Source organism: Kushneria pakistanensis (assembly GCF_014652795.1).
Classification (GTDB): domain Bacteria; phylum Pseudomonadota; class Gammaproteobacteria; order Pseudomonadales; family Halomonadaceae; genus Kushneria; species Kushneria pakistanensis.
Genome location: NZ_BMZM01000004.1, coordinates 57,672 through 388,401, shown reverse-complemented (window position 1 = coordinate 388,401; position 330,730 = coordinate 57,672). Strand labels below are relative to the sequence as shown.

The following is a 330,730-nucleotide window of genomic DNA, read 5'->3' as shown; positions in this document are numbered from 1 at the left end:
ACTACATCTACCAACCTGTCTGCCGCCATGTCACAGATCAAGGACGCCGACTACGCGACCGAAGTCTCCAACATGTCCAAGGCGCAGATCCTGCAGCAGGCCGGTACTTCTGTACTGGCGCAGGCCAACCAGACCACTCAGGGCGTCATGTCCCTGCTGCGTTAATCGCAGACTGGTTGAAAGCATCAGAGTTGAAAGTATCAGGGGCGCCTTCGGGCGCCCTTTTTTATGTTGCCACCATGACATATTTAACAAATAACTGTTGCGAGGCCACCATGAATTACTCTCCAGCACTGCGCCAACAGGGCAATGCACTCATTGGAGTTTTGGCTTTGATGGCTGCTTTCTGTTTCTTGTTGCTGGGGTTATTCACTATCGTGCTCATCAGCTTTACCTGGTCTTATCAAAACCTGACCGCTGAGGATTATGTGGCGGCACTCTGGTTTGAACCGGCAGCTGGACACAGCAACATGGATTATATGGCACACCTTTCTACTGATCAGGATCACTCGGACTATGGAAGTTATAAAATAATGGGTGATCAGTGGCGACTGGATGCTCGCTTTTTAAAGATGCGCTGGATGGCAACGGCGTTTGTAGGGAAAGAGTCAAGGTATGCCCTTTCTCGCCTGGAAGGTCGCTATTCCAATATTAATGATGCCAATCATCTGCCACATATGGCACACAATATCGACGACGGTGGTGTCCTGGAGAGCTTTTCAATCTTCGGTTTTAATATTTTTGCCGACATCAACTATGGCTCTTCGATTTATCAGGATATTCGTCCGAATACGCTTTACACCGTCTATAAGACTACTACCGGCCTACTGGTCAGACAGACCGTCATGCACGAAGAAAAAACACCAAAAAACTTCTGGCAAAGACTTATCGGTTTATAAAAATTAACGAAGACCTTGCAGCAGGCCGGTACGTCCGTACTGGCGCAGGCCAACCAGACCACTCAGGGTGTCATGTCCCTGCTGCGTTAATCGCAGACCGGTTGACAGCTTCAGAATTGAAAGTATCAGGGGGCGCCTTCGGGCGCCCTTCTTCGTTTTTATGCTCTGCTGTTGGCCCCTTCTACATCTCAGCCGCCGCACTATTGAAAATGGCACGTGCCTTTTTATTTTCTAAACCTCGGCAGGCTTTGGCCGTTAAAGCGACTATCCGGCTACCCCGCTCCTGAGGATCCGCATGATCTCGGTTTCTTCCGCCTCATCTCGCCTCGCCACTAATTCGCTCGACAAGACCCAGCGCTCGCTTAATCAGGCGATCGAGCGCTTATCCAGCGGGCTGCGTATCAATTCGGCGAAGGATGATGCCGCGGGGCTTTCGATCGGCAATCGGATGGAGGCGCAGGTACGCGGCACCGAACAGGCCCGGCGCAATACCAACGACGGTGCCTCCATGGCTCTGACCGCCGAAGGCGCCCTTTCCCAGGTTAATGACCGCCTGCAGCGCATTCGCGAACTTACCGTGCAGGGGCTTAATGGCACGCTCAAGCTGGTCGATCAGGATGCTATCCAGCAGGAGATCAATCTCAATCTAAAGGAGATCGATCGCCTCAATACCCAGGCGCAGTTCAACGGCATTAACCTGCTGGATGGCTCGGCAGGTACAGTCAACGTGCAGGTAGGTGCCAACGACGGGGAAACGCTGGGCGTGGATCTGACCCGCCCCGGTTTCAGCGTGGATGAACTCGGCCTGACCGATTTCACCATCGCCGGCATCAGCGGCGAGGTGACCGGTATCAATGTCGTCACGGGCCGCGCGCGAGACATCGCCGTCAGGACCAGCGACTTTGCCCTGCCCGCCGGCTACAGTAACCCGCAGCTAATGCAGGCCGGTACCAGCACGCCCGGCTATCCGGCGGGCTGGTACACCCGCGCGGACGACAGCGCGGGCAATACGGTCTTTTTTGCCTCAAGCGTGGATGCCTCTCATGATACTGCCACCGATACCAGCCGGGTTCGCATCGATATCGGCCAACAGCTCTATGCGCCGGTCACCAGTCATCAAGGGTATCAGCTCGCAGACGCGGACAGCGTCTTCCGCGACAGTCGTGGCAATATACTTGAAGGCGACAATCAGCTGGTCAAAACCGGGTCTCAGCACTTTATTAAAAGCGGCAGTGGTCCGGAGGCAGTCTATTACCGCGCCGGCGTGACCACGGCTCCGGCGGCCATTGATGCTCGGCTAACCAGCAATGAGGCGGTATGGCCGCCCTCGCCTGCCACCACGATTAATGGCGTTGCATTCAATAACGATGACGTCGACTACTTCGACAGCACAGGGCAAGTCGTGAATGGTGCGACATTGAGTCGGGCAGGAAATAACCATTATCTGACCACCCCGGAAGGTGCGTTCTATCCGGCTGCGGTCGAGAGCACCCTTGAGGGCTACGTTGTCAGGGCCAACACCATACAATCTGCTTCAGCGCCGGCCACCCAGCCGGTAACCGAAGTCGATGGCCAGTCACTCGATGAGGCGTCACATCGCTACCTGGATGCCGATGGCAACGCGGGTGCGTTTCAGAATGCGACGCTCACGCAGTCCGATGATGGCCAGTACTACCTTGAGCAGAATGGCCGCTATTACACCGTCGCAACGGAAAGCGTTACCGCCAGCCGGCCGCAGGTGATTGCTACTGCGACCACGGATACGCCGATCATTGCGCCTGAACGAGCCATTACAACCGAGCGCGTGACGGTTGATGGAACATCGACCGTCACGCTCGACCCGCGCAACGTCACCGCCAGCTACACCGATCGAGACGGGCGCCGCATTGAAGATGCCCTGCGCGTGGATGACAACGGACAATATTTTCTGCGCGCCGCCAGCGAAGATAATGGGACGACCGGCTATCGCTCCGCGACGCTGGTCAATACCCGAGACATGGGCACCCTGCTCAAGACACGTACCGGCAGCGGGGATCTAATCATCTATTACCGAATGAACGTGCGCGCCAATACGGATGTGCCCAACACGCACAGCACGGTCGAGCTGACTGAAGTCAATCCCGAAATCCGCCTTAAAACCCCGGATGACCCGCTGGCCGCGCTCGATCGCGCCATTGCCCGGGTCGATGACAAGCGCAGTGCACTGGGGGCCACTCAGAACCGCATGAGCGCGATCATCGATCAGCAGGGCCATACCATTGGCAGACTGAGTGAGGCGCGCTCACGCATCATGGATGCTGACTACGCACTGGAAGTCTCCAGCATGAGTCGCGCTCAAATCACCCAGCAGGCCGGTACGGCAGTACTGGCCCAGGCCAACCAGCGGCTGGACAGCGTACTTGCCCTGCTGCGTTAAATCTGACGACTCAAACCGTCTGATAGAACGCCTCCTGCGCCCCTTTATTGTTGTTTTTCATCGATGTTGCAGGGCTACTTTTCCCCATCAATGGAACAACTTCTAAACGATAATATTTTCATATACCGCTGATTGTTACATCGCGTTAAAGCCCACTTCATCATGCGCCGTTACTACCCTATCCCCTCAGGAAACTGAGGCATGACCTTATCTTCTCTTTCGCTGCGGGCCTGAACCGGCAGCCTCATGATTGTCATCTGGAATTTTCATCATGCATCCGGTCTCGGGGCACTTTAAAACGCTTTTTGCAGGCTGCTGTGTTATCGCATTTTATACGCTGCCTTTAACCGCACATGCAGACTCATCACAAGCCCTATCGCCAGCCGGTCTACAACAGGGTGATTGGCTGATTCGGCTGAAAGCTACCCACATCGTTTCGGTCAATGAAAGCAGTCAGACAAGCCCACTAGGGGGGCAGTTGGAAACGCCCTCTCAATGGCTGCCAACGCTGGATTTGAGTTATTTCCTGACCGATCACTGGTCCCTGGAAGCCATGGCGGGCGTCATCTCGACCGATTATCGGTTGAAAGACAGTGTGCTGGGCGATCTGGATATCGGTCGCGTTAAAAGCGCCAGCGTGTCACTGGCGGCGCAGTATCACTTTCGCCCTGATGGTGCCCTGAATCCGTATATGGGCGCCGGGATCAATCATACCCGGCCTCTGAGCATCAAGACCGTCTCGGGCATACCGGATATTGAAATGGAATCTCTTACCAGTCCTTTTCTGGATGCCGGTCTGGATTACCGCCTTTCCGGGGACTGGTTTGCAAACGCCAGCGTTCGCTATTTGATCACCCCTACCCAGCATTTCAGCGGTGATGGCTTTAGTGCCAAAAGTGACACCGATGTCATGACGCTTGGCGTAGGCATCGGCCTGCGCTTTTAAAGGGTTTTGACCACAGGGAAGGCATCGTAAAGACACCGTAGCGAATGTGACAGACGAGCAGAGACGCCAAAAGAAGGGTTAAAAATGCCTGGTACCAAAAGAATGCGCCAATTCCATGCTTGATCTTGCAACGCTGAGCTTTTCCAGTACGGTCAGCCGGGCTGCCTATTTTGCAGTGTTTCTGATACTGGCATTGCGTCAGCGGGAGAAATCCTATCTCTGGCACTGGCTGGGCGCCATTCTGGCATCCCTGCTGGGCGCCATCATGCTGGCAAAGGAGCCGACCAACCTGACGCTGCCGGTGCTGGAAAGCATGCAGATCTTTACCTTCTACATGGCCAGCCTCGTGTTGTCATGGAGTGGATTACGGCGCTTTTACGGCCTTGGTTTTCATGCATACGCCATCGTGTCGGTTGTGATACTGACCGTGACACCGGCACTGGCATGCCTGCTGGTACCCTGGCTGGGAGCCTCGAAAACAATCGTGGCCAGCGTTTACTTCCTCTGCGCTACTGCCGCTTCCGTCATGATCGTCGTTGAGATCATGGTGGCCAGACGCGAATATCTCTGGTCCCAGATCGTGGTGGCCATTGCCTTTGGCATTTATGCCATGGGCTTTGCGCTATCTGCCGCCATGTTGCTCTTTACAGACCTTCAGATATCGACAGAAACCGCTCGCGCCACGATTATTTTTGACCAGATCAACAGCGTTCTGGTGTATGTCGGGTATGTTGCGATGAGCGGTGAGCGCGCCAACCTGCAGCTCAGACATCAGGCCGAAACGGATGCATTGACCGGGCTTTTCAATCGGCGTGGTATTCAGCACGCGCTCCTTAAACTTGATTTCGAGCGTTCTGGCAGCACGACATGTGTCATTCTGGGCGACCTTGATCATTTCAAAAGGATCAACGACACGCTGGGACATGAAGGCGGAGACGATGTCTTGAAAACCTTTGCCAAACGCCTGAAAAACCTTATGCGCAGTGATGATATGGCTGTTCGCTGGGGGGGCGAAGAGTTTCTGGTCGTACTACCTCATACCAGCATCGATGAAGCGACCGCTTTTGCAGAGCGCCTGAGAACACGCATTGAAACCGAGCCTTTCATGATTTTCACGAAAGCCGTCAACGTCACTATCAGTATCGGTATTGCTGAAATTGCACAGCCCCGAGACACGTTCGAAAAGGCCGTTGAACGTGCTGACCGGGCCCTCTATAGTGCCAAACGCGAGGGACGTAACCGTATCTGCCGCTAACGGCACAAACCTGCAATACGCTGTCGGCATAGTGCAGGTTGATTTACCGCTACTTGTTCAGTAACGATTACCTTCTATATCTTCGTAACCAAAGTCCCTGGTCATTGGCTGATGATCGAACAGCTCACCCCAGGCACGGTCATGCGCCGCCGACCGAAAATTTTTCATGCCACCGGTGGGCGTAAAAGTGATTTCCCCGAAGTAGATCGCATCACGCATCAGGTAGAAGTCAACGCGTACAAATCCAAAGCCTTCGGAGAGCTTGAGCGCCAGCTTCATGGCTCGATCCAGCTGTGCCGGCTTCTCGATCGGATCGCCGGTATTGAAGCGTTCGTCGACGACGTCCACGAGGTTCCAGTCCTGATCGTAGTAATCGACGTGAAAATCGGTGAAGCGATCATGCGTGACTTCAATAAAGACCTTTGGTGCCTGCCCTTCTGCCCTAAAGCAGTAGAACTTGTAGTCCTTGGGGATCTTGCCATGCTCGTCAAGCAGCAGCTTTTCACACATCAGGCGGGGCGTAATGCTGCGATAGTGCAGCTCTCGGCTATCGCGATAAAAGTTGCTGGCCAGCCAATGATCGCTGAGACGACGCATCGTATCAAAGCTGTAATCAGCCTTGTTGCGCACAACCAGATTATAGCCGGAACCATGATTGGCCTTGAGCACGAAGCTGTTGGGCAGCCTGTCATAGTCATGCTGCGTGAACGGCTGAGACACTGGATACAGCGGCAAAAGGGTCTCATCACCGATTTTCTGGCGCACGTAATCACGCACCAGCAGCTTGTCACTTAGCGGCGAAAAGATGGGTTCGGGATGCAGGCGCCGGTAACATATTTTTTCATTGAAGGTCTCAGGGTTGACCAGATTGGGCCTGACACCAAAATGCTTCTGATAACGGTGCGCAATATACAGGCGGTCCGGTATCCAACGGGTAATACTTCTTCGCATCATGCGCAGCCATTGCTGGCGCTTTTGGGGAAGAAGCTGCTTGTCATCTGTTTCGTAACCCGGCATCTCTGCTTTGGCGTGCTGACTTGCGGTTGAAAACACGTGTAATTCCGCCATTGCCTTCCCCTGCGAGATCGTTGGATATTTCTTTAAGTAACTTTGACCACGCAAAAGGTAAAACGAGTAACTTAAAGAAAGTGTGCTGTTACGCTCATTACATCTGAAAGTACTGATTTCATTTAAGCTGGCGGAAGCTTTGAACCACAGGGTGTCATGAGTCACGATGGCCGCACGTACCATCTTCAGCCCGAGATCAACCAATCTTTTAATATGCTGTTTTTAAAGCATTTAATTCTAAAAAATTTTTGTAAAGGGCTCATGCTCGATCGCTGGTAGTGCGATTGCGCGTATCCTCATGGCGCAGAATCCGCTCCTTTCACCCATATTTCCCTGTGAAGTTTCATTCTTTTTCGCGATTCATTGTATCAGGATATTTTTATATAAAGTCATTTCAGCATAGTTTTGCCGCCCTGGCATCGCTTTCTCCTTATCTATTGTGACGTATTGGTGCTCCATACTTTCAACAGCAACCCCGGAAAGGGCTCAACCTCATGACCTTCGACTCAGTCACTCAAGGCATTTCGTATAACGCATCGTATAGAAAGGATTTTTTCCCGACACAGCTCACCGTGGCTTCTTCACTTGCTCATTCTGATCCGGTGGAAAAAATCGAAAACGCCCCCTTGCTGGAGGACGCCGTGGCGCAGCTGAATCAGGATTTTGTTCTTGTTGGCATTGAGTTTGATATCCATGACGACAGTGGCCGGATCGTGACACGCGTTATCGATCGCGAAAGCGGCGAAGTAATACGCCAGATTCCTACGGAAGAAGTGCTGGTGATTGCACGTCGGGCAGCTCACCAGCAGGGTCGGCTGCTCGAAACGGTCGCTTGAAGGGCAATTAATGGCGCTTGATGCAAAAACCATGGATACACAAAGGCGCCCACGCAGGCGCCTTTGTGCATTAACCAGCCCCTGAACGAACAGGGGCATTGAAAATCTTCAGGGCTTATACCTGCATGCTCATGATTTCGCGGTAGGCATTGAGAACACGGTTACGCACCTGTATGCCCATCTCCATGGCCACGCTGGATTTTTGCATGTCGACCATGACATCGTTGAGCGCCACATTGCTGTCGCCGCGTGAAAATGCCACGGCCTTGGCGTCGGCGGTCTGCTTCAGGCCATCGATGCGATCGATCGCTCCCTTGAGTTCTCCTGCAAAACTGATGCCTCCTACCTGCTGCGCAGCATTTTGATGACCGCCTGCCTGCTGCGCTACACCCTGCATTTGCTGAACCAGGGCCTGAAGGCCCGCTGCTGCCACTGACATCAGAGTAACTCCGAGAGAGTAAACGTAACTGAAAGTAAATTTTGTCAACGAATGTGGCGCAGCTTAAAGACAAAGTGCCTTCATCGATTGTTCTAAATAGTGAAAAAAACAACGGCTATTCGATCCTTCAATCTGGTTACTTACCGTAATAATGACGCCACTCCCGGTATAGGGCGCCACCGTTGCAGGCGCCCAGCGCATAAAGAGTCTGCCGATGCCCATCGAGCTGAACCCGCGTAACACCAATAACACTGAGGCGATGTGATGAGTGCTCAAGCAACACAAGGCACCGATCAGAAGCTGTCCGGACTGATGGATCGCCTCAAGGCCAATCCGCGTCTGCCCCTCATGGTGGCCGGCGCAGCTGCCATCGCGATTCTGGTCGTGCTCTTTTTATGGGCGCGCTCCCCTGACTATCGCGTGCTGTTTTCCAACCTCAGCGACAGCGATGGCGGCGTCATCATTGCCCGTCTGGATCAGATGCAGGTGCCCTATCGCTTCTCGGAAGGCGGTCAGGCCATTCTCATTCCTGCCGAGCGCGTTGAGCAGACCCGCATGGCGCTGGCCAGCGAAGGCCTGCCCAAGGGCGGCGGCGTCGGATTCGAGCTGATGGACGGACAGTCCTTCGGCATCAGTCAGTTTGCCGAACATGTGAACTATCAGCGTGCGCTGGAAGGCGAGCTGGCACGTTCCATTGAATCCATCGAAGCGGTCCAGACAGCGCGCGTACACCTTGCCATGCCGCAGGAGTCCGTTTTTGTCAGGGACCGTCGTCAGCCTTCGGCCTCGGTCATTTTGACGCTTTACCGTAACCGTGCCGTCAGTGAAGGCCAGGTCAGTGCGATTACGCATCTGGTGTCTGCCAGCGTTTCGAATCTGCCCGTCAATCAGGTCACCGTGGTGGATCAAAGCGGCAACCTGCTGTCTCAGCCAGGCAATGAAGGCAGCCGTAACCTCAATGACGCCCAGCTGAAATACACCGATCAGATCGAAGCGAGCTATCGCAAGCGTATTGAAACCCTGCTGTCGACCATCGTGGGCCACAACAATGTGCGCGCGCAGGTGACCGCCAGCATCGACTTCTCCGTGGGTGAACATACCCAGGAGACCTACGACCCCAACCAGGACCCCAACCAGGCCAGCGTTCGCAGCATTCAGTCCAGTGAAAGCGAACAAAGCGGTAGTGGTGGCATTGGCGGCGTTCCCGGTGCACTGAGCAATCAGCCGGCCCCTACCGTGCCCTCACCGGTCGAGAACGCCGCGGGCAATGGGCAGAACCAGAACAATGCACAGCAAAACAATGGTCAGGATGGTGATGCCGAGCAAACCACCACGACACAGACACCGGCCACGCCGCGCTCTTCCACGCGCAGCAGCACGACCAATTACGAGATCAACCGGGTCATTCGCCATGTGCAGGAAGATACCGGTCGGGTACAGCGTCTGTCGGTAGCAGTGGTCGTCAACTACCGTGAACAGGCCGGTGAGAATGGTCAGACTGAAATGGTCGCCCTCACCGATGAGGAGATGGATCGGATACAGCGCCTGGTACGTGAAGGCATGGGCTTTTCCGAGGCCCGCGGTGATTCACTGGAAGTCGTCAATGCAGCCTTTAGTCAGCAGGCGGTTGCCCAGGCGCCGGAACTGGCCTGGTACGAGAATCCCGAAATCATCTCGCTGGCCAAAACGCTGGGTCGCTATCTGCTGCTTGCCATTGTCGCCTTCATCCTCTGGCGCAAGCTGCTCAAGCCGCTGGTAGAGCGTCAGAAGGCAGTACTGGCACCGGCAGGCACCACCGCCGATGGCAACACGACAAGCGACGGCAGGCTACTGGCTACCGCCGGGGATGACGATGAAGAAACGGAAGAACTCGAATCCGATATCGCCGAACAGATTGCGAAGAAGCAGAAGCGTCGTGCCCGTATCGAACATGAAACCCTGTTGAGCACGGTCCGTGAACAGGCTCAAAAGGACCCCAGAATGGTCGCAGTAATTCTCAGAGGCTGGATCAATGGCAAGGACTGAAGGCAACGAAGAAGGCATCGAGCGCAGCGCCATTCTCATGATGGCACTGGATGACGACACGGCTGCCGAAGTCTTCAAGCACATGTCACAGCGGGAAGTGCAAAAGGTGGGTCTGGCCATGGCCAGCCTCACCCAGCTGACCAACGAGCGTCTGATGGAAGTGCTCAGGCAGTTCGATAGCGAAATCGAAGAACTTGGCGGCGTCAATCTTCAGTCCAGCGATCATATCCGCTCGGTACTGGTCAAGGCGCTGGGCGAGGAACGTGCCTCGAGCCTGCTGGAAGATATCTTTGAATCCGGCAACGACTCCGGTATCGATGCGCTGAACCTGATGGAGCCCAGCGTGGTGTCTGAAATGATCCGCGATGAGCATCCGCAGATCATTGCCACCATCATGGTACATCTGGAGCGCCACCAGGCCTCTGAGGTGCTGGCACGCTTTGATGAATCGCTGCGCAACGACGTGGTACTGCGTATTGCCACCTTCAGCGGTGTACAGCCGGCGGCCCTTCAGGAACTGACTGAAGTGCTCAGCGGCCTGCTGGATGGCCAGAACCTCAAGCGCAGCAAGATGGGCGGCGTGAGAACAGCGGCTGAAATTCTCAACCTGATGAACAGCACACAGGAAGAAAGCGTTATCGAAAGCGTGCGCCACCATGACGACACGCTGGCGCAGCAGATTCTTGATGAGATGTTCGTCTTCGACAACCTGGCCGATATGGACGATCGCAGCATCAAGCGCATCCTGCAGGACGTCGACAGCAACTCGCTGGTCATCGCACTCAAGGGTGCCCCGGAAGAGATTCGCGACCGCTTCCTGACCAACATGTCCTCGCGTGCGGCAGAACTGCTGCGCGAAGACATGCAGATGCGCGGACCGATTCGCCTGTCGCAGGTCGAAGCCGAGCAGAAAAACATTCTGCAGCTTGTACGCCGCCTGGCCGATGCCGGCGAAGTCACCATAGGAGGAGGCGACGACGCCTATGTCTAGGTCGAACGATCACACGTCCTGGCAGCCCTGGGAGATGGGTCGTCTGGAAAGGCGCGAGCCGCGACAGCCCTCTCCCGATGTGCTGGCGCAGCACAATATTCCTCAGCGCCGGGAAGATGACGATGTTCGGCGGGAAGCCTTCGAGAAGGCGCGTCAGAAAGGTTTTGAGCAGGGGCAGCGTGAAGGACAGGAGGCAGGCTATGCCGCAGGGCTTGAAGCCGGCCGGGAGCAGGCGCGCCAGGAGTATCAGCTCGAGCTTGAATCGCGTCTGCACGAAGCGCTCGCCCCCGTGGCAGACATGGTCAATGCCTTTGATACGGCCGCCGGCAGGCTCAAGGACGACATCGCCTACGCCCTGGTCGAACTGGCGCTGGAAACCGGTCGCCAGCTCGCCGGGCGCTCGCTGGAGCTGGCGCCTGAGCATATTCTCGATGATATCGAACGGCTGATGAGTGAACACCCCACCCTTGGTGGAACGCCACGCATCTGTGTTCATCCCGACGATCTGGCCATGGTCCAGAAGCAGTTAAGCACACTGCTTGGTGATGCCGGTTGGCAGCTCAAAAGCGATGCATCACTGTCACGTGGTGACTGCCGGCTGGAAACCGATCAAATCGAAATCGATGCCACCCGCGATGACCGATGGGAACGGCTGCGTCATGCCGTCGGTCATGGCAAGCACTGATGCCGTTAAGGACAGGAGTCAGCTCTCATGTCATTGAACAGTGATGCCATGTTAAGTCAGTGGAAGCGCACGCTGGAAACCGCTACCCGTCGCGTCCAGAAACTGCCGGCCAATCGCGAACGCGGCCGGCTGACCCGCGCCACGGGCCTGGTGCTGGAAGCGGTCGGTCTGCGTCTGCCGCTGGGCTGCAGCTGCATGGTTGAGCTGGCCGATGGCCAGGGAGAAGCAGAGGCTGAAGTTGTCGGTTTCAATGGCGACAAGCTTTTTTTGATGCCGCTGGTTGAAACCAGCGGGCTGGTGCCGGGCGCCCTTGTCTGGCCGGCCAATCCGCGCCCTGGTGCCAGCCAGTCCCAGAGCAAGCAGCTACCGGTAGGCGATGCCCTGCTCGGACGTGTGGTGGATGCCCGCGGCCGGGTACTGGACGGCCGTGGCCCGTTGGTGGAACCGGATAACGTCTCACTCAATGCACCCACGCTCAACCCGCTGCAGCGCGCGCCCATCGAAGAGGTACTTGATGTGGGTGTGCGTGCCATCAACGCCTTGCTGACGGTTGGTCGTGGCCAGCGTCTGGGACTGTTTGCCGGCTCCGGCGTAGGCAAGAGTGTGCTGCTGGGCATGATGGCCCGTTACACCCAAGCCGATGTCATCGTGGTGGGGTTGATTGGGGAGCGTGGCCGTGAGGTCAAGGACTTCATCGAGAACATACTGGGCGCCGAGGGGCAGCGTCGCGCGGTAGTGGTTGCCGCGCCGGCTGACATGTCGCCCCTGCTGCGCCTGCAGGGCGCAGCTTACGCCACACGCCTGGCCGAGGATTTTCGCGATCGTGGCAAGAACGTGCTGCTGATCATGGACTCCCTGACCCGCTACGCCATGGCCCAGCGTGAAATTGCACTGGCCATCGGCGAGCCACCGGCTACCAAGGGCTACCCGCCCTCGGTCTTTGCCAAGCTGCCGGCGCTCGTTGAGCGCGCCGGCAACGATGCTCCGGGCAAGGGCTCCATTACCGGCTTTTACACCGTACTGACCGAAGGTGATGACCAGCAGGACCCGATTGCCGATGCGGCGCGCGCCATCCTCGATGGCCATATCGTGCTATCACGAAAGCTGGCCGAAGCGGGCCATTATCCGGCCATTGATATCGAAGCATCGATAAGCCGTGCAATGACAGCGCTTATCGACGAACCACATTTCGAGTGCATCAAATACTTTAAGCAGATGTTGTCACGCTATCAGCGCAACCGCGATCTGATCAGCGTGGGTGCCTACGCCGCAGGCAGTGATCGACTGCTGGATGAAGCCATCAGGCTCTATCCGGCACTGGAAGCCTTCCTGCAGCAGCGCATGAGCGAGCGCGCCGATGTGGAACACTCGGTAGAAGGTCTCAAGTCGCTTTTGAGCTCATAGCACCTGACACTCTGTCCAAAAGGCGGCCATCCGGCTGAATGTCACTGATACTGAGGGGACCATGTCCAATCATTCATCACTTGAAATGTTGATCGAGCTTGCCGAAGGCGATCGCGATGCAGCGGCCAAACTGCTGGGCCAGCTGCGCTCGGCGCATCAGCAAAGCCATACACAGCTTGAGATGCTCAGTGATTATCGCAGCGACTATCTGCGTCGTTTCGAGCAGGCCATGCAGCGCGGCCTGACCATGGCCTCCATTCAGAACTATCAGCGGTTTTTGTCCTCACTCGACCGTGCCATTGAACATCAGCGCCAGCAGGTTGATCAGCATCAGGGGCGCATTACCCGCGGCATGACGAACTGGCAACAGCAGCAAAAGCGGGTGAATTCCTACGACGTCCTGATCAATCGGCGCCGTCAGGAAGCAGAGCACCGCACGAACAAGCTCGAACAGCGCCAGAGTGATGAATATGCCAGCCGGGCAGTTTCCGCGCTGGGTGGGTTCTAACCACGTTTTTTCTGTCAGGAAACATGACGCATGCTGACGCCAATCAATGCCCAGATCACTTCTCAGGGCTCTGCCAGCGCCAACACCAAAAGCAGTGACGGTGATAACGGCTTCGGTGCGCTTTTAAGCGACACCAGGGCGCGCCGCCAGAACGACACCGCCACGTCCACGGGCAGCACCGAGGCAGGCAAGCCTGCAACCTCACAGGCGCAGGCACGTGCCAGCGGCGCCCGTACTGACGAAGAGCGCCCCGCCTCGCAGGCAGATCGTGGTGCCAGCATCACCGATGGCCGCAAGCCAGTGCAGGCCGGCAGCGCCCGTCAAACGCTCTCCAATGCCCTTGAGCAGCTTCAGGGCAATCGGCTGGAAAGCCGTGAGCGGCGCGATGAGGTTACTCAGCAGCGGGGGAATGACCGTGCCCGTACACCGGGTGACAAAAAAGCAGCCGATGATACGCGTCAGCCCGGCCTCACAGCTCTGGCAGACGCGCGCCAGCCGGAGCTGCCCAGTGCCGATCGTGCCGGTAGCAGACTGTCAAGCATGGACAGGCTCTCTGCCATGGATAAACAGGCTGCCAGTGCCAGCACTGACAAACTCAATGAAAAGGGTAAACGCCTGACCGAGAGTGATCAGACCGATAACGCCACCTCGCTTTATGGACTGGTCGACACCGGCTTTTTGATGCAGGCGCCACTGGCAAAAAATGCATCTGCGGGAGGTGAAGGCGCCCTGCCCGCACGCCGTGTCATGCTCGAACAGGGACTGCGCGGCCGTGATGCCGCAGGCCTTGAGGGAACACAGGGCGCGTTGAAAGGGCGTGATCAGGAAAGCGCCAAAAGTGATCGTCTTTTCAGCGAGATGCTTCAGCCGCGGGAAGGCACCTTTGCCTCACTGAGAGGGGCAGGTGCTGACACAACGTTCAGCGCCCAGACAGCCGCCCCCGCGGTTAACGATAATCCGCTGAACACGCTGTCTGCCCTGACGGGTCAGACCGGCACCAATCCGATGGCGCCGGGAGCCGCCCAGGCGGTTGCCACCGCTACCCTGCCCGCCATGGATAGTGATCAGTGGAGTAACGCCCTCGAGCGCCAGGTCATCAGTCTGAGTCTGCGTGGTGGTGGTGAAGCGCGGTTGAACATGAACCCGCTGGAACTGGGCCCGCTGTCCATTTCGCTGAAGATGGGTGAACAGAGTGCGCAGCTGCATATCGCTTCGCACCATGCCCAGGTTCGCGCGGCCATTGAAGCGGCCCTGCCCCAGCTGCGCGAGGCGTTCAACGCCAGCGGTATCGAGCTGGGTCAGACATCGGTCAGTGACCAGGGCAACTTCCAGCAGGGTGGTTTTCAGCAGCAACAGGAACGTACTCCCGGCGCTCTCGCCGCACGTGACGGTTCAGGCACTGTTGCCGGCATCAATGCCGATGCCGACACTGATGTCATCTCGATCAGCCCGTTGAACGGCCGCTCACTCAACGGTGGTATTGACCTCTTCGCCTGATGATCGGCGTGGTATCGAAAACAATGTGCTCAAGGGTCGCGCTGGTATCTGCCAGCGCGGCCCTTTCGTTTCATTACATGTTTGCTGGCGTCAGAGGCTGTCCTGAATTTCAAAACGTCGAGATAACCGTATGAGACTGCGCTATTTGATCCATCGTTTAGCGCGGCAATCCGTACCATGGCATCAACCCGAACACGCCATGACACATGATGTTACGGATTAACGAACAAGTGTTCTCAACCCTGATGGATTGATCTGACGCCATGACGACATCTACCGCAACGCCTCCGGCCAAGGCCGGCAGTAAAAAACTCCTTTGGGTCATTGTCGCGCTGCTGGTCATTCTGGTGGGCATGGCGTGTGCCGCCGGTGCCTGGTACTTCCTCAAGGGAGATACAGCAGCCGAGGCACCACATGAGAGCGCGCAGGCAGCACCGGCGCCCGTCCCGGTGTTTGTCGAGCTCAAGCCCTTCACCGTCAATCTCAATGATGGCAGTGGCCGCATTCTTTATATCGGCATTACCCTCAAGGCAGAAGGCGAAGAAGCTGCTGCGACCCTGAAGTCGCAAATGCCCGAAGTGCGTAATCGCATTCTGATGGTATTGACCGGTCAGCAGGGCGATCAGCTGACCACACCGGCCGGCAAGCAGGCACTGGCCAGTGCGTTGATTGGCGCTTTCGAGCAGCCCTTCAATGGCGAGACAAGCAGCGTCGCGGTAAGCGATGCCCTGTTCACCGATTTCATCGTTCAGTAGGCCCCCATGGCAGATGACATGCTGTCCCAGGAAGAGATCGACGCGCTACTCAAAGGGGTGAGTGGCGAGGAAGAAGAGACGCGTTCCGGGGACATTGGCACCAAGCGTATTCGCCCTTTCGATCCAGCCAACCAGCAGCGTGTGGTACGCGGCCGACTGCAGTCGCTTGATATTATCCACGAGCGCTTTGGCCGTCGCTTTCGCATGGCGCTTTTCAACCTGATCAGACGTACAGCGGATATTACGGTAGGCCCGGTCAAGATTCAGAAATACAGCGACTTCACGCGCAATCTGCCCGTACCGGCCAACATCAACATGATTGCCATCAAGCCGCTCAAGGGCAATGCGCTGATCGTGTTTCCGCCCAACCTGGTCTTTCTGGTGGTGGACAGCCTCTTTGGCGGGGACGGGCGCTTTCTGACCAAGTCAGAGGGACGGGAATTTACCCATACCGAGCAGCGCATTATCCGGCGTCTTTTGAATCTGACGCTGGAGAGCTACGCCGAGGGCTGGCAGTCCATCTATCCGGTGGAGCTTGAGTACCAGCGCTCGGAAATGCAGGTGAAATTTACCAACATCACCAACAGCGCCAACGAACTGGTGGTCAATACCACGTTCCATGTCGAAGTCGGTGCCTTTGGCAGTGATTTTCACATCTGCATGCCCTACTCGATGATTGAACCCATTCGGGAGACCCTCTCCGGCCCGTTGCAGCGCAACGACCCGGAAGAGGATCGCGAAAGGATGCAGCGTCTTGCCGGTGAGGTGAAATCCTCAAGCGTGGATCTGGTCGCGGACTTTACAACGATCGAAACCACACTGAGCAGGATCTCAAAGCTGTCGGTGGGTGATGTCCTGCCCATTGATCTGCCTCAGGAAATCAACGTGCGCGTCGACGGTGTACCGGTCATGGCCTGCGATTATGGCAGCCTTAATGGCCAGAAGGGTCTACGCGTCAAAAGACTGATCGACCATCGTCCCATCGATGCCCACAGGAATACGCATCATGACTGATCCAAAAAATCCGGATTCACCCAACGAAAAGCACGATGAAATGCCCGACGACTGGGCCAGTGCAATGCAGGAACAGGGCGCCAGTACCGATGAGGATGATATCGACTGGGGAGCCGCCTTTGCAGAGACCGGCGAGACACCGGAGCATGCACTGGAAGAAGTCGTTCCGGTAGCAACCACGGCTGAATCTGCCAGTGACAGAATCTTCCAGCCCCTGTCGGGCACTGACGCTCACGGCCAGTCGCGCGATCTTGATGTCATCATGGAAATTCCGGTCACGCTGTCGGTCGAGCTTGGCCGCACCCGCATGACCATCCGTGAGCTGCTGGATCTGGCCAAGGGATCGGTCGTGGAGCTTGATGGTCTGGCCGGTGAGCCCATGAATATTCTGATCAATGGCTACCTGATTGCTCAGGGTGAGGTGGTAGTGGTAGAGGACAAGTACGGCATCCGTATTACTGATATCATTACACCCTCTGAGCGCATTCATAAGCTTAATCGTTGATTGCGTGCCTCGCTCGTGCTAAGTCGTGTCCCTTGAATGAAACGATGTGAGTCATCCCATGACCGACAGCCACACGCGCGAGGCCGCCGCCTCGCCTGCTTCAGAATTCGCCAGCCACTTCGAAGACGGCCCGTTTGAGGCCCGGGCGCTGGAAAGCGCTCACCATGTTGGCACCGCACATGTCGCGGTCATGCCTGCCACCCGGCCAACGCCCTCCGCTCAGGACAATGGCCTGGGCATGGCGGGACTGGGCAAGACGGCACTGGGTCTGGCGCTGGTACTTTTGCTGATCTGGGGACTTGGCGCACTCATCAAGCGCATGGGGCCGGGTCGGCGTCTTCAGGGACAATCACTTCGCATTGTGGCCAGCCAGACTGTCGGCGCTCGCGAGCGCGTTGTCGTCGTGGAAGTAGACAACACCTGGCTGGTACTGGGGGTGGCACCCGGCAGCATCAATCGACTTCACGAGATGCCTGCCAGATCGCCGGTATCACCTGGTGATGATACACCGGTCGAGCCGGGCACCTTTGATCGTCCGTCCTTTTCCGAAAGCTTCAAGCGTGCGCTCTCACAGCGCTTTGATAGGCGCCCATGACTCTCTCTGCCCTGCTCCGTCGTCTGCCTTACTGGACCCGATACAGCCTGCCGACACTGATGCTGTTGCTGGCCATGGTCATATCACTGCCAACATATGCCTCGGCCGAGTTTCCGGCCATGACCAGTCAGCCACTCGATGGTGGCGGCCAGTCCTGGAGTCTTTCCGTCGAGACATTGGTACTCTTGAGCTCGATGGCCTTTCTGCCGGCCGCGCTTTTGATGATGACCGGTTTTACTCGCATCATCATCGTGCTGGGGCTTTTACGCAGCGCGCTGGGCACGCAATCTTCACCGCCCAATCAGGTGCTGGTCGGCCTGGCCCTGTTTCTGACCTTTTTTGTCATGTCACCGGTCTTTGAGCAGATCTACGAAACCGCCTGGCAGCCGCTGTCGGAAGGCAATATCGGGATGCCGCAGGCGATTGAGACCGGTAGCCAGCCGCTGCGGGAGTTCATGCTGCATCAGACGCGCGAAAGTGATATCGCCATGTTTGCCGGCATCGCCAACATGCCGGCCATGGACGGCCCGGAGGATGTGCCCATGCGTCTGCTATTGCCTTCCTTTGTCACCAGTGAGCTGAAAACCGCCTTTCAGATCGGCTTTACGATCTTTATTCCCTTTCTGATTATCGATCTGGTCGTGGCCAGTGTGCTGATGGCACTGGGGATGATGATGGTGCCACCGGCTATCGTGTCGCTACCCTTCAAGCTGATGCTGTTTGTACTGGTGGATGGCTGGGGGCTTCTGATGGGGTCGCTGGCACAGAGTTTTTATATGTAGGCATGGCCATGGCGGCCGGGCGTTTTCGGGGCGAAGCCCCTTGGTATCTCGACTTCAAGGAGTGGTCTCATGACACCGGAAATGGTAATGAGCCTTGCCTATCGCGGCATGATGCTGACACTTTTGATTGCCGCCCCGCTGCTGCTGGTGGCGCTGACGGTGGGCTTGCTGGTGAGCCTTTTTCAGGCGGCCACCCAGATCAATGAAATGACCCTTTCCTTTATTCCCAAGATTCTGGCGGTCTTCACGACGTTGATCATTGGCGGGTCCTGGATGCTGGGAACGCTGTCCGACTTCACTCGGGAGCTTTTCAACAACATTCCCGGCATGATCGGCTAGAGGGCACTGCCTTGCTGGAGATTACTTCCGCCCAGCTTGACGCCTGGTTAACGGCCTTTCTCTGGCCCTTTGTCAGAATGCTGGCGTTTATCGGCACCTCCCCCATCTTTGGCGAAAACGCCATTCCCAACACTGCCAAGGTGGGTCTTGCCTTTGCCCTGACCATTATCGTGGCGCCCGTACTCCCGCCGATGCCGGACGTTCCCCCTGCCTCCTGGGCAGGCATCATGATCATCATCCAGCAGTTCATCATTGGTGCTGCGCTGGGTCTGGTCATGCGGCTGGTATTCGCTGCCGTTCAGGCCGCCGGTGACTATATTGCCCTGCAGATGGGCCTTTCCTTTGCCTCGTTCTACTCCCCGGAAGCCCAGGGAACGACCACGGTGCTGGCACGCTTTCTCAACATGATTGCGATACTCATGTTCATGGCCCTTAACGGCCATACCATCATGATCCGGATTCTGATCGAGACCTTCACGCGCCTGCCGATTGGCGCCGAAGGCCTTGAGCCCGCCGGCTTTGATGCGATCGCGCGCTGGGGAAGCTTCATCTTCTCGGCTGGCTTTCTCATGGCCATGCCGGTCCTGACAGCGCTCTTGATCATCAATATCTCGATGGGCATCCTCAATCGAGCCTCACCGCAGTTTTCGGTCTTCTCGGTGGGCTTTCCCATTACCCTGACGACCGGCGTCACCCTTCTGACCTTCATGACACCGGAACTGGGCATGGTCTTTCAGCGCATGTTTGAAAGCGCACTCAATCAGATGGTCAGCGTCACTGAATTGTTCTCCTGACATTGGCATCTACCCGGCCAGCGGTAGTTCTGACCCTACTCGTGCTTCTGTCGGATGAAAAAGCAGATAGTGTCAGACATCATGGTCGATAGATTTTTCGACGCCATACCTTGTGCAGATTGTGCAGTAGCCAGGCAATGAAAAACCCCCGTACTGAATATCAGCGCGGGGGTTTTGAGTATGTAGCGACCAGGTTCAGCCTTATCTGATCAGGCTGAACAGCGAGGTCTGTTGTGTCTGCATGAACATCTTCTGGGAGGCTTCAAGCCCGATCTGACCCAGCGTATAGCGGGAGATGGCTTCGGCATAATCCAGATCTTCCAGGTCAGAGAGCATGACCTTGTTGCTGATGGTGCGTGTATCGCCAATATCACCCAGCACTTCCAGTTCATTGAGCTTGCTGCCGATTGCCGAGCGTACGCTCAGGATGTTATCGCTGCCGCTGTCGATCTGGCGGTTGGCCTGGTCCAGGCTGGCACGCAGGGTATCCTGATTTTCCGCAGTCTGTGGCGTTCTCAGCGTCTCAATGGCTGTTTCAAATACCTTGAAAAGGTCACTCTGGGCATCGCCGCCCCTGGTGGCAGGTACCTTGAAGACTTCTGACCCGGCGGCGTTGACATTCATGCTGCGCGACGCATCAACCTGAACGTTCAGGGGTTGCGTATCGCCTGCATAGGTCACGACCTTGCCATCAGCGGCAGTTTCGAAAGGCTTCACATCGCCCTTTGAACCCGCGAACATGTAAAGCCCGCTGCTGTCTCTGGTATTGGCAAGGCCCAGCATCTGGTTGTAAAGCCCTTCAAGCTCGGTCGCCACCGAGGCACGATCACTATCGGTATAGGTGCCGTTACCGCCCTTGACGATCAGCCCCTTGGCGCTGACCAGCAGATCAGACATGCTGTTCAGGGTATTTTCCTGCAGGGACAGGGTGCTGTTGGCCGATGTCCGACCGCTCTTGTACTGCTCCTGCACGGCCTGGTCCTGCTTGACGATCAGGGCCTGTGACGCGGCGCGCGGATCATCGGACGGCGACACGATACGCTTGCCGTTGGCCACCTGCTCGCCCACTTTCGACAGATCGCTCTGGCGACCCTGCATCGCATTCTGGCTACGCTCGAACATCATTGAGGTACTGATACGCATTTAATTTATTCCCCTTAACGCATGATGCCGATCAGCGCGTTGAACATCTCCGAAGAGGCTCGGATCATCTGCGCGCTGGCACTGTAAAGCTGCTGATATTTGAGCATGTTGGCGGCCTCCTCATCGATATTGACCCCTGACACCGACTGCTGCGCGCTTTTAAGCTCTTGGGAAATCTGGGTCTGAGAGGCGTTGCTGCTCTTGAGCGTCGCCGTCTTGTTACCCACGTCACTGACCATCGAGGCATAAGCCGTATTCAGGCTGGTGCTGCCGTTGATCAGCTTTTCATTCTGGATATTGGCCATGGCCAGCGCATTGCTGTTGCCACGTACGCCCTCATTCAGGCTACCGCGGGCGGCAATCCCTTCTGGTGTCATCTCACTGCTGACACTCAGTTTGCCGGCCGCGTTGTCCAGTGGCTTGATGACGAAACTGTCGCCGTTGACAAGGCCTTCCGGAAGATTGATCTCAAGACCAACGTCTGCCGCGTTGACTGCCTGCCCGCTATCCAGACGCGTCAACGAATAACCATTGGCTGCGTTGCTGTTTGCCGTCAGCTTGTAGTTGCTGGCGGCCACCTTCGTGACATCGTCAGTGAACGTAACCGAAGGCACGCCATCGCTGCTGTTGGCCTTGCTGGCCACAACCGTCGGGGCGCTGGCGGTAAAGAGCGCCTTGCCGGCCTTGTCATCCAGGTCAAAACCACTGGTCTGTAGATCGTTGACACTGCTGGCCAGCGCATGGGCCATCTGATCCACACGCAGCTGCGTGGGCTCCAGCGACTGACTGCGAAACTGTACCAGCCCACCCAGTGTGCCGCCGCTCAGCCTGCTTTCATCAAGCTCAAACAGGTTGCCGTCGCTGGCCTTGAGTGCGACCACCTGACGGGTCGGATCATCTTCCGAGGCGACCATCTGCAGTGACTGTACCTGCTTGCCCGCTACCAGCGCCTGACCGGTGGAGAGCGACACCATGTACTGACCGTCCTGATCCACCACGGACACACCAACCAGTTCGCTCATTTTCGACACCAGCAAATCGCGCTGATCGAGCATGTCGTTGGGCGGTGTGCCGGTCTTGGCCTGGGTCTGGGTAATCTGAACGTTGAGTGTGGCAATCTGCCTTGAGTAGCTGTTGATCTCATCCACCGCACCGCCCATCTGCGCTACGGTGTTATCCGACATGTTCTTCAGGTAGCTGTCGGTGGCGCGAAACTGTGCCGTCATGCTTTCGGCGTTGCCCAGCATGGCCTGGCGTGCTGACGTATCAGCGGGGTTGTTGGCCATGGTCTGCACGCCCTTGAAAAAGGACTGCATCTGCTTGTTTAAACCGGCATCGCCATCGCCCAGCAGGTTATCAATCTGGGACATCTGGGCCAGATGCGACTTGCTGGCCCCCAGCTCACTGTTGGCTTCATTGAGCTGGGTGCTGAGATACTGCTGATACTGGCGCTGTACGCCGGTCACACTGACGCCACTGCCCGAAAAAAGGCCACCGGTATTGGTGCCCTTGGATTCGGTAAGTTCCGTAATCTGACGGTTGTAGCCCTGAGTATTAACGTTGGCAATGTTATTGCTTGTGGTATTCAGGCCAATCTGGGCTGCTCGCAACCCGCTCAGCGCTGTCCCCATCAATGAACCGGACATGGTGTTTCCTCGCACGCGCCCTTAAGGGTGTTATCTGTCATGTACTATCGGCCGATGGCCGGGAAATTTTAGAAAAACGTGTCCTGACCTACGGCTTCAATGTGTCAGAAAATCCGGCTGGCCTCGTTTTCAACGGCGTAGGCCATGGCGGCCCTTCGCTGTGTGGCTGCTGATATATCGCTTTCCTGACGGGGCGTCGTACGTGTGGCATACAGGGACTGAGGCCCTGTGCGCTCGTCACCCGGCATCTGAGCCATGATGGAGACCAGTTTTTCGCCATAGCGCGGGTCGGTCGCATAGCCACATTTTTGCAGGGCGTGGGCAGCGGCTTCAGGCGTACGCGCATCCAGCACCGGCTGATAACGCGGATTCTCGGTCAAAAGACGCGCATAGTCGGAAAACGCGGCTTCGTAGGAGTCATAAACACGGAAGGCGGCGCGCTCCTTGCGCGCCGTGCCCGCTTCAAACTCCGTAGTCATGACGCTGGCCCGGTCGCCCTGCCAGCTACCGGTGGCCTTGATATTGAAAAGGTTATGGCTGGCCTTGCCATCACTGGTGCGAATTTCTTTGGCACCCCAGCCGGTTTCAAGCGCGGCCTGCGCCAGAATCAGCTGGTGTGGAATGCCGGTACGCTCGCTGACCGCGCGCGCCGCGCTGCCCATTTTCGAGACAAACGAGGAGACGTGCGGTGCGACATCCGCCATCATCTTCTGATGCACCTCACGCCCCTGCAGGCCACCGCCCAGCGAGGCGTAGCCTTCAATCAGCGGCCCGCGTTTTTGCTCGGCAGGCTTGACCACATTGCTGGACGCTTCAAGACCCGCGTTGTACTTCAACTGCTCATCGCTCAACGGAATGGCAAACGCCGAGGGAATATTGCGTGACTGTGCCTTCAGCGTTTCCAGCGGATCATTGGGTGACGAACCGTCAGCCAAGGCACTGTCCTTCGACAACTGCTTGATCATCATGTCGGACAGTCCGATGCCCTGCTCGGAGAGATTCTGCGCCCACTGCTGATCCAGCATCTTGGTATAGGTATCCATGCTGTCGCTTTTGAGCAGATCGCTTTTGGGCATGGCATCACGCATGCTTTTCAGCATCTTTTGTAGAAACAGCGCCTCAAACTGCTGCGTGGTTTCCTTGAGGCTCTCCTGAGGGTTATCACGCGCGCTGTACTTGAGCTTCGAGAGCCCCTGCACGTCGAGCGCAAAACTTCCCCGACTATCCATCGCCATTAAATGATCTCCAGATCCGCGTTGAGCGCACCGGCCGATTTCAGCGCCTGAAGAATGGCCATCAGGTCATTGGGAGTAGCGCCCAGACGATTCAGGGCATCCACTACCTGACTCAGATCCGCTTCGCCACTAACAATGCTCAGCGCCCCGGACTCTTCCTGCACGTTGATGTCGGCATTGGGTACCACGGCAGTTTGCCCGCCTGACAAGGCATTCGGTTGGCTGATAATCGGGTTGGAATCGATCGTAATCGAGAGATTGCCATGGGCGATCGCCGCGCGATTAAGCGTCACCCGGGTATTCATCGCCACGGAACCTGTACGCGCGTTCATGATGACCTTCGGCGTGACCACACCCGGATCGACATCAATGTTTTGTACACGCGCCATGAAGGAGACCTGAGAGGCGCTATCCATGGGCGCGGCCAGCGAGATCACCCGCGAATTCTGAGCCACGGCAATGCCCTGACCCATGGCATTGTTGATGGCATTCATGGTGCGCAGGGCTGTATTGAAGTCGGCGTCCTTGAGCTCCAGGTTGATACGCCCCTGCTCGGCCATCTGCACCGGTACCGTACGCTCGATGGTGGCCCCTGCCGGGATACGACCGGACGAGGTCTGGTTGACCTGTACGCTGCTGCCGGCAGCCTGGGCACTGATGCCGGGAATGACCATGTTGCCCTGGGCCAGCGCATAGATCTGTCCGTCAGCGCCCTTGAGCGGGGTCATGAGCAGTGTGCCGCCTCGCAGGCTACGCGCATTACCGACCGAGGAAACGGTGATATCGAGACGCTGACCGGGGCTTGAAAACGGCGGCAGCTCGGCCGTGACCATGACGGCCGCGACGTTCTTGAGCTGCATGTTGGTGCCGGCCGGAATCGTGACACCCAGCTCGGAGAGCATGTTGGTCACCGACTGCCCGGTAAAGGGCGCCTGCATGGTCTGATCACCGGTGTTGTCCAGACCCACGACCAGGCCATAGCCGACCAGCGGGTTAGAGCGCACACCTTCAAAAGTGGCAATGTCACCCAGTCGGGCCGCCTGCGCCTGACAGGCCATTCCCATCAGGGCACAACCACTCAGAAGCAGCGCCGCACAACGCAGGGAGACGGATTTCAACATTGCCATCATTGTGAAGATCCTCGATCAGAACGGTGAAATATTGAGGAAGAAGCGCTGCAGCCAACCCATCGTCTGCGCCTCATTGATATAGCCATCGCCGTAGTACTCAAGTCGTGCATCTGCGACCTGAGTCGACGGCACGGTATTGAGCCCGGTAATCGTGCGCGGGTTGACGGTACCCGAAAAACGAATGTACTCGGTGCCCTGATTGATCCCGATACGCTTCTCACCGGCCACCTGGAAATTGCCGTTGGGCAACACATTCATGACCGTTGTGGTGATGGTGCCGGTAAAGGTATTGGACGCATTCGCACCGCCCTGCCCCTGGAAGGTATTGGTGCCGGAAAGGCTGGTCGTCTGACCATCCAGCAGCCCGCCGATGACGCGAGGCGTGGCCTCAAGGCCAAGCGCTGTCGAGCCGTTCCGACTGGCATTGGCAGCAGAGCTTTTGGTGGCGCTGACGTTTTCGTTGAGCACGATGGTCAGAATGTCGCCCACACCACGGGGGCGACGATCCTCAAACAGCGGCCGCGTGTAGTTGCTCTGATAGATCGAGCCGTTGGCCACCGGCATCGGTGGAAGCTGAGGCGGTGCCGTTGTCGGGCCTTCTACCACGTTTTGCCGCGGGATCTGGGCACAGGCCACCATGGTCATGGCCAGGCAGGCCACCAGAAGCAGCTTCCACAAACGCATGTATCGCATCATTGATCCCCGGTTACCCCTGCACGAATGCATCAACATCCCCTGTCAGAGCTGGGTCAGACGACCCAGCATCTGGTCGACGGTCGACACGGCCTTGGAGTTGATTTCGTAGGCCCGCTGCGTCTCGATCATGTTGACCATCTCCTCCACCACATTGACGTTGGAGGTTTCTACAAAGCCCTGATAAATCGTGCCGGCACCGTTGTTGCCGGGGATGCTGTCATTACGCGGGCCCGAGGCGTCGGTCTCGAGATAAAGGTTGTCACCGATGCTTTCCAGACCGGTCGGGTTGATAAAGGTGGTCAGCTGCAGCTGGCCGACCTGCTGACTGGCCGCATTGCCGGGCACCGTGACCGAGACCAGACCGTCATTGGCAATCGACACCGACAGTGCGTTGGCCGGAATCACGATACCCGGATCCACCGGAAAGCCGTTGGCCGTCACCAGCTGGCCATCCTGATTGACCTGGAAGGCGCCGTCACGGGTAAAGGCGTTGGTGCCGTCCGGCATCTGGATGGCAAAAAAGCCATCACCACGGATGGCGACATCCTTGGTATTGCCGGTCTGTTCCAGGTTGCCCTGGGTGTGCAGACGCTCGGTGGCCACGGCACGTACGCCGGTACCAATCTGAAGCCCGGAAGGCAGATTGGTCTGCACCGAAGACATCGAGCCCGGCTGGCGCAGGTTTTGATACAAAAGATCCTCGAACACGGCGCGCGAGCGCTTGAAGCCATTGGTCGAGACGTTGGCCAGGTTATTGGAAATGACGTCCATGTTGGTTTGCTGGGCATCAAGACCGGTTTTGGCAATCCAGAGGGCATTAATCATCTTTTTCTCCATTCACCGGACATGATCCAGTGACTTCATGTGCCTGGTCAGGACCGTCATGGCCCGGACGCATCAATTCATCGAAAGCAGTGAGTTGGCGCGCTGATCGTTCTCATCGGCAGTCGTCAGCACCTTCATGTTCATCTCAAAGCGCCGGGCCGTGTCGATCATGGCGACCATGGCTTCGGTCGGATTAACGTTGCTGCCCTCGAGCGTGCCGCTGATCACCTGAATGTCCTCATCACGTGGCAGGCCACCCATGGGGCCACCCTGCGCATTCCAGGCACCAAACAGGCCATCTTCACGTCGGGCCATGCGGCCATCCGGGTTACTGGCCAGCATCAGTCGACCGACTTCGGCCTGTACCTGAGTGCCGGCTTCCCGAGCGGAAATGGTGCCGTCACCGGCAATCGACACCTCGGCATTAAGTGGCAGGATGATGGGCCCGTCTTCTCCCATTACCGGACGCCCCTGAGACATCAGCATGCCGGTCGCATCGACCTGTAGCGCACCATTGCGGGTGTAGGCCGTTTCACCGTTATTGGCCTGCACCGCCAGCCAGCCGTCGCCATTGATGGCAACGTCAAGTGCACGCCCTGTAGTGGTGAAGGAGCCGGGCGTAAAGTCGGAGCCGGGGGTTGAATCAGACGTAATGGCACGCGTGGCGTAGCCTGCACCGTTGACCGGTACCGCACGAGCGGCACTGAGTTCGGCACGAAAGCCGCTGGTCGAGACATTGGCCATGTTGTTGGCAACGGCAGACTGCCGCTCCAGACTCTGTTTGGCGCCCGACATGGCGGTATAGATGATTCTGTCCATGACCCGCTCCGAAAAGCTTGAAGAAGTATCGTGGCCGGCGTTTGGAGGGTGTAACCAAATGCCCGCCCTTTGTGACGCCTAGTAAACACGCAAACGCGTCTTCTCAAAGGCACAAGAAAGGCACGAGAAAGGTCGTATTTCGTGAACTGTAAAAAGGGATCAAAAAAATGACCGGCCCTGAGGCCGGTCGTTTTACTGCATGGCAAGACTTAGCGCAGGCTGACCATGGTCTGCAGGATCTGGTCCTGCGTCTTGATGGTCTGCGCATTGGCCTGATAGTTGCGCTGCGCCACGATCATGGTGACCAGCTCGGACGCCAGATCGACGTTGGAGCTTTCAAGCGTTTGCGACAGCAGCGAGCCCAGCTGACCGGTACCGGCACTGCCCAGCAGCTCCTGACCGGAGTTGGTGGTCGCCACCCAGGCGTTGTTGCCATCGGGCTTGAGGCCCTGCTCGTTGGTAAAACTGGCCAGCGCGACACGACCCAGTGCACGACTCTGGTTGTTGGAGTACTTGCCCATCACATCGCCGTTATCGGCAATCGAGATACCTGTCAGGCTGCCTGCTGCGTAACCATTCTGACCGGCGGCCTTGACCACAAAACTGCCACTGTTTTGCGTCACATTGGCAAGGTCAATGTTGGCATTGATATTGGCAGCACCGTTATTCGGGTTAAATGACAGATTCAGCGTATCGCCACCGGTAATCTTGCCATTTTCGTTAAACGTCAGATTCGAGGTGCCTACCTCATTGCCCTTGTTCAGAGCATGTACTGTCCAGCTGTTATCAGCTGTTGCTGATTTTACGAAGTACATGTTGACCTGCTGGGCATTACCCTGCGAGTCATAGGTCGTCAGTGACGTCTGCCAGTTGTAGCTTTTGGGGTTGGTCGCATCGAAGGCGATCGCATTGCCGTTGGTATCCACCTTGGCCGTATCGGTCGAATTCAGGTTAAAGGTCATGCTGCCGCTGGTCGTCGCGCTGGCGTCCAGATCGCCCTGGGCGACCTGAATAGCTACTGGCTGGGCGCCGGCCAGTACCACCGGGTTGGCAGAGGTCGGATCATCAACCGGATAGCCTGTCAGCTTGCCACCAGTGTTGTTGACCAGAAAGCCATTGGAATCCATCTGGAACTGGCCATTGCGCGAATAGGTCACCTGCTGACCGTCGGTCAGGCGGAAGAAGCCGCCCCCCTGAATCGCCAGGTCAAGATCACGATCGGTCGTTTCAAGCGCACCCTGGGAAAAGCCCTGAGTGATGGCCGACACCTGCACACCAAGACCTGCCTTGGCGCCGGCATAAAGATCAGCAAACTCGGTACGGCTTTTCTTGAAGCCGACGGTCTGTGAGTTGGCAATGTTGTGGCCGATGGTATCCAGCTGACTGGAAGCTGCATTAAGACCACTAACGCCCTGTGTAAAAGCCATGATTCATCCTCTGATTAAAGTCGTCTCACCGGCAATGCCGTGTGGATCATCAGGACGCGCAACACCGCGCCCGGTGGTGCGTTAAAGAATCTGTTTGACGTCGTTGAAGGCGACGCTGCCCATGTTGGGCCCCAGGTCCAGCTTCGTAGCGTTATTGGCCGTCATTACGCCGCTGACGTACCCGTACTGAAGGGCACGTGAGGCCACGGCCCGCCCGCTGCCATCAGTAGCCGCGATAGTAACCTGATAGGTGCCATCCTCGACGCGGGCATTGGTGGTATCCGTGCCATCCCAGTTAAAGGACTGTACGCCGGCCTTGATTTCACCCAGATCGTACTGGTTGATGGTCCGACCAGAGCCATCCGTAATGGTCGCCGTTACCTTGGCGGCATCGCCGTCAAGCTCGATTCCGAACGGCAGTACGGTATTGTTGCCCACATGTATTTTGTTGCCTTCTACCAGCACGCCACGACCCACCATGGCGCCGGCCTGCAGTTTCTGCGAGGCATCAATCTGACCCGTGATACTGGCCAGCGTGTTGTTGAGCTTGTCGATACCACTGACCGTATTGATCTGCGCAATCTGCGAGGTGAACTCCGAGTTTTCCATCGGATTGAGCGGATCCTGATTCTTGAGCTGTGCCACCAGAAGGCTCATGAACTCCTCGCCCAGTTCACTGGCGCTGGTCGCGCCCATCCCCTTGCTGCCTACCGTGGAACTGGTGCCGTTGATCTGGCCCACCAGAGAGCTGTCAAATGCCATGTTTCACTCCTTGATGACCCGATTTACTGACCCAGCGTCAGCGTCTTGAGCATCAGTGTCTTGTTGGTGTTGAGCACTTCGACGTTGGCCTGATAAGAGCGCGCCGCCGAGATCATGTTGACCATTTCAGACGTGGTATCCACGTTGGGCATGCTGACGTAGCCCTGATCATCAGCCGCCGGATTTTTCGGGTCATAAAGGCGCCGAAACTCGCTTTGATCTTCACTGATACCCGCCACGCGCACGCCGCCGATCTGCTGGCCCGGCTCGCCGGCCATTTCAAAGGTCAGCTGCCTGGCACGGTACGGCTGTCCATCCGGACCCGCGACGCTATCAGCATTGGCAAGGTTGCTGGCCGTCACGTTCATACGCTGTGACTGCGCCGACAGCGCCGATCCTGATATGTTGAAAACGTTAAAAAGACTCATTGACTACTCTCCTGTCGGTTATCAGGACTCGCGCTGCATGGCGTTTTTGAGGCCCTGCAATCGACTGGTCAGAAACTGGACATCAGCCTGGTAATGCACCGCGTTGTCTGCGAAGTTGACGCGCTCCATGTCCATGTCGACCGTATTGCCATCAAGACTGGGCTGTGTCGGATTGCGATACAGCATGTCCATGACGCCTGCGCTGCCATTGGCCTGAGCCGGAATATGTCGGCTGGACGTCATGCGCAATGACAGCCCACTCTGCCCTTCTGCCCGCCCCTGATTGACGACGCGATCCAGTTCGCTTTTGAAGTCAAAATCGCGCGCCTTGTAACCGGGGGTATCGGCGTTGGCAATATTGGCTGACAGTACTTCCTGGCGCTCGGCACGCAGGTTAAGAGACTGCTGCAGGACGTTGAGTGAGGCATTGAGCCGGTCGATCATGGGAGTCGCTCCGTTGCGCCATGAATCATTAAGACAACAAAGGTTACTTTCACTTACCTTCTGGAATGAGCGCAGCATAGAGAGCAAGCAACCTTCACCATTGAATGAAAAGGCTGCTTTTTAGGGGTCATTTCGCGCACTGTTTTTTTTGGCACTTCTCTAGAATGCCCAGCATCCGGGTAACCGTTTGATGACAACAGGCCATTTCATGTCGCTGCCTTTCACCATGCGCTCGCATTACAGCCGCTACCGTCGCCTTGCTGGCCTTGTGCTGGTAGCAACAGGGTTTACCTGCGCATCGGTTCAGGCAGGTGAACAGGTCATTTACGATGTCATTGAAGGGTTTTTGCTGGAGCAGACAGCTAGTGAAAGCGGCGATATCACCATCGATATTACCCCTTCACCGGCGGCCGCCATGGCCTGTCGGGCACCTTCACCCTTTCTGCCGGGACGCGGAGGCAAGATCTCGGGGCGCACCTCGGTAGGGGTACGCTGCCCGGGCGATGCACCGGAAACGCGTTATTTTCAGGCCTATGTCCATATCAATGGGCCGTACCCGGTCGTCAATCGCGATATCGCCCCCGGTGATGTGATTGGAGAAAACGATCTTGACTGGCAGGAAGGCGACCTGACCCGGCTTTCCAGTCGATTGATTACCGATGCCTCCCAGCTGGTGGGACAGGTCGCGCAGCGGCGTATTGCGGCCGGCCAGCCATTTCAGGCAGGCATGGTCAAGGCCCCTGTAGTGATTCAGCGCGGCGCAAAGGTCGCTTTGCTGATAAAGGGCAATGGATTCATGATCAGCAGTAGCGGCCAAGCGTTGAATGACGCAGGCCTTGGTGAAAGTGTTCGGGTTAAAATGCCCTCTGGCAGCATTATCAATGGTGAGGCAAGTCGCGACGGGCTGGTGGAGGTTAACTAGTCCCGAAGGCAGCATCATTACGCAGCGGTATCCATTTGACACCTTTCGTTACGCAGACGGGTTAAAGAACGTGCCCGCGATGTCGATAATGGGTATAACAGCGCGTGCCTGCGCCCCTTATCAGCTCACCCGAGTGAGCGCTTCGGAGAGCATGAAGATGAAAATTGACAGCAATAACAGTTCGATCAACCGCATCGCCAGCCCGGTATCGGTATCGCGTGTGACTACACCTGAAGCCGGCAAGACCGAGCAGAGTGCCGCCACCCGCTGGGTACCTTCCAGTGCCCATGATGGCTCCAAAGACATTGATACAGTTCGCGTCAATGAACTGCGCCAGGCCATTCGGGACGGCAGCTTTGAGGTTGATACCGGAAAAATTGCCGATGGCCTGATCGCAAGCGCCCAGGAGCTGCTTTCGAACAAGGGCTAAGGCATTCCCTTTGCTTTAACGCCTTTGGAGAACACGTGGATGAACGATTACGCCAATATCCTTGATCAGATCGATGAAGCCCTCGGGCGCTTCGTCGATTTACTGGATCAGGAGGCCGAGCTGTTGGAAAGCCATCCGGTCGACATTGAAGCCCTGCTGCAGGTCTGTGAGCACAAGGGATCTGCAATGGTCAGACTGGATCAGCTTGAGCGCGCTCGAAGCACACTGCTCGAAAGCCGCGGCCTCAGCGCGGATCGCGCCACAAGTGATCGCGCTGCCATCAAACTCGAACTCAACGAGATCTGGCAGCGCATCATCGAGCGCACCGAAGCCGCCGCACAACGTAATCGTCTCAACGGGTTTGTTATCGGCCGGCGGCTGGATTTTCACAGTCGAGCTCTTAACTTTCTTCAGACCGCTGCCGGCATGACCATGTATGGCCCCAACGGCCGCCAGCACAATATCGGCCGCTCCAGCACCCATCTTGTCGGCTGACAAGCGTACACAAGTAGTGCATAACAAAAAGGCCGCGCCATCAACATGGCGCGGCCTTTTCACTTTTTGGCCTTTCCTTTTGTATTGTTGCCGGTTGCCATTGCGTATTCCGGTGTTCGCTTTTTTGAGCAGGACATCAATACCCTGCCCGATCAGTTACCGCTGTTGAGTTCTATTGTGCCTGCATGCGGTAATTGATAAATACCTGCGCCGCCCCACCCTGCACCGGCCGCTTGAGCATACCTTCACCCGGCAATACGAAATGTAGTGACAGCGGTGTATTCGCCGGCAGCCCCGCAAGCGCATCGGTACTACCACGGGCCATGGACAGCGACTCGCATACTGACGGCGTGCACAGCCACGCCGCGGGCATGACGGCGCCTGGTGTCAGCTCGTAGTGCCAGGAAAGCTCGGTTAACACGCCATCTGCCGGAGCAGTGTCGGCAGGTATCAACGCCACCCGATACTCGCGACCCTTCTGGGCCATGTCAGGGACACTGCCCTGAGCAGGAATGGCGCCACCAGCGCTGGCATCAGCCTGCGCCGGTGACAGTACCAGTACGATAGTGATCATGAGCCATCGGGGCAGCTGATGCCGGGTCATGCCTGCCCCCCGATAATGGCGGTCACGCGAATCTGGCGCTCTTCAGGAATTTCTGCCTGCGAGAGTACGACCAGACGTGGCAGACGTCGGCGCAAAAAGCGTGACAGAAGCGCGCGCACGCCATGCTGCACCACCAGAACTGCCGGCAGGCCCCGCTCTTCCTGGCGCTGGACAGCAGTTTCTGCCTGCTGAAGCAGGGTATCGGCAAGTCCGGGCTCCAGCGCCCCACCGTTGTTGAGCGCCTGCATCAGCATTTTTTCCAGGTCAACATCCAGACTGATGACTTCGGCAGCCTCCTGACCGGGGAAGTACTGCTGCGTGATAGCACGGCCCAACGCCAATCGTACGGCAGCCGTCAGTTCCATGGCATCCGTCGTATGGGCAGCGTGATCGGCCAGCGTATCAATAATGGTGCGCATATCACGGATCGAGACGTCTTCTGACAGCAGCTGCTGCAGGATGCGGGTCAGCGTGGTCAACGAAATCAGCTTGGGCACGACCTCCTCGACCAGATTCGGCGACTCTTTTGTCAGGCGATCCAGCAGCTTCTGGGTTTCACTGCGCCCCATCATTTCGCTGGCATGTTCACCCAGCAGATGATTCAGATGGGTCGCAACGACCGTGCTGGCATCCACCACGGTGAAGCCCTGCATCTGTGCCTGATCGCGCTGATTGGCATCAATCCATGTCGCAGGCAGACCAAACGCCGGATCCTTTGTCGTGCGCCCTTCAAGACTGCCCATCGCCTGACCGGGGTCAATGGCCAGATACTGCCCCGGCCATGCCTCACCCTCGCCGATCAGTACGCCATTGAGCGCGATGCGATACTGCTGCGGCTGCAATGACAGGTTATCGCGGATATGGACCACCGGCGGCAGGAAACCTACCTCCTGAGCAAACTTCTTGCGCAGGCTCTTGATGCGTTTCAGAAGTTCGCCATCCTGATTCTGATCCACCAGCGGGATCAGGCGATGACCGACCTCAAGCCCCAGCGGATCCACCAGCTGTACATCGTCCCAGCTGGCTTCGTGGCTGTCCGTTGCAGCGGCCGGCGCTGGCTTTGCGTCCTCTACGATGGCGGCTTCCTGCTTTTTCTTGTTCAGATACCAGCCCAGACCGCCCAGCATGGCGGTGAACGTCAAAAATACCAGGTTAGGCATACCGGGAATGATCCCCAGCAGACCGACAACGCCTGCCGTTAGATAGAGCACACGGGGGTTGGTAAAAAGCTGGCCCAGCAGCTGCTGGCCGACATCCTGTTCGGTATTGACGCGCGAGACGGTAACACCGGCTGCGGTAGAGATAATCAGGGCCGGGATCTGACCGACCAGACCATCCCCGATGGTCAACAGCGTATAGGTATGGGCAGCATCACCCACCGACATGCCATGCTGGGCCACGCCCACGACCAGTCCACCCACGATGTTGATAACCATGATCAGAATGCCGGCCACGGCATCACCACGCACGAACTTGCTGGCACCATCCATGGAGCCGAAGAACTCGGCTTCCTGGGCAATCTCGCTACGCCGCGCACGGGCATGCTTTTCATCGATCAGGCCGGCATTGAGGTCGGCATCGATGGCCATCTGTTTACCGGGCATGGCATCAAGCGTAAAGCGGGCGCCCACTTCGGCAATACGGCCGGCACCCTTGGTGATAACCATGAAGTTAATGACGACCAGAATCACGAACACCACCAGACCCACGGCAAAGTTGCCGCCCACCAGAAATTCGGCAAAGGCCTCGATGACCTTGCCGGCAGCGTCCCCGCCGTTGTGGCCTTCCAGCAGTACAACACGGGTGGATGCGACGTTCAGCGATAGCCGCAGCAGCGTTGAAAACAAGAGCACCGCCGGGAAGGCAGCAAACTCGAGCGGCTTGGTGGTGAACATGCTCACCAGCAGCACCATGATCGACAGCGCAATATTGAAGGTAAACAGCATGTCGAGAATAAATGGTGGCAGCGGCAGCACCATCATCGACAGGATCATGAGAATCAGGACAGGGCCGGCCAGAAACTTCAGCTGGCTGCTCTGGGTCAGGCCACCACGGGAAAACAGTGCACTCAATGCATTCATGTCAGCGATGACCTGTCAGGGTAGATAAAGAATTCAGGGCCTTTAATGGCACAATGCAGCGTCCAGGCATCAATGTTCATTGTTGTCATCATCGGAAGGTGAAGGGTTATAGGCCATGTCTTCAGGCACCTCGATATGACCCGGCCGCTGCGGTGACCGGCCGCCTTCACTGCGATAGCGCCTGATCTGATACACCCAGGCCAGCACTTCGGCCACGGCGGTATAAAGGGCTGCGGGGATCTCCCGGCCCAGCTCGCCATGACGATACAGCGAGCGTGCCAGCGCCGGGGCTTCCAGAAAGGGAATACGATTTTCATGGCCCAGCTCGCGGATCCTGGCCGCCACCGCATCGGCACCCTTGGCGACCACCCTAGGGGCGCCCATCTCATCATCCTTATAGGCCAGTGCTACGGCAAAGTGGGTCGGGTTGGTAATAATGACATCGGCCTTTGGCACCTCACTCATCATGCGTCGTCTTGCGATCGCCTGCTGCTGCTGACGGATACGGCCCTTGACGTGCGGGTCACCTTCGGACTCCTTGTGCTCCTGGCGAATGTCTTCCCGGCTCATGCGAAGCTTTTTGGTATGGCTCCACAGCTGATAGGGCACATCGATCATGATCACGACAATAAAGGCCAGCAGAATCAGGGCACAGCAGAAGACAGTCAGCAGCAGCATATGACGCATGGCGGACTGGATATTTTCTCCGGCAAGCCCGAGCAGCTGCCCCTGATGGTTATAGATAAAGCCACCGGCCACCAGGGCAATCAGCATGGATTTGGCAATGGTCTTGACCAGCTCCGCCAGCGCCTGACTCGAAAAGATGCGCTTGAGACCGGCGGCCGGGTTGAGTTTTTTGACATCGACCTTGATGGACTTGGTCGAAAAGAGCCAGCCTCCCAGTGCCATCGGTGCCATTAACGCCACTACGCCCATGATGCCCAGGATGGGGGCAATGGCCAGCAGGGCTCTGCCACCCAGCGCCGAGACATTGATCATCATTCGGGTAGGGTCCTGTGCCACACGCGCATCAAAGGACAGACCATCATTCATGATGTCTGACAGCACCTCTCCCATCCAGCTCATGCAAAGCCATAGGCCGGCAGCCCCGACGGCCAGCATCAGGAAGGTGGTCAATTCACGTGAACGTGCGATCTGCCCTTCTTCACGGGCCTTTTCAATGCGCCGTGCCGTGGGCTCTTCGGTTTTTTCTGCGTCGCTGTCGCCGGACATTTCGACCCCATGCCATCATGTGGAGCATCGTGTGCATGGGCGACATTGTGCGAGGGGGAAGGGAAAAACAATCGTCCGAATAGCCCTCCCGAGGGAGAGCTATTCGACACATAAGCAGGAAATACGGTCTAAAAACCCAGGCTGTCGAGCAGATCGTCAACCTGTGACTGGTCGGTCACGACATCCGTGCGCCCTTCCGGCTTGATCTGCGGTCCGTTGAGCAGCCCCTCTGGCGTCGTTGTCTTGTTGCTGCCTTCTCTAGCGCGCTCACGCATGGCTTCTGAGGGCATGTTGTCGATCAGCACCTGCAAAAGCTCGCGCTCGATCTCGCGGATGACTTCCATCATCTTCTTGATGACCTGACCGGTCAGATCCTGAAAGTCCTGAGCCATCATGACTTCCATCAGCTGGCTCTGGGTAGCGCGCGTCTGTGCCGGCACCCATTCCAGATAGGCGCGGGTGTCCCCCACCAGATCACGCGCTTCACCCTGCTCGAGTGGCTTGTCAAACCACTGATCCCAGCGGCCGGCGAGTTCAGCCGACTGTTTTTCGATATTGTCCTGAATGGGCTGGGCAATCTCGATGGCATTGAGCGAGCGCTCGGCGGCCTGTTCGGTCATGGTCGCGATATAGCTCAGGCGATCGCGGGAATCAGGAATGGCCTGGGCGGCCTTCTCGACTTCCTTGTCCAGACCGAGTTCTCTCATGTTGTCACGCAACGCACGCGTCAGATTGCCGATTCTCGCGATAAGATCCGGCGTGATCGCATCATCTGCGCTCTGCGGTTTGGCATTGGCTGTCATGCTTTTACTCCCGAAGGCTGTCCGCAGACCTATTTATCGAGCTTTTCGAAGATCTTGTTCAGCTTCTCTTCGAGCGTTGCGGCGGTAAAGGGTTTGACCACGTAGCCATTGGCGCCGGCCTGCGCCGCGGCAATGATGTTTTCCTTTTTGGCCTCTGCCGTCACCATCAGTACCGGAAGATGCTTGAGGGCATCATCGGCGCGAATCTGCTTGAGCATTTCCAGACCGTCCAGGTTGGGCATGTTCCAGTCAGAGACCACAAAACCGAAGCTGTCACTGCGAAGCTTTGCCAGACCATCAACACCATCCTCGGCTTCATCAACGTTATTAAAGCCAAGCTCCTTGAGAAGGTTGCGTACGATACGACGCATGGTGGGAAAGTCATCCACCACCAGGATGTGAATATTCTTGTCAGCCATGTCTGCTATTTCCTTTTCCAATAAGTGCGCTTGCGCGCGCGTCAACGATTCAATGGTGCTGCGCTACACGCGCAGCGCCTGACGATTGTTGCCACCCAGTTGTGCCAGCGCCCGCTCGCACATGCTGGTGATGGGGACGATCTCGCAGGCAGCGCCCAGCGCAATGGCTTCACGCGGCATGCCAAAGACCACACAACTGGCCTCATCCTGCGCCAGCGTCCAGGCACCGGCCTGACGCATCTTTAAAAGCCCCTGAGCACCATCCTTGCCCATACCGGTCAACAATACGCCAATGGCGTTCTTGCCCGCGTTGGTAGCGGCTGATTCAAACAGCGCATCAACAGAGGGTCTGTGACGATTGATCGGTGCTTCATGATCCAGTGAGATCACATAGTTGGCGCCGCTGCGCGCCAGGCGCAGATGTGCCTCACCGCCGGGGGCCAGATAGGCGTGTCCGGGCAATACGCGCTCACCATGCACGGCTTCGCGCACGCTGATGCGACAAAGGCTGTCCAGCCGGGCGGCAAAGGATTTGGTAAATCCGGCCGGCATGTGCTGCGTAATCAGTATGGCCGGACTGTCCGAGGGCAGCGGCATCAAAAATTCCCGGATCGCCTCGGTACCGCCCGTTGAGGCCCCCACGATCAAAAGCTTCTCACTGGAGTACAGCGGCGCACGCAGTGCCGCCGGTGCCGGAGCCGCCGAGGCGTGCGCCACCTTGAGCTTTGCTCTGGAAGCCGCCCGGATCTTGTCGGTAATGGCATGAGCGTATTCCGCCATGCCCTCACGAATGCCAAGCTGGGGCTTGGTCACAAAATCCACCGCGCCCAGCTCCAGCGCACGCATGGTGATTTCCGAACCGCGTTCTGTCAGGGAAGAGACCATCACGACCGGCATGGGGCGCAGGCGCATGAGCCTTTCCAGAAAGTCCAGACCATCCATGCGTGGCATTTCGACATCCAGTGTCAGCACATCGGGATTGGTCCGCTTGATCAGATCACGAGCCACCAGCGGATCAGGCGCGGTGGCCACCACCTCCATATCCGGCTCCTGATTGATGATTTCGCTGATCAGGCTGCGAATCAGTGCTGAGTCATCAACACACAATACCTTGATCTTGTTCACCGCCCTGCTCCTTTCATGCCTGCTGCTGCCGCGACCAGCGGATGGACAGCTTCTCCGACCAGCGTCTCGATCAGCGTCTTTTCACGACTGCAGACCGTGGCACTGCCGTTGAGACGCCTGACCCTGACCTGGCCGGTACCCGGCAGGTAGTGCACCCGCCGGGCATGGCTACCGTTAAGATCCTGCGCCAGGACGCGAATGTTTTCGCGGTCAAGCCACGCCATCACGAACTCGGCATTGGCAAACCCGATGCGAGATGCCATGCCGGCGATAACCATGCCGCCCCCGAACACCTTGGCCTCCAGACGATCCCGCCGTCCGCCAAGGCGACATATTTCTTCCACCAGCGTACTCATGGCGTGCTCGCCATAGCGAAGGCGTGGTCCGCTGGTATCGTGGCTGCCATCACCGGGCAGCATGTAATGGTTCATGCCACCCACACCTGCGGCACTGTCACGAATGCACGCTGACACACATGACCCCAGGACGGTCGACAGCACCATGGGAGACGAGGCCACGTAATACTCGCTTGGCAACAGCTTGACGGCGTCAAGACTGTCATCCCGATCGAAATAGAAATGGTTGGCCAGCCCCTCCTGCTCGCGCACCTTCATGACCGTGAACCCGGCCCCGAGGCCAGCCCGTAGACGGTGTGCCCTTGCAGCCGGAAGGCATCGGTCAGGTAGGTAAAGTTTTCGGAATGCCCGGCAAAGAGCAGCCCGTTGGGCTTGAGCAGCGGTGCAAACCTTTCCAGGATGCGCTTCTGGGTGGGCTTGTCGAAATAGATCATGATGTTGCGACAGAAGATGGCATCAAACGGTCCTTCCACTTCCCATCGCGCTGCCAGCAGATTCAGCTGCCGATATTCCACCAGCGCTGCCAGGGCCGGATTGACACGCGCCACGCCGGATTTCGCCCCGACACCCCGCATGAAAAACCGCTTGCGCTGCTCCATCGGCAGTTTCTCGATCTGGTTGATCGGATAAATACCGGCGGAGGCCGTGGCGAGCGCCTTGGTATCAATATCCGTCGCCACGATTTTGGCGTTTTGCACTCTTGAACCGAGTGCTTCCGTCAACGTCATGGCCAGTGACCAGGGTTCTTCGCCGGTGGACGCCGCGCAACACCATATCTTGACGCTGCCGCTCTGAGCGCGAACGTGATCGGCCAGGATCGGGAAGTGGTGCGCCTCGCGGAAAAACGACGTGAGGTTGGTCGTCAATGCATTAACGAAATGCTCCCACTCCGAAGAGTCGACATGCCCATCGAGCAGATCCAGATAAGCCTTGAACTGATTGAGCCCCAGTGTGCGCAGGCGACGTGCCAGACGGCTATACACCATCTCTTTTTTGTGTAGTGCCAGTGCGATACCGGCGCGCTCATGGATCAAGCGCCTTACACGCTCAAAATCCTCGTGCGTCAGTTTTAAATCGCGGCTTTCAGCGACTTCTGTCACGTCTTTTACTCCGCATCACCTGAAGGTGATTAAAAGGTTGTCCAGTCCCCGTCGACTGTTGCAGGCGTTTTTGCATCACGCTGGCGATTTACCGGCACTTCAACAGGAACTGTGCTGCCGGTATGGCCAGACGATGACACCGGTGTACGCTTGCTCGATACTTCGCGGCCGGCGCGTTCCCTGTGCCCTGTTGCAGGGACACTCCTGTCTGAACCTATTATCGGCGCGCGGGCGCTTTCCTTGATCCTGAAAAGACTGACAATTTCATTGAGATGATCGGCCTTTTGACGCATCGATTCAGACGCTGCCGAGGACTGCTCAACCATGGCGGCATTTTGCTGGGTCATTTCATCCATGCGATGAATGGCCTGACCGATCTGCTCGATGCCGTTTTTCTGTTCATCAGTAGCTGATGAGATTTCCTGCATAAGGCCACTGACCCGATGCACCCCACCGACGATATCGGTCATGGTGGCCTGGGCACGTGCGACCAGCTCACTGCCGACACTCACCTCAACCGAAGACTTGTCGATCAACTCGCGGATCTCGCGAGCAGCCTGCGCACTGCGACTGGCCAAAGAACGTACTTCGTTGGCGACCACGGCAAACCCCTTGCCCTGCTCCCCGGCACGGGCCGCCTCCACGGAGGCGTTGAGCGCCAGAATATTGGTCTGAAAGGCAATGCTGTCGATGACGCCCACGATATCGGAGATGCGTGCCGAGGCCTGCGTGATACCTTCCATTCGAGCAACGACGTCCCCCATTTCGGTGCGACCGCGCTCTGCCACGCTGGAGGCCTGATGCGCCAGCCGGGAGGCATCTCTGGCATGTCCGGCGTTGTGCCCGACCGTGGCAGTCAGTTCCTCCATGCTGCTGGCGGTTTCTTCAAGTGATGCCGCCTGCTCTTCAGTACGTCGGGAAAGGTTTTGATTACCGATGGCAAGCTCATTGCTGGCCGGGGCGATCACGCCGGCACTTCCCTTGACGTCACGCACGACGCACAGCACGCACTTGCGCATGGTATCCAGCGCAATCATCAGTTGGTCCCGACTATTACTGGTCGCTTCGAGATCGCCACCGGAAATCTGGCGGCAACACGTCAGCGCCTGCTCAAGAGAGTGCTGCACATGGCGCACCAGCCAGGCCCCTGCCACGGCTGAGCCTGTGGCAAGCAGGGCTGCTCCAACCGTGAGCACGCCCATAAGCGTTGGCAGCGCCTGCTGCGCCGAAAGAATCTGATAGTCCGCCACCAGAAGCCCCATCAGAGCGATCGATGATACAGCGCTGGTCATGCCGGCCCAGCCGGCCTTGCGCGCGGGCATCAAACGGCCGAGGCGATGTATCCAGCCCCGCGGACCGGTCGGTGTAATGACACCCTGCACCAGGGTCCAGCCCTTGCCCCGACCCTCATTGATTTGTCGATAAACACTTTCCGCGTGTGCTATGGCCGCGTCATCTGCCTTGACCCGCACCGAGGCATAACCCTTGAGCTGGCCCTGCTCGACCATGGGCATCACGGTTGCCCTGACCCAGTAATAGCCACCATCCTTGCGCCGGTTCTTGACCATGCCGATCCAGGTCCCGCCATCACGCAGGGTCTGCCACAGATTGGCAAAGGCGATCGGCGGCATATCGGGATGGCGCACCAGATTATGGGGGGCACCAATCAACTCATGGCGCTCAAAACCACTGACACAGATAAATGCCGGATTGGCATAGACAATGTTGCCGTCCAGATCGGTCTGTGAGATCAAAAACTGCTGCTCATCAAGAACATGATGTTTGTCATTGATCGGTTGGTTGTTGCGCACGGATTGATCTCCTGCAATAGCTTCTGTGACCGGCAGATGCCAGCATGTCTGTGCATATCAAACTATGTTTTGAATAAAACAAACCAAGGATTAGCGCGTCTTAAACTACGTTATTTGTGCAGGCATAAAAAAAGCGCCGGCAAATGCCGGCGCCTTTGAAGACAGGGGCTGTTGGATCAGGCGGCCTTGTCGATCAGGGCCATTTCTTCGCTGGTCATCAGCTTTTCAATATCAACCAGAATCAGCATGCGATCGTCCAGACTGCCCAGTCCCATCAGATAGTGCGTGGAAAGCGTGGAGCCAAATTCCGGCGCCGGCTTGATCTGTTCACCGGTCAACGCCAGAACGTCGGAGACGCCATCTACAACCACACCGACTACCCGGTGACCGATATTGAGTACGATCACGACGGTCTGGGCCGTATAGTCGGCATTACCCAGTGCAAACTTCAAACGCAGATCAACGATGGGGACAATCACGCCACGCAGGTTGGTCACGCCCTTGATAAAGGAAGGTGCGTTGGCAATGCGCGTGACGCCTTCATAGCCACGGATTTCCTGCACACTCAGGATATCGATGCCGTACTCTTCCGCGCCCAGTCGAAAGACCAGAAATTCATGGCCTTCACCTTCCAGCTGTCCCTTCTCGATAGCAGAAGCTTCCATTTTCTCAACTCCCAGATGCCCGGCCCGCCGGGCAGAATTAACAAGGTTGCGATTCACCGCACGCTCGCATCAATGCAGCGTGGCAGCACTACGATGATTGCCGGTGTGACTGCCTTCGCGATCCTGAGGAGCACGTGACAGCGCCGGAATGTCCAGGATCAGCGCCACACTGCCATCGCCCAGGATGGTGGCAGCAGAGATACCGGGGACACGTCGGTAATTGGTTTCCAGATTCTTGACCACCACCTGGTGCTGCCCGATCAGCTGATCGACCTGCAGTGCAAAGCTGCGGCCCTCGCTTTGCACGATCATGACAATCCCTTTGGTGACGTCCTGCTGCGCCTCGGGAATGTCGAATACGCGGTACAGCTCGACCAGCGGCAGATATTCCCCGCGTACATGCAGTACACGGTCGCTGCCGGTCACGGTGCTGATATCTTCCGGCTTGACCTGCATGGACTCCTTGATGGCGCCCAGCGGCAGGATATACACCTCTTCCCCCACACGTACCGACATGCCATCGAGGATGGCCAGTGTCAGGGGCAGCACGATACGCGTCGTGGTGCCCTGTCCCGGTCGGGAGAGAATGTCTACATGACCGCCCATCTGCGCGATATTACGCTTGACCACATCCATGCCGACCCCTCGGCCTGACAGGTCGGTGACCTGCTCGGCCGTCGAAAAGCCCGGTGCAAAGATCAGCTGCCAGACGTCGTCATCGCTCATGGCATCCGATACGGCCAGACCGTTTTCGCGGGCCTTGCCCAGGATACGGTCACGATTCAGGCCAGCGCCATCATCGCTGATCTCGATCAGGATATTGCCGCCCTGATGACTGGCAGACAGGGTCAGCCTGCCCGCAGCCGGCTTGCCGGCGGCCAGACGACGATCGGGCGTTTCAATCCCGTGATCCAGACTGTTGCGGACAAGGTGGGTCAGCGGATCAACGATGCGCTCGATCAATCCCTTGTCGAGCTCGGTGGACTTGCCCACCGTTTCAAGTTCGACCTGTTTGCCAAGCTTGCCGGCCAGATCGCGCACCAGCCGCGGGAAACGGTTGAAAACCACATCCATGGGCATCATGCGAATCGACATGACCGCTTCCTGCAGGTCACGGGCGTTGCGTTGCAGTTGATTCATGCCGCTGAGCAGGCTGCCATGGGTAACCGGATCGAAATCGGCAGTGCCCTGCTCCAGCATGGACTGGGTAATTACCAGCTCACCGACCAGGTTGATGATCTGATCGATCTTTTCAATCGATACACGCAGGGAAGCATTTTCACTGCTGGCGGCGCTTGCGGCCTTTTTGGCGGCAGGCGCAGCGGCTTTTGCAGGTTCTGCCGGCACAGCAGCGGCATCTACTGCTGGCGGCGGTGTAGCGTCATCCTTTTCAAGTGCTTTCTGCTCGGCCTCTTCAGCCGCCGGCGCTACTACAGCACTTTCAGATGGCGCTGCCGCGGCGCTTTCAAAGGTAATCTGATCGTCGTCGACCACAAAACAGAGTACCGCGCGGATATCATCTTCACCCGTGGCGGTTTCAAGCTGCACGGTCAGTACATCATTGGCATGCTGCTGCTCAAGCACCGTGCCGAAAAGCGCCAGCTCTTCTGCAAGGCTGGTAGCGTTGTCCGCGGCCACGCCAGCAATCCTGATGACCATGGCACCGCTGGCGGCGGGACCGGCAGCAGCGGTTTGCGCTGTGGTAGTGGCAGCGGCGCCCTCACCCTGACCCTTTTCTTCGGCCAGTGCTTTCAGTGTGTTGCAGATACGCTCGTAGGTGGCGCTGTCCGGCTCGGTCTGTTGACGATAGGCGTTGAGCTGATCGCTGAGCATATCCTTGGTTTCCAGAAATATGTCGATAATGGTCGGGTCAAGGGTCAGTTCATGGTGACGCGCCTTGTCGAGCAGGTTCTCGAACAGATGCGTGGTCTCCTGCAGTACGGTAAAGCCAAACGTACCCGCACCACCCTTGATGGAGTGTGCTGCTCGAAAAATGGCGTTGAGCTGTTCACTGTCAGGATCACTGGGATCAATCTGCAACAGCTGCTGCTCCATATCGCTGAGCAGTTCCTCGGCCTCTTCGAAAAATGTCTGGTAGAACTCGGTAATATCGATGCTCACGCCTGATGCCCTGCCCTGCTTCTGGATTCGGTCCAACGCTCGACTCGAGCGTGCGCGAAGGTACTTTCAAAACCTGTCGTCATGATGCTCATGACTGTGTTTTCTGCTCTGACACCGCCTGGCTTTCCAGGGCGTTTTCATTTCGGGTCAGGTCCTCGATGGAAAGCGGGCTTTTCTCGCCATCGATGACGGCTGGTGCCCCTGGTGCCATGTTTTCCTGTTCCATCATCTTCTGTGCGCGGCTGTTAAGCACCAGAATGCTGATCCGGCGGTTGAGCGCGCTGTCCTCCTCACCTGGCATGTTCATGGTGTCTGCCATGCCGATGACCCGCAAAAGCTTCTCGGGCTCAAGCCCCCCGGTCACCAGCTCACGCCGTGACGCATTGGCCCGATCCGTTGAGAGCTCCCAGTTGCTGTATCCCTTGAGACCCGCGGCAAACGGAAGATCATCCGTATGCCCCGACAGGGTCAGCTTGTTGGGCAGCTCATTAAGCAGCGGTGCGATGGCCGTCAATATGTTGTGCATATGAGGCGCCACGCGCGCGCTACCTATTTCAAACATTGGGCGGCGCTGACTGTCCACGATCTGGATCCGCAGCCCCTCGGGCGTGAGGTCAAGTCGCATCTGTGAGCGCAGGTCCCGTAACGCGGGATCTTCCTGCATCAGCGCTTCAAGGCGCGCCTTGAGCCTGCTGAGTGCCGACATGTCGGTGGCCATGCCACTGTTTTGCTCAATGGTGATGCGAGAGCGCTCACCATCACTGTGCATGACATCATCACCACCGCCGGGGATGGCACTGTTACTGGCCGAATTACGATCCCCGCCCGCCAGGGCCACCTTCAGCGGCGTACGAAAATATTCACTGATCTGTTCAAATTCGGCTTTCGATGTACCAGCCAGCAGCCACATCACCAGAAAGAAAGCCATCATGGCCGTCATGAAGTCGGCATAAGCAATCTTCCAGCTGCCATGAGAGCCATGATGCCCGGCAGCCTTTTTACGACGTACAACGATGGGACGGCGATGCTGGCTCATGACTTATCCCTGTCCATTGCCACTGGGCTGTGAACGAACGGCGCGTACATGCTCTTCCAGTTCACTGAAACTGGGACGTTCAGTTGAATAGAGCACCTTGCGGCCAAATTCGACGGCGATCGGCGGTGCATAGCCATTCAGGTTGGCCAGGAGCGTGACCTTGATGCACTGCAGCATCTTTTCTACTTCACCAATCTGATGCCTGACGTGCGTGGCAAGTGGTGTAACGAACCCATAGGCCAGCAATATGCCCAGAAAGGTTCCTACCAGGGCGGCAGCGATCAGAGGGCCCACTTCTTCCGGCGTCAGCCCTTCGGCACCCAGTGCGTGTACAACCCCCATGACCGCGGCCACGATACCGAAGGCCGGCAGACCATCCCCTACACCCGCAATGGCGTTGACGGGAATTTCGGCTTCATGCTGGAAAGTCTCGATTTCATGATCCATCAACGCCTCGATTTCAAAGGCATCCATGTTGCCGCTGATCATCAGACGCAGATAATCGGTCAGAAACTCCATCAGCAAGGGATCTGCCATCAACTTTGGATAGCGGGTAAACAGAGGGCTTTCTGCGGGACTTTCCACGTCACGCTCAAGCGCCATCATGCCTTCCTGACGCCCCTTGGCCAGCAGCAGGTACAAAAGCGCCATGAGCTCCATGAAAAGCTCCTTGTTGTACTTGACGCTTCCCTTGAGCTTGGGGACGACCCGTAATGTGGCCTTGATGGCCTTGCCATTGTTACTGGCGATGAACGCTCCCACGGCAGCACCGCAGATGATGACAACCTCGGCCGGTTGCAACAGCACGGCCAGGTGCCCGCCCACCATCATGTACCCCCCGATCACCGAGGCAATAACAGCAACATATCCAAATAATATAAGCACGGTAATTCCTCAGTATTCAGGATCTGGAGATAACATCGGCCAAAAGTGGCCTGGCTTGAGCGCCCATCTCATCAGATTCATCGGAGAAAAAGGGATACGGCCCCTGCCGCTCTGCCGGTACGTTCTGCAGGATAATGCTGGCAAGATTAAAGCCTTTTATTGTTCATCAAAGGCAGGACTAGCTTCCGAAAAAGGGGTCAATTTTCCTGTTTGAAGGCAGAGGGCTACATGGGGTACAGGCCATAAAAAACCCCGAAAGCGCAGGCTCTCGGGGTAAAGGGGAAATCGTGACAACAGGATGGGATCATTCAGGGGTGTCAATGACACAAGTCCATCATTACTCCGTACCGCTTTCCTTTCTGATGCGGTCTCGCTCAGCGGCGCGCCGGGTTTTGCCTGCACGCGAAGGCGGCTGGCAGATACCGCATACAAAATCCTGATCAAGACTATGGGCATGGTTGACGAACCGACCCTTGCACGAGGTGCACGAGGAAAGCTGCATCATGTCGCTTTCAAAAAAGCGTACCAGCGTCCATGCCCGCGTCAGACCCAGTACGGCTTCGCCATCTTCAAGCATGGAGATCTGCTCAAAGTAGAGCCGATAGGCCTTGATAATGGCCTCCATGCGGTCACAGTGGCTCTGCTCCCGCAAGGAAAGGTAAATATTATAAAAAAGTGATGAATGAATATTGGGAAGCCAGGTAATGAACCAGTCTGTCGAAAAGGGCAACATACCCTTCGGGGGCGAAACGCCACGCACTTCCTTGTAAAGGCGAATCAGCCGGCCACGAGACAGGTCCGTTTCGGTTTCAAGCACCTGAAGCCTGGCGCCCAGCTCGATCAGCTCGATCGCCAGCTGTATATCACGCACTTCATTGATGACGCTTTTATCGGCCATGGTGATGCCCCTTTTTCAGCACCACCTCCTCATCATCATGCATGCTGCCCGCCAGCAGAATAGCAGCGTGCGTACGCTTGAGATCATCTTCGCGCTGCTGGGTGGTCAGCGAAGACAGCTGGGAAGGATCCACCAGAGCAAAATGACACAGTAACTGGTTGGAATTGGCAAGTTTTGCAAGCTGGGAAATGGGTAGTGATGCCAGAGTATCAGCCATCTGCTCGTTCAACTTCAGCCTGAACATGGCAGAAGAACGATCTTCGTTCAAAAGACGCTGTACCAACAGCAGATACGAAAGATTGACGTTGCGAATATCGTCCAGCAAATGACTTGTGGTCATCATGTTCCCTTCCCCTCGTCTTGAAAATTTGTTCCATGTCGCGATAGGCGCAGTGGCGATTGTTCACGCTCTTGACCATCTTTCGCGGCAGGTTCATTGCCAGGTGAGGCGGCATTCACTCGATAAAATGTAACGCCTCGTTACTTTTTGCAATATTGACACATCATACTTTCCTATCACAACTATTTTTTTTATTAGTACGAAAACAATGTTTTCTCATCTATGGGATTAATACGATAGCAGAGAATTTAATCAATAAAATCAACATTAGACGAAAAGGGCCCTAAATGGGCCCTATTTCTTTAAATTAAGGTGGGTTAAATGTATCTAAAGGTTACGATGCCATTACAAGGCGGTATCAGCGAATGGAGGCGAGATCCTGCTCGAGTTCATGCACCCAGCAGAGGAGTTCTGCCAGCGCCAGATACAGCTCCTGAGGGATGCGATCATCAAGGTCAACATGCAATAGCAGATTGACCAGCTCAGCAGACTGATGCACATAAATACCGCTGGCCTGCGCCTTTTCTATGATGGCGTCAGCCGTCGTGCCATAGCCCCTGGCCACGACACGAGGTGTCTCGTTGACATCATGTGCTATGGCCACTGCCCGCTGGCGGTCTAGGGGCCGATCACTGGAAGATGTCATACTGACCCCTCATCATGATCACGCCTGTGTTGGGGGGAGAAATGCAGGGCGCTCAATTGAAGGCCTGCACCAGCCAGCCTTTCATCCAGATGTCGCCCCTGAACGGTCATCCAGGCAAGATATGTGTTTTCTACCCTGCCGCTGACATTGATGGTCTTGTCCTGCAGGCTGATGTCCAGATCAACGTGTCCCAGCGCAGGCAGCACCAGTTTCATCCTCGAACGCCAGACGCGCGGCGCTTCTTCCCTGCTATCGCCCGAGGCCTCCTCGGTGCCCTGCTCAATTTCCCACTGCACAGGTATCTGAGGCGTCAAGAAACCTTCCCAGCGAATAAGCGGTGACGTCATGAGCTCCAGCTGATGCCGCAGAATACCCTGCAAATCATCCTGGACGGATGACATGCCGGTAGCCCCACTTTCCTTGTCCGACAGGCTACTTGCCAGCTGTGAGGTGGCGCGCTCCTGCATGGTGGCGGTGAGTACACTGTGTGTCTTGCCCGCCTCGGCACCCGTCTGGTGAGTGACAGCCGGCAGCTGGGAGAGCCTGTTTTGCGGCTCCTTCAGAAGTTCCTGGAGGCCATGCTGGCCCACCAGCCACTGACGAAGATGCGACTCATAGAAAAGACCGCTGTGCCTGATTTGTCCGGCAAGTGTTGCCGCAAGAGCCGGTGCCTCGGGAGTATCCCCGGCTGACAGCATGACAGTACCGGAGCCGATCACTGGCGCGGTGGCCGGAAACTTTTCCAGTATGCGGGATATGGCTCTGGCTTCAGCACTGAAGTGGGTGGCGGAAGACCTTGGGACATTGCTCGGCGTATTGTCTTCAAAATGCACGCTGCTGCCCGATATTTTTACCCGGGCAGAGGTCTTGTCGGTCTTGTCGTTCGTGCTGGCTCTTGCAGCAGCATCTTCACTGTGACGTTCATGCGTTTCATCGGGTGTATCAGAAGTCGCATGGCGCACTGCTGGCGTATAGGTCACACCACCCAATGGTAAATCGGGTTGCCTTGAAGCAACCCGATCCAGATCCGCTCTACGCCCCAGCACGTTATGCAGCAGGGTATCCAGCAATGGCGTAATGGCACTCATGATCATTCCCCCATTGGGGTTGATGCCGCGCTATAGGCACGACTGACCTGCTGTTGCACCCGGCTCTGCCCTATCAGATGACTGAGTTCGGCAAGTTTTTGTTGCAAGAGCTCATGTAGCCGATGATCGTTTTCCAGCAGCTGAGACAGGATTTCCCTTTTATAAGCCTGGCGGTCGCTATCCAACGTTATCTGACCATCCCGTGCCCGTAAACGATCAATCTCACACAGGTAATCATGCTCAAGCGCGATCAGCTGCTGCCACTGACCTGCATCGGCATGGCCAAGCATTTTTTGGCTTAAACCAAGAGCTCGTTCATATCCATGAATGATCAGCGCACGTTTTTTTTCCATTTCAGACCTGAGCAGCAGCGGTAGATTGCTGAACGGACGGACCTATTTCCTTCCATGCGCCGGCAATATCACTTAAAAGGCTTTCAACATGCTCAAGCAGTGCCCTGTCGTTCGATACATTGGCCTTCAAAAGAGAGCGTGACATGTATTCATAAAGCGATGCCAGACGCTCTGCCAGAGCGCCACCACGCGTCATGTCCAGACTGGCGCGCAGACCGCCATCGATAATATCAATGGCCTTGGAGATAGCCATGCCCCTGCCGGCAATATCGTTATGCTCCATGGCCCATTTGGCCTTGAAAATGGCGGCCATGGCGCCATCGAACAGCATGACGATCAATTGATGAGGCGATGCGCTCATGACGCCCGTCTCCACACCTACTGATGCGTAGGTACTTGCCCCTTTTTGTGCATACATGGTTGGTATCCGCCACTATAAACCGGTTAATTTTTCGAAGAGCTGTTAAGGGCTTCAAACTGCTGGGTAAGGTATGACTGTGTATTGTTGAGCCTGGACATCATTGAATCGAGCTGCTGAAACTGCTTTTTATAGCGCTCTACCGTTGTATCAATGGTCTCTTTCATTCTCAGGCTACGGGCTTCAAGGCTTTTGACTGAGCTTTCAAGGCCTGCCTTGGCGCTGCCTATTGCGCCATTGGTCGTCAGCATCTGACTAATACTGGTATCAAGTCTGGCTGCAATACCTGTCTTGCCGTCTCCAGCGAACAGCCCTTTCATGCCATCAAGATTGTTGGCCAGGGCGTCATCGAGCTTTTTCTCATCACTGATTTCAAGCTTGCCGCTTTTGGCAAGATCCTTGCTGAAACTGATGCCGGCCTCAAAGAGGTAGTTCATGCCCTCGCCGTCTACGGCGCTGCTCATGACGTTGCGCAGTGTGCTCTGGACAGACCGCACGGTGCTGTTACCCGTCAGCGCGGCGCCCTTGACACTATCTCCCTCTCCACTGACCTTGGTCAGGGAGGTAATCTTGTCGGCCAGCGCATTGTAGGATTTCACAAAATCCTGCACTGCCGTTTTGACAGCCTCTGTATCCTGACTGACCGTCAGTTTTGTAGAGGCGCCTTCCGCGGTCGTTTCAACAAGGTTAAGGGTGACACCCTGAATGGCTTCTTCCACGGTGTTGGAAGCGCTCGTAATCGCCAGACCATTTACCGTCAGGGAAGCATCTGCTGCTTTTACCGTTTCGGTTGTGCCGGAAAACAGCGCATTGAGTTCGCTGTTGTCACTGGCAAAGGACATGGTTGATGCAGCGCCCGTGGTCTCGGAGTTCAAGACCAGCCGATAGGGTGTGCCACTGCCATCATTGACGATGGAGGCCTTCATACCGGCATCGGCCTTGTTAATGGCATCGCGGATGCCGGCCAATGACCCATCGGTGATCTCGATGTCGGTGGATTTATCACCCACCTTGACGCTCAGCGTTCCTGTTCCGATGGTACTTGTCGTATCAGCACGTCCGGCGGTGGCCAGGGACTGCGCCGTCGCCAGCGAATTGATCCTGATGTCATAGCTGCCTGCCGCTGCCGTACTTCCTGCAGTAGCTGTCAATGCCGAACCGCTGACCTTGGCAGCAAATCCTTCATAAAGCTTTGGGCTGTTCAGCTTCTGGGCCGCTGTCTGAAACTCCTCAAGTGAGCTTTTCAGCTGGCCAAAGCCCGACAGCTTGGCGTTGGTCGATGTAATCTTGGAGGTAATGGGCTCCAGCTTCGCCTGTTCCGACTTTTTAAGACTGGAAAGCAGTGATGTCAGATCAAGGTTGGAACCAACACCCAGTGATTCGATAGCCATTTATAACACTCCGGAATGGGAACCCTGGCAGGCAAAAGCGGATTCATTGTTCTCTCAGGGACACTATCGGCAGAGACCGTAAAATGTTTAAGGCAATCTCTCGGCAGAATCCTTCAAAAATCCGGAGTGGTTCCATTTCTCATCGAGTCCTCGCCCCAGGGCGATAAAGTCCGGATTGATCAGCGACTGACGCTGGTTGTATTGAAGTGCCTCTTCTATCTGAAGGGTACGGGTATCCAACTGAATGACGGTACCGCCGGCTTCTTCCAGGATGATCTGGGCTGCGCCGGTATCCCATTCACAGGTGGCGCCCGGCCTTGGGTAGCAATCGGCTGCGCCCTCTGCAATACGACAAAACTTGAGCGAGCTTCCTACGCCCTGCAAATCATGTGGCGGCAAGGCTTTCAATAAACGCTTGAGTTCCTCCCCCCCGTGAGAGCGACTGCCGACAACACGTAGTGTTTGATCGGGCTGCCATGTTGTGGTGGCAATGGGCTCGGCTGGCTCACCCCGATGTTGACGCCATGCGCCCTCATCTTTCATGGCATACCACATGATGTTCAAAACAGGCGCAGCGATAACGCCAAGCACTGGGCTGCCTTCATGTACCAGCGCGATATTGACCGTAAACTCACCACTGCGATTGATGAATTCCTTCGTGCCATCCAGGGGATCGATTAACCAATAGGTTGACCATGATCGGCGATCCTCTATTTCATCAGCACCTGATTCTTCAGAAAGCATTGGCCAGGAAGGCGTCAGACCGGACAGACGCTCTATTATCAATTGATGCGCTGCCAGATCAGCCTGGGTTAAAGGGCTACTGTCAGATTTGGCAGTAATCCCCACCGAGCCTTGATAGATATTCATGATGGCGTCGCAAGCATCCCATGCAATGCTTTTTACGGACTCGAGCAGTTCTGTCATTGGACTCATTTCCTGTATTTCATGGGATGAGTACTATACCGCGCTTACCGCTGACAACCGATCCTGCCAGACCACTTTGCATCAGCCGAGTAACGCAGGATTTGAACCGCTTATCGGGCAATCAGCCGCTGAAAACCAAAAGCCCCGGTACAGGCTTTTGGCCTGTACCGGGGCAAACTTTGGATTGCCGATTTTAAAGGGTCAGCAGCATCAGGCTGCTGGCTTCTTTCTCAGAACCCTCTGATATACCGCAGCAAGCAGTTTTTCGGGCATGAGGCGCAAAGGAGCTCTTTTAAGAATATTCATGCACATGGTACCAGCCCCGATAAAACCCATATCAAGGAACTTTTTCTGAAGCTTTACATCCTGCTTGAAATATCCCCAACCCCGGCGCCTTGCCAACATGCCGTTACCAACGCGTGCATTGACCAGAATATCGCTGACGTTATCGATGTGGCTGCCCTGACAAAGCAGGCGCGCCCATAGATAGTAGTCTTCGATCCCCAGAAAATGCTGATAACCGCCTGCTTTCAGAATGGCCGAGCGGCGAAACATGACCGTCATGTGATTAACAGGGCAGCGTGATCGTGCAAAACGTGCTACCTGTTCCTTGCCGGTGGGCAGCTCTCGAATGGCATGAGGTTGTTGAGGATCCTCATTGAACTCGGCAATGGCGCCCCCAAGCATATCCACCTCGGGGTGCGCTGCCATATAGTTAACCTGCAGTTCAAAGCGCCCCGGACAACAGTGATCGTCGGTATCCATCCTGGCAACAAGGTCATTACGGCAATGCTCGAGGCCGGTATTAAGCGCCTCACCCAGCCCCTTGTTCTGTGGAAGCCTTACGGAAACGATATTCAGTGCAGGACGGTATTCATCAAGGGCTTCATGCAATTGATCATTGATGGGCCCGTCCTCGACAATGACAACCTCATCAGGCTGCACACTCTGCATCCTGATGCTCTCAAGACACTCACGAAGAAAACGTGGTGACTCCTTGTCATAGACTGACATCAGCACCGAAAATTTCATTTTAATCTTTTCCTGCTCATTAAATTGGCTGTCGCATCATGTATCACACAAATGATATCCCCAGGAGGTATATCAGGGATCAATGTCAAAACAACCGGCATATGGACAAATGGAGACACCCGGCAACAGTCTACTGATGTCCGGAAAGTGCTTTTTCATAGAATTCGGCATACGCCCTGCCCATGGCTTCACCCGTAAACCTTTCCAGGTAACGCTGGTAGCCACCTTCAGCCAGCGCATCACGACGGTTCAGGGCAAAGCGAACGGCTTCACCGAGAGAAGCTGTATTTTCCAGCGTAAAGAAAGCCGCCTGCGAGCCCATGATTTCCCTGAAAACATTGATATCACTACAGATGCATGGCAGCCTGGCCTCCATTGCCTCCAATAAAGCAAGGCCAAAGCCTTCGCTTCGACTGGGCATGACGTAGGCATCATAATGAGGCAGGAATGCAGCGATGTTATTACGATAGCCGGTAAACCAGCAACGTTCTGCAACATTCATCTCTTCTGAAAGATCAATCAGCGCTTGCCGATAAGGGCCATCGCCGACAACAACCAGCGCACAATCGGGCATATCCACCAGAGCTCTGATGACCTGATCAATGCCCTTGCGCTTGATAAGATGCGCATTGGTTCCCAGTACATGATACTGCTGAGCCAGCCTTTCCAGTCTGGTACTGTCTTCATCGGTAAGTGCACTCACATGAGGCAGCTCACCAATACCATTATGGACAACGTGCAACTTTTCAGGCGAAAGCGATCTTGAATAAAAATTTTTGGCATCCTCTGTCAATACTGCCAAAGCGCTCATGCGTCGCCACGTCGCCATCCAGACAGGTGTTGCCAGCATGGCAACCTTAGGTCCATAAATATTGAGAAGCTCATCTTTTGCATAGTTATGCAATGTTGAAACACGAGTGGCTTTTATCCTGCGCAATCCTGTATAAGCAGATAACACATCAGGCCTGATACCGTGTGAATGAATAATATCGAATTCATTTAGCACACTGGTGTCCTTGAAGCTTATAGGTTGAATATCGCAACTTGCTTCAAGTGTTGATGGCCCACGCAGAAAAAAGACCGTCGATTCCATACCCGATGGCAGATTATCAACAATATTTTTTACCACATACCCGGGACCATTTGGCTTAAATTCTGTAATTATCTGGGCAATTTTCAATACCGTCTCCATGCTTTAACCGGTCTGGCGTGCGGCGGTAGTAAGAAAGTTGAAAGCCGAACTGAAAAGGAACGTGGGCGCGATACCTACCAAAACAAAAAGGATCCTCATCAGAAGCCTTTCGCTTTGTGTTTTCATGGCCCGATCCAGATTCATGGCAAAGATGGGAACGATCACTACCAAAAGCATCATACCAATTCGCTCTGCCTGAGCGCCGCCCAATGCAGGGATAAAAGCCATAAAGGTAAAAATGGCGTATGCCAGCGAAACATTGTTCTTCAAAAACCTTGCGAAATTGAAATTGGCAATCAGGAAGGCAATCAAGGACATCGCAATGAAAACCATCAGATAGGCATAAGTCAGCGGCAGCCCAGTTGTACTTGATGATTTGGCAAATTCACTATCCGCAAGCGATGAGTAATATACCCCTCCAAGCATCAATACATAGAGAAAGGAAAAGACGCTTTTATGGAAAAAGCCAAGTCTGGGTATTGTCATGCCTTTGGTCACTGCAAAAAGATAGAGCAGAGGCATATACACTATCGAGGCATTGTGAGTAAAAAGCGCCATTAAACCAAAAATACCGGCTATAAACAGGTTTCTAACGCCAAAGAATGCATACAGTATAAACATACAGGCAATAAGCTGCCGGTATACATTCTCATACCCCATCAATACCGGGAAAAATACCAGCATAAAAGGAGCAACATACAGAGGAATCCCATAGCTCTGCTTACGATTGCCTACTGCATAAAAAAGAAGAGACAACCAGATCAGGTCAATAACCCAGAGCGTCGTAATGTCGTCCTGGATCCATTCATAAAGGTATCCAGAGCCAAACCAATACACAAACTCGCGCGTGTAATAAGTCGATGCCGTTGCAAAATCCAGCGTACTGGAAAGATATTTGGCATAACCTGCCATGTCATAGTCAAAACCTGAGTTACGAACAACCCAGAGATAAAAAATGGCAACGCCATAAACGACCAATACGAATGGAGTTCTTTTATTGAGAAAGCAATAAAAGAACGAAAAACCACACAACACAAGGTACCATGCAAGCTCAGCAGTCATGTATTAACCCATCAGGATTTTTTTAATCTGGCAATGGCTTTATAAGTGCCAAGCAAATGAGGCAGAAGAAAGAATAGGCCAATCTTATCAAGCGTATCTCCTGCCAGCTTGATCGTTTTGAACTTCGGCTTCAAAAGTTCAGGCATGATGCGATCCGAGAAAAAGCGATAAGCGCCATGATCCTTCAGCAGTGCCGCAAGCACGAAGTGCCGCTTGGCAAAACCACTGACATGTTTGGGATCCACCAGATACTTGTTCATGAACACCTTGCTGGCCTCCATATTCATGGAGCCGCTCATACGCCCATCACGATCACAATTCAGGCGCACACCGGGAACAGGATCATACCCCCATGATCTACTATGCTCAGCAGTATCGATGAAAAACCCCCAGTCCTGATGCTTGTTCAGGCTTTCATTGAAGCGAAAGATTTGCTTGCGCTCGGCCAAAAAGCTGATGGTAGATGTTCTTATATCCTTGTCCTCCATAAAAAGGTAATGACGAGGATCCCGGACATCAGGTTTTTCAATAAAATCTCTTTCGCCATCAATAGAAACGTCTGTATAGGCACCAAAGCAAAAATCGTATTGTCCCTGACGCATAAACTCCAGGCGCTCACTAACGTAGCCCGACGTAAAATGATCATCAGAGTCGAGCAGGAAAATATGGCTGCCGGAGGCGCGGTCTATACCGATATTTCTTGATACTGCTGCGTTGGACTTGCTTTCCTTTCTTACAAGAATAGTGTTAGGCGAATCCGCTACAATCGATGCCAGTGTTTCAATGTCATCAGAACAATCATCTACCAGGATCACTTCATAGTCGTGATCACGTGCGGATTGATGGACACTCTCAAGTGTTTCCCTGATAAAACCACTGCTTCGATAAGTAGGAATGACTACTGAAATTTTCATTAGCTGTACCTTGTTACCCTGCAATCAACTTCATTTTTCTTAAGGGTTTTTGCAGTATTTTGATAAAGAAAAGCGCGGACTCATTTTTCAGCAAGCCACCTACTACCAATGCTACAAGCAATTGCATCATTCCAAAGACAACCAGATCAAAAAGGCTCGAAAGTGTTTTGCTTGTCATGAAGCCAAACGGTGAAGGAAACAAATACACTCCGAGGAACATAATTGCCAATACAACAAGAGAAAGCACAGTAGTGGCAGGAAGGCCTTTTAGAAGAATACCGACTCTGAAATTCTCATTTTTGACATGCAAAAGCCAAAAGCATTGCGCGAAGTTAAGGATGCTGGCCATGGAAAGCAGGAAAGCGACCAGATACAGATTAGTGAGATAAACACCTACGGCAATAGCTAATACACTTGTGATGGAAGAAAAGACACCACAATAAAACAGGGATTTCGTCTGCCCGAGGGTTTGCCAGATACCGCCGGTCGTGGCCAGCACAATCTGGAAGATCAGGAACGGCGTCAGGCACTGAAGGATGACTGCTGACTGCTCCCAGCCTGGACCATAAAGGACATATATAATCTTGTCTGCAAACAAAAATGTGTAAATACCGACAAAGAACCCAAGAAAAAATATCTTGTTGACCAGTCCATTATAACTTGCCGCAACTTCCTTTTGGCCAAAAGTGCTGTACACCGGTTGCAGCGCCGCTGTAGCAATACCTGCTATATTCTGTATCGGAAGCATCATCAGGCGATAAGCCATATCATAAAGGCCTACTGCCGCTTCACCGATAAATTTTGAAATAAGTATCTTGTCGGAATTTCTGGAAAAATAGTTCAAAAAATTGAACATGAACTGGTAGGAAGAAAACCCCAGAACCGTTTTGAATCCGGTAAAGGTCACTCTCCCCACCAGATTGCGCCACCCTGCATATATGCAAACCAGCACAAACCTCATACCGGTATGAATAATGGATTTCCATACCAGCGCATAAACACCATATTCCTGATAAGCCATCAAGCAGGCAATAGCACCCGACACGAGAGCGCTAATCAGTGTAATGATGGCGACTGCACTAAATCTTTTTTCTCGCCTCAGAAGGGTTTCAGGCACGATCGAAAGCACCGAAAATAAAATCATGGCGCCGATCAAAGGCATGACACCGTAATAGATGTCGTTGCCGAAAAAATCTACTGCGACAAACGATCCTGCCGAAAAGACAAAATAAAGTGCCATCCCCAACATGATACAAATCAGGAAAAGGCCGCGTATCTCCTCTTTTGTCAGTTCCTTGTGGTAAATAATGGCAGGCCCGAGACCCATTTCTCCTAACAGATTAAAAAAGAAAATAATCACCATAACTGTCGCTACAACGCCGAATTCGCTCGGCGTCAGGAACCTGGCAAGTACCATGGTTACTGCAAACTGCACGATCAGATTGGAATATTTTTCAATGAAGCCAAAAACGAAACCGGATTTTAGATCACGGTTCATTGCATCCGTATTACTCATTTGACTTCCTCATGCACCGCGATATAACTCAAGTATTTTTTTGCGGTTACTATCGGTGCTGAAATGCGACAAAAGACTGTCTACCTGTTCTTTTTGAAGAGGCGGGTGTTCGCTTTCGAGAATATCGACCACAGCCTGATAAATGGCCTGACTGCTTTTGGCAGCAATAATCTGTGTCATTGGCCAGTAAGGTGCAGCACAGATCGTATCAGGTAGGCCCCCGCTGTCTGTTACCACTACCGGCAGCCCTACTGATACTGCTTCAAGGACTGCAATACCAAAGCTCTCTTCCTGCCCTGTCTCTTCATCCTGAATGGAGGACTGGATATAAATATCGCTGGCAGAAAGTTCTTCAAATATTTTTTCTCGTGGCAAATCGATTTTAAAATCAACAGCGCTTTCCAAACCTAGACTAGACGCCTGCTGACGCAGTGTTTCTTCCAGCGCTCCAAACCCGATAAGCTTGAGCTTAATCTGACCGTATCCATTTTCATGAAGTTTCGCCAGAGCATCGATTAAATAAGCTTGTCCCTTAAACCCTACAAAGCGGCCGACGTTTGTAATTACAATGCCCTTGGCAGCATCAATTTTCTTTTCTTCAAAATCTGCCATTGAGATATTGACACAGTTGGGCAGCACAATAATCTTGCTGCCTGCAATACCAAATATTTCCTGCAGTTTTCTTTTCAGGTAGTGAGATGGCGCTGTAAAATATATATTACCATGCTGCTGGCATTTATGAACTTTTTGAACATATTGCGGCTGACCGTATAACTTGTTACTAACCACGTCGATGCCGTGTGTAGAGATAATGACCCGGCCCTGAAAACCACTATCAATCAAATCATCTATATTTTCGAAAAAATAATTAAAATGACTATGCAACACATCAGGCTGAATATCTTTAACAACCTGTTGCAGTTTTTTTTGCTCAAACACATGGTAATCGTTAAGAAGCTTGCGACGCCCGCGCTTCAATATTTTTTCAAATATATTTCTATTATCTATATCAAAACTGATCACCTTACCGAAGGGGCGTTCAGTTTTATTGATATGTCGATTGGTCACGACATAATTGTCGACCCCCATCTCTTCCATATCAATAATGAGATCATAAATAAAAGTTTCTGAAGAGTTTGAGAAATCAGAAACCAGATGAAGCACTTTCATCAGGAGACATCCTTGTTAACGGTTTCCCGATACTTCTGAAGTTCTTCTTCATCGCCATGCTGAAAATAGCCATATTTATCATTAAAATTGACTGGCTTGGCACGTCCAAATCCAAAGGGAAAGACATCGTACCCCTTGCCATACTTAAACAACCAGTATTGCAACTTGTTAATAAGCTTATTCTTGAACGTGCTGTAGTCACGTTGGTAAAACAGCCTTTCCGGCAGCCATTGGGCCACTTTCGTTGACGCTATAGCAAACTTCATTTCTGGTGTAATAACTTCATCCGTGGCTTTTATTCGAGCATAGGCATTGATAAAGCCCGGGATCGCAGCCTTGCGAATAATCATCATTGACTGCTGCAATGGCTGAGGCGTATTTCCTCTGTCGCCAAACATGAAGTCAGAAGTCATATTATCAATGGCATGTTCAACAATGCCTTTCCCGAAAAGCAGTGCATCCTGTTCAACATATACCCAGTAATCTGCTTCGCTGGCATAGGTATAGGCCAATCCAATAAAAAAGCATCTGGTACAACCTGCATACTTTCCTATATGGCTCGTGGAATGACCGCCATTAACATCCGTGCTCACGAATTCCATACGGTCATCGTCAGGCAACTCGGGAATAGTGGGTGAAGCTGAATCAACCACAATGATTTTTGCAGGCGAAGTATGTTTATTGACCGATTCATACCATTCGCGAAAAAAAGCGACGCCTCTTATTTCGCTTGAGCCATATTCAACTCTTTTCTCATTTTCAGGCGTTTTTTCACCACACCACCATCCAGAGTTGATTATATAACTATATTTAGACATGCTTATTCCACGCAGTACGAATCGTTTTGTTATACGACATCGCTCGTATCGTATAACACGTCATGAACTAGTATTCTAATCAGGCAACTACACTTGCCTTAAAATAAAATTCCGAGTGCTGGCATATAGTCAACACTCAGAATATTTATCATAAACAGATCTTATCTGGCACCAAAACCAGTTAGCATTGTCTTTATCGTACGAATCACGATAAGGACATCCAACCAGAATGAAAAATTCTTGATGTAGTAGAAATCATGTTCAAGCTTTTTGGTCATGCCTTCTACTTCAGCAGCATACCCAAGCTCAACTTGCGCCCAACCAGAAATTCCAGGGCGTACAACATGACGATAGTTGAAAAATGGCACATCTCGTTCATACCATTCAGCCAGGTTGCATGACTCGGGTCGTGGCCCGATCAGACTCATGTCTCCCTTGAGCACATTGAAAAGCTGAGGCAATTCATCGATACGATATTTTCTGATGACCTTCCCTACACGTGTAATGCGGGGATCCTCACCCTCTGATGTAAAGCCAAGCCCTTCGTGATTCATGTACATGCTGCGGAACTTGAACAGCTTGAAGGGACGGCAATGAAACCCCATGCGTTGCTGATTGAAAAAGGCCGGGCCTGGATCATCTCTTTTGATGATAATAATGGTCGCAAGCATGACAGGCAGAACCACCGGCAACACCAGCAACACGCCAAAAATATCAATGATACGCTTGGCAAATTCATAGTTTTCGCTGGGAGTCAGACTTCCATACTTGTTCTCGTACAAGTGATCAAGATGTACCCTGCCGGTAATGGATTCATGTATCTGCCTTGCATTAAACACGGGAATACGATGAATGGTGCAATCAGCAAGAAACTTTTGCCAGCTGTCATCCAGATCGGCACGCAGGTCGGCAACGACACCATCAACACGCATTGCTTCAAGATCAGGTTTTTCCAGCCAGCGCCAATCGATACTTTTATCGTGACAAAATTCGTGCACACGTCCAAAAGGCACAACTGCCAGTTTACGCGTTCTATAGCGAGTACTGAGCTGATAACCGACAGAGCAGTAAAGCACTGCAATCAAATAGGAAAGAACAATCTGAGTTGTGGCAATTTCAAGCTGCAAACTCAACAAAACTGCTACCATCACGATATAAGACACCGTGATGAAAGGAATAATATATAGAAACGCCTTGGTTCTGGGAAAATTGACCAGACTATGCACAGCAATAATCGCTACCAGATAGGCCAGAGCTGTGCCCAGCAATGTAATGCAACGTTCAGCCTGCCACTCCGCTACAAGACTCCAGTTCCACTGAAACATCGCCGGCAACAGTACAGCGATAATCAGTCCCAGTGCCTGATTAAAGCGATAGCTCAGCAGAAGTTTTTCATACCACCTTGAATGGCGACGATTTTGTTCCATGAAATTTGTGAACGTTTCCATGTTGCTTGTCTCATTTCCGATGTGGTCACTCCGCTAAAAGCGGAGTGACCACTAGGGCGTTCTCGTAATCTTTACGATTTTTTGCCATAGCTATAATGGTAGTTGCCGTAGTTACCACCATAACGATGTGCTGCTGTCTGCTCTATACCGTTGAGAACGGTTCCCTTGATTTCCACGCCACTGTGCTCAAAGCGACGACGTGCCTGCTCGATCTCAGCCGGAGGATTCACGCCATACCTTGCGAGCAGCATGTTGGTGCCTGCCTGCTTACCGATAATGGCGGCATCCGTGACAGCCAGAATGGGCGGTGTATCGATGATGATCAGGTCATAATGCTGATCTGCCCATGCCAGCAATTCACTAAACCCTGCACTCATCAGAAGTTCGGCAGGATTGGGCGGTGCAGAACCTCGGGAGATAAAGTCCAGTCCATCGACACCTCCGGAACGCACTACTGCCGAAGCTGTTGTCTTGCGTGCCAGAATATCGCTCAGACCATGCTCGGAGCGCCCCTTGAAGGCATGATGAAGATGACCCATACGCATATCAGCATCGATTACCAGCACTCGTTGACCTGCCTGAGCACAAACGATACCCAGATTGGAAACTACGAAGCTCTTGCCGGCACCCGGGCTGGCACTGCTGATCATGAGACGCGCATTAGGTGCTTCCATCATGGCGAAGTGCAGGCTCGTACGCAGGCTACGAATGGCTTCAACAGCCTGATCATCCGAGTTGCGTAGCGCCAGTACACCAGTATCCACCGTATTTTTGGCACCCTTGCCACCCCCAATACGAAGCCCCCGATTACCACGTACCCGTTTTACCAGACCGCTCTGGTTACTGCTCAACGGCACAGATGCGTATACGGGCATACCAATCTGCTCAAGCTGCTCGGGGCTTTCAATGCCACGATTCATGATACGACGAATCAGAACTACAATGATGGCAACAACCAGACCCAGCACAAAGGCAATGATAGTTACCAGAACCTTGCGAGGCGCTACCGGGCGATTTTGCAGCGTTGAATCATCAATGATCCGAACGTTGCCCACGGCACCTGCCTTGGCGATGTTCATCTCCTGCATGCGATTAAGCATTTGAACGTACATTTCCTGATTGACGTTCACATCGCGCTGTAGACGCAGGACTTCCTGCTGAGTCTCGGGCAAGCTGTCAACACGCTTTTGCAGTCTTTCCTTTTCTGCGTTGAGCTCTTCACGCTTTTCAAGAAGCGCCTGATATTGAGGATGGCTTCTATTGAAGCGACGAGAAAGATCAGCTTCATCAAATCTCAGCTGATTAAGCTGATTATCAAGATTCACGATCTGGTTTAGAACTGACGTTGTTTCCTGGTCCAGATCTACGGAATCCTGATTGACGCGATAGCTGTTAAGCTTGTTTTCGGCTTCTACAAGGCTGTCACGAACACGTGGCGCCTGCTGATTAAGAAAGTCGAGACTTTTTTGAGCTTCAGCAGACTGCCTTTCAATGTTCTGGGTAACATAGATATCCGTAATGGCCTTGAGACTGTCACGAATTTCGTCTCGATTCGTGCCTTGCAGCGTCAACCTCAGGATACCTGTACCGGAACGACCGATTTCTTCAACTTCGAAGTTACCGCGCAGGCCATTGATGGCGGAAAGCCGCGAACGCTTGACGACAGTAAACTCTGCGCCCTGCCCGGCCGTCATGTCCATGATGCGCATTTCAACGTTGCCATCACGTGACTGCGCCAGCTGACCTACCTGGCCTTCCAGAATCAGCTCGCCATCAGCACGCAACTCATAGCGATCGTTGCCCAGAGACTTGATGGTAAGCGGCCTGTTGATCCAGCTGTCCGGCACGATAAAGCGTGTGACGTTAATGCTTTCACCAGCCCATACCGATGCCCAGCCCTGTGCGAAAGAAGGACGCTCCATGCCGCGGCGTGCCATCGTATCCCCAAGAACAGGAAGGCCTTCAGGCGTAATACTCAATTGGAGATTGAGACGGTCAGCTGCCTGTCCCAGCACCATTCGCGACTTGAGGATTTCCATCTCGGCTGTTGAGCGAGGTGTATCCCCAAAAACGCCCAGGTTCTGGACCGGGTTGCTGGCCGGATTGGCACGACCCTCTATTTCAAGCAGTGCGTCGCTTTGATAAACAGGCGTTTTAAATGTGGCGTAGAGAATCCCAAGGAACGTAAATACACATACGATCAAAGCGATTAGCCATTTGTTGTCGATCATCAGACCGAAAAGGCGGCCCAGATCAAGCTCTTCGCCGGAATCGGTTGACTGATATTTTTCAGTATTCGAAGCCATATTGGTTTATCACTGATTCCATTTACGAAATGGTACATGAGCATGACTGTCAGTTTTATACAGCGCTCATTTCCGATACTGCCGCCTCAAGGAACGCGCTACCCGCTGCATGGGGTAGCGCAAGCTCATTAGAGGTTGTTGTAGTCTCTGACTGAACCAACTGATTGACGCGTAAGGTTGGTTGACGGCAGCAACTGACTGATAACGCGGTTCCAGCGGCTAATCGGTGCGGTCGTGACGTAGACGATGTCGCGAGGCTCGAGCTGAAACTCCGTGCCAATGACATAGGCTGCAGCGTTGCTGGCATCGAGCTGGTAAACAGTAGCCTGCTTGTCGCCCGGACCGCCCTGTCTAATAACGAAAATACCTGATGCGCGTGCCTGGACTTCATCTATTCCGCCTGACTGACTCAGTGCATCTACCAGATTGAAACGATGACCACCCATTGGCAGGTCTTGCGGCCTTTGAACCTCGCCAAGGATATACACCTTCTCACTACCAACATCGGGCACGTGTAGAACATCACCATCATGAAGCAGACGATTCTGGCTGATCTGGCCATTTTGCAACATGTCGTAAACATTGATGATCTCTTCTTCACCATTGTGCGTTAACACGACATGACGCCAGTCAGCGTTTTCGCCAAGACCGCCTGCGCTGCTAATGGCATCCAGCACTGTAAGCGGCGTATTGGTGATGGCCTGCTGCCCAGGGTTGGCCACCTGCCCGCTGACATAGGCTTTCTGCGACTGGAAGCTTGCAATATTGACTTCGACCTGAGGCTCGGCAATGTAATCGGCTAGCGCTGAAGCGATCTGACTGCGTACATCCGCCACATTCTTTCCGGCAACGTGCACACGACCGACATAGGGATAAAAGATGGTGCCATCGCTGTGCACCACGTTGCCGGTCTCAACCGAGCTACGCTCGCCGCCGGCGGGAATGGTCAGTTCAGGATGGTCATAAACGACAATATTGAGAATATCGCCCTTACCTATCCGATAATCGTAATCGCTGGCATCAAATTTCAGATCCTCGGTGGCCTCTTTCAGACTCTGCTGAGAGCTGGCCTCCTTGCGGGCAGCATTTTGTGCCTGCACAAGACCAAAGGTAATGGGCTGGACATCTACCAGATCATCAATGGGTGGCCCCGAATTTTCATAGGGCATATCACTGCCGGGAGAAAGGGCACAACCTCCCAGAAAAAGGGAACTCCCCACCAGGGCACAACTCAGCAGCCGCTTCATTAACCGCTTACTCCTGTCAAAATTATTCCGGCGTCTGGACACGCTACCGCCACGGAATGTCAATACTGGCGTGTTTCCGAGGCCATAAGATACCGCCGATGTCGATTTTTTTACCCGGCACCTGCCGAGCGGTATCGCATGATGCAGCAGTCCATGACTGCAAGTCGAATCGACGCCTCAATAACATGACCTACCCCAATTAAGGATATCGGCGAGAGATCCTTTAATTTAAGGGCAGATAAAATTATTCAGACTTCTGGATTGCTGCCGATGCTATCAGACCCCCTTGCTCAAGGGTATGCTGCTGTGCGCATCATTATTGAGGATTCTACAGCAGCAGCATCTGAGCCGCCATTAACGACACTTCGTATTATGAATATTCATGTCACGTCGTGTTACATGCCTTCGGTCAATAATTGCCAAACCGCAGTTTTAATGCTGCCAGCCATATTAAACCGATACTCCCCTGACTCTTGTGCAGAAAACATCATGTGATGGGGATCAATACGCAAAAGGCTATAATGACATGAAATGCGTTGCCAGAAGATGCCGCCCTGTGATTTCAGCGGATAAAGGCAGGAATGCAGATATAAAAAAGGGCCGTTAAAACGGCCCTCGGGAAAGAAAGAATTTATTCGGTACGCTCGAGCCACTGCTCAACCGTATCATTACCATATTCTTCCTTCCATGCCTTGAGCGTCTTCTGGTTACCACCTCGGGTTTCTACAACCTCTCCCGTATGTGGATTGCGGTACACTTTCAGCTTGCGCTTGCGCCGACCTGCGCTCTGGCTTTCAGAAGAAGATGCCTGCCTTGCAGCTGCCTGACCATTATCAGGACTGAGGATGTCAATGACATCAGCAACTGTCTTGTCATGGCTTTCCATGAGCTGTTCAAGCTTTTCCTTGAACTCAAGCTCACCCTTGAGCCTTTGATCCTGCTCAAGCTGTTGCAACTCATCACGCAGTTGTTTGAGCAGTTGTTCTTTTTTCATGTATTCATTTAACAACGACATTACTGACCTCTTCAGCTAAGCACATCTCTCATGGAGATGCTGACCCTACGGCCTATTAAAATAGTTTTAATATCTGGTATCCTGGATAATACGTCAAAAAAAGCACACTTTAAAGTAAAAACTGACCTTACTCACAAGGCAACATGGCCGATCATATATAAATGTGCCATACCTCCATCAATAATATTAGAAGTAACTGTCAGGACAAAGATGATAATAAGAAGATACGCTTAAACATCGAATCTTTTTTTGGCCAGCATGTGGCCCTCTTGCCTGCCTTCGGCATTGGTTTTATCAGTCCTCCATACCAGGGCGCTTTTACAAGAGGCATGACTACAAGTCGCCTGTAGCATGTCCATTTATAGAAAACCGGATGGCGTATTTACATGCTAACGGGCTTATAGTATGTATATCCATACAGCCACTTCCAAATACTGACGAGCGATGCGCAAGATTCTTCACGCTGATTGCGACTGTTTTTATGCAGCAGTTGAGATGCGCGACGATCCTTCACTGCAAGACGTTCCCCTGGTTATTGGCGGTCGGGCAGAACATAGGGGGGTTGTTGCAACATGCAATTACCCGGCGCGCGCATATGGCATACGCTCGGCCATGTCGATGGCACATGCCAAAAGACTTTGTCCTCACCTTCAGCGTTTAATCCCCGACTTTGACAAATACCGACAGGCCTCCCGTCAGGTACAGGATATATTTCGCGAGCTGACGCCTCTTATCGAACCGCTTTCGCTCGATGAAGCCTTCCTTGATGTCACGCACGTCGGGCGCATGCAAGGCAGTGCTACCTGGATGGCGCAATGGCTCAAACAGGAAGTGCAGAGCCGTGTGGGAATCACCATTTCCGTAGGTGTGGCGCCCAACAAGTTTCTTGCCAAGATTGCCAGCGACTGGGACAAGCCGGACGGTCTCTACATCATTACACCCGACAGGATCAGCGAATTTCTGGACCACCTGCCCATCACACGGCTTCATGGCGTCGGGCCTGCCACGGCAAAAAAGCTGGAAGGTCAGGGAATACATACCTGCAGCGATTTAAGAAATGTTGGCTTGCCAACGCTTCTGGAAGCGTTTGGCAAGTTCGGCGTCAGACTCCATGAATTGGCTCGCGGCATAGATGAGCGACCAGTCAAGGTGGAAAGGGAGCGAAAGTCCATCAGCGTGGAAACCACGTTTGACCGCGACCTGCCCAGCATGGCTGCGTGCCGGGAAAAAATAACCGAGCTGGTGACGCGACTGGAGGAGCGTATGGCGCGCTATCAGCACCCGGCCATCAATAAACTTTTTGTCAAGATACGCTTTGACGACTTTTCGATTACGACCATGGAAACTGCCGGCCAGATACCTGAACTGAAAAGTTTCCTGCCCCTTTTTGATACGGCATGGCAGCGGGCAGAGCGTCCGGTCAGACTTCTGGGCGTTGGCGTACGGCTGATCTCCGAAGATGCGCAAAGGCAGCTGGGCCTTTTTTAAATCAGGCACCAGCTGCCGACCAATTGACACTCAGGAAAAAACGACTGTCTTGTTGCCGTCGATCAGCACGCGATCCTGCAGATGCCAGCGTACACCTCGTGCCAGAACGGACTTTTCTATATCTCGGCCCAGCCGCACCAGATCACTGGCCGTATGGCAGTGGGTGACGCGCTGAATGTCCTGCTCGATGATCGGCCCGGCATCAAGTTCCTGAGTGACATAGTGACAGGTAGCACCGATCAGCTTGACGCCGCGAGTATGGGCCTGATGGTAGGGCCTCGCACCAGCGAAGGACGGCAGGAAACTATGGTGAATATTGATGATCTGGCCGCTGTAACGCTCACACAACGCAGGTGGGATGATCTGCATGTAACGCGCCAGCACAATGGTATCGGCCTGGCTGTTTTCAATAATTTTTTCAACACTTGAAAAGGCTGACGTCTTGTCATCGGCAGCTACCGGAACATGATGGTATTCAATGCCGTGCCATTCGACCACGCTGCGCATATCTTCATGGTTGGAGATGACGCCAGCGATATCACAGTCGAGCTCACCAGCTGTCCAGCGATACAACAGGTCCACCAGACAGTGAGACTCACGTGACACCATGATCATCAGGCGCCGCCGCCGCTGTTCGCCATCACGCCACTGCCATTGCATATCGAACTCTTTGGCAATGCACGCAAAGGCCTGGCGGAAGCTATCGCTATCGACGCTCATATTTCGGGTCTCAACTTCATAGCGCATGAAGAAGCGGCCGGTTTCCAGATCGGAATGCTGATTGGCTTCGGTAATAGAGCCACCCTTCTCGGCGATAAACGACGAAACACGCGCGACAATACCAACACGATCAGGACAGGTTACCACTAGACGACAAAGGGACATCAGGATCACGCTACTTGGTCAAAGACAGGAATTGTAGCGAATTCAGATGCTTTTGAGCAGTGTTCGTTGTGAGCACCTGATGCGTTGCGTATAGTTGACATCAAACTATCGCCGGACCCGCCATGGATCAGACACGCGTACAAGTTCGCCCCCGTCGCCGCTCTGAGATTGACATATTACCGCTTGGCGGCTGCGGTGAAATTGGCATGAACCTGATGCTTTACGGCTTTCAGTCCCGATGGCTGATTGTCGATTGCGGTATGGCCCTGCGTCAGGACCTGCCTGATACGCCCCTGCAGATTCCCGATATCTCTTCGCTGGCAACGCTTGGCATTCGACCTGAAGCCATTGTGATTACTCACGGGCACGAGGATCACCTCGGTGCTCTGGGCTGGTTATGGCCACGTTTTGGCTGCCCGATTCATGCCACGCCTCTGGCAGCCGGGATCGCGCGACAAAAGCTTGTTGAGCAGGGACTGGCAACCGATGCCATTCGCACCTTTACGCCCGGTACTCTTTTTGATGCCGGCCCTTTCTCTGTACAAAGTATCAACGTTGCACACTCCATACCGGAAAGCGTTTCACTACTTCTGGAAGTAGACCGACACCGCATTCTGCACACCGGGGACTGGAAAATTGACCCCCATCCTGTGCTGGGCTTTTGTACTCGTGAAGAGGACTTCACCCGTATAGCGCCTGTTGATCTGGTGGTGGGGGACTCTACCAACGCCATGGTAGAGCACCATTCGCGTAGCGAAAGTGAAGTGGCGGCCACACTTGAAGCGGTTATGGAGAGCTGCCAAGGCCGTGTCGTGGTCAGCTGTTTTGCCAGTAACCTGGCGCGCATTCTGGCCACGGGACGGGCAGCACGACGCCATCATCGACGTATTGCCCTGTTAGGCAGAGCGATGGAAAAAATGGTGCGCCTGGGACGAGAACTGGGCTATCTGGACGACTTCCCGGAGACTGTCCCCCTGTCTGATATCGGTTATCTACCGCCAGGCGAAATTTTGATTCTGGCAACCGGTAGCCAGGGAGAACCCCGCGCCGCCCTCTCCCGTCTGGCCGCCAACCAGCATTCTGCTCTTGAAATCGAGCCCGGGGATTGCATTATCTTCTCCTCACGAGCCATACCAGGCAATGAAAGGGCCGTGACGCGATTGCAACAGGCGTTCACGCAAAGAGGCGCGCGTGTATTCAGTGATGAAACACATCCGGGCCTTCATGCATCAGGCCACCCCGGTCGTGACGAGCTGCTCAGCCTGTATCGATGGGCAAGACCCTCTCATTTGCTGCCCGTGCATGGTGAAAGCGCTCACCAACAAGCGCATTGCGAGATTGCCGATACGCTGGGCATCAAAAGTTCTGTACTGCCCGTCAACGGACAATGGCTGCGCTGGAATGGCAAGCGCATGACAGTGGAAAACACGCTAACGCTTTCACCCGTCATCATTTCCCAGCGCAAGCGGACCCGGAAGCCCTCAAATCGTCAAAATGACACGATCATTGTACTGCCTGTCGTTTACCAGGCTGATACGGGGCAATGGTATCGGGTTGGCAGAATGCTGATCGACAGTCAGATCAACACCTTCGTGGACGAGGAAACTCTCGGAGACTGGGTCGATATCACGCTGGAAAACATGACGGCACATTCCTCCCGGGAATTGGCGCATCTGCTCGAGGATCTTGCCAGTCACTGGCTCAAAGCCCAGCTTCGGCAAGCTTCCAGAATCACGATCGATGTCGTTGATACAACACCGCAGCAATAATGACAGGTCTTTTATAAAAGCCGTGCAGCCATCACGGCTTTGAAGAAGATGACTCGTGAAGAAAGGACATTACTGAAAAGCAGAAAATACTCAGGCATTGGCCTCTTTGGGGGGCCGACCACGACGCTTTCGTGGCTGCTCGTTTCCGACAAGATCATTCACGGATAAACCGGCATCGGTCATGGCTGCGCGGATTTCCGCCAGCTTTTGCTCCTTGCTGGCCTCTTCCTGACGACGTTTTTGCTCTTCTTCCTGCTTCTGCGTCATCACCTCGTCGATGATTTCAGACAGCTTGGACAGCTGTTCCATGCTTAATTGGCGCGCCGCAGCTCTTGCCACATTCTTGTTGCGGGCAATCTTTTCCAGCGTTTCTGTCGACATATCCAGCACTCCAAATAAAAGACATATGCCTCGAATAGTATATACCCTGAAAAAGGGTTAGCAATTATCCATTCTCAAAGAAAAGGGCCAACATATGTTGGCCCTTTTTGCATGAAAATCAGAACACCCTACCCACCTGTCATGTTCATGAATCTTACAATCTGCACATCACCATCGGTTGTAAAATGATGCCGATGAGGCTTGAGTGACATTGACTCACGAATCCTTTGCTTCAAGGGTTCTATTTCACCCGGGAACCGGCGAATGACTTCGCGCAAATCTGTTGAATGTTCATTGCCAAGGCACAGCAGCAGCCTGCCTTCACAGGTCACACGCACTCTGTTGCAGGTATCACAGAAGTTGTGACTATGAGGAGAAATAAAGCCGATCCTTGAACTGCTGTCTGCCATGCGATAGTAGCGCGAAGGACCACCAGAATTTTCCGGAGAATGCAGCAGCGGGTAGCGGGTTTCGATCATTGCCCGCACATCGTCACTGGAACAAAAGGTTTCCTGACGCGAATGTTCCGATACGTTACCCAACGGCATTTCTTCAATAAAGCTGATATCAACGCCCTCATCGCGAGCGAAATCTACCAGATCCAGTATTTCATCATCATTTCGCCCTTTTAGAATGACAGCATTGAGCTTGATACGCTCAAAGCCTGCCTCCTTCGCAGCGCGAATGCCATCGATGACCTTTTCAAGATTACCGGTCCGGGTAAGTTCCCTGAAACGCTCCGGATTCAGGGAATCAAGACTGATATTAAGACGCTGCATACCTGACTGACGCAGTGATGATGCATAGCGCCTTAACTGGGCGCCATTGGTCGTCATGGTAAAATCACGCAAACCCTCCAGCGCACCAATATTTTTTACCAGCTCATCAATATTGCGACGCACCAGTGGCTCACCGCCGGTCAGGCGAATCTTCTCCACGCCCAGTTCGGTAAATGCCCTCGCCACCAGCGAAATTTCCTCGATGGAAAGCACCTGATCACGCGGCAGAAAGGTCATCTCTTCGCCCATGCAATAGACACAGCGAAAATCGCAGCGATCCGTTACCGAGATGCGGACATACTTGATACGACGATCAAAATCATCAATCAATTCACTCATTGCTGCTCCCAGCGCTTCAACGACGCCAGATCGCTTTCACGCTCCCTGACCCAGTAAGCGCCACCATGGGTATGTTCCTTTTTCCAGAAGGGCGCACTGGTTTTTAAAAAATCCATGATAAAGGCACAGGCTTCAAAAGCCGCGTGACGATGTGCCGTGCTGACAAGCACTGCCACGATATCGTCACCCGGGGTCATATAACCAATGCGGTGAACAATGATCGCATCATTGATCTGCCAACGATCCCGGGCCTGCTGCACGATGTCACCCAGTGCCCTTTCCGTCATGCCCGGGTAATGTTCAAGCGTCAGTGCCGTCACCTCGGGCGACTCATTGAAATCCCTGACCCGCCCTACAAAACTGACGACAGCCCCCGTTTCATGGCCCTCTCCGACCAGGCGCTGATAAAGCGCGCCAATATCAAAGGGCTCACGTTGTATCGCAATCACGTATATCTTCTGACGCCCATGATCAGCCTCCGGTAACAGGTGGGAAAAAGGCGACTTCATCACCAGCCCCAAGCGCAGCATCGCCCTGCACCATATCGTGATTGATGGCACACAGCAGGCGCGGCTGATCCATGGCTTCAGGTGTATCAACCTGGGACTTTATCCACTCCTTTAATGCCGACAGTGTAGGAGACGATAGATGCCCTGGTAAAACACTCAATTTTTCGATACCCAGGCGTTCTCTCAGCTCGGCAAAAAAACGTATCTGAATCGGGCTTTCGTTTAATTCATCCGAAGGCTCAGGTGTTTCAAGGCTCGTCTCTCGAGTATCGAGCGGCGACGATTCTACTGTGGTGTCTCTTTCCCATACACCCGATTGTCCGCCGCTTTTATGTTCAAGACGGACATCCATGATTTCCATCCCACGATCCACGGCCTTGCACATGTCATAAAGCGTCAGGCAGGCTACCGACACTGCCGTTAGCGCCTCCATCTCTACACCGGTGCGGCCCTCAAGACGGCAAAAGGCCTTGACCCGCACGCAATGACCGGCGATATCGAGCTCAAAATCCACTGCAACCTTTGAGAGCATCAGTGCGTGGCACAACGGAATCAGCTCATGCGTGCGCTTGGCGGCCTGAATGCCGGCAATACGCGCTGTCGCCAGCACATCTCCCTTGGGCATATCGCCGTCGGCAAGCAGTTTCAATGTGTCGGGCTGCATGACAATGCGACCGGTGGCAATGGCTTCACGATGGCTGCTCTGCTTGTCCGATACATCGACCATGCTGGCTTCACCCCGTTCATTAAGGTGGGTCAATGTCATATCAATTCTCCAAGCGGTTGTATGGTCACGGGTGCGCCAGCATCACAGGCTGCCATATCGGCAGGCAGCTCTATCAGACAGTTGGCGTCGTAAAGTGAACTCAGACGATGAGACCCCTGCTCTTTTAAAACGCTGACACTGATCACGCCCTGAGCATTGACATGATAGCGGCCTCGCAACAGATCCAGCCGGCCGTAACGCCCTTTCAGAGGCTGTTCATTAATCGCATGCCATCTGACAGGCTTCCAGTGAACCATCCCGCAAAGCTGGCGAAACAGAGGCTGCACAAACTGCATGAGCGTGACCAGCGCCGCCACGGGGTTGCCAGGCAGTCCAAAAAATGGCACCTGCCCAATGTGGCCAAATGCCATTGGCTTGCCCGGACGCATCGCAACACGCCAGGAGGTGACCTGTCCCAGCTGCTGTATGGCCGCACGCACCAGATCAGCCTGGCCCGCCGACACTCCACCGGAAGTAATCACAAGATCAGCCTGCTGACTGGCGCTTGAAAGCCCTGCCACACTGCCCTCAAGGCTATCAGGCAGTATATCGGTCATGACGATCTCGGCCCCCCAACGCTTCAGGCAGGCGGCAAGGCTAAAGGCATTGGCATCAAAAAGTGAGGGCGCCGTATCGTCATTGGCGCCGGCACGGCGAAGCTCATCACCACTGGAGAAAATGGCCACCCGGGGGCGGCGGTGCACATCGATGTATTCATGCCCCAGCGAGGCTGCCATACCGAGCTGGGCAGGCCCCAGAAGCGTGCCTGGCGCAAAAACATGATCACCGATGGCAATCTCTTCACCAGCGTGGCGAATGTTTTGCCCCCGCCTGACAGCTTCAGGGTGCGAAAGCTCGGCCCACGCGCCCCTGACAATGATATCTTCTGCCATGACAACCGTATCGCACCCGGCCGGCAACGGTGCGCCGGTCGTAATGGCAACCGCCTCACCCGGAGCTACCTCGGCATTGAAAGGATGCCCGGCCAAGGCTTCTCCTACCAATCCGAGGCGTGTTTGTCCCTGATGACAAAAGGCAATACCGTCCATGGCAGAGGCGGTATAGCGTGGCAACGACAGCGTTGCCACGAGCGGTTCGGCGAGTATCCGGTCCACGGCCTGCGACAGCGGCACGCGCTCACTGCCTACCGGCATGGGTGAGGCAGCCGTGATATGCGCCAGCATCTCGCTGACCGAAAGAAGCGCCCCGCTGCTGCCAAAGCAATCACTCATGACGCGGCCCCTGCGCCATGGCGTGCCACCGGGAAGGCCAGGCCACCAGCCAGTCAAGCAAAGCGGCGTGATCATCAAGATTCAGGCGCTCCACATCTGATGGCAGAGCGACCTCATCGGTAGTGGCCACCGCGCGCACCCAGGGGTCTTCAAAGGCGCGCAATGACTTGCCCACGGCTTCACGATAGAGCTCAAGCTTGGGCAGTGGCCATTGCTTGAACCCCTCGATCAATACGAGATCCGGTGAGAGTTTCAATACCTGATCCAGCAGTGTTGGCAGGCAGGGCTCTTCCTGTCCGGGGGTTTCCATCATCAGGGCAAACCGCTTTCCGGAGGCGACCAGCATCGGCGCAGCCCCCGCCTTTCGCAGACGGTGGCTGTCCTTGCCCGGGATATCGACATCAAAGTCATGATGGGCATGCTTGATTACGGCCACATTGAGACCGCGCATGCGCAAGGCGGGTAGAAGGGCTTCCAGCAGCGTCGTCTTGCCTGTACCACTCCAGGCGGCGATGCCCAGAAGCGGTGTATCAATATCGGAAAGGATCAGCTGCGTCATGGTACCTGCCAGAGAAAATCGACATGGTTACCCGCCTGATGTCAGGCCCGGCCCTGCATGACCCGTGACATGATCATTGGCCAAAGGCATCCCTGTCGTTGAGTGTATTGATATTGATAAAGGCCCGCGCATCATCAAAATGACAGGCCGCATGAGGATGGCGCGCATACCACTGATCGATCTTGCGACCACCACTGATCAACCACTGCTCAAGATCGTCCGCCAGCTCGCGCTTCATGAGCACAACCGCAGGATGGGCACGTTCATGATCACGGGCATAAACGATATCCACGTCACGGTCCGTGAGTGTAGCCCAGAGCACTTCGACCAGTGTGTCGGGAAGCGCTGGCGTATCGCAGGGTACCATCAATACCAGGGGCGTTGATGACGCCTTGAGCGCGGCGTGAAAGCCTGCCAGCGGCCCCGCGCTGCCCGACACTACATCTGGAACAACCGGATAGCCCAGCGATGCATAATCATCATGGCGGCGATTGGCATTGATCATGACCTGCCCCACCTGGGGCGCGATCGCTGCCAGTACATGGCTGACCATTGACTGGCCGCCCAGCTCGACCAGTCCCTTGTCCACGCCACCCATGCGCCGGCCCTGACCGCCGGCCAACACCACACCGGTAATGCACGCCCTGCTATCCATAAGCGGCTTCAGCGTGTCCCGAAGAGCTTGTCACCGGCATCACCAAGGCCGGGAACGATATAGCCATGACTGTCGAGACCTTCATCGACAGCCGCCGTATAGAGCTCGATTTCAGGATGAGAGCGGGAAACACGTGCAATGCCTTCAGGCGTGGCGACCAAAACGATCACCTTGATCTGTCGACAACCCTTGGCCTTGAGCATGTCAAGCGTGGCTGCCATGGAACCACCGGTGGCGAGCATCGGATCAATGACGATGGCCAGACGCTCGTCCAGATCCTGCACAAACTTTTCGAAATAGGGCACCGGCTCGAGGGTTTCTTCATTACGATAAAGCCCCACAACGCTGATGCGGGCACTGGGCAGCAGCGTTGTCACGCCATCAAGCATGCCAAGCCCTGCGCGCAGAATCGGTACGACCGTGACCTTCTTGCCCTTGATCTGCTGCACCTTCAGCGGTTTGCCACTCCAGCCTTCGATGGTTTCATCACCCAGCTCAAGCCCCTTGGTGGCCTCATAGGTCAAAAGGGTTGAAAGCTCATTGGCCAGTTCACGGAAGTGCTTGGTACTGATACCCGCCCCCCGCAACAGTCCAAGCTTGTGTTTGACGAGAGGGTGATCAATGGTATGAACATTCATGATGGATATACGGCCTGATAGAAAAATATCGCTATCCCTTTTGGACAGTGGACAGCGCAAGTGCCCTCTATTCTACTCCGGCGCACAGATGTGGTTAAGCATCCATCCACCGACAATAGAGGACATATTGACACATTGCAGTGACGCTGATTAAACGTCGGACAGTTGCTCAAGCGAAGGCAGACGCCAGTCGATGGGCTGCTCGCCCTTTTGGGTCAGAAAGGCATTGGCCTTTGAAAAGTGATGAGAGCCGAAAAAGCCACGGTGCGCTGCCAGCGGTGAAGGATGCGGCGCATGCAGCACCAGATGTTTCGTGCGGTCTACAAAAGCCGCCTTTTTCTGGGCATAACTGCCCCAGAGCAGAAACACGACGTGTGCACAGTGCTCATTGATGACTTCAATGGCGCGATCCGTAAAGGTCTCCCAGCCCTGCCCGCGATGTGAAGCAGCCTGAGCACGCTCGACGGTCAGTACACTATTGAGCAGCAAGACCCCCTGACGTGCCCAGCTCTCCAGAAACCCGTGATTGACCGGCTCAAAGGCCACATCATCGCTCTGCAGCTCCTTGTAGATATTCACAAGGGATGGCGGAACGGCGACGTCCGGACGTACCGAGAAACACAGACCATGCGCCTGACCCGGGCCGTGATAGGGGTCCTGCCCCAGAATGACCACCCTGACACTTTCCAGCGGCGTCAGCTCAAAGGCACGAAACCAGTTCTCGGAGGCCGGATAGATGACCTTGCGCTGATCCTTTTCATGGCGCAAAAAGGCTCTCAGGGCCTGCATATAGGGAGCGTTTACCTCGTCGCCAAGGTAGCGGCTCCAGCTCTCGGGCAGCGGCAGGGCCATGGTTACTCCTTGCGGGTACGAAGCTGGTCTACCAGCGGCTCGACAAAGGAGATTCCCATGTCCCACGGGAACTGAATCCAGGTATCCTGCGCTACTTCTGTCAGATACTGATCCACCATCGGGCGCCCTTCCGGCTTGGCGTAGATGGTCACGAAATGCGCGCGCGGCAACATTTCGCGTACTGCCCCGGCTGTCTTGCCGGTATCAACCAGATCATCCACCAAAAGCCAGCCATCGCCATCATGATCGATGCCCTTGAGCACATTGATGCTGCTTTGCTCCATGTGCTCATAGCTTTTGATGCAGACCGTATCGATCAGGCGGATATCGAGTTCACGCGCGATCAGGGCTGCCGGTATTAGACCACCACGGGTCACGGCCACGATGCCCTTGAAATCACGCCCGATGAGCTGATGACACAGCATGCGCACATCACGATGAAGCCGATCCCAGGAGATCGTGAACTGGTTATGGTAGCGCTCGGTACTCATTGAAATATCCTGTGCGTCGAGAAGGACACGTCTGCCCTGCTCATTCGTCTTCTGTAAAGGTACAGGCTGCGAAAACGCTGTAGCCTTCGGCACGAATCATGTCACCGCCGCCAAGCTCGGGCAGATCAATAATGGCGGCCGTTTCAACGATGATGCCTCCGCTGCGCTCGATCAGCCGGGCAGCCGCCAGCATGGTGCCGCCCGTGGCAATCAGATCATCCACCAGCAGGATTCTGTCGCCCGCCTGGAACGCATCCGAATGCAGCTCCACGGTGGACTCGCCGTACTCGAGGCTGTAGGTCTCGCTGATGGTCCGAAAGGGCAGCTTGCCCTTTTTTCGCACCGGCACAAAGCTGCACCCCAGCTCATAGGCCAGCGGCGCGCCAATGATAAAGCCGCGCGCATCGATAGCGGCGATCGCATCGATATCAAGTTCCTGATATCGATGGACGAAACTATCGATCAGTTTTCGGAAGGCAGCACTGTTTTGCAGCACTGGCGTGATGTCGCGAAAGTTGACCCCGGGTTCCGGCCAATCCTTCACGGTACGAATAACCGACTTGATATAGTCGCCGTAAATACTTGTCGCCACGTTCAATCTCTCGTCGACCCATATGCAAAACGACCGGTCAGTGCCGGTCGTTTTATATAAACGTTGATCATTTTACCCAATGGCGCCCGTGCAAGCGACCCACACAGGCCACATCAGCACGTGATTTCATGTTCTTGCGGCAAGAATACGCTCAACGGTCTCGACAATGGTCTGTGTCTGAGGATCAATTTCGATATTGACCTTATCGCCAACTTCTCGAGTGCCGATAGTGGTACGCGCCAGCGTATCGGGAATCAGATTGACACAAAACTGGTTGTTTCTGACCTCACCGATGGTCAGGCTGATGCCATCAATCCCGATATAGCCCTTGTCGAACAAAAACCTTGTCCACTGTTGCGGCAGTTCAAACCAGAGACGACAGTTGTTGGGCGCATCCTCGCGCGAGATCAGCGCTGCCATGCACATGACATGACCTGACATCGCATGCCCGCCGATTTCATCACCCAGACGCGCCGCGCGCTCCACGTTGACGTCATCTCCAACTTCAAGCGCACCCAGGTTGGTCAGGGCCAGCGTTTCGCGCATGAGGTCAAAGCCGATGTGCGTGCCATTGATGCTCGTAACGCTCAGACAGCAGCCGTTATGCGCGATTGATGCGCCATGGGCCAGCCCCTCCAGCAGATGGCCGGGCATGTCGATGACATGACGATTGAGCCCCTCCAAGCGCTCGATGGATACCACTCGGGCCATGCCCTGTACGATACCGGTAAACATGATGGCCTCACTGACAGATGAAACTGACCATACTCGCCTGATCGGTGCGCCCTGTCACTCGATACGTGTTCAGGGAGATATCATGCCGGGTGCAACCGAGGGCATTTTCATATAGCCGCCCTACCGGGTACTTATGACGCGCAAGCGCGATGGATCAAGTATACTGGCGCGCCTTGTGCCCAGCGCACTTTTCACGACGATCACATTCACCACGTCAGGTACGCAAGCGGTGGTGCACGACCCAACTGTATTTAAGACATTCCAATCCGATGATTCGACTTGAAAATGTGACCCGAGTGTATGGTCAGGGCGCCAAAGCCGTGACGGCGCTCAAGGACGTCAATCTGGAAGTGGCTGCCGGCAGCATCACTGGTGTCATCGGTGTTTCCGGTGCCGGCAAGAGCACCCTGATCCGATGCGTCAATCTGCTCGAGCGCCCGACCCGGGGCCGGGTATTCGTGGCCGGTCAGGAACTGACGACCATGAACAAGACCGAGCTTAGAAAGGCACGCCACGGCATCGGCATGATCTTTCAGCACTTCAATCTGCTTGAGTCCCGCACCGTGCGGGGCAATATTGGTCTGCCGCTCGAACTGATTGGCACCCCACGACGCGAGATCGATCAGCGTATCGATGAGCTGCTGGAACTGACCGGCCTCAATGAGCGTGCCAATGCTTACCCTGCTGCCCTCTCGGGCGGCCAGAAACAGCGCGTGGCCATTGCCCGGGCACTGGCAAGCAACCCGCAGGCCCTGCTGTGCGATGAGGCCACCTCAGCGCTGGACCCGCAGACCACCAGCGCCATCCTGTCGCTGTTAAGAGATATCAACCAGCGGCTGGGACTGACCATTTTGCTGATCACCCATGAAATGGAAGTGGTCAGGAGCATCTGCGATCAGGTGGCATTGATCAGCGGCGGAGCGCTGGTAGAAACCTCTCCGGTCGGCGATTTCTTTACCCGCCCCACCACCGAGGAAGGTCGACTCTTTCTCAACGACTTCCTGCAGCTGGCCCCCTCAAACACCCTCCTGCAGCGCATGACGGATCACGCCGGGGATAACAGCCTGGCTGTCGTGCGCCTGACCTTCCGCGGTCAGGCACTGTCCAGCGAGCTGATGACCCACCTTGAGCAGCAGTTCGGCATTCGACTGCGCATCCTGCAGGCGCGCGTTGAAAACATTCAGGGACGCACACTGGGCCTGATGATCGTGGAGCTTGACGGCGCCCGAAACACCCTGGGCGCCGCCATGGATCATCTACAAACGCTTGACGTTCAAACGGAGGTACTTGGCCATGTCCAGCGCCATGATTGATCGTATTCTCGACGCCGTTTTCGACACCTTTTATCTGGTCATCTGCAGCGGCCTTATTGGCATCGTGCTGGGGATCGTCATGGGCGTAGCGCTTTATGTCACTCGCGAAAACCGCATCATGGCCATGCCGGTGCTCAACCGGGCCATCAGCCTGATCGTCAACATCGGCCGCTCGGTGCCCTTTATCATTTTGATGCTGGCACTGGCACCCTTCACCCGCTGGCTGGTGGGCTCCTACATTGGCACCACCGCAGCACTGGTTCCGCTGAGCATTGCCGCCATACCCTTTGTCGCACGCCTGGTCGAAGGCGCACTCAACGAGGTGCCCCACGGCCTGATCGAGGCGGCCGAATCAATGGGCGCCACGCCGTGGCAGATCATTACCCGGGTCCTGCTGCCCGAGGCACGGGGCGGGCTGATCACGGCCGCCACCATCACCATTATCGCGCTGATTGGCTACAGCGCCATGGCCGGCGCCATCGGAGCCGGCGGCCTGGGCGCCGTGGCCTACAACTACGGCTACTCGCGTTACAATCCCATGGTCATGCTGGTCACGGTACTGATCATGGTGGTCATGGTGCAGGGCGTACAGATGCTGGGCGATTTCTTCGTGCACCGCAGCCGCCATCGCTAAACGCCGGCAACGGTCTTAAAAACAATAATGACGACATCCACGGGCAATGACCAACGGCCCGTTAAACCCTTTCGACAGCAACGCCTGTCGAACCCATTGGAAGGATAGGACTCATGAGAATTTCACCGAAGGGACTGGGCGCTGCCCTTGCATTAAGCGCCAGCGTCGTTATCGCCGGTTGCGGCAGCCAGAGCGACGATGAGAACACGGTTCGTGTTGGCACCATGGCAGGCCCTGAAACCGCCCTCATGGAAACCGCCGCGGAAGTCGCTAAAGAGCAGTACGGGCTGAACGTTAAAATCACCGAGTTCAACGATTACGTCTCTCCCAATGCCGCACTCGATGACGGCAGCATTGATGCCAACGCCTATCAGCACCAGCCCTATCTGGACAGCATGATGGAAGACCGCGGCTTTGACTTTGTCGCGGCCGGCAAGACATTCGTATATCCGATCGGCGCCTACTCCGACAAATATCAGAGCATTGATGAACTGCCGGATGGCGCGACCATTGCCGTGCCCAATGATCCTTCCAACGAAGCGCGCGCCCTGCTGCTGCTGGCACGCGAAAACCTGATCGAACTGCGCGATCCGCAGAGTCCCACTGCCACGCCGGACGACATCACCGACAACCCTCACAACTATCAGCTGCGCGAACTGGACGCTGCCCAGCTCACGCGCGCCCTGCCGGATGTCGATATGGCCTTCATCAACAGCACCTACTCGGTCGCCGCTGACATGACCGTCGATCAGGCGCTCATTGTCGAGGATGGCGACTCCCCCTATGTGAACCTTATTGTGGTGCGCCAGGGCGATCAAAACAGCGAGAAGATTCAGCACCTCGTGGACGCCTTCCAGAGCCAGCAGGTCATCGACAGGGCCAATGAGCTCTTCCAGGGTGGTGCCATCGCAGGCTGGGAAAACGAGCAGTAAGCAACCATATTGTTGACAGGGGCCGGCCCATGCCGGCCCTTTTTGTTATGCAGATTGTTATTCAGGCATCGAGATAATTCATGAACGACACACGACCCATCACCGATTACGGCATGCTCAAGCGTCAATTGACGGCACTGCTCGACACGCGGGACTGGGTGACCAACACCTCACAGATGGCTGCCTTTATCTTTCAGCAGATTCCCGAGCTTAACTGGGCAGGCTTTTATATCCAGCGCGAAGAACGCGTACTGCGCCTTGGTCCATTTCAGGGGCAGCCGGCGTGCAACCCCATCGCCTTTGAAGAAGGTGTCTGCGGTGCCGCGGCGCGCACGCGCCAGACCCAGCGTGTCGAGGATGTTCATGCCTTCCCGGGCCACATTGCCTGTGACGCAGCTTCACGCTCCGAACTTGTTGTGCCATTGATCGTTGACGATCGCCTCTGGGGCGTACTGGATCTGGACAGCCCTCTGCCCGGTCGTTTCAGCATTGAAGACCAGGCCGGTATTGAAGCAATGTGCCAGGTGCTGGTGGCGCAAAGTGACCTGCCGACGTCCATCTGACCAGGCGCCGTCTCGTGTCAGGCATTTGAACGACAAAAAGCCCGCCACGGAGACCGTGGCGGGCTTTTCAATATTCTGGTAGGACCGAGCGGATTTGAACCGCTGACCTCCACGATGTCAACGTGGCGCTCTAACCAACTGAGCTACGGTCCTGTAAATCAATGGCTGTAACAGCTTTCCATATCCTGCGCACTTAAAGCGATGGTAGGACCGAGCGGATTTGAACCGCTGACCTCCACGATGTCAACGTGGCGCTCTAACCAACTGAGCTACGGTCCTGCTTCAATGGCATGGAAGTGCCGTTTCAACGCTGCGCTATTGTACTTATTTTCTGATCAAGCGCAACCGTTCAGGCGATTTATTGTTATAAAACCATAACGTTGCAATGCCATGCGTCTGCCCAATACCGGCCAGGCAAAACACAAGCCGAGACTGGCAGCAGAATTGCCGACCCTGCCGAGATAGCCCAGCAGGGTCGGGGGGCATTCAAGAACCGAAAGCCCCGCGTTTTCCTTTATCGATAGCGATCAGGATTCCACCCGGAAACCCATGGTTGCCTCAACGGCCTGCTTCCAGCCGGTGTAGAGTTCATCACGCTGCCTGTCGGTCATCTTCGGTTCAAAACGACGCTCCAGTGCCCAGTACTCGGCAATCTGCTCACGCGACTCCCAGAACCCGACTGCAAGACCGGCGAGATAGGCCGCACCAAGTGCGGTCGTCTCGTTGACTTCACAGCGCAGCACATCAACGCCCAGAATATCTGCCTGGAACTGCGCGAGGAAGTTGTTGGAGATCGCTCCGCCGTCGGTGCGCAGTTCGGCCAGCGCGATATTGGCATCGCTTTGCATCGCATGCAGCACGTCGGCGCTCTGATAAGCCAGAGACTCTACCGCCGAGCGAATGAAGTGCTCCTTGGTCGTACCCCGCGTCAGACCGAACATCGCGCCGCGCACGTTGGAGTTCCAGTACGGCGCGCCCAGACCGGTGAACGCCGGTACCATATACACGCCATCATTACTGCCGGCGCGCTCGGCATAGGCTTCCGAGTCGGATGCCCTGCCCAGCATTCGCAGCCCGTCACGCAGCCACTGGATGACCGAGCCGGCCACAAACACGCTCCCTTCCAGCGCGTATTCCATCGTGCCCTCGACCTCCCAGGCCACGGTGGTGAGCAGCCCATTTTTGGAAGGTGTCGCCTCGGTACCGGTATTCATCAGGGTAAAGCAGCCGGTACCGTAAGTGTTCTTGGCCATGCCGGGCTTGAAGCAGGCCTGACCAAACAGCGCAGCGTTCTGATCACCCGCCATACCAGCAATCGGCACCTCATGGCCAAACAAATATTTCGGCAGCACATGGCCGTATACTTCACTGTTGGACTTCACCTCGGGCAGCATGCACTCGGGCACACCAAACAGCTCCAGCAGTTCGGGATCCCACTTGCGCTCGCGGATGTTGAACAGCATCGTGCGCGAAGCATTGCTCACATCGGTCACATGCACCTTGCCACCGGTGAGATTCCACACCAGCCAGCTATCGATGGTGCCAAACAGCAACTCGCCCTTCTCGGCCCTTTCGCGGACGCCATCGACATTGTCGAAGATCCATTTCAGCTTGGTCGCAGAGAAATAGGCATCGATGACCAGACCTGTTTTGTCACGGATCATGTCTTCGTGACCTGCTTCGCGCAGCTCATCGCAGATCTCGGCGGAGTGGCGTGACTGCCAGACAATGGCATTACAGACGGCGTGACCGTTGTTCTTGTCCCAGACCACCGTTGTTTCGCGCTGGTTGGTGATACCAATCGAGGCGATTTCGCAGACATCCACTTCCGAGTTATTGATCACCTCGGCCAGCGTCGTCAGTACGCTGGTCATGATTTCACGCGGATTGTGCTCGACCCAGCCCGGACGCGGAAATATCTGTTCGAACTCACGCTGAGCGATGCCTGCTACATGGCCTTCATGATCAAACAACATTGAGCGCGAACTGGTTGTCCCCTGATCGATCGCGAGAATGTACTTTTTCTGCTTCTGCTTGCTCATGAATATCGACTCCTCGATGTAGTGCGAGCGGAGATATGGATCTGATGACAATTCAATAGATATAGGCGGCCAGTGCTGCCAGAGCGCTGCCAATGAGTGGGCCAATCACCGGCACCAGGGCATAGCCCCAGTTGTTGCCACCCTTGTTCCTGATGGGCAGAAGGGCGTGGGCGATCCGCGGACCAAGATCGCGCGCCGGATTGATGGCGTAGCCGGTCGGGCCACCCAGCGATGCACCAATCGATACCACCAGTAGTGCCACCGCCAGCGGCCCGAGGCCACTGGGCGTGTTTCCGAACATGATAATCACAAAGATCAACACGAAGGTACCAATGATCTCGGTCACCATGTTCCATCCATGGGACTTGATGGTAGGCCCGGTAGAGAACGTGGCAAGAATCGCGCCCGGATCATCGGTTTCGTCATACTGTTTCTTGTAGGCGAGGTAGCACACCAGCGCACCCAGAAAGGCACCGATGAACTCGGCAATGAAATAGGTGATCGTGGTGGCAAAAGTAATCGGGATACCATCGGCATATTCCTTTGCCGGCCCAATGAGCAGTGCAAGGGTTACCGCCGGATTGATATGGGCACCGGTATCGTAGGCAACATACACGGCACAAAAGACCGCCAGCCCCCAGCCAAAGAAAATGACGATACCGTCACTGCCGTGGCCATTGGTCTTTTTCAAAAGCACATTGGCAACCACGCCGCAACCCAGCAATGTCAGGATGGCCGTGCCGGCAATTTCATGAACCAGAATGGTTTCGATGATACCCATTTTTTACCCCGGGATGACGTTGGTTTTAACACATTCAAGACGTGCTTGTGTTGTTTTCCGAGCATCCTATAGTAACCATTGAAAAAAACGATGTGCCGTTTCCGACTTTTTGAAAAAATCGTAATAAGCATCTGATTTTAATGATTTTAATGGCTTTTAAACCTTAGTATTACACACCATTTTCAGGGGTTTTTACCCCCTTGAACAGTGCAAAAAACAACGCCTGTTGTTGTCTGGCGAACATGATACTGATCAGGTCAAAATGATACGAAAAGGGCTATTGCCGGACGGGTAGCACAGGGATAACCTGGCCATCTCGATCAGCGCCAGGCAACACGCCGGACAGGACAGGACAGAACATGACCCAGCAGGAACGTCACAATACGATCGCTGACATGGTCAAGCGTCAGGGCTACGCGACCATTGAACAGCTGGCACATCACTTCGATGTCACACCGCAGACCATCCGACGCGATCTCAAGGTACTGGCCGATGAGCAGCTGATCCGGCGGGTGCATGGCGGCGCCGGTATGCTGGAATCCAGCACGGTCAATACGGCCTACAGTGCACGAAAGCTGATCAATCACGATGCCAAGGCCCGCATTGCCCGTGCACTGGCAGAGCAGATCCCGAATCAGAGCTCGCTTTTTATCAATATCGGGACCAGTACCGAACTGATCGCCGAAGCGCTGCTCCATCATCAGGGGCTGGAAATCATCACCAACAACCTTAATGTCGCCGCCACGCTCCAACACCGCGAGGACTTCAATGTCATCGTGGCCGGCGGCAGCGTACGCTCGCGCGATGGCGGCATCATCGGCGAGGCCACGGTGGATTTCATCAATCAGTTCAAGGTCGACTTTGGCATCATAGGCATCAGCAGCATTGATGAAGATGGCGCTCTGCTCGATTTTGACTATCAGGAAGTCAGGGTGGCGCAGGCGATCATCAGCAATTCACGCCAGGTCTATCTGGCCGCCGATCACTCCAAGTTTGCACGCAACGCCGTGGTAAGGCTGGGGCACCTCAATCAGATCCATGCCCTGTTTACCGATCAGGAGCCGCCCGCGGGAATATGTCGCCTGCTGAGCGAGCAGAATATCGCACTCAACATCTGCCCCTGAGCGAAGGGCCTGGAAGGAACAAAAAATCTGATCATGCTGATGGGATCAGACAATCACGGACCACTTGATGTTCTTTTGAACATGCCTTATGTTCACATTCGAACATCCGTGATGGTATCGTTACCGCGTTCCCCCACTTCTCACCCGGCGCAGACGCGCAAGGCAGGCGCATGACTTCCGACAAGACTTCCGCAATGGCAATGGACACCCCCGTTCTGGACCTTTTCATTATTGGTGGCGGCATCAATGGCACCGGTATCGCCAATGATGCAGCCGGCCGTGGTCTCAGCGTCGGGCTGTGTGAACAGGCCGACCTTGCCAGTGCCACCTCATCAGCGTCCAGCAAGCTGATTCACGGCGGGTTGCGCTATCTGGAGCACAAGGAATTTCGTCTGGTACGCGAGGCGCTTCACGAGCGGGAAATCCTGCTGGGCAAGGCACCGCATATCATCTGGCCACTGCGCTTTATCCTGCCGCACCGTCAGCATCTTCGCCCTGCCTGGATGCTGCGCGCCGGTCTTTTCCTGTATGACCACTTGAGCCCGCGCGACACGCTGCCCGGCTCGAAATCGCTGAAGTTTGACGGCACAAGTCCACTCAAGCCTGATATCACCAGGGGCTTTGAATACTCCGACTGCTGGGTCGACGATGCCCGTCTGGTCGTGCTCAATGCCCTGCAGGCGCAGGAACAGGGCGGCGAGATTCTGGTACGCACCCGCTGCACCAGTGCCGTTGAGAAAAACGGTATCTGGGAAATCACGCTGGAAAACACCCGCACCGGCAAACAGATGGTGCGCCGTGCCAAGGCGCTGATCAACGCCGCCGGCCCGTGGGTCGAGTCCTTTATCAAGGGCAGTACCGAGCGCCAGTCGCGCTACGGCATCCACATGATCAAGGGCAGCCATATCATCACCCGACGCATCAACGGTGATGATCGCGCCTTCATCCTGCAAAACGAGGACAAGCGCATCGTCTTTGTCCTGCCATGGCAAAACGATTACAGCCTGATCGGGACAACCGACCAGAACTATGAGGGTGATCCAACGCACATCACCATCAGCGATGAAGAGACCGACTACATCCTTAATGTCGTCAACGCCCACTTCAAGGAGCAGCTCACGCGTGATGACGTCGTGACCAGCTACTCCGGCGTGCGGCCGCTGTGTGATGATGAATCGGATGATCCTTCCGCCATGACACGTGATTACACGCTGTCGCTGGATGATTCCGGCGCACCGATGCTGTCGGTCTTTGGTGGCAAGATCACCACCTTCCGCCGGCTCTCGGAATCTGCCATGGAGAAGATCGAGCCGTGGTTTCCCAGCATGGGCAAGCCCTGGACCGACAAGCGCCCGCTGCCGGGTGGCAACATCGATTCCCGCGAGGCCTATACGCGCAAGCTGACCAGCCAGTATCCGTTTCTGGGTGAAGCACGTGCGCTCCGGTTTGCCTCAAGCTACGGCACGCTGTGCGAGAAGTTCCTCACCGGCGTGACCGACGAGGCCGGGCTGGGTGAAGACTTCGGCTCGGGCCTGACAAGGGCCGAAGTGGACTATCTGATCGATCACGAATGGGCCACTCAGGTGGACGATATCCTCTGGCGGCGTACCAAGATGGACATGCGTCTGAATGAAGCCCAGCGTACACGTCTGCAGGAATATGTGACCGGTCGCATGGGCACCGATCCGCATGACATGAACGAGCCGGTTGGCACCCCCTCACCGGATCACTCTCTGGTGCACTAAAGCGCTCACCGGCAGCACCTGCAGCCGATGTTTTCAGCGCAGGGACTGCCTACAAAAAGGGCCCCATCCGGGGCCCTTTTTTATAACGCGATATCGCACCTGGCGTGTCGGTGACTATTCCTGAATACCGCCACGTGTCAGCTGCGCCGGATCGAGATAGCGCTCAAGCTCCTCGCGGGAAAGCTCGGTCTCTTCCTCGGCCACGTCAATGATCGGCCGACCTTCCTGATACGCCTTCTTGGCCACGCGCGCCGCCTCGTTATAGCCGATCACCGGATTGAGTGCCGTCACCAGCACCGGATTGCGTGCCAACGGCGATTCAATGTTGTCGCGACGAACGTTGAAGCTCTTGATCGCCTTGTCTGCCATCAGCTGCGAGACATTGTTCAACAGTGATATCGAACTCAGCACGTTATGCGCCATCAGCGGCAGCATGACATTGAGCTGAAAGTTGCCCGATTGCCCACCAACGGTCACCGCCGCATCGTTACCGATCACCTGGGCCGCCACCTGCGCCGCTGCTTCGGGAATGACCGGATTGACCTTGCCCGGCATGATCGAGCTGCCCGGCTGCAGGGCCTCAAGCTCAATCTCACCCAGCCCGGCCAGCGGCCCCGAATTCATCCAGCGCAGGTCATTGCTGATCTTCATCAGCGCACAGGCGTAGGCCTTGAGATGGCCGGAAAGCTCCACGGTGGCATCCTGCGAGCCCAGCGCGGCAAACAGACTGTCGGCAGGCGTAAAGGCAAGCCCTGTCTGCTCGGAAAGGCGCTCGGCAAAGCGAGCGGCAAATTCCGGATGGGCGTTGATGCCACTCCCGACCGCGGTGCCGCCCTGGGCGATGCGCAGCATGCGGGTCAGCCCGCTTTCAAGACGTTCGATGGCCTGCGCGACCTGACTGGCCCAGGCGCCCAGTTCCTGACTCATGCGTACCGGCATGGCATCCATCAAATGGGTGCGACCGGTCTTGACCACGTCATCCAGCGACGCAGCCTTGTGCTCGATGGTCTTTTGCAGATAGCGCAGCGTCGGCAGCAGGCGCTCATTGAGCTCCATGGCAATCGAGACATGAAGCGCCGTGGGAATCGTGTCGTTGCTGCTCTGACCCATGTTGACGTGGTCGTTGGGACCGACCTCAAGATCCGTCCGTGAGGCCAGATGCGAGATCACCTCATTGACATTCATGTTGGTCGAGGTGCCCGAACCGGTCTGATAGATATCGATTGGGAACTGATCGGCGTGCTCACCGCGAATGATCGCATCGGCTGCCTTGACGATCGCCAGCGCCCGGCCTTCATCGAGTAGCCCAAGGTCCATGTTGACCTCGGCGGCGGCGCGCTTGACCCTTGCCACGGCTGCAATGAATGACGCCGGCATCGGGTGCCCACTGACCGGGAAGTTGTTGATGGCCCGCTGGGTCTGTGCACCATAAAGTGCCTCCATCGGCACTTCCAGCTCGCCCATGCTGTCCTTCTCGATACGGGACTGATCCATGATCCTCTCCTGATAATCAACGATGAAGCGCCCAAAGATGCTCTTCAGGTTAGCAGGCCCACCGGCATTGCACCCGGCGCGTGTCGCGCCCTGCCCTGAGCATCAAAGATCGATGACCTGACGAATGGCCTGCCCCTGCGCCAGACGCTCGAAGCCTTCATTGATCTCATCAAGGGTCAGCCGATGGGTCAACAGCCGGTCTACCGGCAGCCGCCCGGCCTGATAGAGCGCGATATATCCCGGCACATCCAGTGACGGTACATGCCCACCCAGATAGGAGCCCTTGAGCGTGCGCTGCTCGGCCACCATGCGCGTTGGGCTGATGGCCAGTCGCACATCAGGATGCGGCAGCCCGGAGGTCACCGTGGTGCCGCCGCGCCGGGTGCATTCAAAGGCAAATTCCAGTGCCGAGGCCACGCCGGCAAATTCGGTGGCCAGATCCACACCGCCGCCGCTGATGTCACGCACCTGCTCGATGGCATCGTCATCAGCGCTGTTGACCACATGGGTGGCGCCCATTGCTCTGGCGGTTTCCAGCTTGTCGGCATCGATATCGGCGGCAATCACCTGACGCGCGCCACCACCCAGCGCGCCCAGTACCGCCGCCAGCCCCACGCCGCCCAGTCCGACCACCAACACCGACTGCCCCAGCCTCAGCTTTCCGGTGTGTACCACGGCGCCGACACCGGTCAGCACCGCACAGCCAAACAGCGCCGCGACATGAAACGGCAGTTCCGGATCAATACGTGTCAGTGAGCGGCGCGAGGCCACGGCGTACTCGGCAAACCCGGACACGCCAATATGGTGATAGACCGTCTCATCACCTCGATGCAGCCGCATGCCACCGCCCAGCAGGTGCCCGGCGGTGTTGGCCGCAGCACCCGGCTGACACAGCGCCGCCTCACCGGAAAGACAAAACGCACAGGTGCCGCAGTTGGGCGCGAAGGAAAACACCACGTGATCACCGACCTTGAGGTCATCGACGCCCTCGCCGGTTTCGACCACCTCGCCGGCCGCTTCATGACCCAGCACCATCGGCAGCGGCCGTGGCCGGTTGCCGTTGATGGTCGAGAGATCCGAGTGGCAAAGTCCTGCGGCGCGAATACGCACCAGCACCTCGCCACGGCCGGGCGGATCGAGGGTTATCTCTTCGATCGACAGCGGTTGCGACTCCCCATAGGGACGCGGCTTTTGCATCTCTCGCAGCACGGCGGCACGGGTTTTCATGGCACTCTCCTTGTGACAGTCAATTGTATTTGCCGCGACGAAATCCTGGGTCGCAGGTTATCCATCCTTATTGAAGGTCTGGTCGTCCTCGCCGTGAAAAAAACGACGACCATAGATCAGCAGACACAGAACGACGCCGACAGCAAAAGCCCAGGCTGCTCCTCGCGTTGCCAATACCGCGGCTATGACGCCTGCGATCCCCAGATCGCGCTGACTGCGGGCCGCCATGATGCCGACGCGCACGCTGACATACCCCTGAATCAGTAGCGTCAGGGCCAGCGCCACGCCCAGAATCGGCTGCACCAGGCTCACGATCGGCATCAGCAGCAACCCTGTGTTGGTGCCCCATCGAAACGAGCCGGCGCCGCCAAAAATGGAGCCCATGGCCTTTCGCCCTTCCTTGAAGCGCTCCACGATTACCACATGCATGGCAGCCCAGAGCGGCCCGCACATGGCAATATCCGGTCCGATCACGCTCATGGCCGCGTTGCGTCCGCCAAAGATCATGTGCGCGCGATTCGGACCATACTCGACCTTCTCATCGGGGCGGGCGGCATCAGCCTCATCCAGCAGCGCCTTGCCCTGTAACACATCGCCGAACACCACAATGTAGGTGGCCAGCACTACCGGCAGTGATTGCACGAAGACCATCAGCGGCGGCCACCCCAGACCAAACAGGGTGTAGTCACGCCACAGGCCCACGAAATCCGGCGACGTAATGCCCCACTCGATCTCCGGCCACGGCGCTTCGCCAAACAGCGGCGCAATCACCACGGCCAGCGCGATAATCGGAAAGATCCCCAGCTTGCCAAAGGTGGCCCAGAAGGTATTGCTGGTTTTGAGGCGGGTAAAATGGCGTGAGAACAGCAGATAGAAGGCCGCACCGATCGCGATCGAAATGGTCCAGGGAAAACTGTCAAATCGCCCGCCGACCTGGAATACCGTCATGACGGCCGCAATGCCGGCCCCGATGATCACACCTGCCTTGAGCGCAGACGGCACCAGTTGCACCACGCGATGAGACAAGCCGGAAACGCCCAGCGCGATCGAGAAAAGCCCCAGTGTCATCTGAAAGGCGATCAGCGCGTGGATACGTTCGGTCCCCTCGGGGAAGGTCTGACACCAGGCCATCACCAGCGGGATAGCCGGAGTGATCCAGCCGGGCACCACCGGGTCTCCCAGCAGGTGATGGGTCAGGTAGAGAAAGCCGTTAAGCAGCACCACCGCCAGCGCCACCTCAAACGGCATGCCCAGAAGCTCGGTCATCAGGGGAATCGCCGCCAGGTCGACGGCACACATCAAAAGGCCCTGGCAGTAATCGGGCCACTCAAAGCGGTAGTGAATGAAAGGCAGGCGTACCTTGAAGGGCCCCACGGGCCAATAGACAGTCTCATTATCTGCTCGACGTTCATCAGCCATGGCGCGATCCCTCTGAAAGGTCAATCAAGACTAGGCCCAAAGTGCTGATGGCCATACGACACTTTGGTCTTCGTAGACCTTTTCCAGCCACCTGCCAACAGCGAGACGCCACCGCCGACCTCATCTACCCTGTATCACCAGATCCATCAGCCAGGGAGCAACCACTTATGTGGTACCGCCAGCAGATTACCCTCAAACCCTACAAGCGCGGCTTTCACCTGATTACCAACGACATCCTGGGCGAGCTGAGCCAGATGAAGGAGATCTCCACCGGGCTTTTACACCTGCAGATGCTGCATACCTCGGCATCATTAACGCTCAATGAAAACGCCGACCCGGATGTACGCCATGACATGGAAGCCTTCTTTCGTGACCGCGTGCCGGGCGATCTGCCCTACTTTCGCCATACCATGGAAGGCCCGGACGACATGCCCGCGCATATCAAGGCCAGCCTCATGGGCACGGAGCTGACACTGGCCGTCGACAACGGCCGGCTGGCCACGGGTACCTGGCAGGGCATCTGGCTGGGGGAGCATCGGGAAAACGGCGGTAGCCGCCGCATTCTGGCCACACTTTTCGGGGAATAATGATCCATCTGCCGGGGCCTCGCCCCGGCAGATGTTTGACTCAGAATCAGGACTGGCTCTCGCCCTCCGAGACAGCCTGAATGGCCTTGATCATCTCGTCACCGTTCTGATCGATAAAGGTCTTCCAGACCGGCTGAATGGCCTTTTGGAAGGCGGCGGTGTCGACATCGCGATTGACCTCCATACCCTCATCTTCAAGCGTTGTGATCATCGTCTCGGTCTGTTCGGTGTTCATTTTGCGCTGCATCGCGGTGGCATCCGCCGCCGCCTTTTCGACAATCTGCTGCTGCTCGGGCGTGAGGCTGTCAAAGCGCTTCTGGTTCATGACCATCAACAGTGCCGAATAGGCGTGATTGGTGATCGAAAGATACTTCTGCACCTCGTTGAAATTGAACGACACCACGATGCCCAGCGGATGTTCCTGAGCATCTACCACACCGGTCTCCAGCGCGGTATAGAGCTCGGCGACCGGTAGCTGCTGCGGGTTGGCGCCGAGGAGCTCGAACATGTTGTTGAGCGTGATCGAGTTGTTGACCCGCATGCGCAGGCCTTTCAGGTCCGCCGGTTCGCGAATCGGCCCGCGGTTGTTGGTAATTTCGCGAAAGCCGTTTTCCGGGAAGGCCAGTCCCTTGAGCCCCAGTGCCGGCAGTTTGCTCATCACCTCCTCGCCCGATGCACCATCCAGCGCCTTGTAGGCGGCACTACTGTCGGCAAACATGAACGGCAGCTCGAAGGCACCGGCTTCGGGCACCATGCCGGTAAAGTTGGTCAGTCCCGAGAGTGTGATATCGATGATCCCCGAGCGGGCGCCGTCAATCATCTGCGCGTCGTTGCCCAGCTGGCCGTTGGGAAATATCTGTACCTTGAGATCACCATTGCTGGCCTTTTCCACCTCTTCCTTGAACTTCTCGGCAAGCTTGTGCTGCAGATCGCTTTGCGGCGTGGGATGCGCAAAGCGCAGTGTGGTGGCCGCCCAGGCACCGCTGGAGACCGACATGGCGACAAGCACCGCCGCGGCTGTCGTCGCAAGCGCTTTAACCCCCAGCGTCGTACCGAACAGAACTTTTTTCATGTTATTGCTCCTTGCCTTCCAGGTCAGCCGATCAGCCAATGCATCGGCACGGTAATGATCTGGGGTATCAGCACAAACAGCGCCAGCAGCGCGATATACACCAGAACAAAGGGATAGACGCCGCGTACGGCCTCGCTCATCGTCGATTTACTGATGCCGCAGACCACGTTGAGCACAGTGCCCACCGGCGGCGTAATCAGACCGATGCAGCAGTTGATGACAAACATCAGCCCGAAATAGATCGGATCGATGCCCGCCTCGCGCACCAGCGGCATGAACAGCGGCACCAGAATCAGAATCGCCGGGGCCAGATCCATCACCATGCCCACCAGCAGCACCACCACCATGATGGCGGCCATCAAAAGCCTTGGGTTGTCGACCAGCGGGCCCAAAAGCTCGGCCAGCTGCTGTGGCAGCTGCGCGATGGTAATGACCCAGGAGGCCACCATCGCCGCGCCGACCAGAAACATCACCAGCGCCGTGGAGCGTCCGGCACTTTTGAGCACCTGGGCAAGTTTTGCCAGACTCATCTCGCGATAGATTACGGTCGACACAAAAATGGCATAAACCGCCGCCACCACGGCGGCCTCCGTCGGTGTAAAGACCCCGAAACGGATGCCGACGATGATGATGACCGGCAGCAGCAGTGCCCACACGCTTTCCCTGAGCGCCTTGAGTCGCTCGGCCCGGCTCGCCTTCGGCTGCCTTTCAATATCGGCGTTACGCATCATGAACCGCCAGGTGACCATCAGCGCCACGCCCATCAAAAGCCCGGGCACGATGCCGCCGATAAAGAGCTTGGCAATCGAGATATTGCCCGCCACACCGAGAATGATCAGCGGCAGTGACGGTGGGATGACCGGCGCGATAATGCCGCCGGCCGCCAAAAGCCCCACCGAGCGAAACGCCGGATAGCCGCTCTTGCGCATCATCGGGTAGAGAATGCTCACCAGTGCTGCGGCATCGGCTACCGCCGAGCCCGAAAGCCCCGCCAGCAACAGCGAGGTCAGAATCGCCACATAGCCCAGTCCACCACGCCAGTGACCCACCAGCGTCATCGCCAGCTTCACGATGCGATCGGAGAGTCCGCCGACCGCCATCACCTCGCCTGCGATCATGAAAAAGGGAATCGCCAGCAGCGCGAAGTTGTCCACGCCGTTGATCATCGACTGCGACAGGATGTCAGCGCTGAACATGCCCAGGTTGAGCATCAGCGCGCCTGCCGCCAGCAACAGCGCAAAGGCGACCGGCAGACGCAGCAGGATCGCCCCGATCAGTACCCCCAGAAACAGTGCCAGCGTCATGAGCGGTGCTCCCCTTTGGCAGAGGACGTCGCCTCGTCAACGGCCAGCGAATGGCCGTCTCCGCCCTGCTCTCCCGGTGCCCGACCGGGGCCGGGACGCAGCAGCCCGATCAGCGAGGTAACACTCATCAGGCTGCCTGCCACCACGCCAGCCAGATAGAACAGCCCGGTCGGCAGCCCGGTCAGCGGTGAAATGTTGTGCCAGTTGGCCTGTGTCTGCTTCCAGCAGCCCATCAGCAGCATGACCGAGGCGCCCAGAATCACGACCCACAAAAGGCGGGCGATGAGGGAGCGCGCCATGGCCGGCAGCCGGTCAAAAAACTCTGCTACCGCCAGATGCTCGCCATCCTTCAAACACAGCGAGGCGCCCAGCATCACGACCCAGACAAACCCGAGCCGGGAGAGCTCGATACCGGAGCGCAGCCCGGAGGAAAAGCCATAACGCAGTACCACGTTGAAAAACACCAGCACCATCATGGCGGTCATCAGGGCCACGATGAGCCACTCGATGCTGCGCCACACCCCGCGAAACATTGTCATTGTTGTGCTCCCCGGCCCATTCGGGCCGCCGCTTCGATGGTTCCCTGTATTGCCCCCTGTTCCCGCTTCTTTCCTGTCCTAGCCTGCCTGTGCCCGACAGGTCAGTCGTCATGATCGCCGGGCTTTTGATCCAGCTCGGCGATATAGCGCTGCGTTACGGTCAGGTCGAGCTCGCCCAGCCCGCGCTCACCGAGATCCTGATAAAGCGCCAGAAGGGTTGAGAGCTGCGGCGTGACCACCTGTTGCTGCGCGGCTTCATCCCGCGCAAACCCCAGATCCTTGATCATGTAGCGGGCGATGCCGGAGGGCGTGTAGTCCTTGTCGATCAGGCGTTTTTTGCGTGACTCCAGAAACCGCCCACCGGCATAGCCGCCGCCCAGACAGCCCAGCAGCTTCTCGACATCGAGCCCGGCGCGCTCGGCGATCACCGTGGCCTCGGACAGCGCCACCATGGTGGCGGCTACCACCATCTGATTACACGCCTTGGCGACCTCGCCTGCCCCCAGCGGCCCCAGCAGCACTGGCGTACCCATCGTTTCCAGTGCCGGACGCGCGCGGTCAAGGTCGGCCGCCTCGCCGCCCACCATGATTGAAAGCGTGCCCGCCTCGGCGCCGTCCGTACCGCCGGACAGCGGTGCGTCCAGCACGTGCATCTGCCCCTGGCTTTTTTCATTCAGCTGCCGGGCCAGCGCGCGTACCCCTTCAGGTGATGAGGTGGAGCAGATCACCAGCAGCAGCGGCCCCGACACGCCTGCCAGCAGGCCATCGTCGCCCTCGAGCAGTGCCTCGAGCTGAGGCAGGTCCGGCAGCACCGTGATCAACACATCGCTTTGGGCGGCCAGCGCCCTTGGGGTGTCGCAGCGCTCGGCGCCCGCCTCCAGCACCGGGGTGAGCTTCTCCGGCGAGCGCCCGAAAACGCTGACACGACCGGCCACGCCGGATGCCAGCAGATTGTGCGCCATCGGCATGCCCATGCTGCCCAGCCCGATCATGCCGACCCTGATGGCAGCCGCCTCATCGAAATCCTGCATCTGTCTTCTCCTTTCAACGTGACTGTAGCGCCAGAGAATACGGCTGATGTCAGGTACCGGCGCCGGCGGTACCTCTGCCCAGATTCATCGGGTTGGCAATGTGCGTTGCCATATCGGAGAGCGCCTCGATGGCCTGCTGCTCGATATGGGGCGTGCAGTACACTTCAAGCAGCGAGGTGCCCACGGCATAGGCCTGCTCGCCGCTGTACTGCGGCGCCACGGTAACCGCCAGGCCGCGGATGCCGGTAAACACTTCGCCCACATCGCGCGCGTGGCCACGCTTTCGCACATCACGAATCTTGTTGATCAGCGCTTCAAGGTCAGTGACCGAGTCCGCCGTCCAGGCCGGACGGGTGGCCGGGTTCTCGAAGCGCCGCTCGAGTTCCTCATCATCAAGACTGGCCAGCAGGGCATTGCCCACTGCGGTAATCGAGGCCGGAAAGCGACTGCCAATACTGGCCGTCATGCGCAGCGGTAGCCGCCCGGCATGGGCGGCAAGATAGAGCACGTCCGTGCCGTCGAGCACCGCCAGCTGACAGATTTCATCGTGCAGGAAGGGGGTATCACTGCAGGCCTGATAGAACGCCTGAACCGGATCCACCGTGCGCAGATAGGCACCCCCCAGCTCGACCAGCCGACGCCCCAGCCGATATCCGCCCTCCACACGCTGGATCACCCCCTCGGCCTCCAGCGCCAGGCAGACGTTGAACAGCGACGAGCGGGCCACCCCGAGCTGGCGCGCCATTTCGCTTACCCCCAGCGTCTCGCCGCCGGCCGCTTCCAGCAGCGACAGTACCCGCAGGGCGCGAGCAACCGCGGGGGCGCGATCGTCGCCCGAGGTCGTCATCAGTAGAACTCGACCGTATCGACACGGTTTCGAAGCGCCTCACCATTGAGATAGCGGCGAGCGTTATCGGCAAAAAACTCGGCAATCAGACGATCCTCGGACTCGCTGAGCGCGGCCGTGTGCGGTGTCAGCAGCACGTTGGGCATGTCCCACAGCGGCGAGGCTTTCTCCAGCGGCTCCGAGGCGGTGACATCCAGCACGGCCAGACCCACGTGCTGGCGCTGCAGGGCCTCGATCAGGGCGGGCTCGTCGATCACCGTGCCGCGGCCCACGTTGACGATGGTGACGCCGGGCTTCATCTCGGCCAGCAGCTCGGCATCGATCAGCCCTTCGGTGGCATCGGTGCCCGGCAGCGCAATCACGATGGCATCGGCGCGCCGCACGCCGTCGCGAAGCTGTGAGGGCGCAATGATTTCATCAACGTGAGGCACCATGCGCTGCTGGCGGGAGACGCCCAGCACGTGCATATCCAGAAGCGACAGCCGGCGCGCCACTTCACGCCCAATACCGCCCAGCCCCAGAATCAGCACCTGCTGCTCGCTGATCTGACCCATCATCCAGCGATCGCCCCAGTGGTGGTCACGCTGCTGGGCCAGAATTCGGGGCAGCTGCTTGGCGCCCGCCAGCACGCCGAACACGGCGTACTCCGCCAGCGGTCCACCGTGCACGCCGGCCGAGGTGGTAAACATCACCCGCGCCAGCGCCTCACTCGAGAGCCCCGCCGCCTTGACCTGCCCGCCGCCGCCGGCGGCCATTACATGCACCCAGCGCAATGTCGGGTTGGCCTCGACGATTTTTGCCAGCCGCTGCGGGTCCACATCCGGAATCCCGTAGAGCACGTCCGCCTCGCACAGCAGTGCGTCAAACTACGCTTCCTGCTCGGGCGTGCGCTTGAAGCTCGGGTCGCCGGCAAAGTCGGCCGGGTGACGCATGGGGGGCAGTAGGGACTGATCACGCAGCAGCTCGATCTCGGGGACCAGCGATTCAATCAGCGTACACAGCGCCTCGCTCAGCGGTGTGGCCACCGCCACCTTCAGCGTTTTCTGGGTCATGGCGCGCTCCGAAGACCAACGGTCGTACAGTGAGTTGAACATTGTTCAGTGGACTGTACAGCGCGACCTGCCGGCGCGAAGCGCGGCTTTGGTCGATATCGGGACCAAAGTGCAATACCGGAGCGCTTCAGCCCCGGCCGCTGATATCAAAAGCGTGTCATATCAGGCAGGAGAGATATCGGAAGATGGGTGCCCCTGCGTCAGCGCGCGTATCAGCACCAGCAGGGTGTGATTGATGGGCGTGGCCATACCGTGAGCCTGTGCCTGGCGTACGATAAAACCATTCAAATGCTCGATTTCACTGGGACGCGCGCGGGCGAGATCCTGCGCCGTCGAGGAGCGCTGCCCCGCCATGGTGTCAGCAATCATGAGCGTTGAGCGCTCGATGTCCTCGGGCAGGGTGACACCGCAGGCCTGCGCCACGCGCTGACACTCCCGGACAAGCGCGATCACCATGTCACGAACGCCCTCGACGGCCATCAACGCGCCGTAGGGCATCTGCGTCACGGCCGACACCGCATTCCAGGCACAGTTGATGACAAGCTTCGCCCACAGCATGCCGGTCACGTTGTCTGCCACCGCCGCCTGGACACCGGCCGCCTGAAACAGACGTGCCAATGGCTCGCTCCTCGTTGAGGCGCCGAGTGCCAGCTCACCGCGACCGTGATGACGCACGTGACCCGGCCCTGCCATCGCGACCGCGGCATATACCACCACCGGAATCACCTCGCGTCCTGCGATGGCCGCCAGCCGTTCGGCGTTATCCACCCCGTTTTGCAGGCTCAAGACGACGGCGCTGTCAGCCAGCTTCACAGCCATTGCCGCGCCGGCCGTTTCCGTGTCGTTGGATTTGACGCAAAAGAGCACCAGCTCGGCGCCCCTTAATGCTTCCACCTCTGTGCTGGCCGCAACACTGAACGTCTCGCGGCCTGATGCTGTCTCCAGAACCAGCCCATTTTGATGGATCGCCTCGACATGTGCGGCGCGACCGATCAGCGTCACCGCATGGCCGGCGCGTGCCAGCAGCGCCCCGTAGTAGCAGCCGACCGCACCGGCACCCATGATCGCAATCTGCATGATGTCTCCTGAATTCGCAGCGCCTGTGGGACATCCTGCCTCACGGCGACGCCCCGTCGCGAGCGCTATTGTGTAGGATATGAACCCTTCGGTCCGTCGCTGTCTCCGGCGCCGGTATCCATCGAAAGGCAGACTTTCCAAACAGGCTTTTACAAAAGAGGCATGGCATGAACACGCTTACCCGACGTCAACAGCTCTTTGGCCTGGCCGGCTGGCTGCTGCTGGCCTATCTCGCCGCGACCATCGGCGCTGTTGCCTCCGTCAATGCCGCCGAGTTCTATCAAACGCTCCAGCAGCCCTCCTGGGCGCCGCCGGCCGGCGCCTTCGGCCCGGTCTGGACCACGCTCTACGCCCTGATGGGCATTGCCGCCTGGCTGGTCTGGTGTGAAAAGCCCGTTCAGAACGTGCGCCCGGCGCTGACGCTTTTTGTCGTGCAGCTCGCCGTCAACGCACTGTGGAGCTGGCTCTACTTTGTCTGGAATCTTGGCGCGATCTCCTTTGCCGGCACGGTCATTCTGTGGTGTTTGATTCTCGCCACCCTGATCAACTTCTGGCGCATCAAGCCACTGGCCGGTGCCCTGCTGGTGCCCTATCTGGCCTGGGTAACGCTGGCCACTGCACTGACCTGGAGCACTTGGCATCTCAACCCGCAGATGCTGGGATAACCCGCCAGCACGGCAGGCCACAGGTCCGGCGGTCAGCGCCGGACCTCGTTTGCAGGAACTCATGTCACACGCACTTATGTAACAAGAATTCATGCAAGAGCACCCGATGTCAGAAACTCAAGCCCTGCCTCGTTTTTCAGCGCCCGCCGGTGAGATCATCGGCTGGCGCGACGGCGACGTGCTTCGTGCCACCAACATCCCCTATGCGCGCGCCCGACGCTTTCAACCACCCGAGCGGCTGACACGATGCGAGACGCCGATCGAGGCCACGCACTGGGCACCGGCCAGCCCGCAGCGCACCATGCAGGCCTTCACCCGCCTGCTGGGCGCCTCTCCCAACAACATGGCGCAGCAGGAAGACTGTACCCGGCTGTCCATCTGCCTGCCGGCCCGACCGGCCACAACGCCGCGCCCGGTCATGGTGTGGATCCATGGCGGCTCCTACGTTTTTGGCGCCGGCGATCTGCCCATTCATGACCCCAAACCACTGGTGTCAGAGCAGGACGTGGTCACCGTCAGCATCACCTATCGCCTGGGCATTTTCGGCTTCGTGGGCGGCACCTTTCAGGGAAAAACAAATCAGGAAGAGGCAAAGGCTCAGGGCGCGACAGGCGATCGGCCCGCCAACCTGGGCCTTCTGGACATGATCGCCGCGCTGCGCTGGATCAGCGACAACATCGCCACCTTCGGCGGTGACCCTGACAACGTCACCCTGTTCGGCGAGTCGGCCGGCGGTGACGCCATCGCGCATCTGATGACAGCCGATGAGACCAGGGGGCTCTTCCACCGTGCCATACTCCAGAGCGCACCGCTGGGCATTACCCCCGGACGCCACGGCATGCACACGGCCATGGCCAGGGCAGCCGAGAGCCTCAACGAGCGGAGTTCACTGAAGGCCTGTCTGGATGCCCAGCACCGGGTCGAAAAAATCGGCCAGCGCTATCTGCCCGGCGGCCTGATGCCTTTCGGCGTGCAGTTCGGCCAGCCGCCACTGCCGCCGCTGGATCAACGACATGCAGCGCTTGAAAAACGCGCCCCCCACTGCGATCTGCTGATCGGCCACAACGTGGACGAAGCCGAACTGTTCATGCCCGAGGTCGAGCCGCTGCAGGGGCTTTTTGGCCTACCGGTCATCGGCGCGCGACTTCGAAGCGGCTTGAGCCAACGCATCACCCGCCATCTCTATTCACGCCCCGCCGAGCGTTTTGCCCGGCGTCATGCCGAGGCTGGGGGGTGCGTCTGGCGATACCGACTGAACTGGGGCAGCGGCCGGGCCGCCCGCGGCGCCTGTCACAGCATCGATCTCGCCCTCTTGTTTGCCGGCTGGGCCGAGTGGCAACACGCCGGCATCGTGGAAGGCATGACCGAACAGGAGCTGGAGCGCAGCGGCTGCCAGCTGCGCGCACTGTGGGCACGCTTTGCCCGGGGAGGCACGCTGGAAGATGAGGGCGCCATCGAGGGCGTGGTGGAATGGGAAAGGGTCACGCCGTCATAGGCCGAACAAAAAGCCTCACTCCACTACCGATGCCGGCTCATCCAACGACGGCCGCCGCCAGCGTATCGGCGCCGTGAGACAGACCAGACAAGCGATCACCAACACGATACCGCCCCAGCCCAGCGGTGGCAGGCGCTCGCCGACGATCATCACTGCCAGCAGTGCAGCCACCACCGGCTCAAACAGCGTAATGGTGGTGGCGGTGCTGGCCGGCACTCTCGCCAGGCCGTAACCAAAGCCGAGATAGCCCACAAACATCGGCACCAGCGCCATGTAGAGCCCGACGGCGGCGTTGTTGACCGAGGCCAGAAGCGGTGCGCCGGTCAGCAGCAGCACCGGCATCAGCAAAAGCCCGCCAAGGCCAAAGGTCGCGCCCATGGCCGCACGGGTGGGGATGCCGCCCTGCATCAGGCGTCGCGCCAACCAGGAATAAAACGCATAGGTCAGCCCGGCCACCAGCCCCATCGCCACGCCCTGAAGCACCTGCGCCGTACTGCCCACGCCGGCATGAGGTCCGGTTTCGGCCAGACACAGCAGCGCCATGCCGATCAGCCCCAGCGCCGCGCCCACCTTCCAGCGCGTACCCAGCGTCAGGCCATCAAAGCGGGATTCGATCAGCGCCGAGAGCAGCGGTGCCGAACCGATCGACACCACCGTGCCGATGGTGACGCCGGCCAGACGCATCGAGCCATAAAACGCCAGCGGATAGATCGCCACCGCCACCGCCCCGGAGATCAGCCAGGGCCATCGGCGGCGCAGCTGTGGCCCGGCCTTTTGGATGCGGGGTGCGGCCACCAGCGCCTGCAATAGCCCGCCCAGCCCCATCGCCACGGCGCCAATTGCCACGGCACTGACCTCAGGGGCGAAGGTAGCGGCCGTGCCGGTGGTACCCCACAGCACAGCAGCAAGCAGTACGCCGGCCACTCCGAACAGATGTTCGCGTGCGCTCCCCTTCATATGGCCTCCAAAAGCGCAGCGGCCATGTCGTGGGCTTGCTGAACGCAGCGGCTGTCACCTTCCAGGCCTGCACGCACCATCGCGCCCTCCAGCAGGAAGGCAAGCTGGCGTGCCAGACATGACGCGGCGGCCTCATCACCGGTCATCTCCAGCAGCGGTGCGGCCAGCAATGCCTCTACCTGCTGCTTGTGGCGACGTACCGCCTCGCGCCCCTTGTGACCGGCCGGCAACTCGGCGGCGGCGTTCAATAATCCGCAGCCGCGAAAGCCGCGCTCATAGGCCCCTTCGGCATGATCCTGATAGGCCAGAAACACCGCCAGCACGCGCGCCGCAGGCGTGGCGGCCTGAGAAAGACGTACCTCAAAAAGCGTGAGCCACTCGGCGTGACGGGCTTCCAGATACGCCGCGACCAGCGCCGCCTTGGAATCGAAGTTGTTGTACAGACTCTTTTTCGCCACGCCTGCACGCTTGACGATGGCATCAATGCCGGTGGCGGCAATGCCGTCGCGGTAGAACAGCACGGCCGCTGCGCTTAACAGCCGTTCGCGGGCGCTGGTTGCCGACAGGGTCTCCAATGAGGTCATGAACATGATCCAGAATGCAGGGTAGGTAGACCAGTCTACCTACCTCACAGGCCGCGTCAAAAAATGCGTCGGCAAGGCACCGCCACCGCTGAAATTCCTGCATTAGTGTTTTTTTATAACCAGGGGCGCGGCATTATAGCCTCGGCCTTTTGGACGAAGGCCTTTCATCACCTGAAGGAAGGAACAACATGAGTCAACGGTTAATCTTTATTCTGCTGGCGTGTGTGGGTTTTATGATCTGGATGATGCTGGACCGGTAGCGTTGCGTATTGTGATACAGCGGCCCTTTAGGAATAACAGGACACAAAAAAGCCCCAACGCCGAAGCGTCGGGGCTTTTTTATGGGGTATCAAGCCTTTAGTGCTTGAGTGCCTCGAGCAGCTTCTCGGCTACGGCTTCCGAGCTTGCCGGGTTCTGGCCGGTAATCACCAGACCATCCACCAGCGCAAACGGAGCGAAGGCCTCAACCTTCTGATAGTCCGCGCCGCGGCGCTTGAGCTCGTCTTCCAAAAGATGCGGTACCACATCCGTCAGGCCAACAGCCGCCTCTTCCTCGTTGGTAAAACCGGCCACCTTTTTGCCCTTGATCACGAACTCACCCTGCTCGTCCCTGATATTCAAAAACGCCGTGGGCGCGTGACAAACAGAGGCAATCGGCTTTTGCTGGCGCAGGAAGTCTTCCAGCAGTGCAATGGAGTCCTGATTATCGGTCAGATCCCACAGCGGGCCGTGGCCACCGGGATAAAACACGGTGTCGAAATCCTCGGCGCGCATGTCAGCCAGACGCGCGGTATCGGCGATGCGTGCCCTTGCCTCGTCATCGGCGTAGAAGCGACGCGTGGCGTCGGTCTGGGCATCCTCGCCTTCGCTGTTGGGATCAATCGGTGCAGCACCGCCCTTTGGCGTGGCCAGCACGATCTCGCAGCCGGCATCGAGGAAGGTGTAATAAGGCGCGGCAAACTCTTCTGCCCAGAACCCGGTCTTGTGGCCGGTGTTACCCATCTCATCGTGAGAGGTCAGAACCATCAAAATACGCGCGGCGCTCATGGTGCACTCCTGAATGCGTGTGTTGCTTCATGAGATGGCTACGACCGAAGGGAATATCAAGGCTGACCCTGCCGGGCCATTTGTCGCACCGCACCAATGGACACGGGCACTGCGCTGCTGCGCCCAGGTGGCGCATCGGCAGCAGGGCCATTGGCCACAGGGACAAAAAAATGACCCGCCGGCGGATTACCAGGGGTCATGTCAGACAGTGATGACGGGCCGCTCGCAGGGGCCCGTCATGGGGCTGTCGTTACTTGCCGCAGCTGCAGTTATGGCCACAGCCTTCGGAGCCATCGGCATGGCCGGTGGCGCAGGCCTGGCTGCAATACAGCTCGCCGTCGCGCTCAATGGCATTGTCACTTACGGCGCAGGTGCATTTCGGGCAGGCACAGCTGGTCTGGTCAGACATGGTAGCGCTCCTTGATAAGGTGAACGCTACCCTTGTAAACCTTCTACCTTCTATAAGGTCAATGCCTTTTATTCACCCGGGTCATATTTTTTGATCAGGCAGGTGGCCCGTCAGGCACCAGCCATGAAAAAGCCCACCGGCAATCTAGCGATGGGCCCGATATTTCAGGCGATAAAGGGAAAGACGTTACCCCTCTTCGTTCATGCGCTGGCAGTCTTCTTCGGCATCTTCCCGCACTTCATATTCTTCACTGACGTAGCGCTGCTGCTGGCTGTCCCATATGCGAAAGCAGTCCAGCGGCATGTCGTCCATTTCCTTTTGCTGCTCACGGTTGGGGGTGCCCTTCACATGTGCAGTAGCATGTTCGTGTACTTCATAGCGCGTGGCCATGCCTTCCTCCCTGATGGATCAATGACAGTAAAAGTGTGGTCGCAAGCCGCGCGGAATGCCACATGCACTGGTTTGATACCTCTTGCACCACAAGGGCCAGGGTCACCCCTGCGCCGTGCTCCAGTCGATGACGCCGAAATACCATGTGGCGAGAATCAAAAGGCCAAAGGCGATCCGATACCAGGCGAATACCGCGTAGCTGTGGCTGGCGATGAACTTCAAAAGCGCCCGCACCGTCAGCATGGCGACAATAAATGTCGTCACAAAGCCGATGGCAAAGACAGGCAGATCCTCCATGCGCAGGATGTCGCGGTACTTCCACAGCGAATAGAGCGTGGCGGCCACCATGGTCGGCATGGCAAGGAAAAACGAGAAGTCGGTGGCAGCCTTGCGTGATAGCCCAAACAGCAGCCCGCCGATGATGGTCGAGCCCGAACGCGAGGTACCGGGAATCAGCGCCAGACACTGCGCCAGCCCGACCCTGAGCGCCAGCTGCCAGGTCATGTCATCAACGGTCTCGGCCCTGATGGTGTGCTCGCGCTTTTCCGCCCAGAGCATCACGAACCCGCCAATGATCAGCGCAGTGGCCACGGTAATGGGATTAAACAGCCAGTGCTCGATGGTATCCGCCATCAAGAGTCCCAGGATGACCGCAGGAATAAAGGCAATCAGCACGTTGAGGGCAAAACGCTGTGCCTGTGGCTCACGGGGCAGCCCTTTCACCACGCCGAGCACGCGCGAGCGAAATTCCCACATCACGGCCAGAATGGCGCCGAGCTGAATGACAATCTTGAAGGCGGTGGCGGTGTCGCCATTAAAGTTGAGCAGATCACCTGCGATGATCAGATGCCCGGTACTGGAGACGGGCAGAAATTCGGTCAATCCTTCCAGTACGCCCAGAACAAAGGCTTGAAGCGCGGCCAGAGTGAGCATGGTCATTCCATCAGTGGGGTCAGCAATACGCGGCGCTGTCGCATCCGCAGGGGTGGGCGCCAGAGGCGCCAGCTACATCGCCGGATACGACTGCGCCCCCGGGGGAAAATTCCCGCCCCGGAGGCTGTCCGCCTCTCCGAATGATCAATCGGCACAAATACCACAGCCGATGGCGCCCCCTGCTTTCAACAAGCTGCCCTTAGTAACCTGTTCCACCAGCCAGCCTGAAGCGCCCCACCGTGGCGACCAGTTCCTGCGCCTGGTGTTTCAGACTGACAGCGGCAGCGGCAGACTCCTCCACCAGCGCTGCATTTTCCTGCGTCGTCTGGTCAAGCTGGCTGACGGCCTGACTGACCTGACCGATCGACTGGTTCTGCTCGCTGCTGGCGCCGCTGATCTCCCCGACGATATCGCTGACATGCCTGATGGAGGAGACGATGTCCGCCATGGTGCGACCCGCCTGATCCACCAGCGTGGTGCCCTTCTCGACGCGCTGAACGCTTTCGTCGATCAGTGCGCGGATATCCTTGGCGGCTTCGGCGCTGCGCTGGGCCAGGGTGCGCACTTCGCTGGCCACCACGGCAAATCCGCGGCCCTGCTCGCCGGCACGGGCTGCCTCAACGGAGGCATTGAGCGCCAGCAGATTGGTCTGAAAGGCAATGCTGTCGATCACGCCGACGATGTTGTTGATTCGGCCGCTGCTGTCGTTGATATCGCGCATGGTCTGCACCACCTGACCGACCACCTCACCGCCCTGAGAGGCCACGGCGCTGGCGCTGGAAGTCAGCTCGCTGGCCCGGCGGGCGTGCTCGGCGTTCTGGGTTGCGCTCGAGCCCATCTCCTCCATGGAGGCGGAGGTCTGCTCAAGCGCAGAGGACTGCACCATGGTGCGCTGGCTCAGGTCATCGTTGCCCTGCGAAATCTGCGCACTCGCCGAGGCCACGCTTTCTGCGTTGCGGCGAACGGTAAACACGACTTCTGAAAGGCCCGCCACCATCTCCTTCTGGGCCATCAACAGCTGACCGATTTCATTGCGCGAGCGCGCCTCGACGCGGACCGACAGGTCGCCTGCGGCTACCGCCTTCGCCTGCTGAACCGCCTGACCCAGCGGGCGGGTGATGCCGCGGGTAATCACGATGGCCGCCACGACCGAGACCAGCACGGCGATCAATGCCAGCACCAGCGTGCTCAGCATGGCCTGATGATATTGCGATTCACCATGCGCCATCCCGACCTGCGCTTCCGCCAGCTGGATCTCGATCAGATCACTGATGTCATGGCTGATCGGGTCAATGGCGGCATACAGCGGCCCATCGATCATGTCCAGTTGCCCCCTGACCCGGCCCGTCATGCCCTGCAGTATCTCCTCGACTTCATCGAGCGCATTGTTGGCGGTCGTAAAGCTCGACTGCGCCCGCGCCGCCGCAGCGGCCTCCTCCGGCGTCAGCCTTGTCTGCATATAGGCCGACCAGTGGCTGGCGATGGTCTCATGAGCCCCGCGTACATCCTGCAGTGCCTCCTCGGCCGTGATCAGGCCGGCGTTGGCCTTGTTGACCGCATCGATAACGTCCACGGCGTAGGCATCCGAAATCACCTTGAGATCCTTCAGCGGGACCACCCGGTCGTGATACAGCGACAGCATCGTGTTGTTGATACTGCGAAGGCTCAGCGAATTCACCACGCCGCTAAGAATCAGAAACAACACGGCGACGAGAAAGCCCAGGCCGATCTGCTTGCTGATGGAAAGGTCTCTTAAGGTCATTACACCGATTTCCAGAGAAAGGTTTTGGATAGTCATGGACTATGGACAGGACCTATCCAATATCGGCGCAGGCGCAATAATACTTAAAGCCATGCTCACGCTTTAATCGTGTACTACGTAAATCTCATATAGGGTCTTCTTGAAAGAGAGGTCTCAGCCCGGAGCTGTGAGTCGAAATATCGAGACAGGAACTTCTGCTTTTTCGATCAGGCAGCGAATCTTACGCCTCACAGAACATCTATCGTGGCCTTGACGCGATCCAGCACCACCATGGTTCTGAACCATTTGACGTTTGGGTTGTGATGAAACAGCCGGTCACATATCGCCTCAAAGGCCTTCATGTCCGGGACCAGTAATATCAGCATGAAATCCGCTTCACCCGTCACGTAATAGCACTGCTGCACTTCAGGCCCCGAAAAGCTTTCCTTGAGGGCATCAAGATCGTCGCTATAGATCCTGTCCGCCTGAACCTCCACCAGCACCGTTATTCTCTTGTCCACCTTATCGGGATCAACGATGGCAACGTTGGCCAGAATATGCCCGCTTTCCTTCAGCTTTTGAATGCGCCGCTGGACCGTGGCAGGCGAGAGATTCACGGCTTCTGACAGCTCGCGCAAGGGCGTCAGGCAGTCCTTTTGCAAACGCTCAAGGAGGGCAACATCAAACTTGTCCAGTCCCGAAGGCAGACTCATACGGGAAAATCTCTCATCAACAGCGCGGATTTTGAGAACCTTTATCGGTGGGGATGCCATAACCTGAGACGCACCCTCCATCAGTATCGAACCACCATGCAGACCGATCAGAATATAACGCTTGGCGTCACACTTAATATCATTGCCTCCGTCTTTTTTGCCCTGATGTTTGCTCAAACATCGCAGCTGACGGCTCTGGATGGTGAAGAAATTTTTGGCTGGCGGATGTGTTTAACCTTTCCCTGCCTGACGGCCTTTATCGCCCTGAAAGGCTACTGGCCTCAGGTAATCAGCATTTATCAAAGGCTTTATCGTGAACGTCATTTCGCTCTCACCCGCCTGATATCGGCTCTGCTTTTGAGCGTTCAGCTCTGGCTGTTCGTCTGGGCGCCGGGTAACGGTCACGGCCTGGCCGTTTCGCTGGGTTATTTCATCCTGCCCATCACAATGGTAATCATCGGCCGCATGGCCTTCAGGGATCAAATGTCACGCTTTCAGAAGCTGGCATGCGCGTTCGCCGTCCTTGGCATTGCCAATCAAATGGTGCTGTCTCAAAGCATGGCGTGGCCTACCCTGGCCGTATGCCTGGGCTATCCCGGCTATTTCTGGCTGCGTCGCAGAACCGATACCAACAACATTGGCGGTCTCTGGTTTGATATGGCCCTTGCCCTGCCCTTTAGCCTCTTTTTCATCATTCAGGGCGGCGAGGTTGTCCCGGGGCTGTCCATCAACATGAACCTGTTGTGGCCCGTGCTCGGTCTGGGCCTGATCAGCGCGCTGGCCCTGACGTTTCAGGCGCTGTCGGCGCCTCACCTGAACCTCAGCCTGTTCGGCCTGCTGATTTATGTCGAACCGGTTCTTTTAATGCTGGTGGCGCTCGCGCTGGGAGAAACCATTCGTCCCGCTGAATGGCCGACCTATATCGCCATCTGGCTATCGGTCATCGTTCTGATGGCAGAGGGCATACGCGGTCTGAAAAAATGGAAGGCCGCTCGAGTCGTCATCGCCCCAAAACAAGGCGCAATGCAAACGCCAGCTTCACAAGATGAGCCAGCGGGTCGTGACTAGCTCACCCATCAGCTCATCGAAAGACCTGTCCACCGCAAGGCTTTTGCATACTGAAAGCCTGACTACACTGGGTTGCCAAAGCGCTTTTAAACGCCACTCAGCCCCTCGTTATCTCGACACCCCTGACACAGGATCACCATGGCCGTTTCCCTGCCTCCCCTTTTCGCCCGCCAGCGCCTGAGCGCGAGTGTTCTGCTGATTCTGCTACTGGGCATATTTATTGGTGCACCGGTTCAGGCCGCGGAGGAGCTTTCAGGTGTGGCCCAGGCGCTGACCGGCAGCAGTACTCAGGCAGAAAGCGTTGACGAGGCCCGGATAGAAACCACCCCAAGCCCGCGCAGGGACAGTGACATTCAAACGCGCATCGCCGGGATCTTTTCCGAGATCGACGGTCTTGATGCCGTCGAGATCAGCGTGACGCAGGGTGTGGTGACGCTCTCCGGGGAAACGGCCAACGAGAAAAAGGCCCAGCAGGCCCTGGGCCTTGCCGGCCGCCTGACCGACGTGGTCACCGTCAATGACGACATCAACCGCACGCTGGATGTGCAGGACAACGTCTCTACCGTCTTTCAGGAGCTGATGGCGCAGGCAAGAGGCCTGATCAAGGCTCTGCCGCTGCTGCTGGTCGGCATCGTGTTGTTCGCGCTTGTCGCCTGGTTCGGGGCGTGGCTTTCCAGACGCCAGCGCCTGTGGCAGCGCCTGACACCCAACCCTTTTGTCGCTGAGCTGCTGTCACAGACTGTCAGGGTCATTTTTATCGTCTTTGGGTTGATACTGGCGCTCAGTCTGATGGGCGCCGAAACGATTCTGGGCACGCTGCTGGGCGGCGCCGGGGTTATCGGCCTTGCTGTGGGCTTTGCGGTCAAGGACACCATCGAAAACTACATTGCCTCTTTGATGCTGAGCGTTCGTCAGCCCTTTCGCGCGCGCGATCAGGTGGTCATCAACGGGCAGGAAGGCATCGTCGTGCGGCTCACTTCCCGCGCCACGATCCTGATGACGCTGGATGGCAATCAGCTGCGCATCCCCAACGCCGACGTGTTCAAGGGCACCATCCTCAACTACACCAGCAACCCCGAGCGGCGCTTCACGTTTGAACTGGGCGTGGATGCCGATGACGACCCGCTCGCCGCCATCAAGGTCGGGCTGGATGCGCTGCATCAGCTGAAATTTGTCCTCGAAGAACCCAGGGCCGTGGGCCTTATCACGCAGGTGGGCGACTCCAACATCGTGCTCGAGTTTCAGGTGTGGGTGGATCAATCCGGCACCGACTTTGGCAAGGCCCGCAGCATCGCCATTCGCGAAACCAAACACGCGCTGGAGGAAGCCGGCTTCAGCCTGCCCGAACCCATCTATCGCCTGCGCTTCAATGCCTCCCTTGAACAGGCGCTGGAACGCTTTCAGGGCAGCAGTGCCGACCCTACTCGCGTTGACGCCACACCCGCCCCGGCCTCCTCCGCGACATCAACAATGCCCCCGCCCAGTGACGGCAGCGACAGGCACCCGGCCCGGTCGCGCGCGCAGCAGATACTGCGCGACCCGAGCGCCGAAGCCCTGTTCGATGCCCGCCCGGATGAAAAACTGATGAAAAAGGTCGAGCAGGAAATTGCCAGAACAACTGACAAGACCGATTTGCTGAATCAGCGGGCGCCGCAGGAGTAGCACCGCCGCTAGATCATCGCCTTATGAGTTGGTAAAGATCATAAAAAGCCCCGCATTTGGCGGGGCTTTTTGGGAGTGGGATGCGGTAACCGAGTGGCAAGGCAGGACTATAAAAACATCTCAGCCCATTGATATAAAAAATATCTGAGTATTTTGCACCGCTTCAGTATACCTATACGTATACCATGCATAGGCCATTGCCATGCTTGTACTGATTAATCAGGCGACGGGCCAAAAAAGATCGGGCGTTGATAGCAAGGTTTGGTAACAAACCAAACTCAGATCGGATTTGACTTATCATCTGCCATTTTTCGGCCATTCCTTGATCATTCATCTCTATATAGAAGGTGACTGCTCCAAGAGTGCTAAAGCTTACGTAGAGCTTGAACTCACCTTTAACAAAATCCCGGCGTTAGACTCCACCCCATGGCTTACTTTTTGTTGCTAACCATTTAAATAAGCTTATGCGTCTGTAAGTATAAAACTCGATTTGCGCTAACCAGCCAAAATAGCAGGTTAGCGTTAAAAATATTTTTGACACCGAGAAACAATAACTTTATTTCGCAAGCAAAAGTTACTCCAGCATTTTTCTAACCTCTAGAACCCAACTGGGAATAGCATGATCTTGTTTCATTGTATCTACATATTTTCGTGCAAAACGATATTTAACTCCTTCACAATCAAAAAACCTTTTTATTTTCTCCCATTCACTGCTTTTTATATCTAAAGCAAATTTGACATCAAGCTCATCAGAAACAAGATCAATATCATTCACAAATCCGACAAGTTCAGAATAATCCTCAGAAAATAACCTTAATGTTTCCAAGAAAAGCTTTCCATTAAGACAATCCTCTATTTCTGTTGCAGGAGACACTGGATTCGAATCAATATTGACAAGCCTTGTAATTTTATCTTCGGAGGAAAGTACCAGTCTTTTACATTTTAAATTTTCATATTCACTGACCTTATAATTAACAAGCTCTTCGTCTGTATCAGATATCAAAATCATTTTACCACTAACTTCTTTTTTGAAATCTTCATAAGAAGTTGAAAGATGGTTATAGACTCGCTTTATCTCTTTAGCACCTCCAACAGGTACAATTCGAATACGTTTATCTTGCAAAAGGTCTTTTAAATATGATGACAGATAAACCTTTTCAGAACTACCTTCACAAATAATCCAAGAGAAGGGATTATCACCTATAACACTTGTTATTATAGATTGAATAAAATCGTTCATGCTTTTTAATCTTATGTCATAAGGCAGTCGCCCTCTTGAAGATGTTGCAAGTCTTTTTACCTGCTCGCGATATTCTGACAAATTTATTTGATCAAAAAAATGATGATCTTCTTTTTTAGTTATAACTGTAGTACTTCCCTGCTCTACAGTTGGTAAAAAACCGTACCAGTGAGAAGCAAAAAAAATCTGCATACACTGCCGACTTATATCGTACAAAGCATCGAACTGATCAAAGCAAGCAGACATGTGAAGAGAAGTTTCAGGTTCATCAATACCAACAATTAAATTACTACCTTTTGATCTATGCTTATTCAGTAAGCTATGAGCAATATCGACAATAGCTTTCTGTTTTTCTCCAGAGCTTAAAGCACTAATTTCAAGCCAATTTGCCCCTTGTTTTTTATGCAACCTTCTTGTATTAAAAAATGCTTGTATAATTAGATTATATACATCATTCTTTTTCAAGCGTTGCTGCCGATCTGTCGGCGTCCGATAAGAATAGTCTTCCAGCTCATCTGACAAAGTATCGATGAACTCGATCAAACTACTATTTATTTCTTGAATTTGAGCCGCTGTAACTCTAGTGCTTAATATTTCAATCAAGGTCTCACCCATGAGAACCTGAATTTCTTTTGTTTCCAGCTTAGTAAAAGAGTTAGAATCGATTTCCTTGGGTATATAAATGTACTCAATTAAAGTTTTTAACTCTTGAAGCAAAGGCTGATACCTTTGCAGATCCACTTCATCCAAACTTGTTGTTTCAGAATTACTACTTTGGCCTAGAACAACCTCAACAAGTCTTCTATTATTAAAAATAGATGTAGCAATATCACCACAATGGTTAATACCAATTGGTATTAGATATTTTTCTTCTAAATTTACGCGCTCACTTAATCGATTTCTATGCTCCGCAAATATTTTATAATTAGCTTTATTTGCTGAATTGACATCGGTTTCGACACCTCCAATAGTGACCTCGTGCAATTCCCGGGCTAAATCTTGAACACTTGCGCTTAAGCTTTCTCTATCTATTAAAAACAAGGGTACAATTTGAGGCTCTGAATAATCGACTCCTCTTTTCTTTGTTGTAGTATTATAGTTCCAAGCCCGTCCATTAAAAAAAGTATCTAAAGCCTCTAAAACTGAGCTTTTGCCTATACCATTTTCACCAACCAAACCACAAAAATTATCCATGTCTGTAATAGGTATATAATTAATACCTTTGTAAGTTTTATAATACTTTAAAATTATACCAATAATAATATTAAAACCTTGAACCAAAAATGAGCCAATTTAAATTCAAGCCCTAGTTTATCGCCCGAACTGTTTGCTAAAAATTTAGCTTATAAAGCCTTGGTATTAGCTACTGTATCCCACTGCGCGCTGTCGACTCCCCGCCCCGCCTGCGCGCTAAATGGGTCGGTTTTATTGCACCCTTGCAAGCGGCGCCGATCCGCACCAGTACTGGGTCGCGCAGCGGTTTTATGGCCTCGAAAAACCTTGCGTTTCCTTAAATTTCGCACCCCCATATGGGCACACCAGGCCGGTAAAACCACTGTGGCAATACAGGTTCGAGCGACCGCCTGAAAACGGGTGTCCTGCCCGTTCTTCTTAAGGCGCTGCTAATCCTCAAGCGACGATATTGAATCGGGCTTCTTAAGTAAAGTTGTGTAACGTTATTAACCCTAAAGTAGCATACCCTATTGCTTATATTCACTCGCCCGAATGAGATGGCGACGTCCCTTTTATTTAACGCTTGCCAGCCCATGCGCTGACGCCTGATCGTCTTTTCAAAAAATACTTAACTTCATAGCAATGCACTATTTCAGTGCATCGTGCGCAAGTGTCACTATCTGCGATCTTTTTGAACGATTTCGGCAGGCATTCGTGAAAAATTATCTGGGCAAGATGAGAGGCACAGCGGTATCCCGCGCAGCGCCCTGCTGGCGTGACGCGCTCTGGTCGTGGGTCGGGGCATTTGTCGGGATGACCGGGGTCGGCTGGATCAGCGCGCAGTCCATGCAGGCGCATGCGCTGCTGATGATCGGCTCGTTTGGCGCCACTTCGGTACTGCTTTATGCCGCACCGGAAAGCCCCTTTGCCCAGCCACGAAATGTACTGGGCGGCAGCGTGCTTTCGGCGCTGTGTGGTGTTGTCACCTGGATGCTGCTGGGCGATAACTGGGTCGCGGCGGCCGTGGCGGTCTCCACCTCCATTCTGATCATGCAGCTGACCCATACCCTGCACCCGCCCGGCGGTGCCACGGCCCTGATCGCGGTAATCGGCTCCAATGAGCTGCACGATCTGGGCTGGGTCTATGCGTTCTTCCCCATAGGGCTCGGCTGCCTGCTGATGCTGACCGTGGCGGTGCTGATCAACAATCTGGCGCGGCATCGGCGCTACCCGCAGCACTGGCTGTAGCGCACGCACCTGATAGCGCTGCCGAAAGCGTGACACCGCAAAAAAGCCCCGCACCTGGCGGGGCTTTTTTGTGTCCGTGATCGTGAATGAACGCCTTTTGAAAACACGCCAGGGCATCAGGTAAGCGCTGGCTCAAACCTCCCCGCAAGGGCGCCCCGCACAGCGCGCTTCGTGATCGGTTCTATCAGAGCTAAAGGCGGCAACCCGCCATGCCGATATTGTTTTATCTCCAAATCGTTAGCCTCCTAAACAACGGCACGTACTCAGAACCCAACATGAAAATCAAAAAGGCAATTTCGGTAAAAGCGGTATTTGTCTCGCTTTTTGCAGTCGTCGCTGTGGTGTCGTTGCTGATACTGCTGGCGTCCTACATGACCAAAAAGCAGGGCCTGCAGGTGGATGCCGCCAATAGTGGCCGCTATGAATCGTATCTTCTGGCCAGCGAGCTGCGTCAGAACTCCCTGACGCTGACGAGGCTTGCCAGAAACTATGTGGTAACCGGCGAAGAAAAATGGGCGAAGCAGTATCAGGAAGTCATTGATATTGCCGGCGGTAACGCGCCACACCCCAAAAACTACAACAGGATTTATTGGGAGTTCCGTGCTGCCGACATCACGCCCCAGGGGGGCGTTGAAGAACCCAGAGCGCTGCTCGATCGCATGCGTGATGAAGGCTTTACTGACCAGGAGCTGTCGCTGCTCGCCGAATCCCAGAGGCGCTCTCAGGATCTGGTAGTCACGGAAACCCGTGCCATGGAGCTGACCGCTCGGGCCAATGCCCTGAGCGGAGATGAGCGTCAGGCAGCGCGTGAGCAGGCCATCAATCTGATGTTCAATGCGGAGTACAACCGTAACGCCGCTCATATCATGGAGCCCATCAATCAGTTCTACGCCATGCTCGATGCACGCACCAATGGCGCCGTCATGACGGCCGAAGCGTCGAGAAACTTCTGGTCAGGCGCGGTGCTTTTCCTGTCGGCGTTGCTCAGCATCACTGTGGCTCTACTGCTGTGGGGCGGGTACCGGATCATTATCGGGCAGCTCGGGGCTGAACCTGCCGTGGTGAGTTCGCTGGTAAATCAGGTCGCCAGAGGTGATCTGTCAGAAGACTTCAGCACACGAAACCTCCGGGCGAACAGCCTGATGGACTCGCTGGCGAAAATGCAGCGCTCGTTGAGCGATGTGGTCAGCACGGTGCGCAGCAGCAGTGAAAACGTGGCAACAGGCTCCAGCCAGATCGCTTCGGGCAATATGGATCTGTCCCAGCGTACCGAAGAGCAGGCCAGTAACCTGCAGCAGACCGCCGCCTCGATGGAGGAAATCTCCAGCGTCGTCAAAAACACTGAAGAAACGGCCAAACAAGCGGTAAAACTGGCGATCGGTGCCAGCAACGTCGCCACTCAGGGCGGCGAAGTGGTCGAGCGTGTCGAGTCCATGATGAGCGAAATACAGGCGTCGTCGCGCAAGATTTCCGACATTATCGGTGTCATCGATGAAATTGCCTTCCAGACCAATCTTCTGGCACTGAACGCCTCTGTTGAAGCCGCACGCGCCGGGGAACAGGGCCGTGGATTTGCGGTAGTGGCCAATGAGGTCAGGAATCTGGCCCAGCGCAGTGCTTCTTCCGCTCAGGAGATCAGAGCGCTGATTACTGACAGCGTAAGCAAGGTCGAAGCAGGCGGAAAGCTGGTCAACGAAGCCGGGGCAACCATGCAGGATCTTGTGTCACATGTTCAAAATGTGACCAGCATGATGAATGAAATCAGTGTGGCGACGACCGAGCAGACCACGGGTATTCGTCAGGTCAGTGATGCGCTGATGCAACTCGAGACAGTCACCCAGCAGAATGCGGCACTGGTAGAAGAAGCGGCCGCAGCGGCTGACAGCCTGGACAATCAGTCCAACAAGCTCGTCCAGGCGGTCAGTGTCTTTAAATTGAAGGAAGGCACCAGCAACACTGCGCGTTATTCAAGCCCGGCATAATGGTGAGCAGGCAGTCACAGAAAAGCACGCCGGTGCCCACTGTGGGCGAGTTTCGCGCTGACGACTCGTGCTCGATGTTTGCCGCGATGATTTGCCACGATGAACAAAAGCCCCGCACATGGCGGGGCTTTTTTGTCTCGATGATTTTTTGTCTCAATGGTCATGTTCAGACGGCGTTATCGTCGCTGTTTTCATCCTCACGACGGGTCAACTGCCCTTCCCGATGTCGAAGGTTCGCCTGCGGTGCATTGGTCTGCGTGTACTCGACCTGGCTGCGGCTGTTGGTCTGGCGATGATCCACATAGTGCAGCAGGGCAAGCTGTGCGATCAGGAAGCCACAGCAGATCAGAATGCCTTTCAACATGTTTTTATCCTGGTATCAAAAAGAAGCCGAGAAGGTTCGTGACGTTACCGCAATCGCCTTGATATTTGCCAGTAGGCTTCTACCCCATCCTGCCCATTAGCCGGGGCCATGTCTTGCCAGCAGCGCCCCGACCCCGATCATTAGTCCGCCGGTCACACGATCCCACCACTGGCGAATGGCAGGCCTTTTCAAAACGCCGGCGAGCTGTTGCATCACGGCTACCACGCTCTGCCCTGTACAAGCATCGGAAGTTCAGACGCAGAAATTATCAACGCAGGATTACCCTCTGAACGGGCAGCGATGGAGAGATGATAACAGGGAGGAAGATCAGAAGTGGCGCCCGAGGCAGGACTCGAACCTGCAACCCACGGCTTCGAAGGCCGTTGCTCTATCCAATTGAGCCACTCGGGCAGTGATGCGTTGCGCATCAACGGGCTCCATTCTAGCGGCCCGGAGCCTGCATGAACAGAGTGGATTTTATCGCTCTTTCAAGGCGCTAAGTCGTTTTCCATGATCAGGCAGCCGCCAATGCCGGCTTTAACCCCTCTCGGCAACGAGGTGCAGGGGTGGCCATGGCGTGCGGCGCGAGCAACGCTTCTCCTACATGCCGCTTTGTGCAATAAGGCGTCCACGGCAAGCCGGCGTTTTCCCTCCCCCCTGCCCGGCCAGGTTATCGAGCCGGGCAGGCAGGTGGAGGTGTAGCGTTACTGATCCTGAACGCTGTCCTGAACGTTATTGCCACGACGCTTGCGCCACCGCGCCAGCGTCCCCATGACCAGCATGAAAAACACCGGCACAAATACGATGGCAAGCGTGGCGCTGAGCATACCGCCGACCACACCCGTGCCGATGGCCTTCTGGCTGGCCGAGCTTACTCCGCTGGCAATCGCCAGTGGCACCACGCCCAGAATAAAGGCCATCGAGGTCATGATGATGGGGCGAAAACGTTGTCGAGCGGCCTGAATGCAGGCTTCCCTGAGCGGCATCCCCTGCTCGTGAAGCGATTTGGCGAACTCGATGATCAAAATGGCGTTCTTGGCCGAAAGCCCGATGATGGTCACAAGGCCCACCTTGAAAAAGACATCGTTGGGCATGCCGCGCAGGCTCACCATCACTACCGCGCCGATAATGCCCAGCGGCACAACCAGCATGACCGACAGCGGAATGGCCCAGCTTTCATACAGGGCCGCCAGGCACAAAAACACGACCAGCAGCGACAGCACCAGCAGCGCAGGCGCCTGATTGCCGGAGAGCCGCTCCTGCAGCGAGGTTCCGGTCCACTCGATGGCGTAGCCGTCAGGCAGCGTTGACACCATCGCCTCGATCGCCTTCATGGCCTCCCCGGAGCTTGTGCCCCGACCGGGCTCGCCGGAAATATTGACGGCGGAGTAGCCGTTGTAACGGCTCAGCTGGGCAGGGCCGCTCTCCCATTGGGCGGTGGCCATGGCCGACAGGGGCACCATCCTGCCTTCGCTGTTGCGCACCTCAAACGCCATGAGACTCTCGACCTGCTGACGCTGCGAGCCCTCTGCCTGCACGATCACCTGCTGCATACGGCCGTTGTTGGGGAAATCATTGACATAGGAGGAGCCCAGCGCGGTCGACAGGGTGCTGCCGATATCCTGATAGGCAACGCCCAGGGCGCTGGCCTTGCGCCGATCGATCTCGATGCGCACCTGCGGCGTCTGCGGCAGCGCCGCTTCCCGCACGTTGGCAACCTGTTTGCTCGACGCGGCCTTTTCAAGCAGTTGATCCCTTGCCGCTGTCAGAGCGGCCTGCCCGTGACCGCCGCGGTCCTGCAGCTGAAACTCGAAGCCGCTGGAGGTGCCCATGCCATCGATGGGCGGCGGCAGCAGGCTATAGACCACGGCTTCACTGATGCGACTGAAGGCGTCGTTGAGCCGCTGAGCCACGCTGTCGGCATCGCCCTTGTCACTGCGCGCCTGCCAGTCCTTCAGGGTGGTAAACCCAAGCGCGGCGTTCTGTCCCGACCCCGAAAAGCTGAAGCCGAGCAGGATCAGCGTACTGTCGATGTCATTGTCCTGGTCATCAAACGCCTCGATCTGACGGGCCACCTCAATGGTGCGATTCTCGGAGGCGCCGGCCGGCAGCTGAATATCGGTCATGACATAGCCCTGGTCCTCGACCGGCAAGAAGGAAGACGGCAGCCGCCAGAACAGAAACGCCATCACCAGCAGCAGCATGGCGTACACCACCAGATAGCGCCCGATGCGGCCGATGGCGTGCCCCACCCAGCGGGTATAGCCATTTGTAATGCGCTCAAAGCCCCGATTGAACCCGCCAAAAAAGCCCTTGTGGCGGTGCGCCTCGCCTTTTGTCATCGGCTTGAGCAGCGTGGCACACAGCGCCGGGGTCAGCGTCAGGGCCAGAAAGGCCGACAGCAGAATGGAGACCGCCATTGCCATCGAGAACTGACGATAGATCACTCCCACCGAGCCCGACATGAATGCCATGGGAATAAACACGGCGCACAGTACCAGCGTGATGCCGATAATCGCCCCGGAGATCTCCCCCATCGCCCGGCGGGTGGCCTCGCGCGGCGACAGCCGCTGCTCGACCATCAGTCGCTCGACGTTTTCCACCACCACGATGGCGTCATCCACCAGAATGCCGATTGCCAGCACCATGGCAAACATGGTCAGCACGTTGACGGAAAAGCCGAACAGGTACATGCACGCCAGGGTACCCAGCAGCGCCACCGGCACCACCAGCGCCGGAATCAGCGTGTAGCGGATGTTTTGCAGAAACAGGAACATGACCGCAAACACCAGGATCATCGCCTCGATCAGCGTATGGATGACCTGGGTGATGGAGGCCTTGACGAACGGTGAGGTGTCATAGGGAATCTGATAGGCCATTCCGGCGGGAAGCTGACCGGACAGCGCCGCCATGCGCTCGCGCACCTGGGTTGCCGTGCTCATGGCATTGGCGCCCGGCGCAAGCTGAATCCCCATCGCCACCGCGGGTTTGCCGTTAAGCCGTGTCCCGTAGCCATAGCTCTGGCTGCCGATCTCGACGCGGGCCACATCGCCTATCGTGACCCGGGCACCGCGGCCATTGTCCTTCAGGATGATCGCCTCGAACGCCTCCGGTGTGGAGAGCTGGCCATCCAGCACCACCGGCGCAGTAATCTCCTGCTCGCTGCTCGAGGGCAGATCCCCGATGCTGCCGGCCGGAATCTGAATGTTCTGATCGGCAATGGCCTGGTTCACGTCAGCAGGCGTCAGGTTGTAGGCCACCAGTCTGGCCGGATCAAGCCAGATGCGCATGGCCCGCTCGGCGCCGAACACCTGCGCCTTGCCCACGCCCTGAACACGCCGCAGCTCGTTGGCCACGTTACGTACCATGTAATCGCTGAGCGCGGTTTCATCCAGACTGTTGTCCGGGGAGCTCAGGGTCACCATCATCAAAAAGCCGGCCGAGACCTCATCGACCTGAATGCCCTGCTGACGCACGGCAGCCGGCAGACGCGATTCCACGCTCTTGATCCGGTTCTGGATGTCGACCCGCGCCAGCTCCGGGTTGGTACTGGGCTCGAAGGTGACCGTGATCGTGGCCATGCCCTGGCTGCTGTCGGAGGAGAAATACAGCAGATGGTTGACGCCGTTGAGCTCCTCCTCCACGAGGCTGACCACCCCGGCATCGATGGCCTCGGCAGACGCGCCGGGATAAGTCATGGCCAGCTCGATCTGGGGCGGTGCCACCGCCGGGTACTGCGCCACCGGCAGACGCGGCAGGGCCAGCAGCCCGGCAAGGATGATGAAAAGGGCTATGACCCAGGCAAAGACCGGGCGTTCAATGAAAAAGCGTGACATTCAGGGGGAGCTTCCTGCAGAGGGTTCAGACGCCGAGCCGGATTCAACATTGACGCTCATGCCGGGGCTGACCTGCTGAAGGCCCGAGGTCACTACACGATCCCCCTCCTTGAGCCCGTTCAGCACGATCCATCGCCCGTCATGGACGCCGCCCAGTGTCAGCGTGCGCTTTTCGATTCGGTCCTCGTCGTTGACGATCATGACCACCGGCTCACCGGCACCGTCGCGCTGAACGGCGCGCTGGGCCACCGTCAGACCCTTCTCTAGGCGTTTTACGGGCACGCGCACCTGAACAAAGGCGCCAGGCAACAGTGACTGGTCGGCATTGGCAAAGGCGCTGCGCAGTGTGACCTGCCCGGTGCCCTGATCGACAGAGGTATCCGAAAACAGCAGCTGCCCTGCCCGCGCCTCATCGCCCGGCTGAATCAGCATGACATCAGTGCCGTCGATCCGATCCCCCTCGCCCCCGGCCTGGCGAATCGCCGTGTACTGCTCCAGTGGCTGGGTGATATCGGCATAGATGGGGTCAAGCTGTTGAATGGTCGCCATCAGGGTGGCTTCGTTCTGACCGACCAGTGCACCTTCGGTCACCTGGGCCGGACCGATCCGGCCGCTGATGGGTGCGGTGACCGTGGCATATCCAAGCTTTAACCGCGCGCTGGCCAGCTCGGCCTTCGCCGAGGCCACCTCCGCATCGGCCTGCTGCGAAAGACCGCGAATGCTTTCATAGTCCTGCCGGCTGATGGCATTGGCATTGATCAACCTTTCATAGCGCTGCGCCTTTCTGCCGGCGTCCGACCGGTTGGCCTCGGCCTTGTCCAGCGCCGCCCTTGCCCGTGCGACTTCAACCTGCAGGGGCTCGGGGTCGATCTGAAAGAGCGTATCGCCGGCCGAGACCTGGTGGCCTTCCTGATAAAGGCGCTTGAGAACAATGCCGGAGACCCGGGCGCGCACCTCGGCAACCCTGGAGGCCTTCAGGCGACCGTTCAGATCGGTGGTCACCACCAGCGGTGCTGCCTGCGCCACCTCGACCGTGACGCCGGCCGAGGATGGCGCCTCCTCCTCGGACTCGCTGTGGTGACAGGCCGAAAGCAGCAGACAGAGTCCGCAGATCAATGACAGCAGCAGGACAGATACTCGACGGTGAGCGGCAAGCATGGGTTTTCCCGGTAAATTTTGAGGGGATACTAATGGCTTTTGTATCAGCGCATGTAAAAGATCTCGGCCGGAATGTTAAAAAGTATAATCAGTGGCCACCAAACCCATTCAGGGCGCGGCCGTCAGCCAGTAGACGGCATCGTTTTTCTTGTTGCTTCGCGGGTGTCCCACGGCCAGTACCCGATAGGGTGTATCCGCCGGCAGGTCGAGCCAGGTCAGCGGGTCCTTCGTCGAGTTGTAGCGATCCAGCAGCAGGTAGTCATACTCCTCGTCCTGCCCCAGCAGGATCCGACGTGCTCGCGCGCTATCGACCCCGGGCACAGTCCAGTCGCTGTAGAGGTAGAAGATGGAAGACATGGTTTCGGTAAATCCAACGCTGGCCGTTCTGGTGCGCTGCGCCTCGGGAATTTGTACCGCCAGCGCGTGAAGCTCGCGTCGCATGTCCTTGGCTACATCCACCGCCGGCATCAGATGATTCAATCCGCTGCAGAAAAAGAGCATCGTGATCAGGGCGAATTTGACCCAGCCGGGCCAGCGGGTTATTTCGACGCAGACCATCAGCGTCAGTGCCAGTCCAATCACCGGCGCCGTAATGTGCCAGCTGGTCAGCCACTGCATCAGCTCGCTGGAAGCTTCCTTCGGAAAGTACTGTGCCCACAGCGGCGTAACGGCAAAAACGGCCAGCGAGACCCCCATGGCCAGCGCCCAGCCGCGGCGATACCAGGTGGCGATTCGGCCCTGAAAGCGCAGTGCCGCATCGGCAATCATCAGGGCAAACATGGGCATCAGCGGCGCCATATACATGGTGCGCTTGGTGACCGAGATGCCCAGTACCAGCATGGTCAGAACCAGCCAGCCCAGCATCAGCGCCGTCTGCCAGCGAATCCGCCCGCGCAGCGTGACAAGTTCCCTGAACGTCACCGCCAGCCAGGCGATGAGAAAACCACTCCAGGGCAGCGTGTATTCGATAACACCGCTGGCGTAGTAAAAGGGTTCACCGTCGTGGTTATGGCCCAGCGTATCGGTCGAGGCTCCGGTCAGGCGCCCGACCTGATTGTCCCAGAACCAGGCATGCCAGAGCTCCGGGGAAGCCTTTAGATAAAAGGGATAGATCCAGGCGGCCATGACCAGCGCCATCAGCGCCATGCCGACAAGATGCCAGACCAGTATGCGACCCCATGCACTACGGCGCTCAAACGTCGTTTTCAGCAGATTCGCTTTCAGCAGATAAAGATGGCGCATGAACAGCAGCAGCCATATCGGGGCGATGCACAGCACAATGGCCACCGGGCCCTTGCTCAAAAAGGCCAGCCCGGTGAACACACCCGCCACCAGAAGCCAGCGGTAACGACCGCGCAGATACGCCTCGCCGAAGGCCCAGATGGCGCCCATGCTGGTCATCGCAAGCGCGGCATCCACCCGCAGCCAGTGAAAGTTGACGAGAAACCCTTCAAGTGTTGCCAGCACGGCAACGCTGGCCCAGCCAAAGCGCCTGCCCTGCAGCAGACAGGCAAACCGAAAGGTGGCCAGAAGCGTCAGCAGACACAGGATCGCAAGCCCCAGGCGCCCGGCCATCAAGGCATCCAGCCCGGTCAGGTGCATCAGCCCCACCGCGTAGGCAAAAAAGAGCGGCGGCTTTTCCACAAAGGGAATGCCGGCAAACTCCGGAATGACCAGATTGCCGGAAAGAAACATGCTCTTGATGACGGCCATGACCCGAGGCTCGTCCGGGGTCAGAACGTCATGATCAAAAAGCCCGCTGACAACGACCGCGACGATCCCCAGCACCAGATAACACTGCCACGATCGTAAAAATGCCATTTTATCGCTGTTCATCATGCCGCCCTGCCCGCTTGTTCATGCCTGTCATTGGGTATGTTCCTCAAGTGCCGGATGTCCGGTGAACCGTTTTCGAGCCGCCGTAAAAGGTGATGGCCACCCCTGTCATGATCAGTGCGATACCGGCCAGCTTCAGCCACGAGAAGGTGTCCGCAAGCCCCGGCAGACACAGCGAGCCGACATAGACCAGCACATAGCTCAGACTCAAAAAGGGATAGGCTACGCCCAGGGGCACGGCTCGAAGGGCCAGCACCCAGCAGAGCATCGACAGCGCGTAGCACCCAAGCCCGGCCCCCACGGCCAGAAGCGGCGGCCAGGCGCCCCCCGACAGCGCAATGCCGATCACGTCGGGATCAAGTCCCTCCACCGGCAAAAGGCTCATGCCCCACTTCATTGAAAGCTGCGCGGTGGACACCAGCACCACACTCAGCGCCACCAGCGCCATGTCCGTAAACCGTATCGATGGGCTCATCCTGTAGACGCCACGATGACCACCACGCCCAGCAGGATGACGCCACAGCCCACCCAGTGATGGACCGACAGCACTTCGCCAAAGCTGAATTTCGAGATCAGCATCACAAGCACCAGGTTGAGACTGAGCATCGGATAGGCCATCGAGACACTCCAGTCACGCAGCACGTAAAGCCAGGTGACCGCACCCAGCAGCAAAAAGAAGACCGACAGCATCAGCTGGTAGCAGAGCACTCGTTTCCACAGCGCCATCCCGGGATAGCACGCGAAATAGATCGCCGTTCGCTTTTGCCAGTAATGGCTGGCGACGCTTGAGAGCAGCGAAATGATAAAAAGAAGAGTCGTATTCAAGACTCGCTCCTTTTATAGAAAAGAACGCTGTAAGGCCCATGCCGGAGCAGTCGATCGGATGGCGGCAGATCGCTCTCATCAGACGAGCGCCTTCGAATTTCAACCACGACGTCGTGATGGCGACGCTGATCGGCAATGAAGTCTTCCATCCCGCGGGCATCAATGAACCGGTGGCGGGCATCGGCCTGGCTCAGGCCGTATTCCATCTCGCCCTGATGCTTGAAAAGAAAGACGTCATCGCGTTTCAGATACCAGTTGAACGCCGACATGATGGTGGGGTAATCCGCAACCAGAACGGTGTCTTCCTTCACCCAGGGGGCCACCCGATGAACGAGCCCTTCAGGCTGTTTGGCCTTGAGGGTGCGATCAGGCAGCGCAAACCCGAACAGCATGAAAAATGCGACGGGCGCCAGCATGTACAGCGCAAAAAAGCCTCTGATATTGCGGGTACGGGCCGCCCCTGCAAGACACGCACTCCAGACAAGAAAAGACAGTACCCAGAGTCCCGCCTTGTAGCCTTCGCCGTCGTCAAGCGGCAACAGTTCCAGCCAGAAGCCCAGCGCAACGCCCAGTGCCATGACCAGCATGGCCAGCGTCTGAATGCTGGAGAGACGTCGAAGGCACCGTCGCCCGCCCGGACTTTCAAACATCCGGCCCAGGGCGTGGGTGATCAAAATGGCCAGTGGCGCCATGCACGGCAGGATATAGGTGGCAAGCTTGCCCCTGGACAGGGAGAAAAAGATAAAGGGCAATACCGCCCACAGCAGCGCATAGCGCACCAGAGGCGATGCGAGCGAACCGCGCAGTCGGGCCAGGGCCGGCAGCGCCACGGGCGTCCAGGGCATCAGTCCCAGAAGCAGTACCGGCACGAAAAACCAGACCGGAGCGGCGTGCTGGGCATCCGCTGCAAGGAAGCGATGGATATGCTCGACCCAGAAGAAATAGTGCCAGAAATCCGGCGCCCTGAAGTGGATGGCCAGCGCCCAGGGCAGCGTCACGATCAGTGCGCTGGTCACGCTGATCCAGCCGTAAATCATCAGGGTTTTGACACGCCGCTGCACCAGGCTATAGGCCACCACCACCATCAACGGCAGCACCAGTGCCAGAAAGCCCTTGGTCAGAAAGGCGCCGCCGCAGCCCAGCCCCGCCAGCAGATAATAAAGACAGCGCTCACGATATGAGGAGGACTCCAGCGCCGCATAAAAGGCCACCATGGTCACGGTCAGCCAGAACGCCAGAAAGCTGTCGAACACGCTGTAGGTGCCCACCGCCATCACGATGAAAAGGCTCAGGTAAACGCCGCCCGACAGCCAGGCCCGGTCGGCGCCCCAGAGACGTCGCACCAGCCACACGATGCAAAACGCCCCGCCCAGGGCTGACAGGGCCGACATGAATCGGACCGCGAAGTTGGTCTCGCCAAACAGCATCTGGGCAAAGGCATTGAGCCAGTAGCCCATGATTGGTTTTTCGAAGTAGACCAGCCCGTTGAAATGCGGCACGGCCCAGTCCCTCCGGGCCAGAAGCTCTCGTGACATTTCGCCGTAGCGCAGCTCATCGGGTGACCAGAGCGCCGGGGCGTTCAGCGTCAGTAGATACGCCACCAGAAAATAGCCCGTGACCAGAAACCACCCGGCAGGCCTGAACGTTCTTTTCATGTTGATCATGCCTTGTCAGGAAAGAATGGCCTGTCGGGCGACCCACCCTTCCCGCCCTGATAACCCGGTTTTTTCCAGCCTGCCTACGGGCAGCGTGTTGAGATCCGCCGGCAACAGCGCGCCCAGAGGCACAAACCGAATGCCGCGTCCGGCGGCCGCGACCAGAAACTTCTCGAACATGCTCGCGCAGGCAATCCCCTCGGCTTCGGCATGAATCGTGTACACATTCAGCCGCCCGGGTTCGATGCGCTCGAGAATATGCTGGTTGTAGTTGTCATCGGTGACGCCGTGCTGACCGATCAGCTCGTCATAGGTCGGCAGCGTGACCGGGATCTGCGGCGTCCCCAAGCCCTCGGGCATAAAGATGCTCTCGCCACGACAGTCGCTGTTGTATCGAAAGGAGAACCGCTCCTTTTCGACAAGCGCTGTCTCGTTGCAGCGCCAGCCGGCCACGGCGCTACAGGTGACGGGCGCATCAAGCAGCATCTCGAGGCGGTGATGGCCCTGCTCGATCTCGCGATGGATCTCGGCCGGGTTCATCCGATCGATGCGGGTCTGCCAGCGGTGATGATCCCAGGCATGCAGGCCCGTTTCGTGCTGCATCTGGTGCGTCTGACGAATCAGGTGACCCAGCTTCCAGCCGATATCCGGCCCCGGCCACAGCGTCCCCTTGAGGAGAATGTCGTAGCCATAAAGGCTGCTGGCCCTGGAGCGCAGCATCTTTTTGACAAAGTCCGGTCGCAGCAGTCGCCAGAGATGACGCCCCATGTTGTCCGGGCCCACCGTAAAGAAAAAGGAGGCCCTGATCTCATGGCGGGCCAGGATGTCCAGCAATCGAGGCACCCCCTTCAGGGTGCCTCGGTAGGTGTCTACATCGATGCGCAGACCGACTTGTGTGACGGGCTCACGCATGGGCCTGCTCTTCCAGCGCTTCTTTCAGGAAGAAGTCCAGCGTCTGCTCGATGGTGCTTTCAAAATGCGTGGTCGGCGCCCAGTTCAGTATCCTTTTGGCATTACGAATGCAGGGCTGACGATGCTGGACATCCTGATAACCGTCACCATAAAAGGATGTGCTCTCCAGCAGGTTATAGCCGGCAAAGGGCGGGAACCGATCGCGCAGCGGATGCCGTTCAAACCGTACGACCAGGCTTTCGGCCAGCTCCTTGATGCTGGCTTCGTTCTCCGGTGCCCCGATATTGATGATCTGTCCATCACAGACGCCATCGGTGTTTTCCACGATGCGAAAGAGTGCCTCGATGGCATCGGATATATCGGTAAAGCAGCGCTTTTGCTCGCCACCATCGATAAGGTTGATGGGCGTTCCTTCCACCAGGTTGAGAATGAGCTGCGTGATGGCACGGCTTGAACCAATGCGTGCCGAGCCCAGGTTGTCCAGATGCGTGCCCATCCAGTTGAAGGGACGAAACAGGGTAAATTTCAGTCCTTCCTTGATGCCATAGGCCCAGATCACCCGATCCAGCAGCTGCTTGGAGACCGAGTAGATCCAGCGCTGGCGGTTAATGGGGCCCACAATCAAGGGAGAGGTCTCTTCGTCAAAGGCTTCATCGGTGCACATGCCGTACACCTCGGACGTCGACGGGAAGATGACGCGTTTTTTGTACTTGACGCAGCTGCGTATGATTTTGAGGTTTTCTTCAAAATCGAGCTCAAATACCCGTAGCGGATTGCGCGTGTATTCAATGGGTGTCGCGATCGCTACCAGCGGCAGCACCACATCGCATTTCTTGATCTGATACTCGATCCATTCGTTATGAATGGTGATATCACCTTCCACAAAGTGGAAATTGGGGTGTGGCAGAAACTCCGAGATCTGACTGGCGCTGACGTCCATGGCATACACGGAGTATTTTTCTTCCTGCAGCAGACGACGCGTCAGGTGAGTGCCGATGAAGCCATTGGCGCCCAGAATCAGCACTCGGGTACGCTTTCTTTTGGCCAGCAGACTGCTGGCGGACGGTCCGAACTGCATGCCGGGCGCCAGGTGCAGCTCGCTCACCAGCCGTTCACCGCTCAGATAAAGCCCCTGCTCGCTCTGCGCGGCATCCACGATCAGTGACCCCTGGCCGCAGGCAATCGTCAGGGGGGAAAGAGAGACGATGGTACCGGGCTTCACGTCATGCTGCTGCTGGTCTGCTCTTGCCTTCCAGATCGTGATCCTGCGCTCGCCCATGAAGGTAAACGCTCCTGGATAGGGTTCGGTCACCGCACGCACCAGGTTGAAAAGGCTGCGAGCATCACGTGACCAGTCAAGCTCGCCATCTTCGGGCGTGCGCCGCGGAAAGGTGCTGGCTTTTGTTTCATCCTGTGCCACCGGCACCAGCCGGTGATTGATCAGTTCCGGCAGCGCTTCATTGAGCATCTCCCGTGCCAGAACGACCATGCGCTGGTGCAGTGTGGCGGCGTCATCGGCGTCGCTGATGGCAAGGCGCTTCTGATAGAAAATGTCGCCGGCATCGGCCTGGCGGGTCATGCGATGCAGCGTCAGGCCGGTTTCCTTCTCGCCATTGACGAGCGCCCAGTTGATCGGCGCGCGCCCACGATAGGCCGGCAGCAGCGAGCCGTGCAGGTTGAAGCCGCCTTGCTCGGCAATATCGAGTATTTCCTGACAGATCAGATGGCGATAATAAAAGGAGAAGATGATGTCCGGCTGCATCATGCGGATCTTGTCGATCCAGATCGGATGATTGACGTTTTCCGGCGCATGCACGGGGATACCGTGCTGGGCGGCCAGCTTGGCGACCGAGCCAAAAAAGACGTTTTCGCTGGCATCGTCCACATGGGTAAAAATGGCGGCGATTTCGATACCGCTGTCCAGAACACTCTGGAGGCCCACGCAGCCGAAATTGTGATACGCAAAAATGATGGCTTTCATATCGTTGTCTTCTTCAATGCGCCGTCTGGCGGGTCGTTTCTTTCGAGATACCGGAAACTTCTTTTGAAATAGCGGGCGCTTCTTTTGAAATACCGGACGTTCTTCGCTCGGACACGCCCCTGCCAATCAGCAGGTCCTGAACGAAAAAGCGGGGTCTGGCGCGAACATCGCTGTAGATCCGGCCGATGTACTCGCCCAAAAGGCCCAGGCCGATAAACTGCGCGCCGATCAATACGAACAGGATGGCGAAAAGCGTAAAGAGGCCATCGCCGGCCCACGCAGCGCCCAGCGCCAGACGCAGCACCATCAAAAACAGGCCAAAGACCACGCCAAACAGCGCCATGGCGCCGCCCAGCAGGCTGAGCATGCGAAGCGGTGCGGTCGTCATGCTGGTCAGAAGATCAAACATCAAACTGATCAGCTTCATGGGGCTGTATTTCGAATGGCCGTCGGCGCGCTCGTCATGGTGAACGTCGATTTCGGTGGTACGACGCGAGAAGTTGTTGGCCAGAATGGGGATGAAGGTGCTTCTTTCATGGCAGCCGAGCATGGCGTCGACCACGTGACGCCGATACGCGCGCAGCATGCAGCCGTAGTCGGTCATCTCGACCCCGGTGGCCATCTTGACGGCCCGATTGACCAGCCTTGACGGCAGCCGACGCAGCAGTGTGTCGCGCCGCTTTTTGCGCACCGTGCCGACCGAGTCAAAGCCCTCCTCGATTTTGGCCACCAGCCGTGGGATTTCTTCCGGCGGGTTTTGCAGATCGGCGTCAAGGGTGATGACGACATCGCCGCGCGCCTGCTCAAAGCCCGCCATGATGGCGTTATGCTGACCGTAGTTCCGATTGAGGATCACCCCGACAATGCCACTGTCCGGACGTTTTGACATGGCTTCGATCAGGGCCGCGCTGCCGTCCTGACTGCCGTCATCGACCAGAATCAGTTCATGGGGCTGCCTGAGAGCCTGACAGGACTCTGTGGTGCGCCGGACCAGTTCGGGCAGGGTCACTTCCTCGTTGAACACAGGAATGACCACGGAGACCAGGGTGATGGGCTGATTATTTTTCATTTGGGGTCACTGTTTTCATTCGGGAGCACTATTGCTTTCAGCGCATTGATGACGCGCTCGACATCCTGTGGGGTCATGTCGGGGAACAGGGGCAATGAACAGATCCGCCCTCCGACCAGCGTCGTATTGGCAAGTGCGGGCATGGGCCGGTCATAAAGGTCGGCGTAGTGGTCGCGGTAATATTTTTGAACGTGCACCGGAAGGAAATGGATGCCGGCGCCGATATTTCGGGCCTTGAGTTCAGCGATGAGCTGATTGCGATCAACGCCTGCCACGTCAGGGTCCACCTGCACGATCATCAGGTGTCGGCAGTGAACATGCTCATGCGCGGGAGACTGAATCGGCGTGATACCGGGAATGTCCCTGAGCTTCTCGAAGTAGATCCCGGCCAGCGCCTGGCGTGCGCCAGTAATGTCTTCAAGTCTTTCAAGCTGGCCCAGCGCCAGAGCAGCGCTGATATCGGGCAGGTTGTATTTGAACCCCGGTTCGATGACCTCGGCCTGCGGGGCACGTCCATGGGTCTCCCGATCAAAGGCATCCACGGCAAGCCCGTGGAATTTCAGACGTCGGATTCTGTCGGCCAGCACCGGATCGAAGGTAGTGAACACGCCGCCTTCGGCCGAGGTCACATTCTTGATGGCGTGCAGGGAGAAAATGCAGTGGCCCCGGGCGCCCACCGGCCGCCCCTTGTAGCGTGCGCCCAGCGCGTGTGCGGCGTCCTCGATTACGGTAATGCCGTGGCGCTCGGCCAGGCCGTAAATGGGGTCCAGATCCAGTGAGGCGCCGGCAAAATGCACCGGGATGATCAGTCGGGTTCTGGGCGTGATCAGCGCCTCGATCTGCTCGGCGGTGGTCATCAGCGTGTCGGGCTCAATGTCCACGAACACCGGCGTGGCCCCGGTCAGAGCGATCATGTTGACAGTCGAGACCCAGGTCATGGAGGGGGTAATGACCTCATCACCGGGGCCAATACCCAGCGCCAGCAGCGCCAGATGCATACCGGCCGTGGCACTGCTGAGCGCAACGGCCTCGAAGGCGCCGGTCAGACGGCAGATATCCTGCTCAAGCTGCGCGCTTCGGGCGCCGGTCGTGATCCAGCCGGAACGAAGTACTGCCACCACGGCGTCGATATCGGCGTCATTCAGGGCGGGGCGGCACAGGGGCAAGGCATCGTCGTGCATGGCGGTCATGGCGTGCTCGGTGGTCAGGTAGTAGGAAAACCCGGCGCCGACAGTGCTGACAGCGCCGTCCCGATTTTGCCCGGTGTTTTTCTTGTCGCGCCGAGCGCTGTTGGCGCCGGCCGTGACGCCGTGACCTTCAACAGAAGAAGCGTCGTGACCGTCAGCATGAGAAGAAAACCCCGGCAAATGCGGGAGTGCTGATACTAACGATCGGCTTTTGAGCAGGTGTAAAAGAGTCGGTGGAAGTTGTGAAAAAGTATTAACCATCACCGGCATGTCCCCGGGTCCAGGGTATGCTGGCGCTTTCGTGGAGACGGAACCTTACCGATGGGCGATCTGCTGCTTGTTGAAGACGACACCCCGCTTGCCGAGCTGATAGCGGCCTATCTGGGCCAGCACGGCTACCGGGTGCATACCACCGCACGTGGGGATACGGCCTGCGAACATGTTCGCCGACTAAAGCCGGTGCTGGTCATCCTTGATGTGATGCTGCCGGGCATGGACGGGCTCAGGGTCTGTCAGCAGCTGCGCCGCGATTATCCGGGGCTGCCGATTCTGATGCTTACCGCCCGGGACGATACCCATGATCAGGTGCTGGGCCTTGAGATGGGCGCCGATGATTACATTCCAAAGCCGTGTGAACCGCGCCTTCTGCTGGCCCGCATTCGCACCCTGCTGCGTCGCAGCACCCCGCCCGAAACCGTACCGGACGATCGTATCGTGATCGGACAGCTGCACATCGATACCAGTGAGCGCCTGGTGCACTGGCAGGGTCGCGAGATCGACATGTCGAGTGCCGAGTTCAACGTGCTGGTGGCGCTGGCCCGACATGCCGGCGAGGTCCAGAGCCGTGATCAGCTGCTTCAGCAGGTGCGCGGCATCGAGTTCAACGGCGTTGATCGCACGGTCGATGTCGCCATTTCCAAGCTCCGGCGACGCTTTGAAGATGCCGGCAACGATCCGCGGCGCATCAAGACCGTCTGGGGGCGTGGCTATCTGATGAGCCGCACCGAATGGGAAGTCTGATGATACTGACAAACGCACATGTCAAAGAGCGCGCATGCCCAGAATATTGATTCGACTGTTTCTCATTTTGCTGATCAGCTACGGCGCGGCCTCCTATGCCGTGCCCTGGCTGGTCATCAATCTGTTCAAGCACCGCCTTGAAAGCTACGGCGTGGCGCAGTATCAGGGGATTCTCTATCTGCTTGAGGACCGTCTGGCCGATCTGACGCCCAAAGAGCGCAGCGAGCAGATGCCGGAGCTGGCGGCCAGGTTTCCGGCCGAGCGGCTCAGGATGCTGCCGATCGATACATCCGATATCGGTGCGCACGAACGCCACAAGCTCATGCGTGGCAAACCGCTTGTCACGCTGGATGCCGACGGACTGCCGGAAAAGGTACGCCTCTACATTGGTGATGGTCAGCTGCTCGAAATTTCGATGGACGCCCTGCCGCTGGATATCGATCTGATCTACTGGCTCACCAATTTGCTGATCGGCGCCATTTTAATGGGTGGCGTATTTCTCTGGTGGCGACCGCACTGGCAGGATCTCGAACGCCTGAAGGCCACGGCGCGGCGGCTGGGCCAGGGGCATCTCGATGCCCGTACCGAAATCCCCGCCCACTCGAACCTGGGCGAGCTGGCCGGCGTCTTTGATGGCATGGCCGACGAGCTTGAAGGGCTTTTGGCCCGCCAGCGCGATCTGATCAACGCCGTCTCCCACGAGCTTCGCACGCCGCTGTCCCGGCTCGATTTCGGTCTGGCACTGGTCGCCGACACCCCCATGACCCCCGAGGCCGCCAGACGTATTGATGAGATGAAGACCCACATCAACGAGCTCAACGCGCTGGTGCAGGAGCTTCTCTCCTATACGCGTCTGCAGTCCCCTCGACAGCATCTTGAAAAAACCACCCTCACCATCGAGGCGTATCTGGACAGCGTGCTCAGCGCCTTTGCCGAACCGCTCGAGGAGCGCCACATCAACCTTGAGGTGCATATCGAGGCCGGCACACCGGTCACCCTGGAGCCGCGTCTCACCGCCCGGGCCCTGCAGAATCTGATCAGCAACGCCATGCGCTATTGCCGACAGCACATTCGAATCACGGCCACTCACCGCGATGGCATGCTGTGCATTCAGGTAGAGGATGACGGTATCGGTATTCCTGACGACGAAAAGGCCAATATCTTTACGCCCTTCTACCGTCTGGACAGAAGCCGCGATCGTGCCACGGGTGGCTTCGGACTGGGACTTGCCATCAGTCGCGAGGCCATCACGGTGCAGGATGGCAGCCTGACCATTGAAGACGCGCCTCTGGGGGGCGCAGGCTTTCAAATTCGACTGCCTCAGCCACAATGAGCGCCCAATGTTTTATCCCGCCCCGCGATTGGGCGACAATGCACGTCAGGATGCGAGGCCCCGAGCGCATTGTCATGACGAGCCGATAACCGATGCCGATTCCCGATTTTCACGCCCTGATGTATCCCCTGCTGCAGCTGGCCGCCGGGGCCGGGACGCTGCGCCTGCGCGACAGCTACGCGCCGCTTGCCGATGCCTTTGAGCTGAGCCCGCAGGAGCGCCATCAGCTCAGCCCCAGCGGCCAGCAGTACCTGTTCAACAACCGCGTCACCTGGGCTGCCAGCTATCTGCGCAAGGCGGGGCTTCTGGAATCCCGCGGGCGCGGGCTGGTGGCGATCACGCCGCAGGGCTATATCACCCTGCGCGAAGTGCGCCACATCGACATGGCCTATCTGATGGGCTTTGAATCGTTTCGGGAGTTTCGCCGCCGCACCGGGAGCAGTGCGCCCCGCCCCCGCGGTCCGGAGGATAACGACACCATCGAGGATGTGCCGGACTGCCTGACGCCGTTGGAGAGCATGGAGGTGTCGTGGCGCGCCATTCGTGCCGATCTCGAGTTCGATCTGATCGAGCGCATGCAGCAGATCCACCCGGCGCGCTTTGAGCAGCTGGTCATCGATGTGCTGATGACCATGGGCTACGGCTGCGGCGAATCGGCCGGTCAGAACGTGGGGCAAAGCGGGGACGGCGGCATTGATGGCATCATCAACGAAGACCCGCTCGGCCTTGAGACGATCTATCTGCAGGCCAAGCGCTGGAGCAACCCGGTGGGCCGCCCCGATATCCAGAAGTTTTCCGGGGCGTTGGCTGGCAGGCGGGCGCGCAAGGGCGTATTTATCACCACCTCAAACTTCACCCGCGAGGCACAGGAGTACGTGACCGGGCTTGAAACCCGCATCATCCTGATCGATGGCCCGCAACTGGCGCGTCTGATGATCGATCACAACGTCGGCGTTTCGACCGTTGATCGCTTCGAGATCAAGCGGCTGGACAGCGACTACTTTCTGGAAGAGTAAACCGCTGGAAGCGTCACCTCTTTTGATGAGTCGCTGCCCTGTCCTTGCCCCCGGGGTTAGAAAAACAGCCGTACGGCCAGAAACAACAGCGTCGGGGCCAGCAGTATTCCCAGCCCGGTGTAGAAGGTCGCCGTCATAGCCCCATAGGGCACCAGCCGTGCATCGGTGGCCGCAAGGCCTGCTGCCACACCGCTGGTCGTGCCGATCAGCCCGCCAAAGATCATCGCCGAGCGCGGGTTATCCAGCCCGATCATGCGCGCCACCATGGGGGTCACGATCATGGTCAGAATTGACTTCACCAGCCCTGCCGCAATCGAGAGCGCCACGACCTCGGAGCTGGCCCCGAGCGTGGCGCCGGTGACCGGCCCGACGATGTAGGTGACGGCGCCGGCGGCAATGGTGGTGATATCCACCGCACTGGTGTAGCCAAAGCCCACGGCCACTACGGCGCCGGCGAAAAAGGACACCAGCACACCGGCAAAGAGCGCAATCAACCCGCGCATGCCGGCCTTTTTAATCTCGGAAAAGCGCACCCCATAGGCGGTGGCGATGATCGCCAGATCACGCAGCATCCCGCCGCCCATCAGGCCCAGTCCGGTAAACAGCGACACATCCGCCAGCCCGTGGCTGCCGCCGGTATAGATGCCGCCAAAGTAGGCCAGCGCCAGCCCGATCAAAATGGCGATCGCCGAGCCGTGCAGTCGATTGGCGGTCAGGTGTTTGCTCATCCAGTGCGAGACGAACATGGTCAGGCCGATCACGGCAAAGGCGGCAATCAGGTGATACTTGTCCAACAGCGTCATGATGGAATCGTTCATGGCACACTCCAGGGGCGTGATCGGTTAACGGCTTCTGCCATGAACCTGCATGGGCTGCGCATCCAGTGGCCGGGCTTCATCCACGCGCTTGCCGGTGAGTACCGGCACCAGCGCCAGACCCAGCACGAGCGCCAGGGCACCGGCCAGAATCGCCACCATGCCACCGCTGAAGGCGGCCGCCACGTTCTGACTGGCCGCCATCGCCACCACGATGGGGATATACATCGCATTCCAGAAGTTGATCCCGCTTTCGGTGCTCTCCGGCAGATGGTCATGCGTTTTCAGATAGCCGGTCACAAAAATCAGCAGCAGCATGGCGATCCCCACGCCGCCCAGATTGGCATTGATGCCCAACAGCTGCCCCAGCACATCGCCAATGATCAGACCGACCAGCATGCAGCCGGCCAGCAGTGCCACGCCATAAATCACCATGATGCATCTCCTTGTATTTGTTGGATCAGACCGTCCACCGCAGAAGCGCTGCGGGGGTCACGGTCGATAACGACGCCACGGTTACCCCTTGTTGTTGTAGATGGTGTTGCGCAGGTCTTAGGGGTGGGCAGCGGCCGCCTGCTGATAGGTATCCGCGTAGCGCTCGCGCAGCACATTCTTTTGCACCTTGCCCATCACGTTGCGCGGCAGCGCATCGATAAAGAATACGCGCCCGGGCTGCTTGTAGCGGGCCAGCTTGTCCTTCAGTGCCGCCAGCACCTGTGCCTCATCAAGACGCGCATTGTCCCGCAGCACGACTGCCGCCGTGACGCCCTCACCCAGATCCGGATGATGCACCCCGATGACGGCTGACTCCGCCACCTCCGGCAGCGCATCGATCCACTGCTCGATCTCCTTCGGGTAGACGTTGTAGCCCCCCGAGATCACCAGATCCTTGTCGCGCCCGACGATATTGAGATAGCCGTGCTCATCGATCAGCCCCAGATCACCGGTGATAAAAAAGCCGTCGTCACGAAACTCTTCGCGGGTCTTGTCCGGCATGCGCCAGTAGCCCTTGAACACGTTGGGCCCACGCACCTCGACCAGTCCCGTTTCACCATCGGGCAGAGGCTTGCCGCTGTCGCGGTCGGTAATGCGCACCTCGCTGCCGGGCAGCGCCATGCCGACCGTGCCGGGGCGGCGCTCTCCGTCGTAGGGGTTGGAGGTGTTCATGTTGGTCTCGGTCATGCCGTAGCGCTCTAAAATGGCATGACCGGTGCGCTCGAAGAACTCGCGGTGGGTCTCGGCCAGCAGCGGCGCCGAACCCGAGATGAAAAGGCGCATGCCGGCAGCACGTTCGCGATCCAGCCGCGGGCTTGTCAGCAGCCTTGTATAGAAGGTTGGCACGCCCATCAGCACCGTGGCGCGCGGCATCAGATCCAGCAGCTGCTCGATATCCAGTTTTGGCAGCAGCGTCATCGAGCCGCCCACCATGAGGGTGACGTTGCAGGCCACAAACAGGCCGTGGGTATGAAAGATCGGCAGCGCGTGCAGTAGGTGGTCGGCATCAGAGAACTGCCAGGTCTCGACCAGCGCCTGACTGTTGGCGGCCAGGTTGCCGTGGGTCAGCATCGCGCCCTTGGAACGTCCGGTAGTGCCGGAGGTATATAAAATCGAGGCCAGATCGTCGCGGTCCACCTCGGCGATCCGCGTCTCCTCGAAGGCCCCATCGGCCTTCTCCATCAGGGTGCCGTCACCTGCCACACCCAGACTCTCCACATGGGCTACACCGCAGCGGCTGGCAAGCGCCCGGGCCTGTTCGAGATCATCCGGACGGCAGATATATAGCCGCGGTTCGGCGTCACCCAAAAAGTATTCGATCTCCGACTCGGTATAGGCGGTATTGAGCGGCAGCCAGGCCGCCCCCACCTGCAGCGCGGCCAGATAGAGCATCAGTGCCTGCGCACTCTTGTCGACCTGCACCACCACGCGATCGCCCGGCGTCACGCCCAGCGTTTGCAGAACGCTGGCAAAGCGACGTGACTGGGCCAGTACGTCGGCGTAGCGGTATTGATGCCCTTCGGGAGTGTCGATCAGCACCTTGTCGGGGTGGCGCTCGAAATGGGGATAGAACTGCAGATAAAGGTTATGGTTCATGGAAACTCCTGCCGGTAGATCCTTTTACCCCTGCCGCCCCGAGAGGGGCCGGGTGCCGTGCTCGTCTCGTTGATCGCCCCAGGCCTCGATTCAGGCATTGTCCCGCGAGACAAGGCGCTTGCGCCCGGCTCTGGCCTGGCGACGAATATCGCTGGTACAGACCACGGTGCCCTCACGGCTGAAGGCCTCATGGTTCTGCTCGATGCGATCGATCTCGTAGAGGTAGTTGACCATCAGGCCGTGGGCCTGCTGACAGCCCTTCTCGGAGGTATCCCCCGGCCAGTTGATGCGATGCAGGCTGGCGCCATTGCCCAGATGAAAGCGCGCCACCGGGTCCAGCGGCTGACCCTTTGTGCTGCGCGCGTCCAGCAGATAGTGCGCGGCCAGTGCACGAAGCTCGGGGGCCAGGCGCTGGCGCTCCTTTTGATCGAGGGTCCAGCTGGCCCGATCAAGCGCGACGCAGACCTCATCGTCTTCCGGCAGTTCGCCCTCCTCACGCTGCGTGGACAGCCAGCGGGCAAAACCCGGGACCGGCGAGAGCGTGACGAAATTGACCAGTCCCGGCAGGTCCTTCTTGAGCTCCTGCACCACCTGCTTGATCAGGAAGTTGCCAAACGAGATGCCCTTGAGCCCGCTCTGACAGTTGCTGATGCTGTAAAACGCTGCCGTATCCGCCTCGCCCGGCGCAATCTCCTCACCGCCAGCCAGAATGGTCTGAATGTTGTCGGGAATGCCCTTGCACAGCGCCACTTCGACAAAGATCAGCGGTTCATCACCGGTCGCCGGGTGGAAGAAGGCGTAGCAGCGCCGATCACCGGGATCGAGCCGGCGGCGCAGGTCCGACCAGTCCTGAATGGCGTGGACCGCTTCATAGCGAATGATCTTTTCCAGCACCGCCGCCGGGGTATTCCAGCCGATGCTTTCCAGCATTAAAAAGCCGCGGTTGAACCAGGAAGCGAACAGGTGGGCAAAGTCATCATCCAGCGGGGCAAGTTCGGGATTCGTTTTCAAAAAGCGCAGCAGATCGGCGCGCATGGCCACCAGCTCATAGGTGCCGCCCGGGCACAGATTGAGTCGGCGCAAAAGGTGCTGGCGGCGCGGCTCGCAGGCGGCAAAAAGCTTTTGAAGCGTGGCGTTGTCTTCCTTCTCGCTCCAGTCACGGTAGGCCTTGTGGATATCGTCGGCGTCAGCGGCGTAGTGCTCGGCGAGCATTTCGAAAAAGGCCAGCCTGTCAGCGTCATCCAGGCTTCGATAGCGCATCAGGGCCTGCTGGGCGATCAGGATCTGGGAGGCTTCCCCACCGCGCTGCATGAGCGTTTCACAGCTTGAGGCCAGCTGCGCCAGACTTGCGGTCCTGTCGTTACTCTCACCACCGGTGCTGCGAAAACGCTCACGGGTGCGGCGTTCAAGCCCGGACAGCAGCTCCTGGAGAAAATTCATGTTGACGTTCATGGCAGCCCTCTTCGGTGGCGTGAACGGAGATCCCGACGCCCGGCGATGGCTATTGCTTGTCATCGAGGCGAAAGTTACTTTTCATATACATCTTTTCATATACATGTCACCGCACTGTTATATATAACAATCCGCGCGCTGCCCGAGGGTGTCAACATGGGAGAAAGTCTATTGAATGAAAGTCCAGGAAGGCGTATTCCCCAGGCGCAGCGGCTTCGTGATCTGCTGGAAGATGCCATTGTCGAAGGCCATTACGCCCCGGGCGACCGCCTCGACCCCGAAGCACTGGCCCGTCAGTATCAGTGTTCACGCACGCCCATCCGCGAGGCACTGACCCAGTTGGCCGCCTCCGGCATGGTGAAGGTGGCGCCCAAGCGCGGCACCTTTGTGGCACGTCTGAGCGTGACCGAACTGGTCGAGCGCTTTGAAGTCATGGCAGAGCTTGAGGGCATGTGCGGTCGGCTGGCCGCAAGACGCATGAACGACGACGCCCTGGCCACGCTGCAAAAGGCGCAGGCCGCCTGTCGCCAGTGCATGCTCGAAGGGGATATCAACGGGTATTACTATGAAAACGGCGAGTTTCATCGCCTGATCTATGAAGGCAGTCACAACGCTTTTCTGGCCCAGGAAGCCAGACGCCTGCACGCCATGCTAAAGCCCTATCGACGCCTGCAGCTACACGCAAGACACCGGCTGGAAAGTTCCTGGTGCGAGCATGAGCGCATCGTTGCGGCCCTGATGGCAGGTGATGCCGAGACGGCGCAGTGCGAACTAAGGGGACATGTCCTGCTTCAGGGGGAGCGCTTCAACGACCTGGTGGCCTCGATGCAGCGGCTGGGCCAGGCGCACGCCTGATAGCACCAATGCTGACGCCGACGATGTGTGGCATCAGCGTCAGTGATCCTCTCGATAGGCCGTATAGGTCTGTCGGGCGCGGGAAAAGTGCTGTCTGACCGCCTGTTCGGCGCGCTGCGGATCACGTGCAAGCACCGCATCCAGAATGGCCTGATGCTCTCCCGCCACCATCTCCAGATAGCGCCGCGCGACCCCGGTATCCAGCTCGTTGTCGACCAGCCGGGCACGCGGAATGGCTTCCTGGCTCAGCGGTTCGTAAAAGGACAAAAAGAAGGGATTGTGGGTCGCCTCGATAATGGCGTGATGGAACTGATAATCCTCGTGCCGCGCCTGGCGGTCATGTTTCATGGCCTCCAGGAAGGCGGCATGGGTAGTCTCAAGACGGCGCGCATCGTCATCATCATGGCGCTCGGCTGCAAGCGCCGCCGCACGCGGCTCCAGGGTCAGGCGAAGCTCCAGCACATGCAGGATATCTTCCACCGTATTGGCACTGATGCGCCGGGCTGGCGAAGGGGCCGACTGGCGCGTCTGGATGACGCGCGTGCCGATCCCCCGCCGGGTCTCGATCAGCCCTGACGAGCGCAGATGCGCAATCGCCTCGCGTACGGCAGTACGGCTGACGCCAAACATGTCACACAGCGCGCTTTCCGTGGGCAGCTTGTCACCCACGGCAATCTGCCCGTTGGCAATCGAGGTTTCCAGCTGACGGGCAATTTGTCCCGACAGGCTGCCCTGCTGGGTAATGCGTTCAAGCTTGAGCGTTTTCATATTGACCATCTGCTGTTGTGTCATGCCAGGTATCGATTACACGCGCCAATCATACCGTACAAGCCGTACTGCTGTTGCCGGACCACGGATGCGCTCGCCTCTGCGATAGCCTTGCCTGTATCAGGCGGGCGTCAACGCCGGTGAGCCTGCCAGCACCCGCTTCAGATTGTCGGCAGCCAGATCACACATGGCGCTGCGCGTTTCAAACGTTGACGAACCAATATGGGGCAGCAATACGGCATTATCGAGGGCCAGCAACGCGGAATCCTGCGCCAGCGGCTCGCGCTCATAGACATCAAGGCCTGCATAGTAGAGCGTGCCATCCTGCAGACAACTGATCAGGTCCTCTTCCCTGACCACCTGACCGCGGGAAATATTGATCAAAATAGCCTTTTCGCGCGTGGCGGCCAGCAGTTTTCGATCAATCAGCCCCTGCGTGCCTTCTGACAGCGCCACGGTCACCACAATGAAGTCGGATTCGCTGAACAGCGTTTCAAGCGATACCTGGCGCGCATCAAACGCCTTTTCAAACTCCGGCCTGTCGCTGCGGTTGTAGAAAACAACCGGCATGTTGAAGCCGTGATGGCCGCGCTGGGCCACTGCCTGTCCGATACGCCCCATGCCCACAACACCGAGCGTCTTGCCGGTGATGTCGATGCCAAAATCCGTGCGGCCCAGCGAGGCCTGCCACTGCCCGGAGCGCACCTTGCGCTCCATCTCGCCGGCGCGTCGGGCCGCCATCATCAACAGCAAGAACCCGGTATCCGCCGTGGCATCGGTGAGCACTTCAGGCGTATTGGTCAGCACGATACCGCGGGCCTCAATGGCCTCCTTCGGGTAGGCATCCACGCCCACCGATACGCTGGCGATCACCTTCAGGCGCGGCGCGCCATCGAGCAGGGCCTCATCGAATTTGACGTTGGAGCCGATAAAGGCATCGGCATCACGCATCGCCTCCCGAAAGGCCTGCCTGTCCTCGTCACTGGCCAGACGCTGAAAGTGCGTGACGTGATAATCGGCCTGCAGCTGCGCCAGCAGTTCGGGGTAAAGCTCATGTACCACTACAACATTATGTGTCATGTCATTGTCCTGTCAGTTTGAGACGGCATTTGCTTTTCTTTCCCGCCAGGAAGCACGCAGGGAGAAGACGACAAACACCAGCGCCAGTATCAGAAAGGTCACGCTGATGGGACGTGTGAAGAAAGGCTCCCAGCTACCATCGAAGGTCTGCAGCCCGCGGCGCAGATTGGTCTCGGCCACACCACCCAGGATCAGGCCGATCACGACGGGGGCCACGCCGAAACCAAAACGGGCGAGGAAGAAACCGAGCACCCCCAGGGCCATCATCAGATACACATCGAAGTAATCACTGTTGATACTGAAAACACCGATGGCGCAGAAGATGAAGATCAGGGGCAGCAGGAAATGCTGGGGAACGCGCAGGATGCGCACGAACAGGCGAATCCCCCACCACTGCACGAACAGCATCATGATATTGGCCAGCAAAAAGGCCACGAAAATGCCGTACACCAGAGTTGCCTGGGTATCAAAGAGCATGGGACCGGGCTGGATGCCCTGAATCATCAGACCGCCGATCAGCACGGCCGTGGCGCCTTCACCGGGGATACCCAGTGTCAGCATCGGGATCAGCGCCCCGCCGACCATGGCATTGTTGGACGACTCGGAGGCCACTACGCCCTCCGGCGCCCCCTTGCCGAACTCCTTCGAGTTTTTGGAAAACCGCTTGGCCTGATCGTAGGCCATGATCGAGGCGATGCTGCCACCGGCCCCCGGTACGGCGCCCACGCCGGCACCGATGAAAGAGCTCATCAACAGAAGCTTCCAGTTGCGCAGTACCTCCCGCATCCGCGGAAAGGCGCCCTCAAGCGCATTCTCGACCTTCATGGAAGGCCGCTTCTCGTGCATTTTTTCCATGTCCAGCAGCAACTGGGAGACTGCAAAGATACCCACGATCACGGCCAGCAGGCTGATACCGGTCAAAAGCGACATCTGGCCAAAGGTCAGACGCATGGCACCGGTGACCTGATCGGCACCGACCGTCGACATCAGCATGCCGATCAGGCCCACGATCAGCCCCTTGATGAGCGAGCCGCCGGAGATCGACACAATGATCATCAGGCCCAGAATACTCAGGGAGAAGTACTCGGCAGCGCCGAACTGCAGCGCCACGGAGGCGATCAGGGGAGACACCAGCATCAGGATCAGGGCGCTGATGGTGCCGCCCAGGAACGAAGCCGCCACCGACAGGCCCAGCGCCTTGCCCGCTCGACCGTTGGCCGCCATGGGGGCGGCGTCAAAGGTGGTCGCAATGGAGCCCGGCGTGCCCGGCATGTTCAGCAGTATGGCCGGTACCGAACCACCGGCAATGGCACCGCAAAAGGCGCCCAGCAAAAGCCCGATACCGGCGATGGTATCCAGCCCATAGGTCAGGGGTAGCAGCAGTGCCACGGCCATGGCGGCCGAAAGCCCGGGCAGCGCCCCCAGGATGATGCCCAGAAAGGTACCGGCCAATATGGCCAAAAGCGTCAGCGGACCAAAGAGCTGAATGGTATCTGTCAGCGTTTGCATAAAACCTCCCGATGTTCAGCTCAGAATCTGACCTTGAGCAACTCGACAAACACGCCATAAATAATGCCCGTGCCGAGCAGGGCAAAAACCGTTACCCGCGCCCAGAAGGCCGGTTTTGCCACATGCCCTTTCCTGTCGGTGGAAATAAGACATATGAAGGGAGGCATCAAAAGCAGGTACAAGAACGTGGATACCAGAAATCCCGCCATGCTGATGACCCAGACATAAGCGGTACTGAGCACGATAAAAAGCGCGAGATTCAAAAACCCCTGCCGCGATATGGCCGGCAGGTTATTGGCCTTTTTTCCTTTCAAAATGCAGGCAATGACATTCAATATTGCCAGCAGGGCGATAATGAAGGTAATGACACTGGGAAAGGTGGCCGGCGCAATGGAGCCATGCGCGCCGCCTGGAATATCCATGGCCGACACGCAGAGAAAGGCAGCTACCAGTGCCAGCAACAGACTGAAAACGGCTTCCTGAAGATGACCCTTCATGGCATTGCTCCTTAGCTGTTCTCGCTGGCAACCTCTTGTGCCACCGGAATCAGTTCCTGCGCCAGATCATCAACATACTGGTTGAATTCCTCGCCGGAGCGGAAGTCGACATGCAGACCCAACTGTTCGATACGCTTGACGAAGACCGGGTCTTTGGACGCTTTTTCAAGTGCACTCAGCCAGCGATCACGTGTCTGTTCGTCCATGCCCTTCGGTGCGGCAACACCGCGCCAGTTCGAGATATCAATATCGTGGCCCAGCTCTTTCATGGTGGGCACGTCCGGCAGGGAGTCACTGCGCTCACCGCTGGTCACCACAAGCGGTGTCATCTGACCGGATTCAAGCGCACCGCGAAGATCCATCGGATCCATGACGACACCATCGATGTGTCCGCCCATGACGGCCGCCGTGGCATCAGGTGCGCCCTGATAGGAGATGGTGTCAAAGTTGGCGCCAAGCTCCTTGCCGACCAGCACGCTCATGATGTGGGTCGAGGAGCCAATGCCGGCAAAGCCGATCTTCAGGCGGCGGTTATGCTCACCCCCCGGGAGGATATCCTCGACGCTGTCGATCCCCAGCTTGCTGTTGACCGCCAGTACATAGGGCACGGAATAGAAGCTGGCCAGATAGTCAAAGTCTTCATACTTGAAGTTGACATTGCCCATGCCCTGCTGGGTAAACACCTTGTTGTCGATGGCCACGATCGTATAGCCATCCGGGCGTGACTGGATGGTCTTCATGAACCCGATCGCACCGCCGCCACCGGTCAGATACTGGGGAATGATGTTGACGCCCAGATCCTTTTGAAGTCCTTCCTGCAGCGAGCGGATCAGATAATCGGAACCGCCGCCGGGAGAGGCAGGGGAAATAAAGGTAATGTCGTCATCGGGAAAATCGGCAGCCATGACCGTCGAAGACATTGTGGCCATGCTCATGGCCATGGCGATGGCAACATACCCTTTCTTCAAAGCAAACTTTTTCATGGCTGACCTCATCGATGTCTTTTTATTTCCAAAAGTCATACATCATACATAAGCGATAATACGCTTTTTTATGCGCTTGCCTGTGCTCCTTTAGTTCATGCATCGACCATCGTATAAACACAAAAAGGGCCTGCCCTGCGGCAGACCCTTTCGATTCAATCCAGATGGATTGTCAGGCCGGAAAATCAGCCTTCGCGCTTGCCATCGACCAGCCGATTGAGCTGATAGGGGTTGGCATCACGCAGGGCTTCGGGACGCAGCGCGTCCGGCAGGTTCTGATAGCAGACCGGGCGCAAAAAGCGCTTGATGGCTGCAGTACCGACCGAAGTGGCACGACCGTCGGACGTCGCCGGGAAGGGTCCGCCGTGTACCATGGCATCACTGACTTCAACACCGGTCGGCCAGCCGTTGACCAGAATACGGCCCGCCTTGCGCTCCAGAATCGGTACCAGCGCACGGGCGCTGTCCAGGTCGGCATCATCCATCTGCAGCGTGGCGGTCAGCTGGCCTTCCAGATGCTCGGTCACTGCCAGCAGCTCCTGCTGGTCAACACACTCGATGATCAGCGATGTGGCACCGAACACTTCATCCTGCAGCTCGGTATCGGCCAGGAAAGTCTGCGCCGAGGTCGTGTAGAGCCCCGCCTGACACATGTAGGCGCCCTCACCTGTCGGCCCGCGGCCCAGCTCGGTTACGCCGTTATGCTGCGAGAGCCGCTTGACACCTTCCTGATAGGCATCGCTGATCCCGGGCGTGAGCATGGTCTGGGCGTTGGCATCTGCCAGCGCTTCCGTGGCTGCCTGCTTGAAGGTCTCCAGCGTCTCGCCCTTGATGGCAATCACCAGCCCCGGATTGGTACAGAACTGGCCGGCACCCATGTTCAATGAGCCGACAAACGCCTTGCCCATATCGCGACCGCGCGCCTTGAGCGCTTCCGGCAGCGGGAAGACCGGGTTGATGCTGCTCATCTCGGCGTAGAAGGGAATCGGCTCGGAACGTGACTGTGCCACCTTCCAGAGCGCCATCCCACCGCTGCGTGAACCGGTAAAGCCGGCGGCCTTGATGCGCTTGTCGTTGACCAGTGCGGTACCCACGTCACGGCCCGAACCATACAGCAGGGAAAAGACCCCTTCGGGCAGGTTGCAGCGGGCAACGGCCTTCTGAATGGCACGGCCGACCAGCTCGGAAGTCCCCGGGTGTGCACCGTGGGCCTTGACGATGACCGGGCAACCAGCCGCGAATGCCGAGGCCGTATCACCACCGGCGACCGAGAAGGCCAGCGGGAAGTTGCTGGCGCCGAACACGACCACCGGGCCCAGGCCAATATGACGCTGGCGCAGGTCGGTACGCGGCATCGGCTGACGGTCCGGCATGGCAGGATCAACACGCACGTCAAGCCATTCGCCATCACGCACCACGCGTGCGAACAGCCTCAGCTGACCGCAGGTACGCGCGCGCTCGCCCTGAATACGTCCTTCAGGCAGGCCGGTTTCTGCAACCGCGCGCTCGACCAGCGCATCACCGATCGCCTCGATCTCTTCGGCAACGGTTTCCAGAAAGACCGCACGATCTTCAAGCGTTGTCTCCCGGTACTGGTCAAAGGCCTGCCAGGCCAGCGCACAGGCCTGTTCGACCTCATTGCTGCTGCCACCGTTATAGGCCGGCTCCAGTTTTTCGCCGGTCGCCGGGTTGATGGCCTGAATCGGGTCACGCGTGCCCTTGATGGCGTGCTGTCCAATAAGAAGTTCGCCTGTCAGTTGCATCTTTCTCTCCTGATGGTTGCGTTGCATCTTGCCGAGTTCAGCGCACCAGCGCGGGGCGCTTGGGGTCGAAAGCCCAGCCGTCGATCAGATACTGCATGGCCGTGGCATCGTTGCGGGCCCGAACATCCAGCGAGCGATAAAGCGCATGCGCCTCATCAAGCTTGTCCTGGTCCAGCGTGACACCCAGTCCGGGCGTTTTCGGCACGGTCAGCTTGCCGTCGCGAATTTCAAAGGGTGCCTCGGTCAGGCGCTGACCGTCCTGCCAGATCCAGTGGGTATCAATGGCGGTAATTTCACCCGGGCAGGCGGCTGCCACGTGCGTCATCATGGCCAGTGAAATATCAAAGTGGTTGTTTGAGTGCGAGCCCCATGTCATGCCCCACTCATGGCAGAGCTCACCGACCATGACCGCGCCCTGCATGGTCCAGAAGTGACAGTCCGCCAGCGGAATGTCGACTGCGTTCATTTGCGCGGCGTACTGCAGCTGCTTGAAGTCGGTGGCGATCATGTTGGTAGCCGTACGAAGGCCGGTGCGGCGCTTGAACTCGGCCATGGTTTCACGACCGGACCAGCTGCCCTCCTGACCACAGGGGTCTTCGGCATAGCTCAGGATGTCACGAATGGGTGACAGCACCCTTACAGCTTCCTCCAGTGACCAGGCCCCGTTGGGGTCGAGCGTCAGACGCGCCTCGGGGAAGATTTCGTGCATGGCACGAATGCAGTCGGCCTCCTGCTCACCGGGGAGTACCCCGCCCTTGAGCTTGAAGTCGCGAAAGCCATAACGCTCATGCGCGGCGCGAGCAAGCTCTGCCACGGCCTCGGGCGTCAGGGCTTCCTGACAGCGTAGCCGATCCCAGTCGTCCCGCGGGTTGTCGGCCTTCGGATAGGGCAGATTTGTCTTGTTCGGGTCTCCGAGCAGGAAGAGATAGCCCAGGGCTTCGACCTCGTCACGCTGGCGCCCCATGCGCCCCAGCAGATCAGCCACCGGCATGTCGACAGCCTGACCATAAAGATCCAGCAGCGCCGATTCGATCGCCGTCAATACATGCACCGCGACCCGCAGGTCAAAGGTCTGACGGCCGCGCTCTTCCGGCCCCGCCTGGGCCAGCAGGTTTCTGGCATTGTTGAGGGTGCCGCGCCAGGCGTTGAGATTGGTGCCTTCTACCAGCGAACGGCACTTCTCGAGCCCTTTCAAAATGCCCTCACTGGAGGGGATTTCGCCCACGCCGCGATTGCCGGCGTTGTCTTCAAGGATCAGGACACAGCGCACGAACCAGGGAGCATGACCACCGCTCAGATTGAGCAGAAAGCTGTCATGGCCTGCGACCGGCACAATCGTCATGCGTGTAATGGTAGGCAGTGACATACAGGTCTTCTCCTATGAATGGGGGGTCGTTTGGCGACGGTTCTGCCACAGGGTGAAAAAGAGAAAGGCCGCCGCGACCAGCAGAAACACCAGGCTGATCGGACGCGTGACCAGCACGCTCCAGTCACCGCCGGAGAGCATGAGGGCACGACGAATATTGGACTCGGCGATCGGCCCCAGAATCAGGCCCAGAATGACCGGCGCAGTCCCAAAGTCATAGCGGTTGAGGAAATAGCCCAGCCCCCCGAAGCCCAGCATCAGATAGACGTTGAAGATGTCGGCATCCACGGCATACACCCCGATCACGCAGAACATCAGAATCAGCGCCATCAGCAGCTTGCGCGGTACCTGCAGCACCTTGACGAACATCCGGATCCCGAACCACTGGATCAGCAGCATGAAGATGTTGGCAACAAAGAAGGCAATGAAGATGCCGTAGATGATCGAGCCATTATCGGTAAAAAGCGTCGGTCCGGGACTGATGCCCTGGATCATCAGACCGCCCATCAGTACCGCCGTGGCGGCCTCCCCCGGAATGCCCAGTGTCAGCATCGGAATCAGCGCCCCGCCCACCAGCGCATTGTTGGAAGACTCCGAGGCCACGATCCCTTCGGGATGTCCGGTGCCGAATTTCTCCGGCGTTTTCGACATCTTCTTGGCCTGATCGTAGGAGAGAAACGAGCCGATACTGCCGCCCGCGCCCGGGATGGCGCCCACGATCGTGCCGATCACCGAGCTCGACAGCAGCACCTTCCAGTAGCGCAGGGTTTCCAGCCAGCGCGGCCGGGCGTGGTCCATTTTGTTCTTGCTGTGCTCGACAGGCCCGCCACCGAAGTAGTCGACCACATCCTTGAGCACCTGGGAGACGGCAAACAGACCAATCAGCGCCGGCAGTAGATTGACGCCGGTCAGCAGTGACAGGTTATTGAATGTATAGCGCTGTACCCCGGCGACCGGATCGGTGCCAACCGTGGCGATCAGCAGGCCGATCAGACCCGCCACCAGCCCCTTGATCAGCGACTTGCTGGAGACAGACGCAATGATTACCAGCCCGAAGACGCTCAGGGCGAAATATTCGGCCGGGCCAAAGCGCAGCGCAAAATCGGCAATGGGCGGTGCCAGCAGACTCAGCACCACGGCACTGAAGACACCGCCGACGAACGAAGCCACGATACAGATACCCAGCGCCCGACCGGCCTCACCCCGACGCGCCATGGGGAAGGCATCAAGCGTGGTGGCCACCGATGACGGCGTACCGGGAATATTCAGAAGGGTGGCCGACACCGACCCGCCGGCAATGGCCCCGCACAGTGTGCCCAGCAGCATGCCCATGCCCATGACCGGCGGCATGCCAAACGTCAGCGGCAGCAGCAGCGCGATCGCCATCGCGGCCGTCAGCCCCGGCAGTGCGCCCATGATCAGACCCAGCAGCGTACCGCCGCCGATGACCAGCAGCACGTGCCATTGAAAGACCAGTCCGAGCGCTTCTACATAATCTCCCATGTCATACCCCCATCACGCCGATGGTGGGCAGCACGATTTCGAACCCCACCGAGAAGATCAAAAAGATGGCCACTGACACGACGGCAGAAAACAGCGCCAGCATGAGCACGCGCACCATCGGGATACCGTCGCCACGCTGTCGTGACAACACGCTGATGATGGCCACGCACAAAAAGAGAAACAGCGCCGTGGACACCACATAACCCAGTGGCTCCAGCAGTACGGCATACAGCACCAGCAAAAGCGCCACCGCACCCCAGGCCAGTACCGGCACCCAGGCTGGCGAAGTGGCCGCCTCGTCGGAGGTATCGCGCGCCAGCAACGTGCCTGCAACCAGGCCACGAACCATTGAGATCAACAGCAAAATAGCGATGGCTGAGGATATGGCGCGGGGGAAAAACGCGGGGGAAAGACTTCCCCCCGCGGCATTGGCCGGCAGGTTCCAGGCTTCCTGCAGAAACCACCCCGCCAGCGCCAGCAGTACCAGATGAAACAGTGCATCACTGCGTGTTCTGACCATGTTCAATACTCCCCGGCCGTTTTACTGGCGAATCGCGCCGGCTTCTTCGATCAACGGTTTGGAAGTTCTTTCGACAAACTGGTCCAGCTCTTCGCCATACAGAGGACTGACATCGGTGCCGATACTGCGGGCGGTTTTCTGGAACTGCGGATCCTCGACCATCTGCTTGACGGCTTCGACCCATTGCTCCTCGATGGCCGGATCAAGACCCTTGGGTGCTGCGATACCGCGCCACTGCGCCAGTTCGAAGTCGTAGCCGGCCTCATGCATGGTTGGCGCATCTGGCAGTACGCCACTGCGCTCTTCACCGGTGGTGACGATCGCCTTGAGGCGGTTGCCGTCAATGGCCGAAATCACTTCCGACGGGTTGAGTACCACACCATCGATATGACCACCCATGGCCGCGGATACTGCCGCCGAGCCGCTATCAAACGGGATGACTTCCATCTTGATGCCCAGCTCGCGGGCCAGCATCAGTGACACGATATGTGTGGAAGAGCCCACACCGGAGGCCCCCATGCGAAGCGGCTCGCCTGATGCCTTGCGCTCATTGACCAGGCTTTCCAGGTCCGACCAGTCGTCGTTGGGACGCACGGCCATGACGTAGGGCTCTACCAGTACGCGGGCGATAAACTCGAAGTCATCCCGTGTAAAGGCCACGTTGCCCAGCCCTTCCAGAGTAAAGGTGGCATTGGTCGGGATGGTAACGGTATAACCATCCGGCTTTGAGGCTACAGCACGTGAGAAACCGACTGCCCCACCGCCGCCGCCAATGTTGCGCACCACGATGGTCGTGCCCAGCGCCTTTTCAAGACCGGGCTGCATGGCGCGCACGGCCGTATCCGCGCCGCCACCGGCGGACCAGGGCACGATGAACTGAATATTCTTGGAAGGATAATCGGCGGCCATGGCCATGCTGCTGGCCAGCATGGTGGCAGCGCCCAGTACGCTCAGTATCTTTTTCATGCCATCGGCTCCTTGTCGCCTGCCCGCATGGGTCGTGGTCCATGCGGGCAAACCGTCGTGAATGATTAACGTACGCGCTCGATCAGTGTCTTGAGCTGCTCGACTTCTTCAGCATTGGGCATGGTCAACGGGGCACGAACGTTACCTGCCGGATATCCCACCTGGGCGGCACCGGCCTTCACCAGGCTGACGGCATAGCCACGGCACGTATCGCGCAGGGCAACGAAGGGAATGAAAAAGTCATTGGTCAGACGGGCCACGGTGTCGTGATCGCCGGCGCGCAGGGACTTGTAAAAGTGCACGGCCATCTCCGGCACGAAGTTGAACACTGCCGAGGAGTAGGTGTTCACGCCGATGGAGAGATAGGCTTCTGCAAAGATTTCGGCAGTGGGGACGCCACCGATGTAGATCAGGCGATCGCCCACGGTCTTGATAATGGTGTTGAGCGATTGAATGTCGCCGCGCCCATCCTTGAGACCGATCAGGTTGGGGCAACGCTCGGCCAGCGCCTTGACGGCCTGAGCTTCCAGCGCGCCGTTGGCACGGTTGTAGTAGATGACATTGAGCGAGGTGGACTCACAGATCTGGGCGGCGTATTCAACGATGCCTTCCTGCGAGCACTCGGTCAGGTAAGGCGGCATCAGCAGGATGCCGTCAGCACCGGCGGCTTCGGCGGCGGCTGCATGGGCCTTTGCCATGGTGATGCTCTGTCCGGCACTGGCGATGACGGGAACACGGCCCCTTGTCTCTTCTACGGCAATACGGACGATCTCACCGAACTCTTCAAGGCCCAGGTTGAAAAATTCCCCCGTACCGCCGGCCACAAACAGTGTGGAAATGTCGTACTCAAGCAGCCATGCAATACGCTTGCGGTAGCTTTCGCCATCAAATCGGCCGGCATCATCAAAGTCCGTAACCGGGAAGGAGAGCAGGCCATCGCCTGCGGCACGCGTAACGTCAGCTCGTGAAAACGTCATGTTGGGTCCTCTGGATTGGCCTGCCCCACCGCGTGGTGAAGCGATGTCAGCTACTTTGTCATACATCATACTTTTAAAGCCATTATACGAAGGGCCTGGTCCGCCCCTCGAATAACCTCTCAGGCGCTAAAGGTCTGATGGGCAATGGTCCACTGGCGCGCCTGCTCGGTCAGGGTAATCCCCAGGCCCGGGCGATCCGGCACAATCATGCGGCCATCGCGGGTTTCAAGAACTTCATTGAACAGCGGTGCCAACCAGTCGAAATGCTCGACCCATGGCTCGGTGGGATAGGCCGCTGCCAGGTGCAGGTGGATTTCCATGGCGAAATGGGGCGCCAGCTGAAGTCCGGCCTGGGAGGCGAGCGTGGCCAGCTTCAAAAACTGGGTGATACCGCCAATGCGCGGGGCATCGGGCTGAATGATGTCGGCGCTGCGATGCTCGATGAGCTTCATGTGCTCGGCAACGCTTGAGAGCATCTCGCCGGTGGCGATCGGCGTATCCAGCGCTGCCGCCAGCGCGGCATGGCCTTCGGCGTCGTGGGCATCCAGCGGCTCCTCGATCCAGACCAGCTCGTATTTTTCCATCGCACGACCAAAGCGCAGGGCGCTGGCACGGTCCCACTGCTGATTGGCATCCACCATCAATGGCACGTGGTCACCGATGTGGGCGCGCACGGCAGCTACACGCTCCAGGTCGATGCGCATGTCGGGCTGACCGACCTTGATCTTGATGCCCTTGATACCGCTTTCCAGCGAGTGCGTGGCGTTCTTGAGCACTTCCTCGATCGGCGTATGCAAAAAGCCGCCGGAGGTGTTGTAGCACTGTACCGAGTCGCGATGCGCACCGATGAGCTTGGCCAGTGGCAGGCCGGCACGTTTGGCCTTGAGATCCCACAGGCCGATATCCACGGCGGCAATTGCCTGGGTTGACACTCCGCCCCGCCCGACCGACGCCCCCGCCCACACCAGCTTCTGCCACAGCTTGTCGATATCGTTGGGGTCTTCACCGATGATGGCCGGTGCAATTTCACAGGCATGGGCGTACTGGGCGTAGCCACCGGCCCGTTTGGAATAGCTGAAGCCAATCCCGGTATGGCCGTCACGCGTAGTGATCTCGGCAAACAGGAAAGAGACTTCGGTCATCGGCTTCTGCCGCCCGGTCAGTACCTTGGCATCGCTGATCGGCGTGGCCAGCGGCAGCAGGACATGAGAGAAGGTAATCGAGGAAATGGCATCAAAGGACATGAGGACTCCGAAGGCGCATGGGCCAACCCGGGATAAGGTATCGGCCTGTTGATGTTAGCGCTATCATTGCGCTTCACACAGCCTTCGGTGTCAACCAAGACCAAAGCCTAATGCCATGGCGCTTCTGGCAGTCTCATGCTCACAGGTGGCGGCATGGTCCGAAGGAAGCTGTCAGTTTCCACTCACGACCGGTGCGCCCGGGTGGTCTGACGCGCCACGATCTCAAAACCGATATCAAGGACATCATGAAGGGGCTCGTGATGGCGCGTTTCAAAACGCTTTAACAGATGATCGGCCGTCAGCCGCCCGATCCCGGCGCCATCGATACGCACCGTACTCAGGGCAGGCCATGTCGCGGCGGCAAAGCCCATGTCACCAAAGCCCATCACCGCCAGAGCGTCCGGAATGGCCATGGCCCGACTTTGTGCTTCGGCAATCACCCCCATCGCCAGCGTGTCCGAGCCGCAGACAATCGCCTCGCAATCAGGCATGCGCGCCAGCAGTGCCGCTCCACCCGAGCGTCCGCCGGCAAGGCTGGCCGGGATATCCGCCCAGTGGGTGGTGACCTTGATACCCGCCTGCGGACGGGTCGCCTGCTCGGCCTTGATGCGGGCGTTGAAGCCTTCGGCGCGCTGATGAGAGCGCGGATCATCGGCCATGACCTGCCCAAAGCGCTGATAACCACATCCCAGCAGATGTTCGGCGACCGCTGCCCCCACCGCGTGATGGGAAAACCCGATCAGCATATCCAGCGGGTCATCACTCATGTCCCAGATCTCGACCACCGGAATACGCGCCGCCTCAAGACGCTGACGCGTGGCACTGGAGTGACGGGTACCGGCCACGACCAGCGCATCCGGGCGCCGACTCAGCACGGTCTCCACGACCGCCTCCTCCTGCTCACGCTGGTAACCGGTCAGCCCCAGCAGCACCTGATACCCCTCACAGGCCAGCGTGTCCGTCATCGACTGCACCACATCGGCAAAGAGCGAATGCGCCACGGTCGGCACCAGTACGGCCACCATCCGGCTGCGACTGGATGCCAGCGCGCCGGCCACACGATTGGGTACATAGCCGGTCTCGATCACGGCGCGCTGTACCCGTTCACGCGTACGCTCACTGACCAGCTCCGGCTGATTGAGCGCCCGTGATACGGTCATGGCCGCCACACCGGCGGCGGCGGCCACATCGCTCAGGCGCACGGCCCCGGTGGCACGCGGGTTGTCGCGGCTGCCACCAGCAGATTTTTCAGGGCGGGAATCGGATGAATCTCCCATGCATCTCTCCAGCAAAACATCGGGAATACAGCGAACATCATGTCACAGGCAAGGCATCAGCCCGGATAATACTGTCTTCTAAAAGCACCTGTCGGGCCCTGCCCCGCTTTTCCTGTGCTGAATATGTGCGTGCAACGATAGTCGAAATGATAGCGCTAACAAAACCTGCGTAAGATAACCCCTGTTGTCCGAAGACAACCGTGGGCGAGGATGACACTGCCTGGCGGTCGTCATGTCTTTACCCCGAGAGGGAATTGCCACGCATGAAAAAGACACTATCCGTACTGATCATGGCCACTGCCATGCCGGCAGCCGCCTGGGCGGCAGACTATCCGACCAAAAATATCGACATGATCATTCCGGCCTCACCGGGCGGCGCGGCCGATACGCTGATGCGCGCCCTCCAGCCGGGGCTTGAATCATCACTGGGGCGTACCATCGTGGTGCGCAACATGGGTGCCGGCGGCGGTGCGCTGGCGCTGACCCGTACCGTGACCGCCAAACCCGATGGCTATACCTTCACGCTGGCCAACAATCAGAACTTTACGCTGGAAGGTCTGGGCAACGTCGGCTTCAAGTATCAGGACTTCGATTATCTGGCGCGCATTACCGAGGAGCCCTATCTGCTGGTCAGCAACAACAATGACCAGTGGCAGGACGCCAGGGCGCTGGTGGCCGATCTGAAAAAAAGCGGCAAGCCGCTGCAGGTCGGCACCTCCGGCGTGGGCTCTTCCACCTATGTGGTAGCCTCCATGCTGGGCAGCCAGCTGGGCATTCCGGTTCAGGTTGTCCCCTTTGATGGAGGCTCACCGGCCATTTCGGCGCTGATGGGCCGTCATGTGGATGCCGTGGTGGTCAATCCTTCCGAGGTGCTTTCACAGATTCGTGGCAATCGCCTGCAGGCAGTGCTCTCCACCGGCGGTCAGCGCAGTGAACTGCTGCCGGATGTCATGACCATGAAGGAGCAGGGCTTTGATCTGGCCGTCAGCCAGTGGCGCGGCATTGCCGCCCCCACAGGCGTTGACGAGAACGTGGAAAAGGCTTGGGTCGAGGCCGTCAAAAAGGCGATCGAGGCACCCGAGTTCAAGCGCTTTGCCGAGAGCACCGGAGTGGAGGTCAGCCCGCTTTTTGGTGAAGAACTTGATACCTACGTGACCGACATGGCCGAGGTCATGATTCCGGCCTCACGCAAGGTTGCCGAAGACAGCAACCAATAACCCCGATCGGCGCGCTGCCTGACCGGGCGGCGCCCTTCTCTCCTCCCCTGACGCTCTTCTTTTCAAACGTCTCCCGGCCCCGCCAGCCGCTGCACCGCCTCCCAGATGTCGGGATTGACCTCGATATCGGCAGTGTCGTGGCGACGATGAAAGGTGGATGCGCCGGGCCATCGTACTGCGCGGCCAGACTCATCCGGTGTCGCCTGTGACAAATGCGCGGTCATGTCATCCACCATGGCGTGACAGGCATCAAGGCCGCCCAGCTGCTGCGGATCAAACACCAGAAATACCTGAGAGCTGCCGGTGCCACTGCCGCGCTCGACCCCGTCGATCTCATGCGTTGCCCGTCCCTGCGACAGGAGCGCCGCCATGGCATCGAGCAGAATGGCCAGCCCTGAGCCTTTCCAGTAGCCGGTGGGCAGAATGCGTCGCGTCGCCTGAATGACTCCGGGGTCACGGGTGAGCTGCCCATGCTCATCAAAACCGCCCGCTACCGGCAGCTGCTCGCCGCGTTCCTTCAACACGCCCAGCCGGCCGTAGGAGAACTGTGACATGGCCATATCCAGCACCAGCGGTGCCCGGCCGCCGGGTACGGCCATGACCAGCGGATTGTTGCCGATGCTCTCGCTGCTTGCGCCCCAGGCCGGCATGCAGGATTCCGTATTGGTCCACATGATGGCGGCCATGCCCTGTTCCACGGCATGCCAGCCATAGGTGCCACCACGCATCCAGTGGGTCGTATTGCGCACTGCCACCAGCCCCATGCCGTGCTCCCGGGCCAGGGCAATGGCCCGCTCGGTTGCCTGCAGGGCATGACGCACGCCCAGCCCCTGGTTCCCGTCGTAGACTTCCAGCGCTCCCAGCGCCTGAACCGGCTCGAGCAGCCCCTGAGGATCGACCCAGCCGCGTGCAAGGTAGTCCACCAGCCTGGGAATGCGATCAAGGCCGTGGGAATTCACCCCGTCGCGGGTACTCTCGGCATGGATGCGGGCGCATAACGCCGCGTCATCCGGCGTCAGCCCGGCGCACCGCAGGGCGCGCTCGATCACGCTAAACAACTGCTCGAAGGTAACGCGTGTCATGGTGGACTCCAGCGGTCAGGTAGCGCCCCCGGGCGGCGCAGAACGATTGGCGCGGTAGTTCTGCCAGAGCGTCAGCACCAGCAGGCCCAGCGCCACGACCAGAAAGGCCAGACTGATGGGCCGGGTAAAAAATGGCGTCCAGTCGCCTTCAAAGGTCTGAAGCCCGCGGCGTAGATTGGATTCGGCAATCGGGCCCAGTATCAATCCCAGAATGACCGGCGCCGTGCCAAAGTCGTAGCGATTGAGGAAGTAACCCAGAATGCCGAATCCCAGCATCAGATAGAGATTGAAGACATCGCCGTCAACGCCATACACCCCGATAAAGCAGAACACCAGGATGGCGGACAAAAGCTGCTTGCGCGGCACCATCAGGACGCGAATGAACAGCTTGATGCCCAGACACATGATCAACAGCATGAACACGTTGGCGACCAGATAGGCCAGGAAAATGCCGTAGATCGTGCCGCCTTGATCCGCGAACAGCATCGGCCCCGGCGTAATCCCCTGGATCAAAAGCCCGCCCAGCAGCACGGCCGTGGCCGCCTCGCCGGGGATCCCCAGTGCCAGGGTGGGGATCAATGCACCACCCAGCAGCGCGTTATTGGCGCTTTCCACCGAGACAATGCCGGCACCGTGTCCGGTACCGAATTTTTCAGGATGTTTTGAAAACCGCCGGGTCTGGTCATAGGCCACCAGCGAGGCGATGCTGCCGCCCGCCCCGGGTACCGGCCCGACCACGGACCCCGACAAAATGCCTGCCAGCAGTGCCCGCCAGTTCTGCAACGTTTCCACAAAGCGCGGACGTGCGCCTTCGATACGATGCGTGCTGGCCTGAAGGCGCTCATTCGGGTCATATTCAAAGGCATCCTTTAACACCTGAGAGACCGCAAAAAGACCGATCAGGGCCGGCAGCAGATTGATGCCGGTCAGCAGCGAGAGCTCATTGAAGGTAAATCGACCAACGCCTGTGATCGGGTCGGTACCGACCGTGGCGGCAAAAAAGCCCAGCAGCCCGGCGATCATGCCCTTGAGCAGTGACTTGCCGGCCACCGAGGCGATGATGACCAGGCCAAAGATGCTCAGCGAAAAGTACTCGGCAGCACCAAAGCGCAGGGCAAAATCGGCAATGGGCGGTGCCAGCAGGCTCAGAATGATCATGCTGGCCACCCCGCCGACAAACGAGGCAACAATGGCCAGCCCCAGCGCACGCCCGGCTTCACCCTTCTGCGCCATGGGATAGCCATCAAAGGTGGTCGCCACCGATGACGGCGTGCCCGGAATATTGAGCAAAATGGCCGGAATCGAGCCGCTGGCGCCGGCACCACACAGCGCGCCCAGCATCATGCCGATTCCCATGACGGGCGGCATGCCAAAGGTCACCGGCAGCAGCAGTGCCACGGCCATGGCCGATGTCAGCCCCGGCAGTGCTCCCATGAGAATGCCCAGAAATGTGCCGCCGGCAATGGCCAGCAGCGTACCAAGCTGCAGCACCATGCCCAGCCCTTCCAGATATCCGGAAATCATCCTGCACTCCTTGCCCTGTTATCAGGCATCCGGGCCTTGCGACTCCGGCTCAATTGGGTAGGGGAATCTGAAACACGCGGGTGAAAACGATGTAAATCGCCATGGCCAGCACCAGGGCATACACCGCATAACCGGCAATGTTTTTGAGCATTGCAGCACCCGTCATGCCCTTGTGACTGCCACCGATACACCACAGCCCGATCACGCAGGCAAGGCAGAAAAGCGTGGTGCTGATGACATAGCCCAGCGGTTCAAACATCACGATGTAGGCCAGTGATACCGCCACTACAAACAGCCACTGAAGAGTATTGCGACGCCCGCGTGATGGCGTGGCCGGGGCCTCTTGAGGTGCGGATGACGCCTTTTGAGGTGCGGATGGCGAGGCCGATGTATCCGTGGACAGTGGCGCGGTAGTTGATGCGCTGGTGTGACGCGCTGCCAGCCATTGGCGCGTATCACGGATGAGACAGGGCACGGCGCAGATAAAGACCAGTGCCGAAATCAGCTGGGGAAAAAAGGCCGGGGAAAGATCACCCAATACCACCACGTCGGGCAGCTGGGAGGCCATGACAAAGCCGGTGGCTGACGCCACCAGCAGTATCAGGTCAAAGACTGGCTTGCCAATATCCTGTGCCATTGTAATACCGTCTCCACAAGAACCGCCGACGCTGCTGGCAGCGCCGGCGTTGAGCGACAGGGATGTCGAACGTTATCGGGCCAGCTCGCCGGCCGCCTCGTTCATGGTGACGGCCGAGTTTTCGATAAACTCATCCAGCGCCTCGCCATACAGGGGCGCCACATCGGTCCCCAGATTGGCCGCGGTCTGGTCATATTCGCCGCTGTCGAGAATGTCCTTGATGGCAGCAACCCAGGTCTGCTTGACGTCTTCCGGCAGTCCTTTCGGCGCTGCAATGGCACGCCATACCGTCAGGGAGAGATCATGGCCCTCTTCCTTGAAGGTCGGTACGCCGGGCAAGGAATCACTGCGCTCGTCATAGGTCATGGCCAGCGCCTTCAAGCGCTCGGACTGCAGCACGGAACGCAGCTCCGAACCGCCCAGCACAACGGCGTCAATGTGACCGCCCATGGCGGCAGAGATGGTTTCTGCCCCGCCGGGGTAAGGAATGATGTTGAACTTGACCCCGGTGGTATTGGCCATCGCTACCGCCGCGATATGCGCCGATGATCCGACACCCGATACACCGACCTTGATGGCCTTGCCCGCGCGGGCAGCTTCCAGCAGGGCATCCAGATCCTGATAGGGGCCGTCGCCGCGTGCAGCAATGACATAGGGCTCTTCGACCACCTTGGCGATGAAGTCAAAATCGTTATGCGTAAAGGCGACGTTGCCCATGGCTTCAAGCGTCAGCATGGCGTTGCTGGCCGCCAGCAGGGTATAGCCATCGGGTCTTGATGCCACGGCACGCGACATGCCGACCGCCCCGCCACCACCGGCAATATTGCGAATCACCAGACTCTGCCCCAGCCGCTTTTCCAGCATGGGCTGCATGGCGCGCACGAAGGTGTCGTTACCGCCACCGGCGGAAAACGGCACGATCATGTCAACGCTTTTGGTGGGATACTCCGCCGCCAGTGCGGCCTGGCCGCCAAACATCAGCGTGGTCGCAAGACCCAGTGTGCCCAGTAGTTTTTTCATGTTGTTCTCCAGTCGTCATGTGGCCCTGCAGCCAGGATCAACGCACCAGCGCCGGGCGCTTGGGATCAAACGTCCAGCCATCAATCAGATACTGCATGGCAGTGGCATCGTTTCGCGCACCGGCCGGCAGGGTGCGATACAGCGCGTTCGCCTTCTCGATGGCCTCCATGTCGGGCTCGATGCCAAGGCCGGGCGCATCGGTGACCGCGACACGCCCATCAATGATTTCGGGAGACTCGCGGGTCAGACGCGCATCGCCCTCCTGCCAGATCCAGTGGGTATCCAGTGCGGTCATGTTCCCCACGGCGGCAGCGCCGACCTGGGCGAACATGGCCAGCGAAATATCGAAATGGTTGTTGGAGTGCGAGCCCCAGGTCATGCCATGGTCGGCACACAGCTGTGACACCCGCACGGCGCCGGAAAGCGTCCAGAAATGAGGATCGGCCAGCGGGATATCGACCGAGCGCAGCATCAGGGCGTGGGCCATTTCACGCCAGTTGGTGGCCACCATGTTGGTGGCCACCGGCAGACCGGTGGCATGACGAAACTCTGCGAGAATCTCGCGACCCGAGAAGCCCTCTTCCGCGCCGCAGGGGTCTTCGGCGTAGGCAAGCACGCCGTGAAGGTCCTTGCACAGGCTGATCGCCTCCGGCAGGGACCAGGCGCCGTTGGGGTCGATGGTGGTGCGCGCTTCGGGAAAGGCTTTTGACAGTGCCGTCACGGCCTCTATTTCGCGCTCGCCGGCCAGCACGCCGCCCTTGAGCTTGAAATCGCGAAAGCCGTAGCGATCCTGCGCCGCGCCGGCGAGTTCCACGATACGCTCGGGCGTCATGGCGGCCATGTCACGCTGGCGATACCAGTCGTGCGTCTGATGCGGCGTTGACTGACGATAGCCCAGCGGCGTTTTCTCACCGTCGCCGATGAAAAAGAGATACCCCAGCACCTCGACACTGTCGCGTCGCTTGCCCTCGCCCAGAAGCTCGGCCACCGGCACGCCCAGATGCTGGCCCATCAGATCCAGCAGCGCGGCCTCCAGCGCGGCCACGGCATTGACGCGCAGCTCAAAGGTCCAGGCACCCTTGCCGAAATCGTTGAAGTCCGCGCGCTGACCGCTGGCCGAAAGCCTTGACACCATCGAGCGCAATCTGCCCAGTGACTGGCCTTCCACGACCTGGCGGGCCTGTTCCAGCGAGCGCTGGATGGTCTCGCCGCCGGGGGCTTCCCCCACGCCCACTCGCCCGGCGCTGTCTTCCAGAATCAGAATGTTGCGCGTGAAGAAGGGGGAATGCGCGCCACCCACGTTGAGCAGCATGCTGTCGCGCCCGGCCACGGGGATGACCCGCATGGCCACAATGGTTGGTGTATCGGTATGTTGCGCCATGGCAGTCCCTTGATGAATGGAGGTCTCGCTGAATGTCAGCCCGTCACTGCATGCTGCGATTTACCCGGTGCTGCGTGTCTGGCAATACGTCGATGCAGTGTCGGTTTCAGGCGGCGTCAATCAACGGATGGAACTGCGAAGGTGTCATACATCATACATTTACGACTACGCGACCTTGGTACATTGAACTTTGGACACATGCCCCGTGAGAGGAAGTCTCTGGCGTCCTGTCGCCGCGCATCAGGCAGCAGGACAAAAGGCTGACGGGGAAAAGCCTGCCCAATGGCTCAGGCCAGACGCAAACCGCCGACGCCCTTTTGAGGCGCCGACGGTGTCAGATACTATTGGGTGGGCGTGCTTTCAATCGTCGGGATGGCCGGTACTGGCAAACTTGCCCCCCTGGTAGACGACGGCCGGATCATCCGGGTCAATCTCCCCTGCCGCGGCTTCGGTTTCGGCACGCCAGGGTTCGGAACTGTCCCTGGGCACCCAGCCCAGAAACGAGGACTTGCGGTTGTCCCACCAGCGTTCGCTGTTGTTCGAGACGCCGTAGATCACCGTACAGCCCAGCTTCGGTGCCACGAACGCCCGCTCCAGCAGTGCCACGAAATCTTCCACGCTCATCCAGGTGGCCATCATTCGGGTGTCGGCCGGTTTGGGGAAGCACGAGCCAATTCGCACGTTGAGGGTTTCGATATTGAACTTGTGGTAGTAGAGGCTGGCGAGATCCTCTCCAAAGCATTTGGAGACCCCGTAAAGGGAATCGGGCCGACGGGGTGAGTCAGTATCGATGTGCGTCGTACGCGGGTAATAACCGATGGTGTGGTTGGAGCTGGCAAAGACGACCCGCGGGCGACCATAGTGTCTGGCCGCTTCATACAGGTTATAGGTACCAATGATATTGGCCTGCAGGATGCTCTGCCAGGGGCTTTCTACCGAGATACCGCCCAGATGAACGATGCCGTCACAGTCGCGCACCAGCGCGCTGACACTGTCGGCATCGGCCAGATCACAGCGCACGATCTCCTCGTGATCCTGCGCTCCTTCCAGCGCCACGATATCGGACAGCCGCACATGGCGAGCCAGACGCGACAGATACGGGCGAAGGGCCTGACCCAGCCCACCGGCAGCGCCGGTCACCAACAGACGATTGAGCACGACATTCTCCTTTGAGATATCAACTTTTTGAGATATCAACCTTCGGGGCTGGACACCGCATGATTCATGCCGACAGACGCTCGATTTTTTGAATCATTTTTTTAGATTGCGCCGATTGTGCGGCAATGTCATTACGAAGCGGCCGGGTCCTGTCGGCAAACAAGGCCTGATCGACCTGAATGAATTCAACCCCCATGTCAGCCTTGGCCGTGGCGATTGCCTGCTCGCTGGCACTTTCCCAGGCATCCTTTTGAAACATCATTGATTCATGCGCCGCCTGATAGAGCGCCTCGCGCTGTGCACTCGACAATCGCTCCAGCGCTTTTGATGAAATGACAAGCATGTCGGGCACCCGCGTGTGCTCATCAAGGGTAAAGAATTTGGAAACTTCCCCATGATTGGCCGTTACCAGTGCCGTGGGATTGTTCTCGGCGCCATCCACGACGCCCTGCTGCAGTGCAGTATAAAGATCGCCGAAATCCAGCGGTGTCGGACTCGCGCCCAGCAATTGCGTCATGGCAATCGCGGTGGCACTGGGCTGGACCCGGATCTTCATGTTGTAAAGATCATCAGGGGTATGGATTGGACGCGTGGCGTAAAAACTGCGCGCCCCGGAATCATAAAAGGTTACTCCTTCAAAGCCCCGGTTACGCGAGGCCTGAAAGAGTTCGCGACCGATCTCGCCGGTCAGCGCCTGGTAGAAATGATCCCGGCTCGTGAACAGATAGGGAACATTTAATACCGAAAAGACCGGGTCAAAGGCTTCCAGCTCGCTGGCATTGGTCTTGGCCATGTCCAGAATGCCACGCTGTACCAGCTCGACGGATTCACGCTGTGTGCCCAGCTGCGCGCCGGGGTAAATACGCAGCGTCACCGCCCCGTTGGTCAGTTCAGAAAGGCGCTCCCCCATCATGGCCATGGCCTTGTGCACGGAATGATCGGTGGTCAGGTTATGACTCAACCGTAATTCATGCGAGTCGGATCGCGCTGCCCATGAAGATGTCATTGGCCCTAAAAGAAGGGTGCCGGCCGTCAGCGTGCAAAATTTACGACGATTAATCACGCGGCCGAACTCCTGAACATTGCCACCATTTTTCGAAAGCTAATCAGGCGCAACGACTGGCGTCAAAGCGACCAATGTCCAGGTTGCTGAAGGAATAAGATAGCGACATGCTGACTTTAACCGTCAAGGTCATACATCATACAAGGAGGAGATTTGATGCCCTCTTCTCAGGGATTTCTTCTCGCATTGAACAGGGTGTCATCCTTTCTTGACCGTCTTCTGGGCGCAATGCTGATCGTTCTTTTCTTCCTGCTGGTGGTAGTGGTGACCGTCCAAGTCGGTAGTCGCTATCTTACCGATACCCCGACCACTGCCACTGATGAAATGGCCCGCTTTGCCCTGATCTGGCTGGGGCTTTTGGGTGCGGCCTACGCCTCGGGCAGAATGCGCCACCTTTCCATTGACCTGCTTCCTGAAGCACTTGCCTGGCCCGCCAGGCGATGGCTTCTGTGCTTTCTTCAGCTGCTGGTGTTGTTTTTTGCCGGCTACATCATGGTCTATGGCGGTGGAAGCCTGGTCGTGACGACGCTTTCAACCGCGCAGACCACGCCCGTTCTGGGCTGGTACATGGGCTGGATTTATCTGGCACTGCCGTTATCCGGTACCTTTATCGCTTTTCATGCCTGTCTGCAGATGCTGCGGCTTGCCGGGTCAAGGGATATGCCAACCCCAAAGGAAGGTGACACATCATGGTGATCGAAGCCGCCCTCCTGTTCGGGACGTTTTTTCTTTTAATGATGCTGGGCCTGCCCATTATCTATGCCATTGGCCTGGCATCGCTTGCCACGCTGTGCACTGCCTTCTCGCTGGATACCAGTGCTTATGTCGTGGCTCAGCGCATGCTGGCAGGGCTGGACAGCTTTACGCTGCTGGCGATTCCCTTTTTCATTCTGGCCGGCAGTCTGATGAACCACGGCGGTATTGCCATCCGCCTGATCGACCTGGCCAGACTGATCGTGGGGCGCCTGCCGGGCGGCCTGGCGCATTGCAACGTGGTCGCCAACATGCTGTTTGGTTCCATCTCGGGCTCGGCCGTGGCTTCCTGCGCCGCTGTTGGCAGCGTCATGACCCCGCTGCAAAAGCGCGAGGGCTACGAGCCCGGCTACGCTGCAGCCGTCAATATTGCCTCCAGCCCGGCAGGGCTTCTCATTCCCCCAAGCTCTACCTTTATCGTCTACTCGCTGGTGTCCGGCGGCACCTCCATTGCGGCGCTGTTTGTGGCCGGCTATCTGCCTGGTCTTCTGATGGGTCTGGGGCTCATGGTGGTGGCCGGTGTGATTGCCAAACGCCGCGGCTATCCGACCTCTTCACGCCCTACCGGCAAGGACGTCGTGACCACACTGTTACACGCCATTCCCTCGGTGCTGCTGATGATCATCGTGATTGGCGGCATCATCACGGGCGTCTTTACCGCGACCGAGGCCTCGGCCATTGCGGTGGTGTATACGCTGGTGCTGACCATGGCCATCTATCGCACCGTCACCTTTCGCACCCTGCCGACCATTGTGCTGGATGCAGCCATGACCACGGCCATCGTGCTGCCGTTGATTGCGGTCTCCGGTGCCATGTCCTGGTCGATGTCGCTTGAAAGCATTCCCCAGCAACTTTCCGATTTGTTGCTGGGTCTTTCCGATAATCCACTGGTGATTCTGCTTTTGATCAACCTGGTGATTCTGTGTATCGGCATGTTCATGGACATCACCCCGGCGCTTTTGATTTTCACCCCGATCTTCTTGCCAATTGTTACCCAGTTCGGCATGGACCCCGTCCATTTCGGCGTGGTGCTGACGTTCAATCTGTGTATCGGTATCTGCACCCCGCCCGTAGGGAGTGCGCTTTTTGTGGGCAGCTCCATTGCCGGCGTGCCGATCAGCAGCGTCGTGCGACCGCTGATTCCGATGTTTTTTGTACTGTTGGCGATGCTGCTTCTGATTACCTATATCCCCCAGATCAGCCTTGCGCTGCCCAACCTGCTTTTGAATTAACGAGGTCAACATGCGCTTTCTATCCGACTGGTCACTTCACGACGTCATGGAAGATCGCCTCGTGCTCGAGACCGGCAAGCACCATATGGTGCTTTTCCCAATGGCCTCGAATATCGTCCGTGTCTTCCTTTATCGCCCTGAACATCCCAACCCCGCCAACACCTGGTCGATCGACCCGCACGGTGATCTCGCTCGCGAGGGGCGCAATCGTCTCTCCACTGAAGGATTCGATACGCCGCCGTGGCGCTGGGAAGAGACCGCCGATGGCCTCGTCGTTGAAATGGAGAACCTGCGCCTGACCGTCCGCCGCCCCCTGCGACTGGAGTGGGCGGTGCGCCATCAGGGCCAGTGGATCACCCTGGCCCGGGATCGATCCACCGGCGGCATTGCCGTAGCGCGTCATGGCTCAGGCGTCGAGCACTACATGGCCCGCAATAATGAGGAGCGCTACTACGGACTGGGCGAAAAAAGCGGCGATCTGGAGCGTTCCGGCCGACGTTTTGAAATGCGAACGCTCGATGCCATGGGCTATCGCGCCGACCGTACCGACCCACTGTACAAGCACATTCCCTTTACGATTACCCGCACAGCCGAGGGCCTTTCCTACGGCATTTTCTACGACAACCTCTCGACCTCGCGTTTTGATCTGGGCAACGAGCTCGACAACTATCACCCGCCCTATCGTGCGTTTCGCGCCGAGGACGGCGATCTCGACATGTGGTTTCTGCTCGGCCCGGCCATGCTGGATGTGGTCAAGGAGTTTACCCGACTCACCGGCGGGGTCGCCTTCGGCCCGAAATGGTCACTGGGCTATTCGGGTTCGACCATGCACTACACTGACGCCCCCAACGCCCAGGAGCGGCTCGGCGAATTCGTTGACCTGTGTCAGCAGCACGCCATCCCCTGCGACTCGTTCCAGCTCTCCTCGGGCTACTCGTCGATCGGTGCCAAGCGCTATGTCTTCACCTGGAACCGTGACAAGGTCCCCTCGCCCGAAGCCATGGTAAAGCGCTTTCATGATGCCGGCATGCGGGTGATCGCCAATATCAAGCCCTGTCTGCTGACGGATCATCCGGCCTATAACGAGGTTGCCGACAAGGGGCTGTTCGTTGCCGATTCCGACACCGGCACGCCGGAAATCTCGCCGTTCTGGGACGCTGATGGCTCGCATCTGGATTTCACCAATCCGGCGACCCAGCAGTGGTGGCAGGACAACCTGCAAAAGCAGCTGCTGGAGCTGGGCATCGACAGCAGCTGGAACGACAACAACGAGTTTCAGATCATCGACCAGCAGGCGCGACTGGCAGGGTTTGGCACCCCGCTGACCGCCTCGGTCGCCAAGCCGGTACTGTCGCTTTTGATGGTGCGTGCATCTCATGACGCCCAGGCCCGGCATGCGCCGGACAAGCGCCCTTTTCTGATCACGCGCTCGGGTGGGCCGGGACTTCAGCGCTATGCCCAGACATGGACGGGAGACAACCGCACCGAATGGCGCACGCTGCGCTACAACCAGCGCATGGGGCTGGGGCTTTCGCTGAGCGGCATCTCCAATATCGGTCACGATGTGGGCGGCTTTGCCGGCCCCCGCCCGGATGCCGAACTCTTCATTCGCTGGGTGCAAAATGGCGTCATGCATCCGCGCTTCACCATTCATTCATGGAACGATGACGGCACGGTCAACGAGCCCTGGATGTACCCGGAAGCCGTAGACGCCGTGCGCCAGGCCATCGAGCTGCGCTATCGCCTGCTGCCCTATCTCTACACCCTGCTATGGCAGGCTCATGAGGCGCATGAACCAATGATCCGCCCGACCCTGCTGGATCATGAACATGACGCGCAGACGTTTGAGGAAAACGATGAGTTTCTGCTCGGTCGTGATCTGCTGGTCGCCACGGTCATGGAACAGGACGCGCGCGAACGTACGCTCTATCTGCCGGACAATCATGATGGCTGGTACACCTTCGGGGGAGATCAGCACTTCGCCCCCGGCACGACCATTACGGTGGATGCCCCGCTTGAGCACCTGCCGCTTTTTGTCCGTGCCGGCACTGTCATTCCCACCTCCGAGCGTATCGCCCATGTCGATGCCGAGCGCGACGATGTTCGCGCCCTGCGCGTGTACCCCTTTGCCCAACAGGGCCAGCGCACTGTCACGGTTTTCGATGACGATGGCGAAAGTCATCTCGATCAGGGGCCGGGCGCACTGGTCATGACGCTGGAGCTGGTCTGCGACGATGACAGCATTCATCTCGACTGGCAGACCCGGGGCCACTATCGTCCGGCCTATCACGAGCTTCGCATCGAGGTGCCCACCGGTGACCGGCGTACGCTGATCGTCAATGGTCAGCAGATCGCTGCCGATGCGTCGGTGCCGCTTTTGCCCTGATAACGTTCGCTCACAGGGCAGGTTCTCGTCATAAATTCCCGCCATAAACCCGGCATAAAAAAAGAGGCTTTTGAAAAGCCTCTTTTTTGTCGTCGAAGTACTGTCATCAAGATGTCAGGGGGCTATTCGATCAGCCCGGGCAACCACATGGAGACCATGGGGACGTAGGTCACCAGCATCAGCACGGCAAAGAGCGCCAGATAGAACGGCCAGATGGTGCGCACGGCGTGCTCCATCTTGATCTTGCCGATGACGCTGCCCACGAACAGACAGGCCCCGACCGGTGGCGTGCAAAGTCCCATGCCCAGGTTGATCATCATGACGACGCCAAACTGGATGGGGTCCATGCCGAACTGCATCGCGATCGGCAGAAAGATCGGCGTGCAGATCAGGATCAGCGCCGCCATGTCCATGATCATGCCCAGCGCCAACAGGGTCACGTTGAGCAACAGGAGGATCACAAGCGGATTATCGGAGATCCCCATCAGCAGATCGGTCAAAAGCTCCGGCACACTGTAGAGCGCCAGCAGATAGGAGAACGCCGAGGCGCAGCCGACCAGAATCATGACCAGCGAGGTGGTGCGCACTGATTGATAGACCGCTTTCTTGAAGTTGTCCCAGCGCAGCTCGCGATACACCAGTGCCGTCACCACGATGGCGTAGATGGCACCAAAGGCGCCCGATTCAGTCACGGTCAGAATGCCCGAGAGTACCCCGCCGACAATGATGATCGCTGTCATCAGCCCTGGTAGCGCGGCCACCAGACTGATCAACAGGGCGCGCCAGCCCGGGAAGGTCTCGGCCGGATAGCCCCGCTTGACCGCCACCACGTAGGCGGCCACGGCCAGCGCCACGCACATCAGGATGCCCGGCACCACGCCGGCGATGAACAGCTGGGTCACCGAAATACCGCCGCCCGCCGCGACGGCGTAGAGAATCATGTTGTGGCTGGGAGGAATGACGACGCCAGCAATCGAGGACGTCACCGTCACGTTGACGGCGTAATCGGCGTCGTAGCCCTTCTCCTTCATGACCGGAATCAGAATCGAACCCAGTGCTGAAGTGTCGGCCACGGCCGAGCCGGAAATCCCGCCGAACAACATCGAGGAGCTGACGTTGACCAGCCCCAGGCCACCGCGGACGCGCCCGACGGCGGCCGAGGCCAGCCGCACCAGCCGGTCGGAGATACCGCCGTGGAGCATCAGCTCGCCGGCAAAGATGAAAAACGGGATCGCCAGCAGTGAAAACACCGAGATGCCGGAGAGAATGCGCTGAAAGCCGACAAAGAGTGGCAACCCCTCATACAGGAAGGTCACCACGGCGGCCAGCCCCACGGCAAAGGCTACCGGCGCGCCAACCACCAGACCGATAAAGAAAACACCAAACAGGATCATCAGGCCCATGCTGTTTACACCCTTGTGGTATGGGTAAGGCGCTCAACGATATTGGCGCCGGCGAACAGCACCATCAGCACCCCGCAGATGGCCAGCGGTGCGGCCCGCCAGCTTTCCGACAGCCCGATCATTGGAATCGCGCGGGTCATGTTATCCAGCACCAGATTGGTGCCCTGCCATGCCATGAAGACGCCAAAGACGAGTACGAAAAGATCGGCGACATGACACATGATGGCCCGCGGCACTGCCGGCAGCGCCTCACGCACCATGTCGATGCTCAGGTGCGTGTTGTGACGCACTCCCGCGGCAGCGCCCAGGCAGGTGATATACACCACGATGAGCAGCGCGGACTGCTCGACCCAGGTCGGCGTGTTGTTGAGTACATAGCGGCCGTAGACCAGCCAGCCAAACGAGACGATCAGAAACACCAGCAGCGCACCGGAGATCATGATGCACAGATGGGCCAGTCCATCGAGAATGCGTCCTGCAACGCCTGTGCTCGATCGCTTTTGGGGTATGTCTTCGATCTGGTCGGTAGAACGATTCATGGTGGGGAGACTCCCGGGCACGCATTACCCCTGTCATCTTCGGGAGTAACGCGCGCCCTTCGCTGTTGTTGTTTTACTGTGCGTTGCGAATATCGTTGAGCAGGGGCTCAAGATCGGGATGTTTTTTGACAAAGGCGGCGTAGATCGGCTCCATTTTTGCCTGGAAGGCCGGCTTGTCCACTTCATTGATTTCTACACCGGCGGCAATGACGTCCTCGCGACTCTGCTTCGAGCTTTCCTGCCAGAGCTGGCGCTGCAGGGTAGCGGCATCAAGTGCTGCCTGACGCACGATCCTTTGATCCTGATCGGACAGCTTGTCCCAGCTACGCTTGGCGATACACAGACACTCGGGCAGGATCAGGTGCTCGGTCTCGGAGAAATATTTGGCAATCTCGTCATGACCGCTGGACTCAAAGGAGGGAAAGTTGTTTTCAGCGCCATCGAGTACGCCGGTCTTGAGCGACTGATACACCTCACCATAGGCCATGGGCGTGGCATTGCCACCCAGCGCGTCGATCATCTCCACGTAGAGGTCATTGTTCATGACCCGAACCTTGAGCCCCTGCATGTCCTCGGGCTCATTGATGGCCCTTTTGGTGTTGTAGACGCTGCGTGCGCCCGAATCGAACCAGGACAGGGCGATCAGGTTTTTCCTTTCCAGCGCGTCAGCAAAACGCTGGCCGATCTCGCCATCCATGACCTTGTGCATGGCGTCAATGTCCTTGAACAGAAACGGCAGCGACAGCACGTTGGTTTCCGGCACGATCGGCCCCATCGGCCCCATGTTGAAGTTGGCGAAATTCAGGGCACCGCTACGGGTCTGTTCGATGGCATCGGGCTGATCTCCCAGTACACCGTTGTGAAAGATCTTCGCCTTGACGCGCCCGTCGGTCTTGTCGGTGACCTCCTTGACGAAGCTGTCAAGCGCCTCACTGTTGGGGTAACCCTGCGGATGCACGTTCCAGCCGCGCCAGTTATCAGCCTGTGCCGGCATCGTCATGGCAGCCAGCATGCCGACAACGGCAGCAGCCTGCAGACAATGAACAGGATTCAGGGAATATCCAATCGACATGACATGCTCTCCTAACGGTGAGTAATCAAGCATTTCGCCGGGCAGCGTTGTTCCCATCACGCTGGGCAGAAAGGTAGCCATGTCAGGGGGTTGCAGCGGGTTATCAGAGATTTGCCGCCTGCCGAATAGGAGAAGCCGCACGAACGGGAACGGCATGGCTGGGGTTAAATTTGTCATACATCATATCTGACCTACCACTATACAATGTGTCATTGAACTTTATATGTAGGACATACGATGCCGCCGGTTCCTGCCTGCTGCAGGCATTAACGTCTTTTGAGATTACGCACAAAAAAGGGAAGGCCCGGTGGGCCTTCCCTTTCAACAATCAGTATCTCACCCGGAGGTGAGCAGGCATTAACGACGCGCGATAATCCAGATGGCGTGGATAATCCCGGGAATATAGCCCAACAACGTCAGCAGGATATTGACCCAGAACTGCAGTCCCAGACCCACCTGCAGAAACACGCCTACCGGCGGCAGCAAAATGGCAAAAATAATTCTGACGATATCCATATCCCAACCTCACTTCATTTCCAGAAAGTGTTATTACGACGCCAGCCATGCTGGCGACCAAATGTTCCACCAGCGCTGCGTCCTGCTGCCGTGGCCAGTACGGATATGAGGGCCATCGGTCTCAAAACCAAGGCCGGCACCTGATCAAATTGACGTCACGTCCTCAGGATAGCCTGTCTTCATGGCCGTACCGGAAAAGCGACAGTGTAGACGCCACGAATCGATTGCGCGATCAGGCCTGGCGAGGCTTCCCACTGGCGCCCGCAAGCCGCGTTGCACAGACGCCCTAGCAGGGCGATTTCTGCAGGCTGGCCTGAGAGACATTGCTGTGCGGCTCAACGCTTCGGGTCAGCCAGACATTACCACCGATAATCGAGTCATGACCGATCGTCACGCGTCCCAGAATGGTCGCACCGGCATAGATGACCACATCGTTTTCCACGATCGGATGGCGGGCATGGCCCTTCTCCAGCTGGCCGGTCTCATCGGCCGGAAAGCGCTTGGCACCCAGGGTAACCGCCTGATAGATCCGCACCCGATCGCCGATAATGGCGGTTTCACCAATGACCACACCGGTACCGTGATCGATGAAAAAGCCCGAGCCGATGCTGGCGCCGGGATGGATGTCGATGCCCGTGGCCGAATGTGCCGCCTCCGACACCATGCGGGCCAGCAGCGGTGCCCCGGTCGAGTAGAGCTGGTGCGCCAGGCGGTGATAGATGATCGCGGTGATGCCCGGGTAGCATAAAAGCACTTCATCAACACTGCGCGCTGCCGGGTCGCCGCGATAGGCGGCCATGATGTCGATATCCAGCCAGTGGCGAATGGTCGGTAGCATGGCGCCGAAATCGCGCACGATGGCAATGGCCTGATCGGAGTGATCCTGCGGCGCCTCACCGCGACGCATGGCCGTGTGATCCAGTTCGAGCAGCACCTGATCGAGCAGCGCATTGAGCGCGGCGTCCAGCGTATAGCCAACGAAGTAGTCTTCACTGTGATGGCGCAGATTGGAGGGGCCCAGCCGCATGGGGAAGACGGCTCCGATCACGGCTTCGACCACCTCGTTGATGATTTCGCGTGACGGCAGGCTGCGCCCGCCCGACTCATTGGTGCGCCCGTGATCGGCGCGCCACTGCTCGCGGGCGCCCCTGAGTTCATTCACCACGCTATCGAGCTGCCAGTCGATGGCGTGATCCGCCTTGCTGTAATGATTTAACCGTGCCATGTGAGTATCCCGGAGTGCCGGACGACACCGCAGACCGACCTGCGATGTGTCATGAATAAATATGCTGTTGAGCGTAGCGCAGTCGACCCGGCACGACCCGTGAGTTGGCCCCGAAGACCTTACAGGGACAGGCGCGTGGCGAATCAGGAAAAGCCAGAATGCTCTTAAGTGGGCCTTGAGATCGCCCTTTTCAACGAAGACGCATGCTATCGAATGTCAACATTGTGGCGAGCGCCAGGCGGTAGCGTCCACCAGCGCGGCAGCAGCGCCTGAATCTCGCCACGCCGGAAACGATCATCAATGAGATGGATAACGCCCTGATCCTCTGGCGAGCGAATCACGCGACCGGCGGCCTGTACCACGCGCGTAATACCCGGATACAGATAGGCATAGCGGTAGCCATCACCGAACAGCGCCTCCATGCGAGTCTTCATCTGCTCGTTGACCGGATTGAACTGCGCAAGGCCCAGCGTTGCGACAAAGGCACCGATCAACCGCTCACCGGGCAGATCGATGCCTTCACCGAAAATGCCGCCCAGCACCGCAAAGCCGATGCCCTGCCCCTTGGGCGTAAAGCGTGCCAGAAAGGCATCACGCTCGGGCTCCGACATGCGTCTTGCCTGTGACCATTGCGGCACATCGGGGGCGTGCTCGGCGAGCGCTTCACTGACCTGTTCGAGATAGTCAAAGCTGCTGAAAAAGGCCAGATAGTTGCCGGGGCGCTGGTGAAACTGGTGTGCCATCAGTTCGGCAATGGGCGCAAGGGAGGCGCGGCGATCGCGATAGCGCGTCGAGATATGCCCGGCCAGATGCACCTCGAGCTGCCCGGCAGTGAAAGGCGAGGCCATCTCAAGCCAGGGCGTCGATGACCCAAGCCCCAGCTGATCACGGTAGTAATGGCCCGGCGAGAGCGTGGCGGAAAACAAAATGGCCGCGTGCGCGCCCTCAAACCGCGCCGCCAGCAGCGGTGCCGGCACCACGTTACGCAACGACAGCGTCGCGCTGCGTCCGCGGCGCTCAATATCAAACAGGTAATGGCTGGCATCGCATTCACCGGCAAGCTCGGCAATCCGCACGATCTGCATGGCGTCAAACCAGGCCTCCAGCAGCGCACTCTCCAGGGCGATGGGCGTCTCGACCATCAAATCCCCCACACTGGTGACGAACTGCGACAGTGCGTTGAAGAGCTTGCGCGGCGGCGCATCAAGGCAGATGTAATCGCCGTCGTGCTCTCGCAGCAGCGCCTTCCACTGGCGCCAGAGCCGATCCAGCACCCGCTTGAGCGCAGCCGGGGCCTCACGCCGGGCCGCGGCAAAACGGTTCTGGTCAAACTCGGCGCCATACATGGCACGCCCGCGTTCGACGAGATTGTGCGCCTCATCAATGAGCACGCTGACCCGCCACTGGTGCTGTCGCGTCAGGGCGTAGAGCATGGCGCTGGTATCGAACCAGTAATTGACGTCGCCGATTACCACGTCACACCAGTGCGCCATCTCCTGACCGAGGTAATAGGGACAAACGCGATGGGCCAGTGCAACGCTGCGAAGGCTGTCGTGATCCAGAAAGCCCTGCTGCACCGCCGCCTGACGGGCCCCGGGGAGCCGATCATAAAAGCCGCTGGCCAGCGGGCAGCTGTCGCCGTGACAGGCAAGCTCCGGATGCTCGCAGGCCTTGTCGCGCGCGATCAGTTCCAGCGTGCGAACCCCCGGCTCGCCAGCCTCTTCACAGGAATTCGCCATGCCCAGGGTGGTGAGCGCCTCCAGCGCCAGCCGGCGCCCGGTAGTGCGTGCGGTGAGAAAGAACAGACGATCCAGCTGTTGCCCCGGCATCGCCTTGAGTGCAGGAAACAGCGTGCCCAGTGTCTTGCCGATGCCGGTGGGCGCCTGCAGCATCAGATCGCGTCGGGTACTGATGGCCTTGAATACACTTTCGGCCAGCGCGCGCTGACCGGGGCGAAAATCAGCGTGAGGGAACGCCAGTTGCCCCAGCGCCTGCGCGCGCGCCGTTTCATGGGCGAGCTCCTGCTCGGCCCAGTCAATGAAACGCTCACACTGGGCGATAAAAAAGGCCTCCAGCGTGTGGCGATCCATGGTCTCGACGAGCACGGTTTCGCGCTGCTGTTCGATATCGAAATAGACCAGCGCGACCTCGATGGCCTCGAGTTCCCGCTCGCGACACATCAGCGCGGCATAGACCTTCGCCTGCGCCCAGTGCAACGCGCGTTGATTATCCGGCATGGCATCAATGTCGCCCCGCCGGGTCTTGACCTCCTCCAGCCGCTGGCGCACCGGGTCATAGCCATCGGCCCGCCCCCGCACGATGAGTGCGCCATAACGGCCTTCGAGCGTGACTTCATGCTCGTAATGCTCACCCCGACGCGAGGCCACTACCTGATGGCCGGCAATACCCTGCTGCGCGGTGGGCGCCGGCGTAAAGCGAAGATCCAGATCGCCTGATCGCGCAGTAAACTCGCACAGCGCGCGTACCGCCACCCGATAGCGTGGTGACTCGGCATCCGCTGGCGCCATGATCGCGTGATCAGTACTCACGGTGCATCCTCATCGTCACACCAGCGCACATGGCAGACCGTGACCGGCATGTCGTGGCAGGCACAAAAGGCAATCCAGCGCTTCTGGTTGTCCTGCAGTCGATCGCCTGGCCCCTTGACCTCGATCATCTCATAGCGGGGTGTGCCTTCCGGGGCATGCGGATAAAAGCGAATGAGATCCGGCATCCCGGCACGATTGGCGCGGATATCGGTCAACAGCCGCTCGAACCAGGCGCGCAGATGCGTCGGTGGCAGACATTCAAGCGCCAGCGTCAGCAGCTCATCACTGAGCGCGCCCCAGTGTACAAAGGGAGACTGGATGCCCTGCTTTTCCCGGTAGCGCTGCTGGATGGTGTCACGCCAGGCGTCCGTTTCCAGCCGGGCCAGACAGCGCTGAAAGTGCTGCTCGCGCTGCGGATAGAACTCCGGGCGCATCAGATCGGCAGGACCGCTCTGGAACGGATGAAAGAAGGCACCGGGCAGCGGTGCAAAGATGGCCTCCCAGCACAACAGACCAAACAGCGCATTGATCAGGGTATTTTCAACGTAGAACACCGGTGCTTCCGGCGTTTCGAGATGCTCGCGCACGGCGCGCTCCACACAGCCACTTCGGGGCAGGGTCAGATCACAGCGCCTGACCGGTGCGTCCGCCACGCTCGAGGGTTTTTCCATGCCCAGCGCGCGATGCAATCGCGGCTGAATACGTGCGGCCTGCTGGCGCTCGGCCTCACTGGTCGGTGCCTCTTGCACCGCGACACACAGGGCCAGTGCCTGCTGATGCTCACCGAGACGCTCCAGCACCCGAATACGGCGAATGCGCGCCTCACCGTGGCCGCTGCGTCCGTAAAGCTCAGCGGCCCGCACAAGTTCACCCTGACGCTCGCAGTGGCGAGCAATGGCGTAGATCACCCGGCCCCGGCGCGCCTCCAGCCAGACACTGTCACCGATGCATTCGGGCAGCGCCGCCAGCACTTCCTCCATGTCGCCGCCGGTCTCGAAGCGCTCCCGACACGCATGAATCTGCCAGTAGCGCTCGATATCCTCACGGGACTGAAACGCTCGCGAGTCAGGGGTGAAGGGAACCACTTCAAAGCGGTAGATGCCCTGATCCGCCAGCACGAATTCGGAAAACTGCTGGCGCAGATTGCCAAAAAACATCAGGCGCAGGCGCTCACACACCGGCATGACGGTCAGACGAACAACGCTCGCCGCGATGGGCTGCCCTGCCGCCGTGCGCCAGTCATCCGGCTGAAATGCCTGCTCAAACATCGGCGCCAGCGCCTCTTTCAGCAATGCCTTGCGATCACGGGGCCGGGGCAGGTGGTCACGAAACATGCCCACCAGCTCGTCACGAGTGAAAAGATCAAAAAGATGATCCAGCGTCAGACAGGGACTGTCATCCACCAGCCCCTGTTCGACCAGCGGCGCCAGTGCCGCCCGAGCATCGCCGATCTCGTCATAAATGAGACGATCGAGGCGGAAATGTTCACCCTTTCGCATCACCATGCGTACCAGCAGCGCTCTTGAGGGCACTGGCAGAGCCTGAAAGCGCGTGATGAAGTCGCGCTCATCATCATCGAGCAGATCATCGTAGCGCTCGCTGACCCAGGTCAGCACATTGTCAAAATTGACCAGGTAATAACGCGGATCGCGCAGGGAATCTGCAACGCGCAAGAGTGGCACGCCATGAGGCGCTAAAGAGGCAGGGGTACTGTTCATGCATCCATGATATCAGCGGTCAAAGGCCACTGGCGAGAGAAGTGACTGCGTGCGCTTGCCACCTGTCACGGCGGGTATACACTCGGCGATCAAACCGGTAATGGCACCGGCTTCAGAACAAGGGAAACGACAATGAAAAGACTATTGAGTGCGACCTGCATTGCCACGCTGCTGATATCGGGCGGCGCCATGGCCCGCGTGCCGGACAACGTCAGACTGGCCATCGACGTGCCCTATGAGCCCTTCGTTTATCGCGCACCCAACGGGCAGCTCGAAGGTTTCGAGATTGATCTGGGCAACGAGCTGTGCAAACGCGCATCGCTGGAGTGCAGCTGGGTCGAGCAGCCCTGGGACGGCATTATCCCTGGCCTGATCGCGCGCAAGTATGACGCCATTTTGTCGTCCATGGCGATCACCCCGGAGCGCGAGCGTCAGGTGCTCTTTTCGATTCCCTACTACAACACGCCCAGTATCTGGATCACATCGCGTGATCGCGACATCGATATCGACGACCGCGACAGCCTCAAGGGGTTGAGTGTCGGCGTGCAGCGTGGCTCCATTCGCGACGTTTATGTCACCGAAATGTACGCAGACGTGCTCGACATTCGCCGCTATGGCTCTTCTCAGGACGTTAAAAACGATCTTGAGTCCGGCCGGCTGGATCTGGCCTTTGAAGACTATCCGCTGGCCATCGAGAGCATCGACTTTCGCAATGACGACAGCCCCTTCAAACAGATCGGCACCGAGATCAGTACGCCCAAACGCATTTTCGGCAGCGGCGCCGCCATGGCCTTTCGCACGCGTGACAAGGCACTGGCAGAGAAATTCAACGAGGCCATTCGCGAGGTTTACGCCGATGGTACCGTCGACAAGCTGATGCACCAGTATTTTGACTATGACCTGTCCATTCAATCGGACAACGAGCCGGACAGCGCTCAGCCATAAGCACGCCGTTGTCGCGGCATCCATCCTCTGCACCGGGTGGCGCCTGGCGCCATCCTCATGAACAAAAGGCCCGGGAAAATTTCGTGGAACATCGTATTCATGAGCTGATGTCGGCTGTGCCCGGCACGGTCTCTCAACTGCATAGCTTTCATTACGGCCCGCCGGACAGCGAGCGCAGTGTCTATATCCAGAGCTCGCTGCATGCCGATGAGCTGCCGGGCATGCTGGTGGCCTTCAAGCTCAAACAGCGCCTGGCCGAGCTTGAAGCGGCCGGTCTTCTGAATGCGCGCGTGTGTATCGTGCCGATTGCCAACCCGATCGGGCTGACCCAGCAGCTGATGGATGTTCCGCTGGGGCGCTATGAGCTGGAAACCCTGAAGAACTTCAATCGCCACTACGCGGACATGACCGCCGCCATTGCCGAGGGACTCGAGACAGCGCTGGGTGATAGCGAAACCGACAACATCGACATCATTCGGACGCGCTTTCTGACAGCGCTCGAAGACAGGACACCGGCCAACGCACTTGAGTCCCTGCAGCTGACCCTGCAACGCCTGGCCTGCCAGGCTGACTACGTGCTGGACCTGCACTGTGACTTCAACGCCGTCGAACATCTTTACACCACGCCGGCGGCCTGGCCGACGTTCGAGCCGCTGGCGCGTTATTTCGGCTCTCGGGCCAGCATGCTGGCTACCGATTCGGGCGGCCAGTCCTTTGATGAGTGCTTCACGCTGGTCTGGGAACAGTTGCGTGAGCGCCTGGGCGAGCGCTTTCCGATCGGTTACGGCACGCAGTCCATTACGCTGGAGCTGCGCGGGCAGGATGATGTTGATCATGACCTGGCCGATCACGACAGCAGCGCCATCATTCACTGGATGATGCAGCTCGGTCTTGTCCAGGGTGAGGCGCCGGCACTGCCGGCCCTCCCCTTCCCGCCCACGCCGCTGGCGGCCATGGAATTTCTCGTCGCTCCCGAAGGTGGACTACTGGTGTTTCATGCCCGGCCCGGTGAGCAGGTGGTCAGCGGCCAGCTCATTGCCGAGGTCATCGATCCCATCCATGATGTGGTACATGACGTGCGCGCCACGCAGGACGGCATGATCTATGCCAGAAGTCAGCGGCGCATGGCGACGGCCGGCATGATCGTGGCGGACCTCGCCGGGCATGACAGCCGGCGCAGCGGCTATCTGCTGGCGCCGTGATACTGCGGTTTAACCCAGGACGTCGGGAGTCGCCCTGATTACCCTGTCGTCATGTGACAGTTTTGTTGTGCCGAAATGAAGATAATCCTGGCGTAACCGCTAACATGAGATAGATTTAAGAAAGTACAAGGATTTATTCACCCATCGGAGTCAGGACACCATGTTCAAGAATCAGATCGAAGGCGAAACCAAAAACGCAGTAGGCAAGGCGCAGGAAGCCTATGGTGACTTTACCGATGACAATGAGCACCGTACCGAAGGCAAGCTGCGCAGTGCCGCAGGTCAGGTACAGTCGCAGTATGGCGAAGTCGTCGACAGTGCTCGTGAGTTCACGGTCAAGCAGCCGGTAGGCGCACTGGCTGTAGCAGCTACCGTTGGGTTTGTACTGGGCGCGCTGATCACACGTCGTTAATTACCGATCAGTACGACAGGTATCAAAAAACCGGCGCCTCAGGGCGCCGGTTTTTTTGTGTCTCGAGGCTGAATATCCCATCACGCTTTCTGGCAGCAGGCAGATCTCAGGCAATAAAAAACCGCCCGGGGAAGTGGGCGGTGAACAGGAAACCAGAAGTCTTGTCCTGAAGTATAGATTGCTTCACCAGACCTGCCAGTTTTCCTGATGTTCGCCGGGATTGATCATTTACCAGTCGAGGGCCTGCTTGACAAAGGGAATGGTCAATCTGCGCTGCGCTGAAAGAGAGGCGCTATCCAGGCGCGTCAACAGTGCCAGCATATCGCCCAGCCGGCGCGGACCACGATGCAGCATATAGCGGGCAACTTCATCGGGGAGCTGCATACCACGCTGATGTGCTCGCAGACGCAATACTTCCATGCGATCCTGGTCACTCAGTGGCTGCAGATGGAAGGTCATGCCCCACCCCAGCCGTGAGGCCAGATCCGGCAGGATTACAGGCAGTGCCCGGGGTGCCGCCTGCGCGGAGATCACCAGCCGGCAGTTGGCATCTCTCAAGCGGTTGAAACAGTGAAAAAGCGCCTCTTCCCAGCGCTTTCGCCCGATGACACGTTCAAGGTCATCAATGGCGATCAGATCCAGCGCTTCAAGATCTTCCAGCATGTGCGGCGGAAAGTGCCCCAGATCATCGAGTGGCAGATAAAGCGCTCGGGCGCCGCGGTCGCTCGCTTCAAGACAGGCGGCCTGAAGCAGATGGCTGCGTCCGCTGCCGGAAGGTCCCCAGAGATAGATAAACTGCTCGCCGCCCTCGTCAAGCTGATGACGCAGATGGGTAACAAGGCCTGCATTGGCACCGGGCCAGAAACTGGCAAACGTGGCGTCATCGCGCGCACCAACACCTAGCGGAAGCTGTAGGGTATCCGGACTCATTACGGCGTCCATGCTCAAAACAAGGGGAATGACGGCCACATTATCATGAACCCGATGATTCGGGGCAGCCTATCCATAACCGGGCAATCAGGCGCGGGCGTTGCGATGCGATCGCTCATGGCCAATGGTACAATGCCGGCCTTCTTGATTATCGCTCTGGCCCCGGCCGGAACCCCGTCTCATTTTCAGTGACAGGACCCCAACATGACCGAGCCTTCGTCTCGTGAATCCCTCTCCTACAAGGATGCCGGTGTTGATATCGACGCCGGTAATGCGCTGGTCGAACGCATCAAGCATGTCGCCAAAAGCACAACGCGGCCGGAAGTGATGGGCGGGCTTGGCGGTTTTGGCGCGCTCTGTCAGCTGCCCAGCGGCTACCATGAGCCGGTACTGGTCTCCGGCACCGATGGCGTAGGCACCAAGCTCAAGCTGGCCATGGATCTGGGCCGTCATGACACCATCGGTATCGATCTGGTCGCCATGTGCGTCAACGACCTGGTGGTAGCAGGTGCCGAGCCCCTGTTCTTTCTCGACTACTACGCCACCGGCAAACTGGACGTCGAGATGGCCGCAGACGTGGTGACAGGTATTGGTGAGGGATGTCGTCAGGCTGGATGTGCGCTGGTCGGCGGCGAAACGGCCGAGATGCCGGGCATGTATGAGGGCAGCGATTACGATCTGGCCGGGTTTTGTGTCGGCGTCGTTGAAAAGTCGAAAATCCTCGACGGTTCCCGGGTCGGCGAAGGCGATGTTGTGCTGGGTCTGGCCTCCAGCGGACCGCACTCCAATGGCTATTCGCTGATTCGTCGCGTGCTCGAGCGCAGCGACGCTACGCCTGACACTCACCTTGATGATGGCCAGACCCTGCGCGACGCACTGATGGCGCCGACCCGCATTTACGTCAAGTCGCTGCTGGCCATGCTGCATGACAGCGATATCGCTGTGCATGCGCTTTCCCATATCACCGGTGGCGGGCTGCTCGAGAACATTCCTCGCGTGCTGCCGGAGCACACCAGCGTTCATATTGATGCGCAGGCCTGGCCGCGTCCGGCGGTCTTTGACTGGCTGCAGCGTGAAGGCAACATCGATGAGACCGAAATGCATCGCGTGCTCAACTGCGGCATCGGCATGGTCGTGGTGGTGCCTGCAACACAGGCCGAGCAGGCCGAGACCTTTCTGGAGAGCATGGGCGAAACCGTGTATCGACTGGGGCATGTCAGCCAATCGGACGACGCCCAGCCAGGCGTTGTGCTTGAAAACGCTCGCCAGTAATTGAACAGGTACTCTCATGTCCGACACTGAAACAGCCGAGCAGGAAAGCCAGTTCGAACAGCCGGATCGCCAGCGGCTGGTCGTACTGATCTCGGGAAGCGGCAGCAATCTGCAGGCGTTGATCGATGCTGAAGCCCATGATGAGCTGGGCGGCGAAATTGCCGCCGTCATTTCCAATCGCGGGGATGCCTACGGGCTGGTGCGCGCGCGTGAAGCCGGAATTCCGGCCGTGGTGCTGCCCCATCACGAGTATGAATCCCGTGAAGCCTTCGATGCAGCGCTGGTCAAGGTCATCGATCGACATGCGCCAGATCTGATCGTGCTGGCCGGCTTCATGCGCATCCTGACGCCTGCGTTTGTACAACGCTATCACGGGCGCATGCTCAACATTCACCCCTCGCTGCTGCCGGACTATCGCGGCCTGAACACGCATGCGCGCGCCCTTGCCGATGGCGTGCAGGAGCATGGTGCCAGCGTTCATTTCGTCACCGACGAACTCGATGGCGGGCCTGTCGTGGTACAGGCTGCCGTCAGTGTGACGCCTGACGATGATGAAGCAGCGCTGGCAGAACGGGTACTCACGCGAGAACATGTGATCTACCCGATGACAGTGCGCTGGTTCATGCAGGGGCGCCTCAAACTGACCCAGGATGGCCCAAGGCTTGATAGCCACCCGCTGCCGGCAGGCGGGTTAAGACTGGCCCCTGATGATGTGACCGAAGAAGATCTTTAACCCCTGACAATGCCTGCCTGACGATCGCCGGCCTGAATGCCCGGGCTGGCGATCCCTCCCGGAACACTTTCGCCTTGTTGTTTCTGCCTGCCCGTCGGCGGTTGATTCGATAGCTATCCAAAAATCGTTTGTACCGCTCGATACGGGCGATGATCCGTGGTGTTCATCGGCTAACCGCTATTCAGTGGTCAGCCGGTCAGGTGTTTAAAACCCCGGCGCGTCACGCCACTGTCATCGGTTGTCGGTCATGCTGATCAGGCTGAATCGAAATACGAGGATACCTGACTTCCTGGCGAGGGAAAGATAATGACCGAAGCGACCAAGGGCATGGCCGACCAGGCCACTGATCATGATGACGAAAATATTCAGCAAGGCGGACGCTCAAGGCGGTGGCTAACACTTGTTCTGCTGATTTATTGCCTCATTTGTGCGGTATCGGTGATCGGCGACGGCTTTAGTACGGCCACGGGCGATCATGCAGAACAGCTTTTCACCTTTGCCACCAATCCCTTTGTAGGATTGATGGTAGGCATTATTGCCACCTCACTGATTCAGTCTTCCTCGACGGTGACTTCCATTATCGTTGCCATGGTGGCAGGAGGCTTGCCGGTGTCGATCGCAGTGCCCATGGTCATGGGCGCCAATATCGGCACCACGATGACCAATACGCTGGTAAGTCTTGGACACGTACGCAACAAGGACGAATTTCGTCGCGCGTTTGCTGCGGCTACCGTGCACGACTTTTTCAACTTCCTGGCGGTCGTTATTCTCCTCCCACTGGAGATACTCTTTAGCCCCCTGGAACGCCTGGCCGAGCTGGCAGCCGTGGTGTTTTACGGCGATGCCGACCTGTCCATCGATAACGCGAACCTGATCGGTCTGGCGACAGACCCCGTCACTGATTCAGTGGAGCGCTTGGCATCAACGCTGCCGACCGTGCTGGGCGGCATCGTAATGATCGCGCTTGGCATAGCGGCGATCTTTCTGGCCATCCGCTATATCGGCAAACTCCTGAAGGGGCTGATGGTCGGACGTGCCAGACGCATCATGAACAACGCCATAGGGCGCGGGCCAATCACTGGCGTGACATCGGGTGCGCTTGTCACCCTTCTGGTGCAATCATCATCGACCACCACCAGCCTGATGGTGCCACTGGCGGGCTCGGGAACCTTTACCCTGAAGCAGATCTACCCCTTTACGATAGGCAGCAATATAGGCACCACCTTCACCGCGCTGCTGGCTGCCACAGCGATTAGCGGTGCAAATGCCATATTGGCGCTGGAAATTGCGCTGGTGCATCTGTTTTTCAATCTTTTTGCCATGCTCATTATTGGCAGTCTGCCATTTTTACGGCAGCTGCCTGTAAAGGGCGCCCAGCGGCTGGGCCAATTGGCTGCTGAACGAAAAACACTGGCGGCCGCCTGGGTGCTGGGCGCTTTCATTGCGCTGCCTGCGACGCTAATCGCCATTACTGCTGTGACAGGATGATGCCATGAGTATCGAACATCGCATTGAGACCATGTCAACGGCCGAGCTCAGGGCCATGTTGAATGAATCTGCTGATTTAATAGAAGAAATCAGAGCCGAGCTTGCTTCAAGAGAGGCCCAGGCGCGCGAACTCGAATCAATGGATATCCTCATCCATGAGGCAAGGCCTAAACTTCAGGAGATTCGGGGCTTTTTTGCGCTGGTGCTTGACGAGCTACGCGAGCGCCGCAGCAGATAATGAGACAGCCTCCAGACGCCCGCCAGGCGCAACTGCCAGCTTTCTCCAGCGGCGCGCCTTTATCTCAAGGGTTTCTCCTGGGTTAATCATTCCAGGCTTGTCGCGCCAATCTGATCTGCCAGGCTTATAGCCTGATCAATCACCTGATGATCTTGTTTAGAAAACAGGGAAGCTTTCACCATGCAATATCGTCCGCTTGGCAACTCCGGCCTGCTGGTATCCGAAATCGTTCTGGGCACCGTTCCCTTTGGCGGCGGCGGTGGCTTTGAAAAGGCAGCCAGTGTCGATGTTGAAGGCGCACGGCGTCAGTTCGACATCGCCATCGATGCCGGCGTCAACCTGATCGACACGGCAGATCTCTACTCCATGGGTGAGGCCGAAGAGCTGGTAGGCCGCGCTCTTGGCGACAAGCGCAACGAGATCATTCTTGCCAGCAAGGCAAGAAGCCCGATGGGCAACAATCCCAATCACAGCGGTTTCTCGCGCTATCATCTGATCAATGCCTGCGAGGCAAGCCTCAAGCGGTTGGGTACGGATCATATCGACCTATATCAGATGCATAACTGGGATGGGGTGACCCCCGTCGAAGAGATGCTTTACGCGCTGGATCATCTGGTACAAAGCGGCAAGATCCGTTACTACGGTACGTCCAACTTTACTGGTTGGCAGATGATGAAAACCATCGGCAAGGCCGAGCTGCACAATCTTGTGCAGCCGATCAGCCAGCAGATTTACTACACGCCTGAAGCACGAGAAGCGGAATACGAATTGATGCCGCTTGCCATCGATCAGAACGTGGGCACTCTGGTCTGGGGTCCACTGGGAGAAGGTGTCTTCAACGGCAAGCTGCGTCGCGGTCAGAAGGCGCCGGAAGGTACGCGTCAGGGTAATGGCTGGCCGGAGCCCTATATCCATGACATGGAGCGCGCCTACGACATCATCGAGCTTCTGGCCGAGATCGGCGAAAAGCATGATGCTTCGATTCCTCGCACCTGCCTGGCATGGCTCAAGGACCGCCCGGGCGTGACTTCCCTGATTATCGGCGCACGCAATGAAGATCATCTCAAGGATGATCTGGCAGCCGCTGAGATGACACTGGATCAGGAAGATATCGATCGTATTGAAGCAGCCACGCGTCCAGCGCCCCAGTATCCGTACTGGCATCGGGTCGTGGCCGGCATGGATCGTATCGACAAGGCAGAAAAGCCCTTTATCGACAACTATCGCAAGACCATCGAAAATCGCGACGATCAGCGTTGATGGTTTGCACGAACGCTGCATGAAAGCGAAAAGGCCCATCCAAAGGATGGGCCTTTTAATGGATGCTCATGATGGCTGAGCATATCCATCAAACATAAAAAAGGACCCCAATGCACCATTGGGGTCCTTTTGCGTCGATACCCGGGGGTATTCGATCATGCCTGTGGCATTAACGCTTGGGCTTCGGACGGCCCTGAACAGCCTTGAAACGCGGGTTGGTCTTGCAGATAACGTAAACGCGACCGCGGCGCTTGACGACCTGACAATCCTTGTGGCGAGTCTTGGCTGACTTGAGTGAGCTGACGACCTGCATGCTACCTCCGTCTCCCTGGGTAACCAGGGGCGATTAAATCCGTGATTTCAACGTTGCCGCCAGCAGAATGTGCCCTGCTGGCGACAATGTCATTCATGTGTCTGAACACACATCAGCGGCCATCCATGGATGGCCAGCAGCGTGCTATCAGTCCTGATTCATCTGCTGCTTGATCAGGTCACCGATAGTGGTCGGGCCGGAAGTATCGGCCTCCTGCTCACGCATGTTGCGCATGTTCTGACGTGTTTCGTCCTGATCCTTGGCGCGGATGGACAGGTTGATGACGCGATTCTTGCGGTCAACGCCCACGATACGTGCTTCGACGCTATCGCCTTCGTTGATCACGGTACGGGCGTCTTCAACGCGATCAGCGCTGATCTCGGAAGCCTTGAGTACGGCGATAACGTCAGTGGCCAGTTCTACATAGGCTTCACGGGCATCAACTTCAGTGACACGGCCGGACACGAGGGCGCCCTTGTCATTGACAGCCAGGTACTCGGACATCGGATCGCTTTCAAGCTGCTTGATACCCAGCGAGATGCGCTCACGTTCCGGATCGATCGACAGGATGACAGCCTCTGCTTCTTCACCCTTGCGATAGCGGCGAACAGCTTCTTCACCGGTTTCGTTCCAGGAGATGTCGGAGAGGTGCACCAGACCGTCGATGCTGCCGTCCAGACCGATGAAGATACCAAAGTCAGTGATGGACTTGATGGTACCGGAGACACGATCGCCCTTGGCAAAGCGCGAGCTGAAGTCTTCCCACGGATTGGAGGTGCACTGCTTGATGCCCAGCGAGATACGACGACGTTCTTCGTCGATATCCAGCACCATGACTTCAACATCATCACCGACCTGAACAACCTTGGAGGGATGAATGTTCTTGTTGGTCCAGTCCATTTCAGAAACGTGAACCAGACCTTCAACACCTTCTTCCAGCTCGGCAAAGCAGCCGTAGTCGGTCAGGTTGGTCACGCGAGCGTTGACCTTGGTGCCTTCGGGGTAACGGTTCTTGATGTTGACCCACGGATCTTCGCCCAGCTGCTTCAGACCCAGCGATACGCGGTTGCGCTCACGGTCAAACTTCAGCACCTTGACATTGATCTCGTCGCCCACGGCCACGATTTCGCTCGGATGCTTGATACGCTTCCAGGCCATGTCAGTGATGTGGAGCAGGCCATCAACGCCGCCCAGATCAACGAAGGCGCCGTAGTCAGTCAGGTTCTTGACGATACCGTTGATCTGCTGGCCTTCCTGCAGTGTCGCGAGCAGCGCTTCACGCTCGGCACTGTTTTCGGCTTCAAGCACGGCGCGACGGGAAACAACAACGTTGTTGCGCTTCGCATCAAGCTTGATGACCTTGAAGTCGAGTTCCTTGTTCTCCAGGTGCGCAGTGTCGCGAACCGGACGGACATCGACGAGCGAGCCCGGGAGGAAGGCACGGATGGAATTGACATCGACGGTGAAACCGCCCTTGACCTTTCCGTTGATCACGCCCTTGACGACTTCGTTTTCCTCGAAGGCTGCTTCCAGTTCCTTCCAGGCTTCGGCACGCTTGGCCTTTTCGCGAGACAGGCGCGTCTCACCGAAACCGTCTTCAACGGCTTCCAGCGCAACCTTGACTTCATCGCCGACACTGATGGTCAGTTCACCGTTATCGCTACGAAACTGTGCCGCAGGGATCTGCCCTTCGGATTTCAGTCCGGCGTTAACAGTGATCCAGTCACCTTCAATGTCCACCACGGTAGCCATGACAATGGCACCGGGTTCCATGTTGATGTCCTGAAGAGACTGTTCAAACAGTTCTGCAAAGCTTTCGCTCATGGTATTCCTATAGTGATCAACAAAAAGCAACCAGGACGGTTGCATTCTCCACGCCACCAACAAGCGCGGGCCAATGACAAACTCCCCGGGGACGTTAACGCTGGTTAGACGTGGCAGGGTTTACAGATGTTGACCGCTGCCACCCCATGACGTCTTGCCGGGGCCTCCGGAAATTCAGGCGCTCATTGCGGGCTTTTCAAACCACGCAGGGAGAGAAGTGCTTCAATGTGTGCCACGACATCCGGGATCGAAAGCTCGGTCGTGTCAATGGTGACGGCATCCTCGGCAGGCCTTAATGGCGCTACCGTTCTCTGCATGTCACGCGCGTCCCGAGCCTCTATCTCCTTTAAAAGGCTCGAAAGGCTAGCATGTTGCCCGGCCTCTCGCAACTGATCATGTCGTCTTCTTGCTCGTTCCTCGGCACTGGCGGTCAGAAATATCTTGAGCGGCGCATCAGGAAATACCACGGTGCCCATGTCCCGGCCATCGGCTACCAGCCCCGGCATTTTGGCGAACTCACGCTGACGTGCCAGCAGCGCCTCACGCACACTGCCAATGGCCGCTACCCGAGAGGCACAACCGCCCACATGCTCATTGCGAATGTCAGCGCTGACATCCTCGCCTTCCAGCATGATGCGCGTATGCTCACCCTCGCTGATGAAGGTGACATCCAGCTCGCGCGCCACTGATTCAAGCGCCGCCTCATCGGTCATGGCGATATCACGACGCATGGCGGCCAGCGCCGTCAGACGATACAGCGCACCCGAGTCCAGCAGATGCCAGCCCAGGTCCTGTGCGACCAGCCGGCTGATGGTGCCCTTGCCTGCCCCACCCGGCCCGTCAATGGCGATTACCGGTGTATCTGTCTGCTGACTCATGCGCCCTCCGAAACAACCTCGATCTGCATACCCACCTCGCCGGCCAGCGCAGGAAAGTTGGGAAATGATGTTGCCACGTTGGCACAGTCACGAATGGTGATATCACCCTCGGCGCGCAGCGCAGCGACCGCAAAGGCCATGGCAATACGATGATCGCCGAGACTTTCAACCTCGCCACCCTGGTAGCGACCACCCACGATGTCGATACCGTCTTCTACCACGGTGTTGATCACACCCAGCACCTCCAGCCCATCGGCCATGGCCTTGATGCGGTCGGACTCCTTGACGCGCAGTTCGAGCGCATCGCGCAGACGTGTGGTACCGCGCGCATTGGCAGCTGCAATAAAGAGTACCGGAAACTCATCAATGGCCAGCGGCACCTGATCTACCGGGATATCAATCCCGTGCAGCTCGGCGTGACGCACGCGCAGATCGGCGACCGGCTCACCGCTGACTTCCCGCTCATTGAGCAGCTCGATATCAGCGCCCATTTCGCGAAGAATGTTGATCACGCCAATCCGTGTCGGGTTAATACCGACATGCTGCAGGGTCAGGTTTGCGCCGGGCGTAATGGACGCAGCGACCAGGAAGAAGGCCGCAGAAGAGATATCTGCCGGCACATCAACGAAGCCGCCCTTGAGGCCACCGCCACCCTGAATATGAGCGACGTCCTCGGTACGGTTTACCGGATAACCAAAGGCGGTCAGCATGCGCTCGGTATGATCCCGTGTCGGTGCAGGCTCGCGCACCCGGGTGTCCCCTTCGGCATACATGCCGGCCAGCAGCAGGCACGACTTGACCTGTGCACTGGCCATGGGAAGGTCATAATCAATCCCGGCAAGCTTTTGCCCGCCGCGCACGCTCAACGGCGGCCGGCCACCTTCACCGGTATCAATGACGGCGCCCATCAGGCGAAGCGGGTCGGCCACCCGTCCCATCGGACGACGATTGAGTGAGGCGTCCCCTGTCAGGGTAACGTCAAAGTTCTGGCCAGCCATCAAACCTGCAAACAGGCGCATGCTGGTACCGGAATTGCCCAGATAAAGTGGTCCCTTCGGCTGTTTGAGTCCGTGAAGACCGACGCCATGAATGACCACGCGGCCAGCCTGAGGGCCTTCGATCGCCACGCCCATTTCACGAAAGGCCTGCAGTGTGGCCAGACTATCCTCACCTTCGAGAAATCCCTCTACGGTGGTCACACCCTCGGCCAGCGCGCCCAGCATGATGGAGCGATGCGACATCGATTTGTCGCCGGGCACGCGGATGTTGCCCCTGACCTGTCCGCCAGCGCTTGCGCGGTACACAACGTTTCTGGTTTCCATGACCTGATAGCTCTTCTGGCTGAGTAATCTGTCGAAATAATGTCGCGCGTGGCTGGCGCGAGAAAAGATGCCCAGCATGGCATCCCCGTCACCACCCGCCACGGCAGTACGAAGCTCGCTGACCCCGGCTTCGAACTCTGAAAGCGCCTCAAGGACGGCGTCCCGATTGGCCAGATAGATATCCCGCCACATGACCGGGTCACTGCCGGCAATGCGGGTAAAATCACGAAAGCCGCCAGCGGCGTAGCGAAAGATATCCAGCCGATCATCCTGACGTGCCAGCGTATCGACCAGCGAAAAGGCCAGCAGATGCGGCAGATGGCTGGTACGTGCCAGCACCTCATCGTGACGCTCAACCGTCAGGCACTCGATATGCGCGCCACAGGTGTACCACAGGCTTTCAACCCGCTGTAGTGCCTGCGGGTCGGTATCAGTTTCGGGTGTAAGAATGACGCGATGATGTTGATAAAGCGTCGGGTTGGCCGCCTCGACGCCACTTTTTTCCGCACCGGCAATGGGATGACCCAGCACCAGCCAGCTCGGCACCCGACCCAGAGCCGACCGAATCTGATCGCGAATGGCCGATTTGGTGCTGCCGACATCGGTCATGACCTGCCCATGACGGCGCAACTGGCTTAGCTGCGCCATGACCGGTGCGATGGCCATAACCGGCACGGCCAGCACCACCAGCGAGACATGGGGTAAAAATGCCGCCAGATCCGAACCACCATCATCGATCAGCCCCATACGCCGACCCAGCGTCACCTCATGAGGGTTGAGATCGACGCCATAGCGGCGCCCCGCATAGCCGGCATCGCGCAGCGCCGCCAGTAGTGAACCGCCGATCAGTCCCAGACCAATCACCAGAATGCCGGACTCATCTGACAACACGGACGGTGTATTCGAAATGTCCTGCTCGCTCAAAGCACACCCACCGGATAGGACCCCAGCACCCGGACATCAGCGGCACGCAGTCGCACTTCTTCCAGTGCAGCCTGAACCCGCGGCTCCTCCTGATGACCCTTGAAGTCAATGAAGAAGACATAGTTCCAGAGACCGTGACGCGAGGGCCGGCTTTCCAGACGCGTCATGTCGACATGATGACGATGGAAAGGCTCCAGCAGATCATGCAGAGCGCCGGGCTGGTTGCGCATCGAAGCCACCAGTGACGTCTTGTCTTCACCACTGGGCGGTACATCATGATTGCCAATGATCAAAAAGCGCGTTGAGTTATCCGGCATGTCCTCGATCTTTTCTTCGAGGTGCTCAAGACCGTAAAGCCGTGCAGCCATATCACCGGCAATCGCGGCGGTGTGCCACTCGCTCTTGACCCGACGGGCTGCTTCGGCATTGGACGATACGGCCACACGCTCGGCATGCGGGTAGTGCGCATCCAGCCACTTGCGACACTGCGCCAGCGACTGCGAATGGGAATAGATGCGCGACACCTTGTCCCTTCGAGTATTGCTGCCAACCAGCAGATGGTGATGGATGCGCAGCACGACTTCGCCGCAGATACGCAGCGACGTATCCATGAAGGAGTCAAGCGTATGGTTGACCACGCCTTCCGTCGAGTTTTCGACCGGAACCACACCATAGTTGGCAGCGCCCGCCTCGACTTCGCGAAAGACCTCATCAATGGCGGGCAGCGGCGTACAGACCGCGCTATCGCCAAAGTGCTTGAGCGCAGCCTGCTGGGTGAAGGTCCCTTCCGGACCGAGATAGGCCGCACGTACCGGCTTTTCCAGCGCCAGACAGGCTGACATGATCTCGCGGAAAAGGCGCGCCATCTCCTCACCCGGCAACGGCCCTTCATTGAGAGCCATGATGCGCTTGAGCACCTGAGCTTCACGCTCTGGGCGATAAAACAGCGCCTCGGGGTCTTCGGCAAGCTTCACATGCGCGACCTGCTGGGCGCAGGAAGCACGCTCGCTGATCAGACCAAGAATCTCCTGGTCCAGCGTATCGATACGATCACGCAGGGCGCCAAGATCCACGCCCTGATCGTTTTTATCATGGGATGAAGGATGATCCGTCATGTGTTCTACCCGTAGCGACGCTCGAAATCCTGCATAAAGGCCACCAGACGATCAACGCCCTCTTCCGGCATGGCGTTATAAAGGCTGGCACGCATACCGCCGACACTGCGATGCCCCTTGAGCGTCAGAAGGCCGACAGCCTCTGACTCCTCAAGAAACGTCTGATTGAGTGACTCATCACTGAGTACGAAGGGCACGTTGGTCAGTGAACGGTTGGCGGCTGCAATCGGATTGGAATAGAAGCCGCTGGCATCGATGGCGTCATAGAGCTTGCGCGCCTTGCGGCGATTGATTTTCTCGATCGCCTCGACGCCCCCCTGCTCCTTGAGCCACTCGAACACCAGACCCGACAGGTACCAGGCATAGGTGGCCGGTGTGTTGAGCATCGAGCCATTGTCGGCAAAGGCCTTCCAGTTCAGCATGGAGGGCGTCTCGCGACGAGCGCGATCCAGCAGGTCATTGCGTACGATCACGATGACAATGCCGGCCGGCCCGATATTTTTCTGCGCACCGGCATAGATCACGCCGAACTTCGAGACATCTACCGAGCGCGACAGAATCGATGAGGACATGTCACAGACCAGCGGTGCATCGACCTGTGGCACGTAATCCATCTGCAGCCCGCCGATGGTCTCGTTATCGCAGTAATGCAGATAGGCAGCGTCCCCTGAAAGGCTCAATGCTTCCTGCCCGGGTGCGGCGGTATATCCATTGCTCTCGGCCGAGGCGACCAGATGGGCATCGCCCAGATGCCGGCCTTCCTTGAAGGCCTTCTGCGACCAGATGCCGGTATCCAGATAATTACCGCTACCGCCCTGGCCCAGCAGGTTAAGCGGTACACATCCAAACTGCTGTGTGGCGCCGCCCTGCATGAACAGCACGCTGTAATTGTCCGGCACCTGCATCAGTTCGCGCAGATTGGCCTCGGCGCGTTCTGCCAGGGCAATGAAGGTCTCACTGCGGTGGCTCATTTCCATGACAGAGAGGCCACGCCCTTCAAAATCGAGCATCTCGTTGCGCGCGCGCTCAAGCACGGCGGTAGGCAGCGTGGCGGGGCCGGAACAGAAATTGAAATGTCGGGTCATGTCGGATCTCGACGGGCTTGAAAAAATAACGGCGCCTTTCCATGAAAGGCGCCGATGGTTCTAGTCTTCGCTGGTCACCTGAGGCTCACCGTCATCGGCAGCATCGATGGGCTGACCGGTCTCATCCACCAAGCCGTCCTCATCCTCGGCGAGCACATCGTCCTTGTCCAGCTCATCAAGTCGCACGGCGGACACCAGGCTTTCGCCCTTGACGGTACGAATCAGGGTAACGCCCTGGGTGTTGCGCGAGCTGATGGATACCTCGCTGACCCGGGTACGTACCAGCGTGCCGCGATCGGAGATCATCATCATCTCGTCACTTTCACCGACCTGGATGGCCGCCACCAGCGCACCGTTACGCGCTGTGGTCTGCATGGCAATCACGCCCTGCCCGCCACGCCCGCGCAGCGGGAACTCTTCAAGTCGGGTGCGCTTGCCATAGCCATTCATTGACGCGGTCAGGATATAGCACTGCCCTTCGCTAACCTGGCTTCCTTCGACTTCGCTGTCATCGTCGGCGCCTTCATCAATGGTCGTCGTGCTGGGGATGATCAGGCTGATAACCCGAGCATCATTCAGCAGACGCATGCCCCTGACCCCGCGGGCCGTACGGCCCATGGCGCGCACGTCATTTTCGTCAAAGCGGATCGCCTTGCCATTGGAGGACAGCAGGATGGCATGATCATTGCCGGAGGTGATGGCAGCTCCTACCAGACGATCACCTTCATCCAGATCCAGCGCAATCAGACCGGCACTGCGCGGACGCGAGAACTGATCCAGCGTGGTGCGCTTGACCGTACCATTGGCCGTGGCAAAGAAGATGTAGCTGTCTTCGCTGTACTCCTTGACCGGAAGAATGGCAGTGATCCACTCCCCTTCGTCCAGAGACAGCAGGTTGACCAGCGGCCGGCCGCGCGAGCCACGCGAGGCCTGAGGCATTTCATACACCTTGAGCCAGTAAACCTTGCCACGATCGGAAAAGAGCAGGACGGTGTCATGCGTTGAGGCGACCAGCAGATGCTCGATGACATCCTCATCCTTCATGGTGGTCGCCGACTTGCCACGCCCACCGCGCTTTTGCGCCTGATAGTCAGACAGCGGCTGGGTCTTGGCATAGCCACTGCGCGAGATGGTCACGACCATGTCTTCAGCCGCAATCAAATCTTCCATCGTCAGGTCACGACGGCTGTTCTGAATCTCGGTACGACGCTCATCGCGATACTGATCACGCACGGCTTCCAGCTCTTCGCGAATCACTTCCATCAGTCGATCGGCTGAAGACAGAATGCGCGTCAGCTCGGCAATGGTCTCCAGAATGCCCTTGTACTCATCGAGCAGCTTCTCGGTTTCAAGGCCGGTCAGACGGTGCAGACGCAGTTCAAGAATGGCCTGGGCCTGCGCCGCGGAGAGTTGATAGCGACTGCGATCTTCCGAAAGCCCGCAGCTCTCCTCGAGATCGTCGGGCTTGCAGGAATACGCTCCGGCGCGGTCCAGCATATCGATGACCTGACCCGGCGCCCAGTCACGCGACATCAGCTTCTCTTTTGCCTCTGCCGCATTGGGTGAGGCCTTGATCAGCTCGATGACCTTGTCGATATTGGAGATGGCGACCGTCAGGCCTTCAAGAATATGACCGCGCTCTTTTGCCTTTTTCAGCTCAAACAGCGTACGACGAGTGACCACTTCGCGGCGGTGACGAATGAAGGCTTCCAGAAGCTGCTTGAGATTGAGCGTCCTGGGCTGGCCGTTTTCCAGTGCCACCACGTTGATGCCGAAGACGGTTTCAAGCTGAGTCTGCGAAAAGAGATTATTGACCACCACGTCACCGGACTCGCCGCGACGGGTTTCAATGACCACTCGCAGGCCATCCTTGTCGGACTCGTCACGCAGCTCGGCAATCCCCTCGATGCGCTTTTCCTTGACCAGCTCGGCGATCTTTTCGATCAGACGCGCCTTATTGACCTGATAGGGAAGCTCGGTCACGACAATATGGTCACGCCCGGTGCGCTCATCGTGCTCGACGGTATGACGGGCACGCACGTGAATGCGTCCCCGACCGGTGCGGTAGGCATCCACAATGCCGGCACGCCCATTGATGATACCCGCCGTCGGGAAATCCGGTCCGGGGATATACTCCATCAGCTCATCAATGCTCAGGGTATGGTCTTCGATCAGCGCCAGACAGCCGTCGATAACCTCGCCCATGTTATGCGGCGGCACGTTGGTCGCCATGCCTACTGCAATACCGGAGGCACCGTTGATCAGCAGATTGGGAACACGCGTTGGCAGCACATCGGGAATACGCTCGGTGCCGTCATAGTTGTCGACCCAGTCGACCGTGTCCTTTTCCAGATCCGAGAGCAGCTCGTGCGACAAACGCGCCATGCGCACTTCGGTATAACGCATGGCCGCAGCGCTATCACCGTCGATCGAGCCGAAGTTGCCCTGTCCATCCACCAGCATGTAGCGCATGGAAAAGTTCTGGGCCATGCGCACGATGGTGTCATAGACGGCGCTGTCACCATGCGGGTGATACTTACCGATGACATCACCCACGACACGCGCCGACTTCAGATAGGACTTGTTCCAGTCGTTGCGCAGTTCATGCATGGCATAAAGCACGCGACGGTGTACCGGCTTGAGTCCGTCCCTGACATCGGGAAGCGCTCGACCGATGATGACGCTCATCGCGTAATCAAGGTACGACTGCTTCAGCTCGTCCTCGATATTGACTGGCAGAATCTCTCTGGCGATCTCACCCATGGGTCGTCAAATCCTGGTCCTGTTCAAGAAGCCCTGCTGCCCGAACACCCCTGCCGCAGGGGCCAGGGGGCGTTCAGGCGCGAACACCCGTAATGCAATCATGACGCACACATGATCGCGCACGAATGATCCAATTGGTTGGCACCGATTGTACCACAGCCCCACCGCTCTCCGGCAGACAGTGATGCAATCTGCTGGTGATTCGAGGCCTGTTGGCAATGGCGCTGTTATGCCCTGCATCGACGGCTGTCATGATCGGATAGTCCAGGAGTATGACATCAAGCCACGCAAGCGCTGGCACCCGCGCCTGCCATTCGACATAATGTGCGCCTTCAAGGAAAGGACGCTATGTGGTTCAAGCATTTACAACTTTACCGCCTGCTCGATGAGCAGGACTGGTCACTGGATCAGCTCACACAAGCCCTCGACACCTATCGCTTTGCGCCGGTCACCGAGACGCAGGCCCGCCGTGTGGGATGGGCTGCGCCTGCCGGACGCCATGGTGACCAGCTGGTGCACGAGATTCAGGGACACCGCCTGATGACACTTTTGCGCCAGGAGCGGCTGTTACCGAGTGCCGTGGTCAAGGAAACGCTCGAGGAACGTGTCGAGGTCCTGACCGCACAGCAGGGTTACCCACCCGGCCGCCGAGACAAGCTGGCGCTCAAGGAGCGTATCGTTGAGGAGCTGCTGCCACGTGCCTTTACCCGTACGACACGCACGGATCTGTGGTGGGACACGAAACGTCGCCTGATCGGTATCAACGCCTCAAGTGCCAAACGTGCCGAGGAGATACTCGACGTGCTACGTGAGTCGCTGGGCTCGCTCAAGGTGATTCCGCTGGCACCGCAGACGCCGGCCGGACGCACCATGACGACCTGGCTGACCGACCCGGCTACCCGTCCCGAAGGCGTTGTACTGGGCGATCAGATCGAGCTTCGCGCCAAGGGCGATGATGGCATTCTTCGTGCCCGCAGTATCGACCCGGATGGCGAGGAAGTACGCATGTCACTGGACGTGGGCCGTCAGGCCAGCAAGCTGGCCCTGAACATCGAAGAACAGATGACGCTGGTGCTGCAGGAGGACATGTCAATCAAGTCGATCCGCTTTGCCGATGCCGTACTCAAGGAGATCGATGACACCGACAGCGACGATAATCCCGTCCTGCAGATGGAAACCGAGTTTGCCCTCATGGCCCATGTGCTGGGTGATACTGCCGAGCGGCTGATGCAGTGGCTGGGTGGTGAAGCGACAACGGCTCCCGCAACATCATGAATCAAACGTCTGATGCATCAGGAAACGAGATGACCTCATCCACGGATGCCATGCCGAGCGTGGACGACTTCGAGGCCATACGTCCCTATCACGATGACGAAGTGGTCGACACGCTGGCACGCCTGGTCTGCAATGATGAGTTCATCGACACTATCACGCGTTACCGGATGCCCAGGCTTGCCCGCCATGCCCCACGCGTGGCGCGCGTGCTGGTACGCCACGGGCTCAAACGCGCCGTGCGCAACATCCACACGGTCAGTGATTTTCAAAATCACATCTCCCATTACATGGCGCGCATGATTCAGAACACGACCAACACGTTCAGCGTGGAAGGTCTTGAACACCTGGATCATCAAAAGGCCTATCTCTTCATCGGCAACCATCGCGATATCGCCCTGGACCCGGCCTTCGTCAATTACGCGCTTTACCATAGTGGACGCAGCACCGTGCGCATCGCCATTGGCGACAACCTGCTGCAAAAGCCCTATGTGACCGATCTCATGCGGCTCAACAAGAGCTTTATCGTGCCACGCTCGGCGCGCGGCAAGCGGGCGATGCTGGCGGCCTATCAGCAGCTTTCCAACTACATTCGCCACTCCATTGTCAGCGATAATCACTCGATCTGGCTGGCCCAGCGCGAAGGGCGGGCCAAAAACGGCGTGGATCGCACTGACAGCGCGATTATCAAGATGCTGGGCATGGCCCGACGCATGAAGGACAAGGACGCCTCGGTCAGCGAGACCATTGCCGAGCTGCGTATCGTGCCGGTGTCCATCAGCTACGAATTTGACCCCTGTGATCAGCAAAAGGCACGCGAGCTCAAGGCACGCAACGATGGCGTGGCGTATGAAAAGATCGCCTATGAGGACATTCTCTCCATCGCTGCCGGCATTACCGGCAACAAGGGGCGTGTGAAGCTGGTCTTTGGCACGCCGCTTGACGCCAGTTATGACAGCTACGACAGCGCCGCCCAGGACATCGATACTCAGGTATTGAACAACTACACGCTTTTCCCCAGTCATTACCTGGCACTGGAAGCCACCGGCCACGCGCCGGAGCTTGTCGATACCCGCCATATCACGCCAGCAGATCGACAGGCCTTCAACAAGCGCCTTGAACAGGTGGCCGAGGAGCTTCGTCCCTGGTGGCTATGTCAATATGCCAACCCTGTCCTCAATCGTGCCGGACGCAAGCCCCTCTAGCCTCCTGCAGGATCTCCAGCCCGGCAAGTAATCCTGCAGAGAGTTCTGAGCCTGCGCCCTGATGATCAGGGCGTCAGAAGAGGCTGACTACTTGCGCCAGAAGGTCGGCGTGAGCAGCACCAGTACGGTCAGGATTTCCAGACGCCCCATCAGCATGCCGATACTCAGCATCCACTTGGCTGCATCCGGCAGTGGCGCAAAGTTACCGGCAGGCCCGATCACATCACCGATGCCAGGGCCGACATTGGCCACTGCCGTGGCCGCACCGGAAAGTGCCGTCACCAGATCCAGTCCCATCAGGGAAAGCCCCAGCGCCAGCACCGCCACGGTAAAGAAGAAGAAAAAGGAGAAGGCAATAACACCGCGTATCTGATCGTCGGTCAGCACACGCCCGTTATAGCGCTGCACGAACACGCCATTGGCATGCACCAGATAGCGCAGCTGATTGACCAGCATGATCAGCCCCACCTGAAAGCGAAAGACCTTCATCCCGCCACTGGTCGACCCCGAACAACCGCCTACAAAGGTCAGATAGAAAAAGGCTGCTGCCGACAGCGGGCCCCATACCGTGTAGTCATCCGTGGCATAGCCGGTGGTCGTCACCACCGATACCACGTTGAAGGCCACCTGTGTCAAGGCATCGAAAAACTCCATGCCGCGCATCGTGCGATAAAGGGTCAGTAGCGCAATGACTACCACCAGCAGCGCCAGCAGCCCTCTCACCTGCTGATCCCTCCAGAGCACGCCGGAGCGTTCGCGCGCCATGCGAATGTAGAGCACAAAGGGCAGCGCACCGGTCAGCATCGAGAGAATGCTCAGCCAGAGGATGACGGGGTTATCAGCGTATTGTCCAAAGGAGGCGTCGTAGTTGGCAAAGCCACCGGTGGCCACGGACGTCATGCCGTGTACCACGGCGTCCAGCGGCAGCATGCCGGCCAGCCAGTAGCTGATGATCGAGACGATCGTAAAGCCCACATACACCAGCCCGATCGCCTTGGCGACCGTACCGGCCCGGGGCAGCACCTTGTCTGACCAGTCGGAGGATTCGGTCTGGAAAAGTCGCATGCCACCCACCCGCAAAAAGGGCAGGACAGCGATCGCCATCACGATGATCCCCACTCCGCCCACCCACTGCATCAGACCGCGCCAGAGCTTGAGACCATCGGAGAGATGCTCGATGCCCACCAGTACGGTCGCCCCGGTGGTGGTAATGGCCGAGACCGACTCGAACACCGCATCGGCCACCGACAGGCGTGGCGCTCCAAACTGCATGGGCAGACTGGAAAAGGCCGACATCACGATCCAGCTGGAAGTGGTCAGGATAAACATCTGCCGGGGACGCAGTTCGATGTGCACCCCCCAGGTCAGCAATATCACTACCACGGCCGTGCCGAAGGTTACCGCGAAAGCCCACAGGAAAGGCCACATCTGCCCGTCACCTTCCAGCGCCAACAGCGCCAGTGGGATCAGCATGAACAGCGACAGGACCAGCAGCAGCATGGCCAGAATACGCAGAATGGGGCCCATTCCGGCCGGATTACGAAAAAGCGGCAGACGCAGCATGCCTTGCATCCAGAATGATCAACAGGTGCGCGCTACTATAGCGGTTTGGGAAAGGTGACGCAGCCGCGAAGGCAGATAAAAGAAAAAGCCGGCGCGAGGCCGGCTTTGAGAGTTCGAATACTAACTATTGTGTAGTAGTGGTACCTCCAGCGGCTTCACAACCACGTGGCTTGAACTCGGGAGCAACGTTCGTAGTGCAGTTCCAGACGCCGTCTTTTGTTCTTGCAAGCTTGATATTTTTGCTACGCAAGGTTGAGTTTGCGCCGGTGTCAAAATCCAATTGGACAGAAGCTACTCCAGTATTACCTGAATTAGCATCTGGAACGCTCAGGGTACCTAATTTCACATCATTATTGGTAAGACCGATAAAACCTTTGGTATCAGGAGTGATACTGATCGACTCTCCACGAAGCACAGCTTCCTCAATTGCCGTTTGCGTGCCTCGAATTGAAGCCAACCCAGAAGCCACTTCGGACCTTGCCACATAGTCCTGATAGCGCGGTACGGCAATGGCCGCCAGCACGCCGATGATGGCGACCACGATCATCAGCTCGATCAACGTAAAACCACCCTGCCTGCCTGCCATTGCCGTGTCCTTCCCGATTGAATGCATGTATTCCTGCCCGACGGGCAAGATAACGGTATATTTTTCGCCTGATCATTGATCGACGCAGAGCCCTTAACGACAAAACCGCCGGGAACTTTAGAGAACCGAACGCCCGCCGATAACATGGGGCAAGTCACCACTTCCTCTGCCCTATGGACTCACGTGCATGTCGGATGCCCTCACTCAGCTGTCTGCCAACCCACTGCGCAGCCTCGCCCACCAGCTGGTCGAGGATGGTCTGCTCGAGGCCACGCGCGCGCTGGCGCTTGAAGAACAGGCGCACCGGGAAAAGCGCCCGCTGCTCAAACTGATCATTGAAGAAACCGGTGTGTCACAGCGCGATGCCATTCAGAGTGCCGGCTGGGCCTTTGGGCTTGGCTGCGTTGATCTGGACGCCATCCCCGTGGCGCGGCTGCCACCGCTGCAGGGTTTGCCGGAGTCCATGATTCGTCGGCTGGGTGTTCTGCCCCTGCTGCGTCAGGAGCGTTGTCTGATCGTGGCGGTGGACGACCCTTCCCGCCTGCCCGTACTGGATGAGCTTCAGTTCGTGATCGGCATGAACGTGGAAGGTGTTCTGGCGCCGGCCGACCAGCTCAGTTCAAGGCTCGAGCAGTATCTGGAAGTGCATGGTGAAGGCGCGCTGGCACTGCTGGAGGGGCAACATGCCATCGAGACACTGGCGCTTGAAGAAGGTGATATTGAGGAGCAGGTCGAAGACGCCTCCTTTCAGTCCAGTGACGACGCGCCGGTGGTGCGCTTCGTCAAGCAGATCCTGCTGGACGGCATTCGCCGTGGCGCCTCTGATATTCATTTCGAGCCGTTTGAGGAGAGCTTTCGCATTCGCTTTCGCATCGACGGCATGCTCATGGAAGCATCGCGTCCGCCAGCGCAGCTTCGCCAGCGCATTGCGGCACGTATCAAGGTGATGGCAAAGCTGGATATCTCCGAGCGGCGCCTGCCCCAGGATGGTAGCGTGCGCCTGAAGCTCTCGACAAAACGCCATGTCGAATTTCGCGTCAACACGCTGCCGACGCTCTTTGGCGAAAAGATCGTCATGCGGTTGCTGGACCCGAACAGCGCCCGCATGGGCATTGATGCACTGGGTTTCACGCAGGAACAGCGCGGCATCTTTGAACAGGCCATCGCCCGGCCGCAGGGCATGATTCTGGTGACCGGCCCCACCGGTAGCGGCAAGACCGTCACGCTTTATACCGCGCTCAATCTGCTTAACACCGAGGCGCGCAACATTGCCACGGCCGAGGACCCGGTCGAGATCAAGCTGGAGGGCATCAATCAGGTCAACGTGCGTCCCGGCATCGGCTTTGATTTTGCCGCTGCCCTGCGCGCCTTTCTGCGTCAGGACCCTGACGTGGTCATGGTCGGTGAAATTCGCGATCTGGAAACGGCAGAAGTGGCCATCAAGGCAGCCCAGACCGGCCATCTGGTGCTCTCGACCCTGCACACCAATTCGGCGGCCGAAACCCTGACCCGTCTGGGCAACATGGGCGTGGCAGGTTTCAATATCGCCACCTCCATTAGTTTGATCATTGCCCAGCGACTGGCACGCCGACTGTGCGAGCATTGCCGTCAGCCGGTGGCCCTGCCCCATGAGGTCCTCAAACATCAGGGCCTTGATGATGAAGAGATCGAACGCGCCACGCTTTATCAGGCCGTGGGTTGTGAGCACTGTACCCATGGCTACCGAGGGCGCGTGGGCATCTATGAAATGGTGCCAATCTCTGCAGCCATGAGCCATCTGATCATGCAGGATGCCGGGGCGATGGCACTGGCAGGGCAGGCAAAACGCGAAGGCCATCATGATCTGCGCCGCAATGGGCTTTACAAGGTACTGGCAGGGCTGACCACGCTGGAAGAACTCAACCGGATCATTCAGGAGTAATCATCACCATGGCGTCTTCTGCCTTGCCAAAGCGCTCTCCCGCACCCGCCGGTGACGCTGTGACCTTTCGCTGGATGGGCAAGAACGGCCGCGGCGAACGGGTCAGAGGAGACATGCACGGCGTCAGTGAGCATGACATCCGTCGCCAGCTGTCATCGCAGGGCATTGTCGTGACCCGTCTGAGCCGCAAGCGTTCACTGCCCGGCATGGGGCACCGTATCAAGGGTCAGGATATCACCCTGTTCGCCCGTCAGATGGCGACCATGATTCGTGCCGGCGTTCCCCTGCTGCAGTCTCTGGAGGCCGTGGCCAATGGTACCAACCGTCCGGCACTGCGCCATTTCATCGAAACCCTCAAACATGACGTCTCAAGCGGTATGAGCTTTTCCCAGGCGCTGGCAGCGCATCCGCGTCATATCGATCAACTGTTCGTGCATCTGGTCGAGGCCGGCGAGCAGGCAGGCGCCCTTGATCGCATGCTTGACCGCGTGGCCACCAACAAGGAGCGTCTTGATACCCTAAGGGGCCGCGTCCGCAAGGCGCTGTATTATCCTGCCGCCGTCGTGGCTGTCGGTATCGGCGTCACCGCGCTGCTGTTGATCAAGGTCGTGCCACAGTTTGAAAGCATGTTCGCAAGCTTTGGTGCAGAACTGCCGGCCCCGACCCGACTGACCATTGCGCTGTCGGAGGCCGCACAGCACCTGTGGTGGCAGGTACTGCTGGTAACAATGGCCATCGGGTTGTTTACACGCCGCATGCTGGCACGCTCACCAACCCTTGCATTTCAGGCCAGCCGTTTGCTGCTCGGAATTCCCGTGCTGGGACCGGTGATTGAAAGAGCTGCCATTGCGCGTTTTTCACGCACATTGGCCACCACCTTTGCTGCCGGGGTACCGCTGATGTCAGCACTGGAAACGGCCGGCGGCGTCTGCGGCAATCTGGTGTTCGAGCAGGCCATCGAACGTGTCCGTCAGGATGTGAGCACCGGTCAGCAGCTGCATTTTGCGCTGCGGACCACGGGCCTTTTCACCCCCATGGCGCTACAGATGGTCGCCATTGGTGAGGAGTCGGGCTCTCTGGAGGCCATGCTGAACCGGGTAGCTGACTTCTACGATGCCGAAGTCGAAAGCCGGGTTGATACGCTGACCACCTTGATGGAGCCCCTGATTATCGTGGTGCTTGGATCACTGGTCGGCGGTGTGGTGGTCTCGATGTATCTTCCCGTGTTCGATCTTGGCAGCGCCATATAGGAGCCTCGACATGTCTTCGCTGTCCGACCCCTTTTTGCTGTGCATCGTGGCGCTGCTGGCGCTGACGCTGGGCAGCTTTCTCAATGTGGTGATTGCCCGACTGCCGGTGATGCTGTCTCGGCAGTGGACACACGAGGCCCACCAGACGCTGACACTGACGCCCCCGACCCAGCCGCAGACCAGATACAACCTGCTGGTCCCGCGCTCTCATTGCCCTGAATGTGACGCCACCATTGCCTGGCATGACAATATCCCGCTGGTGGGTTATCTGAAGCGCCGGGGGCGCTGCGCACAGTGCAGGTGCCCCATTAGCGTGCAGTATCCGCTGGTCGAGGCAGCCAGCATGGCGCTGGTGCTCTGGGCCGTGTGGCACCATGGCATGACCTTCACCGGGATGGCAATTGCGCTCGCCTGCCTGATCCTGCTGACACTCGCCGTGATTGATTTACGTACCCTGTTGCTGCCGGATGTGCTCACCCTGCCCCTGCTGTGGGGCGGGCTTTTGTATCAGCTGGTGGTGCATCCCGACAGGCTGGCCGAATCCGTCATTGGTGCGGCAGCCGGCTATAGCGTCGCTTGGGGATTTTACTGGCTCTTTCGGCTTGCCAGCGGCCGTGAAGGTCTGGGTCGGGGCGATTTCAAACTGTTGGCGGCACTGGGCGCCTGGTGTGGATGGCAGACACTGCCACTGATTCTGGTGCTGTCAGCCACTACAGGGGCCGTGCTCGGTATCATCATTCAGCTGTTGCTGCCCCGTTTGCGGGGCGCACCGATGCCCTTTGGTCCTTTTCTGAGTGCGGCAGGCATGCTGGTCCTGCTGGGAGGTGATAGGGTGATCGAGCTTTATTACACCATCATTGGCCTTTCTTCGATCTAGATACCATGTACACATTTTCCGCCCCCTGGGATCACAAGGACTATTTGCGGGAGCTTTTATGCTGATTATCGGCCTGACCGGGGGCATTGCTGCCGGCAAGACGACCATTGCCGAAGCCTTCGCGCGGCGCGGTGCAGACTGGGTGGATGTGGATCATCTGGCACGCGAGGTGGTCATGCCTGGTGAACCTGCGCTGGCAGAGATTCACGAACGCTTTGGCGACCGCGTCATGACCGAGCGTGGCGAGCTGGACCGGGCGGCCATGCGCAACATCATTTTCGAGGACGACCAGGCACGCCAGGCCCTTGAGGCCATCACGCATCCACGTATTCGTGAAAGACTGATGCAGCGTCTTGAAACGTTCTCGGGCCCCTACGCTCTGCTGGTGTCACCGCTGCTGCTGGAAACCGACCAGCATCAGCTGGTCAACCGGATTCTGGTGATCGATGTGCCGCCGCAGGAGCAGATCAGAAGGACCTGCGCCCGTGACGGTGTGTCAGAGGCGCAGGCGCGCGCCATTGTCGCCGCCCAGATGTCACGTAACCGACGGCTTGCCAGCGCCGACGACGTTATCGACAATGTCGGCAGCTTTCACGTGGTCGATGCCCGGATCGATCGGCTCGATCTTTTTTACCGCCAGCTTGCCAGGCAGTACAACGCCCCATGAGTGATGAAAATAAACCACCTGTAGTGCCCTGCCCCCAATGCGGCAAGCGTCTTTACTGGACCAGTGACAACCCCTGGCGACCCTTTTGTTCCCAACGTTGCAAGATGATTGATCTGGGCGCCTGGGCCGACGAGTCGCACCGCATTGCCGGTGAACCGGCCATGGATGATGCCAGCCTTGATGAGCTCATGAACCGCATCGAGCGTGGCGATTGACCGCCCGCAATATTCCATGGCCGTAATACGCAGGCCACCCATGAACGCAAAAGGGCCACCCCATCGGGGTGGCCCTTTTTTCTGATAATCGACCTGGCTTAACGCCAGAATTCCCGGATTGAGGCAATCCCCTGCGCACCTACTGCGCGCGCCCGGTCGCCATCATCACGCGTGGTACCGCCTAGGGCATACACCGGCATGGTAACTTCCTCGACCATCTGCTGAAGATCATGCCAGCCGATGGTAACGGCCCCCGGATGACTGGGCGTTTCGCGCACCGGTGACAGCGTTGCAAAATCGCAGCCCAGTCGCTGGGCCTGTGCAATCTGCTCGTTATTATGCGTAGAGGCAGCCAGCCATTTGTCATCACCCACGGGGCGATGCGTCAGTGCCATCAGCTCGCGACTGGGCAGATGCAGCCCATCAGCGTCTACCGCCCTGAACGTGTCCAGCGAGCAATTGAGTATCAGTGATGTCCCATGCTCGCGGCACTTTGCCAGTGTGCGTTCGGCGCGTGCCCGATAGGCCTTTTCATCAAGCTCATGTGCCCGCAGCTGTACCAGCTTGATGCCATCTTCCACCAGCGCGCGCTCGAGCTTGCGATCAAATTCCGCCTCATCGCTGGCCTCACCCGTGATCAGATAATCATGGGGCAGGATAACGGCGCGAATGATAGGGCTGTTGGCGGCCGGAAATGCATAGCGGCCCAGATCATCAGGGTTGACCCATCGTACCGCCTGGCCTTCACGCCCCCAGGGCTCACCCTCGAAATCATGTGTTTCCCAGACATCCAGCAGGATATGCTTGTCGGGATACTCATGATGCACACGAATCAGCGGTTGGGCGCGCTGAATGCTGATACCAAGCTCTTCGCGCAGCTCACGACGCAGCGCTTCAAGCCCGGTTTCATAAGGGGCCAGCTTGCCACCGGGGAATTCCCACAGTCCGCCCTGATCGGCAATCGATGGCCGCCGCGCAATTAGCACCTGGCCCTGATCGTTGAAAATGGCCGCAGCGGCGACATGTACCCTTCTTTTCGGCATGCTGGCATGACCTTTCATGATGCGTGAATATCAATCGGTAAAGGGGGTGAGACCATCTGCTCGCCACCCCGGAACTTAATAATGACAGCGCACAAACAGCGTGCGTCAGCTGCGATAATCGGCATTGATGGAAACGTAATCGTGGGAGAGATCCGAGGTCCAGACCCGCTCCTGTGCCACACCACGTCCCAGACGAATCGTGATATTGATCTCTTCCTCGGCCATGACGGCAGCGCCGGCTTCCTCACGGTATTCCTGCGCGCGGCCACCCTGTCGGGCGATGGTGACGCCATTGATATCGATCGCCACCTGACTGACATCGAAATCGTCGATGGGTACCTTGCCTACTGCCATCAGAAGTCGGCCCCAGTTGGCATCACTGGCATAAAGGGCCGTCTTGACCAGTGGCGAGTGCGCCACACTGAAGGCAACCGCCAGTGCCTCTTCAGTACTGGCCGCCTCCTCGATGGTCACCGTGACAAATTTGGTGGCGCCTTCGCCGTCACGCACAATGGCCTGCGCCAGCGACAGCAGCACGTCGTCCAGAGCGCTGGAAAACTCGGCGAGTGCCTCATCGCTTTCGATGACAGCGCCACGTCCTGTCGCCACCAACGTGCAGGCATCATTGGTAGACGTATCGGAATCAATGGTAATGCGATTGAAACTGCGCTCGACGCTGGCGCGCAAAAGCCCTTGCAGCGCGTCATGCCCGATTGCGGCATCGGTCGCCACAAAGGCCAGCATGGTGGCCATATTGGGGCAGATCATCCCTGCACCCTTGGAGATACCGTTGATGGTGACCGGCTGACCACCCACCGTGATCGTGCGCGTGACGCCCTTGGGACGTGTATCGGTGGTCATGATGCCTTCGGCCGCGGCCTGCCACTGCCCTTCATCCAGTGAAGCCAGCGCCTCGTCCAGACCGTTGCGAATTCGTTCAACCGGCAGCGGCTCGCCAATCACGCCGGTGGAAAAGGGCAATACCTGTTCCGGCAGCCGACCGGTACGCTCTGCAAGTGCCGCACAGCAGGCCAGGGCATCCTTCATGCCCTGCTCCCCGGTGCCGGCATTGGCATTGCCGGTATTGATCAGCAGATAACGCGGCGCGCCATCTGCAAGATGTCGTCGTGCCACATGCACCGGTGCGGCGCAGAAGGCGTTGCGTGTGAAAGTGGCTGCCACATGACTGCCTTCAGCGAGCTCAAAAACGACCAGATCACGACGATCCGCCTTTTTGATGCCTGCCCGGGCAGTGCCCAGCCGCAGCCCTTCGATGCGAGGCATATCGGGAAAATGCGCTTTACCTACGGCCATGATCACTGCCCTCTGCTGTCCATGTTGCCCGCCCGGTGCCGTCATGGCAGCCGGGCAACGTCGCTACGCCAATGACTATCAGTCGAGACTGCCATGGCAGTGCTTGTATTTCTTGCCCGACCCACAGGGGCAGGGATCATTACGCCCTACCTTCGGCTCGTCACGTCGCACGGTCGGGTTCTGCACGGCCTCGGCTGCAGCAACGGCTTCCTCGCTGACTTCCGGTGCCGGGACATCTTCGTGGGCAACATCCTGGCGCGTTAACTCACTGGCCTGCTGCTCACGCTGAAGGTTTTCGCGACGCTCACGCTCCAGCATGTCCGGATCAGCCTGCTGGCGCACCTGTACGTGACTGAGAATGCGCACCACATCAGATTTGATGTTGTGCAAGAGCGTCTGGAATAGCTCGAAGGACTCGCGCTTGTATTCCTGCTTGGGATTTTTCTGCGCGTAACCACGCAGGTGAATGCCGCGACGCAGGTGGTCCATCGACTGCAGATGCTCTTTCCAGCGCGTATCGAGCACCTGGAGCATGACCTGCTTTTCAAAGCGACGCATGGTCTCATCACCCACGCTCGCCTCCTTCGCTGCCCATGCCTGTCGAAGCTGCTCATGCAGCCGCTCGCGCAGCATCTCTTCGTGGAAGCCTTCATCATCGCGCGCCCAGGCAACCACCGGTGCATCAAGGTTGAACTCCTGACGCAGATGCTCTTCAAGACCGGCCAGATCCCACTGCTCGGCCAGACTCTGCGGGGGTACATAGCTTGAGATGGCGTGATCCAGCATCTCGACACGCAGCCCCTGAACATTATCGGAGACGTTGTCGGAAGCCAGAATTTCATCACGCTGATCGTAGACCACACGACGCTGGTCATTGGCTACATCATCGTATTCCAGCAGCTGCTTGCGCATGTCGAAGTTACGACCTTCCACCTTGCGCTGGGCGCGTTCGACCGCGTTGCTGACCATCTTGTGTTCGATGGCTTCGCCCTTTTCAAGGCCCAGCACGCCCATCATCTTCTGCACCCGCTCGGATCCGAACAAACGCATCAGGTTGTCTTCCAGCGACAGGAAAAAGCGGGTCGAGCCCGGGTCGCCCTGACGACCGGCACGCCCGCGCAGCTGGTTGTCGATACGGCGCGATTCATGACGTTCGGTGCCGATCACGTGCAGACCGCCCGCCTCGATAACCGCATCGTGGCGCTTTTTCCATTCGGCCTTGATCGCCTCGATGGCCGCATCGCTCGGGTTATCAAGGCCAGCCACTTCGGACTCCCAGTTGCCGCCCAGCATGATATCGGTACCACGACCGGCCATGTTGGTGGCAATGGTCACCGCCGCCGGACGACCGGCCTGCGCGATGATTTCCGCTTCACGATCATGTTGCTTGGCATTGAGGACGTTGTGGGCCAGCTGCTGCTTGCGCATCATTTCCGAAAGCACCTCGGAGCTTTCGATCGAGGCCGTACCGACCAGAACGGGACGTCCCTCGGCCTGCTTTTCCTTGATGTCTTCAATGATGGCCTCGAACTTCTCCTGGGTCGTCATGAACACCAGGTCGTTGAGGTCCTTGCGCGCGCGGGGCTTGTTGGTCGGAATGACCAGCACATCCAGATCATAGATCTGTCGGAATTCGAAGGCTTCGGTATCGGCCGTACCGGTCATGCCCGAGAGCTTGTCATAGAGACGGAAGTAATTCTGGAAGGTCGTGGATGCCAGCGTCTGGCTTTCCTTTTGAACTTCCACGTTTTCCTTGGCTTCAACGGCCTGGTGCAGGCCTTCGGACCAGCGCCGGCCGTGCATGGTACGCCCGGTATGCTCATCGACGATGATGACCTCACCCTTGGCGACCACGTAATCTACATCACGGTGGAAAAGATGCTTGGCCCTCAGCGCGGCACTGACGTGATGCAAAAGTCCCAGGTTATGGGCGGCATACAGGGAGTCTTCCTCGGGCAGCAGACTCGCCTGACGCAGGATATTTTCGATCTCGTTGTGGCCACGCTCGGTCAGCTCGATCTGCTTTTGCTTTTCATCAATGATGAAATCGCCAGTCTCGGGATCCTCGGGGTCCTCGCAGGGCGTCAGCGCGGCCACCAGTTGATGAATGGTGCGATAGATATCGACGTTTTCATCCACGGGACCTGAGATGATCAACGGCGTGCGCGCCTCATCGATCAGAATCGAGTCAACTTCATCGATGATGGCGTAATGGAGCCTGCGCTGGACCTTTTCGCCCTGTGAAAAGGCCATGTTATCGCGCAGATAATCAAAGCCGTATTCATTGTTGGTGCCGTAGGTAATATCACAGGCATAGGCATCGCGTTTTTCACGCGGCTGCTGACCCGAGTAAATGACACCGACGGACAGACCCAAGAATTCATACAGCGGACGCATCCAGTCAGCATCACGACGCGCCAGATAATCGTTGACCGTGACCACATGCACGCCCAGTCCCGGCAGCGCATTGAGATAAACGGCGAGCGTAGCAACAAGTGTCTTGCCCTCGCCGGTTTTCATCTCGGCAATACGGCCGTCATTGAGCGCCATGCCGCCAATCATCTGGACATCAAACTGACGCATGCCCATGACGCGTTTAGTGGCCTCGCGCACGGTAGCGAAGGCTTCAGGCAGGAGCTTTTCAAGCGCTTCGCCATTGGCAAGGCGCTCACGGAATCGGGTCGTCTGCTGCTGCAGTGCACTGTCATCCAGTGCACTGACGGATTCTTCCAGGGCGTTGATCTGCGCAACTGTCTTGCGCATGCGTCTGATATCACGGTCGTTCTTGCTGCCGACCATCTTGCGTAACAGCGTATTCAGCATCTCTTTATCCTGTGTCGTCGTGTCATGTCATTCACAAAAAGTGTGACACGTCGAAGGCGGACCCCGGCGCGATAGCACATCATGACCTGTCGACATGCCAAGCCAAGGTCGACCAGGCAGGACCATGCGTACGATACACAGCAGGGCCACTGACAGGCACCACAAGCGTAATACCAGTCGCCTGATGCGATAACGACGACGAGACTCGGCGCGAATATGTTCGGGCGAATGAAAGCAGATCCGGATCAGCCGAGCAGCGCTGCCATCAAGGCGAGCGTCAGCCATGCCTATTGGCAGGAGACAGCCAATCAGAAGGCCAGCCAGCCACCATCGGGTTCTAAAGCCCCGGGGCAGACGGAATGTGCGAGCGGGATGGGTCATGCTGTCAATCTGAGGATCAGCCGTGATAAATTGGCGCCATCCTTAATGATCGCGCGGCAGGGCCATGAGTATAAAGGGTAAAGGAGTACGCGCCCAGCCCGTGGGGCAATTGTTACGCACCCGCGGCTCTCTGGCGCCACTGATCCATACGGCTGGCATCCTCCTTGAAGCCCAGGAACACCTTCTGAAGGCATTGCCCGATGAGCTTCAGGATCATGTCCGCGTCGGCGGCTACCATGATGGCAACCTGACGCTGATGACTGATCGTGCTGTCTGGCTGACGTGGCTGCGTTTTGAGCGCCAGCGTCTTCTGTCCCTGTTGCGACAGCTTCCCGCCTTTCAGGATCTTGCAGGACTTACCTTCAAGGTTCGTCCCATTCGGCCCGTCTATACGCCACACGCCCGGACTCGTGAACTTCCGGAAGCCGCTGCCTCCCAGCTTCGTGATTGTGCACGCGATATTACAAGCCCTCGTCTCAAGAAATCACTTGAGCGTCTGGCTTCACATGCACGCCAAGACAGTGAACAAGCCTTGATGACCCGCACAAAAAAGGGCACCGATCAGTGATCGGTGCCCTCGCATGCTGTTTGATGTCCTGCTGGCGCAACCCGAAGAATTACATGGCCATGGCAGGCTCGGAGTAGGAAATCGGCGAGGTCTCGCGATCCTCGAAGGTCACGACTTCGAAGGCTTCCTGATGCTGAAGCAGCGCGCGCACCAGCTGATTGTTGAGCCCGTGACCGGACTTGTAGCCACGAAACTCGCCAATCAGGCTATAGCCCAGCTGGTAAAGATCACCGATGGCATCGAGCACCTTGTGACGCACAAATTCATCTTCGTAGCGAAGGCCATCTTCGTTAAGAATACGGTATTCATCGACAACAATCGCGTTGTCGAGACTGCCGCCCAGCGCCAGATTCTGGGAACGGAGAAATTCGATATCGCGCATAAAACCAAAGGTACGGGCGCGACTGACTTCCTTCACAAACGACGTGGTCGAGAAATCAACGCTTGTCGTCTGTTTCTGGCTGGCAAAGACAGGGTGATCAAAGTCAATGGCAAAGCTGACCTTGAAGCCGTCATGTGGCAGGAAGGTGGCATACTTGTCGCCATCCCTGACCGTCAGCTCCTGCTTGATGCGGATGAACTTCTTGGCCGCTTCCTGTTCAGCAATACCTGCCGACTGAATCAGAAACACAAACGGGCCGGCGCTGCCATCCATAATGGGCACTTCAGGCTCGCTGAGATCGACAAAGGCATTATCGATTCCCAGCCCTGCGAAGGCCGACATCAGATGTTCAACGGTCGATACACGCACATCGCCCACAGCGACGGCAGTGCACATGGTTGTAAAATGGACGTTTTCCGGATGCGCCGGGATGCGAACCACCGGGTCCAAGTCAGTACGTACAAAAACGATTCCGGTGTTGACCGGTGCCGGACGCAGGGTCAGGTAAACCTTTTTACCTGAATGCAGACCAACGCCTGTCGCACGGATGGTGTTCTGTAGGGTTCTTTGACGGATCATAGTCTGGGCTACCAGGCAGGAAACATTCAAACAGTTGTTTATATGGTAACAGTTCCCTTGGTATTCGACAACGAACAGTGTTCGATTAGTCGACCATTATCTTTATTATTACCATCATAAAATTCGGCGACCCCGAAGGGCCGCCCAATCAAATCAATCTGCCTGACGACGCAGGAAGGCAGGAATATCCAGATAGTCATCCATTTCCTGCGACTTTTGACGCCGCTCGCGGGATGCCTTCTGCTGCTCCTTTTCCTTCTCCTTTTCACGCGTATCGCGTGAAGCGGCCTGCTGGCGAGAAACCGCCGGCTGACGTGCCATGCGACGATAGTCAGACTGATCACTGCGGGAAGCCTGGGTCTGACGTGGCGTAGCCTTCTCTACACGACCATCAAGCCCTGCGGCCACAACGGTGACGCGCAGATCGTCGGTCATGTCCATGTCGATGGCAGTACCTACCACGATGGTAGCATCCTGAGAAGCGAACTCCTGGACGGTTGCGCCTACATCATTGAACTCGCCGATGGAGAGATCCGGGCCAGCCGTAATATTGACCAGAATGCCGCGGGCACCGTTGAGATCAATATCTTCCAGCAGCGGACTGCGAATGGCCTTCTCGGCAGCTTCACGCGCGCGGTTTTCACCCATGGCCGTACCGCTGCCCATCATGGCCATGCCCATTTCGGACATCACCGTGCGTACGTCAGCAAAGTCGACGTTGATGATACCCGGGCTGGTAATCAGCTCGGCGATGCCCTGCACCGCACCCAGCAGCACATCATTGGCAGCGCTGAATGCCGTCAACAGACTGGCATTCTTGCCCAGCACCGTCAGCAGCTTTTCATTGGGAATGGTAATCAGGGAATCAACATGCTCGGAGAGCTCCTTCATGCCCTCCTCGGCAGCACGCTGACGCTTGGGACCTTCAAAGGGGAAGGGACGCGTGACAACCGCCACGGTCAGAATGCCCAGTTCCTTGGCCACCTGTGCCACGACCGGTGCACCACCCGTCCCGGTACCACCACCCATGCCAGCAGTGATGAATACCATATCAGCGCCCTGCAAAAGCTCGGCAATACGCTCGCGGTCTTCCATGGCAGCCTGACGGCCGACTTCCGGGTTCGCCCCGGCACCCAATCCCTTGGTAATTTCACTGCCCAGCTGCAAAACGGTCTTGGCAGCAACTCTCTTGAGCGCCTGCGCATCGGTGTTCGCGCAGATGAATTCAACGCCTTCGATATTGCTTTCGACCATGTGGTTGACGGCGTTGCCGCCGCCGCCACCTACGCCGATTACCTTGATTACCGCGCTGCTGGATGGCGCATTGTCTACAAGCTCAAACATAACCCCGTCTCCTGGACCGCCAAGGCAGTCCTGTCAGAAATTTCCTTTTAACCAGCCCTTGATCCGCGTAATGGTTGAGGAGAGCCGCTCGTTGTCCGGGCGCTCGGACTGGTAACGTCTTGGCTGCTCATCCCGGCGGGGTTGGGCCGTAGAACGCGAGTAGCGAGAATATTTCATGCCGTAGAGTAACAAACCAACGCCGGTCGAATAAATTGGATTGCGCACGACATCTGCAAGCCCTCGCACGTTCTGCGGACAGGCAATACGTACCGGCATATGGAATATCTCTTCTGCCAGCTCACCCACCCCTTCCATTCTTGAAGTGCCACCTGTCAACACGATACCGGCGGCCACCAGATCTTCATACCCGCTGCGTCGAAGCTCTTCACGCACCAGTGTAAAAAGTTCCTCATACCGAGGCTCTACCACTTCTGCCAGATGCTGTCTGGAAAGATCACGTGCGGGACGATCGCCCACGCTTGGTACCTTGATCATCTCATCACTGGACGCCAGCTGCGTCAGCGCACAGGCATACTTGACCTTGATGTCTTCTGCATACTGGGTCGGCGTACGCAGGGCCATGGCAATATCGTTGGTGACCTGATCACCTGCGATGGGGATGACCGCCGTATGTCGAATGGCGCCTTCGGTAAAGACAGCGATATCGGTTGTGCCGCCACCGATATCCACCATGCAGACACCCAGCTCACGCTCATCCTCGGTCAGTACGGCATGGCTTGATGCCAGCTGTTCAAGAATGATGTCATCCACTTCCAGACCACAGCGGCGCACGCACTTTTCGATGTTCTGAACTGCATTGAGGGCAGCCGTGACCAGATGCACACGCGCCTCAAGACGTACGCCCGACATGCCCAGCGGCTCACGAATACCCTCCTGGGTATCAATGGCATATTCCTGCGGCAAGACGTGCAGGATTCGCTGACCTTCAGAAATGGCACGTGCACGGGCAGAATCAATGACACGATCGATATCGGACGGTGCCACTTCACGTTCCTTGATGGCAACGACACCATCTGAATTCATGGAACTGATATGGCTGCCTGCGATACCGACATAGACAGAATGAATGTCACATCCTGCCATGAGTTCGGCTTCTTCCACGGCGCGTTGAATGGACTGCACCGTGGATTCAATATTGATGACCACCCCCTTTTTCATGCCATGCGAGGGGTGGGAACCGATGCCGGCGATCTCTATACCGCCGTCATCAGTGGGTTGTCCAACAATGGCGACAACCTTGGATGTTCCGATATCCAGCCCGACGACCATATTGGAAGCGTTGGTTTCTCCTGCCATAGGTCGGGCCTACTCCCTGATCAACCTGTTAATACGCACAATTATCTCAATCGCATCCAATTAAAAAAGTAACTGGCGTAATTACGCGTTAATAATACTGAAAAGCCTTACCGAGAATACGGTGATTTTAAGGCGAAAGAAATACCCATTACCCTTCATAACCCCTGTTTTTACGCAACTTAACGAGAACGTTCCAATTATTTATCCGAATTATCATTCTCGGGCTCATTTTCGCCGTGCCATGCTACCGAGACCCCGTTGGGATAACGTAGATCAATATAGCGAATATCGTTGCGACCGGCTGAAAGACCACGCTGCCAGGCGGTAATAAAACGCTCAAGACGCATGTCCAGATCCGTTCTTCCCAGCATGATCCAGAAAGCATTATCAAGCTGTACCCGCCAGGCACCACGGGGTTCGAGACGAAGCTGCGTAATGGTCATGCCCAGACGCGCAAACTGCTTTTTGAGTGCATCATAGTAGGCAAGCACTTCGGGCCCGCTGCCCTTTGGACCTGCCAGCCAAGGTCGTTCGCCAACATTACTGATGGGGCCAGCTGCAAAGGGCTCCCCCTGGGCATTAAGCAGTGAGTCATCATTCCACCAGGCCACGGGACGCTGTTCATAGAGCTCAAACGTCAGGGCATCCGGCCAGCGCCTTGAAAGACGAACATCCTTGAGCCACGGGACCTCAAGTGCCTCGGCACGCAGCTGGCCGATATCCACGGACAACCAGCTCTCTCCGGCAATCAGGGGTGAGAGCTGATCCTGCAGATAGGCGGCGTTGACATACTCAAGGTCACCTCTGATGGACACCCGTTCAATGGGCTTGTCCAGCCATATCCAGAGCGTACGCCCACCGGCCACCAGCAGTGCCACGATAAGAATCAGCCCGAGCAGGCGGTTGGAAGTGGCCGTTGTCATGGCATGTCCTGCACCAGAGCGCAGGTCCCGAAAGCCTGAATCATTACAGGGTGACCCCCTTGAGCCTGAGCTCACACTGGGCTAGCGCAGTGCTGATGCCGCCAATATCGCCAGCGCCCTGTGTGATCAGAATATCGTTGTCATCCAGCACATTGTTCAAGACCTCTGCGAGCGCTTCGCGACTTTCGATGAAAAGCGGCGCTGTCTGACCACGCTGACGAATGGAGCCCGCCAGCGCCCGCGAATCGGCACCTGTAATGGGCGCCTCTCCGGCACTGTAGACATCCAGCAACAGAAGCTGATCCACCCCCGACAGCACCCGAACGAAATCCTCATAAAGATCATGGGTTCTGGAATAGCGATGTGGCTGATAGATCATGACCAGTCGGCGATCAGGCCAGCCCTCTCGAACAGCGCGAATGACCATTTCCACTTCGCGGGGATGATGCCCATAGTCATCCACCAGCATTACCGGCAGGTCATGACGGGTGCTATCGGGCAGGCAATAGTGTCCCTGCACCTGAAAACGCCGTCCTACCCCGGCAAACCCTGCCAGCGCCCGAACGATTGCTTCATCGCTGACACCGGCATCCGTGGCTACCGCAATCGCCGCCATGGCGTTAAGCGCATTGTGGCGTCCGGGCATGGCCAGTCGAACGGCAATCGGTGCATGCGGCGCAGGTCGATATGCCGTAAACGAGACGGTATCGCCTTGCTGGGAGAAATCGCTGATCCGGTAATCGGCGTCCTCATCAAAACCATAGGTAACAAAATGGCGTTGAATCCTGGGCAGCAGTTCACGCACGACCGGATCATCCAGACAGACAATCGCCAGACCGTAGAAAGGCAGGTTATGCAGAAACTCGATGAAGGTATCCTGCAATCTTCCGAAATCACCTTCATAGGTTGCCATGTGATCGGCATCGATATTGGTCACGATGGCCGTCATCGGCTGAAGATGCAGAAAGGAGGCGTCGGATTCGTCGGCCTCGGCGACCAGATAATCGCCCTCCCCCAGCTGCGCGTTGCTGCCGGCACTGGTGAGTCGCCCACCAATCACAAAGGTAGGGTCCAGGCCACCCTCGGCCAGTAGCGTTGCCGTCAGACTGGTAGTGGTGGTCTTGCCATGCGTTCCGGCTACGGCAATGCCATGGCGAAAGCGCATCAGCTCGGCAAGCATTTCAGCGCGACGCACGACCGGCACCCGGTGTTCACGCGCCATCATGACTTCAGGATTGGTCGGATCCACTGCGCTGGAAACCACCACCACGTCAGCATCACGCACATTGTCGCCATGGTGACCTATGGCCACACGAATGCCGCACTGACGCAGATGCGTGACGACCGCCGACTCGCGCAGGTCGCTACCGCTGACACAAAACCCCTGATTGGCCAGTACTTCGGCAATGCCACACATGCCGGAGCCGCCAATCCCTACAAAATGAATACAGCGTATACGACGCATACCGCTGCGTGCCTGCATCTGATTATTCAAAACCTGTCTCCATACAGCCTCGGGCCATGATGTCGGTCGCCTCCAGCTGCGCCACGCTTCTGGCACGCTGCCCCATTTCCACCAGCCGGTGAGCATCCAGCAGTTCAGCAAGCGTGTCACTCAATGTCTGCACACTCATCTGCGCCTGGGGAACCAACTGCGCTGCACCGGCCTTCAACAGATAGTTTGCATTGATGGTCTGATGGTCATCCACGGCATGTGGAAACGGCACCAGAAGCGATGCCCTGCCTGCTGCCGCCAGCTCGGTCACCGTCAGCGCACCGCTGCGACACACCACCAGATCGGCCCATTCATAGGCCTGTGCCATGTCACCAATAAAATCGGATACGGTGGCCTCGACGCCGGCGGCCTGATAGGCCGCAATGGTCGCGGCATCCTTGTTTTTACCTGCCTGATGGCGCACTTCGGGACGCACCTCGGGCGCAAGTCGCGCCAGAGCTTCAGGCACCCGCTCATTGAGCACCTGCGCACCCAGAGAGCCGCCGACCACCAATAGTCTCAGCGGCCGTCCCATCAGTGTTTCGATCTTCTGGGGAATTTCCCCGATCGCGGCAATTTCCTGGCGCACGGGATTGCCGATCACGACCGGGTGGCGCGACGCCGGGAAAGCATCCGGAAAGGCGGCATAAACGCGCCTGGCCAGCCGCGCCAGCGCCTTGTTGGTCATGCCCGGCAGCGCATTCTGCTCATGAATGACCAGGGGCCTTTTCATCAGCCAGGCGGCCAGCCCACCCGGGCCACTGGCAAATCCGCCCAGACCGACCACCAGCGAGACATCCAGTGACCCGATGATGCGACGAGCCTGAACCACGGCCTTCCAGAGCCGCCAGGGCGCTTTCAGCCATCCCAGCGTACCGTTGCCGCGCAATCCAACAATGGAGACGTGATGCAGGGGAATGCCGGCCTCGGGCACCAGGGTGTTTTCAATACCCCTTGGGGTACCCAGCCAGTGGACCTCGATGCCCCTTGCCTGTAACGCGCGTGCCAGAGACAGCGCCGGGACGACGTGGCCGCCGGTACCGCCGGCCATGATCAATGCCTTTCGGGATCCGGTACTCATGCCGGCACCTCCGCAGCAGTACTGCGAGAACGCTTGCGCGCGGCACGACGGCGCCCTCTCGTTTCACCATCAACGCGCAAAAGCAGTCCCACCATGGCGCCGCTGACCATCAGGCTCGAGCCACCATAGCTCAAAAGCGGTAGCGTCAGCCCCTTGGTCGGCAAAAGCCCGGCATTGACCGCCACATTGATAAAGGACTGCGAGGCGAAAATGATGCCAATGCCATAGCAGACGTAGGCGGCAAAGAGATGGCCGCTCTCCTCGGCATTGCGTCCAATGCGAAAGCAGCGATAGACCAGAATGGCGAAAAGGCCGACCGAACCCACGGCACCCAGCATACCAAGCTCTTCTGCCAATACCGAAAACACGAAGTCGGTATGGGCCTCGGGAAGATAAAAGAGCTTTTGCACACTGTTGCCCAGCCCCAGTCCGCTCCAGCCGCCGCGCCCGAAGGCGATCAGTGCCTGGGTCAGCTGATAACCCGAACCGTACTGGTTGGCCCACGGGTCAAGAAAACTGGCAATACGCGCCAGACGGTAGGGTTCCGATATTGCGACAAAGGCGCCCAGTGTCACCACACCACCCGCCAGCAGCAGAAAGCGCCACAGCGATGCTCCTGCCAGCAGCAAAACGCCCATGGTAGCGGCCAGCATCACAACCGCCGCGCCGTAGTCCGGCTCCAGAATCAGCAGAATACCCAGCGAAAAGGTCAGCATCAGGGGTGCCATGAAGCCCCACCAACTGCGACGAAGCCGGGTAAGATGCCGCTCGGTATAACCGGCGATGTAGATAATCAGGCAGAACTTGGCGACTTCGGAGGCCTGAAGGTTGATGGGACCAAGGTGAATCCAGCGTCGGCTGCCGTTGACCTCGCGCCCCACGATCAGCACGGCTGCCAGCAAAATGGCGGCCATGAGCAACAGCGTGGGACCGTTGGCCCGCCACCACACCGACGGAACACGCATGACGAGAAGCGCAATGGATATGGAGGCAAGAACAAAGATGCCGTGCCGGGTGCTGTAATACCACGGATTGCCGGTCTGGCTGCTGGCGACTTCGGTCGACGCCGACGTCACCATGATCCAGCCAATCATCAGCAGGGTAATGGCCGAAAGCACCAGCCAGCCATCGATGACATGGCGCTCGGTGGAAAAACGTTCTGCCAGAGGTTTCATGAGTGAGGCTGCCACTGTTTGAGCCACGCGCAGAAAGCCTCTCCACGCGCTTCGAAGTTGTCGAACTGATCAAGACTGGCACAGGCAGGCGACAACAGTACGGCGTCACCTGGCTGCGCCACGCCCATGGCATGTTGCATGGCCTGCTCAAGCGTGTCCACGACCACAACCGTCACTGCGGTGTGCAGTGCCTGTGCCAGCTGTTCACGATCACGCCCATAGACCACAACGGCTCGGGCATGACTGGCAAGCGGTGCCGCCAGTGGCGTAAAGTCAGCGCCCTTCCCCATCCCGCCGGCCAGCAGGATCAACCGGCCGGTCAGCGTTACCCCAATGCCTTCAATGGCGGCAAGGGTGGCCCCCACGTTGGTCCCCTTGGAGTCATTGATCCAGCTCACCCCATCAATATCGGCGACCCGCTGCGCCCGGTGCGGCAGTCCTGCAAAATGCGCCACCGTATTGATCATGCCATCACGTGACCAGTCTGCCTCATGGCCGACGGCCAGTGCCGCCAGTACGTTGAGCCGATTATGCTGCCCCGGCATCGTGACGTCGTGCGCGGCCATGACTGCCTGCTCCCCCTGCATGAGCCAGACATCCCCATCACGCTCGGCAAGCCCCCAGTTATTGCTCTCCGGCCTGTCACTGCCAAAGGAGATGACGCGCGCTACCTGCGCGCGCTCGCATGGCATCGTGGCAGGATCATCACGATTGACAATCGCCACGCCGGCACCATTGAAGATCTGCTGTTTGGCATGCGCGTAGCCCGCCAGGCCGTCATGTCGGTCCAGATGGTCACTGCTGAGATTAAGATGAACAGCAATATCGGCGTTCAGCTGTGGCGTCGTTTCCAGCTGAAAGGAAGAAAGCTCCAGTACAAAACACGCAGCCGTTGGCTGTTGCGCCAGTAGTGTCAGCGCCGGCGTGCCAAGATTGCCCCCTACCGCTACCTCAATACCGCAGGCGCGAGCCATGTCACCGACAAGGGTTGTCACGGTTGATTTGGCATTGGAACCGGTAATGGCAATCAGCATCGGACGCTGCGCAAGCTCACCCAGGGCTTCCACGAACAGTGCTGTCTCGCCAATAATTTCAAGACCGGGCAACGCCAGCCCCGGCGTGCGGGTATCCACGCCGGGGCTTAAAACGATTCGTCGTGCCTTTTGCAGATCAAGCTCACGCAGATCACCACAATGCACATCAACGTGCGGGTAAAGACGCTGAAATTCAGCAAGCCCCGATGGCTGGAGGCGAGTGTCCGCCATGACAAAGGGCTCACCCCGGCGCGTCAGATGTTCTGCAATCGCCATGCCTGAGCGGCCCAGCCCGACAACCACGCTATGGTGTGACTCAATCAACATGTCAGCCGATGCCATGTCAGCGAATTTTCAGGGTAGCCAGACCCAGCAGTACCAGCACCACGGTAATGATCCAGAAACGGATAATGACGCGCGGCTCGGGCCATCCCTTCAATTCAAAGTGGTGATGCAGCGGCGCCATGCGGAAAATGCGTCGTCCGGTCAGCTTGAATGAAGCGACCTGCAGGATGACCGAGACGGTCTCCATGACAAACACACCGCCCATGATGAAAAGCACGATTTCCTGACGTACGGCCACAGCCACCACACCAAGCGCTGCGCCCAGCGCCAGCGCACCGACATCGCCCATGAAGACCTGGGCGGGATAGGTGTTGAACCAGAGAAAGCCAAGCCCTGCGCCAATGATGGTGCCACAGAAGACGGCCATCTCACCGGCACCGGGAACCGAGGGAATATGCAGATACTCGGCAAACATGGCATTACCACTGGCATAGGCAAAAACGCCCAGCCCCATGGCCACCAGCACGGTAGGCATGATCGCCAGACCATCCAGCCCGTCTGTCAGATTGACGGCGTTGGAACTGCCCACAATGACCAGATACGTCAGCAAAATGAAAAAGGGGCCGAGCTGAATCACGATGCTTTTGAAAAATGGCACGATCAGACTGGTTTCCACAGGTGACGACGCCGTGAAATACAGCGCAACGGCCACGGTCAGACCGATCACCGACTGCCACAGATACTTCCATTTGGCCGGCAGTCCGCGCGGGTTCTTCTCGACCACCTTGCGATAGTCATCCACCCAGCCGATGGCGCCAAAGCCCAGCGTTACCAGCAGAACAAGCCAGACATAGTGATTACCAAGATCTGCCCACAGCAGCGTGGATATCGCGATCGACAGCAGGATCATCACGCCCCCCATGGTGGGCGTGCCCGCCTTGGACAGATGCGACTGCGGGCCGTCATCACGAATGGCCTGTCCGATCTGACCGGCCACCAGCCGTCGAATGACCCAGGGGCCGATCATCAGAGACAATAAAAGCGCGGTCAGCGTGGCCAGAATCATCCGCAGCGTCAGATAACCGAAAACGCTGAAGCTGGTCTGAAAGGAAGCAAGCAGTTCGGCAAGAAAAAGCAACATTATAAGTATTCACCTGAAGATTCTGATCGAAGTGCATTGACCAGACGGTCCATGCCGGCGCTGAGGGAACCCTTGATCAGCACACTGGCACCTGAAGGCAGGGATTGACGGGCAAAATCGATCATCGATGCCCAGTCTTCGAAATGGCGTCCGCGCACACCAGCAGCCGTCGAAATGGCCCTGGCAGGTTCTCCGATCGTAACGACCAGATCAATATCGAGCTCGCGGGCATAGTGCCCCAGTGACTCATGGGCCTGGGCACTATAGTGACCCAGCTCGCCCATGGCGCCGAGAAAACACCATCGCGGCCCCGGGCGCTGCGCCAGGGTGTCCAGCGAGGCGCGCATGGCACCGGGGTTGGCATTGTAGCTGTCATCGATCAGCGTGGTGCCGCGAACGCCCTCGATCATTACCATCCGTCGGGCCACGCCTTCGGCCTCGTTCAGGGCGGCCAGTGAATGCAGTGGATCACAGCCCATGGCATGTGCCACGCCAGCCGCGCCCAGCGCATTCATGACGTTATGACGCCCCATCAGGGGTAGCACTACCTGACCGATCTCGTCACCATCGATACAAAGGGTAAACCGGTAAAAACCCGCGTCACTGACCAGATTGATGGCCTGAACGCGGGCGGGTACATCAATGCCAAAATCCAGAATATCGTGATGTGATGCCAGCGCGGCCCAGACAGGATAAAAGCGGTCATTGCGATTGAGTATTGCCACACCATCAGGCGACAGCCCAGACAGTATTTCCGCCTTGGCCTGAGCGATATGACCGGCGCTGCCGAATTCGCCGATATGGGCATCGGTGACGTTGTTGATCAACACGACATCCGGACGAGCCAGGGCCGTCGTCCAAGCAATTTCGCCGGTATGGTTGGCGCCGATTTCGATGACGGCCTGCGTACAGGTGTCATTCAGCTGCAAAAGGGTCAGCGGCACACCGATATCGTTATTGAGATTGCCGCGTGTGGCATGCACTGGCGCACTGCGTGACAAAATGGCTTCGCACAGGGCGCGCACGGTGGTCTTGCCGCTATTGCCGGTGATGGCCGCCAGCCGCCCCTGCCACTGCAAACGGTGATGACGGGCCAGAAGCCCCAGCGCCAGACGCGTATCAGGAACCACCAGCTGCGCGATGTCCACCGCAACCGGTGTATCGACAACGGCAGCAACGGCGCCCCTGTCATATGCCATTTCAAGAAAGTCATGACCATCAAAGCGCTCACCGCGAAGGGCCACGAACACATCACCCGACTGCAGGCTGCGGGTATCGGTGACAATACGACAGGCAGCCGCGCGCTTGAAATTACCCTGCGGATCGATAATGGCCTCAGGGCCAAGATGCAGCGCTTCAACGATCCGTGCCGGCGTATTACTCATGCCAGTGCGCCTCCAGTGCCAGGGATGCCACATCAACATCGCTGAAGGGATGGCGTACGCCCTGAATCTCCTGGTAGTTCTCGTGTCCCTTGCCAGCCAGCAGGATCACGTCTTTTGCCTTTGCACTGGCCACGACATCGGCAATGGCCCGGGCGCGCCCGGCCACTTCCCGAACGTGTGCCCCGGGAGGCATGTCGGCCATGATCATGCGGCGGATGTCGTCAGGCGATTCACTGCGAGGGTTATCGTCCGTCACCACTACTTCGTCCGCCAGCAGAGCAGCCACACCGCCCATCAGGGGACGCTTGCCACTATCGCGGTCGCCGCCACAGCCCAGCACGCACCAGAGCCTGCCCGGCACATGCTCACGCAGCGCCAGCAACGCATTGCGAAGCGCATCGGGGGTATGGGCGTAATCCACGACAACGGCGGGCGCGCCCGGGTGTGTGAGCAGCTGCATGCGCCCGGGCACTGGCGCAAGGCGGCCGGCGGCCTCCAGCAGTGCATCCAGCGGGCTACCCAGCCCGTACAATGTGGCAATGGCCAGCAGGACATTATCCAGATTGAAGCGCCCCATCAGCGGCAGTTTCAGGTTGCGCTCACCTTCCGGGGTCATGATCACGGCTTCCAGACCGAGACGCTCTGCCTGCCAGTGACGCACCTGAAAATCATGAGCGGCTTCACTGCCTGTTTTCAGCACCCTCACGCCCTGGCGCACCCCCGCCAGCATCAGGCGCGCGAGCGCGTCATCAGCATTGACGACCGCCAGCTCAAGCTCGGGACGCTGAAAAAGGCGCGCCTTGGCTGCCGCGTAGGCCGCCATGCTGGGGTGATAGTCCAGATGATCACGACTCAGATTGGTAAAGACGGCGGCCCGAACATGACAGCCGCTCAGGCGCTGCTGATCAAGGGCGTGAGAAGAGGCCTCCAGCGCTACACGTTCAACGCCGGCAACCGCCAGTTCACGCAGGCGCTGCTGTAGCGAGATCGCATCCGGCGTGGTTAGTCCGGCATGATCAAGCGCCCCGGGACGACCGCTGCCCAGCGTGCCGATCAGACCGGCCGGCACTGCCAGTGCCTCACTGAGGGCCGCGATGTAATGCGTGACCGAGCTCTTGCCATTGGTGCCGGTCACGGCAATCTGCTCCAGAGAATCCGGCACGCCCATGACCAGCGCCGCCAGCTGACCCAACCGCTCTGCCAGATGATCCAGCACCAGAAGATCGTCTGCACTTTCCTGCCATGGCGGTGCCACCAGAGACAGTGCGGCCCCCTTCTCACGAGCCTGAGCAATGTACTGACGGCCATCAACTCGCGTGCCGGGCAGGGCCACAAAGACGTCGCCGGGTTGAACATGGCGTGAATCCAGCACCAGCCGCGCATCATTGGACAGCTGTAACGTCCCGGCCTCGGGCCAGAGCCTTGCAATGGCATCGGCCAGCGTGCAGGTCGGCAAATCAGGCACCGGGCGCCTCCTTGCTCTGATCATCAGGGGGGATATCCAGAAGGCGTAGCGCGTTACCGGCCACTCTGGAGAAGATGGGCGCAGCCACCAGACCACCGTAGTACTGCTTGCCCTTGGGATTATCAATCGAAATCACGGTCACGATCCGCGGGTTGCTCGCCGGCGCGATGCCCACGAAATTGGAGCGATAGGCTTCTTTCTGGTAGCCGGTGTTGCCTACCTTTCTCACGGTGCCGGTCTTGCCAGCCACCCGATAACCATCCAGTGCCGCACGCGTGCCACCGCCGCCTGGCTCTACCACCGTCTCCATCATGCGGATCAGCTCATGGGAGGTTTTGGAAGACATTACCTGATGTCCTTCGGGCGGCTTGTTCAGCTTGAGCAGCGAAGGCGGCAGTTGCCTGCCGTCATTGGTGACCGCCGTATAAGCGCTGGCCAGCTGGACTGCATTGACCGACAGGCCGTAACCATAGGAAAGCGTGGCACGCTTGGCCTTTGACCAGCTAAAGGGCGATGGCAGGCTGCCATTGGCCTCACCGGGAAATCCAAGCCCTGTGGGGTGGCCGAGCTTCATCGAGTCATATACGTTCCAGATCGCATCATCCGGCAGCGCCAGGGCCATACGGGTCATGCCAATATTGGAGGAGTGGGTGATGACCCCGGTCATGTCCAGCTTGCCGAGATTGCGGAAGTCCTTGATGGTATAGCCATCCACCATCATCCAGCCGGGACTGGTATCCATGGGCGTATGCGGCGTGAACTTGCCCGACTCGAGCCCGGCGCTCATGGCCAGCGGTTTCATGACCGACCCGGGCTCGAAGGCATCGGTCAGTGAGCGGTTACGCAGCCCCGCCGGATCCACGCTGGTGCGATTGTTGGGGTTGTACGATGGCAGGCTGACCATGGCCAGCACCTCCCCGGTATGGGCATCCATCATGACCATGGTGCCACTGTCGGCGTTGTGCTCATTGACTGCTGCCTTGAGCTCGCGATAGGCCAGATACTGCAGGCGCAGATTGATCGAGAGCGTGACATCGCCGCCGGGATGGGCCTCACGGATCATGTGCAGGTCGCGTACCAGCTGGCCCTTTCGGTCCTGCAGCACGCGCCGCTGCCCCGGGCGACCGGACAGATAGCGGTCAAAGGCCAGCTCCAGTCCTTCCTGACCGTGATCATCGATATTGGTCATGCCGACCAGCTGCGAGGTGACCTCACCGGCCGGATAATAGCGCTTGTACTCGTGACGCCCGTGTACGCCCGGGATATCAAGTGCCAGCACGCGCGCGGCCGGTTCGGGCGTCACACGACGCTTCAGGTACATGAACTCCTTGTCACGATAGCTTTGCACCCGATCCATGAAAGCCGATGGCGGCTCCCCCAGCGCTTCTGCCAGCCGTGTCAGCTGTATGGGATCCTCGGGCAGATCCTTCGGGTTGGCCCACAGAGTGACCACCGGCGTGGACACCGCCAGCGGCTCGCCATCGCGATCGGTAATCATGCCGCGGTGGGCATCAATGCTCTGTACCCGGATAGTTCTGGAATCCCCCTGCCCCTGGAGAAACTGATGATCGACTACCTGTAAATAGATAATACGCCCCACCAGTACCGCCATGGCCACAAAGATGATCCCCAGCACCAGGCGATAACGCCAGGCCGGCATTGCCGTCACGTGGCTGGTGGCCGTATCACCGCCATACATGCGTGCATTGCGTCCGACGCGCCGCTTTTGTTCACTCATGGGCGCATGACTCTGGTGTGGTGAACGTCCGGCACATGCATCTCAAGGCGATCACGGGCCAGATTTTCGATACGTGAAGGGGTCGACCAGGTGCTCTCTTCCAGCAGCAGACGGCTCCAGACCGTCTGAAGCTGATCGTGTTCACGCTCCATGGTCTGCAGACGCGCGTACTGGGAACGCGTGTGATAGGCCGTACTGATGACACCCAGCGCCGACAAAATGACCAGCACCAGCAGCACCAGAATAATGATGTGAACCAGGGTCAGGCGAAGACGAAAGGGCCACTGCCACTGCCCGTGCGAAGACGAGCCCGGGGTGCGTTCAACCATATCGACTAGCGCTCCTGCCCAAGCTTTCGTGCCACACGCATGACCGCACTGCGGGATCGAACATTGAGCCCGGTTTCCTGCGCGTCCGGACGTATGGCCTTGCCAACGGGGGCCAGGTCACGATGAATCTGATCTTCACGTAACGGCATATGGCGCGGCAGGTGTTGATCACCACGCGACTTGTCGCGAATAAAGCGCTTGACCAGACGATCTTCCAGCGAATGAAAGCTGATCACGACCAGCCGGCCGTCAGGCGCCAGCGCATCAAGCGCGGCATCAAGGGCACGCTCAAGCTGACCCAGCTCGTCGTTGAGATGAATACGAATGGCCTGAAAGGCACGTGTTGCGGGGTGGCGTCCCTTTTCCCACGCCGGATGGGCCGTCTTCAAAAGCTCGGCAAGCTCCACGGTCCGGGTAATGGGGACTTCCTTGCGTCGGGCCACAACGGCGCGCGCCAGACGTTTGGCAAAGCGCTCCTCCCCCAGACGCTTGAACACATCTGCCATGTCGCGCTCGGATGTCTCGGCAATCCACTGGGCGGCACTGATGCCCGAATCGGGATCCATGCGCATATCCAGGGGGCCATCGCGCATGAAGCTGAAACCGCGACTGGCATCGTCAAGCTGGGGAGAGGACACACCGACATCCAGCAGGATGCCGGAGAGGTTGCCATGAACCCCCTGCTGGCGTGCCACCTCCCCCAGATCAGCAAAGGTGGCCCGGGCGATGCTGAACCGGGAATCCTCGATGGCCGCTGCGGCGGCAAGGGCATCAGGATCCCGATCGATGGCGAGCAGGCGTCCCTGATCACTCAGGCGATCAAGAATGGCGCGGGAGTGTCCGCCACGCCCGAAGGTGCCATCCAGATAGAGGCCGTCCGGCCGCTGAACGAGGGCATCGACGGCACCCTCAAGCAGGACGCTTTCATGCTTGTGGTCTTGCCGGATACCTGGGGTCTGATTCATGAGGGCTCAAGGGATGTTTCAAGGGAAAACAGGTGGGAGTCGGCCTGTAAGCCGGGTTCTGTCGAGAACAGTCATTCCTCTAGGACGTTCGTCACCGAACGCCTCAAGCAACCTACCCGAACCCAACGCGGGCCACGTCAACGGGTTCCTATTCGGTCTTGCTCCGGATGGGGTTTACCATGCCACGACCTGTTACCAGGCGCGCGGTGCGCTCTTACCGCACCCTTTCACCCTTGCCGTCGGCACCGAGAGTATCGGCACCGCTTGGGCGGTCTACTCTCTGCTGCACTTTCCGTCGGCTCGCGCCGCCCAGGCGTTACCTGGCATCCTGCCCTGTGGAGCCCGGACTTTCCTCCCCCGAACCCGAAGGTCCGGCGGCGACTGTCCGGCCGACTCCCAAGCGCGCAAGAATATCAGTGCCGGCCCCCCGCTCCAAGCGCGTTAACCATTTTTATCCTTGCGCTCGGATATCCGTGACGTACTGGCAACAATTATTTACGCGATACTCCATCCTTGAGCTGTTGTGCACGCTGATACCAGTCACTTTTACGTCCCCCCAGGATGCGTGTCGCGACACTGGCAGACTGCTTGACGCCCACACCTTCTTCCAGCAGTGACGAGAGCAGCTGATCGCCGTCAATCTGGCTGCTGTCGGCCAGTGCCTTTTCCGGTGCCGGCGCCATCATGACCACGAATTCGCCGCGCATCTGATCGGCATCCTCGGCCATGCGCTCAAGCAGCTCACGCGCCGTGCCATGCAAAAAGGTTTCAAAGGTCTTGGTCAGCTCGCGCGCAATGACGATGTGGCGCTCGCCAAACACGATCTCGATATCCTCCAGCAGCTGGCGAATACGGTGAGGCGACTCATACAGCACCAGGGTGACCGGCAGCTCGACGACATCGCCCAGACGCTGCCGCCGCCCCGAGCTTTTGGCCGGCAAAAAGCCCTCGAACAGAAAGCGCTCGGTCGGTAGCCCGGCAGCGCTCAGGGCCGTAATCAGGGCGCTGGGGCCCGGAATGGGAATGATGGTGTAATCCGCGGCGCGCAGCGCCTGCACCAGGCGATAGCCCGGATCGGAAATCAGCGGCGTGCCGGCATCACTGATCAACGCAACCCGCTGCCCGTCATCCAGAGCCTGCCGGATGCGCTCGATTCGTGAGGTTTCATTGTGCTCGTGAAGGGAGATCAGGGGCACACGCACCCCGATATGATCGAGCAGACGCACGCTGTGGCGGGTATCTTCAGCGGCGATCAGATCCGCCTGTGCCAGGGTATCCATGGCACGTCTGGAGAGGTCATCAAGGTTACCAATCGGTGTGGCAACCACGTACAATGCGCCCTTGCTAAAACTATTCATGTCATCACACTACACTGGTTCGGACGCGTTATTGCCTTCGGATTCGCCTGTGTCATGACAAAAAACATTACAGGCTCGACTGGAGCTGCATGGTACGCCGTGCAGTTCGCGGACGCCACGCTGTGGCGCCATCACGGAGACCGGCAAGAAAAGGAAATGCCCAGGCATGCGAACATCATTTACCAGACTGGCCGGCGCGGCCATGGTGGCACTTACACTGGCAGGCTGTGCCGGCACGTCGGGCATTGTTGATCGCTTTGGCGGTCAGTCCTCCGATGACCTCCTGCGTCAGGCCCAGCAGCAACAGGGACCGGAAGCCGCGGCCACCCGCCTCCAGGCCGCCGAGATGCTGCAGCGTCAGGGCGATAACACCCGCGCGCTGGAAGTGGCCAACGCTCTGGATCGGTCGGCACTTCCCGGTGACCAGCAGCTTCGCTGGGCACTGCTGACGTCACGCGCCGCACTGGACATGCAGGATCCGCAGACAGTTCTGGATGCCACGCGCATTCTGGATAGCGCCGCAGCGCTGCCGGACAATGAAAGAAACACGCTGCTTGAGCGTCGCGGCCTTGCCCAGGCCATGAACAATGAGCCCATGGAGGCGGCCCTCACCCTGACGGCCCTGCAGGAGCGCACGGGGGATACACAGCTTAATGACACCATCTGGCGTCAGCTCAATCGCCTTGACCCGGGTCAGCTCGACCAGCTCGCCCGCCAGGGCAGCGTGGCGGCCGGCTGGGTTGAACTGGCGCGGCTTCAGCGTCAGCAGGGTGCCAACATCAGCACGCTGACCGACGCCATCAACCAGTGGCAGTCCAACAATGCCCGGCATCCGGCATCGCGTCGTCTGCCAACGGATCTTAGCGCGCTGGATGAGATTCGCGATCAGGAAATTCGCAAGATTGCGGTATTTTTGCCCCAGAGTGGTCCGCTGGAATCCATTGCCACCGCAGTACGTGAAGGCATTCAGACGCGTGCCGATGATGTTCGCGACCAGGGCGGCCAGACCCCTGAACTGGTGTTTTATGACACCACCGGGCAGGACATGGAAAGCCTTTACGCGCGAGCCACCATGGAAGGCGCGCAGGCCGTGATCGGCCCGCTCAGCAAGGAGCAGGTATCGCAGCTGGAAACCCGCGATGCGGTCGCGCTGCCGACACTGGCCCTCAATTACGGCACCCATGATCACAACAGTGCCCGTAACCTGTTCCAGTATGGTCTTTCTGCCGAAGATGAAGCACGCCAGGCCGCACAGCGCGCGCAGCTTGACGGTCATCACAGGGCCGGCGTTCTGGTTCCCAACAATGAATGGGGCAGCCGCGTACTGGGGGCTTTCCAACAGTCCTGGCAGCAAAATGGCGGCGATCTGGTCAGCGTTCAGAACTATGACCCGTCAGCATCAGCCACCTCTTCGGTCAAGGCAGCCCTGAACGGCGGTCGTGGGCGTCCCGACATGCTTTTCCTGCTGGCACTGCCCGGCTATGCCCGCCAAGTGCCTCCTACGCTTGATTATTATGACGCCGCTGACCTGCCCATCTATGCGACCTCGCACGTCTATGAAGGCTCGCCCCAGCCAAGACTGGATCACGATCTTGATGATGTCATGTTCGTGGACATCCCCTGGCTGATTCCCGAAGCGGCAGCCGGTGGCAGTGACGCACTACCCTTTGAATCCACCCGCGAACGCCTTCTCCAGGATGATCAGCCGGCACTGATCAAGCTTCATGCCATGGGGGTTGATGCCTTTGAGCTGGCGCGTCGCCTGCCGGTCATGAACGCCATTGGTGGATTTGAGCTTTATGGTGCCACCGGCCGACTGGCGCCCGGTCAGGATGGTCGAATTGTTCGCACCCTGCCCTGGGCAGTGTTTCGTAACGGCCAGCCGGCCCTGCCCTGATACGCCGTGGCTTTCGGACCCTTCAGCAATCGCCAGCGCGGTCACGATATCGAGTCGTTGACCGCGCAGTGGCTTGAACAACAGGGGCTCGCTGTCATTGCCCGTAATCAGCATGTCCGAGGCGGCGAGACTGATCTCATCATGCGTGATGGCGAATATCTGGTCTTTATCGAAGTACGCTATCGCGCCAGCGCCTCCCACGGCTCCCCGCTTGAAACCATTACCCCTGCCAAGCAGCGAAAGCTGATCCGGGCTGCGCGTTTTTATCTGCTCGACAAGCGGTTATCATGCCCTTGCCGCTTCGATGCGGTAGGAGTTACGGGTGAGCCTCCCGACCGCTTGCGTTTTGAATGGGTCAAAAGTGCCTTTGACGCCTTTTGAGCCCTGGCGTGAAGCAGCGGGAATAAAACGCCATTTTACGATTTGAAGAGTGCCATGGACTTTCAATCACGCATCATCGATCACTTTAACGCCAGCATCGACGTCAAGACCTGGTCGAGCGAGGTCCTGCCGCCCTTCATTGAGGCTGCCAGCCAGATCATGGTACAAAGCCTGATCAATGACGGCAAGATCCTGACCTGCGGTAACGGGGGCAGCGCCGGCGACGCCCAGCACTTCTCCTCGGAACTGCTCAATCGCTTCGAACGCGAACGCCCCAGTCTGCCCGCGCTGGCATTGACCACGGACTCTTCAACCATCACCTCGATTGCCAACGATTACAGCTACAACGACGTCTTTTCCAAGCAGATTCGGGCGCTGGGTCAGCCTGGAGACGTCCTGCTGGCCATTTCGACCAGCGGCAATTCAGCCAATGTCATCCAGGCCATCCAGGCAGCGCATGATCGCGACATGACCGTGGTCGCCCTGACCGGGCGAGACGGCGGCAACATGGCCTCCCTGCTGGGTCAGGAAGATTGTGAAATTCGTGTCCCCGCCACCGTGACCGCCCGCATTCAGGAAGTGCACCTGCTGGTCATTCACTGTCTTTGCGACCTGATCGATCACCAACTCTTTGGCAGCAATGAATAAGCGCTCATTTTCCCGGTTAACAGGCGCCCTTCTTCTGGGTCTGACGCTGGCCACAAGTGGCTGCAGCACCATTACCGGCAGCAGTGGCTATGGTACGCGCACCAGCTACGCCATCGACCAGGACACACAGATTGCGCGAACGCTCTGGGACAGCATCCGGGCCGATGACAGTCTGGATAACAGTCATATCAACGTTGACGTTTACAACGGCTTTGTCCTGTTGACGGGTCAGGTGGGCAGCGATGCCCAGAAGGCTCGGACAAATGAACTGGCCACGCGTCTTCAGGGCGTTCGCCAGTTGCGCAACGAATTAAGCGTTGGTCCCAACAGCTCGACACAGCAGCGACTGCAGGATACCTGGGTCACTTCACGCGTGAAGGCGCGACTGGCCGCTGGCAAACGTATTGATAATGAGCGCGTCAGAATCCTGACAGAAAACGGTACGGTGTATCTGATGGGGATGGTTCGCCCCCATGAAGCGGACTACCTCGTACAGCTGGCTTCACAGACCAGTGGCGTGGAGCGCATCGTCAAGGTCTTTGAGTACATCAACACCTGAACATTCTGCGCAATCCATCTGCTGCACTGGCGGCGCATAAAAAACGGACCCGCCTTTTGGCGGGTCCGTTGGTATGACACTGTCAGAAAATGCCTACTTGATGACTTTCAGCGAAGGACGACCCTTGCGAGGACGCGGCGTGCCGTCATCATCATTGTCGTTGTCATCATCGCCATTGTCATCGTTCGTTCTCGCCACTGTTCCCAGGTGTGAGTCACGATCCTCGGAATCATCTTCATCCGGCTCGGCAACACCCGAGGCGTCATCCGGCATGACAGGTTCCTGGCCAAAGACCATGCCCACGCCGTTTTCACGCGCATAAATGGCGATGATGGCATCAATGGGCAGTTCAACAGTCATTGGCTGTCCGCCGAAACGTGCGTTGAAAGCGACCATGTCGTTTTCCATGAAGAGCTCTCGCACGGCGCCAGGGCCAATATTCAGAACAATCTGGCCATTCTGGACGAACTGCTCTGGTACTACCACGCCCGTACGTTCGGCATCGACAACGACATAAGGCGTGCAGTCGTTGTCCAGCAGCCACTGATACAACGCACGAATCAGGTAGGGACGGCTGGAATGCATGTTTTCACCTCACTGAAGAATGCATCAAAATGTCAGACCCTGCGCATCAATCAGTATTTTCTGTTGCAGGACATCACATGCCTGCAACGATTATCCGATCAGGTGCGAAGCTCGCGCTCCGATTCGAGAAGCGATGCCTTGAAGGCATCCCGCGCAAACAGCCTTTCCATATAGCCCATCAGTGGCTTGACCTGCTGCTCGGGCAGATCGACACCCAGCGCCGGTAGACGCCAGAGGATGGGCGCCAGACAGCAGTCTACCAGCGAAAATTCTTCGCTCATGAAAAACGGAATATCTTCGAAGATCGGGCTGATACCTATCAGACTTTCACGCAATTCCTTGCGCGCCTGCTCGACTTCCTTTTTGGAACCCGGCGACAGGATACGTTCCACCATCGGGCACCATTCACGCTCGATTCGGTGCATCCACAGGCGGCTCTGGGCACGCGCTACGGGATATACCGGCAATAGAGGCGGATGCGGAAAACGTTCATCTAGGTACTCCATCATGACCTTTGATTCATAGAGAACCAGATCACGATCGATCAGTGTCGGCACACTATTGTAGGGATTGAGATCCGCCAGCTCTGCTGGACGATGCTCATCGTTGACCTCAATGATATCAACGGAAATCCCCTTTTCGGCCAGCACGATCCTGACGCGATGGCTGTAATGGTCGTCACTGCCTGTATAGAACGTCATTGACGATCGTTTGGCCACAACACCCATAGAAAGTCCTCACTTTAATGACGAGCTGGATGATAACACGAGAGCACGCATCTCGGGTTGCCGGATTGGCAACCACAACGTTTCAACAAGTGTGGAAAAACGTTTTGCGGACACAAAAACGCCCGGGAAAGCACCCGGGCGTCCTGAGACATGACGTCGAAGCTTAACGCTTGGAGAACTGGGGACGACGACGTGCCTTGCGCAGACCCACTTTCTTACGCTCGACCATACGTGCATCACGCGTCACGTAGCCGGCGCTGCGCAGCGGGGCGCGCAGTTCTTCGTTGTATTCCATCAGGGCACGGGTAATGCCGTGACGAATGGCGCCTGCCTGAGCAGAGCCACCGCCGCCCTGAACGGTAACAAAAATATCGAACTGATTGGTCAGTTCAGTCAACTCCAGCGGCTGACGGACAACCATCTGCGCCGTAACGCGACCGAAGTATTCGTTGAGCTCACGCTTGTTGACCGTGATCTTGCCATTGCCCGGACGCAGGAAAACGCGTGCGGTAGAAGTCTTGCGGCGGCCTGTGCCGTAGTATTGCTGCTGTGCCATGAAAATGTTCCTTTAGAGATTCAGTGCCTGAGGTTGCTGCGCCGCATGAGGATGCTCACCACCGGCATAAACCTTGAGCTTGGAATACATGGCGCGACCCAGCGGGCCCTTGGGCAGCATTCCCTTGACAGCGATTTCGAGAACGCGCTCCGGAGCATGATCGATCATCTGCTCGAAGTTCATCGAACGCAGGCCGCCCGGGTAACCGGTATGGCGATAATACTGCTTGGCAAAGGACTTCTTGCCGGTCACACGAACCTTCTCGGCGTTGACGACAACGATGTAGTCACCGGTATCAACGTGAGGGGTATATTCGGCCTTGTGCTTGCCACGCAGACGGCGGGCAATCTCGGTAGCCAGTCGACCCAGAGTCTTGTCTGCAGCATCGACGACATACCAGTCGCGCTGCACGGACTGCGGTTTGGCGCTGAACGTCTTCATGTATGAATCACCATGGTTGTGGCGAGAGCGTGACTGCTGCCCTGCCAATCCCTATTTTTCTTGGTTGTTGCCTCTGCAGGCAAGGACAACAACGATAAGCGAGCGCGCATTGTACAGAGCCCACGCTCGCCAGACAAGGAGTAATCACATTCAGGGCTTGTGCGTCAACGCCAGATAATCACTTGACTGCATCTCCTGTAGACGCGATACCGTGCGCTCGAACTCAAAGGCAAGCTCTCCTCCACTGTAGAGTGACTCGGGTTCGGCATCTGCCGACATCACCAGCTTGACGGCGCGATCATAAAACTCGTCCACCATGTTGATAAAGCGCCGCGCCTGATCCTCGATGGCTGCCCCCATGATCGGCACATTGGAGATCAGCACGCTGTGATACTGGCGTGAGAGTTCGATATAGTCGTTCTGACTGCGTGGCCCGTCGCACAGTGTCCTGAAGTCGAACCAGACCACGCCTTCATGGCAGCGACGCGCCTGCAGGGCACGGCCGTTGATACGTAACGTTTCTTCTTCTCCGGCCTCACCAGCAAGGTGAATGAAGCTCTCCTGCAAAGCCTTGTCGGCACTGTCACCGGCCGGCGTATGAAAGATCTCCTCGCGAGTCAGAGTACGCATTCGATAATCAATGCCCGCATCCACATTGACTACCTCACAGTAGCGGTTGAGCAGGTCGATGGCGGGCAGGAAACGGTCACGCTGCAGGCCGTTTTTATACAACTCGTCCGGCACGATATTGGACGTGGTCACCAGCACTACGCCCTGCGCGAAAAGAGCATCGAGCAGATTGCCCAGAATCATGGCATCGGTAATATCCTTGACGAAAAACTCGTCAAGACAGATGACCCTGGCTTCTCCGGCAAGTTTTGCAGCCACCTGGGTCAGCGGATTTTTCTGACCCTTGTGAATTTCCAGCTCCTTGTGCACACGCTGCATGAAGCGATGAAAGTGCGTACGCATCTTGTCATCAAAGGGCAGGCTGTCATGGAAGGTATCCACAAGCCATGTCTTGCCCCGGCCTACCCCGCCCCAGAAATACAGGCCCTTGATATCCGGCTCGGCAGGTGCCGTGGGCGCCGGGGCACTCTTTTTACCGAAAAGACCCGACATCCTTGATTTGAGCCCGCTGTCGGCCGTCGTTGCTGAAGGCTTCGGCCGCGGTCTGTTCGTCAGCGCTTCATAAAGACGCTGCAGATGCTCGACTGCCTTTTCCTGGGAGCTGTCATGCTGAAAGCCTTCACGTTCAAGGTCCTGCCGGTACTGTTCACGCGGGGAAAGTCTGGACATATTGTTCGGTGCCTTGCAGAAATCGGGTGCCCATGATTGTACATCGTGGCGAAGACTGATTCGCCACGATGGCGATGCTTCATCATCGCTGATGAGCATGATTATGTCGTGAGTGAATTGACCCGAACAACACGACGCCTTCTATAATGACCCATCGCATGGTCACGCCGGTCGTGCGTGCAATCAGCATCGAAGAGGGGAATATTGGTGAACGAAGGCAATATTGATTGGGTAGTCGCCATCGTGGCGCTGCTGGCAGGCATCGCTATCGGCGTGTTGATCCGCCACTTCTCGGGCTCGGAGAGAACGACCAGCCAAAGACTCAAGCAGAGACTGGCTGAAACCGAACTTGAGCTCAATGGGCTTCGCGAGAATGTGAATACACATTTCGCCGACGTCATGACCCTGGCGCAAAACATTACCCGCCAGAGTGAAGAGCTTCAGACGCGACTCGGCACTGATGCCGCCACCATGACCAGCGACCCGGCACTCAAGCGTCAGCGCCAGGTCGATACGCCTCAGGAATCAGAGGAAGACACAACGGCCCTTCACATTCCACGCGACTATGCCGACAGCAGCGGCACGCTGGATGAAAGCTACGGGCTGCGTCAGAAGCAGGAGAGTGAAAGCAAGGACCCGCAGCCGCCTCGCTATTGATCTGACGACAGCTGCCGGGACATCGGTAGCCGCTACACCGGATTTTCGATATCGACAAAGCGGTGCTCGACATCATGCTGCTGCGCCAGCCACTCGCCCAGGGCGCGAATACCGTCGCGTTCGGTCGCGTGGTGGCCGGCAGCATAGTAGGTAATTCCCATTTCCCGCGCCAGATGCGTCGTTCGCTCGGACACCTCACCGGATACGAAAGCGTCCATGCCAGCCTCTGCGGCCTCGATGATCATGTCCTGCGCGCCTCCCGTGCACCATGCAATACGCCTGACGGGGCGGTCATGCCCACAGATCATCAATGGCGTGTGGTCAAGTCGAGTACGCAACAGCTCGGCAAGTGCCTGCTGTGAGCAGACTTCCATGGTGCCGTGATATAGAAGCCCCTGCCCCACTTCTCCGTTGAGTACGCCCTCTACCTGCCATCCCATGCGCTCGGCCAGCAACACGTTATTGCCAAGCGTGGCATGGGCATCCAGCGGCAGATGCCAGGCTACCAGATTGATGTCATGCGCCAGCAACGTGGCAATGCGACGCTGCTTCATGCCCGTAATGGCTACCGGCTCGTTTTTCCAGAAATAGCCATGGTGCACCAGTACCATATCGGCCTGCCATGCAACGGCCTCATCGAGCAGCGCCTGACTGGCCGTGACCCCGCTCATGATGCGTGTGACCTGGTCGCGCCCCTCAACCTGCAGCCCATTGACGGTAAAGTCCTTGAAACGCTCGGGAGCAAGCAGTGCCTGCATGTCATCCAGCAATACCTTGCGCGCGGTCATGTCTGATCTCCTGCCCATTAATTTCTGAAAGTGACAACGCCGGCATCAGACATTGCTGATGCCTCGGTGATAAACTCGCCCAACATTTATACGACATTCCGATCTGCCTTCAGGGGGTAACCCCCAAAGCCAGATGCCGGACCCGAATCATCTGCAAGTCTGCAGCCATGCGCTGCCTGTTTCAAAAAGGATGTTGTCATGCGCCGTTTTCTGGTGCCCCTGATCTGGCCTGTCGTCTGTGGCGTACTGCTGGCGATGGTATTGCTGGACCACATGCCACAGATCATTGACAGTGGAGAGCATCTTGCCAGTCCTGCCCGGCAGGAGCAGGTGGTTTCTCCACCTTCCATGCCGGTCTCCACACCGCCAGTACAGCGCACCCCACCAGTAACACGTGAAGCCACACCATTGCAGCGGGGCCCCGGCACGGCAAGCTACGCCGATGCCGTACAGCGCGCAGCACCTGCTGTGGTCAATGTCTATTCGTCACGGCTGGTCGAGCGCGACCAGCATCCGCTGATGTCGGACCCCTTTTTCGAACAGTTCTTTGGCAACAGCCAATCAGGCCGGCGGCGCATGCTGTCCAGTCTCGGTTCGGGCGTCATCGTCAGCGACGAAGGCTATATCCTGACCAACAATCACGTTATCAGCGGCGCCGATGAAGTACAGGTTGCCCTGCGGGACGGCCGTGAAACGCTGGCAACTGTCATCGGTACCGATCCGGAAACGGATCTGGCGGTACTCAAGATTGATCTCGAAAAGCTGCCGGTCATTGATCTTGCCGATGCAACCAACACGCGCGTCGGCGACATTGCCCTGGCCATCGGCAATCCCTTCGGCGTGGGACAGACCGTGACCATGGGCATTATCAGCGCCACCGGACGCAATCATCTGGGCCTCAACGCCTACGAGGATTTCATCCAGACGGACGCCGCCATCAATCCCGGCAACTCGGGTGGTGCTCTGGTCAATGCAGAAGGCGCGCTCGTCGGTATTAATACGGCGATCTTTTCGCGCACCGGCGGGTCACAGGGCATCGGCTTTGCCATCCCTACCAACCTGGCGCATGGCATTCTCAATGACCTGGTCACTCGCGGGCGAGTCGTCAGGGGCTGGCTGGGTATCGAGGCCAGGGAGGTAAGCTCCAGTCTGGCCGCATCGCTGGATATCAATGCCCCGCGCGGGGTCGTGGTGTCGGATGTGGTGGAAGGCGGCCCGGCAGCACAGGCCGGCATCCGGGTAGGCGATCTGATTCTTTCGATGGCCGGCAAACCGCTACTGGATGCCCAGACCGCCATGGTGGATATCGCAGAGATCGAGCCCGGCAAGCAGCTACCGGTAGAGCTTTATCGTAGCGGCAAACGGTTCAAGGTCAACGTCAGCGTGGGGGAGCGTCCCAGCCGGCCGGTGACGCCGGTACAGCCCGACAGCTGACCGGCGATTGATGGCTGAAACGCTCTTGAGTCAGTGCTTGTCGCTATCGATACGGTTTTCAGCCGAGCGAGCGTGTGCTGTCAGCGACTCCCCTCTGGCCAGTACCGACGCCGTGCGTCCCAGTGTTGAAGCCCCCTGGGGTGAACACTGAATCAGCGAAGAGCGCTTCTGAAAATCATACACGCCCAGCGGAGAGGAAAAACGCGCTGTACCGGAGGTCGGGAGCACGTGGTTGGGACCGGCGCAATAATCGCCCAGCGCCTCGGCCGTATAGCGGCCCATGAAGATGGCACCGGCATGGCGCACCTGCTCGACCAGCCGCTGTGGCTCTTCCACTGACAGCTCCAGATGCTCTGGTGCGATACGATTAACCAGCGACAATGCCTGCGTCTCGTCATCTACCAGCACCAGCGCCCCACGACGGGAAAGCGATGCGCGAACGATCTCGGCACGCTCCAGCGTGGGCAGCAAACGCTCGATACTTTCCGCCACTGCCTCCAGGTGCCGTGCATCCCAGCTGATCAGCATGGCCTGGGCATCCTCATCGTGCTCGGCCTGCGAGAAAAGATCCATGGCCAGCCAATCCGGGTCGGTGCCCCCGTCAGAGACCACCAGGATTTCCGAGGGGCCGGCGATCATGTCAATGCCAACCTGCCCGAATACGGCGCGCTTGGCCGTGGCCACAAAGATATTGCCCGGCCCCACGATCTTGTCGACCTTCGGGATCGTTTCAGTGCCATAGGCCAGTGCCGCCACGGCCTGGGCACCGCCAATGGTAAAGACGCGAGCAACGCCGGCCACATGAGCCGCTGCCAGCACCAGCTCATTGAGCACGCCATCCGGCGTGGGGACGACCATGACGATGTCTTCCACACCGGCCACGTGCGCCGGAATCACGTTCATCAGCACCGAAGAGGGATAGGCCGCCTTGCCACCCGGGACATAAACACCGGCCCGGTCCAGTGGCGTTACCTTCTGACCCAGCATGGTGCCGTCCGCTTCCTGATAGGACCAGGACTCGGGCTTTTGGCGTTCGTGATAGGCGCGGATGCGATCAGCTGCCACTGCCAGTGCCTGTCGCTGCTCTTCCGGCAAGCCCTCCCACGCCTGCGCCAGTCGATCGGCCGTCAGCGTCAGTGCTGACATGTCCTGAACATCAAGCCGATCAAACCGACGGGTCAGTTCGATCACGGCAGCATCGCCACGACGGCGAACGTCGGCGATGATGCTGTCCACGCTTTGCTGTATCTCGGCGCTGGAAACGCTTTCCCAGTCCAGAAGCGCATTCAGTCGGGACTCAAAATCCGGCTGCTGTGTAGAAAGTCGCTGTATGCTCTGATTGTCCATCACGCCAGAATTACTCCTTGCATCCCGGCTCGCGCCGGAGAGTGTCACGCTGCATCAGGGGGGTGATCTCCTGCTTCGCCAATGCGGCGAAGAACCGTGCGAATCAGACAGGCTCAGGACGTCACGTCACTCTGGCGACGTGCCGCCACCGCCTGGCCCAGACGTTCGATCAACGGTCCAAGCCGCGCATGTTCCACGGTCATGGACGCCTTGTTGACGACCAGACGCGTACTGATATCGGCGATCAGCTCACGCGGCGCCATGCCGTTGGCTCGCAGGGTATTGCCGGTATCGACAATATCAACGATCTCGTCGGCAAGGTTCATCAGCGGGGCCAGTTCCATCGCGCCGTAAAGCTTGATGACCTCTGCCTGAATACCCAGGCCCGAATAGTAGCGCCGGGCAATATTGACGAACTTGGTCGCCACACGGCGCCGGGCGCGCCCGGGCGTGACGCCTTCAATACCGGCTGTCATCAGGCGACAGCGCGAAATATCCAGGTCCAGAGGCTCATAGAGCCCCTGGGCGCCATGCTCGAGCAGAACGTCCTTGCCGGCCACACCGACATCGGCGGCCCCCATCTGCACATAGGTGGGTACGTCCACGGCACGCAGGATCACCAGCTTGACGTTTTCAAGCGTGGTATCGAACAGCAGCTTTCGGCTCTTGTCGAGCGGCTCCAGCGGCTCAATGCCGGCATCGGCCAGCAGTGGCAGCGTTTCCTTGAGGATTCGCCCCTTGGAGAGCGCCAGTATCAGCGGTTTACTCATGTGATCTTCATTGGCTGCAAAAATGAATCGGCATGACGTGTATCGTACGGCCCCTAACGCGGCACGCGACGAATACGCGCCCCCATCAGCTGAAGCTTTTCCTCGATGCACTCATAACCACGATCGATATGGTAGATACGATCCACCACCGTTTCACCTTCAGCCACCAGGGCCGCAATGACAAGGCTGGCAGAGGCACGAAGATCGGTAGCCATGACAGGGGCACCGCTCAAGCGCTCGACACCGTTGACCAGCGCCGTATTGCCCTCAAGGGAGATGTCCGCCCCCATGCGGTTGATTTCCTGCACATGCATGAAACGATTTTCAAAGATGGTCTCAACGACGCGGCCACTGCCTTCGGCCACGGCGTTCAACGCCACAAACTGTGCCTGCATGTCGGTCGGAAAGGCCGGATAGGGGGCCGTGCGAATGTTGACGGCCTTCGGCCGGCGGCCATGCATGTCCAGCGAGATCCAGCCATCACCGGTTTCGATCTCGGCGCCGGCTTCTTCCAGCTTGAGCAGTACCGCCTCCATGGTATCGGCACGGGCGTTACGCACCCGGACCCTGCCACGGGTAGCCGCCGCGGCGACCAGAAAGGTGCCGGTTTCGATGCGATCGGGCATGACGTCATAGTGACAGCCGTGCAGACGTTTAACGCCGTCGATGGTAATCGTGCTGCTGCCATGGCCGCTGATATTTGCGCCCATCGCGATCAGACACTCGGCCAGATCGACGATTTCAGGCTCACGGGCGGCGTTTTCCAGCACGGTACGGCCATCGGCCAGGGTGGCAGCCATCAGAAGATTTTCCGTTCCCGTGACCGTGACCGTATCCATCACGATATGGGCGCCTTTCAGCCCCCCGGGCGCCCTGGCACGAATGTAGCCGCCTTCCACCCTGATATCGGCGCCCATCGCCTGCAGACCACGAATATGCAGATCCACCGGACGCGAGCCAATGGCACAACCGCCAGGCAGTGAAACATCTGCCGTACCAAAGTGGGCCAGCAGTGGGCCCAGCACCAGAATCGAGGCGCGCATCTTCTTGACCAGGTCATAAGGGGCGTGACAGTCCCTGACGCGGCCATCGAGCTGGATGCTCATCTTCTCGCCCATGATGGGCTCGACCCCCATCCGCCCCAACAATTCGAGCGTGGTGGTGATGTCCTGCAGATGCGGCAGATTGCCGATGATAACCGGCTCATCGGCCAGCAATGTGGCGGCAAGGATGGGCAGGGCCGAATTCTTGGCACCCGAGGTCCAGACCTCGCCGGACAGCGGCCGACCACCGCTGATAATCAGTTTATCCATTCACCAGGCTTCCACGGCAATCAGGCACGATCTGAATCAGGTGACGCCTCGGCCCACTGGGCCGGTGTCAGGGTCCTGATAGTAATGGCATGCAGCGCACCGCTGGCAATCTCTTCAGAAAGGGCGGCATAAATGAGCTGCTGACGCTTGACGGGTGACATGCCTTCAAAAACACCACCAATGGCAGTGACCTGAAAATTGCATCCTTCTCCCTGAATGTGAAATTCACATCCTTCAATTCGCGCCTCAAGCAGGCGTTTGACTTCATCAGGCTGCATGGTGACTCCTTCGCTGGCTTGTTGGGCGCCAATGGTAAATGAAAAGCATGACCCGGCGCGAATGGACATAAAAAAAAGCGGCGTCAGTGACGCCGCTTTCAAATCATGCTGCCTGCCGGATCAGCGTTTCAGGTGTCGCCGGGTGCGGCAAACGAGGTTTCATGGGCGGGAAACACATCGCTGAGCTCCGCCATCTCGATCAGCTCACGCATGCTGTCGGACAGTGTAATGCGATCCACTTCCAGCTTCTTTTGCTGCGTCATGCGCAACCATTCAAGCAGCACCGAGATGGTCGCACTGCTGGTGCGGCTGACACCGCACAGATTGAAGGATACCTGTGACCCTTTATGCTGCTGCAGCCAGTTGATACCAGCCGTGGCCAGATCGGAAGCATTGTCAAAACCCGGCGCCCCCTTTAGATAAAGGACATCCTCCCGGGCCTTGAGTGCAACGCTATCATCACTGTAGAGCGTATCGCTCATCAGCCCTGAGCCTTTTGATTATTGCCATCGCCCTCTTCCAGATCGACGTCAGGTGCCCAGCCATTGATGACCGCATCAAAGTTACGGTTGTTGGAACGCATGGCCTGATCAAACTGGTTGCGGAAGGTCAGCCCCAGATTGATACCGTTGACCACTACATTGATGACCTTCCACTGCCCATCACGCTGACGCAGCGTATAGGAGACCGGATAGCGCTCGCCGCTGGCAGCAATGACTTCCATATCGACACTGGCCTGATCTTCGTAACGTGTGTTCTGACTGTTATCGAGGACACGAACATCCTTGTAGTCAAACGTCACCAGCCCCTGAGCGTAGGTATCGATCAGCGTCTGCTTGAACACGCGCGCAAACTTGCTGCGCTGTTCGGGACTGGCTGCCTGAAAGTACTTGCCCATGACACTGGCCGAGGCATAGCGCCAGTCAACGATGGGGTCGATATTCTGATCGACAACCTTTTTGAGCTCATCAGGATGATTGCGATAACGGTCCTGATTATTTTCAAGTTTTGACATCAGCTGATCAACGCTCTGGCTGACCACCTCATGGGGAGACTGATTGGCCGCCTGAGCAGACATGATGCCCATGCCAAGCATGGCCGCTACCAGTACGCCAACATAACGGGAGACTTTTTTCATTTATTGCACCTCCTGGTGACACAAATTGCGCGAGGGCCGACAGGTGGTATCGACCATCGCCATTCAGATTATTTGGACATGTTTGATACGAACTGCTGGATCAACTCTTCCAGCACCAGGGCCGACTGCGTATCGCGAATGGTGCCGCCATCCTCGATCATTTCAGGCGCGCCACCGGTTGAAAGGCCGATGTATTTCTCGCCCAGAAGCCCTGCCGTCAGAATAGACGCCGTGGAGTCCTGCGACAGTTTTTCACCCACATCACTGTCAATTTTCATGGTCACCCGACCTTCCAGCCACTGCGGGTCCAGCTCGATATCGGTGATACGGCCAACGGTGACACCGGCCATGGTGACCCTTGAGCGCTCCTTCAGTCCGCCAATATTGCTGAAATTGGCATGCACCGTGAAATTCTGTTCAGCCTGCCCGGGAGCAAGACCACTTACCTGTAGACCCAAAAAGACGAGTCCCAGAAAACCGGCCAGTACAAAGGCACCAACACCGGCTTCAAGCCACTTAGAGCGCTTCATCAGAATTCTCCAAACATCAGCGCGGTCAAAATGAAATCCAGCCCCAGTACGGCCAGCGAGCCAAAAACAACGGTCCGGGTCGTGGCGCGCGAAATTCCCTCGGAGGTCGGTATGAGATCGTATCCCTGAAAGACGGCGATCCATGTCACGACGACACCAAACACCACGCTTTTCAACATGCCGTTCATGACATCATCCATGAAGACAACGCTGCCTTGCATGTTGCCCCAGAACGAGCCCTGATCGACGCCAAGCCAGTCCACACCGACAAGGTAGCCACCCGCGATACCGATCACGCTGAAAAACACGGTCAGTATCGGCATGGACAGGAATCCCGCCCACAGCCGCGGCGAGATAACCCGGCGCAACGGGTCAACGCCGATCATCTCCATGCTGGAGAGCTGCTCGGTCGCCTTCATGAGCCCGATTTCGGCCGTCAGGGCAGAACCGGCACGACCGGCGAACAACAGCGCGGTGACAACAGGGGCAAGCTCGCGCAGCAGCGACAGCGCCACCATCTGGCCCAGCGCCTCATCGGCGCCAAATCCGGACAGCACCAGATAACCCTGCAGGGCGATGACCATGCCAATGAAAAGACCTGACACGGCAACAATGGGCAACGACATGACACCCACAAAATACATCTGCCTGAGCCATAGCCTCGCCCCTTCGATCCTGGGCAGATGGAAAAGCGCCTGTGCCAGAAAGATGGCACTGCGCCCCAGTGACTCGAGCGTGTTCAGCGTTTTGCGCCCCAGAGACGTCAACGGTGACATCAAGACACCTCCGATGGCGCAAGAATATCCTCGTAGAAGTTCTTCGAAGGATAATGAAAGGGAACCGGCCCGTCGGGCTGGCCCTGAATGAACTGGCTGACCCGGGGATCCTGTGCTTCGCGCAGTGATGCCGGTGACCCGCTGGCCATCACGCGACCATCGGCAATCACGTAGACATGATCGGCAATCGACAGCGTCTCCTTGATATCGTGGGAGACCACAATGGCTGTCATGTTAAAGGCACTGTTGAGCCGGCGAATCAGCGTCACCAGTACCCCCATGGAAATGGGATCCTGCCCCACAAAGGGCTCATCGTACATGATCAGATCCGGATCCAGCGCAATGGCACGCGCCAGAGCCACCCGCCGGGTCATGCCGCCTGAAAGCTCGGCGGGCATGAGATCACGCGCGCCACGCAGCCCCACGGCCTGCAGCTTGATCAGGACCAGATCACGGATCATGTGCTCGGGCAGGTCGGTATGCACGCGCAGCGGAAAGGCCACGTTTTCGAACACACTCAGATCCGAAAAGAGCGCCCCGCTCTGAAACAGCATGCCCATGCGACGCCGCATTCGAAACAGCGCCTGTCGGGACAATCGATGCACGTTGTCCTTGCCGACATGCACACTGCCCGAATCGGGCGTCAGCTGGCCGGCAATCAGTTTGAGCAGGGTTGTCTTGCCGGTGCCGCTGGGCCCCATGATGGCTGTAATGCGCCCCTTGGGGATCTCCAGATCAACGCCCGAAAAAATGGGTCTGCCAGCTCGCGAGAAATGTAGATTCTCGACGCTGACCAGTGTTGAGTCGGACATACAACTCCTGAGTAAACACAAAAGGATATGGAGTTAGCGAACATCGTATCCGAATTATACCCTCACCCACCAGTACTGGCTGAAGGCAACCATCACAAAGGCATGAAAATGACGCCCCTACAGAGGTTTCAGGGCATCCCTTTTTTCTCGATGACACATGCTCGACCGTACGGTTGCGCTTGTGCCCGGATGCATCCGGCGTCAGAATTCGATGCCATGACGACACCTGATACCCACTACGACTTTTTGGCCAGCGCCCGGCGTACGCTCCTGCTTGAGCAGGAGGCATTGAGGGATCTGCGCGAGCGCCTCGATGAACACTTCACGCGCGCCTGTCGGCATATCCTCCAGTGCAGCGGGCGCGTGGTGGTCATTGGCGTTGGAAAATCAGGCCATGTGGGACGAAAAACGGCCGCCACCCTGGCCAGCACCGGCACGCCCGCCTTTTTTGTCCATGCAGGCGAAGCCAGCCATGGCGATCTGGGCATGCTGGTGCGCAACGACCTTGTCCTGGCGCTTTCCAACTCCGGTGAAACCGCCGAACTGACGGCCCTGTTGCCACTGTTCAAGCGCCGGGGCACCACCGTCATTGCCATGACCGGCAACGCCTCCTCAAGCCTTGCCAGACACGCAGACGTACATCTTGATGCAAGCGTGGCGCAGGAAGCCTGTCCACTGAACCTGGCACCGACATCCTCCACTACTGCTGCGCTGGCACTGGGTGATGCGCTGGCCATCGCCCTGCTTGAAGCGCGACGTTTCAGCCCGGAAGATTTCGCCCTGTCCCACCCGGGCGGCACGCTGGGCAAGCGCCTGCTGCTGCGAGTGGAAGACCTGATGCATACCGGTGACGAACTCCCGATCATCCAGCAGGATGCACTGCTCAGCGAGGCGCTGGTCGAGATGACACGCAAGGGTCATGGCTTCACCTGTATTACGGATGATACCGACCGCCTCGTGGGCATCTATACCGATGGTGACCTGCGACGCACGATCGATCGTCATGGCGACGTTCGAAAACTGGTCATCAGAGACGTCATGACGCCGGGCGGTCGTACCATCGAGGCACAAACACTCGCCGCAGAAGCCGTCAGAGTCATGGAGGAGCATCGCATTACGGCCCTGGTGGTGGTTGATGACAGGTATCGACCGACCGGGCTTCTCAAGATGCATGATCTGCTCAGAAGCGGCATTGTCTAGCGCCACCCTGATCCATGCTCGATCACAGGACGACTGGCTGACGTTAACCGAGTAGCCTTCGCAGTTCCGTTCGCCATTCTGGAGACCTGAAAGCACACGCCATGACACAACCCGATGACACGAATTCTGCACTGACGGCACGCGCCCGTTCCATTCGCCTGCTGGCGCTGGATGTCGACGGGGTACTGACCGATGGCCGGCTTCGATACGCCTCCCAGCCACAGCATGATGGCGACAAGGTATTTCATGTACGTGACGGCCTCGGACTAAAGCTGATCATGCAGGCAGGCATCGATGTTGCCCTGATTACCGGCCGGATATCCCCCGCCGTGGACCGGCGGGCACAGGAGCTGGGCATTCGCCACGTTGTTCAGGGCCGTGATGACAAGCTCGTCGTATTGAAGGCCCTGATGGCAGAACAGGGGTTTGAGGCCGGTAACGTCTGTTATTGCGGCGATGACCTTCCCGATCTGGGCGCTATCATGCATGCAGGCGTAGGCGCGACAGTAGCGGATGCACCGGACTATATTCGCCAGCGGGCTGATATTGTCACCCGGGCGCATGGTGGGCACGGTGCCGTACGCGAACTCTGCGAATGGCTACTGACCGCGCGTGGCGCCTGGCAGGCTATCATTCGTGCTCACGAGCAGCCCTGAGGCTGCATCGCTTACTCGACAGGAAGTGCATATGGCATTTCGAGACAGGCTCCCAACCAGACGAACACGGGCACGTCTGGGCATTCTGGCCCTGGTGCTGGTACTGGGCGGAGTACTCACGCTGATCGATCAGAGAAACACCCTGATGTCGCCCGGCCCTGCCCCGGACAGCGAAGAAGGCGTTCCCGACTACTACCTTGAAGGGGTGTCCTATACCCGCTTCGATGAACAGGGCCGCATGGCACAGACCATGGAGAGCCCACGCGTTTCCCATACGCCTGCCGATGATGTGACGCGTGCCACAACGCCGCATTTCACGCTGCTGGGAGATGACGGCAACCGCTGGACAGCCGATGGCGAGCGCGCCACGCTCGGTCCTGATGGCAATACGTTCGAGCTGGCCGGCAATGCCGTACTGCGCCAGCCGGCGGACGGGTGGCAACTACAAACGGATGTGCTGCATTATGACGTACCAGCGCGGCATGCCTGGAGCGACAGCGAAGCCATCTTTACCCAGAACGAGCAGCGTACCCGCGGTGATCGTTTTGACGGCTGGGTCGATGAGGATCGCATGACGCTTGAGGGCAATGTGCGGGGCTTTCACCCTCCCATTCGCCAGTAACCGCCGCCTTTTTCAAACATGAACGATGACAAGGACATACCATGACGCGCCCTCTGCTGCTGTGTACTTCTGCCCTGCTTCTGGCAATGCTCGGCCAGCAGGCCATGGCTCTGGAAAGCGATCGCCAGAAACCCATCGATATCGGCGCCGACGAACTCAATATCGATAATCGCGCCGGCACAGCCGTCTATACCGGCACCGTTGAAGTCGACCAGGGCACCATGAAGCTGCGCTCCAGCCGGGTCGAGTTAAAGCGTGCTCAAAGCGGCGGCCTCTCCAGCCTGACAGCCAAGGGGGGCAATGGCGGACGCGCCTATATCGAGCAGCAGCCGGCGCCCAATGACCCACTTGCCAAGGGCTGGGGCAACACCATCATCTATCATGCCGGCGCGCGCCGCGTAGAACTGATTGGCAACGCTGAACTGCATCAAAATGGTGACACCTTCACTGGGGGGTACGTGGAGTATTTTCTTGACTCCCGCCAGGTCAACGCACGCGGCAATCAGAGCGCTCAAGGCAGTACCAGCTCTGGCAATGGCGCAGGCGGCCGTGTTCGCATGCAGCTCACTCCCGAAGACCAACAGGGCAACAGTAATCAATGAAAACCCTTCACGCAGCCCATCTGGCCAAAAGCTTCAAGGGGCGCCGTGTCGTGCAGGACATCAGTCTGTCGATCGGCCAGGGGGAAATCGTCGGCCTGCTGGGTCCCAATGGCGCCGGCAAGACCACCTCGTTTTACATGATTGTGGGGCTGATCCAGGCCGATGCCGGCCGCGTGGCCATTGATGATCTCGATTTGAGCCGCAGCCCGATGCACAAGCGCGCCCACGCAGGCATCAGCTATCTGCCCCAGGAAGCCTCCATCTTTCGCAAGCTTTCCGTGGCCGACAACATCATGGCCATCCTTGAGACGCGCAAGGACCTTGACCGCCATCAGCGCCGCGAACGTCTTGATCAGCTGCTTGAAGAGTTCAGCATTACCCATATTCGGGACAACATGGGCATGAGCCTGTCCGGCGGCGAGCGTCGACGTGTCGAGATCGCCCGCGCGCTGGCCATCGAGCCTGCCTTCATCCTGCTCGATGAGCCCTTTGCCGGCGTTGACCCCATTTCGGTTGGCGAGATCAAGGGCATTATCCGTCAGCTGCGTACCCGTGGCATTGGCGTATTGATTACCGATCACAATGTGCGTGAAACACTTGATATCTGCGATAACGCCTATATCGTCGGCAGCGGCCTGATCATTGCCGAAGGTGATGCCAACGCTGTCCTGAGCAACCAGCATGTGCGTGACGTCTACCTGGGTCACGAGTTCCGCCTCTAACCCCGCAGACATCGTCGCCTGATGGCATGATATTTGCAGCCCGGAGCGCCTTCAGCACTTGCAAGGCCGCCACGGACTGGATAGCGTGATATCAAACGTTGGCGACCGGGCGTTATGACCATGATGAAACCCGCCTTACAGCTGCGCGCTGGCACTCAGCTCACCATGACACCGCAACTGCAGCAGGCCATTCACCTGCTGCAGTTGTCGACGCTGGATCTACAGCAGGAAATCCAGATGGCGCTGGAAAGCAATCCACTGCTGGATCTTGAAGAAGAGCAGAGCCTCGAACAGCTGGACACGCCGCTTTCCCAGGACGAATGGTCCGAAGATATTCCCGATGAGCTGCCGCTGGATGCTCGCTGGGAGGATATCTATACCAATGGCAGCGCCCCACTCGGGGCAGCGGATGACAGCTGGAATATCGAGCACAACGCCCAGGCGATTGATCTGATTTCACACGTGCGTGGGCAGATCATGCTGATGGACATGGATGCACGTGGACAGCTGATCACCGATACCCTGCTGGACGCTCTTGAACCCAGCGGCTATCTCGGCATGGATCTGGAAGATCTTGGCAAGGGGCTTCGCCAGCAGGGCCTTGATGATCTCCGACAGGTCGAGATGGAGCAGATGCTGGCGCGGCTTCAGCAGTGTGAACCCACCGGTGTCTTTGCTCGGGATCTGCGGGAATGTCTGCTGCTGCAGCTCGATCATTTCCAAAGCGACACCCCCTGGCTTGCCCAGACCCGGCGCATGGTTCGTCAGTTTCTCGAAGCGCTCGGGCAAAACAATCGGCGTCTTCTCAAGCGTCGCCTGAGCCTGGATGATGAGGCACTCGATGAGGTGATCCGCACTATCCGCTCGCTCAACCCGCGTCCGGGGCAGGACTTTGAAGCCGTGGATCACCATCACGTCATTCCGGATCTGATTCTGCGACACCACGTGCACCATGGCTGGCAGGTCGAGCTCAACCAGGAAGCCCTCCCGCGGCTTCGTATCCAGCCCGATTACGCGGCCCTGGTACGCCGTGCCGATAAAAGCGATGACAACACCTTTCTCAAACAACATCTTCAGGAAGCACGCTGGCTGCTCAAGAGCCTGTCAAGTCGCAACGACACCCTGCTGCGGGTAGGCCGTGAAATCATGACGCGTCAGGCCGGCTTTATCGAACAGGGCGATGAGGCGCTCAAGCCCATGATCCTGGCCGATATTGCCCGGGCCGTGGATATGCATGAATCCACCATCTCGAGGGTCACTACACGAAAGTATATCCATACGCCCCGCGGGGTCATGGAGCTCAAGTATTTCTTCTCAAGCCATGTCGGTCAGGAGGGAGACGCCCACGCCAGCACGGCCATCCGCGCCCGGATACGCAAGTTCATTGGCGATGAGACGCCACGACGCCCGCTTTCCGATGCCCGTCTGGTACAGCTTCTGGCCGACAACGGCATCATGGTCGCCAGACGCACCGTGGCCAAGTATCGCGAAGCCATGGGCATTCCCTCTTCCAGCGAGCGCAAGCGGCTGGCATGACCTTCATCATGAAATAATGACGCCCTGAAACCTTCATGAGACATAACAACATGATTGAGGGTTTGCGCTGGCAGGAAAAGCGTTACAATCTGAGAGTAGCCGGAGAGGCTTGCAGGTCCGGCAGCCCACATGGACTGTCGGTTATCCGTTTCGATTCAGGGAGCATGCCATGCAGGTAAACATTACCGGGCACCACGTCGAACTGACCGATGCACTGCGCGAGCACGTCAACCAGAAGCTTGCCAAGCTGGAACGCCACTATGACAACATCACCAACGTGCAGGTGACGCTGTCAGTCGAGAAGGAGCGCCAGCAGGCTGCAGCCACGCTTCACGCCGCAGGTGCCGAGCTTCATGCTCAGGCCGAGCAGGAAGACCTCTATGTTGCCATCGATGCCTTGACCGAGAAGCTTGATCGTCAGCTGCTCAAACACAAGGAGAAAACACAGGCCCGCTCCCAGGGCAACGGCAAATACCTGTAACCCATGACACTTGACCAGATACTCCCCTCCGACCGAATCCTGTTTGATGTGGAAGGAGGCAGCAAGAAGCGCGTGCTGGAGTTTTTCAGCGGGTTCATCTCACAAAACATTCCCAGTCTTGACAGTCAGGAAGTCTTTTCCCGCCTGATCAGCAGGGAGCGTCTGGGTAGCACCGGTGTGGGGAATGGCGTGGCCATTCCCCATGCACGCAATTCTCACTGTCGCCAGCCATTGGCCGGATTCATGCGGCTTCAACAGGCCGTGGATTTTGATGCCATCGATGGCGAACCCGTCGATCTGCTCTTTGTACTGCTGGTACCTGAAGCGGCCGAGGATACGCATCTTTCCCTGCTGGCACAGATTGCTGAAGTCATGAACGCTGCCGAAACCCGGCAGGCACTGCGCAATGCACAGGATGCGCAAGAGCTTCATGACATTTTGATGCAGGCCATCAGCCAACTTTCCACACGAGTATAAGCAGCATGGCCATGGAACTTGTTATCGTCAGTGGACGCTCCGGTTCCGGTAAATCCATTGCGCTGCAGGCACTGGAAGATCAGGGCTTTTATGCCATCGACAATCTTCCGGCAATGCTCTTGTCTGCATTGATTGATGAACTGGAAGCCGGCAGCCCACATCGCAATCGTGTTGCGGTCAGCATTGATGCCCGCAACCTGCCCAGCGCCCTTGAGCGCTTTCCGGAGCATCTCGAAGCCCTCTCTTCGCGCGGCATCCACTGTCAGGTGGTCTATCTGACCGCGGATTCGCGCGTCCTGCTGGAGCGCTATGCTGCCACACGGCGACGTCATCCGCTCACGCGGGAAACCCAGATGACGCTGGCCGAAGCGATCGAAGCGGAGCATCAGTTTCTCTCCCCCCTTCGCTATACGGCCGATCTGATCATCGATACCTCAGGTCAATCGGTGCATGACCTGAGACGCCGTGTGGCCGAGCAGGTCGCCCGACATGACATCAATGACCTGACGCTGACCTTTGAATCCTTTGGTTTCAAGCGCGGCGTACCGCTGGATGCAGATATGGTGTTCGATGTGCGCTGTCTGCCCAATCCCTACTGGGACCCGCGCTATCGCACCCAGACCGGTCAGGACAGTGACGTCATCGAATTTCTGGAAGCCCATGATGAAGTCAAGGCGATGTTTGGTGACATCTGTCAGTGGCTGGAGCGCTGGTTGCCGTCCTATCTGGCCAGTCATCGCAGCTATCTGACCGTGGCCATTGGCTGCACCGGGGGCCAGCATCGATCGGTCTATCTGGCCGAACAGCTGGGCGAGCATTTTGCAGGCCAGTTTCCCGCCGTGCGCATCCGTCACCGTGAGCTGACCATTCAGCGTGCTGTCAACGAGGCGGGTGATGCTTCAACGTGAACTGACATTGACCAATCGTCGCGGGCTGCATGCACGTGCCGCGACGCGCCTTGTGCAGTGCTGTCAGCCCTTTGCATCACGTGTCACGATCCAGCATGGCGACAGATGCGCCGATGCGGCCAATATCATGTCTCTTTTGATGCTGGCAGCGCCCTGCACCAGCGTTGTACAGGTCCATGTCGAGGGCGAGGATGCCGAAGAGGCGCTTGCTGCCATCGTGGCACTGTTTGACGCCCGCTTTGATGAGGACCAGTAGCGCCTTCAGCATTCACGAACATTGTTCGACACTCTGCTAGAATACGGCGCTTACATGGGCTGACACAGGGGCGCCACGGCAATGAGCAATGATCACAAAAGACGTCAGCCTCGTCTTGAACGGCTCGAAAATGCCCTGGCGCAGCGGGAAATGGACCAGGTGCGCCGCCTCCTTCGCCGTGGTCTGCCGCCGGTCGATATCGCCCAGCTGCTGGAATCCACTCCGCCGCGCGAGCGTGACATTCTCTGGGAGCAGGTCGACAGTCACGCCAAGGGCGAGATCCTTCAGTACCTGAACGATGATATCCAGACCGAATTCCTGACCCGGATGGATACCTCCCAGCTGTTGACGGCCACCCAGCAGCTTGATAACGACGACGCGGCCGATCTGCTGCAGCGCCTCCCCAATACCTCGCTTGAAGAAGTTCTCTCGATGATGGCGCCTGCCCGACGGGCGCGCATCGAGACGGTCCTTTCCTATCCCGAGGATACTGCCGGCGGTCTGATGGATACCAACACCATCACGATTCGCCCCGATGTCACCCTGAATGTGGTGCTGCGCTATCTGCGCCGCCACAAGCGCCTGCCCGAGTCCACGGACAACCTGCTGGTTGTGACGCGGCACAACGAACTGATCGGTGCGCTGCCCATCAACCGCATGCTGGTGAGCGACCCGGGCATCAGCGTGCGCGAAATCATGGATACCGACGTGGTCACCCTCACGGCACTGATGCATGAAGATGAAGTAGCCAGCATCTTCGAGCGCCGCGACCTGATCTCGGCGCCCGTCATCAGCGTCGACAACCGCTTGCTGGGACGCATCACCATCGATGATGTGGTTGACGTCATTCGTGAAAACTCGGCGCGTACCATGATGAGCATGGCCGGCCTTGAGGATGAGGAGGACACCTTCGCGCCGGTACTGCGCACCAGCCGCCGACGCGCTGTCTGGCTGGGCATCAACCTGGTAGCGGCCACGATCGTTTCCATCGCCATCGGCTTTTTTGAAAACACCATTCAGCAGATTGCAGCGCTGGCCGTGCTGATGCCAATTGTCTCCAGCATGGGGGGCATTGCCGGCTCACAGACCCTGACTGTCCTGATTCGCGGCATTGCGCTGGGTCACGTGTCAGGGGCCAACGTGCGCTGGCTGGTGGTGCGCGAAATGCTGTCCGGCTCGCTCAACGGCGTGCTGTGGGCAGCAGTGGTCGCCGTCATGGCGGTGGCACGTTTTCATGACATGAAGCTGGGCGCCATCATTGCCATGGCCATGATCATCAACCTGCTGGTGGCAGCGCTGGCAGGTACTCTGATCCCGGTCATTCTGAAAAGGCTGTCGATCGACCCGGCACTGTCAGGTGGTGTGCTGTTGACCACCATTACCGATGTGGTGGGTTTTGTGGCCTTTCTGGGGCTGGCCACCGCCCTGTATTAAAAACACCGCCAGGGCATCGCGATGCCCTGGCGGTGTTTGATGCCTATCCGGCAATCATCATGTCATCGATCAGCCAGCTGCCGGTATGCACGCTGCTGCGCCGGTCGATGTCGTCTCCCAGCCCCGAGAGATTGTGGAACATGTCTCGCAGATTGCCGGCGATGGTGAACTCTTCCACCGGCGCCACGATCTGTCCCTTCTCGATGAGAAAGCCTGCCGCGCCGCGGGAATAATCCCCGGTGACCGTATTGACGCCCTGCCCCATCAGCTCGGTGACCATGACACCACGTTCGACGCTGCCCAGCAGCTCTCTTTCAGGCGTCAAAGGTGCCTGCAGGCGCACATTGCGTGCCCCGCCAGCGTTTCCCGTGCTCACAAGGCCCAGTCGCCGTGCGCTATAGCTTGAGAGCATCCAGCTTGCCAGCTGTCCGTCCTTGATGAAGTCATTGTCACGTGTATAGACCCCGTCATCGTCATAGGCGCTGCTGGCCATCGCGCCATACTCCCTCGGGCGCTCGCCAAGACTCAGCCAGTCGGGAAACAGTCGCTCTCCCATGGCATCACACAAAAAGGAGGATTCGCGAAAAATGGCGCCGCCGGCAATGGCGTTGAGCAGATGCCCGATCAGCGTGCGGGCCATGTTGGGGGCAAAGATGACCGGCATTCTGCCGGTCTCCATCTGCCGGGCCCCCAGTCGCGCCATGGCCTGCTCGGCGGCCACACGCCCTACCGCCTCGGGCACCCGAAGGCGAGAGGCATCGCAGTCCACGGTGTAGTCGTGATCACGCTGCATCCCCGCGCTGTCCCGGGCAATCATCATGCACGACAGCGCGTGATGGCTGGCGCGCGTCACGCCCATGAAACCGTGGCTGTTGCCGTACACGCTGACGCCTTCACTGGTCGTGAGCGAAGCTCCATCGCTGCTGTCGATCCCCGCCACCGCAAGACCGCCCTGCTCGCAGCGTCTGGCCAGCTCGATCCCCTCATCGGGCTCCAGTGCCCAGGGGTGGTGAACGCCCATATCGGGCAGCTCGCGGGCCAGCAGTGCCGGATCGGCAAGGCCGGCAGCCGGGTCTTCTGCCGTATAGCGGGCAATATCGAGTGCACGCCTGACAGCCTCTACCAGTGAGGCTTCCGAGGCATCGCTGCTGGAAACGCTGGCACGCCGTCTGCCCAGATACAGCGTCACGCCAATGCCCTGGTCACGCGCCATTTCCAGCGTTTCAACGCTGCCCTTGCGGACGTTGATTTCCATGCCCTGCTGAATACTGGCACCGATCTCGCAGGCATCTGCCCCGGCGGCACGGGCGTGCGCCAGTGCCTGCGCCACGGCCGTCTCAAGTGTTGCCTGCTGACCATCAATATCGAGTGTGCTCGTCATGGCGCTCTCCTGTCTGCCCTGGAGGGGGAAGGAGCCTGATATACTCTCCCACCCTATTCATTTGTTCTTCGCTCGCCGGAGCTCTTGCATGTCGCCACGAAAAAAATCGCGCGCTCACTCTCTAGAGGAGACGCCTTCTGACACTGACAACCAGCATGATGAGTTTCATCATGAAAATGGCCGTCCCAACAAGACCCGCCTGAAGCAGGAAGCGCAGGATCTCAAGGAACTGGGCGAGCAGATCATTGCCATGTCGGCCACGGAGCGCGCGCGTCTGCCGCTGTCCGATGACCTGCTGGCTGCCATTGATGAAACCCGTCGTATCACCTCGCGTGAAGCACGCCGCCGCCATATGCAGTATGTCGGCAAGATCATGCGTCGCGAACATCTTGATGAAATTCGAGCCGTATTTGACACCATGGCCCGCGAAAAGCGCCAGCGTGAGCTTGGCTTTCATCACCTTGAACAGTGGCGCGATCGCCTGATCGACGGCGATAACGAGACCATCACTGCCTTCGTCAACGAGTATCCCGAAGTGGACCGGCAGGCGCTGGGCCAGCTGGTTCGCAACGCCCGGACAGAACGCGCCGCCGAAAAACCCCCGGCCAGCGCGCGCAAGCTCTTTCGCCTGATTCGCGATACCGCGGGGCTCTAGGGCTCGTTTCAGCCGGCCGCCTTAACCGGCAGTGCCGCCGATGGTCATGGCATCGAGTCTCAAGGTGGGCTGTCCGACACCGACCGGTACGGATTGCCCATCCTTGCCACATACGCCCACGCCAGTATCCAGCGCCAGGTCATTGCCGATCATCGAGATCCGGCTCATGGACTCAGGGCCATTACCGATCAGCGTAGCGCCGCGCACCGGTGTGGTAATTCTGCCATTTTCGATCAGATAGGCCTCGCTGGCCGAAAAGACAAAGCGACCCGAGGTGATATCCACCTGCCCACCGCCAAAGCTTGCGGCGTAAATGCCATGATCCACCGAGGCAATGATTTCCTCGGGATCATGCGCGCCTGCCAGCATGTAGGTGTTGGTCATGCGAGGCATGGGCAGATGGGCGTAGGACTCGCGCCGGCCATTGCCGGTGGGTGCCATGCCCATCAGCCGCGCATTGAGCCGGTCCTGCATGTAACCGGTCAGAATGCCGTCCTCGATCAGCGGTGTGTACTGACCCGGCGTGCCTTCATCGTCCACGCTCAGCGACCCGCGACCGCCCTCACAGGTAGCGTCATCCACCACGGTCACCCCACGCGCGGCCACCTGCTCACCGATGCGGCCGCTGAACGCCGAACTGCCGCGGCGGTTGAAGTCCCCTTCAAGCCCATGGCCGACAGCCTCATGCAGCAACACGCCCGGCCAGCCGTTGCCCAGCACGACCGGCAACTGCCCGGCCGGGGCATCGATCGCCTCCAGATTGACCAGCGCCTGACGTACGGCTTCCCTGGCATACTGCTCGGCCACATCGTTGCGCACGAACTGCGTTAGTGAAAAACGTCCACCGCCGCCGGCACTGCCGCGCTCACGACGCCCGCCACGTACTGCAATGACCGAGACGTTAAAGCGCACCAGCGGTCGCAGATCCAGTGCCTGGGTGCCGTCGCTGTTTTGCACCATGATGGCCTCATAGGAGGCGCTCAACGAGACGCTGACCCGTGTAATGGCCGGGTCAGCCGCCCGCGCGATCCGGTCGGCGCGCTGGAGCATGGCCACCTTGTCATCGGCACCCAGAGACTCGAGCGGGTTGTCGCTGGCGTAGCGTGCATCTGTTGATACCGGTGCACTGACAGCGACCGGCGGCGTGCGCTGCCCGGCACGCACGATCAGAGAGGCGGTATGCGCGGTACTGCCGATGGCCTCACGACTCAACTGGTTGGAGTAGGCAAAACCGGTCTGCTCCTGATGCTGCGCGCGAATACCCAGGCCGCTGTCGATGCTGTAACCGGCGTCCTTGACCTCTCCGTCCTCCAGCGACCAGGACTCGCGCCAGCTGCGCTGTAAAAAGATATCGGCAAAATCGATGCCCGGCCCCATGGCCTTTTCAAGCCCCTGATGGAGTGCGGCATCATCCAGCCCATGCGCGTCAAGCAACAGGGCACGGGCATGGTCTGATCGAGAGCCCGTAAGGGTCGGCGTTGTCATCAGCGCGTATGCTCCAGTTTGACCTGTGGCGTCTCCCAGGGACCCGCCACGTGATAATGAACCTGCGACACCCGGTCAAACCAGGGCTCGAACAGCTTGTGTAAAAGATAAAGCACACCGCCGACCTGAGGCGCGCCCACCAGCACCGCGGCCAGCGGCAGGTTCTGGGAGACCGGCACGGTCACCCCCAGATGGGCATCCAGCGTACGCTGGGGTATATCGACCTGTCCGGCTACCGAAAAGTGAGTCGCGGAACCATCAAAGAGAACAGGCTCCACCGTACGCACCACGCCCTCATGTAGCGTTGTGCGGGCACTGACCGATTTGAAGGCAATGCCCGAACGGGTCACGTCCGAGAAGTTGAGCTGAAGCCGTCGGACCAGATTGTCCAGATTCAAAAGCGAAACCAGATTGGCCCAGCGCGACTGCACAAAGGTCAATCGACCGCTGCCAAGATCGGCATTGATGCTGCCATTGACCCTTTCGATATCAAACTGCCATGGCGCCCCCGGCCATGCCAGCTGTGTATCGAGGGCGCCGCTATCGGTCCGCAGTACGTTGTCGACGCCAAGGGAAGCCATGGTCTTGCCCAGATCACCGGCGCCGGCCTCAAGACGCAGGCGACTAAGACTCGGAAGACTGCCGGCCCGCTCCCATACCAGCTCTCCATTGGCGACCAGATCGCGCATTCGGATCTGCAGTGGCGAGATATCGATACGCTCATCGTCCGAGTGCCAGCGCCCCGATACGCTCCCAAGCGTGCGTCCGTCGAGTCGCACCTGATCGATGGCAAACTCGCCATCGCCCAGGCTTGCCAGCCCTTCCGGATAGGCCGTCAGCGTTGTCCCGGCTTTTTTCGAACCGTTGGCCGCCTCGCTGCTACGCCTGGCCTCGGTCATCAGCGGCGTAAGATCCAGCCAGTCAACATGCACGTTGACAGGCAGTTCGGGATTATCACGCCAGTCTGCCGTACCGCTTAAAAAGGAGCTGTCGACCATGGCATGCCAGTCATTGCCCCGGACCTCTGCAAGCCCCTGAGCACTGCCCAGACAGGTAACGCCGAACAGGACACAATCAGTGTTGATCGCAACACGCTCAATGGGTGAAATCTTCTGCGATGGCGCATCCGGACGGCGACGCCGGCTGTTGTCATCGGCCGTATCGGAGAGCTGGGAAATGGCCAGCTGCCAGGCTACCAGATCCAGTCGATCCGCCTGCCAGTTGACCTGCCAGTGATCTTCCAGCGGCCACTCGACGTCCTCCGCGGGCATCTCCTCCAGCCAGACCTGTCCCTGATGACTGTTATGACGCCAGCGGGCGCGTACCAGATCACCGGCCCGCAACTCGCCGGCGCCACTGCCCACATCGACATCCAGCGTCAGCGGCAGGCGGCTATTGGGCGATTTCTGAAACGGCTGCGGCAGCTGCAGTGACAACCCTTCAAGTGGCGTCTGCACGTGAATCTGCGCGCCCCCATCGCCCAGCATGATCTGCGCCGTATAGTCGATCGGACCATGAACAATGGGAATAATATTCTCAAGACCCAGCCAGCCGGCCACCCCTTCTGCGTAGCCGCGCCCGGCAATATCGATGCCGCCATCCATCAGATGCAGCCGTGCCTTGACCGGCCCCTCGAAAACGCGCGCATCCAGCCCGCCGGTAATACTGCTTTGCTGATGACGGTAGCCGTAATGCACATCACCTTTGATATCGGTGACGGTCAGGTCCGACTCCCTTGAATACAGCGTGGCGTTATCCAGGCGACCATCACCGGTAATCCTGACAGCCTCCGGATCCGTGGTGGGCAGTGACACATTGACCGAACCGATCAGGCTTCCGCTTGTGCGCCAGCTATTGAGCGTTTCACTGAGCGAGCGATCCTCCAGTGGCGCCTGTTGCAACAGCTCAAGCAGATTACCGGCATCACCGGTCACCAGCGCCGAGAGCGTAAACTGCTGGTCGCGAAGCGCCGCCTTCGCGCCGCGTGACACCATCCCCATCAGATTGGCGTGGGTAATATCGGCATCGAAATTGTTGCCCGACATCCTGAACTGACCATCCAGCTCGGTGACCGGTGGCCAGCCTTCCTGCCAGGTCAGGCTGACATTGCGGGCATCCACTGACAGTTTGACCTTGTCCTCATCGGGTGCCTCGGGTCGGTCATCGTTGAACACCAGCCGCAACGCCACGTTGCCGCTGGGGATGTCAGCGCGATGAATGCGCTTGTCCAGCCAGACACGCACTTCGGGGTCTTCAATGGCATTGACGGGCAGCCACTCCCGCGGCTTGTCGGTTGAAACGCCATCAAAGGCGACATTCATGTCAAAGCGCTCCGGCTTGCCCGGCGGCGCCGTCAGGGCAAAATCACCCCGAGCATGAGCGCCACGCCGCTCAAGCCGGATATCACTGCCGCCAAAGCGGATCTCGCCCTCGTCACTGACATCAAATGTCAGCCGGCCACTGACGTTTTCAAGCTTCCAGGGCGCCAAAAAAACCTTCGGTAGATTCAGCACCGTGTGACGGGCGCCAAACTGCAGCTGCGCATCAAGCCCCTCGGCACTCAGCCAGCCATCGATCGGGCCAAAGCCGGGGATCTGCTGCACCGGCTGCCCCGAGACCTCTCGAAGTGCCGCGTGTGTTTCAACCGGCCCACCAGTACGGCGACGAATGGAGAGCCCGTCAATGCGCCCCTTGAGTGCCATTCCGGCCAGCATCTGACGGCTTTCCCCATCAGGCAGCGGCATGAGATCGGCAATGGCCATGACATCATCAAGCGCGAAAGCCGTGGTGATCACACTGAAGTCGGAGAAGTCATCGGCCGCATCAAGCTCGGCAGCTTCGGGCAGCAGGGTCAGTGCCCGACCATCACGTGCCAGGCCGGCCTGCGCGACACTGCCATGCCAACGCCCATCCGGCTCACGCGCAATGCCGGCTTCAAGTGTCATGTCATTGAGTGTGAAGTCAGCATCATGATGGGTGCCGGACAGTGCGGGCACCTCCAGGGACAACCGCCCGGTCGTAAAGTCCCCCTTGTCCCAGCCAGCCCATAGCGAGGCCTGACCGCTGGCGCTCGAAAAGCCGTAATCAGGCCACAGCCCGTTCCAGAGGCTGGCCAGACGCCGGGTCTGCTCGGCATCTGCCTTGAGCTGTAACTGTCCGTTCAGCGAGGAAATATCATCAAAGCGACCCGCGAGACTAAAGCCTGCCTCATCATTTCCCTCCCAGCGCGCCGACGCTGCCAGCGTTCGTGAGGCGCTGCCGTGTCCAGCAATAACAAATTGATCAATCAAAAGCGATGAGGTACTAAAAGGCCCTTCATCGATAACGTGATCCTCGGAGATACTCTCCGGCAGACGGGCATGAAAGTTGATGCGCCCGTTTTGCAGGTCAGCGGACTGTCGCATCAGCGTCTGGACCCATGCCGTCAGGCGCTCGGGCGTGATTTCGAAGGCCTCGTCGTCGTCATCCTGCGTCTCTGGCCCCCACCCCCATTGACCCGGGGCGGTTTCGTAAAGATCAATTGTGGCATCACGGGCCTGAAATGAGGAAAGCGTCAGCGCCTGCCCGGTCAGCAGATCAGCAAGGTCAAGGTGAGCTTCAAAGGCGCCCAGCGAGACCAGCGAGCGGGTTCCCTCATCGCCATCAAGGGCAAGATTGTGCAGTGCCACCACCAGCTCTCGCCCTTCCAGGTCGATGCGCAGGTCCTGCCAGCGCACGTGGTATCGGGATGGCAGATCCAGCATTTCGAGCACATGCTGCTGCAGGGTCGGCTGGTTAAGCACGCCCAGGCGCAGCGAAGTTGTCACCACTGCCAGCAGCAGCAGGACAATCGCCATCAATGTCAGTAGCCAGCGCATCAGGATTCGCAGCGGGGACATGATCACATCAGTACGATGTCGTACTGCTCCTGACAATAGTGCTGTTCCACCTGGAAGCGGATGGTCTTGCCGATAAAGCTCTCCAGATCAGCCACCGCCGTTGATTCCTCTTCATGCAGTCGGTCCACCACGCTCTGCGCCGCCATGACCAGATAGGTATCAGGGGAATAGGCACGCTCTTCACGCATGATTTCGCGAAAGATTTCATAACAGACGGTTTCCGGTGTCTTGAGAGTGCCGCGCCCCTTGCAGACAGGACACGCCTCGCACAGCACATGTTCCAGGCTCTCACGGGTCCGCTTGCGCGTCATCTGCACCAGGCCCAGCTCGGTCACCCCTGACAGCCGGGTACGGGCATAATCGCGCTCCAGCGCCTTTTCAAGTACCCGCAGCACCTGACGCTGATGCTCGCTATCGAGCATATCGATGAAATCGATAATGATGATGCCGCCCAGGTTACGCAGGCGAAGCTGTCGGGCAATGGCCGTAGCCGCTTCGAGATTGGTCTTGAAAATGGTCTCTTCGAGATTGCGATGACCCACAAAGGCGCCGGTATTGACGTCGATGGTGGTCATGGCCTCGGTCTGATCAATGATCAGATACCCGCCGGACTTGAGATCGGCGCGCCGCTCCAGCGCCCGTTGCAGCTCATCCTCGACCGAGAAAAGATCAAAGATCGGACGCTCCCCCGGGTAGTACTCGATCCGCGATTCCAGCGCCGGCATCAGCTCCCGGGCAAACTCACACAGCCGGTCGTGGTTTTCCCTTGAGTCGATGCGAATGCGCTCGATGCCCTCGCGCATGACATCGCGCAACGTGCGGGTCGGTAGCGCCAGATCCTCATAAAGCACGGCCGGAGCCCGGGTTTCGCGCCGGGAAACCTCGATCTTGCGCCACAGTCTGAGCAGAAACTGCATATCTGCTGCCAGTGAAGGTTCATCGACCCCTTCGGCGGCCGTACGAATGATAAAGCCACCGACCAGTCCGTCGCGGGCACTGGCCTGGGCGTTGACCATGTCGCGAAGACGCTCGCGCTCTGCTTCATCCTCGATACGCTGGGAGACACCGGTATAGGCAGCGCCTGGCATGTAGACCAGATAGCGCGAAGGAATGGAAAGCTGGGTCGTCAACCGGGCGCCCTTGGAGCCCAGCGGGTCCTTGATGACCTGGACCACCAGCGTTTGCCCTTCGTGGACCAGCGAGCGAATCGGCGCCGCCTCCTGCCCGGAATGTCCGGCCGGCATCAATTCCTGGGCATGGATAAAGGCAGTGCGGGCCTGCCCAATATCGACAAAGGCAGCCTGCATGCCCGGCAGCACGCGCACGACCTTGCCCATGTAGATATTGCTGACAATGCCCCGACGCTGGTCACGTTCGATCCAGGCCTCCTGCAGCACGCCGTTTTCGACCACCGCGACGCGGGTTTCCATGGGCGTCATGTTGATCAGGATTTCACCGCTCATGACGCCCTCCCTTCTTCAGTGCATTTCAGGCCAGCCACGGCGTGACTCCCTGGCGGGAAAGCAGCTGCGCCGTTTCACACAGCGGCAGCCCGACAATGGCCGACCAGCTTCCCTCGATGCGCGAGACAAACATGGCCGCACGCCCCTGCAGGGCATAACTGCCGGCCTTGTCGCGGCCTTCACCGCTGGCAACATAGGCGTTGATTTCCGTTTCTTCCATCAAGCGAAAATGAACATCACTGATCACGCAGGCGTCCAGAAGCCCGGACGGACCGCTGATCGCCACGGCACTGATCACCTGATGCGAGCGCCCCGAGAAGTCGCGAAGCCATGCCCGGGCCTGCTCATCACTGTCCGGCTTGCCCAGAATCCGCCCATCCAGTGACAGTGCCGTATCACCGCCCAGCACCGGTAGAGGCGTGGCACTGGCTTCTCGTCCGGCCAGCGCCTTTTCCCGCGCCAGGCGCAGGACATAGTCGCATGCCGGCTCATCGGGACGGGGCGTCTCATCGATATCCACCGGGCAGGCACGTGCCGCCACACCGATGGTAGCCAGCAGCTCAAGGCGCCGGGGAGACGCCGAGGCAAGAATCAGATCAGGCGATGACATGCGCATGGGATATCCGAAAAAAGGGGCTGCAAAAGCGCCCTGATCCACCAGGGGTGACGGGCTCTGACACCAGCCGACGGCGAATCAAAAGGAGGCAAAGCGTCGACGTACGATCTGCATCAGGGTAAACAGCCAGGGCCACAGTATGCCACCCAGAAGTGCGGCATAGACAAACTCGAGATGCAGCGGAGCGCCCAGCAACAGGGTTCGCAGCCATTGTTCGAACAGCTGCATCAGCGCCAGCACGATCGTGACCAGCATGGCCTGACGCCAGAGCGCGTAGATACGCATGCGCTGGTAGAGCAACAGGGTCAGAAAGGCGATGGCGGCATACAACAGTGCATTTTCTCCCAGCGGAGTCCCCTGGAGAAGATCCAGCAGTATGCCGATCAAAAAGCCATGAAAGACCCCCACCCGATACGGCGTAATGATGCACCAGTAGATCAGCACCAGACCTGCCCAGTTGGGCCGCCACAGGAGCCACTCTTCCGGCAGGGGCATGACCTGCAGTATCAGCGCACACAAAAAGGAAAGTGGAATGACCGCGGAATAGCCTCTCATTGACGGTCCTCCTTGCGGCCAGGACGTGCTACCTGCAGCGCGGCATCCACTGCCTCCTGACTCAGGCGGTGACTTCTGGGCTTGAGGCTGTCATGGGTAAAGAGCAGTAGAAAGTTGCGACTGCGATCAAGCTGCGCGATGGGCAGCACTTCCACTGTGGCAAACGGCGTACCCGCATTGCGCACGATACGACTGACCCGGGCGACCGGATAACCTTCGGGGAAACGCCCGGTCAGCCCGGAGGTCACCAGCAGATCGCCTTCACGGATATCGGTATTGTTGGGCACGTTGTCCAGCGTCAGTCGATTGGATTGACCCGCACCGCGGGCAATGAAGCGCAGGCCATTGCGATTGATCTGTACGGGCACTGAATGGCTGGCATCGGTAATCAGCAGCACACGGCTTGAATAACGCGACACCGAAATGACCTGACCGACAAGTCCGGCCGAATCCACCACCGGCTGGCCGCTGTAGACACCGCTTTGCTGGCCGCGATCGATGATCATCTGCTGCAGGAAGGGGTTATTGTCCAGCGTTAGAAGCCCTGCCGTAATCCAGGGAATCTCCTGACGCGGCGCGGCCTTCAAAAGCTCTCGAAGGCGGGTGTTGTCTTCGGCAAGACTGGCCATGCGCTGTACGCGCTGCGATAGCGTCAAAAGCCGCTCGCGAAGCTGGCGATTTTCATTGACCAGCCGCGTCTGATCGCTCAGCGCCAGAGAGGCCAGACTCAGGCCTCGCGCCGGCAGGCTGACAACCCACTGCACCGGCGCCACCACGGTCGATACCTGCGCGCGCACGTCTTCCATCCAGCTCATGCGCTGGTCGGCAAACATCAGAAAAGACGCCAGAATGACGCACAGGATCATTCGGTAACCGGGAATGGGACCGTGCGAAAAAAGCGGTTTGATAGGCCTTCCTCCCGCGAACTGTCTGCAGCCGACGCAAGGCGCCGGCTGCCGCTGACATCAATCGATGGACAGCAGTTCGAAGGTGTGCTGATCGATCATTTCAAGCGCCTTGCCGCCACCGCGCGCCACACAGGTCAGCGGATCTTCGGCAATGATGACAGGCAGGCCGGTCTCTTCGGCGATCAGCTTGTCGATATCGCGCAGAAGACCACCACCGCCGGTAATCACCAGCCCCCGATCGGCGATATCGGAAGCCAGCTCCGGAGGCGACTGCTCCAGCGCACTTCTCACGGCGGCCACGATCGAGGAGAGCGGCTCCTGCAGGGCATCGAGAATCTCGTGGGAGTTCAGGGTGAAACTGCGCGGTACGCCTTCGGCCAGGTTACGACCGCGGACATCGATCTCGCGCAGCTCACCACCGGGCCAGGCACTGCCGATCTCTTCCTTGATGCGCTCGGCCGTGGCTTCGCCGATCAGGCTGCCGTAATGGCGGCGCACATAGGACGTGATGGCCTCGTCAAACCGGTCACCGCCAACGCGCACGGACTCGGAATAGACCACACCGGACAGCGAAATAATCGCAATTTCGGTCGTGCCGCCACCGATGTCGACCACCATCGAGCCGGTCGCCTCCTCCACCGGCAGCCCGGCACCGATGGCAGCCGCCATCGGCTCCTCGATCAGAAAGACTTCGCGAGCACCGGCGCCTTCGGCGGATTCCTTGATGGCACGGCGCTCGACCTGCGTGGACATGCAGGGAACGCAGACCAGCACGCGAGGGCTGGGCGTTAAAAAGGTGCTCTGATGCACCTTTCGAATAAAATATTGCAGCATCTGTTCGGTCACGGTGAAGTCGGCAATGACGCCGTCCTTCATCGGACGAATGGCCGTGATATTGCCGGGGGTACGCCCCAGCATCCGCTTGGCATCGAGGCCGACAGCGGCCACGCTTCTCATGCTGCCGGACTGGCGAATGGCCACGACCGAGGGTTCATCAAGCACGATACCGCGACCACGTACATAAATCAGTGTGTTGGCGGTTCCCAGATCGATCGACAGATCACTGGAAAACAACCCCCGTAAACGTTTAAACATGAAAGTCTTTCACCTGGGCCAGACCGGAACTTGTGCGGATGCAAACGGTATCATCGCCGTCATGATGCGGCAAGCAGCCCGCCTGCCATGCACCCGCCGCTTATGATACCTTCTTCCTACAATGTGGCCTCCCTTCTTTTTGTTGGTTTTATGCAGCCGATCAAAAGTCGAGCGTCCACTCCCCTGCAATCAAACCTTGCATCGTTCAAAGGTAGAACCGCCATGGCTATTGAACACGCCAATGTTCTGCGCGCTGCGCATCTGGCTCGTCTGGGCGTCAGTGATGCCCAGGCCGAACGCTATGTCGATGATCTGTCTCGCATTCTCGAGATGGTGGATCGGCTTTCCGAGATCGACACCCAGGGCGTGGCGCCACTATCCCATCCGCTGGACGCCACCCAGCCCCTGCGCGCCGACGAAGCGATCGAGCCCGACCGTCGCGACACCTTCCAGCAGATTGCGCCTGCCACGGCAGACGGTCTTTACCTGGTGCCGCGCGTGGTCGAGTAATCGACAAAAGAAAGCTCGAGCCGCATGACACGCGACAGATCAGAGACGCTGCCCGGACTCAGGGCAGCCAAGGAGTAACAAGCCCCCATGCATGACAAGACACTTGCCGAACTGGCCCGCGGCCTGGCTGCCGGTGACTTTTCCAGTCGTGAGCTGACGTCCTCGCTGCTTGAGCGCGTCAAGAAACACGATCCGGCCATCAACAGCTTTATCACCGTCACCGATGAGCAGGCCCTCAAGGATGCCGATGCCGCCGATACCCTGCGCCACAAGGGTGAGGCAGGTATCCTCAGCGGCCTGCCGCTGGCCTACAAGGACATTTTCTGCACCGAGGGCGTGCGTACCAGTGCCGGCTCGAAGATGCTGGACAACTTCATCGCCCCCTACAACGCCACCGTGGTGGAAAAACTCCGCCACGCCGGCACGGTCAGCCTTGGCAAGACCAACATGGATGAGTTCGCCATGGGCTCTTCCAACGAAAACAGCTACTACGGCCCGGTTAAAAATCCCTGGAACCCGACACTGGTCCCCGGAGGCTCCTCGGGTGGCAGTGCAGCCGCCGTCGCCGCCGGACTGGTCCCCGCTGCGCTGGGAACCGATACCGGTGGTTCAATCCGCCAGCCGGCTGCCTTTTGCGGCATTACCGGGCTCAAGCCCACCTATGGGCGCGTGTCGCGCTACGGCATGATCGCCTACGCCTCAAGCCTTGATCAGGCAGGCCCCATGGCCCGCACGGCAGAAGACTGCGCGATGCTCATGAACGTCATGGCCGGCCACGACGCGCGTGACTCCACCAGCGTTGCACGCAACGTGCCCGACTACACCCAGGGGCTGGACAAGCCACTCAACGGCCTCAAGATCGGCCTGCCGGTGGAGTATTTCGGTGACGGCCTGTCTCCCGAGGTCGAAACAGCGGTGCGCGAGGCCGTTCGGGTCTATGAATCTCTTGGCGCCCAGGTCATTGATGTCAGCCTGCCGCACACCAGCATGGCGATTCCGGCGTACTACGTCATCGCGCCGGCCGAAGCGTCTTCCAACCTGTCACGCTATGACGGCGTGCGCTTTGGCCATCGCTGTGATGATCCCGCCGATCTGGAGGATCTCTACAAGCGCACCCGCGCCGAAGGCTTTGGCGATGAGGTCAAGCGCCGCATCCTGATCGGTACGCATACCCTTTCCGAAGGCTTTTTTGATGCCTACTACCGCAAGGCGCAGCAGGTCCGCCGCCTGATCCGTCAGGACTTCCTCGATGCCTTCAGCCGCGTGGATGTGCTCATGGGACCAGCCGCGCCGACCACGGCCTTCGAGCTGGGCGCCAAGGCCGACCCGGTGCAGATGTATCTGCAGGATATCTACACCATTGCCATCAACCTGGCCGGTATTCCGGGCATCAGCGTGCCGGCCGGCCTGGTCGACAATCGCCCGGTAGGGCTTCAGATTCTGGGGCCGCATTTCGGTGAGGCTCATCTTCTTAACGTGGCGCATGTCTATCAGCAGGCCACGGACTGGCATCAGCGCCGGCCCGAGATCAAGGAGTAATCAACATGCAGTGGGAACCCGTGATCGGGCTTGAAGTCCACGTGCAGCTTTCGACCTGCTCGAAAATCTTTTCCGGTGCCTCAACCGCCTTCGGTGCCGAGCCCAATACCCAGGCTTGCGGTATCGACCTGGCCCTGCCGGGTACGCTGCCGGTACTCAACGAAAATGCCGTTGCGATGGCGGTACGTTTTGGCCTGGCCATCAATGCCGAGATCCCTGAATACTCGGTCTTTGAGCGCAAGAATTATTTCTACCCGGATCTGCCCAAGGGCTATCAGACCAGCCAGATGGCCCATCCCGTGGTCGGGCGTGGCGAGGTCGACATCACGCTTGGCGATGGCACGATCAAGACCGTGCGCATTCACCATGCGCACATGGAAGAAGATGCCGGCAAGTCGCTGCATGAGGACTACAGCGGCATGACCGGTATCGACCTCAACCGGGCCGGTACGCCGCTGCTGGAAATTGTCTCCGAACCCGACATGCACAGTGCCGAAGAGGCTTCCGCGTACATCAAGGCCATTCACGCCATCGTGACCTATCTGGGGATATCCGATGGCAACATGGCCGAAGGCTCGATGCGCTGTGACGTCAACGTGTCGCTGCGCCCGAAGGGTCAGGAGAAGCTGGGTACGCGTGCCGAAATCAAGAACGTCAACTCCTTCCGCTTTGTCGAACGCGCCATTGCGTTTGAAATCGAGCGTCAGGCCGAGATTCTTGAAGAAGGCGGCAAGATTGTTCAGGAAACGCGTCTTTACGATCCGGATCTGGACGAGACCCGCTCGATGCGCACCAAGGAGGAAGCTAACGATTACCGTTACTTCCCCTGCCCCGATCTGCTGCCGCTGATGCTCGATGAGGCCTACATCGAACATCAGCGCTCGCTGCTGCCGGAGCTGCCCAGTGAGAAGCGTCAGCGCTTTGTCGAATCACTGGGGCTTTCGACCTACGACGCGAACGTGCTGACCGGCTCACGCCCGCTGGCTGAATATTTTGAAGCGGTTCAGAAGCTCTGTGGCGATGCCAAGATGGCCGCCAACTGGGTACAGGGTGATCTGCTCGGTCGCCTCAATCGTGACGGCCTCGATATTACCCAGAGCCCGGTCAACGCCGAGCAGCTCGGCGGCCTTTTGCTGCGCATCAGTGATGACACCATCAACGGCAAGGCAGCCAAGCAGGTCTTTGCTGATCTGTGGGAATGCAGGGGCGAGACGGCCGACGAGATCATCGAATCCCGCGGCCTCAAGCAGGTCACCGATACCGGCGCAATCGAATCCCTGTGTGATCAGGTCATCGCCGACAATCCGGTTCAGGTCACCCAGTACCGCGAAGCGACCGAGGACAAGCGCGGCAAGATGATCGGCTTCTTTGTCGGCCAGGTCATGAAGGCTTCACGTGGCACGGCCAACCCGCCGCAGGTCAACGCCATGCTCAAGGAAAAGCTCGACGCCCTGCTCTGAAGACGGTGTGGCAACACAGGCAACATCAAAAAAGGGGGCGCCTGTTGGCGTCCCCTTTTTCGTCACACGGCTTATGGTACCGCGACGTTTTCGCCCGGCCTCACTCCTCAATGGGTGGCGTTGGCAGAATGCACATATCATGCACTTCCACGTGTCTGGGCTGGGTAAGCGCAAAAATCACCGAGCGGGCAATATCGTCCGGCGTCAGCGCATCTTCCTGTGGCTCATCGAAAAAGGGCGTATCCACCACACCCGGCTCGATCAGCGTGACCCGCATGCCACTGCCCTTCACCTCTTCGCGCAGGTTATAGGCCATGCTCTGCACGGCACTTTTGGTAGCGCCATAAAAGGAGCCCGGCATGACCCGCCGCCCGGCAACGGAACCGGTGATCAGTACGTGTCCCCGACTCTTTTTAAGCTCGGCCATGGACGCACGCACCGTCAGGGCCGGCCCCAGCACATTGGTCAGAAGCACCTCGCGCCACTCTTCCGGGTCGCTGCCGCCATAGCCACGCCCTTCAAGACCACGCCCGGCATTGGCAAAGACCGCGTCCAGGCTGCCAAAATGCTCAACGACCGACGCCACCAGCTGCTCCTGCGCCTCCCAGGACTGCACATTGCAGGTGAAGGCTGCCGCGCGTACGCCATATTCGCTTTCAAGCGTTTGTGCCAAGGTTTCCAGTCGCTGGGTACTGCGCGCGGCCAGTGCCACGTTATAGCCGGCCTGGGCTGCGTGACGCGCGCTGGCCTCACCGATGCCGGTCGATGCACCTGTAATCAAAAGCGTTGGGTTGGCCATTGTTGCCTCCTGTGCGTTCAGGTCGATGTGACCCGGCTGTCCTATTATCTGCACTGAGTCTGGCAATCCAGACCCGGTGGCGCCAGCCAAAACGCAAGGACGCCTCCTCACTGCGCGCTGAAGACAGCCCAGCGACCACGCTTTGCGGCCATGACAGTCGAGGTGCTTTTCAGCTATCCTGGAGTAATCCGTTTTATTGCCCTGAATCAATCAATGCCCTGGCGTCGTATGTGAACCGTCAGGTGAATACAACAATGGATGTCGGTCGCAACTGCGCGTCAGACAAGGAGAAATTCATGACCGGCCTGACGTCTGTGATCGTCGAACGACAGCCCGCACAGGACGCCCCGTACGCCTCCCTCAACCACGACATTCATGCCACCCTGATACAGGCCCTCAGGGATGAGCACCAGCAGGGGTTGATACGTGATGCCATCAACCATCATCTGGCCGCTGCCGGCGGTTACCTGCGTGCGCGTCTGGGCTACCACACCGGACGGGCGCTGGGCCTTGCCCACGAGGATGCCCTGACCTGTGCCTGCATCAGCGAGCTTTTACACAACGCATCCCTGATTCACGACGATGTGCTGGACCACGACAGCATGCGTCGCGGCCAGCAGAGCATCTGGCGGGTCTGGAATGAAGGTGTGGCCATCTGCCTGGGGGACCTGTTCATTTCGGCCGCCTATGGCCTGATGGCCGGGCTTGGTACCCATGCCACACATCTACCCGGCCTGCTGGCCTGCGTGCATGATCATGTGCGCACCACTATCCACGGCCAGGCCGATTGTTTCAGCCTGGCGCTGACGCCTGACCCTGATTTCGAGCAGTCCAGCCAGGCCGCCTGCGGCAAGTCCGGTCCCCTCTTTGCGCTGGCTCTTGAAGCGCCCCTGCTGCTGACCGGCCATGACGGTGCCATCGATAGCGCCCGTCAGGCAGCGCTGTCGTTTGCCACGATCTATCAGCTCATCGATGACATCGAGGATTTTGACAGCGACATGACCGATCAACAGCAGGGGGCCTGTAACATGCTGCACGCTCTGAGCAGCCGCGGCGATACCGACCCCATGGCCTCGGCACGGAATTATGGCTGTCATCAACTGACCCAGGCGCGCCATCTGGCAGACGCCCTGCCAATGGGCTGCGGTCAGGCCCTGGTCGAGGAAACGTACAGGCTCGAGGAGAAGCTGATGAGCGTGACAGGTGAACCATCATGAGTCAGGCGCTGGTGATCGGCGGCGGTTTCGGCGGCATGGCAGCCGCCCTGAGGGCACGCAAGAAGGGTTATGACGTCACCTTGATCGAGCGCTGCGAGCATCTGGGCGGACGCGCTCAGGTCTTTACCGATCAGGGGTTTCGCTTTGATGCCGGCCCCACGGTCATCACCGCGCCCTTTCTGTTCGAGGAGCTCTTCGCGCTTTTTGACAAGCGTCTGGAAGACTATGTCGAGATGGTTGCGCTCGATATCTGGTATCAGTTCTATTTTCAGGACGGCCGGACCTTTGACTACGGCACCGACATGTCGGCGACACTTGCCAGCATAAGGGGCTTCAACGAGCGCGATGTTGAGGGTTATCAGCGCCTTTTAAAAACCTCGAAGGAAATCTTCGAGATCGGCTTTGAGCAGCTCGCCGATCGCCCCTTTCATCAGTTCTCGACCATGGCCGCACAGATTCCGGCACTTTTGCGGCTGAAAAGCTATCGCTCGGTATGGCAGATGGTCTGCGCGCATATCGAGGATGACAGCCTGCGTCAGGCCTTCTCGATTCCGCCGCTGCTGGTCGGTGGCAACCCCTTTCGCACCACCAGCATCTATGGCCTGATTCCCTGGCTTGAGCGCAAGTGGGGCGTGCACTTCCCCATGGGCGGCACCGGGGCACTGGTCGCCGCGCTTGAAAAACTCATGCGCGATGTAGGGATCACCATCGAGACCGGCACCACCGTCAAACGCATCCTGAGCGAGCACGGCCGCGCCAACGGCGTGGAGCTTGAAAGCGGCGAGAAGCTGCCGGCTAACGTGGTCATCAGTAACGCCGATGCCGCATATCTCTATACCAATATGGTGGATCAGGTCTCGACCAGCGCGAAGCTCAAGCTGGCCGGCGCACGCTACTCGATGGGCCTTTTCGTGCTCTATGTCGGCACCAACCGGCAGTTCCCTGAAGCCGAGCACCACACCATCTGGATGGGACAGCGCTACCGCGAACTGCTGGAAGACATTTTCGAGCACCGCGTGCTGGCCAATGACTTTTCCCTCTACGCGCACCGTCCGACCGCGACCGACCCGTCCTTTGCCCCACCCGGCTGCGATTCGTTCTACATTCTCGCCCCGGTGCCCAACCTGCAGGGCGACGTGGACTGGTCGCGTGAAGGCGAAAAGCTCGGGGATGCCATCATTGACGCGCTTGATCGCACCACGCTGCCGGGCTTTCGTGAATCGATCGTTACCCGCTTTCACATGACGCCCGCGGACTTCAGCGAGCGTTATCTGTCGATGCACGGCACCGGTTTCTCGATCGCGCCCATCTTTCGCCAGTCGGCGTGGTTTCGCTTTCACAACAAGAGCGAAGTGCTGGAAAACCTCTATCTCACCGGCGCCGGTACCCATCCGGGCGCCGGACTGCCGGGCGTGCTCTCCAGTGCCCGCGTGGTCGACCACCTGCTGCCGGATGCTGACGCATGACGCAGGGCACCGAGCAGTCCAGTGCCGAGGCCATTCTGGCGCGCCATGGCAAGTCGTTTCGCTTTGCCAGCTACTTCATGGAGCGCAGTGATGCCCACGACGCCGCGCTCTTGTATATGGTCTGTCGTGAGCTCGATGATCTGGCCGATCAGGAGATGCCCACCGAGGCCGAAAATCTGGATGCTCATCGCCGCCTGATGGTCATTCGAACCGAGCTGCTCAAGGGTGCCGGCAGCGATCCCCTTACCCATGTGCTGACCGATCTTCAAAGGCGCCGCGGCCTGGACACCCGTGCTGCCGTCGCACTGATCGATGCCCTGATCAGTGATGTCGAGCGCCCGGCCCTGATCCATGATGAGGCCGGGCTGATGCGCTACTGCTACGGGGTGGCCGGCGCCGTGGGCGTGTTGATGTGCCCGGTGGTCGGTGCCGATGACAGCGCTATCCCGCACGGCATCGATCTGGGGCTGGCCATGCAGATGACCAACATCGCCCGCGATGTACGAGAAGATGCCGACATGGGCCGTCGTTACCTGCCAGGAGAATGGATCGACTACCTGACGCCGGAGGAAATCGCACTTGCCAATGACGACCAGCGTGAGCAGGTCGCCCGCGCCATTGATCATTTGCTGACCCGAGCCGAGACCTACTACGCCAGTGCCGCTGACGGATTTGATCGCATTCCGGGGAAAAATAGACGCGCCATTGCGGTGGCCGCCGACGTCTATCGCGCCATCGGCTTTCGACTGCGCCGCGAGCGGCTCGCCTGGTGGCAGGGCCGGGTGCATGTACCGCTGACCGGCAAGATGTGGCTTGCCACCCGCCGCCTGAGCGGTCGGGGCGCCATTCAGGGCAGCGGACATGACTTTCATGATGCCGAGCTGCATCGCCATATTGCCGATCTCCCCGGCGCCCATGCGCCAGATAGCCCATGAACGTGGATGAGACGTTCGATCTTGTGATCCTCGGCGGTGGCTGTGCCGGGCTGAGCCTTGCCTATCGACTGGCACAGCACGAGCAGCCACCGCGCACGCTGATCATCGACCCGCGCGATGAATACACCAATGACCGTACCTGGTGCGGCTGGCCGGTCACGGCGCACCCCTTTCAAAAAGACGTCCGCGCCCGCTGGCATGGCCTGACACTGCATACCGAACACACCAGCACCACCGTTGAAAGTCGGCGCTATCCGTATGAAATGCTCGAAGCCGAGCGCTTTTACACTCGTACGCTTGAAGCGATTGATGCCCATCCACGCCTGACAAGCCATCAGGGCCGCGCAGTGGAAGTTGAGGATCGTGACGACGGAATCAGTATCACACTGGAAAGCGGCGAGACGTTTCAGGCGCGTTTTGGCGTGGACACCCGCCCGCACCCGAAGCCGCTCGTCGCCCCCTGGCTATGGCAGGATTTTGCCGGTATCAACGTGCAGGCAGCCGAGATACCGCAAGGCGCCGAGCTGATGGATTTTCGTGTTGGCGATGATCCGCACGACGGCATCGATTTTCTCTATGTACTGCCCTACGCCCCGGATCAGGCGCTTTTTGAATGGACCCGCTTTGGCCGCCCGCCCACCGATCCGACCACCCTTGAGCACGCGCTGGAAGCGCATCTGGACGTACGCTTTGGTGTGGGCCAATGGCAGGCCCTGCGCCGCGAGACCGGCACACTACCCATGGCGCCGCCGACACGCACCAATGGGCGCTCCATGGTCGCCGCCGGCGCCTACGGCGGCGCCATGCGCGCTGCCACCGGCTACGCCTTCCACGCCATTCAGCGCTGGGCCGATGACTGCGCCAGCGCCCTGATCAAGGGCCAGCCCCCGGTAGGCGCCCACCCCGGACGAATACTGCCGCATCTGGACCGCATTTTCATGAGCACGCTGGAACGCCACCCAGAGCGCGCCCCCGAGTTCTATCAGCTGCTGTTTGAAAAAGCCCCCACCGATAGCCTGATCCGCTTTTTAAGCGGCGTACCAACACTCCAGGATACGCTGCACGTCATGAACGCCCTGCCCTGGGCGCCACTGATCAAAAGCACGGTGCACCATGCCCTCTCGAGCAGAACATGAATCATGGGCAATCCATCCTGATACTTTGCTCCGAGCGGCGCTGCAATTCGTGACGTGCTTGCGTACTATCGCCTGCTATCTCCTATTCCCGTCAGAGCAGCTCGACCATGAACGACAGCCCCGCCATTGGCGTCATTGAGGCGCGCCACTTTCTTGAAACACATCCGGAAGTGACCCAGATCGATGTTCTGATCAGCGATCTCAATGGTGTACTGCGCGGCAAGCGTATTCCGCGCACCAGTCTTGATGAGGCCTATACCAGCGGCGTTAATCTGCCGGCCTCGATCTTTGCCCTCGATATCACCGGCAATACGGTGGAAGAGACGGGGCTGGGGCTCGACAGCGGCGATGGCGACCGTGCCTGCCTGCCGATTCCCGGCACGCTGGTGCCGGTGTCGTGGCATCAGCGCGCGCCGACCGCGCAGCTTTTGATGACCATGGTCGAGCCGGATGGCAGCGGCTGGCATGCCGACCCGCGCCAGGTGCTGGCGCGGGTGCTTGGGGGATTTACCCGTCAGGGACTAACACCGGTGGTGGCCATCGAGCAGGAGTTTTACCTGCTTGATGCCGAACGCAATGACCGCGGCCAGCCCCAGCCGCCGCGCTCGCCGCTGACCGGTGAGCGCGCACGCTCAAGTCAGCTCTACTCGATCAGCGAACTCGATGAATATGCCGATTTCATTGATGCCATTCACGAGGCCTGCGCCCAGCAGGGGCTGCCGCTGGATACAGCGCTCAAGGAGTGCGCGCCGGGGCAGTTCGAGATCAACCTGCGCCATCGCAGTGATGCCCTGCGCGCCTGCGATGACGCCGTCATGCTCAAGCGTGCCATCAAGGGCGTAGCCCAGCAGCAGGGCTTTGAAGCCACCTTCATGGCAAAGCCCTGGGGCAATGAAGCCGGCAGCGGCACCCATGTCCATATCAGCCTGCTGGATGAGCACGGCCGCAACGTCTTTGCCGCCGAAGACAAACACCCCATGGGCAGCGCCCTGTTGCACCAGGCGATTGCCGGCGTGCTGGACCTGATGCCCGCCTCGATGGCGGTCTGTGCCCCCAATCTCAATGCATTCCGGCGCTTCCAGCCCGGGCTCTATGTGCCGATGGCGCCCTCCTGGGGGCTTGATAACCGCTCGGTGGCAGTGCGCATTCCTTCAGGCCCTGCGGCTGCTACTCGCCTTGAGCATCGCGTGGCCGGTGCCGACGTCAACGTCTATCTGCTGTGCGCGGTGCTGCTGGCCTCGATTGCCCACGGTCTTGAGGAAAGGCTCACGCCGCCGCCGGCCATCGAGGGCAACGCCTATACGCAGCTCGACGCCACCCTGCCGGACTCCTGGGGCGTGGCGCTGGAACTGTGGATGGAAAGCGAGGTGCTGGGCGAACGGCTCGGGCGAGGTTTTCAGCATATCTACTACGCCAACCGCCAGGCCGAGCGCGCACTGGCCCTGCGTACCGTCAGCGCGCTGGAATATGACTGGTACCTGCGCCTGGTGTAGGCGCACGACAGGCAGCGGCGTTCAAACCCCCAATCGGTCGCGCAACGCATAGTACCAGGCGCCCATGGCGGAAAACGGCACAGCAAAGCGGCGCCCGCCGGGAAACGGCAGGTGGCGAATATCGGCAAAGGCGTCAAAGCGCCCACTTTCGCCCTTGATGATTTCGCCCACCAGCCGACCGGCCAGATGCGAGGCCGTCACCCCGTGACCGGAGTAGCCCTGGGCGTAGTAGACGTTGTGGTTGAGCCGGCCGAACTGCGGCAGCCGGTTGAGGGTGAGCAGGAAGTTGCCGCTCCAGGCGTAGTCGATCTTCACCTTCTCGAGTTCCGGGAAGGTCTTCAAGAGCTTGGGCCGAATGGCGCCTTCGATGCTGGCCGGGTCGCGCCCGCCGTAGGTAACGCCACCGCCGTAGATCAGCCGGCGCTCGGCGGAAAGCCGGTAATAATCCAGCAGGTAATTGCTGTCCTCGACGGCGCGATCGGTAGGCAAAAGCCGTTTGGCAGTGGCTTCATCAAGCACTTCGGTCGCAATGACCTGGGTACCGCATGGCATGGAGCGGTCAGATAGCTCGGGTACGATATCGCCCAGATAGGCATTGCCGGCGATGACAGCACGTTCGGCCTCGATCATTCCCTGCGCGGTATGAATCTTCACCCGCTCGCCGTGCTCCAGCCGCGTCATGGGCGAGTGCTCGAAAATGACCCCGCCCAGCGACTCAAATGCCGCTGCCTGCCCGAGCACCAGATTGAGCGGATGCAGGTGACCACCGGAGTGATCCAGCAGCGCGCCGGTGTAGCGTGCGCTGCCAATCTCGCGACGATAGGCCTGGCCTTCCAGCAGCTCCAGCTCCTGGTGGCCGTACTTCTCCCACAGCATCTTGTGGTGTCTGAGCGCGGCCAGCTGTTTGTCATTGCAGGCCGCAAAGAGATTGCCGTTTTTGAGATCGCATTTGATGTCGTAGTGTTTGATGCGCTCACGGATGATGCGATTGCCCTCAAACGCCATGTCGCCAAGCGCCCGCGCGGCTTGCTCGCCAAAGCGGGCCTCGATCATGTCCATGTCGCGGCTGTAGCTGTTGACGATCTGGCCGCCGTTGCGACCGCTGGCGCCAAAGCCCACGCGCTGCGCTTCAAGCACCGCCACGCGAAAGCCCTGTTCGGCCAGATGCAGGGCGCTGGAAATTCCGGTAAAGCCCGCGCCTACCACGCAGACGTCCACGTCTACCTGCCCGGATAACGCAGGACGCTCGGGTGCGGGATTCATGGTGGCGGCGTAGAGCGAGTGCGCATAGCCGTGAGACGATGCAGGATCTGACTGGGTCATGAAAATTTACCGTGCAAGCGGCCCTGCCCGGGCCGTGATGATTCAGCGACTACGCATTTCATTGTTGAGCTGTGACAGCGTCCCAAGCTGCGTTTCATTGATCCGAGGGACAAATACCAGTCGCGCCTGCACTTCCCTGCTGAGTCTTGACGGTGGCTTTTGCAGGGCATCATCCAGCTGATCGAGCGCAGCCTGATTGGGCGTAGCATAGAAGGTGTAGTTGCTGATACGAGCGGCCACGTCAGGACGCAGCGTATAGGCAATGAACGCCTGTGCCAGTTCAGGGTGTGGTGCGCGCTTCGGGATGACCAGGGTATCGATGCCGCGCTGAGAGCCCTCCTCGGGCACAAAAAAGCGCAGATGGCCGTAGGTATCCGGGTCTTCGGCCTGCCGCCAGGCCAGATCGCCGTTGTAGGTGATGCCGATCCCGCTGACACCGCGGACGATCTGATCGATGGCGGCGGTACTGTCGACAAAGCCGATGAAGTTCGAGCGCTGTCTGGTCTGCATCAGAAGGCGCGCAGCGTCTACCCACTGATCCTGCTGAGTACAGTCAAACCCGTAACCCATAGAGGCGCAGGCAGCACCAAACAACACCTGTGGATCACCACCCAGCAGCGTAAAGGGCGCCTTTTCATTGACCTGCGGGTCAAAGAGCGCCGACCAGCTCTGCGGGATATCCTCCAGCACCCGACTGTCGTAAACGATCCCGCTGACACCCCACTGATAGGGCACGCTGTAACGATTGCCGGGATCGTAGTCAGGGTTTTGAAATTCAGGCAGCAGATTTTCAAGGCCCGGCAGGCGGTCATGGTCCAGCGGCTGAATGAGACCGGCCTGAATCAGGCGCGGTACGAAGTAATCAGTCGGCACCACCACGTCATACTGGGCATCACCGCCGCTGCGCAGTTTGGTGAACATCTCGGCATTGGAGGTGAAAAAGTTCTGCACCACCCGAACGTCATATTCCCGCTCGAAGTCCTGCAGCACTGCCGGCGGCACGTACTCCGTCCAGTTGAAAAGATACAGTGTGTCCGCCCTTTCCCCTTCGGCGTTGGCCGAAAGGCTTGTACCGACCAGCAATGCAGCCCCGACATGCCACCGCCATGATCGTGTCATCGCGCTTCCCCCCTGGTGATCCATTTGTTGTTGTGTTCTGTCGACGTTGTTCGCCGCTGCCTATACCCGCAGCAGCAGGTGCTCGCGCTCCCAGGAGCTGATCACGCGGTAATAGGCCAGGTGTTCGGCGCGCTTGACGGCCAGATAGCTTTTGACGAAGCGCTCACCCAGCACGTCCGCCAGCGCATCACAGGCATCCAGGGCGTCCAGCGCCGGGCCGACATCGTTGGGCAGCGCGATACCGCCGGTCCAGGCCCCTCCGGTCAAGGGCGGGCGCGCCGCGAGCTGTTGCGTCATGCCCAGATAGCCGCAGGCCAGCGACGCAGCCATCACCAGATAGGGGTTGGCATCGGCCCCGGGCAGGCGATTTTCGACCCGTGTGGCCTCGGCATTGCCTACGGGGACTCGCAGTCCCACGGTACGGTTGTCGTAGCCCCACTCCACGTTGGTCGGCGCCGAGCCGCCGTGCTCGCTGGGCATCAACCGACGCCAGGAGTTGACGTTGGGAGCAAAGAACGGCATGGCCGCGGGCATCCAGGTCTGCAGCCCGCCGATATAGTTCATGAAAAGATCGCTTGGCTGGCCGTTGTCACCGGCAAACAGGTTCCCGCCGCTTTGAGCATCCACCAGGCTCTGATGCAGATGCATGGCACTGCCCGGCTCGTTGGCCATGGGCTTGGCCATGAAGGTGGCATACATGCCGTGGCGCAGCGCCGTCTCGCGCAGGGTGCGCTTGAAGATCACCACCTGATCGGCCAGATAGAGGGGGTCGCCGTGCTGGAAGTTGACCTCCATCTGCCCGGCACCCTCTTCGTGAATGAGGGTATCGATGTCAAGCTCCTGCGCCTCGCAGTAGTCGTACATCTCCTCAAAGAGTGGGTCGAACTCGTTGACTGCATCGATGGAAAACGACTGCCGCCCACTCTCCTGACGCCCCGAGCGCCCGATCGGCGGCTCCAGCGGGTAGTCCGGGTCGGTGTTGGTCTTGACCAGATAGAACTCGACTTCCGGTGCCATGACCGGCTTCCAGCCGCGCGCTTCATAAAGGGCCAGCACGCGCTTCAACACGTGGCGCGGTGCGATCTCGACCGGCTCGCCGTTCATGTAGTAGCAGTCATGGATGATCTGGGCGGTCGGATCTTCTGCCCAGGGCACCAGATAGGCCGCGGCGGGGTCGGCAATCAGCTGCATGTCGAGCTCGGCAGCGTTCCAGAAGCGCAGGGCCTCGTCATCGGGGTAGCCCCCCGTTACCGACTGGATAAAGATCGAATCCGGCAGACGCGGTCGCCCACCGTTGAGGTACTTGCCGGCGGGCATGATCTTGCCCTTGAGAATGCCGGTCAGATCGCTGACCAGACATTCCACCTCGGTGATGCGATGTTCTTCAAACCAGTCTGTCAGAACTACCGGACGATGCTTGAGCGTCATGTCGGCCTCCTCAGCCGAGCCTGATCAAACGCATGTAAAAGGGCTGTTCACCAAATGGCGAACAGCCCATCACGTTCTAGCGTGACTGCACTTCATTCCACAACTGCTGATAGCGCTGCAGGTCCTTGCCGGACAGCGTCGGCGTGAACTTCAGCCGTGCCATGTCCTCATCACCGGGCAGTGACGGCGGCTGCTGAAGCACCGCGTCCAGATGCTCGACCGCCGCCTGGTTCGGGGTAGAGTAGAAGGTGTAGTTGGAAAGCTGCGCCCCCACCTGGGCATCCAGAATGAAGTTGATGAACTTGTGCGCCAGCTCCGGGTGCGGGGCGCGTGCCGGAATCGCCATGGAGTCGATCCACAGCTCCGAGCCCTCCTCAGGAATCACGAACTCGGTGTTGGCATAGCCTTCGGGGTCATCCTCCCGGTACTGCAGATAATCCCCGTTATAGGTCACCCCGAGGGCGTTGACGCCGCGGGCGACCTGGCCGAGCACCGGCGTGGAATCGGTAAAGCCGGTGAAATTGCGCCGGTGCTTGGTCTTGAGCATCAGCTTTGCCGCGTTGACCATGTCGTCCTGCGCGGTGCAGTTATAGGGCTTGCCCAGAAACGCACAGGCGGCGCCAAACATGACCTGGCCATCCTTGAGCATCGAGAACGGCTGGCTCTTGTTGGCCGACTCATCAAAGATCATCGACCAGCTTGGTTTTGCTTCGGGGAAGGTGTCAGTGTTGATGATCAACCCCGTCGAGCCCCACAGATAACCCGCTGTGTACTTGTTGTCCGGATCATAGGGCGGATCAACAAAGCGCTCCATGAGGTTGTCCATGTTGGGCAGCTGCGACTTGTCCAGCGGCTGCAAAAGCCCCGCCTCGATCATGCGCGGCACGAAATAGTTCGACGGCACCACGATGTCGTACTGGGACACGCCGCCGGCCTGCAGCTTGGAGAACATCTCGCCCAGCGAGCCGTAGTAGTTCTGCACCACCTCAACGTCGTACTGCTTCTCGAACGCCTCGATGATCTCCGGATCCATGTAATCGGTCCAGTTGAACACATAGAGACGCTCGGCCGCGCCGGCGTGTCCGGAGAACATGACGGCGGCCACGGCACCGGCCATCAGCGCCGGGCGAAATGAGAAAGGAGTCATTGGCAGTTTCCCTGAATGATCATGATCAATGGTTTACGGTTTTTATGATTCCGCCGCGGTGCTCAGGCGCGGCGACGGTTGAACAAAAGGCTCAGCACGGCCACCAGCGCCACGGAAGCAATCATGAGGGTCGCAATGGCATTGATTTCCGGTGAGATGCCGCGGCGAATGGCGCCCCAGATATAGATCGGCAGCGTCGCGCTTTCAGGCCCTGCCGTAAAGAAGCTGATCACGAAATCATCGACCGAGAGCGTAAACGACAGGAAAAACGCCGACAAAAGCGCAGGCTTGATGGTCGGCAAAATGAAATGCGCCACCCGCTGCCAGGGGCTGGCGTAGAGATCCTTCGCTGCATCAAAGAGCGTGGCATCCAGGCCCACAAAGCGTGAATAGACAATCAGCGCCACAAACGGAATCTGGAAGGTCACATGGGCAATCACCATGGTCGAAAGCCCCGGCGACAGCAGCCCGGTCAGGCGGTTGATCTGAACGAAAAACGCCATGTCGGCGATACCGAACACGATGTCGGGCATCACGATCGGCAGATAAATCAGGATGATCAAAAGCCCGAGTTTGCGGGCACGATGCTTATAGAGCCCGTAACCGATCATCGCCCCCAGAATCACGGCAATGATCGAGGAAATCACCGCCAGCAGCAGCGTATGACCAATGGCACCGATGACGACATCGTTGTTGAATAACCGCTCGTACCAGCGCAACGAAAAACCGCCCCAGCGCGCCGAGGTATTGATGGCGTTAAACGAAAACACCATCACGACCAGCAGCGGCGCGTAGAGGAAAACCAGTGTCAGCCACCAGAAGATGGCCAGCCCCTTTTTAAAGCTCGTGTTATGCATGCCGGCCTCCTAGATCACCATCTCGCTGCCACCGCCCAGGCGGCGACCCATCCGACGCAGCACCAGCAGGCCCACAAAGGTGGCCAGCAGCATCAAAAGTGCACCGGCCGCGCCCAGTGGCCAGTTGGCGGCGTCCCCGAACTGGCTGGCCACCAGGTTGCCCAGCATCTGTGAGCGCCCACCCCCCAGCAGCTCCGGAATGACATACATGCCAAAGGCCGGAATGGCCACCAGCACCGACCCCGCCAGCAATCCCGGCAGCGTCTGCGGCAGTACGGCGACAAAGAAGGTACGCAGGGGCGAGGCGTAAAGATCCCGCGCCGCCTCGATCTGGGCGTGATCGAGCTTTTCAAACGCAGCGTACAGCGGCAGCACCATGAAGGGCAGGAAGTTATAGACCAGCCCCAGCGTCACGGCAAAATCGGACGGAAAAAGCCCCATATTGGGCGCAATCAACCCCAGCCTGGCGGCCAGATCCGACAGTGTCGTGCCCGGCGAGAGCAGGTTCATCCAGCCAAAGGCGCGAATGACCTGATTGGTCCAGGACGGCACCACCACGGCCAACAGCATGATGGCGCGAAGACGCGGCCGGCACATGGAGATATACCAGGCCACCGGATACGCCACCAGCACTACCAGTCCCAGCGAAATGACGGACTGAAACACGGAGCGCCACAGCGTATAAAGATTACCCGGGCTCCAGCCCAGAAAGCCAAAGCCGGCCAGATTGCGAAAGGCGTCCAGCGTCAGCGGCAGCTGCGGCTGACCAAAGCCGCCGTTGGTCATGAAGGCCACCGACATCAGATAGGCACTGGGCAGCACCAGAAAGATGAATATCCACAGCGCCCCCGGCAGCACACTCATCAAGAGATGACGGGTTTCCCGGCGACGCCGACGTCGCCAGACCACATCCACCTGGTTCATGCGCCCTCCTCGTCATCGCTTAACATGATGACGTCTTCGGGGTAGATCTCGACCTTGACCTCATCACCGACCCGAAAAAGGCGATCGCCGGTATTGGAGATTTCGGCAATCAGTTCGCTGTGCTGTTCGCCATGCTGATGGGAAAGCCGATACTCGACGTTGCTGCCGCGATAAAAACGCTCCACGACCCGGCACATGAGCATATTGAGCTGCTTGCCCGGCTCCACGCTCGGCGCACCGGGCGCGGTCAGCTCCAGCGTCTCGGGGCGGATCAGCGCCACCCGGCCTTCATTTTTATCCTCGGTTTCCAGCGTCCCGATGGGCGTCTTGACCGTCATGCCCTCTCTGGCCGAGATCGGGAAGAGATTGTCATGGCCCATGAAGCGTGCCACGAACAGATTGGCCGGCCGCTCGTAGACCTCCTGCGGACTGCCGATTTGCTGGATGATCCCGTCGTTTAATACCGCGATGCGGTCACTCATGACCATTGCTTCTTCCTGGTCATGGGTGACGAACACGAATGTCATGCCCAGACGCTTCTGGGTGCGCAACAACTCGACCTGCAGCTGACTGCGAAGCCCGGCGTCGAGCGCCGAGAGTGGTTCATCAAGCAGCAGCACATCCGGCTCGCAGATCAGGGCGCGCGCCAGCGCGATACGCTGGCGCTGGCCACCGGAGAGCTGATCGACGCGGCGATCGATCAGCGAGCCGAGCTTGATGAACTCGGCGATCTCGACCACCTTCTGCTCGCGCTCGGCACGCGCCATGCCACGCATTTTCAGACCAAAGGCGATGTTGTCACGCACCGAGAGATGCGGAAACAGCGCATAGGACTGAAAGACCGTATTGACGCTGCGCTTGTGGGGCGGCGTATCGGTGACATCCACCCCGCCAATGGAGAGCGTGCCGGCGCTGGGTTCGTCAAGGCCTGCCAGCATTCGCAACAGCGTGGTCTTGCCGCAGCCGGAGGGCCCCAGCAGCGTAAAAAACTCACCGGCACGAATATTCAGATCCACGCTTTCCAGCGCCACGACACCGCCTGGATACTCCTTGCGAATGCCTTTCAGGCTGATGGAGGACGCCTCTCGCGCCGCACTGGCCTCGCTACCCGTGGTGCTCTCGACTGATGAAAAAGGCCCGCCGGGTGCGGCGGTCGGTGAGCGTTCTGCCATCGAACAGGATCCCCTTGCGTATGAATGCACCACCTGGGTGGTGCCTGAAGATATAAGTCATGGGGCAACGCTCTGAAACTCAGAGCCGATCCCGCCATCGATAAAAGGTGGTCGCCAGCACCAGCAGCGGAGTGCGAAGCCGGCGACCACCGGGAAAATCAAGATGTTTCATGGTGGCAAACAGATCAAAGCGCTCACACTGTCCGGCCACGGCATCGGCCATCAGTTGACCGGCAAGCCCTGCCAGCGCCATGCCATGGCCTGAATACCCCTGCACAAAATGAATATTGTGATCCAGTCGGCCAAAATGCGGCGCCCGATTGCGGGTAATGGCCACCCGGCCGCCCCAGCGATAATCGATCGCCACGTTCCCAAGCACTGGAAAGAGTTCGCGCATCTTGCGCTGCATGGTTGCGACCAGCTGGCGCGGCTCGCGGCCACTGTAGCTGACCTGTCCACCATAGAGTAAACGTCGTCCCTGGGTGAGGCGATAGTAGTCCAGCACAAAATTGGCGTCCGAGACAGCATCGCGCTGTGGCAGCGTCTGTGCCACCTGCTCCTCGGACAGGGGTTCGGTGGCAATGATGTAGTTCACCACCGGCATGATCTTGCGCTCAAGCTCGGGCATCAGTCCGTTCAGATAGGCATTGCCCGCCACCAGCAGATGATCACAGTCAATATGGCCCTGCGCCGTGGCCACCCGAATCACCTGCCCCGGCACGACGTGCATGATACGGCTGTGTTCATGCACAACAGCGCCGGCCTGTTGTGCAGCACGCGCCAGCCCCAGCGTGTAATTGAGCGGATGCAGGTGACCTGCCTCACGCTCATACAGTCCGCCGATGTAGGCATTTGTGGTTACATGCGCCTTCAGGGCCTCGCCTTCCAGCCACTCAAGGCCTTCATAACCGTAGCGCGCAGCCATCTCATCACGCATGGTTTTCATGGCGCGCTCATGTCGCGGCTTGATCGCGGCATGAACATAACCGCGGGAATATTCGCAATCAATATGATGATGCGCAATCAGCGACTCGGTCAGCCTGACCGCTTCGCGGCTCATCTCCCAGATATCGCGCGCGGCTGCCTGTCCAAGGGCGCGCTCGATTACTGAAAGCTCGGTGCCCAGCCCCGGCAGGATCTGCCCGCCGCTACGTCCTGATGCGCCCGCCCCGATCTCACCGGCCTCCAGGATTGCCACCCGATAGCCCCGCTCGGCCAGATGCAAAGCGGCGCTGCATCCGGTGACCCCGCCACCGATGATCGCCACATCAAAACGCTGCGCCCCGCTCAGGGGCGTGGTGTTGTCCAGCGTAAGATTGCGGGAGTGGGCATACCAGCTGTTATTATCCAGGGTCATGAAAGCATTCCAGGCAGAACGGCCGAAAACAGGCACGGCATACATTATTACCGGAGACCCGGGTGACCAGCCGCCCGTCATCCCCTGACATCGGCAAGCACAAGCGAAAGCCCATTTACGATGACAGAGCTACATGGAAAAGGTACAGAAAGGTCACCCTTTACCGCCTCATGCTTTGCATATGCCAGCAGCATACTTTAGCTTCTTTTTGCATATTGGAAGAGAGATGGACGCTGTTTGAGAATGTGAGAGAAAAAACAGTTTGAGTGGTGGTGAGGTGCATGAACGAGCGGAAGTCACCGAGCCGACTCGTCCCTCATATTCTTTAGCTTGTCGCACCGAGCCACGCATTCGAACCACGGCTGGCCGGACCAGTCGCCGGTGTCATCATGCCAAAACCAGGTCTCGTTTTTCCCAAACCAGTGCGGCCACCGAGGAGTATTTTTCAGGTACCCATAAGCATAGGCCGAGCCATTCGGATGAATGTATATTCGCTCCAGATATTCGGCACCAATGCCCTCCGGCTCACAATGCTCCGGGTGATCCCGACCATCCTTGGTCTGACGACACCACGCCTGGTCGAACTCCTCGGAACCGATCAGATATTCGCCATACACCTTATGGGTAACCTGCCAACGGTAGCTTTGCTTCAACGGAGGCATTTTTCTGCCGTTGTTTCGTGGGTGGTTGACATTACTTCGAGGCGCTTCACGATCCTCTGTAGTGGCAAAGACCGGATAATCGATAGGATCGACCTGAAACTTCTCATGAGGCGCGACAAAATCACGCCCATCGCCACTGGTCGCAGCTCCGTAATCGGCCATGGTCGGACAACCACTGAGCGTAGTCATCATGACGACTCCCAGTGGCAACAACGGCCATTGCGGTTGTTTAGAGCGACTAAAACACACATACCAGGGATCAATGATCCGTCGGGTAGAGCTCGCGATTTGCATCGATAAATGCCTTGTAGTTATTAAATGGATGTTGAGATGGAGTTAGTGGTGCAACGATGGCATCGGGATTAAATATTTTTCCAAGGTAACCACCATTGACCAGATCACCCGAGCCAATGGTCAGATGTGCGCCGGGTGCCGCAATATTGCCGAAAGGTAGAGAGAAGAGTTCAGCGTGCTCGACCAGTCCATTACCTGCCAGATAGTTGGATGTCAACGTACCCAGGCTGTGTCCTGTCAAAGCTCCGCCAAAACCCTGGTCGACTAGATAGGCACGTACTGAAGCGTCCGGCAGTCCCTGATACCCGAGCGCGATATCGACCGCGTCGAACGGGAGCCCCGGTAGATCACGATCCATGACGCCACGCTCGCCCACATAATTTGTTAGATTAAATTTTTGATCGTCTGCCTTATAGCGATTGCCAATCCCGGGCAGTTGATCGCCTGCGACCGAACCGGCCATTAATAACCAGTTCAGCTCTTCCGCATTCAGGCCCACACCTTTGGCCAGCTTCTCGGCGATACGACTCCAGGTCTTTTGCATAACAACGCCGCCAACCACCTTTCCGGCATCCAGCAAAGCACCTTGCGAGATCTGTTGCCCCAGGTCGGTCGCCTTGCTCAAGGGATTGCCGTAATAGGTACCCGCCGCCAGATAATTGGCAAGACCACCCATTATCGCGCCATGCAGCGCAGGGGTTTGCCAATCCTGACCCTGACTTGCCGCTCCGGCGACACCACCGACTGCTCCAGCGATGGCCCCTGAAAGGGCTGCGTTGGCCCAGCCGGAGGCGGCCGTGGTTGTCCCGGCCGCCCATACCGAGGCAGCCGTAGTCGCGGTCGCCGCTGACGTAGTTCCCGATAACGTTCCGATTGCCGAACTGGCGGCACCGGACGTCGCGGCAGCTGCGACAATGGCCACGGCCATACCTACAGCAGGGCTAACGCCCGATTGGCTGTAGTCCCAACTGTCATGGATCTCCTTCACCTGCCGCCAGTCAATATCACCCTGCGCTTCGGCCTGTTTGAGCCATGCAAGCTCCGGCTCGGCGGCGGCCATGGCCTCAATGGTTTGACTGACGCTCTGCTGGTCAATGTCGCGAACGTCAATGTTGACGCGGTTGGCAGCATTGATCGCCAGTTGCCCCTGAGCGATCAGTTCACTCTGGCGCAGGGTCTCGTCGGTACTGCCCTTGCCCTTCGCCGACTGCCACGCCCAGTTACTCCTGCTCTTCTCATGAGACTCGGAGCGAGCATCCATGGCCGCGGCAAAGGTGATATCGCCACCGCTGGTCAGAGTCATATCCTCACCGGCATCCAGACGCGCCTTCTGATAGACCTGATCGTTGCCGCTGGCAATGATGAGATCACCACCGCTTTCCACCGCGGTGCCGACCGCGCGGGTATCGGTGACCTCGTCGCGCTTCATCTTTTTGCTGCTGATCAGTCCACCGCTCTTTTTCTTCTTCTGGTAGAAGTGGTAGTCCCGATCATTGGCGACAATTAGTTCAGCGTCATTGCCACCGACAATATAGGACCAATTATTTTTCACCACCGGGCCCTACGACCTACGTCCAGAACTCTTCCCCATCTGAGTCTATCCATACAACTCCAACAGGTGCCTCTGTAATAAACCAAAGCCCAAAACCATCAAGAGCTTCTTCATCAGGCTCTTTGGGCCACGCTTCCTTAAGCACGTCCAACTGATCTTGGATAGTACCAATAAGGAAAAGGCCATCATGCGCAAGTCTTATATTCCCCTCCAACATCAGACGCTTCATCAGAGAAAAGAACAGGTTGACTCGGTCCGTGTAGTCGATAGACGAGCCAAGAAGCTCAACCGTCATATGCTGCCATATAGCACCCATCGAGAGTCCAAACGCGCTTCGCAACACCGACTTATAAAGCCCATCAATCATTTGAAATTGATCTTCACTATCCTTCCGCCATTAATGGATTTGTGCTCAACATCTATCGTCCACGAGGCCCATGTCTGCTGCGAAGATGTGGGAAAATCTCGAAGGTTTATTCGAGCACCGGCGTTAGTTTTGGTTCTATATATTGTCCCCATGCCAAAAACGAATTTAGCTACAGGCATATTTTCAGCCCTAGCTAACTGCTTAAATCAAGACATAACTGTTTTAATCCTCCCTCATAAATAAGCCATGATCAGTAGCTGAAAAAATAAAAATGTAGCGCATCACTATTCAGAGGGAATAGAAAATTTGAAATCTTCCCCTCCTTCAGTTAAACCCACGATCAATGCCTGATCAATCCTGTAACTGGCAATTATATCAATACAAAAACTCCAACGTTCATCACCGGAGTATGAAATACCGACAAAACCAATCTCATCACGAACGATAAATTCGTGTTGATCGAAACGGACAAACTCGTGAAATATAGTCGGCATATTGTATTTAAAAAGTATATAGCGACCAAAGCAATCGTAGCCAATCAACAACTCATCTATTCCAACAAATACTCGTTCGCCAAGCCTCACCGCCAAAGGCTGCAACCCCATATCTGAATATCCTACTGGAACAACCACGTCGGATTCAAAGTCCACATAACCCCAGCTATTAGGACTTTCAGTTTCCACAACTTCTTGATCAGGGGGCAACTGAGCAATGAGTGCATAGCGAGACTCACAAGATACCCATAGACCGTTTGATAGCTGTCGAGTCTGCATAATTACCTCGCCATAATTGTGATGACTTTTCCGTTCTGCTCTACAAACTGAATCTTTGATCCAGTTCCAGTAACACCAGGCAGGAAAAATTCACGCATATTACTCCCGGGTAACTTATCAGCCCCAACAACTGAGGCTGGATTATTGAATGCCTCGTTAAACAATCTAGTCACCTCAGCTCTGTTGTCTGGGGTATCGGCAATACCGATCCTCCTTGCATTACCTTCCGCGCGCCCAGCATTGTATGGAATTGATTGATCGATGTTGCGATTGAAAAGAAAGTCAAGTTTACGGCCATTGGAACCAAAGGTTAATTCGCCTACTTTTGTACCATTTTTAACAGCGTTATCCAGACTATCCGTTCCAACCTTACCTCCAGAGGCAGCACTTGGAGAAGGTTTGGAAGCATTGATACCATCATCAAAACCATCAAACTCAACCATTGGCTTCTTGCCGACGCTGCGTGATGCGGCATTCAACAGTTGGTTCGCAGCACTGGCCTCTCCGGCCGCCGTCGCCAGGCCATACAGAAGCTCTGCCCGCTCCACTGGTATATTCATCTGATCGGCCAGCACTCTAGCCCCAAAGGTTGGAGCAGGGTGCCCATACCAAACAGCCATGGCACCGGCGGCGCCCTGATCCGCAGCTATACCAGTCAGCACATAAGCGAGAACGCTACCGGCTCCGGTAGATGCCATCGCAGCAGCACTGGCGGCAAGCGCGCCACTACCCACTATCTGCAGCGCTCCGAAGGATCGATTACCGACCTGATAACGCTCCAGACCATCGGTGACGCCATTCCATTTGCTATAGCCGAATAGCCCCGAGCTCATTACCTTCTGACGTTCGGCAGCAAAGGCATCAGTATTGCCTTTATCTTCAAGGCCCTTGTAAAGCGCGTACTGCTCCGATCCTCTTTCGTACTGGGCCGAACATTCAATCAGCGCACAAGCAGCAGTTATTAACCTTGCCTTTTCCTCTTCACTCCCACCATGCGCCTCGATCCACTCCCTTTCCGAGGTGTGCATCATGCGGTTATATGCCGTCGCATTACCGGCAATCTCGGCGCCCTTCTGAACGTCACCATCCGTCATGCCGGCCGCTACAATGCCGGTAATCTGTGACGCTACAATCAGAAGCCTGCGATCCCCTTTCACCAGGCCATCGAGCTGATTGATCAGCGCTTCATTAGCGCCTGCCGCAATGGCGCCAGTACGGAAATCACCACCGGTTGCCTGGGATGCCAGACCACCGGCCAGTACATGCACTACTGTTTTCTCGGCCGAGCCGTCGGCCCAGTGCTGACCGTTGCTGCCCTTTGCGCCCTGTTTTGTCAGATCCCCGACAAGATTGAAGAGTGAGGCCTCCAGTACCGTGGTAACGGCGCCCTGCAGGTTCTGTTTGAGGTTGTCATTCAGGCTGCCACCGCTAATGGCACTTTGAACACCGGCGTCGGCCAGGGCCTGCGAGGCGCGCTGGCCGGCAAAGCGTCCGGTGCCTTCCCAGGAACTGAGGTCATGGGGAATGGTCCGGCCCGTAGCAGGGTCCGTATTACCACCCCAGACACTATCCAGCTCATTGGAAACGCCCGCAGACGCCGCGGCGATCAGAGCGCCCTTGAATCTGCCGGCGTACCCAGTAGCTGCCTGCAGTCTACTGCTGACAAGCGTGCCTATGACCCACAGGCCAATCAGGTTGTGCTGCTTAGCCGACATAGCAGCAAGGGACTGGAGTTCGATACCGTCATTCTTGGCGGGGTTGGAGAGCTGGCGGATGATGAGGACAATCTGGCGCAAGAAGCACGCCTGCTCTATGTCGGCATGACGCGCGCTCGTCGAAGGCTACTGGTCACCGGCAGTGGCAATAACTGGTTCACTGATCGGCTTCATGAGATGAGCTCGAACTATTGTAATCGATAGCTTGTCTCAGATTTAGGACTTTAAAACATGCTGATCATGTTTGTTCAGCTGGATCTCTGGCTCTAAAAAATCATTTTTAATGAAGATTGCTTGAGAGGCATCCTTAGGCGCAGGCAATATGCGGATAAATTCACGATGAAAAATTGTCGATACGTAAAGCAGCTATGAACACTAAAACACTCAATGAGGTCAGCAAGTTTCTCAGCTATGTTTTGAGGCATGAGCCCCAGGCGATCGGCTTAAACCTAGACAGCGAGGGCTGGGCAGATGTCGAATCCTTAATAGCCGGTGCAGCTAAAGATGGGCGAATTTTAGATATTGGCCTGATTCAGGCTGTCGTCAGCAGCAGCGATAAAAAGCGTTTCAGTATCTCGGATGATGGGCTGCGCATTCGCGCCGTACAGGGCCACTCATCGGCCAGCGTGAGCCTTCAGCATGTAAAGAAAGAGCCGCCAGAGTTTCTCTACCACGGCACCGCTACACGCTTCCTAGAGTCGATTCGGCAGCAAGGATTGATCGCAGGCTCTCGCCACCATGTACACCTGTCGCAGGACATAACTACGGCCATTACTGTTGGACAGCGCTATGGAAAGCCTGTGGTACTAAAAATTGAAGCCCTCAGAATGCACCTGGAAGGCTTCGAGTTCTTTCAAGCGGAAAACGGGGTATGGCTAACGGCATGTGTAGCAACACGGTTCTTAAATCACAATAACGACGATTTGTAATCTGACGACTCGTTTTTAGCAGTCTCAAGCCACGCAGAGAAATTTTGATAAGGCTTTTCATCCCAAGGGAATACTTTAGGCCTAGAGTAGTCATATATCCTTACTGGCGGGTCACCTGACAAATCCGTTCCATCAAAGCATGCCAAGACAATCCACCCATCATTATATACTCCCGACTCATCATGAACTATCGCGAAGGGCACCAAAGGTCTATTTGGGAATTTTAAAAGCATGGCACCAAAATAACTCAGACAGGCCGCCATGTCGCCTGCCATAATTTTCCAAGGAAGCAAATCCTGAGAGTCACTACTGATAGCGAAATCGATATATGCTTTTGGTAGTTTAAAACCATCAGGTAAGACAGGAGAATCATAAAGATACGCTTTCACTTTTTACTCCCTGTAATGCGTGGAGCTTCTGATGCCCCATAAGGATTGTTATTAGCAAACCCACCACTTTGCTTGCCGATACGGCCTGTGATGGCCTCTCCCCAAGTATCGAACTGCTGCCAGCCTCTAGCTTCTTGAACAGCTGGGGTTAACGGGTCATTAAAATCTCGTACTGTAGCTTTTACGTCAATCCCTGCTTCTCTGGCTGCTGCAATACGGGTGTTATCCATACTTGTAAGCTTCCTATCCGGCATTTTCACAACATCGACCGGATCTCCCTTCCAACCATTGTCCCGCATACTTTGAACTAGATCGTCGTAGGTATAATTGGTACCGCTAACCCGATCCTTCTTATTGAAAGATACAGTATTTTGCGAGAAGCGAATGTCATTAGCTGCATGGGAAGTAGCGCTTTCAAGGGCTTTATTCCCTACAACGGTTGGGCTTGACCCAAACTTTGCAAGCCCGGCGGCACCTGCCATACCACCCAGATCGTAGATAATATCCGCCATCTCAGGTGAAATTCCGGCCTGCTGCAGTGCCTGAGCGCCAAACCTGGTAGCAGGAAGGCCATTGATGATTGTCGGCAGGCCTGCCGCAAAGTTATCTGCACCCCATAACAGCATTCCTGAGCCGAGTAACATACCGGGGCCGGTGCCTACCGTTGCCGCACTACCGACTCCAGCTGCAATACCGCTTCCAACTTGAACAGCCCCCCACGCGCGGTTAGCCACCTGATAGCGCTCTGCACTATCCTTGATGCCATCCCATTTGCTATAGCCGAATAGCCCCGAGCTCATTACCTTATGACGTTCGGCAGCAAAGGCATCGGTATTGCCCATATCTTCAAGGGCTTTGTAATAGTTATATGATTCCGATCCCTTCTCGTACTGGGCCGAAGCCTCAATCAGAGCAAAAGCAGCAACTGTCAGCCTTGCCTTTTCCTCTTCACTCCCGCCATGTGCCTCGATCCACTCCTTTTCCGAGGTATGCATCATGCGGTTATATGCCGTCGCGTTACCGGCAATCTCGGCGCCCTTCTGAACATCGCCGTCTGCCATCCCGGCCGCCACAATACCGGTAATCTGGGACGCTGCGATCAGAAGCTTGCGATCCCCTTTAACCAGATCATCAAGCTGATTGATCAGTGCTTCGTTAGCGCCTGCCGCAATGGCGCCAGTACGGAAATCGCCCCCGGTGGCCTGTGATGCCAGGCCACCGGCCAGTGCATGCACTACTGTTTTCTCGGCCGAGCCGTCGGCCCAGTGCTGACCGTTGCTGCCCTTTGCGCCCTGTTTTGTCAGATCCCCGACAAGATTGAAGAGTGAGGCTTCCAGTACCGTGGTAACGGCGCCCTGCAGGCTCTGTTTGAGGTTGTCATTCAGGCTACCGCCGCTGATGGCACTCTGAAGGCCGGCGTCGGCCAGGGCCTGCGAGGCGCGCTGGCCGGCAAAGCGTCCGGTACCTCCCCAGGAGCTGAGGTCATGAGGAATGGTCCGGCCCGTGGCCGGGTCTGTCTCGCCACCCCAGACGCTGTCCATGCCTTGAGAAATTCCCGCAGACGCCGCGGCGATCAGGGCGCCTTTCAGGCTGTCGGAGGAGAGCGCATCGCTTAACGTGGCGCCGAGGTTGCCTCGGTTGTTGATCAGACCGACAACGCTGTTACCGGCCAGCGAGCCGGCAGCGGCGGTCATCATGGCACCGGTCAGGCCGGTACCGATGCCGGGCATGGCGGCAGTGGCCGCGATGCTGACCGCCAGTGCTGCGCCCTCACCGAGACCGGACTGCTTGTAGTTCCAGCGGTCGTGGATCTCCTTCACCTGCCGCCAGTCGACATCCCCCTGCGCCTCGGCCTGCTTGAGCCAGGCAAGCTCGGGTTCTGCGGCGACCATGGCGTCAATGGTCTGGCTAACGCTCTGTTGATCGATGTCACGAACATCGATATTGACGCGGTTGGCAGCGTTGATCGCCAGCTGCCCCTGAGCGACCAGTTCACTCTGGCGCAGGGTTTCATCGGTATTGCCCTTGCCCTTTGCCGACTGCCACGCCCAGTTGCTTTTGCTCTTCTCGTGGGACTCAGAGTGGGTATCCATGGCCGCGGCAAAGGTGATATCGCCACCGCTGGTCAGGGTGAGGTCCTCGCCGGCGTCCAGACGCGCCTTCTGATAGACCTGATCGTTGCCGCTGGCGATGACGAGATCACCACCGCTTTCCACCGTGGTGCCAACCGCGCGGGTATCAGTCACCTCGTCACGCTTCATCGACTTGCTGCTGATCAGTCCACCGCTTTTTTTCTTCTTCTGGTAGAAGTGGTAGTCCTGATCATTGGCGGCGATCAGTTGAACATCGTTGCCGCCGACCAGGTATGCCTGATCACCCGCTTTAAGCTGGCTGGCCTGAGCGGTCAGATCATTGTCAGCGACGAGCGTCAGACTGTTGCCGGCAGTCAGCTGACTGCCCTGCTGGCGGGTAACCGTATTGATAACATCCTTTTTGGTACGGGATGAACGGTAGTGGAGTTCATCATGCTGACTATTGGTGCCTGACAGGATGTTAAGATCCTGGCCTGCTGCTGCCGAGAGATCCTTGCCCGCCTCGACAGTACTGGCAATCACATCGATATCACGACCGGCATTGAGCGCGATATCGTTGGCCGCCGTGACCCGACTGCCCAACTGCTGTACCTGCGACGAGCGCCTATAGCCGTAGGTAGAATCATCGCCACGGGCATCTTCCACTGCCATCAGACGCAGATCGCGGGCAGCAGACAGCCTGAGATCCCCCCCGCTGGCAATGTCCGAGCGGTTAACAAGGTCCCGACCCGCAGACACGTTGAGCGCCCCTGTTGCCGAAATCAGCCCACCCTGATCCAGAACCGTGTCATAACGCCGCTCACTGCCACTTTTAACCGCCATTCGATCATTGACGATGTCGCCCTTGAGCGTGGTGAGATCAACCTGGCGCCCGCGGATCTCGCCGGCCAGGCTGTTGCGAAGGTCATCCTTCGCCGTCAGTGCCAGATTGTTGCCGGCAGCCATCAGGCCACCCTGCAAAATGCTGCTGCCACTGTTGGCGGTCAGATCATTGGAAGCACGAATGGTGCCGACATTGGCCAGATCATTGCCGGCGATCAGATCGATATCGTGGCCCTGAATCAGACTGCTGCCGCGCACGTTGCGCTCGTCGACCTGTGCCAGATACAGCACCGGCGCCAGTACGCTCTCACCATCGACTTCCTGCTCTTCCATCCAGACGATGTCATGCGTCAGTGCCGCTGTCTGGGAGGGTGTAAGTGCCACGCCGGTTGTTAGATGAAGCTCATCCTGCGCGGCGATGGCGTTGTTCATCAGGTAGAGATACTGCTCATAGTCGTTCTTGAGATTCTCATCGAGAAAACGACTGCCCGTCTTCGCCTGAACGGCATCGCGAATCAGACGGGATTCATAGCGCCCATCACCCAGCAGCTTGTAGGCACCATCGCTGGTGTAATGGAGCTTGCCCAACAGGTAGTCGGAGCCCATTAGCCGGTCGGCGGAGGTGAACTCGGGATTGGTCTCGATCAGATAGTGGCTATTGGGCGCCTTGTTTTTAACGAAGAGCCCGTACTGGCCTTCCGGCAGGCGGAAGCTGGAGAGCTGTGTCGGGGAAACGCGTTCAAAACTTAAGCCGCTGTAATCGACCGGGATAAAGTTCAGGGCAATGGGAGCATTGCGTCCGACAGCTGTTCCGGATTCATTTCTGGCGTTTTGATACTCGCTCGCAGAAATTGTCCCAGCCATCTGACGGCGTTGCCTGGCCCGGGTGTCGCTCCCCTTGACGGCCACTGCAGCATCAGTACGACGATTGAGGGTGTAATCAAGCCCCATGACAGGGGCATTTTTATCCGCCCCCGCAAGGCGACCGTTCAACTGAGCGCGCTTGTTATCGCTTATGTCACCGTTATCAATACGCTGGCTGGCCCTGATCGAGATCCGGTTACCTGCCTGAATGGTTGCAGGTGCAGAGTTGTTATCCAGCGTGTTCGTTGTAGTGTCATGAAGCAGATCCAGGCGCGATCTGCCCTTGATATACGCATCATATTCCTCCTTGACCAGTGGCGTTGGCAGAGGATTGTTTTGCTCGTCCAACCCATTGGCAGCGTTCCATGGATCAATGAAGTTTTCATAGAAGCGTTTCTCCTGTGAGGTTTCATTGTCGTGGCCACCCAGAATGACGGAGTACTGTCTTTCCCTGGTCGATGTACCGGTTGAAGCGCCAGTGTTTTCAAGTGAATCCGATTGCACCGTTAGATTGTGATTGGCGCCCAGCAGGCTGTAGCGATTGACCACGCTACCCCCGCTTTCGATCTCAAGATCGCGACCGGCGAGAATGACGCCAGTCGGACTATTCTGAGTAATGCGTAGCTCACTCGTTTCAGTCATTATGTAGTCAAAACAGCGATGATACTTGCAGCCGTAACGCGGACCACGCTCGATACGACCACCAGTAGCCTGCCGCTCCACTGCAAACGCGTCCCGCGTATTCAAAAGGCTATTCACGCGTAGCCTGATATCGCCTTCCGCCTCAATCGTCCCCGAACGGTTCTCCAGCGAATCCGCATACCCGCCGTTGTCATCGCGCGCTAAATCAAGATCACCGCGGCTGTAGAGATCGCCGTAGCGGTTATAAAGACGTGTACCACGCAGGGTCATGTCGCCACCGGCAAACAGCAGTGTATCGGCCTGGTTGTTGATGGCGCCCTGACTGACCAGACGAAGGTTTTTCTGACTGCCCAGCGTGCCGCGATTGTTGATCTCACGCGCCTGCAGGTCGATATTGTCGCTGCCGGTCAGCCGTCCCAGGTTATCGAGGGTGCCGCTCAGGCGGTAGGTAGCGCCGCCGCCGCTGGCAATGCGGCCATCGTTCTGGGTGAGATTGCGCCCGGTGATGTTCAGCTGACGCTGCGCCGAGATCAGACCGCGGTTGGTGATGTCTCCGGCGCTTTTGAAGATGAGGTTGCCGTTGGCGAGCAGCTCACCCCGGTTATCCAGACTGGCGGCTTCCAGCGTGAGGTTATCGGCGCTGGCGAGCCGGTCACTGTTCGTCAGCGTCAGGGCATTGAGCGTGGTCAGGCTCAGCGGGCCATTGAACTGCCACTGGCCGGTGTTGTTGATTCGGTCAATATTGGCCTGGGCGCGGCCGGTGCCCTGCAGCGAACCGCCTTGGTTATCCAGTGACTTGAGCAGCAGGGTGAAAAGCCCGCTGCCAGCGTGCACGACGTGGCCATTGGTGTTATTCAGACTGGCAGCATCGATACGGGCGTCACGACTGGCCAGCTCGATATTACCCCGGGTATTGTCGAGCGCACCTGCGACCCGGAAGTCACTGCTATCGCCACCCAGTGCGCGCAGGTTGCCACTGCGGTTGTTCAGGGTGTCAACGTTGAGCGCCAGACCTTTCTGGGCTTCGATGATGCCGCCGTCGTTGTCCAGCGTGCCGGCTTCCAGCCGAACCACATCACCGGCCATCTGGCCGTTGCGGTTATCGATCCGGGGCGGGTCAATATCCAGCAGGCCGTTGGCAATCATGCGGCCGTTGCGGTTATCCAGCGTCTGGGTAAAGACGGCTTTTAACGTGCCATCCAGGCTGGCGATCAAACCGTTGTCACCGTTGCCGAGATGGCGGCCAACCAGTGAGATATGATCCCCCTGCAGTACGCCTGCGCGGTTATCAATCTCCTTAGCCTCGACGGTAAGCCCCTCTGTGCCGGCCAGCACGCGTCCACCGGCGTTATCCAGTGCCTTTAAACCGATAAAGCGGATCTGGTGTCCGGCTAGCTGGCCACCGCTGCGATTGCTTAGTGCCCCGGTGCTGATCGTGAGCACATCGCCATTGATAACACCGCCGCTGTTGTCGAAAGTTTGCCCGTCCCCGTCGATGGTTATCTTGCCGCCATCGCTATCGATCATGCCCTGACGGTTGCGGGCTTCCCCTGACAGCGTCAGCGCTATACCGCCGGCATTGGCCAGCATCGAGCCACTGTCATTGATCAGACGCGCGCTGTTGAGATCCAGCCGATCGGCCAGCAGGACACCGTGGGTGTTATCCAGCGTGGCGGCCTTGATATCGAGACGGCCATCGGCCTGAATCTGGCCGCGGTCATTGGCAAGTGACGCCAGCGTCAGGGTGGCCCCCTGCTGACCTGCCGCGATCAGTCCGCCGTCGCCGTTGTCTAACGAGTCGGCCTGAAGAGTCAGGCGCTCGCCGACCAGCTGCCCCTTGCGGTTATCGAGATCGGCCATGTCGATATCGAGCTGATCCGCCATCGCCATGCCGCGCTGATTGATCAGGGTGCCGCCACCATCAAGTGACAGCATGCCTTTCCCGGCCTGCAGGCGCCCTTCGGTATTATTCAGCAGGTGTGCCAGCGTCAGGGTGGCATTGCCCTGCTCTGCGCTGACCAGACCGCCGCTGTTATCCAGCGCGTTGCCGGTGAGCGTTAACGATTGACCGATCAGATGGCCGGCACGGTTGGTGATATCGGGTGCATCAAGGGTCAGCAGCCCGGCAGCCTGAATCTGGCCGCTATCGTTATTGAGCGTCTGGCGGGCGCGAATCCGTGCGTTATTGGCAAGTGCCGCGATCAGACCGCCCTGGTTGGCTTTGATCGACTCGGCATCCAGCGTGAGTGCATTGCCGGCCAGGGTGCCTTCACTGTTTTGAAGGGCACCGCTTGTGTTGACCAGCAGATCGCCCTGCTGCGCCACGATACGGCCAGCAGTGTTATCCAGCGCCCCGTCACTGGCCAGCGTGATATCGCGAGCCGTGATGGTGCCTTCCCCATTGTCGAGCGTGCCGACGTTAATGGACGCAGCATCGGTGGCCTGCAAATGGCCGCGAGCGTTGTCGAAGCCATTTGTCGTCTTGAGAATCAGCGCGCCGTGTTCGGCGCTGATCACGCCCTCGCGGTTGGCAAGGGACAGGCCGTCGATATCGATACGATCAGCCACCAGGGTGCCGGCTGCGTTATCGATATTGCCGCCATTGATATTGATCGCGTTGAGTGCCTGCAGCTTGCCGCGCTGATTGATGAGGCGATCGCTGGCGGCGATATCGAGATCGCCGCTGTCGGCGGAGATCAGCCCGTCATCGTTATTGATGAGGATACCTGTTGCCAGTGCAACGCTGCTGCCGCGCAGGGTGCCGCCGGTGTTATCCAGCACATCATTGACGTCGGCCGTGAGCACGCCGTCGCTGACAATACGACCGCTCTGGTTGTTCAGAGTGTGTTCGACGCCCAGCGTGACCAACCGGGCCATCAGTGTGCCCTGTCGGTTGGTCAGGTCACCGGCATTGAGGCGCAGTGCCTGATGAACGGACTGCAGCTGCCCGCGGTCGTTATCCAGCAAACCCGCCACGGACAATTCAAGATCGCCCTGCTGGGCGCTGACCGTGCCGGCGCGGTTGCGCAACGTGCCAGCATTCACGGTGACGGTATCGGCGATTAGCGTCCCGCGGGCGTTATCAAGCGCTCCGGCCGTCAGGTCCAGCACCTTTTGGGCCTCAACCTTCCCGCCGGTATTATTGAGCTGCTGGCGGGCCGCAACAGTGGCATTGCCCGCACCGGCCGAGATCAGACCATCGGTGTTGTCCAGCGACGCCACGTTCAGAGCGAGGCCATTCGCCGTCATCTGGCCCTGCTGGTTCAGGACGTCACCACCCTGAACGTCGAGTGCCCTGGCGGCCTGCAACTGGCCGCCGCTGTTGTCGAGCTGCTGCTCGATTACCAGTGTTGCGTTCCCACTGGCCGCAACAATGAGTCCACCTTCGCGATTGGTCACATAACGACCGGCAAGACGCAGGGATTCGGCCTGTAGCGTGCCCCGGTCGTTGAACAGCGTGTCGGCGCGTAGCTCCAGCGCGCCTTCGTTGAGGACGAACCGGCCATCGCGGTTATCCAGCCGGATAAGGTCCAGCGTGACGTCCTGACTCTTGCCGAACTGCAGGGTGCCCCGGTTGGTGACGACCGGCGCCTGAAGCTCCAGCGCCTGCTCGGCATCGATCACGGCATCATTGTGGCCGTTGGTCAGCGCGGCCGTTTCAAGCCGGACCCGGCGCCCCTGCAGGGTGCCGGTGTTATCAATGCCATCATCAGCGCGAATGCTGATCTCATCGGCCAGCAGCTGCCCGCTGTTGCTCAGCTGTCCTGAACGCGTCTGCAGGGTCTGGCTGGCATCAAGATGGCCCCGGTTGTCGATCCGATCAGCGCTGATGGCCAGCCGGCGACCGTTGATGCGCTGATTACCTTCGATACCGGCAATGACCTGCCCCTGCTGGGCCAGCGTTTTGCCCGCCGTCAGGGTGGTATCACCCCCGCTGGAGAGGTTGCCGTAGAGGCCCATGTCTTCCCGGGCATTCAGGCGCACGTCATTGCGGGCATGCTGACTACCCCGTGTGTCGATGGCCGTCGCCCGGGCGTCTATATCCCGCTGCGCGGCGGCATTGTTGAGGGCAAGGTGGCCCTGTGTGTCGATGGTGATATCACCGGCGGTGGCGGCCATATCGCCGGCCAGGCGTACCCCGACGCCGGCCTCTGTTCCCACCAGGTGGATACTGCCGGCATACATGGCGCCCAGCGCCGAGGCATCGATGGACAGTGCCGGGGCATCGTCACTTCCCTTGCGCGCCGTAGCGGTCAGGGAGGTGGCATCTACATCGTTGCGACCGGTCACGATATTGAGCTGGCGGGCATGGAGCTCGCCATTGAGTTTTGCTGTCCGGGTCACGATGTCGAACTGATCGACCTCGCTGGCATCAAGCCCCAGCCCTTCGATAGTGACCTGGCCCTGATCGACGGCAAAGCGATCAAGCGCGCCGTCTTCGATCATCGGTTTGCCGGTCGAGAGGGTGACGCGAGGACTATTGATAAAGCCGCAGCCGTTACAGGTAATGCCGTAGGGGTTGGCGACCACCACATTGGCGGCCTGCCCGGCCACTTCGGTGTAGCCCCTGAGCTGACTGGCACGCCCGCCGTTGACCTCATTGACGATCAGCTGAGCGGCCTGCCCCTTCAGATTGGGGTTGCCCACGATCATGCCACCGAGCTTCGTTGACTGAAGCTTGTCGGTGGCATTGTTGAGAATCACGCCTTCCTTGCCAACGTTGTAATCACTGAAGGTATTGTGCGAGAGGCCGCGGCCGTTGGGGGTAGCAATATCCACCACCGGCACGCCGTTGCCGGCCCTGTCCATTGCCGTATTGCCACCGGCTCGGCCATCAATGGTGATGCCATCGGCGAGCACGATGACCGGCTGCCAGAACATGGCATTGACCAGAATATGGGCCAGCAGGCGGCCCGCACGGCTGTGTACCTTCATGAGGCTGTTCCCTGTTTTTCTTCTGTTTAATGCGTTATGGCAGTTCACCCATGGGCGCTGCCGGCCACCGCGCCTCTTCGGGAGCTGATCGCCTAGAAAAGGATATCCGCGCTTAAATAGACCGGCGTTTCCCGCTCGGGAAAGGCGCCGGGACGCTTCAGCGAGTGGGCAAAGCCTGCGTGCACGGCCAGATGCTGGCCACTCAGTCCGACCTCGGCGACCCAGCCGGTCATGCGCCCGCTGAGACCGTCGGTGTAACGGGTGCTGTCGATTACGCCCTGGTCATAGGCCAGGGTCAGATCCATGTTGTTGAACAGCGGCTGTGACAGCGGGCCTTCCAGCGGATGCAGCCAGCTAACCTGATTGCGCCAGTACGCGCCGCTGTCACCCGAGAGCGTCTGGTTCTTGAAGCCACGCACCGAGCTGGCGCCGCCCAGGCTCAGGCGCACCGGGCTGTAGAGCACGTCATCGCTGTGCTGGGCGTTGGCCAGACTCAGAAAGCGGAAGTGTTGATCGTGAATCTCGAAAGGCTGCAGATAGCTCAGGGTCAGCGTGGCCTTGTCATACTGGGCCTGCGGGGCTCCGGGCGAGGTGTCTTCGTCATGTTGGGCGCCCATGAGGGTCAGCCCCTTCTGCCAGCCGGCATCAATATTGAAAAGTGCCGAGCCCAGCCGGCGACCGTGGTTGATGCCCAGCGCCAGCTCACTGAGCTGCTGGCTGCTGACATCGATGCGGGAATGGTCGATATAGTTGCGCGTGGAGATACGGCTCAGACCAATGCTGGCGGCGGTCTTGCTGACGCTGTCACGCCATAAAAGACGTTCGGCCTGCAGCTGATGGCGCTCGCTGGCACCGTCGAGTCGAAAGAAGAAGCCGTTGGCCTCGGCGCGGGAGCGGTAGTCGCTTTTACTGTAGCTGTAGCTGAAGGTCCACCAGCCATAAGGCAGGCTGTAGGCGAGATACCGGTTACCGGAACGATGCTCATGATTACCACTGGCATCTTCTCCGAATCGGGTCACGAGCTGATCGGCCAGTCCCAGCGGACTGTCGATATCCAGCCCCATGCCCCACTGCTGCTCGCCGGTACTCTCATCCCCATCGTTGCTGCGGGACAGGCTCACGCGCCAGGGTTTTTGTGGCGAACTTTCCACCTGCACGCGGGAACCGCCGATCTCGTCACCGGGGAGCATCTGGAGAGTCGACTGACGTGACGGCAGCCGGTTGAGCTGGTCGATCATCTGCTCAAGTGCGCGCAGGTTGAGGGTATTTCCGGCCTCAACGGGCGCAGTCATGTAAAGCTCTCGGGCAGAGGGGCTGCCATCTGATCCTTCAATGGACTCGATACGCCCTTCGACAATGACCACCCGTAATTGGCCGCCACTCAGGTCCTGCGGTGGTAGATAGGCGCGAGAGGTAATGTAGCCACGATCCACGTAGGCCTGCGTGATGTGACGCAGCAGCTCGTTGAGATCATCCAGGGCGACACAATGATCGATGATGGGTAACAGCAGCTGACGGCGTGTGTCAGAGTCAAGCAGCGTCATGCCATCCAGATGGACGGCATCGATCAGGAAACACTGGGTGCTGTCAGAGGAAGGAGAACTCACCACGGTCCCGCTTTCACCGGGAAGCTGTTGCAGGGCTTCCAGCCGACGGGACTGTTGATCCAACAGGCGCGATTGCTGATCACGATTGAGATTGCGACTGGCCGGATCGGCACCAAAAGTCACGGGCGCTTCGGCAGCCTGTGCCGTAGAAAATAGAAGCAGTAACAGTACGCAGCCCAAGGCGTACGGCATAAGACGTGGAAACATTGGCCGTCAGCATTTAATCAGTGAATGCTTTATTACGGCCACCTCTGAACTAACTTAAGTGATTATTAAAAATAATCTACATTAATTAAAGTTTGCAATGTATCTGTCCACGTCTTATTCATACCCATTAATGGCAGATAAAAAAAGCCGCGCCCGGAGCGCGGCTCTCACAATATATTCGTCTTTAGTGACGCGACCGACATACCGGGCAGTGTGGATCACGCCCCAGCCCAAAATGCCGCCACTGGCCACTCAGCCCATCAAAGGTGGAAAGCCCCTGATGTGGTGTGCCGCAGCCGCTTAAAAGCTTCAACGCTTCGAGTGCCTGATAGCTGCCAATCATGCCAACCAGCGGGGCGATGACGCCGCTCTCGGCACAGGTCAGCTGATCCTCATCGGCACTGTCACCATAAAGGCAGGCGTAGCAGGGTGCGGTTGGATCTCGAAGATCGAAGACGGCCAGCTGGCCCGAAAAGCGAATGGCCGCCCCGGAGACCAGCGGTGTGCCGGCGGCCACACAGGCACGGTTGATGGCGTCACGGCTCTCAAAGCGATCCGTGCAGTCCAGCACCACATCGGCACGTGCCACGGCGCGCTGTAATGTCTCGCCCTCAAGCCGCTCGGTGATGACATGTGTCCGGCAGAGGCTGTTGATGCCGGCAATGCTGTCAGCTGCCGATTGCGCCTTGAAGGTATCGATGTCCGCCTCGCCGTGGGCAATCTGGCGCTGCAGGTTGGAGAGATCGACCCGGTCGTCATCGGCAAGCGTCAGCGTGCCGACACCAGCGGCGGCCAGGTAGAGTGCTGCCGGCGAGCCCAGACCGCCCAGCCCGATAATCAGTACATGACCGGTCATGAGCCGCATCTGACCTTCATAATCAAGCTCGTTGAGCATGATCTGGCGGCTATAACGCAGGAGCTGCTCGTCGTTCATGGTGACTCCCGTATGACGCTCAACAGGGATTAAGGAGAGGCAGCATGCCACTGCCCCAGACTGATACGCTCGCGCCCGCCAAGGTCCTGACAGGTACTGACCGCGGTATAGCCGGCATCAGTCAGCGCGGCCCGCACATCGGCGCCCTGCTGGTAGCCGTGTTCCAGCAATAGCCAGCCGCCGGACGCCAGAAAGGCACGTGCGGCATCAATCAGGTGCAGCAGATCGGCCAGGCCTTTCTTCCCGGCGACCAGCGCCGAGCGGGGCTCAAAGCGTACGTCGCCCTGACCCAGATGCACATCGTGTTCATCGATGTAGGGCGGGTTGCTGACGATCAGCTCAAAGCGCGCCGAGGGTGACAGGGCCGAGAAGAAATTGCCCTGTTCAAAACAGGCATTGGTGATGTTCAGCGCATCGGCATTGCGCTGCGCCAGCGCGACCGCTTCCGGCACGATATCGATGCCCGTGACCTGCCAGGCCGGGCGCTCGGCGGCCAGTGCCAGTGCAATGGCGCCACTGCCGGTGCCCAGATCGAGCGCACGCACGCCAGTGGCCGGCATGCGTGAGAGCGCCTGTTCGACCAGTGTCTCGGTATCGGGACGCGGAATCAGTGTATGGGGGGAAACAGCGAGACGCAGACCGAAAAATTCACGGTAGCCCAGCAACCAGGCCACCGGATCGCCCTGCTCGCGCCGCGCAATCAGCGCATTGAAGCGTTCAAGCTCGACGCTTTCGACCTCACGGTCTCCCCAGGTATAGAGCCAGGTCCGCGAACGCCCCAGCACATGGGCCAGCAAAAGCTGGGCATCAAGGTGGGGCGTGGCAGTTTCGTCGGTCGAGCACCGGGCAAGGCGCGCCACGGCATCCGACAGGGCCTGATCAATGCGCATGAGGGGCGACGTCAGCCATTCTCGCCAGTCATGGCCGCCAGCTGGTCGGCCTGATATTCATGTACCAGCGGATCGATGATGTCATCAAGGGCGCCGGTCATGACTTCCCCCAGCTTGTAGAGCGTCAGGTTGATTCGGTGATCGGTCACCCGGCCCTGAGGGAAGTTGTAGGTGCGAATGCGCTCACTGCGATCGCCCGAGCCAACCAGCGAGCGGCGCGTATCGGACTGTTGCTGATGCCGGGCGCTTTCAGCCGTCTGCTTGAGGCGGGCGGCCAGCAGCGACATGGCGCGGGCGCGGTTCTTGTGCTGGCTGCGCTCATCCTGACATTCAACCACGGTGCCGGTCGGCAGATGGGTAATGCGGATGGCGGAATCGGTGGTGTTGACGTGCTGGCCGCCGGCGCCGCTGGCGCGAAAGGTATCCACCCGCAGGTCGGCCGGATTGAGCTCAACTTCGGCGACCTCGTCTGCTTCTGCCATCACGGCCACGGTACAGGCCGAGGTATGAATCCGGCCCTGGGATTCGGTGGCCGGCACCCGCTGTACCCGATGCGCGCCGGATTCAAACTTGAGTCGGCCATAGATATCGCCGCCGGATACGCGCGCAATGATTTCCTTGAAACCGCCCTGTTCGCCATGACTGGCACTGATGGTTTCCATCTTCCAGCCGCGGTTTTCAGCGTAGCGGGAGTACATCCGAAAGAGATCGCCGGCAAAAAGTGCCGCTTCATCACCACCGGTGCCGGCACGGACTTCCAGAAAGACACTGCGCTGATCGTCCGGATCCTTTGGAATCAGAAGCTGCAGGAGCTGCGGTTCCAGTGCCTCAAGCGCTTCGTCAATCTCGGCAATTTCATCATGCGCCATGGCGCGCATGTCCGGGTCGTTGTCGTCGAGCATTTGCCGGGCGCTATCGCGATCGTCTTCCAGCGCGCGATATCGCGCCCATTGCGCGACCAGGGCTTCCAGGTCGGAATATTCACGCGAGTAGTTGCGAAACCGGGTCTGATCACCGATGACGCCGGGGTCGGAAAGCAGTCTGGAGAGTTCTTCAAAACGTTCGGCAAAGCCGTCAAGACGGTCCCGAAGAGAGGCCTTCATGGCGACTCCCGGTGCAGTGCGCTATCGTCGATCAAGAGTTCCTCCGCAGCCTGGATCAGATCTACCCGCTCGGCACCAGAGGCCGCGCGAATACGTGAAGTCGTGCCATGCAGCAGCCGATTGGTCAGCTGCTGCGTCAGTTTCTGGATGACCCGTTCGGGGTCCTGCCCGCGCGACAACGCCGCCAGTGCTTCGGCCTCGGCCTCGGCACGCAGGATTTCAGCCTGATGGCGATGGCGCCGGATAAGATCACCAGCGTTGCGCACGCGGCGCTCATGTTGCCAGACCGAGACATTGGCCAGAATCATCTCTTCGGCCTGATCGGCGGCGGCCTGACGCGAGCGTCGGTTTTCACTGATGACCTCATTGAGGTCATCAATGCTGTACAAAAAGATGTCGTCAAGCTCGCCCACCTGCGGCTCGATATCCCGTGGGATGGCGATATCCACCATGAAAATGGGGCGGTGCTTGCGTGTTTTCAGCGCCGACTCCACGATCCCCTTGCCCAGCAGTGGCGTAGGGCTACCGGTCGAGGAGATCACGATATCGGCACAGACCAGCGCGTTTTCGAGCTCGTCCAGTCCGATCGCCACGCCGCCAACCTCATCGGCCAGCGTCTGCGCGCGCTCGCGCGTCCGATTGGCGACAATCACACCCTGAATACCGGCCTCACGAAGATGGCGCGCCACCAGCTCGATGGTTTCGCCGGCACCGATCAGGAGTGCCCGGGACTGGCGAATGTCATCAAAGATACGGCCGGCCAGATTGACCGCGGCATAGGCGACCGACACCGGATTTTCACCGATGCCGGTATCGGTGCGCACCTGCTTGGCCACCGCAAAGGTATGCTGAAAAAGACGCTCGAGCTCGCTGCCCAGGGTGTGATGGGTTCTGGCCAGCTGATAGGCACTCTTGATCTGCCCCAGGATCTGCGGTTCCCCGAGCACCATCGAGTCAAGGCCACAGGCGACGCGCATCAGATGACGCACGGCCTCGCCGTCCCGATGCCACCGGGCGCAGTGCTCCAGTGATTCAACGGGCAGGCGATGAAAGTGACCGAGCCATTCAAGCACCAGACGCTCATCTCCCCCTTCGAGCCGACAGTAGATCTCGGTTCGATTGCAGGTCGACAGGATGGCGGCTTCCTGAACCTCGACAAGCGAGGTCAGATCTTCAAGCGCCAGCGCCATCTGACTGGAAGAGAAAGCGACCTGTTCACGTACTTCCAGGGTCGCACTTTTATGATTGATGCCTAGAGAAAGAAGCATCGTGATACCGTATTAGCTATAACGTTCGTGTAGAACGCTGAGGCACGTCTGGATAATGTGTCAGGTATCCAGCCGTGTCATGTCAGGTCCGTTATCGGTGATACAGTGCGTATGCAGTGCCATGAGCGGCACCAACGGATTGCGTGCTGCGTGGTGCTCGCACTCCATGGTCGCGCATTCTAACATAGCCCCGGGCGCCATGGGATGTAAGCCTTTCATCGGCCTCATAGCTCCTGCAGGTTTTGCCATCAATGAGGACACGGATGCGTCAACGCACAATATGGCTATCGATGGCCGCCTTGCTGCTGCCCTCGACACTCTGGTCGATATCGTCAGCGAGCGCCGATGACCAGACGACACCAGTGTCTGTTCATGACATCAACATTCGACAGCACGATGTCAGCACACAAGAAACAGCCGGCACCTCTCAAGAAAGCCTTGACGGCGCCACCTTCGGCGCGCTTCTTGGCGCCGATATCGCGGCACAGCGCGGCGATATGGGGCTGGCCGCACGTACCTATCTCCAGCAGAGCCGGCAGCACAGGGATGTTACCCTGGCGCGACGCGCGACCCAGATGGCGCGCTTGAGCAACGATCCTCGTCTGGTTGTGACCGCTGCCAACCAATGGGCCGCGCTGGATCGGCAAAGCGCAACACCGCGTCGCATTCTGGCCGCCGTCGCGGCCGAACAGGGCGAATGGGCAACGGCCATGGCGCTATTGCTGGAGGTTGATGCCAGTGGTCAGGATGGCGATATCGAAGCCTTTCTGGAAGATGCCATTACCAGCGGCGCCAGCGCTGAAGAGCTGCTGGCACCGCTTGAAAACTACATCACGCGTCAGCCCGACCGCCCTCATGCGCTGACAGCACGCGCCCTGCTCCGATCGCTACAGGGCAATAACGACGCCGCCAGCCGTGACCTTGAGCGCGCCGAGGCGCTCGATGCGACGCTGCCGTCACTCTGGCTGGCGCGCAGCCAGATTGCGCTGGACCGCGAGGATGCCGCTGCGGCGCTTGAGTACGCTCGACGCGGCCATCAGCTTGCCCCCGATGACAATCGCTTCATTCTTGCCATGGCACAGGCCAACCTGGCCATGAACGATGTCAAGGCCGCAGAGCAGCAGTTCGATATCCTGATCAGCGAGATGCCGGACAATCTTCAGCTGCGGCTGGCTCTGGCACAGCTTTATCTTCGCAATGATCAGCCAAAGGCGGCGCGACGGCTGCTGACGCCAGCACTGGAAGATGACAGCGCCTCCTCGTCGGGCGAGCTTTATATGCTGGCAGGCCTTGTCAGCGAGAGGCTTGAGGACATCGGTCAGGCGCTGACCCTATATGCCCGTGTACCCGAAGGCGAGCAGTTCGTGGCGGCACGGGTCCGCGGCGTGCAGCTGCTGGTCGAGCGCCAGCGTATTGATGATGCGCTTGACTGGCTGCACAAGCAGGAAAGTGACTATCCCGATCAGCATGCAGCGCTCATGGAGCTTTCCCTGTCACTGCTGGATCAAAACGATCAGCGCACTCGTGCCGATCACCTGCTCGACAGCGCCATTGAGGACCGTGCCCCCGATAATGACGCCCTGCTCTATATACGTGCCGTTCGCGCCATCGAACATCAGGATCTCAAGGCCATGGAGCGCGACATGCGCACCCTGCTCACGCGTGATCCCGACAACGTCGATGCGCTTAACGCCTTCGGCTATACCCTGACCGAGCAGACCGAACGCCATGAAGAGGCGCTCGAGCTTCTTGAGCGCGCCCATCGCCTGGCCCCGGATTCAGCAGCCGTCACCGACAGTCTGGGCTGGGCACACTTTCATCTGGGCCAGCTGGATCATGCCGTGGCGCTGCTCAAGCAGGCCTACGCGATGATGCCGGATGAAGAGGTGGCCGCGCATCTGGCCGAAGCCCTCTGGGCCGATGGTGACAGTGAACAGGCGCGACGTATTATTGCAGGCGCCACTACCCGCTTTCGTCATCACCCTACCATTGACGATCTGTTGACCCGTTACCCGCTTTTGACCCCGCTCAGCCCGGCGCCCACGGCAACAGATTCATCCACTGCAACCTCTCAGGAGAACACCCCATGACATCAGGCACTGCGATCGGTCGCATGTTCCAGTTACTGACCCTCGCCCTGATCACCCTGCTGGCAGGCTGTGCGACCCAGGCGCCGTCCCAGAATGAAGATCGTCAGTTCGGTGACTGGCGCAGCCAGAAGGCGTCGCTTGAAGCACTCGACACCTGGACGGCAGCCGGCAAGGTCGGCATTCGCACCCCTGATGACAGCCAGAGCGCCAATCTTGACTGGACGCAGCAGGCACAGCGTTATCGTATTTCGGTCAGCGGCCCCTGGGGCACCGGTCGCAATACGCTGGAAGGTGACGCACGCCAGGTCACCCTGACCAACGGCGAGGGTACCTTTCAGGCCGACACGCCCGAAGAGCTGATGGCGCAGCAGATGGGTTGGGCGCTGCCACTGTCCTCGCTGGATTACTGGGTACGCGCCCTGCCCGACCCGCGCGGCCCGCACCGCATGAGCGAAGATGATGTCGGCTTCCCCGCCACGCTGGATCAGGCCGGCTGGCACATCGAATATCGTGACTGGATTCAGGCTGACCGCCTGTGGCTGCCGCGTCGTATGGTCATGACCTATGACGATATCCGTACCACGCTGGTGATCAACCGCTGGCAGCCAGGGCAGGCAGAACTGCCATGAAAGGTCATGCCACACTGACCCTGCCGGCCCCGGCCAAGCTCAACCGAATGCTTCATATCGTGGGCAAGCGCGGCGATGGCTACCATGAGCTGCAAACTCTGTTTCAGTTTCTCGATCATGGCGACACGCTGCACTTTCGCCTGCGCGATGATGATGCCATTACCCTGTCGCCGCAGGTTGAAGGCGTCAGCGTCGAGAACAACCTGATCGTTCGTGCAGCCCGCCTTCTACAGGGCGTTGTCGATCGGCCACTGGCGGGTGTAGATATCGCACTCGACAAAAGGCTGCCCATGGGCGGCGGCCTAGGTGGCGGCAGCTCCGATGCGGCCACTACACTGCTGGCGCTCGATCACCTCTGGCAGCTCGATCTGGACACCGATACGCTGGCAACGCTCGGGCTTTCGCTGGGGGCCGATGTGCCCGTGTTCGTGCGCGGCTTTGCGGCTTGGGGTGAAGGTGTCGGGGAGCGACTGGTGCCGGCACCGCTGGATACGCCCTGGTTTGTCGTAATCCACCCTGGCGTGAGCGTCTCGACGGCCGGTGTCTTCGGCCACCCGGAATTGACACGCGATACCCCCTTGATTAGTATGTCGCGCGCCCTGCAGGGAGGTCGAAACGACTGCGAGGCCGTGGTGAGAAGGCTTGAACCGGGTATCGGTGAGGTCATTGACCTGCTTCGTCAGCACGGACCTGCCATGCTGACCGGAACAGGTGCCTGCGTCTTTTGTCCGATCAGTGACGAAAGTACGGCGCTTGAACTGGAAAGGGAGATACTCTATGGTATCGCCCGGCATGCGTACCCGAATCGCTGGAGCGTTTTCAGGGCACGCGGTTGTAACATCTCTCCCCTGCATCAGGCTCTGAACAATCTTCGAGTATCAGGTGATACCGGAGTATCATGAAGCATTGAGCGTCAGCGCTTGCATCAAAGGTTACTGGGGTATAGCCAAGTGGTAAGGCACCGGTTTCTGGTACCGGCATTCCCAGGTTCGAATCCTGGTACCCCAGCCATTTCTTTTCGATGTGACTCACGCTTGACTTCAAACCACCCCGATTTTCTACAAGCGTCCAAAGGTGGCTGCGCGTGTCTAAACTGATGGTCTTCGCGGGGAACGCCAACCCCGAGCTTGCCCGAAAGGTGGCCGAGAGCCTTGATAATCGTCTGGGCCATGCCACGGTCGGGCAGTTCAGCGATGGCGAGATCGCGGTCGAGATCAACGAGAACGTGCGCGGCAAGGACGTTTTTATCCTGCAGTCGACCTGTGCACCGACCAATGACAACCTGATGGAACTTATCCTGATGGTGGATGCACTGCGTCGGGCCAGCGCCACTCGTATTACTGCTGTTGTCCCCTACTTTGGTTACGCCCGTCAGGATCGCCGTGTGCGTTCGGCGCGTGTGCCGATTTCCGCCAAGGTCGTCGCCGACATGATGGTCAAGGCCGGCGTTGATCGCGTCATGACCATGGACCTGCACGCTGACCAGATCCAGGGCTTTTTCGACGTCCCGGTTGATAACGTCTATGGCTCGCCCATTCTGCTCGATGACATCGAGCGCCAGAATTATGACGACATCGCCATCGTCTCACCCGACGTTGGCGGTGTTGTACGTGCGCGTGCCATTGCCAAGCAGCTCAACGCTGATCTGGCCATCATCGACAAGCGCCGTCCGTCTGCCAATCAGGCCCAGGTGATGCACATTATCGGTGACATCAAGGACCGCACCTGCGTGCTGGTTGATGACATGGTCGATACGGCAGGTACTCTCTGCAAGGCAGCCGAAGCACTTAAGGCACACGGCGCCCGTCGCGTGCTCGCCTACGCCACGCATGCCATTCTATCGGGCCCGGCAGTCGACAATATTTCAAAATCCCAGCTCGATGAGCTGGTAGTAGCTGACACCATTCCGCTTGCCGAGCATGCCCGCCGCAGCGGCAAGATTCGCCAGCTGTCGGTGGCCGGTCTGATCGCCGAGGCGATTCGACGTGTCAGCAATGAAGAATCCGTCAGCGCGATGTTCCACTGACATCGCGCCGGTAACCGCTTTCGCATGATGTGAAAGCCCGATAAAACGGCACAGGTCTGGTCGCGGGCCGCGTCGTTTTCGACTTGAACCAATGAGGGGTCCAACCCATGAAACATGATTACCAACTGACCGCTGTCGCTCGTACGGCGCTGGGGAAAGGTGCGAGCCGCCGCCTGCGTCGTGCGAACGAACGTGTTGCGGCCATCATCTATGGCGGCAGCGCCGAGCCGCAGCCGATCGCCATCGACAAGCCGGCCTTTTACAAGGCGCTTGAAGAAGAAGCCTTCTTCTCTTCCATCGTCAACATCGATGTTGATGGCAAGAAGGAACAGGTGGTTATTCGTGATCTGCAGCGCCATCCCTACAAGGAACTGATCACGCACGCTGACTTCATGCGCGTTGATGCCACTCACGAGCTGACCATCACCGTACCGCTTCACTTTGCCGGTGAAGACGAGTGCAAGGGTGTTCGTGAACAGGACGGCGTTCTGCACGTTCTGGCCAACGACGTCGAAGTCAGCTGCCTGCCGGCCGATCTGCCCGAGTACCTGGAAGTCAACGTGGCCGCTCTGGAGCTGGGCAATACCCTGCACCTGTCCGACATACCGATGCCCAAGGGTGTGACCATTGTTGCCCTGACGCACGGTGAAGACCATGACACCGGCATCGTCACGGTCACGCATCCTGACACCGGCACTGATGACGCCGACGGTGAAGGCGAGCCTTCTACCGACGTTCAGCGCACCGCAGCCGATAATGGCGGCGAGGGTGACAAGGTATAAGAGTGACTGACACACTCTGATGCCTGACGGCCGGTCGGGCCGGGCCCTGTGCCCGGCCCGACCGGCCGTTCTGATTTATGGCCTGCACTGCAGGGCGTTGGGATCACATTAGCGAGAACGCCTCATGAGCGATATCAAAGCGATCATAGGGCTGGGCAATCCGGGTGCCCAGTATACGCAGACCCGTCATAACGCTGGCTTCTGGCTGATCGAAGCGCTGGCCGCGCGCTATCACACCACGCTGCGCAGCGAGCGCAAGCTGCTGGGACACTACGCCCGCGCAAGCATTGAGGGTCAGGATGTTCACCTGCTGACCCCTTCGACTTACATGAACCATAGCGGTCAGTCGATCGGTGCACTGGCGGCCTTTTACAAGCTCCCACCCGAATCACTGCTGGTAGTGCATGACGAGCTGGATCTAATCCCCGGTCATGCCCGCTACAAACAGGGTGGCGGCCATGGTGGCCATAATGGCCTGCGCGATACCATCAATGCCCTGGGTCAAAACCGTAACTTCCATCGGTTGCGACTGGGCATCGGTCATCCCGGAAGCGCCAGCCAGGTCGTCAATTACGTGCTTGGCCCACCGGGCAAGAGCGAACGACAGGCCATTGACGAGGCTATCGATGCCTCTCTGGACACCCTGCCGCTGGCACTGTCCGGCAACTGGGCACGCGCCATGAATCAACTTCACAGTTTTAGCGCAGCCTAGCCTTGTGTAAGTCCTGCCGCCGGAGCCGTTTGACATGACGCTTGAACGCCTCATACCGCTGGCCTTTGTCGGAATCTGGGCCACCGGCTTCATTGCCGCCCGTCTGGTCGCCCCCTGGACCGATCCCCTTACCTTTCTGAGCTATCGGTTTTTGCTTGGCGCCCTGGTCTTCGTGCTGATTGCGCAGGCGGTGGGCGCCCGGTGGCCACGCGGACCTGCAGCCTGGGCGCATGCGCTGCTGGTTGGTATCCTGCTGCAAAGCCTCTATCTGGGCGGCGTCTTCTGGGCAGTCGATCGCGGCCTGCCTGCGGGCGTGGCAGCACTGGTCGTCGGTCTGCAGCCGCTGGCCACGACCCTTTTCGCCACTTCAATGCTCAACGAGCGACCCCATGCTCGCCAATGGCTGGGCGTGTTGATCGGCCTTGTCGGCACCCTGCTGGTACTGCTGCCCGGACTGAAAACAGACTTCGGCGCGATTGATCCAATACCCCTTGTGGCGGTACTGATCGCCATGCTGAGCATTACGCTGGGCACCATCTGGCAAAAACGAACCGGCCCTGGTGCTGACCTGCGCACCAATGCCGCCATTCAGTTTATTGGCGCATTTGTGGTCACCCTCCCCCTGGCGATCACCACCGAAAGCATGCGTTTTGAATCAAACTGGCAGTCATGGGCCGGCCTTTTATGGTCGGTATTTGGCCTGTCGGTAGGCGCCATCTCCCTGCTGCTGGTCATGATACGCCGTGGTTCGGTCGCGAGCGTGGCATCACTGTTTTATCTGGTGCCGCCGGTGGTCGCCCTTTTGAGCTGGCTTTTATTTGACGAAACGCTGGGGCCGCTACAGGTGGGCGGCATGCTGCTGGCCGCCTGTGGCGTAGGCCTTGCCAGCCGCGGAGCATCACCCGGACGGTAGCGCCCTGCCCGCCCCAGCAGGTAAACTTCGCGCCATATTGGCTCGCATCGCGGGCCGAATGACAAACATCGCCCTACATTGCAGGATGTACCTCCATGGGATTCAATTGCGGTATTGTCGGCCTGCCCAACGTGGGCAAATCGACCCTTTTCAATGCCCTGACCAAGTCAGGCATCGATGCAGAAAACTTTCCCTTCTGCACCATCGAGCCCAATACCGGCATCGTGCCAATGCCGGACCCCCGCCTTGATCGACTCTCCGAGATCGTCAAGCCGGAGAAGGTAGTGCCGACCACGATGGAATTCGTGGACATTGCAGGGCTTGTTGCCGGCGCTTCAAAGGGCGAAGGCCTGGGCAATCAGTTTCTGGCCAATATTCGTGAAACCGACGCCATCGCGCATGTGGTGCGCTGTTTCGACGATGAAAATGTCATTCACGTCTCCAATCAGGTTGATCCACGCGCCGATATTGAAACCATCAATATCGAGCTGGCACTGGCGGATCTGGATAGCGTTGAGCGCGGCATTCAGCGCCTGGCTCGCGTGGCCAAGGGCGGGGACAAGGAAGCGATTGCCAGCAAGGCACTGCTGGAGCGCATCCAGCCCCATGTGGCCGAAGGCCAGCCACTGCGCAGCTTTGGTCTTGATGAAGATGAAAAAAGGCTTTTGAAGGGCTATGGCTTTTTGACCCTCAAGCCGACCATGTATATCGCCAACGTTCATGAAGAGGGTTTTGAAAACAACCCGCATCTGGACGTGGTACATGCCATTGCCGCCGAAGAAGGTGCCGTGGTCGTACCGGTCTGCAACAAGATCGAGGCCGAGATAGCCGAGCTCGAGGAAGAAGAGCGCGCCATGTTCCTTGATGAGCTGGGGATGGAAGAACCCGGGCTTGATCGCGTGATTCGTGCCGGTTACAGCCTGCTGGGGCTTCAGACCTACTTCACGGCAGGCGTCAAGGAAGTACGCGCCTGGACAGTGCCGGTAGGTGCCACAGCACCGCAGGGCGCCGGAGTCATCCACACCGATTTCCAGAAGGGCTTTATCCGCGCCGAAGTCATTGCCTATGAGGATTTCGTGGGCTTGGGGGGCGAACAGGGCGCCAAGGAAGCCGGCAAATGGCGTCTGGAAGGCAAGGAGTATGTGCTAAAGGACGGCGATGTGGTGCATTTTCGCTTCAACGTCTGAAGATGCCGGTATAAGTGCTTGACGCGATGTTGGCCTTTGCGTAGTATGCGCTCCCGTTGAACGGCTACGTAGCTCAGCTGGTTAGAGCACATCACTCATAATGATGGGGTCCCCTGTTCGAATCAGGGCGTAGCCACCAGATACGAAAAAACGGCATCCTCGGATGCCGTTTTTTTATGCCTGCCCTGCTTGCTGCGCGTTTAATCAAGATGGCTGCGATTGCAAAACGCCGTCAACGCACGAATCAGATAGTCAGGGTCGTGCGCGCCTGCCGTTTCGCGAATGGAATGCATTGCCCACTGCGCCAACCCGATATCCAGCGTCGGTACTCCGGTTCGGGTTGCCGTGAGTGGCCCAATGGTCGTACCGCATGGCATGTCGGCACGGCTGACAAAGGTCTGTACCGGTACATCGGCCTCACGACATATCTCGCGAAAAAGCGCGCCGGTCGCGGCGCTGGTTGCGTAGCGCTGACTGGCATTGACCTTGATGACAGGTCCCTGGTTGAGCGCCGGCTGATGACGCGCGTCATGCTTGTCGGGGTAGCTCGGATGCACGGCGTGCGCGTTGTCGCAGGAGATCAGGCGCGATGACTGTAAAAGCCGGATGCGTGCCTCGGCACCGCCCGTACCCTGCGCTTCAGCCAGACGTGATACGACATCACCCAGCAGTGTGCCCTGGGCGCCACCGGTGCTGCCGCTGCCGATCTCTTCATGATCGTTGGCAATAAAAAGCGCGCCCTGGGTGCCATCACTTTCCATCAGTGCACGCATGCCGCAGTAGCACGACAACAGGTTATCCAGGCGTGCGCCGCTGATCATTTCCCCCTCAAGGCCCAGCTGTGACGCCGGCTGCGCATCATGAAAGCTCAACTCATAATCGATGATGTCGATATCACTTAAATCATGCTGCTCAGCCAGCCAACGCTTGAGCAGTGATTCGATCGAAGGCGGCGTCTGGCCGGGTCCTGCCTGCCAGACCACGGGCGCCATCTGCGTCTGGGCATTGAGCGCCTTGCCCTGATTGGCCTCGCGGTCAAGATGGATGGCCAGGCTCGGGATAATGGCGACCGGCCGGTCCACCTGAAAGAGCTGCTCTTTGAGCCTCCCCTGACCGTCGCGCAGATACACACGTCCGGCAATGGCCAGGTCACGATCAAACCACGGCGCCAACAGGGCGCCACCGTAGACTTCGACGCCCAGCTGCATCCACTGAGTGGACATCTGCACAGGCTGGGGTTTCAGCCGCAGTGCGGGGCTGTCCGTATGGGCGCCCACCATGCGAAGCGCCTCCAGCGGCCCTTCCGGCAACTGGAAAGCGACCAGGGCGCCACCGGCGCGCGTGCAGTAATAACGCTTGCCGGGAACAAGCTGCCATGGCTTCGTTTCGTCCAATGCGACAAATCCTGCGGATGCAAGACGCGACGCCATCTCCTCGATCGCATGCCACGGTGTAGGGGAACACTTGAGAAAATTGAACAAATCAGTAATTGTCGAGGAATGAAACACGTAATTCTCCCATACTACCTATCGGTGATAAGCACGTCGGGCTGCTACAATGATGGCCCTGCCTGCTGACCTGCAACAGATCCTATTAATCTCGTAATAACAGAATACAAAGTGTACATGAACCCGGGAGTGCTTCCTTGATGAGCCTGTTTGCCCCAGCCCGCAATCTTGCGGTGTTCGCTCTGTGCCTTTTGACTGCCCTGCCCGCAATGGGCGATGAGGCAATCAAGCCAACCGACGAGGGGCGACAGGCGTCTCGGGAAGTCATTCAGTCACTGGAATATGGCCACTACGAACCTGTAACGCTCAATAATGGCTGGGCGGACAAGGTCTTCAGCCGCATGCTGAAACTACTGGATTCCCAGCATGCCTATCTGACCCGGGAAGATATCGCGCAGTTCAGTGATCTGCGTACAGGCCTTGATGAGATGCTGGTAGAAGGCGATCTGGATCGCGTCTATGCGTTTTATAATCTCTATCAGACGCGACTGGAAAATCGGCTCGAATGGCTGGTGGATCGACTCGAAAAACAGCCCGACTTCGATTTCACCGGTAATGAACGTTTGCCCACCAATCTTGAAGACGCCGACTGGGCGGAAAGCCAGCGTGAACTGGATGATCTCTGGCGCAGGCGCCTCAAAAACGCTGCTCTGACGCTCTCTCTGGCGCCGGAGACATCGGCGGATCAACCGGTTGTTGATACCAGCGTGCTGTCCGAAATAGCCACCATCCCGGCCAGGGTATCCGAGCCCGAAACACCTGCCGGCAATGATGACAAGCCCATGGACAGCGAGAAGATCGCCAAACAGCTGGCCGACCGTTACAAGAGTCAGCTGTCACGGGTAAGACAGACCAATACCGAGGATGTCCTGAGCGTTATTCTCAATGCCGCCACCGGCTCCATTGATCCGCACTCGGAGTATCTTTCTCCCAGCCGCGGTCAATCCTTCGATATTCAGATGAAACTGTCACTGGAAGGTATCGGTGCTCTCCTCCAGCAGGACAGCGAATACGTTCGCGTTTCAAGTCTGGTCTCGGGCGGCCCTGCCGAGCGCAGCGGTCAGATCAAGCCGGCTGATCGCATCGTGGCCGTCGGCGATGGCGATACGGGTGAAATGATCAGCGTCATTGGCATGCGCCTGGACGAAGTCGTTGAGCATATTCGCGGCCCGAAGGGCTCGAAGGTACGCCTGGAAATCATTCCGGCCAAGGCCATTGATGTGACCCAGACACGCACCATTGAAATTACGCGTGATACCGTCAGCCTGGAAGATCAGGCAGCCAGCAGCCGTGTCATCGAGTCCCATCGCAATGGCGAAAACCATCGTGTCGGCGTCATCAAGGTACCGGCCTTTTATGTCGACTTTGATGCCTATCAGGCGGGCGATCAGAACTATCGCAGCTCGACACGCGACGTGGCCAAACTGATCGAGAAACTGAAAACACAGAATGTAGAAGGCATTGTGCTGGACATGCGCGGCAACGGCGGCGGCGCGCTGCAGGAAGCCAATTCGATGGTAGGCCTCTTTATCGATCGCGGCCCTACCGTGCAGGTGCGTGACGCCCGCGGACGCATCAGCCTTTATGGTGATACGGACCGCGGCGTTGCCTATGATGGGCCACTGGCCGTTCTGGTAGACAGGCTTTCTGCTTCTGCCTCGGAAATCTTTGCCGGCGCCATTCAGGATTATGGCCGCGGCCTGGTACTGGGTAATCAGACCTTCGGCAAGGGCACGGTCCAGACACTCAGCGATTTGAGTCACGGCGAGCTGAAACTGACGCGCGCCAAGTTCTATCGGATTTCAGGAGAAAGTACCCAGCTGCGTGGCGTGGAACCGGATATCTCCTTTCCAAGTCTGATCGACAAGGAAGAAATTGGTGAAAGCGCTCTCGACTATGCACTGGCATGGGATACGGTACGCCCGGTCAGCTATCGCATGTATGGCGAGCCCTGGCAGTTCGTGTCACAGCTCAGGCAAAAACACGAACAGCGCGCCCAGAACAATCCCAACTTTCATTACCTGATGCGCGAAGCGCAGCTGGCCGAACAGTTCCAGGCACAGAACAATACGGTCAGCCTCAATCGTGAGCAGCGACAGCGCGAGATGAAGGCACAGGAAGCCGAGCAGCTGGCGCTTGAAAATCAGCGGCGCCGGGCTCTCGGACTCCCGGAAATCGATACATGGACCGATGCACGCGATGAAGCGCTGCAAACCGGTGATGATGGCGAGGAGCCCGAGTCTCCCATTCAGCAGGCCGGCCTGGAAGAAAGCGCCGAGATTTTGCTCGACTACGCACTAATGATTGATAGTCGCCACAAGCCGGGCAAAACCACCACTCCATAAATGTGGTTGTAAAAAAAGGGGCGGCCTGTAATTAACAGGCCGCCCCTTTTTATTATCGAATAATCGATAACGAAAAGATGCTTAATGATAAAAATATTAAAGCGATGAAAAGTACTAGATACTTTATAACTGCTGTATGAGTTTCAGTATTTTAAGAGTGTCATGATGATTCATGTCATAACGCCGCATCAATGCCTCGAGCTCTTCGGAAAAAGCAGGCCTGACGGGCTCCTTGCTTTCAAGGCCTCTCAACATTTCGCCAAGCTGATTATCAAGTGACCATTTGTCCTTGATGGACAGGCTTCTCTCGCGAGGCATTCTTTACATTCCTGAAATTATTGATATTAAAAATAAAAATGATACCAGCAGGCATTAACAAGCAGGTATCGGGATAGAAAAACGGCAGGTCATGTATCGATGCGACAGGACGATGCGCTGAATCAAACGAAGGCTATCAACACTCTGAATACCAATAATCCATACCAAAAGGACATTGACTGGCAAACAGGCTTTAATAATTCGAGATAAATACTGGAAATACAGCTACCGCGAAAGACATGTACTGCCGCAGGTCTGATTTCTTATAGCAAACGCCATTTATTGAGTCAAATAAAGCGCGAAAGCATAGGGAATGCGGCAACGGGAACAACCTGGATGGACAGCAGGTAATACACATCATCATGCTGACTGTAATAGTCATGAATGACAACGTCTGGAAGCAACATCAAATATCTTAAGAAGATATAATCGGAGAAATAACAGGCTGGAGAGAAAGGATCCAACTGGACGATCGTTTTGACATTCTCCTGTTAGAGAATGGCTCCCTGAGCAGGACTCGAACCTGCGACCCAATGATTAACAGTCATTTGCTCTACCAACTGAGCTATCAGGGAACAACGAAATATCAGATTGTATTGGCTCCCCGAACAGGACTCGAACCTGTGACCCAATGATTAACAGTCATTTGCTCTACCAACTGAGCTATCGGGGAATGTCTTTCCGAATACGCGGCGTAGTATACGTATTTCAGAAAAAACGTCAAGGCCCTGATAAAGACCCCGGCACTATTCGTAAAACGACATGAATAGTGCCTGTCGCTGGTGGCTACGCCCTGATTCGAACAGGGGACCCCATCATTATGAGTGATGTGCTCTAACCAGCTGAGCTACGTAGCCAGCGACCGTGCGCATTCTACAGAAGTGGCGGGAAGATGCCAATCCCTTAAAGCCATTGGGCCACCAGCGTCCATCTTCGTCAGGCCTCCCCTTTCGTGTGGTCGCTCAAATATCATCAGACTCATCCGGTACCTGTCACTGCTCATGCAGCAAATACTGCCAACGGCGTGATATCAAACCACGCTTTATTGATTGATCGTTCAATAAAGAAAGTCTACCCTGAATATTCTTGTATGCCTTCCACTTCAGGAGAGGGATCAGTGCCCAAGGTAGGTATGGAGCCCATTCGGCGTCAGCAGTTGATCGACGCCACCATGGCAACGATTGATGAAGCCGGCCTGGCCGACAGCACCATCATGCAGATATCGCGGCGTGCCGGCGTCTCTGCCGGCATTATCAGTCATTATTTTGGCGGCAAGGATGGCCTGCTTGAAGCCACCATGCGCCACATCCTCAGCGAACTTGGCACATCAGTCGCTCGCCGACGTCAGGCCCAGAGCAGTAGTGACGCCAGAGCACATCTGTATGCGATCGTTGAAGGCAACTTTGATCGCAGCCAGGTCAGTCAGGCGGTCATGAAGACATGGCTGGCCTTCTGGACCACCAGCATGCACAAGCCCAGCCTGCAGCGCCTGCAGAGGGTCAACGACCGGCGCCTTTACTCCAACATCACCTATCAGTTCAGGAAGCACTTGATGCCTGAGCAGGCACGTACTGCCGCTCGCGGCCTGGCGGCGCTTATCGATGGCCTGTGGCTGCGTGGGGCGCTGACACCCGAGAAATTTGATACTTCAAGCGCCGTATTACTGGCCTGTCGCTATGTTGACGAGCAGCTTGACGGCAGCAGCACTGCCTGACGCCCTGCAGCCTTTCAAAACACCACTTTTACCCGGGAGGTCCAATGGCCATTTTCAACACCCAGCAGCTCTACATCGATGGCAAGCGCGTCGATGCCACCTCTGGTGACACCTTCGAGTCCATCAACCCCTTCAACGGTGATGTGCTGGCCGACATCCAGCAGGCCGCCCGGGCCGATATCGACCGCGCCGTCGAATCCGCACGTCGCGGCCAGAAGGTGTGGGCCGCCATGACAGGTGTTGAGCGTTCGCGCATTCTTAATCGCGCCGTGGCCCTGCTGCGTGAAAGAAATGACGAGATCGCCCGGATCGAATCAATGGATACCGGCAAGCCGCTGAGCGAAACCATGGCCGTGGATATCGTGACCGGTGCTGACGTGCTGGAGTATTACGCAGGTCTTGCCGCTGCGGTAGAAGGCGAACAGATCCCCATCCGCGCCGATTCGTTTGCCTATACCCGGCGTGAGCCGCTGGGGGTGTGCGCCGGCATCGGTGCCTGGAACTATCCCATCCAGATCGCCTGCTGGAAATCGGCACCGGCACTGGCCACCGGCAACGCCATGATTTTAAAGCCCAGCGAAGTCACCCCGCTGACCACGCTGATGCTGGCCGAAATCTTCACCGAGGCCGGCCTGCCCGACGGTGTTTTCAACGTTGTGCAGGGCGATGGACGCGTGGGTGCGATGCTGACCGAGCATCCCGGTATCGACAAGATCTCCTTTACCGGCGAAGTGGGTACCGGCAAGAAGGTCATGGCATCTTCGGCCTCCTCCTCACTGAAGGAAGTCACCATGGAGCTGGGAGGCAAGTCTCCCCTGCTCGTCTTTGCCGATGCCGACCTTGATCGTGCTGCCGATGGCGCCATGATGGCCAACTTCTACTCCACCGGCCAGGTCTGCACCAACGGTACGCGCGTGTTCGTGGAACGCTCCGTCAAGGAAGCCTTTGAAGCGAAGCTGCTCGAGCGCATCGAGCGCGTGAAGGCCGGTGACCCGCTGGACCCGGCCACCAACTTCGGCCCGCTGGTCAGTTTCGAGCATCTGGAGAAGGTTTGCGGCTATCTGGAAGCCGGCAAGCAGGATGGCGCGCGCCTGCTGGCAGGTGGGGCGCGCATGACGGAAGGTGACTTCGGCAAGGGGGCCTTTGTGGCGCCCACCATCTTTACCGACTGCCGTGACGACATGCGCATCGTGACAGAAGAAATTTTCGGCCCCGTCATGTCGATCCTCGCCTTTGATGACGAAGAGGAAGTCATTCGTCGTGCCAACGATACCGACTATGGCCTGGCCGCCGGGATTTTCACCGAAGGGCTTAACCGCGCGCATCGCGTGGTCCATCAGCTCGAAGCCGGCATCTGCTGGGTCAATACCTGGGGCGACAGCCCGGCACAAATGCCGGTTGGCGGCTACAAGCAGTCCGGCGTGGGCCGTGAAAACGGCCTGGTGACGCTTGCGCACTACACAAGGGTCAAATCCGTGCAGATCGAGATGGGCCCCTTTGAATCGGCCTTTTGATCATCGCTTTTCGTGGTGCCTCGGCGGATATCGAGAAGCTTTTCGATACCCGGCCCATGACCTGTCAGGAGGGCCTGTTTGATGGCTGACATGCGTGAATATGACTACATCATTATCGGTGCCGGCTCGGCCGGCAACGTTCTGGCGGCGCGCCTGACCGAAGACGACGACGTCACCGTGCTGCTGCTGGAAGCCGGGGGTCCGGACTATCGACTGGATTTTCGCACCCAGATGCCGGCAGCGCTGGCCTATCCGCTGCAGGGTAAACGCTACAACTGGGCCTTTGAAACCGATCCAGAGCCCTACATGAATCACCGGCGCATGGAGTGTGGTCGCGGCAAGGGTCTGGGAGGCTCATCGCTGATCAACGGCATGTGCTATATCCGCGGCAATGCCATGGATCTGGAAGGCTGGGCCGAACTGCCTGGCCTTGACGACTGGGGCTATGCCCACTGCCTGCCCTATTACAAGAAGGCCGAGACCCGCGATATCGGCGGCAACGACTATCACGGCGATCATGGTCCGGTGCAGGTGGCCACCCCCAAACCGACCACCAATCCGCTCAACCGCGCCTTTATCGAGGCCGGCAAACAGGCGGGCTATGGTGAAACCGACGATCTCAACGGCTACAGACAGGAAGGTTTCGGGCCGATGGATCGCACCACCACGCCTGATGGGCGGCGTTCCTCGACGGCGCGAGGCTATCTCGATATGGCCCGCCATCGCCCCAATCTGACGATTGAAACGCATGCCGTCACCGATCGCATCCTGTTCGAGGGCAAACGGGCCACAGGGGTGGCCTATGCTCGCCGGGGCCAGAGCCAAAAGGTCCATGCCCGCCGCGAAGTGCTGCTGTGTGCTGGCGCCATCGCCTCACCGGCCATTCTGCAGCGCTCAGGGGTGGGTGATCCTGAATGGTTTGAAGAAATGAACATTGACCTGGTGCACGCGCTGCCGGGCGTGGGCAAGAACCTGCAGGATCACCTGGAGATGTACATTCAGTACGAGTGCAAGCAGCCCATTACGCTCTACTCGGCGCTGAAGTGGTACAACCAGCCGAAGATTGGCGCCGAGTGGCTGTTTCAGGGCAAAGGCATTGGCGCCAGCAATCAGTTCGAGGCCGGCGGCTTCATTCGTACCGATGAGGGCGAATCCTGGCCCAATCTGCAGTATCACTTTCTGCCCTGTGCCATCAGCTACAACGGCAAGAGTGCCGTGGATGCTCATGGCTTCCAGGCCCACGTGGGTTCCATGCGCTCGAAAAGCCGGGGGCGCGTCAAGATCAAATCGCGCAATCCGGACGAGCCGCCCAGCATCCTCTTCAACTACATGAGCGAGACGCGAGACTGGGAAGAGTTTCGTGACGCCATTCGCGTCACACGTCGCATCATCGAACAGCCGGCGCTGGATGCGTACCGTGGCCGCGAAATCGCGCCCGGCCCCGACGTCCAGACCGATGAGCAGCTCGATGAGTTCGTACGCAATCACGCTGAAACAGCCTATCACCCCTGCGGCACCTGCCGCATGGGCGAAGGCCCGGACGCCGTGGTCGATGGCCAGGGGCGCGTGCATGGCATGGAAGGTCTGCGCGTGATCGACGCTTCACTCATGCCCGTGATCGTCACCGGCAACCTGAACGCCACCACCATCATGATGGCCGAAAAGCTGGCCGACAGCGTACGAGGGCGCAGGCCGCTGCACCCGCTGACGAAAGTGGCGTTTTATACCGCACAAAACCCCGGGCAGAACGCACGTGAGGCCGATACCACTCAAGCGCATCAGTAACGCCATGCCGGCCAGTTCATGAAAAACACCGGGTCTGGGCCCGGTGTTGTTTATTTATGACAATCGGTATTCATGACGATCGGTTCAGGCCGGCAAGTGTTCCTCGAGCATGGATGAAACTGGTGCCACCTCGGCAGCCTCGAACCCGCCAAAGGTACTGGCGCCCTCCTCGGCGCTGCCTACCAGTTGACGCATGCCGGCAAACATCTCCCGACCCAGCCCATGATGATACTGTGACAGATCAGCCTGAGCGCACGGACGCGCAGCGAACTCATCGGCATCAACAAGCACCTCGAGGCGACCGCTGACCGAATCCAGGCGAGCCATGTCACCATCGCGCAAGCGCGCCAGCGGTCCACCATCAATGGCCTCCGGCGTCATGTGAATCGCGGCGGGCACCTTGCCGGAAGCCCCTGACATGCGGCCATCGGTGACCAGCGCCACGCGAAAACCACGATCGAGTAGCGAACCAAGATAGGGGGTGAGCTTGTGTAGCTCCGGCATGCCATTGGCACGCGGGCCCTGAAAGCGCACCACGGCAATAAAGTCACGCTCGAGTTCGCCCTTGTTGAAGGCCGTCTTGAGCGCGTCCTGATCGGCAAACACCCGTATTGGTGCCTCGATAACGCGAAACTCGGGCTTGACTGCCGAGACCTTGATAACGCCACGCCCAAGGTTGCCATCCAGTACTGCCAGCCCGCCCGTGGGTGAAAAGGGATGCTCGATATCGGTGACCACTTCGGGGTCCAGACTCTGCGCCGGACCCTCGCGCCAGACCAGTTGATCCCCTTCCAGGAAGGGTTCCTGCGTGTAGCTTTCCGCCAGCGTTTTCCCCGTGACCGTCAGGATATCGCCGTGCAGCAGGCCGCCCTTGAGCAACTCACGAATCAGCACACTCATGCCGCCGGCAGCGTGGAAGTGGTTCACATCCGCCTGACCGCTTGGATAGACATGCATCAGGCTGGGGACCACTGCGGAAAGCTCGGCAAAGTCATCCCAGTTCAGGGTGATACCCGCTGCACCGGCCATGGCAATCAGGTGCATGGTATGGTTGGTGGAGCCACCAGAGGCCAGAAGCCCCACCAGCGCATTGACGATGGCACGAGCATCGATCTGCTGCCAGAAAGGCAAATAACCGCCGCCCGGCTCGGAGTTTTTGATCGCGCGCTCGGTCGCATGCATTGTCAGGGCATCACGCAGCGGCGTATTCGGGTTAACAAACGATGATCCCGGCAGGTGCAGTCCCATGATCTCCATCATTAGCTGATTGGAGTTTGCCGTACCATAAAAGGTGCAGGTGCCCGGCGCATGATAGGAGGCTGACTCCGACTCCAGAAGCTCGGCGCGATCGACCCTGCCTTCGGCAAACTGCTGACGAATGCGCGCCTTTTCCTTGTTGGGCAGACCGCTGGGCATGGGACCTGCCGGAACAAAAACGGCAGGCAGATGCCCAAAGCGGGCAGCGGCAATGAAAAGCCCCGGAATGATCTTGTCGCACACGCCCAGAAAGAGCGCAGCATCGAACATGTTATGAGAAAGTCCGATCCCGGCGGCCCGGGCAATGTTGTCGCGTGAAAAAAGCGACAGTTCCATGCCGGGTTGACCCTGAGTCACGCCGTCACACATGGCAGGCACACCACCGGCGACCTGCGCCGTCGAGCCCATGCGACGTGCCGCCTGGCGAATGACGTCGGGGAATCGCTCAAAGGGCTGGTGCGCCGAGAGCATGTCATTATAAGAAGTGATGATGCCCAGATTGGCGCTGTTGGTCAGCTTGAGCTGCTGCTTGTCAGAGACGCTGCAGGCGGCGAAGCCATGGGCCAGATTGCCGCAGTCCAGCGCGCCGCGGTGAACGCCCCGGCGATGCTGCGCCTGCATGCGGGTCTCATACAGGGCGCGGCGCGCCTCTGATCGCTCGATGATGCGCTGGGTTACGCGGGTCAGGGTGGTATGCATGAAAACCTCACCTGTCACGGTCTCAAAGGGGGAGAATGAACAAGTCTATCCGAATTGTCTCACTTTTGTAGTTAAACTACCTTTTGCATCCATCACAATTTTCGGGCCACGCTACAATGCCCGGGCCTGTGCACCTGGCGATGAGGTAAACTGAAGCCTTGCAGGTGAAAGAATGTCATTCCATGAGCAGTGGGAATTACCTCTGCGATATCCATGGTTTTTCCTCAATGGCCACTCATCAACGCGGTAACCTGACACTCTCTGCCATTGGCGCACGTCTGCACCAGTGACAGCATCAATGACAGCCTGACAATGGAAGTGGACGCATGTCTCACCCCTCTTCGACACGACGTCTTTCAGCCAGACGCGTGATTCTGTGGACCCTACTGCTGCTCATCGCCCTGGCCGCCCTCTGGTGGTTCTTTCTGCAAAATACCGCCGATACTGACGGCGATCCATCGTCGCAGCCGGGCATGCCCGGTGGCAGCGTTGCCGTGGCGGCCGTGACAGCACAGCGAGGAGATTTCCCGGTCACCCTGAGCGCACTGGGCACCGTGCGCTCGCTGTCAAGCATCGAGATTCGCCCCCGCATCGAGGGAGAGCTGATATCGGTGGATTTCGAGGAAGGCCAGCGCGTTAAAAAGGATCAGATACTGGCGCATATCGATGACGGTACCTACCAGGCACAGCTCGCCCAGGCCAATGCCGAGCTGACCCAGAATCAGGCGCAGCTGGCCACGGCCCGAGAGGATTTAAAGCGCTACGAGAACCTGAGCCGCGCCAATAACGTTTCGCGTCAGGATCTGGAAACCCAGCGTCAGGTCGTCAGGCAGTACCAGGGCGCCGTGGAAGCCTCCCGTGCCAATATCCAGAGTGCCCGTGTTCAGCTGGACTACACCACCCTGCGCGCCCCGGCCGATGGCATCATTGGCCTTCGCAACGTTGATCCCGGCAATATCGTGGCCACCGGTAATGACAACCCCATCGCCACCCTGACGACGCTTAATCCCATTTCAGTCGTTTTTTCACTGCCGGGTCAGTATCTCGCGCGCATCAGAGCCAGCCTGCAGCAGGGACGCATGATGGTCAGTGTCATGGATGACAATGCTGCCACTCCTCTGGCCCGCGGCGAGCTGACAAGCATTGACAGCGCCATCAATACCGGTACCGGTACGGTGCGTCTGCGCGCACGAATGGATAACGACGACGAGCAGCTCTATCCCAACGCCTTCGTCAACGTGGAACTCACCCTGACAACGCTTGAAAACGTGGTGATTATTCCCGAGACCGCCATCCAGAACAGTGAATCCGGCAACCACGTCTATGTGGTGGATGACAACGACACCGTTCATCAGCGCAGCGTGAGCGTCGGCGCCAGCAACGATCTGCGCGCTGTCATCGAGTCCGGTCTTGATGCCGATGAGCGGGTGGTCGTCGATGGCGTGGATCGTCTGCGTGATGGCGCCAGCGTCAAAGTGGTCAGCAACCGCCTGCCGGGCGAAGAAGATGCCAAGGATGAGACACCACCGGCCGGTGAGACCACCAATGAAGATCAGCTCAAGGCCAGCGAGGCGCCCGCCGGCGAGAGTGATCAAGCGTCATGAATCCGTCGCGCCTTTTCATTCTCCGACCGGTCGCCACATCGCTGATCATGCTGGCCATTCTGCTGGCCGGCGTCATGGCCTATCGCATGCTGCCGGTGGCCTCCCTGCCGGAGGTGGACTACCCCACCATTCAGGTCACGACGCTCTACCCGGGCGCCAGTCCCGATATCATGCTCTCCAATGTCACCTCGCCGCTGGA

General features: G+C 58.2%; 300 protein-coding genes, 8 tRNA genes and 1 other RNA gene (1 of these 309 running past the window's edge). 106 read left to right on the top strand and 203 right to left on the bottom strand.

All coding sequences use genetic code 11. The features are described from left to right. The 6 genes from IE123_RS15360 to IE123_RS15335 all read left to right on the top strand — a co-directional run. A partial coding sequence (locus IE123_RS15360; RefSeq protein ID WP_268246966.1) for a flagellin occupies positions 1-165 on the top strand: 165 nt, incomplete at its 5' end. A gap of 110 nt (positions 166-275) precedes the next feature. Further along, the gene (locus tag IE123_RS15355) at positions 276-899 is read left to right on the top strand and encodes a hypothetical protein (protein ID WP_189519794.1); all 624 of its coding nucleotides are present in this window, start codon (positions 276-278) and stop codon (positions 897-899) included. A 15-nt stretch (positions 900-914) separates the two neighbouring features. Continuing rightward, positions 915-989: a hypothetical protein gene (locus IE123_RS16345; protein WP_373295811.1), complete on the top strand. Its 75-nt coding sequence runs from the start codon at positions 915-917 to the stop codon at positions 987-989. 205 nt (positions 990-1,194) lie between these two features. Then, positions 1,195-3,315 carry a flagellin N-terminal helical domain-containing protein gene (locus tag IE123_RS15345; RefSeq protein ID WP_189519793.1) on the top strand — a complete coding sequence of 707 codons (2,121 nt, stop codon included), beginning with the start codon at positions 1,195-1,197 and terminating at the stop codon, positions 3,313-3,315. A gap of 271 nt (positions 3,316-3,586) precedes the next feature. Then, entirely contained in the window at positions 3,587-4,261 is a 675-nt protein-coding gene (locus IE123_RS15340; RefSeq protein ID WP_189519792.1) for an OmpW/AlkL family protein, read from the top strand. A gap of 115 nt (positions 4,262-4,376) precedes the next feature. Then, a complete protein-coding gene (locus IE123_RS15335) occupies positions 4,377-5,516 on the top strand; it encodes a GGDEF domain-containing protein (RefSeq protein ID WP_189519789.1) in 1,140 nt (379 codons plus the stop codon). Positions 5,517-5,573: 57 nt separating this feature from the next. On the opposite strand, the gene IE123_RS15330 is transcribed toward IE123_RS15335, so the two are convergent. Next, the gene (locus IE123_RS15330) at positions 5,574-6,788 is read right to left on the bottom strand and encodes an ATP-grasp fold amidoligase family protein (protein WP_189519787.1); all 1,215 of its coding nucleotides are present in this window, start codon (positions 6,786-6,788) and stop codon (positions 5,574-5,576) included. Between the two features lie 290 nt (positions 6,789-7,078). On the opposite strand from IE123_RS15330, the gene IE123_RS15325 reads away from it, so the two are divergent. Next, positions 7,079-7,420: a flagellar protein FlaG gene (locus IE123_RS15325; RefSeq protein ID WP_189519785.1), complete on the top strand. Its 342-nt coding sequence runs from the start codon at positions 7,079-7,081 to the stop codon at positions 7,418-7,420. Positions 7,421-7,535: 115 nt separating this feature from the next. On the opposite strand, the gene fliE is transcribed toward IE123_RS15325, so the two are convergent. Then, positions 7,536-7,859 (bottom strand): flagellar hook-basal body complex protein FliE, encoded by a 324-nt coding sequence (gene fliE / locus IE123_RS15320; protein ID WP_229819806.1) that lies wholly within the window; start codon positions 7,857-7,859, stop codon positions 7,536-7,538. Positions 7,860-8,123: 264 nt separating this feature from the next. Here fliE and fliF point away from each other — a divergent pair, with 264 nt between their 5' ends. The 13 genes from fliF (at position 8,124) to fliR (ending at position 19,753) form a co-directional block, all read left to right on the top strand. Further along, a complete protein-coding gene (fliF, locus tag IE123_RS15315; protein WP_189519783.1) occupies positions 8,124-9,884 on the top strand; it encodes a flagellar basal-body MS-ring/collar protein FliF in 1,761 nt (586 codons plus the stop codon). Beyond that, a complete protein-coding gene (fliG, locus tag IE123_RS15310) occupies positions 9,871-10,875 on the top strand; it encodes a flagellar motor switch protein FliG (RefSeq protein WP_189519781.1) in 1,005 nt (334 codons plus the stop codon). The genes fliF and fliG overlap by 14 nt, the downstream gene beginning before the upstream one ends. Beyond that, positions 10,868-11,560 carry a flagellar assembly protein FliH gene (locus IE123_RS15305; RefSeq protein WP_189519779.1) on the top strand — a complete coding sequence of 231 codons (693 nt, stop codon included), beginning with the start codon at positions 10,868-10,870 and terminating at the stop codon, positions 11,558-11,560. Before fliG ends, IE123_RS15305 begins: the two co-directional genes overlap by 8 nt. 27 nt (positions 11,561-11,587) lie before the next feature. Next, positions 11,588-12,964 (top strand): flagellar protein export ATPase FliI, encoded by a 1,377-nt coding sequence (gene fliI, locus IE123_RS15300; protein ID WP_229819805.1) that lies wholly within the window; start codon positions 11,588-11,590, stop codon positions 12,962-12,964. Positions 12,965-13,025: 61 nt separating this feature from the next. Continuing rightward, positions 13,026-13,472, top strand: a complete 447-nt coding sequence (fliJ, locus tag IE123_RS15295; protein ID WP_189519777.1) for a flagellar export protein FliJ — start codon at positions 13,026-13,028, stop codon at positions 13,470-13,472. Between the two features lie 30 nt (positions 13,473-13,502). Continuing rightward, positions 13,503-14,969 carry a flagellar hook-length control protein FliK gene (locus IE123_RS15290; protein ID WP_189519775.1) on the top strand — a complete coding sequence of 489 codons (1,467 nt, stop codon included), beginning with the start codon at positions 13,503-13,505 and terminating at the stop codon, positions 14,967-14,969. A 263-nt stretch (positions 14,970-15,232) separates the two neighbouring features. Continuing rightward, positions 15,233-15,724 carry a flagellar basal body-associated protein FliL gene (fliL, locus tag IE123_RS15285; protein ID WP_189519773.1) on the top strand — a complete coding sequence of 164 codons (492 nt, stop codon included), beginning with the start codon at positions 15,233-15,235 and terminating at the stop codon, positions 15,722-15,724. 6 nt (positions 15,725-15,730) lie between these two features. Further along, positions 15,731-16,738 carry a flagellar motor switch protein FliM gene (gene fliM, locus IE123_RS15280; protein ID WP_189519771.1) on the top strand — a complete coding sequence of 336 codons (1,008 nt, stop codon included), beginning with the start codon at positions 15,731-15,733 and terminating at the stop codon, positions 16,736-16,738. Continuing rightward, a complete protein-coding gene (gene fliN / locus IE123_RS15275) occupies positions 16,731-17,243 on the top strand; it encodes a flagellar motor switch protein FliN (protein WP_189519769.1) in 513 nt (170 codons plus the stop codon). Before fliM ends, fliN begins: the two co-directional genes overlap by 8 nt. Before the next feature lie 58 nt (positions 17,244-17,301). Then, positions 17,302-17,838, top strand: coding sequence for a flagellar biosynthetic protein FliO (fliO, locus tag IE123_RS15270; RefSeq protein WP_229819804.1), 537 nt, complete (start codon positions 17,302-17,304; stop codon positions 17,836-17,838). Continuing rightward, the gene (gene fliP / locus IE123_RS15265; protein WP_373295808.1) at positions 17,835-18,620 is read left to right on the top strand and encodes a flagellar type III secretion system pore protein FliP; all 786 of its coding nucleotides are present in this window, start codon (positions 17,835-17,837) and stop codon (positions 18,618-18,620) included. Before fliO ends, fliP begins: the two co-directional genes overlap by 4 nt. Positions 18,621-18,689: 69 nt before the next feature. Beyond that, positions 18,690-18,959, top strand: a complete 270-nt coding sequence (fliQ, locus tag IE123_RS15260; RefSeq protein ID WP_115853248.1) for a flagellar biosynthesis protein FliQ — start codon at positions 18,690-18,692, stop codon at positions 18,957-18,959. A gap of 11 nt (positions 18,960-18,970) precedes the next feature. Further along, complete coding sequence (gene fliR / locus IE123_RS15255; RefSeq protein ID WP_189519767.1) at positions 18,971-19,753, top strand: flagellar biosynthetic protein FliR; 783 nt, start codon at positions 18,971-18,973, stop codon at positions 19,751-19,753. Between the two features lie 201 nt (positions 19,754-19,954). On the opposite strand, the gene flgL is transcribed toward fliR, so the two are convergent. From flgL to flgB, 11 genes are all read right to left on the bottom strand, one after another. Continuing rightward, positions 19,955-20,896, bottom strand: coding sequence for a flagellar hook-associated protein FlgL (gene flgL / locus IE123_RS15250; RefSeq protein ID WP_189519764.1), 942 nt, complete (start codon positions 20,894-20,896; stop codon positions 19,955-19,957). 14 nt (positions 20,897-20,910) lie between these two features. Then, a complete protein-coding gene (gene flgK / locus IE123_RS15245) occupies positions 20,911-22,542 on the bottom strand; it encodes a flagellar hook-associated protein FlgK (RefSeq protein WP_189519762.1) in 1,632 nt (543 codons plus the stop codon). Positions 22,543-22,646: 104 nt separating this feature from the next. Next, positions 22,647-23,777: a flagellar assembly peptidoglycan hydrolase FlgJ gene (gene flgJ, locus IE123_RS15240; protein ID WP_189519760.1), complete on the bottom strand. Its 1,131-nt coding sequence runs from the start codon at positions 23,775-23,777 to the stop codon at positions 22,647-22,649. Further along, positions 23,777-24,907, bottom strand: a complete 1,131-nt coding sequence (locus tag IE123_RS15235) for a flagellar basal body P-ring protein FlgI (RefSeq protein WP_189519758.1) — start codon at positions 24,905-24,907, stop codon at positions 23,777-23,779. The genes flgJ and IE123_RS15235 overlap by 1 nt, the downstream gene beginning before the upstream one ends. Before the next feature lie 15 nt (positions 24,908-24,922). Then, positions 24,923-25,591: a flagellar basal body L-ring protein FlgH gene (locus IE123_RS15230; RefSeq protein WP_373295807.1), complete on the bottom strand. Its 669-nt coding sequence runs from the start codon at positions 25,589-25,591 to the stop codon at positions 24,923-24,925. Between the two features lie 54 nt (positions 25,592-25,645). Beyond that, positions 25,646-26,428 (bottom strand): flagellar basal-body rod protein FlgG, encoded by a 783-nt coding sequence (gene flgG, locus IE123_RS15225; RefSeq protein WP_189519754.1) that lies wholly within the window; start codon positions 26,426-26,428, stop codon positions 25,646-25,648. 72 nt (positions 26,429-26,500) lie between these two features. After that, complete coding sequence (locus IE123_RS15220) at positions 26,501-27,247, bottom strand: flagellar basal body rod protein FlgF (protein ID WP_189519752.1); 747 nt, start codon at positions 27,245-27,247, stop codon at positions 26,501-26,503. Positions 27,248-27,456: 209 nt separating this feature from the next. Beyond that, positions 27,457-28,674 (bottom strand): flagellar hook protein FlgE, encoded by a 1,218-nt coding sequence (flgE, locus tag IE123_RS15215; protein WP_189519750.1) that lies wholly within the window; start codon positions 28,672-28,674, stop codon positions 27,457-27,459. Between the two features lie 81 nt (positions 28,675-28,755). After that, positions 28,756-29,436: a flagellar hook assembly protein FlgD gene (locus IE123_RS15210; protein WP_189519748.1), complete on the bottom strand. Its 681-nt coding sequence runs from the start codon at positions 29,434-29,436 to the stop codon at positions 28,756-28,758. Between the two features lie 23 nt (positions 29,437-29,459). Further along, positions 29,460-29,864 carry a flagellar basal body rod protein FlgC gene (gene flgC, locus IE123_RS15205; RefSeq protein ID WP_115853258.1) on the bottom strand — a complete coding sequence of 135 codons (405 nt, stop codon included), beginning with the start codon at positions 29,862-29,864 and terminating at the stop codon, positions 29,460-29,462. Between the two features lie 21 nt (positions 29,865-29,885). Further along, entirely contained in the window at positions 29,886-30,308 is a 423-nt protein-coding gene (flgB, locus tag IE123_RS15200; protein ID WP_189519746.1) for a flagellar basal body rod protein FlgB, read from the bottom strand. Positions 30,309-30,516: 208 nt separating this feature from the next. Here flgB and flgA point away from each other — a divergent pair, with 208 nt between their 5' ends. From flgA to IE123_RS15185, 3 genes are all read left to right on the top strand, one after another. Further along, positions 30,517-31,230, top strand: coding sequence for a flagellar basal body P-ring formation chaperone FlgA (flgA, locus tag IE123_RS15195; RefSeq protein ID WP_189519743.1), 714 nt, complete (start codon positions 30,517-30,519; stop codon positions 31,228-31,230). Between the two features lie 157 nt (positions 31,231-31,387). Continuing rightward, on the top strand, positions 31,388-31,660 hold the full coding sequence (gene flgM / locus IE123_RS15190; protein ID WP_229819803.1) for a flagellar biosynthesis anti-sigma factor FlgM: 273 nt from the start codon (positions 31,388-31,390) through the stop codon (positions 31,658-31,660). Between the two features lie 39 nt (positions 31,661-31,699). Then, a complete protein-coding gene (locus IE123_RS15185; RefSeq protein ID WP_189519739.1) occupies positions 31,700-32,155 on the top strand; it encodes a flagella synthesis protein FlgN in 456 nt (151 codons plus the stop codon). A 172-nt stretch (positions 32,156-32,327) separates the two neighbouring features. On the opposite strand, the gene IE123_RS15180 is transcribed toward IE123_RS15185, so the two are convergent. From IE123_RS15180 to IE123_RS15025, 32 genes are all read right to left on the bottom strand, one after another. After that, on the bottom strand, positions 32,328-32,759 hold the full coding sequence (locus IE123_RS15180; protein ID WP_189519737.1) for a flagellar protein FlhE: 432 nt from the start codon (positions 32,757-32,759) through the stop codon (positions 32,328-32,330). Then, complete coding sequence (flhA, locus tag IE123_RS15175; RefSeq protein ID WP_189519735.1) at positions 32,756-34,840, bottom strand: flagellar biosynthesis protein FlhA; 2,085 nt, start codon at positions 34,838-34,840, stop codon at positions 32,756-32,758. Before flhA ends, IE123_RS15180 begins: the two co-directional genes overlap by 4 nt. A 69-nt stretch (positions 34,841-34,909) precedes the next feature. Then, positions 34,910-36,073, bottom strand: a complete 1,164-nt coding sequence (gene flhB, locus IE123_RS15170; protein ID WP_189519733.1) for a flagellar biosynthesis protein FlhB — start codon at positions 36,071-36,073, stop codon at positions 34,910-34,912. Between the two features lie 128 nt (positions 36,074-36,201). Beyond that, positions 36,202-36,876, bottom strand: a complete 675-nt coding sequence (gene cheZ / locus IE123_RS15165) for a protein phosphatase CheZ (RefSeq protein ID WP_189519732.1) — start codon at positions 36,874-36,876, stop codon at positions 36,202-36,204. 29 nt (positions 36,877-36,905) lie between these two features. Next, positions 36,906-37,295 carry a chemotaxis response regulator CheY gene (gene cheY, locus IE123_RS15160; RefSeq protein WP_115853266.1) on the bottom strand — a complete coding sequence of 130 codons (390 nt, stop codon included), beginning with the start codon at positions 37,293-37,295 and terminating at the stop codon, positions 36,906-36,908. 63 nt (positions 37,296-37,358) lie between these two features. Further along, the gene (locus IE123_RS15155; protein WP_189519730.1) at positions 37,359-38,420 is read right to left on the bottom strand and encodes a protein-glutamate methylesterase/protein-glutamine glutaminase; all 1,062 of its coding nucleotides are present in this window, start codon (positions 38,418-38,420) and stop codon (positions 37,359-37,361) included. Beyond that, entirely contained in the window at positions 38,417-39,034 is a 618-nt protein-coding gene (locus tag IE123_RS15150) for a chemoreceptor glutamine deamidase CheD (protein ID WP_189519728.1), read from the bottom strand. Before IE123_RS15150 ends, IE123_RS15155 begins: the two co-directional genes overlap by 4 nt. After that, entirely contained in the window at positions 39,031-39,876 is an 846-nt protein-coding gene (locus IE123_RS15145) for a CheR family methyltransferase (RefSeq protein ID WP_189519726.1), read from the bottom strand. The genes IE123_RS15150 and IE123_RS15145 overlap by 4 nt, the downstream gene beginning before the upstream one ends. A gap of 29 nt (positions 39,877-39,905) precedes the next feature. Next, the gene (locus IE123_RS15140; protein ID WP_189519724.1) at positions 39,906-41,687 is read right to left on the bottom strand and encodes a methyl-accepting chemotaxis protein; all 1,782 of its coding nucleotides are present in this window, start codon (positions 41,685-41,687) and stop codon (positions 39,906-39,908) included. 176 nt (positions 41,688-41,863) lie between these two features. After that, complete coding sequence (cheW, locus tag IE123_RS15135; protein WP_189519722.1) at positions 41,864-42,352, bottom strand: chemotaxis protein CheW; 489 nt, start codon at positions 42,350-42,352, stop codon at positions 41,864-41,866. 69 nt (positions 42,353-42,421) lie between these two features. Continuing rightward, a complete protein-coding gene (gene cheA, locus IE123_RS15130) occupies positions 42,422-44,467 on the bottom strand; it encodes a chemotaxis protein CheA (protein ID WP_229819811.1) in 2,046 nt (681 codons plus the stop codon). A 94-nt stretch (positions 44,468-44,561) separates the two neighbouring features. Continuing rightward, a complete protein-coding gene (gene motB, locus IE123_RS15125; protein WP_189519718.1) occupies positions 44,562-45,509 on the bottom strand; it encodes a flagellar motor protein MotB in 948 nt (315 codons plus the stop codon). A 3-nt stretch (positions 45,510-45,512) separates the two neighbouring features. After that, positions 45,513-46,394, bottom strand: a complete 882-nt coding sequence (gene motA, locus IE123_RS15120; RefSeq protein ID WP_189519716.1) for a flagellar motor stator protein MotA — start codon at positions 46,392-46,394, stop codon at positions 45,513-45,515. 337 nt (positions 46,395-46,731) lie between these two features. After that, a complete protein-coding gene (gene flhC, locus IE123_RS15115) occupies positions 46,732-47,292 on the bottom strand; it encodes a flagellar transcriptional regulator FlhC (RefSeq protein ID WP_189519714.1) in 561 nt (186 codons plus the stop codon). Continuing rightward, the gene (gene flhD, locus IE123_RS15110; RefSeq protein WP_308430232.1) at positions 47,282-47,635 is read right to left on the bottom strand and encodes a flagellar transcriptional regulator FlhD; all 354 of its coding nucleotides are present in this window, start codon (positions 47,633-47,635) and stop codon (positions 47,282-47,284) included. Before flhD ends, flhC begins: the two co-directional genes overlap by 11 nt. A gap of 355 nt (positions 47,636-47,990) precedes the next feature. After that, a complete protein-coding gene (locus tag IE123_RS15105) occupies positions 47,991-48,278 on the bottom strand; it encodes an EscU/YscU/HrcU family type III secretion system export apparatus switch protein (RefSeq protein WP_189519712.1) in 288 nt (95 codons plus the stop codon). Continuing rightward, positions 48,275-49,366, bottom strand: a complete 1,092-nt coding sequence (gene fliK / locus IE123_RS15100; RefSeq protein WP_189519710.1) for a flagellar hook-length control protein FliK — start codon at positions 49,364-49,366, stop codon at positions 48,275-48,277. Before fliK ends, IE123_RS15105 begins: the two co-directional genes overlap by 4 nt. 2 nt (positions 49,367-49,368) lie before the next feature. Continuing rightward, positions 49,369-49,719, bottom strand: a complete 351-nt coding sequence (fliT, locus tag IE123_RS15095; protein ID WP_189519708.1) for a flagellar protein FliT — start codon at positions 49,717-49,719, stop codon at positions 49,369-49,371. A 1-nt stretch (position 49,720) separates the two neighbouring features. Further along, positions 49,721-50,137: a flagellar export chaperone FliS gene (gene fliS / locus IE123_RS15090; protein WP_189519707.1), complete on the bottom strand. Its 417-nt coding sequence runs from the start codon at positions 50,135-50,137 to the stop codon at positions 49,721-49,723. Between the two features lie 26 nt (positions 50,138-50,163). Then, a complete protein-coding gene (gene fliD / locus IE123_RS15085; RefSeq protein ID WP_189519704.1) occupies positions 50,164-51,528 on the bottom strand; it encodes a flagellar filament capping protein FliD in 1,365 nt (454 codons plus the stop codon). A gap of 87 nt (positions 51,529-51,615) precedes the next feature. Next, the gene (gene cysQ / locus IE123_RS15080; protein ID WP_229819801.1) at positions 51,616-52,455 is read right to left on the bottom strand and encodes a 3'(2'),5'-bisphosphate nucleotidase CysQ; all 840 of its coding nucleotides are present in this window, start codon (positions 52,453-52,455) and stop codon (positions 51,616-51,618) included. A gap of 210 nt (positions 52,456-52,665) precedes the next feature. Next, on the bottom strand, positions 52,666-53,469 hold the full coding sequence (locus tag IE123_RS15075) for a glycosyltransferase (protein WP_229819810.1): 804 nt from the start codon (positions 53,467-53,469) through the stop codon (positions 52,666-52,668). A 148-nt stretch (positions 53,470-53,617) separates the two neighbouring features. Continuing rightward, positions 53,618-54,667: a glycosyltransferase family 4 protein gene (locus IE123_RS15070; protein WP_189519698.1), complete on the bottom strand. Its 1,050-nt coding sequence runs from the start codon at positions 54,665-54,667 to the stop codon at positions 53,618-53,620. A 15-nt stretch (positions 54,668-54,682) separates the two neighbouring features. Next, positions 54,683-55,741: a hypothetical protein gene (locus IE123_RS15065; RefSeq protein ID WP_189519695.1), complete on the bottom strand. Its 1,059-nt coding sequence runs from the start codon at positions 55,739-55,741 to the stop codon at positions 54,683-54,685. Between the two features lie 11 nt (positions 55,742-55,752). Beyond that, entirely contained in the window at positions 55,753-56,655 is a 903-nt protein-coding gene (locus IE123_RS15060; RefSeq protein WP_189519693.1) for a glycosyltransferase family 2 protein, read from the bottom strand. A 13-nt stretch (positions 56,656-56,668) separates the two neighbouring features. Then, positions 56,669-58,171, bottom strand: coding sequence for a lipopolysaccharide biosynthesis protein (locus tag IE123_RS15055; RefSeq protein ID WP_189519691.1), 1,503 nt, complete (start codon positions 58,169-58,171; stop codon positions 56,669-56,671). Positions 58,172-58,180: 9 nt separating this feature from the next. After that, the gene (locus IE123_RS15050) at positions 58,181-59,341 is read right to left on the bottom strand and encodes a glycosyltransferase family 4 protein (RefSeq protein WP_189519689.1); all 1,161 of its coding nucleotides are present in this window, start codon (positions 59,339-59,341) and stop codon (positions 58,181-58,183) included. After that, on the bottom strand, positions 59,341-60,159 hold the full coding sequence (locus IE123_RS15045; RefSeq protein ID WP_189519687.1) for a hypothetical protein: 819 nt from the start codon (positions 60,157-60,159) through the stop codon (positions 59,341-59,343). The genes IE123_RS15050 and IE123_RS15045 overlap by 1 nt, the downstream gene beginning before the upstream one ends. Positions 60,160-60,320: 161 nt before the next feature. Beyond that, positions 60,321-61,607, bottom strand: a complete 1,287-nt coding sequence (locus IE123_RS15040; protein ID WP_229819800.1) for a sugar transferase — start codon at positions 61,605-61,607, stop codon at positions 60,321-60,323. A 71-nt stretch (positions 61,608-61,678) separates the two neighbouring features. Next, the gene (locus IE123_RS15035; protein ID WP_189519685.1) at positions 61,679-63,913 is read right to left on the bottom strand and encodes a polysaccharide biosynthesis tyrosine autokinase; all 2,235 of its coding nucleotides are present in this window, start codon (positions 63,911-63,913) and stop codon (positions 61,679-61,681) included. Positions 63,914-64,041: 128 nt separating this feature from the next. Continuing rightward, a complete protein-coding gene (locus tag IE123_RS15030; RefSeq protein ID WP_189519683.1) occupies positions 64,042-65,160 on the bottom strand; it encodes a polysaccharide export protein in 1,119 nt (372 codons plus the stop codon). A 631-nt stretch (positions 65,161-65,791) separates the two neighbouring features. Continuing rightward, the gene (locus tag IE123_RS15025; protein ID WP_189519681.1) at positions 65,792-66,175 is read right to left on the bottom strand and encodes a histone-like nucleoid-structuring protein, MvaT/MvaU family; all 384 of its coding nucleotides are present in this window, start codon (positions 66,173-66,175) and stop codon (positions 65,792-65,794) included. Between the two features lie 444 nt (positions 66,176-66,619). On the opposite strand from IE123_RS15025, the gene dinB reads away from it, so the two are divergent. Continuing rightward, positions 66,620-67,663, top strand: coding sequence for a DNA polymerase IV (gene dinB, locus IE123_RS15020; RefSeq protein ID WP_189519679.1), 1,044 nt, complete (start codon positions 66,620-66,622; stop codon positions 67,661-67,663). A 30-nt stretch (positions 67,664-67,693) separates the two neighbouring features. Here dinB and purU read toward each other — a convergent pair whose 3' ends face one another. Then, positions 67,694-68,548: a formyltetrahydrofolate deformylase gene (purU, locus tag IE123_RS15015; RefSeq protein WP_189519676.1), complete on the bottom strand. Its 855-nt coding sequence runs from the start codon at positions 68,546-68,548 to the stop codon at positions 67,694-67,696. Between the two features lie 206 nt (positions 68,549-68,754). Between purU and IE123_RS15010 the strand changes: the two genes are divergently transcribed. Next, the gene (locus IE123_RS15010) at positions 68,755-70,317 is read left to right on the top strand and encodes a ribonuclease J (protein WP_229819798.1); all 1,563 of its coding nucleotides are present in this window, start codon (positions 68,755-68,757) and stop codon (positions 70,315-70,317) included. A 90-nt stretch (positions 70,318-70,407) separates the two neighbouring features. Here IE123_RS15010 and IE123_RS15005 read toward each other — a convergent pair whose 3' ends face one another. The 12 genes from IE123_RS15005 to IE123_RS14950 all read right to left on the bottom strand — a co-directional run bounded on the left by IE123_RS15005 (position 70,408) and on the right by IE123_RS14950 (position 78,845). Further along, positions 70,408-70,698 (bottom strand): H-NS family histone-like protein, encoded by a 291-nt coding sequence (locus IE123_RS15005; protein ID WP_189519673.1) that lies wholly within the window; start codon positions 70,696-70,698, stop codon positions 70,408-70,410. Between the two features lie 128 nt (positions 70,699-70,826). After that, on the bottom strand, positions 70,827-71,816 hold the full coding sequence (gene moaA, locus IE123_RS15000) for a GTP 3',8-cyclase MoaA (protein WP_189519671.1): 990 nt from the start codon (positions 71,814-71,816) through the stop codon (positions 70,827-70,829). Continuing rightward, positions 71,813-72,265 carry a molybdopterin synthase catalytic subunit MoaE gene (gene moaE / locus IE123_RS14995; RefSeq protein ID WP_229819797.1) on the bottom strand — a complete coding sequence of 151 codons (453 nt, stop codon included), beginning with the start codon at positions 72,263-72,265 and terminating at the stop codon, positions 71,813-71,815. The genes moaA and moaE overlap by 4 nt, the downstream gene beginning before the upstream one ends. Before the next feature lie 22 nt (positions 72,266-72,287). Further along, positions 72,288-73,091 carry a cyclic pyranopterin monophosphate synthase MoaC gene (gene moaC, locus IE123_RS14990; RefSeq protein WP_189519667.1) on the bottom strand — a complete coding sequence of 268 codons (804 nt, stop codon included), beginning with the start codon at positions 73,089-73,091 and terminating at the stop codon, positions 72,288-72,290. Then, positions 73,088-74,323 (bottom strand): molybdopterin molybdotransferase MoeA, encoded by a 1,236-nt coding sequence (locus tag IE123_RS14985; protein ID WP_189519664.1) that lies wholly within the window; start codon positions 74,321-74,323, stop codon positions 73,088-73,090. Before IE123_RS14985 ends, moaC begins: the two co-directional genes overlap by 4 nt. Next, positions 74,316-74,882 (bottom strand): molybdopterin-guanine dinucleotide biosynthesis protein B, encoded by a 567-nt coding sequence (mobB, locus tag IE123_RS14980; protein WP_189519662.1) that lies wholly within the window; start codon positions 74,880-74,882, stop codon positions 74,316-74,318. The genes IE123_RS14985 and mobB overlap by 8 nt, the downstream gene beginning before the upstream one ends. Positions 74,883-74,955: 73 nt before the next feature. Next, positions 74,956-75,537: a molybdenum cofactor guanylyltransferase MobA gene (gene mobA, locus IE123_RS14975; protein ID WP_189519660.1), complete on the bottom strand. Its 582-nt coding sequence runs from the start codon at positions 75,535-75,537 to the stop codon at positions 74,956-74,958. An 8-nt stretch (positions 75,538-75,545) separates the two neighbouring features. Then, a complete protein-coding gene (upp, locus tag IE123_RS14970; protein ID WP_189519658.1) occupies positions 75,546-76,175 on the bottom strand; it encodes a uracil phosphoribosyltransferase in 630 nt (209 codons plus the stop codon). Between the two features lie 150 nt (positions 76,176-76,325). Then, positions 76,326-77,027, bottom strand: a complete 702-nt coding sequence (gene ung / locus IE123_RS14965) for a uracil-DNA glycosylase (protein ID WP_189519656.1) — start codon at positions 77,025-77,027, stop codon at positions 76,326-76,328. A gap of 2 nt (positions 77,028-77,029) precedes the next feature. Continuing rightward, positions 77,030-77,518, bottom strand: a complete 489-nt coding sequence (gene gpt / locus IE123_RS14960; protein WP_189519654.1) for a xanthine phosphoribosyltransferase — start codon at positions 77,516-77,518, stop codon at positions 77,030-77,032. Between the two features lie 40 nt (positions 77,519-77,558). After that, entirely contained in the window at positions 77,559-78,110 is a 552-nt protein-coding gene (locus IE123_RS14955) for an adenine phosphoribosyltransferase (RefSeq protein ID WP_189519652.1), read from the bottom strand. A gap of 126 nt (positions 78,111-78,236) precedes the next feature. Further along, positions 78,237-78,845, bottom strand: a complete 609-nt coding sequence (locus IE123_RS14950; protein ID WP_189519650.1) for a riboflavin synthase subunit alpha — start codon at positions 78,843-78,845, stop codon at positions 78,237-78,239. Positions 78,846-79,114: 269 nt separating this feature from the next. On the opposite strand from IE123_RS14950, the gene IE123_RS14945 reads away from it, so the two are divergent. The 4 genes from IE123_RS14945 (at position 79,115) to msrC (ending at position 82,287) form a co-directional block, all read left to right on the top strand. Then, positions 79,115-80,158: a methionine ABC transporter ATP-binding protein gene (locus tag IE123_RS14945; RefSeq protein ID WP_189519648.1), complete on the top strand. Its 1,044-nt coding sequence runs from the start codon at positions 79,115-79,117 to the stop codon at positions 80,156-80,158. Beyond that, positions 80,139-80,792: a methionine ABC transporter permease gene (locus IE123_RS14940; protein ID WP_189519646.1), complete on the top strand. Its 654-nt coding sequence runs from the start codon at positions 80,139-80,141 to the stop codon at positions 80,790-80,792. The genes IE123_RS14945 and IE123_RS14940 overlap by 20 nt, the downstream gene beginning before the upstream one ends. A 113-nt stretch (positions 80,793-80,905) precedes the next feature. Further along, the gene (locus tag IE123_RS14935; RefSeq protein WP_189519644.1) at positions 80,906-81,724 is read left to right on the top strand and encodes a MetQ/NlpA family ABC transporter substrate-binding protein; all 819 of its coding nucleotides are present in this window, start codon (positions 80,906-80,908) and stop codon (positions 81,722-81,724) included. Between the two features lie 80 nt (positions 81,725-81,804). Then, positions 81,805-82,287, top strand: coding sequence for a free L-methionine (R)-S-oxide reductase MsrC (gene msrC, locus IE123_RS14930; protein ID WP_189519642.1), 483 nt, complete (start codon positions 81,805-81,807; stop codon positions 82,285-82,287). Positions 82,288-82,363: 76 nt separating this feature from the next. Here the strand turns inward: msrC and IE123_RS14925 are convergent. The 4 genes from IE123_RS14925 to IE123_RS14910 form a co-directional block, all read right to left on the bottom strand. After that, positions 82,364-82,440, bottom strand: a tRNA-Val gene (locus tag IE123_RS14925). Positions 82,441-82,489: 49 nt separating this feature from the next. After that, positions 82,490-82,566, bottom strand: a tRNA-Val gene (locus IE123_RS14920). Positions 82,567-82,814: 248 nt separating this feature from the next. Then, positions 82,815-84,329 carry a glycerol kinase GlpK gene (gene glpK / locus IE123_RS14915; protein WP_189519640.1) on the bottom strand — a complete coding sequence of 505 codons (1,515 nt, stop codon included), beginning with the start codon at positions 84,327-84,329 and terminating at the stop codon, positions 82,815-82,817. A gap of 52 nt (positions 84,330-84,381) precedes the next feature. Continuing rightward, the gene (locus IE123_RS14910; RefSeq protein WP_189519638.1) at positions 84,382-85,110 is read right to left on the bottom strand and encodes an MIP/aquaporin family protein; all 729 of its coding nucleotides are present in this window, start codon (positions 85,108-85,110) and stop codon (positions 84,382-84,384) included. 359 nt (positions 85,111-85,469) lie between these two features. Here IE123_RS14910 and IE123_RS14905 point away from each other — a divergent pair, with 359 nt between their 5' ends. Beyond that, positions 85,470-86,234, top strand: coding sequence for a DeoR/GlpR family transcriptional regulator (locus tag IE123_RS14905; RefSeq protein WP_189519636.1), 765 nt, complete (start codon positions 85,470-85,472; stop codon positions 86,232-86,234). A 170-nt stretch (positions 86,235-86,404) separates the two neighbouring features. Continuing rightward, complete coding sequence (glpD, locus tag IE123_RS14900; RefSeq protein ID WP_229819796.1) at positions 86,405-87,979, top strand: glycerol-3-phosphate dehydrogenase; 1,575 nt, start codon at positions 86,405-86,407, stop codon at positions 87,977-87,979. A gap of 114 nt (positions 87,980-88,093) precedes the next feature. On the opposite strand, the gene IE123_RS14895 is transcribed toward glpD, so the two are convergent. The 3 genes from IE123_RS14895 to IE123_RS14885 form a co-directional block, all read right to left on the bottom strand. Then, on the bottom strand, positions 88,094-89,473 hold the full coding sequence (locus tag IE123_RS14895; RefSeq protein WP_189519634.1) for a class II fumarate hydratase: 1,380 nt from the start codon (positions 89,471-89,473) through the stop codon (positions 88,094-88,096). A 102-nt stretch (positions 89,474-89,575) separates the two neighbouring features. Then, entirely contained in the window at positions 89,576-90,700 is a 1,125-nt protein-coding gene (locus IE123_RS14890) for a zinc-dependent alcohol dehydrogenase family protein (protein ID WP_189519632.1), read from the bottom strand. Positions 90,701-90,757: 57 nt separating this feature from the next. Beyond that, positions 90,758-92,119: a hypothetical protein gene (locus tag IE123_RS14885; protein WP_189519630.1), complete on the bottom strand. Its 1,362-nt coding sequence runs from the start codon at positions 92,117-92,119 to the stop codon at positions 90,758-90,760. A 167-nt stretch (positions 92,120-92,286) separates the two neighbouring features. Here IE123_RS14885 and IE123_RS14880 point away from each other — a divergent pair, with 167 nt between their 5' ends. Then, entirely contained in the window at positions 92,287-92,706 is a 420-nt protein-coding gene (locus tag IE123_RS14880) for a secondary thiamine-phosphate synthase enzyme YjbQ (RefSeq protein WP_189519628.1), read from the top strand. Positions 92,707-92,752: 46 nt separating this feature from the next. Here IE123_RS14880 and IE123_RS14875 read toward each other — a convergent pair whose 3' ends face one another. The 8 genes from IE123_RS14875 to IE123_RS14845 all read right to left on the bottom strand — a co-directional run bounded on the left by IE123_RS14875 (position 92,753) and on the right by IE123_RS14845 (position 99,628). Next, complete coding sequence (locus IE123_RS14875) at positions 92,753-93,778, bottom strand: TRAP transporter substrate-binding protein (protein WP_189519626.1); 1,026 nt, start codon at positions 93,776-93,778, stop codon at positions 92,753-92,755. 23 nt (positions 93,779-93,801) lie between these two features. Beyond that, positions 93,802-95,082 (bottom strand): TRAP transporter large permease subunit, encoded by a 1,281-nt coding sequence (locus IE123_RS14870; protein ID WP_189519623.1) that lies wholly within the window; start codon positions 95,080-95,082, stop codon positions 93,802-93,804. Further along, entirely contained in the window at positions 95,079-95,621 is a 543-nt protein-coding gene (locus IE123_RS14865; protein ID WP_189519622.1) for a TRAP transporter small permease, read from the bottom strand. Before IE123_RS14865 ends, IE123_RS14870 begins: the two co-directional genes overlap by 4 nt. 101 nt (positions 95,622-95,722) lie before the next feature. After that, positions 95,723-96,652 carry an NAD(P)-dependent oxidoreductase gene (locus tag IE123_RS14860; RefSeq protein WP_189519620.1) on the bottom strand — a complete coding sequence of 310 codons (930 nt, stop codon included), beginning with the start codon at positions 96,650-96,652 and terminating at the stop codon, positions 95,723-95,725. 49 nt (positions 96,653-96,701) lie between these two features. Next, on the bottom strand, positions 96,702-97,499 hold the full coding sequence (locus IE123_RS14855; RefSeq protein ID WP_189519618.1) for an IclR family transcriptional regulator: 798 nt from the start codon (positions 97,497-97,499) through the stop codon (positions 96,702-96,704). Next, entirely contained in the window at positions 97,499-98,338 is an 840-nt protein-coding gene (locus IE123_RS14850) for a D-2-hydroxyacid dehydrogenase (protein WP_229819795.1), read from the bottom strand. Before IE123_RS14850 ends, IE123_RS14855 begins: the two co-directional genes overlap by 1 nt. Before the next feature lie 27 nt (positions 98,339-98,365). Next, positions 98,366-98,551 carry a hypothetical protein gene (locus IE123_RS16240; protein WP_229819794.1) on the bottom strand — a complete coding sequence of 62 codons (186 nt, stop codon included), beginning with the start codon at positions 98,549-98,551 and terminating at the stop codon, positions 98,366-98,368. A 162-nt stretch (positions 98,552-98,713) separates the two neighbouring features. Then, positions 98,714-99,628, bottom strand: coding sequence for a ketopantoate reductase family protein (locus IE123_RS14845; RefSeq protein ID WP_189519616.1), 915 nt, complete (start codon positions 99,626-99,628; stop codon positions 98,714-98,716). 167 nt (positions 99,629-99,795) lie between these two features. Here IE123_RS14845 and IE123_RS14840 point away from each other — a divergent pair, with 167 nt between their 5' ends. After that, positions 99,796-100,293 carry a TspO/MBR family protein gene (locus IE123_RS14840; protein ID WP_189519614.1) on the top strand — a complete coding sequence of 166 codons (498 nt, stop codon included), beginning with the start codon at positions 99,796-99,798 and terminating at the stop codon, positions 100,291-100,293. A 106-nt stretch (positions 100,294-100,399) separates the two neighbouring features. Next, the gene (locus IE123_RS14835) at positions 100,400-101,788 is read left to right on the top strand and encodes a carboxylesterase family protein (protein ID WP_189519612.1); all 1,389 of its coding nucleotides are present in this window, start codon (positions 100,400-100,402) and stop codon (positions 101,786-101,788) included. Positions 101,789-101,803: 15 nt separating this feature from the next. On the opposite strand, the gene IE123_RS14830 is transcribed toward IE123_RS14835, so the two are convergent. The 8 genes from IE123_RS14830 to IE123_RS14795 form a co-directional block, all read right to left on the bottom strand. Then, positions 101,804-102,745: a DMT family transporter gene (locus IE123_RS14830; protein ID WP_189519611.1), complete on the bottom strand. Its 942-nt coding sequence runs from the start codon at positions 102,743-102,745 to the stop codon at positions 101,804-101,806. Beyond that, a complete protein-coding gene (locus IE123_RS14825) occupies positions 102,742-103,329 on the bottom strand; it encodes a TetR/AcrR family transcriptional regulator (RefSeq protein WP_189519609.1) in 588 nt (195 codons plus the stop codon). The genes IE123_RS14830 and IE123_RS14825 overlap by 4 nt, the downstream gene beginning before the upstream one ends. A 357-nt stretch (positions 103,330-103,686) precedes the next feature. After that, the gene (locus IE123_RS14820; protein WP_189519607.1) at positions 103,687-104,376 is read right to left on the bottom strand and encodes a type 1 glutamine amidotransferase domain-containing protein; all 690 of its coding nucleotides are present in this window, start codon (positions 104,374-104,376) and stop codon (positions 103,687-103,689) included. A 250-nt stretch (positions 104,377-104,626) separates the two neighbouring features. Then, positions 104,627-104,785, bottom strand: coding sequence for a metallothionein (locus IE123_RS14815; protein ID WP_189519605.1), 159 nt, complete (start codon positions 104,783-104,785; stop codon positions 104,627-104,629). A gap of 186 nt (positions 104,786-104,971) precedes the next feature. After that, complete coding sequence (locus IE123_RS14810) at positions 104,972-105,175, bottom strand: hypothetical protein (RefSeq protein ID WP_189519603.1); 204 nt, start codon at positions 105,173-105,175, stop codon at positions 104,972-104,974. 102 nt (positions 105,176-105,277) lie between these two features. After that, entirely contained in the window at positions 105,278-106,108 is an 831-nt protein-coding gene (locus tag IE123_RS14805) for an undecaprenyl-diphosphate phosphatase (RefSeq protein ID WP_189519601.1), read from the bottom strand. Between the two features lie 199 nt (positions 106,109-106,307). Next, a complete protein-coding gene (locus IE123_RS14800) occupies positions 106,308-107,870 on the bottom strand; it encodes a methyl-accepting chemotaxis protein (protein WP_189519599.1) in 1,563 nt (520 codons plus the stop codon). A 227-nt stretch (positions 107,871-108,097) separates the two neighbouring features. After that, positions 108,098-108,562 (bottom strand): Lrp/AsnC family transcriptional regulator, encoded by a 465-nt coding sequence (locus IE123_RS14795; RefSeq protein WP_189519597.1) that lies wholly within the window; start codon positions 108,560-108,562, stop codon positions 108,098-108,100. A 96-nt stretch (positions 108,563-108,658) separates the two neighbouring features. Here IE123_RS14795 and rarD point away from each other — a divergent pair, with 96 nt between their 5' ends. Both rarD and IE123_RS14785 read left to right on the top strand, forming a co-directional pair. Then, positions 108,659-109,630, top strand: a complete 972-nt coding sequence (gene rarD, locus IE123_RS14790; RefSeq protein WP_189519595.1) for an EamA family transporter RarD — start codon at positions 108,659-108,661, stop codon at positions 109,628-109,630. 138 nt (positions 109,631-109,768) lie between these two features. Continuing rightward, positions 109,769-111,292, top strand: coding sequence for a mechanosensitive ion channel family protein (locus IE123_RS14785; protein ID WP_189519593.1), 1,524 nt, complete (start codon positions 109,769-109,771; stop codon positions 111,290-111,292). Between the two features lie 574 nt (positions 111,293-111,866). On the opposite strand, the gene IE123_RS14780 is transcribed toward IE123_RS14785, so the two are convergent. Then, positions 111,867-113,813, bottom strand: coding sequence for an AAA family ATPase (locus IE123_RS14780; RefSeq protein WP_229819793.1), 1,947 nt, complete (start codon positions 113,811-113,813; stop codon positions 111,867-111,869). A gap of 606 nt (positions 113,814-114,419) precedes the next feature. Here IE123_RS14780 and IE123_RS14775 point away from each other — a divergent pair. Both IE123_RS14775 and IE123_RS14770 read left to right on the top strand, forming a co-directional pair. Beyond that, positions 114,420-114,953: an HPP family protein gene (locus tag IE123_RS14775; protein WP_189519591.1), complete on the top strand. Its 534-nt coding sequence runs from the start codon at positions 114,420-114,422 to the stop codon at positions 114,951-114,953. Positions 114,954-115,228: 275 nt separating this feature from the next. After that, positions 115,229-116,935, top strand: a complete 1,707-nt coding sequence (locus tag IE123_RS14770) for a methyl-accepting chemotaxis protein (protein ID WP_189519589.1) — start codon at positions 115,229-115,231, stop codon at positions 116,933-116,935. Positions 116,936-117,101: 166 nt separating this feature from the next. Here the strand turns inward: IE123_RS14770 and IE123_RS14765 are convergent, their stop codons facing one another. The 12 genes from IE123_RS14765 to IE123_RS14710 form a co-directional block, all read right to left on the bottom strand. Further along, positions 117,102-117,299 carry a hypothetical protein gene (locus tag IE123_RS14765; RefSeq protein WP_189519587.1) on the bottom strand — a complete coding sequence of 66 codons (198 nt, stop codon included), beginning with the start codon at positions 117,297-117,299 and terminating at the stop codon, positions 117,102-117,104. Positions 117,300-117,633: 334 nt separating this feature from the next. Continuing rightward, a tRNA-Arg gene (locus IE123_RS14760) sits at positions 117,634-117,710 on the bottom strand. 293 nt (positions 117,711-118,003) lie between these two features. Further along, positions 118,004-121,135, bottom strand: coding sequence for a multidrug efflux RND transporter permease subunit (locus IE123_RS14755; RefSeq protein ID WP_189519585.1), 3,132 nt, complete (start codon positions 121,133-121,135; stop codon positions 118,004-118,006). Then, on the bottom strand, positions 121,136-122,293 hold the full coding sequence (locus IE123_RS14750; protein WP_189519583.1) for an efflux RND transporter periplasmic adaptor subunit: 1,158 nt from the start codon (positions 122,291-122,293) through the stop codon (positions 121,136-121,138). Between the two features lie 108 nt (positions 122,294-122,401). Continuing rightward, positions 122,402-124,114, bottom strand: a complete 1,713-nt coding sequence (locus IE123_RS14745) for a glycosyltransferase family 39 protein (protein ID WP_229819792.1) — start codon at positions 124,112-124,114, stop codon at positions 122,402-122,404. 61 nt (positions 124,115-124,175) lie between these two features. Next, the gene (gene arnF / locus IE123_RS14740; RefSeq protein WP_229819791.1) at positions 124,176-124,604 is read right to left on the bottom strand and encodes a 4-amino-4-deoxy-L-arabinose-phosphoundecaprenol flippase subunit ArnF; all 429 of its coding nucleotides are present in this window, start codon (positions 124,602-124,604) and stop codon (positions 124,176-124,178) included. After that, a complete protein-coding gene (locus IE123_RS14735) occupies positions 124,601-124,954 on the bottom strand; it encodes an EamA family transporter (protein ID WP_189519580.1) in 354 nt (117 codons plus the stop codon). Before IE123_RS14735 ends, arnF begins: the two co-directional genes overlap by 4 nt. After that, positions 124,951-126,609: a phospholipid carrier-dependent glycosyltransferase gene (locus IE123_RS14730; protein WP_189519579.1), complete on the bottom strand. Its 1,659-nt coding sequence runs from the start codon at positions 126,607-126,609 to the stop codon at positions 124,951-124,953. Before IE123_RS14730 ends, IE123_RS14735 begins: the two co-directional genes overlap by 4 nt. A 15-nt stretch (positions 126,610-126,624) precedes the next feature. Then, positions 126,625-127,521 (bottom strand): 4-deoxy-4-formamido-L-arabinose-phosphoundecaprenol deformylase, encoded by an 897-nt coding sequence (arnD, locus tag IE123_RS14725; RefSeq protein ID WP_189519578.1) that lies wholly within the window; start codon positions 127,519-127,521, stop codon positions 126,625-126,627. Next, positions 127,514-129,502, bottom strand: a complete 1,989-nt coding sequence (gene arnA, locus IE123_RS14720) for a bifunctional UDP-4-amino-4-deoxy-L-arabinose formyltransferase/UDP-glucuronic acid oxidase ArnA (protein ID WP_189519577.1) — start codon at positions 129,500-129,502, stop codon at positions 127,514-127,516. The genes arnD and arnA overlap by 8 nt, the downstream gene beginning before the upstream one ends. A 13-nt stretch (positions 129,503-129,515) precedes the next feature. Next, positions 129,516-130,571, bottom strand: coding sequence for a glycosyltransferase (locus IE123_RS14715; RefSeq protein WP_189519576.1), 1,056 nt, complete (start codon positions 130,569-130,571; stop codon positions 129,516-129,518). Further along, positions 130,568-131,938, bottom strand: a complete 1,371-nt coding sequence (locus IE123_RS14710) for an aminotransferase class I/II-fold pyridoxal phosphate-dependent enzyme (protein ID WP_229819790.1) — start codon at positions 131,936-131,938, stop codon at positions 130,568-130,570. The genes IE123_RS14715 and IE123_RS14710 overlap by 4 nt, the downstream gene beginning before the upstream one ends. Before the next feature lie 141 nt (positions 131,939-132,079). Between IE123_RS14710 and IE123_RS14705 the strand changes: the two genes are divergently transcribed. The 3 genes from IE123_RS14705 (at position 132,080) to IE123_RS14695 (ending at position 135,127) form a co-directional block, all read left to right on the top strand. After that, entirely contained in the window at positions 132,080-132,778 is a 699-nt protein-coding gene (locus tag IE123_RS14705) for a response regulator (protein WP_189519575.1), read from the top strand. A gap of 34 nt (positions 132,779-132,812) precedes the next feature. After that, positions 132,813-134,111 (top strand): ATP-binding protein, encoded by a 1,299-nt coding sequence (locus tag IE123_RS14700; protein WP_189519573.1) that lies wholly within the window; start codon positions 132,813-132,815, stop codon positions 134,109-134,111. 92 nt (positions 134,112-134,203) lie between these two features. Next, positions 134,204-135,127 (top strand): restriction endonuclease, encoded by a 924-nt coding sequence (locus IE123_RS14695; protein WP_189519570.1) that lies wholly within the window; start codon positions 134,204-134,206, stop codon positions 135,125-135,127. A gap of 56 nt (positions 135,128-135,183) precedes the next feature. Here IE123_RS14695 and madM read toward each other — a convergent pair whose 3' ends face one another. From madM to IE123_RS14675, 4 genes are all read right to left on the bottom strand, one after another. Further along, a complete protein-coding gene (gene madM / locus IE123_RS14690) occupies positions 135,184-135,945 on the bottom strand; it encodes a malonate transporter subunit MadM (RefSeq protein WP_189519568.1) in 762 nt (253 codons plus the stop codon). Positions 135,946-135,969: 24 nt separating this feature from the next. Continuing rightward, positions 135,970-136,377, bottom strand: coding sequence for a malonate transporter subunit MadL (gene madL / locus IE123_RS14685; protein ID WP_189519567.1), 408 nt, complete (start codon positions 136,375-136,377; stop codon positions 135,970-135,972). Positions 136,378-136,494: 117 nt separating this feature from the next. After that, positions 136,495-138,033 carry a malonate--CoA ligase gene (locus IE123_RS14680; protein ID WP_189519565.1) on the bottom strand — a complete coding sequence of 513 codons (1,539 nt, stop codon included), beginning with the start codon at positions 138,031-138,033 and terminating at the stop codon, positions 136,495-136,497. A 90-nt stretch (positions 138,034-138,123) separates the two neighbouring features. Continuing rightward, complete coding sequence (locus tag IE123_RS14675; RefSeq protein ID WP_229819789.1) at positions 138,124-139,485, bottom strand: malonyl-CoA decarboxylase; 1,362 nt, start codon at positions 139,483-139,485, stop codon at positions 138,124-138,126. A gap of 171 nt (positions 139,486-139,656) precedes the next feature. Between IE123_RS14675 and IE123_RS14670 the strand changes: the two genes are divergently transcribed. After that, positions 139,657-140,340, top strand: a complete 684-nt coding sequence (locus IE123_RS14670; protein ID WP_229819788.1) for a GntR family transcriptional regulator — start codon at positions 139,657-139,659, stop codon at positions 140,338-140,340. A 39-nt stretch (positions 140,341-140,379) separates the two neighbouring features. Here the strand turns inward: IE123_RS14670 and IE123_RS14665 are convergent, their stop codons facing one another. The 13 genes from IE123_RS14665 to IE123_RS14605 all read right to left on the bottom strand — a co-directional run bounded on the left by IE123_RS14665 (position 140,380) and on the right by IE123_RS14605 (position 154,793). Further along, a complete protein-coding gene (locus IE123_RS14665) occupies positions 140,380-141,132 on the bottom strand; it encodes a FadR/GntR family transcriptional regulator (RefSeq protein ID WP_229819787.1) in 753 nt (250 codons plus the stop codon). Positions 141,133-141,228: 96 nt separating this feature from the next. Then, complete coding sequence (locus IE123_RS14660) at positions 141,229-142,188, bottom strand: 2-hydroxyacid dehydrogenase (RefSeq protein ID WP_189519561.1); 960 nt, start codon at positions 142,186-142,188, stop codon at positions 141,229-141,231. Between the two features lie 12 nt (positions 142,189-142,200). Beyond that, on the bottom strand, positions 142,201-143,697 hold the full coding sequence (locus IE123_RS14655) for a tripartite tricarboxylate transporter permease (protein WP_189519559.1): 1,497 nt from the start codon (positions 143,695-143,697) through the stop codon (positions 142,201-142,203). 20 nt (positions 143,698-143,717) lie between these two features. Continuing rightward, positions 143,718-144,194 (bottom strand): tripartite tricarboxylate transporter TctB family protein, encoded by a 477-nt coding sequence (locus IE123_RS14650; RefSeq protein ID WP_189519557.1) that lies wholly within the window; start codon positions 144,192-144,194, stop codon positions 143,718-143,720. A gap of 11 nt (positions 144,195-144,205) precedes the next feature. Then, the gene (locus tag IE123_RS14645; protein WP_189519555.1) at positions 144,206-145,177 is read right to left on the bottom strand and encodes a tripartite tricarboxylate transporter substrate binding protein; all 972 of its coding nucleotides are present in this window, start codon (positions 145,175-145,177) and stop codon (positions 144,206-144,208) included. A gap of 185 nt (positions 145,178-145,362) precedes the next feature. Continuing rightward, positions 145,363-146,940 (bottom strand): aldehyde dehydrogenase (NADP(+)), encoded by a 1,578-nt coding sequence (locus IE123_RS14640; protein ID WP_189519553.1) that lies wholly within the window; start codon positions 146,938-146,940, stop codon positions 145,363-145,365. 37 nt (positions 146,941-146,977) lie between these two features. Then, positions 146,978-148,306 (bottom strand): enolase C-terminal domain-like protein, encoded by a 1,329-nt coding sequence (locus IE123_RS14635; protein ID WP_189519551.1) that lies wholly within the window; start codon positions 148,304-148,306, stop codon positions 146,978-146,980. Positions 148,307-148,318: 12 nt separating this feature from the next. Continuing rightward, a complete protein-coding gene (locus tag IE123_RS14630) occupies positions 148,319-149,809 on the bottom strand; it encodes a tripartite tricarboxylate transporter permease (protein ID WP_189519549.1) in 1,491 nt (496 codons plus the stop codon). A 1-nt stretch (position 149,810) separates the two neighbouring features. After that, positions 149,811-150,329, bottom strand: coding sequence for a tripartite tricarboxylate transporter TctB family protein (locus IE123_RS14625; protein ID WP_189519547.1), 519 nt, complete (start codon positions 150,327-150,329; stop codon positions 149,811-149,813). Between the two features lie 21 nt (positions 150,330-150,350). After that, complete coding sequence (locus IE123_RS14620; protein WP_189519545.1) at positions 150,351-151,295, bottom strand: Bug family tripartite tricarboxylate transporter substrate binding protein; 945 nt, start codon at positions 151,293-151,295, stop codon at positions 150,351-150,353. Positions 151,296-151,360: 65 nt separating this feature from the next. After that, the gene (gene kdgD / locus IE123_RS14615) at positions 151,361-152,272 is read right to left on the bottom strand and encodes a 5-dehydro-4-deoxyglucarate dehydratase (RefSeq protein ID WP_189519543.1); all 912 of its coding nucleotides are present in this window, start codon (positions 152,270-152,272) and stop codon (positions 151,361-151,363) included. 119 nt (positions 152,273-152,391) lie between these two features. Next, the gene (locus IE123_RS14610) at positions 152,392-153,516 is read right to left on the bottom strand and encodes an L-talarate/galactarate dehydratase (protein WP_189519541.1); all 1,125 of its coding nucleotides are present in this window, start codon (positions 153,514-153,516) and stop codon (positions 152,392-152,394) included. Between the two features lie 182 nt (positions 153,517-153,698). After that, a complete protein-coding gene (locus IE123_RS14605; protein ID WP_189519539.1) occupies positions 153,699-154,793 on the bottom strand; it encodes a LacI family DNA-binding transcriptional regulator in 1,095 nt (364 codons plus the stop codon). A gap of 263 nt (positions 154,794-155,056) precedes the next feature. On the opposite strand from IE123_RS14605, the gene IE123_RS14600 reads away from it, so the two are divergent. Further along, positions 155,057-156,010 carry a tripartite tricarboxylate transporter substrate binding protein gene (locus tag IE123_RS14600; RefSeq protein ID WP_189519537.1) on the top strand — a complete coding sequence of 318 codons (954 nt, stop codon included), beginning with the start codon at positions 155,057-155,059 and terminating at the stop codon, positions 156,008-156,010. 62 nt (positions 156,011-156,072) lie between these two features. On the opposite strand, the gene yiaK is transcribed toward IE123_RS14600, so the two are convergent. The 7 genes from yiaK to IE123_RS14565 form a co-directional block, all read right to left on the bottom strand. Further along, positions 156,073-157,092, bottom strand: coding sequence for a 3-dehydro-L-gulonate 2-dehydrogenase (gene yiaK / locus IE123_RS14595; protein WP_189519535.1), 1,020 nt, complete (start codon positions 157,090-157,092; stop codon positions 156,073-156,075). 15 nt (positions 157,093-157,107) lie between these two features. Beyond that, positions 157,108-158,616, bottom strand: coding sequence for a tripartite tricarboxylate transporter permease (locus IE123_RS14590; protein ID WP_189519533.1), 1,509 nt, complete (start codon positions 158,614-158,616; stop codon positions 157,108-157,110). 49 nt (positions 158,617-158,665) lie between these two features. Then, positions 158,666-159,253 (bottom strand): tripartite tricarboxylate transporter TctB family protein, encoded by a 588-nt coding sequence (locus IE123_RS14585; protein ID WP_189519531.1) that lies wholly within the window; start codon positions 159,251-159,253, stop codon positions 158,666-158,668. Between the two features lie 72 nt (positions 159,254-159,325). Continuing rightward, entirely contained in the window at positions 159,326-160,273 is a 948-nt protein-coding gene (locus tag IE123_RS14580) for a tripartite tricarboxylate transporter substrate binding protein (RefSeq protein ID WP_189519529.1), read from the bottom strand. A gap of 37 nt (positions 160,274-160,310) precedes the next feature. Further along, positions 160,311-161,654 (bottom strand): enolase C-terminal domain-like protein, encoded by a 1,344-nt coding sequence (locus tag IE123_RS14575; protein WP_189519527.1) that lies wholly within the window; start codon positions 161,652-161,654, stop codon positions 160,311-160,313. A gap of 360 nt (positions 161,655-162,014) precedes the next feature. Beyond that, complete coding sequence (locus IE123_RS14570) at positions 162,015-162,812, bottom strand: NAD-dependent epimerase/dehydratase family protein (RefSeq protein ID WP_189519525.1); 798 nt, start codon at positions 162,810-162,812, stop codon at positions 162,015-162,017. A gap of 64 nt (positions 162,813-162,876) precedes the next feature. Further along, positions 162,877-163,773 carry a TRAP transporter substrate-binding protein gene (locus tag IE123_RS14565; protein ID WP_229819786.1) on the bottom strand — a complete coding sequence of 299 codons (897 nt, stop codon included), beginning with the start codon at positions 163,771-163,773 and terminating at the stop codon, positions 162,877-162,879. Between the two features lie 258 nt (positions 163,774-164,031). On the opposite strand from IE123_RS14565, the gene IE123_RS14560 reads away from it, so the two are divergent. Genes IE123_RS14560 through IE123_RS14550 form a run of 3 tightly spaced genes read left to right on the top strand, consistent with a single transcriptional unit; the run spans position 164,032 to position 168,246 of the window. Further along, positions 164,032-164,571, top strand: coding sequence for a TRAP transporter small permease (locus IE123_RS14560; RefSeq protein WP_189519522.1), 540 nt, complete (start codon positions 164,032-164,034; stop codon positions 164,569-164,571). Continuing rightward, a complete protein-coding gene (locus tag IE123_RS14555; protein ID WP_189519520.1) occupies positions 164,565-165,860 on the top strand; it encodes a TRAP transporter large permease in 1,296 nt (431 codons plus the stop codon). The genes IE123_RS14560 and IE123_RS14555 overlap by 7 nt, the downstream gene beginning before the upstream one ends. Before the next feature lie 10 nt (positions 165,861-165,870). Continuing rightward, entirely contained in the window at positions 165,871-168,246 is a 2,376-nt protein-coding gene (locus IE123_RS14550) for a glycoside hydrolase family 31 protein (RefSeq protein ID WP_189519518.1), read from the top strand. 122 nt (positions 168,247-168,368) lie between these two features. Here the strand turns inward: IE123_RS14550 and IE123_RS14545 are convergent, their stop codons facing one another. The 7 genes from IE123_RS14545 to IE123_RS14515 all read right to left on the bottom strand — a co-directional run bounded on the left by IE123_RS14545 (position 168,369) and on the right by IE123_RS14515 (position 177,232). Next, complete coding sequence (locus IE123_RS14545) at positions 168,369-169,649, bottom strand: TRAP transporter large permease (protein WP_189519516.1); 1,281 nt, start codon at positions 169,647-169,649, stop codon at positions 168,369-168,371. Positions 169,650-169,654: 5 nt separating this feature from the next. Beyond that, positions 169,655-170,188, bottom strand: a complete 534-nt coding sequence (locus IE123_RS14540) for a TRAP transporter small permease (protein ID WP_189519513.1) — start codon at positions 170,186-170,188, stop codon at positions 169,655-169,657. Positions 170,189-170,261: 73 nt separating this feature from the next. Continuing rightward, entirely contained in the window at positions 170,262-171,260 is a 999-nt protein-coding gene (locus IE123_RS14535; protein WP_189519511.1) for a TRAP transporter substrate-binding protein, read from the bottom strand. A gap of 357 nt (positions 171,261-171,617) precedes the next feature. Continuing rightward, positions 171,618-171,776: a YqaE/Pmp3 family membrane protein gene (locus tag IE123_RS14530; protein WP_108843789.1), complete on the bottom strand. Its 159-nt coding sequence runs from the start codon at positions 171,774-171,776 to the stop codon at positions 171,618-171,620. 286 nt (positions 171,777-172,062) lie between these two features. Beyond that, complete coding sequence (epsC, locus tag IE123_RS14525; RefSeq protein WP_189519509.1) at positions 172,063-173,001, bottom strand: serine O-acetyltransferase EpsC; 939 nt, start codon at positions 172,999-173,001, stop codon at positions 172,063-172,065. Between the two features lie 206 nt (positions 173,002-173,207). Then, entirely contained in the window at positions 173,208-175,529 is a 2,322-nt protein-coding gene (locus tag IE123_RS14520) for an ATP-dependent DNA helicase (protein WP_189519822.1), read from the bottom strand. 17 nt (positions 175,530-175,546) lie between these two features. Continuing rightward, complete coding sequence (locus IE123_RS14515) at positions 175,547-177,232, bottom strand: VRR-NUC domain-containing protein (protein ID WP_373295810.1); 1,686 nt, start codon at positions 177,230-177,232, stop codon at positions 175,547-175,549. Positions 177,233-177,400: 168 nt separating this feature from the next. Between IE123_RS14515 and IE123_RS14510 the strand changes: the two genes are divergently transcribed. From IE123_RS14510 to IE123_RS14500, 3 genes are all read left to right on the top strand, one after another. Then, the gene (locus tag IE123_RS14510) at positions 177,401-178,213 is read left to right on the top strand and encodes a transporter substrate-binding domain-containing protein (protein ID WP_189519505.1); all 813 of its coding nucleotides are present in this window, start codon (positions 177,401-177,403) and stop codon (positions 178,211-178,213) included. A gap of 83 nt (positions 178,214-178,296) precedes the next feature. Next, positions 178,297-179,415, top strand: a complete 1,119-nt coding sequence (locus IE123_RS14505) for a succinylglutamate desuccinylase/aspartoacylase family protein (RefSeq protein WP_189519503.1) — start codon at positions 178,297-178,299, stop codon at positions 179,413-179,415. A 160-nt stretch (positions 179,416-179,575) separates the two neighbouring features. Next, on the top strand, positions 179,576-179,827 hold the full coding sequence (locus IE123_RS14500) for a CsbD family protein (RefSeq protein ID WP_189519501.1): 252 nt from the start codon (positions 179,576-179,578) through the stop codon (positions 179,825-179,827). Positions 179,828-180,055: 228 nt separating this feature from the next. On the opposite strand, the gene hda is transcribed toward IE123_RS14500, so the two are convergent. Next, positions 180,056-180,757 carry a DnaA regulatory inactivator Hda gene (gene hda / locus IE123_RS14495; RefSeq protein WP_189519499.1) on the bottom strand — a complete coding sequence of 234 codons (702 nt, stop codon included), beginning with the start codon at positions 180,755-180,757 and terminating at the stop codon, positions 180,056-180,058. 204 nt (positions 180,758-180,961) lie between these two features. Between hda and purM the strand changes: the two genes are divergently transcribed. The 5 genes from purM to IE123_RS14470 all read left to right on the top strand — a co-directional run bounded on the left by purM (position 180,962) and on the right by IE123_RS14470 (position 185,748). Beyond that, a complete protein-coding gene (gene purM / locus IE123_RS14490) occupies positions 180,962-182,029 on the top strand; it encodes a phosphoribosylformylglycinamidine cyclo-ligase (RefSeq protein WP_189519497.1) in 1,068 nt (355 codons plus the stop codon). Positions 182,030-182,045: 16 nt separating this feature from the next. Then, positions 182,046-182,762 carry a phosphoribosylglycinamide formyltransferase gene (gene purN / locus IE123_RS14485; RefSeq protein ID WP_189519495.1) on the top strand — a complete coding sequence of 239 codons (717 nt, stop codon included), beginning with the start codon at positions 182,046-182,048 and terminating at the stop codon, positions 182,760-182,762. Between the two features lie 306 nt (positions 182,763-183,068). Beyond that, positions 183,069-184,250, top strand: a complete 1,182-nt coding sequence (locus IE123_RS14480) for a Na/Pi symporter (RefSeq protein WP_229819784.1) — start codon at positions 183,069-183,071, stop codon at positions 184,248-184,250. A 4-nt stretch (positions 184,251-184,254) separates the two neighbouring features. Further along, positions 184,255-184,488 (top strand): hypothetical protein, encoded by a 234-nt coding sequence (locus IE123_RS14475; RefSeq protein ID WP_189519493.1) that lies wholly within the window; start codon positions 184,255-184,257, stop codon positions 184,486-184,488. 180 nt (positions 184,489-184,668) lie between these two features. Further along, positions 184,669-185,748, top strand: coding sequence for an aldo/keto reductase (locus IE123_RS14470; protein WP_189519491.1), 1,080 nt, complete (start codon positions 184,669-184,671; stop codon positions 185,746-185,748). 169 nt (positions 185,749-185,917) lie between these two features. Here IE123_RS14470 and ykgO read toward each other — a convergent pair whose 3' ends face one another. From ykgO to gyrA, 7 genes are all read right to left on the bottom strand, one after another. Continuing rightward, positions 185,918-186,061 carry a type B 50S ribosomal protein L36 gene (ykgO, locus tag IE123_RS14465; protein WP_086623079.1) on the bottom strand — a complete coding sequence of 48 codons (144 nt, stop codon included), beginning with the start codon at positions 186,059-186,061 and terminating at the stop codon, positions 185,918-185,920. A gap of 147 nt (positions 186,062-186,208) precedes the next feature. Further along, complete coding sequence (rpsA, locus tag IE123_RS14460) at positions 186,209-187,885, bottom strand: 30S ribosomal protein S1 (protein ID WP_189519489.1); 1,677 nt, start codon at positions 187,883-187,885, stop codon at positions 186,209-186,211. A 182-nt stretch (positions 187,886-188,067) separates the two neighbouring features. Then, positions 188,068-188,763 (bottom strand): (d)CMP kinase, encoded by a 696-nt coding sequence (gene cmk, locus IE123_RS14455; protein ID WP_189519487.1) that lies wholly within the window; start codon positions 188,761-188,763, stop codon positions 188,068-188,070. Further along, positions 188,760-191,009 (bottom strand): bifunctional prephenate dehydrogenase/3-phosphoshikimate 1-carboxyvinyltransferase, encoded by a 2,250-nt coding sequence (locus tag IE123_RS14450; RefSeq protein WP_229819783.1) that lies wholly within the window; start codon positions 191,007-191,009, stop codon positions 188,760-188,762. Before IE123_RS14450 ends, cmk begins: the two co-directional genes overlap by 4 nt. Continuing rightward, positions 191,006-192,124, bottom strand: a complete 1,119-nt coding sequence (gene pheA / locus IE123_RS14445; RefSeq protein WP_189519486.1) for a prephenate dehydratase — start codon at positions 192,122-192,124, stop codon at positions 191,006-191,008. The genes IE123_RS14450 and pheA overlap by 4 nt, the downstream gene beginning before the upstream one ends. 5 nt (positions 192,125-192,129) lie before the next feature. After that, positions 192,130-193,209: a 3-phosphoserine/phosphohydroxythreonine transaminase gene (gene serC, locus IE123_RS14440; RefSeq protein WP_189519484.1), complete on the bottom strand. Its 1,080-nt coding sequence runs from the start codon at positions 193,207-193,209 to the stop codon at positions 192,130-192,132. Positions 193,210-193,269: 60 nt separating this feature from the next. Further along, entirely contained in the window at positions 193,270-195,972 is a 2,703-nt protein-coding gene (gene gyrA, locus IE123_RS14435; RefSeq protein WP_189519482.1) for a DNA gyrase subunit A, read from the bottom strand. 348 nt (positions 195,973-196,320) lie between these two features. Here gyrA and IE123_RS14430 point away from each other — a divergent pair, with 348 nt between their 5' ends. Both IE123_RS14430 and IE123_RS14425 read left to right on the top strand, forming a co-directional pair. After that, a complete protein-coding gene (locus tag IE123_RS14430) occupies positions 196,321-197,247 on the top strand; it encodes a recombination-associated protein RdgC (RefSeq protein WP_189519480.1) in 927 nt (308 codons plus the stop codon). A 29-nt stretch (positions 197,248-197,276) separates the two neighbouring features. Next, positions 197,277-198,449: a 1-acyl-sn-glycerol-3-phosphate acyltransferase gene (locus IE123_RS14425; protein WP_189519478.1), complete on the top strand. Its 1,173-nt coding sequence runs from the start codon at positions 197,277-197,279 to the stop codon at positions 198,447-198,449. Between the two features lie 87 nt (positions 198,450-198,536). On the opposite strand, the gene IE123_RS14420 is transcribed toward IE123_RS14425, so the two are convergent. After that, positions 198,537-200,012 carry a TrkH family potassium uptake protein gene (locus tag IE123_RS14420; RefSeq protein WP_189519476.1) on the bottom strand — a complete coding sequence of 492 codons (1,476 nt, stop codon included), beginning with the start codon at positions 200,010-200,012 and terminating at the stop codon, positions 198,537-198,539. Positions 200,013-200,136: 124 nt separating this feature from the next. Then, entirely contained in the window at positions 200,137-200,598 is a 462-nt protein-coding gene (locus IE123_RS14415; protein WP_189519474.1) for a pilin, read from the bottom strand. A gap of 187 nt (positions 200,599-200,785) precedes the next feature. Between IE123_RS14415 and pilB the strand changes: the two genes are divergently transcribed. From pilB to yacG, 5 genes are read left to right on the top strand one after another with little or no spacing between them, the layout of a single operon-like run. Continuing rightward, positions 200,786-202,519, top strand: coding sequence for a type IV-A pilus assembly ATPase PilB (pilB, locus tag IE123_RS14410; RefSeq protein WP_189519472.1), 1,734 nt, complete (start codon positions 200,786-200,788; stop codon positions 202,517-202,519). 8 nt (positions 202,520-202,527) lie between these two features. Further along, positions 202,528-203,769 carry a type II secretion system F family protein gene (locus IE123_RS14405; protein ID WP_189519470.1) on the top strand — a complete coding sequence of 414 codons (1,242 nt, stop codon included), beginning with the start codon at positions 202,528-202,530 and terminating at the stop codon, positions 203,767-203,769. Positions 203,770-203,779: 10 nt separating this feature from the next. Beyond that, entirely contained in the window at positions 203,780-204,646 is an 867-nt protein-coding gene (locus IE123_RS14400) for a prepilin peptidase (protein ID WP_189519468.1), read from the top strand. Between the two features lie 58 nt (positions 204,647-204,704). Beyond that, positions 204,705-205,313, top strand: a complete 609-nt coding sequence (coaE, locus tag IE123_RS14395) for a dephospho-CoA kinase (protein ID WP_189519466.1) — start codon at positions 204,705-204,707, stop codon at positions 205,311-205,313. Beyond that, positions 205,310-205,528 (top strand): DNA gyrase inhibitor YacG, encoded by a 219-nt coding sequence (yacG, locus tag IE123_RS14390; protein WP_189519463.1) that lies wholly within the window; start codon positions 205,310-205,312, stop codon positions 205,526-205,528. Before coaE ends, yacG begins: the two co-directional genes overlap by 4 nt. Positions 205,529-205,626: 98 nt before the next feature. Here yacG and IE123_RS14385 read toward each other — a convergent pair whose 3' ends face one another. The 3 genes from IE123_RS14385 to secA all read right to left on the bottom strand — a co-directional run bounded on the left by IE123_RS14385 (position 205,627) and on the right by secA (position 210,708). Beyond that, a complete protein-coding gene (locus tag IE123_RS14385) occupies positions 205,627-206,571 on the bottom strand; it encodes a Nudix family hydrolase (protein WP_189519461.1) in 945 nt (314 codons plus the stop codon). Between the two features lie 105 nt (positions 206,572-206,676). Beyond that, the gene (gene argJ, locus IE123_RS14380) at positions 206,677-207,885 is read right to left on the bottom strand and encodes a bifunctional glutamate N-acetyltransferase/amino-acid acetyltransferase ArgJ (protein WP_189519459.1); all 1,209 of its coding nucleotides are present in this window, start codon (positions 207,883-207,885) and stop codon (positions 206,677-206,679) included. 78 nt (positions 207,886-207,963) lie between these two features. Then, complete coding sequence (gene secA / locus IE123_RS14375) at positions 207,964-210,708, bottom strand: preprotein translocase subunit SecA (RefSeq protein ID WP_189519457.1); 2,745 nt, start codon at positions 210,706-210,708, stop codon at positions 207,964-207,966. A 445-nt stretch (positions 210,709-211,153) separates the two neighbouring features. Between secA and IE123_RS14370 the strand changes: the two genes are divergently transcribed. Further along, on the top strand, positions 211,154-211,657 hold the full coding sequence (locus tag IE123_RS14370; RefSeq protein ID WP_189519455.1) for a DUF721 domain-containing protein: 504 nt from the start codon (positions 211,154-211,156) through the stop codon (positions 211,655-211,657). A 49-nt stretch (positions 211,658-211,706) separates the two neighbouring features. Here IE123_RS14370 and lpxC read toward each other — a convergent pair whose 3' ends face one another. From lpxC to rsmI, 16 genes are all read right to left on the bottom strand, one after another. Next, positions 211,707-212,618 (bottom strand): UDP-3-O-acyl-N-acetylglucosamine deacetylase, encoded by a 912-nt coding sequence (gene lpxC, locus IE123_RS14365; RefSeq protein WP_189519453.1) that lies wholly within the window; start codon positions 212,616-212,618, stop codon positions 211,707-211,709. A gap of 153 nt (positions 212,619-212,771) precedes the next feature. Then, the gene (gene ftsZ / locus IE123_RS14360; protein ID WP_189519451.1) at positions 212,772-213,962 is read right to left on the bottom strand and encodes a cell division protein FtsZ; all 1,191 of its coding nucleotides are present in this window, start codon (positions 213,960-213,962) and stop codon (positions 212,772-212,774) included. Positions 213,963-213,995: 33 nt separating this feature from the next. Beyond that, entirely contained in the window at positions 213,996-215,279 is a 1,284-nt protein-coding gene (gene ftsA, locus IE123_RS14355; RefSeq protein ID WP_189519449.1) for a cell division protein FtsA, read from the bottom strand. Between the two features lie 197 nt (positions 215,280-215,476). Beyond that, the gene (locus IE123_RS14350) at positions 215,477-216,202 is read right to left on the bottom strand and encodes a cell division protein FtsQ/DivIB (RefSeq protein ID WP_189519447.1); all 726 of its coding nucleotides are present in this window, start codon (positions 216,200-216,202) and stop codon (positions 215,477-215,479) included. Between the two features lie 43 nt (positions 216,203-216,245). Next, complete coding sequence (gene murC, locus IE123_RS14345; RefSeq protein ID WP_373295809.1) at positions 216,246-217,667, bottom strand: UDP-N-acetylmuramate--L-alanine ligase; 1,422 nt, start codon at positions 217,665-217,667, stop codon at positions 216,246-216,248. Between the two features lie 22 nt (positions 217,668-217,689). Next, complete coding sequence (gene murG, locus IE123_RS14340; RefSeq protein ID WP_189519445.1) at positions 217,690-218,778, bottom strand: undecaprenyldiphospho-muramoylpentapeptide beta-N-acetylglucosaminyltransferase; 1,089 nt, start codon at positions 218,776-218,778, stop codon at positions 217,690-217,692. Further along, positions 218,775-219,953: a putative lipid II flippase FtsW gene (ftsW, locus tag IE123_RS14335; protein ID WP_189519443.1), complete on the bottom strand. Its 1,179-nt coding sequence runs from the start codon at positions 219,951-219,953 to the stop codon at positions 218,775-218,777. The genes murG and ftsW overlap by 4 nt, the downstream gene beginning before the upstream one ends. Continuing rightward, positions 219,950-221,314: a UDP-N-acetylmuramoyl-L-alanine--D-glutamate ligase gene (gene murD, locus IE123_RS14330; protein ID WP_189519441.1), complete on the bottom strand. Its 1,365-nt coding sequence runs from the start codon at positions 221,312-221,314 to the stop codon at positions 219,950-219,952. The genes ftsW and murD overlap by 4 nt, the downstream gene beginning before the upstream one ends. Before the next feature lie 16 nt (positions 221,315-221,330). Then, positions 221,331-222,413: a phospho-N-acetylmuramoyl-pentapeptide-transferase gene (mraY, locus tag IE123_RS14325; RefSeq protein ID WP_189519439.1), complete on the bottom strand. Its 1,083-nt coding sequence runs from the start codon at positions 222,411-222,413 to the stop codon at positions 221,331-221,333. Then, the gene (locus tag IE123_RS14320; protein WP_189519437.1) at positions 222,413-223,798 is read right to left on the bottom strand and encodes a UDP-N-acetylmuramoyl-tripeptide--D-alanyl-D-alanine ligase; all 1,386 of its coding nucleotides are present in this window, start codon (positions 223,796-223,798) and stop codon (positions 222,413-222,415) included. The genes mraY and IE123_RS14320 overlap by 1 nt, the downstream gene beginning before the upstream one ends. Then, positions 223,791-225,263, bottom strand: a complete 1,473-nt coding sequence (locus IE123_RS14315; RefSeq protein ID WP_373295806.1) for a UDP-N-acetylmuramoyl-L-alanyl-D-glutamate--2,6-diaminopimelate ligase — start codon at positions 225,261-225,263, stop codon at positions 223,791-223,793. Before IE123_RS14315 ends, IE123_RS14320 begins: the two co-directional genes overlap by 8 nt. Next, on the bottom strand, positions 225,256-227,001 hold the full coding sequence (locus IE123_RS14310) for a peptidoglycan D,D-transpeptidase FtsI family protein (protein WP_189519433.1): 1,746 nt from the start codon (positions 226,999-227,001) through the stop codon (positions 225,256-225,258). The genes IE123_RS14315 and IE123_RS14310 overlap by 8 nt, the downstream gene beginning before the upstream one ends. Further along, positions 226,998-227,330, bottom strand: a complete 333-nt coding sequence (gene ftsL / locus IE123_RS14305; protein WP_189519431.1) for a cell division protein FtsL — start codon at positions 227,328-227,330, stop codon at positions 226,998-227,000. Before ftsL ends, IE123_RS14310 begins: the two co-directional genes overlap by 4 nt. A 5-nt stretch (positions 227,331-227,335) precedes the next feature. Then, entirely contained in the window at positions 227,336-228,295 is a 960-nt protein-coding gene (gene rsmH / locus IE123_RS14300) for a 16S rRNA (cytosine(1402)-N(4))-methyltransferase RsmH (RefSeq protein WP_189519429.1), read from the bottom strand. Positions 228,296-228,326: 31 nt separating this feature from the next. Further along, an RNA gene (gene rnpB, locus IE123_RS14295) (RNase P RNA component class A) lies at positions 228,327-228,692 on the bottom strand. Positions 228,693-228,786: 94 nt separating this feature from the next. Beyond that, positions 228,787-229,653 (bottom strand): 16S rRNA (cytidine(1402)-2'-O)-methyltransferase, encoded by an 867-nt coding sequence (gene rsmI, locus IE123_RS14290; protein ID WP_189519427.1) that lies wholly within the window; start codon positions 229,651-229,653, stop codon positions 228,787-228,789. Positions 229,654-229,819: 166 nt separating this feature from the next. On the opposite strand from rsmI, the gene IE123_RS14285 reads away from it, so the two are divergent. From IE123_RS14285 to IE123_RS14270, 4 genes are read left to right on the top strand one after another with little or no spacing between them, the layout of a single operon-like run. After that, complete coding sequence (locus IE123_RS14285; RefSeq protein ID WP_189519425.1) at positions 229,820-231,550, top strand: penicillin-binding protein activator; 1,731 nt, start codon at positions 229,820-229,822, stop codon at positions 231,548-231,550. A gap of 6 nt (positions 231,551-231,556) precedes the next feature. Then, complete coding sequence (locus IE123_RS14280) at positions 231,557-231,931, top strand: YraN family protein (RefSeq protein WP_189519423.1); 375 nt, start codon at positions 231,557-231,559, stop codon at positions 231,929-231,931. 54 nt (positions 231,932-231,985) lie between these two features. Then, positions 231,986-232,579: a phosphoheptose isomerase gene (locus tag IE123_RS14275; RefSeq protein ID WP_189519422.1), complete on the top strand. Its 594-nt coding sequence runs from the start codon at positions 231,986-231,988 to the stop codon at positions 232,577-232,579. Then, on the top strand, positions 232,572-233,138 hold the full coding sequence (locus IE123_RS14270) for a BON domain-containing protein (protein WP_189519420.1): 567 nt from the start codon (positions 232,572-232,574) through the stop codon (positions 233,136-233,138). Before IE123_RS14275 ends, IE123_RS14270 begins: the two co-directional genes overlap by 8 nt. A 93-nt stretch (positions 233,139-233,231) precedes the next feature. On the opposite strand, the gene IE123_RS14265 is transcribed toward IE123_RS14270, so the two are convergent. The 5 genes from IE123_RS14265 to zapE all read right to left on the bottom strand — a co-directional run bounded on the left by IE123_RS14265 (position 233,232) and on the right by zapE (position 236,747). Beyond that, a complete protein-coding gene (locus IE123_RS14265; protein WP_189519418.1) occupies positions 233,232-233,723 on the bottom strand; it encodes a ClpXP protease specificity-enhancing factor in 492 nt (163 codons plus the stop codon). 98 nt (positions 233,724-233,821) lie between these two features. Continuing rightward, the gene (gene sspA / locus IE123_RS14260) at positions 233,822-234,451 is read right to left on the bottom strand and encodes a stringent starvation protein SspA (RefSeq protein ID WP_189519416.1); all 630 of its coding nucleotides are present in this window, start codon (positions 234,449-234,451) and stop codon (positions 233,822-233,824) included. 163 nt (positions 234,452-234,614) lie between these two features. Beyond that, positions 234,615-235,007 (bottom strand): 30S ribosomal protein S9, encoded by a 393-nt coding sequence (rpsI, locus tag IE123_RS14255; RefSeq protein ID WP_108843839.1) that lies wholly within the window; start codon positions 235,005-235,007, stop codon positions 234,615-234,617. A 12-nt stretch (positions 235,008-235,019) separates the two neighbouring features. Next, a complete protein-coding gene (gene rplM / locus IE123_RS14250) occupies positions 235,020-235,448 on the bottom strand; it encodes a 50S ribosomal protein L13 (RefSeq protein ID WP_189519414.1) in 429 nt (142 codons plus the stop codon). A 150-nt stretch (positions 235,449-235,598) separates the two neighbouring features. Further along, positions 235,599-236,747 carry a cell division protein ZapE gene (zapE, locus tag IE123_RS14245; RefSeq protein WP_189519413.1) on the bottom strand — a complete coding sequence of 383 codons (1,149 nt, stop codon included), beginning with the start codon at positions 236,745-236,747 and terminating at the stop codon, positions 235,599-235,601. Between the two features lie 207 nt (positions 236,748-236,954). Between zapE and IE123_RS14240 the strand changes: the two genes are divergently transcribed. Beyond that, on the top strand, positions 236,955-237,404 hold the full coding sequence (locus tag IE123_RS14240; protein ID WP_189519411.1) for a Z-ring associated ZapG family protein: 450 nt from the start codon (positions 236,955-236,957) through the stop codon (positions 237,402-237,404). Positions 237,405-237,436: 32 nt separating this feature from the next. Here IE123_RS14240 and IE123_RS14235 read toward each other — a convergent pair whose 3' ends face one another. Continuing rightward, positions 237,437-238,192 (bottom strand): Nif3-like dinuclear metal center hexameric protein, encoded by a 756-nt coding sequence (locus tag IE123_RS14235; RefSeq protein ID WP_189519409.1) that lies wholly within the window; start codon positions 238,190-238,192, stop codon positions 237,437-237,439. A 198-nt stretch (positions 238,193-238,390) separates the two neighbouring features. On the opposite strand from IE123_RS14235, the gene IE123_RS14230 reads away from it, so the two are divergent. Continuing rightward, complete coding sequence (locus IE123_RS14230; protein WP_189519407.1) at positions 238,391-239,626, top strand: Do family serine endopeptidase; 1,236 nt, start codon at positions 238,391-238,393, stop codon at positions 239,624-239,626. A gap of 30 nt (positions 239,627-239,656) precedes the next feature. On the opposite strand, the gene hisD is transcribed toward IE123_RS14230, so the two are convergent. The 9 genes from hisD to IE123_RS14185 form a co-directional block, all read right to left on the bottom strand. Then, positions 239,657-240,973 (bottom strand): histidinol dehydrogenase, encoded by a 1,317-nt coding sequence (gene hisD / locus IE123_RS14225; RefSeq protein ID WP_189519814.1) that lies wholly within the window; start codon positions 240,971-240,973, stop codon positions 239,657-239,659. Between the two features lie 113 nt (positions 240,974-241,086). After that, the gene (gene hisG / locus IE123_RS14220; protein ID WP_189519405.1) at positions 241,087-241,743 is read right to left on the bottom strand and encodes an ATP phosphoribosyltransferase; all 657 of its coding nucleotides are present in this window, start codon (positions 241,741-241,743) and stop codon (positions 241,087-241,089) included. Between the two features lie 53 nt (positions 241,744-241,796). Next, a complete protein-coding gene (gene murA, locus IE123_RS14215) occupies positions 241,797-243,056 on the bottom strand; it encodes a UDP-N-acetylglucosamine 1-carboxyvinyltransferase (RefSeq protein WP_189519403.1) in 1,260 nt (419 codons plus the stop codon). Between the two features lie 20 nt (positions 243,057-243,076). Continuing rightward, positions 243,077-243,334 (bottom strand): BolA family protein, encoded by a 258-nt coding sequence (locus IE123_RS14210; protein WP_189519401.1) that lies wholly within the window; start codon positions 243,332-243,334, stop codon positions 243,077-243,079. A 128-nt stretch (positions 243,335-243,462) separates the two neighbouring features. Further along, positions 243,463-243,816 carry an STAS domain-containing protein gene (locus IE123_RS14205; protein ID WP_189519399.1) on the bottom strand — a complete coding sequence of 118 codons (354 nt, stop codon included), beginning with the start codon at positions 243,814-243,816 and terminating at the stop codon, positions 243,463-243,465. Continuing rightward, positions 243,816-244,472 carry an MlaC/ttg2D family ABC transporter substrate-binding protein gene (locus IE123_RS14200; protein ID WP_189519397.1) on the bottom strand — a complete coding sequence of 219 codons (657 nt, stop codon included), beginning with the start codon at positions 244,470-244,472 and terminating at the stop codon, positions 243,816-243,818. The genes IE123_RS14205 and IE123_RS14200 overlap by 1 nt, the downstream gene beginning before the upstream one ends. Positions 244,473-244,540: 68 nt before the next feature. Further along, a complete protein-coding gene (gene mlaD, locus IE123_RS14195; RefSeq protein ID WP_189519396.1) occupies positions 244,541-245,002 on the bottom strand; it encodes an outer membrane lipid asymmetry maintenance protein MlaD in 462 nt (153 codons plus the stop codon). Continuing rightward, entirely contained in the window at positions 245,002-245,778 is a 777-nt protein-coding gene (gene mlaE / locus IE123_RS14190; RefSeq protein ID WP_189519394.1) for a lipid asymmetry maintenance ABC transporter permease subunit MlaE, read from the bottom strand. The genes mlaD and mlaE overlap by 1 nt, the downstream gene beginning before the upstream one ends. Next, positions 245,778-246,590: an ABC transporter ATP-binding protein gene (locus IE123_RS14185; RefSeq protein WP_189519392.1), complete on the bottom strand. Its 813-nt coding sequence runs from the start codon at positions 246,588-246,590 to the stop codon at positions 245,778-245,780. The genes mlaE and IE123_RS14185 overlap by 1 nt, the downstream gene beginning before the upstream one ends. A 216-nt stretch (positions 246,591-246,806) precedes the next feature. Here IE123_RS14185 and IE123_RS14180 point away from each other — a divergent pair, with 216 nt between their 5' ends. From IE123_RS14180 to mgtE, 11 genes are all read left to right on the top strand, one after another. Next, positions 246,807-247,790: a KpsF/GutQ family sugar-phosphate isomerase gene (locus tag IE123_RS14180; protein ID WP_189519390.1), complete on the top strand. Its 984-nt coding sequence runs from the start codon at positions 246,807-246,809 to the stop codon at positions 247,788-247,790. 101 nt (positions 247,791-247,891) lie between these two features. Continuing rightward, complete coding sequence (locus IE123_RS14175; protein WP_189519388.1) at positions 247,892-248,446, top strand: KdsC family phosphatase; 555 nt, start codon at positions 247,892-247,894, stop codon at positions 248,444-248,446. 31 nt (positions 248,447-248,477) lie between these two features. Next, positions 248,478-249,068 carry an LPS export ABC transporter periplasmic protein LptC gene (gene lptC, locus IE123_RS14170; protein WP_189519386.1) on the top strand — a complete coding sequence of 197 codons (591 nt, stop codon included), beginning with the start codon at positions 248,478-248,480 and terminating at the stop codon, positions 249,066-249,068. A 41-nt stretch (positions 249,069-249,109) separates the two neighbouring features. Beyond that, positions 249,110-249,670, top strand: a complete 561-nt coding sequence (lptA, locus tag IE123_RS14165) for a lipopolysaccharide transport periplasmic protein LptA (RefSeq protein WP_189519384.1) — start codon at positions 249,110-249,112, stop codon at positions 249,668-249,670. Continuing rightward, positions 249,667-250,392, top strand: coding sequence for an LPS export ABC transporter ATP-binding protein (gene lptB / locus IE123_RS14160; protein ID WP_189519382.1), 726 nt, complete (start codon positions 249,667-249,669; stop codon positions 250,390-250,392). Before lptA ends, lptB begins: the two co-directional genes overlap by 4 nt. 120 nt (positions 250,393-250,512) lie before the next feature. Next, positions 250,513-251,928, top strand: coding sequence for an RNA polymerase factor sigma-54 (locus tag IE123_RS14155; RefSeq protein WP_189519380.1), 1,416 nt, complete (start codon positions 250,513-250,515; stop codon positions 251,926-251,928). Positions 251,929-252,097: 169 nt separating this feature from the next. Further along, on the top strand, positions 252,098-252,409 hold the full coding sequence (gene hpf, locus IE123_RS14150) for a ribosome hibernation-promoting factor, HPF/YfiA family (protein ID WP_115853448.1): 312 nt from the start codon (positions 252,098-252,100) through the stop codon (positions 252,407-252,409). A gap of 3 nt (positions 252,410-252,412) precedes the next feature. Further along, positions 252,413-252,886 (top strand): PTS IIA-like nitrogen regulatory protein PtsN, encoded by a 474-nt coding sequence (gene ptsN, locus IE123_RS14145; protein ID WP_189519378.1) that lies wholly within the window; start codon positions 252,413-252,415, stop codon positions 252,884-252,886. Positions 252,887-252,897: 11 nt separating this feature from the next. After that, complete coding sequence (gene rapZ / locus IE123_RS14140) at positions 252,898-253,794, top strand: RNase adapter RapZ (protein WP_189519812.1); 897 nt, start codon at positions 252,898-252,900, stop codon at positions 253,792-253,794. Beyond that, on the top strand, positions 253,781-254,050 hold the full coding sequence (locus IE123_RS14135) for an HPr family phosphocarrier protein (protein WP_189519376.1): 270 nt from the start codon (positions 253,781-253,783) through the stop codon (positions 254,048-254,050). The genes rapZ and IE123_RS14135 overlap by 14 nt, the downstream gene beginning before the upstream one ends. Before the next feature lie 81 nt (positions 254,051-254,131). Then, positions 254,132-255,484, top strand: a complete 1,353-nt coding sequence (mgtE, locus tag IE123_RS14130; RefSeq protein ID WP_189519374.1) for a magnesium transporter — start codon at positions 254,132-254,134, stop codon at positions 255,482-255,484. 43 nt (positions 255,485-255,527) lie between these two features. On the opposite strand, the gene pmbA is transcribed toward mgtE, so the two are convergent. Beyond that, positions 255,528-256,865: a metalloprotease PmbA gene (pmbA, locus tag IE123_RS14125; RefSeq protein WP_189519372.1), complete on the bottom strand. Its 1,338-nt coding sequence runs from the start codon at positions 256,863-256,865 to the stop codon at positions 255,528-255,530. Between the two features lie 88 nt (positions 256,866-256,953). Between pmbA and yjgA the strand changes: the two genes are divergently transcribed. Then, positions 256,954-257,520, top strand: coding sequence for a ribosome biogenesis factor YjgA (yjgA, locus tag IE123_RS14120; RefSeq protein ID WP_189519370.1), 567 nt, complete (start codon positions 256,954-256,956; stop codon positions 257,518-257,520). 21 nt (positions 257,521-257,541) lie between these two features. Here the strand turns inward: yjgA and tldD are convergent, their stop codons facing one another. The 7 genes from tldD to IE123_RS14085 all read right to left on the bottom strand — a co-directional run bounded on the left by tldD (position 257,542) and on the right by IE123_RS14085 (position 267,520). After that, complete coding sequence (gene tldD / locus IE123_RS14115) at positions 257,542-259,005, bottom strand: metalloprotease TldD (protein WP_189519368.1); 1,464 nt, start codon at positions 259,003-259,005, stop codon at positions 257,542-257,544. Continuing rightward, entirely contained in the window at positions 259,005-262,883 is a 3,879-nt protein-coding gene (locus IE123_RS14110; RefSeq protein ID WP_189519366.1) for a YhdP family phospholipid transporter, read from the bottom strand. Before IE123_RS14110 ends, tldD begins: the two co-directional genes overlap by 1 nt. A gap of 2 nt (positions 262,884-262,885) precedes the next feature. Beyond that, positions 262,886-264,346 carry a ribonuclease G gene (gene rng, locus IE123_RS14105; protein ID WP_189519364.1) on the bottom strand — a complete coding sequence of 487 codons (1,461 nt, stop codon included), beginning with the start codon at positions 264,344-264,346 and terminating at the stop codon, positions 262,886-262,888. A gap of 25 nt (positions 264,347-264,371) precedes the next feature. Then, entirely contained in the window at positions 264,372-264,956 is a 585-nt protein-coding gene (locus IE123_RS14100; protein WP_189519362.1) for a Maf family protein, read from the bottom strand. 84 nt (positions 264,957-265,040) lie between these two features. Next, entirely contained in the window at positions 265,041-265,517 is a 477-nt protein-coding gene (gene mreD / locus IE123_RS14095) for a rod shape-determining protein MreD (protein WP_189519360.1), read from the bottom strand. Further along, positions 265,514-266,425 (bottom strand): rod shape-determining protein MreC, encoded by a 912-nt coding sequence (gene mreC / locus IE123_RS14090; RefSeq protein ID WP_268246965.1) that lies wholly within the window; start codon positions 266,423-266,425, stop codon positions 265,514-265,516. The genes mreD and mreC overlap by 4 nt, the downstream gene beginning before the upstream one ends. 57 nt (positions 266,426-266,482) lie before the next feature. Continuing rightward, positions 266,483-267,520, bottom strand: coding sequence for a rod shape-determining protein (locus IE123_RS14085; RefSeq protein WP_189519356.1), 1,038 nt, complete (start codon positions 267,518-267,520; stop codon positions 266,483-266,485). A gap of 222 nt (positions 267,521-267,742) precedes the next feature. Here IE123_RS14085 and gatC point away from each other — a divergent pair, with 222 nt between their 5' ends. The 3 genes from gatC to gatB all read left to right on the top strand — a co-directional run bounded on the left by gatC (position 267,743) and on the right by gatB (position 271,029). After that, positions 267,743-268,030 carry an Asp-tRNA(Asn)/Glu-tRNA(Gln) amidotransferase subunit GatC gene (gatC, locus tag IE123_RS14080; protein WP_189519355.1) on the top strand — a complete coding sequence of 96 codons (288 nt, stop codon included), beginning with the start codon at positions 267,743-267,745 and terminating at the stop codon, positions 268,028-268,030. Positions 268,031-268,117: 87 nt separating this feature from the next. Beyond that, the gene (gene gatA / locus IE123_RS14075) at positions 268,118-269,569 is read left to right on the top strand and encodes an Asp-tRNA(Asn)/Glu-tRNA(Gln) amidotransferase subunit GatA (RefSeq protein WP_189519353.1); all 1,452 of its coding nucleotides are present in this window, start codon (positions 268,118-268,120) and stop codon (positions 269,567-269,569) included. 5 nt (positions 269,570-269,574) lie between these two features. Then, positions 269,575-271,029: an Asp-tRNA(Asn)/Glu-tRNA(Gln) amidotransferase subunit GatB gene (gene gatB, locus IE123_RS14070; protein WP_189519351.1), complete on the top strand. Its 1,455-nt coding sequence runs from the start codon at positions 269,575-269,577 to the stop codon at positions 271,027-271,029. 100 nt (positions 271,030-271,129) lie between these two features. On the opposite strand, the gene IE123_RS14065 is transcribed toward gatB, so the two are convergent. Then, positions 271,130-271,828: an SDR family oxidoreductase gene (locus tag IE123_RS14065; protein WP_189519349.1), complete on the bottom strand. Its 699-nt coding sequence runs from the start codon at positions 271,826-271,828 to the stop codon at positions 271,130-271,132. 296 nt (positions 271,829-272,124) lie between these two features. Here IE123_RS14065 and IE123_RS14060 point away from each other — a divergent pair, with 296 nt between their 5' ends. The 5 genes from IE123_RS14060 (at position 272,125) to IE123_RS14040 (ending at position 278,075) form a co-directional block, all read left to right on the top strand. Further along, positions 272,125-273,045 (top strand): polyprenyl synthetase family protein, encoded by a 921-nt coding sequence (locus tag IE123_RS14060; protein WP_189519346.1) that lies wholly within the window; start codon positions 272,125-272,127, stop codon positions 273,043-273,045. After that, positions 273,042-274,511, top strand: coding sequence for a phytoene desaturase family protein (gene crtI / locus IE123_RS14055; RefSeq protein WP_189519345.1), 1,470 nt, complete (start codon positions 273,042-273,044; stop codon positions 274,509-274,511). Before IE123_RS14060 ends, crtI begins: the two co-directional genes overlap by 4 nt. Further along, positions 274,508-275,446: a phytoene/squalene synthase family protein gene (locus IE123_RS14050; protein ID WP_189519343.1), complete on the top strand. Its 939-nt coding sequence runs from the start codon at positions 274,508-274,510 to the stop codon at positions 275,444-275,446. Before crtI ends, IE123_RS14050 begins: the two co-directional genes overlap by 4 nt. Beyond that, positions 275,443-276,582 carry a lycopene cyclase family protein gene (locus tag IE123_RS14045; protein WP_189519341.1) on the top strand — a complete coding sequence of 380 codons (1,140 nt, stop codon included), beginning with the start codon at positions 275,443-275,445 and terminating at the stop codon, positions 276,580-276,582. Before IE123_RS14050 ends, IE123_RS14045 begins: the two co-directional genes overlap by 4 nt. 107 nt (positions 276,583-276,689) lie before the next feature. Beyond that, the gene (locus IE123_RS14040; RefSeq protein ID WP_189519339.1) at positions 276,690-278,075 is read left to right on the top strand and encodes a glutamine synthetase family protein; all 1,386 of its coding nucleotides are present in this window, start codon (positions 276,690-276,692) and stop codon (positions 278,073-278,075) included. A gap of 21 nt (positions 278,076-278,096) precedes the next feature. On the opposite strand, the gene IE123_RS14035 is transcribed toward IE123_RS14040, so the two are convergent. The 13 genes from IE123_RS14035 to IE123_RS16235 form a co-directional block, all read right to left on the bottom strand. After that, positions 278,097-279,398, bottom strand: coding sequence for an NAD(P)/FAD-dependent oxidoreductase (locus IE123_RS14035; protein WP_308430230.1), 1,302 nt, complete (start codon positions 279,396-279,398; stop codon positions 278,097-278,099). A gap of 42 nt (positions 279,399-279,440) precedes the next feature. Then, positions 279,441-280,517 (bottom strand): ABC transporter substrate-binding protein, encoded by a 1,077-nt coding sequence (locus IE123_RS14030; RefSeq protein ID WP_189519337.1) that lies wholly within the window; start codon positions 280,515-280,517, stop codon positions 279,441-279,443. Between the two features lie 60 nt (positions 280,518-280,577). Further along, a complete protein-coding gene (locus IE123_RS14025; RefSeq protein ID WP_189519335.1) occupies positions 280,578-281,945 on the bottom strand; it encodes a glutamine synthetase family protein in 1,368 nt (455 codons plus the stop codon). 76 nt (positions 281,946-282,021) lie between these two features. Next, complete coding sequence (locus IE123_RS14020) at positions 282,022-283,092, bottom strand: ABC transporter substrate-binding protein (RefSeq protein WP_229819782.1); 1,071 nt, start codon at positions 283,090-283,092, stop codon at positions 282,022-282,024. Positions 283,093-283,154: 62 nt separating this feature from the next. After that, positions 283,155-283,949: an ABC transporter permease gene (locus IE123_RS14015; RefSeq protein WP_189519333.1), complete on the bottom strand. Its 795-nt coding sequence runs from the start codon at positions 283,947-283,949 to the stop codon at positions 283,155-283,157. Positions 283,950-283,958: 9 nt separating this feature from the next. After that, the gene (locus tag IE123_RS14010) at positions 283,959-284,873 is read right to left on the bottom strand and encodes an ABC transporter permease (RefSeq protein WP_189519331.1); all 915 of its coding nucleotides are present in this window, start codon (positions 284,871-284,873) and stop codon (positions 283,959-283,961) included. After that, positions 284,870-286,045: an ABC transporter ATP-binding protein gene (locus IE123_RS14005; RefSeq protein ID WP_189519329.1), complete on the bottom strand. Its 1,176-nt coding sequence runs from the start codon at positions 286,043-286,045 to the stop codon at positions 284,870-284,872. The genes IE123_RS14010 and IE123_RS14005 overlap by 4 nt, the downstream gene beginning before the upstream one ends. A 79-nt stretch (positions 286,046-286,124) precedes the next feature. Beyond that, positions 286,125-287,402, bottom strand: a complete 1,278-nt coding sequence (locus IE123_RS14000; RefSeq protein ID WP_189519328.1) for an NAD(P)/FAD-dependent oxidoreductase — start codon at positions 287,400-287,402, stop codon at positions 286,125-286,127. Positions 287,403-287,698: 296 nt separating this feature from the next. After that, positions 287,699-288,256 carry a hypothetical protein gene (locus IE123_RS13995; RefSeq protein ID WP_189519321.1) on the bottom strand — a complete coding sequence of 186 codons (558 nt, stop codon included), beginning with the start codon at positions 288,254-288,256 and terminating at the stop codon, positions 287,699-287,701. 67 nt (positions 288,257-288,323) lie between these two features. Continuing rightward, positions 288,324-289,913 carry a hemagglutinin repeat-containing protein gene (locus tag IE123_RS13990; protein WP_189519319.1) on the bottom strand — a complete coding sequence of 530 codons (1,590 nt, stop codon included), beginning with the start codon at positions 289,911-289,913 and terminating at the stop codon, positions 288,324-288,326. A gap of 13 nt (positions 289,914-289,926) precedes the next feature. Further along, positions 289,927-290,277, bottom strand: coding sequence for a DUF596 domain-containing protein (locus IE123_RS13985; protein ID WP_229819781.1), 351 nt, complete (start codon positions 290,275-290,277; stop codon positions 289,927-289,929). Positions 290,278-290,561: 284 nt separating this feature from the next. Beyond that, a complete protein-coding gene (locus IE123_RS13980) occupies positions 290,562-291,050 on the bottom strand; it encodes a hypothetical protein (RefSeq protein WP_189519317.1) in 489 nt (162 codons plus the stop codon). A 2-nt stretch (positions 291,051-291,052) separates the two neighbouring features. Beyond that, the gene (locus IE123_RS16235; protein WP_229819780.1) at positions 291,053-292,846 is read right to left on the bottom strand and encodes a DUF637 domain-containing protein; all 1,794 of its coding nucleotides are present in this window, start codon (positions 292,844-292,846) and stop codon (positions 291,053-291,055) included. On the opposite strand from IE123_RS16235, the gene IE123_RS16230 reads away from it, so the two are divergent. Both IE123_RS16230 and IE123_RS13970 read left to right on the top strand, forming a co-directional pair. Further along, complete coding sequence (locus IE123_RS16230; protein ID WP_229819779.1) at positions 292,748-292,969, top strand: 3'-5' exonuclease; 222 nt, start codon at positions 292,748-292,750, stop codon at positions 292,967-292,969. The two genes, IE123_RS16235 and IE123_RS16230, sit on opposite strands and share 99 nt — an antisense overlap. Before the next feature lie 164 nt (positions 292,970-293,133). Beyond that, positions 293,134-293,694, top strand: a complete 561-nt coding sequence (locus IE123_RS13970; RefSeq protein ID WP_189519313.1) for an RNA 2'-phosphotransferase — start codon at positions 293,134-293,136, stop codon at positions 293,692-293,694. Here IE123_RS13970 and IE123_RS13965 read toward each other — a convergent pair. From IE123_RS13965 to hemA, 7 genes are all read right to left on the bottom strand, one after another. Beyond that, positions 293,673-294,083 carry an SMI1/KNR4 family protein gene (locus IE123_RS13965; protein WP_189519311.1) on the bottom strand — a complete coding sequence of 137 codons (411 nt, stop codon included), beginning with the start codon at positions 294,081-294,083 and terminating at the stop codon, positions 293,673-293,675. The two genes, IE123_RS13970 and IE123_RS13965, sit on opposite strands and share 22 nt — an antisense overlap. Next, on the bottom strand, positions 294,080-303,439 hold the full coding sequence (locus IE123_RS13960; protein WP_189519309.1) for a two-partner secretion domain-containing protein: 9,360 nt from the start codon (positions 303,437-303,439) through the stop codon (positions 294,080-294,082). The genes IE123_RS13965 and IE123_RS13960 overlap by 4 nt, the downstream gene beginning before the upstream one ends. 92 nt (positions 303,440-303,531) lie before the next feature. Then, positions 303,532-305,169, bottom strand: coding sequence for a ShlB/FhaC/HecB family hemolysin secretion/activation protein (locus IE123_RS13955; protein WP_189519307.1), 1,638 nt, complete (start codon positions 305,167-305,169; stop codon positions 303,532-303,534). A 268-nt stretch (positions 305,170-305,437) separates the two neighbouring features. Then, on the bottom strand, positions 305,438-306,187 hold the full coding sequence (locus tag IE123_RS13950; RefSeq protein WP_189519305.1) for a HesA/MoeB/ThiF family protein: 750 nt from the start codon (positions 306,185-306,187) through the stop codon (positions 305,438-305,440). A 29-nt stretch (positions 306,188-306,216) separates the two neighbouring features. After that, positions 306,217-307,077 carry a peptide chain release factor N(5)-glutamine methyltransferase gene (gene prmC, locus IE123_RS13945; RefSeq protein WP_189519303.1) on the bottom strand — a complete coding sequence of 287 codons (861 nt, stop codon included), beginning with the start codon at positions 307,075-307,077 and terminating at the stop codon, positions 306,217-306,219. 11 nt (positions 307,078-307,088) lie between these two features. Further along, positions 307,089-308,180, bottom strand: coding sequence for a peptide chain release factor 1 (prfA, locus tag IE123_RS13940; RefSeq protein WP_189519301.1), 1,092 nt, complete (start codon positions 308,178-308,180; stop codon positions 307,089-307,091). Continuing rightward, positions 308,177-309,448 carry a glutamyl-tRNA reductase gene (hemA, locus tag IE123_RS13935; protein ID WP_189519300.1) on the bottom strand — a complete coding sequence of 424 codons (1,272 nt, stop codon included), beginning with the start codon at positions 309,446-309,448 and terminating at the stop codon, positions 308,177-308,179. The genes prfA and hemA overlap by 4 nt, the downstream gene beginning before the upstream one ends. Positions 309,449-309,711: 263 nt before the next feature. Between hemA and IE123_RS13930 the strand changes: the two genes are divergently transcribed. From IE123_RS13930 to IE123_RS13885, 10 genes are all read left to right on the top strand, one after another. Then, positions 309,712-311,538: a tetratricopeptide repeat protein gene (locus IE123_RS13930; RefSeq protein WP_189519298.1), complete on the top strand. Its 1,827-nt coding sequence runs from the start codon at positions 309,712-309,714 to the stop codon at positions 311,536-311,538. Beyond that, positions 311,535-312,167: a lipoprotein insertase outer membrane protein LolB gene (lolB, locus tag IE123_RS13925; RefSeq protein ID WP_189519296.1), complete on the top strand. Its 633-nt coding sequence runs from the start codon at positions 311,535-311,537 to the stop codon at positions 312,165-312,167. The genes IE123_RS13930 and lolB overlap by 4 nt, the downstream gene beginning before the upstream one ends. Further along, complete coding sequence (gene ispE / locus IE123_RS13920; RefSeq protein WP_189519294.1) at positions 312,164-313,069, top strand: 4-(cytidine 5'-diphospho)-2-C-methyl-D-erythritol kinase; 906 nt, start codon at positions 312,164-312,166, stop codon at positions 313,067-313,069. Before lolB ends, ispE begins: the two co-directional genes overlap by 4 nt. A gap of 34 nt (positions 313,070-313,103) precedes the next feature. Then, a tRNA-Gln gene (locus IE123_RS13915) sits at positions 313,104-313,178 on the top strand. Between the two features lie 73 nt (positions 313,179-313,251). Further along, on the top strand, positions 313,252-314,193 hold the full coding sequence (locus IE123_RS13910; RefSeq protein ID WP_189519292.1) for a ribose-phosphate pyrophosphokinase: 942 nt from the start codon (positions 313,252-313,254) through the stop codon (positions 314,191-314,193). 107 nt (positions 314,194-314,300) lie between these two features. Next, a complete protein-coding gene (locus IE123_RS13905) occupies positions 314,301-314,975 on the top strand; it encodes a 50S ribosomal protein L25/general stress protein Ctc (RefSeq protein WP_189519290.1) in 675 nt (224 codons plus the stop codon). Positions 314,976-315,099: 124 nt separating this feature from the next. Further along, positions 315,100-315,687 carry an aminoacyl-tRNA hydrolase gene (pth, locus tag IE123_RS13900; RefSeq protein ID WP_189519288.1) on the top strand — a complete coding sequence of 196 codons (588 nt, stop codon included), beginning with the start codon at positions 315,100-315,102 and terminating at the stop codon, positions 315,685-315,687. Positions 315,688-315,721: 34 nt separating this feature from the next. Next, positions 315,722-316,600 (top strand): DMT family transporter, encoded by an 879-nt coding sequence (locus IE123_RS13895; protein WP_189519286.1) that lies wholly within the window; start codon positions 315,722-315,724, stop codon positions 316,598-316,600. Positions 316,601-316,695: 95 nt separating this feature from the next. Next, a complete protein-coding gene (ychF, locus tag IE123_RS13890) occupies positions 316,696-317,787 on the top strand; it encodes a redox-regulated ATPase YchF (protein ID WP_189519284.1) in 1,092 nt (363 codons plus the stop codon). 62 nt (positions 317,788-317,849) lie between these two features. Continuing rightward, positions 317,850-317,926: transfer RNA gene (locus IE123_RS13885), tRNA-Met, on the top strand. 61 nt (positions 317,927-317,987) lie between these two features. Here IE123_RS13885 and IE123_RS13880 read toward each other — a convergent pair. Further along, positions 317,988-319,295: a M18 family aminopeptidase gene (locus tag IE123_RS13880; protein ID WP_189519282.1), complete on the bottom strand. Its 1,308-nt coding sequence runs from the start codon at positions 319,293-319,295 to the stop codon at positions 317,988-317,990. 140 nt (positions 319,296-319,435) lie between these two features. Between IE123_RS13880 and IE123_RS13875 the strand changes: the two genes are divergently transcribed. Then, entirely contained in the window at positions 319,436-321,640 is a 2,205-nt protein-coding gene (locus IE123_RS13875) for a carboxy terminal-processing peptidase (RefSeq protein ID WP_229819778.1), read from the top strand. A gap of 817 nt (positions 321,641-322,457) precedes the next feature. Here the strand turns inward: IE123_RS13875 and IE123_RS13870 are convergent. From IE123_RS13870 to IE123_RS13860, 3 genes are all read right to left on the bottom strand, one after another. After that, positions 322,458-322,533: transfer RNA gene (locus IE123_RS13870), tRNA-Asn, on the bottom strand. Positions 322,534-322,555: 22 nt separating this feature from the next. Beyond that, positions 322,556-322,631, bottom strand: a tRNA-Asn gene (locus IE123_RS13865). Positions 322,632-322,738: 107 nt separating this feature from the next. Next, positions 322,739-322,815 (bottom strand) — tRNA-Met (locus tag IE123_RS13860). Positions 322,816-323,075: 260 nt separating this feature from the next. On the opposite strand from IE123_RS13860, the gene betI reads away from it, so the two are divergent. From betI to betA, 3 genes are all read left to right on the top strand, one after another. Next, complete coding sequence (gene betI / locus IE123_RS13855; protein WP_189519280.1) at positions 323,076-323,672, top strand: transcriptional regulator BetI; 597 nt, start codon at positions 323,076-323,078, stop codon at positions 323,670-323,672. Between the two features lie 44 nt (positions 323,673-323,716). Next, a complete protein-coding gene (betB, locus tag IE123_RS13850; RefSeq protein WP_189519279.1) occupies positions 323,717-325,186 on the top strand; it encodes a betaine-aldehyde dehydrogenase in 1,470 nt (489 codons plus the stop codon). Between the two features lie 81 nt (positions 325,187-325,267). Continuing rightward, positions 325,268-326,971, top strand: a complete 1,704-nt coding sequence (betA, locus tag IE123_RS13845; RefSeq protein WP_189519278.1) for a choline dehydrogenase — start codon at positions 325,268-325,270, stop codon at positions 326,969-326,971. An 84-nt stretch (positions 326,972-327,055) separates the two neighbouring features. Here betA and edd read toward each other — a convergent pair whose 3' ends face one another. Further along, positions 327,056-328,927 (bottom strand): phosphogluconate dehydratase, encoded by a 1,872-nt coding sequence (gene edd / locus IE123_RS13840; protein ID WP_189519277.1) that lies wholly within the window; start codon positions 328,925-328,927, stop codon positions 327,056-327,058. A gap of 326 nt (positions 328,928-329,253) precedes the next feature. Between edd and IE123_RS13835 the strand changes: the two genes are divergently transcribed. Both IE123_RS13835 and IE123_RS13830 read left to right on the top strand, forming a co-directional pair. Continuing rightward, on the top strand, positions 329,254-330,531 hold the full coding sequence (locus IE123_RS13835; protein WP_189519276.1) for an efflux RND transporter periplasmic adaptor subunit: 1,278 nt from the start codon (positions 329,254-329,256) through the stop codon (positions 330,529-330,531). Then, a protein-coding gene (locus tag IE123_RS13830) for a multidrug efflux RND transporter permease subunit (protein ID WP_189519275.1) crosses the window boundary here: on the top strand, positions 330,528-330,730 show its beginning. It continues 2,920 nt past the right edge of the window; 203 of the gene's 3,123 nt are visible here — the first part of the coding sequence; it begins with the start codon at positions 330,528-330,530; the stop codon falls past the right edge of the window. The genes IE123_RS13835 and IE123_RS13830 overlap by 4 nt, the downstream gene beginning before the upstream one ends.

Bases quoted from the DNA above. Each gene is read 5' to 3' on its own strand.
- IE123_RS15030 (WP_189519683.1), bottom strand. From the start codon at position 65,160: ATGAAGCGGCTGCTGAGTTGTGCCCTGGTGGGGAGTTCCCTTTTTCTG.
- rplM (WP_189519414.1), bottom strand. From the start codon at position 235,448: ATGAAGACGTTCAGCGCCAAACCGCAGTCCGTGCAGCGCGACTGGTAT.
- fliO (WP_229819804.1), top strand. From the start codon at position 17,302: ATGACCGACAGCCACACGCGCGAGGCCGCCGCCTCGCCTGCTTCAGAA.
- arnA (WP_189519577.1), bottom strand. From the start codon at position 129,502: ATGAAAGCCATCATTTTTGCGTATCACAATTTCGGCTGCGTGGGCCTC.
- IE123_RS14235 (WP_189519409.1), bottom strand. From the start codon at position 238,192: ATGACCGCGCGCAAGGTATTGCTGGATGACATGCAGGCACTGCTTGCT.
- flgM (WP_229819803.1), top strand. From the start codon at position 31,388: ATGAAAATTGACAGCAATAACAGTTCGATCAACCGCATCGCCAGCCCG.
- IE123_RS14950 (WP_189519650.1), bottom strand. From the start codon at position 78,845: ATGTTTACCGGTATCGTACAGGGCATGGCCCGAGTGGTATCCATCGAG.
- IE123_RS14025 (WP_189519335.1), bottom strand. From the start codon at position 281,945: ATGACGCTCAAGCATCGTCCGGTAGTTCTGACAGACTGGTTTGAAGAA.
- fliE (WP_229819806.1), bottom strand. From the start codon at position 7,859: ATGTCAGTGGCAGCAGCGGGCCTTCAGGCCCTGGTTCAGCAAATGCAG.
- IE123_RS14845 (WP_189519616.1), bottom strand. From the start codon at position 99,628: ATGCAGATTGCGATCATGGGTGCCGGTGCGGTCGGCTGCTACTACGGG.
- yiaK (WP_189519535.1), bottom strand. From the start codon at position 157,092: ATGACACGCGTTACCTTCGAGCAGTTGTTTAGCGTGATCGAGCGCGCC.
- IE123_RS14550 (WP_189519518.1), top strand. From the start codon at position 165,871: ATGCGCTTTCTATCCGACTGGTCACTTCACGACGTCATGGAAGATCGC.
- IE123_RS14320 (WP_189519437.1), bottom strand. From the start codon at position 223,798: ATGAGTAATACGCCGGCACGGATCGTTGAAGCGCTGCATCTTGGCCCT.
- IE123_RS14205 (WP_189519399.1), bottom strand. From the start codon at position 243,816: ATGAGCGATACGCTCTACAGTGATGATAGCGTTGCACTCAAGGCCCGG.
- glpK (WP_189519640.1), bottom strand. From the start codon at position 84,329: ATGAGCAAGCAGAAGCAGAAAAAGTACATTCTCGCGATCGATCAGGGG.
- IE123_RS14700 (WP_189519573.1), top strand. From the start codon at position 132,813: ATGCCCAGAATATTGATTCGACTGTTTCTCATTTTGCTGATCAGCTAC.
- cheY (WP_115853266.1), bottom strand. From the start codon at position 37,295: ATGGCTGACAAGAATATTCACATCCTGGTGGTGGATGACTTTCCCACC.
- IE123_RS14985 (WP_189519664.1), bottom strand. From the start codon at position 74,323: ATGAGTGATTGCTTTGGCAGCAGCGGGGCGCTTCTTTCGGTCAGCGAG.
- IE123_RS14425 (WP_189519478.1), top strand. From the start codon at position 197,277: ATGACCTCATCCACGGATGCCATGCCGAGCGTGGACGACTTCGAGGCC.
- IE123_RS14350 (WP_189519447.1), bottom strand. From the start codon at position 216,202: ATGACAACGGCCACTTCCAACCGCCTGCTCGGGCTGATTCTTATCGTG.
- purM (WP_189519497.1), top strand. From the start codon at position 180,962: ATGACCGAGCCTTCGTCTCGTGAATCCCTCTCCTACAAGGATGCCGGT.
- mgtE (WP_189519374.1), top strand. From the start codon at position 254,132: ATGAGCAATGATCACAAAAGACGTCAGCCTCGTCTTGAACGGCTCGAA.
- IE123_RS14910 (WP_189519638.1), bottom strand. From the start codon at position 85,110: ATGGGTATCATCGAAACCATTCTGGTTCATGAAATTGCCGGCACGGCC.
- IE123_RS15210 (WP_189519748.1), bottom strand. From the start codon at position 29,436: ATGGCATTTGACAGCTCTCTGGTGGGCCAGATCAACGGCACCAGTTCC.
- fliT (WP_189519708.1), bottom strand. From the start codon at position 49,719: ATGGAAAAAAAACGTGCGCTGATCATTCATGGATATGAACGAGCTCTT.
- IE123_RS14530 (WP_108843789.1), bottom strand. From the start codon at position 171,776: ATGGATATCGTCAGAATTATTTTTGCCATTTTGCTGCCGCCGGTAGGC.
- IE123_RS13930 (WP_189519298.1), top strand. From the start codon at position 309,712: ATGCGTCAACGCACAATATGGCTATCGATGGCCGCCTTGCTGCTGCCC.
- IE123_RS14620 (WP_189519545.1), bottom strand. From the start codon at position 151,295: ATGAAAAAGATACTGAGCGTACTGGGCGCTGCCACCATGCTGGCCAGC.
- IE123_RS14855 (WP_189519618.1), bottom strand. From the start codon at position 97,499: ATGACGACCTCGGGCGACGATCGCGCCCCCGCGGTTGCTCGCGCCCTG.
- gatA (WP_189519353.1), top strand. From the start codon at position 268,118: ATGCATGACAAGACACTTGCCGAACTGGCCCGCGGCCTGGCTGCCGGT.
- IE123_RS13875 (WP_229819778.1), top strand. From the start codon at position 319,436: ATGAGCCTGTTTGCCCCAGCCCGCAATCTTGCGGTGTTCGCTCTGTGC.
- IE123_RS13985 (WP_229819781.1), bottom strand. From the start codon at position 290,277: ATGATTGATGGGCTTTATAAGTCGGTGTTGCGAAGCGCGTTTGGACTC.
- fliF (WP_189519783.1), top strand. From the start codon at position 8,124: ATGAGTGCTCAAGCAACACAAGGCACCGATCAGAAGCTGTCCGGACTG.
- flgC (WP_115853258.1), bottom strand. From the start codon at position 29,864: ATGAGTCTTTTTAACGTTTTCAACATATCAGGATCGGCGCTGTCGGCG.
- IE123_RS14650 (WP_189519557.1), bottom strand. From the start codon at position 144,194: ATGAAGGGTCATCTTCAGGAAGCCGTTTTCAGTCTGTTGCTGGCACTG.
- IE123_RS13970 (WP_189519313.1), top strand. From the start codon at position 293,134: ATGAACACTAAAACACTCAATGAGGTCAGCAAGTTTCTCAGCTATGTT.
- IE123_RS14035 (WP_308430230.1), bottom strand. From the start codon at position 279,398: ATGACCCAGTCAGATCCTGCATCGTCTCACGGCTATGCGCACTCGCTC.
- IE123_RS14770 (WP_189519589.1), top strand. From the start codon at position 115,229: ATGAAAATCAAAAAGGCAATTTCGGTAAAAGCGGTATTTGTCTCGCTT.
- IE123_RS14015 (WP_189519333.1), bottom strand. From the start codon at position 283,949: ATGCATAACACGAGCTTTAAAAAGGGGCTGGCCATCTTCTGGTGGCTG.
- madL (WP_189519567.1), bottom strand. From the start codon at position 136,377: ATGGTGATTTATGGCGTGGCACTGCTGGCCGGCTGCATGCTGGTCGGT.
- prmC (WP_189519303.1), bottom strand. From the start codon at position 307,077: ATGCGCATTGATCAGGCCCTGTCGGATGCCGTGGCGCGCCTTGCCCGG.
- moaA (WP_189519671.1), bottom strand. From the start codon at position 71,816: ATGAGTGAATTGATTGATGATTTTGATCGTCGTATCAAGTATGTCCGC.
- flhA (WP_189519735.1), bottom strand. From the start codon at position 34,840: ATGAATGCATTGAGTGCACTGTTTTCCCGTGGTGGCCTGACCCAGAGC.
- IE123_RS14050 (WP_189519343.1), top strand. From the start codon at position 274,508: ATGACGCAGGGCACCGAGCAGTCCAGTGCCGAGGCCATTCTGGCGCGC.
- lolB (WP_189519296.1), top strand. From the start codon at position 311,535: ATGACATCAGGCACTGCGATCGGTCGCATGTTCCAGTTACTGACCCTC.
- gpt (WP_189519654.1), bottom strand. From the start codon at position 77,518: ATGAGTACCGAGCGCTACCATAACCAGTTCACGATCTCCTGGGATCGG.
- IE123_RS13895 (WP_189519286.1), top strand. From the start codon at position 315,722: ATGACGCTTGAACGCCTCATACCGCTGGCCTTTGTCGGAATCTGGGCC.
- rapZ (WP_189519812.1), top strand. From the start codon at position 252,898: ATGGAACTTGTTATCGTCAGTGGACGCTCCGGTTCCGGTAAATCCATT.
- IE123_RS15105 (WP_189519712.1), bottom strand. From the start codon at position 48,278: ATGACATCTTCCAGTGATCGGCCCCTAGACCGCCAGCGGGCAGTGGCC.
- IE123_RS15060 (WP_189519693.1), bottom strand. From the start codon at position 56,655: ATGAAAATTTCAGTAGTCATTCCTACTTATCGAAGCAGTGGTTTTATC.
- ftsA (WP_189519449.1), bottom strand. From the start codon at position 215,279: ATGGCAGGAGAAACCAACGCTTCCAATATGGTCGTCGGGCTGGATATC.
- IE123_RS14665 (WP_229819787.1), bottom strand. From the start codon at position 141,132: ATGACACAACAGCAGATGGTCAATATGAAAACGCTCAAGCTTGAACGC.
- lptA (WP_189519384.1), top strand. From the start codon at position 249,110: ATGACGCGCCCTCTGCTGCTGTGTACTTCTGCCCTGCTTCTGGCAATG.
- secA (WP_189519457.1), bottom strand. From the start codon at position 210,708: ATGCTGAATACGCTGTTACGCAAGATGGTCGGCAGCAAGAACGACCGT.
- IE123_RS14635 (WP_189519551.1), bottom strand. From the start codon at position 148,306: ATGTCACTGCCTACCATTACACGCATGACGATTGTGCCGGTCGCAGGC.
- betB (WP_189519279.1), top strand. From the start codon at position 323,717: ATGGCCATTTTCAACACCCAGCAGCTCTACATCGATGGCAAGCGCGTC.
- ftsW (WP_189519443.1), bottom strand. From the start codon at position 219,953: ATGAAACCTCTGGCAGAACGTTTTTCCACCGAGCGCCATGTCATCGAT.
- flgJ (WP_189519760.1), bottom strand. From the start codon at position 23,777: ATGGCGATGGATAGTCGGGGAAGTTTTGCGCTCGACGTGCAGGGGCTC.
- ftsL (WP_189519431.1), bottom strand. From the start codon at position 227,330: ATGGTTGAACGCACCCCGGGCTCGTCTTCGCACGGGCAGTGGCAGTGG.
- rpsI (WP_108843839.1), bottom strand. From the start codon at position 235,007: ATGGCACAGCAGCAATACTACGGCACAGGCCGCCGCAAGACTTCTACC.
- pth (WP_189519288.1), top strand. From the start codon at position 315,100: ATGAGCGATATCAAAGCGATCATAGGGCTGGGCAATCCGGGTGCCCAG.
- IE123_RS14100 (WP_189519362.1), bottom strand. From the start codon at position 264,956: ATGTCATCGCCTGATCTGATTCTTGCCTCGGCGTCTCCCCGGCGCCTT.
- lptC (WP_189519386.1), top strand. From the start codon at position 248,478: ATGGCATTTCGAGACAGGCTCCCAACCAGACGAACACGGGCACGTCTG.
- ispE (WP_189519294.1), top strand. From the start codon at position 312,164: ATGAAAGGTCATGCCACACTGACCCTGCCGGCCCCGGCCAAGCTCAAC.
- flgE (WP_189519750.1), bottom strand. From the start codon at position 28,674: ATGGCTTTTACACAGGGCGTTAGTGGTCTTAATGCAGCTTCCAGTCAG.
- IE123_RS14935 (WP_189519644.1), top strand. From the start codon at position 80,906: ATGAGAATTTCACCGAAGGGACTGGGCGCTGCCCTTGCATTAAGCGCC.
- IE123_RS14840 (WP_189519614.1), top strand. From the start codon at position 99,796: ATGAACACGCTTACCCGACGTCAACAGCTCTTTGGCCTGGCCGGCTGG.
- IE123_RS14060 (WP_189519346.1), top strand. From the start codon at position 272,125: ATGACCGGCCTGACGTCTGTGATCGTCGAACGACAGCCCGCACAGGAC.
- IE123_RS14415 (WP_189519474.1), bottom strand. From the start codon at position 200,598: ATGGCAGGCAGGCAGGGTGGTTTTACGTTGATCGAGCTGATGATCGTG.
- ung (WP_189519656.1), bottom strand. From the start codon at position 77,027: ATGGCCCTGCCGCTGCCCGAGAGCTGGAGCCGCTACCTTGGCGACGAG.
- mobB (WP_189519662.1), bottom strand. From the start codon at position 74,882: ATGACGCAGCTGATCCTTTCCGATATTGATACACCGCTTCTGGGCATC.
- IE123_RS13960 (WP_189519309.1), bottom strand. From the start codon at position 303,439: ATGAAGGTACACAGCCGTGCGGGCCGCCTGCTGGCCCATATTCTGGTC.
- cheZ (WP_189519732.1), bottom strand. From the start codon at position 36,876: ATGACAGCCAATGCCAAACCGCAGAGCGCAGATGATGCGATCACGCCG.
- ychF (WP_189519284.1), top strand. From the start codon at position 316,696: ATGGGATTCAATTGCGGTATTGTCGGCCTGCCCAACGTGGGCAAATCG.
- fliK (WP_189519710.1), bottom strand. From the start codon at position 49,366: ATGAGTGCCATTACGCCATTGCTGGATACCCTGCTGCATAACGTGCTG.
- yjgA (WP_189519370.1), top strand. From the start codon at position 256,954: ATGTCGCCACGAAAAAAATCGCGCGCTCACTCTCTAGAGGAGACGCCT.
- rarD (WP_189519595.1), top strand. From the start codon at position 108,659: ATGCAGACCGATCAGAATATAACGCTTGGCGTCACACTTAATATCATT.
- IE123_RS14755 (WP_189519585.1), bottom strand. From the start codon at position 121,135: ATGTCACGCTTTTTCATTGAACGCCCGGTCTTTGCCTGGGTCATAGCC.
- IE123_RS14155 (WP_189519380.1), top strand. From the start codon at position 250,513: ATGATGAAACCCGCCTTACAGCTGCGCGCTGGCACTCAGCTCACCATG.
- pheA (WP_189519486.1), bottom strand. From the start codon at position 192,124: ATGACGGATCATCCTTCATCCCATGATAAAAACGATCAGGGCGTGGAT.
- fliN (WP_189519769.1), top strand. From the start codon at position 16,731: ATGACTGATCCAAAAAATCCGGATTCACCCAACGAAAAGCACGATGAA.
- arnF (WP_229819791.1), bottom strand. From the start codon at position 124,604: ATGAGCCCATCGATACGGTTTACGGACATGGCGCTGGTGGCGCTGAGT.
- IE123_RS14520 (WP_189519822.1), bottom strand. From the start codon at position 175,529: ATGGCGCCAGCGGATGCCGAGTCACCACGCTATCGGGTGGCGGTACGC.
- flgG (WP_189519754.1), bottom strand. From the start codon at position 26,428: ATGATTAATGCCCTCTGGATTGCCAAAACCGGTCTTGATGCCCAGCAA.
- IE123_RS14200 (WP_189519397.1), bottom strand. From the start codon at position 244,472: ATGAAAAAAGTCTCCCGTTATGTTGGCGTACTGGTAGCGGCCATGCTT.
- IE123_RS14875 (WP_189519626.1), bottom strand. From the start codon at position 93,778: ATGAAAAAAGTTCTGTTCGGTACGACGCTGGGGGTTAAAGCGCTTGCG.
- IE123_RS13980 (WP_189519317.1), bottom strand. From the start codon at position 291,050: ATGCAGACTCGACAGCTATCAAACGGTCTATGGGTATCTTGTGAGTCT.
- IE123_RS14730 (WP_189519579.1), bottom strand. From the start codon at position 126,609: ATGAAAAGAACGTTCAGGCCTGCCGGGTGGTTTCTGGTCACGGGCTAT.
- mreD (WP_189519360.1), bottom strand. From the start codon at position 265,517: ATGAGAGGCTATTCCGCGGTCATTCCACTTTCCTTTTTGTGTGCGCTG.
- IE123_RS14420 (WP_189519476.1), bottom strand. From the start codon at position 200,012: ATGCTGCGTCTGCCGCTTTTTCGTAATCCGGCCGGAATGGGCCCCATT.
- cmk (WP_189519487.1), bottom strand. From the start codon at position 188,763: ATGAGTCAGCAGACAGATACACCGGTAATCGCCATTGACGGGCCGGGT.
- IE123_RS14830 (WP_189519611.1), bottom strand. From the start codon at position 102,745: ATGAAGGGGAGCGCACGCGAACATCTGTTCGGAGTGGCCGGCGTACTG.
- serC (WP_189519484.1), bottom strand. From the start codon at position 193,209: ATGACCCGACATTTCAATTTCTGTTCCGGCCCCGCCACGCTGCCTACC.
- IE123_RS14835 (WP_189519612.1), top strand. From the start codon at position 100,400: ATGTCAGAAACTCAAGCCCTGCCTCGTTTTTCAGCGCCCGCCGGTGAG.
- IE123_RS14660 (WP_189519561.1), bottom strand. From the start codon at position 142,188: ATGACACATAATGTTGTAGTGGTACATGAGCTTTACCCCGAACTGCTG.
- IE123_RS14705 (WP_189519575.1), top strand. From the start codon at position 132,080: ATGGGCGATCTGCTGCTTGTTGAAGACGACACCCCGCTTGCCGAGCTG.
- IE123_RS14470 (WP_189519491.1), top strand. From the start codon at position 184,669: ATGCAATATCGTCCGCTTGGCAACTCCGGCCTGCTGGTATCCGAAATC.
- yacG (WP_189519463.1), top strand. From the start codon at position 205,310: ATGAGTGATGAAAATAAACCACCTGTAGTGCCCTGCCCCCAATGCGGC.
- IE123_RS14890 (WP_189519632.1), bottom strand. From the start codon at position 90,700: ATGAAAACCCGTGCCGCCGTGCTGCGAGAGATGCAAAAGCCGCGTCCC.
- IE123_RS14545 (WP_189519516.1), bottom strand. From the start codon at position 169,649: ATGGGCCTGATGATCCTGTTTGGTGTTTTCTTTATCGGTCTGGTGGTT.
- hisG (WP_189519405.1), bottom strand. From the start codon at position 241,743: ATGAGTAAACCGCTGATACTGGCGCTCTCCAAGGGGCGAATCCTCAAG.
- IE123_RS14110 (WP_189519366.1), bottom strand. From the start codon at position 262,883: ATGTCCCCGCTGCGAATCCTGATGCGCTGGCTACTGACATTGATGGCG.
- IE123_RS14605 (WP_189519539.1), bottom strand. From the start codon at position 154,793: ATGGGAGATTCATCCGATTCCCGCCCTGAAAAATCTGCTGGTGGCAGC.
- IE123_RS14370 (WP_189519455.1), top strand. From the start codon at position 211,154: ATGAGTATAAAGGGTAAAGGAGTACGCGCCCAGCCCGTGGGGCAATTG.
- hda (WP_189519499.1), bottom strand. From the start codon at position 180,757: ATGAGTCCGGATACCCTACAGCTTCCGCTAGGTGTTGGTGCGCGCGAT.
- flgB (WP_189519746.1), bottom strand. From the start codon at position 30,308: ATGATCGACCGGCTCAATGCCTCACTCAACGTCCTGCAGCAGTCTCTT.
- IE123_RS15235 (WP_189519758.1), bottom strand. From the start codon at position 24,907: ATGATGGCAATGTTGAAATCCGTCTCCCTGCGTTGTGCGGCGCTGCTT.
- IE123_RS15010 (WP_229819798.1), top strand. From the start codon at position 68,755: ATGAACCTGATGCTTTACGGCTTTCAGTCCCGATGGCTGATTGTCGAT.
- coaE (WP_189519466.1), top strand. From the start codon at position 204,705: ATGCTGATTATCGGCCTGACCGGGGGCATTGCTGCCGGCAAGACGACC.
- dinB (WP_189519679.1), top strand. From the start codon at position 66,620: ATGCGCAAGATTCTTCACGCTGATTGCGACTGTTTTTATGCAGCAGTT.
- fliP (WP_373295808.1), top strand. From the start codon at position 17,835: ATGACTCTCTCTGCCCTGCTCCGTCGTCTGCCTTACTGGACCCGATAC.
- zapE (WP_189519413.1), bottom strand. From the start codon at position 236,747: ATGTCCAGACTTTCCCCGCGTGAACAGTACCGGCAGGACCTTGAACGT.
- flhC (WP_189519714.1), bottom strand. From the start codon at position 47,292: ATGGCCGATAAAAGCGTCATCAATGAAGTGCGTGATATACAGCTGGCG.
- IE123_RS14175 (WP_189519388.1), top strand. From the start codon at position 247,892: ATGACACAACCCGATGACACGAATTCTGCACTGACGGCACGCGCCCGT.
- IE123_RS14745 (WP_229819792.1), bottom strand. From the start codon at position 124,114: ATGGCATTTTTACGATCGTGGCAGTGTTATCTGGTGCTGGGGATCGTC.
- mobA (WP_189519660.1), bottom strand. From the start codon at position 75,537: ATGGATAGCAGGGCGTGCATTACCGGTGTGGTGTTGGCCGGCGGTCAG.
- purU (WP_189519676.1), bottom strand. From the start codon at position 68,548: ATGTCCCTTTGTCGTCTAGTGGTAACCTGTCCTGATCGTGTTGGTATT.
- IE123_RS14560 (WP_189519522.1), top strand. From the start codon at position 164,032: ATGCCCTCTTCTCAGGGATTTCTTCTCGCATTGAACAGGGTGTCATCC.
- IE123_RS15345 (WP_189519793.1), top strand. From the start codon at position 1,195: ATGATCTCGGTTTCTTCCGCCTCATCTCGCCTCGCCACTAATTCGCTC.
- IE123_RS15045 (WP_189519687.1), bottom strand. From the start codon at position 60,159: ATGTCTAAATATAGTTATATAATCAACTCTGGATGGTGGTGTGGTGAA.
- IE123_RS15340 (WP_189519792.1), top strand. From the start codon at position 3,587: ATGCATCCGGTCTCGGGGCACTTTAAAACGCTTTTTGCAGGCTGCTGT.
- IE123_RS14610 (WP_189519541.1), bottom strand. From the start codon at position 153,516: ATGTCCTTTGATGCCATTTCCTCGATTACCTTCTCTCATGTCCTGCTG.
- flhD (WP_308430232.1), bottom strand. From the start codon at position 47,635: ATGATGACCACAAGTCATTTGCTGGACGATATTCGCAACGTCAATCTT.
- fliJ (WP_189519777.1), top strand. From the start codon at position 13,026: ATGTCCAATCATTCATCACTTGAAATGTTGATCGAGCTTGCCGAAGGC.
- IE123_RS14825 (WP_189519609.1), bottom strand. From the start codon at position 103,329: ATGACCTCATTGGAGACCCTGTCGGCAACCAGCGCCCGCGAACGGCTG.
- IE123_RS14400 (WP_189519468.1), top strand. From the start codon at position 203,780: ATGTCTTCGCTGTCCGACCCCTTTTTGCTGTGCATCGTGGCGCTGCTG.
- IE123_RS14940 (WP_189519646.1), top strand. From the start codon at position 80,139: ATGTCCAGCGCCATGATTGATCGTATTCTCGACGCCGTTTTCGACACC.
- pmbA (WP_189519372.1), bottom strand. From the start codon at position 256,865: ATGACGAGCACACTCGATATTGATGGTCAGCAGGCAACACTTGAGACG.
- IE123_RS14010 (WP_189519331.1), bottom strand. From the start codon at position 284,873: ATGAACCAGGTGGATGTGGTCTGGCGACGTCGGCGTCGCCGGGAAACC.
- gatB (WP_189519351.1), top strand. From the start codon at position 269,575: ATGCAGTGGGAACCCGTGATCGGGCTTGAAGTCCACGTGCAGCTTTCG.
- IE123_RS15050 (WP_189519689.1), bottom strand. From the start codon at position 59,341: ATGAAAGTGCTTCATCTGGTTTCTGATTTCTCAAACTCTTCAGAAACT.
- IE123_RS13950 (WP_189519305.1), bottom strand. From the start codon at position 306,187: ATGAACGACGAGCAGCTCCTGCGTTATAGCCGCCAGATCATGCTCAAC.
- IE123_RS14860 (WP_189519620.1), bottom strand. From the start codon at position 96,652: ATGCAGGATTTCGATGAGGCGGCTGCCATCAGGGTCGGCATGATCGGG.
- murC (WP_373295809.1), bottom strand. From the start codon at position 217,667: ATGCGTCGTATACGCTGTATTCATTTTGTAGGGATTGGCGGCTCCGGC.
- IE123_RS14385 (WP_189519461.1), bottom strand. From the start codon at position 206,571: ATGCCGAAAAGAAGGGTACATGTCGCCGCTGCGGCCATTTTCAACGAT.
- IE123_RS15230 (WP_373295807.1), bottom strand. From the start codon at position 25,591: ATGCGTTTGTGGAAGCTGCTTCTGGTGGCCTGCCTGGCCATGACCATG.
- IE123_RS14575 (WP_189519527.1), bottom strand. From the start codon at position 161,654: ATGGCGCAACATACCGATACACCAACCATTGTGGCCATGCGGGTCATC.
- motB (WP_189519718.1), bottom strand. From the start codon at position 45,509: ATGAGCCAGCATCGCCGTCCCATCGTTGTACGTCGTAAAAAGGCTGCC.
- IE123_RS14430 (WP_189519480.1), top strand. From the start codon at position 196,321: ATGTGGTTCAAGCATTTACAACTTTACCGCCTGCTCGATGAGCAGGAC.
- IE123_RS14590 (WP_189519533.1), bottom strand. From the start codon at position 158,616: ATGATTTCCGGATATCTGGAAGGGCTGGGCATGGTGCTGCAGCTTGGT.
- IE123_RS14270 (WP_189519420.1), top strand. From the start codon at position 232,572: ATGAATAAGCGCTCATTTTCCCGGTTAACAGGCGCCCTTCTTCTGGGT.
- IE123_RS13835 (WP_189519276.1), top strand. From the start codon at position 329,254: ATGTCTCACCCCTCTTCGACACGACGTCTTTCAGCCAGACGCGTGATT.
- IE123_RS14645 (WP_189519555.1), bottom strand. From the start codon at position 145,177: ATGAAAAAGTTTGCTTTGAAGAAAGGGTATGTTGCCATCGCCATGGCC.
- gyrA (WP_189519482.1), bottom strand. From the start codon at position 195,972: ATGGGTGAGATCGCCAGAGAGATTCTGCCAGTCAATATCGAGGACGAG.
- edd (WP_189519277.1), bottom strand. From the start codon at position 328,927: ATGCATACCACCCTGACCCGCGTAACCCAGCGCATCATCGAGCGATCA.
- IE123_RS14655 (WP_189519559.1), bottom strand. From the start codon at position 143,697: ATGCAAACGCTGACAGATACCATTCAGCTCTTTGGTCCGCTGACGCTT.
- IE123_RS14000 (WP_189519328.1), bottom strand. From the start codon at position 287,402: ATGACCCTGGATAATAACAGCTGGTATGCCCACTCCCGCAATCTTACG.
- IE123_RS13995 (WP_189519321.1), bottom strand. From the start codon at position 288,256: ATGATGACTACGCTCAGTGGTTGTCCGACCATGGCCGATTACGGAGCT.
- gatC (WP_189519355.1), top strand. From the start codon at position 267,743: ATGGCTATTGAACACGCCAATGTTCTGCGCGCTGCGCATCTGGCTCGT.
- IE123_RS14020 (WP_229819782.1), bottom strand. From the start codon at position 283,092: ATGACTCCTTTCTCATTTCGCCCGGCGCTGATGGCCGGTGCCGTGGCC.
- IE123_RS14065 (WP_189519349.1), bottom strand. From the start codon at position 271,828: ATGGCCAACCCAACGCTTTTGATTACAGGTGCATCGACCGGCATCGGT.
- IE123_RS14880 (WP_189519628.1), top strand. From the start codon at position 92,287: ATGTGGTACCGCCAGCAGATTACCCTCAAACCCTACAAGCGCGGCTTT.
- IE123_RS15055 (WP_189519691.1), bottom strand. From the start codon at position 58,171: ATGAGTAATACGGATGCAATGAACCGTGATCTAAAATCCGGTTTCGTT.
- moaC (WP_189519667.1), bottom strand. From the start codon at position 73,091: ATGACATTGACCCACCTTAATGAACGGGGTGAAGCCAGCATGGTCGAT.
- hisD (WP_189519814.1), bottom strand. From the start codon at position 240,973: ATGGACAATCAGAGCATACAGCGACTTTCTACACAGCAGCCGGATTTT.
- hemA (WP_189519300.1), bottom strand. From the start codon at position 309,448: ATGCTTCTTTCTCTAGGCATCAATCATAAAAGTGCGACCCTGGAAGTA.
- hpf (WP_115853448.1), top strand. From the start codon at position 252,098: ATGCAGGTAAACATTACCGGGCACCACGTCGAACTGACCGATGCACTG.
- betA (WP_189519278.1), top strand. From the start codon at position 325,268: ATGGCTGACATGCGTGAATATGACTACATCATTATCGGTGCCGGCTCG.
- glpD (WP_229819796.1), top strand. From the start codon at position 86,405: ATGACTTCCGACAAGACTTCCGCAATGGCAATGGACACCCCCGTTCTG.
- IE123_RS14695 (WP_189519570.1), top strand. From the start codon at position 134,204: ATGCCGATTCCCGATTTTCACGCCCTGATGTATCCCCTGCTGCAGCTG.
- crtI (WP_189519345.1), top strand. From the start codon at position 273,042: ATGAGTCAGGCGCTGGTGATCGGCGGCGGTTTCGGCGGCATGGCAGCC.
- IE123_RS14905 (WP_189519636.1), top strand. From the start codon at position 85,470: ATGACCCAGCAGGAACGTCACAATACGATCGCTGACATGGTCAAGCGT.
- IE123_RS14625 (WP_189519547.1), bottom strand. From the start codon at position 150,329: ATGGTCAGAACACGCAGTGATGCACTGTTTCATCTGGTACTGCTGGCG.
- IE123_RS14285 (WP_189519425.1), top strand. From the start codon at position 229,820: ATGCGAACATCATTTACCAGACTGGCCGGCGCGGCCATGGTGGCACTT.
- IE123_RS15040 (WP_229819800.1), bottom strand. From the start codon at position 61,607: ATGGAAACGTTCACAAATTTCATGGAACAAAATCGTCGCCATTCAAGG.
- msrC (WP_189519642.1), top strand. From the start codon at position 81,805: ATGAACGACACACGACCCATCACCGATTACGGCATGCTCAAGCGTCAA.
- IE123_RS14555 (WP_189519520.1), top strand. From the start codon at position 164,565: ATGGTGATCGAAGCCGCCCTCCTGTTCGGGACGTTTTTTCTTTTAATG.
- IE123_RS14475 (WP_189519493.1), top strand. From the start codon at position 184,255: ATGAGTATCGAACATCGCATTGAGACCATGTCAACGGCCGAGCTCAGG.
- fliS (WP_189519707.1), bottom strand. From the start codon at position 50,137: ATGTATGCACAAAAAGGGGCAAGTACCTACGCATCAGTAGGTGTGGAG.
- IE123_RS14585 (WP_189519531.1), bottom strand. From the start codon at position 159,253: ATGGCACAGGATATTGGCAAGCCAGTCTTTGACCTGATACTGCTGGTG.
- IE123_RS15335 (WP_189519789.1), top strand. From the start codon at position 4,377: ATGCTTGATCTTGCAACGCTGAGCTTTTCCAGTACGGTCAGCCGGGCT.
- madM (WP_189519568.1), bottom strand. From the start codon at position 135,945: ATGAACGATTCCATCATGACGCTGTTGGACAAGTATCACCTGATTGCC.
- IE123_RS14005 (WP_189519329.1), bottom strand. From the start codon at position 286,045: ATGGCAGAACGCTCACCGACCGCCGCACCCGGCGGGCCTTTTTCATCA.
- IE123_RS14540 (WP_189519513.1), bottom strand. From the start codon at position 170,188: ATGAATCGTTCTACCGACCAGATCGAAGACATACCCCAAAAGCGATCG.
- epsC (WP_189519509.1), bottom strand. From the start codon at position 173,001: ATGGCACGGTTAAATCATTACAGCAAGGCGGATCACGCCATCGACTGG.
- IE123_RS14680 (WP_189519565.1), bottom strand. From the start codon at position 138,033: ATGAACCATAACCTTTATCTGCAGTTCTATCCCCATTTCGAGCGCCAC.
- argJ (WP_189519459.1), bottom strand. From the start codon at position 207,885: ATGGCCGTAGGTAAAGCGCATTTTCCCGATATGCCTCGCATCGAAGGG.
- IE123_RS14640 (WP_189519553.1), bottom strand. From the start codon at position 146,940: ATGCAACTGACAGGCGAACTTCTTATTGGACAGCACGCCATCAAGGGC.
- ftsZ (WP_189519451.1), bottom strand. From the start codon at position 213,962: ATGTTTGAGCTTGTAGACAATGCGCCATCCAGCAGCGCGGTAATCAAG.
- fliG (WP_189519781.1), top strand. From the start codon at position 9,871: ATGGCAAGGACTGAAGGCAACGAAGAAGGCATCGAGCGCAGCGCCATT.
- rng (WP_189519364.1), bottom strand. From the start codon at position 264,346: ATGAGCGGTGAAATCCTGATCAACATGACGCCCATGGAAACCCGCGTC.
- IE123_RS14265 (WP_189519418.1), bottom strand. From the start codon at position 233,723: ATGCATTCCAGCCGTCCCTACCTGATTCGTGCGTTGTATCAGTGGCTG.
- IE123_RS14230 (WP_189519407.1), top strand. From the start codon at position 238,391: ATGCGCCGTTTTCTGGTGCCCCTGATCTGGCCTGTCGTCTGTGGCGTA.
- IE123_RS14500 (WP_189519501.1), top strand. From the start codon at position 179,576: ATGTTCAAGAATCAGATCGAAGGCGAAACCAAAAACGCAGTAGGCAAG.
- cysQ (WP_229819801.1), bottom strand. From the start codon at position 52,455: ATGACAGAACTGCTCGAGTCCGTAAAAAGCATTGCATGGGATGCTTGC.
- IE123_RS15355 (WP_189519794.1), top strand. From the start codon at position 276: ATGAATTACTCTCCAGCACTGCGCCAACAGGGCAATGCACTCATTGGA.
- fliD (WP_189519704.1), bottom strand. From the start codon at position 51,528: ATGGCTATCGAATCACTGGGTGTTGGTTCCAACCTTGATCTGACATCA.
- IE123_RS14210 (WP_189519401.1), bottom strand. From the start codon at position 243,334: ATGCAGCCTGATGAAGTCAAACGCCTGCTTGAGGCGCGAATTGAAGGA.
- IE123_RS14945 (WP_189519648.1), top strand. From the start codon at position 79,115: ATGATTCGACTTGAAAATGTGACCCGAGTGTATGGTCAGGGCGCCAAA.
- murD (WP_189519441.1), bottom strand. From the start codon at position 221,314: ATGTTGATTGAGTCACACCATAGCGTGGTTGTCGGGCTGGGCCGCTCA.
- IE123_RS13905 (WP_189519290.1), top strand. From the start codon at position 314,301: ATGAAACATGATTACCAACTGACCGCTGTCGCTCGTACGGCGCTGGGG.
- flgK (WP_189519762.1), bottom strand. From the start codon at position 22,542: ATGTCCGGTTCATTGATGGGGACAGCGCTGAGCGGGTTGCGAGCAGCC.
- IE123_RS14820 (WP_189519607.1), bottom strand. From the start codon at position 104,376: ATGAGCGCCGCGCGTATTTTGATGGTTCTGACCTCTCACGATGAGATG.
- purN (WP_189519495.1), top strand. From the start codon at position 182,046: ATGTCCGACACTGAAACAGCCGAGCAGGAAAGCCAGTTCGAACAGCCG.
- IE123_RS14675 (WP_229819789.1), bottom strand. From the start codon at position 139,485: ATGAACGTCAACATGAATTTTCTCCAGGAGCTGCTGTCCGGGCTTGAA.
- IE123_RS15005 (WP_189519673.1), bottom strand. From the start codon at position 70,698: ATGTCGACAGAAACGCTGGAAAAGATTGCCCGCAACAAGAATGTGGCA.
- IE123_RS14310 (WP_189519433.1), bottom strand. From the start codon at position 227,001: ATGAGTGAACAAAAGCGGCGCGTCGGACGCAATGCACGCATGTATGGC.
- IE123_RS14885 (WP_189519630.1), bottom strand. From the start codon at position 92,119: ATGGCTGATGAACGTCGAGCAGATAATGAGACTGTCTATTGGCCCGTG.
- arnD (WP_189519578.1), bottom strand. From the start codon at position 127,521: ATGCGTGAGCCCGTCACACAAGTCGGTCTGCGCATCGATGTAGACACC.
- rsmH (WP_189519429.1), bottom strand. From the start codon at position 228,295: ATGAATCAGACCCCAGGTATCCGGCAAGACCACAAGCATGAAAGCGTC.
- IE123_RS14895 (WP_189519634.1), bottom strand. From the start codon at position 89,473: ATGGATCAGTCCCGTATCGAGAAGGACAGCATGGGCGAGCTGGAAGTG.
- flhB (WP_189519733.1), bottom strand. From the start codon at position 36,073: ATGTCCGGCGACAGCGACGCAGAAAAAACCGAAGAGCCCACGGCACGG.
- IE123_RS15035 (WP_189519685.1), bottom strand. From the start codon at position 63,913: ATGGCTTCGAATACTGAAAAATATCAGTCAACCGATTCCGGCGAAGAG.
- lptB (WP_189519382.1), top strand. From the start codon at position 249,667: ATGAAAACCCTTCACGCAGCCCATCTGGCCAAAAGCTTCAAGGGGCGC.
- IE123_RS14135 (WP_189519376.1), top strand. From the start codon at position 253,781: ATGCTTCAACGTGAACTGACATTGACCAATCGTCGCGGGCTGCATGCA.
- IE123_RS14785 (WP_189519593.1), top strand. From the start codon at position 109,769: ATGGCCGTTTCCCTGCCTCCCCTTTTCGCCCGCCAGCGCCTGAGCGCG.
- IE123_RS14715 (WP_189519576.1), bottom strand. From the start codon at position 130,571: ATGAAAAATAATCAGCCCATCACCCTGGTCTCCGTGGTCATTCCTGTG.
- kdgD (WP_189519543.1), bottom strand. From the start codon at position 152,272: ATGACGTTTTCACGAGCTGACGTTACGCGTGCCGCAGGCGATGGCCTG.
- upp (WP_189519658.1), bottom strand. From the start codon at position 76,175: ATGAATGTTCATACCATTGATCACCCTCTCGTCAAACACAAGCTTGGA.
- IE123_RS14535 (WP_189519511.1), bottom strand. From the start codon at position 171,260: ATGTCGATTGGATATTCCCTGAATCCTGTTCATTGTCTGCAGGCTGCT.
- IE123_RS14795 (WP_189519597.1), bottom strand. From the start codon at position 108,562: ATGAGTCTGCCTTCGGGACTGGACAAGTTTGATGTTGCCCTCCTTGAG.
- IE123_RS15075 (WP_229819810.1), bottom strand. From the start codon at position 53,469: ATGTCAGTCTATGACAAGGAGTCACCACGTTTTCTTCGTGAGTGTCTT.
- IE123_RS14630 (WP_189519549.1), bottom strand. From the start codon at position 149,809: ATGGGAGATTATGTAGAAGCGCTCGGACTGGTCTTTCAATGGCACGTG.
- IE123_RS15220 (WP_189519752.1), bottom strand. From the start codon at position 27,247: ATGGACAGAATCATCTATACCGCCATGTCGGGCGCCAAACAGAGTCTG.
- IE123_RS14800 (WP_189519599.1), bottom strand. From the start codon at position 107,870: ATGACCTTAAGAGACCTTTCCATCAGCAAGCAGATCGGCCTGGGCTTT.
- IE123_RS15150 (WP_189519728.1), bottom strand. From the start codon at position 39,034: ATGAAGGTGCGCGAGCAGGAGGGGCTGGCCAACCATTTCTATTTCGAT.
- prfA (WP_189519301.1), bottom strand. From the start codon at position 308,180: ATGAAGGCCTCTCTTCGGGACCGTCTTGACGGCTTTGCCGAACGTTTT.
- IE123_RS14085 (WP_189519356.1), bottom strand. From the start codon at position 267,520: ATGTTTAAACGTTTACGGGGGTTGTTTTCCAGTGATCTGTCGATCGAT.
- IE123_RS14045 (WP_189519341.1), top strand. From the start codon at position 275,443: ATGAACGTGGATGAGACGTTCGATCTTGTGATCCTCGGCGGTGGCTGT.
- ptsN (WP_189519378.1), top strand. From the start codon at position 252,413: ATGACACTTGACCAGATACTCCCCTCCGACCGAATCCTGTTTGATGTG.
- IE123_RS15065 (WP_189519695.1), bottom strand. From the start codon at position 55,741: ATGACTGCTGAGCTTGCATGGTACCTTGTGTTGTGTGGTTTTTCGTTC.
- IE123_RS14805 (WP_189519601.1), bottom strand. From the start codon at position 106,108: ATGCTCACTCTGGCCGCGCTTCAAGCCTTTGTTCTGGGCGTACTGGAA.
- IE123_RS14510 (WP_189519505.1), top strand. From the start codon at position 177,401: ATGAAAAGACTATTGAGTGCGACCTGCATTGCCACGCTGCTGATATCG.
- fliI (WP_229819805.1), top strand. From the start codon at position 11,588: ATGTCATTGAACAGTGATGCCATGTTAAGTCAGTGGAAGCGCACGCTG.
- mraY (WP_189519439.1), bottom strand. From the start codon at position 222,413: ATGTTGCTTTTTCTTGCCGAACTGCTTGCTTCCTTTCAGACCAGCTTC.
- fliM (WP_189519771.1), top strand. From the start codon at position 15,731: ATGGCAGATGACATGCTGTCCCAGGAAGAGATCGACGCGCTACTCAAA.
- pilB (WP_189519472.1), top strand. From the start codon at position 200,786: ATGTCGGATGCCCTCACTCAGCTGTCTGCCAACCCACTGCGCAGCCTC.
- ykgO (WP_086623079.1), bottom strand. From the start codon at position 186,061: ATGCAGGTCGTCAGCTCACTCAAGTCAGCCAAGACTCGCCACAAGGAT.
- cheW (WP_189519722.1), bottom strand. From the start codon at position 42,352: ATGGAAGCTTCTGCTATCGAGAAGGGACAGCTGGAAGGTGAAGGCCAT.
- IE123_RS14870 (WP_189519623.1), bottom strand. From the start codon at position 95,082: ATGACGCTGGCACTGTTTCTGGGGGTACTGATCGGGGCGATCCTGCTG.
- IE123_RS15025 (WP_189519681.1), bottom strand. From the start codon at position 66,175: ATGTCGTTGTTAAATGAATACATGAAAAAAGAACAACTGCTCAAACAA.
- flgA (WP_189519743.1), top strand. From the start codon at position 30,517: ATGTCGCTGCCTTTCACCATGCGCTCGCATTACAGCCGCTACCGTCGC.
- IE123_RS15180 (WP_189519737.1), bottom strand. From the start codon at position 32,759: ATGACCCGGCATCAGCTGCCCCGATGGCTCATGATCACTATCGTACTG.
- murG (WP_189519445.1), bottom strand. From the start codon at position 218,778: ATGAGTACCGGATCCCGAAAGGCATTGATCATGGCCGGCGGTACCGGC.
- fliL (WP_189519773.1), top strand. From the start codon at position 15,233: ATGACGACATCTACCGCAACGCCTCCGGCCAAGGCCGGCAGTAAAAAA.
- murA (WP_189519403.1), bottom strand. From the start codon at position 243,056: ATGGATAAACTGATTATCAGCGGTGGTCGGCCGCTGTCCGGCGAGGTC.
- IE123_RS14180 (WP_189519390.1), top strand. From the start codon at position 246,807: ATGACGACACCTGATACCCACTACGACTTTTTGGCCAGCGCCCGGCGT.
- IE123_RS14865 (WP_189519622.1), bottom strand. From the start codon at position 95,621: ATGACAATGTTTCGCGGGGTGTGGCGCAGCATCGAGTGGCTCATCGTG.
- IE123_RS15305 (WP_189519779.1), top strand. From the start codon at position 10,868: ATGTCTAGGTCGAACGATCACACGTCCTGGCAGCCCTGGGAGATGGGT.
- fliQ (WP_115853248.1), top strand. From the start codon at position 18,690: ATGACACCGGAAATGGTAATGAGCCTTGCCTATCGCGGCATGATGCTG.
- IE123_RS14480 (WP_229819784.1), top strand. From the start codon at position 183,069: ATGACCGAAGCGACCAAGGGCATGGCCGACCAGGCCACTGATCATGAT.
- IE123_RS14815 (WP_189519605.1), bottom strand. From the start codon at position 104,785: ATGTCTGACCAGACCAGCTGTGCCTGCCCGAAATGCACCTGCGCCGTA.
- sspA (WP_189519416.1), bottom strand. From the start codon at position 234,451: ATGGGTGTTGTGGCCAAACGATCGTCAATGACGTTCTATACAGGCAGT.
- IE123_RS14810 (WP_189519603.1), bottom strand. From the start codon at position 105,175: ATGGCCACGCGCTATGAAGTACACGAACATGCTACTGCACATGTGAAG.
- IE123_RS16240 (WP_229819794.1), bottom strand. From the start codon at position 98,551: ATGACCCAGAAAACGCTGAAGGTGGCGGTGGCCACACCGCTGAGCGAG.
- IE123_RS14185 (WP_189519392.1), bottom strand. From the start codon at position 246,590: ATGTCCGACTCAACACTGGTCAGCGTCGAGAATCTACATTTCTCGCGA.
- IE123_RS14765 (WP_189519587.1), bottom strand. From the start codon at position 117,299: ATGTTGAAAGGCATTCTGATCTGCTGTGGCTTCCTGATCGCACAGCTT.
- IE123_RS14600 (WP_189519537.1), top strand. From the start codon at position 155,057: ATGAAAAAGACACTATCCGTACTGATCATGGCCACTGCCATGCCGGCA.
- IE123_RS14580 (WP_189519529.1), bottom strand. From the start codon at position 160,273: ATGAAAAAACTACTGGGCACACTGGGTCTTGCGACCACGCTGATGTTT.
- IE123_RS14750 (WP_189519583.1), bottom strand. From the start codon at position 122,293: ATGCTTGCCGCTCACCGTCGAGTATCTGTCCTGCTGCTGTCATTGATC.
- rpsA (WP_189519489.1), bottom strand. From the start codon at position 187,885: ATGAGCGAAAGCTTTGCAGAACTGTTTGAACAGTCTCTTCAGGACATC.
- rsmI (WP_189519427.1), bottom strand. From the start codon at position 229,653: ATGAATAGTTTTAGCAAGGGCGCATTGTACGTGGTTGCCACACCGATT.
- IE123_RS14040 (WP_189519339.1), top strand. From the start codon at position 276,690: ATGAACGACAGCCCCGCCATTGGCGTCATTGAGGCGCGCCACTTTCTT.
- IE123_RS14275 (WP_189519422.1), top strand. From the start codon at position 231,986: ATGGACTTTCAATCACGCATCATCGATCACTTTAACGCCAGCATCGAC.
- IE123_RS15290 (WP_189519775.1), top strand. From the start codon at position 13,503: ATGCTGACGCCAATCAATGCCCAGATCACTTCTCAGGGCTCTGCCAGC.
- mlaD (WP_189519396.1), bottom strand. From the start codon at position 245,002: ATGAAGCGCTCTAAGTGGCTTGAAGCCGGTGTTGGTGCCTTTGTACTG.
- flgL (WP_189519764.1), bottom strand. From the start codon at position 20,896: ATGCGTATCAGTACCTCAATGATGTTCGAGCGTAGCCAGAATGCGATG.
- tldD (WP_189519368.1), bottom strand. From the start codon at position 259,005: ATGACAACGCCGACCCTTACGGGCTCTCGATCAGACCATGCCCGTGCC.
- IE123_RS14030 (WP_189519337.1), bottom strand. From the start codon at position 280,517: ATGACACGATCATGGCGGTGGCATGTCGGGGCTGCATTGCTGGTCGGT.
- IE123_RS15185 (WP_189519739.1), top strand. From the start codon at position 31,700: ATGAACGATTACGCCAATATCCTTGATCAGATCGATGAAGCCCTCGGG.
- mlaE (WP_189519394.1), bottom strand. From the start codon at position 245,778: ATGTCACCGTTGACGTCTCTGGGGCGCAAAACGCTGAACACGCTCGAG.
- lpxC (WP_189519453.1), bottom strand. From the start codon at position 212,618: ATGATCCGTCAAAGAACCCTACAGAACACCATCCGTGCGACAGGCGTT.
- IE123_RS15325 (WP_189519785.1), top strand. From the start codon at position 7,079: ATGACCTTCGACTCAGTCACTCAAGGCATTTCGTATAACGCATCGTAT.
- IE123_RS14405 (WP_189519470.1), top strand. From the start codon at position 202,528: ATGGCGTCTTCTGCCTTGCCAAAGCGCTCTCCCGCACCCGCCGGTGAC.